The sequence below is a fragment of the Terricaulis silvestris genome (genome assembly GCF_009792355.1).
GTDB classification, from domain to species: Bacteria; Pseudomonadota; Alphaproteobacteria; order Caulobacterales; family Aquidulcibacteraceae; genus Vitreimonas; species Vitreimonas silvestris.
On record NZ_CP047045.1, the window covers coordinates 164,047 to 625,419 of the forward strand.

At 62.4% G+C, this 461,373-nt stretch carries 403 protein-coding genes, 2 tRNA genes and 4 pseudogenes (2 of these 409 cut by a window edge); 222 read left to right on the forward strand and 187 right to left on the reverse strand.

Annotated elements, in window-relative coordinates; all coding sequences use genetic code 11:
- Window positions 1-220: the 5' portion of a phytase gene (locus DSM104635_RS20130; RefSeq protein ID WP_158764369.1), read on the reverse strand. The gene continues 2 nt to the left of window position 1, outside the view; the window shows 220 of its 222 coding nt (coding positions 1-220); its start codon is at window positions 218-220; the stop codon is cut by the window's left edge — 1 of its three bases falls inside, at window position 1.
- Window positions 221-227: 7 nt separating this feature from the next.
- Window positions 228-518, reverse strand: a complete 291-nt coding sequence (locus tag DSM104635_RS20135) for a DUF6429 family protein (RefSeq protein WP_407703509.1) — start codon at window positions 516-518, stop codon at window positions 228-230.
- Between DSM104635_RS20135 and DSM104635_RS00850 the strand changes: the two genes are divergently transcribed.
- Complete coding sequence (locus DSM104635_RS00850) at window positions 466-684, forward strand: hypothetical protein (RefSeq protein ID WP_158764370.1); 219 nt, start codon at window positions 466-468, stop codon at window positions 682-684. The two genes, DSM104635_RS20135 and DSM104635_RS00850, sit on opposite strands and share 53 nt — an antisense overlap.
- Window positions 685-1,197: 513 nt before the next feature.
- Window positions 1,198-1,620: a hypothetical protein gene (locus DSM104635_RS00855; protein ID WP_158764371.1), complete on the forward strand. Its 423-nt coding sequence runs from the start codon at window positions 1,198-1,200 to the stop codon at window positions 1,618-1,620.
- Window positions 1,621-2,494: 874 nt separating this feature from the next.
- Here the strand turns inward: DSM104635_RS00855 and DSM104635_RS00860 are convergent.
- Both DSM104635_RS00860 and DSM104635_RS00865 read right to left on the reverse strand, forming a co-directional pair.
- Window positions 2,495-3,127 carry a hypothetical protein gene (locus DSM104635_RS00860; RefSeq protein WP_158764372.1) on the reverse strand — a complete coding sequence of 211 codons (633 nt, stop codon included), beginning with the start codon at window positions 3,125-3,127 and terminating at the stop codon, window positions 2,495-2,497.
- A gap of 61 nt (window positions 3,128-3,188) precedes the next feature.
- The gene (locus tag DSM104635_RS00865; RefSeq protein ID WP_158764373.1) at window positions 3,189-4,562 is read right to left on the reverse strand and encodes an Hsp70 family protein; all 1,374 of its coding nucleotides are present in this window, start codon (window positions 4,560-4,562) and stop codon (window positions 3,189-3,191) included.
- A 202-nt stretch (window positions 4,563-4,764) separates the two neighbouring features.
- Here DSM104635_RS00865 and DSM104635_RS00870 point away from each other — a divergent pair, with 202 nt between their 5' ends.
- Window positions 4,765-5,475 carry a transglutaminase-like cysteine peptidase gene (locus DSM104635_RS00870; protein WP_228446013.1) on the forward strand — a complete coding sequence of 237 codons (711 nt, stop codon included), beginning with the start codon at window positions 4,765-4,767 and terminating at the stop codon, window positions 5,473-5,475.
- 682 nt (window positions 5,476-6,157) lie between these two features.
- Here the strand turns inward: DSM104635_RS00870 and DSM104635_RS00875 are convergent.
- Window positions 6,158-7,531, reverse strand: coding sequence for an O-antigen ligase family protein (locus DSM104635_RS00875; protein ID WP_158764375.1), 1,374 nt, complete (start codon window positions 7,529-7,531; stop codon window positions 6,158-6,160).
- 102 nt (window positions 7,532-7,633) lie between these two features.
- Between DSM104635_RS00875 and DSM104635_RS00880 the strand changes: the two genes are divergently transcribed.
- The 4 genes from DSM104635_RS00880 to DSM104635_RS00895 all read left to right on the forward strand — a co-directional run bounded on the left by DSM104635_RS00880 (window position 7,634) and on the right by DSM104635_RS00895 (window position 12,779).
- Window positions 7,634-8,431 (forward strand): metallophosphoesterase family protein, encoded by a 798-nt coding sequence (locus DSM104635_RS00880; protein WP_158764376.1) that lies wholly within the window; start codon window positions 7,634-7,636, stop codon window positions 8,429-8,431.
- A gap of 68 nt (window positions 8,432-8,499) precedes the next feature.
- Entirely contained in the window at window positions 8,500-9,072 is a 573-nt protein-coding gene (locus DSM104635_RS00885) for a polysaccharide biosynthesis/export family protein (protein ID WP_158764377.1), read from the forward strand.
- Between the two features lie 93 nt (window positions 9,073-9,165).
- Window positions 9,166-10,521 carry an outer membrane beta-barrel protein gene (locus DSM104635_RS00890; protein ID WP_158764378.1) on the forward strand — a complete coding sequence of 452 codons (1,356 nt, stop codon included), beginning with the start codon at window positions 9,166-9,168 and terminating at the stop codon, window positions 10,519-10,521.
- 20 nt (window positions 10,522-10,541) lie between these two features.
- Window positions 10,542-12,779: an AAA family ATPase gene (locus tag DSM104635_RS00895; protein WP_158764379.1), complete on the forward strand. Its 2,238-nt coding sequence runs from the start codon at window positions 10,542-10,544 to the stop codon at window positions 12,777-12,779.
- Window positions 12,780-12,847: 68 nt separating this feature from the next.
- Here DSM104635_RS00895 and DSM104635_RS00900 read toward each other — a convergent pair whose 3' ends face one another.
- Together DSM104635_RS00900 and DSM104635_RS00905 are read right to left on the reverse strand one after the other, a co-directional pair.
- Window positions 12,848-13,336 (reverse strand): hypothetical protein, encoded by a 489-nt coding sequence (locus DSM104635_RS00900; RefSeq protein WP_228445786.1) that lies wholly within the window; start codon window positions 13,334-13,336, stop codon window positions 12,848-12,850.
- 256 nt (window positions 13,337-13,592) lie between these two features.
- Window positions 13,593-14,963, reverse strand: coding sequence for an Hsp70 family protein (locus DSM104635_RS00905; protein ID WP_158764381.1), 1,371 nt, complete (start codon window positions 14,961-14,963; stop codon window positions 13,593-13,595).
- A 571-nt stretch (window positions 14,964-15,534) separates the two neighbouring features.
- Here DSM104635_RS00905 and DSM104635_RS00910 point away from each other — a divergent pair.
- On the forward strand, window positions 15,535-16,341 hold the full coding sequence (locus DSM104635_RS00910; protein WP_158764382.1) for a transglutaminase-like cysteine peptidase: 807 nt from the start codon (window positions 15,535-15,537) through the stop codon (window positions 16,339-16,341).
- Window positions 16,342-16,350: 9 nt separating this feature from the next.
- On the opposite strand, the gene DSM104635_RS00915 is transcribed toward DSM104635_RS00910, so the two are convergent.
- Entirely contained in the window at window positions 16,351-17,718 is a 1,368-nt protein-coding gene (locus DSM104635_RS00915) for an O-antigen ligase family protein (RefSeq protein WP_158764383.1), read from the reverse strand.
- Window positions 17,719-17,856: 138 nt separating this feature from the next.
- Here DSM104635_RS00915 and DSM104635_RS00920 point away from each other — a divergent pair, with 138 nt between their 5' ends.
- From DSM104635_RS00920 to DSM104635_RS00965, 10 genes are all read left to right on the forward strand, one after another.
- Window positions 17,857-18,441, forward strand: coding sequence for a polysaccharide biosynthesis/export family protein (locus DSM104635_RS00920; protein ID WP_158764384.1), 585 nt, complete (start codon window positions 17,857-17,859; stop codon window positions 18,439-18,441).
- A gap of 127 nt (window positions 18,442-18,568) precedes the next feature.
- A complete protein-coding gene (locus DSM104635_RS00925) occupies window positions 18,569-19,060 on the forward strand; it encodes a hypothetical protein (RefSeq protein WP_158764385.1) in 492 nt (163 codons plus the stop codon).
- A gap of 87 nt (window positions 19,061-19,147) precedes the next feature.
- Entirely contained in the window at window positions 19,148-20,395 is a 1,248-nt protein-coding gene (locus DSM104635_RS00930; protein WP_158764386.1) for an outer membrane beta-barrel protein, read from the forward strand.
- Window positions 20,396-20,430: 35 nt separating this feature from the next.
- A complete protein-coding gene (locus DSM104635_RS00935) occupies window positions 20,431-22,668 on the forward strand; it encodes a GumC family protein (RefSeq protein WP_228445787.1) in 2,238 nt (745 codons plus the stop codon).
- Window positions 22,669-22,704: 36 nt separating this feature from the next.
- Window positions 22,705-24,336, forward strand: coding sequence for a lasso peptide biosynthesis B2 protein (locus tag DSM104635_RS00940; RefSeq protein ID WP_158764388.1), 1,632 nt, complete (start codon window positions 22,705-22,707; stop codon window positions 24,334-24,336).
- Window positions 24,333-26,213: an asparagine synthase (glutamine-hydrolyzing) gene (gene asnB, locus DSM104635_RS00945; protein WP_228446015.1), complete on the forward strand. Its 1,881-nt coding sequence runs from the start codon at window positions 24,333-24,335 to the stop codon at window positions 26,211-26,213. Before DSM104635_RS00940 ends, asnB (DSM104635_RS00945) begins: the two co-directional genes overlap by 4 nt.
- 185 nt (window positions 26,214-26,398) lie before the next feature.
- Complete coding sequence (locus DSM104635_RS00950) at window positions 26,399-26,557, forward strand: hypothetical protein (protein ID WP_158764390.1); 159 nt, start codon at window positions 26,399-26,401, stop codon at window positions 26,555-26,557.
- Window positions 26,558-26,570: 13 nt separating this feature from the next.
- The gene (locus DSM104635_RS00955; protein WP_158764391.1) at window positions 26,571-27,689 is read left to right on the forward strand and encodes a 50S ribosomal protein L11 methyltransferase; all 1,119 of its coding nucleotides are present in this window, start codon (window positions 26,571-26,573) and stop codon (window positions 27,687-27,689) included.
- 140 nt (window positions 27,690-27,829) lie between these two features.
- Entirely contained in the window at window positions 27,830-28,543 is a 714-nt protein-coding gene (locus DSM104635_RS00960) for a phosphoenolpyruvate carboxykinase (ATP) (protein ID WP_158764392.1), read from the forward strand.
- Window positions 28,544-28,552: 9 nt separating this feature from the next.
- Window positions 28,553-28,831 carry a PqqD family protein gene (locus DSM104635_RS00965; protein ID WP_228445788.1) on the forward strand — a complete coding sequence of 93 codons (279 nt, stop codon included), beginning with the start codon at window positions 28,553-28,555 and terminating at the stop codon, window positions 28,829-28,831.
- 274 nt (window positions 28,832-29,105) lie between these two features.
- On the opposite strand, the gene DSM104635_RS19830 is transcribed toward DSM104635_RS00965, so the two are convergent.
- On the reverse strand, window positions 29,106-29,399 hold the full coding sequence (locus DSM104635_RS19830; protein WP_228446085.1) for a hypothetical protein: 294 nt from the start codon (window positions 29,397-29,399) through the stop codon (window positions 29,106-29,108).
- On the opposite strand from DSM104635_RS19830, the gene DSM104635_RS00970 reads away from it, so the two are divergent.
- The 3 genes from DSM104635_RS00970 (at window position 29,353) to DSM104635_RS00980 (ending at window position 31,499) form a co-directional block, all read left to right on the forward strand.
- The gene (locus tag DSM104635_RS00970) at window positions 29,353-29,865 is read left to right on the forward strand and encodes a sugar transferase (RefSeq protein ID WP_521917274.1); all 513 of its coding nucleotides are present in this window, start codon (window positions 29,353-29,355) and stop codon (window positions 29,863-29,865) included. The genes DSM104635_RS19830 and DSM104635_RS00970 overlap by 47 nt on opposite strands.
- 73 nt (window positions 29,866-29,938) lie before the next feature.
- Window positions 29,939-30,436, forward strand: a complete 498-nt coding sequence (nusG, locus tag DSM104635_RS00975; protein WP_158764395.1) for a transcription termination/antitermination protein NusG — start codon at window positions 29,939-29,941, stop codon at window positions 30,434-30,436.
- Between the two features lie 79 nt (window positions 30,437-30,515).
- The gene (locus tag DSM104635_RS00980) at window positions 30,516-31,499 is read left to right on the forward strand and encodes an NAD-dependent epimerase/dehydratase family protein (protein ID WP_158764396.1); all 984 of its coding nucleotides are present in this window, start codon (window positions 30,516-30,518) and stop codon (window positions 31,497-31,499) included.
- Between the two features lie 38 nt (window positions 31,500-31,537).
- On the opposite strand, the gene DSM104635_RS00985 is transcribed toward DSM104635_RS00980, so the two are convergent.
- From DSM104635_RS00985 to DSM104635_RS01070, 18 genes are all read right to left on the reverse strand, one after another.
- The gene (locus tag DSM104635_RS00985; protein ID WP_158764397.1) at window positions 31,538-32,659 is read right to left on the reverse strand and encodes a glycosyltransferase family protein; all 1,122 of its coding nucleotides are present in this window, start codon (window positions 32,657-32,659) and stop codon (window positions 31,538-31,540) included.
- Window positions 32,656-33,321 carry a YdcF family protein gene (locus DSM104635_RS00990; RefSeq protein WP_158764398.1) on the reverse strand — a complete coding sequence of 222 codons (666 nt, stop codon included), beginning with the start codon at window positions 33,319-33,321 and terminating at the stop codon, window positions 32,656-32,658. Before DSM104635_RS00990 ends, DSM104635_RS00985 begins: the two co-directional genes overlap by 4 nt.
- 271 nt (window positions 33,322-33,592) lie before the next feature.
- Window positions 33,593-35,353, reverse strand: coding sequence for a carbamoyltransferase family protein (locus DSM104635_RS00995; RefSeq protein ID WP_267129062.1), 1,761 nt, complete (start codon window positions 35,351-35,353; stop codon window positions 33,593-33,595).
- Window positions 35,343-36,134 carry a glycosyltransferase family 2 protein gene (locus DSM104635_RS01000; RefSeq protein ID WP_158764400.1) on the reverse strand — a complete coding sequence of 264 codons (792 nt, stop codon included), beginning with the start codon at window positions 36,132-36,134 and terminating at the stop codon, window positions 35,343-35,345. The genes DSM104635_RS00995 and DSM104635_RS01000 overlap by 11 nt, the downstream gene beginning before the upstream one ends.
- Entirely contained in the window at window positions 36,134-37,279 is a 1,146-nt protein-coding gene (locus DSM104635_RS01005; protein WP_158764401.1) for a glycosyltransferase, read from the reverse strand. Before DSM104635_RS01005 ends, DSM104635_RS01000 begins: the two co-directional genes overlap by 1 nt.
- Window positions 37,276-38,334: a DUF8712 domain-containing protein gene (locus DSM104635_RS01010; protein WP_228445789.1), complete on the reverse strand. Its 1,059-nt coding sequence runs from the start codon at window positions 38,332-38,334 to the stop codon at window positions 37,276-37,278. The genes DSM104635_RS01005 and DSM104635_RS01010 overlap by 4 nt, the downstream gene beginning before the upstream one ends.
- Window positions 38,335-38,758: 424 nt before the next feature.
- On the reverse strand, window positions 38,759-39,937 hold the full coding sequence (locus DSM104635_RS01015) for a glycosyltransferase family 4 protein (RefSeq protein WP_158764403.1): 1,179 nt from the start codon (window positions 39,935-39,937) through the stop codon (window positions 38,759-38,761).
- Window positions 39,934-41,025 (reverse strand): glycosyltransferase family 4 protein, encoded by a 1,092-nt coding sequence (locus DSM104635_RS01020; protein WP_158764404.1) that lies wholly within the window; start codon window positions 41,023-41,025, stop codon window positions 39,934-39,936. The genes DSM104635_RS01015 and DSM104635_RS01020 overlap by 4 nt, the downstream gene beginning before the upstream one ends.
- Window positions 41,026-41,084: 59 nt before the next feature.
- On the reverse strand, window positions 41,085-42,461 hold the full coding sequence (locus DSM104635_RS01025; protein WP_158764405.1) for a glycosyltransferase: 1,377 nt from the start codon (window positions 42,459-42,461) through the stop codon (window positions 41,085-41,087).
- On the reverse strand, window positions 42,448-42,888 hold the full coding sequence (locus DSM104635_RS01030) for a glycosyltransferase family protein (RefSeq protein WP_158764406.1): 441 nt from the start codon (window positions 42,886-42,888) through the stop codon (window positions 42,448-42,450). The genes DSM104635_RS01025 and DSM104635_RS01030 overlap by 14 nt, the downstream gene beginning before the upstream one ends.
- Before the next feature lie 879 nt (window positions 42,889-43,767).
- Entirely contained in the window at window positions 43,768-44,421 is a 654-nt protein-coding gene (locus tag DSM104635_RS01035; protein ID WP_158764407.1) for an FkbM family methyltransferase, read from the reverse strand.
- A 167-nt stretch (window positions 44,422-44,588) separates the two neighbouring features.
- The gene (locus DSM104635_RS01040) at window positions 44,589-46,046 is read right to left on the reverse strand and encodes an oligosaccharide flippase family protein (RefSeq protein ID WP_158764408.1); all 1,458 of its coding nucleotides are present in this window, start codon (window positions 46,044-46,046) and stop codon (window positions 44,589-44,591) included.
- A 59-nt stretch (window positions 46,047-46,105) separates the two neighbouring features.
- A complete protein-coding gene (locus tag DSM104635_RS01045) occupies window positions 46,106-47,119 on the reverse strand; it encodes a glycosyltransferase family 4 protein (RefSeq protein ID WP_228446021.1) in 1,014 nt (337 codons plus the stop codon).
- A gap of 158 nt (window positions 47,120-47,277) precedes the next feature.
- Complete coding sequence (gene asnB, locus DSM104635_RS01050; RefSeq protein ID WP_158764410.1) at window positions 47,278-49,113, reverse strand: asparagine synthase (glutamine-hydrolyzing); 1,836 nt, start codon at window positions 49,111-49,113, stop codon at window positions 47,278-47,280.
- A gap of 104 nt (window positions 49,114-49,217) precedes the next feature.
- Window positions 49,218-50,543 carry a nucleotide sugar dehydrogenase gene (locus DSM104635_RS01055; RefSeq protein WP_158764411.1) on the reverse strand — a complete coding sequence of 442 codons (1,326 nt, stop codon included), beginning with the start codon at window positions 50,541-50,543 and terminating at the stop codon, window positions 49,218-49,220.
- Between the two features lie 106 nt (window positions 50,544-50,649).
- Complete coding sequence (locus tag DSM104635_RS01060) at window positions 50,650-51,648, reverse strand: nucleotidyltransferase family protein (RefSeq protein WP_228445790.1); 999 nt, start codon at window positions 51,646-51,648, stop codon at window positions 50,650-50,652.
- On the reverse strand, window positions 51,641-52,723 hold the full coding sequence (locus DSM104635_RS01065) for a hypothetical protein (RefSeq protein WP_158764413.1): 1,083 nt from the start codon (window positions 52,721-52,723) through the stop codon (window positions 51,641-51,643). The genes DSM104635_RS01060 and DSM104635_RS01065 overlap by 8 nt, the downstream gene beginning before the upstream one ends.
- An 80-nt stretch (window positions 52,724-52,803) precedes the next feature.
- A complete protein-coding gene (locus DSM104635_RS01070; RefSeq protein WP_158764414.1) occupies window positions 52,804-53,052 on the reverse strand; it encodes a hypothetical protein in 249 nt (82 codons plus the stop codon).
- 561 nt (window positions 53,053-53,613) lie between these two features.
- On the opposite strand from DSM104635_RS01070, the gene DSM104635_RS01075 reads away from it, so the two are divergent.
- Window positions 53,614-56,757 carry a fused MFS/spermidine synthase gene (locus DSM104635_RS01075; protein ID WP_158764415.1) on the forward strand — a complete coding sequence of 1,048 codons (3,144 nt, stop codon included), beginning with the start codon at window positions 53,614-53,616 and terminating at the stop codon, window positions 56,755-56,757.
- Window positions 56,758-56,829: 72 nt separating this feature from the next.
- On the opposite strand, the gene DSM104635_RS01080 is transcribed toward DSM104635_RS01075, so the two are convergent.
- Together DSM104635_RS01080 and DSM104635_RS01085 are read right to left on the reverse strand one after the other, a co-directional pair.
- On the reverse strand, window positions 56,830-58,287 hold the full coding sequence (locus tag DSM104635_RS01080; protein WP_158764416.1) for a tetratricopeptide repeat protein: 1,458 nt from the start codon (window positions 58,285-58,287) through the stop codon (window positions 56,830-56,832).
- Between the two features lie 280 nt (window positions 58,288-58,567).
- Window positions 58,568-59,554 (reverse strand): endonuclease/exonuclease/phosphatase family protein, encoded by a 987-nt coding sequence (locus DSM104635_RS01085; RefSeq protein ID WP_158764417.1) that lies wholly within the window; start codon window positions 59,552-59,554, stop codon window positions 58,568-58,570.
- 119 nt (window positions 59,555-59,673) lie between these two features.
- On the opposite strand from DSM104635_RS01085, the gene DSM104635_RS01090 reads away from it, so the two are divergent.
- Both DSM104635_RS01090 and DSM104635_RS01095 read left to right on the forward strand, forming a co-directional pair.
- A complete protein-coding gene (locus DSM104635_RS01090; protein WP_158764418.1) occupies window positions 59,674-59,898 on the forward strand; it encodes a helix-turn-helix domain-containing protein in 225 nt (74 codons plus the stop codon).
- Between the two features lie 246 nt (window positions 59,899-60,144).
- Entirely contained in the window at window positions 60,145-60,318 is a 174-nt protein-coding gene (locus DSM104635_RS01095) for a hypothetical protein (protein WP_158764419.1), read from the forward strand.
- A gap of 2 nt (window positions 60,319-60,320) precedes the next feature.
- On the opposite strand, the gene DSM104635_RS01100 is transcribed toward DSM104635_RS01095, so the two are convergent.
- Window positions 60,321-61,448, reverse strand: coding sequence for a hypothetical protein (locus tag DSM104635_RS01100; RefSeq protein WP_158764420.1), 1,128 nt, complete (start codon window positions 61,446-61,448; stop codon window positions 60,321-60,323).
- Between the two features lie 401 nt (window positions 61,449-61,849).
- Here DSM104635_RS01100 and DSM104635_RS01105 point away from each other — a divergent pair, with 401 nt between their 5' ends.
- Both DSM104635_RS01105 and DSM104635_RS01110 read left to right on the forward strand, forming a co-directional pair.
- A complete protein-coding gene (locus tag DSM104635_RS01105; RefSeq protein WP_158764421.1) occupies window positions 61,850-62,407 on the forward strand; it encodes a chemotaxis protein CheX in 558 nt (185 codons plus the stop codon).
- Window positions 62,407-62,808, forward strand: a complete 402-nt coding sequence (locus DSM104635_RS01110) for a response regulator (RefSeq protein ID WP_228445791.1) — start codon at window positions 62,407-62,409, stop codon at window positions 62,806-62,808. The genes DSM104635_RS01105 and DSM104635_RS01110 overlap by 1 nt, the downstream gene beginning before the upstream one ends.
- Before the next feature lie 42 nt (window positions 62,809-62,850).
- Here the strand turns inward: DSM104635_RS01110 and DSM104635_RS01115 are convergent, their stop codons facing one another.
- Complete coding sequence (locus DSM104635_RS01115) at window positions 62,851-63,180, reverse strand: cupredoxin domain-containing protein (protein WP_158764422.1); 330 nt, start codon at window positions 63,178-63,180, stop codon at window positions 62,851-62,853.
- A 23-nt stretch (window positions 63,181-63,203) separates the two neighbouring features.
- Window positions 63,204-64,241: a cytochrome-c peroxidase gene (locus DSM104635_RS01120; RefSeq protein WP_228445792.1), complete on the reverse strand. Its 1,038-nt coding sequence runs from the start codon at window positions 64,239-64,241 to the stop codon at window positions 63,204-63,206.
- Window positions 64,242-64,411: 170 nt separating this feature from the next.
- Between DSM104635_RS01120 and DSM104635_RS01125 the strand changes: the two genes are divergently transcribed.
- The 7 genes from DSM104635_RS01125 (at window position 64,412) to DSM104635_RS01155 (ending at window position 74,686) form a co-directional block, all read left to right on the forward strand.
- A complete protein-coding gene (locus tag DSM104635_RS01125; protein ID WP_158764423.1) occupies window positions 64,412-67,123 on the forward strand; it encodes a cytochrome b/b6 domain-containing protein in 2,712 nt (903 codons plus the stop codon).
- A 506-nt stretch (window positions 67,124-67,629) separates the two neighbouring features.
- Window positions 67,630-69,600, forward strand: coding sequence for a TonB-dependent receptor plug domain-containing protein (locus DSM104635_RS01130; protein ID WP_158764424.1), 1,971 nt, complete (start codon window positions 67,630-67,632; stop codon window positions 69,598-69,600).
- On the forward strand, window positions 69,600-70,145 hold the full coding sequence (locus DSM104635_RS01135; protein ID WP_158764425.1) for a TOL_0243 family YfiR-like periplasmic protein: 546 nt from the start codon (window positions 69,600-69,602) through the stop codon (window positions 70,143-70,145). The genes DSM104635_RS01130 and DSM104635_RS01135 overlap by 1 nt, the downstream gene beginning before the upstream one ends.
- Complete coding sequence (locus tag DSM104635_RS01140; RefSeq protein WP_228445793.1) at window positions 70,142-73,168, forward strand: ATP-binding protein; 3,027 nt, start codon at window positions 70,142-70,144, stop codon at window positions 73,166-73,168. The genes DSM104635_RS01135 and DSM104635_RS01140 overlap by 4 nt, the downstream gene beginning before the upstream one ends.
- The gene (locus DSM104635_RS01145) at window positions 73,168-73,542 is read left to right on the forward strand and encodes a response regulator (RefSeq protein WP_158764426.1); all 375 of its coding nucleotides are present in this window, start codon (window positions 73,168-73,170) and stop codon (window positions 73,540-73,542) included. The genes DSM104635_RS01140 and DSM104635_RS01145 overlap by 1 nt, the downstream gene beginning before the upstream one ends.
- A gap of 340 nt (window positions 73,543-73,882) precedes the next feature.
- Complete coding sequence (locus DSM104635_RS01150) at window positions 73,883-74,083, forward strand: hypothetical protein (RefSeq protein WP_158764427.1); 201 nt, start codon at window positions 73,883-73,885, stop codon at window positions 74,081-74,083.
- 429 nt (window positions 74,084-74,512) lie between these two features.
- Window positions 74,513-74,686 (forward strand): hypothetical protein, encoded by a 174-nt coding sequence (locus tag DSM104635_RS01155; RefSeq protein WP_158764428.1) that lies wholly within the window; start codon window positions 74,513-74,515, stop codon window positions 74,684-74,686.
- Window positions 74,687-74,823: 137 nt separating this feature from the next.
- On the opposite strand, the gene DSM104635_RS20140 is transcribed toward DSM104635_RS01155, so the two are convergent.
- The 3 genes from DSM104635_RS20140 to DSM104635_RS01170 form a co-directional block, all read right to left on the reverse strand.
- Window positions 74,824-75,030: a helix-turn-helix transcriptional regulator gene (locus tag DSM104635_RS20140; protein ID WP_158764429.1), complete on the reverse strand. Its 207-nt coding sequence runs from the start codon at window positions 75,028-75,030 to the stop codon at window positions 74,824-74,826.
- 96 nt (window positions 75,031-75,126) lie between these two features.
- Window positions 75,127-75,786, reverse strand: a complete 660-nt coding sequence (locus DSM104635_RS01165) for a hypothetical protein (protein ID WP_158764430.1) — start codon at window positions 75,784-75,786, stop codon at window positions 75,127-75,129.
- Window positions 75,787-76,113: 327 nt separating this feature from the next.
- Window positions 76,114-77,304 carry a tyrosine-type recombinase/integrase gene (locus DSM104635_RS01170; protein WP_158764431.1) on the reverse strand — a complete coding sequence of 397 codons (1,191 nt, stop codon included), beginning with the start codon at window positions 77,302-77,304 and terminating at the stop codon, window positions 76,114-76,116.
- A gap of 326 nt (window positions 77,305-77,630) precedes the next feature.
- On the opposite strand from DSM104635_RS01170, the gene DSM104635_RS01175 reads away from it, so the two are divergent.
- The 4 genes from DSM104635_RS01175 to DSM104635_RS01190 all read left to right on the forward strand — a co-directional run bounded on the left by DSM104635_RS01175 (window position 77,631) and on the right by DSM104635_RS01190 (window position 79,614).
- Window positions 77,631-78,161: a thioredoxin domain-containing protein gene (locus tag DSM104635_RS01175; protein WP_158764432.1), complete on the forward strand. Its 531-nt coding sequence runs from the start codon at window positions 77,631-77,633 to the stop codon at window positions 78,159-78,161.
- Between the two features lie 140 nt (window positions 78,162-78,301).
- The gene (gene rplU, locus DSM104635_RS01180) at window positions 78,302-78,628 is read left to right on the forward strand and encodes a 50S ribosomal protein L21 (protein ID WP_158764433.1); all 327 of its coding nucleotides are present in this window, start codon (window positions 78,302-78,304) and stop codon (window positions 78,626-78,628) included.
- A 9-nt stretch (window positions 78,629-78,637) separates the two neighbouring features.
- Complete coding sequence (gene rpmA, locus DSM104635_RS01185) at window positions 78,638-78,907, forward strand: 50S ribosomal protein L27 (protein WP_158764434.1); 270 nt, start codon at window positions 78,638-78,640, stop codon at window positions 78,905-78,907.
- Between the two features lie 131 nt (window positions 78,908-79,038).
- On the forward strand, window positions 79,039-79,614 hold the full coding sequence (locus DSM104635_RS01190; RefSeq protein WP_158764435.1) for a GNAT family N-acetyltransferase: 576 nt from the start codon (window positions 79,039-79,041) through the stop codon (window positions 79,612-79,614).
- Here DSM104635_RS01190 and DSM104635_RS01195 read toward each other — a convergent pair.
- Window positions 79,611-80,114 (reverse strand): RipA family octameric membrane protein, encoded by a 504-nt coding sequence (locus DSM104635_RS01195; protein WP_158764436.1) that lies wholly within the window; start codon window positions 80,112-80,114, stop codon window positions 79,611-79,613. The two genes, DSM104635_RS01190 and DSM104635_RS01195, sit on opposite strands and share 4 nt — an antisense overlap.
- Before the next feature lie 154 nt (window positions 80,115-80,268).
- On the opposite strand from DSM104635_RS01195, the gene DSM104635_RS01200 reads away from it, so the two are divergent.
- From DSM104635_RS01200 to DSM104635_RS01215, 4 genes are all read left to right on the forward strand, one after another.
- Window positions 80,269-81,300 (forward strand): aspartate-semialdehyde dehydrogenase, encoded by a 1,032-nt coding sequence (locus tag DSM104635_RS01200; protein ID WP_158764437.1) that lies wholly within the window; start codon window positions 80,269-80,271, stop codon window positions 81,298-81,300.
- On the forward strand, window positions 81,297-82,280 hold the full coding sequence (locus tag DSM104635_RS01205; RefSeq protein ID WP_158764438.1) for a DMP19 family protein: 984 nt from the start codon (window positions 81,297-81,299) through the stop codon (window positions 82,278-82,280). The genes DSM104635_RS01200 and DSM104635_RS01205 overlap by 4 nt, the downstream gene beginning before the upstream one ends.
- Window positions 82,281-82,407: 127 nt before the next feature.
- Complete coding sequence (gene rarD, locus DSM104635_RS01210; protein ID WP_158764439.1) at window positions 82,408-83,325, forward strand: EamA family transporter RarD; 918 nt, start codon at window positions 82,408-82,410, stop codon at window positions 83,323-83,325.
- Window positions 83,322-84,035 (forward strand): metallophosphoesterase family protein, encoded by a 714-nt coding sequence (locus tag DSM104635_RS01215; protein WP_158764440.1) that lies wholly within the window; start codon window positions 83,322-83,324, stop codon window positions 84,033-84,035. The genes rarD and DSM104635_RS01215 overlap by 4 nt, the downstream gene beginning before the upstream one ends.
- Here the strand turns inward: DSM104635_RS01215 and DSM104635_RS01220 are convergent.
- The 3 genes from DSM104635_RS01220 to pdxY are packed head-to-tail and all read right to left on the reverse strand — an operon-like array spanning window position 83,977 to window position 87,064.
- Entirely contained in the window at window positions 83,977-85,134 is a 1,158-nt protein-coding gene (locus tag DSM104635_RS01220) for a glycosyltransferase family 87 protein (RefSeq protein ID WP_158764441.1), read from the reverse strand. The two genes, DSM104635_RS01215 and DSM104635_RS01220, sit on opposite strands and share 59 nt — an antisense overlap.
- A complete protein-coding gene (locus DSM104635_RS01225; protein WP_158764442.1) occupies window positions 85,125-86,231 on the reverse strand; it encodes a serine hydrolase domain-containing protein in 1,107 nt (368 codons plus the stop codon). Before DSM104635_RS01225 ends, DSM104635_RS01220 begins: the two co-directional genes overlap by 10 nt.
- Window positions 86,231-87,064 carry a pyridoxal kinase gene (gene pdxY, locus DSM104635_RS01230; RefSeq protein ID WP_158764443.1) on the reverse strand — a complete coding sequence of 278 codons (834 nt, stop codon included), beginning with the start codon at window positions 87,062-87,064 and terminating at the stop codon, window positions 86,231-86,233. Before pdxY ends, DSM104635_RS01225 begins: the two co-directional genes overlap by 1 nt.
- A 65-nt stretch (window positions 87,065-87,129) precedes the next feature.
- On the opposite strand from pdxY, the gene DSM104635_RS01235 reads away from it, so the two are divergent.
- The gene (locus tag DSM104635_RS01235; protein ID WP_158764444.1) at window positions 87,130-88,002 is read left to right on the forward strand and encodes an HpcH/HpaI aldolase/citrate lyase family protein; all 873 of its coding nucleotides are present in this window, start codon (window positions 87,130-87,132) and stop codon (window positions 88,000-88,002) included.
- On the opposite strand, the gene DSM104635_RS01240 is transcribed toward DSM104635_RS01235, so the two are convergent.
- Window positions 87,956-89,308: a hypothetical protein gene (locus DSM104635_RS01240; protein ID WP_158764445.1), complete on the reverse strand. Its 1,353-nt coding sequence runs from the start codon at window positions 89,306-89,308 to the stop codon at window positions 87,956-87,958. The genes DSM104635_RS01235 and DSM104635_RS01240 overlap by 47 nt on opposite strands.
- A gap of 31 nt (window positions 89,309-89,339) precedes the next feature.
- The gene (locus tag DSM104635_RS01245; RefSeq protein ID WP_158764446.1) at window positions 89,340-89,819 is read right to left on the reverse strand and encodes a DUF2269 family protein; all 480 of its coding nucleotides are present in this window, start codon (window positions 89,817-89,819) and stop codon (window positions 89,340-89,342) included.
- A 52-nt stretch (window positions 89,820-89,871) separates the two neighbouring features.
- Between DSM104635_RS01245 and DSM104635_RS01250 the strand changes: the two genes are divergently transcribed.
- The 9 genes from DSM104635_RS01250 to fghA all read left to right on the forward strand — a co-directional run bounded on the left by DSM104635_RS01250 (window position 89,872) and on the right by fghA (window position 98,120).
- Window positions 89,872-90,306, forward strand: coding sequence for a thiol-disulfide oxidoreductase DCC family protein (locus tag DSM104635_RS01250; RefSeq protein ID WP_158764447.1), 435 nt, complete (start codon window positions 89,872-89,874; stop codon window positions 90,304-90,306).
- Window positions 90,303-91,973, forward strand: a complete 1,671-nt coding sequence (locus DSM104635_RS01255; RefSeq protein WP_158764448.1) for a saccharopine dehydrogenase family protein — start codon at window positions 90,303-90,305, stop codon at window positions 91,971-91,973. Before DSM104635_RS01250 ends, DSM104635_RS01255 begins: the two co-directional genes overlap by 4 nt.
- Window positions 91,970-93,013: a MaoC family dehydratase gene (locus DSM104635_RS01260; protein WP_158764449.1), complete on the forward strand. Its 1,044-nt coding sequence runs from the start codon at window positions 91,970-91,972 to the stop codon at window positions 93,011-93,013. The genes DSM104635_RS01255 and DSM104635_RS01260 overlap by 4 nt, the downstream gene beginning before the upstream one ends.
- Window positions 93,014-93,081: 68 nt before the next feature.
- Entirely contained in the window at window positions 93,082-93,477 is a 396-nt protein-coding gene (gene sdhC, locus DSM104635_RS01265; protein WP_158764450.1) for a succinate dehydrogenase, cytochrome b556 subunit, read from the forward strand.
- 2 nt (window positions 93,478-93,479) lie between these two features.
- Window positions 93,480-93,878 carry a succinate dehydrogenase, hydrophobic membrane anchor protein gene (gene sdhD, locus DSM104635_RS01270; RefSeq protein ID WP_158764451.1) on the forward strand — a complete coding sequence of 133 codons (399 nt, stop codon included), beginning with the start codon at window positions 93,480-93,482 and terminating at the stop codon, window positions 93,876-93,878.
- 4 nt (window positions 93,879-93,882) lie between these two features.
- Window positions 93,883-95,673 (forward strand): succinate dehydrogenase flavoprotein subunit, encoded by a 1,791-nt coding sequence (gene sdhA, locus DSM104635_RS01275; protein ID WP_158764452.1) that lies wholly within the window; start codon window positions 93,883-93,885, stop codon window positions 95,671-95,673.
- A 147-nt stretch (window positions 95,674-95,820) separates the two neighbouring features.
- Complete coding sequence (locus DSM104635_RS01280; RefSeq protein ID WP_158764453.1) at window positions 95,821-96,147, forward strand: hypothetical protein; 327 nt, start codon at window positions 95,821-95,823, stop codon at window positions 96,145-96,147.
- Window positions 96,148-96,278: 131 nt separating this feature from the next.
- Window positions 96,279-96,665 carry a VOC family protein gene (locus DSM104635_RS01285; RefSeq protein WP_158764454.1) on the forward strand — a complete coding sequence of 129 codons (387 nt, stop codon included), beginning with the start codon at window positions 96,279-96,281 and terminating at the stop codon, window positions 96,663-96,665.
- A 627-nt stretch (window positions 96,666-97,292) separates the two neighbouring features.
- Entirely contained in the window at window positions 97,293-98,120 is an 828-nt protein-coding gene (fghA, locus tag DSM104635_RS01290) for an S-formylglutathione hydrolase (RefSeq protein WP_158764455.1), read from the forward strand.
- On the opposite strand, the gene DSM104635_RS01295 is transcribed toward fghA, so the two are convergent.
- Complete coding sequence (locus DSM104635_RS01295; RefSeq protein ID WP_158764456.1) at window positions 98,065-101,553, reverse strand: DUF2339 domain-containing protein; 3,489 nt, start codon at window positions 101,551-101,553, stop codon at window positions 98,065-98,067. The genes fghA and DSM104635_RS01295 overlap by 56 nt on opposite strands.
- A 134-nt stretch (window positions 101,554-101,687) precedes the next feature.
- Here DSM104635_RS01295 and DSM104635_RS01300 point away from each other — a divergent pair, with 134 nt between their 5' ends.
- The 8 genes from DSM104635_RS01300 to DSM104635_RS01335 all read left to right on the forward strand — a co-directional run bounded on the left by DSM104635_RS01300 (window position 101,688) and on the right by DSM104635_RS01335 (window position 109,468).
- Window positions 101,688-102,374 carry a fumarylacetoacetate hydrolase family protein gene (locus tag DSM104635_RS01300; protein ID WP_158764457.1) on the forward strand — a complete coding sequence of 229 codons (687 nt, stop codon included), beginning with the start codon at window positions 101,688-101,690 and terminating at the stop codon, window positions 102,372-102,374.
- A 70-nt stretch (window positions 102,375-102,444) separates the two neighbouring features.
- A complete protein-coding gene (locus DSM104635_RS01305; protein WP_158764458.1) occupies window positions 102,445-104,271 on the forward strand; it encodes an FAD-dependent oxidoreductase in 1,827 nt (608 codons plus the stop codon).
- 210 nt (window positions 104,272-104,481) lie between these two features.
- A complete protein-coding gene (locus DSM104635_RS01310; RefSeq protein ID WP_158764459.1) occupies window positions 104,482-104,799 on the forward strand; it encodes a hypothetical protein in 318 nt (105 codons plus the stop codon).
- The gene (locus DSM104635_RS01315; RefSeq protein WP_158764460.1) at window positions 104,799-105,545 is read left to right on the forward strand and encodes a C39 family peptidase; all 747 of its coding nucleotides are present in this window, start codon (window positions 104,799-104,801) and stop codon (window positions 105,543-105,545) included. The genes DSM104635_RS01310 and DSM104635_RS01315 overlap by 1 nt, the downstream gene beginning before the upstream one ends.
- 116 nt (window positions 105,546-105,661) lie before the next feature.
- Entirely contained in the window at window positions 105,662-107,491 is a 1,830-nt protein-coding gene (locus tag DSM104635_RS01320; RefSeq protein ID WP_158764461.1) for a 2-oxoacid:acceptor oxidoreductase subunit alpha, read from the forward strand.
- 37 nt (window positions 107,492-107,528) lie between these two features.
- A complete protein-coding gene (locus DSM104635_RS01325; RefSeq protein ID WP_158764462.1) occupies window positions 107,529-107,996 on the forward strand; it encodes a DUF7662 domain-containing protein in 468 nt (155 codons plus the stop codon).
- Window positions 107,993-108,406, forward strand: coding sequence for a type II toxin-antitoxin system VapC family toxin (locus tag DSM104635_RS01330; RefSeq protein ID WP_158764463.1), 414 nt, complete (start codon window positions 107,993-107,995; stop codon window positions 108,404-108,406). The genes DSM104635_RS01325 and DSM104635_RS01330 overlap by 4 nt, the downstream gene beginning before the upstream one ends.
- A 6-nt stretch (window positions 108,407-108,412) precedes the next feature.
- A complete protein-coding gene (locus DSM104635_RS01335; RefSeq protein ID WP_158764464.1) occupies window positions 108,413-109,468 on the forward strand; it encodes a 2-oxoacid:ferredoxin oxidoreductase subunit beta in 1,056 nt (351 codons plus the stop codon).
- A 7-nt stretch (window positions 109,469-109,475) separates the two neighbouring features.
- On the opposite strand, the gene DSM104635_RS01340 is transcribed toward DSM104635_RS01335, so the two are convergent.
- Both DSM104635_RS01340 and DSM104635_RS01345 read right to left on the reverse strand, forming a co-directional pair.
- On the reverse strand, window positions 109,476-109,883 hold the full coding sequence (locus DSM104635_RS01340) for a DUF805 domain-containing protein (protein ID WP_158764465.1): 408 nt from the start codon (window positions 109,881-109,883) through the stop codon (window positions 109,476-109,478).
- Window positions 109,884-109,930: 47 nt separating this feature from the next.
- Entirely contained in the window at window positions 109,931-111,160 is a 1,230-nt protein-coding gene (locus tag DSM104635_RS01345; RefSeq protein ID WP_158764466.1) for an NAD(P)/FAD-dependent oxidoreductase, read from the reverse strand.
- Window positions 111,161-111,208: 48 nt separating this feature from the next.
- On the opposite strand from DSM104635_RS01345, the gene DSM104635_RS01350 reads away from it, so the two are divergent.
- Genes DSM104635_RS01350 through DSM104635_RS01365 form a run of 4 tightly spaced genes read left to right on the forward strand, consistent with a single transcriptional unit; the run spans window position 111,209 to window position 115,863 of the window.
- Complete coding sequence (locus tag DSM104635_RS01350) at window positions 111,209-112,111, forward strand: dihydrodipicolinate synthase family protein (protein WP_158764467.1); 903 nt, start codon at window positions 111,209-111,211, stop codon at window positions 112,109-112,111.
- Entirely contained in the window at window positions 112,108-113,109 is a 1,002-nt protein-coding gene (locus DSM104635_RS01355; protein ID WP_158764468.1) for a 4-hydroxyproline epimerase, read from the forward strand. Before DSM104635_RS01350 ends, DSM104635_RS01355 begins: the two co-directional genes overlap by 4 nt.
- 59 nt (window positions 113,110-113,168) lie before the next feature.
- The gene (locus DSM104635_RS01360; RefSeq protein WP_228445794.1) at window positions 113,169-114,089 is read left to right on the forward strand and encodes a TSUP family transporter; all 921 of its coding nucleotides are present in this window, start codon (window positions 113,169-113,171) and stop codon (window positions 114,087-114,089) included.
- Window positions 114,090-114,099: 10 nt separating this feature from the next.
- Window positions 114,100-115,863 carry a DUF885 domain-containing protein gene (locus tag DSM104635_RS01365; RefSeq protein ID WP_158764469.1) on the forward strand — a complete coding sequence of 588 codons (1,764 nt, stop codon included), beginning with the start codon at window positions 114,100-114,102 and terminating at the stop codon, window positions 115,861-115,863.
- A gap of 14 nt (window positions 115,864-115,877) precedes the next feature.
- On the opposite strand, the gene DSM104635_RS01370 is transcribed toward DSM104635_RS01365, so the two are convergent.
- From DSM104635_RS01370 to DSM104635_RS01380, 3 genes are all read right to left on the reverse strand, one after another.
- Window positions 115,878-116,615 (reverse strand): DUF72 domain-containing protein, encoded by a 738-nt coding sequence (locus DSM104635_RS01370; RefSeq protein ID WP_158764470.1) that lies wholly within the window; start codon window positions 116,613-116,615, stop codon window positions 115,878-115,880.
- Between the two features lies 1 nt (window position 116,616).
- Entirely contained in the window at window positions 116,617-117,423 is an 807-nt protein-coding gene (locus DSM104635_RS01375) for a crotonase/enoyl-CoA hydratase family protein (protein WP_158764471.1), read from the reverse strand.
- Window positions 117,424-117,655: 232 nt separating this feature from the next.
- On the reverse strand, window positions 117,656-118,420 hold the full coding sequence (locus DSM104635_RS01380) for a hypothetical protein (RefSeq protein WP_158764472.1): 765 nt from the start codon (window positions 118,418-118,420) through the stop codon (window positions 117,656-117,658).
- Window positions 118,421-118,525: 105 nt separating this feature from the next.
- Here DSM104635_RS01380 and DSM104635_RS01385 point away from each other — a divergent pair, with 105 nt between their 5' ends.
- Window positions 118,526-119,362 carry an AraC family transcriptional regulator gene (locus DSM104635_RS01385; RefSeq protein ID WP_228445795.1) on the forward strand — a complete coding sequence of 279 codons (837 nt, stop codon included), beginning with the start codon at window positions 118,526-118,528 and terminating at the stop codon, window positions 119,360-119,362.
- On the opposite strand, the gene ligD is transcribed toward DSM104635_RS01385, so the two are convergent.
- The 3 genes from ligD to DSM104635_RS01400 all read right to left on the reverse strand — a co-directional run bounded on the left by ligD (window position 119,351) and on the right by DSM104635_RS01400 (window position 123,697).
- A complete protein-coding gene (gene ligD, locus DSM104635_RS01390) occupies window positions 119,351-121,810 on the reverse strand; it encodes a DNA ligase D (RefSeq protein ID WP_158764474.1) in 2,460 nt (819 codons plus the stop codon). The genes DSM104635_RS01385 and ligD overlap by 12 nt on opposite strands.
- Before the next feature lie 8 nt (window positions 121,811-121,818).
- A complete protein-coding gene (ku, locus tag DSM104635_RS01395; protein WP_158764475.1) occupies window positions 121,819-122,742 on the reverse strand; it encodes a non-homologous end joining protein Ku in 924 nt (307 codons plus the stop codon).
- Between the two features lie 82 nt (window positions 122,743-122,824).
- Entirely contained in the window at window positions 122,825-123,697 is an 873-nt protein-coding gene (locus DSM104635_RS01400) for a LysR family transcriptional regulator (RefSeq protein ID WP_158764476.1), read from the reverse strand.
- Window positions 123,698-123,909: 212 nt separating this feature from the next.
- Here DSM104635_RS01400 and DSM104635_RS01405 point away from each other — a divergent pair, with 212 nt between their 5' ends.
- The 4 genes from DSM104635_RS01405 to DSM104635_RS01420 all read left to right on the forward strand — a co-directional run bounded on the left by DSM104635_RS01405 (window position 123,910) and on the right by DSM104635_RS01420 (window position 129,072).
- Window positions 123,910-125,073: an isovaleryl-CoA dehydrogenase gene (locus tag DSM104635_RS01405; RefSeq protein WP_407703503.1), complete on the forward strand. Its 1,164-nt coding sequence runs from the start codon at window positions 123,910-123,912 to the stop codon at window positions 125,071-125,073.
- Window positions 125,074-125,220: 147 nt separating this feature from the next.
- Window positions 125,221-126,825: a carboxyl transferase domain-containing protein gene (locus tag DSM104635_RS01410; protein WP_158764478.1), complete on the forward strand. Its 1,605-nt coding sequence runs from the start codon at window positions 125,221-125,223 to the stop codon at window positions 126,823-126,825.
- A 27-nt stretch (window positions 126,826-126,852) separates the two neighbouring features.
- Window positions 126,853-127,167 (forward strand): hypothetical protein, encoded by a 315-nt coding sequence (locus tag DSM104635_RS01415; protein WP_228445796.1) that lies wholly within the window; start codon window positions 126,853-126,855, stop codon window positions 127,165-127,167.
- Complete coding sequence (locus DSM104635_RS01420) at window positions 127,168-129,072, forward strand: acetyl/propionyl/methylcrotonyl-CoA carboxylase subunit alpha (protein ID WP_158764480.1); 1,905 nt, start codon at window positions 127,168-127,170, stop codon at window positions 129,070-129,072.
- A gap of 66 nt (window positions 129,073-129,138) precedes the next feature.
- On the opposite strand, the gene DSM104635_RS01425 is transcribed toward DSM104635_RS01420, so the two are convergent.
- Genes DSM104635_RS01425 through hpf form a run of 3 tightly spaced genes read right to left on the reverse strand, consistent with a single transcriptional unit; the run spans window position 129,139 to window position 130,944 of the window.
- Window positions 129,139-129,801, reverse strand: a complete 663-nt coding sequence (locus tag DSM104635_RS01425; RefSeq protein WP_158764481.1) for an acyltransferase — start codon at window positions 129,799-129,801, stop codon at window positions 129,139-129,141.
- 5 nt (window positions 129,802-129,806) lie between these two features.
- The gene (locus DSM104635_RS01430) at window positions 129,807-130,274 is read right to left on the reverse strand and encodes a PTS sugar transporter subunit IIA (protein ID WP_158764482.1); all 468 of its coding nucleotides are present in this window, start codon (window positions 130,272-130,274) and stop codon (window positions 129,807-129,809) included.
- A 52-nt stretch (window positions 130,275-130,326) separates the two neighbouring features.
- Window positions 130,327-130,944 (reverse strand): ribosome hibernation-promoting factor, HPF/YfiA family, encoded by a 618-nt coding sequence (hpf, locus tag DSM104635_RS01435; protein ID WP_158764483.1) that lies wholly within the window; start codon window positions 130,942-130,944, stop codon window positions 130,327-130,329.
- Between the two features lie 226 nt (window positions 130,945-131,170).
- Here hpf and DSM104635_RS01440 point away from each other — a divergent pair, with 226 nt between their 5' ends.
- A complete protein-coding gene (locus tag DSM104635_RS01440) occupies window positions 131,171-132,097 on the forward strand; it encodes a DMT family transporter (protein ID WP_158764484.1) in 927 nt (308 codons plus the stop codon).
- On the opposite strand, the gene DSM104635_RS01445 is transcribed toward DSM104635_RS01440, so the two are convergent.
- The 7 genes from DSM104635_RS01445 to DSM104635_RS01475 all read right to left on the reverse strand — a co-directional run bounded on the left by DSM104635_RS01445 (window position 132,094) and on the right by DSM104635_RS01475 (window position 138,503).
- Window positions 132,094-133,008 (reverse strand): DUF2785 domain-containing protein, encoded by a 915-nt coding sequence (locus DSM104635_RS01445; protein ID WP_158764485.1) that lies wholly within the window; start codon window positions 133,006-133,008, stop codon window positions 132,094-132,096. The genes DSM104635_RS01440 and DSM104635_RS01445 overlap by 4 nt on opposite strands.
- A 627-nt stretch (window positions 133,009-133,635) precedes the next feature.
- Window positions 133,636-135,117 carry an RNA polymerase factor sigma-54 gene (gene rpoN / locus DSM104635_RS01450; RefSeq protein WP_158764486.1) on the reverse strand — a complete coding sequence of 494 codons (1,482 nt, stop codon included), beginning with the start codon at window positions 135,115-135,117 and terminating at the stop codon, window positions 133,636-133,638.
- A gap of 13 nt (window positions 135,118-135,130) precedes the next feature.
- Window positions 135,131-135,898, reverse strand: a complete 768-nt coding sequence (gene lptB / locus DSM104635_RS01455) for an LPS export ABC transporter ATP-binding protein (protein ID WP_158764487.1) — start codon at window positions 135,896-135,898, stop codon at window positions 135,131-135,133.
- 40 nt (window positions 135,899-135,938) lie between these two features.
- Window positions 135,939-136,481, reverse strand: coding sequence for an LptA/OstA family protein (locus tag DSM104635_RS01460; protein ID WP_158764488.1), 543 nt, complete (start codon window positions 136,479-136,481; stop codon window positions 135,939-135,941).
- The gene (gene lptC / locus DSM104635_RS01465) at window positions 136,478-137,122 is read right to left on the reverse strand and encodes an LPS export ABC transporter periplasmic protein LptC (protein WP_158764489.1); all 645 of its coding nucleotides are present in this window, start codon (window positions 137,120-137,122) and stop codon (window positions 136,478-136,480) included. Before lptC ends, DSM104635_RS01460 begins: the two co-directional genes overlap by 4 nt.
- A 50-nt stretch (window positions 137,123-137,172) precedes the next feature.
- Window positions 137,173-137,883, reverse strand: a complete 711-nt coding sequence (locus tag DSM104635_RS01470) for a hypothetical protein (protein WP_158764490.1) — start codon at window positions 137,881-137,883, stop codon at window positions 137,173-137,175.
- On the reverse strand, window positions 137,883-138,503 hold the full coding sequence (locus DSM104635_RS01475; RefSeq protein ID WP_158764491.1) for a toll/interleukin-1 receptor domain-containing protein: 621 nt from the start codon (window positions 138,501-138,503) through the stop codon (window positions 137,883-137,885). The genes DSM104635_RS01470 and DSM104635_RS01475 overlap by 1 nt, the downstream gene beginning before the upstream one ends.
- A 141-nt stretch (window positions 138,504-138,644) precedes the next feature.
- On the opposite strand from DSM104635_RS01475, the gene DSM104635_RS01480 reads away from it, so the two are divergent.
- Window positions 138,645-139,871 (forward strand): PQQ-dependent sugar dehydrogenase, encoded by a 1,227-nt coding sequence (locus DSM104635_RS01480; RefSeq protein WP_158764492.1) that lies wholly within the window; start codon window positions 138,645-138,647, stop codon window positions 139,869-139,871.
- 12 nt (window positions 139,872-139,883) lie between these two features.
- On the opposite strand, the gene DSM104635_RS01485 is transcribed toward DSM104635_RS01480, so the two are convergent.
- Window positions 139,884-140,516, reverse strand: coding sequence for a DUF4168 domain-containing protein (locus DSM104635_RS01485; RefSeq protein WP_158764493.1), 633 nt, complete (start codon window positions 140,514-140,516; stop codon window positions 139,884-139,886).
- A 96-nt stretch (window positions 140,517-140,612) separates the two neighbouring features.
- Window positions 140,613-141,080, reverse strand: coding sequence for a MarR family winged helix-turn-helix transcriptional regulator (locus DSM104635_RS01490; RefSeq protein WP_158764494.1), 468 nt, complete (start codon window positions 141,078-141,080; stop codon window positions 140,613-140,615).
- A 51-nt stretch (window positions 141,081-141,131) separates the two neighbouring features.
- Between DSM104635_RS01490 and hppD the strand changes: the two genes are divergently transcribed.
- From hppD to DSM104635_RS01525, 7 genes are all read left to right on the forward strand, one after another.
- Window positions 141,132-142,208, forward strand: coding sequence for a 4-hydroxyphenylpyruvate dioxygenase (gene hppD, locus DSM104635_RS01495; RefSeq protein WP_158764495.1), 1,077 nt, complete (start codon window positions 141,132-141,134; stop codon window positions 142,206-142,208).
- Window positions 142,208-143,269 (forward strand): isoaspartyl peptidase/L-asparaginase family protein, encoded by a 1,062-nt coding sequence (locus DSM104635_RS01500; RefSeq protein WP_158764496.1) that lies wholly within the window; start codon window positions 142,208-142,210, stop codon window positions 143,267-143,269. Before hppD ends, DSM104635_RS01500 begins: the two co-directional genes overlap by 1 nt.
- A 93-nt stretch (window positions 143,270-143,362) precedes the next feature.
- A complete protein-coding gene (locus DSM104635_RS01505) occupies window positions 143,363-143,548 on the forward strand; it encodes a hypothetical protein (protein ID WP_158764497.1) in 186 nt (61 codons plus the stop codon).
- A gap of 40 nt (window positions 143,549-143,588) precedes the next feature.
- The gene (locus DSM104635_RS01510; protein WP_158764498.1) at window positions 143,589-144,155 is read left to right on the forward strand and encodes a VOC family protein; all 567 of its coding nucleotides are present in this window, start codon (window positions 143,589-143,591) and stop codon (window positions 144,153-144,155) included.
- Window positions 144,152-144,490 carry a nucleotidyltransferase domain-containing protein gene (locus tag DSM104635_RS01515; protein WP_158764499.1) on the forward strand — a complete coding sequence of 113 codons (339 nt, stop codon included), beginning with the start codon at window positions 144,152-144,154 and terminating at the stop codon, window positions 144,488-144,490. Before DSM104635_RS01510 ends, DSM104635_RS01515 begins: the two co-directional genes overlap by 4 nt.
- Window positions 144,490-145,140: a maleylacetoacetate isomerase gene (gene maiA, locus DSM104635_RS01520; RefSeq protein ID WP_187448161.1), complete on the forward strand. Its 651-nt coding sequence runs from the start codon at window positions 144,490-144,492 to the stop codon at window positions 145,138-145,140. Before DSM104635_RS01515 ends, maiA begins: the two co-directional genes overlap by 1 nt.
- On the forward strand, window positions 145,137-146,141 hold the full coding sequence (locus DSM104635_RS01525) for a fumarylacetoacetate hydrolase family protein (RefSeq protein ID WP_158764500.1): 1,005 nt from the start codon (window positions 145,137-145,139) through the stop codon (window positions 146,139-146,141). Before maiA ends, DSM104635_RS01525 begins: the two co-directional genes overlap by 4 nt.
- Here the strand turns inward: DSM104635_RS01525 and DSM104635_RS01530 are convergent.
- From DSM104635_RS01530 to DSM104635_RS01555, 6 genes are all read right to left on the reverse strand, one after another.
- A complete protein-coding gene (locus DSM104635_RS01530) occupies window positions 146,131-147,615 on the reverse strand; it encodes a hypothetical protein (protein WP_158764501.1) in 1,485 nt (494 codons plus the stop codon). The two genes, DSM104635_RS01525 and DSM104635_RS01530, sit on opposite strands and share 11 nt — an antisense overlap.
- A 56-nt stretch (window positions 147,616-147,671) precedes the next feature.
- On the reverse strand, window positions 147,672-147,881 hold the full coding sequence (locus DSM104635_RS01535; protein ID WP_158764502.1) for a cupin domain-containing protein: 210 nt from the start codon (window positions 147,879-147,881) through the stop codon (window positions 147,672-147,674).
- A complete protein-coding gene (locus DSM104635_RS01540) occupies window positions 147,882-148,535 on the reverse strand; it encodes a ribonuclease D (protein WP_407703504.1) in 654 nt (217 codons plus the stop codon). It lies immediately after the preceding gene.
- A 40-nt stretch (window positions 148,536-148,575) separates the two neighbouring features.
- Window positions 148,576-150,564, reverse strand: coding sequence for a TonB-dependent receptor (locus DSM104635_RS01545; protein WP_158764503.1), 1,989 nt, complete (start codon window positions 150,562-150,564; stop codon window positions 148,576-148,578).
- A gap of 35 nt (window positions 150,565-150,599) precedes the next feature.
- Window positions 150,600-152,387: a DUF8614 domain-containing protein gene (locus tag DSM104635_RS01550; protein WP_158764504.1), complete on the reverse strand. Its 1,788-nt coding sequence runs from the start codon at window positions 152,385-152,387 to the stop codon at window positions 150,600-150,602.
- A 110-nt stretch (window positions 152,388-152,497) separates the two neighbouring features.
- Window positions 152,498-152,584 (reverse strand) — tRNA-Leu (locus tag DSM104635_RS01555).
- A gap of 92 nt (window positions 152,585-152,676) precedes the next feature.
- On the opposite strand from DSM104635_RS01555, the gene DSM104635_RS01560 reads away from it, so the two are divergent.
- The 10 genes from DSM104635_RS01560 (at window position 152,677) to DSM104635_RS01605 (ending at window position 159,170) form a co-directional block, all read left to right on the forward strand.
- Window positions 152,677-152,949, forward strand: a complete 273-nt coding sequence (locus DSM104635_RS01560; RefSeq protein ID WP_158764505.1) for a hypothetical protein — start codon at window positions 152,677-152,679, stop codon at window positions 152,947-152,949.
- Window positions 152,950-152,961: 12 nt separating this feature from the next.
- Entirely contained in the window at window positions 152,962-153,315 is a 354-nt protein-coding gene (locus tag DSM104635_RS01565) for a hypothetical protein (protein WP_158764506.1), read from the forward strand.
- Complete coding sequence (locus DSM104635_RS01570) at window positions 153,312-153,860, forward strand: hypothetical protein (RefSeq protein WP_158764507.1); 549 nt, start codon at window positions 153,312-153,314, stop codon at window positions 153,858-153,860. Before DSM104635_RS01565 ends, DSM104635_RS01570 begins: the two co-directional genes overlap by 4 nt.
- A 48-nt stretch (window positions 153,861-153,908) precedes the next feature.
- Window positions 153,909-155,720, forward strand: coding sequence for a translation elongation factor 4 (gene lepA, locus DSM104635_RS01575; protein ID WP_228446023.1), 1,812 nt, complete (start codon window positions 153,909-153,911; stop codon window positions 155,718-155,720).
- An 8-nt stretch (window positions 155,721-155,728) separates the two neighbouring features.
- Window positions 155,729-156,556, forward strand: a complete 828-nt coding sequence (locus DSM104635_RS01580) for a hypothetical protein (RefSeq protein WP_158764509.1) — start codon at window positions 155,729-155,731, stop codon at window positions 156,554-156,556.
- A 126-nt stretch (window positions 156,557-156,682) separates the two neighbouring features.
- Window positions 156,683-156,955: a DUF433 domain-containing protein gene (locus DSM104635_RS01585; protein WP_158764510.1), complete on the forward strand. Its 273-nt coding sequence runs from the start codon at window positions 156,683-156,685 to the stop codon at window positions 156,953-156,955.
- A complete protein-coding gene (locus DSM104635_RS01590) occupies window positions 156,927-157,283 on the forward strand; it encodes a DUF5615 family PIN-like protein (protein ID WP_158764511.1) in 357 nt (118 codons plus the stop codon). The genes DSM104635_RS01585 and DSM104635_RS01590 overlap by 29 nt, the downstream gene beginning before the upstream one ends.
- Window positions 157,280-157,600: a DUF2283 domain-containing protein gene (locus tag DSM104635_RS20145; protein WP_158764512.1), complete on the forward strand. Its 321-nt coding sequence runs from the start codon at window positions 157,280-157,282 to the stop codon at window positions 157,598-157,600. Before DSM104635_RS01590 ends, DSM104635_RS20145 begins: the two co-directional genes overlap by 4 nt.
- Window positions 157,601-158,068: 468 nt before the next feature.
- The gene (locus DSM104635_RS01600; protein ID WP_158764513.1) at window positions 158,069-158,506 is read left to right on the forward strand and encodes a DUF3291 domain-containing protein; all 438 of its coding nucleotides are present in this window, start codon (window positions 158,069-158,071) and stop codon (window positions 158,504-158,506) included.
- Window positions 158,507-158,609: 103 nt separating this feature from the next.
- A complete protein-coding gene (locus tag DSM104635_RS01605) occupies window positions 158,610-159,170 on the forward strand; it encodes a hypothetical protein (RefSeq protein WP_158764514.1) in 561 nt (186 codons plus the stop codon).
- Here the strand turns inward: DSM104635_RS01605 and DSM104635_RS01610 are convergent, their stop codons facing one another.
- Together DSM104635_RS01610 and DSM104635_RS01615 are read right to left on the reverse strand one after the other, a co-directional pair.
- Window positions 159,171-159,593 carry a hypothetical protein gene (locus tag DSM104635_RS01610; RefSeq protein WP_158764515.1) on the reverse strand — a complete coding sequence of 141 codons (423 nt, stop codon included), beginning with the start codon at window positions 159,591-159,593 and terminating at the stop codon, window positions 159,171-159,173.
- A gap of 88 nt (window positions 159,594-159,681) precedes the next feature.
- The gene (locus tag DSM104635_RS01615; protein WP_158764516.1) at window positions 159,682-160,134 is read right to left on the reverse strand and encodes a hypothetical protein; all 453 of its coding nucleotides are present in this window, start codon (window positions 160,132-160,134) and stop codon (window positions 159,682-159,684) included.
- A gap of 141 nt (window positions 160,135-160,275) precedes the next feature.
- Here DSM104635_RS01615 and DSM104635_RS01620 point away from each other — a divergent pair, with 141 nt between their 5' ends.
- The 3 genes from DSM104635_RS01620 (at window position 160,276) to DSM104635_RS01630 (ending at window position 164,948) form a co-directional block, all read left to right on the forward strand.
- Window positions 160,276-160,632 carry a DUF1428 domain-containing protein gene (locus DSM104635_RS01620; protein WP_158764517.1) on the forward strand — a complete coding sequence of 119 codons (357 nt, stop codon included), beginning with the start codon at window positions 160,276-160,278 and terminating at the stop codon, window positions 160,630-160,632.
- Between the two features lie 269 nt (window positions 160,633-160,901).
- Window positions 160,902-163,595 (forward strand): TonB-dependent receptor, encoded by a 2,694-nt coding sequence (locus DSM104635_RS01625; protein WP_158764518.1) that lies wholly within the window; start codon window positions 160,902-160,904, stop codon window positions 163,593-163,595.
- Window positions 163,596-163,730: 135 nt separating this feature from the next.
- Window positions 163,731-164,948: a TetR/AcrR family transcriptional regulator gene (locus tag DSM104635_RS01630; protein ID WP_158764519.1), complete on the forward strand. Its 1,218-nt coding sequence runs from the start codon at window positions 163,731-163,733 to the stop codon at window positions 164,946-164,948.
- Between the two features lie 12 nt (window positions 164,949-164,960).
- Here DSM104635_RS01630 and DSM104635_RS01635 read toward each other — a convergent pair whose 3' ends face one another.
- Window positions 164,961-167,174 carry a M3 family metallopeptidase gene (locus tag DSM104635_RS01635; RefSeq protein ID WP_158764520.1) on the reverse strand — a complete coding sequence of 738 codons (2,214 nt, stop codon included), beginning with the start codon at window positions 167,172-167,174 and terminating at the stop codon, window positions 164,961-164,963.
- 222 nt (window positions 167,175-167,396) lie between these two features.
- Here DSM104635_RS01635 and DSM104635_RS01640 point away from each other — a divergent pair, with 222 nt between their 5' ends.
- The 3 genes from DSM104635_RS01640 (at window position 167,397) to DSM104635_RS01650 (ending at window position 169,541) form a co-directional block, all read left to right on the forward strand.
- A complete protein-coding gene (locus DSM104635_RS01640; protein WP_158764521.1) occupies window positions 167,397-168,080 on the forward strand; it encodes a hypothetical protein in 684 nt (227 codons plus the stop codon).
- 159 nt (window positions 168,081-168,239) lie between these two features.
- Window positions 168,240-169,358 (forward strand): hypothetical protein, encoded by a 1,119-nt coding sequence (locus DSM104635_RS01645; protein WP_158764522.1) that lies wholly within the window; start codon window positions 168,240-168,242, stop codon window positions 169,356-169,358.
- 93 nt (window positions 169,359-169,451) lie between these two features.
- Window positions 169,452-169,541, forward strand: a tRNA-Ser gene (locus DSM104635_RS01650).
- A 228-nt stretch (window positions 169,542-169,769) separates the two neighbouring features.
- Here DSM104635_RS01650 and DSM104635_RS01655 read toward each other — a convergent pair.
- Genes DSM104635_RS01655 through DSM104635_RS01670 form a run of 4 tightly spaced genes read right to left on the reverse strand, consistent with a single transcriptional unit; the run spans window position 169,770 to window position 172,248 of the window.
- Window positions 169,770-171,374, reverse strand: coding sequence for a recombinase family protein (locus tag DSM104635_RS01655; protein ID WP_158764523.1), 1,605 nt, complete (start codon window positions 171,372-171,374; stop codon window positions 169,770-169,772).
- Window positions 171,371-171,775 (reverse strand): DUF2924 domain-containing protein, encoded by a 405-nt coding sequence (locus DSM104635_RS01660; protein WP_158764524.1) that lies wholly within the window; start codon window positions 171,773-171,775, stop codon window positions 171,371-171,373. The genes DSM104635_RS01655 and DSM104635_RS01660 overlap by 4 nt, the downstream gene beginning before the upstream one ends.
- Before the next feature lie 27 nt (window positions 171,776-171,802).
- Entirely contained in the window at window positions 171,803-172,051 is a 249-nt protein-coding gene (locus tag DSM104635_RS01665; RefSeq protein WP_158764525.1) for a hypothetical protein, read from the reverse strand.
- A complete protein-coding gene (locus DSM104635_RS01670) occupies window positions 172,048-172,248 on the reverse strand; it encodes a DUF3489 domain-containing protein (protein ID WP_228445797.1) in 201 nt (66 codons plus the stop codon). The genes DSM104635_RS01665 and DSM104635_RS01670 overlap by 4 nt, the downstream gene beginning before the upstream one ends.
- 437 nt (window positions 172,249-172,685) lie before the next feature.
- On the opposite strand from DSM104635_RS01670, the gene DSM104635_RS01675 reads away from it, so the two are divergent.
- Window positions 172,686-174,971 carry a PIN domain-containing protein gene (locus tag DSM104635_RS01675; RefSeq protein WP_158764527.1) on the forward strand — a complete coding sequence of 762 codons (2,286 nt, stop codon included), beginning with the start codon at window positions 172,686-172,688 and terminating at the stop codon, window positions 174,969-174,971.
- Between the two features lie 65 nt (window positions 174,972-175,036).
- On the opposite strand, the gene DSM104635_RS01680 is transcribed toward DSM104635_RS01675, so the two are convergent.
- Window positions 175,037-176,974 carry a hypothetical protein gene (locus DSM104635_RS01680; RefSeq protein WP_158764528.1) on the reverse strand — a complete coding sequence of 646 codons (1,938 nt, stop codon included), beginning with the start codon at window positions 176,972-176,974 and terminating at the stop codon, window positions 175,037-175,039.
- Window positions 176,975-177,626: 652 nt separating this feature from the next.
- Here DSM104635_RS01680 and DSM104635_RS01685 point away from each other — a divergent pair.
- From DSM104635_RS01685 to DSM104635_RS01715, 7 genes are all read left to right on the forward strand, one after another.
- A complete protein-coding gene (locus DSM104635_RS01685; protein ID WP_158764529.1) occupies window positions 177,627-178,208 on the forward strand; it encodes an RNA polymerase sigma factor in 582 nt (193 codons plus the stop codon).
- Window positions 178,205-179,191, forward strand: coding sequence for a FecR family protein (locus DSM104635_RS01690; protein ID WP_158764530.1), 987 nt, complete (start codon window positions 178,205-178,207; stop codon window positions 179,189-179,191). Before DSM104635_RS01685 ends, DSM104635_RS01690 begins: the two co-directional genes overlap by 4 nt.
- A gap of 126 nt (window positions 179,192-179,317) precedes the next feature.
- Window positions 179,318-181,930, forward strand: coding sequence for a TonB-dependent receptor (locus DSM104635_RS01695; protein ID WP_158764531.1), 2,613 nt, complete (start codon window positions 179,318-179,320; stop codon window positions 181,928-181,930).
- A 348-nt stretch (window positions 181,931-182,278) separates the two neighbouring features.
- Complete coding sequence (locus tag DSM104635_RS01700; RefSeq protein ID WP_228445798.1) at window positions 182,279-184,339, forward strand: hypothetical protein; 2,061 nt, start codon at window positions 182,279-182,281, stop codon at window positions 184,337-184,339.
- 412 nt (window positions 184,340-184,751) lie between these two features.
- Window positions 184,752-185,885 (forward strand): zinc-binding dehydrogenase, encoded by a 1,134-nt coding sequence (locus tag DSM104635_RS01705; RefSeq protein WP_158764533.1) that lies wholly within the window; start codon window positions 184,752-184,754, stop codon window positions 185,883-185,885.
- Window positions 185,886-186,184: 299 nt separating this feature from the next.
- Window positions 186,185-186,583 carry a hypothetical protein gene (locus tag DSM104635_RS01710; protein WP_158764534.1) on the forward strand — a complete coding sequence of 133 codons (399 nt, stop codon included), beginning with the start codon at window positions 186,185-186,187 and terminating at the stop codon, window positions 186,581-186,583.
- Between the two features lie 110 nt (window positions 186,584-186,693).
- Complete coding sequence (locus tag DSM104635_RS01715; protein WP_158764535.1) at window positions 186,694-188,682, forward strand: TonB-dependent receptor plug domain-containing protein; 1,989 nt, start codon at window positions 186,694-186,696, stop codon at window positions 188,680-188,682.
- Window positions 188,683-188,685: 3 nt separating this feature from the next.
- On the opposite strand, the gene DSM104635_RS01720 is transcribed toward DSM104635_RS01715, so the two are convergent.
- Window positions 188,686-190,761, reverse strand: a complete 2,076-nt coding sequence (locus tag DSM104635_RS01720) for a phytase (protein WP_158764536.1) — start codon at window positions 190,759-190,761, stop codon at window positions 188,686-188,688.
- A 215-nt stretch (window positions 190,762-190,976) separates the two neighbouring features.
- Between DSM104635_RS01720 and DSM104635_RS01725 the strand changes: the two genes are divergently transcribed.
- Window positions 190,977-193,361, forward strand: coding sequence for a TonB-dependent receptor plug domain-containing protein (locus DSM104635_RS01725; RefSeq protein WP_158764537.1), 2,385 nt, complete (start codon window positions 190,977-190,979; stop codon window positions 193,359-193,361).
- Between the two features lie 72 nt (window positions 193,362-193,433).
- Here the strand turns inward: DSM104635_RS01725 and iolG are convergent, their stop codons facing one another.
- Both iolG and DSM104635_RS01735 read right to left on the reverse strand, forming a co-directional pair.
- Complete coding sequence (iolG, locus tag DSM104635_RS01730) at window positions 193,434-194,414, reverse strand: inositol 2-dehydrogenase (RefSeq protein WP_158764538.1); 981 nt, start codon at window positions 194,412-194,414, stop codon at window positions 193,434-193,436.
- Between the two features lie 8 nt (window positions 194,415-194,422).
- Window positions 194,423-195,412: a Gfo/Idh/MocA family protein gene (locus DSM104635_RS01735; RefSeq protein ID WP_158764539.1), complete on the reverse strand. Its 990-nt coding sequence runs from the start codon at window positions 195,410-195,412 to the stop codon at window positions 194,423-194,425.
- Between the two features lie 186 nt (window positions 195,413-195,598).
- Here DSM104635_RS01735 and DSM104635_RS01740 point away from each other — a divergent pair, with 186 nt between their 5' ends.
- From DSM104635_RS01740 to DSM104635_RS01780, 9 genes are all read left to right on the forward strand, one after another.
- Window positions 195,599-196,495, forward strand: a complete 897-nt coding sequence (locus DSM104635_RS01740; RefSeq protein ID WP_158764540.1) for a MurR/RpiR family transcriptional regulator — start codon at window positions 195,599-195,601, stop codon at window positions 196,493-196,495.
- A gap of 104 nt (window positions 196,496-196,599) precedes the next feature.
- Window positions 196,600-198,522, forward strand: a complete 1,923-nt coding sequence (locus DSM104635_RS01745) for a bifunctional 5-dehydro-2-deoxygluconokinase/5-dehydro-2-deoxyphosphogluconate aldolase (protein ID WP_158764541.1) — start codon at window positions 196,600-196,602, stop codon at window positions 198,520-198,522.
- A complete protein-coding gene (gene iolD, locus DSM104635_RS01750; RefSeq protein ID WP_158764542.1) occupies window positions 198,519-200,363 on the forward strand; it encodes a 3D-(3,5/4)-trihydroxycyclohexane-1,2-dione acylhydrolase (decyclizing) in 1,845 nt (614 codons plus the stop codon). The genes DSM104635_RS01745 and iolD overlap by 4 nt, the downstream gene beginning before the upstream one ends.
- Window positions 200,360-201,250, forward strand: a complete 891-nt coding sequence (iolE, locus tag DSM104635_RS01755) for a myo-inosose-2 dehydratase (RefSeq protein ID WP_158764543.1) — start codon at window positions 200,360-200,362, stop codon at window positions 201,248-201,250. The genes iolD and iolE overlap by 4 nt, the downstream gene beginning before the upstream one ends.
- 14 nt (window positions 201,251-201,264) lie before the next feature.
- Entirely contained in the window at window positions 201,265-202,071 is an 807-nt protein-coding gene (gene iolB / locus DSM104635_RS01760) for a 5-deoxy-glucuronate isomerase (RefSeq protein WP_158764544.1), read from the forward strand.
- 18 nt (window positions 202,072-202,089) lie between these two features.
- Entirely contained in the window at window positions 202,090-203,436 is a 1,347-nt protein-coding gene (locus tag DSM104635_RS01765; protein WP_158764545.1) for an MFS transporter, read from the forward strand.
- The gene (locus DSM104635_RS01770; RefSeq protein WP_158764546.1) at window positions 203,436-204,254 is read left to right on the forward strand and encodes an inositol monophosphatase family protein; all 819 of its coding nucleotides are present in this window, start codon (window positions 203,436-203,438) and stop codon (window positions 204,252-204,254) included. The genes DSM104635_RS01765 and DSM104635_RS01770 overlap by 1 nt, the downstream gene beginning before the upstream one ends.
- Window positions 204,251-205,666: an alkaline phosphatase D family protein gene (locus DSM104635_RS01775; RefSeq protein ID WP_158764547.1), complete on the forward strand. Its 1,416-nt coding sequence runs from the start codon at window positions 204,251-204,253 to the stop codon at window positions 205,664-205,666. The genes DSM104635_RS01770 and DSM104635_RS01775 overlap by 4 nt, the downstream gene beginning before the upstream one ends.
- 426 nt (window positions 205,667-206,092) lie before the next feature.
- Window positions 206,093-206,767: a hypothetical protein gene (locus tag DSM104635_RS01780; protein WP_158764548.1), complete on the forward strand. Its 675-nt coding sequence runs from the start codon at window positions 206,093-206,095 to the stop codon at window positions 206,765-206,767.
- Window positions 206,768-207,106: 339 nt separating this feature from the next.
- On the opposite strand, the gene DSM104635_RS01785 is transcribed toward DSM104635_RS01780, so the two are convergent.
- Genes DSM104635_RS01785 through DSM104635_RS01795 form a run of 3 tightly spaced genes read right to left on the reverse strand, consistent with a single transcriptional unit; the run spans window position 207,107 to window position 210,762 of the window.
- The gene (locus DSM104635_RS01785; RefSeq protein ID WP_158764549.1) at window positions 207,107-208,324 is read right to left on the reverse strand and encodes an acyl-CoA dehydrogenase family protein; all 1,218 of its coding nucleotides are present in this window, start codon (window positions 208,322-208,324) and stop codon (window positions 207,107-207,109) included.
- A 12-nt stretch (window positions 208,325-208,336) separates the two neighbouring features.
- Window positions 208,337-209,491 carry a serine hydrolase domain-containing protein gene (locus DSM104635_RS01790; RefSeq protein WP_158764550.1) on the reverse strand — a complete coding sequence of 385 codons (1,155 nt, stop codon included), beginning with the start codon at window positions 209,489-209,491 and terminating at the stop codon, window positions 208,337-208,339.
- On the reverse strand, window positions 209,488-210,762 hold the full coding sequence (locus DSM104635_RS01795; RefSeq protein ID WP_158764551.1) for a TetR/AcrR family transcriptional regulator: 1,275 nt from the start codon (window positions 210,760-210,762) through the stop codon (window positions 209,488-209,490). The genes DSM104635_RS01790 and DSM104635_RS01795 overlap by 4 nt, the downstream gene beginning before the upstream one ends.
- Before the next feature lie 167 nt (window positions 210,763-210,929).
- Between DSM104635_RS01795 and DSM104635_RS01800 the strand changes: the two genes are divergently transcribed.
- Genes DSM104635_RS01800 through DSM104635_RS01815 form a run of 4 tightly spaced genes read left to right on the forward strand, consistent with a single transcriptional unit; the run spans window position 210,930 to window position 215,788 of the window.
- The gene (locus tag DSM104635_RS01800; RefSeq protein WP_158764552.1) at window positions 210,930-213,191 is read left to right on the forward strand and encodes a TonB-dependent receptor; all 2,262 of its coding nucleotides are present in this window, start codon (window positions 210,930-210,932) and stop codon (window positions 213,189-213,191) included.
- Window positions 213,192-213,216: 25 nt separating this feature from the next.
- A complete protein-coding gene (locus tag DSM104635_RS01805) occupies window positions 213,217-214,230 on the forward strand; it encodes an NADP-dependent oxidoreductase (RefSeq protein WP_158764553.1) in 1,014 nt (337 codons plus the stop codon).
- Entirely contained in the window at window positions 214,227-215,000 is a 774-nt protein-coding gene (locus tag DSM104635_RS01810; protein WP_158764554.1) for an SDR family NAD(P)-dependent oxidoreductase, read from the forward strand. Before DSM104635_RS01805 ends, DSM104635_RS01810 begins: the two co-directional genes overlap by 4 nt.
- Window positions 214,997-215,788: an SDR family oxidoreductase gene (locus DSM104635_RS01815; RefSeq protein WP_158764555.1), complete on the forward strand. Its 792-nt coding sequence runs from the start codon at window positions 214,997-214,999 to the stop codon at window positions 215,786-215,788. The genes DSM104635_RS01810 and DSM104635_RS01815 overlap by 4 nt, the downstream gene beginning before the upstream one ends.
- 230 nt (window positions 215,789-216,018) lie before the next feature.
- Here the strand turns inward: DSM104635_RS01815 and DSM104635_RS01820 are convergent, their stop codons facing one another.
- From DSM104635_RS01820 to DSM104635_RS01835, 4 genes are read right to left on the reverse strand one after another with little or no spacing between them, the layout of a single operon-like run.
- On the reverse strand, window positions 216,019-217,590 hold the full coding sequence (locus DSM104635_RS01820) for a terminase large subunit domain-containing protein (RefSeq protein WP_158764556.1): 1,572 nt from the start codon (window positions 217,588-217,590) through the stop codon (window positions 216,019-216,021).
- Window positions 217,587-217,913 (reverse strand): hypothetical protein, encoded by a 327-nt coding sequence (locus DSM104635_RS01825; protein WP_158764557.1) that lies wholly within the window; start codon window positions 217,911-217,913, stop codon window positions 217,587-217,589. The genes DSM104635_RS01820 and DSM104635_RS01825 overlap by 4 nt, the downstream gene beginning before the upstream one ends.
- Window positions 217,910-218,347 (reverse strand): hypothetical protein, encoded by a 438-nt coding sequence (locus DSM104635_RS01830; RefSeq protein WP_158764558.1) that lies wholly within the window; start codon window positions 218,345-218,347, stop codon window positions 217,910-217,912. The genes DSM104635_RS01825 and DSM104635_RS01830 overlap by 4 nt, the downstream gene beginning before the upstream one ends.
- Window positions 218,344-219,651: a site-specific DNA-methyltransferase gene (locus tag DSM104635_RS01835; RefSeq protein ID WP_158764559.1), complete on the reverse strand. Its 1,308-nt coding sequence runs from the start codon at window positions 219,649-219,651 to the stop codon at window positions 218,344-218,346. The genes DSM104635_RS01830 and DSM104635_RS01835 overlap by 4 nt, the downstream gene beginning before the upstream one ends.
- 1,508 nt (window positions 219,652-221,159) lie before the next feature.
- On the opposite strand from DSM104635_RS01835, the gene DSM104635_RS01840 reads away from it, so the two are divergent.
- The 3 genes and pseudogenes from DSM104635_RS01840 to DSM104635_RS19835 form a co-directional block, all read left to right on the forward strand.
- The gene (locus DSM104635_RS01840) at window positions 221,160-226,607 is read left to right on the forward strand and encodes a HAMP domain-containing protein (RefSeq protein ID WP_158764560.1); all 5,448 of its coding nucleotides are present in this window, start codon (window positions 221,160-221,162) and stop codon (window positions 226,605-226,607) included.
- Window positions 226,607-228,136: a response regulator gene (locus tag DSM104635_RS01845; RefSeq protein WP_158764561.1), complete on the forward strand. Its 1,530-nt coding sequence runs from the start codon at window positions 226,607-226,609 to the stop codon at window positions 228,134-228,136. The genes DSM104635_RS01840 and DSM104635_RS01845 overlap by 1 nt, the downstream gene beginning before the upstream one ends.
- Before the next feature lie 291 nt (window positions 228,137-228,427).
- Window positions 228,428-228,837, forward strand: a pseudogene (locus tag DSM104635_RS19835) (IS110 family transposase); the annotation flags it as partial.
- 76 nt (window positions 228,838-228,913) lie between these two features.
- On the opposite strand, the gene DSM104635_RS01850 reads toward DSM104635_RS19835, so the two are convergent.
- Genes DSM104635_RS01850 through DSM104635_RS01860 form a run of 3 tightly spaced genes read right to left on the reverse strand, consistent with a single transcriptional unit; the run spans window position 228,914 to window position 234,657 of the window.
- Window positions 228,914-230,284, reverse strand: coding sequence for a TolC family protein (locus DSM104635_RS01850; protein ID WP_158764562.1), 1,371 nt, complete (start codon window positions 230,282-230,284; stop codon window positions 228,914-228,916).
- Between the two features lie 6 nt (window positions 230,285-230,290).
- Entirely contained in the window at window positions 230,291-233,455 is a 3,165-nt protein-coding gene (locus DSM104635_RS01855) for an efflux RND transporter permease subunit (RefSeq protein WP_158764563.1), read from the reverse strand.
- 26 nt (window positions 233,456-233,481) lie between these two features.
- Complete coding sequence (locus DSM104635_RS01860) at window positions 233,482-234,657, reverse strand: efflux RND transporter periplasmic adaptor subunit (RefSeq protein WP_158764564.1); 1,176 nt, start codon at window positions 234,655-234,657, stop codon at window positions 233,482-233,484.
- Between the two features lie 236 nt (window positions 234,658-234,893).
- Here DSM104635_RS01860 and DSM104635_RS01865 point away from each other — a divergent pair, with 236 nt between their 5' ends.
- Window positions 234,894-235,478 (forward strand): TetR/AcrR family transcriptional regulator, encoded by a 585-nt coding sequence (locus tag DSM104635_RS01865; protein ID WP_158764565.1) that lies wholly within the window; start codon window positions 234,894-234,896, stop codon window positions 235,476-235,478.
- Here DSM104635_RS01865 and DSM104635_RS20150 read toward each other — a convergent pair.
- The 6 genes and pseudogenes from DSM104635_RS20150 to DSM104635_RS01895 form a co-directional block, all read right to left on the reverse strand.
- Window positions 235,429-235,982 (reverse strand): annotated as a pseudogene (locus tag DSM104635_RS20150) (aspartate 1-decarboxylase). The gene DSM104635_RS01865 and the pseudogene DSM104635_RS20150 sit on opposite strands and share 50 nt — an antisense overlap.
- A gap of 222 nt (window positions 235,983-236,204) precedes the next feature.
- Complete coding sequence (locus tag DSM104635_RS01875) at window positions 236,205-237,470, reverse strand: FAD-linked oxidoreductase, L-gulonolactone oxidase family (protein ID WP_158764566.1); 1,266 nt, start codon at window positions 237,468-237,470, stop codon at window positions 236,205-236,207.
- Entirely contained in the window at window positions 237,467-238,105 is a 639-nt protein-coding gene (locus DSM104635_RS01880; RefSeq protein ID WP_158764567.1) for a TetR/AcrR family transcriptional regulator, read from the reverse strand. The genes DSM104635_RS01875 and DSM104635_RS01880 overlap by 4 nt, the downstream gene beginning before the upstream one ends.
- A complete protein-coding gene (locus tag DSM104635_RS01885) occupies window positions 238,102-239,280 on the reverse strand; it encodes an MFS transporter (RefSeq protein WP_158764568.1) in 1,179 nt (392 codons plus the stop codon). Before DSM104635_RS01885 ends, DSM104635_RS01880 begins: the two co-directional genes overlap by 4 nt.
- Entirely contained in the window at window positions 239,280-241,538 is a 2,259-nt protein-coding gene (locus DSM104635_RS01890; RefSeq protein ID WP_158764569.1) for a TonB-dependent receptor, read from the reverse strand. The genes DSM104635_RS01885 and DSM104635_RS01890 overlap by 1 nt, the downstream gene beginning before the upstream one ends.
- Window positions 241,539-241,619: 81 nt before the next feature.
- Window positions 241,620-241,925: a hypothetical protein gene (locus tag DSM104635_RS01895; protein WP_158764570.1), complete on the reverse strand. Its 306-nt coding sequence runs from the start codon at window positions 241,923-241,925 to the stop codon at window positions 241,620-241,622.
- A gap of 801 nt (window positions 241,926-242,726) precedes the next feature.
- Here DSM104635_RS01895 and DSM104635_RS01900 point away from each other — a divergent pair.
- The 13 genes from DSM104635_RS01900 to DSM104635_RS01960 all read left to right on the forward strand — a co-directional run bounded on the left by DSM104635_RS01900 (window position 242,727) and on the right by DSM104635_RS01960 (window position 259,779).
- Window positions 242,727-243,233: a hypothetical protein gene (locus tag DSM104635_RS01900; protein ID WP_158764571.1), complete on the forward strand. Its 507-nt coding sequence runs from the start codon at window positions 242,727-242,729 to the stop codon at window positions 243,231-243,233.
- 85 nt (window positions 243,234-243,318) lie between these two features.
- A complete protein-coding gene (gene pabB / locus DSM104635_RS01905; RefSeq protein WP_228445799.1) occupies window positions 243,319-245,109 on the forward strand; it encodes an aminodeoxychorismate synthase component I in 1,791 nt (596 codons plus the stop codon).
- Window positions 245,106-245,741 carry an L-threonylcarbamoyladenylate synthase gene (locus DSM104635_RS01910; RefSeq protein ID WP_158764572.1) on the forward strand — a complete coding sequence of 212 codons (636 nt, stop codon included), beginning with the start codon at window positions 245,106-245,108 and terminating at the stop codon, window positions 245,739-245,741. The genes pabB and DSM104635_RS01910 overlap by 4 nt, the downstream gene beginning before the upstream one ends.
- 45 nt (window positions 245,742-245,786) lie before the next feature.
- Complete coding sequence (gene tsaE / locus DSM104635_RS01915; protein ID WP_158764573.1) at window positions 245,787-246,233, forward strand: tRNA (adenosine(37)-N6)-threonylcarbamoyltransferase complex ATPase subunit type 1 TsaE; 447 nt, start codon at window positions 245,787-245,789, stop codon at window positions 246,231-246,233.
- Entirely contained in the window at window positions 246,230-246,778 is a 549-nt protein-coding gene (locus DSM104635_RS01920) for a hypothetical protein (RefSeq protein WP_158764574.1), read from the forward strand. The genes tsaE and DSM104635_RS01920 overlap by 4 nt, the downstream gene beginning before the upstream one ends.
- 1 nt (window position 246,779) lies before the next feature.
- Window positions 246,780-247,814 (forward strand): tRNA (adenosine(37)-N6)-threonylcarbamoyltransferase complex transferase subunit TsaD, encoded by a 1,035-nt coding sequence (gene tsaD / locus DSM104635_RS01925; protein ID WP_158764575.1) that lies wholly within the window; start codon window positions 246,780-246,782, stop codon window positions 247,812-247,814.
- 90 nt (window positions 247,815-247,904) lie between these two features.
- Window positions 247,905-249,569 carry an amidohydrolase gene (locus DSM104635_RS01930; RefSeq protein ID WP_158764576.1) on the forward strand — a complete coding sequence of 555 codons (1,665 nt, stop codon included), beginning with the start codon at window positions 247,905-247,907 and terminating at the stop codon, window positions 249,567-249,569.
- Between the two features lie 214 nt (window positions 249,570-249,783).
- A complete protein-coding gene (locus DSM104635_RS01935) occupies window positions 249,784-252,828 on the forward strand; it encodes a TonB-dependent receptor (RefSeq protein WP_158764577.1) in 3,045 nt (1,014 codons plus the stop codon).
- 109 nt (window positions 252,829-252,937) lie between these two features.
- A complete protein-coding gene (locus tag DSM104635_RS01940) occupies window positions 252,938-254,632 on the forward strand; it encodes a tetratricopeptide repeat protein (protein WP_158764578.1) in 1,695 nt (564 codons plus the stop codon).
- A complete protein-coding gene (locus DSM104635_RS01945) occupies window positions 254,629-256,251 on the forward strand; it encodes a family 43 glycosylhydrolase (protein ID WP_158764579.1) in 1,623 nt (540 codons plus the stop codon). Before DSM104635_RS01940 ends, DSM104635_RS01945 begins: the two co-directional genes overlap by 4 nt.
- Before the next feature lie 2 nt (window positions 256,252-256,253).
- Window positions 256,254-257,330 (forward strand): pectate lyase, encoded by a 1,077-nt coding sequence (gene pelA, locus DSM104635_RS01950; RefSeq protein WP_228445800.1) that lies wholly within the window; start codon window positions 256,254-256,256, stop codon window positions 257,328-257,330.
- Between the two features lie 16 nt (window positions 257,331-257,346).
- Window positions 257,347-259,020: a tetratricopeptide repeat-containing glycosyltransferase family protein gene (locus DSM104635_RS01955; protein ID WP_158764581.1), complete on the forward strand. Its 1,674-nt coding sequence runs from the start codon at window positions 257,347-257,349 to the stop codon at window positions 259,018-259,020.
- A 30-nt stretch (window positions 259,021-259,050) separates the two neighbouring features.
- Window positions 259,051-259,779, forward strand: a complete 729-nt coding sequence (locus DSM104635_RS01960) for a hypothetical protein (protein ID WP_228445801.1) — start codon at window positions 259,051-259,053, stop codon at window positions 259,777-259,779.
- On the opposite strand, the gene DSM104635_RS01965 is transcribed toward DSM104635_RS01960, so the two are convergent.
- Both DSM104635_RS01965 and ctrA read right to left on the reverse strand, forming a co-directional pair.
- Window positions 259,776-261,344 (reverse strand): DUF885 domain-containing protein, encoded by a 1,569-nt coding sequence (locus DSM104635_RS01965; RefSeq protein ID WP_158764582.1) that lies wholly within the window; start codon window positions 261,342-261,344, stop codon window positions 259,776-259,778. The genes DSM104635_RS01960 and DSM104635_RS01965 overlap by 4 nt on opposite strands.
- 65 nt (window positions 261,345-261,409) lie before the next feature.
- Window positions 261,410-262,132: a response regulator transcription factor CtrA gene (gene ctrA / locus DSM104635_RS01970; protein WP_158764583.1), complete on the reverse strand. Its 723-nt coding sequence runs from the start codon at window positions 262,130-262,132 to the stop codon at window positions 261,410-261,412.
- Between the two features lie 312 nt (window positions 262,133-262,444).
- Between ctrA and fliI the strand changes: the two genes are divergently transcribed.
- Together fliI and DSM104635_RS01980 are read left to right on the forward strand one after the other, a co-directional pair.
- Window positions 262,445-263,764 carry a flagellar protein export ATPase FliI gene (gene fliI, locus DSM104635_RS01975; protein WP_158764584.1) on the forward strand — a complete coding sequence of 440 codons (1,320 nt, stop codon included), beginning with the start codon at window positions 262,445-262,447 and terminating at the stop codon, window positions 263,762-263,764.
- On the forward strand, window positions 263,761-264,180 hold the full coding sequence (locus tag DSM104635_RS01980; RefSeq protein WP_158764585.1) for a flagellar FliJ family protein: 420 nt from the start codon (window positions 263,761-263,763) through the stop codon (window positions 264,178-264,180). Before fliI ends, DSM104635_RS01980 begins: the two co-directional genes overlap by 4 nt.
- Here the strand turns inward: DSM104635_RS01980 and DSM104635_RS01985 are convergent.
- From DSM104635_RS01985 to DSM104635_RS01995, 3 genes are all read right to left on the reverse strand, one after another.
- Complete coding sequence (locus tag DSM104635_RS01985; RefSeq protein WP_158764586.1) at window positions 264,177-264,980, reverse strand: nucleotide-binding protein; 804 nt, start codon at window positions 264,978-264,980, stop codon at window positions 264,177-264,179. The two genes, DSM104635_RS01980 and DSM104635_RS01985, sit on opposite strands and share 4 nt — an antisense overlap.
- A 90-nt stretch (window positions 264,981-265,070) precedes the next feature.
- Window positions 265,071-265,709: a hypothetical protein gene (locus tag DSM104635_RS01990; protein WP_158764587.1), complete on the reverse strand. Its 639-nt coding sequence runs from the start codon at window positions 265,707-265,709 to the stop codon at window positions 265,071-265,073.
- A gap of 276 nt (window positions 265,710-265,985) precedes the next feature.
- On the reverse strand, window positions 265,986-266,882 hold the full coding sequence (locus DSM104635_RS01995; protein WP_158764588.1) for a LysR family transcriptional regulator: 897 nt from the start codon (window positions 266,880-266,882) through the stop codon (window positions 265,986-265,988).
- 111 nt (window positions 266,883-266,993) lie between these two features.
- On the opposite strand from DSM104635_RS01995, the gene DSM104635_RS02000 reads away from it, so the two are divergent.
- Both DSM104635_RS02000 and DSM104635_RS02005 read left to right on the forward strand, forming a co-directional pair.
- Window positions 266,994-267,974, forward strand: a complete 981-nt coding sequence (locus tag DSM104635_RS02000; RefSeq protein ID WP_158764589.1) for an aldo/keto reductase — start codon at window positions 266,994-266,996, stop codon at window positions 267,972-267,974.
- Window positions 267,975-267,984: 10 nt separating this feature from the next.
- Window positions 267,985-268,398 carry an ester cyclase gene (locus DSM104635_RS02005; RefSeq protein ID WP_158764590.1) on the forward strand — a complete coding sequence of 138 codons (414 nt, stop codon included), beginning with the start codon at window positions 267,985-267,987 and terminating at the stop codon, window positions 268,396-268,398.
- A 72-nt stretch (window positions 268,399-268,470) separates the two neighbouring features.
- Here the strand turns inward: DSM104635_RS02005 and flhA are convergent, their stop codons facing one another.
- From flhA to DSM104635_RS02055, 10 genes are all read right to left on the reverse strand, one after another.
- Window positions 268,471-270,564 (reverse strand): flagellar biosynthesis protein FlhA, encoded by a 2,094-nt coding sequence (gene flhA, locus DSM104635_RS02010; protein WP_158764591.1) that lies wholly within the window; start codon window positions 270,562-270,564, stop codon window positions 268,471-268,473.
- A 7-nt stretch (window positions 270,565-270,571) separates the two neighbouring features.
- The gene (flbD, locus tag DSM104635_RS02015) at window positions 270,572-271,927 is read right to left on the reverse strand and encodes a sigma-54-dependent transcriptional regulator FlbD (RefSeq protein ID WP_158764592.1); all 1,356 of its coding nucleotides are present in this window, start codon (window positions 271,925-271,927) and stop codon (window positions 270,572-270,574) included.
- A gap of 23 nt (window positions 271,928-271,950) precedes the next feature.
- On the reverse strand, window positions 271,951-272,274 hold the full coding sequence (gene fliN / locus DSM104635_RS02020; protein ID WP_158764593.1) for a flagellar motor switch protein FliN: 324 nt from the start codon (window positions 272,272-272,274) through the stop codon (window positions 271,951-271,953).
- A 7-nt stretch (window positions 272,275-272,281) separates the two neighbouring features.
- A complete protein-coding gene (locus DSM104635_RS02025; protein ID WP_158764594.1) occupies window positions 272,282-272,887 on the reverse strand; it encodes a FliH/SctL family protein in 606 nt (201 codons plus the stop codon).
- Window positions 272,887-273,918 carry a flagellar motor switch protein FliG gene (gene fliG, locus DSM104635_RS02030; RefSeq protein WP_158764595.1) on the reverse strand — a complete coding sequence of 344 codons (1,032 nt, stop codon included), beginning with the start codon at window positions 273,916-273,918 and terminating at the stop codon, window positions 272,887-272,889. The genes DSM104635_RS02025 and fliG overlap by 1 nt, the downstream gene beginning before the upstream one ends.
- A 3-nt stretch (window positions 273,919-273,921) precedes the next feature.
- Window positions 273,922-275,553: a flagellar basal-body MS-ring/collar protein FliF gene (gene fliF / locus DSM104635_RS02035; RefSeq protein ID WP_158764596.1), complete on the reverse strand. Its 1,632-nt coding sequence runs from the start codon at window positions 275,551-275,553 to the stop codon at window positions 273,922-273,924.
- 251 nt (window positions 275,554-275,804) lie between these two features.
- Entirely contained in the window at window positions 275,805-276,086 is a 282-nt protein-coding gene (sciP, locus tag DSM104635_RS02040; RefSeq protein ID WP_158764597.1) for a CtrA inhibitor SciP, read from the reverse strand.
- Between the two features lie 144 nt (window positions 276,087-276,230).
- Window positions 276,231-277,538: a flagellar hook protein FlgE gene (locus tag DSM104635_RS02045; RefSeq protein ID WP_158764598.1), complete on the reverse strand. Its 1,308-nt coding sequence runs from the start codon at window positions 277,536-277,538 to the stop codon at window positions 276,231-276,233.
- 113 nt (window positions 277,539-277,651) lie between these two features.
- On the reverse strand, window positions 277,652-278,314 hold the full coding sequence (locus DSM104635_RS02050) for a flagellar hook assembly protein FlgD (protein WP_158764599.1): 663 nt from the start codon (window positions 278,312-278,314) through the stop codon (window positions 277,652-277,654).
- Between the two features lie 8 nt (window positions 278,315-278,322).
- Complete coding sequence (locus DSM104635_RS02055) at window positions 278,323-279,720, reverse strand: flagellar hook-length control protein FliK (RefSeq protein ID WP_158764600.1); 1,398 nt, start codon at window positions 279,718-279,720, stop codon at window positions 278,323-278,325.
- Between the two features lie 359 nt (window positions 279,721-280,079).
- On the opposite strand from DSM104635_RS02055, the gene flgK reads away from it, so the two are divergent.
- Genes flgK through DSM104635_RS02085 form a run of 6 tightly spaced genes read left to right on the forward strand, consistent with a single transcriptional unit; the run spans window position 280,080 to window position 287,045 of the window.
- Window positions 280,080-282,230: a flagellar hook-associated protein FlgK gene (gene flgK / locus DSM104635_RS02060; RefSeq protein ID WP_158764601.1), complete on the forward strand. Its 2,151-nt coding sequence runs from the start codon at window positions 280,080-280,082 to the stop codon at window positions 282,228-282,230.
- A gap of 15 nt (window positions 282,231-282,245) precedes the next feature.
- The gene (locus DSM104635_RS02065) at window positions 282,246-283,169 is read left to right on the forward strand and encodes a flagellin (RefSeq protein WP_158764602.1); all 924 of its coding nucleotides are present in this window, start codon (window positions 282,246-282,248) and stop codon (window positions 283,167-283,169) included.
- A 39-nt stretch (window positions 283,170-283,208) separates the two neighbouring features.
- Complete coding sequence (gene mnmA, locus DSM104635_RS02070; protein ID WP_158764603.1) at window positions 283,209-284,369, forward strand: tRNA 2-thiouridine(34) synthase MnmA; 1,161 nt, start codon at window positions 283,209-283,211, stop codon at window positions 284,367-284,369.
- Window positions 284,369-284,836: a PaaI family thioesterase gene (locus DSM104635_RS02075; protein ID WP_158764604.1), complete on the forward strand. Its 468-nt coding sequence runs from the start codon at window positions 284,369-284,371 to the stop codon at window positions 284,834-284,836. Before mnmA ends, DSM104635_RS02075 begins: the two co-directional genes overlap by 1 nt.
- Complete coding sequence (locus DSM104635_RS02080; protein WP_158764605.1) at window positions 284,833-285,993, forward strand: thiolase family protein; 1,161 nt, start codon at window positions 284,833-284,835, stop codon at window positions 285,991-285,993. The genes DSM104635_RS02075 and DSM104635_RS02080 overlap by 4 nt, the downstream gene beginning before the upstream one ends.
- Entirely contained in the window at window positions 285,990-287,045 is a 1,056-nt protein-coding gene (locus tag DSM104635_RS02085) for a DUF2332 domain-containing protein (protein ID WP_158764606.1), read from the forward strand. The genes DSM104635_RS02080 and DSM104635_RS02085 overlap by 4 nt, the downstream gene beginning before the upstream one ends.
- 64 nt (window positions 287,046-287,109) lie before the next feature.
- Here the strand turns inward: DSM104635_RS02085 and cysN are convergent, their stop codons facing one another.
- The 6 genes from cysN to DSM104635_RS02115 all read right to left on the reverse strand — a co-directional run bounded on the left by cysN (window position 287,110) and on the right by DSM104635_RS02115 (window position 296,949).
- On the reverse strand, window positions 287,110-289,005 hold the full coding sequence (cysN, locus tag DSM104635_RS02090; RefSeq protein WP_158764607.1) for a sulfate adenylyltransferase subunit CysN: 1,896 nt from the start codon (window positions 289,003-289,005) through the stop codon (window positions 287,110-287,112).
- The gene (gene cysD, locus DSM104635_RS02095) at window positions 289,005-289,934 is read right to left on the reverse strand and encodes a sulfate adenylyltransferase subunit CysD (RefSeq protein ID WP_158764608.1); all 930 of its coding nucleotides are present in this window, start codon (window positions 289,932-289,934) and stop codon (window positions 289,005-289,007) included. Before cysD ends, cysN begins: the two co-directional genes overlap by 1 nt.
- 59 nt (window positions 289,935-289,993) lie before the next feature.
- Window positions 289,994-291,103 carry an NAD(P)/FAD-dependent oxidoreductase gene (locus DSM104635_RS02100; RefSeq protein ID WP_158764609.1) on the reverse strand — a complete coding sequence of 370 codons (1,110 nt, stop codon included), beginning with the start codon at window positions 291,101-291,103 and terminating at the stop codon, window positions 289,994-289,996.
- Window positions 291,104-291,173: 70 nt separating this feature from the next.
- Window positions 291,174-292,223: a PrsW family glutamic-type intramembrane protease gene (locus DSM104635_RS02105; RefSeq protein WP_158764610.1), complete on the reverse strand. Its 1,050-nt coding sequence runs from the start codon at window positions 292,221-292,223 to the stop codon at window positions 291,174-291,176.
- Window positions 292,223-295,306: a YncE family protein gene (locus tag DSM104635_RS02110; protein WP_158764611.1), complete on the reverse strand. Its 3,084-nt coding sequence runs from the start codon at window positions 295,304-295,306 to the stop codon at window positions 292,223-292,225. Before DSM104635_RS02110 ends, DSM104635_RS02105 begins: the two co-directional genes overlap by 1 nt.
- Before the next feature lie 68 nt (window positions 295,307-295,374).
- Window positions 295,375-296,949, reverse strand: a complete 1,575-nt coding sequence (locus tag DSM104635_RS02115) for a hypothetical protein (protein ID WP_158764612.1) — start codon at window positions 296,947-296,949, stop codon at window positions 295,375-295,377.
- Between the two features lie 225 nt (window positions 296,950-297,174).
- Between DSM104635_RS02115 and DSM104635_RS02120 the strand changes: the two genes are divergently transcribed.
- Window positions 297,175-297,549: a DUF5367 family protein gene (locus tag DSM104635_RS02120; protein WP_158764613.1), complete on the forward strand. Its 375-nt coding sequence runs from the start codon at window positions 297,175-297,177 to the stop codon at window positions 297,547-297,549.
- 135 nt (window positions 297,550-297,684) lie between these two features.
- A complete protein-coding gene (locus DSM104635_RS02125; RefSeq protein ID WP_228445802.1) occupies window positions 297,685-299,238 on the forward strand; it encodes a DUF2254 family protein in 1,554 nt (517 codons plus the stop codon).
- A gap of 85 nt (window positions 299,239-299,323) precedes the next feature.
- Here DSM104635_RS02125 and DSM104635_RS02130 read toward each other — a convergent pair whose 3' ends face one another.
- The 10 genes from DSM104635_RS02130 to DSM104635_RS02175 form a co-directional block, all read right to left on the reverse strand.
- The gene (locus DSM104635_RS02130) at window positions 299,324-300,223 is read right to left on the reverse strand and encodes a branched-chain amino acid aminotransferase (RefSeq protein ID WP_158764615.1); all 900 of its coding nucleotides are present in this window, start codon (window positions 300,221-300,223) and stop codon (window positions 299,324-299,326) included.
- Window positions 300,224-300,231: 8 nt separating this feature from the next.
- Window positions 300,232-301,320, reverse strand: a complete 1,089-nt coding sequence (gene leuB, locus DSM104635_RS02135; protein ID WP_158764616.1) for a 3-isopropylmalate dehydrogenase — start codon at window positions 301,318-301,320, stop codon at window positions 300,232-300,234.
- Complete coding sequence (leuD, locus tag DSM104635_RS02140) at window positions 301,317-301,895, reverse strand: 3-isopropylmalate dehydratase small subunit (RefSeq protein WP_158764617.1); 579 nt, start codon at window positions 301,893-301,895, stop codon at window positions 301,317-301,319. Before leuD ends, leuB begins: the two co-directional genes overlap by 4 nt.
- Window positions 301,888-303,309 carry a 3-isopropylmalate dehydratase large subunit gene (gene leuC, locus DSM104635_RS02145; RefSeq protein WP_158764618.1) on the reverse strand — a complete coding sequence of 474 codons (1,422 nt, stop codon included), beginning with the start codon at window positions 303,307-303,309 and terminating at the stop codon, window positions 301,888-301,890. Before leuC ends, leuD begins: the two co-directional genes overlap by 8 nt.
- The gene (locus DSM104635_RS02150) at window positions 303,293-304,510 is read right to left on the reverse strand and encodes a 2-isopropylmalate synthase (RefSeq protein WP_158764619.1); all 1,218 of its coding nucleotides are present in this window, start codon (window positions 304,508-304,510) and stop codon (window positions 303,293-303,295) included. Before DSM104635_RS02150 ends, leuC begins: the two co-directional genes overlap by 17 nt.
- On the reverse strand, window positions 304,498-304,770 hold the full coding sequence (locus DSM104635_RS02155; protein WP_158764620.1) for an ACT domain-containing protein: 273 nt from the start codon (window positions 304,768-304,770) through the stop codon (window positions 304,498-304,500). The genes DSM104635_RS02150 and DSM104635_RS02155 overlap by 13 nt, the downstream gene beginning before the upstream one ends.
- Window positions 304,767-306,473, reverse strand: coding sequence for an acetolactate synthase 2 catalytic subunit (ilvG, locus tag DSM104635_RS02160; protein WP_158764621.1), 1,707 nt, complete (start codon window positions 306,471-306,473; stop codon window positions 304,767-304,769). Before ilvG ends, DSM104635_RS02155 begins: the two co-directional genes overlap by 4 nt.
- Before the next feature lie 3 nt (window positions 306,474-306,476).
- Window positions 306,477-307,478, reverse strand: a complete 1,002-nt coding sequence (gene ilvC, locus DSM104635_RS02165) for a ketol-acid reductoisomerase (RefSeq protein ID WP_158764622.1) — start codon at window positions 307,476-307,478, stop codon at window positions 306,477-306,479.
- Window positions 307,478-309,199 carry a dihydroxy-acid dehydratase gene (gene ilvD / locus DSM104635_RS02170; protein WP_158764623.1) on the reverse strand — a complete coding sequence of 574 codons (1,722 nt, stop codon included), beginning with the start codon at window positions 309,197-309,199 and terminating at the stop codon, window positions 307,478-307,480. The genes ilvC and ilvD overlap by 1 nt, the downstream gene beginning before the upstream one ends.
- A gap of 91 nt (window positions 309,200-309,290) precedes the next feature.
- Complete coding sequence (locus DSM104635_RS02175; RefSeq protein WP_228445803.1) at window positions 309,291-309,434, reverse strand: hypothetical protein; 144 nt, start codon at window positions 309,432-309,434, stop codon at window positions 309,291-309,293.
- Between the two features lie 289 nt (window positions 309,435-309,723).
- Between DSM104635_RS02175 and gcvA (DSM104635_RS02180) the strand changes: the two genes are divergently transcribed.
- From gcvA (DSM104635_RS02180) to hisC, 8 genes are all read left to right on the forward strand, one after another.
- On the forward strand, window positions 309,724-310,644 hold the full coding sequence (gcvA, locus tag DSM104635_RS02180; RefSeq protein ID WP_267129072.1) for a transcriptional regulator GcvA: 921 nt from the start codon (window positions 309,724-309,726) through the stop codon (window positions 310,642-310,644).
- Window positions 310,645-310,896: 252 nt separating this feature from the next.
- Complete coding sequence (gene hisG, locus DSM104635_RS02185) at window positions 310,897-311,775, forward strand: ATP phosphoribosyltransferase (protein ID WP_158764626.1); 879 nt, start codon at window positions 310,897-310,899, stop codon at window positions 311,773-311,775.
- Between the two features lie 7 nt (window positions 311,776-311,782).
- On the forward strand, window positions 311,783-313,669 hold the full coding sequence (gene hisD, locus DSM104635_RS02190; RefSeq protein WP_158764627.1) for a histidinol dehydrogenase: 1,887 nt from the start codon (window positions 311,783-311,785) through the stop codon (window positions 313,667-313,669).
- Window positions 313,669-314,265, forward strand: a complete 597-nt coding sequence (gene hisH, locus DSM104635_RS02195; RefSeq protein WP_158764628.1) for an imidazole glycerol phosphate synthase subunit HisH — start codon at window positions 313,669-313,671, stop codon at window positions 314,263-314,265. Before hisD ends, hisH begins: the two co-directional genes overlap by 1 nt.
- Window positions 314,259-314,981, forward strand: a complete 723-nt coding sequence (gene hisA / locus DSM104635_RS02200) for a 1-(5-phosphoribosyl)-5-[(5-phosphoribosylamino)methylideneamino]imidazole-4-carboxamide isomerase (protein WP_158764629.1) — start codon at window positions 314,259-314,261, stop codon at window positions 314,979-314,981. Before hisH ends, hisA begins: the two co-directional genes overlap by 7 nt.
- On the forward strand, window positions 314,971-315,738 hold the full coding sequence (gene hisF, locus DSM104635_RS02205; RefSeq protein ID WP_158764630.1) for an imidazole glycerol phosphate synthase subunit HisF: 768 nt from the start codon (window positions 314,971-314,973) through the stop codon (window positions 315,736-315,738). The genes hisA and hisF overlap by 11 nt, the downstream gene beginning before the upstream one ends.
- A complete protein-coding gene (gene hisIE, locus DSM104635_RS02210; RefSeq protein WP_158764631.1) occupies window positions 315,735-316,355 on the forward strand; it encodes a bifunctional phosphoribosyl-AMP cyclohydrolase/phosphoribosyl-ATP diphosphatase HisIE in 621 nt (206 codons plus the stop codon). The genes hisF and hisIE overlap by 4 nt, the downstream gene beginning before the upstream one ends.
- On the forward strand, window positions 316,352-317,425 hold the full coding sequence (gene hisC, locus DSM104635_RS02215; RefSeq protein WP_158764632.1) for a histidinol-phosphate transaminase: 1,074 nt from the start codon (window positions 316,352-316,354) through the stop codon (window positions 317,423-317,425). Before hisIE ends, hisC begins: the two co-directional genes overlap by 4 nt.
- On the opposite strand, the gene DSM104635_RS02220 is transcribed toward hisC, so the two are convergent.
- Window positions 317,397-317,795 carry a carotenoid oxygenase family protein gene (locus tag DSM104635_RS02220; protein ID WP_228445804.1) on the reverse strand — a complete coding sequence of 133 codons (399 nt, stop codon included), beginning with the start codon at window positions 317,793-317,795 and terminating at the stop codon, window positions 317,397-317,399. The genes hisC and DSM104635_RS02220 overlap by 29 nt on opposite strands.
- Before the next feature lie 97 nt (window positions 317,796-317,892).
- On the opposite strand from DSM104635_RS02220, the gene DSM104635_RS02225 reads away from it, so the two are divergent.
- From DSM104635_RS02225 to relB, 3 genes are all read left to right on the forward strand, one after another.
- The gene (locus tag DSM104635_RS02225) at window positions 317,893-318,129 is read left to right on the forward strand and encodes a hypothetical protein (RefSeq protein ID WP_158764633.1); all 237 of its coding nucleotides are present in this window, start codon (window positions 317,893-317,895) and stop codon (window positions 318,127-318,129) included.
- 413 nt (window positions 318,130-318,542) lie between these two features.
- The gene (locus tag DSM104635_RS02230; RefSeq protein WP_158764634.1) at window positions 318,543-319,742 is read left to right on the forward strand and encodes a site-specific integrase; all 1,200 of its coding nucleotides are present in this window, start codon (window positions 318,543-318,545) and stop codon (window positions 319,740-319,742) included.
- Between the two features lie 841 nt (window positions 319,743-320,583).
- Window positions 320,584-320,820 (forward strand): type II toxin-antitoxin system RelB family anti-toxin, encoded by a 237-nt coding sequence (relB, locus tag DSM104635_RS02235; RefSeq protein ID WP_228445805.1) that lies wholly within the window; start codon window positions 320,584-320,586, stop codon window positions 320,818-320,820.
- 305 nt (window positions 320,821-321,125) lie between these two features.
- On the opposite strand, the gene DSM104635_RS02240 is transcribed toward relB, so the two are convergent.
- Together DSM104635_RS02240 and DSM104635_RS02245 are read right to left on the reverse strand one after the other, a co-directional pair.
- The gene (locus DSM104635_RS02240) at window positions 321,126-321,509 is read right to left on the reverse strand and encodes a hypothetical protein (RefSeq protein ID WP_158764636.1); all 384 of its coding nucleotides are present in this window, start codon (window positions 321,507-321,509) and stop codon (window positions 321,126-321,128) included.
- Between the two features lie 64 nt (window positions 321,510-321,573).
- Window positions 321,574-321,933 (reverse strand): hypothetical protein, encoded by a 360-nt coding sequence (locus DSM104635_RS02245; protein ID WP_158764637.1) that lies wholly within the window; start codon window positions 321,931-321,933, stop codon window positions 321,574-321,576.
- Between the two features lie 57 nt (window positions 321,934-321,990).
- Here DSM104635_RS02245 and DSM104635_RS02250 point away from each other — a divergent pair, with 57 nt between their 5' ends.
- From DSM104635_RS02250 to DSM104635_RS02265, 4 genes are all read left to right on the forward strand, one after another.
- The gene (locus DSM104635_RS02250) at window positions 321,991-322,272 is read left to right on the forward strand and encodes a hypothetical protein (protein WP_228445806.1); all 282 of its coding nucleotides are present in this window, start codon (window positions 321,991-321,993) and stop codon (window positions 322,270-322,272) included.
- Window positions 322,273-322,311: 39 nt separating this feature from the next.
- The gene (locus tag DSM104635_RS02255) at window positions 322,312-322,497 is read left to right on the forward strand and encodes a hypothetical protein (protein WP_158764639.1); all 186 of its coding nucleotides are present in this window, start codon (window positions 322,312-322,314) and stop codon (window positions 322,495-322,497) included.
- 129 nt (window positions 322,498-322,626) lie between these two features.
- Window positions 322,627-324,774 carry a DNA/RNA non-specific endonuclease gene (locus DSM104635_RS02260; protein ID WP_158764640.1) on the forward strand — a complete coding sequence of 716 codons (2,148 nt, stop codon included), beginning with the start codon at window positions 322,627-322,629 and terminating at the stop codon, window positions 324,772-324,774.
- Window positions 324,775-325,571: 797 nt separating this feature from the next.
- Window positions 325,572-327,614: a CHAT domain-containing protein gene (locus DSM104635_RS02265; protein WP_158764641.1), complete on the forward strand. Its 2,043-nt coding sequence runs from the start codon at window positions 325,572-325,574 to the stop codon at window positions 327,612-327,614.
- 392 nt (window positions 327,615-328,006) lie between these two features.
- Here the strand turns inward: DSM104635_RS02265 and DSM104635_RS02270 are convergent, their stop codons facing one another.
- Together DSM104635_RS02270 and DSM104635_RS02275 are read right to left on the reverse strand one after the other, a co-directional pair.
- A complete protein-coding gene (locus tag DSM104635_RS02270) occupies window positions 328,007-329,725 on the reverse strand; it encodes a TIR domain-containing protein (RefSeq protein WP_158764642.1) in 1,719 nt (572 codons plus the stop codon).
- Window positions 329,726-330,582: 857 nt separating this feature from the next.
- On the reverse strand, window positions 330,583-331,083 hold the full coding sequence (locus DSM104635_RS02275) for a thermonuclease family protein (protein WP_228445807.1): 501 nt from the start codon (window positions 331,081-331,083) through the stop codon (window positions 330,583-330,585).
- A gap of 771 nt (window positions 331,084-331,854) precedes the next feature.
- Here DSM104635_RS02275 and DSM104635_RS02280 point away from each other — a divergent pair.
- A complete protein-coding gene (locus DSM104635_RS02280; protein ID WP_158764644.1) occupies window positions 331,855-333,474 on the forward strand; it encodes a hypothetical protein in 1,620 nt (539 codons plus the stop codon).
- A 147-nt stretch (window positions 333,475-333,621) separates the two neighbouring features.
- Here the strand turns inward: DSM104635_RS02280 and treF are convergent, their stop codons facing one another.
- Window positions 333,622-335,280, reverse strand: a complete 1,659-nt coding sequence (gene treF, locus DSM104635_RS02285) for an alpha,alpha-trehalase TreF (RefSeq protein WP_228445808.1) — start codon at window positions 335,278-335,280, stop codon at window positions 333,622-333,624.
- A 108-nt stretch (window positions 335,281-335,388) separates the two neighbouring features.
- Here treF and DSM104635_RS02290 point away from each other — a divergent pair, with 108 nt between their 5' ends.
- Window positions 335,389-336,375, forward strand: coding sequence for a LacI family DNA-binding transcriptional regulator (locus DSM104635_RS02290; protein ID WP_158764646.1), 987 nt, complete (start codon window positions 335,389-335,391; stop codon window positions 336,373-336,375).
- On the opposite strand, the gene DSM104635_RS02295 is transcribed toward DSM104635_RS02290, so the two are convergent.
- Window positions 336,356-337,309: an alpha/beta hydrolase gene (locus DSM104635_RS02295; protein WP_158764647.1), complete on the reverse strand. Its 954-nt coding sequence runs from the start codon at window positions 337,307-337,309 to the stop codon at window positions 336,356-336,358. The genes DSM104635_RS02290 and DSM104635_RS02295 overlap by 20 nt on opposite strands.
- Window positions 337,310-337,563: 254 nt before the next feature.
- Between DSM104635_RS02295 and DSM104635_RS02300 the strand changes: the two genes are divergently transcribed.
- Entirely contained in the window at window positions 337,564-339,861 is a 2,298-nt protein-coding gene (locus DSM104635_RS02300; RefSeq protein ID WP_158764648.1) for a TonB-dependent receptor, read from the forward strand.
- Window positions 339,862-341,175, forward strand: a complete 1,314-nt coding sequence (locus tag DSM104635_RS02305) for an MFS transporter (RefSeq protein WP_158764649.1) — start codon at window positions 339,862-339,864, stop codon at window positions 341,173-341,175. It begins immediately after the preceding gene.
- 183 nt (window positions 341,176-341,358) lie between these two features.
- Here the strand turns inward: DSM104635_RS02305 and DSM104635_RS02310 are convergent, their stop codons facing one another.
- Entirely contained in the window at window positions 341,359-341,694 is a 336-nt protein-coding gene (locus tag DSM104635_RS02310; protein ID WP_158764650.1) for a hypothetical protein, read from the reverse strand.
- A gap of 350 nt (window positions 341,695-342,044) precedes the next feature.
- Window positions 342,045-342,638, reverse strand: coding sequence for an NUDIX domain-containing protein (locus DSM104635_RS02315; RefSeq protein ID WP_158764651.1), 594 nt, complete (start codon window positions 342,636-342,638; stop codon window positions 342,045-342,047).
- Window positions 342,639-343,194: 556 nt separating this feature from the next.
- Between DSM104635_RS02315 and DSM104635_RS02320 the strand changes: the two genes are divergently transcribed.
- Entirely contained in the window at window positions 343,195-344,262 is a 1,068-nt protein-coding gene (locus tag DSM104635_RS02320; protein ID WP_158764652.1) for an aldo/keto reductase, read from the forward strand.
- Here DSM104635_RS02320 and DSM104635_RS02325 read toward each other — a convergent pair.
- From DSM104635_RS02325 to DSM104635_RS02355, 7 genes are all read right to left on the reverse strand, one after another.
- A complete protein-coding gene (locus DSM104635_RS02325) occupies window positions 344,259-345,152 on the reverse strand; it encodes an SDR family NAD(P)-dependent oxidoreductase (RefSeq protein WP_158764653.1) in 894 nt (297 codons plus the stop codon). The two genes, DSM104635_RS02320 and DSM104635_RS02325, sit on opposite strands and share 4 nt — an antisense overlap.
- 11 nt (window positions 345,153-345,163) lie before the next feature.
- Window positions 345,164-346,363, reverse strand: coding sequence for an alpha-hydroxy acid oxidase (locus DSM104635_RS02330; protein WP_158764654.1), 1,200 nt, complete (start codon window positions 346,361-346,363; stop codon window positions 345,164-345,166).
- The gene (locus DSM104635_RS02335; RefSeq protein WP_158764655.1) at window positions 346,360-347,298 is read right to left on the reverse strand and encodes a peptidyl-alpha-hydroxyglycine alpha-amidating lyase family protein; all 939 of its coding nucleotides are present in this window, start codon (window positions 347,296-347,298) and stop codon (window positions 346,360-346,362) included. The genes DSM104635_RS02330 and DSM104635_RS02335 overlap by 4 nt, the downstream gene beginning before the upstream one ends.
- Window positions 347,295-348,161: a TauD/TfdA dioxygenase family protein gene (locus DSM104635_RS02340; RefSeq protein WP_228445809.1), complete on the reverse strand. Its 867-nt coding sequence runs from the start codon at window positions 348,159-348,161 to the stop codon at window positions 347,295-347,297. Before DSM104635_RS02340 ends, DSM104635_RS02335 begins: the two co-directional genes overlap by 4 nt.
- 11 nt (window positions 348,162-348,172) lie before the next feature.
- Complete coding sequence (locus tag DSM104635_RS02345) at window positions 348,173-349,849, reverse strand: thiamine pyrophosphate-binding protein (RefSeq protein ID WP_158764657.1); 1,677 nt, start codon at window positions 349,847-349,849, stop codon at window positions 348,173-348,175.
- A 23-nt stretch (window positions 349,850-349,872) separates the two neighbouring features.
- Window positions 349,873-351,099, reverse strand: coding sequence for a cytochrome P450 (locus DSM104635_RS02350; RefSeq protein ID WP_158764658.1), 1,227 nt, complete (start codon window positions 351,097-351,099; stop codon window positions 349,873-349,875).
- An 89-nt stretch (window positions 351,100-351,188) separates the two neighbouring features.
- Window positions 351,189-351,917, reverse strand: coding sequence for an SDR family NAD(P)-dependent oxidoreductase (locus DSM104635_RS02355; RefSeq protein ID WP_158764659.1), 729 nt, complete (start codon window positions 351,915-351,917; stop codon window positions 351,189-351,191).
- 295 nt (window positions 351,918-352,212) lie between these two features.
- On the opposite strand from DSM104635_RS02355, the gene DSM104635_RS02360 reads away from it, so the two are divergent.
- The 11 genes from DSM104635_RS02360 (at window position 352,213) to DSM104635_RS02410 (ending at window position 363,145) form a co-directional block, all read left to right on the forward strand.
- Window positions 352,213-353,421, forward strand: a complete 1,209-nt coding sequence (locus DSM104635_RS02360; RefSeq protein ID WP_158764660.1) for an LLM class flavin-dependent oxidoreductase — start codon at window positions 352,213-352,215, stop codon at window positions 353,419-353,421.
- 26 nt (window positions 353,422-353,447) lie between these two features.
- Window positions 353,448-354,689, forward strand: coding sequence for an acetyl-CoA hydrolase/transferase C-terminal domain-containing protein (locus tag DSM104635_RS02365; RefSeq protein ID WP_158764661.1), 1,242 nt, complete (start codon window positions 353,448-353,450; stop codon window positions 354,687-354,689).
- An 80-nt stretch (window positions 354,690-354,769) separates the two neighbouring features.
- On the forward strand, window positions 354,770-355,930 hold the full coding sequence (locus DSM104635_RS02370; protein WP_158764662.1) for an acyl-CoA dehydrogenase family protein: 1,161 nt from the start codon (window positions 354,770-354,772) through the stop codon (window positions 355,928-355,930).
- Window positions 355,931-355,932: 2 nt separating this feature from the next.
- Window positions 355,933-356,739, forward strand: a complete 807-nt coding sequence (locus tag DSM104635_RS02375) for an HTD2 family dehydratase (protein WP_158764663.1) — start codon at window positions 355,933-355,935, stop codon at window positions 356,737-356,739.
- On the forward strand, window positions 356,739-357,560 hold the full coding sequence (locus tag DSM104635_RS02380) for an HpcH/HpaI aldolase/citrate lyase family protein (protein ID WP_158764664.1): 822 nt from the start codon (window positions 356,739-356,741) through the stop codon (window positions 357,558-357,560). The genes DSM104635_RS02375 and DSM104635_RS02380 overlap by 1 nt, the downstream gene beginning before the upstream one ends.
- On the forward strand, window positions 357,557-358,756 hold the full coding sequence (locus tag DSM104635_RS02385) for an acetyl-CoA C-acetyltransferase (protein ID WP_158764665.1): 1,200 nt from the start codon (window positions 357,557-357,559) through the stop codon (window positions 358,754-358,756). The genes DSM104635_RS02380 and DSM104635_RS02385 overlap by 4 nt, the downstream gene beginning before the upstream one ends.
- Window positions 358,757-358,900: 144 nt before the next feature.
- Window positions 358,901-359,578, forward strand: a complete 678-nt coding sequence (ribB, locus tag DSM104635_RS02390; protein WP_158764666.1) for a 3,4-dihydroxy-2-butanone-4-phosphate synthase — start codon at window positions 358,901-358,903, stop codon at window positions 359,576-359,578.
- Between the two features lie 7 nt (window positions 359,579-359,585).
- Window positions 359,586-360,398: an alpha/beta fold hydrolase gene (locus DSM104635_RS02395; RefSeq protein WP_158764667.1), complete on the forward strand. Its 813-nt coding sequence runs from the start codon at window positions 359,586-359,588 to the stop codon at window positions 360,396-360,398.
- 43 nt (window positions 360,399-360,441) lie between these two features.
- Window positions 360,442-361,614, forward strand: a complete 1,173-nt coding sequence (locus DSM104635_RS02400) for an LLM class flavin-dependent oxidoreductase (protein WP_158764668.1) — start codon at window positions 360,442-360,444, stop codon at window positions 361,612-361,614.
- 7 nt (window positions 361,615-361,621) lie between these two features.
- On the forward strand, window positions 361,622-362,383 hold the full coding sequence (locus DSM104635_RS02405; protein WP_158764669.1) for a crotonase/enoyl-CoA hydratase family protein: 762 nt from the start codon (window positions 361,622-361,624) through the stop codon (window positions 362,381-362,383).
- Between the two features lie 3 nt (window positions 362,384-362,386).
- A complete protein-coding gene (locus DSM104635_RS02410; protein WP_158764670.1) occupies window positions 362,387-363,145 on the forward strand; it encodes an SDR family NAD(P)-dependent oxidoreductase in 759 nt (252 codons plus the stop codon).
- Here DSM104635_RS02410 and DSM104635_RS02415 read toward each other — a convergent pair.
- The 4 genes from DSM104635_RS02415 to DSM104635_RS02430 form a co-directional block, all read right to left on the reverse strand.
- Window positions 363,142-364,011: a succinate--CoA ligase subunit alpha gene (locus DSM104635_RS02415; RefSeq protein WP_158764671.1), complete on the reverse strand. Its 870-nt coding sequence runs from the start codon at window positions 364,009-364,011 to the stop codon at window positions 363,142-363,144. The two genes, DSM104635_RS02410 and DSM104635_RS02415, sit on opposite strands and share 4 nt — an antisense overlap.
- Window positions 364,008-365,150 (reverse strand): ATP-grasp domain-containing protein, encoded by a 1,143-nt coding sequence (locus DSM104635_RS02420; protein ID WP_158764672.1) that lies wholly within the window; start codon window positions 365,148-365,150, stop codon window positions 364,008-364,010. Before DSM104635_RS02420 ends, DSM104635_RS02415 begins: the two co-directional genes overlap by 4 nt.
- Before the next feature lie 70 nt (window positions 365,151-365,220).
- Window positions 365,221-366,531 (reverse strand): spinster family MFS transporter, encoded by a 1,311-nt coding sequence (locus DSM104635_RS02425; RefSeq protein WP_158764673.1) that lies wholly within the window; start codon window positions 366,529-366,531, stop codon window positions 365,221-365,223.
- Between the two features lie 51 nt (window positions 366,532-366,582).
- Window positions 366,583-367,359 (reverse strand): SDR family NAD(P)-dependent oxidoreductase, encoded by a 777-nt coding sequence (locus DSM104635_RS02430; RefSeq protein ID WP_158764674.1) that lies wholly within the window; start codon window positions 367,357-367,359, stop codon window positions 366,583-366,585.
- A gap of 160 nt (window positions 367,360-367,519) precedes the next feature.
- Between DSM104635_RS02430 and DSM104635_RS02435 the strand changes: the two genes are divergently transcribed.
- Window positions 367,520-368,560: a zinc-dependent alcohol dehydrogenase gene (locus tag DSM104635_RS02435; RefSeq protein ID WP_158764675.1), complete on the forward strand. Its 1,041-nt coding sequence runs from the start codon at window positions 367,520-367,522 to the stop codon at window positions 368,558-368,560.
- 87 nt (window positions 368,561-368,647) lie between these two features.
- Window positions 368,648-369,568, forward strand: coding sequence for a transcriptional regulator GcvA (gene gcvA, locus DSM104635_RS02440; protein WP_158764676.1), 921 nt, complete (start codon window positions 368,648-368,650; stop codon window positions 369,566-369,568).
- Here gcvA (DSM104635_RS02440) and DSM104635_RS02445 read toward each other — a convergent pair whose 3' ends face one another.
- From DSM104635_RS02445 to DSM104635_RS02455, 3 genes are all read right to left on the reverse strand, one after another.
- Window positions 369,569-370,921 (reverse strand): MFS transporter, encoded by a 1,353-nt coding sequence (locus tag DSM104635_RS02445; RefSeq protein WP_158764677.1) that lies wholly within the window; start codon window positions 370,919-370,921, stop codon window positions 369,569-369,571.
- Window positions 370,918-371,514 carry an NADPH-dependent FMN reductase gene (locus tag DSM104635_RS02450; protein WP_158764678.1) on the reverse strand — a complete coding sequence of 199 codons (597 nt, stop codon included), beginning with the start codon at window positions 371,512-371,514 and terminating at the stop codon, window positions 370,918-370,920. Before DSM104635_RS02450 ends, DSM104635_RS02445 begins: the two co-directional genes overlap by 4 nt.
- 70 nt (window positions 371,515-371,584) lie before the next feature.
- On the reverse strand, window positions 371,585-371,887 hold the full coding sequence (locus tag DSM104635_RS02455; RefSeq protein ID WP_158764679.1) for a hypothetical protein: 303 nt from the start codon (window positions 371,885-371,887) through the stop codon (window positions 371,585-371,587).
- Window positions 371,888-372,109: 222 nt separating this feature from the next.
- Between DSM104635_RS02455 and DSM104635_RS02460 the strand changes: the two genes are divergently transcribed.
- Window positions 372,110-373,030 carry a phytanoyl-CoA dioxygenase family protein gene (locus DSM104635_RS02460; RefSeq protein ID WP_158764680.1) on the forward strand — a complete coding sequence of 307 codons (921 nt, stop codon included), beginning with the start codon at window positions 372,110-372,112 and terminating at the stop codon, window positions 373,028-373,030.
- 4 nt (window positions 373,031-373,034) lie between these two features.
- Here the strand turns inward: DSM104635_RS02460 and DSM104635_RS02465 are convergent, their stop codons facing one another.
- On the reverse strand, window positions 373,035-373,874 hold the full coding sequence (locus DSM104635_RS02465; protein ID WP_158764681.1) for an IclR family transcriptional regulator: 840 nt from the start codon (window positions 373,872-373,874) through the stop codon (window positions 373,035-373,037).
- Window positions 373,871-374,674 carry an IclR family transcriptional regulator gene (locus tag DSM104635_RS02470; protein WP_158764682.1) on the reverse strand — a complete coding sequence of 268 codons (804 nt, stop codon included), beginning with the start codon at window positions 374,672-374,674 and terminating at the stop codon, window positions 373,871-373,873. The genes DSM104635_RS02465 and DSM104635_RS02470 overlap by 4 nt, the downstream gene beginning before the upstream one ends.
- Window positions 374,675-374,862: 188 nt before the next feature.
- Between DSM104635_RS02470 and DSM104635_RS02475 the strand changes: the two genes are divergently transcribed.
- From DSM104635_RS02475 to DSM104635_RS02485, 3 genes are read left to right on the forward strand one after another with little or no spacing between them, the layout of a single operon-like run.
- Window positions 374,863-375,723, forward strand: coding sequence for an enoyl-CoA hydratase-related protein (locus tag DSM104635_RS02475; protein WP_158764683.1), 861 nt, complete (start codon window positions 374,863-374,865; stop codon window positions 375,721-375,723).
- 31 nt (window positions 375,724-375,754) lie between these two features.
- Entirely contained in the window at window positions 375,755-376,579 is an 825-nt protein-coding gene (locus DSM104635_RS02480) for a cyclase family protein (RefSeq protein WP_158764684.1), read from the forward strand.
- A gap of 9 nt (window positions 376,580-376,588) precedes the next feature.
- A complete protein-coding gene (locus DSM104635_RS02485; protein WP_158764685.1) occupies window positions 376,589-376,876 on the forward strand; it encodes an antibiotic biosynthesis monooxygenase family protein in 288 nt (95 codons plus the stop codon).
- On the opposite strand, the gene DSM104635_RS02490 is transcribed toward DSM104635_RS02485, so the two are convergent.
- Complete coding sequence (locus DSM104635_RS02490; RefSeq protein ID WP_158764686.1) at window positions 376,873-378,297, reverse strand: NAD-dependent succinate-semialdehyde dehydrogenase; 1,425 nt, start codon at window positions 378,295-378,297, stop codon at window positions 376,873-376,875. The two genes, DSM104635_RS02485 and DSM104635_RS02490, sit on opposite strands and share 4 nt — an antisense overlap.
- A 211-nt stretch (window positions 378,298-378,508) precedes the next feature.
- Here DSM104635_RS02490 and DSM104635_RS02495 point away from each other — a divergent pair, with 211 nt between their 5' ends.
- Genes DSM104635_RS02495 through DSM104635_RS02510 form a run of 4 tightly spaced genes read left to right on the forward strand, consistent with a single transcriptional unit; the run spans window position 378,509 to window position 383,908 of the window.
- Window positions 378,509-379,621 (forward strand): acyl-CoA dehydrogenase family protein, encoded by a 1,113-nt coding sequence (locus tag DSM104635_RS02495; RefSeq protein ID WP_158764687.1) that lies wholly within the window; start codon window positions 378,509-378,511, stop codon window positions 379,619-379,621.
- Window positions 379,621-380,853: an acyl-CoA dehydrogenase family protein gene (locus DSM104635_RS02500; protein ID WP_158764688.1), complete on the forward strand. Its 1,233-nt coding sequence runs from the start codon at window positions 379,621-379,623 to the stop codon at window positions 380,851-380,853. Before DSM104635_RS02495 ends, DSM104635_RS02500 begins: the two co-directional genes overlap by 1 nt.
- 2 nt (window positions 380,854-380,855) lie before the next feature.
- Window positions 380,856-383,012, forward strand: a complete 2,157-nt coding sequence (locus DSM104635_RS02505) for an acetate--CoA ligase family protein (protein WP_158764689.1) — start codon at window positions 380,856-380,858, stop codon at window positions 383,010-383,012.
- Window positions 383,013-383,014: 2 nt separating this feature from the next.
- The gene (locus tag DSM104635_RS02510) at window positions 383,015-383,908 is read left to right on the forward strand and encodes a crotonase/enoyl-CoA hydratase family protein (RefSeq protein ID WP_158764690.1); all 894 of its coding nucleotides are present in this window, start codon (window positions 383,015-383,017) and stop codon (window positions 383,906-383,908) included.
- A gap of 5 nt (window positions 383,909-383,913) precedes the next feature.
- On the opposite strand, the gene DSM104635_RS02515 is transcribed toward DSM104635_RS02510, so the two are convergent.
- Complete coding sequence (locus DSM104635_RS02515; RefSeq protein WP_158764691.1) at window positions 383,914-384,852, reverse strand: alpha/beta hydrolase; 939 nt, start codon at window positions 384,850-384,852, stop codon at window positions 383,914-383,916.
- Between the two features lie 58 nt (window positions 384,853-384,910).
- Here DSM104635_RS02515 and DSM104635_RS02520 point away from each other — a divergent pair, with 58 nt between their 5' ends.
- From DSM104635_RS02520 to DSM104635_RS02530, 3 genes are all read left to right on the forward strand, one after another.
- Window positions 384,911-385,921, forward strand: a complete 1,011-nt coding sequence (locus tag DSM104635_RS02520; RefSeq protein ID WP_158764692.1) for an amidohydrolase family protein — start codon at window positions 384,911-384,913, stop codon at window positions 385,919-385,921.
- A 204-nt stretch (window positions 385,922-386,125) separates the two neighbouring features.
- On the forward strand, window positions 386,126-388,528 hold the full coding sequence (locus tag DSM104635_RS02525; protein WP_158764693.1) for a TonB-dependent receptor: 2,403 nt from the start codon (window positions 386,126-386,128) through the stop codon (window positions 388,526-388,528).
- A 299-nt stretch (window positions 388,529-388,827) separates the two neighbouring features.
- Window positions 388,828-391,002 (forward strand): TonB-dependent receptor, encoded by a 2,175-nt coding sequence (locus DSM104635_RS02530; protein WP_158764694.1) that lies wholly within the window; start codon window positions 388,828-388,830, stop codon window positions 391,000-391,002.
- Between the two features lie 122 nt (window positions 391,003-391,124).
- Here DSM104635_RS02530 and DSM104635_RS02535 read toward each other — a convergent pair whose 3' ends face one another.
- The 5 genes from DSM104635_RS02535 to DSM104635_RS02555 form a co-directional block, all read right to left on the reverse strand.
- Window positions 391,125-392,615, reverse strand: a complete 1,491-nt coding sequence (locus DSM104635_RS02535) for an aldehyde dehydrogenase family protein (protein WP_158764695.1) — start codon at window positions 392,613-392,615, stop codon at window positions 391,125-391,127.
- Window positions 392,616-392,625: 10 nt separating this feature from the next.
- Window positions 392,626-393,735, reverse strand: coding sequence for an alcohol dehydrogenase catalytic domain-containing protein (locus tag DSM104635_RS02540; protein WP_158764696.1), 1,110 nt, complete (start codon window positions 393,733-393,735; stop codon window positions 392,626-392,628).
- A gap of 11 nt (window positions 393,736-393,746) precedes the next feature.
- Entirely contained in the window at window positions 393,747-395,015 is a 1,269-nt protein-coding gene (locus tag DSM104635_RS02545; RefSeq protein WP_158764697.1) for a cytochrome P450, read from the reverse strand.
- A gap of 1,047 nt (window positions 395,016-396,062) precedes the next feature.
- Window positions 396,063-396,416 (reverse strand): DUF1428 domain-containing protein, encoded by a 354-nt coding sequence (locus DSM104635_RS02550; RefSeq protein ID WP_158764698.1) that lies wholly within the window; start codon window positions 396,414-396,416, stop codon window positions 396,063-396,065.
- 397 nt (window positions 396,417-396,813) lie between these two features.
- Window positions 396,814-397,221, reverse strand: coding sequence for a MarR family winged helix-turn-helix transcriptional regulator (locus DSM104635_RS02555; protein WP_187448162.1), 408 nt, complete (start codon window positions 397,219-397,221; stop codon window positions 396,814-396,816).
- Between the two features lie 86 nt (window positions 397,222-397,307).
- Between DSM104635_RS02555 and DSM104635_RS02560 the strand changes: the two genes are divergently transcribed.
- Window positions 397,308-398,393 carry an aldo/keto reductase gene (locus DSM104635_RS02560; RefSeq protein ID WP_187448163.1) on the forward strand — a complete coding sequence of 362 codons (1,086 nt, stop codon included), beginning with the start codon at window positions 397,308-397,310 and terminating at the stop codon, window positions 398,391-398,393.
- Between the two features lie 163 nt (window positions 398,394-398,556).
- Window positions 398,557-399,294, forward strand: coding sequence for an SDR family oxidoreductase (locus tag DSM104635_RS02565; protein ID WP_158764700.1), 738 nt, complete (start codon window positions 398,557-398,559; stop codon window positions 399,292-399,294).
- Window positions 399,295-399,330: 36 nt separating this feature from the next.
- Here the strand turns inward: DSM104635_RS02565 and DSM104635_RS02570 are convergent, their stop codons facing one another.
- Entirely contained in the window at window positions 399,331-399,750 is a 420-nt protein-coding gene (locus DSM104635_RS02570) for an ester cyclase (RefSeq protein WP_158764701.1), read from the reverse strand.
- A gap of 39 nt (window positions 399,751-399,789) precedes the next feature.
- Window positions 399,790-400,638: an alpha/beta fold hydrolase gene (locus tag DSM104635_RS02575; protein WP_158764702.1), complete on the reverse strand. Its 849-nt coding sequence runs from the start codon at window positions 400,636-400,638 to the stop codon at window positions 399,790-399,792.
- 114 nt (window positions 400,639-400,752) lie between these two features.
- Here DSM104635_RS02575 and DSM104635_RS02580 point away from each other — a divergent pair, with 114 nt between their 5' ends.
- Both DSM104635_RS02580 and DSM104635_RS02585 read left to right on the forward strand, forming a co-directional pair.
- On the forward strand, window positions 400,753-401,586 hold the full coding sequence (locus tag DSM104635_RS02580; protein WP_158764703.1) for an alpha/beta fold hydrolase: 834 nt from the start codon (window positions 400,753-400,755) through the stop codon (window positions 401,584-401,586).
- Between the two features lie 99 nt (window positions 401,587-401,685).
- Entirely contained in the window at window positions 401,686-402,246 is a 561-nt protein-coding gene (locus DSM104635_RS02585; RefSeq protein ID WP_158764704.1) for a TetR/AcrR family transcriptional regulator, read from the forward strand.
- Between the two features lie 76 nt (window positions 402,247-402,322).
- Here DSM104635_RS02585 and DSM104635_RS02590 read toward each other — a convergent pair whose 3' ends face one another.
- Window positions 402,323-402,691 (reverse strand): response regulator transcription factor, encoded by a 369-nt coding sequence (locus DSM104635_RS02590; RefSeq protein ID WP_187448164.1) that lies wholly within the window; start codon window positions 402,689-402,691, stop codon window positions 402,323-402,325.
- Window positions 402,688-403,563, reverse strand: coding sequence for a S1C family serine protease (locus tag DSM104635_RS02595; protein ID WP_158764705.1), 876 nt, complete (start codon window positions 403,561-403,563; stop codon window positions 402,688-402,690). The genes DSM104635_RS02590 and DSM104635_RS02595 overlap by 4 nt, the downstream gene beginning before the upstream one ends.
- Window positions 403,564-403,679: 116 nt before the next feature.
- Between DSM104635_RS02595 and DSM104635_RS02600 the strand changes: the two genes are divergently transcribed.
- A complete protein-coding gene (locus DSM104635_RS02600; RefSeq protein ID WP_228445810.1) occupies window positions 403,680-404,453 on the forward strand; it encodes an SDR family NAD(P)-dependent oxidoreductase in 774 nt (257 codons plus the stop codon).
- A gap of 215 nt (window positions 404,454-404,668) precedes the next feature.
- Here DSM104635_RS02600 and DSM104635_RS02605 read toward each other — a convergent pair whose 3' ends face one another.
- From DSM104635_RS02605 to DSM104635_RS02655, 11 genes are all read right to left on the reverse strand, one after another.
- Complete coding sequence (locus DSM104635_RS02605; RefSeq protein WP_158764706.1) at window positions 404,669-405,814, reverse strand: patatin-like phospholipase family protein; 1,146 nt, start codon at window positions 405,812-405,814, stop codon at window positions 404,669-404,671.
- 180 nt (window positions 405,815-405,994) lie between these two features.
- The gene (locus tag DSM104635_RS02610) at window positions 405,995-406,564 is read right to left on the reverse strand and encodes a nuclear transport factor 2 family protein (protein WP_228445811.1); all 570 of its coding nucleotides are present in this window, start codon (window positions 406,562-406,564) and stop codon (window positions 405,995-405,997) included.
- 43 nt (window positions 406,565-406,607) lie between these two features.
- On the reverse strand, window positions 406,608-407,432 hold the full coding sequence (locus DSM104635_RS02615) for a cysteine hydrolase family protein (RefSeq protein WP_158764707.1): 825 nt from the start codon (window positions 407,430-407,432) through the stop codon (window positions 406,608-406,610).
- Window positions 407,433-407,639: 207 nt separating this feature from the next.
- Window positions 407,640-408,512: an NmrA/HSCARG family protein gene (locus tag DSM104635_RS02620; protein WP_158764708.1), complete on the reverse strand. Its 873-nt coding sequence runs from the start codon at window positions 408,510-408,512 to the stop codon at window positions 407,640-407,642.
- A gap of 192 nt (window positions 408,513-408,704) precedes the next feature.
- Window positions 408,705-409,976, reverse strand: a complete 1,272-nt coding sequence (locus DSM104635_RS02625) for an MFS transporter (RefSeq protein ID WP_158764709.1) — start codon at window positions 409,974-409,976, stop codon at window positions 408,705-408,707.
- Between the two features lie 15 nt (window positions 409,977-409,991).
- The gene (locus DSM104635_RS02630; protein WP_158764710.1) at window positions 409,992-410,447 is read right to left on the reverse strand and encodes a nuclear transport factor 2 family protein; all 456 of its coding nucleotides are present in this window, start codon (window positions 410,445-410,447) and stop codon (window positions 409,992-409,994) included.
- Window positions 410,448-410,475: 28 nt separating this feature from the next.
- Complete coding sequence (locus DSM104635_RS02635; protein ID WP_158764711.1) at window positions 410,476-410,910, reverse strand: OsmC family protein; 435 nt, start codon at window positions 410,908-410,910, stop codon at window positions 410,476-410,478.
- Between the two features lie 7 nt (window positions 410,911-410,917).
- Entirely contained in the window at window positions 410,918-411,118 is a 201-nt protein-coding gene (locus DSM104635_RS02640) for a hypothetical protein (RefSeq protein WP_158764712.1), read from the reverse strand.
- A gap of 235 nt (window positions 411,119-411,353) precedes the next feature.
- Window positions 411,354-412,232, reverse strand: a complete 879-nt coding sequence (locus DSM104635_RS02645; protein ID WP_158764713.1) for a pirin family protein — start codon at window positions 412,230-412,232, stop codon at window positions 411,354-411,356.
- Window positions 412,233-412,351: 119 nt separating this feature from the next.
- Complete coding sequence (locus tag DSM104635_RS02650) at window positions 412,352-412,969, reverse strand: isochorismatase family protein (protein WP_158764714.1); 618 nt, start codon at window positions 412,967-412,969, stop codon at window positions 412,352-412,354.
- A gap of 97 nt (window positions 412,970-413,066) precedes the next feature.
- Window positions 413,067-413,939 carry an oxidoreductase gene (locus DSM104635_RS02655; protein WP_158764715.1) on the reverse strand — a complete coding sequence of 291 codons (873 nt, stop codon included), beginning with the start codon at window positions 413,937-413,939 and terminating at the stop codon, window positions 413,067-413,069.
- A 115-nt stretch (window positions 413,940-414,054) separates the two neighbouring features.
- Between DSM104635_RS02655 and DSM104635_RS02660 the strand changes: the two genes are divergently transcribed.
- The 3 genes from DSM104635_RS02660 to DSM104635_RS02670 all read left to right on the forward strand — a co-directional run bounded on the left by DSM104635_RS02660 (window position 414,055) and on the right by DSM104635_RS02670 (window position 416,751).
- Complete coding sequence (locus tag DSM104635_RS02660) at window positions 414,055-414,990, forward strand: LysR family transcriptional regulator (RefSeq protein ID WP_158764716.1); 936 nt, start codon at window positions 414,055-414,057, stop codon at window positions 414,988-414,990.
- A gap of 83 nt (window positions 414,991-415,073) precedes the next feature.
- Window positions 415,074-415,934, forward strand: coding sequence for an aldo/keto reductase (locus DSM104635_RS02665; protein WP_158767981.1), 861 nt, complete (start codon window positions 415,074-415,076; stop codon window positions 415,932-415,934).
- 190 nt (window positions 415,935-416,124) lie between these two features.
- Entirely contained in the window at window positions 416,125-416,751 is a 627-nt protein-coding gene (locus DSM104635_RS02670; protein ID WP_158764717.1) for an FMN-dependent NADH-azoreductase, read from the forward strand.
- 32 nt (window positions 416,752-416,783) lie between these two features.
- Here the strand turns inward: DSM104635_RS02670 and DSM104635_RS02675 are convergent, their stop codons facing one another.
- Window positions 416,784-417,749: a LysR family transcriptional regulator gene (locus DSM104635_RS02675; RefSeq protein WP_158764718.1), complete on the reverse strand. Its 966-nt coding sequence runs from the start codon at window positions 417,747-417,749 to the stop codon at window positions 416,784-416,786.
- A 139-nt stretch (window positions 417,750-417,888) separates the two neighbouring features.
- On the opposite strand from DSM104635_RS02675, the gene DSM104635_RS02680 reads away from it, so the two are divergent.
- The 7 genes and pseudogenes from DSM104635_RS02680 to DSM104635_RS02710 all read left to right on the forward strand — a co-directional run bounded on the left by DSM104635_RS02680 (window position 417,889) and on the right by DSM104635_RS02710 (window position 425,427).
- Window positions 417,889-418,785, forward strand: coding sequence for a helix-turn-helix domain-containing protein (locus DSM104635_RS02680; protein WP_158764719.1), 897 nt, complete (start codon window positions 417,889-417,891; stop codon window positions 418,783-418,785).
- A 153-nt stretch (window positions 418,786-418,938) separates the two neighbouring features.
- Window positions 418,939-419,628, forward strand: a pseudogene (locus DSM104635_RS02685) (pirin family protein); the annotation flags it as partial.
- A gap of 150 nt (window positions 419,629-419,778) precedes the next feature.
- Complete coding sequence (locus DSM104635_RS19985) at window positions 419,779-419,904, forward strand: hypothetical protein (protein WP_267129073.1); 126 nt, start codon at window positions 419,779-419,781, stop codon at window positions 419,902-419,904.
- 56 nt (window positions 419,905-419,960) lie between these two features.
- Entirely contained in the window at window positions 419,961-420,908 is a 948-nt protein-coding gene (locus tag DSM104635_RS02695) for an alpha/beta hydrolase (RefSeq protein WP_158764721.1), read from the forward strand.
- A 426-nt stretch (window positions 420,909-421,334) separates the two neighbouring features.
- On the forward strand, window positions 421,335-422,807 hold the full coding sequence (locus tag DSM104635_RS02700) for an aldehyde dehydrogenase family protein (protein WP_158764722.1): 1,473 nt from the start codon (window positions 421,335-421,337) through the stop codon (window positions 422,805-422,807).
- A 42-nt stretch (window positions 422,808-422,849) separates the two neighbouring features.
- Window positions 422,850-424,445: a GMC family oxidoreductase gene (locus DSM104635_RS02705; RefSeq protein ID WP_158764723.1), complete on the forward strand. Its 1,596-nt coding sequence runs from the start codon at window positions 422,850-422,852 to the stop codon at window positions 424,443-424,445.
- 10 nt (window positions 424,446-424,455) lie between these two features.
- Window positions 424,456-425,427, forward strand: coding sequence for an amidohydrolase family protein (locus DSM104635_RS02710; RefSeq protein ID WP_158764724.1), 972 nt, complete (start codon window positions 424,456-424,458; stop codon window positions 425,425-425,427).
- A 46-nt stretch (window positions 425,428-425,473) separates the two neighbouring features.
- Here the strand turns inward: DSM104635_RS02710 and DSM104635_RS02715 are convergent, their stop codons facing one another.
- Window positions 425,474-425,872, reverse strand: a complete 399-nt coding sequence (locus tag DSM104635_RS02715; protein ID WP_228445812.1) for a DoxX family protein — start codon at window positions 425,870-425,872, stop codon at window positions 425,474-425,476.
- A 76-nt stretch (window positions 425,873-425,948) separates the two neighbouring features.
- On the opposite strand from DSM104635_RS02715, the gene DSM104635_RS02720 reads away from it, so the two are divergent.
- On the forward strand, window positions 425,949-426,905 hold the full coding sequence (locus tag DSM104635_RS02720; protein WP_187448165.1) for a LysR family transcriptional regulator: 957 nt from the start codon (window positions 425,949-425,951) through the stop codon (window positions 426,903-426,905).
- 99 nt (window positions 426,906-427,004) lie between these two features.
- Here DSM104635_RS02720 and DSM104635_RS02725 read toward each other — a convergent pair whose 3' ends face one another.
- Window positions 427,005-427,835 (reverse strand): GIY-YIG nuclease family protein, encoded by an 831-nt coding sequence (locus DSM104635_RS02725; protein ID WP_158764726.1) that lies wholly within the window; start codon window positions 427,833-427,835, stop codon window positions 427,005-427,007.
- 162 nt (window positions 427,836-427,997) lie between these two features.
- Here DSM104635_RS02725 and DSM104635_RS02730 point away from each other — a divergent pair, with 162 nt between their 5' ends.
- Entirely contained in the window at window positions 427,998-428,201 is a 204-nt protein-coding gene (locus DSM104635_RS02730) for a helix-turn-helix domain-containing protein (RefSeq protein ID WP_158764727.1), read from the forward strand.
- Window positions 428,202-428,421: 220 nt separating this feature from the next.
- On the opposite strand, the gene DSM104635_RS19990 is transcribed toward DSM104635_RS02730, so the two are convergent.
- A complete protein-coding gene (locus tag DSM104635_RS19990) occupies window positions 428,422-428,553 on the reverse strand; it encodes a hypothetical protein (protein WP_267129074.1) in 132 nt (43 codons plus the stop codon).
- Window positions 428,554-428,727: 174 nt separating this feature from the next.
- A complete protein-coding gene (locus DSM104635_RS02740) occupies window positions 428,728-430,212 on the reverse strand; it encodes a GMC oxidoreductase (RefSeq protein ID WP_158764729.1) in 1,485 nt (494 codons plus the stop codon).
- Between the two features lie 333 nt (window positions 430,213-430,545).
- Between DSM104635_RS02740 and DSM104635_RS02745 the strand changes: the two are divergent.
- Window positions 430,546-430,704: pseudogene (locus DSM104635_RS02745) on the forward strand (helix-turn-helix domain-containing protein); the annotation flags it as partial.
- Window positions 430,705-430,723: 19 nt separating this feature from the next.
- Here DSM104635_RS02745 and DSM104635_RS02750 read toward each other — a convergent pair.
- Complete coding sequence (locus DSM104635_RS02750) at window positions 430,724-431,458, reverse strand: terminase large subunit domain-containing protein (protein ID WP_158764731.1); 735 nt, start codon at window positions 431,456-431,458, stop codon at window positions 430,724-430,726.
- Here DSM104635_RS02750 and DSM104635_RS02755 point away from each other — a divergent pair.
- Together DSM104635_RS02755 and DSM104635_RS02760 are read left to right on the forward strand one after the other, a co-directional pair.
- Window positions 431,414-432,040 (forward strand): MBL fold metallo-hydrolase, encoded by a 627-nt coding sequence (locus DSM104635_RS02755; RefSeq protein WP_158764732.1) that lies wholly within the window; start codon window positions 431,414-431,416, stop codon window positions 432,038-432,040. The genes DSM104635_RS02750 and DSM104635_RS02755 overlap by 45 nt on opposite strands.
- 417 nt (window positions 432,041-432,457) lie before the next feature.
- Window positions 432,458-433,960: a tetratricopeptide repeat protein gene (locus DSM104635_RS02760; protein ID WP_158764733.1), complete on the forward strand. Its 1,503-nt coding sequence runs from the start codon at window positions 432,458-432,460 to the stop codon at window positions 433,958-433,960.
- 157 nt (window positions 433,961-434,117) lie between these two features.
- On the opposite strand, the gene DSM104635_RS02765 is transcribed toward DSM104635_RS02760, so the two are convergent.
- From DSM104635_RS02765 to DSM104635_RS02775, 3 genes are all read right to left on the reverse strand, one after another.
- Entirely contained in the window at window positions 434,118-434,612 is a 495-nt protein-coding gene (locus DSM104635_RS02765) for a hypothetical protein (RefSeq protein ID WP_158764734.1), read from the reverse strand.
- A gap of 368 nt (window positions 434,613-434,980) precedes the next feature.
- A complete protein-coding gene (locus DSM104635_RS02770) occupies window positions 434,981-436,321 on the reverse strand; it encodes a sigma-54-dependent transcriptional regulator (RefSeq protein ID WP_158764735.1) in 1,341 nt (446 codons plus the stop codon).
- A complete protein-coding gene (locus DSM104635_RS02775) occupies window positions 436,318-438,165 on the reverse strand; it encodes a sensor histidine kinase (RefSeq protein WP_228445813.1) in 1,848 nt (615 codons plus the stop codon). Before DSM104635_RS02775 ends, DSM104635_RS02770 begins: the two co-directional genes overlap by 4 nt.
- A gap of 222 nt (window positions 438,166-438,387) precedes the next feature.
- Here DSM104635_RS02775 and DSM104635_RS02780 point away from each other — a divergent pair, with 222 nt between their 5' ends.
- From DSM104635_RS02780 to DSM104635_RS02800, 5 genes are all read left to right on the forward strand, one after another.
- A complete protein-coding gene (locus tag DSM104635_RS02780) occupies window positions 438,388-439,743 on the forward strand; it encodes a dicarboxylate/amino acid:cation symporter (protein ID WP_158764736.1) in 1,356 nt (451 codons plus the stop codon).
- Between the two features lie 28 nt (window positions 439,744-439,771).
- On the forward strand, window positions 439,772-442,846 hold the full coding sequence (locus tag DSM104635_RS02785) for a TonB-dependent receptor domain-containing protein (RefSeq protein WP_158764737.1): 3,075 nt from the start codon (window positions 439,772-439,774) through the stop codon (window positions 442,844-442,846).
- A 30-nt stretch (window positions 442,847-442,876) separates the two neighbouring features.
- Entirely contained in the window at window positions 442,877-444,190 is a 1,314-nt protein-coding gene (locus tag DSM104635_RS02790; protein ID WP_158764738.1) for a hypothetical protein, read from the forward strand.
- Window positions 444,191-444,466: 276 nt separating this feature from the next.
- Window positions 444,467-446,611, forward strand: a complete 2,145-nt coding sequence (locus tag DSM104635_RS02795) for a TonB-dependent receptor (RefSeq protein ID WP_158764739.1) — start codon at window positions 444,467-444,469, stop codon at window positions 446,609-446,611.
- Between the two features lie 23 nt (window positions 446,612-446,634).
- Window positions 446,635-447,894, forward strand: a complete 1,260-nt coding sequence (locus tag DSM104635_RS02800) for a cytochrome P450 (protein WP_158764740.1) — start codon at window positions 446,635-446,637, stop codon at window positions 447,892-447,894.
- A 30-nt stretch (window positions 447,895-447,924) separates the two neighbouring features.
- On the opposite strand, the gene DSM104635_RS02805 is transcribed toward DSM104635_RS02800, so the two are convergent.
- Window positions 447,925-448,623, reverse strand: a complete 699-nt coding sequence (locus DSM104635_RS02805; protein WP_158764741.1) for a TetR/AcrR family transcriptional regulator — start codon at window positions 448,621-448,623, stop codon at window positions 447,925-447,927.
- A gap of 168 nt (window positions 448,624-448,791) precedes the next feature.
- Here DSM104635_RS02805 and DSM104635_RS02810 point away from each other — a divergent pair, with 168 nt between their 5' ends.
- The 5 genes from DSM104635_RS02810 (at window position 448,792) to DSM104635_RS02830 (ending at window position 454,607) form a co-directional block, all read left to right on the forward strand.
- Window positions 448,792-450,342 (forward strand): AMP-binding protein, encoded by a 1,551-nt coding sequence (locus tag DSM104635_RS02810; RefSeq protein ID WP_158764742.1) that lies wholly within the window; start codon window positions 448,792-448,794, stop codon window positions 450,340-450,342.
- Between the two features lie 37 nt (window positions 450,343-450,379).
- Entirely contained in the window at window positions 450,380-451,357 is a 978-nt protein-coding gene (locus DSM104635_RS02815) for an NADPH:quinone oxidoreductase family protein (RefSeq protein ID WP_158764743.1), read from the forward strand.
- A gap of 101 nt (window positions 451,358-451,458) precedes the next feature.
- The gene (locus DSM104635_RS02820; protein WP_228445814.1) at window positions 451,459-452,505 is read left to right on the forward strand and encodes a phosphotransferase family protein; all 1,047 of its coding nucleotides are present in this window, start codon (window positions 451,459-451,461) and stop codon (window positions 452,503-452,505) included.
- A gap of 56 nt (window positions 452,506-452,561) precedes the next feature.
- The gene (locus DSM104635_RS02825; protein ID WP_158764745.1) at window positions 452,562-453,839 is read left to right on the forward strand and encodes an acyl-CoA dehydrogenase family protein; all 1,278 of its coding nucleotides are present in this window, start codon (window positions 452,562-452,564) and stop codon (window positions 453,837-453,839) included.
- A 15-nt stretch (window positions 453,840-453,854) separates the two neighbouring features.
- A complete protein-coding gene (locus tag DSM104635_RS02830; protein WP_158764746.1) occupies window positions 453,855-454,607 on the forward strand; it encodes an alpha/beta fold hydrolase in 753 nt (250 codons plus the stop codon).
- Window positions 454,608-454,609: 2 nt separating this feature from the next.
- On the opposite strand, the gene DSM104635_RS02835 is transcribed toward DSM104635_RS02830, so the two are convergent.
- Both DSM104635_RS02835 and DSM104635_RS02840 read right to left on the reverse strand, forming a co-directional pair.
- Window positions 454,610-455,680, reverse strand: coding sequence for an LLM class flavin-dependent oxidoreductase (locus DSM104635_RS02835; RefSeq protein WP_158764747.1), 1,071 nt, complete (start codon window positions 455,678-455,680; stop codon window positions 454,610-454,612).
- Between the two features lie 208 nt (window positions 455,681-455,888).
- Window positions 455,889-456,836, reverse strand: coding sequence for an SDR family NAD(P)-dependent oxidoreductase (locus DSM104635_RS02840; RefSeq protein WP_158764748.1), 948 nt, complete (start codon window positions 456,834-456,836; stop codon window positions 455,889-455,891).
- Between the two features lie 162 nt (window positions 456,837-456,998).
- Here DSM104635_RS02840 and DSM104635_RS02845 point away from each other — a divergent pair, with 162 nt between their 5' ends.
- Entirely contained in the window at window positions 456,999-457,901 is a 903-nt protein-coding gene (locus DSM104635_RS02845) for an AraC family transcriptional regulator (protein WP_228445815.1), read from the forward strand.
- Window positions 457,902-457,912: 11 nt separating this feature from the next.
- Here the strand turns inward: DSM104635_RS02845 and DSM104635_RS02850 are convergent, their stop codons facing one another.
- Complete coding sequence (locus DSM104635_RS02850; RefSeq protein WP_323368337.1) at window positions 457,913-458,518, reverse strand: NUDIX domain-containing protein; 606 nt, start codon at window positions 458,516-458,518, stop codon at window positions 457,913-457,915.
- Between the two features lie 129 nt (window positions 458,519-458,647).
- Here DSM104635_RS02850 and DSM104635_RS02855 point away from each other — a divergent pair, with 129 nt between their 5' ends.
- From DSM104635_RS02855 to DSM104635_RS02865, 3 genes are read left to right on the forward strand one after another with little or no spacing between them, the layout of a single operon-like run.
- Window positions 458,648-459,442, forward strand: a complete 795-nt coding sequence (locus DSM104635_RS02855) for an enoyl-CoA hydratase/isomerase family protein (protein ID WP_158764751.1) — start codon at window positions 458,648-458,650, stop codon at window positions 459,440-459,442.
- A gap of 1 nt (window position 459,443) precedes the next feature.
- Complete coding sequence (locus DSM104635_RS02860) at window positions 459,444-460,607, forward strand: acyl-CoA dehydrogenase family protein (protein WP_158764752.1); 1,164 nt, start codon at window positions 459,444-459,446, stop codon at window positions 460,605-460,607.
- A 21-nt stretch (window positions 460,608-460,628) separates the two neighbouring features.
- The gene (locus tag DSM104635_RS02865; RefSeq protein ID WP_158764753.1) at window positions 460,629-461,285 is read left to right on the forward strand and encodes a TetR/AcrR family transcriptional regulator; all 657 of its coding nucleotides are present in this window, start codon (window positions 460,629-460,631) and stop codon (window positions 461,283-461,285) included.
- On the opposite strand, the gene DSM104635_RS02870 is transcribed toward DSM104635_RS02865, so the two are convergent.
- Window positions 461,282-461,373: the end of an SDR family NAD(P)-dependent oxidoreductase gene (locus DSM104635_RS02870; protein ID WP_158764754.1), read on the reverse strand. Its footprint extends 703 nt past the window's final position; only the last 92 of its 795 coding nucleotides appear in the window; its start codon lies beyond the right edge, outside the window; it ends in the stop codon at window positions 461,282-461,284. The two genes, DSM104635_RS02865 and DSM104635_RS02870, sit on opposite strands and share 4 nt — an antisense overlap.

The following is a 461,373-nucleotide window of genomic DNA, read 5'->3' on the forward strand; positions in this document are numbered from 1 at the left end:
AGCGGCTGCCAACAATCCGACAGTACAGATCGCGCACACAAGCGGCGCCGTCAGTGCCCGATACACCGTCAGCGCGGTTCGAGGCGCCGATCATGAAGGCGCCGCGATATGCGTTGCTGCCAGCGCGCTCATAGATCGCGAAGAGCGAGGCACCTTGTACCGACGCACGAGTTGGAGGATTGGGCGCATCGTTTGCTTCGATACGAGCGCCTATGGACATCAGGCCGTTAGCGGGTAGGCGACGGTTTAGTCTTGAAACAGTTTAGCGAAGGCCGCTTTCGCTTTGAGGAAGCCCCGTCGGAGAATGCGACTGTCTTTGATTTCTTGACTGGGTCCGAGATCAGAGCCTGTTCGTGCAAGCGCTCCATTGCATCCCAATCGAAAGCCTTCCGGGCGCCCAGGACCCCAGTTCGCGCCAATCTCAAGTTTTGCTCGCTTGACCCATCTCGGCTAGCCTTTCCCGCAATGGGCAAGCGGTCTGGATACGCACAGAGCAGCGCCGATGTTGAGGCGCTCACGTTGGCTGAACTCAACGCCGAGATTCAACGCTGCCTTTTCCGCTATGAGCGAGGCGGCACAAGCCAGGGGCGCAAAGCGTTCTTCAAGCGGCTTGTTTGGCTGGAAGCCGAGCGGGAACGTCTGCACAGCGTCACTGCGAAATCGCGGCGTTTCAGCGATCCCTAGTGTGTCTGCTACCGGACGAAGGCGCGTCGCTCTAGCGAGCTAAGTTATGCTCCCGTCGACGTGCGCGGCGGCGAGGCCCCGCCAGGACTGCGCTTGCGCCGTTGACGTGCGCAGGTCGCGCCTACTTGAGCGGTCGAAAACGTGGCCGTTGTCGTTGAGCGCATACCCCTCATGGAGTACGAACGAACGGGAACTCTGCTCCAATCTGTAATTATGTCTGCAGCGTTCGGTAATTGTCCGCCGGCTGCGAAGCTTCGCAGAAATAGTACGAAAGCAGAGAGAATACTCCGTAACCTCGACTACATTGTCTTTAGGCGTAAAGTCTAATTGCAATACTGAGTACTGATTGCGGATCATCCGTGGTTTGCGATGCGTGGCTCCAAGATTAATCAAGGATGGCGTGTTTTCTACCTGGAGGCGGCATGAGGATACGCAAGGTGAATGGCGGTTAGTGCAAGGGCTTATGCCCAACTGTATTGAAGACAATCGTTCGAGTGGTTACACATTACTGCAATGAATGACCCACTGAATGCCTTGCGCGCTCGGCGCGCGGAGATTGAGCGTGCGATAGAGCGTTTGAGCGCCGAGGATAGCGAGCTTGCGGTAACCGAGCGGGTGCTGGCTCGTTTTTCGATCGATAAGGTCGTGGGGGTCTCCCATCAGGTTCGCCAGCCACGTCCCCGCAGCCAGCGCGAGTTTGTGTTGGAGGCCCTCGGGCGCTCAGAGACCGCGTGGTTGAGGAGCGCCGAAATTGTCGCGCTCATACAAACGACATGGGGCGAAGTTATTCCAGAGCTGAGCGTTCGGCCGCTTTTAACGAGTTTGAAGCGCGCGAGCCAGATCGTGCGGCAAGGTCGGCTGGTCGCGCTCAAGGCGCGCGCCCATGAACCCATGCGCAGCGGCGGTCGGCAGCGCGTGCGCCTACGCCGCTCGTAAAAGGGCCTCACGTCATAAGTCCAAACGCTGCGTACAAACGGGTTATTGCCAAGCTCTAATATTTGGCGTTCAAATTAGAGACCGCGCGGGACCATTGTTCCTCAACCGCACGGGCGGGAAGGCAAGATCACCAAGCTCGGTTTCCCGCTCCCGCAAGACTTCACCCAAGCGGGTAGGCTAAAGCGGCGCAAACGGGGCCTTGTCCCAGGACCACGTAACAGGGTCCAAGGTCTCGTTTGCGTTCGCCTGCCAGGTGCTCGGCCGCCCATAGCCGATTGGCGGGTGCTTCTCACGCCATCTTGCTTCGACCAGCGCGCGCCACTTCCTGCAAAACGCGGCGCGCTCGACCAAGCAGCATGCACCAGGCGACCAATTATCATGGTAGTTATCCGCAACATGTTTTTGTCTCTCAGCGAGCGCCGATTGGGATCGCTGATTTTCCGGGGGTGCAATGAGAGTGGGCATGGAAATTGATGATGGCGACGACCGCGGACCGGCGAACGCCGCACTGTCAATCACGAGACCGCGTCACCCGAGGTTTGACCGCATAGAGGATCTGATGCCGCCAGACACACTGAGCGAGCGTCGTAGCGTCTGTCCGCCTTCACGCGCCAAGCACCGTTCCGCCATACCTCGCCCTTGAGGACAAGGGCGTCGCCGAGTGATATCGCAACTAGGCAGAACGATCGCGCATGTGGCCGGCGATGCGATGAAGTGAGTGCGCGACGACCATTCTGTCTGATCGCCGCTCAGGCAGCGTCGAGCGATGCCGCGCGCGCTCAACTGTGGCATGTTGCTACGCTGCCCCGGTGCGCCGCGTCCGTTTTGCTTTAGTTGTTTGATGCGCGGCAGGACGCCTTTCGACCGCTCAGAGTCATGGCGTTGCACTCGATCGAGACCGCAACATCATTTGGAAGAGATCTTCACGCGGCACAAACGCAAGGCAGGCCGCGGCTTGGTCGGCGCCAACGCCGGAGCGAAGATACCAATCGATACGTTCGCTGATCAACGATTCTTGCAAGCCCCCTGCGTGTGCGATGCGAAGCCGGGCGCAGTCGGATTCCGCATCGAGCATAGGCGCCGCGATCCAACTTCTTTCAAGACAGGTCTGTGCCGCGCAGGGCGCGTGCGCAAGATCCATGATGGAAAACGTGGCCAGCCTCGCCCACGCATTGGGCTGTGTGGGCCCGATTTGTGTGGCCCGCATCGCCCACAACATGCTTTCAGCATAAATCGCTTCGTCGCCGCCGGCGGCGTTCGCGCGCATGGCATAAATCGCTGAGAGCGCTTCTGCGGCGCTGGCGTTCCAGCGCGTCGGTTGGGCCCAGCTTTTTTGCAAGCGCGCGGCCGCGCCGGCAAGCATCCGTTCTTGGAGTTGGATTGACGAGGTTCGTTGGGCGACGTGGACGACGTCTAGCGCCGCCTGGGTTTGCGCTGCACCCTCGAAGACGACGCCGCAGGCCATGATGGCGCTTGCCAAAAGTGCAAGGACGATCGCTTTCAGCATACCGAACTATAAGCAAGGCGTTGTCATTTAAGGCAAGCCGCAACGCCGATCTTCGACACCCTTAAAAATGGGCCTCTGATGGACGAAGCGGCGCAATTGCGCCCCCCAGCGAGACCGCGAGCTGGGGAAATATTGGCCCCAGCCGGTCAGCGTCGTCGCCGTTCTCGATCCATCCGGGAATGTTGGGATGCACTCTTAGTCGCATTTGGCCGCGAAGCGTTGCGCCTGGGCTGGACAACATGTTTTGAACAAAGGGGAGCATGGCGCCGCCGCCCGCGGGAATGACGTCAACTCTCTGAGCGCCTGCCGCAAGAGCCTCGCGGAGCACGCGGCTAAGGCAGTCTTGATACGCGCCGCGCAACGACGCCTTAAAGTCACGAAAGCCCTTGTCTCGGTAGAGGTCGTTCAAGCGGATCGTCATTTTCTTACCTTGGGAAGTCGCGTGGCAGACCCCTTCGCGAAAGAGGGTCTCCTTCAATTGGCGCGCCCGCACTTTCAGGCGCTTCCAGAACGCACGCTTGACGCTTGCCGGACTTGCCTTGGGGGTTTTGTCAATGAACATCGCCACGAGAACATTGTCGATCTCATCGCATCCGAGCGCGAGTGTTCGGCGCGCTACGAGAATCTCCTCGAGGTGACGCGCTGCGCCATCACCTGCGCGTCTAAACGAAGCAAAATCGGTCGTGCCCGCGCCCATGTCGAAGACCAGCACAAATTCAGGAATCTCGGTGGCGAAGGCAAAGTGGCATTCCGAGGCGGCCTGAGCTTCAAAGACGCCCGCTTCCACGCGGCCAAAGCCAGGCTTTGAACGCGCGCGGTCAAGTGAGGCTCTGGCGACTTCGAAGGCTAGACTATCTGCTTCGACGAGATCACCGCCAAGCTCGGTCACGATCGCTTGCGCCTCATCAAAAAGGCGCGCGACCACAGCGTTCGCTTTCGTGTCGGGTCCCCAGATCGGATAGGCGTATCGACGTTGGCTTATATGCGCATCGTTCGAAAGCCTTGGCTCGCGTTTAATTGCGCGCTCGGTGAGCGACAAGACGTAAGCCGTGTAGAGCGTGAGTGCGTCGCGTTGCGTAAAAAGATTTGAAGGGTCGGTTGTTCGCTTAAGCTTGAGCGACAAAGACTCTTCAACGTCACGGGCCGCTAGGAACATCTTGAAAGATTGAAGTAGCTCAGAGATGCATTCTTCATGGCTCGCAGCCTCGGTCGCGCGAATCCCAAAGTGGATGCGGTCGCGATCAAAAAGCATCGCCGATTGCACCAAATAGGGGTTGGGCTCGCCTGTGAAGGAGCCGATCTTTAAAGGATGCAAAAAGGGGCCGCGGCCGTCTTGGGCGCGGGCGCAAACGCTGACCTTGGACGCCGACGTTCCCAGGTCAACGCAAGTCCGCCAAAGAGCACCTGTTTGCACCTGCTCTGCGACATCGCTCATTGCAGCGAATGCTTCATTGGTTCCTCTGCCACCGCGTTAGGGCATGAGTGGAAATTGTTATCCGTGTTATCTTTACGGCGAATAAAGACTGTTTGGTTACAAGCAAGCCGTTAGCCCCCAGGGGCGGCGGACTTCGAGTTTGTCCAAGGTTTTGTTACTGGCGACGGCGTCCTGCCTGTCGATGCTCGGGTCGGGCTGCGCCATGCTGCGGCCGAGCGCAGATTTGGGTCCACCGCCGTCGGCAACTAATGTGAGGCTGCTTGCCGGGCCCGCCGTTCCGGCGCCATCGGGACTAGTCGCTTTCTGTGCGCGCGAACCCGAAGCCTGCTTGCAGTCCGACGACACATCCCGGCAAGCCACTCCGTCTAGGCTCTCGAATGCGAACCACGAAGCGCGCGAACACGAGATTCTGACACGGCGGCGGTGGCGACAATTGAACGAGGTTAGCCGCGACGTCAATCACACCATCGCCCCGGTGTCGGATCAAGACCAGTACGGCGTGCCGGATTATTGGACCGTGCCGGTCTCTGTGCGTGCTGGGTTGGCGGCCAGCGGGGACTGCGAGGATTATGCGCTGGAAAAAAGAGCGCGACTGATCGCTTTGGGTTGGTTGCCCCAATCGCTCGTGCTCGCCGTGGTGACGGCGCCAACGATTGGACGCCACGCCGTGCTGGTGGTTCAAACAGATCGCGGCGATCTTGTACTCGACAATTTGCATGATGAGCCGCGAGAGCTTGCCTCGCTGGGCTATCAATGGCTCTCGCGCCAGAGTGGACCGATCCTTCAATCATGGGCGAGCGCACGCGTTGAAGCGCCTGAGACTCTGATCTTGCACTCTCAATTAAATGCCGACAGCACGATCGCGCCGGCGTTCGTGACGCCGCCGACCCAGGCTTGGCGACTTCAGAATTAGAGGGTCGATTTCCCTGGCCAGGTCCGAGTCGCGGTTGTAAACCTGAGCTCGAACAGCCTATCGGGGGAACGGTTATGCGGCCTCAAATGCCAAAGTCCCGGCTTGCCCCGGTCTTCCTGGCGGCCGCGGTGTCGCTCGGATCCGTGCTTTTGGTGCAACTCGCGTTGGCTGACGGGATTGAACGGCGCCGGCCGCCTCCAGAGCGGGAGGCCAGTGTGGTTCCGGCATCGCCCGATGTTCCCTCGCTGCTCGGCGCCAACGAATTGCCGCCGAGCTTGGAGGGGCCTTGCTTGGATCGCGAGCAAGCTTTGTTGGCGATCCAGACCGCTAGTGCGGGGGTCCCCATGGAAACCGTCAACGCCGCCTTGGCGAATGTTTCGGGCACAGACCAGACGCCCCCGACGGACCCGGCCGCGGCGGATCTGTCAAATCGGCTCCGCGCCGATCTTGGATATGAGGCGGGCGGCGCTAATTGTGCGACCGTCCAGTCCGCGTTGAACGACGCGACGCAATTTGCGCAGATAACGTCTGACGAGCCCACGGGCGCTATCGGCCCGACAGGTGACGTTGGACGCCCAGGGCCTCTATCGCCGTCTTCGTCGCCTTTGGTTCCGGCGGGCTCGCCCGGCGGCGCCAATGGTTCTGGCTATTGCCATCTGAACGGCCACGGCTGCGGTCGGGGCTAAAACGATCCGTTCTGTTGGCGGTGCTGCCGTACGGCTGGGTTTGAGAACGCCCCAAGGCAGAAGGCGAAAAGCGCTGCGATCGCTGGGATCTGCAACGTAAAATCCATGACGCCGTGGACCAAGAACAACAACGACGCCCCGTAGAGGGCCGCGCTCCAGTGCGGGGCAGATTTGTCCATCACGGCGCTTTCGAGCGCACGCCAAAGCGGCGGCGCGACCATAAGCACAAAGAGCGCCAAGCCGATCACGCCTGTCTCCTCCAGCGCTTGAACGTAAATGTTGTGGGCCGCGCCCACGATCCTCAAGCTATCCCAATTGTCCGGCGTGATCGCCATGGCGTTCAGGTCGTGAAACGTGTTGAGCCCGTGGCCCAAAAGCGGCCTCGATAAAAACGCCTGCCAGTGCGGCGCAAGCAATTCCTGTCGCCCCTCCAACGCCGCACCCACATCGCCAAATCGGCCCAGCACCGGATCGGCGCCCATGGCGATAAACCAAAGCCCGAGCGCCCCCAACGCAAGCGCAGGCGCCAAGATGAGCGTCCGCCTTGCGCCGCTGGCGCGAAGCGCGAGCAGCCCCACAAATGCGCCAAATCCGATGCCGGTGGCTGCGAGCCCGCCGCGTGAGGCCGTCAACAACGCGCACGCAACGGCGAGGGCAAACGCAGCCGTAGCCAAGGGTGCGCGAAGCGAAGCCGCAACCCAATTCAAGGCGCGTGGCATGTGTCGTGGCGCTCTCTCAGGCCCATTCCGAGGACCGGCTTTGCCGATCACGCGCGCACAGGCGAATATCGCCAAAGCGCCGAACAAGGCGGCGGCGGCGTTTGCCGAGCCAATATGTGCGTCGAGCCTCGCGTCGGCTTGCCCCGCGAAGTACTGGCTAAGGGCATAGAGAGCGTAGACCACGGTCAACGCGCAGAGCCATGCGCTGACCACGGAGCGTGAGTGTCGCAAGCTCGCGAGCGCGCCCAGCACAAACGCTGTCAACGGCCCCAAAAAGGCGATCAACCCTTCGATTGTATTGGTCGGTGCAAGCGACATCGACGGACGCAACCACTGAAAGGCTGGGGCGAGCGGGTGGGCGAAACGGGCCGCCAGATCTGGAGATTGAAGCGGCGCCGCCGAGAGCGCCGCCAAGACGACAAAAGCGGTGGCGGCAGCAGCAGGCACGCGATTTGAGGCCAGAATTTGCCCCATGACACTTGAGGGGAGGGTCAAGATTGAGACAAACAGCGTGGCCAACAAAGCGCCAGACAAGAGCGCTGCCGCCGCAGGGGTGTTTGCCCCTTCCACCACCATCGCCGCCAGGATGATGACCAAAGTCGCCCCGCAAATCGGGTTTGCGTTGGACGCCAGGCGAACGATGCTGGTCATGAAGGCGTGTTTGACCTCAGGTTGAATTATAGCGACCGAACCGCGACATTAACGGGTCTAAGGTCTCGCGCCACATAGGACGGCGCAAATGTGGAACCAACCATGACGAGCGGCCCTCGCGGCAAGGCTAAGCGAAAGAAGGGTCTCGCCTCATTCGCGGAAGCACGCCTCGGGTTTGCGATCGGCGATGTGCATGGTCGCGCCGACCTTCTGGATCAGATGCTGCTCCGGATCGCACACGACGTCGCTGAGGCAAACAGTCAAAACGCCATCGTCATATTCATGGGCGACTATGTTGACCGGGGCCCCGACAGTGCTGAAGTCATCGCGCACCTTTTGAGCCAGCAGCCCCCGGGCATCGAGTGGCGCTTTTTGAAAGGCAACCACGAACAGTCGATGCTGAATTTTCTCGACGGGCCAACCATGAACCGCGGTTGGCTTGCGCATGGGGGGCTCGAAACGCTGGTCTCCTACGGGGTCTCGCCCTTGCCTTCGATAGGTTCAAGCGCGGAAGCCATTGTTCAGGCCCGCGATCAATTGAAGCAAAACATGCCGGCGTCGCACTTGGCGTTCTTGCAGTCGCTTGAGCGCTTCGTGATTGTTGGCGATTACCTGTTCGTGCATGCGGGCGTTGACACAAGCCTGCCGATCGAGCGTCAGCGCGACGACGACTTATTTTGGGTGCGCGGAAAGTTCTTGAACGACACCCGCGCCTTTAGCCACGTTGTCGTGCACGGCCATACGCCAGTGACGACGCCCTATCGAGATCATCGCCGCATTTGCGTTGATACCGGCGCCTACGCCACGGGTCGGCTGTGTGCAGCGCGGTTTTTCGGCGATTCAGTGACGTTTTTGATCGAAGAACGCGTCAAGATGGCGTCTCCAAGCGGCGGCGATTAGAACAACGCTGTTGAGTAGTGGCGCGGGCCACGTGTAATCTCCAAGCTTGACGATGGAGGAGGAAGCCGATGTGGGCCAATTCGGTGCGGCGGTTGTTCGCCTGCGCGTTGGTTCTGCTCTGCGCCGCTTGCGCTTCAGACGCAGGACCGGTCAGGCAGACAGCGACAGGGGCAACGCCGGTTGCTGAATATCGGCTTGGCCCCGGCGACAAAGTCCGTGTCAACGTCTTTGGCGAGGCCGACCTTTCGGGCGAATTCGTCGTCAGTCCGACCGGAAACGTTTCTTATCCGCTTGTTGGCGAGGTGCCGGCGTCGGGTCAAACGGTTCCCGAGTTTACCTTGACACTGACCGAGGTGCTTCGAAACGGCTATGTTCGCGAACCTCTGATCTCGGTCGAGGTCGTCAATTATCGCCCCTATTATATCATGGGCGAGGTGGGTTCGCCGGGAACCTTTCCCTTTACTGGCGCGCTCACGGTGATGAACGCCGTCGCTACGGCGGGAGGCTTTACGTATCGAGCCGACACACGGCGGGTGTACATCAAGCACGCGGACGCCGAGAACGAAGAGCTCGTGCCTCTGACCAGCACCACCTTGGTGCAGCCGGGCGACACCATCCGTATTCCGGAACGCAGGTTCTAACCGCCTCAACGCTCTGCTGACCCGGTCTTCCAAGACGACGCGGTCAACCCCAGCGTTAATTCTCGCGATAATAATGGCACACGCACGCGGAACTTGGCTGCCTCGGGTTGTTGCTTAAGCGCATCTTTTGGTACCCAATACCAAAGGTTAACGGCGGGGGCCAAAATGCCTAAATGTGGTGTTGGGGCGGTGGCAAGCGTACTTGCTGCGATCTTCATGATTGGCGACGTGCGAGCGCAACCTCAGGTAGAGGATGGCGGAACGGACTATTTTCGACGTGATGGAAATCCGAGCGTTCGCGACCGGCAAGTGGAGCGATCGGCCGAACTCGGATGGCGCCTCGGCGGATTTTGGTTGAAACCGCAAGTGTCGCTGGATCTCGGCTATAGCGACAACGTCGCCGCCAGCGAAACCGATCCAGAAGCCAGCACGGTCTACCAGGCCGATGTCCGCATTGATCTTGAATCCAATTGGGGTCGACACGAACTCCACGGCTCGCTCGACATTCCGACAGTGAACTATACCTCCGACTTTTCGGCAACGGACGTCATTGCCGAACTCGGCGGCCGTCTCGATATCGATCGCGGCCTTAGCGTCAATGGCGGCGCGAGCTACGGGCGACGGACAGAACCGTACTCGTTTCTCCCGAGCGGAGTCGAACTTAGCGACCCGCTCGAGTACGACACGACCGGCGCATATGTGGGGTTTGCACAGACCTTCAATCGAGTTCGCCTGGCCGGTCGCGCGAGCATGCTTGAAAGAGATTTTCACGACGGCGAATTGACCAACGGGTTGCCATTTGAGGTCGACGACCGCGATGTGACGCAAGTCAGCTATGGCTTGCGCGCCGATTACGCGATGACGGCGCGTACGTCCCTGTTTGTGTCGGCCGAGGCAAACACACGCGAGCACGACCTCGTTCCGCCGGCGGTGCTCGTGAACAAAGATAGCGAGGGCTACGAGGTTCTCGTCGGCGCCAATTTTGACCTGACGCACCTGATGAGCGGGGAACTGGGCGTTGGCTATTACGCACAATCGTTTGACGAACCAGGCGTCGAAGAACAAACAGGTTTCGCTGCGCGTGGTCAGATCGAGTGGTATCCCGACGAATTAGTGACCGTTACCGTGGGCGTCGAACGCGCCGTAAGCGAGGCGTTTGCAGTGGGCGCGAGAAGCCTTGTCAACACCGACGCCAACATCGGCATCGATTACGAATACCGCCGCAATATCATTTTGAGCGTCGCATCGGGGTACAGCTTCGAGGAGTACGGCGAGATTGACCGCCAAGACAGGCGATGGACCGTCTACGCCGGCGGCGAATACGAATTCAATCGCTTCACATCGTTTAACGCGCGCATCGGCCATGGCGAGCAAGAGTCTGAAGGTGCCGACTTCGGTCGGAGCTACGAAGAGAACGTTGCCTCCATTGGCGTCAGGTTGCGGCGCTAGGAACGGTTGATAGAGGCGACATGGACACATCCTCACCGAGAGCCGATTACGACGCCGCCGCAGAGCGTACGGAAGTGTCGGGTGATGACCAGCGCAAACAATTGTGGGGGCTGTTTGGCGTATTGCGCCGGCGCTGGTTCATCATGGCGCCGGCAGCCTTTATCGTCTTTGCGATTTCGTATGCGGGTGAGGCGCTCAGCCCCAGAATCTATACCGCCGCAGCGACTGTGTTGATCAATCCGGGACGCGAGCAGGTCATTGCCAATGACGAGCTGGTGACGCAGTCCTCGCCGAGTTGGGTCCAGACCCAATCGGAAATTCAAGTCATGGCCTCGCCCGCTTTGATGCGCAGGGCGGTGGAAAGCCTGCGGCTTGAGGAAGATCCAGAATGGAACGGGGCGCTGCGCCCGCCAAGCGGCATCGATGCGACGTTGGCGCCCTTGATGCGGGCGTTGGGACGGCCCACGCGAACCCCCCGACCAGTCGCTGACGACGAAAGGGAAGGCCTCAGAGACAGCATTGCGCGCGCGCTCACACGCGCGGTCAGTGTCGAGCGCCTGGAAGAAAGTTACGTCATCGCCATTTCGGTGGAATCGCGGAGCCCGCGTCGGGCCGCCGAAATCGCCAACGCGCTGGCCCAAGCCTATTTGGATTCCAAGGTCGAGGCCCAGTTCGCCACCACGGAGCGCGCCAACCAATGGCTGATGCAAAGAGTGCAAGACCTTGCACTGGAGGTTCAGGAAAAGGAGCGAGCCGCTGAGGTCTACAGACGAAGCGAAGGGCTCGCCGGCGGGACGGGCGGAGGCGCTCAGGCCCAATCCCCAGAAGTGCAGACGATGCTGGTGGCCGCCCGCGCCGAACTCTCCGAGAAGGAGGCGCGGCTGCGTCAAGTCGAGTCGTTGCTGCGTGAGGGCGGCTCAGCCGACCTGATCGCTGGCGCCGCGAACTCGCCGCTCATCACTGAACTTCGGTCCCGCGAGGCGGAGCTACTTCGAAGACAGGCCGAACTCGAACAACGCTATGGCCATTTGCACCCACAGGTTCGGAATGGCGCCGTCGAAATCGAAAACCTACGGGTGCGGATCGAGGCCGAGATCGCGCGGATTACAACGAGCCTCCGTAATGAAGTGGAAGTGACGCGGCGCCGGCTCAGCTCGCTGGAGGGCAACTTTGGCGCGATGTCTGGCACTTTGAGCGGCGATGACGAGGCGGTCGTGCATTATCGTCAATTGCTGAGGGAAGCAGACGCAGCGCGTTCGGTGCATCAATCCTACCTGCTGCGTCTTCAAGAGGTGCAGGGGCAACGGTCACTTGCGGTGACGACGGCGCAAATCGTTTCCAACGCAGTGGCGCCGGGCTTTCCTTCAAGCCCCAATTTGAGCGCGGCGTTCAGGCAAGCGTTGCTGCTCGCGTTGGTGTTGGGAGTGGGTCTGGGTTTGGTCGTTGAATACCTCGACAACACGGTGTCGACGACTGAGGAGGTTGAACGCAAACTTGGCGCTGTCGCGATTGCGTCGGTGCCGCGTTTAGGCTCGTCCGACTATCGCGGGCTTAGCCCGGAGCAGCGACACCCCGCGGGGTATCTTGTTGCCAAGCCTATGTCTGGCTTTGCGGAGGCGTTTCGCGTCATGCGCACGTCGGTGCTGCATGGTCGCATCGACCAACGCACCCGGGTGTTGGCGATTACCTCGGCGCTGCCCGATGAGGGCAAGACCACCGTCTCGCTCTGTCTTGGTCGAATTGCTGCTTTATCAGGTGAGCGGGCGCTTGTGATCGATTGCGACATTCGCCGCCAATCGCTGGCTGAAGTGCTGGGGATTGTTCCAGGGCCCGGGCTGATGGAAGTGCTTTTGGGCAACCTCAGCTGGCGCGGCGCGATCAAACAAGACAGCGAAACCGGCGCCCATTTCTTGGTTGGAGCCCCGGCTCCGTTCACGCCGGTAGACGTCTTCTCGTCGCAAGCTATGCACCACCTTATTGCTGACCTGCGCACGCACTACGATTTGATCGTCCTCGATTGCGCGCCGGTGTTAGCCGTGGCCGATACCCGCATTGCCGCGGCGCATGCCGACGCGGCCATGTTGGTGGTGCGTTCGGAGAAGACGCCAACTTCGGCGGCGCGCACGGCGATCAACGAATTGCGCAAATCCGACATCCTCGTCCATGGCGTGGTCGTCAATCAGCTGCGACCCGCGCATCAGTCGAGGGCGGACTCGCTTTATTATGGCTACGCGCGGAAGAAATATTACACCGCCTGAGCGGCTGTGTTGGCCGATGCGAGAGCCCAGTTCGTATCGGTGATGTCGCGGGTCGGCGGCGGCTGCAATCAGTCAGAGCTAAGCGTGCGCATCAGTGTCTGGAAGAGTTCGTCTGGCGGCAGGAACGACAGGCAGCGCGCCGCTTCGCTCCGCGATGCGCCGCCGTCCAGATAAGCCTCGATCCGCGCATCATTTGGCGTCAGCAGATTTCGTCGTTGCGCCAGTTGCAGCCTGGCGCATGCCGGCTCTGGCTCGACCATCAAGGCCACGCTCCAAGACCGCTCAAGGCATAGGTCGATGTCGCAGACGGAATTGCCGTAACCGCGTTCGGCCAAAGCCGCGAGTCGGATCCAGGCGTTTGGCTGTACCGGGGCCAGGCGGACGGTGTGGGTCGCCCAGCGTGCGCTTTGCTCAAATAAACTCGCGTCGCCGAGCGTTTCGGCCTTCAGAAAAATAACCGCCGAAAGCGCTTCGGCGGCGCCGGCGTGCCATCGCGTCGGTAGCGCCCAACTTTGCTTGAGACCGAGCTCGGCGCGTTCCAAGAGGCGCTGACGCACAACGGGAGAGTCGGTCCTGCTTGCGCTGACCGTAAGCGCAGTGGCGGATTCTGCGGCGAAGCTCGCCTCAAAAACAAAAGCGGCCAGCGCCAAAAGCGGCGCCAGGAGCGCCAAACAAATGAGCCTCAATCCCATGGCGGGTAAAGCTCGCCGTCCGCGTCAGGTTCGTCAAGCCGTGGCCCGATGGCGTGGGTCGGGTTCAGCACCGCTGGGCGGCGCGCTTCCGCTCGATCGCGAATACGACGCGAAGGCGTTTTCAAGCGAGCGCCGCAGCGTTCGCTGGTTCATCGGCAAGATGCGCCAAGGCGCCGCCCAATGAAATCGCCACTTGGGGGAAGGCGTCTTGCAAGAAGGGGTCGTATCCTCTGGGCAAATACCAGTTCACGCCAAAGGTCTCGATTTCGATCTTCAGACCCTCGCCGCCCCGTGCGCCCGCGGCATTGGCGACCTCGGTTAGGAATTTCAAATTCGCGCCGCCGCCGGCCAGAAGAATGGTGAGCTTGCTTTCTCCGGCAAGTTTGGCTCGCTCAGCGACGGCGCGAACGCTTGCCGCACAAATCTCGGCGAAGGCGCGGCAGAACGCCTTGAAGGCAGGAGCGCGAGTCAGCTCTCCAAGCATCAAGGTGCGCACCTTGCCGTCATGCTCGAAAGCGCACTTGCCGTTCAGGAATAGGTCGCGCTTGAGTTTACGTGCGGAGAGCCGAAGCGAGCGCCAGAGCTGTTCTTCGGAGAGACCTCGGCGCGGTCTGCTCTTGGCCAAGGCGAGATTGACCAAAACCTCATCGATCTCATTGCCGGCGAGCCCACACGACTGGCGTGCGCGAACCACCTCTGAAAGGGCTTGCCCGTCACCGCCCTCGAGACGCTCGAATCCCGCCAGGTCGGTCGTGCCCGCACCCATATCGACCACCAGGACGAACCGTTGCGGCGCGCGCGAAAACGCAGCATAGGCCGCCGCCGCGGCGTGGGCTTCAAAGACGCTGGCTTCCAATTGTCCGATGCCCAGGGTCTGTTCGCCCTTGTCCAAGGCGTCCTTTGCCTGCGCAATCGAAACCCCGTCTGGAGCGATCAGTCTTTCTCCTAACCGCACTGAGACAATGGCGGCCTCGTCGAAGAGGCGCGACATGGTTCGATCGGCTTCATCGCGCATGCGCCAGATCGGGCTGGTGTAGCGTCGCGCCGCGTCGGCCGCGGATGGGGGGAGCGTCGCATCTCCCTTGATGACGGCGCGGACCAATTGGTCGAGGTGGGCTAGGTAGAGAACCAAGGTGTCGCGCTGACGCAAAGTGCTGGTCGGATCAACCGATGGCGGGATTTTTTGCGCGAGCGCGGGTTCGAGATCGCGCGCGGCTAATATCGTCTTGAAAGACAAAATTGGATCGCGATTGACACTCGCGGCCCGCTGGGCGCGTTCGAGCGCCACGGGACCGATGAGGATGCGGCCCTCATCGACAAACATCACCGAGGGCGTCAAAAACGGGTGGTCTGCGCGAGAAATTGCCCCGATCGCGAGCGGAAGGACCGCTTCGCGCGCCGGCAGCGCGCCGCCCAAATAGAGGCTGGCTTTGGAGAACGCGGTGCCAAAATCCAGGCATAGCCTTGGCTGTCCGCTGTGGTCTGATGACATTTAAGCGCGCTTCCTCTCGACTCTTGGCGGCGCGGGGGCAGTTGCCGTTCAACTATGTCAGGAACCTGAGGATTGGAAAGCGAGCTCTCCGACCTCATTTGAGCACGCCACTCGTGCGCCGCGATAATGTCCGCCCACCGCAATTGGGGTTTAGTTGAAGGCGCACTCAGGATTTGTTCAAAGGCGCGTTCAGTTCAGAAACGCTGAGGCGAGCCAAATAATCACGTCCGCGTGCCGCTCCTCCAGTAGCGCCAGACGCAACGCGAGAGCATGGGCTGGCTAGGTCGAATGCCCGGGCGCAGCCGGTGGCCTGGATTTGATTTCGCGAAAACGTCGCGCGACTGATATTCGTTATCGTCAAGTAATCATCTTATGGTTATCGCATAATTTGCCATGTGTTTTGCCCAAGAACTAAATGTCTCAGGTTTAAGTTTGACCCTGCGCTGGTGGCGTTGGGATATTTGCTTTGCGTATTCTTGCATTGTGCTTGATGGCGGCGGCTTGCGCCAGTCCAGGCGTTCAGCCCCTAACCCGGGTTGGGCAGCCCGCGCGCTTGCTTGCGGGCGCACAGATGCCGGCGCCCCTGGGGGCCTTAGATTATTGCGCGCGGCTGCCCGCTGATTGCGGCCAGATCGATCAGGACGATCTGCTTACGCGCAATGGCGTTGTCGGCGCGCCGTCTCTTCCGCCTTCCTCGAACCGGCGCGACGCACTCCAAGCGTCAGCGTTCCGCGCCATGATGGCGGCTCGCTTTGCGCCCCCTCAAAGTCATCTGGGTTCGACGCGAATGGAAATGTCGCTGACGGACGTGCGCTGGGAGGAGCTGCGTCAGGTTAATCGCACGATCAACCGCAGCATTCGCCCCGCCACCGATCTCACCACTTATGGCGTCGAGGAGTACTGGAATAGACCCCTGGTCGCGAGCGATCGGGGCGCTAGAGGCGATTGCGACGACTACGCTTTAGAGAAGCGAGCGCGCTTGATCGCACTGGGTTGGACGCCGGACATGGTCGCCTTAGCAATCGCGATGGCGCCGCGCGTGGGCTTGCACGCCGTCTTGATTGTGCAAACCAACCACGGAGACTTTGTGTTGGATAATCTCGCCGACGAGCCGCGAGCGCTGTCGCAGCTCCGTTATGGCTGGATTTCGCGCCAGTCCGGCTCTGGTTTGATAACATGGGCCGCCGCTTATCGGTCTGATGTGACAACCCAGCGGCCACGGGCGGTCCAATTGGTTGACGCAAGTCCAGAGGATGCATTTCACCGAATGATGGGTGAGCGATTGAGCGCGCGCGGGGCGACGGCGTTTGCACCGGGGCAAACGCCGGTGTCTGAGCCCGCAGCGATCGCTGCTGACATCGCCCGCGGGCGACGCTAGGGCCCAACCTTAAACGGAGTGGCCGACGCGCCGCTGCGCGCGACCAACAGCTGCGCCCACCAGAAAAGCAAACAACGCTGCAAGGGCTGGCACCTGTAAGCCAAAGTCGACCAGACCATGCAAGAGCACCAGCGCCGACGTGGCCAAGGCGATGGCTGCCCATTCCAAGCCAGAACCACCGCCGGCGATACGTGTGAAGGCGCGCGACAATGGCGTGGCTAACATGAGCGCAAAAAGGGCAAAGCCGATTAGGCCGGTTTCCTCTAACACCTGGACATAAATATTATGCGCGGACCCAGCGATCCGTAGCGAAGACCAATTCTCTGGCGTGGCCGCGAGCGCGTTGATTTCGTGATACGTGTTGAGCCCGTGGCCGATAAGCGGACGCTCTAGAAATGCCTGCCAATGCGCCTTGGCCAACATCTCGCGTCCCTCGAAATCCTCCGAGGCCAACGCGAAGCGTTCGACCGTACGCTCACCTCCGCGAACGAACAGCACGACGAACAAGATCACCAATGCGAGGAGCGGAGCGACGAGCGCGCTGCTGCGCGCGTAGGTTTGCTTTAGCCTTTGGCTCGCAAACGCAATGACGAAGAGGATAAAGGCCACTCCGGTCGCGATCAGTCCGCCGCGCGATGCTGTCAGCAGCAGGCAAGTGGTTGCAAGCAAGACAGCGGCCAGTGAGAGCGGCGTGCGCACTAAAAATTCCGCCCACGACCACGAGGCGGGCAGGCCATGGCGCTGATCTGCTTGGCCGAGGCGCCCGCGTGCGCCGCGGACGATCAGTCCGGCGCCTACCAGCGTCAACACGCCAAACAGCGTCGCCGCCGCGTTGGCCGAACTTATGCCGACATCAAGTCGGCCTCCCGAATGTCCATCATTCGAAAAGAATCCGTACAAGGCGATAAGGGCGTAGAGGATTGTGAGCGCGACGACCCAGCGTCCTACCCAGTCGCGAGCGTTGGGATCGGGCGCCACCAACGCGCCCAACAGGAAAGCCGCGGCGGGCCCCAACAATGCCACGGCGCCTTCAAGCGTGCGAAAGGGCGACAACGAAAGCGGCGCGTTGGCGACGGGGGCCCAGTGCGGAGAGCTCTGCAAACCGAGCGGAAGGCCCGGCGCGGTCATTGCCATCGCCCAGGCCAAAAAGACCAACAGAGCAAGTATCGAAAGCCTATTTGCGCTCAACACACTGGCGAGATCGCGCCGCGGAGCGCCCGCGACCCCAATCATCAAAGCTACCAAGAGCACAGCCGCCATGAGGCTGGCGCGCACGGCGCTGTTGGCGCCTTCGGCGAGAAGCGCGGTGAAAAGGATGACGAGCACGCCAAGCGCGCCGACATTGATCTCTTGCAGGCGGCGAATGAGCGCGTCCATGGAATGGATATCCCCCAGCGCCACACTATCCATCTGGCGGCGCTTTCGTCGAGACGCGCACCCGAGGCTGTGTGGTTGCATCACTTGGCGAACCGGCGTGCTCACTGCTAAACTCGCCAAGTGAGAGGGGATGGGTTTATGGGTTGGCTAAAGGATTTGCGCCGATCTTTGATCGGATTGGCGATGGTGGCGTTGTGCGCGGCGTGCGGATCGTCGAGCGGCGGCGTGGACCCGAGCACCGCTATTTCGCTTCAACAGCCGAGCCTCGCAGAGTATCGGTTGGGGCCAAGCGACCGGTTGCGCATCAGCGTCTTCGGCGAGCCCGATCTCACAGGCGAGTTTGTGGTCTCGGCTGGTGGGATGGTGTCATACCCACTGATCGGAGACCATCCAGCCACGGGCAAGACGGTCGCGGAATTCAGCGAAAGTCTACGCACGGCTCTCACCCGCTATGTGTTGCAGCCAAACATCAGCGTCGAGGTGATGAACTACAGGCCGTTCTTCATCCTGGGCGAAGTCCGAACGCCAGGGACCTATCCTTATTCCGCCGGGCTGACGGTCATGAGCGCTGTCGCCACGGCCGGGGGGTTTGGCTACCGAGCCGACACCTCGCGGGTGTTCATCAAGCATCCGGACGAGAGCATCGAGCGGACGTATAGGCTCACCAGCACCACGCCGGTCTTACCCGGCGACACCGTCCGTATTCGCCAGCGGCGTTTCTAGCGGTGTGTAACTTCGGGTTGGACGGGCGCTTGTCCACGAATGTTAGCGCTCAGGTCGATTAATTACTCGACTGTTTCAACCTGCGCGCTTAATTCTGGGGGCAAGAGCAAATTCTGGAGGGGCTTCCATGTTAGCGCGCGCCATTTTCGCGGCCTTCGCGGTGTTCAGTTTGGGCGTAGCACCGAACGCTGGCGCTCAGACCGGCGAGGCACAAGACCAAGCGGCTGCTGTTACAGGCTTGGCCCGGACCGTCTTGGACGAAATTACAACAACGCCGTCGGGCGACAAAGACGCCGTCCTGGAGGCGATCAATCGAGCCACGCGCGGCGTGGACTTGGCCGTTATCACGGAAGCGGTTTGCCAGTTACGCGATCGGCGTGAACTGCCGCAGATTGTAGGCGCTGACCCGGGCGGCCAAGCGCGGGCGCGATTGACGCTGGGCCGGCCAGAAGTGAGCGAAGCGTTGGGCGAGACTTGCGAGATCGCACGCTTGGCGCTTGCGTCTTCCTTTGGCGCGACTGGAGGCTTGGGAAGCAATGGCCGGGGCCGGGCCTTTGGCCTTGCTACCGCAGCGGGCTCGCCAGGTGGCGGTGGCGGCAGCGGCTACGTCAACGATTAAATTTGTGCGGCGCGCGCCGACGCAAGCGTGCGTCGGCGACGGTGCGGGGTTGCACCGGCGAAGCCTGCGCGGCGGCTAAGGTGGGGCATGAAAAAAGTCGAGATCAATTTGCCAGTGATGGCGGCGGCGCTTGGTTGGAGCTTCAGCGCTGGCGCTCAAGACGATAACGTCAGCGTGCGCGGGCGCCCAAAGCCTGAGTATGACGCCTCCGGCATCAGCGTCGGCACCTTCAAGCTTTATCCTGAAATGACGCTGAGCGCAGAGTACGACGACAACATCTTCGCAACGCAGACCGATCCCCAGGAAGACCTCGTCTTCAATGTCTCGCCGAGCCTCACTTTGGCGTCGCAATGGAGTGTTCACGAGCTCAACCTGGCGCTGACAGCGCACTCGCGTTCCTATAACGAGTTTAGTCAAAACGACACGACCGACTACGGAATCGCCGCCAACGGCCGACTTGATGTGTTGCGTGACCTCCGCGTGCAGGGCGGGGCGAGCTACGGCGAGGCGACAGAGCCGCTGTCGCGTTCTCCAACGTCCTTGCCGCTCGCAGAGCCGATCAAATACACAAACACCTCAGCCAATCTTGAGTTGGTCAAGGAATTCAGCACGGTGCGCGTCTCGACGGGAGCGAGATACTCGGCCGCCGATTACGAAGATGGCGTGCTGTTTGATTTGTCGCCGGTTGACCAGGATGACCGCGACCGCACCGTCTTGGGGGCGACGTTGCGTGTCGATGTCGCGGTCAGTCCCGCCACTTCGCTTTTTGCCTCCGTGTCGGGCAACCAACGCGAATACGATCGCGAACCGCCGGATGTGCTCGTGAACCGGAATTCTGAGGGTTATGAAGCGCTGGTAGGCGCCAGTTTCGAGGTGACGAGCGCCGTCAGCGGCGAGATCGGTGTTGGGTATTTGAACCAGACTTATGAGGATCCCGCCGTAGGCGAGACCTCCGGCCTCGCGGTTCGCGCCGACCTGCAATGGAATCCCGATGACCTCGTCACGGTGAGCTTGAGCGCCGCGCGCGAAGTCGCCGACGCCGGCGCTGAGGGTGCGGCGAGCTATGTCGCCAACAATATAAATGTGGGCCTGGATTACGAGTGGCGGCGCAACGTGGTGCTTAGCGTTAATGCCGGTTACAGCGTCGATGACTATAACGGCGTCGACCGCGAAGACACGCGTTGGGATGGCCGCGTGAGGGCCGAATATCTGGCGAACAGCGGCGTCGCGTTCTACGTCGAGGCAGGCCATTACGAGCAACGCTCTGAGGGACTGCAGTTGGGAAGAGAATATGATGTCGATCGCGCTACGGTCGGGATAAGGCTGCGCCGCTAGCGCGGCGAAGTCTCATTGGGCCTGCAATCATGAACATGATCTCGATCACAAGGGGCGCAGAAGACTTTCGCGAGCAATCGGTCGGACCAGAGGAAGATCAAGGCGCGCAAATCAAGCGTGTCTACGGCGTGTTTATGCGGCGCTGGCGCGTCATGCTGGCGGTTGCGGTCGTGGTTTATGCAGCCGTCGTCGCAAACACGATGCTCAGCCCCAAAATTTATACAGCCACAGCATTGATCATGGTGAATCCGGCCGGTCAGCAGGTGCTCTCGCAAGATCAAACCATCAACACAGGGCCCTCCTACGAGGATGCGGCGGTCGAGTCGGAAATCGAAGTGCTGACTTCGATTGCGTTGAGCGCCCGGCTGGTTGAGGCGATGCAACTGGAACGGGATCCCGAATGGAATGGCGCGCTGCGTCCTCCAGGACCAGTGGCGTCGGCGCTGGCGCCCATCAGGGCGCTGATTTCAAATGACGGCGCAGACGTTGAGCCGCGGGTTCGCGACATCGAGGCAGAGCGCGAAGGCATAGCAGCAGCGTTCAACGGCGCCCTGTCGGTAAAACGAAGGGGCTTCAGCTACGCCATCGAGCTTTCGCTCGACTCGCGCAACCCGCGCCGCGCCGCCGAGCTGCTCAACCGATTAACCGAAGTCTATCTGCAAATGCAGACTGAAGCCCGATTTGAGGCCTCGCAGCGCGCCAACGATTGGTTGTCACACCGGCTCGAAGAGTTGCGCCAAGAGGTGCAAGCCAAGGAGCAAGCGGCCGAGACCTTCAGGAGCCAAAACGGATTGTCGTTAGCCGCTGGCGGCGGCGCTAACCAAACGCCGCAATCGGCGGAAGTGCAGACCATGATGGTCTCCGCGCGCGCGGACCTGGCTGAAAAAGATGCGCGTTTGCGGCAAGTACGGCGTTTGCTAGAAACCGGCGGCTCGGCGGAATCGCTTGCGACGACACTAAATTCGCCGGTCGTGGGAGAACTTAGATCCCGCGAGACGGATTTGGCGCAGCGCGTCGCCGAGTTGCGGCAGCGTTATTCCGCCGAGCACCCCACCATACTTGCCGCCGAAAGCGAACTCGAAAATGTGCGCCAGCGGATCCAACTCGAAGTTAGCCGCATCACCGCGAGCCTGCAAAACGAAGTGGAAATTGCGCGCGCGCGTTTGAATACATTGCAGGGGAGTTTCGGCGGCGTCGCCGGCTCTAACGATGACGACAATGGCGCTGTCATCCACTACCGGGAATTGCTGCGTGACGCTACGGCGGCGCGGTCCGTACATGAAAGCTTCCTACAACGCTTCCACGAGGTCGCCGATCAGGGCGATTTGCCAATCGCCACCTCGCGCATCCTGTCCGCTGCGCGGACACCGGGCGCGCCGAGCAAGCCCAACCTGTCACGTGCCATGCTGGTGGCCTTAGTGTTTGCAGGCATGTGCGGCGCCGGTATTGGCTTTCTGATCGAGATGCTCGACGCGTCGATTGCCAGCGCCGAGGACGCAGAACGCAAACTCAATGTCGCAGCGATCGCTTCGGTGCCGGTGTTAAGACCACGCGATCTCTCCGGAATTGCTCCACATCGCCGCAAGCCTGCCGATTATTTGGTGGACAAACCCGCCTCGGGGTTCGCCGAAGCGTTCCGCGTGCTGAAGACCTCGCTCATGCATGCGCGCGTGGATCGTCGGCTGAAAGTGTTGGCCGTCACGTCTGCGGTGCCAGCCGAGGGCAAAACCACGGTTTCGCTTTGCCTTGCGCGGATCGCCGCGATGTCGGGCCAACGTGTCATCTTGGTCGATTGCGACTTGCGCCGGCACTCCTTGAGCGAAGCGGTCGGCGTCAGTCCAAGCCTTGGTCTGCTCGACGTGCTGTCAGGCGGGAGCGATTGGCGGGGCGCCGCGGTGCAAGACCCCGAGAGTGCAGCGCAATTATTGGCGGTGTTGCCCTCCAGGTTTAATCCCCGAGACGTGTTCGACTCGGTGGCGATGGAGCAGTTGCTGGACGATTTGCGCGCCCATTTCGATCTTGTCGTTCTCGATTGCCCGCCAGTGTTGGCGGTTGCGGAGACGCGCACCGTGGCCAAACTCGCGGATCTGACCTTGATGGTGGTGCGCAGCGACAAGACGCCGACAACGGCGGCGCGAATGGCGATCCGGGAAATCTCGCAGGCAGGGGCCGACATTGGTGGCGTGGCGCTGAATTGGGTGAACCCGCGGCGCCGCGGCGGCTATGGCGATACGCTTTATTACAGTTACGCGAGCAGCTATTATCACAGCTGACGGGTAACGTTTGGTTTGTGAGGGCGAGGCCGTTTATTGCGGCTCCGTTGGGTCTTCGCGTTGACGCCCGAAGCACTGGACGATCTGATAAGCGCGGTCCTTCGCAAGGAGGACGTCTCGTGGCTGTGCGCGGTTCAACCCGAAATCGACGCGGCATTTGTTCGGCGTGCGAGCGACCATGGCGTTGTGCCGTTGCTGAACGAGCGCTTGGCTGGACGCTCCGATTGGCCAGCTTCAATCAAAGCGGCGCTTCGTCATGAGACCTTGGCTCAGGCCATGTGGGAATTGCGCCATCATCAGGTGTTGACGTTGCTGTTTCAGGCGTTCGCCGGTCGCGGCGTCGAGCCGGTGGTCTTTAAGGGCGCAGCACTGGCCTACGACCTCTACGCCAACCCAGTTTTGAGGACACGCGGGGACGCCGACATCATCGTCGCCTCAGAGGACCTCGAGGATTGTCGTGACACGCTCCGGTCGCAAGGGTTTCGCCTCGATCCGGCGTTACCCGGAGAGTTTGTGAGCCATCAGGAGAGTTGGACGCTGCTCGGCCCCGATGGGGACACGCATTCAATCGACCTCCACCGCAGGATCAACAATTCGGAAGTGTTGTCTTCGCTTTTTAGCTACGCCGAACTTCGCGGCGTTGCCTGCCCAATTCCAAAATTTTGTGTTGGCGCCATGAGGGCAAGTCGCGTGCACGCGCTGCTTATCGCTTGCATGCATCGGCTGACCCATAGGCATGCGCCGTATTATTCCGACGGGGTTGCCCTTTATGGCGGCGACCGGTTGATCTGGGTTTATGACTTTCACGTGCTTGCAAGTGCTCTCACGGGCGCTGAGTGGGCTGAACTCGTCTCAATCGCGCGGGAAAAAGGGCTGGCCTCTGTGTGTTTGGAAGCGCTGCATCTATCGGAAGCACGCTTCAATACCAATTTTCCCGAGCACGTTCGCGCTCAGTTGTCGCGCCCCGGCGCCGATGAACGCGCGTCGGTCTATTTGAGGAGTTCGTCGGCGCAACAGTTACAGTTGGATTTTTTTGCGCTCAGAGGTGTTGGAGCGAAGCTCCAGTTCGTTCGAGAAGTCACGCTGCCGCCTCCGGACTACATGCGCTCGAAGTATGCCGGCGCCTCGTTTTCATTGCTGCCCTGGCTTTATGTGCGCCGTGTGATCGAAGGCGCGGGCAAACGGCTCTTGGGTCCAAGGTCGCTCGATCGCGCCGCGCGCCCAACACATAAAAGGCGCATCGTGCTATGGGGAGAATTGGCCTGGTGGGAGCGCTTGCTGCTTGCGCGCCTTGTAGTGCTGCTGGCCTTGATCGGCACGAGCTTGCGCGTGATCGGATATAGCAAAACCCGCGCTTCGCTTGAACGCCTTTCTTCACCGCACTCAGACACACTCAATAGCGATGCGACGAATGCGGAGGCAATCGGGCGAATCGCCCGCCTGGTGAGCATTGCCGCCAATCATGGTCTTTATCGTGCAAAGTGTCTGCCCCAATCGCTGGCGCTTTGGTGGCTGTTGCGGCGCCGCGGAACGCGGGCGGAATTAAGGTTCGGCGTGCGTCGCGAACGCGACGAACTCGATGCGCATGCCTGGGTCGAGTTCGATGGCGTGGTGTTGAACGGCGATGCGCGAGCGACGGAGCGCTTTGCGGTGCTCGAAACCTCGTGAGCGGCATCGCGGGCATTATCCGTTTTGACGGGGGACCGGCTGAGCCCGCGCTGGTGGAGCAAATGACGAGCGCCATGGCTCATCGTGGCCCTGATGGCGTCCATCATTGGTTCAACGGGTCGGTTGGGTTGGGTCAGTGCATGCTGCGCACGACGCCGGAATCTCTTGCCGAGAGCCAGCCGCTCGCCAACGAGGACGAAAGCGTCGTCCTCGTCATGGACGGTCGGGTCGATAATTGTCAGGAACTGCGGCAGGATTTGCTGAGCCGGGGCCTCCGGTTACGCGACGTGTCGGACGCGGAGCTGGTTCTCAGAGCTTACGAGTTCTGGGGCGAGGGGTGCCTCTCTCGAATTGAAGGGGATTTCGCGCTCGTTATCTGGAACGCGAAAAAGCAGCGGGCGTTCTGCGCGCGAGACAGGCTGGGCAACAAGCCCTTTTATTATCATCGCGCTGTCGGCGGATTTTATTTCGCGTCGGAATGCCATGCGCTGCTCGCCCTGCCGGGCGTGCCTGACAGGTTGAACGAAGGCATGGTCGCGGAGTTTCTGACGGGGCGATGGTGCTCTATGGACGAGACGTTTTGGTTGGACGTTGCCAAGCTCCAGGCCTCTTACGCTATTGTCGTCGATCAATTGGGCCTCCGCCTCGACAAATATTGGTCGCCAGATCTTCAAGCCTGCTTGGCCTACAAAGATGAGCGGCAATATGTCGAACACTACCGTCAGCTCTTGACCACAATCGTGCGGCGCATGTGTCGTTCGGCGGCGCCTGTTGCGTGCGAAGTAAGTGGGGGATTGGATTCGTCTGCTATTTACGCGGTTGCCGAACGTCTGCGTCAAGACGGCAAGCTTCCTGCGCCAGCGCTCGACGGCTATACGTTGGACTTCGCGCACGACGCGGCTGCCAACGAGCTTACGTACGCGCGTTCTGTCGCATCGCACCTTGGCCGCGAGGTCCGCGAGATCCCACCATCGCGTATGGAGTTTTCATGGTTCCAGGAGAGAGCCACTCGCTACAGGGAGTTTCCGTCGTATCCAAATGGCGCGATGGGTCTTGGCATAAGAGAAGCGGCGCGGACGCGGGGCAGCCGCGTCTTGCTCGTCGGCGTCGGTGGCGATGAATGGCTTGGTGGCAGCCGGAGTTATTATGCCGAAGCGCTTGCTGAAGGATCACTTCGCAACCTTTGCACGGCTCTCGTTGCAGATACCCGGCATGCGGGTTTTCACGTGAGCCTGTGGTGGTTGTTGCGGCACGGGCTCTATCCGCTGCTGCCCAGCGCTGCTCGAGATTGTCTGCGTGACATGATCGATCCCGTCGACAGGCGCAGAGAAGCCTGGCTGGCGCCAAGGATGACCAAATTGCTGGCGGAACGTCGTGCGCTGGTTGGCATCGCTCCAGACGCCAAGGCTCGGCGCGTTGGACAGCGGGAAATGGCGCTCACGTTGTCGGGCGCCTTTTCCAAACACGCGCTGGAGCTTGAGGAGCGCATGGCATCGGAAGTCGGGATCGAATTGCGGCGCCCTTTCTTCGACGCGAACTTGATCGAGTTCTGTTTCGCGCTTCCGAGACGCCTTCAGCTTCAAGGCGGTTCGGACAAATATCTACACCGCCGAGCAATGGCCGACCTGCTGCCGCAACAGGTGGTCGAGCGGCAAGGCAAGGCTGAGTTCAGCGTGATGTTTCGATCGTATCGCGCCGACGTCAGCCGCGAGATGCGCCAAATGCGCACCGAGGAGACCAGAAGCTGGCTCAGCGAGAAGGCGATGGCGGGCGCCTTGGGGAAATATGGCGATGACCGCAACTCATCTTGGACGGACTGGCAGGTTTGGGCGCTGCTCGCGTGCGAGGCTGTTTCCCGGAGCGGCAAGCACACCTAGTCCGAAAATCAGTACAAACGACCTACCGGACGGACCGCGCGAGACACTAGAGGCTTTCGCCGGTAGGCGCGCCAAGCTCGCGGCCATGCCCATACGTTGACCCGCGAACGACTTTTCAGCTATAAAATTAGCGGTTGATGGCTGCGGTAATCTAGCCAAATTGTTTGGAAGGCAGGGGCGCTAATATGAAGAACCAAACACACAATGACCCCGCGAACGCGCCTCCAGCCAAAAAGCCCTATGTTCGTCCAGAGTTGCGCACGTTCGGCGCTTTGCACAAATTGACGCAAGGCTCAATGAGCGCTGGCAACGACGGTGCGGGCGGCATGACGGCGATGATGTAATCCGGCTCGCGCGATGCTCAGTGAGCACCTGGGCTATTTGCAAGACCGTCGCCGTCTCGCACGCTTTAAAGAGGCGATTGCGAGTGTGGTGCAACGCGGCGACCGGGTCGCTGATCTGGGATGCGGGTCTGGCCTTCTGGGGATGATGTGTCTGCAGGCCGGCGCCACACACGCATATGAGATCGAATCCGAGCCAATAATCATTGCCGCGCGCCAAAGCTTTGAACGCGCGGGGCTCGCCGACAGAGCGACGTTTCTGCGGACGAGGTCGTTTGTCGCCGAACTTCCCGAGCCCGTGGACCTAGCGATATGCGACCATGTTGGCTATTTCGGTGTCGATTACGGCATATTGGAATTGCTGCGCGACGCGCGAGACAGACTGTTGAAACCCGGCGGTAGATTGGCGCCGGCGGGTTTGAAACTCTACCTCGGCGCCGTTCAATCGCCCACGTGCCGCGACAGCGTAGACGCGTGGAGCAACCCGGAGATTCCGTCGGAGTTCCGTTGGCTTGGCCAGCACAACATCAACACCAAGCATTCGGCGAAGCTGGAGCCCGACCACCTGCTGAGTGCGCCCGTCGAGTTGTGCTATTTGGATTTTTATCAGGATCAGCCCGACTTTTTTTCCTGGACGGCTGAATTGCGAATTTCGAGAGATGGCGTTTTCCATGGGCTCGCAGGTTGGTTCGACTGCAAGCTTGCTGATGATGTGTGGATGACAAATTCGCCGCTATCGGATGAGGCGATCGACCGTCAGCAAGCATTTTTCCCGATCAGCGAGCCGGTCGAGGTGAGGGCCGGCGCGTTGGTGACGGCAAAGGTCAGGACGCGGCCCGACGATCACATGATCGCTTGGACCGTGGAATTTCCGGCGACAGGTCGCACGTTCAAGCATTCGACGCTGGACGGCATGGTGTTGGATGCGGGTGACTTGATGCATGGGCTACCAGAGCGAGTGCCGCTCTTGAGCCCGGAGGGGCGGGCGCGCGTTACCGTGCTCAGTTATTGCGACGGCCGCAGAACGGCGCGCGAGGTGGAACAGGCAGTGCTTGCTGAGCATCCGATGCTGTTGCCGTCCAAACGCGAGATTTCCAGGTTTGTTGCGAGCGTACTCAGCAAAGACGCAACCTAATGGATGATTTCCTCAAGCGTCCGGCGGTTGCGCAGCCGCCGATGCAAGGCGCTCCATTTCATACTTGGTCATTTGATGATGGTGCGCTTTGGACGGCGTTTTATCGGATCGAGGGCGGTTATCTTCTGCGCTTTCCAAGCTTGGCGGACTTCCAGATTTGCCGGCAGGGCGGCCAAGTGATTTGCACGCCCGCCCCGGACGCCTCCGAGGCTGATATCGAGCATCTCTATCTCAACCAAGTCTTGCCGCTGGTGTTGAGCGCGCTGGGCACGCCCGTGTTTCACGCCAGTGCGGTTGAGCTGTGCGGAGGTGCGGTTGCTTTCGTTGCGACGACGGGGCGGGGTAAGTCCACTTTGGCCGCGGCCTTTACGGTTGCTGGCAACAGACTGATGACGGACGACAGTCTCATTCTAAGCGAGAGGGACGGTCAGTACGATGTCATTCCTAGTCACCCGTCCATCCGACTGTGGGAAGACAGCCTAGGCGCCATTTTGCCGACCGGGCTCCAGCCGACCCCGAGCTTAAGCTTCACGAGCAAGTCGCGGTTCAATGCCGGTGGCCAGATTCCTTATGGCGATCAGCCGCGCCGGTTTCTTGGCGCGTACTTTCTGGGGGAGGCGATCTGTGAGGAGATCTTGCTCCACCAACTGAGCGAGGCGGAAGCCCTGCGCGAATGGACCAAACATTCATTCTTGCTGGACGTCCAAGACCGGGACAATCTGCGCGAGCATTTCGATCGGGTGTCGACGCTCGCCGCCGCCGTGCCGTGCTTTCGTTTGGACTATCCGCGGCGGTTCGCGGAGCTGGAACGCGTTCGCGATGCGGTCAGTGAAAAAACAGCGGCGCTGGTTTGAGCCATGGATATGAGCATTCGATACGAGATCTCTGACCAGGTCATCTCGCGCGAAGTTGGCGAGGAGGCAGTCATCCTCGACTTGGAGTCGGGCACATATTTTGGTCTGGCGACGACCGGCGCACGCATCTGGCAACTCATCGGGCAGGGTAAAACCCTTCAAGAAATTTGCGACCTTGTTGCAGGCGAATACGAAGTCTCGCGCGCTGAACTCCTCCATGATCTCATTGCATTGGCTCAGGATTTGACCGCGCGCGGCGTCATTCGCGCGCGCCCAAGCAACGCGTGACTTTACCTATCCGTGCCCGCGCGCTTCGTGGACGTAGGCGCGTGCGCTAACTCCTCGTTTGAATGAGTTCACGGGCGGTGTGCGAGCGCGCTCGGCGCTGCAAGGGCCACGTTGTCGGCAGGCCACATGACCGGCGCTCTCGCTCTGGACGCGAATTGGCCGTTGCTCTGTGTTAGTATTTCGTTAACATCCCAATTAGCGCTGGTGTTCCATTTATGTTCTCATAACATTTTGGGACGCCGTGGGGGTGCAGAATGGACGCTGCTGCAAGACGTCACGATGAGGCGTGGGCGAGCCCTACGCCGGCCGATGCAGGCTCTTGCGGCATCGCGGAATCGAGCGAATTGGGAAAGCTGACCGCTGAGCCGGTTGCCATTGCGCTGGCCATTTCAAGCGCGCCGTTCATTTCACCGGTCGACCATGTGGCCCGGCGAACCCCAGCCGAAGCCAAGCCAAAGGCGCCCTTGTTTCGGGCGATCAAACGGTGCCTCGACATTGTGATTGCAGCGTTGGGCTTGTTCATGCTTTCGCCGATAATGGCGATGATCTGGACCGCGGTGATCAGCACAAGTCGCGGTCCTGCGATCCATCATTCGTCCCGCGTCGGTCGCCACGGCCGCATCTTTCTAATGCCGAAATTTCGAACCATGAATTCGGATGCGCCAGTGTGTGCACGCGAAGCATTGCAGGGCAGCGAGCAGCGCATTACTCGCGTCGGAAAATTTCTTCGGCGCACGGGACTCGATGAGTTGCCTCAACTCCTCTGCGTTCTGAGTGGCGAAATGAGTCTCATAGGACCCAGGCCCTTGCTCGCAGATGATCCCGGCGCAAGCGAACGGACGAAATTTCCGGGCGCGCTCGAAGTCAGACCTGGCATTAGCGGTCTGGCTCAAGTCAGTGGCCGCAACTCAGTTCCGGCGCGCCGCAAAGCGCGGCTTGACGCCTTCTACGCGCGTGCAAACTCGCTGGGGTTCGAACTCGTTCTACTTGTTCGAACCATCGGCGTCATCATCAGCGGCAAAGGGTTTATGTGACGCTCGTACATGCATCCCGCATTTGGCCGCCCGCGAAGGCGCCCCCCGCCACGGCGCGGAGTTAGGGGCAACCGTGGCCAGACACTGGTACGTTGCTCGCGCAAAAACAGGCAAGGAAGACTTGGCCGCGGTCAATCTTCGCCGCCAGGGCTTTGAAGTTTTTCTGCCCTGTTCTTATCGAACCATTCGACACGCTCGAAAGATCACGACGATACGCGCGGCGTTTTTCCCGGGCTATCTATTCGTTGCAATCGATGTCGAACATGAGCGTTGGCGCTCGATCGACGGGACGATCGGTGTCATGGGGCTGATCAAGGCCAATGATCGCCCGTTGGCGACCCCGGCTGGTTTGGTGCAAACGCTGATCGCCGCCAGTGGCGCCGATGGCATGCTCGACTTGTCGCGTTCGCTGAGGCCAGGAGCTGCGGCGCGCGTGATTGGCGGTCCTTTCGCCGATCAGCTCGCCATCGTCGAGCGAATGACCGGGCCTGATCGCGTGCGTGTGTTGTTGTCGATCATGAACCAGACCGTGCCGGTCGAAGTGGAACGTGGTGCGCTTGCGGCGATCTGATGGTCAGCAATTGTGATGAGGCGCCAACACTTGGCGCGTCGGCAAAGACAAGAGAGTTTGGGAGGGGAAGGTGCAAACGGTGAAAGCGGCTCTTGTCTGCGGGGCCGGGGGATTCATCGGAAACCACTTGGTGAAGCGCCTGAAGCGCGAGGGGTTCTGGGTCCGCGGTGTTGATCTCAAATTCCCCGAATACGCCGACACCGAAGCAGACGATTTTGTCGTAGGAGACCTTCGCGATCCATCATTTGTGCGCGACGTGATCGACCGGAAATTTGACGAAACATATCAGCTCGCCGCGGATATGGGCGGCGCTGGGTTCATCTTCAGCGGCGAAAACGACGCCGCGATTATGCATAATTCGGCGACGATCAACCTCAACATTCTCGATGCTGCGTATAAGCGCAACAACAAGCGGATCTTTTATTCGTCGTCGGCGTGTATGTATCCCGCCCACAATCAGGACGATCCGGATAATCCAAACTGCCGGGAAGACAGCGCTTATCCGGCGGCGCCCGATAGCGAATACGGTTGGGAGAAACTCTTCTCAGAGCGGCTCTATCTCTCTTACGCACGCTGCCGCGGCATGGATGTGCGCGTTGCGCGCTACCACAATATCTTTGGGCCGGAAGGCACGTGGGATGGCGGTCGCGAGAAGGCGCCGGCGGCCTTGTGCCGCAAGATCGCGCTCGCTAATAACGGCGACGCCATTGACGTGTGGGGCGACGGGCAGCAGACGCGCTCATTCCTTTATGTCGACGATTGCCTTGAAGGGACAGTTCGGCTGACCCGCTCTGATTTCCAGGGACCCGTGAACATCGGCTCTGACGAGATGGTCAGCATAAATGGCCTGGTTGATATGATCGCCGACATTGCCGGCAAGACCGTCAAACGCAACAACGTCCCTGGCCCACTGGGCGTGAGAGGGCGCAATTCACACAACGCGCTGATCCAAGAGAAGCTTGGGTGGGCACCGTCGCGCCCTCTGCTGCGGGGCCTCGAAATCACCTACGAGTGGATCGAGCGCCAAGTCCACTCAAATGTCGCGATGAATCTGGCGGAATGAGCGAACGAAGCGCTCGTCGAACTTCGCCCAATCCCCGCCTAAGACACGGTTATGGCCCGGCTTTGCTCCAGGCTTGCGAGCACCCGCTCAACACCCGAGACGTCGTTGCTTCGTATGGAGTGATGGCGTCCATCCACCGACACGAGGACATGAAGGTCGGACTCCTCGGGGCCCACGTAAAGGCAGGGCCGCCCGCTTGCGACGCAACCATAGATTTTTGAAGGGATCACATAGCCCCAAAACGAGTCGCCGAGCAAAATCAGATGCGCGTCCGCCGCGAGAAGTACGCCGGCGAGCGCTTCGACCGGCGCGGGCTGAGTGTGGTGCACCGGGAGCTTGTGCGCGTCACAGAACGCCTTGAGCGGCGCGACGCCGGTTCCAGTGGCATTGAGCCAAAGACGTACGCGGTTGGAGCCCGTGTGCACATGCAGGCGATAAGCTTCGGCAAACGTGCGCCAATCGTGCGCCACGCCCAGGTTTCCGGAATAGAGAAGGACGATGTCTTTCGCTTCGAAAGGTCGCTCCGCCGGGATGGTCCGAGAAGAGAAAGTGACGGGCGAGCCGTCGCGTACGATGGCAACGCGGCTTAGGTCGACCCCGCTCTCAACAAGGCGCACTTTCTGGCAATCACTCAGAGCTTCGATGCGATCGGCGCGGCGTCGCAACGCGTGGAAGACGCGAGCCAAGGGTTTAAGCCAATGGGCCTTGCCTGACGCGATCGCAGTCTCCGGATAAAAATCAGTGATGCGGTAGGTGATGCGATGACTTCGAATGAACATCGCCCGTAGCAGCACGAGATACGAGAGAAACGGCGGCGAGCCCGTGACTTTGATTTCGCACGCGCCTTTGCCTCGCGTCGCCTTCCCCATGGCGGCGATGAGCGCGAAATTGGCGCTGAGCGCCCAGAACGCGCGCTCCAACAGGTTTTTCTTGTTAGGGGTTGCGCGCGCGATGCGCACGACGGTGAGTTCGCCCTCCCCACAGTTCTCGAAAGAACGTTCACTGGCGCGGCCCAAACCGATCAACGTGACTTTGCGTCCCGCCGCTGCAGCGCGTTGCGCTTCGGCCAATTGATACTGGCCTACAGCGCCAAATTCCGGCGGAATCCAATCGCAGACGATGATGAGAGGGAGAAGCTCGGGCGCGACTGGTGTCGTCATGCGCACGCTTCAGCGCCGTTCGGTCCTGGAAGGAGATCGCCCGTCTTCCCCGTCAACCAATAGATCAAAAGACCGAGATATTCCTTGGCCGCCAGATCGAGTTTGTGAAGGCGGTCAGAGACGCTGAAAGACAAAAGCCTGCTGCGTTCATCGACCTGCCAATCCGTCGGCGCGGCGATCACGTCCAGGCCCGCTTTGCGAAATGTTCCCACGGCGCGCGGCATGTGGAAGGCCGATGTCACCAGTAACCAGCGGCCGCGGGCACGGCCCGCGTGCGTGGCCGCTAGGAGAGCGTTCTCCGCCGTGGTTCGCGACGCTGTCTCCAGAACTAGCCGCTCGCGAGATACGCCAAGCTCGCCGAGCAAATCCGCCGTCGCCTCCGCTTCGCTTCTAACGCCTTGGCGCGCAAAGGTCTGACCTCCTGACACCAGCATAAGCGCTTGCGGGTGGGCTCTCGCGAGCGCTGCGGCGAGGCGGATGCGGTCAGCTCCGTCCTGGAGGTCCTCCTCTATGCGACCATCGACGCTGACCGAGCCCATCGATCCGCCAAGCAGCAAGATGCCCGCAATGTCGCGTGGCTCCGAAGCAGGGCAGCTCGCCAGCGGCGGGAAACGCCGCTCAAGCGTGCGCAAGCTTGCGTCACCAATGGGAAAAACGATCACGGTCGCTATCACGACGGCGGCGGTCGACGCGACGCGCTTTCCGAACAAAGCGGTGCGCCTAAAACGTTCCAACGCTAAGCCCGCTAAAGCGATTAAGAATAGAAGGTTCGTTGGAGACAGTGCGAGCCAGGCAATCTTCGACCCGAGGAAGAGTAGATTCATCGCAGCGCGCTATTGGGTGACCACGAGCGAGGGCTCGCCGCGGTCGCTGACTTCGAAAATGCGGAATCGCTGGGTACAAAGCGAAACCAATATCGCCGCTGCATAATGCTCACGTCACAAGCGCGGCACTGACGGCGTGGGTCCGCTCGACAAAGTGTTCGCCTATCACCAGCACATCCATCTGTGTGCGCAAGAAGCAATCAAGCGCCTCTTCTGGACGGCAGACGACAGGCTCATTTTCGTTGAAACTCGTATTGAGCACTATCGGCACGCCCGTGATTTCATGGAAGGCGTCGATCAATTTGGCGTAACGCGGGTTGGTGTCGCGGTTGACGCTCTGGAGTCGCCCTGAACCGTCAACATGGGTGACCGCGGGAAGTTGGGCGCGCTTCTCCTCGCGAATCTGGAACACCTGCATCATGAACGGCACCGCGTCGTCTTCCTCAAACCACGCGCCGACGTATTCGGCGAGGACCGAGGGCGCGAAGGGTCGAAAGCTTTCTCGCCGCTTGATCTTGGCGTTGAGAATTTGCTTCATATCGCCCCTGCGCGGATCACACACGATCGAGCGGTTTCCGAGGGCGCGAGGGCCCCATTCCATTCTGCCTTGAAACCAGCCAACCACTTTCCCGACCGCTACTGCCTCTGCGGTGCGGCGACATAGTGCTTCCTCGTCAACAAGCCTTGCGACGGTGCAGCCAGCGGCGTCCAACTCCGCTTGTTTGCTCTGAAGGAGCGCCGCGCAGGTGGCGTCGCCAAAGGCCGGCCCCCAATAGGCATGATCCATGACAAAATGGCGGGCGCCGCCCTGTTCGTGCCAGACCGCGAACGCCGCGCCGATCGCGCCGCCAGCGTCACCTGGCGCCGCATGAACGTAGACACGTTTGAATGGGGTTTGACGGCGCACCTTGCCGTTGGCGACCGAGTTATTGGCGCAGCCTCCGGCAAGCACAAGATCAGTGATGCCGGACTCGTTCTGCGCGGCGGCGATAAGGTGAAAGAACGCCTCTTCATAGAGCGCTTGGGTTGAGCGGGCCAGATCACGATGCCGTTGCATGAGCGGGTCGTCGGGCTTGCGGCGCGGGCCGAGCAAGGCCTCCAGTTCCTCGGCGAATAGATCGCCAAAGACGGGTGACCCGTTCTCCCATTGGTAGGGCACGTACTCTTTGTGATGCCTGAAGTACTTTAGGTTAAGCGCGAAGCGTCCCTTGTCTTTCAAGACGAGCATGTCACGCACTCGGTCCACATACCGGGGCTGGCCGTAGGGCGCCAGGCCCATCACCTTGTACTCATCGCCGTAGTGCGCAAATCCCAAAAACTGCGTCATCGCTTGATAGAAGATGCCCAGCGAGTGCGGGAAATAAATTCTGTCGTTTATGTCTATCTCGACGCCGCGCCCGATGCCCCAGGCGGCGCTGGCAAAGTCGCCAAATCCATCAACCGAGATGGCCACTGCTTGCTCAAACGGCGAGACATGGAATGCCGAAGAGAGGTGCGCGAGGTGATGTTCGACCGCGTGCGTCTGCCCTTTGAAGTGTTGACCGGGATAGATTTCCTCCAAGAGTTGGGCCGCACTTGCTCGTTTCTTGCGCGTCGACAGGCGATCGATCACCATCGCCATGCTTGGTCGTTGCCGCAGCAGGAACTCCGCGCGACGCCAGTTGTTGGCGCTGCTGTCTTGATTGACAGCGAGATGAGAGATGTCGCCAAGCGATGCGCCTGCCTCTTGTAGGCACCACTTTATCGCCTCCGACGGAAAGCCAGCCCAGTGCTTAATCCGGCGAAAGCGTTCCTCTTCAGCTGCAGCTATGAGCTTGCCATCGGAGACAAGGCAGGCGGCGGCATCAGCGTGAAAGGCGTTAAGGCCCAAGATTAGCATCTGTACTCCTCCGTCGCAGCCGTCGATCTTGATACGCGATGACGATTAGCCCCTCTGCAACCATTCGCTGCAGCGCGTAGAGCCACCCACTCGGCCCCTCAAAAAGTCCGCCTCGCAGAACCAGACAGTGGAGTCCGATCAGTAAGGGCGAAATGGGCAAGCTGGTTCTCAGCCACGCCTTCAAACCGCTGCTGCGCACTTCCAGCTTTTCGGCCTCTAGTTGGGCGTAGCGACCTTGAGACCGAAACCATTGCGCGAGCGGCTTTCTATCATCGTGAATGAGGGCGATCGGGGCTCGCGCTACGCGCCCCTCAATCTCGACGCGCTGGGTGTGACCATCTTGGACGTAGGTCGCGCGCATCCGTCGATAGAGAACTGTGACCGGGGGATAAATGCCGGAGCGAAGAACGCGTCCGAACACGGCGTAGCGAAACGGAAATGAAACTCCCACGACCTCCGCAGCGTCTAATTGTGCGATCCACTCTGTTACCGCAAGTGGCACAACGTAGTCAGCATCGAGCGCCAGAATCCAATCGGTAGAAATCCCAGTTTCTTCGACGGCAAAGCGCCACTGCGTGGAGTGATTGTCAAACGATCGCGTAAAGAGTTTTACGTTTGAGAAGGCGGCAGCGACACGCTGCGTGTCGTCTTCGCTTTCGCTGTCAACTACAACGACCTGCTTCGCCCAGCGCAAGTGCGCCAAGCAACGGGCGATGTTACTCGTCTCGTTGTAGGTCAAGATCACGGGCGTGATGTCCGCCAAAGCAGGCATTAGTCGATCCGCACCGTGGCAGGAGGAACGCCGCCATGCTGCAGCCAGCGATATACGTCCAACATATCGGCGGCCACGCGATCCCATGAATAGTCGCGCGCCATCCAGGCTCGGCCGTTGGCGCCCATTGCTTGTAATTCTTGGCGTGGCTTTGCCATCGCGATATCGAGGGCCTCCACCAATGGAGCCACGCCGTGGTCGATCCACCATCCGCAATCGTGAGTCTCAATGCCAGGCCAAGGAGCGCCTTTCGTTGAAATGACGGACGTCCCTGCTACTAAAGCCTCAGCTATGGTCAGTCCGAAATTCTCCTTTCGCGTCGGCATCACAAACAGGTCTGCTTGACGGTAGGCGTCAAGCCGTTCCGAGCCGTACAATGGACCTTCAATCGACACGTTAGAGAGCTTCAGGCGAGCAGCCTGCGCCCGCAATTCATCCGCGTGCCCATTCTCGTCAACCCCGACAATTCTGAGCCGCCATGATGGTCGATACGCAGCTTGCCAAGCGTCCAGCAGGCAATCGAGACCCTTTATTGGGTGCAGCCGGCCAAGGTACAGCACCGTCCGATTTTCTGACGCGTTGCGTGTTTCTGCCAAAGCAGGGACGTCAACGCCGTTCCTTATGATGGCTACCGGTCGGCCGATCCCGAAGTGTCGCAAGTCTTGGAATTCGGCGTCCGAGGTGGCGTGATAGCACGCGGCATGACGGAAGAGTGGTCCCTGCAAGAGGTTCCAGAACAGGCTTTTTTTTGCCGACGAGAATGCGAGCGCCTCTTGGTTCAGCATGCCACGGGGAGAAATTATCAGGGGCCTGCTGTGTCTCTTCGTAACCCACCCCGAATAAATATTGGGTGCGAGCCAAAGGCCGTGATTGTGAATGATGTCCACGCGGCTCGCTTCATGGTCGAGCATTTCGAATAAGGCCCGCGACAAGCGAAGCTTGCGCAGAATGGGGACTTTGGCGAAGTCCTGTTTAAAGCGGAGGTCATCGGAAGAAGCTGGCGCGCTATCGGTTCTCTCTTGAACAGACAAGATTCTGGCGTCTGCTTCCTTCGATCTCAGTGCCTGGCAGAGTCGGGGTACCGAGTAGGACGGTCCGCCATAGCGCGGCGCAAGGCCAGCGATCACGTGCAGACACTTGATCACGGCCCGCGTCGTGACCGTGCGTGGTCGGCGGGTGGCGTTACTTGCCCCGCGGGTTTTCGCATCAACACAAACGGCTCTAAGCGCGGCCAAAGAATGACCGCGAACAGGGCGCTGCCGGCCCAACCCCAACCAAGCGCGCCGACAAGCTTTACGTTGCTCATTTCGAATTGTTGCACGGGCCACAGGAATGAAATCGTCAAGGCTAGCCCGAGCGCAGCGCCTCCCGAACGACTGAGGCGAACGAGTCCGAGAACGCCAACGCCATAAACAAGCCCCATGAAAAAGGCGGTGACGATTGCGCCGAACGCGCCAAAATCGATGTAGCTTTCACCGACATAGCCGATGGAGATCGAGGTGCCCGAGGAGTCCGATGCAAGCCGCCGACCTGTATACTGCATGGTGCGCACGCTGTCGGACGGGAGGGGGGGCTTGTCAGGAAACAAGAGCCTTGGTGTAAGAATGTTTTGAAACGCTTCGCCCCATAGCCCTCCGTTTTGATGCTCAATCCGTGCCGGCACGCTCCGAAGCGTTTCGGCGAGAAAATCGACATACGAAACGCGCGACAAGAGATCCAAAAAGCCATCAGACAGGTCTTGAGGTTTGATGCTCAGGATTGAGTCAGACAACGCGGCCGCCTGTTCATCCGGCGAGATCAGGATCACTTGTTGGCCGGTGCCAGCGTTCAGAATTTCACGATAATTGGGTTTGATGATCGTCCAGACCGTCCCCAGCAATAACAACGAAACGAAAGTGCCAATCAATAAGGGCCAAGAGCGACGCCAAGCATGACGGGCAAGAGAGATCAACGTGATGCCGGCCAGCGCCAGCACGGTTTTCCAATCGGAAAAGAAACTGAGGAAGCCGATCAGGATTTCAGCGCCGAAGACAGCGGCCAATGCAATACCGCCTCGCCTCGTATAGAACCAATGGCCGATAAGCAGAACGATAGGCGCGAGTCGGAGAGCGCCAATGGCGGAGATGAGTTGCGCCAGTCCGCCGCCGAAATAGGGCCCGGCCACTTGGCTGACAAGCAACAGGGGGAGATAGATCAGCACGAGCCCGCGGGGCGCGAACCGAGTGAAGTCTGATCCGCTCAGCGCAACGTTAGGGACAAATACGCGCGCGCCCAAGGAGAGCGCGGCGATTGCGGCCAACGCGAGATAAATAGCGGCGTTCGTTTGCGGCGTAACCACGAACAAGCTCAAACCGGTGATCCAGCGGGACGTTGGTTCTTCGAGAGAAATACCGATTAGGTTCGCGAGCCAGATCTTAGAAGACGCCTGCAACCATTGGACCGAAAGCATGCAAGCTACAACGCTGCTGATCGCGTTGTTGAATGCGCCCCACCAGATTGCGCTGAGCGTTAGTCCCCCCGCCAGCGTGAGCAGGGGATTGCTTGTTGCGATGGACGCCAAAGCGAGCGCCAGACCCAAGATAACTGCGGGGTTCGATTTATTGGTCATGCCTCACACAGCAATGTCAGTTCTCGCGGTCGGCCGCATTTATGACATGGCGCCAACGCTCGGCGAAGCGGTTGATTTGGAATCGCTGCAGGGACGCGCGCGCGGCCTGCCCGTGACGTCTGGCCACCTCTGGGTCCTTTAGATAACTCGTCAACGCATTTGCCAAAGCCAGAGCAGTCTTCTCCGTGCACACGACGCCGTCGACGCCATTTTCGATCATTTCAGGTAGGCCGCCGCTCGGAAAAACGATCGACCCAACGCCCGCCTCTTTGGCCTCCATCACGACATTGCCGAGCGGTTCTTCAAACAGCGAGGGGCAGACATGGATCTGCCCAAACCTGAATAGTGAGGGCGTATCCTCGACATATCCCAAAAACACAACACGATCTCGAATCAAAGCTTCGCCGGCCACGCGCGCAGCTAACTCCCTTGCCCAAGCATCGCCTGCCCATTCAGACACACGACCGGCTATCAGTAGGCGAGCATTGAGGAATTCAGGCGCCACGTGACGGAACGCTTCAATGAGGACATCGACACCCTTATCGGCGATAAGTTGGCCAACATAGACAATAGAGAATGAATCAGGATGTTGAAGGTCAGCACCCGGGGAGAAACCATTGGATTTGGGGCGTCCCTGGGGCGGTTTGTTGTAGATGACCGACACGCGTTCTCTTTCGACGCCCGTGTTGATCAGTAGCTCCTCTATAAATCTGCTGATTGCTACGAAGCGCTGGGTTCGGCGCACAACGAAGGACCAAAGCCAACGAAACGGTGCACTGTGGCGTGTTGGGGCGTCGCCCGCGCGATATACCATCGGCGTGCGGGTGAGCGCCAAGCCGAACAGAAAGTTCAGCGCATATAAGCTATTGAAGGCGTAGATGTGGGATGGACGATATCGCGCAAAGACCCAAAAGAAGGCGATGTTGGCCAGTATGAACGCGATAGGGTTGCGGAATAGGAAATAGAACAAGCGGCCGGGCATTCGTTGTTCAATATACGGCACCCTACAAAAAGCGATGCCGCGCGATTCTAACGCGGACGGGATGTCTTTACTCCATGAACTGTCTCGAACGAGGCACAGTACATCGCAGCCCTGATCCTGAAGCGCTGCGAGCGCCTCGATGTTTCCGCGCTCTTGTCCAAAGAGTACGCCGCTGCCGAATAGGGCCAATATGCGCGGTGGTGGAGGGGTCATGATTGCGGGGCGTCTTTCCGGAGGACAGCGAGCGCTGCATCTTTGACGCCTGCAGCAGCGGCCTCCGGGCTATAAAGTGCTATTTTAGTCGCGATCGTTTCATGCGCAGGGGGCGCCCCCAAAATGTGCTGCAGTGCTGCGGACAATGCGTTGGGGCTTTTGACGGGTACAACGCGACCAGTAGTCCCATCTCCCGCAAGGTCCGGGGCACAGCCGCAGGCTTCTGTTACAATTATGGGCCGGGCACACGCCAATGCTTCGTTGGCGACCAAGCCCCACGTCTCTTCTCCAGAAGAAGGGAGGACGAGTACATCACTCGCGGCGTAGGCGGCAGGCATCTCGCTTTGGTTTTGGAAGCCAATGAAATGCGCGGGTACGCCCAACTGCTGTGCTTGCGCGCGCAGTTGACCTTCCTGCTCGCCCGATCCCGCGAACACCACATTAAGGTCGGCGCCTTGACTGCGAACTTGCGCAGCTGCGGAGACCAAGTCTTGCGGCCTCTTGAAAGCCAATAGTTTGCCTGCAAACAGGGCGACTGGCGTAAGGTTTGCGATGCCAAGTCGAGCCCGTAACGTGTTTCTGCTGTGTTGGGTCGCGCGTGAGGCGAAATAAAAATTATCCACGCAATGCGGTGAGAAGAATAGGCGTTGGACAGGGTAGTGATACCGCCGCCAATACGCGAGGTTGCGCTGTCCGACGTAAAGCGCCGCATCGAATAGGCGCAGCAACGGCGGGTAGGCGATCGATTTTACAGCGAGCGTGACCGCTGCGCGTGGCGTCTCAAGCTGACTGTCGCCACGCACGAGTATCGGAACGCCTCGTCGCTTGGCCGCCAAGATGCCTTGCCAGTAGCTTTTCAAGTTCCAGCCTGTAACCAACAGCGCATCGAAGTTGCCTTCTCGAAGGCGCGCGCCGATCCCTGGCGTATCGCAGCCTAGGAAGTGGTGCGTGCCGGGGTCGAGCGCAGCGTTGCGCAAGAACTCGTGTGCATAGCCGGTCAGTATATCCACGTCCCACTCAAAGGCCGTGCCGAACCCGGCCGCGGCTTGCTGTTGGGGCGTGGCCTTGTGCGCGAAATAGACAGTCATGTCCGTTGATCGCGCGAGTTCTCGAAACCAGGGCGCGTTATACTGGATAGGGTGCGATGTCAGGACAGCGAGGCGCATTGCGACGCGGTTGTCCCTTGGGCGATGCTTTCAAAAATTGCAGCGAAGCGCCCAGCGACCGCATGAGCGGTGTAGGCCTCGAACGCAGCGGGGTCGGATTTGCAAAAGCTTCTCGGCTCACAAGCTAGCCTAACCAAAGCCTCGGAAATCGGGTCGATGAGGTTTCGAATCGCCTCCGCATCCTCGAACCCTAACGACACGCCGCCGCCAGCTCTGGATAAGATGCTGTGTGAGCTTGAGGCTGCATGAAACACTGACAAGTAAGGTCGACCGGACATCAGGGCTGGATAGATTTTCGACGCCGTGTAGTGCGGCTCGTCGGACCCAAGCAGAATGACGCCGCGCGCCCCTGCCATGGTGGCCAATGCCTGCACGAACGAAAGTCTTCGTGGAAATTCTTCAACGACGAACGAAATACCTTTTCGCTCGGCTTGTTGTGCCACCTGATACACTGGCGGCTCCACTAGGCGCGCGTCGGTACCGTAAAAGCGGATCGCTAAACGCTGCGCAATAGCAGGGTTGGTTTTGGCCACTTGTGCGACTGCATCCAGAAACACGTCAAGCGTATTGGATAAACGTGGCCATACACTGCCAACGAACACAAGTTCAGCGCGTTCCGACCGATCAACTGTTGACGCGGTGGCGCTATGATGAGTTTGCGTTGCGTTGAAATCCTCAGGGTCGCCACCGATCGGTATTGCTGCCATTCGTTTGGGATTGATCCAGGGATATCGTGCCGCCATCTCCTGGTTCTGAATTTCAGATACCGATGTGACAAAAGCCGCGTGACGGAGCGCTTTGGGTTCGAGCATCACCGCCAATCGATGCGCAAGCCCGCCCTTTGATAGTTCTGGGAGTGTAGCCCCCCACGAAGAGACCCAAGGATCCTGAAAATCGAGAACAACGGGAAGCTGCAGATCGTGGCTAATCCATTTTGCGAGTAGCATCGGGTAATAAGGAGAACCAGTGATGAGCACTGCTCGCAGTGGTGTGGTCTGGGCGAGTTGCGACAAGGCCCGCTTAAAATGAAGGAATCCACGCAGGCCGATATCGCCAACCCCGATCAGTCTCGTGACACTGGCGGGCATTGCTCCCGTAGCAATCTGTTCGACCGTGTTGGGCACTAGCGCCGCCAAGTCGGGGTCCAGTCGCTCAGTGTATTGGGTCTCGTGCGCGCGGATTACGATCGGCCGCCAACCATGGGCGGGAAGGTGCTTTGCCAAGTGTCGCGCGCGGTGGACACCAGCCAGCGAGCAGGGTGGAAAGTGCGGAGAGACGATCGCGATCGTTCCGCTCAATGCCTTGTCTCCCAAGGCCGAGCGTTTGGTGTCGGGCAGTGAATTCTTAGCGCGATGCACGTGTTGTCGCCGTTATTCGTACGAACGCTGCGTCGACGCTGCGAAGAAGAGCACCCTGCTCTTCCTCCCAACAATATCGTCCTTGCCCCAGACGCCAAGCGTCTTCGCGGGCTGCCGCTAGGCGAACGGGGTTAAGGAGAAGGTCATCAAGCAATGTGGCGAGAGCGGCGGCATTGCCGGCGGGGAAAAGCGCCATCGCGTCACCTAACTCCGTTGCGATGGCTTGGTGCGAGGCGGTGCTTGACGCCAAAATTGGGAGTCCGCTGCAAAGATAGCTGAAAAGCTTGTTGCCCAGCGCAAGGCTGTTGTTGCGAGAGAAGCCCGTTTCTCCTGAAAACCCGATGTCGTATTGCGCGCCCAGGCGCTCCATCGCCAATGGTGTCTCAGGTGCAATCAGATGGAGTCGGTCGCCAACGCCTTGCTGCATGGCCAATGCTCGCAACCGCTTGTCAAAACCTGCAGCCGCTTTTCCCCGAACATAGAGATGCGGTGAACTCGACGTCAGGGCAATTGCTTGGATAGCTGTCTCAAGGCCGCGGCCGGGTCCCACGGTCTGCGAAAACCAATAGAGGCTCGGACCCGGCGTGGCCGATCCCTTAGGCGACCATTCGCCGGGAGCCCACGCGCGGGGAAAGGTGTTCAGCACCACGGTCGGTCGCGGGATTTGGTATGTCTGCGCGTATGCGTCAGCAATCATAGGCGCAGCGGCCGTTACGTAGGCGGCGCCCGGGAGATATCGGCTCTCAATACCCCGAATGATGAGCTTCTCGAACTCGTGTTTGGGATCGTCCGAGAGATCTCCCAGGTGAAAGTCCTCGGCGTCGAAGGCGTAGCGGGCGCCGTACCGTTGGGCGGCGCGCGCTGCAGCGGGCAACGCTGCTACGTAGTGAGCTATGTACAGATCCGCTGGAGTATTGAGCGCGGTTTTGAGTAGTCCAGTGGTTGCTGCCGCGTGCGCCGCTGCAATCGCGCGCTCGCCTCGATACCCCAGACGCACGAGTAGCCGCGCGCTATGTCGAGTAATCGCTTGCGCAAAGTAGAGCGAGGGCCTCGCTTCAAAGGGCCCGAACGGCACGGATGAGGCTCGCCAGCGAGGGTCGGCTAACAATGCATCATGCTCTCGAGCCCGAGGCACGGATAGGCCGTAGATGACGCGTACGTCGTAGCCGGCGTCGGTTAGCGCGTGGGCCTCCTTCACGAGACGCGGGTTGGTTGCCAAGTGACTCGGTGAGAGTATGCAAATGCGACCGATACTCATCCGCCGATTTTCCGCCCTAAGTCTCGGTGCCACATATTCAAGTGAGGCTTAATTGGCGCGCGGCTTTGCAAGGAGCGTCGGCGTGTGCACGCCCTCCAGCCAACTGGCACAATAGTCCAAGCTGACGAATAGACTGATGAGGTCTTCTGGCGAGTAACCGAAAGGTGCAGTGTTTTCTGCTGATGCCTCGCATAGGACGAGCGGTCTAAATTTTGCGATCGTTCCCCGTGCACCTTCGATTACAGATTTTTCGGCGCCCTCAACGTCAATTTTAATCACGTCTACTCGATCCAGCGAACGCTCCTCGGCCCAAGTATCAATTCGAATCGATCGAATTGAGCGGCCGGTCCTTCCTGCAGGGTCTATGCGATTGTGTCCGTGCTCTGCGGCCGGAACAAACGTGAGAACGCCGTCGACGTCAGACACGGCGCACTCGTGCACAGCTATATTAAGAAGATCGAATGACGAGATTGATTTTCTTAAAGCGCTTAAGGGACGCGGATCTATCTCAAAGCAATGAATCTGGCCGCTCGGTCCCACCGCGTCTAATGCCAGCATTGCGTAAACGCCGATATTCGCCCCTATATCTATGTAGGTTGCGCCCGGCGTCAGGGCGTCAAGAGCAGGTCGTATAGCTTCCGGGTCGAACTCGCCGGTCGCAAAGACCCCGCGGCCGATGCTGGAGCGCAAATCGACATACATTCGTCGACCGTTTTGAAGGCGCGCGATTACAGGAAACGGCCAGCGCGAGGCCGCTGCGCGCCCCAACGCCTGAACGCCAATCTTGCGCGCCGCGCGCCACAAAAGCGCCGGCAGGCTAGTGATTGAAGTTGGTTGCTTTGATGTAGTCACTTGGGCGGTGGATTGTACTAGCCGACGCTGCGCCGGGGAAACAATCGCGCCACCACGTTGCGTGCACCTGCGTCAAGCGGCAGCGCGTCGAGCATCGCCGCGGTGGCGCTAGGTGCACACAGCCGCAAGACGAAAAGATAGGTTGCAGCGAACATTACGCCGTGGCCGACAAGGCCCAGGGCGGCGAAATACCAAGCCGATGCCTGCGCCGATGACTGAGAGGGCAAGACAGCAAGCAGCAGGCAAGCGATCGACGTCGCCGCCAGGCAGGGTGCTGCAATGGCGATAAGTGCTGACACTGCAGTCGCCTGACCGCGCTGCGCCAAGTAGATCGACGCGCAAAGCGCCAATGCCTCACATCCAGTTAGCGTTGCCAAGTAAGCGGCGACACCGAACGGTAGGGCGATGGGGATGGCGGCTATCGCCAGTGACGCCGTCGCCACGTCGATGCTTAGGCAGTCGCGGGTTTGCAAATTCGCGAGCATGATTTGATTTAGCGTTGCGGAAACCCCGCGTATCGCGAGGAGAGCGCTCGCCATTGGGAGGAAGGGAATGACGCTTTCCCATCGCGCGCCGTAAAGTAGTTGCACGACGGCGCGCGCTTCATACGCAAGAAAGGCTGCAGCAGGAAGCGAAACCCATACCACGCCTTGGAGCAGTAGCGCGGAAAAGCGCTGAAATCTCTCCGACGATGCTTCCGCGCGCGTGAGCACCGGGTAGAGCGTTTGGGCAACAACGGGTCCGATGCGACCGCTACTGATACTGGCGAGCCCAATGGCGCGCGAAAACGTGCCAAGGGCGGCGAAGCCGAAAGCGCCGGAAAGTGCGGCGTGTTCGGCGAGAGCTCGTCCATTCGTCACCAAGCCAGAAACGGCGCGATTAATGCCGAAGCTCACGCCATGGGCATAGTCTCTTAGGCGAGAGAGCGCGAAATTCGGCCGTCGCTCGCCAAGCATAAAAAAATCCACCACCAGTGGAAGCGCAAAAAAATGGCCCATTGAGGCGAGAGCGAACACACCCCATCCCATCAAGGCGAGCACGACGCCGGCCATTCCAGACATGAAGGCGCCAACAAACAGCAAGATGCGCAAGCGCCGCCAACGATGATATGCTTGCAACCAGCTCATATGGTACGTGCAAGCGATCTCTAGAATGAAAATAAAAGACAGAAGAATAAGGACGCCACCCACGGTGGCTGCGTTGCCGTCACCGAAGAACAGGATGACCATCCCGACCAAGTTTGTCAGCGCAAACGCGACGAAGTTTAGGGCTGCTCCCGCTGTAAAATGCGCGTCCCAGTCGAATTCCTCAGGTTCACGCGCTTGCAGTGGATACTGCGCCAGCGTCTTCAGCGACGCGATTGCGACAAAGCCAAGGATCGTCTGCGCGAGCGCCGCCTGGCCATAAGTCAGCGGCGACAACAAGCGAACCATGACCAACATTGTAAGGAACTGAATGATGTCCCGGGCGAGCATGGATCCAGCTCCCCACAGGAGTCCTGAACCCGCGGATGCGCGAAGGTTTTCGCGCTCGGTCACAAAATGGAGATCCCCGGACTGGCGTCGGCGTCATGGTTCTCTAGGGGCCGTATTGATCTGTGCTCGCTGAGGCTTGAGGCGTCACAAATGTTCGAAGCGAACGCCAAAGAGAGCGATTGCGCCACTCGTTCGCGCAACACGGCGCGACCAAAGCGGGCGTGCACGGCAGCACTGAGCTGGTCCGGGTTGGGGCGCGGTGCAGTGAGGGCCGATTGCAGTGCTCCAGCGAAGTCCACCTCGGCAACGCAAGCTCCCAGTTCGCCGTCCGCGAGGGCATCGGTTGCGCCACCAATTGCGAGGCCGATTGCTGGCGTGCCGCAGGCCATGGCCTCCAGAAACGCAATGCCGAAGCCTTCGCCAACCGAAGGCAGTGCGAATAGATCGGCGGCGCGGTAAAGGTCCGGCAATTCCCTCGCCTCGACATTTCCAAGGAAGCGCACGTGACTGGCGACGCCGCGCTGTCGCGCTAGCGCTTCCAGGCGTGATCGATCTTCGCCTTCACCCCCAATGAGGTATCCAAGGTCGGGACAACAAGTGATGAGATGAGGGAGTGCGCCGATTACTCGGTCGTGACCTTTATAACGCTCTCTCGGATCAAGCCGACCCAGAGAAAGCAAGGTGATCTCATTGGCAGTTCCGAAGCGCTGTTTGGCGGCGGCGCGATTGCCGGGGACGAATTCGGGCCTTACCCCATTGTTAACGACGATGGCGCGCTCCGGCTTGATGTCGGCGTGCGCCAGTGCCCGGGCGCGAGTATCCCGGCTCACACACCACAAAAAATCCGCGCGTTCGATAGCCCGTCGTCTAATAGGCGATGGCACAGGCCACATCTCGATGCCATGAAGTTGAATGACAAGCTTAGCCTTACTCATGTAAGCGACGAACGCGGCCAGCGGCGCCATATAAAGATGATTGCAGAAGACAATGTCAGGCCGATTTCGTGCAGCTCTGAGCGCGCCCGTCGCATAGGCAATCCGGCCGAGGCGCTCCGCGTGCTGATGCGCCTTCATCGGAATTCCCGTCGGCGGATCGGCCCTGCGCCTCGGTAGAATGTCGATTTGCTTGACGTAGTCGAGCGCGCATATCGCGTCGATCACATCGCGGCAGGCTTGGGCGATGCCGCCACGGCCGCCATACGCATCAGTGACTAAACACAGCACTTTCATAACTAGCTAGGCAACGCAGCGGGTGTTTCGTCGCTTGAAGAAGAGCGTGCCCAGACTTCGCAGGCCCATGCGCGCGATGCGGCGCCCTTACTCTGCGCAATCGCGTGCGCCGAATGGTCGATCCACCCGCCGATCGGCACGCCAAAGCCACTCTTTGGTCGGTCCGTGACGGATACGGGCAGTGGCGTTGATGGCGCCCTGGCGAGAGCGCGCTTGCCGACCCCGGGCTTGAAGCGTGAAATCACCGGGGCAATTGAACGCAGCAATTCAGAATCGACGAGAGGTACGCGTATTTCAAGGGAATGAGCCATGCCCGCCCAATCGGCATCTCGCAACAACTGGTTGCGCATGTAATTCGCGCTCTCGAGTGCGGCAACGCGCGAGATTGGTTCTTTTGGATCTGGATGCATGCTTTGTTTGAGTCGGCGAATTGGTGCGAGTCGGCGTAGGCCGTGGCGCACCAATTCGGGATCGAGAACGGTCTTCAAGTCGAAGGGGAGAAAAAGTCCCCTGCGCAACAGATACGCTCCGGAGTATGTGCCGCCATATTCAAGCATTGCGACCGCTTTCGGCGATTGTTTTGCGACCCCAAGAAATCCCAACAAGGCGCGAGTGGCGATGCCGGCTCCTGGGATCTTGGCCGGCAGCGCAAATAAATTCACCCAGCGTGGAAGGTCGCGGAAGCTTGGATACCCTGCAAATATTTCGTCACCGCCGAGTCCCGAGAGCGCAACCTTCAAGCCGACCTCTCGAGCAGCTTTGGCGACGAACCAGGTGTTGATTCCATCGATCGACGGTTGGTCCATCGCCTGAAGGATGGCGGGGAGGTCGCTCTTGAACTCTTGGTGCGACACTACTCGCACAATGTGTTCAGCTTGGTAGAGTTTTGCAACGTCACGAGCCAACGGCACCTCGTCTTCCGTGCCTCCGCTGAATTCCTCAAACGCCAAAGTGACTGCACGTATCTCGTTCTGCCCGGCATCGCGCATCAGGCCAAGAAGCGCACCAGAATCGACTCCGGCGGATAGGAAAACTCCAACTTCAACATCCGCCAGCAGGTGTGCCCTCACGCTGTCGAGTGTCGCGACCGCAATTCGATTTATGGCTTCGCCTGCCGGAGCAGGATTACTCGCCCCCTCCGCTAGCAGTTGGGCGATCGATGTATATGCCTTAGGCTCGCGTGGCCCCGCCGCGTCGATGTACTGGGTGTGCCCAGCCGGCAGCGCACGGATGTCGCGGTAGAGGGTGAACGGTTCAGGGACGCTGCCCCAGAGGTGAAACCCGACAATGCCGGCGGGCTCCGGATCGCGGCTGACCTTGCCGCCGGCGAGCAGTGCCTTTACCTGACTTGCGAAGCGGAAACTCCAACCATCATTCGCCGTGTAGAGCGGCTTGATGCCATATGGATCTCTCGCGAGGAAAAGGCTGCGCTCGGTCGTATCCCAAATGGCAAACGCGAACATGCCTCGCAAACGATGCACCATATCTGCGCCATGGCGTTCGTAGAGGTGAAGAAGTGTCTCGGTGTCAGAGGTTGTCTTGAACCTGACACCCGACGACTCCAGATCAATGCGCAGATCTGGGTGGTTATAAATCTCACCGTTGAAGACGATGACGAAGCGACCGTCACTGCTTTCCATCGGCTGAAGCGCGCGCTCGGACAAATCGATGATCGAAAGCCGCCTGTGGCCGAGGCAAAGTCTTGTATCGTCGCTCCACCATTCTCCCACGCCGTCCGGTCCCCGGGCACGCATGTAGTCGCGCGTTGCGACGAGTTCAGTCTCGTGCGGAGGTCCCGCGGACCTATTGTAGGCGAAAATGCCATTTATCCCGCACATTTCATCATCCGAACGTTGATGCCGCCGCTCACTAGAGCCTGCGTATGGACCTGCGCGAAACTACGCCGACTCGCTGTGGTGCGATCAAGTTCGCATATCTTAGTTCAGGCCCGAACGACGCGAGCCATGTTCGCGCCCGCTCGCGCACAGGCGTTACGGGTATCGATCACAAGTTTGGCGACATCGGCTAACAGTTTGTAATCCACACCGTCGTGATCGGTGGCGATCAATGCTGCATCGTAACTGGCTAGTTGGGCAGGGTCCCACGCGACGGATTTGCGTCCGACGAGAGCAGGATATTCGCGCACCTTCGGTATTTCTGGAGCATGGGGATCGAAGTAGTCAGTCGAGCACCCGCGCGCTTCGAGCAGATCTATGAGCCGTAGTGCCGGGCTTTCGCGCGTGTCATCGACATTCTTCTTGTATGCGAGACCCAAGATAAGGACGCGTGCCCCGTTGAGGCCCTTGCTGAACCGAGCGTCCAATGCATCGGACAAGACGCGCACGACGTGCCAGGGCATGTCCGAGTTGATTTGTCCTGCGAGCTCAATGAAACGCGTATGCTGATTATATTCCCGCGCCTTCCAGGTCAGATAGAACGGATCGATTGGAATGCAGTGACCGCCCAGACCAGGTCCCGGATAGAAGGGCATATATCCGAATGGCTTTGTCTTTGCGGCCTCGATCACTTCCCAAATGTCGATACCCATCGCGTCAAAGACCACCTTGAGTTCGTTCACAAGCGCGATGTTGACTGCTCGAAAGACATTTTCGGTGATCTTGACAGCTTCGGCAGTGGCCGTGGAGCTGACGGGGACCGTTTTTGGAACGACGGTCCCGTAGAGCTCAAGGGCAATAGCAAGCGAACGTTCGTCGTCGGCGCCAACCACCTTCGGAATACGTGCGGTCGAATGGTCGATGTTTCCGGGATCTTCGCGCTCGGGAGAATACGCAATGAAGAAGTCGACACCGGCGCGGAGTCCTTTTCTTTCCAGCAGAGGCTTCATGACCTCTAACGTAGTTCCAGGGTAGGTCGTCGACTCCAAGATTACGATTTGGTTTGGTCGCAATCGAGATGCGATGGCCTCGGTCGTATCTACCACATACCTGAGGTCAGGCTCATGGTGGCGGGTGAGGGGCGTTGGAACGCATATTAGCAGCGCGTCCGGCTCGTCCAGCCGTTCAAAGTGAGAAGTAGCCTCGAACCGACCGTGCTTTCGCATTTCGGCAATTCGCTCATTGCCTATGTGATTTATGTAGCTTCGGCCTTCGTTGAGCGCTGTCGTCTTCTCGTCATCTATATCAAAAGCAAGCACCTTGAAATTCGCGGCGCCGAAGGCGACCGCAAGCGGCAGGCCCACGTATCCCATTCCAATGATGCCCACGACGAAGTCGCGACTCTGGATTCGGGAAAGTAAATGATGGTCCATTGTGATCAATGCTCAGCTTTCGGCGCTACGGGTATGACTCTGGTTGATACAGACCTGCAGGCTATTCGACACGGAACGGTTGGCGTCGCGCCCCGTGCTGACGCCGTCATGCGGATGTCCGCACGCCAACGACCCGAGTTCGGGAAGGTAGATGGCGCCACCTGACAATGCGACCGAGCCAACGCAAGGGCACGTTTATCATAGGATCAGTATATTGAAGCCTGATGCGAAAATACTGTGCCTTGATCCACATGCGCGAACCGACGTGATTTGGTGTCTCAGCTGCTGCAATGCGCGTCGCTGCTGCGAGTTGGATCTCGACAACGTCGAGCAGGAATGGCGTTGGGCAGGCGGTCGCAAGGAACGACCAATCAATTCTTGCCGCGGCCCTTGTTAGCTTGGCGATATCGATCAAATGGCGCAGGTGGAAATTGCCCATCCAAAAATCGCCGTCGATTATCTGGTCATGCAGGCTTGTGACCAAAATCTGCAATTCTGAACGCGGGAGTTTTGCTCTAAAATCGCCGACGCTGACCGGTTGGCAGTGGGCATGCAAATTGTCGACTTCCGCAATTCCAACCGGACAGGGCGGCCGGTCATGCAAATCGATAGAGCCTGCGTCTTGCTCGCGTCCAAGAACTGCGATTGCGTGGTCTTCGTCGGTCTCGTGATCTTCGAGCAGAAGAAACCCAGATCGCATCAAAGCGTCTCTTGCGCGTCGTCCTTCTGATGGCAACACAAGCAGATCTAGATCCAAGACCATTCGATCGCCGTTAGGCTCAAGGATCGCGCCGTCGCATGCGCACCACGTAGCACAACCTTTTAAAAGAACCGGCTCAATCCCAACCGCGTTGAGCGCCGCCAGCGCATCCTTCAAGGTCCCGAACAGACTGACGTTGCGCTTGAGGTTTCTCCTGTACACTTCAGCGAGAAACGTTCTCACCTCCTCTGGAAGCTCTTGCTTCGACGTCGCCAGGAGTGGGTAGAGTTCTGACGTGATCAAGGCGTCGTTGGCCATTGACAAGATTGCGGTCCAGTCGGCGTTCGAAGGAACTTGACCACGAAGGCACGTTGAAAGCTGCGAGAGCGCTCGCCTTCTATTCATGCACGACTTTTTTTATTAGAGCGACAGCGTCAGCAAGGCCGTCATAGACAAACCGTGCGCACGTGGCGTTGCTGAGGTTGGTGGCCAGCCCTTCGATTGTTTGGGCACTGACAGAGTGGCGCGTTGAGTAGCCGCTCTCAAGAAGGACGCGCAGTGCCTGAAGCGGGGTCAAGCGGTCAAGGCGCGCATCGACGCCCTGAGTACGATGGAGCAGCAACACCACGTCGATTGGCTGGGGGCCTTCATTGTCCAAATCAACTGGCACGACGTAGCGCGTTCGTTTTCCGTCGTTGCGTTCGTAAATAGGAAGGTCCTCGAGACCAGTGACGTAGTTACCAAGCAACCGCCAAGCGTCAGACTTCGCGGCAGCGGCGAAAGAAATGCCTGAAGCAGTTCCATCGGCCTCGATCTGAACGATGTCGTCACCTCCATAGGCAAAACCGCTTGCGGCCAAAGCCAAGGTCAACGTGGTCTTTCCAGCGCCGGGCGCGCCGCTTAGCAACACGCGCTTGCCTTTGAGCGAGACCAGTGCCGCGTGGGCCAAGAAGCCTCCGTGGACAGAGGCGCAATAGGCTTCGGTAAGCAGCGCCTTCAAGCGGGGTATTGTTTGAGTCCGTGGCGCCATCCCCACCGGCGCATCACCAACGAAGAGGTAATCAGTGCCTTTGCGTCCGACGATGCCAATCCGCTCGTGAGGCGTCGCGTTGTCGTGCGCAAAGTGTCCAAACGCCGCTTCGGCAGATTGCAGATCAGCATCGCCGACGAAGCAGAGCTCGGCTGCAAGCGGTCCTATTCGCAGAGCTATCGAGGTCGGACACGAGTCGGAGTACTCGGCCATGATCTCTTGGGGGACAAGGTGACCAAGGCGCAGCCATTGGTCCAAGAGAGGCGTTACGATTGCCTCCGCATCTCGTCGCGATGCGCCGATACCTTCAAGGCGCTGGACCGCGGACTTCAGGTCAAAACCGGCAGCAAGTTCGTCCCAGATAAGTCGTGCGGTGCTGTTGAGTTCGAATAAGGCTTGGGTGCGCTCACAGAATAACGCCGTGCTCGATCCAACGGGCACGGCGCGCAATCTAGGCGACCTTGTAAACCTCCAGCTAAGCGGAAGGTCCGACTGGTCCATCAATACTCACAACAACGAAAATCGCCGACCTAACCCATGTTCTCCATGGTGTTATCCATGTTGTTATCGCCGGAATTACCCGGATCGCATTCGTTGCCATTTTCGTCGAATTCTGGGCCGTTGCCGTTGCCGGAGTTGCAGCTGCCGCCGCCACCGGATTGGGCGATCGCAGGCGAACTCAACGTCGTGGACAGTAGGAAAGTCATGGCGGGCGGCACAATTATCGCAAATTTGCCGGCGGTCTTTAGAAACTCACGACGGTCTTCAGGTTCCACCATAACGCCACCCCTTAGAAGATCTCTAGATTACGTACGCAGTTACAACTGTTAATTATAACCAGCCAGAAAGGAAGACTGCAAACCAAAAAATCCCTTTTAGCGAGAGGGATTGCGCCTTTTCCGACACGCTACCGCACGCCGGGTGCGCTAACTCGCCCCCAGGTTGTGTGGATCGCAGTCTGTTGCGTCCTAATCCAGCCAGATTGCTTCTAAGCAAGAGTACTCAGCGCAGCAACCTAGGGAGGTGTGTTTGGGGTGTGCGACGCGGCCTATCCCAAGTCGCGTCGAACTGAGGTCGGTTGGCGTCGGATGGAGCTGCAACCTCGCTAACGGATGTTGAGGTTGGCGCTCGCGCGATCGGCGAGATCTCGATCGACCTCACCCAGCGGACAATCTCGGGCGTCGTGACTGCAAGCAAGCGCCGATCCTTCCGACTATGGTGGACCTATATCGCGTTCGTTGCGCCATACGAATTGCGTGATGACATCGCAAAAACAGACGAGCATTGACTCGGCTGTCTCAGCTTTTCAAGCTGCAGAGGGTTTCGGGCAGGGGTAGCGCGTGAGCGGCGCCAAGGCATCACTCGCGCGGCACAGTGCGCCTTCGAACACGATGTTCGCACTCGTCGCCCTTTGCTTCACGCTGAGTGGCGCGTCTGCGCTCATCTTCCAAGTCGCGTGGGCAAGGCAGTTCGCGGTTGTGCTCGGCACTTCGGAACTGGCAATCGCGGCAGTGCTTGCCGCCTTTATGGGTGGATTGGCGCTCGGTGCGTTCGCTGCCGGACATTTCGAGCGGAGAGTACGCAGACCATTACATGTTTACGCCGCGCTCGAATTCGGGATCGCGATTTTTGCTGTCGTTTTTGTGCCTGGCCTGATTTGGCTATTGAATGCCGGCGTTATTGTATTGCTTGGCAATCAGACAGCGCCCCCCAACGGCGTTGACACTCAAGCAGCAATCACTTTTTTTATTGGCGCGCTTTTGATCATTGGCGCGCCGGCGGCGCTGATGGGGGCGACGTTGCCCATTCTTTTGCGCTTTTCGGTGCTGGAGGATCGTCACGTCGGAGTTCGGACCGGCGTGCTCTATGCGCTGAATACGCTTGGTGCGGTCGTCGGTGCGCTTGCAAGCGCTTTCGTGCTTTTGCCCCTCCTTGGCGTCTCGCGGTCAACGTGGTTTGCCGCCGGTCTGAATTTGGTCGCAGGCGTCGTTGCGCTCACTTTGGCGAACGCGTGGCGTAAAGAGCGTGATAAGACAAACGACGGCTTAGCTACGGGGGCAGCCGCGGACACCTCGTTCAGAGTGTATGCGCTGCTGTTGGTGATGCTGGGTTCGGGTGTTGTCTCTTTCCTGCATGAAGTGCTGTGGACAAGGCTGTTGTCGCACGTCATGGGCGGCAGCATTCGATCGTTTGGCGTAATGCTGGCGACGTTCCTCGCTGGCATCGCAATCGGCGGCTTGTGCGGAGGATTGCTGGCGCGTCGACGAGAGTCTGCAATATTGGCCTTGACCATTGCGCAACTCGCAGTCGCGGTGTGCGCCATTCTTGCATGGCGGACAATTGCTGGCTCGCTCCCCGATATGACGTCGGAGGCGTCGCGACTTCGATATTGTTTCAAGGTCATGTTTCCGCTCGCGCTTGCGATCGGAGTTACGTTTCCTCTCGCCGTTCGCGCCGTGACTGGCGCGCCCGAGGAGACCGCTCAACGCAGCGCGCAGGTGTATTCCTGGAATACTATCGGTTGCGTTATCGGCGCGACGCTCGGCGCCTTCGTCATTATTCCAGCCGTTCGCTATGAAGGCGCCATTCAATTGGCGGTGTTTGGCAGTTCTGTTCTGGCGGCCGTTGGAGCGCTATTTGTCTTCTCGAACCGTCGCATAACGGCAAGCGCGCTCATGGCCGGCGCGCTGGCGTTGTGCCTGTGGTTTCGACCCCCGCCGCCAACTGAGCTGGTCTCGATTTCTCCTCTCATCGGTTCGAGCGGAGGTGGCGTGGTCTTTTATGGGGTGGGGCGCAGTGCAGATGTTTTGCTGCTTGAGCGGGATGACGGGTATTACCTTCGCACAAACGGTTTGCCCGAAGCGTTCATCGATCGTCCCGGCGCGCCGCCCTATCACCTTGGTGAAACATGGATGGCGCCGTTGGCCGCGTTAGCGCGACCGCAGGCGCGGTCGTTGCTAATTGTCGGGCTGGGTAGCGGGCGCACGGTGATGTACGCGCCCGGTTCCATTACGTCGATCGACATCATTGAATTGGAGCCGCAGGTTATTGCCGCCAATCGGTTTGCATCTGCGCGACGAGCCTTCGACCCACTTTCCGACCCAAGGATATCACTCATTGAAAACGATGCGCGCGGCGCTCTCTCGCTGACATCAAGACAGTATGATGTGATCATCTCCCAGCCATCGCATCCGTGGACCGCGGGCGCATCGCACCTCTACACCCGAGAATTTCTCGACCTTGCAAAGGCCCACCTCACGCGGGATGGGGTCTTCGTGCAATGGATCGGGACCGACTATCTGGATGAAACTCTACTGCGCGCGATTGTAGCGACTGCCAGCTCGGTGTTCGCGCACGTGAGGGTCTATCGGCCGTCGGAGCGCACAATTCTGCTGATGGGATCGCAAGCTTCGATCGATCCAGAGGCTGGGTGGACCGCCACGACCAGCTCGTCGGCATTTCGTGCGGCAGGAATGCTTGCACGCGAGGATGTCGCCAGCGCCCTGGTGCTGGACTCAAATGCGGCGAGAGCATTTGCCGCCGGTCAACGACCCGTCACCGATGACCACAATCTCTTCGCCACCAGTGATGTGCTGGAGCGCGGCGAGCCGCTGACAGCAAGCACTGCCGGTGCTATTTTATTGCCCCAAAACGTTTTGCCGAGATTGGTGGGCGCCTATCGGGCGAGAGGCGAGCCGTTGGCGACAAACTACATAGTGCAGCGCCTTTTGAACCTTAACTCGCACGACCGAAGTGTGGGCGACCTGGCGACGTTGCTTGCCGCTGAAGCGACCCCGGATCAGGGGATTTGGATACGGGCAGCTGTGGCGAGGTCAGCGCGATCGGAGAGCGCCGATGGCCTCTTGTCGCAAGGGTTGAGACAAACTCCCACTAGCGATCTGTTGCGGTTCGAGACCATGAGACCGGCGTTGAACGCAGCATCGATCCCGACCGGGACATCGCTATTGTCATCAGAACCGCGCGCGGTTGTGAACGCCGTGCATCTTGCCAACAGCGGTGATTGGGACGGCGTCGCGTCCCTGGAATCGACGCTCTCGGGGGTTGCTGCAACGGCTCCTTGGGCCTCGACGGCGGCTCGTGTGCGGGCTGAATGGCGCATCCGGATGTTAAATGAAACAAATAGTGCGGCCCTCAGCGCTGAGGCGATCGAGATTATTGACGTTGCAAATACGGCCCACCCCACAATCGAGTTGTTGTGGTTGCGGATGCAGGTGGGCGAGCGGTCGGGGCGACACGATGTAGAGCTTGAGACCGGCCTCGCCTTGGCTCGCGCCGTGCAACGCGAAAGCGGTCAGATGTCTGACGCTGAACGGGAGCGGACGAAGGTCGTGGTGCTCGCGTCTTCGAACCTTCTCTGGCCCATCTTGACGGGCGGTGGTCGCGATGCGGACCGCGCGAGGCGGGTTCGCTATCGCCTTGATCGGGCTGCGCAGACTCTTGCTCGACCGAGGAGTTTGCATTGACGACGCGCCAATAGGGGGCGCCGCTCTCTGGTGTCCCCCGATGTGGGCATGTGATAGTTCAGAGTCGGGAGATTATCCAAACAAGATGCGCAACACCGTGCGGAACGCACCTCGCCGCGGGGCGGCAACGGTGTCGGGGCTGGGTCTGTCGCTCTTGTTCGTAGCGACGTTGATTGCCGATCGCGCGGGTCTTCCCTGATGGTTCGATGCCGCTGAAGCCGGTGTCCAAAGGAGGCCCGAGTAAGCGTCGCTGCCAGGCGCGCGGGCGATTTCGCCTTGGTCGTTCGACGATGCTGCAGTTGGCGCCCAAAGGGTCTCGTTGTTGACGACCTCTGAGGGCGGGTCGTTGGTCAACTCGGCGGTTGTGCGGACCACGGGAAAATCCTCGCCGGAGCTGGCGCTGCTTTGGTCGTCGCCCTCAGGGGAAGTCGTTGCGAGATATGTAGCTGCCGACAAGTCGCGGCGCTGTCGTGTGCGGGCATCCGCGAGTTCTTGAGTAAGCGAAGCTGACGTTTGCGGCGAAAAGGCTCGTGCTTGCTCAAAATCGGCAATCGCGCGCTCATATTGGCCCAACTCGAGCAAGGCGCGAGCGCGGTTTCGAAACGTCTCGGGGTCTCGATCTTCCCACGATAAAACGGCGGTGTAGTCCGCAACCGCTTGCTCGTAATTGTTTGCCTGATGGCGAGCAATGCCACGGCTACGGTGCGCGGCAACGTAATCGGGGTCGATTGCGATGACGCCATCGTAGTCAGCGATGGCGCGGTCAAGGTCGCCTGCCCGATGAAAGGAAATGCCCCGGCTGTAGAGGGTATTCAAATCCGCGGGATGCAGGCGAAGCGCTTGGTCGAAATCGTCAATGGCGGCTTCGAAATTGTGTTGGTTGAAACGGGCGTGCGCGCGTTCGACAAAAATTGACGCTTCGTTCGGATAAAGGCGCGTCGCCTGATCATAGTCGGCGATCGCGCGCTCCAGCGATCCTTGCTGCACGTAGGCGCGCGCGCGTGCACGGTAAGCGATCGCGTCAGTGGGGTTGAGCTCGATCGCACGGCCGTAGTCGGCGATCGCCGGGACTAACTCGCCTCGGCCCTGCCGAGCCAAGCCGCGATTGAGGAACGTTCGCGGATCTCGCTGACCGAGTTGAACGGCGACATCGTAGTCGGAGATGGCGCGATCCAATTCGTGCTTCCGGTAATAGGCCGTTCCGCGATCGTTGTAGGCTTGGGCGCACAACGGATTGAGACGGATGGCTTCGTCAAAATCCTCGACCGCATTGTCGTAGTCACCGAGTTCGTAATAAGCGCGTCCGCGATTATGGAAGGCGACCGAAACGGAAGTTGGCGCGGCGGTCGATAAAGTGGCTATCAGCGACGAACACGCGCCGACGGCATCCCAAGACGTCGCCACGGTTCCGGCATCACAGCCACCAAGCGGTGTTGGCGGTGTTTCGGCGCTCGCCGGTGCTTCGACCGCGGCCGCGCACGACGCCAACACCAGCAAACCGAGCGGCCCTCGGTCGTTGCTCCAGGTCATTCTGTCCCCCTGCGCGGACAATTTAGAAGCGGATTAACCAATTGCAACAAATGTTTGGTCGCGGGGGGTTAGATCTCCTAATCGGCGAAACGCGGAAGCAAAGGGCCTCTTGGCGAACGAACAAAGAACCAATGTGGCTCATCTTGTCGCTCGAAATCTTGGCGCCCACAGTCGCGATAGTCGTGGGCCTTCCGCTGCAGACGACGAGCGCCGCACCCCATGCCGCGAGAGTGACTTGAGGTTAAGAGTCATCGACCCGCGAGTGGCTGCTTTCCGAATTCTAGGAGGGTGCAGGCACAAAGGTCGCGACGATCGGATAGTGGTCCGAGCCAATATTCGGTCCGAGGCAGATTTCGATGAGCCGCCATTGGCGGCCGGCGTAAATATGATCGATAGGCGCAACGGGCAGGGGCGCGCGAAGGCGCAAGCGCGTGAAGGAACGCGTGGACGTTGGCCACGAAAACAGGGCTCGCGTGCGCCGTTCAAGCGGAATGACCTCGTCTAAGTCACGCAGCGCGCGCGACCACGGCGCCGCGTTGAAATCGCCGGCGATAACGGCGCGGCTTCCAAACGAACCGGCAATTGCGGTGACCTCGGCCAATTGCGCACGTTCCATCTCAACGGTCGTCGAACGGCTGAGGTGCACACCCATCACCTCGATCGATCCCGCGCCGAAGCGCGGAGGCAGTTCAAGGCGCACCGCGGCCATCCCGGCCGTCCATGGGGCGATCGTGTCAACAGGTGTGAGCTTGGACAGAATGACTACGTTGCAATCAGAGTCATATTGGCAACCGGCGTGGATCTGATACTCGGGCGCCAACCTCTCCAATAGCGCCTTCCACCGTCCCCATGCCTCCTGCACCACAATGATGTCTGGGCGCTCGCGCCGGATTAGGGCCTCGAACGCTGCCGGATTGTCGTTGATGCTCCAGACATTTGCGGTGAGCAGCTTGAGTTGCGGTGCGTCCGCCGCATGGCGAGAGTCCACGTGCAAAGCGGCGACCAATTCCGGAACGACGAGCCATGCCGGAGCGAGCACGCCGATGAAAGCCGCCGCGACGATTGCGCGCGACGCGCGCACGGACAATGCCAAGGCGATGGAAAGGAGCGCAATCACAAATGCGAAGGGCGCAAAATTCGCAAAGGTTTCGAGGCCTGGCGAGGCGTGTTCAACCACTATGGCGATTCCCGCCGCTGCGCTTACAAGCGCCGCGACGCCGACGACAAGACGCGCCGTCCCGAGCGCAAAGCCAAGCGCGTTTCCCACCAAACGCTCCCTGTCATCCCGCGCTGGAACCTAGCACATCCTTAGGGCGTCGAAGCTTATTCCGGTAGTTGATCCGCCTGAAGGCGCCGGCATGCCCAAGTCGCAGTTCACACCAGCCTATGCTTCGTGAAGGCGCTGGTGCGCCGCCCAAAGAAACGGACGTCACCCAGGTCGAATTGGCTGAACGTCTCGGCAAGCCTCAGCCGTTCATTTCATCGATCGAGCAGGGCGTCCGGCGGGTTGATCTGATCGAGTTCTATGCGATCGCTCGGGCGCTCAAGCTTAGTTCGGAACTGCTGTTCGCAGAGGTGGTCCGGAAGCTTCCGAGAAACGTCGAAATCTGAGATTTTCGACCTACTACAAACAACCACTACAACCCGCTATAAATAGACGCAGCAACCCATTGAATTTGCGTGGGTTTGGCGCGGAGGATGAGTTTCCCTCCCTCTCCGCCAGCCGCATCCGTAAGTAAATGATCTTACAAAAGCAAAATCTGTTGCCCTGTCCTCGCCCCACATTTCGCCCCGGCGGCGCGGCGCAGCTTGGCCCGGTAGAAGGTCGCTTCCTTGCCGCACTTGTCGCAGTCGTTGATGGTCGAGGGCTTCGGCTTGGACGTCGCTCAGAACATCCCCGGCAACGAAAAACATCCCCGGCAACGAAAACTCGAACTATTCGAGCAATTCCTGCGTCACCCCCTGAACGCAAGGGAATACAGCCGGTGGAAACACCAAGCACAGCTCGACCGCTTTGGCGGCATTAGTTGACGTTATCTTTTCAGCGAGGCTTGGGCCGGCCAAAGCCCGGGTCCTGTGGCGAAGGCTATATCGCTCATATTCGCGAGATCGAAGAAAACGGGTTCTATAAACCCATGCATGAAGGGCTGGATGCGCTGACGGCGCAGGGTTTGGCACCAAGAATGGATTGATCCGAGCGCGGCGCGCATTTGCGCGCCGGATGCGTCTCGCATCGAGGGGACTTGGTAGCCCGCGGCCCAGGCGCCGGTCGAGGCGATAGCTGATAGCGCGCGATCACTGGGATGAAGTTCAAGCGCGACCCGCTCAAACGTGGGTTTGAGCCCGCTGATCCATTCGGTCAGCGAGATGAGCGGCGTGCCCGGTTCGACTTCGGCGACGCCGATATACATGCGTTGACGCGCGGACGAAGCATTGGCGGCCGCGTGATCGAGATAGATCGTCCGCGCCTTACGGCTCTGAAGCGTGGTTGCATGCACGCTAACACCCACGATGCCGCCCTCAATCCGTTCGGCAGCACGAACGGCTTGTTCAAACAGGCAGAGATCCAGATCTAGAAAATCGGCGTTGCGATGTGTGGCCTTCTGGGCGAAGTCGCGATTGTAGCCCATGCGAGGGCTGGCGTCCTCAACGTCGAACGCCGGCGCGCAGAAGAAGGCCGAGACGCCGCCCTGCCGGCTGGACCAGACAGGCCAAAAACGCCCAATCTCCATGCCGCTGGCCGCGCGCTCCGCGCGGGGCGGTTCTTTCACAATTCCGGCAAGGTGGGCGGCGGTGACCGCCTCCCGCTCGACATCGGCGCTGAGCGCCTTCAGCGCGTCTTCGCCGAGATAGAAGCGGATGAGCGCGTCGCGGATTTCAGCGCAACACTGCTCCGATTGCGCGTTGGCGGCGTCGGCGAAGACGACGAGAAACCCGTCACCGCAAGACACCACGGCATCTTGTGGGCCGACATGCGAGGCGATGATCTTGAGCGAGCCTTCGCGCACGAACGCCCGCATGCGTGGCCAGCGCTCGCCGGCGGCGCGGCGCACTTCGTCGAGCCCCACCAGCTTGACTTGCGCCGTTTCGATCAGGCCGCCGTCTCGCGCCGCGGTGCGCACGCGCGCCGCTAGGCGATCAATTTCCGCTGCTTCCATCATGCGCGCGTTTCCTTTTGAAGGCGCAAGCGTCATTAAAGCGCGCACTCTGCTAGGGTCGCGTTAAAATCCACACGGAAGGGTTGTAGCACTCGAGAACTAGCCAGGCGGCCTATGCACTTCAAGTCGCCCAATGGGCAGCAGCTAGCATCGAGCATAAGCGCACACCACATTCGTCCGCTCGTGCAAGCACGCGAGCGCTGGGATCGGCGACCTGCGCACTTGTCGGACGCGATGGCCTATGCCGTTAGCCATAGTGCGATCACGTCAAACGGCAGCGTGGTGTGCCGTGGAGCCCAAATAAGAACCACGCCATCCACGCTTTTTTCGCCGAAGCGCGGGAAACAGAACTCGTTTTTCATACTCTTCGCGTGTGATGCCGGCGAACTTGAGAGGGTCGCCGTATGAGTGTCCAGACCAAAGTCAGTGCGCTCGATCGCGAGATCGCAGCGGTGATGGAAGTGGTGGCGGAGCGCACGATCGCGTTCTTTCGGGAGGAATTGGGCCTGCGCCCGACGGGCGTTGATTGTCGCTTGCACCACGAAAAGTCGCTGCGGTTGCGCAGCGTCACCGCGATTGTCGGGGTAGGAACGACCGCCGGCCTCTACATCGCCTATAGCTATGATGAGGCGTTGATCCGCTCGATTACCAAGAGACACACGGCCGGAATCTCGTTCTCGCCCGACGAGGCCGACCTCTATATGCGCGAGACCGCGTCGGATGTCGTCAACATCATTATTGGCAATAGCACAGCCGACTTGGCCCAACGCGGCGAGTTGATCTCCTTGTCGCCACCGGTCTTGATGGCAGGCGCGCGGACCATCCAGGGCCGCCGCGAATCCACGATCGCGGCCTTGACCTTGACCTTTGCTGACGGTGCGCTCGACGTCGCTTTTGTTGGCCCAAAGATCCTGTTTGACGATCAGTTGAGCTATTTCACTTTCCAGGAAGGAGTTTCCTGATGAGCCTCACGGTAATGATTGTTGATGACTCGCTCATCATGATTCAAAAGCTGAAAACCATGGTCACCGAACTCGGGCACGAAGTCGTGCGCGTGTGCAAGGATGGCGAAGAGGCCGCGCGCGACTATCCGCTGGTGAGGCCGGATTTGGTGACCATGGATATCACCATGCCGGGCATGGACGGCGTCGACGCCTTGAAGGCGATCAGGGCTGGCGATCCCCGCGCACGCTGCATCATGGTGACTTCGCACGGGCAAGAAGCGATGGTTGTGCGCGCCATCGAGGCTGGCGCTGTAGGATACGTGCTCAAGCCCGTGGCCAAGGCGCGGCTCGCCGAGGTGATCGGTCGCGCGCTCGGTCAAATCCCCAAGACCTCCACAACCATGCATTGGGTTGAATAGGGCGCGCCTGCGCTTCTCACTGGCGGCAGAACCAATCGTCCGCTACTGCACCTCGACGTCCAGGCGCATGCGAGGATGGATGCCGCATATGACCTGATAACGGCCAGATGCCGTAAAGGGCACCTCCAAAGCCTGACCGGGGCGCTGCAGTCCACCATTGAAATTCATGGCGCCGCCACGGACGAGAATGTTGTGCGAGCTGCGGTCGCTGTTGGTGAACGCAATGCTGTCGCCACGCTGGAGACGGAGCGCGGCCACACTGAAACGAAGGCCCGATTGATCGACGCGGTGGCGCACGATCGCAAGCGCCGAGCCGGTCGCCAACACAGTGAGCGCGATTGCAGCGAGCGTGATTTTGACCTGAAGCTTCATGGCAGGGTTCCTTTGGGCGGGCATCATTGTGGCAAGGTCGGCGGATGGTGCGCGGCGTCCTCACTGGTGAGCGTGCCCAAGAAAGCGACGAGATCGGCGCGATCTTCGGCGCTGAGCTCGATACGTGCGAGGTCGGGCGAGAGACTTGGGCGATCGACCGGACGCGTGGCATAGAAATCGATCACGTCCTCAACGGTCTGCAGCGAACCGTCATGCATGTAAGGTGCGCGCTGGGTGATGTTGCGCAGTGTCGGGGTCTTGAAGGCGAATCTGAGCTGCTCGATGCCGGGCATCACGCCCGCCCGGCCTTCATCGTCGCGCCCAACGCCGATGTCGTGAAAACCGTCATCGGTGAAGCGCCATCCAGAATGGCAGGTTGAACAGCCGGCGCGCGTGTTGAAGAGAATGAAACCGCGCTGTGCTTGCTGGGAAATGGCGCGCTCGTCGCCGGCGATCCAACGATCGAAGGGCGCTTGGCCGGACACAAGCGTGCGTTCAAAGGCGGCGATGGCCTTGCCAATCGTGTTGATGGTGACGCCTTCATCGCCATAGGATTCCGCAAAAGCTTGGCGGTAACCCTGAATTGCGGCGATGCGGGCGATCGCTTGGGCGTGCGGCAGGTTCATTTCTCCGGGCGCCTCGATGGGCATCACCGCTTGCTGTTCGAGTGTATCGGCGCGTCCGTCCCAGAAGAAAGGGAGGCCCCAGGCCGCGTTGAGAAGGGTGGGTGTCCTGCGCGCGAGGATGCGCCCGTCACGGCCGATTGCGGTGGCCATGCCGTCCTGCCAATCGCGATTCGGCGCATGACAGGTTGCGCACGACATGGCGCCGCTGCCGGAGAGACGCGGGTCAAAGAAGAGTTGGCGTCCGAGCGCCACGCGCTCCGGTGTCGATTGGTTGTCCTCCGGCGCCGGCGGCGAACCTCGCGGACGAACATATTGAGCCTTCAGCTCGCTTAGTGCGTGATCAGCGGCGAGCCGCGCCCGTACAGCCTGAAGGCCGGCGGTCAGCAAGCCAATCGCGGCCAATCCGACGGCAAAAAGGCGCCAGCGCTTTAACAACCAAGATCCTGTCTAGCAGTCATCTTGTTGGGAGCGGCGTAAAGGGCGGCTTAATCTTGGGCCCATATTGGCGGTTTAGGGCGCAAGGCATAGGCCGAAAACGCGGTGCTATAAGCAAGGCTTTACGGGTGTTCGTGGCACAAGTCGCACAACCAGGAGCGGCGCAAGACATGGCTGAAACCCAACAACGCTACACGCGCGCACGCCAAATCCTTCACTGGACGCTCGTGGCCTTGTTGATCGCGCAGGTTTGCGCCATCGCGCTTTTCAAAAACATGAGTTCGCTCGAAGCCGGCGCGGCCGTTCTCGCCGTTCATTTCGGCATCGGCGTCCTTGTGCTGCTTGTCGCTCTTGGCGGTGTGTTCGCGATGTCGCGCGCAGGCGGACGCCCCCACGGCGTGGGGACGCCGCGACAGCAAATGCTGGCGCGCATCGCGCATGTGACCATGCTGGTTCTGGTTGCGGCACTCGCTGCAGCTGGGATCGCCACGGCCTGGGCCCGTGGAAACGCAATTCCATTGGGTGCGTTTTCGCTGCCGCCTCCCTTTGAGGCGTCGGACGAGCTCGCTGAAACTCTGCTGGGCGCTCACCGTTTGCTCGGTTTCGCATTGGGCGCGCTCGTGACGGTGCATCTGGGCGCCGTCGTCCATCATTGGCGCGCGCATCGCTTGAACGTTCTAAAGCGCATGCTTCCTGGCGAGCATCCGAGCTTGTTCCGCAACTTGGTCCCGCTCTGGGCGCAGCTTTCCGTGGCCTTCGCCGCATTGCTTTTGGTTGTGGTCTTGGTGGGTTTTGCGGCGATCTCCTCGACTGGCCGAATGGCGGCGGAGGGCGAGCGCGCCTACGACGTTTCGTTTCTCTCCCTCTCACACGCACGCGCCGCCCAAAATGGCGTGAAGGATTTGCTGCTCGTTGAGGATGGTCCGGGCGCGCCGAGCGTGCGTGAAGCCTTGGACAACATTGCTTCCGATCTGGCGATTGCGATCGAGCGCGCTCCAGACGCGTCGAGCCGCGAGCATCTGGAAGACGTAGGCGCGCGGTTGGACGCGATGCGCGCGCGCGGCCTCGATCGCGGCGAGCTTGCCCGCATCGACGCCGAACTTGAGGACGAGGCAATGACTTTGACGGGCGCCTCGTTTGCGGCGCGCGCTCACATCTCCGCCGAAGCAGCGCGCCTTCACGATCTGCTCCTCATTTTGCTGGCGCCCGCGATCCTTTTGGCGGGCCTCGCAGCGCTCATCGTCGGCGTCAACATATCGCGCCTCGTCAGCAGACTTCGAACGATGGTACGCGCGATCGGAACTGAAGAGGCCGACAGCGCAATCTCTGTTAGTGGCCAAGGTGAGTTCGCCGGCTTGATGCGCGAAGTACTGTTGAGCCGCGACGCGTTCGCCGCTCAACGCGCCCGTGCGGCGGTCCACATATTATTTGACAATGCGGAGGAGGGCTTCCTCACGGTGGACGCCGGCCTCACCGTCGGTCCCCAATACAGCGCCGCGTGCGAGGGAATTCTGGGCGAGCCCCCGGCGGGAAGATCCATTGTCGAATTGCTATGCGGCACATCGCCTGAAGCCGCCGAGGGCATACGCGCCACGATGGAGAGCGTGTTCAAGGGTTCGAGTGAATTCGCGCGCGACCTCAAGCTTGAGCTGTTGCCGAAAGAGTTCGAGCGAGGCGGCAAGTTCATCAGAGCAAACTACAAGTTCTTGACGCAAACTGGCGCGCTCATGCTCATTCTCACGGACGCAAGTGAGACGACGCTGTTGGCGCGAGAAGTCGAACGCGAACGCCGGCGTCTCGAGATGATTGTGTTGGGGTTCACCGAGGGAGAAGCATTCGCCGGCCTTGTGAATGAATATCGGCGCTTCCTCGATGTGGAGCTAAGCGAACTCATCGCGCGCGTCGATGAGGATGCTATCCGCAGCGAGTTCGCGCGCAAGCTCCACACATTCAAGGGATTGCTTGCTCAGTTCAGTTTCCCGCTCAGTCCGGCGTGTATCCACGAGGTGGAGACCCGACTTGCCGCGAACGCCTCGCTGTCCGCGGCGTCGGCCTCCGAATTGCTGGGACTGGATGGTTTGGAGGCCGTGTTTGAACAGGACTTGGCGAGCGTGAGCGATTTGCTGGGGCCTGGCTTCGATGCACCCGGCGGGCGCGTGCTTGTCCCGCAGCATCAGGTGCGTGCGATGGAGCAATTGGCGCGCGCCGCCCTCGCTGGCGCATCAGGCGCTGCATCCACGCCCATGAATCTGCTGCTGCGGACGCTCGCGAGCCTCGGAACATTCAACGCCAAATCCGCTCTTGGGCTTCACAGCCGTGGCGCGCCGGCATTGGCCATGCGGCTCGGAAAGGAATTGGAGCCCATCTTCGTTGAGGGTGACGATGTCCCGCTCTCGCCTGAGCGTTATGGCCCGTTCCTTCGTTCTCTTGTGCATGTCTTCCGCAACGCGGTTGACCACGGCATTGAGACGCCGGACGTGCGACTCGGCGCGGGAAAGCAATCCGCCGGATCCATCCGATGCGTCGTTCACGACGGTGGCGATGTCCTCAAAATACATGTCGCAGATGACGGCGGAGGCATCGATCGCGCTGTACTTGTAGGCAAGCTCATCGCGAAGGGCGAAAACAAGACCGATGTGGAGCGGCTCGCGCTCTCCGAGTTGGTCTTTCGTGAAGGATTGTCTTCACGCGAAGCGGCCGACCACGTGTCGGGCCGCGGCGTAGGTTTGAGTGCCGTGAAGGCGGAGATGGATCGCATCGGCGGCACGATTGTGGTCGAGACAGAGCTGGGGCTCGGGACAGCGTTCACGTTCATTTTGCCGCGCGAGTCCGAACTTCACGCGAAGGCGTGCGACCCGTCGTTTGAGAGCATGGCCGTATGAACGCGCTCGTTAGAACTCCAACCTGAGCCCTATGACGTGCACGCCCGCGTTGCGGAGAAATCAAGGCGGGGCTGATCTATCAGAGGACCGACAATATCCGAGCCGTTCAATTGCTGTTCGGACTGACAGAGCTCTCTTATCGGCACTCGATCGGCCCTTGGATGGATTGCCGGTGAAAACCGCCAGTTTGAGCCCAGTAATGGTTGTCCTGCAGGCGCTGTGCCGATCAGCGCTGACCGCGCCAACACGCGTGCGCTAATCACAAGGGGGTACCGTCGCCTCACGGCCTACTGCCTCTTGCGGAAGGTGACGAGGCTAGACCTAACCGGTCTGCCGAAGTCATTGTTTCATTTGCCGCACTTAGGCTCTGTGGAGAAATAGGCGGCGAAGTGCAGAGCGAAATGAAATGAAGGTCGCCAAGGCAACCTAAGATTTACTCGCCTGAGTTGAGATGTATTCTTGCTTAGGAGGCGAGGCCTTCCGTGATTCGATGGGGCTGCAGTTCGTTGGTCTTCACTGCAAGCGCCCTTCTTGGGGCGCAGGCGGCGCTGGCGGACGAGACCGTCGATCCCTTCGCGCTGACTCCTGAGCAATTGTTCAGCGCGGAAGTCATTTCGGTTTCGCGCTCCGCGGAAAGTGTCTGGGAGTCGCCCGCCGCTGTCTTTGTCATCACCGCGGCCGATATGGAGCGCGCGGGCGTGACATCGATACCTGAAGCGCTCCGCCTCGCCCCGGGTGTCCAGGTGGCGCGGATCAATACATCAGGCTGGGCCATCAGCGTGCGGGGCTTCAACTCCGCGCTCGCTAACAAGCTGCTTGTGCTCGTCGATGGGCGGGAGACTTACGATCCGCTGTTTTCGGGCGTCTATTGGGACGTGCAGGATACCGCGCTCGAGGACATCGACCGCATCGAAATCGTTCGCGGCCCGGGCGCTAGCCTCTGGGGCGCCAACGCCGTCAACGGCGTCATCAACATCATCACTAGGCGTGCGGAAGACACACAAGGTTGGCTTGCAAGCGTCGTGAGCGGCAATGCCGAAGAAGCGGGCGTCACGCTGCGCTATGGCGCCGGCGGCGATGCGGCGACGCAATGGCGCGTCTTTGGCAGGGCGTATGAACGCGGCGCGGGAGAAACGCCGTCAGGCGGTGATGACAACAGTGACTGGCGCGCTTGGCGCGGCGGCTTTCGCGTCGATTCCGAGATGAGCGCGGACGATCGTCTGACCGTGCAAGGCGATATCTATCAATCAGAAACTGGGCAATTACGTCTCGTATCGTCGCTGACGGCGCCTTTCACCGCGCTAGAGCGCGAGACCATCGAGGCAGAAGGCGCAAATCTCTTGGTGCGCTGGACTCATGAAACAGACAACGATGGCGTGTTGACGGTTCAGAGTTATTTGGATCTCACAGCGCGCGACCAACGCACCCTCTCCGATCGTCGCACAACCTTTGATCTCGATGTACAGTACGACTTTCCGTCTTTGGGGTCACACGAGATCATTGCGGGTGTTCGCTATCGATATAGCAGCGATGATATAACTCCGACCGAGATCATCCGCTCTGAAACAACAACACATCGATCGGAATTGTTGAGCGCATTCGTCCAAGACCAAATCACGCTTGCACCGGCTTGGCGGCTAACGGTTGGATCGAAGTTCGATCAAAATGACTACACCGGCTTTGAAGTCCAGCCCAACGCACGCCTGCAATGGTCGGGAGAGCGGCAGATGGCGTGGGCGTCGGTTTCGCGCGCGCTACGGTCTCCCAGCGAACTTGACCGGGAGTTCGATATCTTGCTTGCGGCCGGTCCGCCTTTTCCAATGTCGACACTGCCGCTTACGATCGAGCTCTTGCCTAGTCCGGAGTTCGAGAGCGAAGAAGTCTTGACCTATGAACTCGGATACCGCCGCCAGATCACGCGGGCGCTTGCAATGGATGTTGCGCTCTTTCACAGCGAATATGATGGTCTAGCGACGCTTACCCCGCTTGCGCCGCAGCTTGGCAGCGATCCGCCGCGCTTCATCCTTATTCCTATCGTGACCACGAACGACACGAGGGGAGAGGCCAATGGCGGTGAGGTCGTGCTTGACTGGCGCCTCAACGAAAGTCTCGGTTTGAGCTTCGCTTATAGCTCCCTCGACATCAGCCTTGACGGACCGCCGGGAGCGATCAACGCCGAATTGGCCGAAGGGCAGTCGCCGGCCAATCAGGCCAATCTTCGTCTGCAATGGGATGCGACTGATCGCTTGGCGGTCGACGCCGCAGTCTATTACGTCGACGAATTGCCTGCGCTTGCGATCGAAAGTTACGTGCGCGCCGATCTGCGCATCGGATATAGGCTAACAGATCGGCTTCAGTTGGATGTGATCGGACAGAATGTCTTTGACGACTGGCATCGCGAGTTCACGGCGCCTGGCGATGCAAATGCCGCCGCCATCGGCCGCAGCGTGTTCGGCAGGCTGACGTGGCGCCCTTGATGCGCTGTCTATCGGCGCTTGCCGCGCTAGCGATCGTGGCGGTCTCAGCCGTCGGCGACGCGTGCGCGCAGCAAACGAGCGTCCGTCTCGCCGAACAGGACATCAAGGCGGGCCTGCTCTACAATTTCCTGCGGTACACCGAATGGCCGCAGCCGACGGCATCGGGTGCCGCGATGGTCGTTTGCATCTACGGGCGCGATCCGTTCAGCGGGCGCCTGGCATCCATGTCGGGCCGCACCGTCAATCAGCGGACGATCGAGGTGCGCGTGCTCCGGGAAGCGGCGCAAGCTAACGCTTGCTCCTTGCTCTTCGTGAGTGCTGACGAACGCTCGAACTGGCCACGCCTCAGGTCACAATTGGGCGAGCGCGGCGTGCTTACCGTTTCTGACTACGACGGCTTTGCCCGCTCTGGCGGGATGATCGAGTTCACTCGGATAAACAACCGTATCGGTGTGCGGGTCAACATCGAAGCAGCGGAAGCCGCCAACCTCTCAGTCCAGGACCGATTGCTGCGGTTGGCCCGCGTTGTGAGGACGGCGCCATGAAAGCCGGCCTCGCGCTCATCAAAGCATGGAGCGCCCCCACGCTTTCAATCCGACACGTTCTGCTCCTCATCACCGCGGCGCTGACCCTGATGATCGCGTTCCTCGCGGCGCGCGATCTTTTGAGCAATGGCGAGCGGCTGAACCGCGCTCATGAACTGCGAGACGCCATCGCTGTCAGCGATCTGTTGTTCGACGCCACCGGCAAAATCTCAATTGAGCGCGACCTTGCTTTGTCGATGCTGCAAGCGAGTGACGCCGAAACGCTGGAGTCGTTGCAAGAGCCTCTGTCTGATAGCCGGCAGGCATCCGACGCCGCGATCGCAACCGCTCTGGATGCGCTTCATCGGTTTCCAGGGTCTGATCTTCTGGCGCTTCAAGATCAGCTTCGTCAGCGCCGCGACGAAATCGTCGCCATGCGACCGACAATTGATGCGGCCCTGTCCGTGACGGCGAGTGGGCGCGACAGCGCGCTCGCTTCGCGTTGGGAGGCAACGTCTACGGCGCTGATGACCGACGTTGAGAACCTCTGGCTTGGTTTCGTCCGCCCCTTTAGCAACGATGACGCGGTGTTGACGCAACATCTGCGCTACCGCCACATGCTGCGAACGATCACGGACTATACCGGCCGGGAGCGTTCCATCATCGGCCAGCTTCTGTCGGAAAACGTGAACCCGTCTTTGGAACAGACCGCTGAGTTGCTGCGAGGCCAAGGCATGCTCGACCAGAGCTGGCGCTTAAGCCGGCTTATCGCCGACGAAAGCGGCCTCTATCCGGCGATCGCGGCCGAATACAATGACGCTGAGAGTCATTACGCCACCCTTCACGACATGACGCGCGAGATGTTCTACGTGCAGGGCGCGCGGTATCGTGGCGTCTATCCGATCGGTCCAGACCTTTGGTTTGAACTATCGAGTCAGGCGTCGGAATCCCTCGCCGCACTCAGGGATGCGTCACGCAACGCAACGCGCGCCTACTTGGATGACATGATCGCCAAGATCGAGCGCACGATTTTTTTACAAGTGCTGATTTCATTGCTTGCGCTGGCTCTGTGCGGGGCTGGCTTCTGGCTCATCATGGCAAGAGCGATCCGTCCGATCGATCGCATCGTTGACGCACTCACGCGCGCGGTGCGAGGAGAGGCGGTCGACTTCGCCGGCGGCGCGCGACGCGACGACGAAATCGGTAAGCTGACGACAGTGCTGGACGCGTTCCAAGACAATCTGGAAGAGGTTCGCCGGACCGCCGATGAGTTGGATCAAACGGCCCGTGCACTTGAAGAAGAGGTGGTGGTGCGCCGCGGGGCCGAACAGCGGACCCATGAGCAGCTTGAGCGGCTGGCGCTTCTGCATCAGATCAGCCGCGCTATTGGCGAACGCCAGGATCTTGGCAGCATCTTCAAAGTCGCGGTCGGAAATGTGGAGGAACGGCTTCCCGCCGATTTCGTTTGCGTCTGCACCTATGAGCGCGCCGACAATTGTCTGAAAGTTGAGCGGCACGGCCAAGCCAGTGCAGCGCGTGCGATTGCCATGGCAATGACGGAAGGCGCTTTGGTCGCCATCGACGCCAATGGCCTTTCCCGATGCATGAGCGGACGCCTTGTTTACGAGTCCAACCTGACCGACCTGCCGTTTCCATTTCCCCAGCGTTTGGCCGAGGGTGGTCTCCGCTCCTTGGTGGCGGCGCCCCTGCAGGTCGAAAGTCAGGTGTTTGGCGCATTGATTGTGGCGCGCGCGCAGGCCGAGGCCTTCAGCAGCGGCGAATGTGAATTTCTGCGCCAACTGAGCGAGCACGTAGCGCTCGCCGCTCACCAAGCTCAGCTCAATGAGGCCCTGCAGCGGGCCTACGACGAATTGCGGCAAACCCAAGAGGTCGCAACTCAACAGGAGAGGCTTCGCGCGCTCGGCCAGATGGCAAGCGGTATCGCTCACGACATCAACAACGCGCTTTCGCCGATCGCGCTTTATACCGAATCCTTGCTCAATACGGAACCTGGGTTGAGCAAGGTCGGCAGGGGTAAGCTTGAAGTCGTTCAGCGCGCCATCGACGACGCAGCGCGCACGATCGCCCGGATGAACGAATTCTACCGCAAGCGGGATGCGGCGCTTGAGTTGGCGCCGGTGCATACAAACGTTCTGGTAAAGCAGGTGATGGATCTGACCCAGGCGCGCTGGCGAGATATGCCTCAGGAGCGCGGCGACGTCGTTGAGATGCGCACGGATTTGACCGCGGACATTCCCGCATTGCTCGGCGTTGAAAGCGAAATTCGCGAGGCGCTGACCAACCTTGTGTTCAACGCGATCGACGCACTGCCGCTCGGCGGCGCCGTGACGTTGCGAACGCGATCGACGACGGGACCAGATGGGTCAAGCGTCGATATTGAAGTGATTGACAACGGTCATGGCATGGATGAGGCGACCCGAAGCAAATGCCTGGAGCCTTTCTTCACCACCAAAGGCGAGCGCGGCACGGGTCTTGGGCTCGCCATGGTCTACGGGATGGTCCAGCGCCATAGCGCCGGGATCGAGATCGATAGCGCGCCCGGGCAGGGGACGACGGTGCGTCTCAAGTTTCAAGCGGCGACGGCGAGCGCCGACCAGACCGGAGCGCCGATTGCGCGCCCGCTGAAGCGGCTGCGGTTGCTCATCGTCGATGACGATCCAATCCTATTGCGTTCGCTTCGCGACGTGCTCGCGGCTGATGGCCATGCTGTCACCTCCGCCGCCGGCGGCGCGGCGGCATTGGAGATGATTGATGGCGCAGGGGGAGATGCGCGCGTGTTTGACGCGGTCATCACCGATCTTGGCATGCCTGGCGTCGATGGCCGGCGGGTCGCCGCCGCCGTCAAGCAAAAATCCGAAACGACGCCAGTCATTCTGCTTACCGGCTGGGGTGAACGCATGCGCGCCGAAGAAGAAACGCCGCCAAACGTCGATTCGATCGTCAGCAAGCCCCCAAAACTCGCCGAGCTGCGCGCGGTTCTCGCCGCGCATTGTAGCGCGAACGTCCAGACCAGGAGCGCGTAATGACGAAGGGCCGGATTTGTCTGATCGACGACGATAGCTTTATCCGCGATGCGCTTGCTCTAGGCCTAACCGACGGCGGCTATGATGTTATGACAGCGCCAGGCGCGGCGGCCGGTCTCGACTTGGTTGCGCGCCAGGGCGCGGACGCGATCGTCACAGATCTCAACATGCCCGGCACAAGTGGCGCTCAACTCATCGCAGAGGCGAGGATCGCCTGGCCAGACATGCCTATCGTCGCGATATCCGGTGAGGTCGGGGCGAACGCCGCCACGCTTGCGCGCAGTTTCGGCGCTAACGCGTATTTGCAAAAGCCGTTCTCCGCACGCACTCTCATCATGCTCCTGGAAGAACTCAGATCGCAGAACCAGTCTTAGTCGGCGTTTTGGCTTAACGCCGTTAGCCATGCAATTGCTTGCGCTGGCTTTGTCCGCTGCGCGCAACAAAATCCACGCTCCAGCAGCGCGTTTGTCCCGCCACAAGATTGATCCCCGACCTTCGGCATGGAGCGGATTACAAGCGGCGCTAGACCTTCAGACCATAACGAATTTAGCGCTGCGGCGCAGCGACACTGTGCGCGTGCTTCAAAAAAGGGCCCTTGCACATGTCACCCGTAACGGACCTCATGCAGCTTGCGCTTCAGCTTCGCGCCATATCGCGCGACGATGGATCGATTGACGCAGCACAGGTGCGTTTGACCGGCTTAGATGAGCCGAAGTGACCGCTCGATCGCTGACGGCGGACGGTTTCGCCGATTTGATCGCGTCCAGTCTAGGTGGCGAACCTGAACTGACGGCCAGAGAGTGCCTGCTTCGCAATGACATCACCGAAGCGCGCGTGTTCTCGACGCGCGAGCGGCGCGTTGTCGGACGTTGGTTGGCGCCGGTTCGCCGTGACTGGATGCAGGCTTGCCTATGATAGCGAGTTCATTTTGAACGGCGCCCATCGCGGTCAGGAATTTCTGTCACTCGACTTGGCGATCCTGGATCAGGCTCATCAACGTGCTAGGGAGGAAGATCAGCGCGCGCTCGCGATCGGGTTCACGGTGCACGCATCGACGCTGCAAGCCCGAAAGAGCCGGGAGGCGTATCTCGCCGCTGTCGTCAACGCGCCGCCCGAATTCAAAAACCGCGCTATCATTGCCATCGCTGAGATCGAGCGCGGGACTCCACTTATCTCAATCGCGGAATGGTGCTGCACGCTTCGAACCTTGCTGACGCGGGTGTGCTTGGATTTCCATTATATCGATCACGCTATTGCCAGCATCGGCAGCACTGGCGCGTGGGCAGCGGGCTTCATCTGCCGATCTATTCAGGCGCCCAGAAGGGTCCGCGCGCGGCGCGCACGATGGAACAAATTCGTTTCTGGTCCAAGGCGCTGTACGGCCAAGGCATGCGCCTTGCGGTCAACGGTTTTCGGGAACCGGATTTCGTTGAGGAGGCTCGGGGCGCCGGCGTCGATATCGCAACGAGCGATGTGCTTTGGCCGTTCAACGAAGGGAAGTTGAGCTTGGCTGCGTGAAGTTGATGAGTAACGTCTGTAATCGGGAAACAGAGAGCGAATACACTCGTGTACCCGACGCGCTCGTTGCCGTTCAGAGTTGAAGTCGAGGCAAGGCCGTCGCGGCTGGGTGTTCTGTTTCGGCGCCGGAGTCGAAGCTAGCCAGCGCCATCAAGCAACAGGGCTTGAATGTCTGTGGCGCGCCAAGCTGTGATCCGTGGCCCAAGCTTGACCGGTTTTGGATAGCGGCCTGATTTGACCCCGGCCCACCAAGTCGATTTGCTGACCGGCAGGGGACCGTGCGGAGCTATGATCGACGATAGGCGAAGCAGCGCGCCACTGGGCAGCTCAGCAGGGATCGGCATGGGCGGCAGCCTCGTTTGCGATTGAGTCTGCTGGCTAACCCCGATCCCACAGCCATTGGCCGAATTCGGAAACCGAATTGCTCACCGCTATCAGATTCAATCCGGGATAGCGTGCTCGATGTCGCCTGCTGAGCACCGCAACCAATCGAGCGCGGTCTGCTCGTCAATGGTGATGCCAAACCCGGCCAAGCTCTCGACGATCTGCCTGGTTGCCTGCGTTCGCCCGCCATCTGGCCGATAGCCGTAGCGCGCCATCGCCATGCCGAGGATAAGCTTCTTGACTGAGCGCGCCTCGTTTGGGCTGAGCGCGGGCTTCTTGGACTTTGCTGCGACGGCTGGCGTCCATTCGTCCCGCGCGCGCAACAGGCTTTCCAGCTCGACCACGCGGTGTTCGTAGGCTTCGCAGCGTGTGGTCAGCGTCTCGGCCAGGTGTCGCCAATCGGCAATCGGCCCGCTGTGTTGCTTGACGGCCTCTTTGAGGCGTTGCGAGCAGGGAATGGCGTTGCTGGCCGTCCACGACAGAAATCCGGCAGGCTCAACCAGATGCGCAAGCCTGCCGGTCCGAGCGTGGTTCATGACCAACGCGACACGCTTGGTGAGTGCGGTGCGCGTTGCGTCTGCGAGATCGCCGGTGTCGATCGCCTCGGGATCGATATCCAAGGAGAGCGCGGCACTTTCGGGAATCGACCAGCGCGCCATCCGGGCCCAATGGGTATAATCAGGAAGGGTGGACGGTTCGGCAAGGGTTGCGGGCATCGATCATCCTTGAGCTTGATCTGACCCCGCAGCGCATTCCTATCAGCACGCGCGGAGGCATCTCACTTCGTGCAACCGGCAGGACTCTGGCGGAGCGCCGATACGCTTTCTGGGATGAACCCGTTCATTGGCGCGCTGATATCGTTTTGTATCGCGTCTGAGTTGCTCTTGGGTCCCGGTTGATTTGGATTTGATATGTTTTGGCTCGCCGTTGAATTGGATTTGAGTTGAGAACGAAGCCAACGTGAAGGTCAGCGTCAAGCTCGCCTGAAGCGCTGTTCAAGCTGTCTCTGGAGCTTTCCTTGGCGCGTCGCGAGGCTTGATCCATCACCCGGCGCGAAGCGGCACGATGTCGGCGCTCTTGGCAGTGGCGTAGGCCGCCCAAGCGCTCATCAGCTGGCGGCGCTTGTCGAGCAAATCGCCGCGCCGGTAGGCCGCTTCGGCTTTGTCCCGGATCGTGTGCGCCAGCGCCATCTCACAGACTTCGCGAGCAAAGTTGGTGCGTTCCGCTGCCCAGTCGCGAAAGCCGGAGCGGAAGCCGTGCGCGGTGACCTCCAAGTCCATGCGGCGCAACGTCGTCAGGAACACCATGTTGGACATCGGCGTCTCGCGCTTGCGCCCCGGAAACACCAATGTGCTATCGCCGGCCAGTTCCTTTGCTCGCGCCAGAATCTCGACAGCGCGGGGTGAAAGGGGAATGCGGTGGGCGCGTCCCGCCTTCATTCGCTCGGGCGGGATCGTCCAGATCCGTTCGTCCAAGTCGAACTCGGTCCAGCCGGCGTTCAGCGTTTCGCTGGTGCGCGTCGCGGTGAGAATGAGCAGTTCGAACGCAAGTTTTGCTGGTTCGCCCACGGTGCTTGCGCGGAGCGATCGGATGAACCGGGCGATCTCGGCATAGGGGAGCGCTGCATGATGGCGCTGACGATCAGGTTGCTTGGGAAGACCTCGCGCCACCCCATCAACGGGATTGTCTCCACTGCGATGGCCGGAGGCCTTGGCCCAATCGAACACCGATCGCATCCGCTGCCTCACCCGGCGTGCGGTCTCCGCTTTTGCGAGCCATATAGGGGAGAGTACGCGGAGCACATCCGGCGCGGTGATCTGATCAACCCGCATGGCGCCAATGATTGGAAACGCATAGTCGGTCAGTGAATTGATCCACTGATCGCCGTGCTTAGGGTTTCGCCACGCTGGCGCGTGTTGCTTGTGTACGGCCCGCGCAGCTTCGGTGAACGTCGGTGCGGTTTGGCGGGCCTTGCGCCGCTCGGCGAGGGGATCGCCACCGTCGCGGGCGATCTTGCGGTAGGTGCGCGCGGCCTCGCGCGCCTCAGCCAGCGTAACGAGCCGGAGCCCGCCCAAACCAATGTCGCGGCGACGACCCTGCACGACGGTACGCAAAAGCCACCGCTTCGCGCCTGAACTATCGACAACGAGATACAGCCCGTTGCCGTCGGCATAGCGCCCCGCCAGTTTCAGGCTTCGTGTCCTTAGAGGCGTCAGAGCAAAGTGAGGATGCATCAATCGTCCGTCGAATCGCGCCCCACAATCGCGTCCACATTTCGGAGTCGATCATGCCGATGTCGGCTGTCCAAGCTCGGACAACGATCGCGGGAAATCTTACGTCAACTCAAGGCGCTAGCGGACTAAGCCGGACAACATCAGACTTCAACGCGAGGGACTCCCTCTCCGCCAGGGCCTTACTTCCGTCACTTGGGCGCGGTGGTTAGAACATCTCGTCGTTCGAGGTGGTGATGACGGTTTCACGCAGAATTATTCTTGGCGCCAGCGCCGGGTCCGCGTGCGCGGTTTTGTGTCCTTCAGGCGCGGCCGCGCTCGAAGGGGACATGACACTGGGCGATGCGTCGGCGCCGGCGCAGTTGGTTGAATACGCTTCGCTCACCTGCCCACATTGTGCAGCGTTTCACGCGGAGGTGTTTCCGCGGATCAAGGCCGAGTACATCGACGCGCGCCGCATCGGCTTCACACTGCGCGAGTTTCCGACCCCGCCGATGCCGGTGTCTTTCGCGATGTTCCAACTCGCCCGTTGCGGCGGCGCGAACGCCGAAACCTATTTCGACCGCGTCGGCATCCTGTTCCAGGAGCAGCGTGCGGTTCTGAGTTCAGGCACCGGAGAAGGCGTGCGCGCCGCTCTGATCAACATCGGCGCTCGCTGGGGTCTCAGCGAAGATCAGGTGGTCGCCGCGATGATGGACCAGGAGGGCGTCACGCGGGTGACGGCCACGGTCGAAGATGGCCACCAACGGTTCGATGTCCACGGAACGCCGGCCTTGGTGCTCAACGACCGGCTGTTGGAGGGACCCACGAGCCTGACATATGCCGGGCTCTCGGCTACCCTGAACGCCGCGCTGTCCTGAGCAGCTGAAAAGAGCCGGAAAACGTCCCGGACCCGCATTGACGGGCGCCTAGCCCTTCCCTTATATCCCCGTTCCCCGCCCGGGCGAGCTTCGTCCGGGCGCGCTTAGTTTTTACGGCTCCGGAGCCGGGTAGGTCTGAAATGTTCGCGGTAATCAAGACGGGCGGCAAGCAATACCGGGTGGCCAAGGACGACGTGATCGTCGTCGAGAAGCTCGAAGGCAAAGCCGGCGGCAAGATCACGTTCTCCGACGTCCTGATGACGGGCGACGGCAAGTCGCTGAAGCTCGGCAAGGATCTCGGCGGCGTCACCGTCACCGGTACGCTGGTCGAGACCAAAAAGGGCGACAAGATCACGGTGTTCAAGAAGCGCCGCCGCAACACCTATCGCCGCCGCGCCGGTCACCGCCAAGCCGAAAGCCATGTGCAGATCACGGCGATCGGCAGCGCGAAGCAAGACAAGGAATAAGAGGGCGTCATGGCTCACAAAAAAGCTGGTGGTAGCTCCCGCAACGGTCGTGACTCGCCGGGCCAACGCTTGGGCGTGAAGCGCTTCGGCGGCCAGCGCGTCAATGGTGGCGAGATCCTCGTCCGTCAGCGCGGCACCAAATTCCATCCGGGTTCAAACGTCGGCCTTGGCCGCGATCACACGCTCTTTGCCCTTTGTCAGGGCCAAGTTGCGTTCGCAACCAAGCGAGACGGCCGCACTTACGTGTCGATTATGCCGGCACAGGTAGCAGCCGAGTAAGGCGAGAACGGAAGAGACCTTCCCGGATCGCCTTCAAAGGGCGATCCGGTTCCCGAGATAGCGTGGGGCGCCCGGATCAAGGCGCCCCATTTTCTTTGCCCCACGCGTTAGAGCCAAACAGGAGCGGCTCCATGCGTGACGTGATCCAGATCGAAACCAAGCGGCTGAAATTGCGCGGCTTGCGCATCAGCGATGCAGCGCGCGTTGCGCAGCTCTGCGGCGATCCCGGCGTTGCGACCATGATTGCACGCACACCGCTTCCATATCTCGAAGTCGCCGCCGAAGGCTGGATCATGACGCTCAACGCCAAGAAGCGCGCGGGCGATGAGTTCGTGTTCGCCGCCGAATTGCCGGGCGAGGGGCTGATCGGCGTGATCGGCGCACACCAACGCGGCGCGTTCGAGTCAAGCGACGGATTCGAGATCGGCTATTGGTTCGGCCGGCCCTATTGGGGCAAGGGCTTCGCATCGGAAACGCTGACTGGCTTCTTGTCGGAGGCGAAGAAGCTCGGCCAATTGCTGGCCGGCCACTTCGTCGACAACCCTGCGTCGGGGCGCGTGCTTCAGAAAGCCGGTTTCGCCTACACCGGAGAAACAGCGCCGCTGTTCTCCCTGGCGCGCGGCGAAACGGCGTTGGCCAAACGCATGCGCTATGCGCCGGACGAGAAGCGACTCGATCCGGACTTGCACCAGGCGGTCGCCGCCTAGTTGACGCCGATGCGACGCAGGATGTCTGCAAAGCCATCCTGCGTCGTCGCCCAGAGCGCATCGATGTTTTCGCCGCCGATCTGCACCGCGAAGAACACGGCGTAGCCGATGATGAAGAGCACCGGCATCGCTTGCTCGAGTGAGAACCATCGCATCGCGCGGCGCTTGCCGGTGATGCTTTCCCACTCGTCGCGGATCGGATGCACCCCGAGCGCGTCCTCCATCTTGTAGATGTTCTTGTACTTCGCCCCGAGCAGCACCGTGTAATAGCTGTTCGACGTGCGCCAGATCACGCAGGTCAGCGCCAAAGCGAAGGCGCAGAGCGAAAACAGCAACGGATTCGGCAGCCCTTCGCTGCTGGCAAGAAACCCTAGCGCACTCATGCCGGCGATGTTGAGCGTCATGAACACGTTCGAGAGTTCGCGTCGCGCCCGCCGCGCCTCGCGGACGTCCTCGACGAGGAGCTTGTAGATTTCGATCGTGGTGTTTGCGTCTGGCACGTGCAGTCCCCACCGCTGTTTGCCTCGATCACGCAGGTTTAAGTGTCGCTTATGGCTCTGGATAGCCCCGAGGCCTTGGAAATGCCCGAGATTCTAACTAGGTGTCGGATCAGCGGCGCCGCATGATCGTGGGCGCTGTGGGAGAGCTTTTGTCATGGGTTTGCGCGTAGCCGTCGTCGGCGCCACCGGGAACGTGGGCCGGGAAATGTTGACCATCCTCGAAGAGCGGCTGTTTCCTGCCGACGAAGTGGTGGCGCTCGCCTCTCGCCGTTCCGTCGGCGTCGAGGTCAGTTACGGCGACAAGACGCTCAAGATCAAGGACCTCGAGACCTACGATTTCTCCGGAGTCGATCTCGTGCTGATGAGCGCGGGCAGCAAGGTGTCGAAGGAATGGTCGCCGAAGATCGGCGCGACCGGCGCGGTGGTGATCGACAATTCCAGCGCCTGGCGCATGGACCCGCGCGTGCCGCTGATCGTGCCGGAAGTGAATCCGGAAGCCATCACCGGCTACGACAAGCTCAACATCATCGCCAACCCGAACTGCTCGACCGCCCAACTCGTCGTCGCGCTGAAGCCGCTGCACGATCACGCCAAGATCAAGCGCGTCGTCGTGGCCACCTACCAATCGGTCTCAGGCGCCGGCAAGGACGCCATGGAAGAGCTCTGGATGCAGACCAAGAAAATCTACGTCAACGACGAGATGGTCAAAGAGCACTTCACCAAGCAGATCGCCTTCAACGTGATCCCCCACATCGATGACTTCATGGAGGATGGCTACACGAAGGAAGAGTGGAAAATGATGGTCGAGACCAAGAAGATCATGGACTCGTCGATCAAGCTCACCGCCACCTGCGTGCGCGTACCGGTGTTCGTCGGTCATTCCGAAGCCGTCACCGTCGAGTTCGAGAACCCGATCAGCGCCGAGGAAGCGCAAGACATCCTGCGCGAGGCCCCGGGCGTCATGCTGATCGATCGCCGCGAAGACGGGGGCTACATCACGCCGGTGGAATGCGTCGGCGAGTTCGCGACTTACGTGTCGCGCGTCCGCACCGACCCCACCGTGGACAACGGCCTCTCGCTCTGGGTCGTTAGCGACAACCTGCGCAAAGGCGCGGCGCTCAATGCCGTGCAGATCGCCGAGCTGATGCTGAACAAGGGCTTGTTCAAGCGCATCAAGGCCGCGTGAGAAACTCGCTCGGGTCTCTCAATCAACAGTGCGCGGAGCTCTACACGAATTGGGGCATCGCGCACCAAGGCTGCATGGCGCCGGATTTGCTCGTGTCGCAGCATGCGATGGAGGCCGAGAGCCACTTCGCGATCATCGAAGAGAGCGTTAGCCGCGTCCACACGCTGATTGAAACGAACCGGCTCTTGCCTGGCGAGTTTTCGGCCATCGCGCTGGCCTCGTACGCGCTCGACGGATACGCGGGATCGCTCACACGCGTGAGCCACGAGGACTTGCTGCTGAACGGCTGGGCCGATTCCGTGATGTTCAAGGGCGCGATTGCGGGATTCGAAGCTTTGGGCTTCCCCGAGAGTGCGCGACTGGTGGAGGACCTTGCTCAATTCCTCTCTGAAAACCGAGACCGCGTGGGCCGCCACCTAGGCGACTTGATCAGGGGTAAAGGGGGCGCCCCCTATTGTACTGAGCGGCTCGCAGGGTTCGACGACCGAACGGGTTGGCTCGATGATGGCAACGCGCTCGGCGGTGCGTGGGCCGAGTGGTTGCGAGCGCACGCATGCGTCTCGGACGCCAATGAAACAATACGACCGCCAGCGGATGTGTTCGACGCGCGAAAACCACGGGAAGATTGGCGGCAAAACACGCCAACTCGTGAGCAGTTGAAGGCCATGGAAGGGGTAGCGCGAACGCTATCGGCGCGCGCCAAGACGAAAATCGGCAACCCGCGCTCTGTTATCAAGGAAAAGCTAAGCAAGTTCATTCCTGGAGACGATCCAATCCCGGTCATGTCTTGGGATTACGCGCAAAAGAGTTTGCGCGACGCCGTGGCGACGCTCGACACGTCGTACTATTCGGTTGTCGTGACGCCGCCCCGTCGTGACGGCCCCGCCGAAGCGCTGGTGTTTTTCAGAGACGCCCCGCCCGCCTTGGCTAGAGTTGCTCTTGCGCCGTTGCAATACCGGCAGTGCGCCTTGCTCGCATAAGCGGTTGTGAGCTGCGCTGACATCCGTTGTTACAAAAAGTGTATCGGCCGCGTGCTGCAAAAGCATTCGCTGAGTCCTATTTGCTGAGGCGAGGGGGCATCATGCATTTCTTTGCCGATAGAGTGTCATGAGCGAAGCCGCGCCCATCACCGAAAGCCCATCGGAGGCAGAGCGCCGCGCCGGTTTCACGGCTGCGGCGTCGGCCTACATCACCTGGGGCTTCCTGCCGCTCTATCTGAAGCTGCTCTCGATGGTCGATGTGCGCGAAGTGTTGGCGCAGCGCATCCTGTGGGCCGCGCCATCGGCGTTCATCGCCGTCTTCCTGATGAGCGGCTGGCGCCCAGGCCTTCGCGAGATCGCAACCGCTCTCAATCCGCGCATGATCGCAACGCTTGCGCTGTCATCTGCCTTCATCTTCGTGAATTGGGGCCTTTACGTTTACCTGGTGCTGAACGAGCGCGTCATTGAATCGGCACTGGCGTATTTCCTCGCGCCGCTGGTCAGCGTCGCCGTCGGCGTGCTGTTTTTCCGTGAGAAGATCACGTCGCCGCAAGTCATCGCGCTTGCGCTCGCGCTGCTCGGCGTGGTGGTGCAAGGCTTCGCGCTCGGTGCGCCGCCGTGGGCGGCACTCGCGCTCTGCGCCACCTGGTCCACCTACGCCGTCATCCGCAAACGCGCCGCGGTGCCCGCCGCTGTCGGGTTGCTGATCGAGAGCCTCGCATTGGCGCCGCTCGCCGCGGGTCTGCTGTTCTGGGCCGGCAGCGAAGCGCCGCTCTCCTTCACCAGCGGCTGGAGCATGGCGCTCCTGCTCGCGATCGCGGGGCCCGTCACGGCGCTCCCGCTAATGGCGTTCGCGTTCGGCGCGCGGCGCGTGTCGTTCACGACACTGGGATTGTTGCAATTCCTCGCGCCATCACTGCAATTCGCTACCGGCATCGCCTTCGGCGAGCCGTTCACGCCTTTGCGCGCCGCGAGCTTTGTGCTGATCTGGGCAGGCCTAGCGTTCTTCTCGTGGGACACGCTGCGCCGCGCCCGGAACACATGAGCGAAGACACAACGTATTACGCAATCGGCGACGTTCACGGTGAGATCGAAAAGCTGGAAACGCTGCTCGGTTTCATCCGCGATGACGCGCGCAACGTCGGCGGGCCGAACAAGATCGTCTTCCTCGGTGACCTGATCGATCGCGGCCCAGACAGCCGCGCCGTCGTCGCTCGCGCCAAACACCTCTGCGAAAGCGATCGGGCGATCGCGATCAAGGGCAATCACGAAGAGCTGATGCTCCACGCCTACGACAAGCGCGAATCCATCGGCATCTATTGGTGGGCGGAGAACGGCGGCGACGAAACGATCCTGTCCTACGCCCGCGCCAACGGTTTCGCGGACGATTTTCGCGATGCGATCGATGCTGATCACGTCGCCTGGATTCGCAGTCTGCCCGTCATGGTCCACGTCGAGGAGCGCGGCCTCGTCTTTGTCCACGGCGGCATCGATCCGAAGACATTCCCAAACTGCAGCGACGAATTGCGGATGTGGACGCGGTCGCGCGCGTTCTTCGACTCCGATCGCTGGCCGGATCGTGACGAGCTTTACGATTTGCTCGTCGTCCACGGCCACACACCGACGTTTGATTTCGAGCCGGACCAACAAGAGCGCCGCATCAACGTTGATACTGGCGCCTGCTTTGGTGGCCCGCTCACGGCTGTGGTGCTGCCGCCGGACGACCCGCCGCGCTTCTTGCGCGCCTCAGCGTAGCGATCAGCACTAGCCATGCCGCTGCCGCGCAGTAGGGCAACGGCAGCGCGTAACTCAGCACTAGCGACAACCCCGCGCCCCACGCGGCAATCGCGGCGAACAGCTCGAATCGGTCACGTGGCGCGCCGAGCAACGCCGCACCAACCGCAAGCAATGTGAAATCATAGAAGAACAGATATGGCGAGATCAGCAGAGTCGCCGCGCATAGCGCCGCGCCGCCTAGCGCGCGATCGCCCCACCGAAAGATGAGCGCAGAAACGGCCAGCGCCGCCACGGCGCTCAGCGCCTGCATGGCCGCCGCGATGACGGCCGGCGCGTCCAGGTTCAACAGACTTGCGTAGAGGCTGGCAAATGCGGGCGTCCCAATGCGGTTGGCGTTGATGAGCGCTTGCGATGCGCCGAGATTGTCGAAGAAGCGTCCATAAGAGTCGAACCCGAACACTGCGCCGGCGATGCAGACGAAAACGCCGGTGCTCGCGCAAGCCGCCGTGAACGCGCGCCAACGCCCGGACAGCAGCAACAACACAGGCCAGAGAATCGCCAGGTGCGGCTTGATCGCGAGCAGTCCGACAAGCGCGCCGGAGGCCAGCGGTCGCCGGTCCAGCCAATGCAGCGCGAGTCCCGAAATACCGGCGATCACCAACCCGGTCTGCACCGTGCCCAGATGATAGACCGCCGCCGGCAGTGTCGCGGCGAAGATGAGCGCCCGCGTATCCGGAAGAAGCTTGCGCGCGGCGAAGAGATACACGGCGGCGGAAACGAGCAGAAACGCCAACGCCGCGATCAGGTAGGGCATCGTCGCCAGCGCCGACGCGATCAGCAGAAACGTGGGCGGTGAATTCCACGGCGACACCACGCCAACGCCACCCACGGCCGCGCGGCTATATTCAGAGACGAGCGCCACGTCGTGCACCCGCTCGGCCTGACCATCCAACGCCGCGCGCCCGGCGCTCCAGAACGCAATGAAGTCGCCGAACACCGGCTGCCCGCTGGCGAGCCGCAAGCCGTCGGCGCCCATCAGCAGGAACAGCATCACCCCAGTCAGCACGCCCGCGACGCCAAGCGCCGCGTTCTCCAGCGCGCGACGGCTCACAAACATGAATAGAGCGCGTCGATCAATTTCAACGCGCGCGGATCGGCCATGATGTGATGCGATTGCTTGTTCATCACGTAGCCGATGGAGACGCCCGCCACCGGATCCCCAGAGCCAAACGAACCGCCATGCCCCGAATGCCCGAACGCTTCGGGGTTCGGTCCGTAAATCCGGTTCGAATTGCCGATAATGCCAGTGCGCCAATCGATATCGTACGGCAGCACCAGATCGTCGCCCTTCCAGCGCCGCTTCGTCAGCGCGTCGTAACCTTCCTGCGACAGCACCCGCGCGCCATTGATCAAGCCGCCAGTGGCGTACACTTCATAAAGCCGCGCCACCGCCAGCGCCGTGCCGTGACCGTTCGCAGATGGAATCTCGATCTCGCGCCACCGCGTGGCGCCGCGTTTCACACTGGCCCATGGCGTAAAGAACGCCGCCTTGCGCGGTGGCGTGATCTCGCCAAAGTCGCCGCCCTGCGAAGGCTTCTTGATCTCCGCCGCGCGCGCGTGTTCGGACGCCGGCGTGCCGATGCTGAAATCGATCCCGAGCGGGACACAGATATCTTCGCGCAGGATTGTCCCGAGCGAACGCCCGCCAGCGCGCAACGCCAGCTCACCAACAATGTAGCCCCACGTCAGTGGATGATACCCGCTCGCGCTCCCCGGCGGCCACAAAGGCGCCAGCGCCGCAATCGCCTCCGCGCAGGCTGGGGGATCGAGCCACAAATCGTTGTCGATCGGCTCAAGAAAGCCCGGCACGCCAGCCTGATGCGCCAAAGTCTGCGCAATCGTGACGCGATCCTTGCCCTGCGCGCTGAAGGCCGGCCACAGCGACGCCGTCGCCGCCTCGTAGTCCAGCAAGCCGCGATCGGCGAGCAGCGCCATCACGATCGCGCTGACGCCCTTCGTCGTCGAATACACCGGTACGATCGTATCTTGCGCCCACGTCCGCGATTGTCCGCGATCGGCCCAGCCGCCCCAGATATCGACAAACACTTCGCCATCGCGCGTCGCGGCGAAGCCCGCGCCAATTTCTTCGCTCAATTGCGAGTCAAACGCATCGCGCACGCGCTCGAACCCAGGCGCAACAAATCCGTCCGCCATCAGGTGAGTTCCAAATGCCGCGCGCGCGGCCACGTCACCGGCTCGGCCAGCACGTCCTGCGCTTCGGGCAACAGCAAGTCTTCGCTCTCCGCCGCCAGCGAGCGCACGATCACGTCGTAGACGCCGCCCGTCGCGCCCTCGAGTGCAATCGCCGGCGCATCGCCACGCACCCGCCGCGCCACAAACAGCGCCGAGAGCAAATCGCCCGCACCCTTCGGCGCCCGCGGCAGCCGCGCCGTTTCGCAAAACCACTCGCTCGACGGCGCCGTGTAAAGATTGCCCAACCCGATCGCCGTGCGGATCGAGGACACGAGCACCGGCTTATTCAACCGCCGCGCCGCCTCGCGCGCCGTCCCCAAGCCATCGATGGTGCGCCCCGAGATCAGCCCAAGTTCAAACGCGTTCGGCGTCAGCCAATCCGCATGCGGCGCCAAGCCCTGGATCATGGCGTTCGCCAGCTCATCGCCGACATAAAGCTTGCCGTCGTCGCCCAGCACTGGATCGCACACGAAGATAGCCGCCGGGTTCGCCGCTTTGATCCGCTCCACTGCGTCGAGAATCACTCCGACGTGTCCCGGCTGGCCGAGATAGCCGGTCAGCACCGCATCGATCTCGCCCAGCAGCCCATCCGCCGCCAAGCCGTCGATCATCGAGGCCAGCATGTCGGCGGCAAGCGGCCCGCCGCCCGGCGCGCCGTGATCGGGTCGCCGCCCCAGCAGCGTCGTCGGCAACTGGAAGCAACGCACGCCCAGCCGCTCGATCGCGAACGCCGCGACAGAATTGCCCACGCGCGCCCCCGACACCTGGCTTTGGATCGACAGAATCGTCTTCACGCGGCTAAGAACCCTTCGAGCTTTCGCGGGCGAATGGTCGCCTGCGGCGCGCTTACGAGCAAGAGATGACCGCACGCCCGCGCCGTTCCTGCCTCTATATGCCAGGCGCCAACGCCAAGGCTCTCGAAAAAGCAAAGACGCTCGCCGCCGACGTGCTGCTGCTCGACTTGGAAGATTCCGTAGCGCCGGAAGCCAAGGCCGAAGCGCGCGCCCAAGTCGCCGCCGCAGTCCAGGTCGGCGGCTACGGCAAGCGCGAGGTGATCGTCCGCGTCAACGCGTTGGCCACGCCCTGGGGCAGGGACGACATCGCCGCCGCCGGCGCCGCGCGCCCCGATGGCATCCTCGCGCCGAAAGTGGAGTCGGCCGCCGAAGTGAGGGCGTTGGATGACGCCATGAGCGCCGCCGGCTTCGGCGCTGACGCTTCGCTCTGGATCATGATCGAAACGCCGCACTCGATTCTGAGCCTGGCCGAGATCGCCGCAGCCGCCAAACGCACGCGGCTCGCGGTGTTCGTGATGGGCCTGAACGATCTCGCCAAGGAAACCCGCGCCCGCGCCGGCGTCAATCGCGCGGCGTTCTTCACCGCCATGTCGCTCGCCGTCACCGCCGGCCGCGCCGAGGGCCTCACCGTGATCGACGGCGTCTACAACGACATTGCCGACGCCGGCGGCTTCGAAGCCGAATGCCGCCAAGGCCTAGAGTTCGGCTTCGACGGCAAAACCCTAATCCACCCCAGCCAGATCGAAACCTGCAACGCCGTCTTCGCCCCGACGGACGAAGAAATCTTCCGCGCCCGCGCCGTCATCGCCGCTTTCGCACTGCCTGAGAATGCCGGGAAGGGTGTGATCAAGGTCGACGGCCGCATGACCGAACTGTTGCACCTTGAAGAGGCTACTCGGGTGGTTGCCGTGGCGGAGGCGATCGCCTCGCGCGCGTAGCAAACATGCTCCAGTCCTTGTCGCGCAGGAACGCGACGTGCCGCGCGATATCTTGCCGCTCGAAGCTGATCTGACGCGCCGCGATTGCCGCATGATCCGGTTCAGCGCGCATCGTTTCCGCGATCGCCGCGATCTGACGCGATAGAGTCACGTGCTTCGCCGCGCTTTGAATGCTGTTGCCGAGCTTGAGCACGGCCAGCACCGCAAGCAGCGCGATGACGCCGGCGCGGAGGCTTCGATCTTGCACTTGCCGCAAGGCCGCCAGCAAAAGCCACAGTGCGCCAAGCCAGAACGGCGTCGAGAGACTTATATAGCGGCTACTTGCGCCTTGCTCCGCGCCAAAATCATAGCGTCCCAGTCCGCACAGCAACGCCGCGCCAATGCCGAACGCGCAAAGCGCCAAGGGCGCCGCCAGCGTTGTCCAAGTCACGCCGCGCCGGCGCAAGACGAAGACGGCCGCGCTCGCCGCAACCATGCCGATCAATGCGACCGCAATCACGAGATCGCTGGTGAAGCGCGCGACGCCTGCGCCGATGAAGTTCAGCGTAAAGAGCCCAAGGTAGGGCAAGAAATCCGGGCGGGTGAGATCGCTCGCGTCAAAGCCTCCGCCCATTGGCGCGCGCTCGAGCGCCTGAACGAACGCCAAGCAAAGCGCTGCGCTGAGTGCGACCCATGCTAAGCCGAACGTTAGGCGCCGCATGCGAGGCGCGCTGTTCAAAGCGATCAACGCGACGCCAATCGGCATCAACGCGAACCCCGTCCCGTAGGCGAAAACGGAGAGGCACATGCCGGTCAACGCTGTGGCAAATGCCGCAAACGAAAGTGTTCCTCCCGCCAGCGCGCTAATCATCAGCACGGCGCCGAACAGGTTTATGAACACCGCAACCTGAAAGCCCCACAGCAGGTTGGACGCCTGATCCAGCGAAAACACGAGAAACGCTGTACCCAACGCAAGCATTGCTTTTCGGTTTTCCAGAATCGCTTCGCTCGCGAACCTTGCCGCGAGGCGCAGCGCTAACGTCGCCGTCGCCGCCATGAACGCAAAGCTCGCCAACGATTCGGCGAGATGCGACCAGCCGGTGAGCCGCGCCAGCGGCACAAGCAGCGCATATGCGCTGGTGTGCCAATGGCCGCCATGGATGTCGAACACGCGTGCAAGCGTGAGTGACTGTTCGTCGTCTGCTTCGAGCAGCGGCGCAATGTCCCAATGGTCGAAGTAGGGCGCCTGATAATGATTGAGAACGGTGTAGACAAACGTGACGCCAGCGAGCGCCGCAATCGCTACATTGGTTGCCGAAACGCGCAAGCGACACCTCTAGTGAAGGGTAGCGAAGCGATCAGCCAAATGTAAGGGCAGGCTTGGCCAACATCAGCCATATGATCGCCAGCACCGCTGCGAACGCTGGGAAGCCACAAATGAACCAGCCGCGGAAGAGCCGATGATACGCATCCGGCAATGCGCCGCCAGACGCTGCCGCTTGCACCGCCAGATCGCGCATCCGGTGCTGCATCCACACCACCGGAATCCAGAACGCCCCCGTCACCACATAGAGCCCAAGCGAAAGCACGATCCAGCCTTCGCTGAGCTTCCAGCCCACGGCCTGCGCCAGCAATGCGCCGGTGATCGGCTGCACGATCACCGCCGACGCGGTGAACACCCAATCCGCGATCACCACCACGCGCGCCGTCTGAGCGACAAACGCAACGTCGCGCGTCCGATGCGCCATCACCATAAAGAACGCGATGCCCGCGCCCGTGCCGAGAAGCACGCACGCTCCGATGACGTGCAGCCAGCGCAGGAGAATGACATGGTCCATGCGGACGCTTTGTCTCATAGGACGCGCCGATGAACAGCCCTAGATTCGTTACATGCGCTGGGAGCCCGTCGCCGCGCCGGATATTACGCAGGACTTGATCCTGTTCGACGGCGATTGCGTCCTTTGTTCGCGCGGCGCCCATTTCGTGCATGCGCACGATCGCGCCGGACGTTTCAAGTTTATCGCCATCCAGTCGGCCTACGGTCGCCAGCTCGCGCAACGCTTCGGCATTGACGCGGAAGCGCCTGAAACGAATCTTGCGGTGATTGACGGCAGAGCCTTCTTCAAATCGGACGCCGCTTTGAACGTCCTGCGCGCAATGTCGGTCTGGCGCTGGTCGAATGCGGCGCGCGTCCTGCCGCGTCCGCTGCGCAACTGGTTCTACGACCGCGTCGCGCGCAACCGCTACCAATGGTTTGGCCGCAAGGAGCAGTGCTGGGCCGGCGATCCTGCGTTCCGTGATCGCATCATCGAGAGTGCGCCATGAAGCGCGTCGTGATCGTCGGTGGTTCGGGCGTGTTCGGGCGGCGCTTAGCCGAAGGTCTGCACGCCAGCACCAGCTCCTACATCATCCTCGCCGGCCGTTCGCTCGAGCGCGCCCAGCGGGCGGCCACCGATCTCGGCACGCCCGAAGCAATTGCGCTGGATCGGGACACGGCGACGGCCGACGTTCTCCGCGCCCTCCGCGCCGACCTCATCATCGACGCCGCCGGCCCGTTCCAAGGCGCCGATCTCCGCTTCACGCGCGCCGTCATCGAAGCCGGCGCCAACTACATCGATCTCGCCGACGCTCGCGATTTCGTCGCCGCCTTTCCATCGCTCGACGCGCTCGCCCGTCAGCACGGCGTCGCCGCTATCACCGGCGCAAGCTCTACGCCGGCGCTAACGCATGCCGTGCTCGATCAGCTCCGCGCGGGATGGCGCCGGCTCGACATCGTCCGCACCGGGATCGCACCCGCCAACAAGATGGACCGGGGGCCAGCGGTGATGAAGGCGATCCTCGGCTGGGTCGGCGCGCCGGTGCGCGTGTTCGAGGACGGCGCTTGGCGTGAGCGCGTTGGCTGGTCCGATTGCGGCGTCTTCGAAGTACCGAAGCTGGGTCGCCGCCGTTTCGCGCTGACCGAAGTGCCCGACCTCGATCTCATCCCCGCACGCTATGCCCCGCGAGACACCGCGCTGTTCATGGCGGGTCTCGAACTGCCGCTGATGCAGCGCGCCATGCAGTTTGTCGCCGCGTTGCGACGTTGGCGCATCATCCCCAATCCCGTGCGCTTGGCCGACCTACTGCGCCGCGCCGGCAATCTGCTGCTGCCGTTCGGCACCGATCGCGGCGGCATGATCGTCGAAGCGCTTGGTCGTGACGCCGAAGATCGCCCAGTCTTCGCCCGCTGGAGCATGTTCGCACCAAACGGGCAGGGCCCATACACGCCAACCTTCGCCGCGCTCCTGATGGCGCAACGCTTCATCGCCGGCGATCCGCCGCCGCCCGGCGCGCGACCGTGCGTCGGCATGCTGACGTTGGATGAGTTCGAGCCAGCGTTTGCCCGTCATGGCTTCACAACGCAGATCGACGTCACGCCACTGCAAGCGCCGTTCGAAACGGCACTGGGCGCTACGTTCGACAACGCCGCGCCTGCCGTCCGCGCCGCGCATCGCGCCGGCCCGGTGACGCGCCTGCGCGGCGAAGCCCGCGTCCAAGGCGCGATATCGCCGCTCGCTTGGCTCGCCGCGCGCCTGTTCGGCATGCCGCGTTCAGCCGAGCGCATCCCCGTCCGCGTCACCATGCGTCTCGATCCCAACAAGGAGACCTGGACCCGCCGCTTCGGCGATCGGCTTATGGAAAGCCGCCTCCGCGCCGTCGCGCCTGGTATCGTCCGCGAAAGTTTCGGCCCGTTCGGGTTCGACATGCAGCTCAGCGTCGCTGGCGGCGTGCTATCCATGACCATCATCGGCTGGCGCATCGGTCCCATACCGCTGCCCGCCTTCCTAGCCCCACGCTCCACCGCGACGGAAAGCGCCGACGAGCAGGGCCGCTTCCGCTTCGATGTGCCGATCGCGCTGCCTCTGATCGGCCGGCTCACGCATTATTCCGGCTGGCTCGCCCTCGAAGAGGTTGAAGCCGCGCCCGCGCCGTCGGAAAGAGAGACGGCATGACCAAATCCAACCCCGGCAACTTCTTCGAGGACTTCGCGCCCGGCCAAGTCATCGCGCACGCCACGCCGCGCACGCTGTCCGAGGCCGACGCCGTGCTCAACATCGCGCTCACAGGCTCACGCTATGCGCTCTTCTCCGCCGACAGCTTCGCGCAAAACTGCGGGCTGCCCGGCGCGCCGATCGATCCGCTGCTCGTGTTCCACACCGTGTTCGGCAAGACCGTGCCGGACATCTCGCTCAACGCCGTCGCCAATCTGGGCTACGCCGAAGGCCGCTTCCTCACGCCGGTCTATCCCGGCGACACGCTGAACGCCGTCTCCGAAGTGCTCGGCGTCAAGGCCAATTCCAACGGCAAGACCGGAATCGTCACCGTGCGCACCACCGGCTTCAACCAGGAAGAACTCCCGGTGCTGACCTATGTGCGCTGGGCCATGGTCAATAAGCGCGACGCCAACGCGCCGACAACGGATTCGCCGCCGCAAACACCGGCGCCTGTGGTGAAGCCGCCCGAGCTGATGCTGCCGCCTGCGCTCGATTTCTCCACCTACGACTTCGCGCTCGCCGGCTCGGTCCACACCTTTAGCGACTACGAGATCGGCGAGAAGATCGACCACGTCGACGGCATCACAGTCGAGGAGGCCGAACACCAGCTCGCGACGCGCCTCTACCAAAACACCGCAAAGGTCCACTTCGACGCGCTCGCGCAAAAAGAATCCCGCTTCGGCAAGCGGCTCATCTATGGCGGCGTCGCCATCTCGCTCGCCCGCGCGCTCGCCTTCAACGGCCTCGCCAACGCCCAACTGATGCTCGCCATCAATGGCGGCCGCCACGTCAACCCGCTGTTCGCGGGCGACACCGTCTACGCCTGGTCCGAAGTGCTGGACAAAGACGATCTCGGCGAAGCCGGTGCGCTGCGGCTCCGCCTCGTTGCGCTGAAGAATCGCTCTGCGGCGGACTTTCCGTATAAGACCGAGGCTGGCGAGTACGATCCCGCCGTCGTCCTCGATTTCGACTATTGGTGCGCCATTCCGAAGCGTTGACTTGAGGTCAGGCGCCCCTAATGTCCGGCGCGAATTCCGTACCTATATCAAGCAAGAAGAGGTCGCTCATGGCCGGCGCAAGCCCGGAGAATAGACCCATCGCGCCACATCTTTCGGTGTGGCGTTGGCATGTCACGATGGCAAGCTCGATCCTGCATCGCTTGTCGGGCATCGGGCTCTATGGCGCGGCGATATGCATGGCGCTTTGGCTGATGGCCGCTGCGGCTGGCCCTGAGACGTACGCTACGGCGCAAGCCATCCTGATGTCGCCGCTCGGGCAGATCGCGCTTTATGTGATTGTCGCGGGCGTCGCCTATCACCTCGCCAACGGCATCCGTCACTTGGTGTTCGATACCGGCGCCGGCCTCACGCCGGGCGACGCCGACACCAGCGCCTGGTTCGCTATCCTGTTCGGCTTCGCAGTACCCATCCTTCTTTGGCTCTTGCTGCGGTTCGGAGTTTGAGCATGAGCAACGCCAAAAACAGCATGCGCACGCCACTCGGACGGGTCCGCCATCACGGCGCCGCGCGCGAGGGGACAGGCCACTTCATCGCGCTCCGCGCCACCTCGATCGCGCTCGCGATCCTCGCGCCGTGGTTTGTTGTCGGCGCCGCACTCTCGATCCGCGACGCCAGCTACACTGCGACGATCGATTTCATCTCGAATCCAGTGAACGCCGTCGGAATCATCCTGCTTGTCGCGCTCGGGCTCTACCACATGTCGCTCGGCATGCAGGAAGTGATCCTCGACTACATCCATAAGCCCTTCACCAAAGTGGCGCTCATCTTCTTGAACGTGGCCGTGCCTTTGGTGCTGGGCGTCGGCGCCATCTTTGCCGTGCTGCTCGTGAATTTCGGAGTCTGATTCGTTGGCCGCTTACACTTGGATCGATCACACCTTTGACGTCGTCGTCGTCGGCGCCGGCGGCTCTGGACTTCGCGCCGCACTGGGCTCCGCGCAAGCGGGACTGAAGACCGCCTGCATCACCAAAGTCTTTCCCACGCGCTCGCACACCGTTGCAGCACAAGGCGGCATCTCCGCCGCGCTCGGCAACATGGGCGAAGACAAGTGGCAGTGGCACATGTTCGACACCGTGAAGGGGTCGGACTGGCTGGGTGACCAAGACGCGATCGAATACCTCACCCGCAACGCACCCGCCGCCGTCTATGAACTCGAACACTGGGGCGTGCCGTTCTCGCGCACCGACGAAGGCAAGATCTACCAGCGGGCCTTCGGCGGCATGACCAAGAACTACGGCGAAGCGCCGATCCAACGCACCTGCGCCGCCGCCGATCGCACCGGCCACGCCATGCTGCACACGATGTACGGCCAATCGCTCCGCCACAGCGTCGATTTCTTCATCGAGTTCTTCGCGCTCGACCTCATCATGGACGAAGACGGCGTCTGCCGTGGCGTCACGGCGTGGAAGCTCGACGACGGCACGTTGCATCGCTTCCGCGCCCAAACCGTCGTGCTGGCGACTGGCGGCTACGGCCGCGCGTACCTTTCGTGCACATCAGCCCACACGTGCACTGGTGACGGCGGCGCCATGGTGTTGCGCGCCGGCCTGCCACTGCAAGACATGGAGTTCGTGCAATTCCACCCGACCGGCATTTTCCCCGCAGGCTGCCTCATCACCGAAGGCGCGCGCGGCGAGGGCGGTTATCTCACCAACTCAAACGGCGAACGCTTCATGGAGCGCTACGCGCCGACCGTGAAGGATCTCGCGCCGCGCGACATGGTCTCGCGTGCGATGACGCTCGAAATCCGCGAAGGCCGCGGCGTCGGTCCGAACAAGGATCACATCAACTTGCACCTAGATCACCTCGATCCAAAAGTGCTGCACGAACGCCTGCCGGGCATCAGCGAAAGCGCCAAGATTTTTGCTGGCGTCGACGTCACGCGCCAACCAATTCCGGTGCTGCCGACCGTGCACTACAACATGGGCGGCATCCCCACCAACTATCACGGCGAAGTGCTGACCAAAGTCGGCGCCGATCCCGACAGCATCGTTCCCGGACTGATGGCCGTCGGCGAAGCCGCGTGTGTTTCCGTGCACGGCGCCAATCGCCTCGGCTCCAACTCGCTGATCGATCTCGTCGTGTTCGGCCGCGCTGTGGGCCTACGCGTCGCCGACAAGCTCGAAGCCAACGCGTCGCAAGCGTCGCTGCCAAAAGGCGCGGGCGACGCGCACCTCGCGCGCTTCGACAAATTCCGCAACGCCAACGGATCAATCCCAACGGCGAAGCTCCGCGATAAAATGCAGCGCACGATGCAAGACACCTGCGCCGTCTATCGCACTGGCCCGGTGTTGGCCGAAGGCGTCGAGCGCATGGCGAAAGTCTGGGCCGAGGCGCCGGACGTGCGCGTCACCGATCGCTCGATGATCTGGAACACCGATCTGGTCGAGACGCTCGAGTTCGACAATCTGCTCGGCCAAGCCGTCGTCACCGTCGCCGGCGGCTTGAACCGCACGGAATCCCGCGGCGCCCACGCCCGCGAAGACTTCCCCGACCGCGACGACCAGCACTGGATGAAGCACACGCTCGCCTGGCTCGACATGAACACCGGCAAAGCCACGATCGACTATCGCCCTGTGCATACCAACACGATGACCAACGAAGTCGAATACATTCCGCCGAAGAAGCGGGTTTATTGATCGATGCGCTGGCTCGTTTGCGCCGTCGCCTTGCTCGGAGCGTGCGGGGCGCCTGAACCTCTGAAGCCTCCGTCGGAGTTCGAGTTCGCGCCACGTATCGCCCAAACCACCATAGGATCGATTGGCGATTCTCAGGGCGGATGCGGCTTGGCGATCTACGAAGTCATGCCCCAAGAGCTAGCCAAAGTGGAACTGAGCGATACATCAGATCCCGAGAACGGCTGGACCTCGAGCTTCGATCGCGAGTTCGAAGTGTGTCGATCGCGCGCGGAGTCCATTGACGCCGAGCACTTCGTCGATCTTCGAAGCGCGCTACAGGATCCGCAGTCCATCATGCGCGTGCGCGAGACCGACTGGAACGATCAGCCGGGGGCGCTGATCTCCGGTCCCCACCTGCTAGTGCGATATGTTTACGTGATCGAACCTCGGCGTTTGCAGCTTTATGCATTGCAGGAATGGCATCCGCCCTTCTGAGATTTTGCGGCGTGTTGCTGCTGCCGCTACTGAACGACGGACTCGTATCGAGTGGCGACGCAACGTCAGGCTTGACGTCCCCCGCGCGGGGGCGATTGATCCGAAACAGTGTCTTCAGGGAGAACATCGCCATGGCTCAAATCGGCTACGTCTGCATCGGCTCGAACGATTTCGATCGCGCCTGCGGGTTCTACGATGCGCTCACCGCCGAACTCGGCGGCAAAAAGCTGTTTCCGACGCCGCACGGCCAAATGTATCGCCTTGGCTCAGGCGCCATGATCATGGTCACGCGGCCGTACAACGAAGCGGAAGCGCATCCCGGCAACGGCACCATGCTCGCCATCAATGTCGACGCGCAGGAAGACGTCGCGCGCGTCTATGATAAAGCGCTTTCGCTCGGCGCGGCTTGCGAAGGCAAACCCGGCCCGCGCGGCGCCTTCGGTGATTTCGCCTATTTCCGCGATCTCGACGGCAACAAGCTGGCGGTGTTCTACACCGATCGCGGCAAGAAGCAGTGAGAGAGGGGGATAGAACGCGTCTCTATCCCACACTTCCGTACGAAGAAGGTTGGAGCGCGGGCCTCCGGCCCGCTTCTTTTGCGCCTTTACTTTCAAGCTTAAGCGCCAATGCGCGCCGGAGGCGCGCGCTCCAACCTGCAAATAGTCGCGCCAATCTATCCGACCGAATTGACTCCGCGCCTACAGTTGCTCCGTCCGCACACGGCAGATTTCTGAGACGTCCGAAACTTTGGAATGTGCGGACACGGTCGGTGGGATTTGTTTGCGGGGAGTGAAACCGCAAAGTGCAAGGTTCGGAAGCCTTGCCCACAGCACCGGCGAATTGGGAATGGAGCTAAGCCCCGAGGCGCATCCTTCGATGAGGGGTAACGCCGGATCATCGTCCGGGAGGCGAGCTGACCATCGTCAGCGTTCAACAACTCCTCGGTCCCAGGCCGGGAAAAACGACCGGAAAAACGGGGCGCGCGAAGCGCGCGGCGCGGTTCAGAGATGGATCGTGCAAACCCAAGAGACTACCTCAGCGCGGATCGCGCGCCCCGTTCTCCCATTTTTTGCGAACTTCCAGGTCCGCATAGCGCGAACCCATGCCCGCTTGGCGCCGTCACCTCAACGCTCTACCTCACGCCCATGGAAATCCGCGCCCAGCACCGCGTTCACGGCGGCACGCTCACCTACGCTCAACACCAAAGCGCCGCGACTGGCACGCCGATGCGGCTCTCTGTGTTCACGCCGCCGGGCGAGGGGCCGTTTCCGTATCTGATCTGGCTCTCCGGCCTCACCTGCACTGAAGACAACTTCACCACCAAAGCCGGCGCATATGGCGCCGCTGCGCAACATCGCGTCGCCATCGTCGCGCCCGATACGTCGCCGCGCGGCGAATGCGTTGCCGATGATCCCGCGTATGATCTCGGTCAAGGCGCCGGCTTCTACATCGACGCCACGCAAGCGCCCTGGACGCCGCACTTCAAGATGGAAAGTTACATCACGCGCGATCTCATCACCACCGTCGAGGCCGCGTTCCCGCTCGCGCCCAAGCGCTCGATCTTCGGCCATTCCATGGGCGGTCACGGCGCGCTGACGCTGGCGATGAAGTATCCGGAGCTCTTTAAAAGCGTCTCAGCGTTCGCGCCGATCTCATCACCCACGCGCTGCTCCTGGGGCGAGAAAGCCTTCACCGCCTATCTCGACCCCAATCGCGATACTTGGCGCGCGCACGATGCAGCGCTGCTGATCGAAGTCGGCAGAGCCAATTCGTTCGACGACATTCTCGTCGATCAAGGCACAGGCGATCAGTTTTTGGAAAATCAGCTCAGGCCCGAGCTGCTAGAACAAGCCGCTGCAAAGGCGGGCCAAAAGCTCACACTGCGCCGCCAGGAAGGCTACGATCACTCGTACTTTTTCATGGCGTCCTTTGTCGCCGACCATGTCGCCTTTCACGCCGCCCGCTTGGCTTGATCTGAAGCAGGTCGCCCGGCGCTTGCGGCGGCTCCGGCCGGAACGTGCGCGAAAACCACGCGACAGTGAACGCACCGAACAGCGCCCACACGGCAGGATACGTCCACAGCTCCACGCCGATCACGCTCGGCGCGGTCATGTCGCCACGATGGAAGATCCACCGCACCAGAATCGTCAGCGCCACGAAGAGATAGACGATGCACAGAATCGTGGTCGCCCGCGGGAGCGCCTCGGCCCAACGCGCCTGGTCGATGCGTCTCGCCGCGAAGCTCGCAACGGCGCCGACCACCAACAGCGCCATTCCCAGCACCAAAGAGAACCCGGTGGGCATCTCGACCGGCGCAAGTCCCCACCACGGGTTAAACAACACGCACAGTCCCAACGCCGCAAACCCCAACGCCGCCCAGATCGCGCTGGCCCAGATCGCTTGCAGATCGGACACGAAGGCGCGAATGCTCTCGTGGGCGCTTGCACGCTCGGTTGCTTCCCAAGCCGCGAGTACGAACACCAGCGGCCAGATCGCGTGCGCGTAGCCTTCCAGTCCGCTCAGCAAGTTGCCATCATCCATGGCCCCCTGGTGATAAAACCAGCGGATGGCGCCGTGCCCAAAGCTCCAGCCGAACAGCGCTACGCCCGCCGCCGCCGCAAAGCGGGCCGAGTCTTCCGCGCGCGCGGGCTCGCGCATCAGCGCAAAGGGAAGGGCCGTGGTCTGTGTCGTGTTGTGCAACCATCCCAACGTCAGCGCCATCGCAACGGCGGCCGCTTGCGCGAGGACGGCCAAGCCAACGCCAAGCGCCATGCTTTCCGATTCGGCCTGACCGCCCCACCACGGATGGCGAACGATCAACATGATAAGCCCGGCAACGACAATAGCGGCGATGGTCGCCGTTGGGTTGACGAGCACGACGTCTTGCGGGAACGGGCGCCGTACGCGCGCGTGAGCGCGCGCGTACAACGCGATCCAGAGTGCTGCGACGAGCGCGATGAGCGCATAGCAAGCGCCTTCGAGCACGCCGACCGGAGTTGCTTCGAGCGATGCGCCGTGAAACAGCCGTCGCGTTTCCATCGCCCCCCAGATCAAGCCGAACGCCGCCATTACCGCGACATAGACACGGCCTGCATGCTGCTCTTGCGCGTAAACCCGGTACCCCGCGAAACCCGCTAGGACAGCCGGCGCGGCGAACGCGAGCAGCAGCGTGTCGAAAATCGGCGGTCCCAACACACGCGCGGGCGTTTGCCCCCACCACGGATTGAGCACCAGCCCCGCCATCACCAGCGCATAAGCAAACCCAAGCCCCATCAGAACGTGGCCACGCCACCGGCCAACGGGCTCCTGTGCGGGCCGACCCATCAAGGCGTGTCCGGCGCCAAGCAGCAGCAGCGCACGCAGCGCTTCTTCCGCGAAGCGGTCGAGCTGCACGCTGGCCGCGATCCAGCGCAGCACCAGGAACGCGCCGATCAACACGACGATCACCCCGGCGCCCGTCAGCATCGCGTGCATCATCGGCCGGTTTTGCGCTCGGTCAGCGACGGCGCCGGCGGCCATCAGCAGAATGACGGTTGTCGCGAGGATGGTGAGCGCGCCCCAGATCGGAATCGCGTCTGCGATCGCGGCGTTCAGCAGCGCCGGCGAGAGCGCATATCCGATGGCGAGCAACGCGGCGCCCAGAGCGGCGTAGCCCAGCACGCGCCAGTTTCGCCACGCCAGCCCACTCGCCAGCAGCAGCGTCGCGCCGGCATGTGCGGTGGTTCGCGCCTCGGCGGGGAAGGCTGACTCGATGCCGAGCAACAATAGCACGGCGCCCGCGCCGGCCCAGACGCCGACAGCGCGATCCTTCTCGGCGTCTTTCGCATATTGCTCCGCGCGCCACGCCGCCGCGAACAACAAGGGGGCGCCAATCAGCAACGGCGCCCAGGCTTGAGGGGAATGCCAAGCTTCGCGCGAGAACGCCGCGAGCACTATGAGCAGCGCCGATCCACCCGCGCCCGCGATCGCAACCATAGTCCGGCCGTGCCGGTTCGGCCGCGCAAGCAGCGCCGACGCGGCAACGACCAACGCCGCGAACAGGACGAACGGATAAAAATCCGCACCAAGCGGTCCGAAGAAGAACCGTGACCGCAAGTATGCCATGAAGCCAACGACCAAAGCCGCGACCGCGATTGCCAACGTCGCAGGCGCGGCGACGCGCAGCCGAACCGTGGCCGCCGCCAGCGCCACGAACATGGATCCGACCCAGGCGGGGCCAGCCACCAAGCCGGTGGGCGCGGGGGACGTCGCAAGCCAAACCCAAATCAAGAGCACGCTGCTGATGCTGGTCGCGACCGCCGGCAATGCGAGATGCGCGCGGCGCCATGAGAAAAATCCACGCTCTTCCACGTCCCGCGCCGGTCGCAGCGCAAGAAAGACGCACCCCAGGCTGGCGAAACTCAGCGCCACCCATGCACGGCGAATCTGGTCGTCGGCGATGGCTGACCCGAACCAGCAATACAGTCCCGCCACCGTGACGACCGCAACCCAGGACCAACGCCGCAGCGCGGCGATGCTGAAACCACCGGCGCTCACAGCGCAGATGAAAAGCGTTAGGCCTGCCGTGGGCCACAATCCGGGGTGTGTGAGGGCGGGCGCCAGCAAGGCCGCGGCGACGGCCAGTACGCTCATCACCTGGCCATGCAGGATCGAAAGTCCGATCAGCCCGCCCGCGCACAGAACAAGCAGCGTCGTCGCCGTCGCAATCCCGATCATGCCGTGGACGCCATGTGCGAGCCACACGGCGCCGTAGAGAGCGAGGACGCCGGCGCCAGCCAGGCATGCCGCCACGATCGGGCGCGGGCGCGCGATTGCGGTACGGCGCGTCCATTCGCTTGCGCCGAGCAAGGCTGCGCCCAGTGCAATCACACAAATCAGCTGCGCTGTCGGCGCAAGCTGAGCGATCCCGATGCCAACAACGTAAGCCGTGACCAGCGCGCCGGCGCCGCCGCCGATCCAGGCCCAGCCCTTCTCAGTGATCCAGCGCTCCAGCCGCTGCATCCGCGTTGGCGAAGTGCGTGCCGCGATTTCCGGCCCCTGCGCGGCCGCTGCCTGCGCAGGTTCGGGCAGGCGATGCACCGCGCCGGTCAAGGCGGGGACCGGTTCGATCTCATCGTCGTTCGAGGCTTCGGGCAGCGGTGTGTCGAGCAGCAGCGGCTCTTGCTCGTCCGGCGGCAGCGGCGTGTCGAGCAACAGCGGCTCGCGGTCGTCCGGCGGCAGCGGCGTATCGAGCAGCAGCGGTTCGGTCATAGGCGCTTCGCGCGGCGTCTCTGGGGCAGCCACAACGTCGTCCGCCACGCCAAAATGGCGCTCAAGCTCAGTGAGCCTGCGCCTCAGCGCGCCGATGTGTTGCGACTGCATCCACACCAGCGTCGCCAGGCCAAAGATAACCAGCCAAACGATCACGCCCGCCCCTCGCGGATAGCCGGTCAAGTTGGGTGCCCCACGCGCGCGCGCAAGTATTTGCGTCGCGGAGGTCGCGCCGCTTCCCCGGCCACGCGCAGTTTGCGCGTGGCGCGCGAGCGTGGTCAAAGCGATTCATGCAGTTCGCGTTTGATCCGCCGCCGGCGCCTTCCGTTGCCATACGAGGCAGCGACGCGCGCTTTCCCGTTCGCCGCATATTCTGTGTCGGGCGAAATTACGCTGACCATGTCCGCGAAATGGGGAATGACCCCAAAAGCGAACCACCGGTGTTCTTTACGAAACCCGCCGATGCGGTGGTTGAAAGTGGCAGCGCCATCCCGTACGCGACGCAAACGTCGAATTTGCACCACGAGGTCGAACTCTTGTTCGCCATCGGCAAGGACGGCGCCGAGATCGCCGAAGCGACCGCGCGCGATCATGTCTGGGGCTACGCCGTCGGCGTCGATCTCACGCGGCGCGACCTGCAAGCCGCGGCCAAGCAAGCCGGCGGACCTTGGGACGCGTCGAAGGGGTTCGACAATTCCGCGCCGATCGGGCCGCTGACGCCCGCCAGCGCGATCGGCCATCTATCAGCGGGGACCATTCAGCTCTCCGTCAACGGCGCCATCCGTCAGAACGCCAATCTCTCCGAGATGATCTGGACAGTTCCGGAAATCGTCGCAGCCCTCTCGCGCACTTGGGCGCTCAAAGCGGGTGATCTGGTTTTCACTGGCACCCCAAGCGGCGTCGGCCCGCTACACCGCGGCGACGCTGTCGCTGCCGAGATCGCCGGCCTCTCGCCGTTGCGATTCACTATCAAGTAGCGTGCGACACGCGGCCTTTGCGGGGGACAGGGCGGCGGGCTAGGTTGCGCGTGCACGACGGAGCAGCGCTTTGAAGTCTACCGACATCAAGAACCCGGACTACTTCCACAAGGTCGTGGACTGCCAATGGGCGTGCCCCGCGCACACGCCGGTGCCGGAATACATCCGCCTCATCGCCGATCAGCGATACGCCGACGCATACATGATCAACTGGAAGTCGAACGTGTTTCCGGGGATCCTCGGGCGCACCTGCGATCGTCCGTGTGAGCCTGCCTGCCGCCGTGGCCGCGTAGAGGAAAGCCAAGCCAAGCCCGAACCGGTCGCGATCTGTCGCCTGAAGCGCGTCGCCGCCGACAACAAGGGCGAGATCGAGTCTCTACTGCCGCCGAAAGCCGCGACGAAGAACGGCAAGCGCGTCGCCTGCATCGGAGCAGGGCCGGCTTCGCTGACCGTCGCGCGCGATCTGCTGCCGCTTGGCTACGAGGTCCACATTTTCGACGGCGACAAGAAGGGCGGCGGCATGATCCGCACCCAGATCCCGCGTTTCCGCCTGCCGGAAAGCGTGATCGACGAAGAGGTGAACTACATCCTCCGCTACGAGCCGGTGACGCATTTCGGCGAGCGCGTGGAGTCGCTGAAAGCGTTTCTGGCTCAAGGCTGGGACGCCGTTTTCGTTGGCACTGGCGCGCCGCGCGGCCGCGATCTGAATCTGCCCGGCCAGAAGGAAGCCGGAAAGAACATCCATATCGGCATCGATTGGCTATCCAACGTCTCGTTCGAGCACACCGACAAGATTGGCAAGCGGGTCATCGTGCTCGGCGGCGGCAACACTGCGATGGATTGCTGCCGCACCTCGCGCCGCTTGGGCGGCGAGGACGTGAAAGTCATCGTCCGCTCCGGCTTCGAGGAGATGAAAGCCTCGCCTTGGGAGAAGGAAGACGCCCAGCACGAAGGCATCCCGATCATCAACTTCCTCAACCCCAAGGAATTCACCCACGAGAACGGCAAGCTCACCGGCGTGCTGTTCACTAAGATGGGCTGGGTCGAGAAGGACGGGAAACGGAAGCTTGAACCGACTGGCGAACCGGACGTGCACTACGAATGCGACGACGTGCTGATGGCCGTCGGCCAGGAAAACGCATTCCCGTGGATCGAACGCGACCTCGGCATGACGTTCGACAAATGGGACGTGCCCGTCGTCGATCCCGTGACGATGCAATCCGATATCCCCAACGTGTTCTTCGGCGGCGACGCAGCGTTTGGTCCGAAGAACATCATTTGGGCTGTCGCCCACGGCCATGACGCTGCCGTGTCGATCGATCTCTTCCTCAGCAAAGACGACGTAAAGCAGCGTCCACCGCCAGGCGTGTCCATGATGTCGACCAAGATGGGCATCCACGAATGGGCCTACGACAACGACATTTCGTTGGACCTTCGCTACAAGGTGCCGCTGGTCGAGCCCGATGTTGCACTGCGGAATGTGAAGATCGAAGTCGAGAAGGGCTTCGACCCGCTGCTGGGATATAAGGAAGCGCAACGCTGTCTGAATTGCGACGTGCAAACCGTGTTCAGCGCCGATCTCTGTATCGAGTGCGACGCCTGCGTCGACATCTGCCCGATGGATTGCATAACGTTCACGGATAACGGCGAAGAAACCGATCTACGCGAGCGTCTCAACGCGCCGGCCATGAACTTAACGCAAGATATCTATGTCGCCGACGGCCTGAAGACCGGCCGCGTCATGGCCAAGGACGAAGACGTCTGCCTCCACTGCGGCCTCTGCGCGGAGCGTTGCCCAACCGGCGCCTGGGACATGCAGCAATTCTACCTGGACATCACCAACGCCGGTTGCGGTGCGGCGCCGAACGCAAAACGTGAGCCGGCGCCAGCCAAATAGGGAACTTCCTGTCGTTAGAAGCGTATTGCCTTCAGGGCGCAGCGGGGTACGTTTGATCCGCTGCGAGGGGGAACTTGTGTGGTGCGCGAAAGCGTACATCTGCGCTTGTTCTGAAAGAGCAAGCGCCAAGAAGACGGCGCAATACGACCTGGCACGCAGGCCGCTTCGGCGCCGCTCGTGTTTTTTGAGCAACCGAAGGGGATTAACCCAATGAAGATTCGTGCCCTCGCCGCAGCGCTCGCGCTGTCGTTCGCCGTCGCGCAAGTAGCCGCGCCGGCCGCCTATGCTGAAACCAGCGCCTTCCGCTCCGTCGAAGCGCAAACGTTCAGCCAAACTGAACTGCAGCGTTATGGCCTCTCGGCCGACGACGCCAGCCAAGTCGCCGCCTATCAAGACGCGGGCTACCAAGTCCAAGTCGTATCCGCTGAAGAAGCCGCGCAAATGACGGGCGGCCAATTCTCGCAGAACCAGTGGCTCGTAATCGGCATCGTCGTGCTGGTTATCGTCGTGGCGGTCAGCCTCGACTAATGATCCGCCGTACGCTTGTCGTACCGCTGTTGTTGGCGCTGGGCGCCTGCGCGAGCACCCCGACGTCAAGTCTGGGCGCTTTCGCGGAGCGCAGCGCCAACAATAGTTTCGAACCGTTCGACCGCGGCGTTGAGCCGCCGGATACGCTTGTGCTACCGGTCTCTCACGACCAGCAGACCAGCATGGCCGCTTGCGGCGCGCATGTGATGTCGAGCGTGATCAATTATTGGGAAGGCGAGGGCACGGTCACCGGCCACGCCTTGTTCGAGGCGACGCCACCTGCCGATACGCGCGCTGGCTACTCGATGGCAGAGCTTATGACGCTCGCCCGCGCCCACGGCCTCACCACCAGCGCGGTGCGTCTCACCGACGCCGACATTATCCGCGAACTGGAAGCCGGCCGGCCTGTGCTGGTGCCGGTTCGCGTGCCATCCATCTTTATCCAGCCCTGGCAGCTCCCGGGCGCCAACGTACCGGTGCTGGGCCTACCTGCGGCCGTTGTCACGTCGCGTGTCGGCGCGATCGCAGAGTTCACCGGCGCGACGTTGGTGAACCATTACGTGCTGATCGTGGGCTATGAGGACGAGACCTTCGTCGCGGTCGAGCCGGTGATGGGCTTCCGTACCATCGCCTTCGAGCGCCTGGACCGCTATCGCGAGCCCTTCGGCAATGCGGCGCTCGTTTTCAGCGGCTCACGCCCGCGCCCAGCCTCCGGCGCCGCCGGGCAAACCGCTCCGACCGGCTAGTCGTCTGAAGCTTTCCGGCGCCTCGACCCTTCATTTGCCCGTCACGAACCGCTATTGAGTTCCTCCCCGTGGCGGATTTGGCCGCTTGTCATGACGCGGGTAGCGAGGCGCATCACTTGTCGAAGCCGCTGACCGCAACGAACGATTTCGTCGTCAAATTCGCCAATGTGAACGGCTCGGGCTCGGCGAGCGCGAACGGCCTGTTCGCGAAAATCATTCTGCGCATGGGCGTGCCCGTCGGCGCCCGCAACATCTTCCCCTCGAACATCCAGGGCCTGCCGACCTGGTACGAGGTGCGCGTCAACGAACAGAACTTCCTCGGCCGCCGCGGCGGCGTCGATCTCATGATCGCGATGAACCCGCAGACCTGGGACGCCGACGTGAAGGGCATCGAGCCCGGCGGCTATCTGCTCTATGATTCCTCCAAGCCGCTGCCCGCCTCGAAATTTCGCGACGACATCACGGTGATCGGCGCGCCGCTGACCGAATTGATTGCCGCCGAGTTTGCCGACCCACGCCAGCGCCAGCTGTTCAAGAACATCTGTTATGTCGGCGTGCTAGCGAACCTGCTCGGTTTCGAGCCGGAGCTGGTGAAAGAGCTGCTGACCCAGGAGTTCAAAGGCAAGGACAAGCTGATCGCGCCGAATTTCAAGGCATTCGAACTGGGTTACAACTTCGCCAAAGAACACCTCGCGCCGATCGGCCTTAAAGTGAAGAAGGCCGACAAGGTCGGCAACCGCATCTTTGTCGAGGGCAACGAGGCCGCCGGCCTCGGCGCCGTGTTCGGCGGCGCTACGTTCTGCGCCTGGTATCCGATCACGCCGTCCACGTCGCTGGCGGAAGGCTTCGAGAAGCACGCCAGCAAGCTTCGCGTCGATGCTGACGGCAAGAAGCGCTACGCCATCGTCCAAGCCGAAGACGAAATCGCTTCGATCGGCATGGTGATGGGCGCCGGCTGGGCCGGCTCACGCGCCTTCACCTGCACCAGCGGCCCCGGCATTTCGCTGATGAACGAATTTGTGGGCTTCTCTTATTACGCCGAGGTCCCTGCAGTAATTTTCGATGTGCAACGCGGCGGGCCTTCAACAGGCATGCCGACGCGCACCCAGCAATCAGATCTCTTGCTCGCCGCCTACGCCAGCCACGGCGACACGAAGCATCCGATGCTCTTTCCGGGCAATCCGACCGAAGCGTTCGAGATGAGCGCGCAAGCGTTCGACCTGGCAGACTTCTTCCAGACCACTATTTTCGTCATGCTTGAGCTCGATATCGGCATGCAGGAATGGCTGACCGAGCCGTTCAAGTGGGACGAGAAGCGCAAGCTCAATCGCGGCAAGGTGTTGACGCGCGAACACCTCGACGCCGGCGTTGAGTTCGGCCGCTACCTCGATGTCGATGGCGACGCCGTGCCGTATCGCACTTATCCGGGCACGCACCCAACCAAGGGCTCATACTTCACCCGCGGCTCCAGCCACGATCGCTACGCGCGCTACAGTGAGAAGGGCGAGGACTACACCGACGGCATGAACCGCCTGCTGCGCAAGTGGGAGACGATGAAGTCTCACGTGCCGGCGCCGATCATCAAGAAAGCCAAGCGCCGCACGCCCGATGGCGTGATCTATATGGGCTCCACCGATCCCGCGATGGAAGAAGCGCTGCACACGCTCGAAGCGCGCGGCACGCATCTCGATGCCATGCGCATCCGCGGCTTTCCATTCAATGATCAGGTGTTTGAGTTCATCCGCGATCACGAGCAAGTCTTCGTCGTCGAACAGAACCGCGACGCCCAGCTGAAGTCGCTGCTGGTGAACGAGGGCGGCGTGCACCCCGCGCGTCTTGTCTCCATCCTGCACTTCGACGGCTCGCCGATCTCGGCGCGTTTCATCATCAAAGACATCGCCGACAAGCTCAAAGCCGGCGCAGCGCTCACGGAAAACGCAGAATAGGTCTTGACCTTTTCTGAAAAGGTAATACCTTTTCGGCATGAAGTACGCGAGTTTGCGCGCGTTTCTGCTGGCGCGGCAGGAGCCGCGGATCAGCATGTCGTTTGCGCAGGTCGCGGCCGCAGCGAAAGTGAAGCTGCCGGCCTCGGCGTTTCGATACCCGCAATGGTGGCAGAACGACGCCGAGCACCATGTCCAGGCGAAGGCTTGGATCGAGGCTGGCTACAAAACGGAGAATGTCGATCTCGACGCGCAAAGTGTAGAATTTGTGCGCGTGGCGTCGCGAGCGCGCGGAGTACGTGAGGTGCAAGAGAGCTACGATCACAAGCCCGCGACGCCGTACAAGGTGCATCCCGCGTACGGCGCGCTCAAGGGCACGTTCACGATTGATCCTCGCTGGGACCTGACCAAGCCCTCGCTCGATGAAGACGAACTCGCCGAGATGGACGCGAATATCGATCGGTTGGCGGACCGCGTCGAAGAGGGCATGCGTCGCAACAAGAAATGAGACCGCCATTTCTGCTCGATACGTGCGCTGCGCTCTGGTTCATGGACGCCACGCTACGAAAGGCGACCGTAGATGCGCTGACGGATGCCTGCAATCAAGGGACGGGTACTTTCATCTCGCCCATTACCGCGTTTGAGGTCGGTCAGCTCGCGCGCAAACGGAGGTTCAAATCTCACTTGACGCCGCTGCAGTGGTTTGAGCGCCTAATAGGCATGCCGGGGATGGTCCTCGCGGATTTGCCGCCGGCGGTCTTTATCGCATCATCGGAGCTACCGGACTGCCAAGCGAAGGACCCGAGCGACCGCATCATCGCCGCCACCGCCCGCGAGTATGGCTTTACGGTAGTCACACGCGACCGCGCGTTGCTAGACTACGGCAAGCAGGGCTATCTAAGCGTCCTGGAGTGCTAGCCGCCGATGACCTACATCGCCAAACCGTCGCTGCATCACCCGTCGCTCGAGCGCAACGCCGCCGGCCACACCCGGCGCGACTATGAAGGCCGTATCTCCACGCTCTGCGCCGGCTGTGGTCACGACTCGATCAGCGCCTCGATCATCCAAGCCTGCTTCGAAATCGATCTCGAACCGCATCGGCTCGCAAAATTCTCCGGCATCGGTTGCTCGTCGAAGACGCCGGACTATTTCGTCAGCCCAGCGCACGGCTTCAACGCCGTCCACGGCCGCATGCCGTCCGTGCTCACCGGCGCCAACATCGCCGCGCGCGATCTGATCTATCTCGGCGTCAGCGGCGACGGCGACAGCGCCTCGATCGGCCTTGGCCAATTCTGCCATGCGGTGCGCCGCGGCGTGAACATGACCTACATCGTCGAGAACAACGGCGTGTACGGCCTCACCAAAGGCCAATTCTCCGCCACCTCCGACAAAGGTTCAAAGGCCAAGAAGGGCGCGGAGAACAAAGACGCGCCGATCGATCTCGTCATGCTCGCACTGCAACTCGGCGCCACCTATGTCGGCCGTAGCTTCTCAGGCGACAAACACCAGCTGGTGCCGTTGATCAAAGGCGCGCTGTCGCACAAAGGCACCGCAATCCTCGATGTGCTGAGCCCGTGCGTGGCGTTCAACAACCACGTCGGCTCAACCAAGAGCTTCGACTACGTGCGTGAGCACAACGAAGCCGTGAACCGCATGGACGTGATCACGCCCCGCGCGCCGATTGTCGCCGATTACAAGCCAGGTGAATTGAAAGAAGTCCGCCAGCACGACGGCTCGATCTTGCGTTTGCGCAAACTGGAAGAAGACTACGACTCCACCGATCGCCACGCCGCGCTGGGCTACCTCGCAAAGAAAGCGGCGGAAGGGGAGATCGTGACGGGGCTGCTGTTCGTTGACCCCGACGCAAGCGACCTGCACGACGCCCTCGGCACAGTCCATTGCGCACTGAACAAGCTGGAAGACGCCGAACTGGTGCCGTCGCTCAGCGCGCTGGAAAAGATCAACTCAAGTTTCCGCTGAGCATTGTTCATTCTTGTTCGGAATCGGGGTTCTTGCGGACCTTGGGGCGTTCGAACTTGATTCCAGGCGCGGGCGGATCGCCGAACCGATTGGACGCTGGATCGCCGGGAATGCAGCCCAGCCATATGATCAGGCCAGCGATGATCAGCGTAACGATTCCCAGGACGGGTAGCGCGCTGTCGCGTGGAAGGAGCGAGAACGCCGCTATCACCGCTCCAATCTCCAACGCCAGTGGCGCCAACACTAGCCAACCGGATCGGCCAATATCGTGAAGGCGCGGGACGCATAGAATTACCAGCACGACCTCGCTGACCGGCGTTCTCCTCTGGAAGTAAAAGTTCAGGACGACGTAGAGCGCGACAATGATGACGACACAGAGCCAGAACATCGCTCTATTCATACGTCCCTGAAGCATCGCCGCATTCTCCTTTAATCGCTCTGCCTTGATCTGGCCGGCCTGCATCAGGCAAACCGCTCAATCCGGAACGGCGCAATATCGATCGGCGGCGCCTTGTCCGTCGCAATCGCGCAAATGATCTCCGCCGTAATCGGCGCTTCGGTCAGCCCAAGGTGCGCGTGCCCAAACGCATAGAGCACCTTCGGCGCCCGCTCCATCCGTCCAATCGCCGGCATAAAATCCGGCAGCGACGGCCGCGAACCCACCCAGCGATCCGGGTTCGCCGAGACCTGAATCCCAAGCTCATCAATTCGCTGCCGCAGACGCCGCCATTTGCGCTCATCGCCAGGCGCGTCCGGTGAGCCGAACTCGACAAAGCTCGTGCAGCGCAGACCGCTCGTGAATCGCGACACCGCGATGAAGTTTTCCTCAAACACGGTCGTCGGCAAATCGCGCGGCCAGTTGGTCTCCGCGCTCTGCAAATGATATCCGCGCTCGCCAATCAGCGGCGCCCGCGCGCCAAGCTGCTCCATCAGTCGTCGCGACCACGGCCCCGCGCTGACAAGCACAGCGTCCGCTTCGCGCGTCGAGCCATTCGCCAGCGTCACGCGCCCATTCACCTCAACCCGCGCCGCGCTGCCAACAACAACCTCACCGCCGCGCTCCGCGAACGAAGCCAGCATCGCATCGCGCGCGCCTTGCGGGTCACTCACTTGCCCGGTGCCACTGAACAGCACTGCCGCTGTCGGCGCACGATTGAGCACGCCGACGTAGCGCTCCAGCTCAGCCGCCGTCATTTCGCGATAACTCGTCCCGCCCCATTGCGCCGCCGCGAACGCTTCGAGCCCACGTGCTGCGCCTTCGCGTGTCATCCACGCCGTCACATGCCCGTGCGGTATCACCAAATCCGGCTTGCCCGCCAGCTCCGCGATGCGATGCCAGGCCGGGAGCGAATCCGCGAGCAGGGCAGAGAGCGCCTCGCGACCTCGCGCGAACTGCGCCGGATCGCACGCCGCCAAAAACCGCATCGCCCACGGCGTCCACAGCGCCACGTCGGTCCACCGAAAGTCCAGCGGCCCGCCGAGCCCGAAACTCGAACGCGGCGCGCGCAGCACATTGCCCCACGACGACCACGGCGACACCTGCTCCGAACCGATGTGCCCGGCATTGCCGTACGAAGCGCCGCGACGCACGTCGCCCGGATCGATCAGCGCCGTCTGCACGCCCGCCGCTTGCAGCCGCAGCGCACATGCGGCGCCCACCAGGCCGCCGCCGATCACCAGAATGGATTTCATCGCGGCGGTTGATCGTATAGGTTCGCCGCCTTGGCAAGCGAGGTTTCGATGCAAGTCTCTTGGGCGGGCGTGTTTCCAGCGGCTACGACTCAATTCGCGCCCGATCTCTCCATTGATTACGGCGAAACGCAGCGCGTGCAGGACGCGCTCGTGCGCGACGGCGTTCACGGGCTCATCATCATGGGCACGGTGGGCGAGAACAATTCGCTGCTGCCTGATGAAAAGCGCGCGGTGCTGAAAGGCGCGGTCGAAGCCGTCAACAAACGCGTGCCAGTTATCGCCGGCGTCTCCGAACTCGACACCAACCGCGCCATCGCTTTCGCGCGCGACGCCGAGAAGAGCGGCGCTAACGGCCTGATGCTCTTGCCCGCGATGGTCTACGTGCCTGCGGAGGAGGAGTTGGTCGCGCACTTCCGCGCCGTTTCGGAAGCCGTCGACCTGCCGATCATGCTCTACAACAATCCGCCGGCGTATCGCGTCAGCGTCAGCATCGACGCCATGAAGCGACTGGCCGATCGACCCAACATCGTCTGCCTCAAAGAAAGCGCGCCCGACACGCGCCGCTTCACCGATCTCTACAATGCACTGGGCGATCGCTTCATTCTCTTTGCAGGGCTCGACGATGTCGCGCTCGAAGGCATTTTGCTCGGCGCCAAGGGGTGGGTCTCCGGCCTCACCAACGCGTTCCCGAAAGAATCGCTCGCGCTCTACGACGCCGCCACGCGCGGCGATCTCGAGACCGCCCGAGCGATCTATCGCTGGTTCATGCCGCTCCTGCACTTGGATGCCGAGCACGATCTCGTGCAATCGATCAAGCTCGCGGAGCAAATCATGGGCCGCGGCAGCGAGCGTGTGCGCCCGCCGCGCTACCCGCTCACCGGCGCGCGCCGCGCTGAAGTGACGGCGATGGTCGAGAAGGCCGCCGCCACGCGACCGAAGGTCAAGGCGTGACGCGGCATACCTTCCACTGCATCGATGGCCACACCGCCGGCAATCCAGTGCGCCTCGTCGTTGAAGGCGCTCCGGAATTGCGCGGCGCCACCATGAGCGAACGTCGCGCGGATTTTCTCGCGCGCTACGATTGGATCCGCACCGGACTCTGCTTCGAACCGCGCGGCCACGACATGATGAGCGGCGGCTTTCTCTATCCGCCGACAACACCGGAGGCCGATGTTGGCATCCTGTTCATCGAAACCAGCGGGTGCCTACCGATGTGCGGTCACGGCACAATCGGCGTCGTCACCTTTGGTCTTGAGAACGGCCTGATCAAGCCGCGCACGCCGGGCCGTTTCATCGCTGACGTGCCCGCAGGTCAGATCGAACTTAGCTACGTGCAAGAAGGCGCGCGCGTGAAAAGCGTCCGCGTCCGCAACGTTCCAAGCTATCTCGCCGCCGACAACATCGCGATCGACGTGCCGGACTTCGGCCCGCTCACCGTCGACGTCGCGTACGGCGGCAATTTTTACGCCATCATCGAACCACAAGGCGCCTATCGCGGCCTCGACGATCTCAACGCCGCGCGCATCATTCACCTCTCTCCGATCATTCGCCAGCTCGTGCGCGAGAAGATCGAGCCGGTGCATCCGCTCGACTCCTCCATTCGCGGCGTGAGCCACGTGCTCTGGGCCGATGCACCTAAGGGCGTCGGCGCGGACGGCCGCAATGCCGTGTTCTATGGCGACAAAGCTATCGACCGCAGCCCATGCGGCACCGGCACGTCAGCGCGGCTGGCGCACTTGCATGCCAAAGGCCGACTCAAAGTCGGCGACTCTTTCGTGCACGAAAGCTATATCGGCAGCCGTTTCACCGGCCGCATCGAAGCGGAAACGGAAATCGCCGGTCAGCGCGCGATCATTCCGTCCATCGAAGGCAGCGCCATCGCGACCGGCCGCAACGAAATCTGGATCGACGACGAAGACGTCTTCGCGCACGGCTTCCAAGTCGTCTAACACCGCTTGCTTCACCGGTTGGCGCATGGTCAAGTGACGAAAACCTCGGGGGAGGGATCATGAATTTGAGCGTGCAGTCGGCCGTAGCGTGGCTGATGACAATCGTCGGCGGTCTGCTCACAGCGCTGTCTGTGATCGCTGCGTATTTCGTCGCTGTGCTGTTCGGCCAAGCCAAAAAGCGCGGCGAGCTCGCGCCAAAGCCTGAAGCCATCGGTCTCGGCGCGGTCACCAATTTCTTCGACACACTCGGCATCGGTTCGTTCGCGCCGACGACGGCGTGGATGAAGCTGCGCAAGATGGCCCCCGATAGCTATTTCCCAGCCATCCTCAACGCCGGCCACGCGCTGCCAACCGTCGCGCAAGCTTTGATCTTCATCACGCTGGTGCAGGTCGATCCAGTTCTACTGCTCTCATGCATCGTCGCGTCCGTTGCGGGCGCCTTCGTCGGCGCGCCGATCGTGCAGCGTTCGCCGATCCGTTTGGTACAAGGCGTCGTCGGCGTCGCACTGTTGATCGCCGCGACGCTCTACGCGATGGCCAACCTCAATTTAATGCCCGTCGGCGGCGAGGCAATGAGCTTACCCCCCGTGCTGTTTGGCGTCGCTGTTGCGGGCCATTTCATCATGGGCATCCTGATGATGTTCGGCATCGGGCTCTACGCGCCGTCTTTGGTGCTCTTGAGCTTGCTTGGTCTCAACCCAGCTGGCGCTTTTCCCATCATGATGGGCTCGTGCGCGTTCTTGATGCCGATCTCGAGCCTCAAATTCGTCAAGTCGGACCGCATCGATCTTCGCATCGTCATCGGCATGGCGATTGGCGGCATTCCTGCCGTGTTGTTGGCGGCGTTCGTCGTCAAGTCGCTCGACGTGATTATCTTGCGTTGGCTCGTCGTCGTTGTCGTGCTGTACGCCTCCGTGCTGTTGTTGCGGGGCGCGTTCAGCGCCAAGCCGGCGCAAAACTCGCCCGCCGCTGCCTCGTAAGGGGATCGAGATGAAGACGCTCATCGTTGCAGCCGCGCTCGCCGCTTGCCTCGTTGCGCCACCCGCGTTCGCGCAAACGCCGAGCGCGGACCTCTCACAGCTGTTCGCGGACGAACGCGCCTACGCGTACCGCGAAGAACCGCTGAGTGCGACGTACGACGGCGTCCACGATTACGACGATCACCTCGCGTCAGTGACGCCGGCGGATCAAGCCCGCCGCGCCGCTGCCGACCAAGACTTTCTCCGCCGTCTCCAAGCCATCGACCGCACGGTGCTCTCGCACCAGGAGCAGATTAGCTACGATCTGTTCACCTTCATGCTTGGCGAGCGTGTTCGTTTCGCGCCGTACATCGAGTGGCGGCTGCCGCTGAACAGCGACAGCGGATTCTACTCTGAAATCCTGCAGCTGCATGACGCGATGCAGCCGCGCACCGTGCGCGACTACGAGAACTATATCGCGCGCCTGAACGACGTGCCCCGCTATTTCCGCGAACACAGCGCCAACATGCGCCAAGGCGTGCGCGACGGTTTCACGCTGCCGGCGGAAATCATGGGCGGCCTTTCCACCGTGGTCGATGGCTTCGCCTTCGGCGCGCCGGAAACCACGCCGTTCTGGACGCCGTTCGCGCAATTCCCTGACGCCGTGCCGCAAGCGGAACGCGCGCGTCTCACCGAAGCGGGCAGGGCGGCGATCACCGGCAGCGTCATCCCCGCATTCGCGGAGTTCCGCACATTCTTCCAAACCGAATACGCACCACGCGCCCGTCGCACTATCGCCGCCAGCGCGCTGCCGAACGGCCGGGCCTACTACGCCGATCTGGTTCGCTACTTCACCACGCTGCCTGACGCGACGCCGCGCCAAGTGCATCAAACCGGCCTCCGCGAAGTCGCGCGCATCCGTGGTGAGATGGAAGCCATCGTGCGCGAAGTCGGCTTTCAGGGGTCATTCAACGATTTCCTGATCTACCTCCGCACCGATCCGCAGTTCTATGCGCGCACGCCCGAAGAACTGCTCTATCGCGCCGCATGGATCACGCGCGAGATCGACGGCCACCTGCCGGATTATTTCGGTCACCTGCCACGCACGCCCTACACAGTTGAGCCGGTGCCCGCCGCGATCGCGCCGAACTACACCGGCGGCCGTTACAATCCCGGCCCGATGGGTGCGGCCGGCACGTACTGGGTGAACACCTACGCGCTGAACACCCGCCCGCTTTACGTGTTGCCTTCACTCACTGCGCACGAAGCAGCGCCGGGACACCACATCCAAGGCGCCATCGCGCGCGAACTCACCGACATGCCGGCGTTTCGGCTCACCTTCTATCCGCACGCCTTCGGCGAAGGGTGGGGGCTTTATTCCGAGCGGCTCGCCGGTGAGATGGGTATCTATCACACGCCGTACGAACGCTTCGGCCGATTGACGTATGAGATGTGGCGCGCGTGCCGGCTCGTCGTCGACACCGGCATGCATTCGATGGGTTGGTCACGCCAACGCGCGCTCGACTACATGACGGCGAACACCGCGCTCTCCGAGCACGAAATCCGCACCGAGATCGATCGCTACATCGGCTGGCCGGGGCAGGCGCTAGCCTACAAGATCGGCGAACTCACCATCGTGGACCTTCGGGAGCGGGCGCAACGGGAACTCGGCGATCGCTTCGACATCCGCGAATTCCACGACGCCGTACTCGCCAATGGCGGCGTGACGATGCCGGTGCTTACACAGGAGATCGAACGCCACATTGCTGAAGCTCGCGCGGCGCCACAGCACTAACCTCACTCGAGAGATTATTTGCTCAGCAGCTCCAGCATCGCCATAGCCGCAGCCGGATTGCGCTCTTTCGCGCCGCTGATGAAGTAGAGGAAGACGTTGCCCAACTTTTCCCAATCGCGCGCTGTCTTCAGCCAACGCTTCAGATCTGCCTTCGCATACCCCGTCGGCTCATCCGCTTTGGTCAGCTCCAATCGCGCGTACGCAAAATCTGCCGTTGGCTCGATGATCAGCGGATGCTTCTCGCTCTCCACCGTCACCACCGCGATGTTGCGTTCTCGCGCCAGCTTCAGGAACGCGTCGTCCGTAAAGCTCGCGTGCCGCACTTCGATCGCGTGCCGTAGTCTCAGCTTGCCGAGTTTCTCCGGCAGCATGTCGAAATACGCCGTCATCTCGTCCAGATCGAATTTCTTGTAAGGCGCCATCTGCCAGAAGACTGGTCCCAGCTTTGCGCCGAGTTCGCCAACGCCTGAGTTGAAGAACCATTCGATCGATTGCGCCGCTTCGCGCAAATCCTTGCGCTGCACCGCCGCGCGCGGCGCTTTCACCGAGAACATGAAGCTGTCCGGCGTCGATCCCGCCCATTTCTTGAACGATGTTGCGCTCTGCGTGCGATAGAACGTGGCGTTGATCTCGATCGCCGTCACTTTGCTCGCGGCATACTCAAGCTGCTTTGCCGCGGCGAGCTTGGGCGGATAAAACGTTTCCGCCCACGGCTCGTAACTCCAGCCTCCGATGCCGACTCGAATTGTCATCTCATTCGCCCGTGAATTTCGGCGCGCGCTTCTCGGTGAAGGCGTCCACCGCTTCCTTATGGTCGCGCGTCTCGTGCGCCAACGCCTGGAACGCTGCCGAGAGCTCCAGCACGTCGCTCAAGCGCCCGTGCTGCGCCTCGCGCAGCAGGCGCTTTGCCAATCGCACTGTACGCGGCGGATTCACCGCAACGCGCTCCGCCAGCTTCCGCGCCTCATCCATCAGTGCTTCATCCGCAACGACGCGCGACACCAGCCCAATCCGCACCGCTTCTTCCGCGTCGATCGTATCGCCCGTCAGCACCAGCTCCGCCGCGCGCGACGCGCCGATCGCGTTGGTCAAAATCCACGCGCCGCCATCGCCCGGAATGATGCCGACCTTCACAAAACTCGACGCCATCTTGGCCGATGCGCCGGCCAGGCGCATGTCGCACAAAATGCCGATGTCCAGCCCTAACCCGATCGCATGCCCGTTAATCGCCGCGATAGTCGCCACCTCGACTTCCGCCAACGCCTTGATCACCGAATGCACGCCGCGGCGATAGTTCGCGCGCGTACCGTCCGGTGTCGCACGCGGACCGATGCCGGAGCGTTCGCGAATCGCCTTCAGATCGCCGCCGGCGCAGAACGCTTTTCCCGCGCCTGTAAGGATGACAGCGTTGATCTCTTCGTCGTCGTTCGCCTTCCACAAAGCGCCGGCCAGATCGTCGCAATCCTGCTGCGTCGCGATCGCGTTGCGGCTCTCCGGCCGGTTCAGCGTCACGGTGGCGACGCGGCCATTCTTTTCATATGTCGCGAATGGAGTGGACATCAGGACCTCGATTGCAGCTCGGCGGATTTGCGTGCAATCGTTCGCCTTGCGCAAGTGTTTTCATCCTGGCGCACTGCGGGTTGAGCGACGAAGCTGGCGTGCGCGCCTTCCACACCTCGTCACGCACCGTCGCAACCGCGAGCGTCGCTCAGGTTAGGCAACCCATCTCTAGCGCCGCCATCGGCGGCTGGAAGCGCTACGAGAGGCAACTCGCGCCATTCATAAATGCCTATTACGGTTGAGCAGCGTCGCCTTGAACGAATGCGATCAGGTCTTCGGTCTGCACGGGATCAGGTCCATGCCGGCGCACCTCGACTGATCCACGCCCATCGGGACCGACGCTCACGACAACATCAGTCTCGATATCGGCCCGGAACGCGTACGTCGCCCCATTCGCGTTCGTGGTCTCTGCGCCGCCGCGCGCTTCCAGAGAAAACGTTGTCGTGCGCCCATTCTCGGACACGTCGATCGGCCGCGCCTGCGCGGCGGTTGCGAAGTCGTATGAGTGATACAGTAAGTCGCCGTCCTGATCTTCGCTGACGACAATCGTGCGTCGCCCCGTGAAGCCCATCAACCGCGTACGCGGCAACCAACGGCAAGACAGATCGCGGTCGCCGAGACGAACCGATGTGTAGGCCGGCGTGTACGCGCTGCCCGGCGTCTCCAGCATGCCGGAATTGATCTGCCGCACGTGGCCCGCGTCAGCGCCATTCTGGATCAAGCCGGTGTAAACGCTCCCAGCCGCGCCATCGTCTTCACCGATCGCGTACGTCGTTCGCTGCACGAGCGCGCCGTTCGGCTTGTCGTATTGAACGACCTCAGTCGTGCCATTCGTCTGCGCGCCAAACATCAGCACCACCGGCGCGTTGATCGCATCGCATATGAACCATGGCGCCGGCGCTGCGGCCACACGTTCCGCTGGCTCCGGCGCCACTGGCGGTTGGGATTGACCACACGCTGAGAGCGCGAGAGCAGCGGCGAGAAGAATGCGACGCATGGAACCTCCGGGCCAACGTGACGGTCTATCTTGCGCTCACAGGACATGCGATCAAGCGCGCGATTTCGCGGCGTGCGAACCTCAACGTGCTAAATGAGGAGCCAGATGGGCGATCCGGTCGAAAAGGCGCTGTGGTTCATCGAGAGCCATTTCGAAACCGAGTTATCGGCGGACGACGTTGCGCGCGTTGCGGGCGTGTCGCGGTTCCATCTGTCGCGACTATTCGCGTTGACGATCGGGCAATCTGTGATGCGCTATGCGCGCCGTCGCCGGTTGAGCGAAGCGGCGCGTGCTCTCGCGGCCGGTGCGCCGGATATTCTCACCGTCGCACTCGCCCACGGCTACGGCTCTCATGAAGCGTTCACCCGCGCTTTCCGCGATCAGTTCGGCGTGACACCCGACGCCGTTCGCGCCCGCGGCTCACTCGATGGACTGGATTTGCAGGAGCCCCTCCGCATGTACGCACAAACGAACACCGAACTTTCGCGGCCACGCTTTGAGACCTTGGATACATTACTCGTCGCTGGCCTCGGCGCCCGCTACGCTCAGGGTGGCGACCCCGCCATTCCACTGCAATGGCAACGTTTTGGCCCGCACATCGGCCACATACAAGAACAAGTAGGCTCGGTCGCCTACGGCGTTATCGCCAATTTCGATGACGATAACGCCTTCGACTACATCGCCGGTGTCGAAGTCAGCCGCTTCGCCGATCTGCCGAAGGATTTCACATCGCTCCGCATACCGGCACGCGGCTATGCGGTCTTCACGCACAAGGGCCACGTGTCCTCGATCCCCGCGACCATGCGCGCGATCTGGCAAGACTGGCTGCCGACGTCGGGTCACAAATTCGCGGACGCGCCGTTCTTCGAGCGTTACGACAATCGCTTTGATCCAAATACAGGCGCCGGCGAAGTGGAGCTTTGGTTGCCGCTAGAGTCCTAACTTGCCCCGAACCGCTTTCGTGATCTGCACTGCGTTCTTGGCGTAGTCCGCCCATGGATCGGGCTCCGCTAAGCGTGCGCTCATGTCCTTGATCTTGAACACCGACGCCGACGGAATTGTTTTCAACTCCGTCCACGTTACCGGCACCGCGATCGGCGCAGTCCCGCGCGCGCGCGGCGAGTACGGTGCAATCGCTGTCGCGCCACGGCCGTTGCGCAGATAGTCGACGAAGATGCGTCCCTTGCGCTTCGCCTTCGACATGTTGGCGACGAAGCGCTTAGGGTCGAGCGCTTCGATCTGGTCGGCAACCGCGCCAGAGAATTCCTTGATCTCGTCGAACGTGTGCTTGCGCTTCAAATTCAGCACAATGTGAATGCCCTTGCCGCCGGTGATCATGGCGAAGGAGGGCAGATCGGCGCTTTCCAATAGCGCCTTGATGTCGAACGCCGCACGCTTGACGATCTCAAAGTCGAGGCCCTCGTCCGGATCGAGGTCGAATACCATACGATCCGGATGCTCGAGATCGTCGTTCCGCGAGCCCCACAGGTGAAACTCGAGCGCGCTAATCTGCGCCGCTGAGACAATCGCCGTCGCGTTCGGCAGCGTGAGATATTCTTCCGGCTTGCCGTCGCTCTCGGTGATCGGGATCAGCTTGATGTCGTCCGGCATGCCTTTCATGGCATGCTTTTGGAAGAACGTCTGCTTGCCCACGCCGTCCGGCGCGCGCACCAAACTCACTGGCCGCCCATAGAGATGCGGCCCCATGCGATCGGCCGCCATATCGAGATACGCCGCCAGCTCTGCCTTGGTGACACCGCTTTCGGGAAACAGCACTTTGTCCGGATGCGTCAGCCGCACACGCGTCTTCATTGCGGGCGCCGCCTGCTCGGAGGTCACATCCTTCGCCGGTTTGTCGCCACGCAATCCGAGAAACACGCCGTGCCGCACCGCGCCTTCGCTGGTGAACTCTGCGAACTTCACCTGCGCCACCAGCTTCGGCTCAACCCACTTCGCGCCTTTCGCCGCTTCGCGCGGCACGGTCAGCGCAGGCTTGGCGCGCTCGATCCTCGAAAGCTTCTCGTAGATGGACGCCAGTGTCTTGTCGTTGAACCCCGTCCCGACGTTGCCGCGGTACTGCAGCTTGCCGTCCACCTTGTCCGCCAGCATCAGTGACGCAAACTGCCGCCCACGCGCCGACGGCTGGTAGCCGATTATGATGAACTCCTGCTCGTTCACGAGCTTCACCTTGAGCCAGGCATTGGTCCGCCCGCTCTGATACGTAGAGCTCGCTTTCTTCGAGACGACGCCTTCCAGGCCTTTTTCCTGAAACGCCTCTAGCACCTGAGGCCCGCCGCCTTCGAAATAGGGACTGACGCGGATCGGCGCTTTGGCCTTGGAGAGCAACTCGTCCAGAATTTCCTTGCGCTCGCTCAGTGGGGTCTTGCGCAGGTCTTTCGTTCCTTGCGCCAGCAGATCGAACACGAAGTACGAGACACCTTTGGCGACGCCGTTCTCCAATGACGCCTGCAGCGCCGAGAAATCGGTCTTGCCGTTGGCTTGCGCTACCGCCGCTTCGCCATCGAGCAACACGTCTTTCAGATTGAGCGCCGCCAGGGCATCGGCAATCGGTTGAAACTTGCCGGTCCAATCCAGCCCCGTGCGCGTGAACAGCTTCACGCTATCGCCGCTCACCGCGGCCTGGATGCGGTAGCCATCGTACTTGATCTCGTGGATCCAGTTGTCTCCCGGCGGCGCCTTCTCGACGCGCGTAGCCAACGCCGGCTCCACGAACGGCCATCTCGGCGGTTTCGCCGCCTTTGGCGCGCGTTCGCCGCCCTTGCTCCAAACCCGCGCGCCGCCCGAGCGCACGTCTTCGATCGTGCGCCCCGACACGATGCTCGTCACACTGCGCGCAACCGGATCTTCCTTCCCCGCGAACGCGTCCTTCGATTTGAACAGCAGCCAAGGATTGCCGCGCTCGCCTTCGCGCGGCTTGATCTTGACCATGTGAAACTCGCCTTTGAGCCGCTCGCCGGCCAGCACGAATTTCAACTCGCCCTTCGCCATGCCGACGTCGGGATCAAGCAACCATTTCACCTTGCCGGTGTCCCAGATGATCACCGAGCCGGCGCCGTATTCGCCCTTGGGGATCACCCCCTCGAACGAGCCGTACTCGATCGGATGGTTCTCGGTGCGCACCGCGAGGCGTTTCACTGACGGATCTAGCGAGGGGCCTTGCGGCACCGCCCAGCTCATCAGCACGCCGCCGTGTTCAAGCCGGAAATCGTAGTGTAGTCGCGTCGCCGCGTGCTTTTGCACGACGAACATGCCGCCGGCGTCCTTTAAATTGCCGCCGGCCGGTTCGCTCGTCTTCTTGAAGTCGCGCTTGCGGTTGTACTCGACGAGATCGCCGACTGTGTCGCCCGCCTTTACAGACTTCTTCGCCATTGCATGGGCTATTTCTTCGCCCGCTTAGCCGCGCTCTTGGCCGGCGCTTTCGCGCGCGGCGCCTTGGTGCGCTCAGCCGCGGCGCGCCGTTTTGGCGCGGGCTTCGCTTCGTCCTCGTCGTCGCTCGCTTTGGGCGACTTCTTCTGCAGGGACTTCTTCAGTGCGTCGACCAGCGACACAACGTTGTCGCCGTAATCCGCCGCCGGCATTTCCTGGTCTTCCAGCACCAGCTCGCCATGGCGCTCGATCTTCTTCTTCACCAGGCGCTCGATGGCGATGGCGTATTCGTCCTCGAACTTGGACGGATCGAACTTGGCCTTCTTGCGGGTGATCAGCTCTTCGGCGAGACTGATCAGATCGGCGTCGAGCTTGCCGCTCGGAATCTCATCGAAGAACGCCTTCGCCGAGCGCAACTCTTCAGCGTAATGCACCGTCTCTACGATCAGGCCGTCTTCGTACGGCTTCACAGCCGCCACATAGGAACGCCCGCGCATCGTGATTTGGCCGAGGCCAACTGTCTTGGTGCGCTTCAGCGCCTCGCACACAACGCGATACGGCTCGTCCGCCAGCTTGCCATCGGGCAGGGCGTAGTATGGCTTGTCGAAATAGATCGGGTCGATGGTCTCGGCCGGCGCGAACTGGATCATGTCCAGCGTCTTCTTTGAGTCCACCTTCAGCGCTTCGAACTCTTCATCGCTGAAAAGCACGTAGCGGCCTTTCTGGTACTCGTAGCCTTTGACGATCTCGTCCTTGTCCACGGCGCCGATGCCGGGCGCGACCTTCTCGTAGCGAATGCGCTGCTTCGAAGGCTCGTGAATCTGGTTAAACGAAATCTTCTCCTTGGAATCCAAGGCCGAATAGAGCTTCACCGGCAATGCCACCAAGGCGAGCCGGATTTGCCCAGTCCAAACGGGACGAGCTGGAGGAGCCATAACCTGTAAACACCCTGACGAGACCCGACGTTCCTTTACCGTAACATTTCTAACCACTTCCCACAACGCGCGTGGTTAGCGTTTACCTTACTTTGCGACGGTCTCCGTAGGTGGCGCGCACCGCCTCGACGAATGCGCCGCTGCGCTCGCGCATGCGATCTGAGAATACGAGGCCGACATCACGGTTTAGTGTGAAGCCAGCAAGCTTCACCGCAGCGAGCCCCGAGCGCAGAAAACTCGCGGGCGCCACCGTCACACCCAACCGCGCCGCCACCATGCTCATGGCGCGATCGTCATTCAGCGTGCGCAGGCTGAAGGAGGGGCGCACGTCGCGATTGGTGAAGTAGCGGCTGATCTCCGGCAAGCCCTCGCATTGGCGCCGCACGATCATGGTCTCGCCCGCCAGCTCGCCGCCCTCGACGCTCTCGACTCCCGACAGTTTGTGGTTAGCCGAGACGAACAACACATAAGGTTCGTTTCGAAGCTTCTCTTGCGCGAAACTCTCAAGCCCAGGCCGCAGGATCGTAATCGCCACATCGAGCCGTCCGTCCGAGAGCCTATTGGCGATGTCGCGCTCGGTGGAGTCCAGGATCTCCAGGGCCTCGCCGCCGGTATTCCGCGCATGCAATGCCATCACGCGCTCCAGGTCGCGCGCCGGAATAGTGGAGAGCACGCCGGCGCGCACGCGTTTCAGCTGCGGCGTCTCGGAGACCTCACGCAGCGCCGCCTCGTACTCCTGGGTGATCCGCCGGGCGTGGGTAAGAAACCGGCTCCCAGCCGGCGTTAGTGACACTCGCCGTGTCGTCCGCTCGAACAGCCGCGCCCCTAATTGCTCCTCCAGCTTAGCGATACCCACCGAAAGCGTGGGCTGGGTCACCGACACCCGCGCCGCCGCCTTCGAGAACGAGCCCAGCTCGGCCACGGCCAGGAAGTAGCGCAGCAGATAGCGATCCATAGACCGTATCTATCAGTCTTGTTCGAAAAGTTCAATTTTTATTGGCCAACCAAATCAATTACCACCGAGCATCCCTCCCCCTTGTGGGGAGGGGCAGGGATGGGGGTAACGGCAGTGTTCTTCAGGACAGGGCGCCGCCCGCACCCCCATCCGTCGCGCGTCCGCGCGACACCTTCCCCACAAGGGGGAAGGTGCAACAGGAGGCGACTGCGGTGACAGACTCCTACCAGCTCGATTTCCAACTCGGCGAAACCGCCGACGCCATCCGCGACACCACGCGCCGCTACGCGTCCGACCGCATCGCGCCGGTGTCCGCCGAGATCGACGCCACCAACAAATTCCCGCGCGAGCTTTGGCCCGAGATGGGCGAGCTTGGCCTGCACGGCATCACTGTCAGCGAAGACGATGGCGGCCTCGGCCTCGGCTATCTCGAACACGTTGTCGCTATGGAAGAGGTGAGCCGCGCCAGCGCTTCGATCGGCCTCAGCTACGGCGCGCACTCGAACCTTTGCGTGAACCAGCTTCGCCGCTGGGCCACGCCTGAGCAGAAGAAGAAGTATCTGCCAAAGCTCATCAGCGGCGAACACGTCGGCTCGCTGGCCATGAGCGAAGCCGGCGCGGGCTCCGACGTCGTGTCGATGAAGCTGCGCGCCGAGAAGAAGGGCGATCGCTTCGTGCTGAACGGCACGAAGTTCTGGATCACCAACGCGCCCGAAGCCAACACGCTTGTCGTCTACGCCAAGACCGAACCGGGCGCCGGCTCCGGCGGCATCACCGCCTTCATCATCGAGCGCGGCATGAAAGGATTCAGCGTCGGCCAGAAGCTCGACAAAATGGGCATGCGCGGCTCGGACACCGGCGAACTGGTGTTCGAGGACTGCGAAGTCCCGGAAGAGAACGTCATGGGCGGCCTCAATCGCGGCGTCGCCGTGCTGATGAGCGGCCTCGATTACGAACGCGCCGTGCTCGCCGCCGGCCCGCTCGGCATCATGCAGGCCTGCCTCGATGTCGTGCTGCCTTACGTCCGCGAGCGCAAACAGTTCGGCAAGCCGATCGGGGCGTTTCAGCTGATCCAAGCCAAAGTCGCCGACATGATCGTCGCGCTCAATGCCTCGCGCGCCTACGTCTACGCCGTCGCCAAATCCTGCGACGCCGGCAAAACCACGCGCCACGACGCAGCCGGCGCCATCATGTTCGCCTCGGAGAACGCGGTGAAGGTCGGCCTCGAAGCCATCCAAGCCCTCGGCGGCGCTGGCTACACCAGGGACTTCCCAGTTGAGCGCTTCCTCCGCGACGCTAAGCTCTACGACATCGGCGCCGGCACCAATGAGGTGCGGCGGTTTCTGATTGGGCGGGAGATCATTGGGGCTGGGTAATATGGACCGCCGGCGCCCTCGCCGGCATCTTTGTGTCCTTCGTGGAATCATTGTGCCTTCGTGTTTAAACACAAAGACACCAAGAGCGCACAACGCGCACAAAGAAGAGCCGGCGAGGGCGCCGGCGGTCCATATTGACGGCGCCACATGAAACTCAAATCCAATATCGACTCCAATTCCGAAGCCTTCGCCAAGAACGCCGCGCATCATCGTGGCTTGGCGCAGCAGCTGCGCGAGCGCGCCGCGCAGATCGCGCTCGGTGGTCCAGCAGAATCCCGCGCGCGCCACACCAAGCGCAACAAGCTCCTGCCGCGCGAGCGCGTTGAGCGCTTGCTCGATCCCGGCGCGCCGTTTCTCGAAGTCGGCGCGCTTGCGGCGTATGATCTCTACAACGGCGAAGCGCCCGCGGCTGGCGTGATCACCGGCGTTGGACGTGTATCTGGCCGCGAAGTGATGATCGTCGCCAACGACGCCACGGTGAAGGGCGGCGCCTATTTCCCGATGACGGTGAAGAAGCACCTGCGCGCGCAAGAGATCGCGATGCAGAACAAGTTGCCGTGCGTCTATCTGGTCGATAGCGGCGGCGCGAACCTGCCGCACCAGGCCGAAGTCTTCCCCGACCGCGACCATTTCGGCCGCATCTTTTTCAACCAGGCGCGCATGTCGGGCGAGGGCATCGCGCAGATCGCTTGCGTCATGGGCTCATGCACCGCCGGCGGCGCCTACGTGCCGGCGATGAGCGATGAAACCGTCATCGTCCGCAACCAAGGCACCATCTTCCTCGCTGGACCTCCACTCGTGAAGGCCGCCACCGGCGAGATCATCAGCGCCGAAGAGCTCGGCGGCGGCGATATGCACGCGCGCAAGAGCGGCGTCGTCGATCACCTCGCGCAAGACGACGCGCACGCGCTCCATCTCGTCCGCCGCATCGTCGCGAACCTCAACACGGTGAAGCAAGTCGGCCTCGATCTGCGCGAACCGATCGCGCCGGCCTACGATGCCGAAAGCATCTACGGCGTCATCCCCGATGACGTGCGCACGCCGTATGATGTCCGCGAAGTCATCGCCCGCATCGTCGACGGCAGCGAGCTTGACGAATTCCGCCCGCTCTACGGCCCGACCCTCGTCACCGGCTTCGCGCGCATCTGGGGCTTTCCCGTCGCGATCCTCGCCAACAACGGCATCCTGTTCAGCGAAAGCGCGCAGAAGGGCGCGCACTTCATCGAGCTCGCCTGCAAGCGCGGCATTCCGCTGCTCTTCCTGCAAAACATTTCCGGCTTCATGGTTGGCGGCAAATACGAAGCCGGCGGCATCGCCAAGGACGGCGCAAAAATGGTGACGGCGGTCGCTAGCGCCGAAGTGCCGAAATTCACGGTGCTGATCGGCGGCTCGTTCGGCGCCGGCAATTACGGCATGTGCGGCCGCGCCTATTCCCCGCGCTTCCTCTTCACCTGGCCCAACTCCCGCATCTCCGTCATGGGCGGCGAACAAGCTGCCAGCGTGCTCGCGCAAGTGAAACGCGACGGCTTGGAAGCGAAAGGCGAGACCTGGGCGAAAGCCGACGAAGAAAAATTCAAAGACCCAATCCGCGCGCGCTACGAGGCGGAAGGCGATCCGTATCACGCGACCGCGCGGCTATGGGACGATGGCATCATTGATCCGGCGCAAACGCGCGATGTGTTGGGCTTGGCGATTAGCGCAACGTTGAACGCGCCAATCCTGGAAACACGCTTCGGCGTGTTTAGGATGTAGTAGAAGCCGAAATTGCGGGAGAGAGTCATGCTGCCTTTTACAATCGCCGGTTTTCTTCTGCTTTTGATCTTTCCGCGATGGATTGTGTTGTACCTAATGGTCGGCGCCATGCTGGTCGTTGTTACGTTTCTAGAAGGGGGTCCGAGCGTCGAAATGATGATGGGTGCGTTTGGCACTGCCGCGGGCAACGCGACCATCCTCTTCCTAGGCGGCGTGTTCATTATCATCGCCCGTCAAAAGAAAACGCAGGCTTCCGCAGAAGGCCCGCAAGCAGAAGAGAGTAACCCGGCGCTCACCGGCGCTGGTGCAACCACCTCGCCATCACCTGACGCGAAGGACTAGATGCTTAAATCCGTCCTCATCGCCAATCGCGGCGAGATTGCCCGCCGCGTCATTCGAACGGCCAAGCGTCTCGGCGTGCGCACGGTCGCGGTTTATTCCGATGCTGACGCAAAAGCGTTGCACGTGCGCGAAGCGGATGAAGCCGTGCACATCGGCGCGTCGCCCGCGAAGGAAAGCTATCTGCGCGGCGAAAAGATCATCGCTGCCGCCAAGCAAACCGGCGCCGAGGCGATCCATCCCGGCTACGGCTTTCTCTCCGAGAACGCCGATTTCGCGCAAGCTGTCATCGATGCTGGCCTGATCTGGATCGGCCCGAAGCCTGACTCGATCCGCGCGATGGGTCTCAAGGACGCCGCCAAGAAACTGATGGCCGAAGCCGGCGTGCCGACCACGCCTGGCTATCTCGGCGAAGACCAAAGCGAAGAGCGCTTGCAGAAGGAAGCCGACGCGATCGGCTACCCGGTGCTGATCAAAGCCGTCGCCGGCGGCGGCGGCAAAGGCATGCGCAAGGTCGAGAAGAAGGGCGAGTTCAAAGCAGCATTGCAATCGGCCAAGCGCGAGGCCGCGTCATCGTTCGGCGACGATCGCGTGCTGTTGGAAATGTACGTGCAGCGCCCGCGTCACATCGAGGTGCAGGTGTTCGGCGACACGCACGGCAATGTCGTGCATCTGTTCGAGCGCGATTGCTCGCTGCAACGCCGCCACCAGAAGGTGATCGAGGAAGCCCCCGCGCCGGGCATGGATGCCGCCACGCGCAAGGCCGTCACCGACGCCGCCGTGCTTGCCGCGCGCGCCGTGAACTATGTCGGCGCCGGCACCATCGAGTTCATCGCCGACGCCAGTGAGGGCCTCCGCGCCGACCGCATCTGGTTCATGGAAATGAACACGCGGCTGCAGGTGGAACACCCGGTGACGGAGGAGATCACGGGACAGGACTTGGTGGAATGGCAGCTGCGCGTCGCCAGCGGCGAGAAGTTGCCGCTGAAGCAGGAAGAACTACGCATCAACGGCCACGCCATCGAGGCGCGGCTCTATGCGGAAAACGCCGCCGCCGGCTTCCTGCCCAGCACCGGCGCGCTCAAAATCCTGAAACTCCCCACTTTGCGCGGCGATCACGCGCGCGTCGATTCCGCGGTGGAGCAGGGCGACGAGGTCACGCCGTTCTACGATCCGATGATCGCAAAGATCATCATGCATGCGCCGACGCGGCACGAAGCCATCGCAAACATGCTGCGCGAATGGCGCGACGTCGAAACCTGGCCAGTGAAAACCAATGCCGGCTTCATCTATCGCTGCTTGCGCGACTCCCGATTCGAGTCCGGTGATGTCGATACCGCGCTCATCGCCTCGCGCGGCGATGCGCTCATGGCCACGCCAGCGCCGAGCGACGCCGTCGGCGCCCAGGCCGCCGCAGGTTTCATGCGCGCTGCAGCATCGCCAAGCCTAGGCGCACCGTCGACACGTGGCTCACCGTGGTCAGCGTTGCACGGTTTCCGCATCAACGCCGCACCATCGGCGCGCATCGCGATGCGCTGTGCGGGCGAGACGATCACCGTCGAAGGCGCCGACGCACACACCGCATGGCCGCACCACTGCGGCGACGCGATGATCGTGTTCGATCACGGCGATGTCTACGAGTTCACACTCGATACCGGCGAACGTAGCGCCGACGAAGCGACCGCCGGCGATGGCGCGATCCTGTCGCCGATGCCGGGCAAGATCGTCTCCGTCGCCGCGAAGGCCGGCGCGAGGCTGAAGAAGGGCGATCCTATCCTCGTGCTCGAAGCCATGAAAATGGAACACACGCTCGTAGCGCCGTTCGACGGCAAGCTCACCGAACTCAACGCCAAACCCGGCGCGCAGGTCAGTGAAGGCGTGCTGCTGGCGAAGCTGGAAGCGGAATAATATGGACCGCCGGCGCCCTCGCCGGCATGCGTCGGCGCTGGTCGGCGAGGGCGCCGGCGGTCCATATTAGCTCAGCGCGAACTCAGCTTCCGCTGGCTCCGGATGCCGCTTCGCATCGCCAAAGCTCTCGTTCACATCCACCACCGCCAGCGCCGGCACGTTAGCGTTCGACGGCACGTTCGCGCCTGGTCCAATCCGCGCATTGGCGCCGATGAACGCATAGCTTCCAATCCGCACGCTACGCACAAGCACGCGCGAGCCGCCGCCGTCGGTCTTCTTGCGCACGTGCGCCGCAAGCTCCACCTCGCGCGCAAACACTACGCGATTGCCGATATCCATCATCGAGCGATCCAGCACATCCAACCGCACCGGCCATTCCACGCCATACCCGACGCGTGAACCCCACATCCGCAACCACATTGAATAGAATCCCGGAAACACGCGCAGCAGCGATTCCAGAAACGGCAGTGCGTCGTAGATTGCCTGAATATGATGCGACGCCAGCCACGGTGAGAATTTGCGCCCGTCAATGTTGGCGACGCCGACTTTGATCGCCGACCAGCGAAACACGACCCGCTGCACAATTGGCGGCAAGAAATAGATCACGAACAGCACGAGCATCGCCGACCAGATCGTCGGCCATTGCGCAAACACGCCCAGCGCCGCGATCGACAGCACCGTCATCAGCAACGGAAACCACGAGAATACCCGATCCCACGCCGTCATCATGGATGTCAGGCGCCCGGCGCGCGCTCGGCGCTCGCAATCAGTGCGGCCAGATCGTCAGCGCCGCGTGACGCGCGCAGCTTCTCGCGCATGTCGGCGCGACGCAAAAACCGCGACACGCGCGCCAACGCCTTCAAGTGATCGGCGCCGCGATCGGGTGGCGCGAACAGCATGAACACGAGGTCCGCAGGCCGACCATCAAGCGCTTCGAAATCCTGCGCCGGCTCAAGCCGCGCGAACGCGCCCACCGGCCGTGTCACGCCTGGCACTGGTCCGTGTGGAATGGCGACGCCTTCGCCCATGCCGGTGCCGGAGAGCCGTTCGCGGATCAGCACCGCGTCGAACGCCGCGCGCGGATCGACGCCGGCGGATTTCGCCAGCGTTTCGGCAACGATCTGCAGCGCTTGCCGGCGTGATGTCACCAACAAGCGCGGCAGAATTGCTTCCGGCGCGATCAGATCGCTTAGTCCGCTCATTCTAACCCCTAGAGACGCCGCTCAAGCAGAAGCGGCGCCGCACTTCAATCTCTTATGCCCCGCCATTGAGGCGCCTCGCGGTTTGGCGCTCCGGCGCGATCCAGCCGATGTTTCCATCCGGACGCCTGTACACCACGTTCAGCGCGCCGTTGGAGGCGTTTCTGAACATGAGTGCTGGGCTGGATGAAAGATCGAGCTGCATCACGGCCATCGAGACGGTCATGGTGCGCACCGCAACTGTCGTTTCCGCGATCACCAGCGGCGGATCATCCGCCGGCGCCGACGCGTCGTCGGCATCATTTTCCTCTGCTGACGGCGCGAGCACATACGATGACGCATCCTCGGCGGGAAGAGGAGATTTGTGGTCGGCGTGGTGATTCCGCAGCCGGCGTTTGTAGCGCCGTACGCGCTTTTCCAGCTTGTCCATGGCGTCGCCGAACGCGCTGTGCGCGTCGCCGCCATGGCCTTCAGCTTGTAGGGAAATTCCTGACGGCAAGTGCACCGTGCAGTCGACTTCGATGCCGACACCGCCGCCATTCTTGCCCACTGTGACAACAGCATCGGTCGCGCGGCTAAAATACTTTGCGACCCCGCTGGAAAGTTCGTCCTCTATTCGAGTTCGTAGCGCTTCGCCGACATCCATCTGCCGTCCGGCGATTTGTATGCGCATGAAGGAGCCTCCTTAGTGTTGCAGCACGGAGGGCTCTCGGGACCGGGTCCCGCCCCCTGGGACGCCCCGATGCCTATGTATGAAACGTAGGCCCGAGGGTGGGGCCGGTCAACGCTTGGAACCCGGAAACGGCGCCAACGCACAAGTATTCGCCGCATCTGCGAACAACGCGCCTTTATCATGAGCAAAGCAGTCACCATATCCGGTTCGGATTCGGGGGAGAGGGATGAGCGCCGAACAAAGCGTGCCGGCAAGTGCTGCCGCGCCAAACACATCTGCGTTGGATCTGATTGCCATCGTGTTCTGCACGTTGGCATGGGGCACGACGTGGTTTGTCATTACGCTTCAGTTCGGTGTCGTTGATTCGGTAGTCTCGGTTACGTATCGCTTCGCGCTAGCGGCTGTGCTCCTGCTTGCGTGGTGTGCGTTGCGCGGCGAGCGCATCATGCTGACGCGCGCGCAACACTTTGCGGCGCTCGGTGTCGGGATCTCGACCTTCACCATCAACTACACGCTCGTCTATTGGGCTGAGGAGCGCGTGACGTCGGCCGTCGTTGCAGTGCTGTTCGCATCGATGGCGTTCGTCAATCTGATCGGCTTCCGCATTGCTTTCGGACAACGTTCGCCGTTGCTGGCGTGGGGCGCCGCGAGCCTTGGTATCGCCGGCGTCGCGCTGATGTCGTGGGAAGAACTCGCCGCTGCAAATTTTGGCGCGGAAGCCGTCATCGGAATCGTGATGACGCTGACAGGGGTGGCGGCCGCAGTGGTCGGCAATGTCTATGCGCGTCGCGGCGAATTGGCCGGCGCGGGCATCGCCGCTTCGACGGGCTGGGCGATGGGGTACGGAGCGGCGGCGCTCGCTGTGTTCGCGCTCATCACCGGCAAGACCTGGGCGTTCGAGCCGACCTGGCAATATGCGCTGTCGCTGCTCTATCTCGCCGTCATCGGCTCGGTGATCGCATTCCTGCTCTATTACGGGCTCGCCCGCCGGCGCGGCTATTCCACCGCATCCTACATCTCCGCGATGGCGCCGCCCGTGGCGATGCTGGTGTCCGCCGTGTTCGAGAACAAGGTCTGGGGCCTGCTCGCCCTCGGCGGCATCGCGCTAGTGGTGATGGGCCAGCTCTTGCTGCTGCGCGTGAAGCGCGCTTAGGGCAGGGCGCGGATCATCGCATTGGCGCCCGGCAACAGCGGCGCAAATGCCGCTTCGCCGCTGATGTCGACATTGGTGTAGATCACCGACGCGAACGCGCTGAGATTGTGTTTGCGCGCCAGCCCCGCATTGGTCGCGTACCAATTGCCGCTCCACGACGCCTCATCGCCAGCAAGCTGTGTGAACCAAGCCGTCCACTCCGCTTCGGTGAATTCATTGCGCTGCGCCATGTAGAGGATCGGCCGCGCCAGTCGTTCGCTTTCGCCGTAAATGTAGAAGTGCCCATTCGGCGCTACTTGGCTAGCGATAGCGCCGCGAATCCGCTCCAGCTGCGCGCGATCTACGTTCGGATTGAGCACCAGCTGCAGCATGAGGTCCGCCGCGTGCGCCGTGCCATGGCGCCAGCCCTCGCGCTCATCATAGCCACGATAATCGCGCACGCCTTCCAGATATGCGACCGACGCGTCCACCAGCTGCGCGCGCTGCTCCGCCGTCAGCCACGCCTGCACGCGATCCGTGCGCGTTACCTCCGAAAGCACCAAAGCCGCGAACGGCCGCTGAAACCCACTCGCATCCGGCGCCGTCAGCTTCGCTTGCAGGTTCGCATTCAAAGCCGCCAGCGTCTCGTTGGTGAGCGTCCGCTGACGCATCCAAGCTTGCAGCCCTTCATACGCAATCCCATCCCGCACCGTCGGATCGGGATCGCCCACGCACTCGGCAAGCGCCAAGGCCAGCGCATTGCGTTGCGCGTCATCGGCAACGGTCCACCCCGCAGCCTTTAACGCATCAAGCTGCGCCCGATCATACCCAGCAGGCCGGCACGCAGCCATCTGCGGCGCCTCGGCAAGGTCAGGCGCGGTTGCACAAGCGGAAAGGGTGAGAAGGGCGGCCGCCAGCGACGCGTGTTTCATGCGGCAAACTCACCGCGTCACACGACGAACCGCAAAGCCGTTGCGACGAACGGCTCAAATCTTTCGTGATTTGACGACAAGGCGCAAGGCTGACGTCATCGAAAGGGTCAGCGCGTTGAATATCTGCCTAGCGACGACCGCCTAGCCGTCGGTGTCGGTTCGATTTTCGTATATTTAATGCCGTGCGAGTTCGGGAAATTCGACTTCGTGAGTTACACTGAGGTCGAGGTGAGTGATGTGCACGTGTCCCCAGTGCCGTCCTGTGGCAGTTTACAACTGCTACGCCGGACCGTCGCGAGGATCTGAACTCGGATCGATTGCAACTCTACTCGCGGTCGCCGCGTCTCTCGCCACGATTTATGGCGTATTTTCTAATCGCGACCCGCAAGAGCCGCGAGTTCAGCGCGCCGATCAAACGGCGTATGCAGAGCAAACTGAATCAAACGCTGGACATCAGAAGCCGGAAAGCTGGCAAGGCCAGACCCCAGCTGCCGCCATAAACGGATGGCCTCAACATCAGACCGCGCCTCCGGTCCACTCCGGTGATCAGTGGGATGGTCAAATGCCGCCAGAAGCAGCGCAGATTTTGGAACGCATGCAGACCCGCCCCATGGAGGAGTGGGTTCCCTAAAGCCCGTGCGCCAGCTTGCGCTTGCGTTCAACCGAACTCGGAATCCGCAGGCTCTCGCGATACTTCGCCACTGTGCGGCGCGCGATGTCGATGCCTTTTTCGCGCAGGATTTCCACGATGCGGTCGTCGGAGAGAATTTCGCTCTCCGCTTCGCGATCGATCAGGCCTTTGATCTCGAAGCGCACAGCCTCGGCCGAGTGGCTCTCGCCGCCGTCGGATGAATTGATTGAGGCGGTGAAGAAGTACTTCAGCTCGAACACGCCGCGTGCGCAGGAGAGATACTTGTTCGAGGTCACACGGCTCACCGTGCTCTCGTGCATCTCGATCGCCGCCGCTACCGTCTTCAAATTCAGCGGCCGCAAATGCGCGACACCCTTATCGAAGAAGCCGTCCTGCTGGCGCACGATCTCGCGCGCCACCTTCAGGATCGTCCGCGCCCGCTGGTCCAAACTCTTCACCAGCCACGACGCGTTCGCCGCGCATTCGGTGAGGAATTGCTTGTCCTCTTCGCGCTTGGCCGTCTTCGACACCGTCGCGTAATAGCGCTGGTTCATCAGCACGCGCGGCATGGTGTCGGTGTTGAGTTCAACCAGCCAGGTCCCGTCCGGCGCCTGCTTGATGTAAACGTCCGGGGCAACCGACTGCACCGCGCCGCCGCCAAACCCTGCGCCTGGCTTCGGCGTTAGCGCGCGAATCTCAGCGACCATTTCCATCAGGTCGTCGCGATCGACTTCGCAGATATGCTGCAGCCGCTCGAAGTGGCCCTTGCCCAACAATTCCAGATTGCCGAGCAGCTTTTCCATCGCCGGATCGAACCGCCCGCGATCCTTCAGCTGCAACGTCAGGCATTCCGCGATATCGCGCGCCATCACGCCGACTGGCTCAAAGCCTTGCATCACGCCGAGCACGCGCAGCACATCGGCTTCGCCGCAAGCCATTTGCCGCGCCAGTTCGCGCATGTCGGCGCGCACGTAGCCCCAATCGTCCACCGCATCGATCAGCACGCCGCCGATCAAGCGTTCAACAGGGGAGAGGCCAGCTTGTGTCAGCTGCGCGTCGAGATGCTCAGCCAGCGTCAGGTCGTTCGCGAGCGTTTCTTCGATGCCCGGCAGATCGTCAAAGCCCTTGCCCGATCCCGCCTTCGACCAATCGGTCATCGGCGCGGCGCCCGCTTCGGATAATTCGTTGGCGCTCAGATCCGGCGCCATGTCGGCGACGCTGACGTCGAGCGCCGCTTCCGCAGGCGCAACGCCGGTATCGAAATCGAGTTGCTGCGCATCGCCGCTATCGCTCGCGGGTTTCTGCGCTTCGGCAGAGCCTTCCTCGCGCTCCAGCAGCGGATTGCGCTCGAGTTCGCCTTCGACGAACTCCTGCAGCTCAACGTTTGAAAGTTGCAGCAGCTTGATCGCCTGCTGCAGTTGCGGCGTCATCACCAGGGCCTGGCCCTGGCGCATCTCTAGACGGGGAGTCATCGCCACCGCGGCCCCCGGACTAGTGGTAGTCTTTGCCGAGATACCTTTCGCGCACGACAGCGGACCCCATCACTTCGGACGGCGTGCCTTCGAACATCACTTCACCGTCGAACATGATCGATGCACGGTCCACGATCGTGAGCGTTTCGCGCACGTTGTGGTCAGTGATCAGAACGCCTAGCCCGCGCTGCTTCAGAAACAGCACAAGCTCGCGGATGTCGTTGATGGCGAGCGGGTCGATGCCTGCGAAAGGCTCGTCGAGCAGCATGAACGACGGACGCGTCGCCAAAGCCCGCGCAATTTCGACCCGGCGCCGCTCGCCGCCCGAGAGGGCGGAGGCCGGCGCATCTTTCAGATGATCGACGCGCAGTTCAGCGAGCAGCCCATCGACGATTTCGCGGCGCTTCGAGCGGTTACGCTCGGAAAGCTCCACGATCGACATGACGTTCTGTTCGACGGTGAGACCACGGAAGATCGACGGCTCTTGTGGGAGATAGCCCACGCCAAGCCGCGCGCGTTGGTACATAGGCAGTGTTGTGACGTCCTGGCCGTCCAACAAGATTTGCCCCTGGTCCACGCGTACGAGCCCCGTAATCATATAGAAGCAGGTGGTTTTCCCTGCTCCGTTGGGGCCCAGCAAACCAACGACTTCGCCGCGATTGACGGTGACGGATACGTCCTTCACCACGCGGCGGCCGCGATAGGATTTCCCGATCGAAACCGCGCCTAGACCGCCTTGTGCGGTCTGGGCCTTGGCCGAACGGCTTGCAGCGCCCTCGGGGCTCATATGCACTCGCTGCGGCTAAGATTTCGTAACGATTGGCCGATCACTGGGGCGATTGGCCCGAATTTTGCCCTTCGCTCGGGACGAACACCCCGCGCACCCGCTGGCCAGGCGTCGGCCGGATCACGGTGCGCCGATTGCCGATGTTCAAAACCAGCGTCTCGCCGCGAATGACGTTCTCATCCGACGCCACCACGACATTGCCCGTGAAGGTCACGCTGTCCTGGCTGACTTCATAAACCGCGCGGTTACCGCGAGCCGATTGCGCTGGGCGCACATAATAGACCTCGCCGGTCGCGATCATGCGCTCGATGTCGCCTGAACCCAGCCCGCCTTGTTGATTGGCGGCGGCTGTTGAGTTGGAGAAATAGAGCGTGATCTGATCGGCCCGCAGCCGCGCATCGTTCTGCACGATGTCCACATCGCCCGTGAGCAGCAGACGCCGCTCACCGTCGAAATACTCGAGATTGTCGGCCGAATACGAAACCGGCCCGCCGCTCTCACTGAGCTGCGCGTGTGCGGCCGGAGCTGCGAAGGCGACAGCCAAGAAGGCGCCGGCGGCGATTGCGAAGGCTGTTTGCCTCATGGCGTCGGCTCCCCATTCTGTTGGCCGCGATCCGGAATCTGCCCGCGGACGCCACCGCGAAGCACTAAAGCACGGTCGCTATCCCTCAATTCATAACTTTCGGCCTGCAGCACGCCAAGGGGTCCGGCGCCTGTGACGCCGCCCCGGCCAGTCAGGGTGCCCAAGTTCAGGTCCACGATCATGTTCGGGGTTGTGAACCGGTTGCCGCCAGCGTCGGAAAACAGCACCTCGCCGTCAAAAATCACGGTTTTGGCCTGCGGGTCATAGATCCCCCTGGGGGCAAGCATAATCGTTCCGGCGTCGGTCCGATACACAGGCGCAACCAGCTCGATCGGCTGGTTCTGCCCCACGGCCTGTTCGGCCACCTCCGCCGAGAGCTGGTAGGGTCCGCCGTTTTCGGTGCGGCCAATAAAGCGGGGATTAAGCATCCGGAGCGGCTCGCGGGCGTCATAGACGCCGGCATTGGCCCCGCCCTGGATGGCGTAGAGCGCCATGAACACGAACACCGCCGCGAACGAGGCCCCGGCGCCAGCCACGAAAAACCGGCGCAGCCCAGCGATCAGACGCGAGCGCCGGCGCGCTTTCTTCAGCGTCGCGGCGCGTTTGGGGTCCCAGTCAAAATCGGCGAAATGGCGGGTCATTGTTCCGTTGCGCTTGTCGCGCGGGCGGGGGGCGGAAGCAAGGCGCTGGCCTAGCCCGGCGGCAGTGCGGCAGGCGCCGGCTCCGGCAGCGGCGGCAGCACCAGGTCCAGTCGGTCGGCCGTATACTCGCCCTCCGCAGGCAATGCGACGCCCCTAAGCTGCGACGACCATGGCGCCAATTGATTGCGCCGCGCCACATCATGGAACTGCGTCACCAGCGTAGCCGCGACGCGGCTCTGGCGGCCATCAAAGTACGCATAGCCCGACTGCCGCTGATCTCGCGGCGCCAGCACGTCCACCACCACGCGCACATTGCTATTTTGCTCCAGCTCCTCGGCAATCGGCTGCGCCGCCGCCGCATCGTTCTGTCCGCGCACGTGCAACACCAAAAGCCGCATCTCCGGCGCCGGCGCAAACAAACTGCCGATAACCGCGCCCACGCCACGCCGCTCTTCCTCCGCGTCCGGCGCCACGAGCGAGGCCGATTCCGCCAGTTCGCCGATCTCACCGGGGTAGGCGCTCGCCGTCGGTGGCGGCGCTTCCACCAGCGCCGGCGCCTCCGGCACCACCACGCCGCCTTCGCTCATCGCCTGCTCAAGCTGAATCACGCGTTCTTGCAGCCGGTCGCGCTCGCGCAGCAGCGCCGTGGTGACGCTGAGCGTCCACGCCGCCAGCGCGATTGCGATCACCGCGATCACAAGCTGCACCGAAAGCAGCTGACGCGTGCCATTGATCAGCGCTTGTAGGGTCGAGCGGGCCATCAGCCGCCTTCCGCGCGGGTCAGTGTGGTGTAGCGGTGCACGACCAGCGCCGCGCAAGCGCCGGCCACGCCCAGCATGCCGATCAGCGCGATCTGCAATTGCGCCACCGACATCACATCGTTGAACGTCGCCGTCACCGCGCCCGAGAACGCCGCCAGCACCGCGACCAGGGCAATCGTCAGCAGCAGAGGGGCGCCCGCCGCTGGCGTATGCGCCAGCAAGCCCGGCGCGCGCGTTTCGTGTGAGGGCGCTTCGCCGTTGCGCACCAAACGCTTTAGCGCGTCTTCCAACACGCCCCATTCACCGCCGCTGACATCCGCCGTTGCGATCGTATGGAATGGCTGCGGTGGTGGCGATGCATCGATGCGCACCTGCAGCAGTTTGCCGGCGTCGAGCGCGTCGCTCGCTTGCGCAATCACCGACACCGTGTTCGCCGCGTTCACGCTCCACACCGCCAAGATCGCCTTCGCCGCCTCAAGCTCGCGATCGACTTCGTCCGGATGCGCCAAAGCGGCGGCGCTGTCGCACCACACGCTGTAGCCAAGAGAGTTCAGCCGATCGGTGACCGGCTTCACGCGGTCCAGATCGAGCCGCGAGCATGCAATGAAAATGTCCGCCACGCGCGTCCCTTCGCCGGCGCCCCCAAACAATGCTAGCGGCACGCCATCCTGTTCGCGAGTAAAAACCGGTCTTGCGCCAACACTCTGGCCAAACCGTGGACACACGCCATATGACTTCTCGTGAGGAGGGATTTGGTCCGCATGCGTACGCTGATCATTGGCGCCGTGCTGGTCTTTGCCGCATGCACGGGCGAGGAGAGCAACGGCCAGCAACAGAATGCGTCCGGCGCAAGCGCGCCGGTCGCGCAGGGCGCGGCGAACACCAACTTCCAACCCGCATTCGCCGGCCAAACTCGCGCACCCGAAGCACGGTCTGGGATCACAATCGCGCGGCAGCCGCTCGGCGCGCGGCTGGAGCATCCGTGGGCGATCGTCTTCTTGCCAGACGGCCGTATGCTCGTCACCGAACGCCCCGGCCGCCTGCGCATCGTCACGCGCGAAGGTCAGCTCTCGGCGCCGATCCAAGGTCTGCCGCGCGTCGATGCACGCGGGCAGGGCGGTTTGCTCGACGTCGTGCTCTCACCGAGCTTCGCCACCGATCGCCTGATCTATTGGAGCTATTCCGAACCACGCGGCAGCGGCCAAAACGCCACCGCCGTCGCGCGGGCACGCTTGAGCGATGACGGCGCGCGCGTCGAAAACGTGCAACGCATCTTCCAGCAAAATCCCGCCTGGCGTTCCACCGCGCACTTCGGTTCGCGCCTCGTGTTCGATCGCGAAGGCCGCCTCTACGTTACGCTCGGCGAACGCTCCAATCCAGAACCGCGCGTTCTCGCGCAGGACTTGAGCGCCACGATAGGCAAGCTCGTGCGCATCAACGCCGACGGCACCGTCCCCACGGACAACCCATTCGTCGCCCGAGCCAACACGCGTCCCGAAATCTGGTCCTATGGCCACCGGAACATCCAGGGCGCCGATCTCAACCCCGATACCGGAGCGCTTTGGACTATCGAGCACGGCCCGCAAGGCGGCGACGAACTCAACATTCCCCAAGCCGGCCGTAACTACGGCTGGCCCATCATCTCGTACGGCGAAGACTACAGCGGCGCGCCGATCGGCGAAGGCATCGCCGTGCGCGAAGGCATGGAGCAGCCGGTCTATTATTGGGATCCGGTCATCGCGCCCGGCGATATGGATTTCTATCGCGGCGAACTCTTCCCTTGGCGCGGCGACATTCTGATCGGCGCGCTCGGCACAGCACAACTCGTGCGCCTCGATATCGAAGGCGAACGCGTCGTCGGCGAAGAGCGCTTCGATCTCGGCATAGGCCGCATCCGCGACATGGCGGAAGACGAAACCGGCGCGCTGTGGGTCATCACCGATGAGGACAACAGACGCATCGTGCGCCTGACGCCTCAACAGCAATGACCCGCGCGGACGTTATTGCGGCGTTGTCGCCGGTGGCTCGGTCGCGTCGGCCGGCGCCGCTGGCGCGGCAAGAGCATTGATACGCGCCGCCAGCGCAGGGTCGCTCTGCGCTTGCGCCGCGATGCCGTTGTAGGCTTCGATCGAGAGATTATTGGTCTGCAGGACCGAGCGAATTTGCGCCGCGATCACCGGTTGCTGCTCGGCCGGCGCCGTCGAAAGCGATTGGCTCAACGGATTGATCTCCGTGCTCGCCGCAATGAAGGATTGCAGCTGCGCGTCCGTGAACTCCGTGCCGACGCTCGCGGCGGCGATGCGGTTCGACAAGGTTTGATCGGTCTGCGCCCGCGTCGCGATCGCGTTGTAGACGTCCGGCGCGAGGTTGTGGGTGCTCAGAATCTGACCGATGCGCGCTTGATCCGTGTTGGGCGGCAGCGCCTGGATTTCCGTCCGCGCTGCGACAAACGCTTGCACCTGGGCGTCGCTATACATTTGCGTCGCGCCGGACGGCTGCGCTGCCGTTGCCGGCGCGCCGCGCGTCGAGGATGCCGCCGCGCTATCGCCATCACCTGAAGATGAGCAGCCGGCCATCAAGGCGGCCGCGCTGATGAACACCGCGTTCGCGGCGATCCGTGAAAGTCGTGTCATTATCTGCTCCGAGGAAAAAGTCATGCCCACTCCCCCCCCGTCAGTGGTGACGCACAGGAGCAGGCGACGGTTCCTCTTGGTGCTGTGTTTGGAACTTTAGAGGGCGCGCGCGGCGCTGAGCAGCCGATCGATCAGATCGTCCAACTGCGCACGCTCGCGGCTATCGAGCGCCGACAACAGCTTCTGCTCACTCGCCAGCGCGATCGGCGCGATGCGCGCATGCACGTCCTCGCCCTGCGCCGTGAGCAAAAGCGGCTGGCGGCGCGCATCGTTCTTGTCGGCGTTCGCACGCACGCGTCGCGCCGCGATCAGCTTCGCCACCGCGCGCGACACCGCGACTTTGTCCATCTCGGTGGCCTCCGCGATCTCTTTCGCTGTCAGGCCAGGGCGGCGTCCGAGCACCGCAATGATCCGCCATTCCGGAATGGTGAGGTCGAACGTCTTGGCATAACGCGCCGCGATCGCCCGGCTTACGCGGTTGGACAGGATGGAGAGCCGGTAAGGAAGGAAATCCTCCAAAACCAGCAGATCGGCCGGGGTCGTTTTGCGTTTCGCGCTTGCCATTGGTTTCAGATGAAACTAAATCGGAACAGAACGCAAGTGGCGAGGAGCACCATGGCCGACCTGTTCGAAAACCCGATCGGAACCGATGGCTTCGAGTTCGTGGAATTCACTTCACCCGAACCGGAAAAGCTCGCGGCCTATTTCGAGCAGATCGGCTTTACCGCCGTCTCCAAGCACCGCAGCAAGAACGTCGTTCGCTACAAGCAGAACGACATCAACTTCATCCTCAACATGGAGCCGTCTGGCCAAGCCGCGGATTTCCGCAGCGCCCACGGCCCGTCTGCGAACGCGATGGCGTTTCGTGTGCGCGACGCCAAGCACGCGCTGGAAGAAGCCATCAAACGCGGCGCCGAGCCGGTCGAGGGTAAAGTCGGCCCGATGGAGCTCAACATCCCAGCCATCAAGGGCATCGGCGGCGCCTATATTTATCTAGTTGATCGCTACGGCGCGCAGTCGATCTACGACATCGATTTCAAGCCGATCGAAGGCGCCGACGAGTCCAAGAACAGCATCGGCCTCACTTACCTCGACCACCTCACCCACAACGTTTTCCGCGGCAATATGAAAACGTGGGCGGACTATTACGAGAAGATTTTCAACTTCCGCGAAATCCGCTATTTCGACATCGAAGGCAAAGTCACCGGCCTGTTCTCAAAGGCGATGACCAGCCCAGACGGCAAGATCCGCATCCCGCTCAATGAATCGAAGGGCGACGAGGGCAAAGTCGATCAGATTCAGGAATATCTGCAACGCTACAAAGGCGAGGGCATCCAGCACTTGGCCTTCGGCACCAACAATCTCTACGAGGTCGTCGACCGCCTCCGCGCGCGCAATGTCGAACTGCAAGACACGATCGAAGCCTATTTCGACCTTATCGACAAACGCCTGCCAGGTCACGGTGAGCCGGTCGAAGAACTGCGCAAGCGCCGCATTCTGATTGATGGCGCGCCCAGCGAAGGCCAGGGCCTGCTGCTGCAAATCTTCGGCAAGGACGCGATTGGGCCCATCTTCTTCGAGTTCATTCAGCGCAAGGGCAATGAAGGCTTCGGTGAAGGCAATTTCAAAGCGCTGTTCGAATCGATCGAACTCGACCAAATCCGCCGCGGCGTACTGAAGGAAAGTGCGTGATGCGCGCGCTCCTCGCGCTGGCGCTGATTGCGCTCTCCGCCTGCGGCACCATCCGCGCCGTCGCTAATCCCGAGCCTGAACCGGAACGCTGGTCGATCGTCATCCACGGCGGCGCCGGCGTCATCGACCGCACCACGCTGACGCCCGGGCAAGACGCCGCGTATCGCGCGGCTATGCGCGACGCGCTCACCATTGGGGGCAATATCCTCGAAAGCGGCGGCACATCGCTCGACGCCGTCACCGCGACCATCTCGTACCTTGAAGACAACGAACTCTTCAACGCCGGCCGCGGCGCCGTGTTCAGCGCTGAAGGCCGCAACGAGCTCGACGCCTCGATCATGGACGGCTCAACCCGCGCCGCCGGCGCAGTCGCCGGCATGACGCGCACGCGCCACCCCATCCTCGCCGCCCGCGCCGTGATGGAGCACAGCCCGCACGTCATGCTGGTGGGTGAGGGCGCCGAGACATTCGCGCGCACGCAGAACCTCGAAGAGGTCGCGCCGTCGTACTTCTTCACCGAACGCCGCTGGCAACAGCTCGATCAATATTTGCGCGCCAACAACCTACCCGTCCCCGCGCGCCCCGAAGGCGCGCCGCCCGCGCCTCAAGGCTACCATCTTGAAGGCGCAGACGATCACCAGTTCGGCACCGTCGGCGTCGTCGCCTACGATTCACGCGGCAACATCGCCGCCGGCACGTCAACCGGCGGCATGACCGGCAAACGCTGGGGCCGTGTTGGCGATGCTCCGATCATCGGCGCTGGCACTTACGCGCAGAACGGCGTCTGCGGCGTCTCCGCCACTGGCAGCGGTGAGTACTTCATCCGCGCCGGCGTCGCCCGCGCCATCTGCGCGCGCATGGAGCTCAACAGCGACGACGCCGATGACGCCGCCAACTTGGTCATGCGCGAAGTCGGTGAGATGGGCGGCAGCGGCGGCGTCATCGTGATCGATGGCAACGGCCGCTACGCCTGGGTCATGAACACGCCCGGCATGTATCGCGGCCAACTCCGCCAGGGCGGCTATCCGTTGGTTCAGATTTTCGCGGATGAGGACGATTGAAGCAAAGTTCCCATCCGACGGCACCAAATGCCGCTTCCGCCGTTGATAGGCCGAACACATCCGGCCCTGAACACGAGGCCATGGGAGCGCGCCATGTCGACTTTCGTCATTTACGCCATCGGCTTTATCATTCTTCTCGCCGGCCTGATTTACGGCGCCGTGCTGCTCAACGTCCCGACCCAATGGATCGTGGTCGGCTCGCTCGTCCTGCTCGGCCTCGGCATTGCGTTGGGCGTTGGCAAGACACGCGTGAAGGACGTTCCTACCGATCAAACCTGAACGGCGCAGGCGCTCGCCTCGCGCACGAGGAGAGCGCCCCATGGCGATAACCAACGGCATCCATCACGTCGCCTATCGCTGCAAAGACGCCAAGCAAACCGTCGAGTTTTATCGCGACGTGTTTGACATGGACTACACGACGGCGTTCGCCGAGGACCACGTGCCGTCCACTGGCGAGTACGATCCCTACATGCACGTCTTCCTCGATGCCGGGAACGGCAACGTGCTCGCCTTCTTCGAACTGCCGAACCAGAAAACGATGGACCGCGATCAGAACACGCCGGCCTGGGTCCAACACATCGCCTTCAAGGTCGATAGCCTCGACGCGCTGCTCGCCGCGAAGGCGCGCGCTGAAGCCAAGGGCCTCGACGTGCTCGGTCCAACCGACCACGGAATCTTCAAATCGATCTACTTCTTCGATCCCAACGGCCACCGCCTCGAACTCACCGCCGACACCGGCACCCCGGAGGAGTTGGCAGAACTAAAGCGCGTCGCGCCCGCCATGCTCGAAGAGTGGAGCCAAACCAAAAAGGCGCCGCAGCACGCCGCCTGGCTCCACGAAAAAGCCCGCGCCGCCCACGCTGTGAAATCGCGGATCGGTGAGTGAGCTTGCTCCCAGAGGAATGGATCAGTTCTATTCAACTTTGGGCGCGGGCTATCCCAGAGCTCAAACAGGTCTTCCTATTTGGAAGTTACGCTCGCGGTGAGCAGGGAGCTGCCAGCGATCTCGATCTCGCAGCGATCATCGACGTAGGAAGAAAAGGCGACGACGACGACCTGGTCGTCTGGATGTTTAGTCACGACGATTGGGCCACCGCTCTGCAATCGCGTCTTCCCGTTTCTCTCGATTTGCAACTAGGGAATCCGGAGCTTTCATCTGACATTGTCGGACCGGCTGTGCTGGCTTACGGTGTGCTTCTTTACGAACGTGAGCCAACCTGATGCTGAAGCTCTACGATTATTGGCGTTCCTCCGCCGCCTATCGCGTCCGCATCGGCTTGAACTTGAAGGGCGTCGACTACGAGTCGATCCCGATCAACATCCTGCCCGGCACGGACGAGCAGATGCGCGAGCCCTATCGCTCCAAGAACCCACAGATGCGCGTGCCCGCGGTTGAGACGGAGCAGGGGCTGCTGACGCAATCGCTCGCGATCCTGGTCTGGCTCGATCAAACCTATCCCGAACCGCGCCTCACGCCGGCCGATCCCTGGCTCGGCGCCCAAGTCCGCGCCTTCGCGCTGACCATCGGCTGCGACATCCACCCGCTCAACAACACCAGCGTCCTCACGCGCATCAAGCTCGAGTTCAGCGCCGACGACGATCACGTCGGCGAATGGTATCGCCACTGGATCAAGCTCGGCTTCAACGCACTTGAGCACCAAGCCGAACAACGCGCCGAAACAAAATATGCCTTCGGCGACGAACCCAGCCTGGCCGACATCATGCTGGTCCCGCAAATGGCCAACGCCCGCCGGTTCAAGACGGATCTCTCGCCATTCCCGCGCCTGGTGGCCTGGGATGAAACCGCCCGCAAACACTCGGCCTTCATCAAAGCCGCGCCGGAAAGCCAAAAGGACGCAGTGAAAGCATGAAACTCGCATCACTCCGCCACGGGCGCGACGGCAAACTGGTCGTCGTTTCCGACGATCTTGCCTGGTGCGCGCACGAGCCCACCGTGCCGACGTTGCAGGCCGCGCTCGACGATTGGACTCACGCCGAACCGCGCCTCAAATCGCTGAGCGAAGGCGTCAACAACGGCACAATCCTACGCGAACGCTTCCACGAGCGCGAAGCTGCATCGCCGCTGCCACGCGCCTACCAATGGGCCGATGGCTCAGCCTACGTGAATCACGTCGCGCTGGTGCGCCAGGCGCGCGGCGCCAAGATGCCTGAAACATTCTGGACCGATCCGCTGATGTACCAAGGCGGCAGCGACATCTTCCTCGGCCCGCGCGACGCGATCCCTCTGAAGGACGAAGCCTGGGGCTGCGACTTCGAAGCCGAAGTCGCCGTCATCGTCGACGATTGCGAAGCTGGCATCAGCGCCGCGGAAGCGAAGAAGCGCATCCGCCTCGTCATGCTCGTCAACGATGTCAGCCTGCGCAACCTCATTCCAGCCGAGTTAGAAAAAGGCTTCGGCTTCTTCCAATCCAAACCGTCGTCTGCGTTCTCACCCGTCGCCGTTACGCCCGACGCACTGGGCGATGCATGGCGCGATGGCAAATTGCATCTGCCGATGCACGTCGTACTCAACGGCAAACCCTTCGGCGCCGCCGACGCTGGCGATGACATGACCTTCGACTTCGGCCAACTCATCGCCCACGCCGCCAAGACGCGAGACCTCGCCGCCGGCACGATTATCGGCTCCGGCACCGTCTCCAATCGCGGCGCCGACGAAGGCCCCGGCAAACCCATCAGCGAAGGCGGCCGCGGTTACTCCTGCATTGCCGAACAGCGCATGATCGAGACCATCCAGTCCGGCAAGCCAAGCACGAGTTTTCTCAAGCACGGCGATCGCGTCGAGATCGAGATGTTCGACGCCAAGCGCCACTCTATCTTTGGCCGGATCGAACAGGCAGTGGTCAAGGCGTAGGGGGCAACGTCGCGTCGGGAAAGTCCCGGCGTATACGCTGCATCACCTCCCGCTTCGATACCAACACGCGGTTCCGCGCCACCGCGCTTGGCATCGGCAAAGAATAGGCGACATCGTAAAACACAAACGCCGTCGCATAATCATACGCGCCGCCGTAACGGTCCCCGACATCTGTCCAATAAGCGGGATTGTAGGGAAGCGCACGAAGCGCCGCCGCTTGAAGCGCATCGACGTCAGTCGGCAAACTCGCTGCTCGAGCTTCCGTCAGAGCTACTTCATCGAAGCGCAGCAGCGCCAGCGCAAACGAGGCGTTGAGCGCGGGATGATCGCGATTCGGAGATGCCTGCGCACGCCGCATCGCCGCGATGACGGCCGCATTGTTTCGCTGCTGCTCGGCCATGCCGATTTCCAGCACTGACATGGGAGCGGGATCGGCGCTGGCGATCGCGCGCAGATTGTTGTTCAGCGGGCAGAGGGGATGCACCTGCGCGGCGCCCTGACACGTGCCCTCCAACTCCGGAAACATGTTGTAAGTCGGAAGCAGCAGCATGGCGGCGGCGGCCTGACCATCGCGCCGCGCGACGTCGTTGAGATGATCGCCCCAACTCTGCAGCGTCGGCGCGCCGCCTTGCGCGCGTCCCGCGACCGCATCGATGCCAACTTGTCCGATCCCGGCCGCGAACTCGCGATCCAACACTTCGCTTGTCGTGTTGCGCAGCGCTGCGCTGAGCGGATAGCGCGTAGCAACGGTCTCAACCGCAACAAGCCGCCAGCTCCGCCGCCGCTCTGCATCCGGCGCATATCGGAAAGACGTCTCCAGCTGCGCCGGCGCGCGGCCCGTTTCTCGAATGCGCCGATGCAAGGCCGGATGAGTCGTCATCACCGTGAACATCGTCGGCCAAAACGCCGCCGGAGGCGCAGCGCCATCGCTCGCCCTAAAGCGCCCAACGGCTCGCCCGCCGCAACGCATTTCGACGGCGCTCCCGCTTTGGCCAAACTCGGTTGCGCTCGCGCCGGATGCGCTTGGCATCGTCACGCCAAGCTCGGTGTCCGCATCGCAATCGTCGGCAAGCTGTACGCCGGCAGCCGACGCAATGCGCTGTAGATAAGTCCGGTTCTGACGCTCCATAACGCGGAAGACGATGTCGGCGAGGCTGTTGGTCGAGACGAAGGAGTCGCCTCGCAGGATGAAAGTCCGGTTGAGCTGGAAATCGCGCAGGAAAACCTGATCGCCTTCCCGTGTCAGCGACCAATCCGCCGCCACATCGATCGTGACTTCCGAGACGGCGGGGGCTTGGTTTGGTTCAATGCGCGTGACTTCGTAGCGAACACGATACGTGGCGTCGGCGGGCGCCTCGCGGCGCATCTGGCGATAGGCGGCCGCGTCAGCGAAGGGATCGGCAAACAGTTGCGCTGAGGCCGCGCACGGGGCCAGCCAAACAACAATGGCGACAAAGCCGGTGAGCAGTTTCATGCATCTCTCCGCCGGAGGGTCTAGCGCGGTTTTTGCCCCGCGTCACAGCCGAGCAGCTAAATCTCGTGCCGCGCAGCCGTCGCCGCATCACCCGTATTCGGCGTGCCGGTCGGTTCGATCAGCAGCACGTGCGCTTCTGCTTCCGCAAACGGCGCATGCTCCACGCCTTTGGGTACAACGAAAATCTCTCCGGGTTTCAACGTCACATCGCCGTCACGCAGCCGGATGATTACGTCGCCTTTCAGCACGAGGATTGATCTTGCCACTCATGAGTGCGCGAAAATATCGACGTCTTCCCAGCCGGCCAGATCGAGTGCTGAGCGCGTCGGCAGGAAGTCGAAGCACGATTGCGCAATCTCGGTGCGCCCCTCGCGCGCGAGCATCGCGTCGAGGCGATCCTTCAACGCATGGAGATGCAGCACGTCAGACGCCGCGTACGCCAGCTGTGCATCGGAAAGCTCCGGCGCGCCCCAATCGCTTGATTGCTGCTCTTTGGAGATATCGCGGCCGAGCACTTCCTTGGTCAGATCCTTTAGCCCGTGGCGGTCGGTGTACGTCCGCACCAGCTTCGACGCGATCTTGGTGCAATAGATCGGCGCGGTGACGATCGAGAGATCGCGCATAAACATCGCCACGTCGAAGCGTGCGAAGTGAAAGAGCTTCAGCACGCTGGGATCGCTTAGCACCCGCTTCAGGTTCGGTGCGTCATAGCTTGAGCGATCGAGCTGCACCAAGTGCGCCTCGCCGCCGCCGTCGGAGATCTGCACCAGGCACAACGGATCACGCACCAACGACAGCCCCATCGTCTCGCTATCGACCGCGACGGGTCCGTTGAACGTTACGCCGTCAGGCAGATCGCCCTTGTGCAGGTGGACGACAATGTTGCGTCCGTCGCTCGTGAGAGAAAGCTTCCGTGTCATCGGGCAGGGCCTTAGTCCAATTCGCGCGCCCGCGCCAGTCTCAGCGCGGCGTGCCGAGCCGCAAGCCCACCCGCAACGCCCGCGGTGGCGCAAAGCTCTCGGTTCCGTCCGCTGTCTCTGCGGTCTCGACATCCGCATCCAGCGCATTGTCGAGCGCCAGGTACACCGACGCGAGCGGCGAAAGCCGCTGCTCCACGCGCAAATCGAGCACGGTCGCCGCCGAAAGCACGCGCGTGTTCAGATCGTCCTCGAACCGTTCGCTCTCGTAGATCACGTCAGCGCTCAGCGTGGTCGCATCGAACGCGCGCCATCGCACGCCCGCACTCGCGGTCCACTCCGGCGCTTGCGCTGGCCGCAAGCCCGTCAGCCCCGGCGCCGCATCGCCGCCGTCGACCTCCGCGTCCGTGTAAGCAAACGCCGCGCGCCAGCTTAGCGCATCGCTGACCGCGACCCTCGCGTCAGCTTCAACGCCAACCGCATCGATCCGCCCCGCATTCTGTCGCTGCCGGTAGGCGCCGTCCGCCGGCACGAACACGCCCGGCGGAAACGTCCCCGGCCCCGCGCCAAGCGTGACGTTGACGATCGCATCGTCCAACCGGTTCACGAACACACCGGCATTCCACGACCACGCACCGTGGTCTGCGCCCACGCCGAAATCCGCGCCGTACAAGCGCTCCGGCTCCAACGCCGCGTTCGCCTCCGTCACATCATTGCCAACGCGGAAGGGGCGATGCAGCTCGTTCAACGTTGGCGGCCGGAAACCGGAGTAGGCCGCACCACGTACGAACATGGCGCCGAGCCCACGCCGAAACCCAAACCGCGCCGTCGGCGCAATCGTCTCGGAATCCTCCGGCGCAAACTGCAACGTTGGCGCGCCCGTCGCCAACAATCGCTCCACGCGGTCGGCCATCCTCGCGCGCGTCACATCCACCCGCGCGCCGCCCGAAAGCAACCACGGCCCCAGCACACGCCACGTCTCCGCATACACACCCGCCGTCAGCGTCTTCCCGCCCGCAACCCGCGACCGCGTGAACGCGCCGCCGACAAACGAGAACCGCTCCCGCGTCTCACCATCCGCCGTGCGCAAATCCGCGCCCAGCTCGAGCCCGCGATCGTCTTCCGTCCAGCGCACCGCCGCGTTGCCGCCCCACCCGACTGCTGGCGTGTGCAGCTGATTGTTCGCCGGCGTCGTCGCGCTCCGATCCGGCGCCACGCTCACCGATGAGTTCGCCAAGTCCGACGTCAGCGCCCAACCCTGAACGCGCCAAGCAAACGGACCGCGCGGCGCAGCCAGTGTCAAACTCAAGCTCGCGCCTTCGGATGTAGATTCCGCGCCTACCAATCCCGCGCTGCGTTGCTCCGAATATCCGCCCAGCCGCGCCGCAAACACCAGATCATCGCCGCGCCACTGCACCCGCGCGACGCCCGCCGCACTGTCGGACCACAACGCCGTATCCGCCGCGCCGCGTCTCTCGTGCACTGGGACCCAGCCATCACTCTGCGCCATCGACGCCGCGAGCATGAACGACAACGCATCCTCGCCGCCCTCGGCAAACACCGAAGCGCGCGCGTAGCCATCCTCGCCGCCCTCAACCGAAAGCGCCGCACCTTGTCCGCGCCGTTCCTCCAACTGCACCACGCCCGTCAGCGCGCCCGCGCCATACGGTCCCGCGCCCGCACCGCGCAGCACCGTCGCGCCAGCAATCGTCTCCGGCGGCAGCTGTCCCCAAATCACCCAGCCGCCAAACGGATCGTTCAGCGGCAAGCCATCGAGCGTCACCAGCGCACGCCCCGCGCCGCTCGGCGCAATCGCGCGCACCGACAAACCTTGGATCGTCGGATTCGCCGCAGCGCTATCATTGCGCCGGAAAAGGGCCACGCCCGGCGCCGTGCGCAACGCTTCATCTAGCCGCGTCGCGTTCGCCAGCGCCGCCGGATCGATCTCAAACGTCGCGTAAGTGTCCTCGCTTGGCGCCTCCGGCAAACGCGGCGCGACAATCACGATCTCGGCGGGGACGTCCGCATCCATGATGAAAAGCCTAACCGCGCGACCTTAACGAGCGCTCACTGGGCCGCGTCAAGCGCCTCATACCTCACCAAGCTGAAGCGCGTGCGTTCGCTTTCGCGCATCCGCGTGGCGATGACTTCATGCAGCTCCGGCCGCCACGTCGTCCATTGATCCACGAACGCATTGGCCCGCGCCCGGTCACCGGCGCGCTGGATCGCCAGCACCTCGCGCAACAGGCTCGTCACCGCTTCCGGATAACGCCGGTAATCGATCCGCAACCGCCCGTTCTCGTACCGCAACGCCCCATGCTCCATGAACCAGTTCCACTGGATCAGCTGCATGGTCTGATAGGGTTGCTCGCGCCGCGGCCGGTTCTTCTGCAGCACGCGGCGAATGCCCGACGCATAAATCCCGCGCAGCTGCGCATCGCTCAGCAAGCCGCGCTGGTTCAAAATCCGCGCCGATGTCAACGACACCAGATCGGCCTTCATCTCCTCCAAGAGATCAGCCGTATCCTCCAACGCCGCATCAAGCTCGCGCCCATCCGCGGTCTGATCGACGCCGAGATAGTGCCCAATCTCGTGCCACAGCGTGCGATAGAACCCGCCCTCGGACGTCAGGTCGTCGCCTTGGCTGTCGATCACCACTGCTTCGAACGCGCGATGCGTTTCGTCGAAAATCTCATCGTTCAGCAAAATATTGCCGCGCATCAAAATCGTGCGCCCGTATTGCCGCGCCAAGTACGCCTCGTTCGGCAGGATCGTCGCGGTGTTCGTCCCGCGCGCCTGGCCAAAATCGGCGACAATGTTGTAAACACCAACCGGAATGTTGCTGCGCACTTCGCGATCGCTGTCATAGGGCAGGGCGTCTTCGACGCGCTGAATATCCGCCAGCGCCGATTGCAGCTCCTCGCTCCGCGCCCGGTCGCGCACCAGCAGCGAAAGCGCAAAGAACGTCTTCACGCCGTAAAGCGCGTCATCATACGTCTCGTACGAGCCGATCTGCGCATTGAGATTGCCGGTGAAATCCCCCGTCACCCAAGCCGCATCGCCGCCTTCATAATCATCCGCCAGCAAATCCCGCGCCCGCAAACGCAGATAGCGCGCGAACGCCGCGTCGCCGCTCTCGACATCATCCGCCGCCGCATTCAGCCGATCCGCGATGTAGAGAATATCGCGCGCGTACGCGACCGAGTAGGGCACAGCGAGATACGTCTGCTCCGTCTGCAACCGCTGCCGCAGCCCCGGATGCAAGGCGTCCAGCACCGGATGATGATCCAGCACCATCAGCGCATGCGCGCGGTTCTCGTCCGTCGCCGCCATCACCACGCCGCGATCGTCCATCAGTGTCTCGCGCCGCGACGGGTTCGCCGCGATGAACGCATCCATCGTCTCGCGCGTCGCGCCCGCCGGATACACATTCCGCGCCGGCTCTTCCGGCGACACCGAGAGAAACGCCTCGCGCGTATTGTCCAACGTCGTCGCGATCGGCCCCGAGTTCATCTGGAACAGATCGCGCGCCGCCGTCAGCTCAGGATGCTCCGCAAGATACGCCGCCGCCGCGCGCGCCTGCGGGTGGCGCTGCTCCATGTAAAGCTGATGCATCCGCTCCCCTGCGAGCAGCAACTCGCGCACCGCTTCGCGCTCGCCCGGCGTGAGCGCCGACATATCCGGCGCCAGATGCAATCGCTGCGTCCGCTCCAGGATGGCGTTCGCCCGCGCCTCATCCCAAGTCGGCGCGATACCGACGGTGGAGATTTCATGGTGATTGTGCTCCGCCGTCGGCGCGGCGGCCGTTGCGCAGGCGGCGAGGGCGACAGAGAGAGCAAGGACAAGCTGTTTCATGGCATCGGCCTAGCACGCAGGGACACCGCGCTCTAGCGAGCGACGACGAGTTCCAAATTTATGCGATTGGGGATGGCCTGCAATCCGAAGCTCGCGCGGCGAGCGTAGGATGGTGCCCGGAAGAGGACTCGAACCTCCACGCCCTTGCGAGCGCCAGCACCTGAAGCTGGTGCGTCTACCAATTCCGCCATCCGGGCACATGAAGTCGCGGTAGAAGCGGGCGTAGTTAGGGGAGTGCGGAACCCCCGTCAATGTGGCTACGCTTATTCCTCCAGAGAGGAGCCGCAGCATGGATGACGACCTGAAAACCATGGATCGCGAGGGCCTAATCGCCGAAGTAAAGCGCCTTCGCGCCGGCATCCGCGACCACCGCGACAGTTCCGGCCACAAGCTCTGTTGGCATCACCCGCAGCTCTGGGGCCTGCTGCCCGAGCCGATCCCGGCCAACATCACCGTACCGCCTTGGCCCAAATTCTTCCGCGGTTGCGTCGCCTATCGGGAATCACTCGAACGCGAACTCCCTGGCGCACCGGCGCACGATTCCGAATATGATGGCCGCTAAGAGCGGTGGCGCATGGATATAGAAATAGACGGACCGGGTGCGTTCGCCGTCGATGTGGTCGGCGTCTCCCAGTATCAACGCGTGCTTGAAGCCGCCGCGGAGGACGGCGCCTTGCACGAAGCGACACTCGTCCTCGAAGACTCCAACCCCTACGACGACCAAGCCGTCGCCGTGTACTTGAACGGCCAACGCGCCGGCTATCTCTCCCGCGCCAATGCGCGGCTCTACCGCGCCGATCTCACCGCTGCCGGCGCCGAACGCGCGACGGTGCGGTGCCAAGCCAAGATCGTCGGCGGTTTCGAAACTGCAAGCGGCGAGCGCGCCCACTTCGGCCTCAAGCTCGATCTGCCGAAACTCAACGCATGAAGCCGCTTAACATCGCCGCGTTCGTCTGGGGCGTCGCCGAGGCGACTTTGTTCTTCATCGTGCCCGACGTCATCCTCTCCTACATCGGTCTGAAGCGCGGCCCCCGCGCCGCGGCGATCTCATCGCTCTACGCCGCCATCGGCGCGGCCGTTGGCGGCAGCATCATGTTTCTCTGGAGCGCTAGCGACCCCGACGCCGCGCGAGCCGCCGTGCTAGCGGCGCCGGCAATCAGCGAAGCGATGGTGACAAGCGCTCGCGATAGCATGGGCACCCACAACTGGTTCAACGCCACCCTTGTGGGCCCGCTCTCATCAACGCCCTTCAAGGTTTACGCGATCTGGGCGCCTTGGGCTGGCGCGTCGCTCCCCGCCTTCGCGCTCGCCTCCATCGCCGCCCGTCTGCCGCGCTTCCTGATCGTCTCCGTCGGCACGGCCCTGATCGGCCGCGCCTTGAGCCGCTGGCTCAGCGAACGCCAGCTCACTTGGGTCCTCATCGGCGCATGGCTCTTATTCTACGCGGCATTTTTCGCCCTAATGCCGAACTGACGCAGCCGTGAGCCTTGGCGCCCCGCGCGGGCGCCTATACCACCGCGCCTGCAAATGACGCCCCGCGACCGCATCCGCAATTTCTCCATCGTGGCCCACATTGACCACGGCAAGAGCACGCTCTCCGACCGATTGATCCAATCGACCGGCGGCCTCACTGCGCGTGAGATGACCGAGCAGGTGCTCGACAACATGGACATCGAGAAAGAGCGTGGCATCACCATCAAGGCGCAAACCGTGCGCCTCGACTACAAAGCCAAGGACGGCCTCGATTACGTCCTCAATCTCATGGACACGCCCGGCCACGTCGACTTCGCTTACGAAGTGTCGCGCTCGCTCGCCGCGTGCGAGGGCGCGTTGCTGATTGTGGACGCGTCGCAGGGCGTTGAAGCGCAGACGTTGGCGAACGTTTATCAGGCGCTGGATATCGATCTTGAGATCGTACCGGTGATCAACAAGATCGATCTGCCCGCCGCTGAGCCCGAGCGGGTGAAGCAACAGATCGAAGACGTTATCGGGCTTGATGCGTCGCAGGCCATTCTCGCCTCCGGCAAAACCGGGGAGGGCATCCCGGAGCTGCTCGAAGCCATCGTCACGCGCCTGCCGCCGCCGAAATCCGGCGACGCCGCAGCGCCGCTGAAAGCGCTGCTGGTCGATGCTTGGTACGACGCCTATCTGGGCGTCGTCGTGCTCTTTCGCGTCATCGACGGCGTGGTGAAGAAGGGCATGCGCATCAAGCTGATGCAGACCGGCGCCGGCTACAACATCGACACACTCGGCGTGCTGCGCCCGCGCCGCGAAGAGGTGGCCGAACTCGGCCCCGGCGAAATCGGCATCCTCACCGGCTCGATCAAAGAAGTGGGCGACGCCCGCGTCGGCGACACCATCACCGAATATCGCCGCGAAACCACGCAAGCGTTGCCGGGCTTTAAGCCGGCGCAGCCCGTCGTGTTCTGCGGTCTCTTCCCAACCGACGCCGCCGATTTCGAAGATCTCCGCGCCGCCATGTCGAAGCTCCGCCTCAACGACGCCAGCTTCAGCTACGAAATGGAAACCAGCGCTGCCCTCGGCTTCGGCTTCCGCTGCGGTTTCCTTGGGCTTTTGCACTTGGAAATCATCCAAGAGCGCCTGAGCCGCGAGTTCGATCTCGATCTCATCGCCACCGCGCCCAGCGTCGTCTATCGCGTGCACATGAACGACGGCGAGCTCAAGGAGCTGCACAATCCCGCCGATCTGCCCGATCCGGTTTACATCCGTGAAATCGAAGAGCCGTGGATCAAAGCCACCATCCTGACGCCCGACGAATTTCTCGGCGGCATCATCAAGCTCTGCCAGGATCGCCGCGGCGTCCAGAAAGAGCTGAACTATGTCGGCTCGCGCGCGATGCTGATCTACGAACTGCCGCTCAACGAAGTGGTGTTCGATTTCTACGACCGGCTGAAATCGATCTCGAAGGGTTATGCCAGCTTCGATTATCAGCTGATCGATCACCACGTCGGCGATCTCGTGAAGATGTCGATCCTGGTCAACGACGATCCGGTCGACGCGCTCTCCATGCTGGTGCACGCCGGGCGCGCTGAATCACGCGGCCGCGCCATGGTGGAAAAGCTGAAAGAGCTGATCCCGCAACACATGTTCAAAATCCCGGTGCAAGCCGCCATCGGCGGCCGCATCATCGCCCGCGAAACCATCAGCGCACTGCGCAAGGACGTGACCGCGAAATGCTACGGCGGCGACGCCAGCCGCAAACGCAAGCTGCTGGACAAGCAAAAAGCCGGCAAAAAGCGCATGCGCCAGTTCGGCAAAGTCGACATCCCGCAAGAAGCGTTCATCGCGGCGCTGAAGATGGATAGCGATTAGGAGCGACCGTGTCGGATCGATTTGAGATACCGAGCAGAATGACTTGCGGTGTCAAAATCGAGTTTCCCGAGTCGTTTTTCCGCTGGACTATTCTGCCCTACGCGCACTGCTTCGCGATCGCTGCTTTTGCCTTCCATGTCGAGCATGGCTATCGGCGCAATGAGCTGCTTCGCCCGAAACTGGACGACCCTTCGGACCCCGGAATCAGAAATTGGTTCGGTCTCGAAGCTCATCGGCTGAACATAAGTTCGTTCTACGGCGCGTTGCGGATCGAAGATCCCTCTGAACCCTTTCAGGAGCTTTCGATTAACGACGAGGGCGATCTGCACAGTGTCCCGTCGTTCTTGCCGGGTGTGATGTTCCCCGAGGAAGAACGCACTCGCGTTTTTGATGAGAGCTTCCCGATAGCGCGGACGAAAGTGAAACACATGCTAGAGCATTCGATAATTATCGGAGCTCTTGATGTGAAAGGACGACGCGAAAGCGCCCTGGCAAAAAAGGAGCAAATTGAGTGGGGATGCTTCACCGCTGGACTCGAATGGGATCGCCATCGGTGCCTCTTCAACCTTGATGGAGCGAAGCTGTACGACGTTGAGTTAAGGGTTTCTCCGCGCGTGAAACCGGAAGACGTGGACGTTCAACAAATTACGGAAGAACCTAAGGCCAGGAGCGCAAAGCGAGCGGGCATAAAGGACGCCGTGAATCAGGTCTGGCCAGAGGGCATTCCGAAGGGGCTGACCATCAAAGAGCGAGACGGAGCAATCATGGCCTTCCTCGAACGAAATGGTGTGACGGCCCCCAGCGCGAAAACTATTCAGCGTGCCCTAAAGGACTAGAGGGGACAGACGCGGCATGTCCTCATCTGTCTCTTTCTCAATCGTTCAAACAGCGATCTTGTGCAGCCGTTGGAGGTGCGCAAGTGTTTGGTTCGATCGCAATAAATGTGATAGTGTATAACCACTATGACCAACCCGCTCCTTGCCCGCATCACCTCGGACCCCGCCATTTTCGGCGGGAAACCGATCATTCGCGGCCAGCGGTTCGCGGTGGAGCACCTGCTTGGCTATCTCAGCGCGGGGATGTCCGAGGCGGAGCTGTTGGAGCAATTCCCGTTCTTGGAGCCCGACGACGTCAAGGCGGCGCTGCTCTACGCCGGCAAACTTTCGGGCATGACTCGCATGTCTGGCGCGGCGGTGGGGGCGGCCAGTGAAGAAGCGGAAGCTCCTGCTCGATAATTGCGTGGCTAAAGACGTGGTTGCTCGGCTGCGCGCCGACGGCCACGATGTTGTGACCGTCGCCGAACGCGGCGATGATCCTGGTGATCCAGCCATCCTCGCTGCCGCCGCGTCGGAAGGCCGGGCTATCATCACGATTGATCATGACTTCGGCACGCTCGTATTTCGCGATGGCTCGAAGCATCTGGGCGTGCTGCGGCTCCGTCAGTCGAGCGCCGCGGCGCTAGCTGAGCGCGCAAGCCAACTCGTCAACCTACACGGCGACGATCTTGAGGCGAGCGCATTTGTGACCGACGATGGGGATCGCGTGCGAGTGACCAAACGATGAGCGTTCGCCTTCATTACGATGCCAGGACCAATACCGCGTATCTGCGCTTCTCCGCCGAAGCCGTTGTCGAAAGCGAGGAGGTTTCCTCCGGCGTTGTGCTCGATAACGCTCTATCCCCCACCCAACACCGCTCCCGCCCTTATTTTCCAACGCTTCCGAAAAAATCTATCCCACACCTTCCCACCGCCTGTATCATCCCTCCATCGCTCCGCAGGAGGGCAGTCGGCCGCTGTTCAACCGATGCGATGAGCGAGGTGATTGAGCGTGACGCTCTGATGTCTTCCGCAAACCATCGCGGAAAGGCGCGCCGGTCCTGAGGGCGAAAACGAGCCTCATAAACTGCGCGTATCGCATCAGGTGCGACAAGCCCGCGGGGATAATAAACCGCGAGGAGCACACCGGGGCCTTGCGCGAACAGCGCAAACCCGCGCGCCGGCGGCGATCATCCAGAGGAGTGAAAGACCTCCTTGCGCTGAGCCGTTGGAAGCCAGTCACGGGACGCGGATGGTCCGCGTCGACAGCGTCGCTCACCCGGCGCACTTTTGCAGGCGCGAGCCACCCGCGTCCCGCTCTCCACTTTTTCGCGCGCGATGCGCAACAAGGATGAAGCATGTCTCAATCGTCCCAAGCTGAAGCTCAAGAACCCTCTACCTCCTTTGGGAGGGAGAGGGCAGGGTGAGGGTGGAGCACCGGCATCAAGAGGTGCGCTCAATCCTGAACCTCTCCCCCTCACCCAATTCGCTGGAGCGAATTGACCTCTCCCCCTCGCGGGGTAGAGGTGGGCCGTGGTTCACAACTCCATCACCCGCTTGCGTCTGCACTCCATCTTCACGCTGCCCGCGTTCGTGCGTGCGACGCGCGCGATCAGCGCGCAGTGCGGTGCGTCGCCGGGCTTCATCTCCGGCGCCGTGCTTGCCGAAGGCCGTCTCGTGTTCTGGACGCGCTCGGCGTGGGAGAGCATCGACGCGATGAAAGCGTTTCGCGATTCCGCCACGCATCGCGACGCGATGCCGAACCTGATGAGCTGGTGCGATGAGGCCAGCGTCGCGCACTGGGAAGGCGAGGCGGCGACCGATTGGGACCCAATCTACGCGCACATGGTCGAGCACGGCCGGCTGTCGCGGGTGAAGCACCCGACACCAGCGCATACCGAAAAATGCTTCGCGCCGATGCGGCGCTGGTCGCCGGAACAACCGATTTCCGTGGCGAAATCGCGAAAGTGACCGCGGGCACAGCGCGTTTTTCCGGGCTTCTGGATAAGCCACGCATGGACAGACGCCGCGGCCCTGCGTTAGGGCTGCGCGGCCTGGAACGGGAGAAAACCGAATGATGCGTATGATGCTGGCCGCCGCGGCGGTCTTGACTTTGGCCGCGTGTAATCAGGGCAACGGCGCGGCTTTGCCGCCGGTGCAACCGGGCGCGCAAGCGCCGTCGACGCAGACACCACAGCCGACCACACAACAAGCGCAGATCACCGACGAAGTGCGTCAGCAATTGATCACCGGCATGGATACGCTGTTGGACAATTACCAATCGCAATTCGCCGCCAGCATGGGCCCGGTGCAAGGCATGGACGATCAAGTCGTCGCGCTGCAGCCGGGCACGGACAATCGCTGGTCGGTCAATCTTACCGGCGGCACGCCGTACACGTTCCTCGGCGCCTGCGACGGTGACTGCAACAATGTCGACATCGAGTTGATCGATATGCGCACGGGCGGCGTCGTGGCGAGCGACATGCTGGCGGACGACTATCCGGTCGTGGCGTTCACGCCCCCAGCTGATGGCCAATACATCGCGCGTCTGCTCTTGCAGAACTGCACGGTGGCGCCGTGCTACACCGGCACGCGTGTCGTCTCGCAAACCGCGGGCGGCGCTGCGCCGAAGTAACTACGCGTACGGAAAACACGTCTCGCGCGGCAGCTCCAATTTGAAGTGCCGCGCGAGCGCCAGGATCGCCGGCTCGTGCGCAAGGTACGGGTCGGCGTTTTCGGGGCCGACGATGACGGTCTTGAAGTTGACCTGGTTGCGCCCCTCGGGTGGCAGCATCGCGGTGGCGAGACCAGCGCCGTCCTCGGCGCGCAGGGTGAGAAACATCGGCATGGTCCGCGCGACGTGGGCCTTCAGGCCAATGGATTGCTCAAAGGTCGGCGCGCCAGCCGGGGCCCTATAGCTCTCCCGCGCAGCAGCTTCGAAGCGGCGGAAATACTTTTCGACCGCGTGCCGCATCAGCGCCGCTTCGGCTTCAGCTTCCGCTTCGGTCTCAAATCTGAACCAGGTCGCGCCGTCCGGCGCATCGCACACGTACCGCATGAGGGCAATGTAGTGCGAATTTCGGAACAAATTATGGAGACGGCGCCCATCCAGGTGCGCGCCGCCTCACATTGTGATCGTCAGAACACTAGCAGGGCACGTCCACGGTGACATAGCGATTGGCGTAGCGATCCCACTGCCGCTCGCGCCGCACGCATTGCGGACGCTGGTCTTCGTAATGGCGGTCCCCTTCGAGCCCGTAATCGCGCTCATAAGCGCCGCCTCGACCCTCATAATAGCCGCTGTCGCGCTGGTAGTATTCGTCGCGTTGCCCGCCGCAGCGATCGTAGCAGCCGCGCGGTTGGCTGGGCTGGCTGGCCAGCGAGCCAATCGCCAAGCCCAAGACTAGGCCGACAACGCCGGCGGCGAGTTCGTCGTCGTTGTTGTCGTGATGGCGGTAATGACGGCGCCCGCGATCGTCGTCGCGGTCGTAATGCCGAGAATAGCCGTCGCGGCGACCATCGCGGGCCTCGGCGACCGGCGCGAACGTGGTCGCGGCGAACAAAGCCGCGATCAGCATCGCTGAAATTTTGTGCATCATGTCAGTGCTCCCGAGCCGACGGTGCGCGCGGCTGGCTGAATCCAAGCTGAATCTAACCTGAACGAAATCGCCGCTAGCGCTTGTCGGAACGCGCGCGCGCGCCACGTCTTCAGGTAGTCCCAGCAGCAAAGGAGATTCACAATGCCCTACGTCGATGGTTTCGTTCTGGCGGTTCCGAAGAAGAATCTGGACGCCTACAAGGACATGGCCCGCAAAGCCGGCGAGGTCTGGAAGGAACACGGCGCGCTGGATTACGTCGAATGCATCGGCGACGACGTGCCGTACGGCGAACAAACCTCGTTCCCGCGCGCCGTGCAGGCCAAGGACGACGAGATCGTCGTGTTTTCCTGGGCGACCTACAAAGACCGCGCCACCCGCGACGCTGTTATGAAGAAAGTCATGGACGACCCGCGCATGAAGAACAGCATGGACAATGCGCCGTTCGACGGCAAACGCATGATTTTCGGCGGCTTCCAGCCATTCCTAGAACTGCACTAAGTGAAATGGCGCTGCGCAGGGGATGGCGCAGCGCCATTTCTTAGGGATTCTTGCGGGCGGCCCCCGCCCTTCCGCCTTCGTCTTGACGTACCGCGGTGAGGAATTCTTTCGCCCCGTGCAATGACATGGCGTTGCAGGACATACCCGATTCACGAAAAATCGTACCCGAAGCTTGACTCGATGATTGCCCGGAGGCTTGCTGACCTTCTGGGCGGCAGTGCGCTTGCGGGAGGCGGGCGCAGAGGCGCTGTCCCAAGGGGAGGCGTGCAATGCGCAACACATCGATTTGGATGCTGCTCTCGGGAGCGTCGCTCGCGGCCTTCGGCGCCGTCACACCCGCCGCCGCGCAAGCAGTGTCGGATGAAATCGTGGTCACAGCGCAAAAGCGCGAACAGGCCATCCAGGACGTGCCCATCGCGGTGTCGGCATTCTCCGATGAGCAGCTACTGAATCAAGGCATCGACGGTGGGTACGACCTCGTCCAAAGCGTCCCGAACGTCACCTTCTCCAAGACGAATTTCACCGCGTACAATTTCCAGATCCGCGGCGTGGGCGCGGAAGCCGTGGCAACCGGAGCGGACGCGGGGGTCGGCGTCCACCTCAACAACGCGCCGCTGACGACGAACCGCCTGTTCGAGGCGGACTTCTACGATGTCGAGCGCGTCGAGGTGCTGCGAGGGCCGCAAGGCACACTGTTCGGCCGCAACGCCACTGGCGGCGTCGTCAACGTTATTACGCAACAGCCGAGCGGAGCATTCGAAGGCAGCCTGCGCCTCGAGGCCGGCGATTTTGACAGCTACCGCATAACCGGCGTCGTCGATGTGCCGCTCATGGCCGACGGCGTGTTGGGCCTGCGCGTGGCGGCGACAAGCCTCCAGCGCGAAGGCTTTGTCACGAATTCCGTCAATGGCGAAGCCGTCGATGGGCGCGAGATCTGGGCGGGGCGCGCGACCTTGGCGTTTAACCCCACCAACAATTTCGGCGCCTGGCTGATGTACGAGCATTTCGAGGAGGACGACGACCGCTCACGCGTCGCTAAGCAATTGTGCGCGACCGACAATGGGCCGACCTCCGTCAACGGAGAAGCCATAACCAACCCCGTGACCCGCGGTTTCCTGAGCCAGGGTTGCCTGCCCGCGCGCTTGAGTGATCCGTCATCGCTAGGCGCGGTCAATTCGCTGGCCACTCTGGGCGGTTCATGGGCCGCGATCGTCGGCGCGATCTCGGACAATCCCAATGCCGGCATCCTTCAGGATTCCGACCTGCGCCGTATTCAGTCCTCGTTCGAGCCGATCTATCAGGCCGAGGAGGACGTGGCTCTGCTCAATATGCGCTGGGATATGACGGATTCCTTGGCGCTCACGGCGCTAACATCGTGGAGCCAAGACAGCTACTTTACCTTCCAAGATTACAACCGCATCGTTCCACTCACGCCGTTCAACTTCATTCCCGGCTTGACCGCCGCTGACGGCACATTCTGTGATCCGCAGCTCGGCTGCTTCGATCGCATCGCATCTGCGGATATTTCCTCGGCCGAGACCAGCCAGTGGTCGCAGGAGCTGCGGCTGGAATCGAACTTCGACGGTCCGCTCAACTTCAGCCTTGGCGCGATCTACATGGATTACGAGGCTGAACCGAACGATTATTGGGTGTTCTCGAACTCGCTAACGCTGACCACTTACGCGCTCGGCGGCGGGGTCTTTGTCGATACCAACAATCCGCCCGATGGCAGCGGACACAATTATTATCTCAACCGCACGCAGCTCTATCAGCTGAGCTCCTTCGCCGCGATGGGCGAAGTCTATTATCAGCCATTCGAAGACTTCACGGTCACGGCCGGCTTGCGCTTCACGCAAGACGAGAAGGACGTCTATCCCGTCAGCCCGCTCCTGTTCGGTTTCCTGAGCGGCGTCGTCGTGCCGCCGCCCGTGCCGCATCAGCATGCTGAGTTTGAAGAGACAACGGGACGACTGGGTTTCGATTGGCATATCGATACCGGCTTCACCGATCGCACGCTGCTCTATGCATTCTATTCGCGCGGCTACAAAGGCGGCGGCTTTAACCCGCCTGGCTCTGTCGGCATCGCCGGCGTCAACGCGACGTTCGATCCGGAATTCGTCAACGCCTACGAAGTCGGCGTGAAGAACACGCTGCTCGGCGGCGACATGATCTTCAACGCGACGGCCTTCCACTACGACTATGAGGGCTATCAGATTTCGCGGATCGTGCAGCGCACCTCCGTCAACGAGAACATCGACGCCATCGTCCGCGGCGCCGAATTTGAGTTGGTGTGGGAGCCCGTCGATGGGTTGCGCTTCAACGGCACGTTAGGGAACCTCAACACGGAAATCACCGGCGGCAGCTCGCTTGACGTGTTCGACCGCGCACAGGGCGATCCGGATTGGACGCTGATCCACGACCCGTTTAACGGCCAGGCTTGCTTGGCACCGACGTCGTTCTTTAACGCTGGGATGGTGGCGGCGATCAATGGTGCGCCGGGAGCACTCGGCGGCGCCTGCGATCCGGCGGGCGGCAATCCGCTTGGTCTCAGCGCACTGACAATCGAAGGGGCGGGACCTGCTCCGGGCGGCGGCGTTTTCCTTGAGGGCAATGAACTGCCGAACGCGCCCAACTGGACCTTCAGCTTCGGCGTTGAATACACTTGGCCGCTCGGCGGCGGCTGGGAAGCAACCGCGCGCGGTGATTATTTCCGCCAGGGCGAGTCGTTCATGCGCATCTTCAACACCGAAGCTGACGAGCTGGACTCATACGATAACTTGAACCTGCTGTTCCGCGTTGCTCAGCCGGATCGCGGCTTGGCCGTCGAAGCGTTTGTGCAGAATGCAACCGATGAAGTCGCCATCACCGATGCTTACCTCACGGACGATTCATCGGGCCTGTTCCGCAATATCTTTTTGACCGATCCGCGTGTGATCGGCTTAAGGGTGTCGGCAGAGTATTAGGTTCCGCCGCTTGCTCTCCTAGGAGCGGCGACCTTGCGGGTTGTCGCGTCGATCACTCGATTGGTTGACGCGGCGGCTCGCTTTGTCTGATGCCCATTGCGGTTGAAGCCGCACGTGAGGAGAAGCTGCGGCGAGATGGCGAACGAGGCATCCGGCACGAACCGATTTGGCAAGAAGCGGGACGCGATCCTGGCCGCCGCGCGGGACATCATGTACCGGCGCGGCCTTACGGCTACGACGTTTGCGGAGGTCGCGGCGCAGGTCGATCTCAATCCGACCAGCATCGCCTATTACTTCAAAAAAAAGGAAGACCTCGCCGTCGCTTGCCTGCTCGCTGGCGTCGAGCGTCTCGAAGCGATGCTGCGCGAGGCTGAGCAGGGCAAAGACGAGGCGGGCAAACTGCGGCGGCTGTTCGAAGCCTTCTTCGCGCACCATCGTGCCGTGAGGTTCGGCGAAGAGAGTCCGATACCCTCGTTTGGCGAGATCAGAGCGCTCGATGAACCGCATCGCGGCATCGTTCGGGACGCGTTCGTGGGTCTCTCAAAACGCGTGCGCGGCTTGTTCGACGGGCCGAGATTTGCCCACTATGACCACAAGGCGAAAACCGCGCTTGCCCATGTGTTGCTTGAGCAGATCTTCTGGGCGATCGGGTGGCTGCATCGTTACGACGTCGATGACTATCCACGCGTGCTCGATCGCGTGTGCGACATCTATGTTGGCGGGCTTGCCGCGCCCGGAGCGCGCTGGCGCGGCGGCGTGCTTGAGCTTCCGCCGCCGGGCGGCAGCGACCGCTCGCGAGAGGATTTCCTCGTGGCGGCTACGCGCCTGATCAATCGGGTCGGTTATCGCAGCGCGTCTGTCGAGCGCATCTCGGCCGAACTCAACGTCACCAAGGGCTCGTTCTATCATCATAATGAGGCCAAGGAGGATTTCGCGGAGGCGTGCTTCCGGCGCAGCATCGACGTCGAGCGGCGTGCGCAGCAGCGCGCGCTGGAGGCCGAAGGCATGCATCGGGAGAAGCTCGAGCTTGCGGTGTCGACGCTGATCGACTTCCAGCTGTCGGACAGCGGCCCTCTCGCGCGAGAAGGGCTGCTCGCGGCGCTGCCTCAAGCCATGCAAGCGCGCTTGAACGAACGCCGCGAGCGCGTCGTCAATCGCTTCGCCAGCATGACCGCGGACGGCTACGCGGATGGGTCGATGCGCGCCGTCGACCCGCTCATCGCAGCGCAGATGCTCAAGGTCACCATCAACGCTGCCGCGGAGGGCCCGTCTTGGGTGCGCACGTTGACGCGCGCCGACGCGCCGGCCCTTTACGCAAGGCCGTTGCTGATGGGCGTCTTCGCGGCCGCTTAGGCGTCCGGCGAGCTACTCTTCTCCGCCCCCGCTGCTCCCGCCGTCGGTCGGGAAGCCGCGGACGCGGAGGAGGGCGTTGACGTCCGGATCGCGGCCGCGGAAGCGGCGGTAGGCTTCGAGGCGGTCGCTGTTGTTGGCTTCGCCCAGGATGATGTTGCGCATGCCGGCGGCGGCAGTTGGATCGAACACATTGCCGCTGGCTTCGAACATTTCCCAGGTGTCGGCGTCCATCACTTCGGACCAAAGGTACGAGTAATAGCCAGCGGAGTAGCTGTCGCTTGAGAACAGGTGTCCGAACTGCGGCAGGCGGTGACGCATCGCGATTTCGCGCGGCATGCCAATGGCGGCGAGCGTCTCGCGTTCGAACGCATCGACATCGGTGATCGGCTCGGCGCGGTTGTGCAGCGCCATGTCGACGAGTGCGGAGGAGAGATACTCGACCGTGGCATAGCCTTGGTTGAAGGTCGACGCGCTGTGGACGCGATCGACCAGCGCCTGCGGCATCGGCTGCCCGGTTTGATAGTGCAGCGCGAACTGATCGAGAATCGGACGCGTCAGCACCCAGTGCTCGTGCACTTGGCTTGGGAATTCGACGTAGTCGCGCGGCGTGCCGCCGAGGCCTGGATAGACCTGGTGTGCGAGCAGGCCATGAATGGCGTGGCCGAACTCATGGAACGCAGTTTGGGCGTCGTCGAGCGAAATCAGGATTGGTTCGCCTTCGGCGCCACGAACGAAATTGTTATTGTTCGAGGTGATCGGCGTCACCGCCGCGCCGGTGAAGTTTTCCCAGCCCTGATAGCCTTGCGCCCAGGCGCCTGAGCGCTTGCCGGCGCGGGCGAAGTAATCGCCGTAGAAGAGACCGACATACGAGCCGTCGCGATCGGTGACTTCCCACACGCGCACGTTGGGTTCGAACACCGGCACCGTGCCGGTGATTTCGTTGAACGACAGCCCGTAGAGCTGGTTGGCCATGTAGAACGCGCCGTTGATCATGTTGTTAAGCTCGAAGTACGGGCGCAGTTCATTCTGATCGAGATTGTACCGGTCGCGGCGGACTTGCTCGGCGTAATAATTGTAATCCCACGGCTCGATTGTGATGTTGGCGCGCTGGCGGTTGGCGATCGCCTGCATGTCGGCGACTTCTTCGTGGACGCGCGCGACGGCAGCGGGCCACACGCGCATCATCAGGTCCTGCGCGTTCTGCGGATCGCGGGCCATGGTGTCGGCCATACGGAGGTGCGCGTGGGTTGGGAAGCCGAGGATCTGCGCGCGCTCGGCGCGGAGGCGCAGGACGTCGGCGATCACGGCGTTGGTGTCGTTGGCGTCGCCGTTGTCGCCGCGGTTCTTGAATGTGGTCCAGACTTGTTGGCGCAGGCGCCGGTTCGACGAGAAGGTGAGGAACGGATCGACGCTGGAGCGCGTGTTGACGACGGCCCACTGACCAGCGTGACCACGTTCGGCGGCGGCGGCGGCGAGGGCTTCGCGGATGTTCGGCGGCAGGCCGGCGAGATCGGATTCGCGGTTGATGAAGATCGCCGTGTTTTCATCGGCGAGGAGACGGCGGCCGAAGTCGGCGAAACTGGTGGAGAGCTCTTCGTTGATGGCGCCGAGGCGCGCTTGCTGTTCGGGCGTCGCTGCGGCGCCGGCGCGTACGAACTGATCGCGGGTGCGTTCGAGCAGGCGCAGTTGTTCGGCGTTCAGACCAAGAGTGGCGCGCTGGGTGTAGAGCGTGTCGATGCGGGCGAAGAGCGCGCGGTTGAAGGTGATCGCGTTGTAGGCGGCCGTGAGGCGCGGCGACCATTCGGCTTCGACCTCCTGCACGACGGGCGTCGAGACGTTGTCGGTCATGATCGAGAAGATCGTGGTCGCGCGGTCGAGATGACGGCCCGCGTTCTGCATCGGGATCATGGTGTTGTCGAAGGTCTGCGCGGCCGGATTGGCGGCGATGGCCTGAATCTCGGCCTCTTGCAGAGCGATGCCGAGCTCAAACGCAGGCGCGATCAAAGCAGGATCGGCGTGGTCCCACGGCGGCACGCCGCCGTGCGGGCCAGTCCAGGGCTTCAGCAACACGTTCTCGTTGGCTTGAGCGGTGAGCCGCGCGACATCGGCTTGCGCGGTGGCGTAAGCGGCGTTGGTCGCGCTGGCGCCGATATCCGTGGTGGCGCAGGCCGAGAGCGCGAGCGGCGACGCGGCGGCCAAAAGCGCGGCGATAACGTGCGGTTTCATGTGAAGGACCCCCAAGTGACGCGCGCGCCAAGCGGAGGGCCGACGCGCGGATAGTCGATTGGGGTCGATTGTGGCCGCTGGCGGCGGGGCGGGGCAAGGGCGCGCGGCGCCCTGCGGCGAGCGGACGCCGCCGATTTGCGACGAACGGGCGCCGGTCGATGGGGTATCGGGCGGGCCGCACGGCTGCTAGATGGGCGTCAGGGACGATTCCGGGAGGACATCATGCGCATTTCAGCACTCGCGCTCATTTCAGCGTGCGTTTTGGCGGCCTGTAATCCGAGCGCGCCTTCTGGCGGCGGGCTGTTCCCGAATTTGACCGACGCGTCCTACCGCGCCGAGGCCACCATTCACGGCGATGACGGGCAGAACCTGCCGGTCGTCATGATCCGTTCTGGCAACAAGGTGCGGATGGAGATGAACGCCGGTCAGGGCGCCATAGTCGTCGTCAACAACGCCGATACGCAAGAGAACTTCGTTCTGATGACGCGCGATGGCCAGACCTACGCCATGCAAGCCGACCCGGCGCAGTACGACAATCCGATAGACAGCTGGAACGCCGAATACGCGTCCACCGCGACGCGCACAGGCGATTGCTCGGTGGCGGGCGAAAACGGCGCGGCGTGGACGCGCGATGTCGATGGCGAGCCGCACACGGCGTGCGTCACCCAGGACGGCATTATCCTGCGCTCCACCGAAGGCGAGCGTGTCGTTTGGGAGACAACGAGCGTGCAGCGCGGGCCGCAGGACGCGGCGTTGTTCACGATCCCGGAAGGCGTTCAGACCATGGATCTCGGCGCGATGATGGGCCAGGCTGGCGCGGCGGGGGCCAACTTCAATGCGCAGATGTGCGAGGCGCTGCGCAACGCCAACGCGCCACCGGAAAGAATCGCCCAGGCCGGGTGCTGATCGGGGCGCCAGTACGGCGGCCAGGCGGCGCTTAACGGGACTATTTCGCATGCCCGGGGAAGCGGGCGCCGCGTACTGTTACGCGGCGCCGTAGCCCGTTGTGCGCTGCCGAACGGCGGGCTAGAGGACAAGGCTAGGCGTAGGGACGACGGACGCTAAATGGTTAATTTTGCTGAGGCTGCGGCAACGTTTGCGCCCGAAATGGCGTCGAACGTCATGCGTCTGCTTCCGCGCGAATTCCAGGAAGCGTTCGTGCAATCGCCCAACGTCTTCATGTTCTTCATGTCGATGGGCTTGGCAGCGGTTCTGGTCAGCGTCTTTTGGATGCTGACGGGGATGGGCAAGGCCAGCCGCATGGCGCGCATCGCACTCCGCGCGCAAGCGCTGAAGCGCAGCAAGGATCACCGCGCGTTGGTGCTGATCGGCGAGATCGAAGGCGGCGACCATTTGCTTCGTCAGGAGATGAAGGAAGCGGTCGAAGACAATTTTGGTTTGTTCTCGTTCGAGCAAAACGTTCAGGTCGATCTCTTCCCGATCAAACTCAAAGTGGTGCCGCCGCGCGCGCATCCGGAAACCCGCCGCCGCATCGCGGTTGAAGCCGCTGAAGCGCTCGAGCGTTCGGCCGCTGACGTCATCGTCTGGGGCAAGCGCAATTTCCTCGGCAAGCTTGAGCTGCGTCTCACCACGCTGCCGAGCTATGGCCGCGTGCACGAAGTGCAGGATTTCGAACTGGGCTGGCGCGTCGGTCGCCCGGACGAAATCGTGCAGCGCTCGCTAGCGTTCGCGCTGGCGCGTAAGGCGCGGCCGGTGCTGCACCGCCCGCAGGATTATAAGCCCGAGCGTCTGCAACCGATCGTGGAATCGCTTGACCGCATGGTCGATGCGCACCCGGCTGAAGTCGGCGACAATCTCCAGCTCGATATTCTGTCGGATTTCGCCTCGGGCGCATTGAGTCTCGGTGAGCGTGGCGGCCACATCAAATGGCTGACCAAGGCTCTCGACGCGCGCCAACTCTACCTGGACAAGGTCGATCGCACGACGGATCCGGGCGCCTGGGGCGCGGCGCAGCAAGAGATCGGCCGCGCGCTAACGGCGCTCGGCGAACGCGAAGGCGCGCGTGACAAGCTGGAAGAGGGCGCGGCGCGCCTGCGTCTGGCGATGGATGCGCTGCGCTCAACGGATTCGCTGCAGCAGGCGGAAGTCGCGCTGCGCGCGCTGCAACGCGCCGAGCAGACGCTGCAGCAACGCCGCCGTGTCGGCCTGCGCTGGCCAGGCTAGCTGCGCGCCCGAGACGGTGGCGGGCGGCTCACGGAGCCGCCCAGGCATACTCGGGTTGCGCCCGGGAGCGGCCCCCGTCATAAACCCCGCGCTGGACAGGTGGCCGAGTGGCTGAAGGCGCACGCTTGGAAAGCGTGTTTAGGTGAAAGCCTAACCAGGGTTCGAATCCCTGTCTGTCCGCCAGCCAGTCTCGCAGCGGCCCGGTACGTGGGTCTCCGTGGCCGCAAGCCGCTAATTCCTGGGGCCTTTTCTCCGTGCGCTCGGTCTCTGCACGGCGCTCTGCGCGTTGATAGCCGCCGAATCCGCGCCTTCGTCTCTGATGGCCAGTTGAGAGGTTGGGTTTCGCCGGTCTCTGTCTGAATTTTGCGCTCAACTGGTTGGCAGGAGCGCAGTCACGCCGCGCGACAGTCGTTAGTTTGCGCGCGCGGAGAAGAGTCGCTTCTGCGCGTCCCACGAAAGCGGCAGCTCGGCGTCGCAGAGTTGGTCGAGGGCAAGGCCCGGACGCTGGCGGCCATCGAGGATCTCGCGGAGCAGATCCGGCGCGAGATAGGCAAGGCGCAAATAGCGATGCAGGCCTGTCTGCGTGAGCCGTTCGGCTTGAGCGAGCGCCGTGCTGGTCGGATACTCGCCATTGAGCAACTGCATGCGCCACCGCCAGGCCTTGCCGATAGCGTTGATCAAAGTTGCATTGGGCTCGGCGCGATCGACGATGCGCCGGCCCGTTGGATCGAGGATGCGGACGGCGCCGCCACGTCGGCCCATACGAATGGCAACGTTGATGGATCGCGATGTCGCGTCGAATTGATCCGAGGCAGGGATGAGTTCTGACAGGTTGGACACGTCCGCTTCGTCGCGGAACTCGATGATGATGCACTCGCTTCCGACGACAACCCGCTGGATCAAGCCCCGCCCGATCTCCCAGCTGAACGCGCTCGACTTAATCAGCAGAGAGAGCCGATCACTGACCAAGTCCTCCAACGCCTTCGCCGGCACGCGCCCAAGTGAACCAGCCGCTGCCTGCTTCCCAGTCAAAATTGCCTTCGACACATAATAGCGATGCGCCTTGCCGGATTGGCCTCGTGCATGCGTTGGGCTCATCGGATTGGCTGCCTCATCGAAGACAAGCCCCGCAAGATGTGATCCGCCCGGTCTGATGACGCGGGTGCGTCGCTGGTGAATATTGGCGGCAAGGCGCGCTTGAACAGCATCAAACAATTCTGCATCGACGATCGCATCATGCTGGCCAGGGTGAGCCACGCCCTTGTGAACGATCTCGCCGAGATAATGCCGGTTGCGCAGCAGATGATAGAGCGCGCCGCGCGCGAGCACCCCGCCGCCAGCGCGCGTGTTCTTTCTCGTGGTCCAGGCCTTCGCGCGAACGCCCGTGTCAGCGAGATCTTTTCTGAGTTCATGCACTGATCCCAATTCGAGATAACGCCTGAAGATCAGACGGACGGTCTCGGCCTCTTCGGGATTGACCTCAAGCGTGCGCCCAACCGGATCGTAGCCAAGCAGGGGGTTGCCGCCCATCCACATGCCCTTGGCCTTGGACGCTGCGATCTTGTCTCGAATCCGTTCGCCGGTGACTTCCCGCTCGAACTGCGCAAACGACAGCAAGACGTTGAGCGTCAGCCTGCCCATGCTGGTTGTCGTGTTGAAGGCTTGTGTGACCGAGACGAAGCTCGCGCCCTGACCTTCGAAGCGCTCAACGATGCGAGCGAAGTCAGCCAGCGATCTCGTCAAGCGATCAACCTTGTAGACCACGACGATATCGATCCGGCCGCGATCAATATCGTCAAGCAAAGCTTTCAGGGCAGGGCGTTCCATCGATCCGCCCGAGAAGCCGCCATCGTCATAATGCGTCTTGACGAGCTGCCACCCTTCACCGGCCTGGCTCAGGATGTAGGCTTCGCAAGCTTGCCGTTGTGCATCGAGTGAGTTGAACGCTTGATCGAGGCCTTCTTCCGTGGATTTACGCGTGTAGATCGCGCAGCGGCGGCGCGGCTCCGGTTTCATTGCGCTCTACCCGCAGAGAGGCCAAAAAATCTCGGTCCCGACCAGCGCACACCGGTTATGTGGCGCGCGATGGCGCTGAGCGATTTGTAAGTCTCGCCTTCGAATAAATAGCCGTCCGCCAGCACGACCACGGAATACGCGACGCCATCCCATTCGCGCACCAGAGTCGATCCTGTGGCGGGCGATGAGCTGAGTGGTCGTTGTGCGCCTGCCGTGGCGTGGCGCTTGGCAAGGCGGTCCAGGCGCTGGCGAAGCTTGGCGTCAAGATCGCCGTCCCTCAGAGCGTTGAGGCGCCAGGCAAGTTCTCTCCGCAAGAACTCCGCCGAGCGAAGGGGCGGCAGCGGCTCACGCAACCGCCGCCCCCATTCCTGGCGAAGCGCATCAAGGCCCATCGTCTTCAATGTTTCGATGTCGGAGTTGCAACTCGCTCAGCCGGCATCGGCCGCCTCTTCACCTGCAAGTCCGACAACGCATTCGTGCTGATCCAGTCTCGCCAGCACCTCGGCAGCTCGGGACAACGCCGCGAGATCAGACGCAATTTCGCCGATATGGCGAGCGGCCGTGGTGTCGGCTTCGCGCTGCTCATTGACGGCGATGTCGTTGGCCTCTTCCGCCAGCACGACCATCGTCTCCCACACACGCTCAAGGGCGATGCGTGGCCCGCTCGCCGCGGTCATTGTGCGCCTCCGATTCGGTAGACGCGCTCGTCGCCTGATTTTGTCGATGCTATCGCCAATCCGTGTTGCTTCTTCAGCGCACCTGAGATCGCACCGCGCACCGAATGGGCTTGCCAGCCGGTCAGCTCCATGAGGTCGGAGATTGTTGCGCCCTTCGGTGCGCGCAACGCTGCAATAACGCGCTCAAGCTTCGACACGGGGGCCTTGTTCGAAGTTTTAGAACGCGGGGCGCGGACCGCTTTCTTTGTGAGCTTCGCCGCTGTGCGGGCGCGCTTGCTTTTAGCTGCCATAAAATGAACTCCTTCGTTAGCCGGTCTGTGCCGGCACGAGCGCAAGCCCCGGAAAATGTCGGGGCGTCAGGCATCGAAGGAGGAGAGGGCGTTGGCTTTCCGAGCGTGGAGTCCTCTTGTTGCAGCGCGACATGGGCCGTAGTTCGAGCACCATGCACGCTCCAATACGAACTGAAGTCCAGTCGAATGTCGCGGGCGAAGAAGCCTAGGTCCGTTCCGGGGCAGAAAGAGACCTTCAGGCTCACATAGAAACCGACCAAAGCGGACCCTTGCGGCGACCGAAGGGGGCAACCGTCAGATTCAGGCGGCGCTCGCCAACATGGAAGCGCGGTCAGGTAAACGCGGTGCTTCAGCGCTGGCCAGACTCGATCATCGTTCACAGCGCGGTTGTCACCGGCCTCACCGACGACGATCCGCGGCGCGCCGCCTCGTCGGCGGCGATCGACCGCCTGGTCGCCGACGCCGCGCATCCTGGAGACCGTTTCCACGCGGCGGAGGCGCTTTACGCAGTACGCGAGTTCAGCCGTGCGGCTGATCTGTACGGAACGCTTCACACCACCGATCAGGACAGCTTGCCCTTAAGGCGCAGGCTAAAGTCGCTCTACTTCGCCGACCGACGCCGCGATGCACGCGCGCTGTTCGACAGCCTGGCCGACGGCGTAAAGACACAGCGCGACATCAGCGCGATTGGAGTCGCCATTTACGAGCGATCAGGCCTGCTTATGGAAGCCCGCCAGCTGCTTGAGCGCGAATTCAGCGTCGAAGAGACGCTGGAGCGACGTTTGAACTGGATCGGCGTATGTGAGCGGCTTGGCGATGTGGACGCGGTACGTGCATGGCTCGAGGGTGTCGTTGATCCACAGGGCGCACCGGGAGATTTGATGAGCCTCGCAATGGCGATGGATCGTCACCTGGCAGATCCCCGCGCGCTGCAGATTGGGTATCGCGCTTTGCGACTCGGATACGGAGATCCGCAGGTCCATCTTGGCTATACGATCGGACTATTCCTGATGGGGAAGGCCGCGCGCCATGGATTGCCGGCGCCGCAGGCAGTGGCGCCGGACACGGCCGTGCATCTCAAGGAGAAGGACGGTGAGCGCATTCTCGTGCGCGTGATCGAAACGGAAGCGGCCCCGAGCATTGAGCGTGGCGAAATTTCTCCAGACCACGAAATCGCGGCAAGACTGACTGGCCTCAGGATTGGTGACGAAGTTGAAATCGAGAATCTGGGCCTGGGCGTCACGACGTTTGTCGTGACCGACATTCAGAGCAACTTACTGCACGCGCATTTTAGGTCACTGCATGACTTCAAGACACTTTTCCCCGAGAACAAGGCGCTCGGGGAATTCCAGATTGACGAGAGCAAAGGCGACGAGAAGTTCAAACCGATTTTCGACTCCGCGAAGCGCAGGGCGGAGAATGCGCGTGGAATCGAGGATGCCTATAAGACCGGAAACGTCCCCATTGGATTTGCCGCCACCGTAGCCGGCGTCGAGCCAGTGGACCTCTGGGAGGTCTTCACCGGCAGTCCTCGCATTCAGTTGCAGGTCGCCGCGGGTGCCCAGCCCGAGTTTGAGGCTGCGCATGAGCATCTGAGAACACGTCGCGTCGCGGTGCTCGATCCCGTAACGCTCTACGGCATCGTTCAACTCGGCCTCACTGACCTGGTTCGCGCATCATTTGATGAGCTCATGGCGGTTCAGGGCACGATTGATCTGCTTCGCCACAGTGTCCTCGAACGCCGCGCGAAAATCGGAACGCGACAATCGTCCCTAGGGTGGGACGGCGAGCACTATCACATGATCGAACTCACCGACGACGCGATCGCCGCTCAGGTGGCGCGCGCTGAGGCTGCGCTCGTATTTGCCGAAGGACTGGTTCTCGCTCCGGCTGAAGCGGATACGCCGGCAAACGCGGACACGCACGACCTGTTCGATGGCATGCATCGTGCGTTTCTCGACACCGCTCTCGCCGCGCAGGTAGAGGGGCGGGTGCTTCTCAGTGACGATCGGGCGCTACGCGCCATGGCGGCAGCCACGCTCGGCACGCCATGCGCATGGACGCAGGTCGCACTCCAGCACGGGGTGCAGGCCGGAAGCATCCCGCCGGCTGCGTACCACGAGGCTGCCGTGAAGCTCGCGGATGCCAACTACACCTTCACGATGTTTGGTGACGCCGAAGTCATTCACGTGCTCGGTCGGTCGAACTGGCAGCAGAGCGCGGGGCTGGACAAGCTGATCGAACTGCTGGGTCGGAAAACCAACGATGCGGAATCAATCCGTTCGTTCCTGGCGGCCCTTATCATTTCCGCCTGGAGAGAGGCGCCGGACCGGCAGGCATTCCGCAGATTGTTTGAGGCGATCGCAATCGGCATGCGGGATGCGCAGCCGGAGAGCGATGTGCAAGAGCTATTTCAAGCTGCGTTCGACCGCGCCGTCAGCAGCCTGGACTCAAGAGCGATCGCGCCCGGATTCAGGCGGGCGCTTATGTCGTCGTCATCGATGAGCTCCGTGGAAGGCATTCTCAACCGACTGACAATTCCGGCTGAACGAATCTCGTCCAGGATCGCCGACGAGTTGTCCGCAGCGCTCGACGCTTCCGCGGCCAAGGCAGAAGAGAAGGACGGCTGACGCACACATCCGCCGCCCGATCAAAGTGTTGCGCGCCATTGCGGACGCAATGCAGCGCCCTTCAGTCAAGTGCCTGATGCGGTCTCGCTCTCCCGCCGTGCGCGATGAACGAAGCGCCGGAGGTCGTAGGGAAGGATCGCCTTTCCCTCTATCAACTCGATAGCTTCCTGGATCGTGACGATCCTGGGTTCGCCGATGTCGTCGAAGAATTCGTCGCCGAGGTCCCATGCAAATTCGTGGTGGGGGCAAACGACCCGCCAGTCGAACTTCTTGGCCCAACCAAAGTCGAAATTGGCGCCCTTGGGGCGGGCGCGCAGCGCTTCGGCAAGAGAGGCGGCCTGGCACAGCTTAGGCGCGATCCGGTCCTTTCGGTCGGCGAAGACCTGAGGTTTGGATATTTCGAGGTCGACCGGTTCTTCGACGGCGACACACTCGAAAACGACCAGGCGATCGCCATCACGCATGATCGCGTCGGCTTCCCGCCAGGCGCCGTCGAGCCACTCAAGCCTGCCATGCCTGACAAGATCGAGCCCCGCTTCACGAAACGCTTCGCGCGACGCTTCCTCGAACGAGGACCCCTTTGCGTTGCCATCCGCTTTGACGCCAAAGAAAAGGCTTGTCAGCAGCGGAATGACTGCGACGAGATCCAGCATGTAGCCCCGATCAGGCATCGGCACGAGGAGCGGGCGCTTGCCGCCCGACCAGAGGCCAATGTTCTTTGCCGAGATCTTTGAGAGCGCCAGAAACTCGACGATTGCGCGCAGCGTGGGGCGAACGGGAACGGTCTTAAACCCGAAGAACGGCGCTGCATCTTCAATCAGCTCGCATAACCCGTCGAGATCGAGCGCCACCAGCCAATAGCCGCGGAAGCGTAGATTGGTCTGGTGAGTGAGGATGTGCGCGATGCGCTTCTGTCTGGTGGGCTGGAGAATGGCCTCGCCCGTATAGCCCGCGAGCAGCGTCAACATGCTCAATGTGAAGCAAAGCTCTTCCAGCGCGAAGCCATGGCGTTTTTCAAATGCCCCGCTCATGAAGGCGTGCGATTGCTGGAACGCCTCTAGCGAGCCGTCGAACAAGACGAAATTGGTTGGCGTGACGGACTCGGCCATGCGCTTGCGGACGACATCCCAGGTTGGGAACGGATCGGGCGCTGAATCGACTTTGTATTGGGCGGCCACGTAGCGCCCTGCGAGGCCTTCGACACGCTTATCGTTGGTCCAGGTGCCAAGGCGGGTCGGCAATCCCGCGCCGCCACGCTTGATGCGCTCGTCATAGATCGCAAACAGAACCGGGTGAACGACCTCGTCGTGACAGTCGATCCAGTCGTTCCGTGTCTCCCAGGAAACCGGCGAACCCTTGCCGGCTGAACGCATGGCCGCCGCCGTCCGCCAATATTCGTAAGCCCAGCCTTCAATCTCAAATATCGACAGGAAGTCGTCGAGACTGAATTCAGTCATGACGATCTCCTGAGGAACGAGCTGGGCGTAGAGCGCTTCAACCGCCCTTTCCGATCTCAGCAGATCGAGGTTCGCGGTCTTGAAGAACCCGCCCAACAATGTGTCCAGGCTAAGGTTTCCGAGCGGACCTAAGTCCTTGCCGTTGAGGTCGCCGTGCTTCGAAAAGGCAAGTTCAGCGTGACGGCGCACAAGGCGAACGGTGGTGGCGTCGCGCTTGCTGTCATGGACCTCTGAGAGCGTCGGCCGGATCCTGCGATAGAGATGAAACCAATAGGCGGGCGATCGGCGTCTGATGAGTGCGGCGAGCTTGTTCTCAACCGCGTTGAGATAGTCCCAAAGTATCTCCCACGCTTCAGGCCCGGGCAGCACGCCAGCGCCGGCGAAGCGGGGCGCAAGCAGGTCCGCGCGCAGCTTGACCGCCGGTTCGGTCAAACGCCGGCCGATCTCGTCGCGATGCCTCGCGATCAACCAATGGAAGACGCCCGTGTAGTAAAAGACCACACGAGGGCCCTCTGGCAGCTCTGTGTCGGACAACGGACGTTTCATCGCTCTTCGTCTACCTTCGCGAGTTCGCGTTTCTCTCCGCGCCTGCTTTTTCGGCCCTGGTCGTCGGGTTGGATCATGTCAACGTCCGTTATCCGGTTCAATCGCGCCGATGACCGTTGTTGGGATACTTCGGACACTTCGGGTGTAGTGCGAGCGCATCGTGATCTGCACATCAGCTTTGATCTTATGTCAGATGAGACAGGATGAGTGAGGCGCTTCGGCATCGTCGCGCGCGATGAGACCGGAGTGGCTGTGGTGTTGGTGGCGGCGTGGTCCACTTGCTCGGCATAGAAGTGACGTATTTTGAGCTTGAGTTGCAGCGTGACCAGAAATTTTTCTTTGCCAGCGAAGCGCCGTCCACCATGGGGTGAAGGGGATCAGTCCGCTTAACGTCAGCGAGTGTCGCCCAGGCGGGCGCAGAACATGCATTCGCTTGACATCCGGCTGCCCTCAAGCGGAGGCTCACTCGGCTCATTTCAAGCGCAGGGGACATGAAAAACGCCGGACTTTTGGGTAAGCGCGACTTGGCAGGATACGCCATCGCGCCCGCTCAGTGGTTCGACGCGTTCAATCTTTGTCCCCACTATAAACGTTTGATGCCTACGGAAACGAACCTCCCGCGAAAAACATTTCTGCGTGTTGGGGCCGAGTGATGGGCCAGCCTGTATCCATGCCGCCTGATCTCGAGCCCGTGCTTCTTTCGGAGCCCAAACCGCCCGCCGGTTGGCTGGACGGCTTCTATCGCAAACACCTCCATCCGCTGCGCTGCTACCTTCGCAAGAAATACGGAGTCGGTCCGCCCGATCCTGAAGACGTAGCGCAAGAGGCGTTCTCACGCTTGGCGATACTTCCGGGCGTCGATCGCTTCGATCACCCGGAGGCTTTCCTCTACCGCACAGCGGAAAACCTCCTCATCGACGCCAAACGACGCATGCGAACGGTTGAGCGTCACATCGAACAGAGCACGTTTCTTCAGTCCACACGTTCGGATTGCACCCCCGAACACGTTCTAACTGCGAAGGATCAATTGGCGCTGATCAAGCACGCCATTGACGCTATGCCTGAGGCTAGGCGGCGGTGCTTCATCATGCATCGCTTCGACGAGTTGAGCTTTGTTGAGATCGCCAGGCGATCGGGGATGTCCGCCAATGGTGTCAAAGGGCATGTCGAGCGCGCCGTGCGTGACATCGCTCAAGTGCTGAAGCGTTCGGATGAAGAGGAGGGAAGCCGGTGATTGCAGCCGACACGTCCGACCTCAAGCGCATCGAACAGGAAGCGCAAAGCTGGGTCACCCGTCTCGCTGACGCCGATGTTGATTGCGCCGATCACGACGCTTTCGACGCCTGGCTTGCGCATTCACCGCGTCACGCCGAGGCATACCAACAACAACTCGACCACTATTACGCTGTTGCCAGCCTTAGACAGGATTACGCCAATCACACCCGCTACACGCGCCGCGATGCAATCGTGCGCCGTACAGCTGTTGGCGTAGCGTTCGCGGCCGCTGCCGCATTGGCCATCGCCTTTGTCATCCCGCGGGAACCGACAGGGCCGTGGTCCGCCCCAGTCACCACGCAAATCGCTGAAGTGCGTGATGTTGAGCTACCGGACGGCTCAATCGTCACCCTGGGCGCTGATACCCAAATGGAATTGGCCTTTACCGATGCCGAGCGCCGCGTGCGTCTCTCCGACGGCGAAGCGTTCTTCCGTGTCGCCCACAACGCTGAGCGTCCGTTCTTCGTCGAAACGGAGGACGCTGTCGTTCGCGTAGTCGGCACTGAGTTCGAAGTGAAGTCGAACCCGGATCGCGTGCGCGTCACCGTTGCCCAGGGCATCGTCGAGGTCAGCGAACCTGGGCGCATCACGACTCTGCTTTCGGGCGCCCGCACTTACCGGCTAATAGCGGGCCAAGTAGTCTCGGTATCCCGCGCTGTCGCTCAAGAGATTGTTTTACCCGCGCCAACCACCCAACCCGCGGCCTGGCGCGAGGGCTTCCTCGTCTATCAAGATGCGAGCCTTGCTGAAGTCATCGCAGACGCCAATCGCTATTCTCGCACCCCAATCACAATTGCCGATCCGGAACTCTCTAGGCTGCGCATCACAGCGTCGTATCCAACCGAACAGATCAATCAGATGCTGTCGAGCCTGGAGGCGACGATGCCGCTTCACGTCGAACGCAGCGACGACGGGCAAACTCGTCTCGTCGCCACGCGTTGAGAAATGTGTCGCCGGCCAGTTCGTTTTCGCGGCGTCCGCACGTTCAAACCCTAGAGGCGCTCTCGCGGGGAGATTGCCTGCCAGTTCAGCCGCGGCTCAGCGGGCGTTCGACGCTTGGGGGAGAGCATGAAATCCAACAAAGGCACGTTTCGGGTGCTGTCGCTTGCCGCGGCGTCGGCGGCAGCTCTTCTGAGCGGCGCCTCGCAAGGGCACGCGCAGCAGATTGATCAATCGGCAAGCGAAGCGGCGCAGGTTCATTTCAACATTGCCGCCCAACCGCTTACTTCGGCGCTGATGGAGTTTTCGCGTCAGGCGCGCGTCACCGTGGTGGCGCCCAGTGACCTCGTTCGCGGTCGCCAGAGCGCTGGTGTTGTTGGCGAGATGTCGCCGGATGCGGCGCTTGCGCGCCTCATCTCTGGATCGGGCCTGAGAGTGCAACGGACCTCGGATGGAGGGCTCGGGCTCATTGCCGAGAACGACGCTTCCCCTACGCGGCTCGGCGCCGGTGACGAGCTGGCGCCGAGTGACAATGAGGAGATCGTGGTGACGGGGACGCTCATTCGCGGCCTCTCAAATGAAACAGCGCCGGTCACAACGTATGATCGCGACGCGATCGATCAGTCCGGCTACGCGACGACTGACGACTTCATCCGGAGCATGACGCAGAATTTCAAAGGTGGCGCGGAGGGCGCAAGCCAAGATGGCGTAATCAACAGCACGAACGGCCTGGTCAATCTCGAGAGTGCGAGCGGTGTAAATCTACGCGGCCTCGGCACTTCGTCCACACTGGTTTTACTGAACGGGCACCGGATGGCGCCATCGGCGCTTGGCGCCGTCATCGACGTGTCGACCATCCCACTTGGTGCGATCGAGCGCATCGAGGTTTTGACTGATGGCGCTTCCTCAATCTACGGCGCGGACGCAGTCGGCGGCGTTGTGAACTTTGTTCTCCGTCGAAACTATGAGGGGGCGGAGACGGCTGCGCGCTATGCGATTGCTGAGGACCGCTCGCAGATTCTCTTGGACCAGTCTTTCGGACGCGCATGGGGCGGCGGCAGCGGATTGATCGCGTTGCATTCGGAACACGCCGACGACTTGGCCTCGGCCGATCGGGCCTATACCAGTTCGATTGCCCAACCTACTGATCTTTACCCCGAGGTCGATCGCTTAAGCGCCTTCATCTCCCTTCAGCAGGCTCTCACATCTGACGTCACCGTCTCGTCTGATATCCTTTACTCGCACACCGACACCGAGCGCGACTTTACCGATCCATTTCGCAGTCTCACGTCGGACACCAGCAGCGAAACTTTGACAGCCAATTTGAACGTCGCTTGGGACATCAGTTCGACTTGGCAAATCCGCGCATCGGGCCTTTACAGCAATCTTGATACCGCGCGCCGAAACAACTACTACACCGCGCCGCCCGTTGGTTATGTCAACGGCGAGCTTGCCGCGCGGCAGACCTTCGAACTGGCCGAGGGCTCGCTTATCGCCGACGGCGTCTTGTTGCAATTGCCGGCCGGCGACGCGCGGCTTGCCGTTGGCGGCTCTCATCGCGAAGAGCATTTCGAGACCATCGTGCCTTACGCCGCCAGTTTCAGAAGCCGAGATCGAACCGTCGGCGCGGTGTTCGGTGAATTGTTTGTGCCGGTTGTAGGACGCGAGCAGAACATCCCATTGATGGATGAGTTGGTGCTTTCGGCCTCTGTTAGATATGATGACTACAGCGATGCCGGCGATACGACCAACCCACGCATAGGATTGATGTGGGCGCCAATTGCGGACCTGCATATCCGCGCGTCACTCGGTAGTGCGTTTCGCTCGCCGAACGTGTCCGAGCAGCTTGTGAACGCCGCGAACCTCGCGGTCTTCACCTTTCCGTTTGCGGCGCCGGGTGGCGGTTTTGCCGACACACTGGTCGTCTCCGGCGCCCAGCAATTGCTGCCTGAAGAGTCGGAGAATGTGAGCATCGGCGTCGAGTATCGCCCTTCGCAACTGCCCGACCTAACATTGTCGGTGAACCTCTTTCAGATCACCTATAAGAACCGGTTGATCTCACCTCCGTTCGATACAGATGCGCTTGTTCGGCCGGAGATTTACGGGTCGCTCGTATCTACGCTTTCAAGCGACGCTGAAACGCAAGCCTACGTCGCCGACTTAGTGGCCAGTGGGTTCGCATTCTATGACCTCACCGGCTCTAACCTCATCGGCGTTCAATATCTCTACACTGGAGGCGGTATGATCAACGCCGCGCGCGTGGACACCAGTGGGTATGATTTGGCTCTCTCCTACGTGTTTGGCTTCGGAGAGGACGAATTAGCCGCGTCTTTGTCGGCCACCGTCATCGACGAAATCGAAACGGCGTTTTGCGACGGCTGTTTGGCGACCGATCTTGTGAACACATACGGCGAACCATTGCGCCTGCGTGCGAGAGGTGCGCTCGCTTGGACAGGCGATGAGTGGCAAGTGGCCGGCGCCGTAAACTACGCCAACGGCTACACCGACACGATGGCAAGCCCCGATGGCCGCATCGACGCCTGGACAACGATAGACCTAAACGTCCGCTATGCGCCGAACTTCTTAGATGATGTGGAATTGACGCTCGGGGCCTCTAATCTCTTCGACCAGGCGCCGCCCAGAACAAGCGCGGGCGTGTTGTTTTCGGGTTTTCAGTACGACGCCGCCAATGCCGATCCGTTGGGGCGCGTCGTGTCGTTGAGTATCCGCAAGTCTTGGTAAGCTGAGAAAATCGCCCCGATGTGTCGGTTCGCTCGCTTTTTGAGCTTGGTGTCGATTGTCTTCTTCGTCGCCTCTATCGGCGTTGCCGAGGCCCAACGTGGCCAAGCCCCGCTTACAACCGCCGCAGCGATAGAGACCGTTAGATTTTTTGAAGGCGCCGCCGTCATCTACCCGGATGGTCGTGAGCTTCGTGATCAAGGGACGCGCCCGATCTTCTCTCCCGACGGAGATCGATATGTCGTCATGGTGGTGCGCGGCGACATAGAACGAGACGGCGTTTGGCTGGATATCCTTGCAGGGGCGACCGAGGCTGCAGCTACGCCACCTCATTCGATAGGACGCCTTTTTATGCCGGCCAGAGGCCGGGCGGACGGGTACGGCGCCGGCGTTTTAGGCGTACCCGGCTTCAACACCATCAATTGGATCGACAACGATTCCTTTGTGCTCTTGTGGGGAGACCATGGTGATGTCGCCCAAGTCTACGCGATTGATTTGGCGCGGCGATCGATCGAACAACGCACGCAAAGCCAAACCGATGTCGTCACGTTTCGGGCGGGTCCGAACAATACGCTCTACTATTTTGCGCGGAGGGTCGCGGACCGCACATCTTCCGAGCGCGCGCTCCGAGACGGCTTCGCCGTCGATACCCATGCCAGTCTCATATCCCTGCTGAACGGCTGGACGGAAGGCGTGACACCGCTCGACTTGAACGGCGTCGAGTTGTTTCGAATCGTGGCGGGGAGAAGTGAACGCTGGACGCCACATGGCCCCGGAATTACATGCGGCCAACCTTGGTTTGCCTTCGCCCTGTCGCCCGACGGCGCCCAAATCCTGCTTGATCGTGCACCCGACGAGGTGCCGGCGATTTGGCGCGCCTACCCGGATTACTTGTTGCGGCTGCTGATTGGCAATCGTCAAGACGGGCGTGCTTGCCAGTCCGTGTTGGCGTCGCTCTATGTCGTCGACGGCCAAAGCGGTGAGGCGCGCGCGCTCATCGATGCGCCATTGGATCCGCGCGCCAAGGTGGCATGGTCGCCGGACGGCTTGTCCATCCTCGTTGGACCTACATTCGCCCCCATCGGATCGACGAGCCTGGCTGACGAAGCCGTCCGCAAATTCCTTGCAATCGAAACCCGCACGGGGCGATGGCGCACGCTGCCGATGCCCGAAGTGTCGGAGATTAGCAGTTTACGCTGGCTCTCGTCACAGCGCGCAGAAATCTGCCGGACAGAAGTCTCGTGCGACAGGTTTGGTCTTCACGGCGACGATTGGGCGCTTGAGCGCCGCGCCACGCCGCCACTTGCTTCACCGGGCGCAACCTTGGCCATCGAGCAAGGTCTCAATGTTCCGCCACGCTTGGTCTCGATCGATGCTCATGGACGGCGGCATCTTCTCTTCGATCCCAACCCAGACTTAAGTCGTCGCTTCCGGTTGGGTCACGTTGAGCGCATTTCGTGGCCGACTGAATCCGGAAGTCAGTGGGGCGGCGTCCTTTATTATCCGACGAACTTTCGGCCAGGACGGCGCTATCCTTTGGTGTTGCAATTGGAGCCAGCCGCGGCGGGTGAGCGCTTCTCGCTCTATGGTCCTTCCCAGGCAGGCTTAGGGCCGGGCTTTTCGATCTACGCCGCCCAAGCGTTGGCGAACCGTGGCATGTTCGTCTTGGAGATTGATGAAGCTCGGATTGAGGGCTCAACATTGACGGAGCACGAGCCGGCCGCATTCATGCGCATATATGAGAGTGCTGTGCGCGCCTTGGTGTCACGTGCTCTCGTCCGAGAGGACGCTGTGGGGATATCGGGACAGAGCCATCATGGGTGGCGGGTGGAATACGCGTTGACGCACTCGTCTTTTGTCTTCGCCGCAGCGTTAGCATCCGACCACGCGAACGGCGGCTACATGCAGGCCTCGTTTCACCAATGGCCCCATGAGCAGATGCAAATGGCAGGGGCCGAACCGTTCGGCGCAGGGCTGGCAAAGTGGCTTGAGAACTCCCCAGGCTTCAACGTGGAGCGCGTGCGCACCCCGCTAAGGCTACAACGCGAAAGCGGCGGCGTACGTGTGGTCATCGGCCCTTGGGAAACTTTTTCGAGATTGAATCACTTACGCGCGCCGGTGGAGCTCTATTTCATCCCGGATATCGAACGCGGCAGTCATGTGCTGCAGCATCCGTCGCAAGTCTTAGCCTCACAAGAAGGTGCGGTGGATTGGTTTGATTTTTGGTTGAATGGGCGCGAGGATGTCTCGCCGGGCAAGGCCGATCAGTACGAGCGATGGCGCGTGTTGCGCGAAAGAAGAGATGCGCTCGCTCGCGTGCCACGTCCGCCATTGTTGCAGTGGACAGCAACCCAGGTCGCGCCAGCGAACCAGGTCGAGGCCGAAAGGGCGTCGCGTGATCCAAGTGAATGAAGCAGGGGCGCTATGAGTATGTTCGCTTAGTGCGCGGCGTGACATAGCGAAAATCACACGGCCCTTAGCGGCAGATTTTCGAGTTCGATCTCAGGCGATGTCAGAAATTGAACACCTGCATAACGGTGTCAGTGTAAGCACGCAGAGCGTCCGCATTTCGCGTGAATGTCTGCTCTGTGCTGTCGCGCCTCCAATGGCCGCTTCTGGGATTGAACGCCGCGAATGGGCTCGGTCGTCTCGTGCGCTACTCTGAGCCTGTGAGATGTGGATTAGCCTATCCAAAGCTTTGGACGGAGGGCATTCCAAGATGACCACTCCAGGGCCAGCGCCCCAGAGGAAAGCATTGTGAGGCTTCGGGTCTTCAGCTAGCCCGTCGCAATACGGAAACCATCCCCCGTGCCGGAGCGCAGCCATGACTGACCTGCCTGCAGACAACCTGATCATGTTGACGCTCGTGAAGGAGGGCGGCGAGCTGGAGATCTCACTCGCCCGCCGGCCGATGCCGCAGCCGCGCGACCATGAAGTGCTCGTAAAGGTGCTGGCAACGCCGATTAATCCCTCCGATCTCGGCCTGCTGGTCGGCGCCGCTGACGTGCGTACGGCGCGGGCTTCTCAGCGCGAAGGCCTTCCAGTGATCACCGCGGACATTCCGCCCGCTGGCATGCGTGCAATGGCGGGCCGTGTCGGTGAGGCGATGCCGATCGGTAACGAAGGCTGCGGCACGGTCGTGAAGGCGGGCGCTGCGCCTGAGGCGCAGGCGTTGCTCGGCAAGACTGTAGCGCTGCTCGGCGGCGCCATGTACGCGCAGTACCGCTGCCTGCCAACGGCGATGTGCATGGAGCTTCCCGTCGGCGTCGATCCTGCGGACGGCGCCTCGTGTTTCGTCAATCCACTGACCTCGCTCGCGTTCACCGAAGTGATGCGCCGGGAAGGGCATACGGCGCTGGTGCACACCGCGGCCGCCTCGAACCTCGGCCAGATGCTGGTGAAGATCTGCGCGAACGACGGTATTCCGTTGGTCAACATCGTGCGCAGCGCCGAACAGGTCGCGCTGTTGAATGGGATCGGCGCCAAGTACGTTCTCAACTCAGCGTCGGAGTCGTTCCTCGACGATCTGACTGCGGCGCTGGTGGAAACGGGCGCCACGCTCGGCTTCGACGCCATTGGCGGGGGAAAACTTGCGGGCCAGATTCTCGGCGCCATGGAGGCGGCCGCGGTCAAGCGGATGACCAGCTACAGCCGCTACGGCTCTGATACGTTCAAGCAGGTATACATTTACGGCGGCCTTGATGTTGGCCCGACGACGCTGACCCGCAGCTTCGGTCTCTCATGGTCGCTTTCCGGCTTCCTGCTGACCCCGTTCATGGCCAAGGCCGGATCGGAGGTCGTTGCACGCATGCGCAAGCGCGTGGTGGACGAGCTGACAACAACGTTCAAGAGCCACTATAGCCACCAAGTCTCGCTCGCCGAGGCGCTCGAGCCCGCCGTGCTTGCGGCCTTCAATGCCAAGCGGACGGGCGAGAAATACTTGATCCGGCCACAGTAGCTCTCGGCGAGTTTGCGCGGGCCTGCGTCGTTGCCAGCTCATGTCTGTTACCAGGAGGCGTTCCGCCACCCGCGCTGAGCTTCCGCTATTGGGAATTTTTGCGACATGCCCAGTGACTGCAGTGATCCAGCATTCGCGCCGTTCGTAAGCTCTTCCGCGGACGACGGAGATTGGCCCTTGATTGTCGTTCGGCGAGCGTCGCAAAGCGTCCGCTTTGGAGCCGGAAGAGGACGCTGCAACCAGAGTGGCCTCTTCCGCCAGGATGATCGCGGGCCTAGCGTGCGCTTTGGAGTTCACTCATGCGTTCACGGTGGTATGTCGGCATACTTATCATTGCGTGGAGCATGCAATTCAGTCCAGCCGGCATCGCGGCGGCGGACGATCCCAATTGGCGCCGACCCGCGTCCGCGCAGTCCCAAGAACTCGCCGCCTATATTGAAGGGCCGTGGTACGTGACCGGATCTTATGATGATCCCGAGAAGCCCGAACCGGTCGGTTTTCGCGTGTATCTGCTCTCAGACGGCACCTTCGTCGATCCCGACAATTATCGCGGCCGATGGCTGGTCTCCGGTGAAAGCTTCACCATGTTTTATGCCGATGAAAGCCAGCTCGCCTACGTCGGCGTGGCCGAGGAAGGTGCGATCGTAGGGCGTTTCCGGGGGCGCGACACGTCCGGCGAGTTCCGAATGGGTCGGTGAGAGCGAACTCGCTGGAACGAAAATGCCGATAGCGCGTTCGTATGGAATTTCGCTATCATGCGCTTATGGCGGCATGTCCGAATAGAGCTTTCCAGATCGGTTGCGCGTTGATGATCACGGCGTCCAGCGCGGCGACCGCGCAGACCGCGGTCCGGACACAAGCGGTGATCTATGAGGCAGATCACTTCGCGCAGTTTGAACCCAGAACGGCGCTCGACATGGTCGAACGGGTGCCGGGCTTCGTCATTGATGAAGGCGAGGACCGGCGGGGTTTTGCCGGCGCGCAGAGCAATGTGCAGATCGATGGCGAACCGCCCGTCTCAAAAGCGCAGGAGATTGACGACATTCTGGAACGCATTCCGGCGCGGGACGTGGTTCGGATCGAACTGATACGCGGCGCGGGATCGAATGCGGGGAGCGCACAGGGCGTCCGCGTCAATGTTGTGCGCAGTCCGACGAGTGGCGGTGGCGTCTGGGATCTAGGCGCGGCGTTGGCCGAGGACGGCCGGGTCTCGCCCGACGGCGGGATAGCGTGGTCGGGCCGCGTTCGAACGTTCGAGTACGGGCTGTCGGCTGACGTCGATATCGCCCACTTTCCGATCCGCGGCGAGCGTGCCGACTTCAATGCACTGGGATTCGTGGACGAAACGCGCATAGAGCGCGTGCCGACGGACGAACGCGAAGGGCGGATTGCTGGCGAGGCGTCGTTTCCATGGCTCAGCGGCTCAGCCTCTCTCAATGCGCAGGTGAGCCGCATCGAGCTCGACGAGCGTACGCAAACCGCCTTGCGCGACGGCTCAGGCGCGCCGGATGGCGCCATCGACGGCGTGTTGGAGGAGGGCGAAACCATCAGTGAAATCGGCGCATCTTGGCAGCGTGGCGTCGGGGTTTGGCGCGCGGATATCGACGCGATCCTCACGCGGCGCAGGTTCGAGGCCGGTGAAACGACGCGGGAGGAAGATGCATTAGGGGACCTTGAAGAAGCGGCCGAGCAGACGCAGCGGATCGATAGCGGTGAAACCATTTTGCGCGCTGCTGCGCAGCGGCCGGTCGCGGACGGATGGCGACTCGAACTCGGTGTTGAAGCAGCACTCAACACTTTGGAACAGCGGCTCAGCCTTACCGAAGACGACGGTGGCGGACCCGTGCCAGTGATGCTTCCCTCGGCGAACGTGCGGGTTGAAGAAACGCGCGCGGAGGCGAGCGCCATGATGTCTGGCGCGCCGTGGCCGCGCTGGACGTTGGAGGCGGGCGGCTCCGTGGAAGTGTCGCGTCTGACACAGAGCGGCGACGCCACCCGCGAAACCAATCTCACTTATTGGAAACCGTCGATCCAACTGGTCCGCGCACTCGGCGAACGCGATCAACTGCGCTTTCGCTTCTATCGCGATGTCGGGCAACTTGATTTCGAAGATTTCGTTTCCGCATCGGACATCACGTCGTCGATCGTTGATGCGGGCAATCCCAATCTTCGGCCCGAGCGCTCGTGGCGGCTGGAAGCTGCGGGCGACTGGCGCTTTGGCGACGACGGCGCATTTGGGCTGACGCTCTATCGCTGGTTCATTGAAGACGCGTTCGATCTCATCCCGCTCGGCCCGCCCGGCGATCAGTTGGACGCGCCAGGCAATATCGGTAATGCGGACGCCTATGGCGCGCGCGTTTCATTGGCGCTGCCGCTGCCGCTCGACGTTGAACTTCGGATTGACGCCATGGCGCGGCGCTCAAAAGCAGCCGATCCGCTCACGGGAGGAGCGCGCGCCATCTCCGGCTTCGATGAAAGCGCGGTGACGATTGGTTTGCGCCAGGATGTCGCCGCCTTTGCGTGGGGGCTCGACTACGAGCGCGAAACCGAAGCGCCGTCCTACAGACTTGACCGCATTGAAGGCGAGCAAGACGCTGAAGACCTCACGCTCTGGATCGAGACGACCGCTTACGGCGGCGTCAAGCTGCGCGCGTGGGGCGCCAATCTCACCGACAGCGCCGACACGCGCGCGCGCCGCCTGTTTGATCCCGATCGGCTCGGCGCATTCGATGGATCCGATCGGCGCTCCCGCGGCGAAGGGCTGACATTTGGCCTCTCTGCCAGCGGGCGTTTCTAAGCCTCAGCGCGATTCCAGGTTTAGCGCGCCGGCGATCGCCGACCACGGGACAAGCTTGAAGTTCTGGAATTCTTGCGGCGCGATGTTGCGTCCGTCCTGCGCAATGAAGATGCCGTTGCCGTAGGCGCCGCCGAGATTGGCGCTCAAAACTTCGAGGCCGTCGGTTTCGGAAATGCCGTCAATGCCGCGCGCGGCGTCGGCCAGAACGGCAAACGAACCAACGTAGTCGTTGTTACCTTCGCGACGGAACACTGCGTAGGTGTTGTTGCCCTGGCTCGACAACACGAGATAGCCGCGGCCACCGCCCAGATCATAAAGCCCGATGCCTTCGAGGTCGTCCTTGAGCGCTTCATTGGCTTCGACGGTGATGACTGAAACGGGCGTAGCTGGCGCATCAGGTTCGGCGCCGACGCGCCACAGCCCAATGTCTTCTTCAGCAACGTAGAGCACGCCCGTCGCGTCATCGGCGACGCAGCCCTCGGTCTGTGTGGCGAAGGGAATGTCGCGCACGCGTTCGGCGCGGATGCGGCCATTGCCGGCGTCGATCAACTCCCACTGACGCAGTGGGCCGTTGCTGTCGGTGACAAACACGTAGGTCTTTCCCGATTGCGCGCTCTGATACATGCAGAGGCCATAGGGATCGACAAAGCCGGTCGGTTGCACGCCATCGGAGACATCGCTCAACCGCCGTGTCGCAGCATCGATGCGGTAGATCGAGATCGAATCGTCGGTCCGATTGCTGGCTGTGGCGATTGAGACGGTCTGGCCGCCGAGCGAGAAATTGTCGCGTACATCGACATTGTTCATGCGCCCGTCAGGCAAGAACTGCAGCACGCGGCCTTGCAGATCGTAGACGTAAAGCCCCGATTGCTTCTGCGTCGCGATGATAATGCTGCGCGAAGGATTGTTGCGGTCGACCCAAATTGCTGGATCGTCGGCGGCGTCGCCGTCGGTTTCCACCGGCCGCGTCTCTACGCTGGGATGCACGATAGCGATCGTCGAGTCCGGCGCCACACGCGGGTCGCGCGGAGTACCCGTGGCGAGGTTCAGCGCGCCGGCGATGTCTGCCCAGGAGACGAGCTTGTAGTTTGTGCCGCCGTCATTCTCGTCGTCCATGGCGAGCAGGGCGCCTTGCGGGAAGCGTGCGCCGTAGCCGAAGCTTGTCGCGTTCAAGCCGCCGGCGGCTTGAACGCCATCGGTCGCACCAGCGGGCGTTAACGCGAACGAGCCAACCAAGCGATAATCCGCGTTGCGGTCGTAAACATGGAAGCGATTGGCTGAAGCGTCAGACGCAACAACATACGTCGTCGCGCCCGCATTGTAGACAGCGATGCCGCCGGCCTCCTCGGTGATATTGCCGACATGAGCGGCGTCGATCAGGCGCGGCACGACTTCGGCTTCCGGATCCGCCTCAAAGCGCCAAAAGCCGACGCCTTGCTCGGCAACGTAAAGGTCGCCATTTGCGTCATCAGCCGCGCAATAGCTGGCTTCCGACGCAACACGCAATTGACGCACCAATGTCGCGTCGAAACCGTCGCCGCGAGCCGAGATCATGTACTGCGCGATCTCGCCGCCGGCGCCGAGCGCGAATGCGTAAAGCGTGGAGTCGCGCGCATCGCGGTAAAGGCAGAGGCTTTCGCCGGCAAAGCCAATTGGAATGTCGCGCACGGTGCGCTCGCGGCCGGCGCCGGTTTGTGGATCGACTTCGAACAAGCGCAGCCGATTGGTGGCGCCGTCGAGCGCGGCGACGGTCCAAGCATTTGCGCTCGGCGCGCCGAAACGCGCGTCAATGCCGACGGCCGCGCCCGCGGCGATCGAGGAGATGCGTGCGCCGTCGAGACCATAGAGTTCGATGCCGCCGCTTTCGCTCGAGCCGACAATGACGCCATCGCCGTCGCCGCGCGGGAGGAGAACAGCGGTGTTGGCGTCGGACTGGACCGTCGGCGCAGTCTCGGCCAACGGCGCAACGCTAGGCAAGGCTGGCGGAGACGGAGCAGCCGGTTCGGGCACGCCACTTGTCGCACAACCCGCCAATGCTGCGGTTGCGAACAAACCAATGGCCCAGCGCTTCTGCTTCATATCGTCCCCTCGTCTAGTCTCGTTCGCGCGCTTTACGCGGCTTTTGCAAGGATTTCGCGTGGCATTGCTGCCACCCACGAAGCCGTTCTGCAAGAGAAATTCCAAAACGGTTGCAGAATGGAATATTCGTTCGTATCATCGAACTGTCATGACAACCTCGTACTTGCCCGGCGCTTGCCCGGCGTGCAGCGGGGGCCTCGAGGGGAGAGCGGAATATGAAAACGATGCGGAAAGTAGCGCTGCGGACGCTGCTGATGTCGTGCCTGTCTTTGCCAGGCGTCGCCTATGCGCAAGACGCGCAGCCGGCCCAGGAAGAAGAGAGCCTGGAAGACATCGTCATCACGGGTGAGATTCAATATCGCAATCGCACCGACACGGTCGCGCCAGAGCTGGTGTACGACCAACAATTCTTCGAGCAGTTCGAACCGCTCTCGGTCGGCGATCAGCTGTCGCGCGTGCCGGGCGTTGCCTTCACCAGCGACATCGGTGAGCGCGACGCGCCGCAGATGCGCGGCCTTGGCGAGGGTTTCACGCAAGTGCTGGTCAATGGCCGGCCGATTCCCGGCGCCGGCAATGACCGCACCGTTTTCGTTGACCGCATTCCGGCGGAAATCATCGATCGCATCGAGATCGTGCGCTCGCCAAGCGCTGACATCGACAGCCAAGGCATCGGCGGCACCATCAACATCATTCTGAAGGACGGCATGAGCCTGCCGCCGGGCATTATTGCCCGCGTCGGCGCGGTTTATGACACCGACAATGAAGAGCTGAATGGCCTGGGCGCGTTGTCGTTCTCCGGCCGCACCGAAGATCGCACAATGGCCTGGTCGGGCACGTTCGACTACCAGAACCGCTACAACGTGAAGGTTCTCGATCAACAATTGTTCGACGACACCTCGCCGGGCTTCGATCCGACGCGTGATGGCCGCAACCTGTTTGATCCGGATGGTTTCGACCCCACAGTGCCATCGACCAACGCCGTCGAGCACGAAGACCAGATCGATACGCGCGACAGCACTGATCTGTCGTTCAACGGCGACCTTACGTTCGCCTTGGCGCCCGAGCATCAACTGCGGTTCGACGCATTCGTGCTCAACACCGAGCGAGATGAAACGGAAGAGGGCACGCTCTATGTTCGCAGCGACGATATCGGCGACGGCGGCGACGACGACGGCGATGTCTCGGATGAAGTGTGGAATCTCGACGAGATTGCGTCACAGGCTCAGCACATCGAGCAACAGAGCTTCGGCGTGTCGGCGCTTTATGAGGGTCAATTTGGTCCGAACTGGTCGTTCGAAAGCCAGGCGCGCTACGCGAACTTCACTGAGGACAATGTTGAGACCAGCTTCGAAGACGATCCGCCGGAGCCGGTTGAACAGGTCGTCATCGATAGCGACGACACTGAAATGTCTGTCGACGGCGAGCTGACTTTCGACTCCGAGGCCTTCGCGCAAAGCCTAGGCATGGCCGGCTTCTCACTCGAGTTCGGCGTCGCGCTCAAGCAGAAGAGCCGTGACTACAACCAGCAGGAATTCGAAGACGATAACGGCGACGGCGATTTCGACGATCCAGACGATAACATTACGCCCGACAGCGGCCTGTTTGAGTACCAAGAAGATCGCTTCGACGCCTGGGTCATGGCCGAGATGGAGCTGACGCCCGCGCTGACGGTTCAACTCGGCGTCCGTTCGGAAAACACCGAGACTGAAGCCAACGTCATCGGCGGTGCGTCGGGCACGAGCTCGGAAGATCAGCTCAACCCCTCGATGCACGTGCAGTGGGAGCCATGGGAGGACGGCCAGTTCCGCGTCAGCTACGCGCGCACGGTTCGCCGTCCGAGCTTGGATCAGGTCGTGCCATTCGCGAACTCAGATTCGCCGGAGGATGACGACGAGACCTTCGGCAATCCGAATCTCGAGCAGGAAACCGCCTGGGGTTACGACATCGGCTACGAACATCGCATCGGGACCCGCGGCGTGATCGGCTTCAACTACTTCCACCGCGACGTTGAGAACTTGATCTCGCTCATCAACACTGGCGTTTCGACCGGCGTGCCGGGCGCGTTCGAGTACACCTTCGAAAACACCGGCGACGGTGAGGTGTCCGGTTGGGAAGTCGACGTTTCGACGCCGCTTTCCTTTATCGGCCTCGATGAAACCGGCTTCTTTGCCAACTACACCAGCCTCGACTCCGAACGCACGGAGCCGCTGACGGGCCTGCAAGCGCGCTTCAACGCGCAGCCGGAATACGTCTACAATTGGGGCGTCACGCACAATATCCCGACCTGGGATATGAGCGCGGGTTTCAGCTACCGGAAGCAAGGCCTGTCCACTTCTGTGTTCCTCGGCGAGGTAGAGCGGCAATGGTATGACGCCAACCTCGAAGTGTTCGTGGAACGCCGGCTCTCGGACAACCTCGTGCTGCGCCTTGTCGGCAACAACTTGCTCGACGCCGACAGCATCCAGGCTGAGCAAAACTTTGACGGCGACTTCGCTTCGGAAATTATCGATGCTCAGATCGCGGGCGATGTCGACGAGTTCGAAGTTGAACGCGAAAACTCCTCGCCGACGGTGCTGGTATCGCTGCGCGCCGTGTTCTGATCGCAAAGTCCTTATCCCAAACCCTTCAGCGGCCCCGAAAGGGGCCGCTTTCTTTTGGATCAGTGAAGAAGGCTAGAGCGAGACCGGCGCGCCGCTCTTCAGCGACTGTTGTGCTGCGGTGGCGAGCTTAAGCGCCCCAACGCCATCGCTGTAACCGATCTGCGCCATTGCGCCGCGAGCCATGATGTCGGCGAAGTGCGCCATCTCGAGGTGGTAGGCGGTGGCGTAGCGGTCGAGGAAGAAGTTCTGGAATTGATCGGCTTGCGCACCGCTCTCGGTCCAAGCTTCCACCGTGCTTTCGACCACGTTGCCCGCTCGCAGCGCTCCTTCCGAGCCGAACGCCTCGATGCGTTGATCGTAACCGTAGCCGCTGCGGCGGCTGTTGGAGATGACGCAGAGCTTGCCGGACGGTGTGCGCAGAATAGTCTTCGCCGTGTCGATATCGCCGAGGCGACCAATCTCGGGGTCGATCAGGCATGCACCCGCTGCGAACACCTCGCTGGGCTCTTCGCCGAGGATCCAGCGCGCCATGTCGAAATCGTGGATCGCCATGTCCTTGAACAGCCCGCCACTGATTGGAATGTAGCCGGCAGGCGGTGGGGACGGGTCGTGGCTGGTGATGTGAAGCGTCTCCAGCTTGCCTACCGCGCCGGCGTCCAACTTCTTCTTCAGGGCGCGGAAGTTCGGATCGAAGCGGCGGTTGAACGCCAAGAAGAGCCGGGCGCCTTCGAACTTCGACGCCGCATCTTCCGCGCGCGCCAGATCGAGATCGATCGGCTTCTCGCAAAAGATCGCCTTGCCGGCTTGGGCTGCGCGCAAACTAAAATCGAGATGCGTATCCGTCGAACTGGCGACGATGACGCCGTCGACCGAGGCGTCGCCGAGCGCGCCGTCCAAATCCGCGGTCTTCGCGCCGAATGATGCGGCCGCCGATTTCGCTGCGTCTGCGATCGGATCGACCACATAGGCAAGCTGTAGGTCCGGGTGCGCCGCGACATTGGCAGCATGGATGCGGCCGATCCGGCCTGCACCGATGAGAGCAATCTTGTGCATGTTCGTCCTCAGAGCCTCACAACGGCGTTGGTGCGCGCCGATTCCGCGCAGGCCTCGGCCCAAGCCAAAGCCGCCAAGCCTTCGGCGTAGCCCACCTGCGGTTTCACGCCCCGCACCATGACATCGGCAAAATGGTCCATTTCCGCCGCGTACGAAGGCATATAGCGGTTCAAGAAGTTGGGCCGGATCGGCGACGCATGCGCGCCAGCTTCGCTCCAGACTTCCACCGTATCGATGCGCTCGTTGGCCGTCGCCGCCATGCCTTTCGAGCCGTACGCCTCGACGCGCTGATCGTAACCGTACCCGCTGCGCCGCGTGTTGGAGATCACGCAGAGCTTGTTGGACTTGGTGCGCAAGATGATCCGCGCCGTGTCCACATCACCAAGTTCGGCAATCATTGGATCGACCAGGCACGAGGCGGTCGCAAAGATCTCGCTCGGGGCCTCGCCGAGGATCGCGTAGGCGAGGTCGAGATCATGGATGGTGAAATCCTTGAAGAGGCCACCCGAGCGGGGAATGAACGCGGGCGGCGGCGCCGCCGGGTCATGGTTGATCAGCGTCAGTGTCTCCAGATCGCCGATCACGCCGGCGGCGATCTTCTGGCGCAGCGCGCTGACATGGGGGTCAAAGCGGCGGTTGAAGCCCAACACGAAGCGCGCGCCTTCGAATTTCGGCGCTGCCGCCCGAGCCTTGGCCAAGTCTAGGTCAATCGGCTTCTCGCACAGCACGACCTTGCCAGCGCCGACGCAGGCGAGACTGTGCTCCAAATGCATGTCCGTTGAACTAGCGATGACGACGCCTTTGATCGCCGGATCGCCGAGCGCATCTTCGAGCGTGGCAATTGTCGCGCCCAGCTGTGCGGCAAGTTTCTGGACAAGGACCGGATCAGTCTCGACCACGTAGCGTACGCTGAGGTCGGGATGGCGCGCCGCGTTTGGCCCGTGAATCTGGCCCATGCGGCCCGCGCCGATGACGGCGACTTCGGTTTTCTGAGACATACGCCCTCGCAACCAGCAGCCGTTCCGCGCGGCGTCAATCGCGCCGGCCGTTTTCGGAACGCCTGTTACAACAATGCTCGCTTATGGAACGTATTTTCTGAAACTGGCAAGCCCCGGAAGGCGGTGATCGTTGCGTTCCATCGGCGGAAAATATATTCTGCAGCGGATCGTTGCTCCGGAGCCTCAATGTCCAGTGCGAACCGCGCGCCGCAAACGAGCGAGGAGCTCCGCGCCGCCATTCTCGATCGCTACGAGGCCCTGAGCAAGCGGCTCCAGCAAATCGCGCGCTATGTGCTTGATGAGCCCAATGCGGTTGCGCTGGAAACGCTTGCGGTCATCGGCGAACGCTCAGGGGTACAACCGTCCGCGATCGTTCGCTTCGCCAAGGCGATTGGCTTCGATAGCGCCAGCCAGATGCAGAAAGTGATCCGCGACGGGCTGATCGCCGGCAGCGCCGTCTTGGGATACAGCGAACGTGTCCGGCAATTCTCAGAAAACACCCAGGCCCGCCACGGCGACCGCCCCGCCGACGTCCTCTCGGAGTTCGTCGAGGGCAACGTGCTGGCGTTGAACAATCTGCGCGAATTGATCAACGCCAATGACCTGCGCGCCGCCGTGGATCTCATCGCGGAAGCCGAAACCGTTTATGTTGTGGGTTTTCGGCGGTCACTGCCGGTGTCGTCCTATCTCGCCTATTCGCTGCAGCAGTTGAACAAGCGCACGGTGTTTGTCGATGGCGTCGGCGGCCTGACCCGCCAGCAGATTCAATCAATCGGCCGCAACGATCTTCTGATCGATGTGAGCTTCCATCCGTACGCCGACGAAACCATCCAAGCTGTTCAGACGGCGATTGCACACGAAGCCAAGGTGCTTTCCGTCAGCGACTCGCTTGTAAGCCCAACGGCAAAGCCTGCGACATTGGCGCTGCAGGTGAAGGAGGCGGAAATCCGAAAGTTCCGTTCCTTGGCCGCCACGATGTGCTTGGTGCAGGCCATCGTCATTTCCTACGCCTTTGAAACCGCTCAGCAACAAGCGCGTCCCCGCAAAACAGCAGCTTCCGCCAAGCGACGCCAGGTTAGCTGATCTAGCGATGAAACGAATGTTGCAGAATGGAACGGCTTGGAATAAGTGTTACATAACCTGCCGCGACGGCTTTCCGCGCGGCGCCCGAGGCGCGGAAGTTCGCAATGGCCCCGAAAGAGCGCGCGCTTGATCTGATTGCGATCGGCAGGTCTTCGGTTGATCTGTACGGCCAGCAGATCGGTGGCCGTCTCGAGGATATGGGCGGTTTCGCGAAATATGTCGGTGGCAGCCCGACGAACACTATCATCGGCGCATCGCGCCTTGGTCTCAAAACTGGCCTCGTCACCCGCGTTGGCGCCGACCACATGGGCCGCTTCATCCGCGAAGAATTGGAGCGCGACGGCGTCGATGTGCGCGGAGTCAAAAGCGATCCCGAACGCCTGACCGCGTTGGTCATCCTCGGCATCCGGGACCACGAGACCTTTCCGCTCATCTTCTATCGCGAGAACTGCGCCGACATGGCGCTTGATGAAAGCGACATCGACGAGGATTTCATCCGTTCCGCCGGCTGCGTGCTGCTGAGCGGCACGCACCTGTCGCGCAAAAACGTGTTCGCCGCCAGCCTGCGCGCCGCGAAAGCGGCCAAGGCTGCGGGCCGGCGCGTCGTCTTCGACATCGACTACCGCCCCGTGCTGTGGGGCCTCGAAGCGCGCGACAAGGGCGAGAACCGCTTCGTCGCCGACGCCAAGGTGACAGAGCAGCTCCAGCGCATTCTGCCGCTGTGCGATCTCATCGTCGGCACAGAGGAAGAGATCCACATCCTCGGCGGTTCAACTGACACCGTCGCCGCCATGCGCGCGATCCGAAAGGAAAGCGACGCGCTCATCATTTGCAAGCTGGGCGCGATGGGCTGCGCTGCATATCCAGACGCCATACCCGACACGATCGAGGAGGGCATAGTCGTACCCGGCTTCCCAGTCGAGGTATTTAACGTCCTCGGCGCCGGCGACGCATTTATGGCGGGCTTCCTGCGCGGCTGGTTGCGCGGCGAGCCGGTGGAGCGCTGCTGCACGTTTGGCAATGCGTCCGGCGCCATCGTTGTGTCGCGCCACGGCTGCGCGCCAGCGATGCCGGCTTGGGCAGAGATGGAGTACTTCCTCGCGATGAAGCAGCGCCCGCACCGGCTGCGCGAGGACAAGCAGCTCGAACACGTGCACTGGGCGGGCGTTCGGCGCGGCGTCTACGATGAACTCACGGTGTTTGCCTTCGATCACCGATCTCAGTTCGAAGATATCGCGCGCCTCTGCAATGCGGACGAGGCGGGCATCGGCGCATTCAAGACGCTGGCGTTACGTGCGCTTGACACAGTCGCCAAGCGCGACGCGCGCTTCGGCGTTCTGCTCGACGGCCGCCACGGCATGCGCGCGCTCGAAGCTGCTGCCGATCTACCGTACTGGATCGGCCGTCCCATCGAGCGGCCGCAATCATGTCCGCTTGAGTTCGACACGGGCCACGCCGATGTCGCCACCGAGATTGCGGAATGGCCGCTCAATCACGTGGTCAAGTGTCTCGTGCACTATCACCCCGATGACCCTGCCGATCTGCGTGAGCGTCAGGAACGCCAAGTCGTTCGTCTGTTCGATGCCTGCCGGTCGACACGCCACGAATTGCTGCTCGAGATCATTTGCTCAAAGAGCGGCGCGGTGAACGGCATCACTGCGACGCGCGCCATTCAACGCTTCTATGATCTCGGCGTCCGCCCGGATTGGTGGAAACTCGAACCAGGCGCGAACGCCGACAGTTGGGCGCACATTGAGCGCGCCGTCGTCACCAACGATCCCCTGTGCCGGGGCGTTGTATTGTTGGGTCTTTCGGCGCCTAAGGAAGAGTTGATCCAATCATTCGCATCCGCCGCTCGGGCGGGCATCGTCAAGGGCTTCGCGGTGGGGCGTACGATCTTCAACGAACCGGCGACGCGCTGGTTCAAAGGTGAGATCGGCGACGCCGCCGCTGTTGCTGCGATGGCGGCGAGCTTCAGCGAATTAGTCGACGCCTGGCGCGGCGCCAAGAAGGCGCATACGCGATGAAGACGGTGCGCCTCACCGCGGCGCAGGCCGCGATCCGCTATCTCGCAAACCAATACATCGAGACCGATGGCGGCGAGGTACGATACTTCGCCGGCGCCTGGGCGATCTTCGGACATGGCAATGTCGCGGGCTTAGGGGAGGCGCTCTACGCAGCGCGCGATGCGCTGCCGACCTATCGCGCTCATAACGAACAAGCCATGGCGCACGCGGCGATCGCTTACGCCAAGCAGATGCGCCGCCGCCGCGCGATGATCTGCACGACATCAATCGGTCCGGGCGCCACCAACATGGTCACGGCCGCTGCACTCGCGCATGTGAACCGACTTCCGGTGCTGCTGATGCCCGGCGACGTTTATGCCTCGCGGCGTCCTGATCCTGTGCTGCAACAGATCGAGGATTTCGGTGACGCGACGGTTTCCGCCAATGAAAGCTTCCGGCCGGTTTCGCGTTTCTTCGATCGCCTCACGCGCCCCGAGCAAATCTTGGATTCACTGCCGCGCGCGATGGCAACGCTGCTTGATCCGGTCAATTGCGGGCCCGCGACCCTCGGCTTCTGCCAGGACGTGCAGGCCGAAGCGTTCGATTATCCAGCCGCGTTCTTGGAAAAACGCGTCTGGCGTATCCGCAAACCGCAGCCTGAAGCGCGGGATGTCGATGCGCTCGCAGCGTTGCTGAAGGCATCGAAGGCGCCATTGATCATCGCAGGCGGGGGCGTGCTGTACGCCGGTGCCGAGGACGCGCTGTCGCGCTTCGCCCAAGCCACTGGCGTACCTGTCGCCGAGACCCAAGCCGGCAAAGGCGCGCTCGCGTGGAACCATTCGAGCGTACTCGGCTCGATTGGCGTCACTGGCGCCAGTGCAGCCAACGAAGCGGCGGCCGCCGCTGATGTCATCATCGCCATTGGCACGCGCCTTCAAGATTTCACCAGCGGCTCGCGCACATTGTTCGAGCGCGACGGCGCTACGCTCATCCAAGTCAATGTCGCGCCACACGACGCGCACAAGCACGGTGCTCGCGCGGTGGTGGGTGACGCGGGGGCGGTGATCGGAGCCCTCGAAGGGAAACTTGGCGGCTGGAAGACGCCCGCACCGTGGCGCGATGCCAACGTAAACCGTGTGGCGACCTGGAATGACGCCGTCGCTGCCGCGACTGCAGCGCCGAAAGGCCAAGGCAAGCCCAGTGATGCGCAAGTCATTGGCGCCGTGCAACGTGCGGCCAACGAAAGCGCCGTCGTGGTCTGCGCCGCGGGCGGCCTGCCGGGAGAACTGCACAAGCTCTGGCGAACGGGAAAGCCCGGCGGCTACCACGTTGAATACGGTTTCTCGTGCATGGGCTACGAAATCGCTGGCGGCCTCGGTGTGAAGATCGCCGCGCCAGAGCGCGACGTGTACGTCATGGTCGGCGACGGCTCGTACCTGATGATGAACTCCGAGATCGCGACGTCAGTGATGCTCGGCAAGAAGCTCACCATCGTTGCACTCGACAATCGCGGCTATGGCTGCATCAACCGCCTGCAGCGGTCCACCGGCTCGGAATCGTTCAACAACCTCCTGGCCGACGCGACGCATGAAACACTGCCGGACATCGATTTCGCTGCGCATGCTGCCAGTCTCGGTGCGATCGCCGAGAAGGTCGATAACGTTGCGGGCCTCGAGCACGCGCTCGCGCGGGCCAAGTCTGCCGACCGCACCAGCGTCATCGTTATCGACACCGACCCCATGATCACCACGGAAGCCGGCGGCTGGTGGTGGGATGTCGCGGTGCCGGAAGTGTCCGAGCGTTCACAAGTGCGCGAAGCGCGCAAGATCTACGAAAACAAGATCAAGAAGGGCGACGCATGAGCATCAGATTCGGCGTCAGCCCCATCGCCTGGGCCAATGACGACATGCCAGAACTCGGTGCCGACACGCCGCTCGAAACCATCCTCGCGGAGTCGCGCGAGATTGGCTTTGAAGGCATCGAACTTGGCGGCAAGTTTCCGCGCGAACCGAACGCGCTGAAGGCAGCACTCGCACCCTATGGCCTCGACTGCGTCGGCGGCTGGTATAGCGGCAATCTGCTGAAGCAGGACGCCGATGCCGAAATCACCGCGCTGCAGGATCATCTCAAGCTGTTGAAGGCGATGGGCTCCAAAGTCTTTGTTTTCGCTGAAACCAGCAACGCCGTGCACAGCAACAAGGCCGTGCCACTTGAAGGCACACCGCGCTTGAAGGCCAGCGACTGGGTCGAGTTCGGCGCGCGCATGACCAAGGTTGCCGACTACATCGCGGGCCAAGGCATCAAATTCGCGTACCACCATCACCTCGGCACGGTCGTAGAAAACCAAGCCGACATGGAAGCCTTCATTGCAGCCACAAGCCCGAGCGTCGGCTTCACGCTCGACACCGGCCACGCAGCGTTGGGCGACGTCAAAACCATCGACATCATCGAGCGCTTCCCCGAACGCGTCGCGCATGTTCACTGCAAGGACGTGCGCGGACCTGTCCACGCCGAAGCGCGCCGCATCGGCAAGAGCTTCCTCGATGGCGTACTCGCCGGCATGTTCACCGTGCCGGGCGACGGTAGCATCGACTTTGGCGCCGTAATGCGCGCATTGAAGGGCATCAGCTATAGCGGCTGGATCATCGTCGAAGCCGAACAGGATCCCGTCATAGCCAATCCCAAAGTATACGGCGCGATGGGTTTCTCGACGCTGAAGCGGGAAGCCGCCAAGGCCGGACTGATTTAACGGAGCAGGAGCCAATGCCCGACTTACGCGTGCGCTCGAAGCAACGGGACGATAGCGGCGCCGTGCTCACCGTGACGCCCGAAAGCGCAGGCTGGACTTATGTCGGCTTCAAAGTCGTGAAGCTCGAACCCGGCGAGAGCGCCGGAGGCGGCGAGGTGGGACGCGAAGCTTGTCTCATCGTCTTAAGCGGCCGTTGCGACATCGAAGTGGGCAAACAGCGTTTCGACAATATCGGCGAGCGCATGAGCGTGTTCGACGACATCTCGCCCGCCGCGGTCTACGCGCCAGCCGGCGTGCTCTACGCCATCACTGCACGTACGCCGCTCGAAGTCGCGATCGGCTCCGCGCCCGGCGCAGGCGGCGGCGAAGCGCGGCTCATTCCGTCGGAGCGCATCACCAAGGAAACGCGCGGTGAGGGCACGAACACACGCTACGTGCGCAACATTCTGCCCGAAACCGAAGTGGCCGATAGCCTGCTGATCGCTGAGGTGATCACGCCCGGCGGCAATTGGTCATCGTATCCGCCGCACAAACACGATCGCTTGGCGGAGCCGCACGAGTCCCATCTCGAAGAGGTGTACTACCACCGCCTCAACCCGCCGCAGGGCTTTGCCTTCCAGCGCGTCTACACTGACGACCGCTCGCTCGATGAAACGGTCAGCGTTGAAGACGGTGATGTCGTGCTGGTGCCACGCGGCTATCACCCGGTCGGCGCTCCGCACGGCTACGATCTCTACTATCTGAACATTATGGCTGGGCCGAAGCGGACTTGGATCTTCAACAACGACCCAGCGCATGCCTGGATCGCCAAGAAGAAATAAAGAAAAGGGGGGAAGCGCGTGGCGGGTGGATTACTAAAGGCGTTCGCGACAGCGGCCGACGCGCCGCTGATCGGCGATCAAAAAGAGATCGACCGCATTTTCAAGTCGACGCGCTGGCGCGTGATGTTCGCCATCACCGTCGGCTACGGGTTGATCTACACCTGCCGCCTCGCCATCGGCATGGTGAAGCCGTCAATGATAGACGCCGGCATCTTCACGCCGGCGGAGTTCGGTCTGATCGGCTCGGCGCTGTTCTACACCTACGCACTCGGCAAGCTCACCAACGGATTCTTTGCCGACCACTCCAACATGCGCGTGTTCTTGACGTTCGGTTTTCTCATGACCGCGGTCTGCAATGTCGCCATGGGCTTTGCCGACACGGTCCTCGTCGCCGCGATTGTTTGGGGGCTCAACGGGTACTTCCAAGGCTTCGGCGCGCCGGGGGGCGTCGTGGCAATGACGTCGTGGTTCTCCAACAAGGAGCGCGGCCGCGCCTACGGCCTGTGGAGCACAGCGCACTCGATCGGCGAAGGACTGACCTTCTTCGTCATCGGCTCCGTCGTTGCGTATTTTGGCTGGCGCTGGGGCTATTTCGTACCGGCGATGATCGGCTTTGGCGCCGCCGCCATGATGTGGCTCATGGTCCGCGATCGCCCGCGCACCATGGGCCTGCCCACGGTTGCGGATTGGAAGAACGATCACCTGCCCGAAAGTGAATCCTCCAAGGCTAAGAGTACGCTGGCGCTGCAATTCTCGATCTTGCGCATCCCGACGATCTGGATTCTCGCGCTGGCCAGCCTCGCCAACTACATCACGCGCTACGCCATCAACTCATGGGGGCCGCTCTACCTGCAAGAGGCGCGCGGATTTGACGAAATCGCATCCGGCACGATGCTGATGATCTCGACGCTCGCTGGCATCGCCGGGTCGCTGCTCTACGGTGTGATCAGCGACAAGTTCTTCAACGCACGGCGTCCGCCGGCCAACCTGTTGTTCTCGATCGTCGAGATTATCGGCCTTGTCCTCATTTTCTTCGGCCCCACCGACCTTGTGACGTTGACCATCGGCATGGTTCTGTTCGGCCTTGGCCTGACGGGTCTCGTCGCCTCGCTCGGTGGTTTATTTGCTGTCGATATTTGCCCCAAGCGCGTCGCTGGCGCGGCCATGGGCGTGATCGGCGTCTTCTCTTATATCGGCGCCGCCATCCAGGAGAACATCAGCGGCGTCATGATCGACCAGAGTTCGCACATGGTCGGCGCCGATCGCGTTTATGATTTCGGTCCCGTGATCTGGTTTTGGCTGGGGTCGTCGATCGTCTCCATGGTGCTCGCCGCCACACTGTGGCGCGCGAAGCTGCGCGACTGATGAGCCCGCTCCTCACCGCCATGTCCGAAGCCGCACGCGCAGCGGGCGAGGGGCTTGTGGCCGACTCCGCCCGTGTCCGCACTGAGCTGGTGGTTCAAAACAAGATCGGCCCTGATTTCGTGAGCCAGGCCGATCTACGCGCCGAAGCCACGATCAAGGCGATCCTCGCCGAGCATGCGCCGGACTACGCCTTCCACGGCGAAGAAGGCGGCCGCGTCGGCGGCGAACATTCCGATCTCACCTGGCTGGTCGATCCGCTCGACGGCACCACCAACTTCCTCTGGGGCGCGCCGCTGTTCGGCACCTGCATTGCGCTTGCGCGTGGCGATGAGGTGCTCGCAGGCGTCATCAACATGCCGGTGCTCGGCGAGTTGTTGTGGGCCGAGCAGGGCAAGGGCGCGTTTTTGAACGGCAAGCCGATCCGCGTCAGCGACAAGACGCGCATCGAAGACGCCGTCATCGCCTTCGGCATTCCGCACGCAGGGAAACCAGGCCACGACCTTTTCCGTGAAGAGATGGGCCGGCTCTCGCGCAAAGCCACCGGCGTGCGCCGCACCGGCTCTGCCGCCGTCGATCTCGCTTACGTCGCGTGCGGCCGTTGGGACGCTTACGTCGAGCGCATCGTCGCCGCATGGGACATGGCCGCAGGCGTCGGCATCATCATTGAAGCCGGCGGCGCGGCGACCGATGCCGACGGCAATCCACTGAAGCTTCACGGCGGCAGCGTCTGCGCCGGCGCGCCCGCGCTGATCGCGCCGCTCACCGCCGAAATGCGAGCCGCAGGCGCAAGTCTCGACTCAGAAAGAGCGAAAGCATGACGACACACCGCCGCTCCCTGCTGAAGCACGCTGGATTGATCGCAGCATCGTTTCCGTTCGTACCAGCAGCTTGGGCGCAAACTTTGGGCTACCCGCGCACGCTGCAGGGCCCGATGGTTGGTGCGCCGACGCCGACGTCACTTCGCGTCTGGGTGCGCACCAGCGGGACGTTCGATGTCATCCTCGAGGCGGCCACGCGCCGCGACTTCGCGGACGTCCGCGCCTCGGCGCCCATGGAGTCGAACGCCGGCAACGATTTCTGCGTCGCACCACAGATCGAGGAGCTCACGCCGGCAACGGCGTACTTCTACCGCTTCAAGTTCGACGGCGTCACCGATCGCTACCAACCGCTGCCGTACCGCACCAAGACAGCGCCACGCGGTCGCGCGCGCTTCCGTGTAGCGTTCGGCTCGTGCGCCCGGCTGCAGATTGACACCGACCAGCGCATCTTCACCGTCGCCCAGGCGCTTGAGCCAGACCTCATGTTCTTCCTTGGTGACAACATCTACGCCGATAGCGCCGAACCAGCCGCGCTCGCCGACCTCTACCGTCGCCAGCGCGAGATCGAACGTCTGAAGCCTTTCATCCGCTCAACGCCGTCTCTGGCGATTTGGGACGACCACGACTTCGCGCTCAACGACAGCGACCGCAATAATCCGATCCGCACGCAAGCGCTCGATCTCTTCAAGACGTACTGGGCCAACCCATCCTACGGCCTGCCGCAAACGCCGGGCATCTTCTTCAAGTACGAGTATGGCGGCGTCGACTTCTTCTTCCTCGATGGGCGCTACAATCGCCATCCGACCGACTACGAAGGCGCCGACAAGACCATGCTCGGCGCCGAGCAAAAGGCGTGGCTCAAGGATCAGCTCCGCGCCAGCCGTGCGCCGTTCAAGGTGCTGGTCTCGGGCGGCGGCTTCTCGAAAGCCGAACGTGGCGGCGATTCATGGGCGGTCTACACGTCTGAGCGCGACGAGCTTCTCGGCTTCATTCGCGACAACCACATCGAAGGCGTGTTCGGCATTTCTGGCGACAGCCACATGGGCGAACTGAACTGCGTGCCGCGCTCGGAACAGGGCGGCTACGATCTCTATGACTTCTGCTCGTCGCCGCTCGCCAACTTCCCTGACAGCGACTTCGTCGATCAAATGCCAGAGGTCCGCATCCGGCCGACTTACACGCGAAGCGTCAATGTGGGCCTGATGGAGTTCGATTTCGACGACGGTCCGCGCATGACTTACACACTTCACAACATGATCGGCGCACCAGCATGGGCGCCCTTGGTGTTGACGCCGGCCGACCTGCGGAACGGCGTGTCCACGTGGCGCGCCAAGATCGACCCTCGTGAACTGCAGCGGCTGGAACGCTACCGCGCCGGTGGCAGCTATTTTGATCCGGAGGGCGACGGCTAGCCACGAAGCGACGTTTGAACGGGTCTGCTCAGGGCTATTTGATTGCAACTCGGCGCGATTGGATCTGAAGTCGCCAGCGGCCGTTATGAAGGCGAGCGCAACATCCGCTATTGGGATGTTTGAGCGATGGCGACGCGCTTCCGTTGCGTCCGGTCAGGACCTGAAAACCGACGCTCGCCAATGAGGGCTCAACAGCCGCAGTCGGCGACATCGCGCCGCTCCAGCGGCCAGGGGTCACTGACCGGATCCGAGCGCGGCGGGTCATTCATGAAAATGTCGGATGGCGCACAGCTCACCCATCTCGGCCCCTTGTTAGCGTGCGCATCGTCCCGCTTTACCGGCTCGCCGCGTTATCGTGACCTTAGTCGCAGCCGGTCACGTCTCGCCTCTCCATAAAGAAGTCAAGACGCGTCAAGGAGACACGCCATGACAAAGCTCAAATACGCCGCACTCGGCATCCTGTCGGTGGTGGCCTTCGCGGCGGGAGCCGCCCAAGCACAGACGACCTTCGGCCAATGGCAAGCCGCGCCACGAGCGCAAGTCATCGCGCCGGAAGCGCAATTGGAATCGACGCCGCGCTACATCGTCACAGCGGAGCGCCTCTACGCGAATGACGAAACTGGTCGCGACTGGCCTGGGTCAGACGAAGTCTACATGGTGTTCGGGAACCGTGCGTTGAACAAGTTTGGCCACTCCACGATCTTCGGGGACTTCGACACGGGCGAAACCAGGAATATCCCCGAAGGGCGTTGGTGTCTGGCCCCACTATTCGAGCCGGTTCATCATCGGAACGGATCGCTCTACGGATGGCAGTGCGAGACGCAAGGCATCGGCGGTCCCTTCAACTTCGATGTGCAACTTTATGAATCCGATAGCGCGTGGACGCCTTCGGCTTGTTTACCCGACGATCTGCCCTCCGGCGTGGAATGCCAGGACGATTTGATCGGCGGGCGCACGATAAGCTACTCGAGCGAAGAACTGCTCGCCGCCATGCCGAACGTCGGCGATCACGTTTCTGAATCAGTGCGCCTCGGCGGCTATACCTTCACTTGGCGCGTGCAACGTATAGCGGATGCGGGGACGCCTCCTGTGATCTACTGAGAATCGGACTGACAAAAAAGGGCCGCCGGCTGTGCGACCCTTTTCTATTTTGCCGCACCCACATCCGCGCCCCTCTCGGGGCAGCGCGCCATCGGCCGGATAGGAGCGCGCCGGCCACTCGAGAAAATTGATGCGGTGACCTACGCTGGCCCATTCCTGTCGCTCGGCGAAAACACGGCAATGGCTGTTTGGCATCCGAACTCGGACGTAGCTCGTCGATCTCACTATTTCGGTATTGGGCAAATCCGGACCAGCCCTGGGCTTGGAAAAAGTCCGAAGCGGACATTCCCGTGCACGTTTAAGGCGCCGAGTGTTTTCAGAGGAATTGGCTAACAAGCACTAGAACAGCACTCTAGCCATGATGTTGCGTTGGATCTCGTTGGAGCCGCCATAGATCGAGGCGGCGCGGTCGTTGAGATATTTGAGCGGTGCGATGGCTTGCCACACCTCACCGGCGATGAAGTCGTCGTTGGGCGGGTGGTGACCAGGGACGGGGCCGCCGGGGCACGCGGCGTGGGGTTGGAAAGGTAGGGCGTAGGGACCCGCGGCTTCAAGCGCGAGTTCGGTGATGCGCTGGCTAAGTTCTGTGAAGAGCACCTTGACCATCGAGGGATCCGCCGGGCCGCGCGCCGCGCTGAGTGACAATTTGCGCTCCATCATTTCGAACGCGGCAACCTCGATCTGAGCCCGCGCAAGCTTCGCCCCGAATGCGCGATCGTCCGCCACGGCGCCGCCTGCGCCGTTCGGTGCGCTGCGCGCCGCGGCGATCGCGTCGGAGAGCAACTTGCTCAGCATCGGCGCGCCGACTTCGCCCCCGCGTTCGAACTCGAGCAAGTGCTTGGCGACCGCCCAGCCGCCGCCGATGGCGCCGACGACATTGGCTTTCGGCACGCGCACATCAGTGAAATAGATCGCGTTTTGAATGTGCTCGCCAGTCAGGGAAATGATCGGGTGCACCTCGACACCGGGCGTCGCCATGTCGATCAGAAGGAAAGTGATACCCTGTTGTGGGCGCTCGCCCGCTGTGGTGCGGACCAGGCAGAAGATCCAGTTCGCGGCGTGCGCGTAGGTAGACCACGTCTTGATGCCATTGCAGATGAAATCGTCGCCGGCGTCGTCGGCACGCATGCGCAATGACGCAAGGTCCGAGCCCGCGTCCGGTTCTGAATAACCTTGGCACCAAAAGATCTCGGCGCTCAGCGTCCTTGGCAGGAAGAACGCCTTTTGCGCGTCGGTCCCATAGTGCGTGAGAACCGGACCTATCATGCCGACGCCCATTGGAGACAAAGGCGGCGCAGCGGCGCGGGCGCGCTCCTCGGCGAAAATCATGTATTGGACTCGCGTCCAGTCGCAGCCGCCGTAAGCCTTTGGCCATGCCGGCGCGGCCCAGCCTTGTCGGTGCAGCACGCCCTGCCACTCGCGCGCGATCTCGGGATCGGCGTAGACGCTAGTCAGAAGATCGCCGGCGCGGCGGAAGCGCGGCGTGAGATGAGTTTCGAAGAAGGCGCGCACGATGTCGCGAAAGGCGTGCTCTTCGGCGCTGAATGAGAGATCCATCTCGGGCTCCGCTTAAGCGCAGGTTGAGATCGCTTGCGCCAGCGCGACGGCGCGCGCGTCACCGACCAGCTCCGGGCCCATGCGGTTCATGACGTAGGCGGCGCCAACACCCGTCGCCAAATCGGCATAGCCAAACGAACCGCCCCAACCGGTGTGACCAAACGCGCGTGGGTTGGCGCCGAAAATGCCGGTGGCATTCAGTGCAACGCCCCGACCCCACGGCACCGCGAAGCCAAGCAACAGGTCGGTACGTTCGCATTGCACCTCGCTCATCGCGGCGATTGCGGCGGGGCGGAGTAGCCGCACGCCGTGCAGTTCGCCGCCGTTTGAGACTGCACCAAACACGCGCGCGATGCCGTCGGCGGTGGCGTGGAGGTTCATGGCGGGGAGTTCAGCGTCGCGCCAGGCGCTGGTGTTGGCCTGCGCTGGATCGAGCGAGGGGTTGCTCATCGCCATCAGCGCAATCTTGGAGAGGCCAAGCGCCGCTAGATCGACTTCGATCGATGGCCCAATCATTGGCGCGATACGCGCTTCATACTTCGCGGCGTTGCCAAGATGAATGTCGGCTTCGAGCGGACGGGCGATCTGACGCGCGATGAAAGCGCCGACTCTTTCGCCCACGGCGCGGCGGAAAATTTCGCCGGCGAGGAATCCAAACGTGCCGGCATGATAGCATGTGTTTTCGCCGATCGGAAACGCCGGGGCCTGTGCGGCCAACTTCGCACAGCAGCCGTCCCAGTCGTAGATGTCTTCGGAGGCCGTTGGCGCAACGAAGCCTGGGAGGCCCACCTGGTGCGAGAGCACGTGCGAAACCGTCGCACGCTCTTTGCCGTTGGCGGCGAAGTCGGGCCAGTAGTGATAGACCGGCGCTTCGTAGTCGATCAGGCCACGGTCATGAGCAATGGCGAATGCAATCGCGACGACGCCTTTGGTGGTCGAGTAGACGTTGGCCAGCGTGTCGCGGGTCCAAACTTGTGTCCGCGCTGCGTCGCGCCAGCCGCCCCAGAGATCGACGACGCGCTGGCCGCGACGGTAGACGCAGAGCGAAGCGCCGAGGTCGCGCTGCCACTCGTCGCGTTGGAAATTTGCAGCGAAAGCATCTCGAACGGGTTCAAAGCCGGGCGCGACTTCGCCATCAATGCGGATTGCGTGAGCTGCGGTAGTCATGCGGCGAGTCCGCGGACATAAAGGCGCACCACTTCATCGCCGAGCGCGCGCGCACTTAGCGCGTCGTTCTCGCGCCGCCATTTCGGAATCCACGCGAAGAGGCCGGCGCCCGAGCGCGCGGCCGCCTGGATGTCGTCAATGTTGAGCGTGCCATCTTTGACGCCGCGCCGGCCCATGGCTTCGTAACGCTTCGAGATCCGTGTCGCACGCGCATTGAGGGAGTCACGGAGGTCGTCGGGTAGTCCGCGCAGACCCGCAAGCGGCGCAAGCGGCGAAAGCGAGCCAGCTTGAGCCTGGGTGTTGAGGTGAACACCGATCACGGTTTGCTCGAGACCAGTTTGGCCGAGTTTTTCCGCGCGCGCGGTGATGGCGTCGTAGAGATCGAATGCGCGCTCGTAGCAGCCGCGCACGAGATCGGTTTTATCCTCGAAATAGTGGTAGAGCGCGCCCTTGGTGGCGCCGAGTTCGGCGGTGATGTCGTCCAACGAAACGCCGTCGATGCCGCGACGGCCGAATAGGCGAGAGGCCGTGGCAAGCAGCGTTTCTATTTTTGCGGCCGCCGCCGCATCGCGGTCGAACAGGTTATCGTAGTGCGTCCGCAGCTCGTTCACATCGACATGGACCGGCGGCACTTGCACGCCGGGCGCGCCGACGCCGCGTCTCAGTAACTCAAGCACCTGAACCGAATCGCGGGCGCGCTGTTCGGTTTCCTGCGAGTTGAGCCAGGTCGGCGTGATCTGGATCCAGGAGACGAAACCGGTGATAGTCTGCGCCATGGCTTCGGCGTCGCAGGGGCGAATGGAGCCGTCTTCGACGCCCCGCTCGATGAAGCCGCGCAACGCGCGCGTGTTACGCGCGGCGGCGCGCGCGATGATCTGGCGCTGCGCTGGTTTCAGATGTTCAACCTCGCTCAGCACCGCGACAGGCGTGCGTTCCGGCGTGAGCGCACGGCGGGCGAAGGCGAGCGTTTTTTGCAGACCGTTGCCGCCGTCTTCGTCGGCGGCTTCTAGGTCGCCGGCCGCGATCTGGCAGGCGCGTTCGTAAGTCTGGAACACCAGGTCGTCGCGCTCGTCGAAGTAATAATAGAGCGCCGCGCGCGTGACCTGCATTGCCGCGGCGACGTCGGCGATGCCAGTCGATGCGATGCCGCGCTCGTTGAAAAGACGTGCGGCCTGATCGAGAGCCACCTCGCGCTTCGACGCGCGCTTGGCCGCGAGGCCGGGACGCGCCTGCGCGGAGTGTTTCTCGTGCTTCTGGCCCGGCTTGGCCACGAACTGCTCCTGTCATCAACGTAGTCGAACATACTCCAACGTCAAAAACGTTGACAAGCGTTATTTGGACGTGCAGACATGGAAACATACGCTGGTGTCAAATTTCCGCGAAGCCGGGAAAGCACAAGTGAAACGGCAGGTTACGCCGTTGAGGGAGGAGGGTTTCGATGTCGATCCATGCGCGCGGCCGGTTCTGGGGAACAGCGGCTTCGGTGTTTGCCTTGATGTGGTGCGCCGGAGCACCGGCGATGGCGCAAGAGAGTGACGACAGCGACGAAATCATCGTCACAGCGCAAAAGCGTGAGCAGAATGTGCTCGACGTTGGCATCGCGGTGCAGTCGCTGTCGCAAGAGACGCTGACAGAGCAGCGCATCGAGCAATTGCGCGATCTGAACGCTGCATTGCCGAACGTTTCGATCAAGGAGCAGATTCCGGGCGCTATTCCGGTGATCGCCATACGGGGCGTCGGCCTCGACGATTTTAGCTCCACCAACAATCCGGCTGCCGGTATCTACATCGACGAAGTGCCGCTTTCGTCGCTCGCGCTGATGAGTTTCGATTTCTTTGACCTCGAGCGCGTCGAGGTAGTGCGCGGCCCGCAGGGCACGCTTTACGGCCGCAACACGACGGCTGGCGCTATCAACGTGCTGAGCGCGCGTCCCGCGGATCATTTCGAGGCGCGCCTATTCGGCGGCTACGGCAGTTTCGAACGCGCGGAGGCCGAAGCGATGCTCAACCTGCCACTCGGACCGAACGCGGCATTCCGCGTTTCGGGCCGGTATGTGGATCAGGGCGAGGGGTTCTGGGAAAGCCGGTTGCTGCCAGGCGAAACCATTGGCGAGCACAATGCTTGGCAAGCGCGCGCGCAACTCGCGGTTAGCTTGGGCGAGAATTGGGATGCGAATCTCAAGATCGAGGGACTGCGCCAGCGTTCGGAAATGGGATTTGGCGAACATTTCGGCACAGTCAGTTTCCTGACCGGTTCGCCACCGAACTTCACCTGTGATCCGGTGCTGGCCGGCCAACTCGATCCGACGCAATGTACGGATTTTCTTGGCTACACCGACACCGACGGCGATCCTTTCACCGGCGACTGGGTGCGGCAAAACCAATACGACATCGATCAGACCAACACGACGGCGCGCATCGAAGGTGATCTCGGTTTCGCCACGCTGACGTCTGTCACCGGCTACATCGATTTCGAGCGCGATTTTTACACCGATCCCGACGCGTCACCGGCGCGCCAGTTCGAGTTCAATCAGCTCGATTGGGTAAAGCAGTTCACGCAGGAAGTGCGGCTGAGCGGCGAGCATGATGGGCTAGATTGGATCGTTGGCGCGTTTTATTCGAGCGACGACATAACGCTGCGCACGCCCGGTTTCCTCGATGACCTATTCGGCACCGAAGTCCTTATCAGCGCTGATCAGGAATCGACGTCGCTTGCGGCGTTCGGCCAGGCCGAATGGGCGTTGACGGACCGCATCGATCTCATCACCGGCGTTCGCTTCACAACGGAGGAGAAAGACTATGTTGGCGGCACGCTGGATCAGAACCCGTTCGGGCTGAGCGCACTGGTGGCGATGAATCCCACGTGTCCAGGCGCTGCGCTGCCGTGCCAACTTTCGTTTGCCGACATCGGCATAGAGGACGAATTCGTCTCCTGGCGCGCTGGCCTCGACTATCGCGTGAACGCAGACACGCTGCTCTATGCAAGTGTCTCGCGTGGGCAGAAGAGCGGCGGTTTTTTCACCGGCGTCACGCAAACGGATGCGCAGCTTGTGCCGTACGCTCCTGAAGAACTTACCGCATACGAGGTCGGCCTCAAGTGGCATGGCCCGAGCCTGCGCGCTGAACTCTCCGCGTTCTATTATGACTACTCCGACCTGCAGACCTTCATCCGTGTCGATCTCGGGCTGATTTCTGTTCAGGCGCTCGGCAACGTGCCGGAGGCGGAGATATCTGGGTTCGAAGCGTCGCTGGCGTGGGAGCCCACTGAGAACCTGACGCTCCAGGCCGGCCTCGGCTTGCTAGAAACCGAACTTGGCGCATTCGAAACGACAGGCGGTCCGATCCCCGCCGGCAACGAGATTCCAAACGCGCCGGGCATGAGCTTCAATGCGCGCGCCATTTATGAATGGAATGTCGGTTCGAACCTCCTGGCCCGCGCGCAAGTCGGTGCGGACTATGCCGACGGCATGTTCAAGGATGCGCTCAACGATCCGATCATCGCGGCGGAGTCGTATTGGTTGTTCGATGCGCGCCTCGGCGTCGGCTCGATGGATGGCAACTGGGAAGTCGCGCTCTGGGGCTCAAACCTCAGCGACGAGCAATACGTCGTGCAAGGTTTGAACTCCGGCCTTGGCGCCGGCAACCGCAACTATAACGCCCCACGCAGGTACGGCGTGAGCGTGTCGAGACAGTTCAACTAAAGCGGTCCACCTGAAGGAATCCGCGATGACTCAACTCGTCAATCGCCAGCTCAAGCTTGCGCGCCGGCCCGAAGGGCGCGTCTCGCTCGACGATTTCACGCTCGAGGAAAGCGCGCCACCGTCGCCGCCGGAGGGCGCGGTGCTGGCGCGCACTCTGTTTCTCTCTGTCGATCCGACCAACCGCGTCTGGATGAAAGACGTGCCGCAATACATGCCGCCGGTGGCGATCGGCGAGGTCATGCGCTCCGGCGGCTTGGCGGAAGTGGTGCAATCCAATATTGACGGCTACGCGACCGGCGATCTCGTCTTCGGCATGACCGGTTGGCAGGATTATTCGGTGCTGAAGCCGGGCGGCGCGCTGGGTCTCACGAAAATTCCGAGCGTGGCGGGACTCGCACCGGAGAAGTTTCTCGGCGTTTGTGGTCCGAACGGGGTCACCGCTTACGTCGGTATGATCGACGTCGCGGCGGTTGGACCTGGCGACACGGTCGTCGTCACCGCAGCTGCCGGATCCGTTGGCTCAGCCGCCGGGCAGATCGCAAGGCTAAGAGGCGCGCGCGTCATTGGTGTTGCCGGTGGCGCCGAGAAATCGCGCAAGCTTGTCGAAGAGTACGGCTTCGACGCTGGCGTTGACTATCGCGCCGAGGATTTCCGCGCACAGCTGAAGGCTGCGACGCCCGACGGCGTCGACGTTTTGTTTGAGAATGTCGGCGGCGAGATTATGGAAGCGGCAATCGCGCGCATGAACGCCCGGGGCCGCATAGCGCTTTCAGGCATGATCTCGATCTACAATGGCAAAGGCGGCACGCGCTACGATTGGGCGCCGATCATGGCCAGGCGCCTCAAGCTGCAAGCGTTCAATCTGATCGACTGCGCGGAAATTTGGCCGCGCGCTGCGCGCGAACTCGCGGGCTGGGTGCGCGAGGGCAAGATCAAGGCGGAAGAAACCATTGTCGACGGCCTGACCAACGCGCCGGACGCGCTCAACATGCTGTTCGACGGCGCCAATGTCGGGAAGCTTCTGGTGCGCGTCGCATGAGCGGACGCTTCTCTGGCAAGATCGCGCTGATCACGGGCGCTGCATCGGGGATCGGGGCGGCCTTCGCGCGATTGGCTGTGGCTGAAGGCGCGGAAGGCTTGGCATTGCTCGATCGTGATTCGAATCGGCTGTCCGCGTTGGCAGAAGTGCTCGAGCGACCGACCGTTCTCGCTGGCGGTGATGTCGGCGATGTCGCGCTTTGGGCGGATTTTGAAGCGCGCATCGGCGCTCGGTTCGGCCGGATTGAGCTGGCGCTCGCCAATGCCGGAATTGGACATCCGATGATGCCGATCGCCGAACTCGAGCCGGAGATGTGGTCGCGCGTGATCAACGTAAATCTCACGGGGGCGTTTCTAACGCTACGCACGGCGCTCCGGCTGATGAACGACGACGGCGCGATCGTTCTAGTGTCGTCTTCCATGGGCGTGAAACCGTCGCCGAACACGGCGGGCTACGGCGCCTCGAAGGCGGCGCTCATTCACCTCGCGAAGATCGCTGCGCTGGAAGCCGCGCCGCGCGGCATCCGTGTCAACGCGATCGCTCCGGGCGGCGTGGAGACGCCGCTCTTCCGTGATGCCGATTTCTTCAAAGGGCTTATTAAGCAAACCGGCAGCGAAAGGAGTGCATTCGACACTCTGGCGTCGCGCACGCCGCTCGGACGCTACGCCAGCGCGGAGGAGACCGCCGGCCTGATCGCATTTCTGATGAGTGACGCCGCCGCGCAAGTCACCGGCGCCAATTTTGTCGCCGACGCGGGGATGACTCTATGAGTGCGTTGCAATCGTTGTTTGGCCTTGATGGCAAGGTCGCGCTCGTCACGGGCGGCGGCCGCGGCATTGGTCGCATGATCACGGAGGGGTTTATCGCCGCCGGCGCCGCGCGTGTCTATATCGCCTCGCGCGATGCTGACGCGTTGGCGCGGGCGGCGGACGAGATCGCGTCGGATGGGCGATGCATCGCGCTGCCTGCGAATCTTGGAACCGATGCCGGGTGCGTTGCGCTTGCCGAGGAAATTTCCATGCGAGAAGGCAAGCTCGACATCTTGGTGAACAATTCGGGCGCGTCGTGGCTGGCGCCGTTCGAAACCTATCCCGAAGCGGCCTGGGACAAGGTGTTTCAACTCAATCTGAAAGCCCCATTTTTTCTCGCCCGCGCACTCGCGCCGAGCCTCGAGAAGGCAGCCAGCGGCAGCGAAACTGCGCGGATCATCAACATTGGGTCCGTCGCCGGCGAGATCGCGGAATCGATGAGCACCTACGCCTATGGTCTGTCCAAAGGTGCGCTGCATCACTTGACGCGGATGCTAGCCAAGGAGTTCGCCGCGCGTGGCATCGCGGTCAACGCCATCGCGCCAGGCCGCTTTCCAAGCAAGATGACCAAATCCGTGCTGGAGGATCGCGCACGCTATGAAGCCGAACTCGCTAGCATCCCGCTCTGTCGCTGGGGCACGTCCGACGATATGGCGGGGGCATCTCTCTTCCTAGCTTCGCGCGCGGCAGGTTACGCAACCGGCGTGATCCTCTATCTCGACGGCGGCGTCACGCTGACCTCTGGCTAATGTCCAAATCAATGTCCGCTCATGGGAAGCATACAGCGAAGGTCCAGTCCTGGGATGTTTCGGAGATGTGAGGGCGAAGGTCTTCCGTCCGAACTTCAACCAAAACCAGCCGCTGGTTGGAGAATGCTCAGTGGCCACACTCGGCGAATGCGTGCCGTCAAAGAATTTTGACGGGATGGCCCGAATCCGCTGCAAGACCGCCGCTTGCAGCGTTGCCGAAGCGCCTTCCTTCAGAACATCCCCACAGTCGTTCCAGATTGGGCAATGTTGCCGACCTGGCGAACGCGATAGCGTGTGTCATCACAAGCGTGATCCTCCGCGTTTTTATCTGGCCGGTCTAAATCGCTTTCATCGCGCGCCATGGTTGGCACCGTGCGCAGGAAGCCATCCTTGCAGAGCTCGGTGACGAACAGGCCCTGAAATTCACGCGGGCGCCCGTCCTTGTTGGGATGGGCTTGCTTCATCATCTTGCGCATCATTTCGCAGCCGCCCACCACCGAGCCGTCGCGCTTGTCGGCCGGGATCCATTGGACGCCAGGATAGGTGCTATCGCCGATGCGCACTGGCCGGCTCATGTCTTGGGCGATGGAAACGCCATTCTCAAAGTTGAAGATGGCGCTATCGGCTGGACCCATGCGTACGACGTCATAGATATTCCAGGCCAGCTCCCGCTCGACGATGCCGCGGGCAATGTCGACCGCGAGCATGCGCTTGCCCTGGTTGGGCTGGCCGGTCCAACCGTACCATTCCTGCATCCGGAAGATGTCGCCCTTCACGGTCGAGCGCCACAGGCCGGCGATCTTCACATCCGAGCCGTCGGACTCAGCCCACCAGGCGACGCTGAAGGGCGCTGACGAACCCCAGTCAAACGAACGATTGATCCGCCACGATTTCGGCGGCTGAAACTGCGGCACGATGTTGTGGCGCCGATCCCAAACGTCATCGAACAGCCCACCAGCGACCACATCCCAATCGCCATCGAGCCAGGCCTTGGCCATCGCCGGGTTCGAGGCGGCGCTGATGATGGTTTGCTTGTAGAGCGGGTCGGCTTTCAGCAGCACATGGTTTTCATCGATGTGGCCGTGGATGGCGGCGCGGCTATGCTGGCGCCTGCCATCGGGGCCAATAGGATCCAGCACGATTGAGGTTTTCCACCAGCGCCCTGCAAGCTCATAGCGCTGCTTCACCCAATTGTGCCCCGGGCCGTACGGGTTGGTGGTGGCCCGTACCATTTTTGGAACGCCCATCGTTGCGCTGCGGCAGCACGCCATCATGCGCGTGAAGCATTCATCACTCGGCCAATTGGTCAGCTCTTCCCAGCCGATGAACGGGTATTCGTGACCGTGATAGTTCAGATAATCTTCTGGCCGCGCCATGTGGCGAAACAACAGCCGCTCGCCGCCGGGAAAGGTCCAGGTCATCGCCGAGCGATTGAAGCGCGCGCCAGGAAAAATGCGCGGAAACCATTTTTCCGATTTGGCGACGATGTCGGCTAGTTGCGGATAGGATTGGCGAAGGATGATCCCCGCCCAGGCGCGGCCGAAGCCTTTGCCGACGTGCTGGGCGTAGCTCATCAACAGCGTGTCGGTTTTTCCAGGTCCCCGGGTGCCATGATAGAGCGCTTCGAAATAGGTGCAGCTCATGAAGGCTTCTTGCGAGCCGTTGGTCTGCAGCGGCGCCCACACCACCTCCTTACCGCCGATGTTGCGGGTAGGGGGCGTGCGCGCGGCGTTCTCTCTTTCGCGCGCGAGGTTTTCGTCAAATGCGCGCGCTTCCTCGGTGGTGGGCGTGTACTCGGTCATGAGCGATCCTCGTCATCGTCTCGCGCCGGCGGCGTTGCATTCGCATTGCGCGCGGCTTCGCGCGCGGCCCAATCCTCGTTGGAAAGCAGCGTCGGCGCGAGCAACACGCCTTGATGTTCGCTGGCGCCGATCTGAGCGAAGAAGTCCTTGAGCGCGTTCTCGGCCGCGAGATCGGGCTTCATCATTTTCAGCTTCAGGCAGAACACGACGTACTGAACCAGATTCATGAGCTGGACTTCATCGCCCACTTGAACCGGGCGCTTGCGCAGCGCCATTTCGCGGACAATCGTCTTTCTGTTGCGCGCGCGTTTGGGTCGACTCATGGCTTGCTCTCGCCCTTGGCCAGCGCTGCACTTGCTGCATCGATTTGGCGCTGGCTCCATTCCGTGCCGCCGTGGCGCTCAATCAGCAGCCTGGCGACTTCAAGCGTCATCCCCGGCGGGCAAACCACCACGTTGGTGCGCGCCGCCATTTCCACGACGCCCGCCTCAAGGCATTCCTTCAGAATGTGCCGCGCTGAGCGGACATTGTTTTTCGCCTTGGCGACGTGGGCGGCGAACGCAATCTCGAACGCCGATTCCTGGCGCTCGACGCCGTTCGCATCACGAAGCCCCATCGGCCCGTAGAATTCCGCGTGCGGATCGATTTTGGCCTGGGCCGGCGCCTTGCGCTTGCCGGACTTGCCGCGGCGGCCATGGATGCAGCCACAGCCGGTGAAAGTGCCGTTGGCGCGCCGCTCTGGTGTGTTGGCGCTCATGACTGCGCCTCCACGGCTTCAGCTTGGCGCTGTGCGGCGACAGCCTCAAAGGACGCGCCGGTGGCTTCCAGCGTGGCGCTGAGCCCGCACACGGCCAGCATGCGCCGGACAATCACATCACAATAGAACACATCGATTTCGATGCCGGCGCCGATGCGGCCGGTCTTATGCGCCGCGACCAACGTGGTGCCGGAGCCCGCGCACGGATCCAACACCAGCGCGCCTCGCTTTGAGCAATCTCGAATGGCGTCAGCCACCAAAGCGGTGGGCTTGACGGTGGGGTGCAATTTCAGATTTTCGCGCTCGGCGCCAAAACCGTTGACGCCGGCATAGTGCCAAACGTTGCTGCGGTTGCGGCCATAGCGACCAAGTTGAATGTTGTTGGTGTGCGCCCCAGCGCCGCTCTTGAACACAAAAATCAATTCATGCTGACTTCTATACAGCGAGCCCATGCCGGCGTTGGTCTTGGTCCAAACGACAAGATTTTTGAGTTCGGTATAGGCGGCCTTTCCGGCGGCGTGCATTTCGCCGATGTGCCGAAAATCCATGCATTGAAAATGGATCGATCCGTCCTTGGAAAAGGCGGCGAGGTGACGAAAGATAATAGTGAGGAAGCTGGTGAACTCAGCCTCGGACATTTCACCGCGCGCCATCGCAAAGTCGCGATGCTTGACGGCGCCAGCGCCGCCTATGTGGCCATCAGTAGGTACATTGAACGGGAGGTCGGCGAACACCAGAGCGGCGCGCGCTTCGCCTAGGAGCTTCGCGTAGGTTTCAGCTTTGGTTGAATCACCGCAGATAAGCTTGTGCGAACCGCTAAGCCACACATCGCCCGGGCGGGTCACCGCGCGCGCTTCCAACGCCGGCAGCGCGTCAGCCGCATCACCGGCGGCTTCGAATGCGCCGAGCACGACATCAATTTCTGGCGCCGCAAAGCCGGTCAGCGATAGATCGAAATCAAGCTCTTCGAGATACTTGAATTCGATCGCCAGCAGTTCGCGGCTCCAGCCCGCGTTTTCGGCCAGCTTGTTGTCCGCGATGACATAGGCGCGAAGCTCGGCTTCGCTCATCCCCGACAGCAGAATGGTTGGTAGGGCGGTAAAGCCAAGCAGCTTCGCGGCGGTCAAGCGGCCATGGCCGGCGATCACGCCGTTGGACTCATCCACCAGCAGCGGTTGGGTGAAACCTGACCGCGTGATGCTGTTGACGAGTTGCTGAATTTGCTCTGGCGGGTGCGTGCGCGGATTTCCCGCGCGCGGGCGCAACGCCTCAATGGGTTTGTAGACAATTTTTAGCTTACGCATGCGCGCTCCGACAGCTTCGGAGCGCGCCAACGCAAATAGCGACGTGCTCCGAGGTTTACTCGAACCACGCCGTCCGCATCACGCTTTGGCTTGGGGCCTTTTCGGCCGGGCTTCAGGCATCACGCAAGCCGCCCGGTCTGCAACGGCGGCGCTGAAGCATCACGCAACCTCGCCGTTTCACCCGTCTCAGGTTGACGACAATATAGCGATTATCCACAGGGCGTTCAACCGGTATTTGCGAGGCCAAACACCTGAAACCGCGGCGGAATATCCAGTTCTCGGGCGTTTATGCGCCTGTTCCTGCACTTAATTCGCGCGGGCCAAATGGCCTATTTTAAAGGGAAATCTCAGCGCTGGAGTGCGAAAACCCAGCAAAATAGCGATTTCACCCCGGTATTCGCCTGTTTAAACAGGCTTTGGGCCAGATACCGGTTCGCTCCGGACTGCCCACACCGCCACCCAGTCATCGCCTTTCCCACTGAGTGAAGTCCAAGTGGTGTAAGCCCCGGCAATGTCGCGCGTTTTCTCAGTGCGCGCAGTCTCCGCAGCCGGGTAGTGCGTCGATTTCGGGCTCGAACGCGGCCTTTGTCTCCTTCCGCAAGAGAAGCAGGTGGGTTTCGCCCGTCTCGGTTTGCGGTTCGCGCTCGACTGCGTGCGTGAGGAAGAGGCGCCGCGCGCCGAGAAGAGACGCCGCTGCGCGCTCCAGTCCAAGGGCAGGTCGGCGCGGCAGAGCTGGTCGAGCGTGAGGCCGGGGCGCTGACGGCCGTCCAGGATTTCGCGGATCAAGTCGGGCGCAAGATAAGCAAGGCGCACAAACCGATGCAGGCTGGTCTGCGTCATGCCTTCCTCGCGTGCGAGCGCAGTGCTCGTCGCATAGTCGCCGCGCAACAAAAGCTCGCGCCAGCGCCATCCTTTCGCGAGTGCGCGAATGAGCGCGGGATCAGGTGCGGGGGCGTCCAACACCCGCCGGCGAGTAGAAATTCTCAGACCGTGGCGATCGCTTTGGGGCAAAGGCGACGTTCGCTAGCGCTCGCATCGGCGTCACAGCGGACGTCACGCGCGAGGTCTGAACGCCAACGCGCTTCGATCGCCTTGGCGCAATAAGCGACGCCAGCCGACGCACGCACCGCCGTCGGGATGGATATAGCGCGCACTTAAGCGGCCCGTGCGAGGGCAATTTCGGACTAGAGCTCGGAGTAATTGGCGCTGCATCGCAGGGCCTTGGACATCCCTTTTGCGCGCGAAAGAAGCAGCTCGAGTCACCAAGTTGGGCAATGGCGCCCAGGCGGTCAAAGCGAGGGGGCCTTCATGTTGGCGGCGTGGAAATTGCCGCCCATGCCGTCATCGGATGCGGACTTCGATCCTACGAAAAATATCCGAAATCGTCTGGGAACCTAAGGAACCGACTGGGCGTTTGAGGTTCCGCGGGGGATGTATGCGTATGTCTGCCCCACGAGCGTGTGCCAGAGCGGTTTGGCGCGCGGACGGCCCTGGCGGGAGCGACGTGCATGGAAGCGAAGGCGGCTGCGGTTCAGACCCGGCGTGGCAACGGCAATGGAACTGGCCCTGACGAACCATTGACCGAAGGCCAGCTGCGCGAGTTGCTGCAAGCCCTTCAATCCATGAAGGTCGGCGATTTCTCCACGCGCTTGCCGGGGGACTGGACCGGCGTGATTGGCAAGGTTGCGGATTCCTTCAACGAAATCTCCGCCTCCAACCAGCGTATGGCGGCCGAACTCGAGCGGGTTGGCTACACCGTGGGTCGCGAGGGGCGCACAAAACAGCGGGTGAAATTCGTCAACCGGGCTGGCGCCTGGGGCGAGATGGAAGGCTCGGTCAACACCCTGATCGACGACCTCTTGTGGCCGACCGATGAAGTCACGCGCGCCGTAGGCGCCGTGGCGCAGGGTGACTTGCTGCAAACGGTGCGGCTCGAAGTGGATGGCCGCCCGCTCAAGGGCGAGTTCCTCCGGTCGGCGAAAATCGTCAACACGATGATCCGGCAGTTGCGCGAGTTTACTTCGGAAGTGACGCGCGTTGCGCGCGAAGTCGGCACCGAAGGCAAGCTCGGCGGCCAAGCGCAGGTCCGTGAGGTGACCGGCGTGTGGAAGGAGCTCACGGAATCCGTGAACTCCATGGCCGACAACCTAACCAGCCAAGTCCGCAACATCGCCGAAGTCACGATCGCCGTCGCCAACGGCGACTTGTCGAAGAAAATCACGGTCGATGTGCGCGGCGAAATTCTGCAGCTGAAAGAAGCCATCAACACGATGGTGGATCAGCTGCGCTCGTTCGCTTCTGAAGTGACACGCGTCGCCCGCGAAGTTGGCACCGACGGCAAACTCGGCGGCCAAGCCATCGTCCCGGGCGTCGCCGGCACCTGGAAGGATTTGACCGACTCCGTCAACGCCATGTGTGGCAACCTTACCGACCAAGTCCGCAACATCGCGCAAGTGACGACCGCCGTCGCGCGCGGCGATTTGAGCCGCAAGATCACCGTCAACGTCTCCGGCGAAATTCTGGAACTGAAAGACACCGTCAACACGATGGTGGACCAGCTGAATTCATTCGCGTCGGAAGTGACGCGGGTTGCGCGTGAAGTCGGCTCGGAAGGCAAGCTTGGCGGTCAGGCGCAAGTACCGGGCGTCGCCGGCACGTGGAAGGACTTGACCGACAACGTGAACTTCATGGCCGGCAACTTGACGGCCCAAGTCCGCAATATCGCCGAGGTCTCGACCGCCATCGCCAATGGCGACTTGTCGAAGAAGATCACCGTTAACGTCTCGGGCGAGATCTTCGAGTTGAAAGAGACCATCAACACGATGGTCGATCAGCTCAACCGCTTTGCCGGCGAAGTGACGCGGGTGGCGCGCGAGGTCGGCACCGAAGGCAAGCTCGGCGGGCAGGCGCAAGTGCCGGGCGTCGGCGGCACATGGAAGGACTTGACCGACTCCGTCAACTCGATGGCCGGCAACCTGACTGGCCAAGTCCGCAACATCGCCGAAGTGACGACCGCCGTGGCGCGAGGCGACTTGAGCCGCAAGATCACGGTCGACGTTAAAGGCGAAATCCTGGAGCTGAAGAACACCGTCAACGTTATGGTGGACCAGCTAAACTCATTCGCGTCCGAAGTGACGCGCGTGGCGCGCGAAGTCGGTTCCGAAGGCAAGCTAGGCGGCCAGGCCGAAGTGCCAGGCGTGGCCGGCACCTGGAAAGACTTGACCGACAACGTGAACTTCATGGCCGGCAATTTGACTGGCCAAGTCCGCAACATCGCCGAGGTCGCCACCGCCATCGCCAACGGCGATCTTTCAAAGAAAATCACCGTCGATGTGCGCGGCGAAATCCTTCTGCTGAAGGAAACGCTAAACACGATGGTCGATCAGCTCAACGCCTTTGCCGGCGAAGTGACGCGCGTTGCGCGCGAAGTCGGCACCGAAGGGCGCCTTGGCGGTCAAGCCGTCGTGCCCGGCGTCGGCGGCACGTGGAAGGACTTGACCGATAACGTCAACCTGCTCGCCGCCAACCTCACGACGCAAGTCCGCAACATCGCAGAAGTCACCACGGCCGTGGCGCGCGGCGACTTGAGCCGCAAGATTACCGTCGATGTGAAGGGCGAAATCCTTGAACTGAAGAACACCATCAACACGATGGTGGACCAATTGAACGCCTTCGCGTCCGAAGTGACGCGCGTCGCCCGCGAAGTCGGCACCGAAGGCAAGCTCGGCGGCCAGGCGCAGGTGTCCGGCGTCGCCGGCACCTGGAAAGATTTGACCGACACCGTCAACGTCATGGCCGCGAACCTGACCGAACAGGTCCGCGGCATCGTCAAAGTTGTGACCGCCGTCGCCGACGGCGATTTGCAACAGAATCTGACTGTGAAGTCGAAGGGCGAAGTCGCGGCCCTCGCCGACACCATCAATAATATGACGCACACGCTGGCCACGTTCGCCGATCAGGTGACGAGCGTTGCGCGCGAAGTCGGCGTCGAAGGCCGTCTCGGCGGCCAGGCCAACGTGCCGGGCGCCGCCGGCACCTGGAAGGATCTCACCGGCAACGTGAACCTGCTCGCCGCCAACCTGACCACGCAGGTGCGCGCCATCGCCGAGGTCGCGACCGCCGTGACCAAGGGCGACTTGACACGCGCGATCGAAGTGGATGCGCGCGGCGAAGTCGCCGAACTCAAAGACAACATCAACACGATGATCGGCAATCTGCGCCTCACCACTGATCGCAACACCGAACAAGACTGGCTGAAGACCAACCTCGCCAAGTTCACCGGCATGCTGCAGGGCCAACGTGACCTTACCTCCGTCGGCCGCCTGCTTCTGTCGGAACTGGCGCCGCTCGTCGATGCGCACCAAGGCGTGATCTATCAGCTCAGCACCGACGACGGCGAACCGATGCTTCGGCTCTTGGCGACTTACGCCGACGATCCCGAATATGGCCACGCACCGCGTTTGCGCTTGGGCGAAGGGCTTGTCGGCCAATGCGCGGCTGATCGCCGGCGCATGTTCATCAGCGATGTCCCGGCGAACGTCGCGCCGATCCGCTCGGCCCTCTATAGCGCGCCGCCGCGCAACATTATCGTCTTCCCGGTTCTGTTCGAAGGCCAGGTCAAGGCGGTGATCGAACTCGCGGCCGCGGGTGGTTTCACCACCATGCAGACGACGTTTCTGGAACAGCTCACAGCCTCGATCGGCATCGTGCTGAACTCTATCGAAGCGACGATGCAGACCGAGGGCCTGCTGACCCAGTCGCAGCAACTGGCCGGCGAACTGCAAACCCAGCAACGCGAACTGCAGCAAACTAACGAACAGCTTGAGCAAAAGGCCCAGCAAGTCGCCGAGCGCAACGTCGAGGTCGAGCGCAAGAACCAGGAACTCGAACAAGCCCGTCGCGCGCTTGAAGAAAAGGCCGCGGAACTGGCGCTTACGTCGAAATACAAGTCCGAATTCTTGGCCAATATGAGTCACGAATTGCGGACGCCGCTTAACTCCATCCTGATCCTGGGTCAGCAGCTCACCGACAATCCGGACGGTAACCTGACGGGCAAGCAAGTCGAATTCGCCCGCACCATTCACGGCGCCGGCACAGACCTTCTCAACCTGATTTCCGACATCCTCGATCTCTCGAAGATCGAGTCCGGCACCGTCTCTGTCGAAGCGGAAGAACTCTATTTCCAGAACCTGGTCGATCGCGTCGCGGCGCCCTTCCGTCACGAAGCGGACAATCGCGGCTTGTCATTCGACGTCCATATCGATCCGGCGATCGGGCGGAGCATCCTCACGGACTCCAAGCGTCTGCAGCAGGTCCTGAAGAACCTGCTCTCGAACGCGTTCAAATTCACCGAAGCTGGCGGCGTGCGTTTCGATCTCGCAGCGGCGGCCGAGGGTTGGAACGCGCGGCACCCGGTGCTGTCGCAAGCGCCGCTGGTTGTGGCGTTTACGGTGTCGGACACCGGCATCGGCATCCCGCTCGAAAAGCAGCGCATCATCTTCGAGGCGTTCCAACAGGCCGACGCTTCCACCAGCCGCCGCTATGGCGGCACTGGCCTCGGGCTCGCGATCAGCCGCGAGCTTGCCGGGTTGCTCGGCGGCGAAATCCAGTTGCGCTCCAATCCCAACGAAGGCTCGACGTTCACGCTCTATCTGCCGATCGCCTATGTCGGCGCCAACCCGCCGGCACGGATTGCGCCACAAGCGCAAGGCTCGATGTCGCAAATGGTGCGCGCGCCGTCGGTGGCGGATCGCGTAGCCGACGACCGCGACGAGATCGAGCCGGGCGACGCTGCGTTCCTCATCGTGGAGGACGATCCGCACTACGCGCGCATCGTCGCTGGCCTCGCCAAGGACAAGGGTCTGAAGGTTTTGGTCGCGATGACGGGCGGCGAGGCGCTGGAGCTTGCGCGCATGTTCAAGCCAACGGCGATCTCGCTCGATGTGTTCTTGCCGGACATGCTGGGCTGGACGGTGCTGTCGCGCTTGAAACAAGATCCGATGCTGCGGCACATCCCCGTGCAGATGCTGACGCTCGACGAAGACCGCCAGCACGGCCTTGCGCGCGGCGCCTTCGGCTTCGTGTCGAAACCCATCGCCGCCGGCGATCTGAGCGGCGCCATCGACCGCGTGCTCGATTTCTCCAAGCCGCGCAAGCGGCGGCTCTTGGTGGTGGAAGACGATCCCACCGAACAATTCTCGATCCGCGAATTGCTACTACACGACGACGTCGAAATCGAATCCGCCGCCACAGGCGAGGATGCGCTCCGCAATCTGCGTGAGGACGATTGGGATTGCGTGGTGCTCGATCTCAGATTGCCCGACATGTCCGGTTTTGACGTGCTCGAGCGCATGCGCGAGGAGCAGACGGCGGATGTCCCCGTTGTCGTTTTCACCGGCCGCGAACTCTCGGCGGAGGAAGACGCGCGGCTCCACACCATGGCGCGCAGCATTGTCGTGAAGGGCGTGGAATCGCCCGAGCGCCTGCTCGACGAAACCGCGCTCTTCCTGCACCGCGTGATCTCCGACCTTCCAACGGAGAAGCAGCGCATGCTCGAGCGTCTGCATGGCTCGGACGAGGACCTGCTCGGCCGCACCGTGCTGCTGGTGGACGACGACGCCCGCAACATCTTCGCTCTCTCCAGCCTGCTCGAACGCCGCGGCATGCAAGTGCTGACGGCGACGACCGGGCGCGAAGCGATCGACATCGTGGAATCGACGCCGGAAGTCTCGCTCGTCCTGATGGACATCATGATGCCGGAGATGGACGGCTATCAGACGACGCAGAAAATCCGCGAAAACCCCGCACATCGCCGCTTGCCCATTGTCGCGCTGACAGCGAAAGCGATGAAGGGCGACCGCGAGAAATGCCTGGAAGCGGGCGCGTCTGACTATCTCGCTAAGCCCGTCAACACCGAGCAGTTGCTATCGGCGCTGCGCATGTGGCTGCACCGTTGATGTCAGGTGATCTGGGGCTAGCCGAGCGCGTCAACATTCTCCTGGTCGACGACCAGCCGGGTAAGCTGATGAGCTACGAGCTCATTCTGGAGGATCTTGGCCAAAACCTTCTGAAAGCGAACTGCGCCAAGCAGGCGCTGGAATTGCTGCTGAAGAACGACGTCGCGGTGATCCTGGTTGATGTCTGCATGCCCGATCTCGATGGCTTCGAGCTGGCGCAGATGATCCGAGAGCATCCACGCTTCAAGGACACGGCGATCATCTTTATCTCGGCGATCAATGTCACGGAGATGGATAGTCTTCGCGGTTACGAACTTGGCGCGGTCGATTATGTGCCCGTGCCTGTCGTACCGGGAGTGTTGCGCGCCAAAGTGCGGGTGTTCGTCGATCTCTATGTCAAGACCCGTGCGCTCGCGCGCATGAACGGCCAGCTCGAACAGCGTGTGGCCGAGCGCACGGCCGAGCTCGAGGCGGCGACGGAGCGGCAAGAGCTGCTCGCCCGCGAAGTCGATCACCGCGCCCGCAATGCCCTTGCCGTCATTCAGTCCATCGTTGCCCTAACGCCGGTTGACGACAACGTGCGGTTTGCTGAGGCAATAAAGGGGCGCGTCCGGGCGATGGCGACGGCGCACAACCTGCTTTCGGAATCGCGTTGGCGCGGCGCAAATCTCCTAAGCCTCATGCACGAAGAACTCGCGCCCTACAGCCAGAACGGGCGCGTTAGCATCAGTGGCACTGCGGTCTCGATCGCGCCGGCCGTGGCCCAAAACCTAGCTCTTGCGCTCCACGAATTAGCGACCAACGCGGCGAAATACGGCGCCTTGTCCGACATCGACGGAAAACTGACTGTGGCTTGGCGGATCGACGGAGAAACGATGCTCATGGAGTGGCGTGAAGATTGTCCGCACGCCGTGATAGAACCTTCGAAGAAGGGGTTTGGCTCGAAAGTCGTCGAAGCCAGTGTGACCGGTCAGCTGGGCGGGCGCATCGAACGCGATTGGCGTCCGAACGGCTTGCATTGCCGGTTCTCGCTGCCGAGCAGGCATTTTGCTGATGTGGAAACAGGCGAGGCACAGCAGCTTGCGAGTCGCGAGGGCCGCACCCAGAAGCCTGCCGCGGGCAGCCTAAAGGACCGAAGAATACTGGTGCTGGAAGACGAGCCGCTCATCGCGATGATGACCAGCCAACTGATCAGGGAGCTGGGTGGCGTGGTCCTCGGTCCATTCACCGGTGTGCGTAAGGCCGCCGATGCCGTCACTGTGGGAGTCGATGCGGCGTTGCTCGACGTGAACATCGCCGGTGAGCTTGCTTATCCTCTCGCCGATCAACTGTCCGGCCTGGGCATCCCGATCATCTTCATGACCGGCTACCACGCCGGCGCCATCGAACCGCGCTTCGCCGGCTGCCCGGTGCTGACCAAGCCGGTCGATCGCGACGAACTCGCACTTGTGCTGACTCGCGCCGCCGGGACCACCGAGATGGAGAACACCGCGCTCGTGACCGAAAGGTCGCCGAGGTCGCACGCGTAGTCGGAACGACACAGCATCACATCCACTGCCGCCCGATCTGTTCCGATCCCCGCCACTGGGCTTGGCCGCCGTCGGGTCGCTCAATCCCTACGGCGCGCTGACATAGACTGTTTGGGTCAAGCTGCTTCGCTACCAACTATCTCGCATATCTGGCCCAATCGCAGCGCCCAAGGTCTCCTTCAAGAAAGCGCGCGCTCGGCGTCGATCAACTTCCGCAATTGATGCTGTGGACGGCACCCAACCCGCGGCGGTGAACCCGATCTAAGGTTCAACTCCGTCAAAGGAGGGCAGCTGCAGACCGTTGTCACAGTGGGTCTCGATATCGCGAAGAACGTGTTTCAGGCGCATGGCGTCGATGCCGAAGACGTCGTCGTATTCTGAAAGCGTCTCACGCGCGCGAAGGTCCGAGAGTTCTTTGCAAATCTCCCGCGGTGTCTGGTCGGCATCGAGGCGTGCGCCAGCGCCCATTATTGGGCGCGCGATCTGGGTGCGTTAGGGCACCCGGTGAAGCTGATGCCGCCGGCGTACGTAAAACTATATGTGAAGAGCCAGAAGAATGATGCCGCTGATGCCGAGGCCATCTGCGAAGCGGTAACCCGACCGACGATGCGGTCGCAGAAGTGAAATCGGTGGAGCAGCAAAGCGTGCTCGCGATGCACCGGCTCCGCGCCTCGCTCCAGCGGCGCTCGCGTCGCGTAAACAGGCCGGACACATGAGCGCACCGCCAAGCATGATCAGAGATTTTCCTTGCCAGCGGGGCGCCGTCCACACATGGGATTAGTCGGACCAGCCAGCTCCGAGCGCCTGACCGAGTCTCACATAGGCAATGGCGCGTTGGGTGCTCGCCAGCGCCAGTCGATCTTCGGCTTCGGCAAGGCGGCGCTCGGCGTCGAGCACGCTGAAGAAGGATTCCATGCCTTCGCGATAGCGAAGACGCGAGATGCGCGCGGCTTCACGGGCTGCTTCGGCGGCGCGGGTTAGGCTTTCTGTTGAGCGCGAGGCGGCTTGGAGATTGGTGAAGGATGTCTCTACGTCGCGCACAGCGGCGTAGACGATCTGATCGTAGCGGTAGAACTCCGCTTCCGCATTGGCGCGCGCCGCCTCTGTGCGCAGCATGTTGCGGCGGAAATCGAGCGCTGGCCAATCGATGCGCGGGCCGACCGTGAAGGAAAAGCCGTCACTATCCCCAACCGCGTCGAAGTCAGCGCCGATCCAGTTGGCGACGCCGAAGAGTGAGATGCGTGGCCACCAATCAACGCGCGCGGCTTGGGTGCGCGCGGTGGCGGCTTCGAGCACGGCGCGGGCGCGGCGAATGTCGGGGCGACGTTGCAGCAGCTCTTCGGGTGAACCCAAGCCGAACTGCGCCGGCGGGGCAGGGACGGGCGCGAGAGTAAGGTCAATGTCGGTGGGAATGCCCATCACCAGCACGTCGAGTGCATTGCGGGCCGCGGAAAGCTCGCCATCGATCGTCGCGACTTGGGCAGCGGTGGTTTCGTATTGTTCGCGCGCGCGGGCGACGTCGAACGGACTGCCGCGCCCCGCTTCGCGCAGCGCTTCGATACGGATGACGGTTTGGCGTTGCGACTCCGCATTGTTTTGCGCCGCTTGCAGGCGCGCTTGGGCGCCGCGCAGGGTGGCGTAGGCGACGGCGGTTTCGGTGGCGATGGTGACGCGGACGCCGCGGCGGGCTTCTTCGACGCTCAGTGCTTCGCGGCTCGCGGCGCGGGCGCCGTGACGGAGACGGCCGAACACGTCGAGCTCCCAGGAGATGTCGGCGCCGGTGGCGGCGAAGTCTTGCTCTGCGACCGGGTTGATGTCGCGCGTGCGGCCGCCGGAAGCGGAGACGTTGGCGGACGGGAGGAGCTGCCAGCCTTCAATGCCGGCAATAGCGCGGGCGCGGCGGACTTCCGCTTCGGCCGCGAGGAGATCGCGGTTTTCGACCAGCGCGCGATCAACGAGCCGATCGAGTGTCGCGTCGCCGAAGCCGCGCCACCAATCGGTCTGCGGCGCGGTCTGCTCCGCCGACGCGGCTGCGAACGCTGGCTGCAGCGTTTGCAGCGCCGGCGCGGCGTCAGGGTTCGGATCGCTGGCGCAAGCGGCGAGGAAGGCGGCGAGCGCGACGGCGGCGAAGGTGAGCTTGGTGGTCATGGGCGTTTACTCAGCAGAGACCGTTTCTGGTGCGGGTTTGGGGCGGGCAAAGCGCGACGCGAACTCGCGGACGATCACGTAGAAGGTTGGTGTCAGCAGCAGGCCGAGGAAGGTGACGCCGATCATGCCGGCGAACACGGCGGTGCCGATGGCGATGCGTTGCTCGGCGCCGGCGCCGCTGGCGAGCACGAGCGGCACGACACCCAGGATGAAGGCGAGCGACGTCATCAGGATGGGCCGGAGGCGCAGGCCGGCCGAGCGGATGGCGGCGTCCTTTGGCGATAGCCCTTCGTGATCCTCGAGCTGTTTGGCGAATTCGACGATCAGCACCGCATTCTTGGCGGCGAGGCCGACGAGCACGATGAGCGCGACTTGCGTCAGGATGTTCACGTCGAGTCCGCGTATAAAGAGCCCGGCCAGCGCGCCGAGAATGGACATCGGCACGATGAGGATGACGGCCATGGGCAGCGTCAGGCTTTCGAACTGTGCGGCGAGCACTAGGAAGACGAAGAAGGCCGCGAGCACGAACACAATCAGCGTGTTGCCGGATTCGGTGCGCTCGATGTAGGCGATTTCCGTCCATTCGAAGCTGAAGCCCGCGGGCAGCACTTCGGCGGCAACGTTTTCCAAGCGCTGGATCAGCGTCGATGACGACGTGCCAGGCGCCGCTTCCGCCATGAGCTCGGCCGCGGGGTAGAGATTGTAGCGCGGCACGCGTTGCGGTCCGGCCGTTTCCGTCGCTGTCACCAGCGTGGAGAGCGGGACCATGGCGCCCTCGCTGTTGCGCACCCAGTAGCGGCCGAGATCTTCGGCGCCGGCGCGGAATTGGCCGTCCGCTTGTGCCGTCACGCGGAAGGTGCGGCCGAGATAGTTGAAGTCGTTGACGTAGGCCGAGCCGAGATAGACTTCGAGCGCTTGGTTGATCTCGGAGACGGGTACGCCCATCGCTTCGGCCTTGTCGCGGTCGATCTCGAGCCGCAGCCGCGGCGTGCGCGTTTCGAACAGTGTGAACGCGCCGCCGACGCCTGGCGTTTGGTTCGCTGCCATCATCATCGCCGTCGACGCCTCAGAGAGCGCGGCATAGCCGTGCTCGCCGCGGTCCTGGATCATCATCTTGACGCCTGAGCCGTTGCCGATGCCGTCCACGGCCGGCGGGCCCAGCACGAGCGTCTGCGCTTCCTGGATGGTGGAGAGCGATTGGCGCACGTCGTTCAGGATTTCATCGGCGCCGCGGCCAGAGCGGACGCGTTCGTCGAATGGCGTGAAGCCGAAGAAGATGGTGGCGGAGTTCGTGGCTTGCGTGAAGGTCGCGGCGTTGAGGCCCACGAAACCAGGATCGCTGGCGACGCCTTCGACCGCGCGGATGCGGCGCGAAGCTTCCTCGACGACGGCGCGCGTACGCTGCACCGAGGCGCCTTCCGGCAGTTGCACGAGCGCGAAGCCGTAGCCGCGATCCATCGCGGGGATGAAGCCTTTGGGGGAGAAGAAGAAGGCAGCGCCCGTGACGGCAAGCAGCAAAAGGTAGATGCCGATGACGCGTGGAGTACGGCTCACGATCACCTGCGTGGTGCGGCCGTAGCGATCCGAGAGGGTATTGAAGCCGCCATTGAAGCGATCGAAGAAGCGCTGCAGCGGTTTCCAGGTGCGGTCGTGCTCGGTTTGCGTGTGCGGCTTTAGCAGAACGGCGGCAAGGGCGGGCGACAGCGTCAGCGAGACGAAGCAGGAGATGAGCGTCGCCGTGGCGATGGTAAGCGCAAACTCCTGGTAGAACGCGCCGGCCACGCCGCTGATGAAGCCAACCGGCACGAACACTGCCGTTAGCACAAGCGCGATAGCTATGAGGGCGCCGCCAACCTCCGTCATGGACACGCGTGCTGCTTCCGCGGGAGAGAGCCCGCGCGCAATGTTGCGCTCGACGTTCTCGACCACGACGATGGCGTCATCGACGACGATGCCGATGGCGAGGATCATACCAAAGAGCGAGAGCGTGTTGATCGAGCCTCCCGTCAGCGCCAGCACGGCGAAGGTGCCGAACACCGAAACCGGGATAGCGAGCACCGGGATGATGGCCGCGCGCCAGCTTTGCAGGAAGATGAAGACCACAAGCACGACGAGCGCGACGGCGATGATGAGCGTCACCTCGACTTCGTGGATCGAGTATTCGACGAACTCGGTGGGGTTATAAACGACCTCGTGTTGGAGACCTTCGGGGAAGGTCGCGGAGAGTTCCTCCATGGTGTGGATGACTTCTTCCGCCGTCGCGAGTGCGTTCGAGCCAGGGCGTTGGAAGATGCCGATGGCGACGGCGGGCTCGCCGCGCAGCAGAGCGGCGGAGGAATAGTCCGCGGCGCCGAGTTCGACGCGGCCAATATCGGAAACGCGCACAAGCGCGCCGTCCGTGCCGGTGGCGACGACGACATTGGCGAACGTTTCCGCATCGACGAGGCGCCCCGGCGCTTCGACGGTGAGTTCGAAGGCGGAGGTGTTGGGCTGGGGTTCGCCGCCAATGGCGCCGGCGGCGACTTGGATATTCTGGCGGCGTAGGCCCGCGAGCACGTCGCTTACTGAGAGGCCGCGTGAGGCGATCTTTTCCGGGTCGAGCCAGATGCGCATGGAATAGTCGCGCGCGCCGAAGACTTGTGCGTCGCCCACGCCTTCGATGCGGGCGAGGCGGTCGCGTACATTGAGCGTGGTGTAGTTGGAAATGTAGGTCTGGTCGTAGCGCCCGCCGGGCGAGAGCATGTGCACGACGAGCAGGAACGAGCCGGCCGATTTCTGCACGGCGACGCCTAACCGGCGCACCTCTTCTGGGAGGCGCGGTTCAGCCGTCGAGATGCGGTTTTGCACCTGTACCTGCGCGTCATCGAGATCGGTGCCGAGCGCGAAGGTCGCGGTGATCAGCAGGCGCCCATCGGCTGTCGAGTGCGATGACACGTAAGTCATGCCCTCGACGCCGTTGATCGCTTGTTCGATCGGCGCGGCGACGGTTTCGGCGATCGTCTCCGGGCTGGCGCCTGGATAGCTCGCATTGATGGTGATCGTCGGCGGCACGACTTCGGGATATTCCGACAGCGGCAGCGTAGGGATCGCGAGAATCCCCATGAACGTGATGACGATCGAGATCACCGAGGCGAAGATCGGCCTCGCGATGAAGAAGTGCGACAATCGCATTGAAGTATGCCTTGAAGAGGGGGGCCTTAGCCTTCGCGGGCGGGCTGCGAAGTGAACGTGACTTCGCCAGGTTGCGGCGTGACGGTTGAGCCGGGGAAGGCGCGCTGAAGGCCGTTGATGACGACGCGCTCGTCGCCATCGAGGCCGGTGCGCACCACGCGCAAGCCATCTCCAGCGCGGGGGCCGAGTTCGACGGCTTGGTACTGCACGACGTTCTCGTCGTTCAGGACAAGCACGTAACGGTGCGTCTGGTCGGCGGCGACTGCGACTTCCGGGACGAGCACGGAAGGTGCTGCGTCCGGCGCTATGATGCGCACGCGTCCGAACTGGCCCGGCGTGAACTGGCCGTTGTTCGCGAACACAGCGCGGCCGCGAATGGTGCCGGTTTGCGGATCGACGGCGTTGTCGATGAAGTCGATGCGGCCTTGGTGCGAGAACTCGCCCTCACCCTCCAGCTGCAGCAACACGTGCCGCTCGCCGGTTTGGGGGTTCGTGCTCGCGGCAGCGAGGAGCGATTCCGGCGCCGAGAACTCGAAATGGATCGGATCGAGCGAGACGATGCGTGTCAGCACGCTTTCGCCGGCACGCACCAAATTGCCCGCGTGGACGTGAGCGTCCGAGATGCGGCCGGTGATGGGCGCGCGGATGTGTGCGTATTCGAAGTCGAGCTGCGAAGTCCGCAGCGCCGCCTCTGCCGCCAGCTTCGCGGCGGCGGCTTGCGCTGCAGTTTCGCGCCGGGCTTCGAACTCTTCCTGCGAAATCGCGTCGAGGCTAAGCAGCGTTTGCGCGCGGGCGAACTCGCTTTCGGCGCGGGCGCGTAAGGCTTCCGCTTGCGCAACGTCAGCGCGGGCGCGATCGGCGGCGGCGCGGAACGGGGCGGCGTCAATGGTGAAGAGAAGATCGCCCTGACGGACGACTTGGCCTTCCCGGAAGTGTACTTGCTGCAGATAACCGCTCACGCGCGGGCGCACTTCGACGTCGGCTGAAGCCACAAAGCGGCCCGTGTGCTCCGTCCACTCCGCCACGTCCTGCACGAGCGGGCGCGCCACTGTGACTGTCGGCGGGGGCGGCGCCGCCTCTTGCGATTGCGCGCCGCCCGCGACCATGGCCGCGGCGACGCCGATCCCGGCAATTGCGCCGAGCCCCGCGCCCCAGCGCGTCTTGGGGCCGAGTTTGAATGAGGAGGTGTTGAAGCGCAGCATGAGCCGGTCCCCGGAAAATCCCTCGGCCTGGTGTGGAAATGACGATCGTCATATTATATGACGGACGTCATTCCTGGGCCGGCAGCGTATTTGGGCGGTGCGGCGCCGGCTTCAAGGCGGGATGCGGAGAGAGGGTGAAATAAATTGACCTGATGCCTATTAAATAGAGGCAACACGTGTATGGGATTTCAGCCGTAACAATAAAAACATCTGAGGAAACGTCGAAGGAGGTCGGAATGACAGTGGCGATTGCGGCGCGTGTCGCGGCGACACGCAAAGAAGAGACGCGCGATCGCATTCTCGAAACCGCAAGCCGGTTGTTTCAGGAGCGAGGCGTCGACGGCGTAGGCGTCGATGAGATCATGCGCGAGAGCGGCCTGACGCACGGCGGCTTCTATGCGCACTTCACCAACAAGGAAGATCTCGTCGAACAAGCCTGCATCTGCGCCATCGATGCGAAACTCGACGAACTTTACGAGTTGATGACGTCGCTCGGCGACGACGCCGCGTTTGAGCGTCACACTCAGCGTTTCCTCAAGGGCGATCCGCGCACCGACAGCCCTACCTGTCCGATGGCGATGCTGGGTCCCGAAGTCGCTCGGCGCGAACACATCCAGAAAGCATATGCCCAGCGCATTCGCCGTCTGGTGGGACGTATCGCCAAAGCGCTCGATTGCCCGCGAGAAGAGGCAATGCTTACGCTTTCGGCGCTTGTGGGCGCCACCGTGCTCGCCGCTCAGACAAGCAGCGACGCGGCGCTCGCAAAGCAGATTATGCTCGCCGCTCGCGATGGACTGCTAAGCTGCCAAGGCGATCGGTGAGCGGTGGGAAGGTCTGTTTTCTGCAATCAGGGCGCTTCAAATGTCCGCTTGCAGCGGCGCGCACCCTCTGTCGGTCTTTGGGAATGGTCGGACGAAACGCCTCTGCTGCTATACGCCACTTGCGAGGGAGTTTCGGTGAGGGCGCGGACGATTTTGTTCTGCGCATTGAGCAAACGGCGCGAGGCATGATCGGCTCGCCGCTGAGCTCGAACCCCATGATGATGACCTCTTCGCCGGTCTTGATGAGATGGGCGGCCGCGCCGTTCATGCAAATCTCGCCGGAGCCCGCTTCGCCGGCAATGATATAGGTTTCAAGCCTTGCCCGGACGTGTTTGAAGCCACCAGCACCTTTTCGCCAGGGCCCAACCCCACGGCGTCCAAGAGCGCGCTATCGATCGTAATCGAGCCGACATACGCGAGGTCGCTTCGGTTAACGCGTCCATTGCTGGCTTCGCTCCACGACCTCGATCCAAGGTACGTGTTGCGTCGATCAGTTGAACTCACAGGATTTTGGAGAAACTACGATCAACCGGAATGGTCCTGCGTCGCGCCATTGATAAGCTGTTGTCGCGACGACCGAGATTGGCCCGAAGCTGACATTGGGCGCTCTCTCCGCGTGGATCTCTAGGATTTCTTGCCGAACAGCCAATATGCCGCCCACACAAAATCCGCGCGGACCAGCCGCTATAGGTACCGACCGCCCGAACAAGGCCCATCCTCAGAGCATCAGGAGCCCGCGAATAACGCCGTTAAGTGCGCGTTGGCGAACTTGGCGCCCGGATCGTGAGCGGCGCGCACGGAGTTGAAGCTGCGCGCGTCGGGGTAGAGGGCTTCAACGTCGGCGGCGTTCAAAGTATGGCGCTTGGCCCAATGCGGCCGGCCAGCGTGGGCGCGAAATATCTGTTCGGCCTCGCTGAAGATCTTGCGCCATGGCATCTTGGCGTATTGATGCATTGAGATCGACGCGCCCGGGCCCTTGTTGAAGGGGCTGAGCCAGATGTCGTCGCCGGCGCACAGCCGAAACTCAAACGGAAACGCCACGGGAAGGCTCTTCTTCCGGATCCATGCAATCACTTCGCGAAGCGCTGGCCAACCATTGGCGCGCGGCAACTCGTATTCCATTTCCTCAAACTTGATCGTCCGTTCCGAGGGAAAGATTTGAAACGCGGGTCCTACGCGGCGCTGACGGATGCCTTTGCTCACGAGACGAGCTTGCAAGAACGGCGTCAGAAACGGCGCCGCCGCTGAGATGTCGCAGACAAGGCGAAACGGACTCTCATCTATGTCCGTCATCTGCTTCAACGGTCCCTCCGCCGCGGTGGGCTGCAGCGTCTTCAGAAGCGCGTCTTTGCCGTACGGAAAGACAAAGAACTCCGCATGACGATGCGTCGCCGCAAGTTCATCCCAACGTTCGGCGATTTCATCGAGCGGCAACGACGTGACGCGTTCCTCGAGATAGTAGGCTGGTAGGACATCGATCTTAATGCGCGTGGCCACACCCAACAAACCAAGCGACAGGCGTTGCGCTTGGAACAAGCCGGGACGTTCGTCGGCGTTGGCGGTTACGACTGATCCATCGGCAAGCATGAGGCGAAACGCGCGCGCAGCGGTCGAGAGCGAGCGAAGCTCCGCGCCGGTGCCGTGTGTGCCCGTGGCGATGGCGCCGGCAAGCGTTTGAGGATTGACGTCGCCTTGATTGATCAAGGAGACGCCTTCGCGCCAAAGCGCGTCCGTCAACCGCGCTAGACTCCAGCCCGCTGGGGCCCAGACGCACGTCCGGTCGGCGTTGAACTCGATCTCGCCTTCCAGATCGGCGAGCGAAATAAGGACGCCCTCGGTTTCACAAAGCGGCATGAAGGAGTGACCCGCCCCAACAACCCTGACTTTGTCAGCGCGCGAGACTATCGCGGCGAGTTCGGCCTCGGTGCGTGGCCGCGCGATCTCACTTGGCCGCGCTTGAACGCTGCCGGACCAATTCGACCACGCGCTCATGGTTCGGCATCGCGCAACGACCAGCGCAGTAGGCGCGCGGCTTCCCGAAGAATTTCTTCCCGAGGTATCAGATCTTCTTCGCTGAGCATCTCGTCTGTCGCGTAACCGTATTCGACCGAGAGCCTAATGCGCCGCCACAACAGGTCTGGGTCCATGTCCGGAAGGAGTGGTGCGTAGACTTCCAGCATGGCGTCGGTGACGCTGCGGTGAGAGTCTATGCGCACATGCGCCAATTGCGGCACAGCCCGGAGTGCGCGTTCGATCCAGATGCCGCCGGGTTCTGAAGCCGTGATCGCGGCGGTGTCGCGCAAAAGGTCTTCGACGTTGTCGGCATAAGCATCGGCGCCACCGCCTTTATGCTTTTCAAGCCAGGCCAAGAGGACGGCGTTCTGCCTGTCCATCAGCCGCTGCCCGAGCGCTTCAAGCACGGCGTATTTGTCCTTGAAGTAGCGATAGAGCGTCGGCGGCGTCACGCCGGCGTGCGCGCTAATCATGTTGGTCGAGATGCGCTCGATGCCGACTTCGGCCAAAAGTTCACCGGCGACGTCCAAGAGGCGCTCGCGCGTCTGCACGGCGCGTGCTTGCTGAGGTTCGCGCACCGGCTTGCGCTTGGGTTTGCGCCGGGCGTTGGTCATGACGCCGCCTCTACGGCTGCCCCGCGCGCCCGCGTTTGATGTAGTGCCAAAACGATGCCCATGGCGAGGACGAGGCTTGCGGCGCCGAACGCTAGCGCGCCACGCGCATCCGCATCGGTGACAAAGAAGGATGCGAAGAGCGGCCCGAAGCTGCCGCCGACCAGCTGTACGCCGCCCATCAGCACCGCCGCACGCCGCGTCGGATCGGCTTCTATTGTCATAGGCACGAGGAATGGCGAGGCGAACAGCCAGACGAAACCGAACGCACCGGCAAGGGCAAGAAACACGGCAGGGCCTGGCAGCGCGGCAAAACCGGCAAAGAGAGCGAGGTTCACGAGGGCGCAGACAAGCAAGGCGGCGAGCCAATTGATACGCCCCGCTAGCGCGGTTGCCGCGAATCCGCCGACGACCTGGCAGGCGAGCGAAAGTGACACGGCTTGGCCCGCAATAGCGGACCCGTGTCCCGCTTGGCGCGACAAGGGTTCGGCATAAACCCAAACCCCGATCGTGAAGGCGATATAGAGAAACGATACCGCAAGTGCGGCCCAGCCGCGCGCGTTAGGCAATCGCCCGCCGCTCTCTTGGCGCGCTAGCGGCGCGAATTCGGCGGGTAGCAGGAGTGTTGCGGCGACGTTGACGAGGCAGAAGAGGGCAAGCGCAATGAAGCCGCCGTCGGCGCCGTAGCGCGGCACAATGAATGCGGTGAGAAATGTCGCGAGCAGGAATTGCGCGAGCGTCTGTACGGTGAGATAGGCGCCAGACCAGCGTTCGGGCGTCGGCGAGCGCGCGATCATCGAGATTGTCACCCAGATGAGCACGCCGCTCGGCACGCCGGCCGCCGCGCGAGCGAGCGTCACCATCTCACCACGCGCTAGGGGCGTCAGCGTGTCGATGACCGCCAAAGCGATGAGCGCCGCAATCGCGATGATCTTGAGGCGCGCAGGGCGCAGCAGGACGCCGGCGAGTGCGGCGGTCAGGCCCATGGTCAAGAGTTCGGCGGTCGCGGTTTGTCCGAGTTCAGCCGCCGTGAGGCGGCCTTCTTGCGCCAGGCCCCCGAGCAACAGGGGTTGCAGACCCGCGATCATGATGCCGGTGACGCCGACAAACATGATCGCGAATATTTGCGCAGCGTTTGGCCGTGGGCCGATCCAATCTGGCCTAGTCTCGTCGCTCATCAGTAGTTGAAGCGCGCGAAGACGCCGGCGGAAGGCGGCGCGCCCATGCTGAAGAGATCGAAGCCCAGACCCTCGATGGGAATGATGTCGCTGATGTTGGTCTCGTCGAACAGGTTGCGGCCGAATATGCCGACCTCGAGATGCTCATCCGGCGTCGTCCAGCCAAGACGCGCATTGACGAAGGTGCGCTCAGGGTCGGAGAGGCGTTCCACGTTGCGGGTGTCGTAGAAAACCTTGCTCCGGTAGGAGACGTCGCCTTGTGCGCGGGCACTGCCGCCAAACGCCGGCCATTCATATTGTGCCGAGGCCGTCAGGCTGAACTCTGGCGCATTGGGCAGTGTGTTGCCCGAATAGTCGTCGCCTTCGGAGCTGAAGTCTTCATAGGTCGCTTCGAGGTAGGCGGCCGTCAGCGACAGATCGAGGCCCTCGGCAGTCGAAGCCGAGAGCTCGGCCTCTACGCCGGAGACGGTAGCGTTCGAAGCGTTGGTGAACTGCTGGATCGTCAGGAAGGGCGGATCCGGGCTGACTACCAGCGTATAAACCTGCAGGTCCTGATAGTCGTAGTGGAACGCCGCGAAGTTAGCGCGCAGGCGGCGGTCGAACAGCTCCGTCTTCATGCCGATTTCGTAAGCGTTCACGACTTCATCGTCATAGGGAATGACCGTGGCCGGATCGACGGTCTGCCCGCCGAAAAAGCCGCCGCTCTTATAGCCGCGATTGTAACTCGCATAGAGATTGATGTCATCGCTCAGCGCGTATTGGAGCCCAAGCCGGCCGGAGACCGAGCTGAACGTGTCGCTGTCGTGGAGATCGATGAAGGCCGGAAGGTCCGGCGCCGTATCGGGTTGCACCGAGTAGAGCGATTGGTAGTCGAAGGTTTTCTCGTCAGCTGAATAGCGCAGACCGATTGTTGCGGTGAGCCGGTCCGTGAGCGCGTAGTCCAATTGCCCGAACGCGGCGTACGAATCCGTTTCTTGCGAGAAAGGCCAAGCGAATACCCCGATGCCTAGGCCCGCGAGAACTGGAGCGTCCAACGGGTCTCCAGTGTTCGCCACGCGGAAGACATCGTAGTACGAATTCGTCGATAGATCGTCGTGCGCGAAATAGACGCCAAGCACCCAGGTCGCCGGGCCATCGCCGTTGGATTGCAGCCGTAATTCTTCACTCGCGGCCCATTGTTGAGCACGATACCGCGCAGTGATGATGTCCGTAGGGCCCGCGTCCGTATCTTCCACATCGTCGCGATCGGCGTGATCGTAACCGGTCACGGAAATGAGCGAGACGGCGCCTAGATCCCAAGTCAAGATCGCCGAACCGCCATAGGTTTCGACATCGTCTTGGCCTTCGAGGTGATAGTCGCCGGCGTAGAGATCGTTGCTGGTGTTGGCGTAGCCGCCGAGATCGGTGCATTGGCCCGATGTGTAGAAGCCCGGGGCGCAGAAACCGTCGGGGCCGGTCGCTTCAGGCGTCGCCGGCAGCAGCGAGCGGTTGTAGGCCCAAATCGAGCCGCCTTGCGAGCGAGCGTAACGCGCCTGGAAGAGCGCTTCGAAATTGTTTGCCGGCGTCCACAACAACGAAGCGCGGATGCTGCCGCGATCGGCGTTGTTGCCTTCATGCCCGGTCAGACGATTGGTGGTGTAGCCGTCATCGACGGTGTAGATCGCGGCCACGCGGAACGCGAGCAGGTTGTCCACGAGTGGGCCGCCAACGCCGCCGTCAATCGACATTGAGCCGAACTCGCCCGCTTCGAAATTGGCGTCGCCTTCCCAAGACTGTGTCGGCCGCCGGCTAATGAGATTGATGGCGCCGCCTGTCGTGTTGCGGCCATAGAGCGTGCCTTGCGGTCCGCGCAAAACCTCAACGCGGTCGAGATCGAAGAACTGGCTCATCTGCGCCAATGGCGAGCCGACATAGACGCCATCCGAGTAAAGCGCGACGGCGCCTGCGGTGTTGGGGTTGAAATCGTTCAAGCCAATGCCGCGGATGAAGATCTTTGGATTGGCCGCGTTGTCATCGGTCTTGATCTGAAGGCCGGGCGCTAACGCGTTCAGATCCATCACGTCGGTGACGTGGTTGTCCGCAAGCGTGTCGGCGTTGAGGACGCTGACCGCGATGGGCACGTCTTGAACGTTCTGCTCGCGCTTCTGGGCGGTGACGATAATGTCGTCGTTGGTGGCCGTTTCCTGCGCGACCGCCTGAAGCGGGGCGAGACAAATTGCGCCGGCAAATGCGGCAAGCCACGTCCGAGTTAGGATCATTTTGCTCCCCTCGACAAAAAGTAGCGATGACTAACTTTTTGATTTAGGGCGCGGCTTTGTCAAGCCAAATCGCTGCTGGCCCTAAGCAGCCGCTTTCTCCTTGGTAATTTCCGGAGTGCGCTCGGGGAAATGCTTCGAGGCCAGTTGCCGGACAACTTGGAGCGTGCGGCTCACGTCACGCTTGCCAACTCGCTCCACGACAAGCGTCGTTGTCGCGCTATCGGCTTTCTGCAAGTCAACAAATCCGCCGCCGCTAACGCCAAAATGGCCATAGAGCGCTTCTCCAAGATTGCGGACACGATGAAGCAGGTCATTGCCTTCATCGCCGACCATTTTCGGAAAAGTGATTGTGATCCGCCAACTCATCTCAACAAAATCTGCGCTCAATTGCTCGGACTCTCAACGTCCGTTCCCGGCGAACTTTAGCCTCGCGCCGTGGTGGCAGCGAAGGGCAGGTTTGGAGCGACTAAAACATCGCGGAAATCAGGTCGCCGACTATCGCCCGCCTCGTGAACATGAAACGCTTGCAGCGCATCTGCCAGGAAGAACGGCCTATGGTGCGCCGGATACGGTCGTTGCCAGTCGTTGGCCGGCTGACTAGATTCAATGTTTGAGAGAAACAACCGAAGGGAAACAAGTGATGCGCACGTGGTATTGCCTTCGCAGCTGCCTGGTTCGCCATATTCGCCGCACCCGACGTTGGATTCGCTCAAGTCGCCCAACAGCTGCCTCGCGATGTTCAGGTCACGCCGCAGCGGACGATTCCCAGCATCGATCCAGCGGTGCGCGTGTTGCTACCGACTGAAAGTGAAGCTGAGGCCGCACGAAAAATCGCCGTTGCTCGCGCCTTGGGCCTCCTCATTACGGACGCTGCCGCGCTGCAGCCGTCGCTTTGGCCGACACCCCGTCAGCCATGGGCTCCAAGCGGGCGGCGATCAGTCCCGTTATCTCGGCACGGTCCTCGGGTCTGAGCCACTGACTTCTCTGCGAAAACCGCTGCCACGGCTGCAAAAAGGGGGTGTAATTCGCTGATTTCCTCGTTATTTGCCTGTTTTTACAGGCCAGACCGGTTCACTCGTGACTGCGTCCACCGCCAGCCTTCCAATTCCTCAAGTTCCCTCACGTTTTTCGCGCCGATTAGCGTGAATGAAAGCTTTTTGAGCGACGACCGCGTGCAGGAGTAGGCACGTGCGCTGGCTATACCGTCAAAGCTATTTCGGCCCGGATCGGCGTTCAAACCGGTTCCAGGTGCGATTCTTCGAACGCCGCCACGAGGATGACTCGGGGACCCGCGCGTCGTTGATGACAAGCCTGAAGAAGCTCGCAGCGCAGGGCCTTCGTTGGGTCGACCATTTCAACTATTTCGGGCCGGATCGTCGCGGCGACGCCTTCAGCTATTTCTTCCTTGAGCGCCGCCGGCACGCGCACGTAGGGACGCCACCGCCGCTTCACGCCGCGCTGCGTCAGCTCCGCGTACGCGTTCTTGAAGTCGATAACGAGGATGCGCGCAAAGCCTTGCGCGAGCGCATCACGGCGACCGCGATCCTGGCCGACGCCCAAGGGCGCGCCGACATCGGCGACCTGCTGACGGAGCTGGCGAGCAAACTCGACGACGGCGCCCAAGGATTGGCCGCCGTCGTCCAATCAGAGCTGCTCCGCGCCGCGGCCATGCTGGGCGATATCGCACAGTCCTGAGCCGCCGGCGGCCTGTCCGCCGCTGAATTTCCAAGCTATTCCAGCGCATCCGCGATAGAGCGCGGCGTGTTGATAGCGATTGGACTTGAAGCTGCTTTCTGACAGCGACCCGTTTGTTTTGTTTGAAGACGCCCGTCCTGGCGGCAGCGTCGCGCGGTTGTTTACTGGGCCGTGCGAGACGGTCGTGGCTTGGACGCTGGATGAGGTTGCGCCGGCGCTTGAGGCGCTGCGGGCGGGGCTGAAACGCGGGCGCCATGCGGCGGGGTGGTTCAGCTACGAGGCGGGGCACGAGTTCGAGCCGCGGCTGGCGGCGCGCGTGAAGCGGCGCGATGCCGGGGCGTTTCCGCTGGTCTGGTTTGGGCTGTTCGAGCGCGCCGAGCTGGTGACGCGCGAAGCGCTGGAGCGGGCTTTGCCGGATGGCGCCGGGGCGTGGCTCTCCGCGCCGCGGCCGAGGATGACGCGCGCGGCTTACGCGCAGAAATTCGCGCGCACGCAGTGCTACATCGCCGATGGCGACGTCTATCAGATCAATCTCAGCTACCGCGCCGATCTCACGGTGCTGGGCGATCCGCTGGCGGCTTACGCGCGTCTGCGCGGCGCTGGGCAGGGTGGGTGGAGCGCTGTCGTGTACAATGGCGATCAATGGCTGCTGTCGACATCGCCGGAATTGTTTTTCCGTTTGTCCGACGGCGCCATCGAAGCGCGACCGATGAAGGGCACGGCGAAGCGGCGTAGCGATCCGGAGGCGGATCGCTTGGTGGCGGAGGCGTTGCGGCGCGATCCGAAAGAGTTGGCCGAGAACGTGATGATCGTCGATCTGCTGCGCAATGATATTTCACGCCTGGCCAAGCGCGGTTCGGTGCACGTGTCGGAGCTGTTCAAGGTCGAGACCTATCCGACCCTGCACACGCTGACGTCGACGGTGAAGGCTGAGATCGAGGATAAATACGACGCCGTCGATGTGCTGCGCACGTTGTTTCCGTGCGGATCAATCACTGGCGCTCCCAAGATCCGCGCCATGGAGATCATCGACGAACTTGAGACTGATGAGCGTGGGGCGTACACAGGTTCGATCGGCTGGATGGCGCCGGATGGATCAGCGGAGTTCAACGTGGCGATCCGCACCATCGCGATCGATGGCGCGCGCGCGGAGGTTGGCCTGGGCGCGGCGGTGGTTGCCGATTCCACACTGGACGGCGAATGGGAGGAGTGCCGCACCAAGGGCGCTTTCATTACCGCCAACGCGCCGGCGTTTGATTTGATCGAGACGATGCGGTTCGAGCCGGGCGCGGGCGTGAGCTGGATCGAGTTGCACTTGGCGCGGCTGGAGGCGTCGGCGAGGACGTTTGGTTTTGGCTTCGACGCGGCGGGCATTCGTGACGCTATCGCGGCGGCAATAGCTGGTGCGGCGCCGAGCGTGGTTCGCTTGTTGCTTGGCGCGGATGGGTTGCCGCGTATTGAGCTGAAGCCGCTGCCGGCGTTTCCGGCTGCGGGGGCGAGCGTGGCTGTGGCGCCTTTACCCGTCGATGCGCGGGATTTCAGGCTTCGCCACAAGACAACGTTGCGCGACTTCTACGACGACGCGCGGGCCGGTTCGGACGCTGACGAAGTTGTTTTCTTGGATGGTGAGGGTTTCGTCACCGAGGGCAGTTTCACCAACGTGTTTGTTGAGCGTGATGGCATGCTGGTGACGCCGCCGTTAATGCGCGGGCTGTTGCCGGGCGTGTTGCGCGCGGACCTCATCGCCAGCGGTCGCGCGCGCGAGGGCGATCTGCGCGCGGCTGATCTGGGGCGCGGGTTCTTTGTCGGCAACGCCGTGCGTGGGCTTGTTGCGGCGCGGTTGGCGACGCCGGTGTTGCGGCGCGCTGCGTCGTGAAGGTCATAGATCTTGGCAATTTCGACGCGGCGGTCACGCGAGCGGCGGACGAGATTCGCGCTGGCGGCGCTGTGATCTATCCGACGGATACAGTCTATGCGCTCGCGGTCAGCGCGGTGTCGGAGGCAGCGCTGGACCGCGCCGATCGCGCCAAAGGACGGGCGCCGGCGGCGAAACCGCTCTCTCTGTGCGTTGCCGATCTGGAGCAGGCGGCGGCGTTCGTGGAGATCGACGATCGCGCGCGCACATTGGCGGACGCGTTTTTTCCGGGCGCGTTGACGATGGTGTGCTTGTCAAAGAACGTGTTGCCGGCGCGGTTACAGGCGGGATTTCCGGGCGTGGGAATTCGCGTGCCGGGGCATCCGTTCGGACCGGCATTGGCGCGTGCACTCGGGCATCCGATCACCACCACCAGCGCTAACGCGTCCGGCCTGCCGCCGGCAATTGACGCAGCGAGCGCGCAGGCGGCGTTCGCGGGCAGTGAGTTCGAGCCTGCGCTGCTGATCGATGGCGGGCCGGCGCCGATCGGCATGGCGTCCACGGTGATCGATCTCACTGGCGGCGAGGTAAAGCTGCTGCGTGAAGGGGCAATCCCGTTCCGAGCTGTGTTGGATGCGCTGCGCGGCGCTTAGTGCGCTTTTCTCGCTGCATCGGCTCAGCTACGTCTCTCGCCGCATATGAACGCCATCGCTACCACCCGCGCTACAACGAGATCGCCCGAAGAGACTGTCGCGCTCGGCCGCGCGCTCGCGGCGGATTTGCGCACGGGCGACATCGTGCTGGTGTGCGGGCCGATGGGGGCGGGGAAGACGTATTTGGCGAAGGGTTTGATCGCTGGCATGGGTGGCGCTGCGGAAGATGATGTTGCGAGTCCGGCGTACGACATCGTGCATCAGTTCCCCGGACGCGAGATGGTGTTTCACTACGACCTGTTTCGCCTGCAGCAGCTGTCCGGTGAGGACGTCGAGTGGATAATGGAATTGCTGCAGCAAGACGGTGTGCACGTGATCGAGTGGGGCGATCGCCTCGAAGGCGCGCTGCGCCGTCCGTTCGCGAAGATCACGATTGGATTTGGTGAAAGTGACGAAGATCGTGTGATCGATATTGAGGGGGCGCAGCCATGACCATTGCCGCGCTTGACGCCTGCGGCCGTTACGCCGTCGCCGCTGTAGGGCTTGGCGACGTCACTTTCTATGCGGCGAGCGATGCGGGGGTCGGCGCGGTTCGCGCTGTGTATTCGAGTTTCGACCGCGTGTTGGAGAAGGGCGGCGTCAAGCCGTCCGAACTCGACGCTATCGTCGTCAACACTGGCCCCGGTTCTTGGACTGGCGTGCGTGTTTCGGTGACCTACACCGCGAGCCTGGCGTTCGGCGCCGGCGCGCGTGCGTATGGCCATTCCGGTTTTGCCATCGGCAAGCGGCTCGCGGGCGGCGTCGCGTTCATCGACCAGCTGGGCAAGACGATCGCCGAACAGGGCGCGGGCGAGGCGCCGCTTTTAGTTGAGTTGTTTGCGGAGATTGGCGCCGACGACTATCTCTCGCGCAGGCAGGCATGGCTGGATCAGATGCTGGCGCTGGGCGCGGAAGCCCTGGCTGCCGGTGAAGCGGGTGATCCGCTCGATCTGCAGACGACATACTTTCAGGAGTTTCTCGCGGGCGCGCGGAAGTAACATGGGTTTGGTTCTCGGCATCGAAACGGCGTGCGACGACACCGCGGCGGCAGTGGTGGACGAAGATTTGCGCGTGCGATCGAGCGTGGTGTGGGGGCAGAAGCAGACGCACGAGCAGTTCAACGGCGTGGTGCCGGAACTCGCGGCGCGCCGGCATGCGGAAGTGATTTTGCGCGTGGTGAAGCAAGCGCTGGAGGAGGCGGGCGCCAAGATGAGCGATCTTTCGGCGATCGCCGTCAACAACCAGCACGGTTTGATCCGATCTGTCGTTGTCGGCGTCGCGGCGGCACGTGGGTTGGCGTACGCGCAGGGCGTGCCCCTTGTTCCGGTGCATCACGTCGAAGCGCATGTGTTTTCTGCGATCATGACCAATCCGGCGCTGTTCGAGCCGCATATCTGTCTGGCTGTGGCGGGCGGGCACAATGCGCTCATCCATGTGCATTCTGTTGGCGATTACGAAGTGATCGGGCGCACGCTGGACGACAGCGCGGGCGAGGCGTTCGACAAAGTCGGCTCGTATCTGGGTTTGCCGTTCCCGGCAGGCGCGCAAGTGGACAAGCTCGCGCGCGGCGGCAATCCGCGCGCGTACGATTTTCCGCGGCCAAAGCTGAAGGACGGTTCGCTCAACTTCAGCTTCAGCGGGTTGAAGACGCCGGTGCGGATGGTGGCCGAGAAGCTGCAAGACGGCGCTTCAGCAGCCGATGTTGCGGCGAGCTTCGAGCGCGCTGTCGTCGATGTGTTGGTAGCAAAGACGCTCGCGGCGGCGGAGCAGTGCGGCTTGCGCCAGGTGAGCGTGGTCGGCGGCGTGGCTTGCAACACATTGCTGCGCGAAGAACTGCCGCGTGCAGGTGCGAAGGCGGGAATCGTAGTGACATTCGCGCCGCCGCGTTTGTGTACGGATAATGCCGCGATGGTGGCCGGATTGGCGCAGCACAAGCTGCGCGAGGGGGCTGTGGGCACGCTCGACCTTGACGCCACGCCAAACGCGCCGCTCGGCCGCCGTGGCGCCAACTATCGGCCAAATCAATCCGCCTGACGGCTATCCGCCGCATTCTGTAATCCTGCGCGGCGCACGCTCTTGATCTCGTGCGCTGCGGCGCTACGCCTGCACCGGAGGGAGATCGTCATGAACCTGAGCCGCCGCTGCTTTGCACAAGCTTCTCTGGCAGCCCTTGCCGCTGGCTGCGGTCGCAGCGAACGGGCGCCTGATCTCATTATTTTCGGCGGGCCGATCTACACCGGTGTTTCACGGACGCCGCGTGTCGAAGCGCTGCGCGTGCGCGACGGGCGCATCGTGTTCGCCGGCGCATTGGAAGAGGCAACCGCCAACCGCGGCAACGCGCAATCGATCGATCTCGGTGGCGCGGCAGCGTTTCCCGGCTTCACGGATTCGCACGTGCATCTCACCGGCGTTGGCATGGCCGCGTTGCAACTCGACCTTGTTGGCGTGGAGTCAATCGCGACGATGCTGGAGCGACTGCGCGCGTACGCAGCGGCGAATACGGAGGGGCCGATCTATGGCCGCGGCTGGATCGAAACGCATTGGCCGGAGCGCCGCTTCCCGAACGCTGCAGACTTGGACGCTGTCGTCAGCAATCGCATCGTTGTTCTGGAGCGCATCGATGGCCACGCTGTTGTCGTCAACACGGCGGCGCTGACGCTCGCCGGCATCAACAATAACACGCCGAACCCACCGGGCGGCAGCATCGAGCGTGATGCGAGCGGCGCGGCCACCGGCATGCTGATCGATAACGCAGCCAGCCTCGTGCAGAGCCGATTGCCGTCGCCGACGCCGGAGATGATGCGCAACGCGTTACGCCAAGCAGCGCAATTGTACGCACAGCGCGGCTGGACGGGCATTTCCAACGTCAGCACCACTGCGCAAGAGGCGACGTTCTTTGAGGAATTGGCGCGTGTGGGCGAGATGCCGCTGCATGCGAGCCTTTATATGGATCCATCGGCACTCGACCCGCTGTTCGAGCGTGGGCCTTATGTGGACGCCACGGGCCTGGTGCATGTCCGCGGCGTGAAACTTTACATGGATGGCGCGCTCGGATCGCGCGGCGCTGCGCTGTTGTCGCCCTATTCGGACGCGCCAGGCGATGGCTTGCTCGTTACGCCGGTGGACGAGATTCGCGACCTGTTGCGGCGTGTGCGTGCCGCGAACGCGCAAGCCGCGACGCACGCGATTGGCGATCGTGGCAATCGCCTGGTGCTTGACGCTTATCGCGATACCTACGCAGACGCGCCGGATGCGTTGCGCGGCGCGCGCTGGCGGATCGAGCATTCACAGATCATCGCGCCGGAAGACCTGCCGCGCTTCGGGCAGATGGGCGTGATTGCGTCGATGCAGCCGTCTCACGCGATCAGTGACCTGCATTTCGCGCCGGCGCGGCTGGGGACGAACCGGCTTGCGGGCGCGTATGCGTGGAAGGCGTTGCTGGAGTCCGGCGCCGTCATTGCGGCTGGCAGCGATGCCCCCGTCGAGAAGGGCGATCCGTTGATCGAATTCTATGCGTCGTTCTACCGCCACGATCTCAGCGGCTTCGCCGGTCCCGAATGGCATCTCGATCAAGCTGTCTCGCGCGACCAGACCCTGCGTACGTTGACCTGGGGCGGCGCTTTCGCGGCGTTCGAGGAGGCCGATCGCGGCACGCTGGAGGTTGGCAAGTTTGCGGATATCAGCGCGTTCTCTGTCGATCTGATGGAGGCCGAACCGGCCGCCATCCCGACCGCGCGTGCGGTGCTCACTGTGAGTGGCGGACGGGTCACCCACTCCGCCATCACCTGAATCCGTTGGTTGCGGCGCCGAGGACACACCTCACGGACCAGGCCTTCCCCCGTTGGGCCAAAGGCCCTTGCCAAACCCAGCATTTATGACCTAGTCCTAGAAAAGACACCGGTGGCAAAAATAAAGATAGCGGTGTCATAGGGATGAAACGGGGTCTTTTCGCGTAAGGGCACAAGCTGCTCATTGCGACCTAAGGCCCGCCGGGGAGGAACTTATGGCGGTTAATAAGTCGGCGGCGCGTAAAGCCCGTGGCAGCGTCTCGTTGTTTGCGCTCGGGGCCGCATTGGGTCTGGTCGCGGCGGGTCCCGCACTCGCGCAAGAGGGGGCGCAGCCCGAGGAAGACGAAATTGTCATCACCGGGTTTCGCGGCTCACTGGCGCAAAGCCTTGAGGTCAAGCGTGACTCGAATGGCTTTGTCGACGCCATCACCGCAGAAGACATCGCGGACTTCCCCGATCTCAACCTGGCGGAATCCGTCCAACGCATTCCTGGCGTCGCCATCGACCGCGACAGCGGCGAAGGCCGCTCGATCGTCGTGCGTGGTCTCGGCGCAGAATTCACCCGCGTGCGGGTCAACGGCCTCGAAGCGCTGACCACCACAGGCGGCAAAGACGGCTCCGGCGGCAACAATCGCGGCCGTCAGTTCGACTTCAACATTTTCGCTTCCGAGCTCTTCAACTCGATCACCGTCCGCAAGTCCTCCTCAGCGGCGGTTGAAGAAGGGTCATTGGGCGCGACGGTGGATCTGCGCGCGGCCCGGCCGTTCGACTTTCAAGACTTCACGATGGGTCTGTCGGGTCAGGCCGGCTACAACGACTTATCCGAAACCTACGATCCACGCGCCACGTTCCTCATCAGCAATCGCTGGGAAACGCCGATCGGCGAGTTCGGCGCTCTGTTCTCGGTCGCCTACACGCACCGCAACGTGCTGGAAGAAGGATCAAGCACGGGCCGTTGGGAAAACCCGAGCGTTGGCACCCAGATCACTGGCACCGCGAGCGGAACGGCGTTTCCGTGTCCGACGTCGACCGCACCTCCCGGCGCCAATTACAATCCGTCGAGCGGCCCGCCGCTCACCTGCGCAGACATCGGCGTTGGCACCGTCAACCCAGCCCTGATCGTATCGCCAACCAACCCAGCGCCGGTTGGCACCGTCAACAATTCCTGGCACCCGCGCATTCCGCGCTACGGCCGGCTGGCTTACGATCAAGATCGCCTCGGCCTCACAACGGCGCTGCAGTGGCAGAACGACTCCACTCAAGTGTCGCTCGATTGGATGCACGCCGAGTTCACCGGCACGCGCCAGGAAAACTATCTCGAAGTTATCGGCTTCAGCCGCGCCGGACAGGGCGTGCCGCAGATGGATGTCGTGGCCTATGAAATCGATGATCAAGGCCGCCTCGTCGCCGGCACCTTCGATGATACGGACGTGCGCGTCGAAGAGCGCATCGACGAGCTGAACACCTACTTCAACGAATACACGCTCGGCATCGAGCACGAGTTCACCGATCGCTTCCGGATGAACTTCCTCGCCGGCCAGGCGGTCTCGCATCACACCAACCCGGTGCAGTCGACGGCTTCGTTGGAGCGCTACAATGTCGACGGTTATCAGTACGACTATAGCGGCGACGATGCGCGTCCGTTCTTCGATTACAATTTCGACGTCACCAACCCGAACAATTTCGTGTTGAGCAACTCGGCTGCGCAGGGCGATGCTTCGCTAATTCGCATGCGGCCAAGCGTGACGGACAACACCGTCGAGACCTTTGCGATCGACTTCGAGTACGACCTGAACGAGCAGTTCTCGTTCTTGTTCGGCGCATCACAAAAGAGGTTTGAGTTCTTCACGTCGGAAGTGCGCCGCACAAACAACACCGAAGTCGCGCCACCGCTCGCCGCCGGCGACTGCAACAATGACGGCGTCCGCGGCGATTGTACGATGGCGGACATCACCCATCTGGTCACTGACTTTGGCCGCAATCTCGACCTGCCGAGCGGCACGGACACGGCGTGGGTCGTGCCCGACCTCAACGCCATCGCGAACGCGTTCAACATCAATTGCAACTGCATCGATGAAGGTGCGAACGGGGTCTACAACTCCACCGCAGGCGCTGACTTGATCCTCGGAACGCCTGATGACGTTCTCGCCGGCGACGACATTGACTATCGCATGAACGTCAACGGCTTGTTCGCGGGTAACCGCCAGGTCGAAGAAACCAGCAACGCGGGCTTCGTGGCGATAACTTGGGACACGACGCTGGCCGGCATGCCCGTGCGTGGCGACTTTGGCGTCCGCTACTTCGAGACCGAGGTGAATTCCTCGGGCTATCTCGGGCCCATCCAGGTCACGGCCCAGAACTCGTACACTGACACGCTGCCGTCGCTGAACCTCGTCGTCGAGCCGCATGAAAATTTCCTCGTGCGCTTTGCGGCGTCGCAGGCCATCTCGCGTCCGGACTTGCCGCGCCTCACGCCTGGCGGCCAGATCAACGTCACCGCTGGCGGCGTCTCGATGAGCATCGGCAACCCGCTGCTCGAGCCGATCCGCTCGACCAATTACGACCTCGGCTTCGAATGGTATTTCGACGAGGAGGCGCTGGTTTCGGTGTCCTTCTTCCGCAAGGATATCGAGAGCTATCAGCAGGTCGTGCAGACGGCGACGACATTCGATCAAACTGGCATTCCGGCGTCGCGCCTTGACGGCACTGCGCAGGACGGTGTGGACCCGACAACGATACCGACAAATATGGTGGGCTTCCAGAACACGCCTGGCGGCGAACTCAACGGCTACGAGATCAGTTACCAGCAACCGTTCACGTTCCTGCCGGGCATTCTCGCCAATTTCGGTACGATCCTGAACTACACGCATGTCGAATCCGACATCGAGTACTTCCTGAACAACGCCGGGACTCAGACGGTGACACTGCCGTTGCTGAACCTGTCGCCCGAAACTTGGAACGCGACGCTCTACTATGAGGACGGTCATTTCAGCGCCCGTGTTTCGGCGGCGCATCGCGATTTGTATCTGACGGGGCCGTTTGCCGGCATCAATGGCAACGACTCGCGGGGCAAGCGCGAAACGCTGAACGTCGATACGGCGGTGAGCTACACGTTCAACGACCACATGACGTTCACCTTCGAGGGCATCAACTTGACCGATCAGGCCGATGACCGCTGGCTCAACTCGACGCTCGATTTCACCGAGAGCTTCGAACACACCGGACGGCAATACTACGTCGGCTTCCGCTACACCTACTAAGCAATCCGGCATCTCCGGGGGGGCGCCGAGCGAAAGCCCGGCGCCCTTTCGAGTCGGGGAAGGGACGGCTAGGATGATCGCCCGCGCTCAATCGTGCAGCGGAGACGCCGTGTCACCGACCGAAATGCAGCAACAGATGCGTGAAGCGCTGGCGTTGTTTCAGTGCGGTGATGCTGCTGCCGCAGAGGCGGCGCTAAAACCGGTGCTGAGCGCCGCGCCGCGCGATCCGAATGTTCGCCACCTCGCGGGTCTTATACGCCGCGCGCAAGGTGATGCTGACGCCGCGCTGGTCGATTTTGACGCGGCGCTCGCCGCTGCGCCGAGTGCGGCGCGCGTTCACGTGAATAGGGCAGCCCTTCTGGCCGAACTCGGGCGTCACGAGGAGACGCTCGCGGGATTGGATGCGGCGGCGCGCCTAGGCGTTGATGATATCGCGCTTTGGCGTGCGCGTGGCGTCGCGTTGAGTCATCTGGAGCGGCATGTGGACGCCATTGCAGCGTTCGACCGGGTTCTAGCACTGGATCCGAACGCCGCCGATGCGCGCGCCAACCGTGCGCGCGCCTTGCTCGCGGAAGGTTGCTACGAGGAAGCGATTGCTGATTACGATGCGCTGCTCTGCCTTGATCCCGGCGATGCCGGATTGTGGGACAATCGCGGTGTGGCGTTGTTCAAGCTTGATCGGCTCGATGAGGCCGAGACGAGTCTCGCGCGGGCGCTTCAGCTTCGACCGGATCATGCGAGCACGCTCTCCAATGCCGGTCTCGCCTTGTTTGGCCTCGGCCGGCCTGACGAAGCGATCGCCGCATTCGATCGCGCGATTGCCCTCAACGAGGGCGCTGATTCAAGAGCCCTGGCGACACTCCACTATAACCGTGGCATGGCGCAACTCGCGCGCGGCGCCTTCGATGCAGGATGGCAAGGTCTCGAACAGCGCTGGGTGGCGGGGATGGTCAATTCGCCTCGCGTCGATAAAGGCGAGCCCGAATGGCGCGGCGAACCCGTTGAAGGCGTCCTTCGCGTCTGGCCTGAGCAAGGGGTAGGCGACCAGATTCTTTTCGCACGATTGGCCCCGCTTGCGCGCGAACGAACAGGGCGTGTCGTGCTCGAATGCGATGCGCGACTGGCGCCGCTGTTCATGCGTTCCTTCCCGGAGATTGAAGTTGTCGCGGAGTACGCGCAACCGGCGGCGGCGCAGTGCGCGCTTGGCAGCCTTGGCGCTGTGATGGGAGTTGAGCGCGAGGATCTCGCCGGTGGCGCCGCGTTTCTGCGCGCTGATCCGCGCGACGCAGGGGAAATACGGACGCGCTACGCCGCGTTGGCCGCGGGCCGGCCGATCGTTGGTATTGCTTGGGCCTCCATCAGCCCGGGTCGGGGCGAGTGGAAGACGGCGTCCTTGTCGCATTGGGGGCCGCTGCTGAAGCAGGACTGCTTCTTTGTCAGCCTTCAGTACGGCGACACGGATGCCGACATCGCAGCGGCTCGCGAGGCGTTTGGCGCCGATATTCATAGAGATGCGGCGATCGATCAATTCGAAGACCTCGACGCCTTCGCGGCGCAGATCGTGGCGCTGGATCGTGTCGTGTCGGTGTCGAATACGACAGTGCACATGGCCGGCGCGCTGGGCGTCGACTGCATCGTGATGCCGCCACCGGCGCGCGGCAGGCTCTGGTACTGGAGCATCCAGGGCGACACGACGCCTTGGTACGCAAGCGTGCGTGTGATGCGCCGCAGCTTGCGCGAAGACTGGACAGATCAAGTCGCTCGCGCTGCGGCGGTCGCGGCGCGCAGGGGAGCGAGTCAATGACGACGCGACGTGATGCTCTGCAATCGCTATTGCTTGGCGGGGCCTTCGCGTCCGCACCGAGCGCGACGTTAGCGCAGGACAACTCGCAGCTATGTTCACGCGCGCCTGGAGACTGGTCACATCTGACCTGGGGGCGTGGCTTCGAAGACCAGCGCATCGCCGATCTCGGCGACGGCGTGTTTCGCAACCCGATCATGTCCGGCGACCGTGCCGACCCCACCATCCTGAAAGACGGCGCCGGCTATTGGATGACGTTCTCGTCGTTCGATTCGTATCCCGGCGTGATGATCTGGCATTCGCGCGATCTGGTGAACTGGAGCCCGGTCGGTCCCGCGCTGCGCACGCCAATTGGTTCGGTATGGGCTTGCGACATCGCTAAGCATCGCGGTCGCTACTACATCTACATTCCCGCGCGCACCCCGCAGAGCCGCTCCAACTATGTGATCCACGCGCGCTCGATGCGTGGTCCGTGGAGCGAGCCGATCGACCTCGATCTTCCGATGCACATCGATCCCGGCCATGCAGTCGGCGAGGATGGCAAACGCTATCTCTTTCTTTCAGGCGGGGATCGAGTGCGTTTGACTGACGATGGCCTCGCTACGGATGGGCCCGTCGAACACATGTATGATCCCTGGCGCTATCCGAGCGATTGGGACGTGGAGAGTTTTTCTCCCGAAGGGCCGAAGATCACGCGCCACGGCGACTACTTCTATCTCGTGACCGCCGTCGGCGGCACGGCCGGGCCGCCGACGGGGCATATGGTGATTGCCGCACGTTCGCGTTCGATCCACGGGCCATGGGAGAATTGCCCGCACAATCCGCTCGTGCGCACGACCGATGCGCGTGAGAAATGGTGGTCACGGGGGCACGCGAGCTTGGTGGAGGGGCCAGGGGGCGATTGGTGGAGCGTCTATCACGGCTATGAGAACGGGTATTGGACGCTTGGACGCCAAGCGCTGCTCGATCCGATTGAGTGGACGGATGACGGCTGGTTTCGGTTCCGCGGCGGTGATCTCTCGCAAGCGATGCCCAAGCCTCGCACGCTTGTGCCACCGGCGTCACATGGCGTTGCGCTGTCGGATGATTTCTCGACGGACAAACTCGGGGCACAGTGGGCGTTCTATGATCCCGGCCCCAACGAACGTAATCGGCTGCGATACGAAGCTGGCGCGCTCGTCCTCGAAGGGAAGGGTGATACGCCGGCCAATTGCTCACCGCTTACCTTCATTTGCGGCGACCAAGCGTATCGGTGCGAAGTCGAGATCGAAGCCGAAGGCGACGCGACGGGCGGCGTACTGTTTTTCTACAACCGCCGGCTCTATTGCGGCCTCGGCATGAGCGCGACGGGCCGCGTGCAGCACCGCCAAGGGCTCGAACGGCGCGGCGCGAAACCGCCCAATCTCGGCAACCGCTTCTTCATCCGGTTCGAGAACAACCGCCATATCGTGACATTCCACACCTCGCCGGATGGGCGCGCGTGGACAAAATACGACGTGCAGATGGAAGTGTCCGGCTATCACCACAACACGGCATATGACTTCCTCAGCCTCCGACCCGGCATCTATGCTTCGGGGCAAGGCCGCGTCCGCTTCCGCAACTTCAAGTACCAAGCGCTATGAGAGTGGCGCCGCTCACCCTTGGCGGATTGGTCTGCTCGATGGCTCTTGGCGCGGTTGCGTTCGTTTCACCGGGCTGTGCGTCAGCGCAAGAGGCGGCGCGCTGGAGTGAAGCGATTGTTGAACAGGACGATGCCGTCTTCGCTTCGGCGCAAATGCGCGCGGTGGCTGACAACGTCGTGCTGCACCAGTCCGCCGCAGGCGGCTGGCCCAAGAACACAAATTTGGCTGACCCCCCGGCGGGCCCTGCCTCGCCAAACGTAGCGAACACGATCGACAATAACGGCACCACGCTGCCGATGGAGTTTCTCGCGCGCGTGATCAGTGCTGGCAGCGCACAGTATAGGCCATCCTTTGAACGGGGTTTGGACTACCTCCTTGCGGCTCAGTACGCAAATGGGGGCTGGCCGCAATTCTACCCGCTGCGCGGGGGCTACTACGATCACGTCACGTTCAATGACAACGCGATGATCCACGTGATGACGCTGCTTCGAGACATTTCAGGCGGCGAAGCGCCTTACGGATTTGTTGACGCCGACCGCCGGCGACGCGCTGGCGAGGCGGTGGAACGTGGTCTTGCGCTCATCCTTCGTACGCAAATCCGGCAGGGAGATGCGCTCACAGCTTGGTGCGCGCAGTACGACGGCTCCTTGCATCCGGCCTGGGCGCGTGCCTACGAACCGCCGTCGCTATCGGGTGCTGAAAGTGTAGGGATTGTGCGCTTTCTCATGGCGATCGATCATCCTTCGCCTGAGGTAATCGCCGCCGTCGAAGGCGCAGCGACGTGGCTGAGCGTCTCAGCCATCGAAGGTGCGCGGGTTGAAACGTTCACTGACGCAGAAGGGCAGCGCGACAGGCGCGTTGTAGACGACGCGAACGCGCCACCGATTTGGGCGCGGTTCTACGAACTGGAGACCAATCGGCCGCTCTTCCTGGGCCGAGATTCTGCCTTTCATTACACGTTCGCGGAGATAGAACGCGAACGCCGCGCGGGATATAACTATTATGGCGATTGGGCGCGCACGGTGCTCGATCGCTTTCCTGCGTGGCGCGCCCGCGTTGGAGCGACCCAAGGTCGATAGATGATAAGCGTCTTGAATGAACTCTGCTGATCTGCAGGCGCGTCTTGGACAAGCGCAGCACTTGCTGACGCGGGGCGATATCGTCGGCGCGACACACATGCTCGAAACCATGTTGAAGGCCGCGCCTGGTGAACCTAATGCGCTGCACATGCTTGCCGCCGCGAAGCATCGCGCCGGAGATTGCGCGGGTGCGCTCAAGCTTTTCGATGAGGCCACGCGCCGCGCGCCGCTCGTGGCGGCGTTCCAATTCAACCGCGCCAATCTGCTGCTGGAGATGGGCCGCAACGCGGATGCCCTCGATGGTTACGATGTGGCGCTAACGCTGAGGCCGCAGCACGCGGAAAGTTGGCGCAACCGGGCGCGAGCGCTTCGAGAGTTGGGGCGCGCCGGCGATGCGCTTGCGTCGTCGGAAGAGGCGCTTCGGTTGATGCCCAGCGATACCTTTGCTCAAAGCGAGCGCGGTTTGGCGCTGTTTGCGCTGCGGCGATTCGAGGATGCTGTTGCGGTGTTTGGGAGCGTGGCGGAGGCTGCGTCCAACAATGCCGATGCTCACTTCAATCTCGGGCGCTCGCTGCAAGAGTTGAATAGACTTGAGCAAGCCCTCGCCGCCTTTGATCGCGCCGCAGCGCTCGACCCGGCAAACGCGGACATTCAGCACAATCGCGCTGTCGTGCTGTTGTGGCTCGACCGACGTGATGAGGCGATTGCGGCATTCGATGCATCCCTCAGCCAACGACCCGGCCGTGTCGATACGCTCTACACCAAAGGTGTCGCGCATTTGGCGTTTGGCGAACTTGCAGACGGTTGGCCGCTTCACGCACTGCGGCGGCACCCGGGATCGCCGATCGCGATTAAGGACCTCTCGCGCGGCGAGCGTGAATGGAACGGGGAGCGCGTCAGCGTGTTGCGGCTGTGGCGAGAGCAGGGGGTTGGCGACGAGGTGTTGTTCGCGCGGCTCGCGCCGCTTGCCGCGCAGCGGGCAGAACGCTTGATCCTTGAGTGCAGCGAGCGGCTCGCGCCTTTGTTCGCGCGATCGTTTCCCGGTCTGAACGTGTGCGCGGTCGGAAATGCGCCGGTCGCGGACGCACAGTCTCCTGTCGGTGGCGTCGGACAGTTTGTCGCGCCGAATGCCGGGGCACTTGGCGATGGCGCGCCTTACCTCCGCGCCGACGGCGATCGTCTCTGTGCACTGCGTGCGCGCTATGTTGAGCGCGCGCGTGGCCGCAAGATCGTCGGCATCGCCTGGGCGTCGAACAACCAGCGGCTGGGTGCGCATAAGAGCACAGCGCTTGCCCAATGGGGCGCTCTGCTTCAACGCGAGCACTTCTTCGTCAATCTGCAGTACGGCGAAGTCGCTGCCGAAGGTGAACGCGCCGCCGCTCGGTTCGGCGCTGAGATCTATTCCGATTCCGATGTGGATCAAATGGCGAGCCTAGACGACTTCGCCGCGCAAGTGGCGGCGATGGACGCCGTCGTATCGATCTCCAACACTACCGTGCACGTCGCCGGCGCTTTGGGCGTGCGTTGCGTTGCGCTCGTCCCGCCCGGGCTAGGGTTGCTCTGGTATTGGGGCTCTGCAGCCGACACAACACCGTGGTACCGAAGCGTTGCGCTGGTGCGGCGCGCCTCGGATAAAGGCTGGGCCGAGCAGGTAGCGCGCGCGGTGGGTGTGCTTGAGCGCGACGAATGACGCGATGCAGGATGAGCGATGAGGCTTAGGATGAATCCGCAAGACCACACGATCCACGTTTTCATCGGCTACGACAGCCGCCAAGCCGTGCTCTACAATGTGGCGCAGCACAGCATCGTTCGCCACTGTTCGGAACCGATCGCGATCACGCCGATCCGGCTCGACCAGGTGAAGAGCATTCATGACCGGCCGCGCATATCGATGCAGTCGACGGAGTTTTCGTTCACCCGTTTCCTGACACCGTATCTGCGCGGCTACCGGGGATGGGCGCTGTTTATGGATTGCGACACGCTATTGCGAGCCGATCTCGCCGAACTTTGGGCGCTGCGTGACGATCGTTTTGCGGTGCAGTGTGTAAAACACGATCACCAACCGGCGTCGTCAGTTAAGTTTCTCGGTCACGAACAGACGCGCTACGAGAAAAAGAACTGGACCAGCGTCATGCTGATGAACTGCGCTAAGTGCGCGGCGTTGACGCCGGAGTATGTCAACACCGCCTCCGGTCTCGATCTGCATCAGTTCAAGTGGCTGGAGTCGGACGCGCTGATCGGAGCGCTGCCACGCGAGTGGAATTTCCTGGTTGAATATTACGCACATGACGAAAGCGCCAAGCTGCTGCACTTCACCGAGGGCGGACCGTACTATCAAGCCACTCGCCATGTGGATTTCGCCCATGAATGGTGGCGTGAGTTCTCGATCGCGAACAGTTCGGAGGACAGCGAAGTCTGGGCGCTCGCTGACGCCGCCGGCAAAGACTAGGCAGCAAAAGCGGCGCGCACGGCTTGGGTGAGACCGGGTGGGGAGAGCGGGCCATAGCGGAGCACGGCTTCGTGGAAGCGCGCCATCGTGAAGCCGCGCATGTGGCGCGTGCGCTCGCGCAGGTCGGCGATGTGGCGCGCCGCCAGGGCTTGCGCGGTGTAGACGCCGGGCTGCACGCAGAACCGCAGCACGTCGTCCTCGATGCTGACGAAGGCGATGCTGTCGCCTTGCAGCGCGCGCATTTCGGTTATGGCGCGCTCGCGGCTCCAGCGCATCGCGTTGATCCCGGTGTCGGCGACGATGCGGCCGTAGCGGAACAGCATCCATTGCAGGTAGCCAATGCGCCCCAACGGATCGTCGGCGAACGCGCCGACATCGTCGGCAAGCTGCTCAGCGTAGATGGCCCAGCCTTCGCCATAGCCGCTGGCGTAGCGCGCCTGCAGCTCGAGCGGCTCGCTGCGGTAGAGGAAATAGTTCTGCAGGATGTGACCGGGGATGAGTTCGTGATGGACGACGCTGGGCAACGTCCAGCTTGGCCGTGGCGCGCCGAGATCGATCAGATAGGCGTTGCCTGTCCGCCGCCCGGCCGTGCCATTGGCCTCCTGAGCGCGGGGCAGACGGCCCACTTCCGCTGGCGTCGTCGTGATCGACGCTGCTTCGGGAATGACGTCGCAAAACAGCGAACGAATGCGGCTCAAGCACGCGCCCATGTCGAGCAGCGCGCGCGTCGCGCCATCTTCGTCCGTGCCGGTGAGGTAACGCGGATCGCGCGCCAACGTGCGCAAGCGATCGCCGACGCTGCCGCTGGTGAGGCCCTGGCGGCGCAGCAGAGTATCGGTCTCGCGCTGCAAGGCGCGGCAGTGTTCGAGCGCTTCGCGGTGGGCTTCGCGTGGATCGACCGGCGCGCCCAGCTGCAGCTGCAACGTATTGGCGTAGAATTCCTCGCCGCCAGGCAAGCGCCAGACACCAGCGTCGGTGCTCGCCCGTGCGCGTTGTGCGCGAAGCACGTCTGCTTGGCGGTTGAGCGCGTCAACCAGCGACGCATGGCGCTCCTCGCCTGACGCAGCAACGCGCTGCGCGGCTGCTTCCACTTCGGGGATCACGGCGTCGATCGCGAAATCCGGCGCGATCACGCCCGCCGCTGCGTCTGCCTCCAAGCGGTTGGTGTCGCGGTTCACTTCGCGCAGTGCGATGCGCAGATCGTCTGCGGGATTGAGCTCGGCGGCGCGTCGGTATGCGCCGTTGCGGCTAGTCACCGCGTAAGGGACGCCGAAGTTGCCCCAAGCGCTTTGCGCAAGCGCCGCTTCGGCCTCGGCGCCGGGACCGACCGCGTCGTACAGAACGCGGCCCTGGGGCGTGAGGCGCGTGGCATCGAAACGGCGCAACAGGAAAGGTCGCGCCGAGGGCGTGCGTTGCGCGAGCCTGTCGGCAAACTCTCGGAACTCAGCGTCAGCGGCCGGATCGCCTGTTGCGCTGACGGGCTGCGCCGCCGCGCTCGCGCAGCCGGCAAGCGCCCCCGCGCCAGCCAACAGCAGGCGCCTGCGGTCAAATGAAGTGAAGTGCATCCCGCGCGCACTCTAGGCGAACGCGCGGGCCTGAGTCAGGTGCAGATCGTCGAAAGCTGCAGCCGTTAGGCGGCGACGACGCCCGTGGTGACCGTCGCGGTTGCGCCGGCTTCCTGCGGATCGCGCAGCACGTAGCCGCGGCCCCAGACCGTTTCGATGTAATGTTCCCCGCCGGTGGCGGCGGCAAGCTTCTTACGGAGTTTGCAGATGAACACGTCGATGATCTTGAGTTCCGGCTCGTCCATGCCGCCGTAGAGATGGTTCAGGAACATCTCCTTCGTCAGCGTCGTGCCTTTGCGGAGCGAGAGCAGCTCCAGCATTTGGTATTCCTTGCCGGTCAGGTGGACGCGGTGGCCGGTGACTTCGACCGTCTTCGCATCGAGGTTGACCGTGATGTCGCCCGTTTTGATGACGGAATGAGCATGGCCCTTCGAGCGGCGGACGATCGCGTTGATGCGGGCGATCAGTTCGTCCTTGTTGAAGGGCTTGGTCATGTAATCGTCGGCGCCGTAGCCGAGGCCGCGCACCTTGGTGTCGATGTCGGCGGTGCCCGAGAGGATCAGGATGGGGGTGTTCACCCGCGCCACCCGGAGCTGCTTCAGCACATCGTAGCCGTGCATGTCGGGCAGCGTCAGGTCGAGTACGATGATGTCGTAATCGTAGAGCTTGCCGAGATCGATGCCTTCCTCGCCCAGATCGGTCGAGTAGATATTGAATCCCTCGGACTTGAGCATCAGCTCGATGCCCTGCGCCGTGGCGCTGTCGTCCTCGATCAATAAGACTCGCATAGAATGCTCCCCGTCGGCGCAAGAGCCGGGCACAGTTAACTCACAGAATCGATGGAAGGGGTTTAATCTTAGTAAACGCCGCTAACGATTCTTACTGAGCTGGTGTGCTTACCTCAGTGCTGCTGACCCATCAGTGCCCCGTTAACCAACCTTAGAATCTGATTTGGATTCGCGTGTCTACCCGTTCGTATGCGCGAAAGTGTCAGCCACTAGCCCTATGAAATGAATCGTATCGCCAACGAGCCTTGATGCGATTCAGATTTCGCTAACCATGACCGCGCACAGAAGGTGTGAGAAATTTTCCGTAGGCGAATGCCAACACTCCTTTCCAGACTCGCAAGTGAGATCGATGCGCTTGATCCGCGGCGCTTCGAAGGGCGTGTGACCGGATTGTCAGGTTCCTTGATAGAGGTAACCGGACCAGTCGATGCGCTTGCGCTCGGCGCGCGCGCTACGATTCAGAGTCTGCGTCCATTCCGTGGTGAGATCGTCGGCTTCCGCGGCGATCGCGCTTTGCTTGCGCCGTTTGATCCGATCGAAGCGATCCGTCCCGGCGCGCGCGTGGCGTTCGAGGGCGGTTCGCCACTGGTGCGGCCGTCGCGGGCATGGCTGGGGCGTGTGATTGATTGCTTCGGCAATCCGGTGGACGGCGAGGGGCCGCTGCCGCAAGGCACGAAGCCGCACCTCGTGCGCGCCGCGCCGCCGTCGGCGCACGATCGCGCGCGTGTGGGCGGACGGCTCGATGTCGGCGTGCGTGCGCTCAACATTTTTGCTGCGATCTGCCGCGGCCAGCGCATGGGCGTGTTCTCGGGGTCCGGCGTCGGCAAGTCGGTGCTGATGTCTATGCTGGCGCGCGGCGCGCAGGCGGACGTGATCGTGATCGGCCTCGTTGGCGAGAGAGGCAGAGAAGTCAAAGAGTTCATTGAAGATACGCTGGGCGAAGAGGGGCGGCGCCGTTCCGTCGTCGTCGTTGCGACGTCGGATGAAACGGCAGCACGCCGGAGGCTCGCGCCGCACATGGCGTGTGCGGTCGCCGAATACTTTCGCGATGAAGGTTTGGACGTGTTGCTGCTGATCGACAGCGTGACGCGCTTTGCGATGGCGCAGCGTGAGATTGGTTTGTCGGTCGGTGAGCCGCCGACGACCAAAGGCTACACGCCATCCGTGTTCGCTGAGCTGCCGAAGCTGCTCGAGCGCGCGGGGCCGGGGCGTGAAGGCGAGCACGGGTCGATCACGGCGCTCTTCACCGTGCTGGTGGATGGTGACGATCACAACGAGCCGATTGCGGACGCGGTGCGCGGCATTCTCGATGGCCACATCGTGATGGAGCGCTCCATCGCCGAGCGCGGCCGCTATCCGGCGATCAACGTGCTGAAGTCGATCTCGCGGCTTATGCCGATGTGTCATACGGCGGATGAGAACCAACTCGTCGGACGCGCGCGCGCGTTGTTGGCGCTTTACGGTGAAATGGAAGAATTGATCCGCATCGGTGCGTACAAGCCTGGCGCCGACGCGCAAGTTGATGAAGCGGTGCGCGTGCGCGACGCGCTGGAGGTGCTGTTGGCGCAGAACCGCGACGAACAAACCAGCATCAAGGAGAGCTTCGCGATGCTGGCTGAGGCGCTGTCATGAAATCACTGCGTACCTTGCTGAAGCTGGCTGAGCGCGATCTTGAAACCCTGCGGCGTGAAATGGCGGCGATGATCCAGCGCCAGCGCATCATCGAGGATCGCATAGCGGGCCACGATCAGACCATCGCGCGCGAACAGGCCTTGGCGCAGCGGGACTATGAGTCCGCGCGTGTGTTCGGCGGTTATGCGGCGGCTTCGTTGCTGCGCCGGCGCGCTATGCAGAGTGAGGGCGAGATTGTCGGCGCCGAGATCGAGCGGATCCGCGAGTTGATCACCGCGGCGCACGTCGAAACCAGCAAGTTCGAGCGGTTGCTTGAGCTGGAAGAAGCCCGTGCGAAAGCGAGAGCCGAAAAGCGCGAAAACGAAGAGCTGGATGAGTTCGCGACGATGCGCGCGGGGCGGACCCGCGAGGCTTAGCCCGCGTTCAGTGTCTCGACGATGCGGATGATGTCTTCGTAAGCTTGGCTCTGCGGGTGGCGCACCGGCAGCGGCGTTTGTGCGCGGATCGAGTCCGGCACGCGCGGGTCGCGGGCGATGACGCCCGCGAAGCGCGGTTTGAAGCCGAGGTATTCGTTGCAGGCCATCGAGAATTGGTCGAACACCTTGCGGCCTTTGACGCGGTTCTCCGCCATATTCACGATCACCCACGGCATCACTTGCGCGCCTTGCAAGCGCAGCAGCTTCACCATGGCGTAGGCGTCGGTGAGGGCGGTGGGCTCTTCGGTGGTGACGAGGATCAAGCGGTCAGCCGCGCGCGCGAAGCGCAGCACCGTGGGATCGATGCCGGCGGCGAGATCCATGATGACGCGATCGTAGTGCGGCGTGAGCTTGGTGACGTCGTTGGCGATGCGCGCCACTTCTTCGAGCTTCACGGCGCCCAAAGCGCCGGAGCCGGAGTGGCCGGCGATGAGATCGAAGCCTCCATTGCGGCCGGGTCCGCCGAGCACCGGCGTCACGGCCGCTTCCAATTCCAGGAAGCCGCGCACGACGGAATGGACATCCGCCGTGGGGCGAACGCCGAGTTGGACGTCAACGTTGGCGAGTCCGAGATCGCAATCGACCAGCAGCGCGCGCATCCCGGCGCGGCCGAACGCGATCGAGAGCATCGTGGAAATCCACGTCTTGCCCACGCCGCCTTTGCCGGAGGCGATCGCGAAGATTGGCGCCGCGCGCGTGCGCGGCAGCCCTTCAGTGATCGCGGCTTTTGCGCCTGCCATACCTCAGATATGCGCGGCACACGTTTCGGAGGCGTTAGCGCCGGTGGTGCTTTTGGTTAACGAGAGCTAAATGACGAAGATATCATGCGCCTAGCCGGGCTCTGGGGCGCGGGCGGCGGCGGCTTGTTCGCTCGCGCAAGCAAACGCCTGATCGTTAAAGGCAAGGGGTCGTCGCCCTAGGCGCGCGGCGGCGATCGCATCGGCGAGCTTCGCGGCGCCTGCAGGCTGGCGCAGCAGCCGCGCCAGGCGGCGTGCATACGGCAAAGGCTTGGCGATCACGGCGGCCAATGCAGCGATACGGTTGGCCAGGCGCACATGGGGCGCCGCGCGCGGCGCTTCGCTGAGGCGCGAAACACGCGCGGCGCGCTGCTGATTGAGCCAGAGTTCGGCCAGCGTCGTCGGCGCGCCGAGCAGCCTGATGCGCGCGGGATGCGCTTTGGGTTGCGCGATCGGCGAGAGTTTGAACGCGACCTGATGCGCACGCGCGGTTCGCGCACGCTGATCGCCTCCGGCGCGCTTGGCGATCACGAGGGGCGCCAACGCGGCCGCCTCGATCAGCAGCAATTTGCGCACCAGCGTTTCAAGCGGCGGGAGCCACATCAAAACCTCTGTGCGATGGCGGCGTGTTAGCCCTGCCAACGCAGCGGCGGTCGCGGCGCCGGCGACGCACAAGAGCTGCGTCAGCATCTGACGAGCGATGAACCAGAGATCGGCGGTGGCGTGCTTCATGCGCGCGATTATGCGGCGAGTGGAAGCTCGGTCGGATTGAGCGCGTTGCCGAGCTAGGGATTTCAACGACTTGGGAGGAGAGTTTGGGGGATAGGCGAAGGGCATATCCACGCAAAAGGCGGTCGGATGCCTTTTTCGGCAATAGCAGCATTTCTGATTGGTGCGCTTTGGCTGGTGTTGCGAGATCGCGGCTAGCCATGCCCGGCGATGTCGCCTTTCGGCGACAAGCGGACCCCTTCGCTGTCGTGTCAGTGACCGCGATCGAGGTTGAACTGACTACTTCGCGCGATATCGCAACGCCTCGACTACGAGCGCGAACGCTGGCGACGGCTGACGACGGCTTGGATAATAGAGATGGTAGCCCGCAAGAGGTGAGGACCAGTCCGCGAGAACGCGCTCGAGCCGGCCCTTTTGGATATCCCCCTCGACCACGTCTTCCGGCAGATGCGCGAGCCCCAAACCGGCAAGCGCTGCCTGGCGCATAAGCGCGACAGAATTGAATGCGACTCGGCCTTGAACGCGGACTTTGATTTCTCTACCGCCCTTGCGAAAATCCCAGATGTAGAAACCGCCGTGCGTGGGCAAGCGCAGGTTGATGCAGGCGTGTTCGGTCAGATCACGCGGCGTGTGCGGCTTTGCGCGACCGCGAAAGTAAGAGGGCGAAGCCACTACTGCCCTTCGAAACTCCGGCGCAATCCGCACCGCGATCATGTCCTTGTCGACCTGTTCGCCGAGCCGCACGCCCGCGTCGTATCGTTCTGTGACGATATCGGTGAGCCCATAGTCATTGATGATCTCAAGGTGAACGTCGGGATATTTTTGCAAAAGTTTTGCCATGGCCGGCCAGAGAATGGACTCTGCCGCGTGCTCCACCGTCGTTATCCGGACAGTGCCCGCTGGCTTGTCGCGAAGTTCACTAAGCGCGGTCAGCTCGCCTTCGATCTCTTCAAGCTTTGGGCCAACGGTCACAAGCAAACGTTCGCCCGCCGCTGTCGGCGTGACGCTTCGGGTCGTGCGGGCGAGCAAGCGAAGCCCAAGCCGTTCTTCGAGCGCGCGCATCGTATGGCTCAGCGCTGACGGCGAAACGCCAAGCTGAGCGGCCGCCCGCGTGAAGCTCCGTTCTCGGGCGACGGCGATGAAGGCCGTCAGATCATTGATATTCGTGCGCGCCATTACTGAATGGTACTCACAAGTCCATGCCGATAACAGCACCTAATCGTGGCCAAGGCGCCCCGCTAAATCGGCTGCTTGAGCAATAGCGTCCGAGGCAGAGGAGAGCGCCCCATGAAAACCCGACAACTCGGCAAGCTGGCAGTGTCAGAGCTTGGCGCCGGGTGCATGAGCATCAGCGCCAATTACGGTCCCGCGGCTGACAAAACCCAAGGCATCAATGTCATTCGTTTGGCGCACAAAAAGGGCATCACCTTCTTCGATACGGCGGAAGTCTATGGGCCGTACATCAACGAAGAACTTGTCGGCGAAGCGCTGGCACCGTTCCGCGACGAGGTCGCCATTGCGACCAAGTTTGGCTTCGCGCTTGACGGCACGCCTGGCCTGAACAGCCGTCCAGAACACATCAAGCAAGTTGCCGAAGCATCGCTGAAGCGTCTGAGGACGGATCGCATTGACCTCTTCTATCAACACCGCGTTGATCCGGCCGTGCCGATCGAGGATGTCGCCGGCGCGGTCAAGGACCTGATCCAAGCCGGCAAAGTCAAACACTTCGGCCTCTCGGAGGCGAGCGCAGGCACCATCCGCCAAGCGCATGCTGTGCAACCGGTCTCTGCGATCCAGACCGAATACTCGATCATGGAGAGAGGACCAGAGCACAACGGCGTTCTTCAAACCTGCGAGGATTTGGGTATTGGCTTTGTGCCATGGGGACCCGTTGGCATGGGCTATCTGACGGGAACGATCGACGAGCGCACCGCACTTCCCGCCGACACCGATCTCCGCTCGCAGTTTGATCGCTTCCGGCCACAGAATGCCGCGGCGAACAAGCCCGTCATTGAAGCGTTGCAGCGTTTTGCGGAGAAAAAGAACGCCACCACGGCGCAAATTTCTCTTGCATGGCTGTTGGCGCAAAAACCGTGGATCGTTCCTATCCCGGGCACGCGCAATCCTGTTCACCTCACTGAAAACCTCGGCGCCATCAATTTCAAACTCACGCCGGAAGATCTTCGCGAGATCGAAAGCGCTCTCTCGGGGATCAAAGTGAGCGGTGGTCGCATGAATGAAGCGCAGATGCGCGTCGTGGACCAGTGAGCGAAATGCCATGACCTTAGCGGGCAACAAAGGTGCAATGCGCCGTTTCACGGACTTCATCAACACGGCGAGCGAAACATTGGCGCAGGAGCTTGTCGCTCCGGACGCTTCGTTCCACGTGCCGGGCCGCTCTGAGCCAGTATTAGGCCCTGCCGGATACCTTGAAATAATAGGCATGATGCGGAGCGGCTTCCCCGACATTCAGTGGACCCTGGAAGAGATGATTGCAGAAGGCGATAAAGCTGCAGCGCGGTTCACAATGCGGGGCACACACCGAGGCGCGTTCTCCGGCGTGCCCGCTACGGGGAAACCCATCGCCGTGCAGGCCATGAATATCTACCGATTTGCCAAGGGACTGATCGTCGAAGAGCGCGGCCAGCCTGACTTACTCGAACTACTGAAACAAATTGGCGCTGCACCTTAGCCAAATACATAGCCCGGCCTGCTCCTGCGGATGACGGCTTTAGGCGAAAAGCGACGCCGTCAGCACGGCAAACTAAACTTGCCCCATCGCCTTCAAGCGCACCTTGGCGTGGACTTCGGCTTGGCCGAGCACGATTGTTGACGGGCGGAAGCGTTCGATCAGGGAGCGCACGAACGGGCGGATGGCGGGGGAGGTGAGCAGGACGGGCGTCTCGCCCATCTTGGCCGCGCGCTCGAACGCGCCGCGTACGTCGGCGACAAAGTCGTGCAGCTTCGACGGCGCAAGCGCGAGCTGGCGGCTTTGGCCTTCGCCGATCAGTGCTTCCGCGAACGCTTGCTCCCAGTTCGGCGATAGCGTGATGATCGGCAGCGAGCCGTCCGGGTTGCGGTGCTGGTAGCAGACCTGGCGCGCGAGGCGGCCGCGCACATGTTCGGTGATGAGCACGAGATCGTGCATCGCGGGCGCGGCTTCGGCGATGGCCTCGATGATGGCGGAGAGATCGCGGATCGAGACGCGCTCTTTGAGCAGGTTCTGCAGCACGCGCTGCACGCCGCTCCAGGAGATGTGCGCCGGCGCGACATCGTCGAGCAGCGTTTGCGTGTCCTTGGGCAGGTCTTTGATCAGCTTCTTCACCTCGGCGAAGGTGAGGAGCTCGCTCATGTGCTCCTTGATCACCTCGGTGAGGTGGGTGGCGAGCACAGTGGCGGGATCAACCACCGTGTAGCCGCGGAAGCTGGCTTCCTCGCGCGCGCGCTCGTCGATCCACATCGCGTCGAGGCCGAAAGCGGGCTCTTTCACCGCTTCGCCGGGAATGGAGATGCCCGAGCCGGTCGGATCCATCGCCAGCAGCGCGTTCATTTTCAGTTTGCCGTCGCCGGCATCCATTTCGCGGATGCGGATGGCGTAGGCGTCGGGCGCCATTTGCACGTTGTCGAGGATGCGCACGCTCGGCATCACGAAGCCGAACTCTTGCGCCAGCGTCTTGCGCAGCGCTTTGATCTGATCGGTAAGCCGGCGACCTTGCACGTCGTTGATCAGCGGCAACAGCCCGAAGCCAAGTTCGATGCGGACATCGTCCATGGCAAGGGAGGACGCGGGCGTTTCTTCAACTTGCGCCGTTGGCGCCGCCGCGGCCGCTTCGGTGGCGGCTTCGACGATGCGGCTCGCTTTGCGCAGCCGCCACGCCAGCAAGCCCGATGCACCGCCGAGAATCCAGAACGGGATAAGCGGCATACCCGGCAGAACGCCGACGCCGAATGCGCACATCGAGACAATGCCGAGCGCGACGGGGTAGGCGGCGAATTGCTTCGCCAGCGCCTTGTCGGCAGCGCCGTCGATGCCGGCTTTGGTGACGAGCAACCCGGCCGCGACGGAGATGATCAGCGCCGGGATTTGCGTCACCAAGCCATCGCCGACGGTGAGCAGCGTGTAGGTGCGTCCCGCTTCGGCGAAATCCATACCGTGCGACATCATGCCAATGATGACGCCGCCAATGATGTTGATGAACACGATCAGCAGGCCGGCGATGGCGTCGCCGCGTACGAACTTCGACGCGCCGTCCATGGCGCCGAAGAACGAGCTCTCATCTTCCAGCGCCTTGCGGCGTTCGCGCGCTTGAGTCTCGTTGATCAGGCCGGCGGAGAGATCGGCGTCGATCGCCATTTGCTTGCCGGGCATGGCGTCCAAAGTGAAGCGCGCGGCGACTTCGGCGATGCGCGTCGAGCCCTTGGTGATGACGACGAAGTTCACGATCACGAGGATCGCGAACACGATGACGCCGATTACGAACTCGCCGCCCATCACGAAATTCGCGAACGCCGCGATCACTTCGCCGGCGGCGTGTTCGCCGGTTTGGCCGTTGGCGAGAATGAGCCGCGTGGTGGCGATGTTCAGCGAAAGCCGCAGCAGCGTCGCCAGCAGCAGCACGGATGGGAACGCCGTGAACTCAAGCGGCTTGCGGATCATCAGCGCTGTCATCAGCACCAGGATCGAGAAGATGATCGAGATCGCCAGCAGCATGTCCAACAGGATCGGCGGCAGCGGCACCAGCATGATCGCCAGAATGCCGAGTACGCCCAGCGCCAACGCGATTTCGCCGCGCATCAGCGCGTTGCGCAGCGCGTCGAAGCCGAAGGCTTGTCCTTGTGGTTGTGCGGCGTCGGTCATTTAGGCGTCAGGCCGCCTGACCTGTCGGCGGCGCCGGCACCTTCACGCCATCGTCGGAATAGAGCTTCAGCTTGTTGCGCAACGTGCGGATCGAGATGCCGAGAATGTGCGCGGCGTGTGTGCGGTTGCCGAGGCAATGCGTGAGCGTTTCCAGGATGAGATCTTGTTCGACGTCTGACACGGTGCGCCCTACGAGGGCGCGTGCAGCGGCTTGGCCGGCTTCGATCGCAGCGCCGAAGCCGTCATTGCGCGAACCGACCGGCGCGCCATCCGGTGCGCGGATCGCGTCGGCGCCGACTTCTTCGCCGTTGGCGAGCAGCACCGCGCGGTGCATTGCGTTTTCCAATTCGCGCACGTTGCCGGGCCAAACGTGCGCCAGCACTTGCGCCAGCCCATCCTTCGAAAGCTTGCGGGCAGGGCGGCCGTTGGACTTGGCATATTTGTCGATGAAGAAGTTGCCGAGTGCTGCGAGATCGCCTTTGCGCTCTCGGAGCGGCGGAATGCGCAGGTTCACGACGTTGAGGCGATAGAGCAGATCTTCGCGGAACTCGTTGGTGCGGACGAGCGCGGTGAGATCGCGATTTGATGTCGCCAGCACTCGGATGTTGACCGGCACAGGCTTTGAGCCGCCGACGCGATCGATCACGCGCTCTTGCAACGCGCGCAGCAGCTTCGATTGCAGCCGTAAATCCATCTCCGAGATTTCGTCCAACAGCAGCGTGCCGCCGTCGGCTTCTTCAAACTTGCCGATCCGGCGAGCGACGGCGCCGGTGAACGAGCCTTTCTCGTGGCCGAACAACTCGCTTTCGAGCAATTGCTCGGGGATCGCGGCGCAATTGACGGCGATAAACGGCTTTTCGGCGCGCTTGGATTTTTTGTGAACGTAGCGCGCCAGCACTTCCTTACCGACGCCGCTCTCGCCGGTGATCATGATCGAGGCTTCCGAGCCTGCGATTTGGTCGGCGAGCGTGATGACTTGCTTCATCGAAGCGTCTTCGGCGATCAGCGGGCGCTCATCGTCGGCGATGGCGGCGAGCACGGCGGCGATCAGTTCGGGATCAGGTGGCAGCGAGATGTATTCGCGCGCGCCAGCGCGGATCGAGCGCGCGGCCATGGTCGGATCGATGCCGACGCCGGCCGCGACAACCGGCACCACGATGTGTTCAGCTTCGTTCGCCGCGATCAGCGCCGCGATATCGAGCCTCGCATCCACCATCAGCAGATCGGCGCCGCGGCCCGCCCGCAACGCGGCCGTGGCTTGCTCGATCGTATCCACGTGCGCGACTTTCGCGCCGTGAGTCATGGCGATCTTGGTGGCGGCGGAGATTTGTCCTCCGAGCGTGCCAACAATGAGTAGACGCATGGGCTTCTCCTCGGCGCGGCTTCTTAGGCCGCGTCGCCGTCCTTGATGATTTCCGTCATGGTCACGCCGAGACGTTCGTCGACGACGACGACCTCGCCGCGCGCGACCAGACGGTTGTTCACGTAAATGTCGATCGCTTCGCCAACTTTGCGATCGAGCTCGATCACCGAGCCGCGCGTTAGGCGGAGCAGGGAGGCGACCTCCATGTTGGAGCGTCCGAGCACGGCCTGGATATGGACAGGCACGTCGTACACGGCGGCCAAATCGGCGGCGCTGCGTTCGAACGCTTCCGGCGGTTCTTCCGGCGCGGGCGTCGGCTGGAATTCGTCGAGCTTGAGATCACTCATCTGCGCCTCATGACGTTGTCGGCGCCGCGAGCGCGGCTTCGACTAAAATGTTGATGCGTTCGGCGGCGTCGTCAGGGTTCATGGTGATGACGCCGTCGGACCAATCGATGACGACTTCGCCGGATTTCAGTCCGGCTTCCGCGCGCACGAGCACGGCGCCGGCGTAAGCATGGGTTTCGCACATCTCGGCGATGCGTGGCTTCAGCGCCTCGGCCGCTTCCGGCGAAAGCTTCACCACGAGACGCGGCTGATGGCGAAGTGCATCCATCGCCGCCTCGACCGCGACCGCGGCGCGCTCGTGACCGAAGCCATCGAGTGCGGCGCCCGCTATCTTGTTCGCCGCAGCAATCGCGACGCGCGCCGCTTCTTCGCGCATGGCTTGGCTCTCAGCGTCGAGCCGCGTTAGCACGGCGGAAGCGGCATCCGCGATCGCCTGCAGTGCGGCGGCGGTTTGGCGCTCGGCCTGCGCCACGGCGTCTTGCTTGCCGCGCTCGTACGCGGCCGCGCACTCCGCCGCGATCTCTTCGGTCGTGAGCTTCTTCGGCGCATCCTTCACGATCGCGCCGTCAGGCCCGAACTCGGTGTCGAAGGCGTATTTGCGGACGTTGGCCATCAGTAGATCAGCTCGTCGTCGGACTTGCCGTCGGAAAGTAGGATCTCGCCGCGGGCGGAGAGGTCCTTTGCTGCCGCGACCATGCGCGTTTGCGCGGCGTCGACATCCTTCAGGCGCACAGGCCCCATGCCGGCCATGTCTTCCTTCAGAATTTTGCCGCCGCGTTCGGACATGTTGGAGAAGAAGAGAGTGCGCAGCGTGTCGGACGCCCCTTTGAGCGCGAGCGCCAGATCATTCTTGTCGACCGCACGGAGCAGGGTCTGGATGCCGCCGGAATCGAGTTTGCCCAGATCCTCGAACACGAACATCAACGCTTTGATGCGGTCGGCGCTATCGCGGTTCTTGCTTTCGAGCGCATTGATGAAGCGGGCTTCGGTCTGGCGATCGAAATTGTTGAAGATATCCGCCATCAGTTCGTGGCTGTCGCGCTTCGAGCTGCGCGACAGGTTCGACATGAACTCGGTGCGAAGCGTGGTCTCGATCTTGTCGAGGATTTCGCGCTGCACCGGCTCCATGCCGAGCATGCGCAGCATGCATTCTGCGGCGAAGTCCTCCGGCAGCTCGCCAAGCACTTTCGCCGCGTGCTCCGGTCGCACCTTCGCCAGCACCACGGCGACCGTTTGCGGGTATTCGTTCTTCAGATAGCTCGCGAGCACGGCTTCATTGACGTTGGCGAGCTTGTCCCAAATGTTGCGACCGGCGGGACCGCGGATTTCATCCATCAGACCGTCGAGTTTTTCCTTCGGCAGCACGCTGGCGAGCATGCGCTGGGTTTGATCCAGCGAACCCATCACGGCGCCCGCGCCCGACATGCGCGAGACGAATTCCTGCACGACGGCTTCGACCACGACGGAAGGGACGACGCCGAGCGCGGCCATCGCTTGCGAGACTTCTTTGATCTCTTCTTCTTCGAGTGTCGCCCAGATCTTTTTGGCTTCTTCGCCGAGGCTCATCAGCACGATCGCCGCTTTCTCCGCGCCACTGTAGCGGGAGAGATCGACAGTCTCGGAGGCTTTGACCAGCGCGCTCATGGCTTACAACGCATTGTTCAGCCAGCCGCGAATGATCTGCGACGATTCATCGGGATGCAGGTTCACGACTTCGGCCATCTTCTTCACCGACGATTGGCGCATGCGCCCGCCGATCTGGGCGACGTCGATGCTGGATTCTTCTCCCATCATGGCTGCGCCGCCGTCGGGCGCGGGGAGGGCAGCCATCGCGCCGCCACCACCCGGCAAGGCCGGAACACCGCCGCCTGCGCCCACCGTAGCAGCGGCGCCGCCGCGCATCAGGCCGCCGATCAGCGGCCGCAGCACGAAGAACACGAACGCCAGCGAAGCAATCAGTGCCGCGACAATCTCGATAATGCGCATCACATCGAGATCACCCATGAACGCCAACATGCCCGGCGCCTCCGCCGCGCCCGGCGCGGCGGCGCGTGCAAACTGCGTGTTGACGACTTCGACGACGTCGCCGCGTTCCTGATTGAAGCCGACGGCTGAACGCACCAACGCGGTGAGGCGCGTCATCTCTTCTGCGCTGCGCGGCGCGTAAGTTGGCGGAGCGTCGCCTTCGCCAGGCGTCAGCATGCCATCGACGGCGACGGCGACAGAGAGCCGGCGAATGCGGCCGCCTTCGCTCACTTCGGTGCGCGTCGTGTGCGAGATCTCGTAGTTGACGGTTTCCTGGCTCGATGAATTTCCATTGGCGCTGCTGCCGCCTGACGCGCCGCCGGCTGTTGTATCCGGTACGTTCGCGCCAGCCGTCGTCGCGCCGCCGCCGCCTGAGCTGTCCGAGGACGTTTCTTCCGTGCTCGACGTCGAGCGAACGACCCGGCCCTCCGGGTCGAACCGCTCGGACGTTTCGCTGACCCGGTTGAAGTCCATCTCGGCGGTGACCTGCACGCGCGCATTGCCTTGGCCGACGATGCCTTCGACGATGTTCGTCACTGTGCTGCGGATACGTTCTTCGGCGGAGACCTGCCGCGCATCGACGCCGTCTGCGTCGATGCCGCCTTCGGAAGATGGCGCGGCGAGCAAGCGGCCGGTTTCGTCGAGAATAGTGACGCGATTGGCGCTGAGCCCGGGTGTTGCGCTGGCGACCAGGTTGCGGATCGCGCGCACTTGGCCGGGCGTCAGCTCATCTCGGCGAAGCTGGATCACGATGGACGCGGACGGTTGCTCGGTCTCACGCGCAAACAACTGGCGCTCCGGCAACACCAGGTGCACGCGCGCGGATTCGATGCCGTCAAGCGAACCGATTGTGCGCGCCAGCTCGCCTTCGAGCGCGCGCAGGCGGTTAATGTTCTGTTGAAACTGGGTTTGGCCGAGGGCGTCGGGTTCGTCGAAAATCTCGTAGCCGATCGAGCCGCGCGAGGGCAGGCCCTCGGCTGAGAGCATCATGCGGGCGTCTAGCACACGCGAGCGCGCCACATAGATCGAGCCGCCTTCGCCGCGCATCTCGTAGGGAATGTCGGCCGCTTCGAGCCGCTGGGTGATCTCCGAGGCTTCCCGCATCTCGACGCCGGCGAACAGCAGCGCCTTCTCCTCGCCGCCCATGCGGAACACGAGCGTGAACAGGAGCGCCGCCACCACGGCAGCGATGCCTAACGCCGCGAACAATCGCGTCGGCCCAGCCTTAAGAAGGAGTTGCGTAAACCCGTTCACGTCCGCCTCTGCACACGCGGTGGGGCTCACCCAGAATCACTGGGCAATTCTCACCGGTCGGCAGAAATTGCCCGGTTGGGCGTGAAACAATCGTTAAGCATGTTGGGACGCGCAGCGGCGCCAACATGCCCCGGCCCGCGAGCCGGGGTCCAGGAGCAAGAAACCGGACGCGCAAAAGCCCCCGCGGGGAGAGCGGGGGCCTTTGGAAGCCTTGGTGCTTATAGTTCCGCTGCCGCAGCAGCGAGCGCCTGTTAGGCGCCCGTCGCGCGGTAGTGCTGAATGCGCGTGGTGCGCAGACCCGGAAGGCCGTGCTTCTCGATCGACTTACGCCAGGCGTCGAACTCTTCTTCAGAGAGCCCATACCGAGCGCACGCGTCTTCGAGCGTGAGCAGGCCACCGCGAACCGCGGCCACAACTTCCGCCTTGCGGCGGATCACCCAACGGGTCGTGCCCGCCGGCGGCAAATCGTCCAGCGTGAGGGGATTCCCGTCGGGACCCATCACCACCCCATCATAGCGGCGTTGCTTCTGCATTGCGCCTTCTCCTCGTTTCTTATGCCTCACGATAACTCGGAGCGCTAAAGAAACGACTAAGAGCGAATCGAAATTCGCAAAAGGCGCGTGTATCGAATTAGAACATGAGTCTCTTACTCATTTCTTACCCGACCCACGCCCCGCTTAGCGCTTGATCATCAAAAGCTCTTCCAACATTTCGTCGGCGGTGGTGATGATCCGCGAGGCGGCAGAGTAGGCGCGTTGCGTGGTGATGAGGTTCGTGAACTCCGCCGCGAGGTCGACGTTGGAGGCTTCGAGCGCACCCGAAACAATCCGGCCGGCGCCGCCTGCGTTGGAGGAGTTGATGTTGTAGAGCCCGGACTGCAGCGTGGTGCGGAACGCGCCGCCTTGGTCCGCCGCGAGGCCGTTGGGGTTCAGGAACGTCGCCAGCGGGATTTGATAGAGCGCGCGGGCGCGGCCGTTAGAGAATTGCGCTGTCAGCATGCCGTCGCCTTCGAGCACGAGGCCGACGAGATCGCCTGGCGGCACGCCGTCGGCGGTGACGCTGGTGACGCCGAAGCTCTTGGCGAACTGGGTCATGCCGGTGTTGAGGTCGAGATTGATGGCCTGTGTGCTCGCGCCGGTGGCCGCCGCCCAGGGAATATTGAAGGTCGCCCCAATCGTGCCGGTGGCGCTGGCGACGGTGCCGTCCGTGTTGAAGTTGAGTGTGCCAGTGGCCAACAAACCGCCAGTCCCTGCGCCGCCCGTGATGTTGGTGTTGGGGCGGGCGTAGGACTCAACTTGCCAGGTGTTCGGACCAGTCTTGAGGAAGCCGAACGCAATCGTGCGCGGTGCGCCGAGACTGTCGAACACTTCGAGTGAGCTTTCAAAGTGAGGCGACACGGTGCCGTCGGCGAGATCGCCGGCCACATATGCGCCAGTGTGGGGCGTTTGATCGGAATTGAGGTTGGCGTTGATGCCGACGTTTGCCGTCGGCTCGGCCAAGCCGCCGACGCCAGAGATGTTCACCGCCTCGATTGCGGAGAGAGAGGTCGGGCTCGTCGTCACGCTGCCGTCGCTGGCCACCGGCCAACCTTGCAAGAACAAGCCCTGCGCGTTGACCATGTAACCGTCGGCGTCGATCGTGAACGAACCGGCGCGGGTGAACAGCACCGAGCCGCCGTTGGAGAGCTGCTGGTTGTTTGGCGAGACGATGAAGAAGCCATCGCCGGAGATTGCGAGGTCGGTCGCGGAGCGCGATTGCTCGAGTGACCCCTGCAGCGAGATCTGCTGACGCGTCAACGGCAGCACGCCGCCGGCGTTATACGTGGTGTTGGAGTTCTGCGCGTTGACCAGCGCGCTGAAATCAACGCCGGAGCGCTTGTAGCCAACGGTGTTCACGTTGGCGATGTTGTCGGAAATGACGGCGAGCGCGCTTGAGTTGGCGGTGAGGCCAGAAACGCCCGCGCGCAATGCGGTATAGATAGACATGTGTGTCCCAGCTCCATCGCCGCGTGCGTCCCACCGTCCGCGGCGTTAAGATTGATACTGATGGAGCGCTTCTGCGCGTGATGGCGTCCGCATTCGGCGGGCGCCTAGCTTGATCAACTGACGTCGAGCACCGAGCGGATCGTGTCCAAACTCCGCGTGCCGGACGGCGTGATGACGACGGGCGCGGCGCCGGAGAAATCGACGCCCATAATGGTTTCGCGAACGCTGATGGTCGGCGTAATGGAGGTCCCGGCGGCGTTCTCCGCTTCGATCCCGATCGTGTAGACGCCGTCCGCCGCGATCTCGCCGTTGGTCTTCTTGCCATCCCAGGTGAAGAGATGTTCGCCCGCGCCGCGATCGGCGGTGGTGGTCTCGTACACGGCGCGGCCGCTTGAATCTTTGACCGTAATGGTCAGATCGGTCGCCGTCTCCGGCATGCGATAGGCCCAATTGGCTTCGCCGCCGGCGAGATAGGTTTCGTCCGCTTCGATGATCGCGTCTTTGCCCAGATAGGAGAGGGCGGCGCCGGCGCTTGCGGCTTGATATTGGCCGACCAGACCTTCGAGCTGCTCGTTGGTGCGGATCTGCTGTTCGACTTGGCTGAATTGCACCAGCTGTTGCGTGAACTGCGTCGAATCCATCGGCGCCAGCGGGTCCTGGTTCTGCAGTTGCGCCGTGAGCAGGATGAGAAACGTGTCGTAATTGTCGGATAGCCGCGTGCGCGAGCCTCCCGCGTCCGATTGCGTTTCTGTGCTGACTGGTGGGATCGCCGCCATCGTCTACCTCAAACCGTCACATCGACACGCACGCCACGCCAACGCTCGAAACCGAGCGGGCGGGCGGCAATGGATGCTTGTTGTTGTGGCGCGTCGTCGCCGCTCTGCGCAGCGCGTCCGCGTGAATTTGTATCGCCGGCGTCAGCGTTGCCTTCGCTGCCTTGGCGCAGATCGAACGACAGGCCGCTGTCGCTGAGCTGCAAACCCGCGTCGTTCAGCATTTGCTCGAGTTCGCGTGCGTTGCGGGCGAGTTCTGCCAGCGCTTGAGGGCTGTCAGCGGAAATGACTGCCGTGACGCGATGATCGCGCGACACATCGAGCCGCACTTCGACACGACCGAGCTCCGGCGGATCGAGGCGGAGTTCAAACGTCGTGTTGTCGCCATCAAACCGGCGCACGATCTCTCGCGCGACTTGAGCGGCGGCGGGCGTGACGCGAACGGCGGCCGTGTGATCGACGCTTGCCGTTTGTTGTGCTTGCGCGGCAGCTTGAGCAAGCGGCGTTCCGCCCTGCTGCGATATCGGCGCTGGAATTTCAGGCGCGTCCGCTTGGAGCGCGAGCAGCGGGGATGCGGCATCCTTGCTTGCGGCTGAAGCAGCCGGCACGCTCTTCTGCGTTTGCGCGGCGCTCACTGGCGGCGCGTCAGTCTTGCTGTCTTCAACGACCGCTTCGAACGATTTAGCGCCGCGTTGCGTGTCCGCCTTGCCCGTGCGCTGAGGCGTAGGCGCCTGACGTTCAACCGGTGCGGGCTGCGCGGAGATCGTCGCCAAGTCAGGTGGCGGCGCATCGGTTGTTGGCAGGGGCGAGGGCGCTTGCGCGGTTGTCACACCGGTTTGCGTTGGTGTTGGCGCTTGGGGAGGCGCGGTGTTGGCTTCGGCGGTGTCGCTTTGTTGTGTGGCGGCGCCGACAGCGCTCTTCGCTACATCCGACTTGGAGTCCGACGGTTCAGCACCGGCTGCGCTCTCTGCGCTGTTCGGCGCTGGAGGAGGCGAAGGGGCAGGAGCAGCGCTTGGCGCTGTGGGCGCGGGCGCTTGTGGCGCAGACGCGGCTTCGATCGGCGCGGTCTGAGGCGTCGCGCCATTTGCGTCAGCGGCCTCGCTTGCGATTGGCGCGGGCGGCGGCGGGGCGACGATCTGTACGATGTGTGGTGGAGCAGATGGCTCAGTCGGAGGCGAGGCGTCCGCTTCGATCGCGGGCGCTTCAGATTCTGTGTCCGTGTTGTCGCTCGCCTTCGCGTTGTCCGCCGGCTTCGCGCGCTCCTCGCGCGGCGCTTCCTCGGCCGTCGCGACTTCGAGGTGATCGTCGAAGCTCGGCTCTGACGTGTCGCGGGCAGGCGCGGGACGAGCGTTCGCAGGCCGAGAAGGCGGCGCCGCAACGTCGAAAACGGCGTCTGCCGCGAAATCCATACGTCCCCCGATGCCCGCACGTGCGGGCTGAGAGGAGAGAGCAAGCGCCGGGCCACGGCGCTAACCAAGAAAAATTACATAAAAACAGCATGATAGATTTGGCGTTGCCGCTCCGAAACGCACAATCCGGCAATTGGCGCCGGGTCCGCCCGGCAGCTTCTGCCGAGCATTGACCGTGGCCCCAAGCTTGCGAGGACATGGCTAACGACGGTTATTGCGCGGTCTCGCGCGGAGCCAGCGTTGGAGGATTAAAGCGTGTTGTTTCAAGCGCTTGAGTGCGTTTGTGCGGCGGCCGGAGCGCCGTCGCCGACCCGGCAAAATCCGCCGGGCGCTGGGCGCTTTTTGCCGGGAGCATGCGCATGGTCGGTCTAACCAGCGTTCTTCTCTCCGGTCTCTCCGGTATGCGCGCCTCGCAAACCGCGATGGCGACGATTTCGCAAAACATCGCCAACGCCAACACACCTGGCTACGTGCGCACCGAAGTCACGCTGTCGCCGCGCTCGGATTTGGGCGCAGGGGCCGGCGTTGAGGTCACCGGCATCAAGCGCGCCGCGGACCGTTTCCTCGCCACTGCAAGCTACATCGCCGAAGCCGCGCGCGGTTCCGCCGCGGCGCGCGCCGACATTCTCTCGCGCGCGCAGTCGAATTTCGGCGACCCTGCCGGCACAACATCGGTGTTCGCCTCGCTCGATAATTTCTGGTCGGCGATGACTGAGATCGGCGTTGATCCGGCCTCGCAATTGCGCCGTGGCGACGCCGTCACCGCGTTGCAGTCGATGTATTCCGAAGTGCAGCGCATCGGAGAGTCGATACAATCGCTCATTGCCGAGGCTGATCAGCGCATCGCGGATTCCGTCGAGGAAGCGCAGAGCCTGATCGATCGGATCGCCGAGCTGAACCTGGAAGTTCAGCTCAATAAGCGGATGGGCGCCGATTCAACCGGCGCCGAGAATGCGCAAGGCGCGCTGATCGATCAGCTTTCCAGTTTAATGGACGTGCGGGTCACACCTGTGACGGAGGGCGGCGTCCACGTGCGCACCAGCGGCGGCGCGCTGCTCGTGGGCGTAACCGCCGCAAACCTCAGCTATTCGCCGAACTCATCGCCGTATGCGACGCACGGCGTCATCAAGTTCAACGAACAGCTCGGCACCCAGGCCAATCTTGAGCCGTATCTGCTTGGCGGCGAGATCAAGGGTCTGTTGCAGGCGCGCGACACCGATCTCGTCAATCTCTCCGAGGCGCTGGGCGGTTTCGCCGGCGCGTTGGCCGATGCGCTGAACGAGGTGCACAACGAAAACGCCTCGTCGCCGGCCTTGGGACAATTGGTTGGCCGGCAAACCGGCTTGCTCGGTACGGATGCGCTTGGCTTCACCGGCAACGCCGTGCTTGGCGTCACCACCGCATCGGGTAATCTGGCGCAGCGCCTCACCATCGATTTCGACGCGCAGACCATCACCGGTGAAGCGCCCGCCGCCGTCTACAGTTTTGCCGGCGGCACGGTCGCCGCTTTCACCACCGCGCTGAATAGCGCGCTCGGCGCCGCCAATCCCGCCGGAACGGCGACGTTCGTCAATGGCGTGCTGACGGTAAATGTCGGCAGCAGTGGCGGTGCGGTGATTCAGCAAGCCGAAACCGATCCGAGCGATCGCGCCGGCCGCGGCTTCTCGCACTTCTTCGGCCTCAACGACCTCGTGTCGCGCCCGACGCCGCTCTTCTTCGAAACCGGTTTGCAGGCGAGCGATCTGCACGGTCTCGCTGCGGGCGGCGAGATTGCTTATGAGGTTCGCGACAGTCTGGGACGCTCCGTCGCGACGCGCACGATCGCGATTTCCGGCGGTCTGATCGGCGGGGATTGGGGCGATCTGGTCACGGCGCTCAATGCCACGGGCACAGGGCTTGGCGAGTACGGTACGTTTGCACTCGATCCCGGCACCGGCCGCATAGGCTTCACGCCGAATGACGGCTACAAGGCTTCGCTCGTCGCGGATTCCACATTGCGCGGCGGCACTGGCGTTTCGTTCTCGTCGCTGCACGGTTTGTCGCAAGCGGCGACCGGCGGCCGGGCGCTCGAAGTCGGCATCGATGCACAGATCGCCGCCAATACTGGCCGCCTTGCGGTTGGCCGACCCGATCTCACCGCCGACATCGGCGATCGTATTATCGAAGCCGGCGACAATCGCGGCTCTGCGGCCCTGGTTGCGGCGCGCGACACGGTGCGCGGCTTTCCAGCCGCCGGCGCGATGAACGCACAAACGACGACGCTCGCGGTCTACGCGGCACGTCTCGGCGGCGAAGCCGGACGGATGGCGACGGACGCCGAGCGTGGTGCGCTAGGTGCGGAAGCGGTGGCGCTCGCGGCCGCCGATCGCCGCGCCGAAGTCGAAAGCGTCAGTCTCGACGATGAATTGCTGAAGATGACGACGTTCCAGAATGCCTATGCGGCGGCGGCGCGGGTCATCCAGGCCGCAACCGATATGCTCGATATCCTGATGTCGATTGGGTATCGCTAGAAGGAGTAGGCCGTCATGAGCGGCGCGTTGTCACTACGGTTTTCGACCCAGGCGCAGGTCGACGTGCGTCGCATCACCCGCGAACTCGCCGACTTGCAAGGCCAGATGGCGTCGGGCGCGAAGGCGCGCGACCTGCAAGGGTTCGGCGGCGCTTCGAGCCGGCTGCTCACGGCGCAGAGCCTGAAGGCAACTTCGGACGCACGCGGCTCGGTGATCAATCAGCTGCAGGCGCGCTTCGGCGTGCAGGGCGCTGCGCTCGGGCAGGTCGCGCAAGCGTCGAGCCTGCTGGCTCAATCGATCCGCGAAGCCATCAGCGCTGATGACGGCCGCGGCATCGCCACCGAACTCGACCTTTCTTTCACCAGCATCATCTCGGCCATGAACGAAACCTGGAACGGCCAGCCGCTGTTCGCTGGCGAACGCCAAGGGACAGGACCGATCACGATCAATACGCTCGAGGAGCTGCAAGCCGCCGCGGATGTCGCAGACATCTTTGACGAGGCCGGGCGCCACCAGATCATCGATTTGGGAGCGGGCGCGCCCGTCAAGCTGTCGGCAAAGGCTTCGGAACTCTCCATGGGCCTGTTCCAAACGATCCGCGGCCTGAAGGACATGCTCGACGCCGCCGGCGGCGCCATCGGCCAGCCGATCACGACCACGCAGCGCGATCAGCTCATCTTGTTCGCCGACACGCTCTCGGACCAAGCCAACAACTTCACCAACGAAGAGGGCCGGGCTGGCCAGCTGCAAAGGCGCTTCGAAGGCGAGCTGACGCAGTTGGAGGAACGATCGAACCTGCTGACGAAGGAGATCGGCTCCGAGGCCGACGCCGATCTCGCCCAAATCTCGATTCAGCTCAGCGCGCTGCTGGTGCAGTACGAAGCTGCCGCCAAGACCTTCGCCGACCTTTCAAGATTGTCGCTTCTCGACTATCTGTAGCCCATCGCTCCGGGCCTTGACCCCGGGGGGAAGGAATGGATGTCAGACGTTAGCCTCGCCGCGCCCCCACGCGCGCAAACTCTCAACTCTCTTGGGTTCGCCAAGCCGCCGGCGCAAACGCGCGTGGTGGCGGCGATGTCGGGCGGGGTCGATTCCTCGGTCGTCGCAGCGATGCTGGCGCGCGAGGGGTATGATGTCGTGGGCGTCACGCTGCAGCTCTATGACCACGGCGCCGCGATCAACAAGGCAGGCTCTTGCTGCGCCGGGCAGGACATCCACGACGCGCGCCGCGTCGCCGACAGCATGGGCTTTCCGCACTACGTGCTCGACTACGAAAGCCGCTTCCGCAACGCGGTGATGGAAGATTTCGCGGACACTTATCTGGCGGGCGCGACGCCGATCCCGTGCGTGCGGTGCAATCAAACCGTGAAGTTCAAGGATCTAAAGCGTGTCGCCGAAGAGCTCGGCGCCGATTGCTTGGCGACGGGGCACTACGTGCGCCGTGTCGAGAGCGATCACGGCGCGGAGCTGCACCGTGCAGCCGACGCCAACCGAGACCAAACCTATTTCCTGTTTGCCACGACGCGTGAGCAGCTTGACTTCCTGCGCTTTCCGCTGGGCGACAAGCCGAAGAGCGATGTGCGCGCGCTGGCGGCGGAGCTGGGGCTACGCGTCGCCGAAAAGCCGGATAGCCAGGACATCTGCTTCGTACCGCAAGGCAAATATCAGGCCGTGGTCGAAAAGCTGCGTCCTGGCGCGATCGAACCTGGCGACATCGTGCACGTTGATGGCCGCGTCATGGGTCGCCATGACGGCGTGATCAATTTCACCGTGGGCCAACGCCGGGGGCTGGGCGTTGCCACTGGCGAACCATTGTTCGTTGTGAAGCTCAATGCCGCGGCCAAGCGCGTCATCGTCGGACCGCGCGAGGCGCTTGGCGTCAGCCGCATCGCGTTGAAGGACGTGAACTGGATCGGTGAAAATGCAGCGGTCGAGGATCAGCTCGACGGCCGCCCCATCTTGGTCCGCGTGCGCTCGACGCGTCCGCCCGTGCCGGCGCGGCTTAGTGTTGGTGCGGGCTGGTCGGTCTTGCTTGACGCGCCGGAAGAGGGCGTAGCACCGGGCCAAGCTGCTGTGTTCTACGATCCCGGCACGACGCGCGTGCTCGGCGGCGGCTGGATTGCGGCGACGGAGCGTTGATGGAGAACACTGACTCAAAAGCGCTGATGGCGATGACGGGCCTCGAAGCGCTGCGCGCGTTGATCGCCGGTCAGTTCGCGCCGCCGACGATTGGCGCAACCATGGGCTTCACCCTTGTCGAAGTAGAGCATGGTTTTGCGGCGTTTGAGGGCGAACCTTCCGCGCGCGTGCTCAATCCGATGGGTGTGGTTCACGGCGGCTGGGCGCTGACCTTGATCGATAGCTGCTGCGGCTGCGCTGGGCACACGACGCTGCCGGCTGGCGTCGGCTACGGGACCGTCGAAACCAAAGTGAACTTCGTGCGGCCGATCGCCCCCGACACTGGAACGCTGCGCGCTGAAGGCCGCGTGCTCGCGTTGGGCCGCACTCTCATTACCGCTGAAGGCAAGCTCATCGACAAGAGGGGCAAGCTCTACGCACACGGCACATCCACTTGCATGATCATTCGTCCGGAGAAGGCAAAATGAGCGAAGATATCGTCATCGTCGGCATGGCGCGCACGCCGATCGGCGGGCTGCTTGGAGAATTGTCCGGCTTCAGCGCCGCCGAACTTGGCGCGGTTGCCGTGAAGGCCGCTGTGAAAGAGGCGGGTGTCTCTGGCGCGGATCAGATCATCATGGGCAACGTGCTCTCCGCTGGCCAAGGTCAGGCGCCCGCGCGACAAGCGGCGCTTAAGGCCGGGCTCGCGAAGTCCACCGAAGCGGTGACGCTGAACAAGATGTGCGGTTCGGGCCTACAAGCCGTGGCGATGGCGCGGCAAGCGTTGTTGGCTGGCGAAGCTGATGTCGTTGTCGCTGGCGGCATGGAGAGCATGTCGCGGGCGCCATTCCTGATGCCGAACCATCGCGGCGGCAAAAAGTACGGTCACGACACGATCAAGGACCACATGGCGCAAGACGGCCTCGAGGATGCCTACGAAGGCTTCGCCATGGGCGTCTACGCCGACCAAGCGGCGAAAGAGTATCAGTTCACCCGCGAAGCGCAGGACGCCTACGCGTTGGAAACTCTGGCCCGTGCGCAGAGCGCGACCAAGGAAGGCCGGTTCAAGCGCGAGATTGCGCCGGTGGAATCCAAGGCAGGAATCTTCGACACCGACGAACTGCCGCGCAAGGCCAAGCCGGACAAGATTCCGAGCTTGAAGCCCGCATTCACGCCGGACGGTACTGTCACGGCGGCGAATGCGTCCGCGATCTCCGATGGCGCGGCGGCGTTGGTGCTGATGCGCGCGTCGGATGCGAAGGAACGTGGTCTGAAGCCGCTCGCGCGCATCGTCGCGCAAGCGTCGCATGCACAAGAGCCTTCGAAGTTCACCTCGGCGCCGGTGCCGGCGATCAAGAAGGCGCTCGATCGCGCCGGTTGGAAAGCGAGTGACGTCGATCTCTGGGAGATCAACGAAGCTTTCGCTATCGTACCGATGATCGCGATGAAAGAACTCGGCATCACGCACGACAAGATCAACGTGAACGGTGGCGCGTGTGCGATGGGCCATCCAATCGGCGCATCCGGCGCGCGCGTGCTGGTGACGTTGATTGCGGCGATGGAAGCGCGCGACGCCAAGCGTGGCGTGGCTTCGCTCTGTATCGGCGGCGGCGAGGGCATTGCGCTCGCCGTGGAGCGCGCGTGAGCCTGGAACGCATCCTTGCTCACTTCCGTGAGCAGGCCGCGTTCTGCACGTCGTACGGCTCGCCCTTCACCGGCGAGCTGATTGGCGCGATGGCGGATGACATCGAGAGCGGCGGGCCTACCACCGCGCTTGTCGCCGACTGGCCCACAAATCCACGCGCCGACGCGCTATCGTTGCGGCTTGCGGGCGCGCTGCACGCCGCGGTTCTGACTGGACGCGACGCCGCGCTCGCCGCGCTTTACCAAGGTCACACCGCCGCGTCGAGCATGAGCGAAGTTTGGCCTGTTGCGCGCGCGTTCTTGGATCGCGAGCGCGTGTGGGTGGCGGAGTTCATCCGCTCCGCGCCACAGACGAACGAGACGCGCCGATCGATCGCGCTGCTTTCGGGCTTTCTCACGTTTGCGCAAAATTGGCATGGGCCGGTGGATACTTTGGAGATAGGCGCGAGCGCTGGCCTCAATCTGAACTGGGACAGTTTCGCTTATCGCACGCGTGATTGGTCGTGGGGCGACGATAGCCCCGTGGTCATCGATACGGACTGGAATGGCCCGCCGCCGCCAACGGAGACGCGGATCAACGTCCGCAACCGCGCCGCGTGCGACCTCAACCCGCTCGACATTCGTGACGAAGGGCAGCGTCTCCGGCTCAAATCCTATATCTGGCCCGACCAGCCAGATCGCTTGGCGCGTTTCGAGGGCGCTGTGGCGCTGGCGCTTGCCAATGACGTGCGCGTTGACCGCGCCGACGCAGCGGCGTGGATCGCAGATCGACTCGCCCGACGGGCGCGGGATGCGGCGACCATCGTGTACCACTCCATCTTCCTGCAATACCCGCCGCGCGAGGCCCGCGCCGCCATCGTGGACGCAATCCGACGCGCCGGCGTTGAGGCGACGCCGGAAGCCCCACTCGCTTGGGTGCGGCTCGAACCTGAAGGCGTGACCGATGGTGTGGACACCCCGCGCATGGTTGCCGACATCCACGTCTGGCCCGGCGGTGAGCGGCGTATCCTTGCTTATACGGACGGCCACGTTCGTGCGGTGTATGCGGTTTAGCCCGCCTGGAAAACTCTGCTAGAGACGGGCTCTGCGAGCGCTGGCAGGCGCTCGTCCTGATAGCTCAACCGCGCTCGATCAAAGCCTTGACGATTTGCTCGGCGGCTTTGTCCGGTGACGTTTGCGTCGTGTCGATGCGGAGTTCAGGATTGTTCGGGCGCTCATACGGACTATCGACGCCAGTGAAGTTCTTGAGCTGGCCCGCTCGCGCCTTCTTGTAGAGCCCCTTAACATCACGCTTCTCGGCGTCTTCGAGCGGCGTATCGACGAACACTTCGAAGAATTCGCCCTTCGCCATCAACGCGCGCGCCATCTCGCGTTCGGCGCGGAATGGGGAGATGAAGGAGACCAGCACGATCAATCCGGCGTCCGACATCAGCCGCGCAACTTCGGCGACACGGCGGATGTTCTCGACACGATCAGCATCCGTGAAGCCTAGATCGCGATTGAGGCCATGGCGAAGGTTGTCGCCGTCGAGCAGTACGGTGTGCCTGCCAAGCGAATGGAGCCGCTTCTCGACCAAGTTGGCAATGGTGGATTTCCCGGCGCCTGAGAGGCCGGTGAACCAGAGTACTGCCGGCGTTTGACCTTTGATCTCCGCGCGCGACTCCCGCGTGATATCGAGCGCTTGCCAGTGCACGTTCTGAGCGCGGCGCAGCGCGAAGTGGATGAGGCCGGCGCCGGCCGTTGCGTTAGTCGTCCGGTCGATCAGGATGAAGCTGCCCATGTCCTGGTTCGCGGCGTACGGATCGAACGCCACCGGTTGATCGAGGCTGACGTTGCAGACCGCAATCTCGTTCAGTTCAAGCACCTTGCTGGCCAAGTGCTCAAGCGTGTTGACGTTGATCTTGTACTTGATGTCGGTCACTTGTGCGGTGACGGTCTTGGCGCCGATCTTCAGCCAGTAGGAGCGTCCAGGCAGCAGCGGCTCGGCCGCCATCCAGATCAGCGTCGTCTCGAACTGATCCGCAACTTCCGGCGCATCATCAGCGGCGGCGATCACGTCACCGCGTGAGCAATCCACTTCGTCGCTCAATGTCAGCGTCACCGATTGGCCGGCGACGGCCTCGGCGAGATCGCCGTCCTTAGTGACGATGCGCGCAACGTTGCTGATCACACCCGACTGCGCGATGCGCACCCGATCGCCAGGACGAACGCGCCCACCGGAAATCTGTCCCGAGAAGCCGCGGAAATCTGAGTTGGGCCGATTGACCCATTGCACCGGCATGCGGAAAGGCTGAGCGGCTCGGCGTGTTTCGCCGATCTCGACGCCTTCCAAATGCTGCATCAGCGTCGGGCCGCTGTACCACGGCGACGCGGCGCTCTTGTTGGCGATGTTGTCGCCCTTCAGGCTGGAGATCGGAATCGCCAGCACGCTCTTGAGGCCGATCTGTTCAGCGAATTTGGCGTACCCTGCTTCGATGGTGTCGAACGTTAATTGTGACCAACCAACGAGATCCATCTTGTTGATGGCCAACACAGCATGGCGAATGCCCATCAGCGACACGAGGTAGGAGTGGCGTCGCGTCTGGGTCAGCACGCCTTTGCGCGCATCGATCAGTATTACCGCGAGATCGGCGGTGCTCGCGCCGGTGACCATGTTGCGCGTGTATTGCTCGTGGCCGGGCGTGTCGGCGACGATGAACTTGCGCTTGTCCGTGGAGAAGAAGCGATAAGCGACGTCGATGGTGATGCCTTGCTCGCGCTCGGCGGCGAGGCCGTCGACCAACAACGCGAAATCGATCTCGCCGCCTTGGGTGCCTACCTTCTTGGAGTCCTCGACCAGCGAAGCCAGCTGATCCTCGAAGATCATCTTGGAATCGTAGAGCAAACGCCCAATCAAGGTGGACTTGCCGTCATCGACGCTACCGCAAGTGATGAAGCGCAGCAGCGACTTATGCTGATGCTGCAGCAGGTAGGCTTCGATATCCTCGCCGATGAGCTTGGAGACGTGAGCCATCAGAAATAGCCCTCGTGCTTCTTCTTCTCCATAGACCCGGCCTGGTCGTGGTCGATCACACGGCCTTGGCGCTCGCTCGTTGTGGTGAGAAGGATTTCCTGGATGATCGCCGGCACGGTTTCGGCGCTGCTTTCGACTGCACCCGTGAGCGGAAAGCAGCCGAGCGTGCGAAAGCGCACCGTGCGCAGTTCAGGCTTTTCACCAGGCGCAAGCGGCATGCGCTCATCATCGACCATGATCAACGCGCCATCGCGAATCACAACCGGACGCGGCGCCGCGAAGTAGAGCGGCACGATGGGGATGTTCTCGAGGTGGATGTATTGCCAGACATCGAGCTCGGTCCAGTTCGAGATCGGAAACACGCGGATCGATTCATCCTTGTGCTTCTTGGCGTTGTAGAGCCGCCAAAGCTCGGGCCGTTGCGTCTTCGGATCCCAGCGGTGATTGGCCGAGCGAAAAGAGAAGATCCGCTCTTTCGCCCGCGACTTCTCCTCGTCGCGCCGCGCGCCGCCGAATGCGGCGTCGAAGCCATAGTGTGAAAGCGCTTGCTTCAAGCCTTCGGTTTTCCAGATCTGCGTATGCGCCGCTGAGCCGTGGTCAAACGGGTTGATGTTCTTCTCAACCGCTTCGGCGTTTTTGTAGACCAGTAGCTCGAACCCTAGCTCTGCCGCCATGCGCTCGCGCATTTCGTACATCGCCCGGAATTTCCACGTCGTGTCGACATGCAGGAGCGGAAACGGCGGCGGCGAGGGGTAGAACGCCTTCATCGCCAGATGCAGCATCACGGCGCTGTCTTTGCCGATGGAGTAGAGCATCACCGGCTTGTCGGCTTCTGCCGCCACCTCGCGCATGATGTGGATCGACTCGGCTTCCAGGCGCTGCAGATGCGTAAGCCGCGCTGGGCTGATCGTGGGCGAGGTCTTAGCCATGATTGGCGCCTTCTTAGCGCCGGCGGTCCGCGTTTGGGAATGCGAAACAACCGCGGACGTCAGCGATCCAGGCTTTCGGATGCTATCGCGGCGACGTGCTCGGCGATGGCCAGCGATGAGGTGAGGCCGGGGGACTCGATGCCGAGCAAGTTAATCAGGCCGCGAGCGCCATGTTCGCGCGGACCTTCAATCTGGAAATCCACTGCGGGCGCGCCGGCGGGCGCAAGCTTTGGGCGTACGCCCGCATAAGCAGGCGCCAACGCGCCGTCGCGCAGCCCGGGCCAGTACGTGCGAATGACGGCGTAGAACTTGTCAGCGCGGGCGGGATTGACGTCGTAATTGGGTTCATCGATCCACTCGACGTCAGGGCCGAACCGCGCTTGGCCAGCGAGATCGAGCGTCAAATGCACACCGAGCCCGCCTGGCTCTGGCGCTGGATAGACCAGCCGCGCGAACGGCGAGCGCCCGGTCAGCGTGAAATAGTTTCCCTTGGCGTAGTAGCTGGGCCGCGCGAACGCCGCGTTGAATCCCTCGATGCGATGGGTGAGGGGCGCCGCGTCCAGTCCGCCCGCATTCACCACGATGCGCGCCTTCAGCGTGTCCTCGTCGCCGATCCGGATGACGATGCCATCGTCTTCGAGCCGCATGCTGGAAACTGGCGACCCGTAAGCGATCATCGCGCCACTTGCTTGTGCGTCTCCCAGTAAGCTCAACATGAGCCCGTGTGTGTCGATGATCCCGGTCGATGGCGACAGCAGCGCGGCGACGCACTGCAGTTCCGGTTCGAGCGCGCGCGCCTCTTCGCTCGTGAGGCGTTGGATGTCGCTGACGCCGTTGCGCGCCGCGGCTGCGGCAATGCGGCCAAGTTCATCGACTTGCTTGTCGTCGGTCGCGACGATCAGCTTGCCGCAGCGTTTGTGCGTGACGCCATGGCTGGTGCAATATTCGTAAAGCCGATCGCGCCCGCTGATGCAGAACCGAGCCTTCAGCGAATTGGCGGGATAGTAAATGCCGGCGTGGATCACCTCGCTGTTGCGCGAGCTGATGCCTGATCCAAAATGATCCTCCCGCTCCAGGATGATCACCTCGCGCCCGGCTTGGGCGAGCGCGCGCGCAACAGCGAGGCCGATCACACCCGCGCCAATCACCACACACTCGATCTCGTCCATGAGCCAGACCTCTACACTGCCGCTTCGCAATGCAGCCAATGCGGGCGCCGCAGCAAGCCCTTTGCCAAGATTAACTGCTTCGGATGCGCGCGCGAAGGCGGCCCAGCTCCCAAAGGTCGTTACGTGTAAAGCCAAGTCTGGAACTGATAGCGGTCACCACTGGTTTGCCGAGACGCTGCTCAAGTGCATCGAGGCGAGAGGATTTCTCTCGATCAGCGTCAGCGATCGCAATTGAGGCGCCTTCCATGCTCGCCCGGATAAGCTCTTCGGCGCGTAGGACGAGTTCAGTCTTCAGTTCAAGGTAAGCGAACGCATCGGCGGCGCTGCCTTGGCCGAGGCGGCCAACGAGTTGATGCAACGAGCGCCCGGCCTCACTCTCGGCGAAGCGGCCGGCGCGGATGTCTTCGAGCGCCTTGCGGTGCGCTGCCTCGTCGGTCTTGAGCCACTGGCTGGTTGCTCGTTCGCTCCGCGCCAGCGTCAAGAACAGGGTTACGGGCACGAGCATGAGCGTCAGCGCCATGATCAGGACGGGCTGGTTGGGGAAATGGTTGAAGGTTGAGTGGATGACGATCGCGGCGGCAAGGCCTGGCAGGAAGAGCAGCGGGTTGAAGCTGTACTTCGCCGCCGCGTCCTCGGCTTGGCGTTCCGTCATTTCGTGCGAGATCACGGCGAACAACGCAGTGGCGCCGCCATGCATGACGGCCGTGCCGAAGCCGCGCACCAGCCAGGCGCTGACATTGGCGTCGAGCACTGCGAACAAAAACCAGAGGTTCTCGGCAACAGAGAAGCCAGCACCCAGCGCAAAGCCAGCGATTGCCGCATCGAGCTTGAAGCCGAGCCGGTTGTAGTAGAACAGCGCCAGGATCGGCGCGGCTTTAAGGGTTTCCTCAATCAGGGGCGACACGTAGCGGCTGAAGGCGCTGAATCCGATTGGAAAGCCGTCCATTGCCTGGCCGTTGAGGAGCAGGCTGACCGCCGCCGCGCCGCCGCCCGCCAAAGTCAGCAGCGAAATATCGCGCAGGCTAATGAGATTAAAGACGTCCAGCCGGTCGAACACCGTGAGCAGGACAAGCACGGGCGCCACCGCGATCAGCGCCTTCAGCAGCAGATCAGATTCCATCACATGATCTTCAGCGAGATCAGCACTTCGCTGCCCCGATTTTCGCCATCCTCGAAGCCTTCGGCGTAGCCGAGTGAGAACACCATTGGCAACCTGTGCGCGATGGTGAAATTCCAATCGGTTTGGACGCCGACGGTTTGTAGCGACCGGCGATCGCCCTTGGCCGGGTCCGCCTCCAGGGCGCCAGCAAACAGGGCGGGGCGCATTGAGCTCAGGAAGATGCTGGGGATGCCGATGTCCTCGAACCGGATCGGCGGCAGATTCACCTCCGCCACCGAGCGCACGAATGAGCGCGCGTCGATTTCGTTGATGTCGAAGCCCGGGAAGCTATCGAACTCCCGGTAGCGCTTCACTTCGCGATCGTCGACGTAATTGTTGCCGAAGGCCCCCAGATAAAAGCTGCCGAGCGGGCTGTCGCGCTCGCCGCCGACCGTGCCGGCAGCCGTGTAAAGCCAGACCGACGAGTTGTTGAGCGGCAGCGGCACGCCGAAATCGATGCCGCCGCGCACGCTCGGGAACGTCTCACCGTTGGCGTGGTCCGCGCCCGCCGCCAAATTCCAACGCCAGCCGCGTTCATGATCGACGGCGCCGAGCGAACGGGTGGTGTTGGTGTAGTTGAGCTCGGCGCTCACGGTGCCCAGCGAGTCGAATTGCGTTTCCACTTCCTGCGCCGTGGGCAGCGTGTCGAGGCCCGTGTAGTAGGCGGCTTCCACACTCAGATCGAGCTGGCGCGGCGTGTCGTAGATCAGCGCGCGGTGATAGCCAACGATAGCGGCATCGCCCGCGCGCGAACGCTCGGTCGGTCCGAACAGATCGTAGAAATCGGCGTCGTTGTGCCAGTAACGGAATTTCCAGCGCAGCGTCTGGTAGGCCAGATCGAAGTGCCAATCTTGATCGTCGAGCGGAGAATCCGGCGTGTACGTCAACGTTGCGTGCAGCTGGCTGAACTGCAGCGGGTCTTCGAACGTGGCGGTGTACCCGAACGCCGTGTAGCCGCGGTAGCCTTCGACCACGGGGTAAGCCGCGCCGAGCCGCATTTCATCGCGCGGCACGTAGCGGCCGCGTTCGGTAATCAGCTCATCCAAGGGCACGCTACTTGGTGAGCCCACGCCCCACGTCGTCACCACCGGATGGCGCTCGGCAATCTCAGCGCCGAGGAAGGTGATCGCGCCAAGGTCTTGAAGCGGCGTCGGCTGGATCCGGGCGGGACGAAAGCCGTCGCCGGTGTATTCGAAAACGATGAGCGAACCATCGGCTTGCGGAATGGGCCGGAAGAAGCCAGTCGAGGCGTTGCTGACGGCTTCGATCGCCTGCGTTGCGATCTCGAAGCGATAAATGTTCGACACGCCGGTGTAGTACGCGCTGCCATAAAGGTAGCGCCCATCCGGTGAGAACACGAAGCCTTCCGGCGTCGAGGCGCCAAGGCTGAGCGTAGCGATCGCTTGCGGCGCTTCACTCTGCTGCAGATCCGCGACGCGGAACACTTGCACCGATTGGTCGCCGTTGACTTCGCCGATCGATGCCGAGAGCAGGGCGCCGTCTGACGAGATATCAAGGTCGAACGGCACGCGGCCGAACGGGAAGGTGTAGATTTGGTTCCAGCGGTCGTAGGGCGGCGGCAGCCGCACCAGAGTCGCAAAGCCGTTCAGGTGCCGCAGCCCCCACAGCGAACGGTCCTCCGGATTGAACACGATGTCGCCGATGCGCCCGTCGTGCAGCACCATGCGTTCGCGGCCCGTCGCGATATCGACTTCGATGATGTCGCGGTAGGCGTAATTATCGGCGGTGTACCAGGCCGTGTTCGACTGCGGATCATAGGCCAGTGACGTGACGCGATAGAGCATCGCGCCTTTGATGTCGGTGAGACGCCGGATGTCGCCGCTCTCCGGCGTCAGCACGCCAAGGTGTGCGATCACGCCGGGATAGCGGAAGCCGCCAATCAGCGCGCCGGTGTTTGCCTCGACGAAAGTGCGGGACACCGAACCAAGCGCGCGCGGCGAGAGCGGTGTGGCTTCGGTTGGCGGAAAGGCTTGCACCGACGCGAGATTGGCTTGCTGGAACGTGTGCTCCCACGCGATCCAATCGCGCCACGCGTCGTTCAGCGGCTTGCCGAACACCTGTTCGAATTGCGAGGCGTAGTAAGCTTCGCTCTCGGGGCCGCGGCGCAGCCATTCGATGACGCGCTCGGGCGAATAGGTCAGCGCCAGATAGCTGAAGAAGCGCGTGCCATAGAGGTAGTCATTCACGCCGACTTGGAAGTCGACGAAGATGCCTTCGGATTCGAGGCCTACCGGCGAGTAGAAGTGCGCGTCGTCGCGCACCATCGAGCGGAACACCATTTCGTCGTAGGCGCCTTGAGCGCGGCCGAAGCCGCCGGCCATCCACGTTTCGAGAAAAACGGCGCTGCCTTCGAGATACCAACGCGGCACGTTCACGCGCGGCGTAGCCAGATAATTGTAGAGAATGGATTCCGGGTGTTCCTGCACCGCCATCGGCTTGCCGCCGAACGCGCGCCGCCAGAACGCGTCGCGATCGTTCCACACGTCCATGGTGGCGACGTGCGAGACCTCGTGGTTGGTCAGCGTGAAGAAGCGCTCGCCCGGGCTGAACGTCTCGTAGGAAAGGCTGAGCGGCGCGATGTCGAGCAGCAGGGCGTTGTTCGGTGAAGCGCGCGCGGCGGCGTTGCCGTAATCCGAGAAGTCCTTCAGCAGCAGCGTGGACTGATCCCACGGCTGCCATTCGAACATGCGCTCGTGATAGGCCAGCGCGTTTTCGAAGCTGCGCCCGACGTAGGGCGTCAAGTATGTCTCAGCCGGCGCGAAATAGAGGAGCCGTAGATCCTCGGTTTCGATCCGGCTGAGATCGATGAGCGGGATGTCGTCTGGCGCGCGGCTGGGAACGACCGTTTCGGGCTCTGGCGCGGGCGGCAGAGGAGGGTCTGGCGGGACCCCTACAATCGTTTCAGTTGGTGGCGCCGCTTGAAGCGGCGAGGGCGCTGCAGGCGCGTTCGTTTGCGCCTGCGCCGCCCCCGCCGAAACGAGTGTTGTCAGCGCCAAACCATATAAGAGCCCGCGGATCGTCACTCCCCCCAAGTAACACGACCATCAAGCGCTCAAGTCGTGTCTCCCCCGTCGAGACGTAGGTTCGAAGCTCACTCTCTGATGGCGCGTGCAAAGCCCGGATCGTTGGCCATCGCCGCAAACGCCGAGCTGCCCGCGAGCGCCATGAAGCCAGGCTCGCGCGCCAGCGTCGTGAAGGCTTGCGCGTTGGTCGCGAGAGCCGTCAGCGCCTGCGAGTCACGCGCCAGCGCCGTGAACGCCTGCGGGTTCGATGATACCGCGGCAAATGCGCCCGGATTTTGCGAGATCGCTGCGATCGCGCGTGCGTCCATGGCTTGGCTTGACCGGACAAGCGCTGCTTGGGCTTGGAACGCCTGCGCGCTTGCCGCCATCGCGGTTAGACCCGCCGAGTCGCGCGCCAGCGCCGTGAACGCTTGCGAGTTCGCAGCCATCGCCGTGAAAGCTTGCGTGTTGCTTGCAAGTGCGGTGAAGGCGCCAGCGTCGCGCGCCAAGGCTTGGAACGCTTCCGCATTGGCGGCCAAAGCCGTGAATGCCTGCGGGTCGGCGCGGAGCGCGGTCATAGCGGCGGCGTCGCGGGCCAGCGCCGTGAACGCTTGAGCGTCGCGCGCCATGGCAACGTTTGCGCCTGCGTCGCGCGCAGCGGCGGCGAAGGCGGACGCGTCACGTGCGTAGGCGCCGAAAGCTTCGCCGTTGCGGGCCATCGCGGTGAAGGCTTCAGGGTGACGGGCCAACGCAGCGAACGCGCCAGCGTGGGCGGCCATCGCTGTGAACGCCTGCGGTTGCGTCGCCATCTGAGAGAACGCCTGCGAGTTCACAGCCAGGGCCGTAAGTGCTTGGGTATTGGCGGCTTGCGCGATGCGTGCGTCGGCGGTCGCGGCCTGAGCGGTCCGAACCATCGACGTCAGCGCCGCGGAATCGCGCGCCAAGGCTTGGAACGCTTCCGCATTGGCGGCCAAAGCCGTGAATGCCTGCGGGTCGGCGCGGAGCGCGGTCATAGCGGCGGCGTCGCGGGCCAGCGCCGTGAACGCTTGAGCGTCGCGCGCCATGGCAACGTTTGCGCCTGCGTCGCGCGCAGCGGCGGCGAAGGCGGACGCGTCACGTGCGTAGGCGCCGAAAGCTTCGCCGTTGCGGGCCATCGCGGTGAAGGCTTCAGGGTGACGGGCCAACGCAGCGAACGCGCCAGCGTGGGCGGCCATCGCTGTGAACGCTTCGGCGTTCGCGGCTTGCGCGACCGCCGATTGCGCGACCGCAGCATCGGCGCCGCGAACCATGGCGGCGAACGAGGCCTGGTCGCGCGCCAGAGCGGTGAACGCTTGCGCGTCGCGCGCCATGGCGACGAGCGCTTCGGAATTACTTGCGAGAGCGGCAAAGCCCGGATCGCGCGCGAGCGCGCGGAACGACGGATCATTGACCATCAGTTCGAACGCGTCGGTCTGCATCAGCTGCGGAACGGTCTCGTCGCCGAGCGTGATGTCGGCGCCCGATACCTGCGAGGCGCGGTAGCGGTCGGCCGGTGCGATAGTGCCAACGCTCTCGCCGGTGGGCGGCCAAAGCGTGCCGACCGTGATCGCGCCGATCGCCAGAACCCCAACAAGGGCAGTCGTAGCGACGCCCAGCTTCAAGCTGTTCGAAAGACCATTCGACATGGCTAGTAATTCCCCGTGTGCCTCGCGCTGGGGATTTGCTGCCAATTATTACCGCACGTCAATGAAATTAGGGCCGAAATGCCATTATGATAGCGCTCCGCACTTTGCTGCAGCGCAACAATTCGGCCCAGCAGGGGTGATTGCTCTCGAGCCTAAGCTGTTTGTAATATATCCGGATCGGAATCGGGCATATCGGACCCGCCAGGATCCACGAGGGGGAAGACAATGATTGCGCGTTGGATGGTTGTTGGTTTCGTTTTGTGGATCGCTCTAGCCGCCGCCTTCCGCTTCGCAGGACATGAGCTGTTTCAACCAGGGCAAGGCGTGATGTGGCTGTTCTTGACGCTGCCTGTCGGGATGCTCGTGATCACATACGCGCTGCTCAAGATTCTGCGCGTTGCGCCGACGGATCGCGCTGAAGCAGCATCCATCATGGTTGTGCCCGGCCTGCTCGTCGGCATCTATGAGATCACCAATTATGCGACGCTGTTTCCGAATCTGGATGCAGGTCTCAACGGCGCGTTCGCGTCTTTGATGTTCGCTTGCTACACGGCCATGATTCTTGCGGGCATCGTCGCGTCCAGACTGCAAAGCATTTAGGCGCTGCGCGCGCCGGCGCTGGTTCGGCGTCGCGCGTTGTGGCGGCCAATGAAGCGCGGCGCCTAATGTTCGCAGCGTACAGCGCGATGGAAGTGCATGAGCAACGGCCGCAATGAGGCGTTCAGAAGGTTTGCAATGCAGACCGCTATCCTCGCTTGGGGGGCGACGGCCGCGTTCTGGGTACTTTACGTCATCGATCACTATTGGCTCTCGCGCACCGCCGCGTCAGCCCAGTACAGCGGCGCTTTCGGGCGCTATTTCTCGTTCGATCCGGACAGCAACGCCGTCGCCTCTCTCTCCGGGGTGAACATCGCCGTATTCGGCATTGTTATCACTATCGTCAGCATCATCGTGCAGCTCTCGGCCGATCGCTACACTGGTGTTGCGCGCATGTTCCTACGCGATCGCGTGAATATCCGTGTCGCGGCGTTTTACGTGGTGGCGTGCGTCATCAGCGTTTGGCTCTCGGCGTCGATCCAAGACGATTATGTGCCGCGCGCCACGCTCGTGGCGATGCTGTGCATGACCACGGGCGGCCTCGTGATCATGATGCCGTACTTCGGCTACGTGTTCTGGTTCCTCGATCCGCAAAATCTGATCCGGCACATCCGCCGCGACGGCGTTGCCGACGCCGCTAAGGGCGCCGCCGAGCACGACGAGGCCAAGTGTTTCGAAGCGCAGGCGCAGACGCTGTTTGCCCTCGAAGAACTGACCGACATCGCCAACAACTCGATTTCCGGCAAGGACAAGATCATCGCCAGTTCGGTCGCCGATGCTTTGCGGGATTTCGCGATCGACTACCTCAAAGTAAAACCCACGGCGAGCAACGCGTGGTTCTCGATCGGCCCCGACATTCGGCTCAACCCTGATTTCGTCGCCATGGACGCGGAATCCCTCAGCGACCTCGAAGCGCGTCACACCTGGATCGAGTGGAAGGTGATGCGCCAGTTGCTGAGCATCTACGCTGAAGCTCTGGGCTCGATGCGCGACATCAATTACGTTATCGCGATTGACACCCGCTACATCGGCGAGGCCGCCGCCAAGGCCGACGACACCGAACTCGTGAATCTCGTGTTTCGGTTCATGAACTCGTACCTGCGTTCGACGCTCAACGCCCGTGACGTGCGAACCGCCTACAATGTGCTGAACCAGTATCGAAAGCTCGGCGAAACCATGCTCGCCGAGGGCAAGCATCAAGCGGCCGTCGACGCGGTCAAGCACATGAAATACTACGGCCTCATCAGCTTCGAGATGGATTTGCACTTCGTCACCGAGACTGTCGGCTACGATCTCGGCGCGCTAGCGCAACTTGCCAACGAATTGGGCTCGCCAGCCGAGCAAGAGATCTTAGCCGAATTTCTCGAACTCGATCGCGCACCGTTCGTGCGCGAGCAGGAGAACGCGCTGTTGGGTGTCCGCAAAGCGCAGGTGAAGCTCGCCGTCTATTATTTGGCCAGTGGCCAAGATGATCGAGCCCGCGCCATCGCCAACGACATGCGCGACGAGCCGGCCGAACGCATGCGCCGGGTCTATCGCCAACTCGCCGCGGTCGAGAGCAAGGACTTTTGGGAGATCATCGATCGCGGCCGCAACTTCGAATACACGCCGCCGAAACAGCGGGAGTGCCTCGGGGCTTTCTTCGAGTTGCTGCACGTCGAGACGGCAAACGCGGCTCCGCCGAGCGAGTGAATCTCGCTCAAAAACTCATGGAAGAGGATGGTAGTGGCGGGGGGCTTGGACCAGCGGCCTTAGGATTATGATCAATTGCCGAAGGCTAAGCGGGCTCCAGGGCCTGAATGGCATGTGCGCGAACATGGCGGCGGTAGCGTTCGACCAGGTCGAACGTGATGGCGCCGGGGCGGAACGAATGCGCGCCAATTTCGCCAACCGGCGTCACCTCCGCGGCGGTGCCGACGATGAAGCATTCGGTGAACGTCGGCAGGTCATGCGGTTCGATGCGTGTTTCGATCACATCGAGGCCCCGTTGGCGCGCCAGAGCGACTACGGTTTGCCGTGTGATGCCATCGAGGAAGCAGTGCGGCGTCGGCGTGTGCAGCGCGCCGTCGCGGATGAAGAAGATGTTGGCGCCGGTGGTTTCGGCGATGGCGCCATCGCTATCGAGCATGAGCGCGTCGTCGTAGCCATCACGCTCCGCGGCGTTCTTGGACACCGTGCAGATCATGTAGAGCCCGGACGCTTTCGCTTCTGTCGGCGCGGCGTTCGCGGGTGGACGGCGATACTTGGCCCAGCACAACCGAACGCCGCGTTGGAAGCGTTCGGCGTCAAAGTATTTCGGCCATTCCCACACCGCGATGGCGACATGCGTCCTGGTCGAGAGGGCGGAGACGCTCAGTTGTTCAGCGCCCCGCCAGGCGATGGGGCGGACGTAGCATTCGGTCAAACGGTTCTTGGCGCACGTTTCGATGCAGGCGCGGTTCATTTCAGCTTCCGTGTACGGAATCTCAAAGTCGAGAATTTCAGCTGAGCGAAACAGCCGACGCGTGTGCGCTTCGAGCGCGAAGATGCGCCCGTCATACATGCGCTCGCCCTCGAACACCGCCGATCCGTAATGCATCGCGTGCGTCAGCACATGCAGGTTCGCCGCGCGCCACGGCACGAACGCGCCGTCGAACCAGATCCAGCCGTCGCGGTCGTCAAATGGAACAAGCGCCATGTGACCCCTCAACCCCAATGCATCTGGACATGATGTGAATGCGAGACCGAGCGCAGAACCTCGTCGGCGATACGCTCCGCCATCGCTTGGCAGCCGATGTCGCCCCCGAGATCGGCCGTACGCGCGCCGGAATTGATGACGCGTTCGACCGCGGCCTCGACAGCGTCGGCCTCGTCGGCAAGCCGCAAGCCATAACGCAACAGCAGTGCGGAGGAGAGAATCGCGCCGATCGGGTTGCATCTGTCGCGGCCCGCCAGATCGGGCGCCGAGCCATGAACGGGCTCGAACAAGCCTGGACCTTCGGCGCCGAGCGATGCGGAAGGCGCGAGCCCGATGGATCCGCCCAGTACGGAGGCTTCATCGGAGAGAATGTCGCCGAACATATTCTCGGTGAGGATGACGTCGTAGGCCCGTGGCTGGCGGATCAGTTGCATCGACATCGAATCCACGAGCGCGTGTTCCAGCCGCACGTCGGCGAATTCCTTGGCGTGCAGGTCCGTTACGACTTCTCGCCAGAGGCGGCTGGTTTCGAGCACGTTTGCTTTATCGACAGACGTAACTTTGCCGCGGCGTGCTCGAGCGGCAATGAAAGCCGCGCGGGCGACCCGCTCGATCTCGGGCGTGGTGTAGATGCATTGATCACTGGCGAAATCTGCACCGCGGCGTTTCTCGCCGAAGTAGGAGCCGCCCGTCAGCTCGCGGAACACGACGAGATCAACATCGGCAACAACCTCTCGGCGCAGAGGAGAGCAATCCAGCAGCGCATCATAGATCAAGACCGGGCGGATGTTGGCGAACACGCCCAAAGCCTTGCGCAGTTCGAGCAGGCCTTGTTCGGGGCGGCGCGAGCCGCCATCCCATTTCGGTCCGCCGACCGCACCAAGAAAAACGGCGTGCGATTGGCGGCAGGCGACGAGCGTTTCTTGCGTCAACGGATCGCCGGTCGCATCGATGGCGGCGCCGCCAATCAGCTGCGTGTCGAAGACGAAGCGATGGTGAAAGCGATCGGCAACCGCTTGCAGCACCTCGGCCGCCGCGCGCGTCACTTCAGGCCCGACACCGTCGCCGGGCAGGAGTGCGATATTAAAGGTGCTCATGCTGTCCTCGTTTCAAATGCTTCGATTGCAGGCAGGCGTTCGATGAGCCAGCCCATGGTGTCCACGCCTTCGAGAAGGCAGCGGCGTGCGAATGGTTCGACGGTGAACGCCACCGGCGGCTCGTTGCCGACAGAGAGTTCGCAGCGTTCGAGGTCGATGGTGACGCGTCCGCCGGGGTCGGCGAGTAGGCGCTGGTGTGTCGCGTCGTCGACCACCACCGGCAGCAGGCCGTTCTTCAAGGCGTTCGACGAAAAGATGTCGGCGATGCTGGTGGAGATCACGGCGCGGAAGCCGTAGTCGAGCAGGGCCCATGGCGCATGCTCGCGCGAAGAGCCGCACGCGAAGTTATCTCCGGCGACGAGAACGCGGTGCTCAGTGGGATCAAGTGTGTTGAGAGCCGCGCCGTCCAGTGCGCCGCCGTCGGCATCGTAACGCCAATCATAGAAAGCAGCGGCGCCCAACCCCTCCCGTGACGTGGTGGTCAGGAAGCGCGCCGGAATGATCTGGTCGGTGTCGATGTTGGCTTGCGGCAACACGAGCGTGCGCGACGTAATCGTGGCAAAGCGTTCAGGCATCGACGCTCTCCCGTGCGTAAGTCCGCGGATCGGTGAGCGCGCCGGCGATGGCGCTTGCGGCCGCCGTCGCCGGGCTGGCGAGGATAGTGCGGGCGCCTTTGCCCTGGCGCCCTTCGAAGTTTCGGTTTGACGTTGAGACAGCGAGTTGGCCGGGTCCAACGAAATCGCCGTTCATCGCAATGCACATCGAACATCCCGGCAGACGCCACTCCGCGCCCGCATCGATGAACACGCGATCCAACCCTTCCGCTTCCGCTTGCCGCTTGACCGCCTCTGAGCCAGGCACGACCAACATCCGCACACCGGGTTTTACCTGTCGGCCCCGCAGTACTGCGGCGGCGTCGCGCAAATCGGAGATGCGGCCGTTGGTGCATGAGCCAACGAACACCACATCGACGGCGTGACCGGCTGTGGGTGTGTTGGCTTTGAAGCCCATATAGTCGAGTGCTTGCCGCTCACTGTCGGTGCGCGGTGTTGGCGTTGTGGCGCCGATCGCGATGGACGCGTCCGGTGTTGTGCCGAAGGTCGCCATTGGCGCGATGCTCGAGGCATCGAGTTCGATCTCGGCGTCGAAACGTGCGCCGTCATCGGTTGTGAAGGTGAGCCATTTGGCGGCCTCCGCTTCGAATGTTTCACTTGGCGGCGCGTATCGGCGTCCGCGCAGGAAAGCGACAGTCTTTTCATCGGCCGCCACCATGCCGGCGCGCGCACCGGCTTCGATCGACATGTTGCAGAGCGTCATGCGCCCTTCCATGTCGAGGGCGCGAATGGCCTCGCCTGCGTATTCGATGACAAAGCCCGAGCCGCCGCCGAAGCCGATGCGGCCAATGACGGCGAGTGTCAGATCCTTGGCAGCGACGCCGGGCTGAAGCTGGCCATGCACCGTAACGCGCATTTGCTTGGGCTTGCGTTGCAGCAGGCACTGCGTCGCCAGCACGTGACCGACCTCAGAGGTGCCGATGCCGAAGGCGAGGGCGCCGAACGCGCCGTGTGTGGCTGTGTGGCTATCGCCGCACACCACCACCATGCCCGGCTGCGTGAGACCGAGCTCCGGCGCCATGACGTGGACGACGCCGCGATCGGCGCTGTCCCAGTCCGCCAGTCTGATGCCGTGCCGGGTGCAATTGTCGCGCAGTGCATCGACTTGCGCAGCGGCGGCAGTGCTGGCGTAGGGCCGTTCGCCGTTTGCGTTCGGTGGCAATGTCGGCGTCGAGTGATCGAGCGTGGCGTAGGTGCGTTCCGGGCGGCGAACCTTGAGGCCGGATCGATCGAGTTCGGTGAAGGCCTGCGGGCTCGTCACTTCGTGGACCAGGTGCAAGTCGACGTAGAGAATAGCCGGCGCATCGGCAGTCTCGGCCTGCACCACATGCGCATCCCAGATCTTGTCGAACAGCGTGCTAGGGCGCGAAGGCATGGACGGCTCCAGTGTCTTCGGCGTTGGTTGCACCGATGATGATGAGCAGTTCGCTATCGTCGATCTCACCGATCTCATCCGCACGGGTCTTGAATCGCGCGAACACTTCGCCGAGTTCATTGCCACTCAGCCGATAGCCGAGCGCCTCCGCGCGCTGCACGATGGCGTGGCGTCCCGAATGTTTGCCGAGCACGAGGCGTGTGCCGGAGAAGCCGACATCTTCCGGGCGCATGATTTCATACGTACGCGCATCCGCGATCATGCCGTGCTGGTGAATGCCAGCTTCGTGCGCAAACGCGTTCAGTCCGACGATGGCCTTGTTGCGGACGACTGGCGAGCGCGTCAGTGAGCTGAGCAGGCGGCTGGTGGCGACCAGCTTGGTGGTATCGACGCCGGTATGCACGCCATACAGGTCGGCACGCGTCCGCAGCGCCATCACCACTTCTTCCAGCGCGCAATTGCCCGCGCGTTCGCCGATGCCGTTGATTGCGACTTCGACTTGCCGCGCACCATTGGCGACCGCCGACAGCGTATTGGCGACGGCCATGCCCAGATCGTTGTGGCAATGCGCCGAGATGACTATGCCGGGGTGGTGTGGTTCGACGCGGCGCTTGATCGCGGCAAAGATCGCGCCGATCTCGTCTGGCGTGGAGTAGCCGACTGTATCGGGGATGTTCAGCGTGCTGGCGCCGGCGTCGGCGACGGCCTCCATTATGTCGCCCAGAAACTCCGGCTCGGTGCGGATCGCGTCTTCGGCGGAGAACTCCACGTCATCGAACAAAGTGCGCGCGAACGTGACCGCGCGCACGGCCGTGTCGAGCACGTCGGCGGCGCTCATATTGAGCTTGGCGGCGCGGTGGATCGGGCTGGTGCTGAGGAAAATGTGCAGCCGGCGCTTCGGGGCGCTTTGCAACGCGCCGTAGGCGGTTCGGATGTCCTCCTCGTTGGCGCGCGAGAGCGAGCAAAACACCGGGCCTTCGACTTCGCCCGCTACGCGCCGCACAGCGTCGGCGTCACCAGGGGAGGCGGCGGCGAAACCTGCTTCGATCACGTCGACGCCGAGATCGCGCAAGGCCGTGGCCATCTGCACCTTGGCTTGGGACGACATCGAGAAGCCCGGCGCTTGTTCGCCATCGCGCAGCGTCGTGTCGAAGACAATGACGCGATTGGGATCCAGTTGTTGGGAGTCTACGCCGGGCATGGCGCTACCTCCTCAACCCGTACAGATGAGGCGGTAGCCGTCATGCGACGGGCGCCCACGAGACGGTCGATCTGACGGCCGAGCACATCCATGCACCGGCCCGGTTCGCGCACGCGCACGGCCACGCGCACTTCGCGATACGCGCCGTGATTGGCGACGCTCATGCTGTCGATGTGAAAGCCGCGGCGCTCCACGAGACCAATAAGACGCTGGAGTGAGCCTTCGGCGTGGTCCATCTGAATGAGGAAGACGTCTTTCATTGGGTCTCTCCGTGCATCATGTCCGAGTTACTCTTGCCTGGCGGCACCAGCGGCCAGACGTTGTCTTTTGCATCGATGATCACGTGCGCGAGGCAGGGGCCTTCGGCCGCGAGCAGCCGCGCGATGCCGGGGCCGACCTCCTCGCGCTTGCTAATTCGGAACGCTTCGATGCCGAACGCCCGCGCGACGGCGGCGAAGTCGGGATTGTCGGAGAGATCGATCTCGCTGAAGTTGCGATCGAAGAAGAGCTCTTGCCACTGGCGCACGAGGCCGAGCGAAGAATTGTCCAACACGACGATCTTCAGTGCGATGTTGTAGCGCCTCAGTGTCGCCAGCTCCTGAATGTTCATGATGAAAGAGCCGTCGCCACTGATGGTGACGACATGGGCATCCGGGCGCGCCAACTTCGCGCCCAAGCCTGCAGGCAAGCCGTAGCCCATCGCGCCAAGGCCGCCCGAGGTGAGGTGAGCGGACGGCGACGAGAACCGGCAGTGCTGCGCCACCCACATTTGGTGTTGGCCGACGTCGCACGCCGCGACGAAGGTATCGCCCGCTTCCGCGGACAACTGCGCCAGCAGCGCGGGCGCGTAGACGCCATCTCCTGGTGCGTCGTATCGGAACGCGTGAGCGCGCTTGCCTTCGGCGCATTGCGCGATCCAGTCGCCGACGCGCGGCGGATGCGGCGACAGCGCGGGGAGCACCGTCTTGACGTTGCCGGCAATAGCGATGTCCGCCGAGCGCAGTTTGCCGATCTCGGCCGCATCGACGTCGATGTGCAAAACGCGCGCATGCGGCGCGAAGCCTTCCAGCCGGCCCGTGGCGCGATCGTCGAACCGTGCGCCTAGCACGATCAGCAGGTCGCAGGCCTGCACCGCCTCGTTGGCGGCGCGCAGACCGTGCATGCCGATCATCCCGAGATTGGTGGGATCGTCCGGCGAGAGAACGCCAAGGCCCTGCAACGTGCAAACGCCTGGAATTGTCGTGGCCGCTTTGAAGGCGCGAACTTCATCGACAGCGTCGGCGATGCGAACGCCGCCGCCGATGTAGAGCAAAGGACGTTGCGCCGCGCTGATCATAGTTTCAGCGCGGCGCAAGTGCGCCGGATCGGGCTTGCGCGCGCCCCCTGGGTGACGGTTGGGGATGGAGGGCGCAGCGGCGAGTCCGATCTGGACGTCTTTTGGCAGATCGATCAGCACGGGGCCTGGCCGGCCCGATGCGGCGATGTGAAAGGCCTCTTCAAAGATGGCCGGAATGTCGTTGGGATCGCGAACGATCCAAGAGTGTTTCACCAGCGGCAGCGTAGCGCCTAGGATGTCGATTTCCTGAAACGCATCGGTGCCCATGAGCGGCGATGAGACATTGCCCGTGATCGCCACCATCGGCACCGAGTCCATCATCGCATTGGCGATGCCTGTGATCAGATTGGTGGCGCCGGGGCCGGACGTAGCCATGCACACGCCGGGCTTGCCGGTGACGCGAGCATAAGCATCGGCGGCGAATGCGGCAGCCTGTTCGTGGCGCACCAGGATGTGCTTGAAGCGCGCGCTGGTGAGCGCGTCATACACCGGCATGATGGCACCGCCCGGGTATCCAAACACGATCTCGACACCCAAACGGTCGAGCGTCTCGACGACGAGACGTGCGCCGTTGGGCGGCGCGGTGTCCGGTGCGGTGTTCGGCTTGGAGGCGACGCTTGCGGTCATGACTCAGGCGTTCGTCGGCGATTTCAGCCAGGCCATGCGCTCTCGGAGCGCGGCGCCGGTCTTTTCTATGGGGTGATTGCGATCAGCATTGAGCATTGCCGTGTAGCGCGGCTTGCCTGCTTGGTTTTCCAGGATCCAATCGCGCGCGAAATTGCCGGATTGGATGTCGCGCAGCACTTCGCGCATGCGCTCGCGTGTTTCCTCGGTGATGATGCGCGGACCAGAAGCGACGGCGCCGTACTTGGCGGTCTCGGAGATGAAATCGTGCATCTTCGAGATGCCGCCCTCGTAGAAGAGGTCCACGATCAGCTTCAGCTCGTGCATGCACTCGAAATAGGCCACCTCGGGCTGATAGCCGGCGTCGACCAAGGTCTGATAGCCGGCCTTCACCAATTCCTTGGCGCCGCCGCACAGCACTGCCTGTTCGCCGAACAGGTCAGTCTCGGTTTCTTCCGCGAACGTCGTTTCGATCAAGCCGCCAGCGGCGCCGCCGATGCCTTTGGCGTACGCCATGGCGCGGGCGCGCGCGGTCTCGGTGGCGTCCTGCTTCACCGCGAACAGCGCCGGTACGCCGCGTCCACGGATGAACTCGCGCCGCACCAGATCGCCAGGGCCCTTCGGCGCCACCAGCACGACATCCATGTCGGCGCGCGGCTGCACGCGACCGTAGTGGATGGAGAAACCGTGCGCGAAGAGCAGCGCCGAGCCCTCTTTGGCGTGGGGCGCAATGGTTTCCTTCCAGACGGCTTCTTGCGCCATGTCAGGTGTGAGGATTGCGATCAGATCGGCGCCTTTCACCGCTTCAGTGGGCTCGGCGGTTTCGATCTTGTCGGCGCGGGCGTTGGTCCAGCCTTTGCCGCCCTTGCGCACGCCCGTGACGACGTCGAAGCCGCTGTCGCGCAAATTCTGCGCGTGAGCGCGGCCTTGGCTGCCATAGCCGATGATCGCGATGCGCTGATCTTGCAGTGCGTCTGAGCGCACGTCGTCATTGGAATAGACTTTCATCAGGAGGCCTCACGCTGCGCCGGTGCGCGTTGCTGCGCCGGCGGTGGGTTGGGAATGGTGACGGCGCCTTGCGAAGCGGAGGCGACGAGGGCGGCGTATTTGGCGAAGGCGCCAACCGGCGCCGGGCGCGACGGCGGGACGGCGCTGCGCGTGGACAGGTCGGCGCGCACGTTCATGCTACGCGCCGGCACGTCTATGGTGATGATGTCGCCGTCGCGGATCAGCGCAATCGGGCCGCCGCTCGCGGCTTCCGGCGACACGTGGCCAATGACGAAGCCGTACGAGGCGCCGGAAAAGCGGCCGTCTGTGATCAGCGCGACGTTCTGGTAGCCGCGACCCTTGAGGGCGGCGGTGACTTGCAGCATCTCGCGCATGCCGGGGCCGCCCTTTGGGCCTTCGTAGCGGATGACGATGACGTCGCCTTCGGTGATCGCGCCGGATTGCGTGGCTTCAAACGCGGCTTCCTCGCTGTCGAACACGCGCGCCGGACCTTCGAAGCGCTCGATGGCGTGGCCCGCGAGCTTGATCACCGCGCCGTCCGGCGCGATGTCGCCGTAGATCACCGCGTAGGAGCCGCGTGGAATGACCGGGGACGAGAACGCGCGGACGACTTTCTGGTGCGGTGTTTCGACGGCTTCGCGCGCCTCTTCATAGAGCGAGCGGCCTGAAACAGTGGCGATGTCGGTGATGCGTCCGGAATCCATCAGGCGCTGCGCCAGCAGGCGCGTGCCCCCCGCGGCGAACAGATCGTGAGCCAAAAATTGCCCGCCCGGTTTCAGGTCGCAGATGACCGGCGCGCGTTCGCAGGCCTCGTTGCAGTCCTCGATGCCGAAAGCGACGCCAGCTTCGGCGGCGATGGCGGTGAGGTGGAGCACCGCATTTGTAGAACCGCCGCTGGCGGAGACGGCTGTCGCGGCGTTGCGCAGCGCGGCTCGCGTGATGAACTTGCGCGCGTTGAAGCCGCGCCGTGTCAGCTCCACCGCGACGCGGCCGCAGCGCTCGGCTTCGGCGGGCTTGCCGGGATGGACTGCAGGCACGTCGTTGGCGCCCATGGGGGAGAGACCCATCATCGAGAGCGCCATCGCCATGGTGTTGGCGGTGAACTGGCCGCCGCACGCACCGGCGCCTGGACAGGCGGCGGATTCGACTTGCTTCAAGCCCTCATCATCCAAAGTGCCGGCGCCATGCGCGCCGATGGCTTCGAACACGTCTTGGATGGAAATGTCCCTGCCGGCGTGTCTGCCGGCCATGATCGTGCCGCCGTAGAGTACACATCCCGGCAGATCCATGCGCGCCAGCGCCATAGCCGCGGCAGGAATGGTCTTATCGCAACCGACGATACAGACCACGCCGTCGAGTTGATGGCCCTGCACTGCGAGCTCAATCGAGTCTGCGATAACTTCGCGCGAAATCAGCGACGCCTTCATACCTGGCGTGCCCATCGAGATGCCGTCGGTGACGACGATGGTGTTGAAGTCGATCGGCACGCCGCCGGCTTCGCGCACGCCGCGGCGCACGTGCTCGGCCAAGTCGCCCAGATGCATGTTGCAGGGCGTGACCGATGACCAGGTGTTGACGACCGCAATCAGCGGCCGCGCGAAGTCCTCATCGCCGAGCCCCGCCGCGCGCAGATACGAGCGCGCCGCGGCGCGATTTGCGCCAGAGGTCACGACCGCGCTGCGGAGCGGTTTTTGCTGATTTGGTGGGGATTCTCGCGTCATTTTGGTCCGGTTGAGACGGACCGCCAGACAACAAAAAACCCGCTGCCTTTCGGAGCGGGGTGATGCTGGCGATCCTGTTGTTGAGGTCAGGTCACGTCAGCCACGCCGCTCCGGTGCTAAGAATAAGCGCCAGGCCAAGAAGGACTACGTTTACGACGACGACGCCAAGCGCGCGCGCATCGACGGCGACAACAGTCGCGGTCGGGCGTGCAGCGGTGGGGCGATTCATCGACACGAAGTTAGCTCCTGAACAAAGAAGGACAGACTTTTGTGCAGTGCGCAATGCACAAAATGTCCGCTCCCGCGAAAATCCTGCGATTGCCGCTTTTTGGGGCGCCGCACAGTTAAGCGGCACTAAACTCTCAGAGGCACGAGCAGACTTCGCGTTCATCGGGTGAGCGGCGAAGCCGGGCGAGTAGCGCCGCCGCAGTTCGCCTCTTGCGCTGATTTGGAAAATGGTCGCACCGCCCCCAATTCTCAGGGACGGTCGAGGGAGCAGCAGAGCGGTGGAATCAAAGGAAGTCGTGCCTCCGTTTCTGAGCGTGCGCGTGTTCGAAGCCGCGGCGCGTCTCGGCAGCTTTGCGCGCGCTGCGGAGGAATTGGGCATCACGGCCGGCGCCGTCAGTCAGCATGTACGCATTCTGGAAGAGTTCGCGGGCCAGCCGCTATTCCGCCGGTTAGGGCGTGGCGTTGAGCTGAGCGATGCAGGGCAGGCGGCATTCTCGCACGCGAGTGCTGCGATGTCGGAGATGCTGGAAGCTGGCCGCGCCATGCGCGCAAGCATGCGTGGGCGGCGGATTTCGATCTCGACCCCGCCGTCCTTCGCGTCGAAATGGCTTATTCCCAGGCTCAGCGAGTTTCAGCAGCGCTACCCTGAGGTGGAGGTCCGCATCTCCGCCGACATGACACTAATCGATTTCGCGGTGACGGATATCGACCTCGCCATCCGCTACGGTCCTGGCGGCTACGAAGGTCTTTCTTGCGAGCGGCTAATGTCGGAGTCGGTGGCGGTCGTCGTTAGCCCAAAACTTCTCGAAGGCCGCGCGCCCGCGCGCACAGCGGCTGATTTCTTGGACCTGCCGCTGATCCATGACGATGCGCCGGAGCGCGATCTTTCATGCCCGACCTGGAGCATGTGGTTCGCGGCGCGCGGTTTGCGGCGCGTCGAATCCGAGCGCGGGCTGCGTTTCAATCATTCTGGCTTGGCGCTGGAAGCCGCCGTTGCGGGCAAAGGCGCCGTGCTGGCTAAACGACAATTGGCCCTGCGCGACCTGGCGGAGGGCACGTTGGTCTCGCCCTTGGATGAAGGCGATGCACCTCTGGCCTTTGCGTACTGGTTGGTGTGGCCGCGTGGCCGCCGGTTCGAACCGGCGCAGGCGGCGTTCCTCACGTGGTTGCGCGAGGAAGTGATCGCGAGCGACGCGGGCGCGGATCAAACCGCCTGAGGCGCCGTTCGCGTCACGGGCGTGCGTGTTGACGCTCCGACCTAAGTTCGGATAGGCTTCCAACGTGATGTGCACCGGTTTCCAACCGACTTTTGCCGACCGCCCCGTTCTGGGTGCGGTTGCGCATGCGCACCATCACGCTCACGCACGACATTAAAGCTCCGCATCCGCTTTTGAGCTGAGGGAGCGAGACGCCAGGCGTTTTCGCTCCATGCGCTGTTTTTATTCCCTTCCTGCGTCTGCGTGAGTTCCATGGATACCCAACGTCTGCACATCGCGATTCAAAAGAGCGGCCGCTTGGCTGAGCGCAGCCTCGAATTGATCCGAGCCGCTGGCTACCGCCTCAACAAGAGCGCGGGCGAGCTCTCTTACAGCGTCGAGAACGCGCCAATCGACCTCTGGTGTGTGCGTGACGACGACATACCCACTTTCGTCGCCGATGGTGTAGCGGATCTCGGTATTGTCGGCCGCAACGTCCTGGCCGAACGGGAGAGCGCCGGCCGCGATGGGCTGGCAGAGGTGATGCCGCTCGGATTCGGCCGGTGCAAATTGTGCATCGCCGCGCCGGAAGGCTTTTCCTACGACGGTCCCGGCGCCTTACGCGGCGCCCGCATTGCGACGACATACCCAAACCTGCTCAGTCGATTCCTCAAAGAGCAGGGCGTGGAAGCTGAGATCGTCACGATGCGTGGCGCTGTCGAAGTGGCGCCTCGGCTCAAACTGGCCGACTTCATTTGCGACCTCGTCTCGACCGGTGCGACACTCGAGTCCAATGGACTCGCGGTTCTCGACACCATCCTGCAGAGCGAAGCCGTGCTTGTGCGCAATGCGCGAACGCTCGCGTCTGACCTGGCGCACGTTGCCGACAGTATGATCGCGCGCTTTCGCGGCGTTGTTGCGTCGCAGGACGCCAAATACGTCATGATGAATGCGCCGAGTGCGGCGCTGCCGCGTATCTCGGAAATCCTGCCGGGCGCCGGCGCGCCGACCGTCATGCCGCTCGCCGGGCGCGAAGGCTGGGTCGCGGTGCACGCCGTCTGCCAGGAATCAGTCTTCTGGGAGACGCTCGAAGCCCTGAAGGCCGTGGGCGCGACAGCGATACTGGTCCTCTCCATCGAGAAGATGATGTGAGGCGATCATGAAACGCTACACCTGGAGCGAAGCGAACACCGATGAACGTCAGCGCATTTTGGCGCGACCTGATCAGCGCGCATCGCCTGAAGTGGTTGCATTCGTCCGCCAGCTCTTCGCGGAAGTGGCCGATGAAGGCGAAGCCGCCTTGCGGCGGTGGTCGAAGAAGCTGGATGATTATGAGCCTGCAACGCTCGAGCTTTCTCCGACTGTGTTGGACTCTGCCCGCGCCAGTCTCGCGTCCGAGGACATCGAGGCGATCGACTTTGCGATCGACCAGGTACGCTTCTATCACGAAGCGACAAAGCCAAAGCCGCAGGCGATCGAGCCGCTCCCTGGCGTTCGCGTGCGCCAGGTTTGGCGTCCGATCGCGACGTGTGGCCTCTACGTTCCGGCAGGCACAGCGCCACTTGTTTCCACCCTGATCATGCTTGCGGAGCCCGCACGTGTTGCGGGAGTGCGGGACCGCGTGATCACCACGGCCCCAGGGGAGGGCGGTGCGCCTCATCCCGCGATGATCGTGGCCGCCGCGACGTGCGGACTTGATCGTCTTTGGCTAATCGGTGGCGCGCAAGCGATTGCTGCGCTCGCGTTGGGTGTGTGGACGCCGAGGGCGCAGAAGATCTTCGGACCGGGCAATGCTTATGTCGCGGAAGCCAAGCGCCAAGCCGCTGCGTTGCCCAACGGCCCCGCCATCGACCTGCCCGCGGGGCCAAGCGAACTCATGGTCATCGCCGACCGCGGCGCCAATGCGGCAATGGTCGCGTCGGATCTGCTCAGTCAAGCAGAGCACGACGCAGACGCGCAGGTGATGCTCGTATCTGCATCCGACGAACTGCTCGCCGAAGTTGAAGTCGAACTCCAACGCCAGCTGACCGGCTTGCCGCGCGAGTCGATCGCGCGCCGGTCGATCGAACAAGCGCGCGCGATCCGTGTGAGATCGCTGGTAGAGGCGGTGGGAGTAGCAAACGATTACGCCCCCGAGCATCTATCGCTTCAGGTCGCGACCCCTGGGGATTTGGTCGATAGCATCGAAAACGCCGGCGCCGTGTTCATCGGCGCGTACACTGCGGAATCGTTCAGCGATTATGTGGTTGGCCCGAGCCACGTGCTGCCGACTGATGCTGCGGCAAAGTCCTATGGCGGCGTCAGCGTCGCGTCCTTCATGAAGAGCTTCACACAGCAAGAGGTGAGCGCTGCCGGCGCCCAACGCTTGGCGGGCGCCGCTGCGCGGTTGGCGCGGCTTGAGGGCCTAGAAGCCCACGCGCGCGCCGCGGACATTCGCTTTGCACCAGCGCGCCCCGCGGAGGAGGCGGTAAGGCGGCGTTGCGGTGAGATTAAGCGCACGACGAAGGAGACGAAGATCGTCGCGCGAGTGGATCTCGATAGCGTCGTGCCCGTGTCGATTAGCACCGGTGTCGGCTTTTTCGATCATATGCTGGAGCAAGTGGCGCACCATGGCGGCTTTTCGCTGACGCTCTCTTGCGCCGGCGATCTGCACATTGATGCGCACCACTCGATAGAGGATTGCGCGATCGCGTTTGGGCAAGCGCTCAAGGGAGCTCTCTCGGACCGGCGCGGCATCGCGCGCTTTGGCTTTGTTCTTCCTATGGACGAAGCCGAGGCGAAGCTCTCCATCGATCTTGGCGGGCGGCCTTACCTTGTGTTCGATGGCGCATTCGCGGCGCCGGCGATCGGCGCCTATCCGACAGAGATGACCAAGCACGTCTTCCGCTCGCTCGCCGAGAACCTTGGCGCGACGATCCATCTCTCCGTCACGGGCGAGAACGATCATCACAAGACGGAAGCGTGTTTCAAAGCGCTCGGCCGAGCCTTGCGCTCTGCCATTCGGGTCGAAAGCGCTGACCTTCCGTCGACCAAGGGCGTCATCTGATGGACGTCGCGGTGATCAAGCTTGGCGTGGGCAACACCGCGTCCGTGATGTTCGCGCTCGAACGGGTTGGGGCTAACGCGACGCTGACGAACGATCCGACGCAGGTGCGGGACGCCGCGCGCGTCATCCTGCCCGGCGTTGGCGCCGCGGCGGCAGCGATGCGTCTGTTGAACCAATCCGGCATGGCGGAGGTGTTGCGCACGTTCGCGCGTCCATTGCTCGGCATCTGTCTCGGCCAACAGGTGCTCTATGATCGAAGCGAAGAGGGTAGCGCCGCAGGACTTGGCCTCCTACCGGGAACAGTTGCAGCGTTGGAGGCCACGCCGCAACGCCCAGCGCCGCACATGGGATGGAGCGCGCTGCGCATAGAGCAACATCACGCTCTGTTGGAAGGCGTTCGCTCTGGCGACTATGCGTACTTTGTCCATTCCTATGCCTGCCCTGCCGACGCGAACGCCATCGCCCAAGCAGAATACGGCGCCGTGTTCGCGGCGGCCGTCGCTCGCGACAACGTATTCGGGTGTCAGTTTCACCCCGAGCGCTCCGGCGCTGTGGGTGCCCGAATCTTGCGCAACTTCCTGGCGCTGCCATGCTGATCCTGCCGGCCATCGATCTGAAGCAGGGCGCATGCGTACGTCTCACGCAAGGCCGCTTTGACGCCGTCACAGAATACGGCCATCCTTTTGCACGTCTGCGCAGCTTCTCCGACGCCGGCGCGGAATGGGTGCACGTTGTCGATCTTGACGGCGCGCGCGCGCGCGAACCGGTGCAGCACGATCTCATCGCGCGGCTCGTCGCGGAGACGCGATTGCGTGTGCAATCCGGTGGCGGCGTGCGGACGCGCGAACATGTTGCGACACTGTTGAACGCCGGCGTGGCGCGCGTGGTTGTGGGATCGATGGCCGTGCGCGATCCGGCGGAGGTCCGCAGTTGGACCGTTGAGTTTGGACCCGAGCGCATCTGCGTCGCATTGGACGTCCGCGCCGCTGATGGCGATTGGGAAGTCGCCGCCGATGGCTGGGCCGTCGGCGCTGGCGTACGTCTGGCGGATGCGCTGGCGCAGTTTCCGTCAGGTAGCTTGGCGCACATCCTTGTCACCGACATTTCACGCGACGGCGCGCTTAGCGGCCCAAACGTTGACTTAATGAGGATGATCCGCGCACTGCGACCGGATCTCAGGCTGCAAGCGTCAGGAGGTGTATCGCAACTGTATGACCTATTCGCTTTGCGGGAGGCGGGCGCCAGCACCGCTATCGTTGGCCGCGCGCTCTACGAAGGGCGCTTTACCTTGGAGGCCGCTCTTGCCCTCTAAGCGTATCATCGCTTGCCTCGATGTCAGGGATGGCCGTGTCGTCAAAGGCGTGCGGTTCGAGGGCCATGCCGACATGGGCGATCCCGCCGAACTCGCGGCGCGCTATCGCGATCAGGGCGCCGACGAGATCGTCATCTACGACATCACCGCGTCGGCTGAGCGACGCACGATCGACTACGGCTGGCTCGCGCGCGTTGCGCGCGTTCTGGACATCCCGCTTGCCGTCGCCGGTGGTATCCGCTCGCTGGAGCAAGCCATCGCCTGCCTCGAACACGGCGCCGACAAAGTGTCGATCAATTCGCCGGCGCTGGAACGGCCGGAGTTGATTGCCGAGATTGCCGAAGTCGCCGGTTCGCAATGCGTTGTCGTCGGCGTCGATAGCCGCGCCATTGATGGGCAATGGCGCACATACCAATACACCGGATCGGCTGACACCATCCGGCGAACACCGAGGCTCACACTCGATTGGATTGTCGAGGCGCAGGACCGCGGCGCTGGCGAGATCGTGCTGAACTGCATGGATCAGGACGGCGTACGCGCGGGCTACGACATCGCGCAGCTCAAGGCTGCCCGACAGCGGCTTCGCATTCCGCTCGTGGCGTCAGGTGGAGCTGGTGGGCCGCAGCATTTTGTTGACGTCTTCGAGCAAGCCGATGTTTCAGCGGCGCTTGCTGCCGGCATTTTTCACGCGGGCGTCGCCACGGTGTCGGACGTGAAAGCTGCGATGCGCGACGCAGGTCTAGAGGTGCGGCCATGATCGCGTTGGACATATCGAAAGTGGATTTCGACAAAGGTGGCGGGTTGGTCTGCGCCGTCGCGCAGGACCGGCTCACGCTGCAAGTCCTCATGGTCGCGTGGATGGATCGCGCCGCGCTTGAGGAAACGCTCGCGTCCGGTGAGGCGACGTTCTTCTCGCGATCGCGTCAGGCGCGCTGGCGAAAGGGCGAGACGTCGGGAAATACGCTTCGCGTCACCGATGTTGTCGCCGATTGCGATGGCGATACACTATTGCTCTCCGTCGAGCCTGCGGGCCCCGCATGTCATCGCGGCGCGGTAAGCTGCTTCGGCGATGCGGTTGCGCCAGGTATTGGCCGCCTCGGCGCGCTGGAGCGAACGGTGGCCGCGCGCGCATCTGCCCCTCTCGCGGAAAGCTACACGGCGAAATTGCTCGGCGAAGGCTTGAAGCGCGTCGCGCAGAAAGTTGGCGAGGAGGGCGTCGAGACCGCGCTCGCTGGCGCCGCAGGCGATGACGCCGAACTCTGCAACGAAGCAGCAGACCTGCTCTATCACCTTGCCGTTCTGCTGAAGGCGCGCGGTCTGAACTTCGCCGACGTCACTGCCGTGCTGGGCGCGCGCGCGGAGTCAGCGCGATGAGGCCGACACCCAAAGCCGGCATCTTGGAGATCGCGCCTTACGTGCCAGGTCGCTCCAAGGCGCAAGGCGTTGAGCGGCCGTTGAAGCTGTCCGCGAACGAGAACCCGTTCGGATGCAGCGAGGCGGCGCGCGCCGCCTTCCTTGCCGCCGCTTCGGACATCCATCTCTATCCAGACGCGAGGACGTCGAGTCTGCGCGCTGCAATCGCGGAAAAGTTTGACCTTGAGCCGGAGCGCCTGGTTTTCGGGGCGGGTTCGGATGAGATCTTCTCGATGGCGGCCCAAGCCTATTTGGGCGAGGGCGACAACGCGGTGCAGCCGCAATACGGCTTTGCCGCCTGGGCCATCGCTGTCCAGGCCGCGGGCGCCGCTATCAAATCCGCGCCGGAGCCGGACTTTGTGGTGGATATCGACGGCATACTCGCCGCTGTCAATGAACGCACGCGCATCGTGTTCATCGCAAACCCTGCCAACCCGACCGGCACCTGGCTGCCGTTCAGTGAGATCGAACGTCTGCACGCTGGCCTGCCTAAACGTGTGCTGCTCGTCTTGGACGGCGCATATGCCGAATGCGCGTTCGGTATTGATGGCTATAGCGACGGTCTCACTTGGTCGCGTGACAAAGAGAACGTGCTCGTCACGCGCACATTCTCGAAAGCGTACGGCCTCGCGTCGTTGCGCGTTGGTTGGGCTTATGGCCCCGGGTCAGTGATCGCTGCGCTGGATCGTATTCGCCTCCCGTTCTCGGTGCCACGTGCAGGGGAGGCGGCTGCTGTAGCGGCGTTGGGGGACGATGCGTTCGTGGCCAAGTCAGTGGGCGCGTTTGCCGAAGGGCGCCAGCAACTCGACGCCGCCTGCCGCGCGCTCGGTGCGCGAACATTGCCGTCACTCGCCAATTTCGTGACTGCGCGTTTCGCCGATGCAAGCGCGATCGATCAAGCCTTAGCGAGCCGCGGCATTCTGGTGCGCCACCTCGCAAACTACGGCATGCCGGATTGGCTCCGCATCAGCGTCGGTCGACCGGCTGAAACGGAACGAGCGATCACCGTGCTGGCCGATATCTGTCGCTAGTTCGCACCTCTGTATTGGCGCCTGCGTGATCGGCGTGGCTAACAAGGAAGGCGCGGTCGGCCCAACAAGCATGCGTTCCGGAGCAGATTTTATGCGGCAGCGCGATGCGGGCGACGGGGCCGTCCGCGATGCGCTTCGCATCAATCACCACGCACTCGGATTTGCCGGCGTTCTCGCCGATGACGAAGCTAACCAGGTAACCATCGTCTTCGTCCTCAGCGTTGATGCGCGGCGCGAAAGGCGCTTCGCCGCCACAGCGGCCTTCGCCGAATTCGTATGATTCCGAATTGCCGGTTACCGCCGTCTGCGTCTGAACAACGGCGCGCGTGAACCCGCGAAACTCGGCGGGTGTAAGTTGCTCCCCTTTCATAAGAAGGGGCATTAGCGCCGAGATCGCCATCGGGCTCTCGGGTGCCAATACGATCTCGCCGGTAACCGCACCCGGCTCACCTATCCGGACTCGAACTATGTCGAGTTCACCTACGACGTGCTCAGCCGCATGGACCAAGCGCGCGAGAACGACGCCACGTCAGGGGCCGGTTTGCTGGCACTACGCCTACGATAACCTCAGCCGCGTCACGTCGCTCACGTTCGGCAACGGCGCGTCGCGCAGCGCCACGTACAACATCTCGAACACGCTGAACTGGTCGCTCTCGCAGAACATGTCCGGCACGTCGCACGATGTGACCGCTACGTTCCAGTGAACCCCGGTGGACAGAGTGAGGCCGGCGATCTCTCGAACAGCGCGTATACCTACGCTCCGTCCGTGCTCGAAGAGACCTACACGCGCGACGGGCCCAATCGCTGCACCGCAGTCGAAGGGACAAGCTTCACCTATGATGCGCGCCAGAACCCCCTGCCTCTCCGACACGTCGGTGTGAATCAGCGCCGTGGAATTTGAGTCAGGTTCTATGGAATGCGACAAACTGTTCGAATTCATGGTGGTGGCGGGTGGACTTGAACCACCTACCTTGGGGTTATGAAACCCATAGTCCTTCTGAATACTAAGCCCGCCACAGGCGACATTGTCCGATAAATCGCTTTTCTAGCGTGAGTTTTTGGCTATATACGGCCGCGCTGTCTCTCTCGTTCGATGTTAGACCCCAGTTAGACCCGCGTGCAAGTCAACTCCAAAACGAAGATTCTGGATCTCTCCCGAGACGGTGAGGGTGAGGGCACTTTCGTTGTTCTATGGCGCACCCGCGGTGGCACCCGTGCATCCACGTGGGTTTGCCGCCTAAGGCTTGCAGCAGAAGCGCGAAGTTCGCCGCGCTCATTCTATGCGACTGGTAGTCTGAATACTGCTGACCAGGCGGTCGCGAGAGAGCGCGCTTTCGCCTGGCGACGTGATCGCGACGAAGCAGGCGAAAAGATCCTTGAGGCGAACAAGCCAGCTTTCGTAGACGTGGCCGTCGCTTGGCTCGCTCATCTTGAGCAATCGCGTGCGATGGCGGAGAGTCTGGGCGAGCGGCCGCTTGGCATCGACCAGTTTCGCAGGCTGCGGTCGGTGACCAAACGGTACCTCATTCCGTACTTTGGCCGCTATCCGATAGACCGGATAACTCGTCGCGAGACAATCGGCTACGCGCCTTGGCGTAAGATGTACTACTCGAACGGGCCCGGCGTCGCTGAGACTTCAATATCCTATCAACGCAACGGAAAGGTAGTAGCGAGGCCACCGCGAAAATCCGCCGCTCCTGCGCGCTCGACGGTCGCCAAAGATGTGGAAGCCTTCAACAAGATCATCGCGTTCGCGCAGGCTCAGCATCAAGAACTGGATTGGAGCGTGGTGCCGCGCCTTGAAGGCGTGACGAAGGGAGCGCGGCTGCCAAGGCCAAGAGCGAGATTCAAACCAGATCAGGTAAAGCTCATCTTCCAAACCGCGATAGATCGCGCCGGAGACCCGAAGATCGATCGTCGGCCTACGGCATGCTACGCTCGCGACATAACACTCAGCCTTATCCGGTTTCTCTGGACGACGGGTGCGAGGCCGACCGAGGCGCTTGCGTTGAGGGTTGGTGATCTCGAATTCGCGAAGGCGCCCAAGGGGACAATGATCCCAGGAATCGGCCGTCTGCATGGCAATGCGTATGTTGGGGACTGGGGTGAGCCAGATCTTGATCACCCCCAAATTGAGAGCGTTGATGGGATGTACGAGTACGTCGTCGCGTTGGCTGATGCAGAGGCTGTCGCCGTCGCCGATGTAGCGGACGACGCCGGAAAAGGCGTCGCCGGCACGGCGGGGGAGCTCGCCTTCGCAGGGATCGGCGAAGGCGAGCGAGGGGACGATCGCGAAGAGCAGCGCGGCGACGAGTAGTCTTATCGGCATCCGACCAAGCTTAACGGATTCGGGCTTGGGCGTCGCCCGCTCTCGCGGGCCGGGCTCTAGTGCTCGCGCACGAAGCCGCGCGTGGCGCGCGTCTTCGCCCTTCGGGCTTCGATCCCTGACGCGCGCAGCGGTGAGGCTTCTTTGCTCTGCCTCTTCGATCGCTTTGCCTGCGTCCGCAATAGCGTCAGCAAAGGCAGCTGCGTCGATGGCGCCTTCCTTGAGACGGCTTAGCACTGCCCTTACGCGCTCGGCCTGGAAGGCAGGTTGGCAACAGATCATCGCTCAGCAGGTTTTGGCGGCGCCCAACACACTCTTTGTGGGCCTTGGCTCCGCGGCTCCGGTGCTCTCTGAAACTGTAGCCATGATCGCCGATGCAGTGGGACATCATGGTCGCCCCTTTCGACGACCGTGGTCATCTGGAGGACGTTTCGTGGTTTCGTAAAACCAGACCGTCATCACGACACCGCCAAAAAACGCCACCAACGCTGCGATTTTTTGCAGTGTCTCCCAATGTTCGTAGGTCATTCCAGCCGTCCCCGGCAGACTCGCATCTCGATCTGCCCACCATTAGTGGGTGCCCCCAGCACTCATTTTTGCGTCCGCGTCACACGGCCATCGCGGTACTCAATTTTGAAGGATTTGGAGCACGACTTGCAGTTCAGGTGCGTGTTTCCGAAGTTTCCGCCGATGCTGTATTGGCCCGTGGCACTGCAATGCGGACAGACGATGGAATAGTTGCTCACGACCGCCCCCTTAGGATCGCCCTCACAGTACATATTATAGTTGATAGCATTAAAGTATGTAAACCCCGCATATCCTTGCGATGGACATGCGGAAGCTTGTCGGACGCAATTTTTCGCGGTTACGGCGTGAGAAGGGTCTGACCCAGGAAGAGATCGAGGAACGATCCGGCTTCAGCCAGCAATATTTGAGCGGGCTTGAACAAGGTAGCCGGAATCCGACTGTGATTACGCTGTACGAGTTAGCTCAAGCGCTTGGTGTGAGCCATGTTGAACTGCTGACGCCGGATGCAGAAGCGTTGAGAGAAAGTCGAAAGCGTCGGTAAGCCGAACTAGGGAGAGGCAAGCTGAGCGAGCCTCCTGCTTACGTTTCCAAAATCGAACAATGTCAACAGCGACTCGATCCGCTCCAGCCTGTTGAATGTACGCGGCCGTCGGGGCGGACGTTGAGATGTTTCTCGTAGAAGTGGTTGCGACGGCACCGCCAAGCCCAATCATCGGTGAAATATCCGGTTGCCTTTCTGACAATGCCAATATTTGAATCGGTCGCTCGCATTGACGGTCTTGGTAAAGCGCGTCCCGCCGTGAAGCCCCTGGGTTTTGCCGTCATGAAAGTTGACCGGCTTCGAAATCAAACGAATAGCCGTTTGCAAAGTAACCAGACCGTCTCTTGGAATCTCGCCTCGCTGCGAAAGGCCACTGCCAAAGCTTTAATCGCCGGCTGTCTGGCGCGGCGCAGCAACCACACGACACTTACTGCAGCGGCGGCTTCCGGCGACAACCTCTGCGCCAGCTGCATACCGACATGATTGCCGGCTGTTTTTCGTGACGCTACGAGTGCAATGTCGTTTCCGATCGCGCGCAGACTTGCACGAAGCAGAGCTTGGGCAGCATGGATTAGCGCGTCCGAAAGCTCGATCCGTTCGTTGAGCCGAGCGTGCAATGCGCGATCAACCAGGAAGGCCAGCTCAAGCAAACGCGCACGATTGATGTCGTGGGAACAAAGCGAGGTCATGCGCCTATTTAGATCACATCGGCTTTGTGGCGCCGCGCCGACAGATCTCCGCGCGGATCGGCGCTTAAATACGAAGGCGTTCCTTTGCAAAAGATGGAAGGAGATGACCGTAATACTGATCGATCATCTTCTCCGTCGTCCCCATATTTCGCGCGAGAATGGTCACCATATTAGGTGTTCTTGATTGCGCGAAGGCTTCAATCATCTCGGAAGCATAGGTGTGCCGCCACGAGGAGAGGCTCATTCTCCGACCATCGACGTAGAGCAAACCTTTTGGACAGGCGTCGTCGATGCAGTCATTGAGCAGATTGTCATGCTGCTTTCCGATCGAAAACCGTCCTCCATCATAAGCCGGAAACAAGGGCATGTCCTTCGGAAGCCCCTTGAAACCGACGCGATGCTTTCCAAAGCGCGCTTGCAACAACTTGCTGTGCCAGAAGAACCAGTCCTCGAACTCAATCCGCGGCGTCGCGCGACGCGCATGCGAGACATGTTTTATGTCTGGGAATCCGACGATCCCAACACCTGGATCGAGGTGCGCTTGGCGGACTTCAATGCCCCTGAGCTCAACGCCTCAGGCGGCGCTGCCGCCAAGTCCGCGCTCGAACGCATCGCCATGCGCCGAACAGCGCAATGCATCGCCGGCGGTGGCCGCTCGCGCCGCGTGATCTCCTATGACCGGGTCATCGCCACCTGCCGCATCAGCGGCCGCCGCATCGGCGATCTCTTGCGCGAAGCCGGCGCCGAGGAGGGCGGGCGATAGGGTCTGGTTCGGATGGGGCCGCGGCGCGAAGCTTGTCACATGGCGTTTGACGCATCCCGTCATCCGGAACCCGAGCACCAGCGCGCTCCCGTGCTTCAGGACGAACCTCTCGATTACGTCGATTGGGGCATGCGCATCGTTGTCTTCGGCGGTGCCTTGATTGCCTACTTCCTTTGGCTGGTCCAACTCATCGCACAGATCATTGCCGCGTTCGTCGCGCGATAGCTCCGGCCGCGGCAAAGCGTCGGCCTCACTGGCGCGCGCCTTGCCCTTGCTGGGGCGGATCGGGCCAGCAAGGGCATTGCCTACGCCCTGAAGTTGCAGCACACTCGCCTCCGGCTAGGGGCGGGCGCCATGGCGGACATCCTCGACTTTGACGCTGACGATCTCATCGACATCGAGATCATCGAGGAGGCGGCGCGCCGCTGGGACCAGTCGGCCGCTGAACGCGAGCGAAAGACGATCGCGCTCAGCGAAGGGCGCTACCACGACGTTGAGCCGGCCGGGCGGCTGGCCAAGCGTCTCAACCATCTCGCCGCCAAAGCCAATATCGACCGCGTTGGCGACGCGCCTATGGGTCTGGCGGCGATCATCGCCGACGGCGTCACGGAATCTGAATTGGACGATGCGACGTACGAACAGCTTCTCGGTGAAACGGTCGACTACCTCTCTGCGCGATTCCTGAGTGAAGGAGCGCGCGCAAGTCGTTCGGTATGCCGTATAAGACTGCGTGTGGATGGTCGCGACAAATTCGGCACCGGGTTCCTGGTCGGACCGGGGCTGTTGATCACGAATTGGCATGTGCTGAAGCAGAGCCGCCACGCGGATGGCGCGGTCGCGGAGTTCCTCTACGAAGACGGCGCCGAGGCCGTGCAGGCGGCGCTCGCGCCATCGCGCTTCTTCATCAATGACCGCGCGTTGGATTTCGCAGTATGCGCGCTGGACGCCGACGACGACCTTTCTGCATTCGGCTGGCTGCCGCTGATCGGACAGGAGGGCAAAATTTCTATCGGCGAGCCGGTGAACATCATCCAGCATCCGCGGGGCCTGCGCAAAAAGATCGTCGTGCGGGAGAACTCGCTGGTCCACCTTCCCGACGCGCCGTTGGATTTCGTGGCTCAATATCTTGCCGACACCGAATATGGCGCGTCAGGGTCGCCGGTGTTCAATGATCAATGGGAAGTCGTGGCCCTGCATCACGCAGGCGTTCCGAAACGCAACGGCGCTGGTGAATGGCTGGCGCGCAACGGCGGCGTTTGGCGCAAAGGCGACGCCCCCTCAGAGATCGACTGGATCGCCAACGAAGGAATACGAATTTCGCGCATCGTCGCGGCGCTCAAGGCAATGGCGTTGACTGGCGCAAGGGCGAAATTGCGCAACGCGATTGTCGCCGGCGCCGTAGCGCCGCGCGACACGCCCGCGTCCACTCGGCGCGGGGGCATGACTTTGGAGGAAGACGCCATGGCCGCCGACGATGCGACTTTTCATACAAGAGCCAACATCGGGGGCGTAACGCTGCCCATCACCGTGACGGTGACCATTGGCGCCAGCGCTGCGGCGCCCTCTGGCGCTGTTGCAATTGCCAGCGACGACATCACAAGCGAAGCTGCGGTCAAACCGGATGAGAACTACGCCAAACGTAAAGGCTACAATCCGACCTTCCTGGGAGCTGGCGCGGAAGCCGCGCTGCCTACCCCCTCGAACACGATCATGAACGACGTTGTTCAGCTCGAAGACGGCAGTCACGAACTCAAGTACCACCATTTTAGCGTGATCATGAGCCGCTCGCGGCGGCTCGCTTTCATTTCAGCGGTAAATTTCCACACCAAGGCAAAGGTGCGCCGCGCGCGCGATGCGAGCGGGCCTTGGTACTTTGACCCGCGCATTGATGAAGCGTTGCAGGCGGGCAATGAGTATTACGCTGACAATCCGCTCGATCGCGGCCATCTTGCGCGCCGCGCCGATTCCGCTTGGGGCGCCACCGAACAGGAAGCGCGCCAAGCCAACGACGACACCTTCCACTGGACCAATTGCGCGCCTCAGCATGAAATCTTCAACCAGAGCAGTAAGGCGACAGAGCGCGGACTGCTGCTTTGGGGCAATTTGGAAAATCATATCGCCGCTGAGGCCGCCGCGGACGGCAAGGTCAGCGTATTCAACGGCCCTGTGCTTGCGCGCGGCGATCGCAAGCTCGACGGCTTCGACCTTAAACTGCCCAAACGTTACTGGAAGATCGTCCTCTATCGCTCGGACGGCGGCCTCGGCGCAGCGGCGTTCCTGCTGACGCAGAGCGATCTGATCGCCGATTTGCAAGAGGAAGAATTCGATCCCGGTGATTTCGCGCCCTTCCAAGTCAAGGTGACGGAAATCGAGAGGCTTACAAAGCTCGATTTCGGCGACTTGTGGAAGTGTGATCCGCTCGAGGCGCCGGGCGCCGAAGAGAACTTCATCCAGCCTTTGGAGCGCGTCGTGATCCGTGATTTGGCGGATATCGTGGTTTGATTTGGCGCCAGGGCGGGCGAAGGCGTGCGTGCTCCACTCCTCTGGCTAAACTCACGCAACTGTGCGACGGCGCGGTCGTGCGGAGCTTGATGTCCCATAAGATCCAAGACTGATAGCTAGAGAAGCGAGTGTTGGCGCACGACCAGCGCAACGAGACAAACTTCGGGGCCATTTTCGTAGCGGCATGGAGCACGCTCATCCGCCGTGGCCGGGAAATGTCGGGAAACGATCGGAACGCGCTTCTTGAACCGCATTCTCGCGCGACGACAAGGTTGAGGCATGTTATCTATGAGCCGCTCGAAACGAGCGGTGAAACCATTTGATTGCGATGGTCGACGAGCGCGCACTACGAGGCATTTTTTTGTCGGCGCGTTTGACGGTGTCGCGTCAAAACCCACCCTCACGACGAGCGATCGCGCAGGTGGCGAGGAGTCGGTCGATTTTTGAGTGGGATTGCGGAGCCGCTGACGTCCGCTTTCGGTCGCGTCCAAGCTAGAGTCCGCTAATGGGATGAAGCGGAGGGGCGCAGTTAGGAGTCCGAAATCTTATCCCGCCGATCGTGATGGAGATTTTGCGCGCTTGCGCTGGCGGCATGGCGCACGAAGTGTGTAACCAAGACTTCAGAGTCGATCGTGGACTCGTCGCGGTTCTACAATTATGGGTAGAACTGGACGGGGGAACGGGGCATGCGCAGAAGAACGTTTTTCACTGCTAGCGCTGCTGCGTTTGCGGGACTTTCACCTGCTTCCGCGGTCGCTCAACAACCCTCTGCCGCAGAAGAAATCCGTGCACTTTACATGGCGATATCGCTACGCGTCCTTACCGGGGGACGACAGTCCACCGTGCGTTTTGGCGCAGATGAGCTGACAAGGCTGAGTCGCTACGATCGCAATTGGGTTCGTTACGGAGATTCTGCGCAGCTCGCGCATTTGCTTTACAAACTCGCAGACCGCTCGGATCGGACGACCCTGCTAGAAGTCTGCCGCCTTGTGGTCGATACCTTCTGGGGCACAGCCGGCATGACCGGCCTCAGCCTTTCTGAGACCTACGCCAATTTGTGTGGCGCCGCGGCGCTGACGTTGGCTAACCCCGACGTCTTTTCGCGCATGGCGATGACACGCGGAGAGACGAGTGTCCTGATGCTGCATTGCGCGGCGTTAGCGCCGGGCGGCCAGCGTGAGGAATGGGCGCAAATTGGGCTGCGCGAAACGCGACTCCACGGCGCTCAAGCGCTGCAAACCTGGACCAGGGACAACATCACGGGACGGTTCATTGCGGTGGGCACTGCGGTGGCCGGCGATCATCGCGCTGCGGCTGCGCAGTATCTGCAGGTGTTGGCAAATTCAACTGGCGCGATGCAAGACCTTGTCGAGCAGCGCCAACCAGCGGCTCGTACGATCGGCGAACTCGCGGTCAATGGGCTGGAGAATCTTTGGAATCGAGCGACTGGCGGCACCCATTTGGGCGGGCTCGCTGCAACCGTCGCTGGGATCCGAATGTTACGCGCCGAAGCGGCCACTCTTGCGTTTGTCACTGGCGAGCAAGACCGCGCCATTGATCTATTAGAGCTGTCGCGCGGACCGGGCGTGGGCGCGGTCGCCAATGAAACATCAACATCGGCCCGCACGTGGGAGCGTCAGTTGACCGGTGCGGGCGTGACGCTGGTACAAGTCGCGACCACTCAGATTGGTTGTTTCTGCGTCGTCAGCGTTCAGCGCCGTGGGCGCATCGTGCGCAGCCACGCCCTTGATTACGCTCCTGGCGGCGCCGCCATGTTGGACATTATGGGCGGTTGGCGCAGCGGCTTCTCGAGGCATCCAGGGTTACTGCAGCAGTTTGATCAAGCGCACCGTGCATCCGCTCGCCGCATCGAACGGGAGATGATGGAGTATGTGGGACTGGCCTCGGGTGCAGCAAAGGAGCTTGCTGGCAACACAATTTTGACCGCGTTGGCGAGTGCGGGCGTCGCGCCGACCGGCGATGTCTTGGTCATTCAACCGGCTTCGCTCGCGAGCTTGCCGCTAGGCCTGTCGGTTGACGCGGACGGGGTGCGTCTGGCGCAGCGCTATAAGGTGAGGTTTGCAACGAGCCTTGAATCCGCGGCTAGGTCCGCCGAGCGGGTGGCTCAGCCTAGTCAATCGGCACCTACGATCGCTCACCTCGTCTCAAGGGGGCGCGACGCACCTCGCTATGCGCCGTTCGAGATTGCCGCGGTTGAAGCACACTTCGCGCCGGAGGCGCGCCGTGCGCCCGTGGCGGCGTCCAACAGCGCCAATGCGTTGCAGCCCCTTGTCGGCGCCCAATATTGGCACCTGGCGACGCACGGTGTCTGGAATTTCCGCAATCAGGACCAATCCGGCCTATTGGTGATTGATGAGGACGACCCCACAACAGTGGCGCATGTTTCGGCGTTTCACGCCGACCCGGCGCCACGCCTTGTCTTTCTCTCCGCGTGCGAGACGAACCTGATCAACACTGAGCGTGATCTCAACGACTTTGTCGGACTCAACACGGCGTTTATGAAGGCGGGCGCAGCGGGCGTGATTGGAACGCAGTGGGCGGTCAGCGACGCTGCTTCGGCCCTGCTGGCGACGCGGTTCTATGCATCTCACATCGCAGGAGCCATGGCGCCGGCCGCCGCTCTACAGGAAGCGCAAAATTGGCTGCGCGCCGCTACGCCGTCGGAGTTGATGAGCTTCATCGAAGGCCTCGTTGCTTCGGGCAAGGTGAGCGCCGAGGCTTCCGAAGCCATCTTGGGCTTCCTTTCGGAATTGCCGAGCGGCGAGCGGCCGTTCGAAGATCCATACTTCTGGGGCGGGTTCCAGTTGCTGGGAGGGTGAAGTGAAGCGGCTGAAGCGCCTCGTGGTTTGTCTGGCGATTTTCGCGGTTGGGTCGAACGTAGAAGCGTTCGCCCAGGCGCCGCCGCAGACGTTGCGGCTCACCCGCTCGCAATGGGCTTGTTTGCAAACGCGTCTGCCGGTGTTGCAGCGCTCCGAATCCGAACTGGTGCGAGTTCCACTTGGTCCGTGCGGCGAGCGTTCTGGAACACGCGGGCAAGGCGTGGGCAATACGACCGCGGGCCGCGCGCGGCGTCAATCAAGCGATCCCAGCTTAACCCAGTCGCCCCTGTATTTGACGCACGAGCAACTCGCATGCGTCGAACGTCAACTGCCCTCCGTCACGCGTAGGCGCGGGACAAGCGCAATCGACCTGACGCAATGCGATTGATCGCTCAGGCGCGGCATGCTGCAAGCGAGCGCAGGCGCTGGATTTCGCGACCGGCGTAACCGCGTTGCGCGGGTGCAGAACGGAGCACTGTACAGGCTTCGGCAGCGCGGTCAGGATCATGCGATCTTGCGATCTCCACAAGAGCGGACGCGATCGCTGCGTTGTTTTCCGCTCTCAGCGCGCGCCAGCCATTTTGCGCTTCGCCGGCACTCCGTTCTGCATCGTTAAAACGTCGCAGAAGGATTTGAGCTTCGACAATCTGCAGCACGGCTTCCATTTCCGCCCTGCGCATGCCCTCAACGCGGGCGCGCTCGCGAACACCCTCCGCGACAGACAGGGCGCGATCGTAATCTCCTTGCCGCAGTGCAAGTCGAGCGAAACTGACGGCTACAAAAAGGGAAAGGTAGCCGTCTTCTTGCTGGGCGGCGGCTTGCTGCGACTCACGCAACAACTGATCGGCGGCAGTGAAGTTGGCGTCGCCGATCCATGCTTCAGCGGTGTTAAAGTCCGCGTAGGCCATGGATTCCGGGTAGCCGATTGCATTCGCGAAGTCGCGCGCTTCGGAGAAGCGCGCCCGCGCCTCGCCGTGGCGGCCGCGGTCAAGCGCCACCAATCCGCGATCAATCATCAGATCGGCTTCCAACATGTCGTCGACGGCCGCGCGTGCAAGCTCCGTTGCTCTCTCAAACTCCCGCTCGGCCGCTTCCGTTTCGCCACGGTCGAGCAAGGCTTGGCCCATGACTTGGCGCAAGCGCGCTTCTTCACTTGGCCCAAGCGCGCCTTGCGCGAGCACGACGCCAAAGAGCTGCGCGGCCTCGTCTAGGCGTCCTTCTCGTTGATAGAGCACCCCCAAAGCGGTCAGAATCGCAACGTCATTCGACGCGAAGCGGCGCGCTTCCTCCAACGCCATCCGCGCCTCAGTGGGCTTTTCGTTGAACTGCAAAAGTCCGACTTGTCGCCAGAGGTTGGCGGTGCGCTCCATTTGCGCGTCAATGGCGCTGCCCTGATCCCGCGCCAATGACGATAGCGTGGCGATCGCCTCATCGCGCGAACCGTGTTCAAGGCTATTGAGTGCGCGTTGGGTCCTGAGATCAGTCGACCGCGCAAGATCGCCGAGCGCCCGGCGAAAACCGTCTTGAGTGCCCGGTCCGATATTCCCGTCGGGAGTAAGCTCGGCGGAGGATCGCGCTGCAAACGTTTCAGATGTCGACCAGCGCACTCCGGCGTCCACGATTCCGGTGATTGCTGCAAGGAATGTGACCAATCCAACAACACTGGCGCCGGCGGCTGCGAGCGTGATGCGGCGTTTCCATGGAATAGGCTTCGCCGCACGTCCTTCCACGAGTGACCGCAACGCTTCGACCGTTTCAGGAAAACCGTGGTTGCCGCGGTCACCGCGCCATTGGGTCATGTCGCTCGTGTGCAACCGGTCAAATGGGCGGGGGATCTGACAGGTTTCGATCACGACTGGGACGAGCATAGCGGCGCTTCGGGCGGATTCTGCTTCGGACTGGACCCAAAGCGAGCGCACGGAAGCTTGTGACCACACCACCAGAACTGCCTTGGCGTTTTTGAGCGCTTGATCGATTTCTGTCTCAAAGGACGCGCCAGGCACAAGCGCGCGATCCCACCAGACGCTGAGCTCCTCTGCTTCCAACGCATGAGCGAGCAGAGCAACACGGTCGCGATCGGCACTGCAATAGGAAATGAAGATGTCCGCCATGGCCGCCCCCTGTCTCGTCATTATCAAACAGGAACATTGTCTTCGCTAGCCCTTCAGAGTAGCAGCCGCTCCGAAGCGCCTGTGATGCTGTGAGCCGCGCCCGCGTTGACGAGACTTCCGCTGTTCGCGCGAACGTAACTGACGGCCTCTCACCTCAGCCCCGGGGTTCGATCCGCCGGAGGCGAAGCGAAGTTAAACTCGAGGGACGCCCCGCGTCCCGACCACATCTCACGGCCATCGCGCGCAAGCACGGGTCAAGCCCGAAGAGCGGAGCGCGGCTTGACCCGTGCGAGCACGATGGCATCGGCAGTTCATGCGTCAGGGATCGAAGCTCGGAGGGCGGCGACGCGGAACGCGGCGCCGTGCTTTGCACGAGCGCCCGCCCGCGCGCACGCGCGGCGACGCCCAACCTTGTCTTCACTTGGTCTGAACTCAGTTCAAGAAGACGCAGTGTTTGCCGCCTGTCGGTCTGGGGCCATCTTTCCGGAAAGCATAAGGGATGCGTTCCATGAGCTACGCTGTTGGCCCTGGCGATCTGGTTTTATGTGTTAACGCCGCCCCAAACCATGTCACGGGAGAGCAGGTCCCGTTCGTTGTTGGCGAGACCTATACGGTCGGTGCGATCATGGAGTTTGCTTGCCCGTGCGGGCGTTCGGATGCCCTGCTCGATATCGGCATTGACTCGCCTGGCGCCAAACGCGCTTTCGGCTTTTGCCCAAGCCGAAGTTCAAGGCCGAGTCCAATACGCATCACGTCTCCGCGCCGAAAGAGAAGGAGACGTACGGTCATGACTCACGCGGCCAAGGTCTGCTTTGCGACGCACCTGAGCCAGAGTCCGCTTATGGGATGAATTAGCCTTACCCTTCCGCGCACCAGTCTGGTTTGGGCGCCATTGCACGGGAGCCGTTATGGGGCCAGGCCGCGAGATAGCCTGCTTCAATTCCATGACGTCCAACATCAACTCCACCCACCGAGAGATCGATGAGTAGGCGTGGTTCTTCCATGCGGTCGTAGCCGTGGGTGTTTGTAATGCGCAGACTGCCGATGTCGCGGGTGCGTTCTTGCATCCATTCCCTGGCAGCGATGCCCCGAGTGCGTTCACGCTCGCATTTCGCTGCGCCAATCGCGGCGCCAAGTCCTCCTGTCTCGGGCGCATCAACATCGCTGAGGCGAAAGCGCACGCCATTGATGTCGCCACTGTCGGCATCATCCCAATCGATTGAGGTGATCTGCCACTCTGTCGGTAACGACGGCGTGCTTGCTTCCGATGGAGGAACGAGGACGGGCGGCTCTCCAGTCTGAGCCTTCGGCGCGGGCGTCGGATGGCATGCGGCAAGTGCGAAGGCGAAAACCGCCAATAGATGTCTCACCGCTGATTCCCCCTGATCCATCGACGCGCGTCGCACATCTATGGGTCAGACATTGCGCGCTGCAACCAGAACGCTAGGGTCGACCCGGGTAGGGGAGTGGGCGTCATGACTGACGCAGTTGCGCCCGACATGGCCGAAGGCCAGGGCGGCCTGACCATGAATTGGTTAGGCAGATGGGCGCGTTGGCAATTCGCCAGCGCGCAAGGCCTCGTCGTCCTTTGGATGATAGTCGCTTTCGGCGCTCTCGCCGGCGTGGCTATCTGGCATTTCTATCGCTCTCCGATACTCGCAAGCGCCGAGGTGCAGGCCTTGTTCGCGAGCAGCTCTGTAATCGCATATCTGCCGGCGCTGCTGCTCCTTAGAGATTCCAGATCCGATCTCGCAGAAGGGCCACGCGTTTATCTTTCACTCGCCACGCTTGCTACTCTGGGCGCTCTGGCGAGTTTGGCCTATGTCGATGCGAATTCGGCCGCGCCTTATCTTCGTGGGTCTAGACTGGGCGCCGCGGTCCCGATCATCCTAATCACGGGCTTCTTCGCCTATCTCGCCGCAAGTTTCCTTCCACGTATTCTCAACGCCGCACGCTTTGCCGCCTATGATCGTGAGCGGCGCGATCAAAGGCGGGCCGAACTTGAAGCGCAGGCGCGCGCGAAAGCGCAATCGCAGTCCGACGCTTTCGGACGCGTCGTCGCGCCGGATGCGCCGGTCGTCCCGACGGACGCGGAAGAAACGATCGTTGAAACGCGTGATGCGGAAGCGATGGGTGCGCTCATTGCAACGGTCACCGTCTTGCTTATTGGCGGCTTGGCATACGTCGCGGGCGATGGTGCTGCACTGAGCCTGCAGACCCGGTTTGGCCTCGTCCTCTGCTTTTGTGTGATTGGTCTCTTCGCGGCCGTCGTATTTGTGGACGCGTTGGCGGAGGCGGCGCCCGTTCGCTCGCTCGCCAATGGGCTGGAATGGGTAGCGCGACGTTTTTATTGGCTAGCCGCGTTCTACGATTGGGTCGACACGATCCTTGTCAGGATCAGCGCCCATGTTGCCGGTATGGGCCATCGCAGCATGGCGATGCGTTATCTGACCCTCGCGGGCAGCTTGGCGGCATTGTGCGTGATGGGATGGTATCTGCCCGCGCCCTATGGGCTGATCCCAACCTTCTTTGTGTTCGTGCTTGCGATTTCGGTCTCGCGACTTTGGAGTTGGGTCGAAGAGGACCGCGCCCTTGCGGCCATGACTGAATACAGAACCACGGCACCGTATCGCATGGATTTCCGCGAGGACTTTCGCGACGAGACCTTGCTGGGTTTCATCTTCGTATTCCTCGCTGCGCCAATCGCGATGATGCAAGCGCACAATGGAGCGGTATTTGGTCCCGACCTCTTCTCTAATGCTGAGGGACGCAGTTTCGGAGATTGGTTCGGTTTCTTTGGCATCGAGCTGGCCAAAGCGATCCCAATCGTCGATTGGGCTGAGATTTATGGCGTCGAGACTAGCTCTGACATGATCGCGATTCACGGGGCGGCGTCGCGTCACGCAATCTTTCTGGCGCGGGTGATGGTGGATCTGGTTCTGATCGCATCGCTAGCGCAAGCGATCGGAGTTTGGACGCGGAACCGGCAGCAGAAAGAACTCTACCGCAACAGACATATTTCGCGGCTCGATCCGTTCGTAGAGCGCGTTGAGTTGGCGCGCGCCATTAGAGGCACAAAGTCTAGCAGTGCTGACGGCGCCGCGGACTTCGATTTAACGCGCCTGCGTTTGAATGCCTTCGTCGATTTCCGGCGCTATCTCGATACGCAGCTACGGCAGATCTACGGTTCGACGCGAAACTCGGATACTCGCGCCTTCATCGAGGCGATTGCCAAGCAGCGGAACTTGCAGCTCTCGCATCCGATCGAACTTGCCATCGGCACTGCCGAAGGTAGCAAGGATGAAGAGATCCTTTTCCGGACCTTCCACCTCGCGCTGCGTGAACACGATGAGAATGTTCGTTACATAGAGCCGGACGACCTTTACCGCATCCTGACCGGGATACGGACGACGCAGGGCCTCCATGCCTTTAAACGAGAAGTCGTGCACACGATGTGCCGCATCGCCGAACCTTCAGAGACAGTGGAGCTATTGTCCGGGTTAGCGGGCGGCGAAAAAGGCGAGAAGTTCCAATACGCCAAAGACCACATGATCAAGGCGATCGGACTGGTGACGAGACGCATGAGTGATGTCGCTGAAGTACAGCGTGTACGTGCGGAAGTGCGAAGGATTGCGCGCTTGCGCAATGCGCCAAGTCAGCCGGCGGTGCGATCAGCGTTGAGAACAATAGATGAGAGCTTGCGCCGACTGGGCGTTAAAGTCCGCCGCCGCAGTGATGACGAAGAGTGATCGCAGCGATTCGCTGGCGTGATTAGCTTGCCGATGTCCGCTATCGGGAAGGAGACCCCTAGGGTCCGTTCTTGGGATGTTTGAGACGACGTCTGACGGGGATTTGAATATTCGATGGCATCGCGCCGTGCGGGAGCAAACGTCTCGTCAGCCTGACGTGCGCGCAAGCCCGGAAAACACGGTGTCGCCGATGTGAGCTAATTCGGGGAACCGGCGGATGAGCGCTGCTGTCACGCCATTGGTCCAGCCGAACCCATCTTGCAGCGGGTACTCGCCCCCACCGCCTGGTTCGGAAGCTACCACATCATACTTTTCCAGCATCTTACCGGTGTGGCCGTAGACCTGCGCGACCAAGCGCAACCATCGTTCCGCGATAGACGCCGCGAGTGCCTCAGCGCCGCAGCGGCGCAGGCCCTCAATCACCACCCATTGCAGCGGCGCCCAGCCGTTCGGCGCATCCCATTGTTCGCCGGTGACCCGGAGCGAGGTGACGACCCCACCCGCCGCCAACAGGTGGGCGGTGATCGTGGCAATGCTGCGCTCCGCGTGGGCCGGAGCGGCGAGCCCCGTGAACAACGGAAAGGCGCATGCCGCGGTGAGGCGGTGGCGCAAGTGTCCGTTGCGGCAATCGTAGTCGTCGAAACACCCTAGCTCTTCGTTCCAGAGATACCTTTCAATGGCTGACTTTCGCGCCTCAGCGCGTTCGCGAAACGCCTCGGCCAACATGGTGTCGCCGCGATGCCGAGCGCCTGTTTCGATTGCTCTTTCCAAACCAAACAGGAGGCTATTGAGGTCGATCGGCGCAATCGACGTCGTCGTAATAGTGGCGATGGAAGTCGCATCGGCGAACCAGCGCGAGCTAAAATCCCATCCCGTCTCGCATCCAGCGCGGATCTCGCGATGAAGCTCTTCGGGTTCTCGATGAGCGATCGCCGCGCAGAGATCGAGATCGCGACGATAGGCTTCGTCGCGAGGAAGCGGACGATCGTCCCAGTATCGGTTGAGCAAAGCGCCGTCGGACAGGGCGACGACGCGCCGGTGCGTCTGGCCCGCGCTGAGGGTGTGCGCGCCATCCATCCAAAAGCTGTGCTCGCGGACAAGCTGGGGCAAGTAGTGCGCGAAGGCGCGCTCGGGCGCTGCTTCATCAAGCGCCGCAACAGCGGCGTAAAATGTCGGCGGTTGGGAGCGGCTGAGATAATAGGTGCGATTGCCGTTTGGCATGTAGCCGTGGCGGTCGATCATCGAAGCGATATTGTCGACGCACTCGCGTCTGAGATCGAGATCGTCCACGCCGACAATGGTGAAGTAAGTGTCCCAGTAATAGCACTCGCGGAAGATGCCGCCGGGCACGATGTAACGGCCGGGCATTGGCAAGAGCGAGGAATGCGCCGCCACCACCGGCGTATGGCGCGTGAGGGCAGGCCACAGTGCGTTGATGCGCGCGAGCATGGATGCGCCCGTCGGGCACGCCGGTGCGCTGTGGCCATGATGAGGAAACACGAACCAGCGCGAGAGAAAGTCAGCCAGCGTCTCGCCTGCGCGGCTGCGGTAGTCGGCGAGCACAAGGTCGGGGGAGTGTGCGGTTTCAGCGTCAGCGAACGCCTTGGTATCGATGGCAGGCCCCGCGGCGCTGTGGATTGAGGCGAAAATGTCGGCGAAGCGTTGCGACGGCGGCGCGTGCTCTAGCTCGTCATCAGGCTCGGTTCGGATGCTCACGGCGTTCTCCCTCGCCTCAATATTGCAATCGATTGCATACCTTTCGTCAAGAGGTGACGTGCTAGATCGAGGCGTCTGATTGCGTTTCATGAAATTAAATGCAACAGACCGAGAGAGCAGGAGAGATCGGTGGCGAAACTTAAGGCCGTGTCAGAGAGACAGTTGCCGCGGCAGGGCGTGCGCCGCGCCGCGAAAACGATGGACGACATCGCGCGTCTGGCGAAGGTGTCCAAGCCCACCGTCTCGCGCGCGTTACAGGATAGCCCGCTGGTCAATGCCGCCACCAAAGAGCGGATCATCGCCATCGCCGTCAAGCACGGCTATTCGGTCAATCGCAACGCACAGCGCCTGAGAACGCGCCGGAGCAGCATCATTGCGGTGGTGCTGCACTTGCCGCAGCAATCCGGCAGGGCGGTGGCAGCGCCCTTCATCTTTCAGTTGCTGGCCGATGTGTCGCGCGCATTGTCGATCCGCAACCAGGACCTGTTGTTGTGCTCGGCGGAGTCCGACGAGGCCCATGCCTATGAACGGATGTTGGCGTCGAAGGGGGTCGACGGGTTCATTTTCCTAGGCCAGGGCACCAACGGCGCCTGGCTCAGCGAATTGGCGAAAACAAACGCGCCGTTCGTCGTCTGGGGCGCGGTTGACGACACACAGCCTTATTGCGCGGTCGGCAGCGATAACTTGGCGGGCGGCGTGTTGGCGGGACGACGCTTTGCCCAATTGGGACGAACGCGGGCCCTGTTCATCGGCAATCGCGCGCACGCGGAAATGGACCTGCGCCGCCGCGGCCTGGAGGCCGGCCTAAAAGAGGGGCGGAGCATTGCTGCGGTGATCGACCTTGAGATTGCAGATTTCTCTTATGAAACCGCGTATCAGGCGATGAAAGAAAAGCTCGCCGGTAAGCGCGCCCAATTCGACGCCGTGTTTGCCGGCAGTGACATCGTCGCCATGGCCGCTCTCGTGGCATTGCGGGAGGCAGGTCTGCGCACGCCCGAGGATGTGTCGGTGATCGGCTATAACGACATTCCGTTCGCCGCGCATGTTTCGCCGCCCCTGACGACGATCCGGCAAGATACGCACCAAGCCGGCGCGCTATTGGTGGAGAAGCTGTTTCAAATCCTCGATGGCGCAAGGCCAAAGTCAGTGACCTTGCCCACTGAACTTATTGTCCGCCAGACTTGATGGCGCGACGCAGGAAAGCCGACATCACGGCGAAGGCGTCATCGGACTCGGGGAGCTCCAGATAAATCCAGTGTGCGTGCGGCATGGCTTCGAACACGACGAGATCGGCGGCCACGCCCTCGCGGCGCAGCGCGCGATGCAGTAGCGCTGTCTGGCTCAACAAGAAATCTCTCGTCCCCGCAACGCAGAGCGTTGCTGGAAACACCTTCAAGTTTGCAAATATTGGCGAAATGTCGGGAGATGAGGCGTCGTGTTCACCGACATAATCCGCCCAGAGCTGGTCCAGCGCCGCGATATCTTCGATAGGCCGGAAGAAAAACTCGCTATCGCCGGTTCGGCTGAGGTCGGCGGTGCCGGAAAAAAAGCCGAGGGCGGCAGGCAGAGGGAGCGCTTGTTGTTGAAGGCGCACGAGCAACTGCGTGCACAGGATCGCGCCGGCGGATGTGCCATAAAGCCCAATACGCGATGGCGAATATTGATCGAGCAGAGCCCGATAAACGCTCTCCGCGTCGTCGACCGCCGCTGGAAATCGATGCTCTGGCGCCATGCGATAACGCGCGGCGATCACGCGAGCTTGCGCCAATGCCGCGATCGGAACGTTCTCGGTGATTGAGCCCGCATCCTTGGTGAAACCGCCGCCGTGCAAATTAAGCAGAATACAATCGCGAGTATCCGGTGCGATCGTTGATGGCGTGAATATGCGCACGGGCACGCCGCCCATAACGCTGTCTTCCATGGTGACGCCGTAGCGGTCGAGCTGCTTTGCGCCGAGCGTCTCCTGGACGTCGGCGCATACTTGGCGCTGCTCAGCAAGCGTCGGCCGATCTGGACGAAACGGCTTTGTGAGCTCGACTTGCGCGGCCTTACTCACGGTGCGCGGTGCGGGCGCACCATGCAGCACATAGGCCGCGCCCACGGGGGAGGCTGCTGTCATCCGGTGTTTCCTATGTCCTGACCTGCAATGCATTTCATTGGGCGTCTACGGTGTCAACCCTAGCTCGGCCAGCCTTCCTCGCTGTTATTGAAATGGATTGCATAAACGTCTTGAAATGCGTTGCAGAAAGTGTTTGATAGGCCAACGCCCGCGACAAGTTGGGTGCGGGGAGGATAATGGGATGTGCGGCGCCGGATGCGCGCCGAGCCATGTCCTTCCCACGATCAAATGCGATCGGATGGGAGGGTAATCTGATGAAATCCAAGTTGGCCAGGACGCCTTCGATCCACTGGACGTTTGTGCTTGGCTCGGTTGCTTTGCTTGGGTTTGGCCCAGGTGTCGCTGCTGCGCAGAGTGCTGCGGATCCTGACACTAACGAAGAGATCGTTGTCACCGCGCGGCGCATTGCAGAATCGCAGCAGGACGTGCCGATTGCGATTACCGCGCTCGATCAGGCCGAACTCGATCGCAACCGCATCCAATCTCTGACCGATCTGCAGCAGTTCGTCCCGTCCGCGAGCGTCACGGGATACAATAGCCGCAATCAGGAATGGTTCTCACTGCGCGGACAGGGTGAGACCGGGCTTGAAACCGGGGGCGGCGTTGGCGGCGGCCCAGCTGTCGTCGGGTACCTGGCGGAAGTGCCGGTCGCTATCGCGGGGCCTGGCCTCTACTACGATCTTGCGTCGGTGCAAGTGCTGAACGGGCCGCAAGGCACATTGTTTGGCCGCAACACCACAGGCGGCGCGATCCTGTTTGAGCCGCGTTTGCCGAGCGAGGCGTTCGAAGGATACCTCACCGCGACCGTTGGCGACTATGGCCGCACTGAGTTTGGCGGCGCGCTCAATCTGCCGATCAATTCGGTGCTATCGGTGCGCCTAGCAGGTCAGACCGGGCATCGCGACGGCTACACCCACGACGTCGTGCAGGACGTGGACTATCAGGAGCGCGATTTCGACGCTGTGCGCCTTGGCGTTTTGTTCGAGCCAACCGCGCAGGTCGAAAGCTATTTCCTCGCCAATTACGTTGACTATGAAGAGACCGGCTCCGGCAATGTCCTTCTGGCGGTCAACCCTGGCAACGCCGCGCTGGTCGCGGCGCTCGCCGATCAAGGTGAACTCGGCATCCGCCACACCTCCCACAGCGTGACGGGCGAATATGACCGCGGTCGTTTTCTCACGCTGCTGAACAGGACGTCTTTTGAGATCAACGACCAGCTCACGCTGCGCAATATTGTGAGCTGGTCGCATCGCCAAACCAGCCGGCGCGTTGATGAAGATGGTTCGCCGCTGATCATCCTGGACTCGACCGGCCCGCTGCCGGGCACGTGGCACAAGAACCAGGAAGTGTTCACTGAAGAACTACAGCTCCAAGGCCAGTCCGGCGACGGTCACTTCCGTTGGCAAGTTGGCGGGTATTATGAAGACGGCTCGAACCCTGAGAACATGAGCTTCTCGCAGCAATTCGCGCCGACATTTTTTCTAAGCACGTTCGAGATCGATCAGGCCAACACGTCGAAGGGACTGTACGCGCAAGGCACGCTCGCGCTCGATTCCATGCTCGATGGTTTGAGTCTTACCGCAGGTTATCGACATACGTGGGATGAAATATCGTTCGGCGTCGCCTTTGCCGGCTCGGCAACGATGGTTCCGTCTCCAGGTGATCCGTGCTTCAGCGTGGCCGGTGAAGTCTATCCGGACAACTGCCTCGTCACGGACAGCGCATCGCATGACGGCGATTCCTACACGCTTGGCCTCGACTGGCGGATGTCGCCCTCGACGCTGCTCTACCTGGTCACGCGGCAGGGTTATAAGAGCGGCGGTTTCAACATTGTGGCAACGCAGTTAGGCGCGACCGACAGCGACTACTACACGTACTTACCGGAAACTGTGCGCGACATCGAATTCGGTGTGAAAACCGATTGGCGCGCGGGCGGCGTGCGCGGCAGGACCAACGCAGCGCTCTATTACAGCGAATATTCCGACGCGCAGGTGTTGACCGCTGCCGTTGTCGGCGGGAGCGTGCAGGGCGTCACCGCCAACGCGGCGAGCGCGACGATCTCGGGCTTCGAGCTGCAAAACACGATCTGGTTCTCAGATTGGGTGGAGCTCAATCTGACCTATTCCAACATGGATGCGGGCTACGATCGCTACATCACGCCGCTCGGCAACGACCTCAGCAACACGCCGTATCCGAACGCGCCGGAAAATCGCCTCGCCGCCGGCGCGCGCTTTCGAATGCCGTTGCCGGCGACAGCGGGCGAGCTTTGGCTCGGCGCCACATATACGTATCAAGACGAGATTTATGTCGGCATTGGCGACAACGGTCCGGGTTCGCCCGCCAACACGCAGGATGAACATAGCCTGGTGAATCTGCGCGCCGACTGGACCTCAGTGCTTGGCTCCAAGTTCGATTTGGCGGTGTTCGTCACCAACGCGACAGATGAAGAGTATCTGGTCACCAATCTCGACCTCTACAATGCCTTGGGTTATGCCACTGGCTCCTACGGCGAGCCACGAATGGCTGGTGTCACGTTGAGGCGGGCTTTCTGATTGACGCAGCTCGATGCGGCGCCCAGCGCGGTTCGTCGGAATGCTGGATGGATCTGGGTGATCGCTGCATTGGCGCTATGCCATGCGCACGCGATCGCGAGCCTTCACGTCGTCAACATCCTCGTCGATCCGATCAAGGCGTCGCTAAGTATCTCGGATACTCAGTTTAGCCTGTTGCAGGGCGCCGCCGTGGCGATCCTTGCGGGCGTATTGGGGTTGCCAATGGCTCGCATCGCCGATGGTGGCAGGCGTCGCACCGTGATTCTGGCGGGTCTGCTGGTGTGGTCTGCGGGGTCGTTGTTGTCTGCGTTTGCGCAGGACTTTGCGTCCATGTTCGCCGCGCGCGCCATGGTTGGTGTCGGCGAAATCGTGCTGTTCCCGGCGGCGCTATCGTGGATTTACGATGCGGCGCCGCCCAAGCGTATCGCCGCGGCCATCGGCGCGTTCGGCGCGGGCGGACCATTGGGGGCCGCTGCCGCGCTCGCTGGCGGCGGCTGGCTCGTCGCCCATGCCGAGGATGTTGGCCGCGTTGCGCCATGGCTCGCAAACTTTGAGTCGTGGCGCGTTGCATTTCTTGCGCTGGCGTTCCTGGGCGTCGTTGCCGCCGCTGCGCTTGCGTTGGCGCCGGGTGATCGCTCCGGGGCGGGCGCAGGGCGAGCAGCGTCAACTGGACTTGCGCAAGAGCTGTGGCGCGACTGGCGCGCTTATGCCGGTGTGAGCGGGGGATTTATCATGTTCTCGATCGCGGTGCTCGCGATCAACGCTTGGGCGCCAACTTATCTGATCCGCGTGCGCGGCCTCGACGCCGAGGCGGCAGGAGGACTGGTGGGCGCAGTCGCTATTAGCGGCGCCGTCGCCGGCGCGTGGCTCGCAGGTATTGCCGCGGACGCGTTGCGCGTGAGAGGCCGCTCCGACGCGGCGATCCTGCTCGCGATTGGGTTTGTGGGGCTGCTCGCGGTGTCCGCTTTAGGCCTTGTTGTCGTGGTCCCGCTCGGACTCGCTACGGTGTTTCTCTTTGCCGCATATGCGTTGATGGCGACGCCGACTGTACTTGGCGGATTCGCGCTGCAGCAGATATCACCGCCAGCGATGAGGGCGCAGATCATGGCGCTTCACGTCCTGCTTGTGAATGTCATCGCCCTAACCGCGGGGCCGGCCGGCGTTGCGCTCACAACGGACTACGTGTTCGGGGCGCCGGCGGCCGTGGGGCAATCGCTGGCACTCGTCGTAACTATTGCGGCGGCGTTGGCGATAGCGACCTTTGTTGTTACCAAGCGGGCGTTCAAAACGTCGGCGGAGCTTCGCGAATGTTGAGCGCATCGCCGGTTCAGCCTTGCTGCTGTCAGCGATTGCCCAACATCAACGTCCGTTTTGCAGCTCTCAATCGCGGAAGTCCGCTATTGGGATGTTGCAGAAGTGCGACCGACCGGAATAGTGCTGCATTCGCGCCATTGGTAAGATGTTGTCATGTCGACCGAGATTGGCCCGAAGCGGACTCTACCTGGTCTTGGGGCGGAGGAGCCACCGCAACAATGCGCCGAGCGCACTTCCGACCGCCGCGGCGGCGAACCCAACCACCGCAAGCGGCATCACAACATCAAATACGAAATCGCTAAGCGGCCAGTTAGGACCCGGCCACGCACCACCTGCCGCCAAGGTCGTGATGGTGGGAACCACAATGGCTGTAACGATAATCGCCCACCATGAGCGCCATCCCCATCGCATCACCAACAGAGCGGATATCAACGCGGTTAGGCCGACCGCGATCAATCCGACCCAATGCCCGTGCGCGACGCTCGCTGGATCGACCGTGTAGACGTCCACCTGATACATGCCGCAAAGTCGCTCACGAACGGACTTAGAGCAATGAGCGGAGATGACTGCTTTCGGCGAACTTGAGCCGTCCGCGCGGGTGATACGCCGGCGGCAGCAATTGAGCGAGTGAGCCGGTCGCAGAATTTCGCGCTACGACGCACGCTGGCCCGAAGCGGACATTAGCCGCCCTCCGTTTCGGTGCTAAGCATGGTCGAACACCGTCGCTCAGCAACAAGCGCGCGAGCTGGGCCGACGGCTCATAGCGGTACGCTTCCGAAGGAGCGAATCGTATGAACAGACTGGAGGCTATGGATCGGCAGCCCCGAGGCGCGCGACTTGGTGGCGCGACAGATGCGGGATTTAAGTCGTCAGATATTCCGCCAGGGATGAGAAAGGCCGACATCGGTGTGAATCACGCGGATCGCATTGTCGGTCTGCTGGATCACGGAAATGGTTCGCGTAACGCACGGTCGAAACATCGCTTCCGCGCTAATGTTGCGGGCCGGTTCCCACATGTTGTCGAGTGGATACTCATCCTTCGAGAACCAACGTGCCGCCAAGATCTCGGGCTCGTTGGCGATCGGTTCGACGATTTTGTCTAGTATAGCGATTAGGCATACATGCACTTGATTGATCGGCGTAACACTGATGACACCGTGCGCTAGGAAAAGATATGGATCGACGTTCACGCCGGTCTCTTCGCGAAGTTCGCGCGCCGCGGCCGCTTCGACGGATTCGCCGCGTTCGACGTATCCTCCAGGCAGAGCCCACTTTCCTTTGTAGGGGTCAGCGCCGCGCTGGATCAGCAGTAGCTTGTCTTCGGCATACACGGCCGCGAGCGTCAGTACGTCCGGGTTGTCGTAACGAATGGCGCCGCAGGACACACACCGCAGGTGCGCCGGCTGCTCCTCACTCTGAGGATAGCCGCTCCCGCATTGAGAGCAATACCGGTGCGTGATCATGCAGAACCCTTGTCACCTTGCGCTCTCGCGCCGGCTGCCGCGCTTACTTTGGCGATACTGCTCGCGGGCCTGTGGTAGCAAGACCGAGAAAGTGGTGCGCTGCGCGCAGGCAATGCGTCGGCTATCCACGACTGACAGGCTTGATGAAACGTTCCGGGGGTTAATTGCTCGGCCTTGCGCATTTGAATTCACCTCGTGTCATGATAATCAACCGTTCCGTCATTTCAAGTTGGCGCGAGACGCCTACGCGAGACGCCTAAAAGTGATGTGCTGATCCACTGCGCGGTAGTCGAGCCTTGGCGCTAGTGCTTGCGGGCTTTTTTCCAGCCGATAAGTCCCTCTGCGGTCGGAGCCGACCTTGTTCGCGTGCCCGGATCACAGGTTCAATCGCTATCGCGCCCACCATCCCGCGCTTGCGGCGCGAGGAATTGGTCATCTACCCGCGAGCTTCGGATGGCTCGCGCCCTCAGCTCAATCATAACAGCATGAGAATTCCCGGCTGGCGGGCGTTAGTTGCCGGCGCCAAGGTCTCCTTGGCGTGAGTGAGGAGTGCGTGATGGAGTACGCGTTTCTTGGCGGGAGCGGCCTTACGGTGTCGCGGTTAGGTTTCGGCGGGGCCACGTTCGGTGGCACGGCGAAATACTACGCGCATATCGGGACCACTGGCGTCGAAGAAGCAACGCGCATTGTTGGGCGTTGCATCGACGCGGGCGTCACGCTGTTCGATACGTCGAACTCCTATTCGGACGGGGACTCCGAGCTGATCCTTGGCAAGGCGCTGGGCGCGCGGCGCAAGGACGTGGTGCTGGCGAGCAAAGTGTCGGTGCGCGTCGGCGGCGGTCCGAACGATGTGGGCCTCTCGCGGCACAACATCGTGCAGTCGTGCGAGGACAGCCTGAAGCGGCTCGGGACGACCTGGCTCGATCTCTATCAGATGCACGTGCCCGACACGCTGACGCCGATCGAGGAAACGCTGCGTGCGCTCGATGATCTCGTGCGCACGGGGAAGGTGCGCTATGTCGGCGTGTCTAACTATTCGGGTTGGCAGCTGATGAAGAGCTTGGCTGTGTCTGACGCGCGACAGCTTGAGCGGTTCATCAGCCAGCAGGTGTATTATTCGCTGGTGGCGCGGGATGTTGAGCACGAACTCGTGCCGCTCTCGATCGATCAGAAAGTCGGCATGCTCATTTGGGGGCCGCTAGCCTCTGGGTTCTTGAGCGGCAAGCTCAAGCGCGGCGAGGAACCGCCAAAAAGCATCCGCATGGGCGCGATGCCCGGAACGCCAAAGGTCGGGGAATGGGATCGTGCGCACGACATTCTCGATGTGGCGCGGAAGATCGCGGAGATACGTGGCGTTTCGGTTGGGCAAGTTGCGATGAACTGGCTCCTGGCCAAGCCGTGGGTGACGAGCGTGCTGATTGGCGCGCGCAATGAGGCGCAGCTGGAAGATAATCTAGGCAGTGCGTCGTGGCGGCTCTCGCCCGAGGAAGTCGCTGAGCTGGATGCGATTAGCGCGCCGCCTTTTCCGTATCCATACTGGACACAGCGCGGGCACGCCGAGCGCAATCCTGCCCTGACGAACACGTCAGCGTTGCCGCGCCTGGCGTCGCCGGAGAAGAGTTAGAGCGGCGGCCAGCTAAAGACGTGGTAAGTGTCTTCCAGCGGAGTCAGCGCCGCGCGCCATGTCGGGCCGACTTGTTCGGCGATGGACTCGAGCGACCAGCCATCATTGCGCTGCAGTGTGCGAATGGGGCGTGGCTGGCTGTAGAGATAGAGCTCCGTGCCGCGCACGCCGAAGATCTGGCCAGTAACACCGGCAGCCGCGTCGCTGGCGAGATAGGTTGTAATCGGCGCCACCAGTTCGGGGCGCATGCGGTCGCGGTACAGCGCCTCCGTCGCTTCGTCGGCGCGCTTGGGCGACATACGGCTGACGGCTGCGGGTGCGAGGCAATTGGAGCGGACATTGTATTTGGCCATGTCGAGCGCGATCGAGCGCGAGAGGCCGATCAGCGCCGCTTTCGATGTCATGTACGGCGCGTTACCGGCCATGCCGATGAGACCGGTGCTGGAGGTCATGTGAACGTAGGCCCCGGCTTGGGCTTTCACGAACACCGGCGCTGCCGCGCGCGCCACGTTGAAGCAGCCATAGACGTTGACGCGCATGTGCTTGTCGAAGTGATCGAAAGACGTCTCTTCGAAGTTCACGAAGTCCTGGATGGCGGCGTTGTTGATGACGATATCGAGATGGCCGAACGTGTCGAGCGCGCGCTGGACAAGGCGCTGGGCGTCGGCCCAGTCCGAGACGTCTTCGCTGCCCGCTGAGGCTTCGCCGCCGGCGGCTGCGATCGCGTCCGCGATACGCTGAGCCGGACCGGCGTCTCGCCCGCTGCCGGTAACGCCGCCGCCGAGATCGTTGACCACCACGTGCGCGCCGGAGGCGGCCAAGTGCTTCGCCACCGCCGCGCCGATGGCGCCTCCTGCGCCAGTTACGATCGCGACTTTGCCGTCGAGCATACGTGTCCGTTCTAGGTCGAGCGCGCAATGCGCGGGGCAATGGGCGAGCGCGGCGTGATCTCGCCGAAGCTGGAGAACAGGAAACTTTGATTAAGATCGGCGGGGCTCGCGCAGCCTATTTGGCCGAGCACGATCTCGATCTCGCGTTGCAGAATCTCGATGGCAAGCGTTGCGCCCGCTTCGCCCGCCACGCAGGCGCCATAGAGCGTGGCGCGGCCGACGAAGGTAAAGTCGGCGCCGAGGGCGAGCGCCGTGGCAATGTCGCCGCCGCGCTGAATGCCGCTGTCGAGCATGAGCGATGTGCGCCCGCCGACTGCATCGCGGACATGGGGAAAAATCTCGAACGTGGATGGCGCGCGATCGAACACTCGGCCGCCGTGATTGGAGACAATGACGCCGTCCGCACCGCATTCGACGGTACGCACGGCGTCGTCGGGGTGCATGACGCCTTTGACCACGAGCTTCTGCGGCCAGAGACGGCGCGTCGCTTCTAAGTCTTTCCAAGTTTGGCGATTGGGCGTTTGCGTAGTAGAGAAATCCGCGACTTCGTCGTTGCTGGCGCCGGCGGGTGCATAAGGCGACCAGTTGGAGAAAAGGGGCGTGCCGCCGCTGGCGAGGTAGCGCGCGATCCAACCGGGATGGCGCAGTGCTTCCAACAGAATCGGCAAGCGCATGCGGAGGGGGCGCGAAAAGCCGTTGCGCATGTTGCGCTCGCGCTTCGAGCTGACCGGCGTGTCGACTGTGACCATGAGCGTCTTGATGCCCGCGTCACGGGCGCGCTTGGTCATGTCGGCGCTGATGTCGCGGTTGCGCGCGCCGTAGAGCTGGAACCAAGTGTATTCGCCGGCTGCGGCGGCCGCTTCTTCTAGCGAAGCGTTGGCGTGGCTCGAAAGAACAAAAGGAATGCGCGCGGCCGCCGCGGCGCGTGCGAGCATGAGGTCACCGCCGGGACGGAAGAGGCCGACGAGGCCCGTGGGGCCGATGCCGAAGGGGCTCGCATAGGTTTGCCCCATGAGCGTGACGCCTTGGTCGACCTTGCCGACGTCGCCAAAATAGCGCGGGACGAGACGGATGCTGCCGCACGCTTCGTTGGTCGCGAGACAATGCTCACCGTCAACGCCACCTTCGATGAAGTCGAAGATGATCTTCGGTAGCTCACGCCGCGCGGCGTCGCGCATGTCGTCGATGCTGATGATGCGATCGAGTTTCATGCGGCGATCCGTTTCCATTTGCGCAACGACGGAAGGTCGGCGGGCGCTTCTTTGTCCGGGAACAATGTGGGCCAGATCGCATGCGAGACTTCGGCAATGTAGACGTCGCCGTGCGAATCCACAGCGACGCCGTGGGGGGCGAGGAATTGTGTGGTCGCGACGCCGGGATGTTCGTCTCCGAAGCGCGCCGTCAGGGCCCCGACGTTGTTCAACACTTTCACCGCGCAGCCGAGATTGGGGTAGTGGCGATTGAGCGCGAGCGCTGGGCCCAGTTCTCCGATGTAGAATGTGCCGTCGGCGGCGCAGGTAAGAGCGCAGGGGCGGTGGAGGTTGTTCCATTGGTCGAGATAGGCGCCGTCGCTGGCGAAGATCTGGATGCGGTGGTTCTCGCGATCCGCGATGTAGAGGCGGTCGTAATCGTCGACTGTGATATTGTGCGGCAGATTGAATTGACCGGGACCAGAGCCGCTTTCGCCCCAGGATGCGATGAAGGCGCCGCCCCTGGAAAAGCGATGGATGCGGGCGTTGCCGTAGCCGTCGGAAACATGAATGTCGCCGTTCGATGTCTCGCAACTGTGGGTGCAGCGATTGAATGGCGCGCCGCTCATGAAGGGTGCGCCGCCTTGGGGCGCGGCGATTTCCAGCAGCAGCTTGCCGTCGAGCCCGTACTTGCGGACGCTGTGTGAGCCTTCGTCAGTGAGAAATAGCGACGCACCGTCACGTCCCATGGCGAGACCATGCGGGCGGACGAACTCACCTTCGCCCCATCCGCTGAGGAACGCGCCTTCGCGCGTGAACACGCGCACCGGCAGAGCATCGCGCGCGAAGAGGTACACGTTGTCATGCTTATCGACGCCGACGTCGCACACGTCGGTCGCCGGTAGCGCACCGCTTGAATGTCCCCATTCGGGATCGGGTGCGAAGCTTAAGCTCATGCCGCCGGCGCGAAGCCCTTGACGCTAATGCGGTGCAGAACACGGCGATGACCGTCTTCCAAGGAATAGTCGATCGGCGTTGCAGTGTGGATGAGCGAGTAATTGTCCCACAACAGAATGTCGCCTTCGCGGGCGGTGTATCCGCCGCGAAACTGGGGCTGCAGGACGTGGCGCTTCAGGTCGGTGATGAGTTTCATCGCAGTGGCGTCTTCCATGCCTTCAATGCCCGTGGCGGTGCCGGCGACGCCGAACAGCACACGTTTACGGGTGACCGGGTGCGTCAGTGCAAGCGGGTGTAGGAACGTGCGGATGCGTTTCTGCGCTTCCTCGCTGAACGGCTTCTTGCTGTGTGGGCGTTCGCCGAACTCTGGGTCGCGCTGACCGGCGCCGGCCTTGTGCCTCCCCATGAGGCCTTCGATACGCGCTTTCATTTCGCCGGACAGCGCCGCGTAGGCCGCTTCGGTATCCGCGAAGAGGGTTTCGCCGCCGGCTTTCGGTGCCTCCAGGCAATAGAGCATCGTCGTGCTCGCGGGTACCTCTTCGTAGGTGCTGTCGGAGTGCCAGTGCACGGCGTAGTCGCGCGCGCCCTCGGGAAAAAGGAAAGGCGAGTTGGAGACGATAATGACCTCCGGGCTGCCGTCGACGCGCTGATCTTCACGCAGAAACTCGATTGGCGCGCCCCACCTCTTGCCGAAGGCGAGATATGTCTGCGTATCGAGGCTTTGCCCGCCGATGACGAGAACATGATGGCGGTAGAGCAGCTCGCGCAGCCGCTCCATGGTGGGGCCATCGCAGCCCTTGGCGAGATCGACACCGCTGACGCGAACGCCTAGTCCGCCTTCCAGATCCTCAATCCCAATCAAGGTTCGCTCCATCAATGTGCTTCGCGCTGGCGCGTCTGCGGCAACGGTTTGTAGGGAAGCGGGCCGACGGCCTGCATGTCGACCTCTACAAGGCTGGGACCGCGTACAGCGATCATCTCTGCAGCTGTTGGGCCGAAGCGATCCGCCTGTGTGACTCGGCGATAAGGGATGCCGCCGAGCGCGGCTAAGCCTTCGAGTTCAGGCGACACAAGGTCCGTGTAAAAGTGGCGCCCGCCGTGCGAGGCGTTCTGCAAGTGCTTGATCACCCCGTAGCCGCGATCGTTCATGACGATGAGCGTGATGTCGAGGCCGGCTTGGATTGCGGTCCAGAGTTCGCCGTGATTGAGGAAGAAGCCGCCATCACCGGAGAGCAACACGGTCTTGCGCCCGCTGGCCGCGGCGCCGATGGCGAGTGGAAGGCCAACCCCGATGCCGCCGCCGACGGGAAAGACGCTGTCGCGAGGGCCATCGACCGGGAAGGCGTGATGACCCCATGCGTTGTTGCTCATGGTCATGTCACGCGCCCAGACGGCGTCGCGCGGCATGACGGCGCGCAGTTGCGCGGGAAAGCTAGCGTAGGAGCCTTGACGCTTGCAGAGATCGTCGATGGCGGCGCGCTTCATCTCCGCGAATTCACGCTGGAAGGATGGGGTTACGGAGAGCTGGTCTTCGAGTGCGTCAGCGAGTGCATCGAGCGTGAGTTCGGCGTCGCCGCATGCGAAGAGTTCGTTCCTATAGGTGCGATTGCACGCGCTCGGATCAATGTCGATCTGGATCAGCGGCGAGGGCAGGAAGAGGCCCATGTCCCGCGTCTGCTGATGGCGCAGACGCGATCCGGCGACGAGCAACAGATTCGCGCTGCGGCAGAAAGCGTCCACTTGCGGCGAGAGCACGCCATTGAGCGCGCCGAGTGAGCGTGGATCATCCTCGGGGACCACACCGCGCCCATTCCACGATGTGATGAGGCAGAATCCAAGATCAAGCAGACGCCGTACCGCCGACCCGGCGTGGCGTGCGCCGCCGCCTATCCAGAGCAATGGGCGTTTGGCGGATGCGATGAGATCCGTGCACGCCGCGATGGTGTCGGCAGGCGCCGCACGCGGCGTGGGGATAGAGAGTTCGTCTTGGAGAGCGGGCGCGAAAGCGGCTCCGCGCTGGATATCGATCGGAATCTCGACGCTGACGGCGCCCATTGGTGGCGTCAACGCATCGGCCGCTGCGCGCAACAATGTGGGAGCGATCGTCTCCGCTGACTCCACGCGATGCGCGGACTTGCACACCGCGCGCAGCATGCCGAGCTGGTTGGGAACGTCATGCACGGCACCCGTGCCGCGATCGATGTGGGCCCTGGAGCTTTGGCCGGTGATGTGCAGGACGGGGCTCGAAGCGAGCGTTGCTTCAAGCAGCCCGGCCGCGGCATTGGCGGCAGCGGGGCCGGTGCTGGTTATGACGACGCCGAGCTTGCCGCTCGCGCGCGCATAGCCGTCGGCCATGTGCGCTGCGCCCATTTCGCCGCGGCTCATGACGAAGCGGATGCGGTCGCGCCGGCCGATGGCGTCGAGGATGCCGATATTGTGGACTGAGGTTACGCCAAAGGCGGTGCTGACGCCCAAGTGCTCCAGCACGCGTGCGACCGTATCGGAGACCTTCTCACTCTCCGTCTCGTGAAGCCGTTCGACGGGCTTCATCGGCGGACCTCCCGTTAATGTCGTCAGGCCGTGTCGAAGCTGACCTGCAGACGTTTGACACCGCGCACGATCGGGTGCGGATTGAACTGTGGCGCCTCGGCGAGGCGCAGATGCTTGAGGCGGCTGAAGAGAGTGGTCAGCGCGATTTTGAGCTCCGCACGCGCCAGCGCCGAGCCGGCGCAGAAGTGCGGGCCGAAGCCGAAGGCGATGTGCTTGCTATCGCTGGTGCGATCGAGATCGAAGCGATCGGAGTCGGCGTTGAACTTGGCTTCGTCGCGGTTGGCTGAGCCCCATAGCAGGCAGACGCGCGAGCCGGCGGGAATCGTCGTGTCGCTCAACTCCACATCCTGCATCACCGTGCGCAGCACCCATTGCGTCGGCGCCTGACAGCGCAGCGACTCTTCCACCGCGGTGGAAATAAGCGACGGCTCATTGGCGACACGCGCGTAAAGCGCCGGGTCCGATAGGAGATGGAAGAGCGTATTGGAGATCGCGACTGTGGTGGTCTCGTTGCCGCCGATGAAGAAGACGCGGAGCATGTCAACCAGCTCAGCATGATCGAGCGGCTTCTCACTCTCGGCGTTCACCGCGAGTAAGCGGCTGACCACGTCGTCACCCGGCGCTGCGAGGCGCGCTTTGATGACATCGGAGAGATAGACTTGAAGGTCAGTAAGGCTCCGCGCGAAGGAGAGCATCACCTCACGCGAGACCGGGCAGGCCTGCGCAGCAAGCACGACTGTGTAGTCATCGGACCAGTGCTTGAGTTGCGGCAGATCGGCGCGATTGAAGCCCAGCAAATCCGCAATCACGGTCAGCGGCAACGGCACGGCAAATTGTGCGTGCAGATCGGCTTGGCCTTCGGCGGCGAAGGCGTCGATCAGTCTGTTCGCCAGCGCATGGATGCTTGGCTCAAGGCTCGCGAACACGCGCGGCGTCAGCACCTTCACGACGAGCGCGCGAAAGCGCTGATGCTCAGGCGGATCGCTGCTGGTAAGGCTGATGGAGTCGGCAAAACCCTTTTCGCGAACCGCGCCGATCTGCGCGTCGTCGGTCGCGATCAGCGAGCGGCGGCTGGAGAAGATTTCCGGATGGCGGCTTGCGAACAGAACGTCGTCGTAGCGGCTGATGAAGTAGACGCCTGTCGCCGGTTCGCGGAACACCGGCTCTTGCGCGCGCATGGCGGCGTAGAACGGGAATGGGTTTTCGAGAACGCTGGGGTCCGAATACGTGTAGGATGTCACCTGTTTCATGTCGAACCGCTCGCTGCAATGATGCTAGCATCGGCGTTTCCGGGGGGGGCCAGAGAATTTTTCACGGCGCGATGAGCTAAGATTGCGGCTTATGCGATGTAACCGCCGTCCACGGGCAGCGCGACGCCAGTTACGAAGGACGCTTCGTCTGAGACCAGAAAGAGCGCGGCGGCGGCAACTTCTTCTGGGCGACCGAGGCGTCCGGCGGGGATATTCACCGGCTTCATGGTTGCCATGGACGCGGCCTGCATATCGGTCGCCACCGGCCCGGGACAGATTGCGTTGAAGCGGACGCCGTCCGCCGCGTAGCGCTTCGCCAACGCACGCATCAAGCCAACGACGCCGAACTTCGTCATCGAATAGGTGAAACTGAGTTGCGACGCGATGAGGCCAGAGACTGAGGACGTGAAGAGCACGTTGCCGCGGCGCGGCCGCAGCAACGGGATGGCCGCTTCGGTCGCCAAGATGCCAGCGCGTAGGTTGAGCTGGATCGCGCGCTCCAAGGCTTCGTAGTCGACGTCCTCAATGTCCTTCGGGCCAACAGTCCCGGCATGGTTCCAAAGAAAGTCGAGCCCGCCCAACGCCGCTTGCGTCTGCGGCACGATCGAACGTGCGAACGCCTCGTCGCAGAGATCGCCGGCAAGCCCGATGGCTTTGCCGCCTGCCTCGGTCACCTCAAGCTGAACGGCGTCGACTTTGACCTTATCGATGTCGACGATCGCGATGGCAGCGCCTTCGGCGGCGAAACGCAGCGCACCGGCGCGACCGATGCCAGCGCCTGCTCCGGTGACGATGCCGATCTTTGAAGCCAGGCGCATGGTCGATCCCGCTGTGTGAGCCGGGCGATCCAAGTACGGCGGGCGCCGGGACGGTTGGGATTTTTTCGAATGCGGGGCCGATGAATTGTCATCGAGGGGAGCGACCCGCCGTTGCCGGTCCTGGCCATCGCGGTAACCTCGGGCCTTCAAAATGAGGGCGCCTCATGCGGGGCGGACAAAAAAGGGGTGGCGACCCCCTGCTGGTTGTCCCAATTTATGGAAAGCCATCAGCCATGTATAATGGCAGCCGCCCCGGTTGGACCGGGGCCGGCCACCCTTCGGGAGCGAAACAGCGATGTCCAACGTGAACCTGCGGCACGGGGTGTTTCTGGCGCCTCTGCATAACGTGGACGAGAACCCGAACCTCCTAATCCACCGCGACCTCGAACTGATGGAATGGCTCGACAAGCTTGGCTTCGATGAGGCTTGGATCGGCGAGCACCATTCGGCGGGTTTCGAGACCATTGCCTCGCCGGAGCTCTTCATCGCCGCCGCTGTTGAGCGCACCAAACACATCCGCTTCGGCACCGGCGTGATTTCGCTGCCCTACCACAACCCGATGACGGTGGCGAACCGTGTGATCCAGCTCGATCATCAATCGCGGGGGCGCGTGATGTTCGGATTTGGCCCTGGCCTGCTCGTGACCGACGCCGAGATGCTCGGCATCGACCCCAATAAGTCGCGCGATCGCATGGCGCAGTCTCTCGATGCGATCCTACGCCTGCTCAAAGGGGAAGCGGTGACGGAGCAAACCGATTGGTACACGCTGAAGAATGCGCGTGTGCACTTGTTGCCGTATTCGCCGAACCTGGAAATCGCGGTGGCGAGTGCGGCGACGCCGTCGGGCGGACGCCTTGCCGGAAAGTATGGGCTCTCGATGCTTTGCGTGGCGGCGACCGACGCGCGCGGCGGTTTCAATGTGCTTGACGTGAACTGGAAGCACGCGTGCGACGCCGCGGCCGAGCACGGCAACACCATGGACCGCAATCGCTTGCGGCTGATGGGGCCGATGCACATTGCCGAAACACGCGAAAAAGCGCGAGAAAATGTACGTTTTGGGCTGGATCGCTACATCGAGTACGCGCGGGCGCTTACGCCAGGGCGCTTCGGCGACATGGGCGGGCGCGATCCAGTCGATGTGCTGCTGGATTCGGGCCACATCGTCATCGGCACGCCGGACGACGCCATCGCCGTGCTCACCAAGCTGCAGGACAAGCAGGGTGATTTCGGGTGCTTCCTGCACCAGGCGCACGATTGGGCGGATTGGGAAGCAACCAAGAAGTCCTATGAGCTCTACATGCGTTTCGTGGCGCCTGCTTTCTCACGCGCCAACCGCAATCGCGATGCTTCTTTAGCCGACCTGAAGGCCAATAGCGCGGAACTCAGCGGCAAGTCGCACGCCGCCGCGGAAAAGGCGTTCGAGAAGTACGCCAAGGAAGACGAGACGGCCGCTTCGCTCGTGGCCGCGCAGAAGTCGGGCATGATTGGCGCGCGCAAAAAGTGAAACGTCGCGCGCGGTGGGGCTCCGCGATGCCGCGCAGAATTCAGCCAAGCCAAATTGCGGACGTGCTGCCGCGAGGCGCGCGCGTGTTGGTGCAGGGCGGCGCAGGCGAATCCGCTGTGCTCGCCGACGCGATCGAAGCGCTGGGCCTCGAGCGGCCTGATCTCAGCTTTCTCGGCGTGTTCATCCCAGGCGTGAATGAGCGCACGTACGGCGCTGAGCATGGGCGTGCGCTGACGACCTTTTTTCTGACCGGCGCGCTCAAACGGATTGGCGATAACGTCCAGTTTTTGCCGCTCGCCTACACCGAAATCCTGCAAATGCTGCGCGCGGAGAAGATCGATGCGGCGATTTTCACGGCGTCGCTGCCGGACGAGCGCCGTGCGTGCAGTTTCGGCGTGGCGGTGGATTTTTTGGCGGAGCTTTGGCCGCAGATTCCGGTGCGCGTGGCGCACCTGAATGCAGCGATGCCGCGCACGCACGGCTGGGCGGGCATTCCTTATGGGGAACTCAGCGCCGTCGTCGAGTTGGATGCGCCGCTGTTGGAGTTGCGGGAGGGCGCGGCAGACGGAGTCAGCGATGCGATTGCTGAACGCGCGGCGTCGTTCGTTGAGAACGGCGGTGTTGTGCAGGCAGGGATCGGCAGATTGCCGGGCGCCTGCATGCGCGCGCTTTCGCGGAAGCGTGACCTGCGGATTCACTCTGGGTTCGTGAGCGACTGGGCGGTGGACCTGCTTGAGGCCGGCGCTCTGACGCCCGGTGCGCCGATCACGACAGGGCTCGCTATCGGCAGCACTCGGCTTTACGCCGCCGCGGCGTCGCCGCAGTTCGTTTTCAAACCTGTGTCCTGCACGCATTCAGCTTCCGTTATGGCCTGGCTTAGCGGCCTCGTGACTGTGAACGCAGCGCTGGAAGTCGATCTGTTGGGACAGGGCTATGCGGAGTGTCGGTCCGACGGCCTGTCCTCTGGGCCGGGCGGTTCGACAGACTTCGCGCGCGGCGCAAAGCTTGCCGGCGGCACGCGGATGGTTGTGCTGCCCGCGGAGGCAAAGGGTGGCGCCGTCACACGCATTGTTGCGCCTGGGGAAGGACGAGGGCCGGTGTCGCTTTCGCGTTTCGACATCGATGTGGTCGTCACACAGCATGGCGCCGCCGATCTGCGCTGTTGCAGTCATGATGAGCGGGCGAGGCGGCTGATCATGGTGGCGTCGCCTGTACACCGAGAAGCGCTTCAAGCGGCGTGGCGACGGTATAGCGAGGCGGCGCGCTGAGACATTCCCGAATGACATGCGCACCGAACAAAAATGGCGGTTTGCCGGGCTGACGCCTGCGCGTATAGCGTGCAGGGGATATGACCAGCGCGCAGCAATCGCATCCCGAAATACGCGAGTCCGTCCGGCGTTTGTGCGCGGATTTTCCGGGCTCGTACTGGCAAGCACTCGATCGTGAGCGTGCGTATCCGACAGCGTTCGTGCGCGCGCTGACGGAGGCGGGCTTTCTCTCCGTGTTGATCCCGGAAGAATATGGCGGCTCAGGTCTTGGTGTAGGCGCAGCCGCCGCGGTGCTGGAAGAAATTCATCGTTCCGGCTGCAATGGCGGCGCCTGCCATGCGCAGATGTACACGATGGGCACGATTCTGCGGCACGGCACCGAAGCGCAGAAGCAGAAATACCTGCCCGCAGTCGCTTCCGGTGACTTGCGGCTGCAAGCGTTCGCGGTGACCGAGCCGACGAGTGGCACGGACACGACACGTATCCGCACCTTCGCACGGCGCGATGGCGACAAGTATATCGTCACTGGGCAGAAAATCTGGATCAGCCGCGCGGAGCATTCGGACCTGATGGTGCTGCTCTGCCGCACAACCGCGCGTGAAGATGTGGCGAAGGCGAGCGACGGCATGAGCGTGCTGATCGTCGACATGCGCGAGGCGGTTGGAAAGGGGCTCACGATCCGCCCGATCCGCACCATGCTCAATCATGCAACCACGGAGTTATTCTTCGACAATCTCGAAGTGCCGGCGGAGAACCTGATCGGCAAGGAGAATAACGGCTTTAAATATGTGCTCGACGGCATGAATGCCGAGCGCATTCTGATCGCGTCGGAGTGTATCGGCGACGGGCGGTTTTTCATCGACCGCGCCAGCACGTACGCGAAAGACCGCGAAGTGTTCGGCCGCCCGATCGGCGCCAATCAGGGCATTCAGTTCCCTATCGCGCGGGCGCACGTGCAGGTGAGCGGCGCCGCGATGATGGTGGAGCGTGCGGCGGCTTTGTTTGATTCTGGCGCGCCGTGCGGGACCGAGGCCAACATGGCGAAGATGCTGGCGTCGGAGGCGTCCTGGTATGCCGCCGACATGTGCGTGCAGACGCATGGCGGCTTCGGTTTCGCTGAAGAGTACGATATCGAGCGCAAATTCCGTGAAACCAGGCTTTATCAAGTGGCGCCGATCTCCACCAACCTCATCCTGAGCCACGTCGCCACGCACGTGCTCGGGCTGCCGAAGTCGTTCTGATCATGGCGGACTTTCGCGACTGGATCGGGCGCAGCGAAACGGCGCGGGATGTCGTGACCGCTGCGCCCCTTACGGGTCTAGCGGCGCTTTTTGATCGCGAGCCGGGAATGCCGGAGCTGGCGACGCCGCTGGCGCACTGGCTCTATTTTTTTCCGGTCGCGAAGCAGAGCGAGATAGGAGCGGATGGGCACCCGAAGCGCGGCGGGTTCTTGCCGCCTGTCGAGCTCCCGCGCCGGATGTGGGCCGGTGGAAGGCTGACGTTTCATGCGCCTTTGCGCGTCGGCGCGGAGATCGAGCGCGTTTCGACGATCAAGGAAGTGAAGGCCAAAAGCGGTACGAGCGGCGAGATGGTGTTCGTCACTGTAGCGCACGAGATCAGTGCAGATGGCGCGGCGACGATCAGCGAAGAGCAGGACATCGTGTACCGTGCGGCGGGCGGAGCGGCGCCCGCGACCGAGCCGGATCAGCGTGTGGCAGCTTATGTCCGCTCGTTTGCGCCGGATGAAGTGGCGCTGTTTCGCTTCTCGGCGCTGACGTTCAACGGGCATCGCATTCACTACGACCGCCCGTACGCAGCCGGCGTGGAAGGATACCCGGGTTTGGTGGTGCAGGGCCCGTTCATCGCGATGGCGCTATTAAATCACTTTGTGGCTAGCGCGCCTAAGGCGCGCGTGCGCGCCTTTAGTTTTCGCGCGCAGCGGCCGTTGTTCGATGGCGTGACGGCCGAGCTGTGCGCGAATCCTGATGGCGAATTGTGGTGTCGCAGTGAAAGCGGCGTCGTGATGAGCGCGCGGGCGGAGGCGGCCTGATGCTTCGCTCGTTCCTGTTTGTACCGGCAATCGATGAGAAGCGTCTAGCGCGCGTGCACGAACGCGGCGCCGACGCAGTGATCCTGGATCTGGAAGACGCGGTGCCGCCGGAGGCGAAGGCGGCCGCGCGCGCTGGCCTGCGGGGCGTCGCGGAGGGTTTGGCGGCGAAAGGCGTGAAGGTCTTCGTCCGCGTAAACGCTGACACGCCGGCCGATATAGACGCGGCTGTGTGTGGCGCGGTGCAAGGAATCGTGGCGCCTAAGGTGCGAGGCGCGTCGCAAGCGGCGGATATTGTGGAGGCCATAGGAGCGCGCGCGAATGCGCGACCAGTAGATTTTATTGCGTTGATCGAAAGCGCGTCCGGGATTTTCAATGCCGCCCCGATCGCTGGCGTCAATGGCGTCAGCGGTCTGGCATTGGGTAGTGAGGATTTGACCGCCGAACTCGGCGTCGCGCCGACTGCGGATAGTCTCGATTTACCCTGCAAGATGATCGCGCTCGCGGCGGCGACACGCGGTTTGATGGCGTTGGGCGCGCCAGTGTCGATCGGCGAGTTTCGCGATCTCGACCTTTACCGCAACGCCATCGCCCTGGCGCGGCGGGTGGGCATGACGGGCACGTTCTGTATTCACCCGGCGCAGGTTGCTGTCGCCAACGATGGCTTTGCGCCTTCGCCAGCGGAATTGGACGAAGCGCGTGCGCTGCTTGCCGCATGGCGGGAAGCAGAGGCCACGGGCGTTGGCGTCATTGCGCACGGCGGCCGGATGATTGACGCGCCGGTGGTGGCGCGGGCGAAGCGATTGCTAGGGATCAGCACATGACACGACGCGCCGCGATCGTTGCACCGCTCCGTACACCGGTCGGCAAGTTCTTGGGCGCGCTGCGCGAGCTGCCAGCGGAGCGGCTGGCCCAGTTGGTGATCGAAGCTGTCGTGGCGCGCAGCGGCATTGATTCTGCGCGCATCGGCGACGTTGTGTTCGCGCAGAGCTACGCCAACAGCGAAGCGCCGTGCATTGGACGCTGGGCGGCGCTGGCGGCGGGTTTGCCAATCGAAGTTCCCGGTTTTCAGCTCGATCGGCGCTGCGGCGGCGGGCTGCAGGCGATCGTGACCGCGGCGATGATGGTGGAGACGGGCGTGGCCGACGTCGTTCTCGCCGGCGGCGTGGAGAGCATGAGCAATATCGAGTACTACACCACGGCCATGCGCGGGGGCACACGCGCGGGCAATGCGGTGATGTACGACCGTTTGGAGCGCGGACGCGAGCGCTCGCAGCCGGTGGAGCGGTTCGGCGTCATCTCCGGGATGATTGAGACGGCGGAGAACCTGGCGCGCGACTTCTCTATTTCGCGCGAGGCCGCCGACGCGTTCGCGGCGCAAAGCCATGCTCGGGCGGTCGCTGCTTGGAGGGATGGGTTGTTCGCCGACGAGGTAATCGCCGTCGATGTGCCAGCAAAGAAGGGCAGGTCGATCATGCTCGCGCAAGACGAGGGCATGCGGGCCGACACCACGGTGGAGAGTCTCGCGGCACTGCGGTCGATCATGAAGGACGGCGTCGTCACCGCCGGCAATTCGAGTCAGCAGAATGATGCGGCGGCCGCGTGTTTGATCGTAGCGGAACACAAACTCACCGAACTTAGGCTTGAGCCGATCGGCTACGTGACGGGTTGGGCGGCAGCGGGTTGTGATCCGGCCCGCATGGGGATTGGCCCCGTACCCGCGGTCGCGAAGCTATTTGCGCGCACAAAACTCGGCTGGGACGACATCGATCTCGTCGAACTGAACGAAGCGTTCGCCGTGCAGGTGCTCGCGGTGCTGAAGGGCTGGGGTTGGGAAGATCAGACCCGCCTCAACGTGAATGGCTCGGGCATCTCGCTTGGCCATCCGATCGGCGCGACGGGCGTGCGGATCGCGGCGACGCTTCTGCATGAAATGCAGCGGCGGAAGGCCCGCTACGGCCTCGAAACTATGTGCGTGGGCGGCGGTCAGGGCATCGCGGCGGTGTTCGAGCGCGCCTGACGCGTCACCCTGAAATAAGCTGCGGAAACAATGAGAAAAAGTCGTGCGGCGCGGCGCGGCTGGCGCCACCGCGCATCCTTGACACCCGTTTGCTGTTCCATATGATGGAATGTATTGCAAATAGCATTCCTCGAGGACGCCGCCTTGGACGACAACGTCATCGAATACGCCCACGACACCATCGAGCAGGCGCTGCACGCGCTGGCGTCGGGCGGCCTCGTTGTCGTCATGGACGATCGCAAGCGTGAGAACGAAGGCGACCTGATCATGGCGGCGGAGTTCGCGACGCCGGCGGCGCTCGCGTTCATCGTGCGGCACACCACGGGCATCGTTTGCGTCGCACTGGAGGGTGAGCGCGCTGACGCGCTTGATCTGGCGCCGATGGTTGCGGCGAATTCAGAGCGGCACCAAACGGCGTTCACAGTTTCGGTGGATGCAAAGGCGGGTACGACGACCGGCGTGTCCGCCGCCGATCGCGCACGCACGATTCTGGCGCTCGCCGACACGGCTTCACGTCCTGACGATTTCGCGCGGCCGGGACATCTCTTTCCCTTGCGCGCACGTGCGGGCGGCGTGCTTGAGCGGCCCGGCCATACCGAAGCCGCCGTGGATCTCGCGCGTCTGGCCGGCTGCACGCCGGTTGGCGTGTTGTGTGAGATTGTCAGCGAAGACGGCTCGATGGCGCGTTTGCCGGAGCTGATGCGCTTTGCGCGTCAGCACGCGCTGCCGATCATCACTATAGCCGATCTCATCCGTTACCGCGCTCAAGGCGGCGAAGGCTTAGAAGCCGCGCCGGTGCGCGAAGTTTCCGTCGCTTCGTGAGGACGACATGTTCGTAAAAGCACTTCCTGACCGTGTGACCGCAGGCGGCGTCGAATTCGAGATTATGACGAAGGGTGAGGGCAAGCCTGTGCTCTTCCTGCACGGCGTGCTCGGCGTTGATGCCGATGATCCGCTTGTTGCGCGGCTCGCCAAATCTCACAAGGTCATCGCCGCTTCTCACCCTGGCTTTGGCCTCTCCTCGCGCCCGGACCATGTCACCACGATCGACGATGTTGTTTACGCGTATCTCGATCTGGTCGAGGCGCTGGACTTGCGCGACGTCGCGCTCGTCGGCGCCTCTCTTGGTGGCTGGATCGCGGCCGAGCTTGCGGTGCGCGGATCAAACCGGTTTTCGAGCCTGGTGTTGATCGACGCTGTCGGCGCCAAGTTCGGCGACCGCGAGAAGCGTGAGATCTACGACATTTTCGGGCTTGCCAACGACGAGATGCCGGGGGTGCTGTTCAGCACACGTGAAGCGGGGCTCGACGCGATGCATGGGCTGCGCTTCCCGGAATTGCCGGAGGAGGCGTCGGTGCGCTACGCGCGCAACCGTGAGACAATCACGCTCTTCGGGTGGTCGCCAACATTGCACAACCCGAAACTCCGCCACCGCCTGGCGCGCGTGAAACTGCCGACGTTGGTGTTGTGGGGAGACCAGGATCACGTGGTGGGTGTCGACTACGGCCGCGCCTATGCCGGCGCCATCGCCGGCGCGAAGTTCGAAGTGGTCTCCGGCGTCGGTCATTGCGGCACGTTCGAGAATCCCGACGAGTTCGCCAAGCGCACCTTGGCTTTCCTGAGCGCGGGCCGCGCCCGCTGATGTTTGCATCTCCGCAGGGCTTCGCCCGCGCGAGGAGGTTGAGATGAGGTTCTGGCACTTCAACGAACAATCGCTGCACACCGCCTGGGCGGAGATCGATGGCCCGACGAAGGTGACGGTGCCGAACACGTACTGCGATCCCACGGTCGCGCACGAGTTTTACAATCGTTACCTCGACGAATGGATGATCGCTGACGATCTCGGTTTCGATATCATGGTCAACGAGCACCATGCGTCCGCGAACTGCATGTCGATATCATGCACCCTGACGCTCGCGATTCTAGCGCGGCAGACAAAGAAGGCGCGGCTATTGGCGCTCGGTATTCCGATCGCGAACCGGCCGGACCCGTATCGCGTCGCAGAAGAGATCGCGATGATCGACGTGATCTCGGGCGGACGCCTCGAAGTGGGCCTCGTGAAGGCTTCGCCTTTCGAGCTTGTGCTTTCGAACCAGAGCCCGGCGCGGCTGATGGATCGCTATTGGGAAGGTCATGACCTCATCGTAAAGGCGTTGACGCACGTCGGCGCGCCCTTTTCGTGGGAAGGCGAGTTCTTTCAGTATCGGAACGTGAACCTGTGGCCGCGTCCTCTGCAACAGCCTTTGCCGCCGATGTGGATGACATGCTCGTCGGAAAAGAATGCGCGCATCGCGGCGCGGCTCGGATATGTGTGCGCCACGTTCTTCAACGGGCCCAAGACCAAGGCGCTGTTCGACTCATACAAGGACGAATACCTGAAGACACACGGCAAGCCGGCGGCGGCGGATCGCCTCGGCTATCTCGCGCTCTCCGTGTGCGGCCACAACGAGGCGCAGGTGCAAGAACGCTACGCCAAGGTGAAGACATATCTCGACGCGCAGCCGCGCACGCCGAAGGGTTGGATCAATCCGCCTGGATACGAAAGTGTCGAACTCAACGCCGGCGCATTGAAGTCAGGCAAGAAAGGCCGCATCAATTTCGGCCTGCCTGAGAATCCGACAGTTCAAGAGATGGCTGAAGGCGGCATCTTCTTCGCCGGCACGCCGGACGAGATTTTCCATCAGTACAAAAATTTCTACGACAAGGTGGGCGGCTACGGCCAAGTGCTGATGCTGGGGCAAGCAGGCTATCTCACGCACGAGGAGACTGTCGACAGTATGACGTTGTTCGCCAAGGAGGTAGCACCTCGTCTGCGCGAAGCGACCGCGAAGGGCGCGCCTGCGACGGTCGCGGCCTGAGGCGGCGGTGGCCGCGGTCCACACGCGGCGCGAAGGGCCGGTGCTGATCGTCACGATCGATCGGCCCGAGGCGAAGAATGCGATCGACGCAGCGGGCGCTGCTCTCATCAACGCGGCCATGGATGAGCTCGACAACGACACGTCGTTGTTCTTGGGCGTGATCACCGGCGCGGGCGGCGCGTTTTCGGCTGGCGCGGATTTGAAGGCTGCATCGCGCGGCGGCCCGGCAGCGCGCGCTGACCGAGGGCCATTCGGTCTCTGCGAGACGCCGCCGGGAAAGCCGCTGATCGCGGCGGTCGAGGGCGTCGCGTTTGGCGGTGGATTTGAGATCTGCCTGGCGTGCGACTTGGTCGTGGCTGTCGAGGACGCGCAGTTTGCCTTGCCGGAAGTAAAGCACAATCTCGTGGCGCTCGGGGGCGGCGCGATCCGCTTGCCGCGGCGCCTGCCGTATCACGTCGCAATGGAGATGGCGCTGACGGGCGCTGCGATCTCGGCGCGTGAGCTACAGGCGTATGGCTTGGTGAACCGGTTGGCCGCGCCAGGTTCGGCGCTAGCAGAGGCGCTGTCGCTCGCGCGAGAGCTATTGCGCAACGGCCCCACAGCGCTTGCTGCGACGGCGCGGATCATGCGCGCCTCCGCCGCCGCCCAAGAAGAGAGTTTGTGGCGCACGCAGCGTGAACTCGCGGCGCTCGCGCTGACCGCAACGGATCGCGCCGAAGCCCTGCAAGCGTTCGCGGAGCGGCGGCCGCCGCGTTGGACGGGACACTAAGCCATGGATAATCTTCGCCTCGCCGGCAAACGTGTGATCGTTACCGGCGCCAGTCGCAGCATCGGCCGCGCCATCGCCGTTGGCTTCGCCCGCAACGGCGCGCACGTCTCCATCTGCGGGCGTGACGAGAAAGCGTTGGAGACGACGCGTGCGGCGTGCGCGGAGCTGGGCGTGCGCGTCCATAGCGAGATTTGCGATGTCTCCGATGGCGCAGCGTTCGAGCGTTACATCGGATCGGCAGCCGAGGCGCTCGGCGGATTGAATGTGCTCGTCAGCAATGCATCGGCATTCGCGCGCGGTGAGGACGACCCGGCCTGGGCAACGGCGTTTGAAACCGATCTGATGTCGGTCGTGCGCGGCACGCGCGCTGCGTTGCCATGGCTGAAGCAAGCGCAGGAGGCGGCGGTCGTGCACATCTCGTCGATCTCCGCACTGAAGCCGACGCCGCGCGCGATTGCGTACGGTTCGTTGAAAGCGGCGATCAACCAGCTCACCAAGAGCCAAGCCTGGGTGCTGGCGAAGGACCGCATTCGAGTCAACGCGGTGGCGCCGGGTTCGATCACCGGGCCGGGCCACATGTGGGAGAAGCGTCGCGAAAGCGGCGATCCGGCGTATGCGGAAGCGGTGGCGAAAATTCCATTCGGGCGCTTGGGCGATGTGGACGAGATCGCGGACGTGACGTTGTTCTTGGCGTCGCCGATGTCGCGGTGGGTGACGGGGCAGATCGTCGTCGTCGATGGGGGACAGATGCTGAAGCCCTAGCGCGTTTGCTCGGTTGCGACCGCGTCGACTAAGTTTTGAATTCCCTTGAACACACGCGCGCCGGCGCTGGTCAGCGCCGCGGTCTTGGAGTCGACCGAGCCCACATTGCCGTGCACGAGGGCGCCCGCGTGGCCCATGGTGACGCCTTCGCGGGCGCTGGCGCCGGCGATCAGCGCGTAAACGGGCTTGCATTTGGGCGTAGCTTTCATCGCCTCCGCGAGTTGCTCCTCTTCGTTCCCGCCGATCTCGCCAATGACAATGATTGCATCGGTGTCCGGGTCGGCGTTGAAGTGCGGGAGCAAATCGGCGAAGCGCAGGCCCTTCACGCTGTCGCCGCCAACGCCAACCCAAAGGCTCTGTCCGTAACCGCGCTGCACGAGCCGATGGCAGACTTCGTAGGAAAGCGTGCCGCTCTTGGCCATGACGCCGAGTTTGCCGGGAGCAAGCGAGACGCTTGGCAGGAAGCCGAGCTTCAACTTGTCCGGGATAGCGAGGCCTGGCGTCGAACCGCCGACCCACGTGGCGTTTGCTTCATGCACGAGCGCGCGCGCTTTGAGTGCATCGTGAACTGGAATGCCCTCGGCGAGCGTGACCAGTGTACGGATGCCGGCGTCGAGCGCTTCGCGCATGGCGGCGAGCGTGCCCAGTGGCGGCACGAAGAGTACGCTCGTGGTGGCGCCTGTCGCGTTCACAGCGTTGGCGCAAGAGCGGAAGAGCGGAATGCCGTCGAGGTCGGCATCTTCGCGCGGAGAAACACCGCCAACGACACGCGTGCCGTACGCGCGCATGGCGAGGGTGTGGCGCTTGCCGACGCGGCCAGTGGCGCCTTGCACGATCACTGGTGCGGTTGGATCGATAAAGCTCATGCCGCGCCCCGCACGTTGGCGACGGTCAGATCGATCGCGCGCTCAAGGTCTGGCTCGACGTCGATCGGATCGCCAGCGGCTTTGATGATGGCGCGAGCCTGGTCGTAATTATTGCCGATCATGCGCGCGGTGATGGGCGCAGTGAGCTGCGGCACGCGATCGAGCGAGACGAGCAGGAGGCGGGCGATCTCCGCGAGATCGGTGCTTCCGGCGAAGAAGTTGATCAGCACCGCGCGAATACTCGGGGCGGCGGCGATGCGCTGGAGGACGTCGATCAGGCGATCGGGCTCGCCGCGAAAACCACCGGTACGGATGTCACAGAAGTTGAACGGGTTGAGCCCGCGCGCCGTAAGCTCGTCGATCAGCTGCATGCTGAGACCTGCGCCGGTGGTGACGAGCCCGATGTCGCCGTTCGGATCAAGTTCGACATAGTCGAAACCTTGTTCGATCTTGAGCACCATTTCGGGGTAGAGATCGCCATGGCGCGTGAGCAGTTCGGAGAGGGCGGCGTTCCGCTCAAGCGAGTTGTCGTCAATAACGAGTTTGCAGTCGCCGATGGTCCAGGTTCCGTCTGCGGCGATGAACAATGGGTTGATCTCGAGCAACGTGCCTTCGAGTGCGATGAAGGCGTCGGCCAGCTGCGGCGCCGCGTCGATGACTGCGACGCGGATCGTGTCTGGGAGTCTGGCGGCGAGAGAGATCGCCGCTTTCGTCATGGCGCGCGCGTCGACAGCGCTTTCGGCGCTCAGTAGGTTTGCGCGCGCGCTTTCATCCTCGACGTGGACACCGCCACTCGCGGACATGAGGATGCGCACACCGCCTGCGACTGGGTCAATGATGAAGCTGAGATAGGCCTCGTGCGCGAAAACTACCGGCGCTTCGAGGCCGCAAGACCGTACGGGATGACCCTTGATGGTCATGGCGAGGATACGCGCCAGCGCGGCGCGCGCTTCTTCCTCGGTGCGGCACAACGCGATGCCGCCTGCCTTGCCCCGTCCGCCGACGGGGACTTGCGCTTTCACGACGACGGGGGCCGTGATGTCGGCAGAGTTGTCGCCGCGGCGCACGAGCATTGCGGACGGGACCGGCACGCCGCGCGCCCTCAACAGTTCTTTCGCATCGTGTTCGAGCAACATCATCTAAGCGGATTTCAGCGTGTTTCGGCCGGGTCGGGCAACTCAATTCTGCTCCGCTGCCGATGACGCCCACTCATCGCCTCCCTGCCGCCTCGCGCGCCTTCACGGCCGGGACAACCCAGAACGAGAGCAAAAGTCCCGCGACTAAGCTGCTGACCGCGACTAGCATCAACGCATAGCGGAGGCTTTCGTCGCCATACTGGACGGTGAGTTGGTCGCTGATAAAGCCGACAAGCGGGGGACCGAGTCCGAGACCCACGAGGTTGAACACCAGCGCCATCGACGCTGCGGCAGAGGCGCGCATTTCCGGCGGTGTTGCGTTTTGGGTGACGAGCCACGCCACAGACGAGTTCGAGACAATGGCGGCATAGGCGAAGGCGATGGCGACCATGTAGAGCAGGAAGGTCGGCGCAAACAGCGTGGCGATCATGAGCGGCACAACGAGGTACTGAAACAGAGCGATCAGGCGCACCGGCTGCACGCGGCTTACCTTGTTGATCGCGTCAGCCATGAGACCGGTGCCGGCGAGGGAGGCCGCGCCGAGGAGCGCAATGCCGAGGCCCATGAAGATACCGACCTGGCCGCTCGTCACGTCGAATGAGCGCAACGCGACCGAAGGCGCCCATGCGAGCAGAACGTAGACGCTCATATTGGCGCCTGAACAGGCAATGACGATGCGGCGATACTCAGGGATGCTCCAGATACGCTTGAGCGTATCCCACATCGAACCTGTCGCGGGCTTTGCGGCTTTGACGCCGCCGGGATCGGCGGCGCCGCGCTTTGGTTCGCGCAGTGTGAGCAGCATGAGTACCGCGAGGATGACGCCCGGCGTACCGGCGGCAACCATGGCCCAGCGCCAGCCGACCAAATCGTTGACGATGCCGCCGAGTGCGAAGCCGAAGAGAACGCCGACGGCGGACGCAGCGGAATAGAAGCCGAGTGCGGTGGCGCGACGCTCCGGCGGGAAATAGTCCGCGAGAAGCGATGCGCTGATTGGCGTGCCGCCGGCTTCGGCGATGGAGACACCAACGCGCGTCAGTGCGAGTTGCACGAGGTTGCGCGCGACGCCGCCGAGCGCGGTGAGGCCGCTCCACAAGACGAGGCAAATCGCGAGCAGGCGCACACGGTGAACGCGGTCGGCGACGTAAGCCATCGGCACACCGAGCACAGCGTAGAAGAGTGCGATCGCGGGCCCGGTAAGGAGCCCCATCTCAGTGTCGCTGAGGCCGAGGTCCGTCTTGATGTCTTGCGCGAGAATGGCGACGACCTGCCGATCCGCAAAGTTCATCACGTAGCCAAGGAAGAGCAGGAACAGCACGTAGTAGGAGTAGGTGCCGGCCTTGAACGGTGTGGCCGGCGCGTCGTCCGCGGTGGCGTCGGTCATCTAGTCTCTTCCTCTCCTGCGGGCGCGACTCACGCGTGCCTCGCCTTCAATTCAAAGCCACCACCGTCCGCCATTGATGAGGATGGATTGGCCAGTGATGTAACGGCCTTCATCGCTGGCCAGCAGCGCCGCCATTGCGGCGATATCTTCCGGTTCGCCGAGTGCGCCGGTTGGAATGGACGCTACAGCCTTCTTCGCCTCATCGCCGGCGCTACGTTCCAGAGCGCGCGTGCGCACGGGGCCGGGGCAGAGCGCGTTGACGGTGACGCCATGCGGCGCAAGTTCGCGCGCGACAGCGCGGGTGAAACCGATAACGCCCATCTTGGCCGCGCCGTAGTCGTGGCTCCCGACCGGTCCGATGACGGCGGACTCGGAGGCCACGTTGATGATGCGTCCCCACCCCCGCTCGACCATGCCGGGCGCGACCAGACGCGAGAAGCGCATGGTGGTGAAGAGGTTGATCTCGACGACGAAGCGCCAGACCTCCTCCGTGCTCTCCAGGAATGTCGCCTTTCGCTCGCGTGCGCCCTGGCCAACATTGTTGACAAGGATATCGACGGGACCGAGGTCGCCGCTCACGCGTTCGATGAAAGTTTCTACCTCGTCGTGCTTGGTGCAATCGCCCGCCACGAGCAGTGGCTTGTGTGGGAAACCTTCGAACGACGCGCGTGCATCATTCAGTGCATCTTGCTCAAGATCGATGATCGCGACGCGCGCGCCTTCCTCAGCGAAGCGCAGCGCGCAGCCGAGGCCGATGCCGTTGGCGCCGCCGGTGATCACCGCGACCCGATCGCGCAACCGCGCACCAACAGAAAAAGCGTTTGCCATGGTCCGTTCCGATCATAGGAAGAGGGCGCGCACACGCGGCAAATGAGTTTTGGAAGGGCACGCATGAGCGAAGATCATAGCACATTTCGCACCGCGCGCGAACGTTGTCATAGGCGCACACGCACCATAGAGTGGCGTCAACAACAGGAGGAAACGCGCCGTGTTGGCATTGAGAAAAGTGGCGCCTCGGCCTGGGGTTGCGATCGAGAATGTCGACGCGCCTGAAATGCCGTCGCGAGGCGAGGTGCTGGTGCAGGTCGCCGCCGTGGGCATATGTGGCACCGATTTGCATATCGATGACTGGGCCGACGGCTTTCATGCGATGGCGAGTGCGTTGCCGGTGACGCTGGGCCACGAGTTTTGCGGCCGCGTGCATGCAGTCGGCGAGGGCGTCACGGCATTCAAGGCGGGCGATCGCGTGGTGGTTCAACCGGCAATCGGGTGCGGCAAGTGTGCGCCGTGCCAAGCAGGTGCACGACACGACTGCCTAAACCGCAGCGCGATCGGCATGCATCGCGCCGGCGGCTTCGCGAAGTATGTGAGCGCGCCGGCGGATTATTGCATCGCGATGCCGCCCGGGATGAGCGATCTGCACGGCGCCTTGGTCGAACCTCTGACTACTGGCGCGCAAGCGGTGAAGATCGGCGAGGTGAAGGAGGGTGATCGTGTCACCGTGTTCGGCCCGGGCCCGATTGGCCAAGGCGCCGCCGCGATGGCGCGGCTGGCGGGCGCGGCGGAGGTTCATGTCGTCGGCTATCGCGATGGACCGCGGTTCGCCACGCTTAGGAAGATGGGTTTCGACTCATTCACCGATCTTGCCGACGACGACGGCGAGGCAACGCTGAGGAAGGTCGCAAGAGGCGGCTTTGATGTAGCGATCGATGCCTCCGGCGCACCGTCGGTGATCAACACGGGACTCTCAGTGCTGAAGCCCTACGGCGTGTTCGTGATCGCCTCCATGCCGGATCATGAGGCGCCGCTTGACGTCATGTTGCTGGTGCGCGGGCGCACCCAGCTGCGCGGCTGCTCGCGCGCGCCTGACTGGGCATGGGCAGACGCCATCGAAGCGCTCTCGAAGAATCCCGCTCTTTTCGCGCCGATGGTGACGCATGAGTTGGCGTTGGAGGAAGGCCTGGAGGGTTTTCGCCTGATGCGCTCGCGCGAGGCCTCGAAAGTCATCCTGCGGCCCAACGCATCTTAGCGGAGATCCAGGCGAAGCTGCTCAATTCGTTCCCGTTTCGGCAGGTGACAGATGGTGCTTAAAGACCTAGCGGGTTATGTTCCGGCCATGACGAAGCCGATCCGCCCCACGCGCGGGTTGCCGCCCTTGAACCCGCTGCGCGCGTTCGAGGCCGCCGCGCGCCACCGGAGCTTTACGCACGCCGCCGACGAACTCTGCGTGACGCAGGGCGCGATCAGCCGATCGGTGCGAACGCTTGAGGACTTTTTCGGCGTGCCGCTGTTTGAGCGCACCGGCAACGGCCTCGCTCTGAACGACAAGAGCGAGAAGCTCGCCGCCAGCCTGACCGAAGTGTTCGGTATGCTGAACGATGCGACGAGCGAATTCCTCGGCAACAAATCGTCACCGATCCTGACGGTGTGGTGCTACACGAGCTTCGCCATCGGTTACCTCATTCCGCACCTGCCGGAATTCAAACTGCATCACCCGCAGATCAAGGTCCGTCTCGCCTCCGGCACCGACAGCATGGAATTTAGCGAGGATCAAATCGACGTTCGCATCCGCTACGGGCGCGGGCATTGGAAGGGCTATGAAAGCACGCTACTGTTCAAGGAAGAGCTGCGGCCAGTGTGCAGCCCGAAGCTGCTCGATCCGAAGAAGCGGCCTTATAATGTTGATATCTTGCGCGCGCTGACGTTGCTGCACCAGGATCTCCGCCGCAACGATTGGCCGGAATGGCTTGAACTTGCGGGGGCCGTCAATCTGCGGCCGCACGATAACCTAATGTTCGATGAGCTGAGTGTTGCGTACCAAGGCGCTATCGCGGGACTCGGCGTGGTGATCGCCCAGCGCGCATATTTCCGGCGCGAGCTGGAGACGGGGCAGCTATTCGAGCCGTTTGACCATGTGCTGCATCGCGACCTCGGCTATTACGTCACCATTCCCAGCGAACGGCGCGTGAATCCGCAGGCGATCGCGTTCCGTGATTGGCTGGTGAACACATTGCAGGAATCGCTTTCGGCGGCCTGATTAATCGCGCATGCCGCTGATGGCGGCAGCGCCAAGCGCCGCAATCGCTGCCACGCTCAAAGCGGCGGCAATGCCGTCATGCGCGTTCCAGCGGAAAAGAAATGCAGCGATCGCCGCGCCGCAGGCTTGGCCAACTACGCGGCCGCACGCGGCGAGGCTGCCCGCACTTCCGGCGCGGGCGATCGGCACTGAGCTCGCGAGCGCGGCTGAGTTGGCGGGCTGGAAGAAGCCGTAGCCCGCACCACAAAGCGCCATACGCCAACAAAGATCGAAGGTGCTGGCTTGTGCCGGCGAAAGCGCGAGCGCCGCCAGACCGCAGGCAAAGATGACGAGACCTAGGCCGCACGCCACGCGTGGCGGCACGCCTGGAACGCGGCTGGCGAAGGGGGAGGCCGCCGCGACCGCGATCGGCCAACATGTGAAGATAAACCCAACTTCAAGGAGATCGCGCGGCGCGTCGCGCTGGAGAAGGAAGGGCGTCGCCAAGTAACCGATCAACTGCGCGATGGAGGCAGCGAACATCGTGGCCACTGCCGTGGCATAGGCGCGAATGCGCAGCAGGTCGGTTGGTAGAAGCGGCGCAATCGCCTTGCGCTGTCGAACGAGCAGCGCCGCGAAGGCGGCAAAGCTTGCTAGCCCGCCAGCGATGCACCAAAGAACCGCGCCGCCGTGTGCGAGGTTGTTGATGGTGGTGAGCGCCGTGCCAAAGGCCGCGGCGCTCAGAGGGAAGCTCCAGAAGTCTATACGCTCCGTGGTGCGATTGGCGGGCGGGAGTGCTAGCGCGCCGATCACGAGCAAAAGTGCGCCCACCGGCACTGCAACGAGGAACAGCATTCGCCACGAGCCCGCCGCCATGAGCAGCGAAGCGATCATCGGTCCACTGGCGATGGCGATGGCGACCACGAAGCTGTTGAGGCCGATGCCGCGCGCGAGACGGTCGCGTGGGTAGATGTCGCGTAGAATGGCGTTGGTAACGCCCAGGATGCCGGCGCCGCCGAGGCCTTGCGCGAAGCGCGCGGCGGCGAGCGTATCGAGTGTCGGCGCGATGGCGCTGATGCAAGCGCCCGCAACGAAAAGCGCCAGGCAAGTGAGATAAACGCGCCTGCGGCCCAGCACGTCCGCCAGTTTGCCGATCGGCAAAAGCGCGATGGCTGCAGCGAGTTGGTAGGAGCTGACAATCCAAATGGCCGTGCCGGGATTGACGCCGAGATCGCGCGCAATCACAGGCGCCGCGATATGGATCATTGCGCCATCGAGCACCGATACGGTGACCGCTAGTCCAACGGCCAGAGCGGCCCAGTGACGGCGCGGTGCGGCAAGGCCGTTCGGCGTGCCTACCGCCAATGCGGTCACGCGAAAGCGCGCGCTTCCGCCGGAGCCTTGGCGGCGAAACTGACGACTTGTTCGGCGAGGATGCGCAATTGCGGCGCAAGCACTTTGTCGGTGCAGGCGCCCTGCTCGTCGAATAGCTCATCGAGAGAATTGGCGGCGATGCCGAGGGGCGTCGGCCAGCCGCGTAACGCATGCACGATCGACCGCAGCGCGGCGAGCACCGAACCCGTCGCTTGCCATCCGTACGCGCAGGCGATGCAGCCAACGGCGCGGCCGTCGAGATAGGGACGTTCGTCCTTGCGGAGGTCTTCGACGTAGTCGAGTGCGTTCTTCACCATGCCGGAGATTGAGCCGTGATAGCCGGGCGAGGCGATGATCACGCCGTCGCATTCGCGGATCGCTGTGATGAGGCGCTGCGCCTTGAGGTCGCGCGTGGGCTCCTCCGGTGCATAGAGCGGCAGCACGAGGTCGGGGCCGGCCAGGAGCAGCGTGCGCGCGCCGAGCTTTTCGGCTTCAGCCAGTGCGGCGCGTAGAACCTTTTCCGAAGACGAGCCGATGCGGGTAGTGCCGCCGATGCCGATGATCAGAGGTGCGTGCGCCTTAAACCTAGCCATAATCGCCTCGGACTGGAATATGGGATATATTCAGTAATACAGAACAGCGGGCGTCGCAAGCGAAAAAGGTTCAGTCCTGCCATACCATGTGGGCGCGGACGGCCTTGGCCGCCTCGTCGCGCCAACCCTTAGCCTCTGCAAATGCGAGCATTTTTTCGAAATCAACGGTCCAGGCCGTAGGCTGTTCGCCGGCTTGATCGCGCAGCCATTGTTCGCTCACCCAGACGGCCTCGCCATCCGGGCGACCGGCGGCGGCGATGGCGAGCGCGAAGGCGGGTGCGCCGCGAAGGGTGACGGGCGCGACGACCTTAAGGGCGCGCAGGTTGTCGATTTCTTCCAGTACGGCGGCATCGCCGCGAACGCGAATGATCATGTCGCTCAACTCCGGTGTTGAGCAATTTGGTATGCGTGCTGACCGCAAAGCCAAAACCAGAAGTGGTATGCGTGGAATGAACAAACCGCATGGCCTGGAACGCCACGGAAAGTGCTGCCCGCGGGAGAATTTCTCAATTGCTCTGACGCAGTGCCGGGCCCACTTTTGGCGCCATGCGGGCGGCTCATGTCCGCTCCGAGGAAACGGTCGAAGGGTGACGCGATGACGATGCAAGCCGAACGCACGCGCGACGCTGCGCCGGTGGTGACCGACGCCGAAGTGCAGTTATTCTTGCGCGATGGCTTCGTGCTTCCCGAGCGCGGCCTGCCGCCTGAAGATACCGCCGCGATGGTGGCCGCGTGCGAGGAAGTCTTCTGCACCAATGCCAACTGGCAGAACCTGTTGCGCATGCCGCACATCCCGAAGCGCCCGGATCAAGACGAAGGCGTGCAAGGGGGCGAGCACCTGTTCAAGTTCGCCATCCACCCGATGATCATCGAGGCCGCGCGCCGGCTCGTAGGCGACAATATCATCATGTGGGGCGGCGAGATTTTCGCTAAGCCGCCAGGTGTGGGCAAGGCCACGCCGTGGCACCAGGATTGCTATAATCCCGCGGTGAAGCCTGGCCCGGGACGTGCGCGTGCGCGCAGTGCGATGATCTGGATCGCGATCGACAATTGTGACGAAGAGAATGGCTGCCTGCGCTTCATTCCAGGCTCCGGGGGCAACGGCCTGGTCGAGCACATTCGCGATGACAAAAGCGACGCGCTGTTGAGCTTCGAAGCCGATACCCACGATTTCGACGTAAACTCTTCCGTGCCAGCGATCCGCCGCCCAGGCCAATACTCGGCGCACGATCTCTATTGCGTCCACGGCGCACAACCGAACAACTCAAGCCGCCGCCGCGCGGGGCTGACGTTCCACTACATGAACTCTGAAGATGCGTACGATCGTAGTTTTGGCGATGCGGTTGCATCGGGCCAGGGCCGTAAGCCAGCGCCGTTGGCGTCACGCCCGATCTGGCTGGTGCTCGGCGAGAACAAAAACCCGATCAATGACTTTAGGCGCGGCCACCAAAATCTCGAGGATCTGGATGAGCAGGCCGATGCGATGCTTCAGCAACTGAATAAACAGCGCAGCTGACGCTTCACGCGCCGCGGGGATTGGGCGGCAGGCGCAAATAGATATCATCCGGATCGAGGTGCGCGAACGGCGAAGCAAAACGCTCTGGCGCCGCCGCGATGATGCTCTCGAGCGCTTTACGCGCCGCCGTAACGCTCGCAGGCGCGAGACCTGAACCGGAGCGGGCGACTGGTCCGTGAACCGTGAGTGCCGCCAGTACTTCGCCGACGCTGCGCAGTGGCATGCCGACGGCGGATTGGCCTGGCGAGTATTGCTGTATTTCGGCCAAGAAGCCGTCACGTTGCGTGGCTGCTGCTGCTCCTTCGGCCGCCTTGCGTTCGGCTGCACTGGGCTTGAAGTGGCGTTCAGCGAACCTCCAGTAACGTGCGATGTCGTCGGCGCTAAGTGCAGCGAGGATGGTGCGCGATGGCAGCGTCGCATGCAGTGGCGAAACTTCGCCGAGGCGGTCGCGATGATAGAAATCGTGGCTACCGTAGGCGACGGCGATGCGCAGGCTGTACCAGCCGAGCCGCACGCTTACCGAAGCGGTTTCGCCGCTTTCGTCGGCGAGCTGCCGCAACGCCGGCCCCGCTTCGCGCTGTAGCGCGAAGCGCTTGAGCAGGGCGCGGTTGAGGAGGCGCGGCATGGCGCCGAGTTCGTAGCGCGATGAAGCCTGAAAGCGGTCGATATACTCGGACTCTTCCAGCGTAATCAGCGCGCGATACACAGTGGATGGCGGTAGCGAGAGTTCACGGGCAATTTCTGAGACGCCCATAGGTTCGCTCGCTTCGCTCACAACCCGTAGGGCGTCGAACACGTGGGAGGCGGAGGAATTCACCGCGGAACGGGTCGGTTTCTTGCTCATTGCCCAGCCGTCTCCGAGGCGTAGAGCTTCGTACGCGCGCGCAACTCATCTACAAGCGCGCGCAGTGGCGGCATAATGGCGTTCGAATCCGGATCGAAGCGGTCCTCCGGGCCGCCGACGGCGATCACGCCATGCAGGCCGCCTTCTGAGTCCTCAATTGGAAAGGCCACTGCCGCCATTACCGGATTTACGCCACGGCGGGCGATCTCATAGCCGCGTTGCCGGATCGCGTGTACGGCGCGCCAGAGGTCCGGCGCTTTCATCACGCCGTCCGGACGACTGAGCCGCATCGGCGAACGGCGCTCGGCGTAGGCGTTGATGTCGTCGTCCTGCAGCGACGCCAATAGCACGCGGCCCGAAGTAGTGGCGTGCAGCGGGCGCAGCGCGCCGATCCGCGTTCGCCAGGCGCCCAGCTTTCGGGTTTCCACCGCATCGATGAACACGCTGAAGTCTTGCGCCCGAACCGCAAGTGACACGCTCTCGCCTGTAAGTTCGTAAATCTGTCGCATGAAGGGTGAAGCGAGTGTGCGGAAGTCCGGCTCGGCTTGGTTGAAGTTCTGTAGTTCGAGGATGCGGAAGCCGAGTTCGTAGCGGCCAGTCGCGGCCTTGCGCACGAGGTAGCCCTGTTCGACCAACGTCGTCAGTGCGCGGTGGACCATGTTCTTGGTCATGCCCAAGCGCTGGTTTAATTCGGTGACGCCGAAGTCCTCGGTGTTGCCGACGAACGCGGAGAGCACTCGCAGTACGCGCGCGGTGGCTTTGTTGTGTTCGCGATCAGAAGTTGGATCAGACGCCGGCATATGGAACGGTCTTAGCTAGGCCGATAAGTCTGCGCTAGCTCTTGCGCGGCCCCGCGATGCCCAATTCCCCTTTTTACGCAAGCCGTTGAACTGCATTTTCCCTCACCCGGGATCGCTTATGAGCGTCCATCATTGGCAAGTCACAAAAAGTGGGTTGTGACGAGCACCCCCGATTAGAAGATTGGACCGTGGAAAGCCGTCTGCTGGCAAGCTGGCGATACGGGGAGTTCGAAGGCATGTCGGCAGTCGCTGAGATCATGAGCCCGGGACACGAGCTGATCTCCACGCGCATCGAAGAGCGCAGCGAAGGCGGCCGCGTCGGCTATGTCACCGTCAACAACGAAGCGAAGTACAATGCGCTTCCTGCCGAGGGGCGTCGCGCCATCGGCGAGGCCATGCGCGCGCTTTCACATGATCCCGATCTTCGTGCGATCGTGCTCACGGGGGCAGGCGACAAAGCCTTCATCGGCGGCGCCAATGTCAGCGAAATGTCCGAGTTTCCGAATGCGCGGGTGGCCGAGGAAGGCAGCGCGCAGACGCACTACGCATGCGACAGCATCCGCCGCGCGCCGGTGCCGGTGATTGCGCGGATCAATGGCTATTGCCTGGGCGCGGGCATGGAGATTGCGACCTCGTGCGATATGCGCGTGGCCTCGCGCAATGCGAAGTTCGGCATGCCGGAAGTCCGCTTCGGCCTGCCCTCGGGCATGGAAGCGTGCCTGATGCCTCGCCTGATCGGTTGGGGTAAGACGATGGAACTCGTCTATACGGGCGAGATGATCGACGCCGAGGAAGCTTATCACTTCGGCTTCGTGGAGAAATTGGTGGACCAGTCTGAGTTGGACGCCGCTACCGAAAAGTGGGTGCGCGCCATCGTGACGGCAGGACCGCGCGCGATCCGGCTGCAGAAAGAACTGAACCGCGACTGGGAGCGCATGTCGATCGCCGATGCGGTACAACAAGGCATTCGTGCCGTGGGCCGTGCGCATTTGACCGACGAGCCGCGCCGCCTGCTCACCGCGTTCAAGAACCGCAAGCGCAACAAGTAATCCGGCGCAGTTCGCGCCGACGGAGCGCTCGATGTTAGACACCCCGGCGAACGTCGCCACGTGGCTGAGCCATGCGCGCACGCTGCTACGCGCGGGCGAGATCGTCGAGCTGAGCCATCCGATGACGATGGACATGCCGCACAGCCCGAACCATCCGCCGTTCATGTTCCGGCTGACGAAGCTGCACGGTGACTCGTCGCTGGGCGGCGACGTGTCGGCATCGAGCGACATGTTCACCATGGGCAGCCACAATGGCACGCACATCGATGGGCTTGGCCACATCGCGTGCGGCGGCATCGTTGCGGGCGGCCTCGTGGCCGAGGAGATCAGCTCACGCCGCGACGGTTTTCAGGAAATCGGCATCGAGACGGTGGAGCCACTCTTCCTGCGCGGCGTGCTGCTTGACGTAGCGCGTCATCATGGACGCGAGCGGCTTGAGATAACGCACGCGATTGGCGCCGACGAGCTAGAAACGGTCGCTGCGGCCCAAGGTGTCGAGGTCATGCCGGGCGATGCGGTGCTGATCCGCACCGGCTGGGCGCAGCTCTGGGCCGACCACAGCGCGTACGTCGGTTATCCGAAAGGTTCGCCCGGCGTCACGGGCGAGGCAGCTGCGTGGCTTGGCGATCGCGGCGTTCGCACAACGGGAACCGACACGTTCGCTTACGACGTCCGTCCGGCGCCGCAGATGCCGGCGCATGTCGAACTGATGGTGAAGCGCCGCATCAACATCATGGAAAACCTGGTGCTCGAGGAACTCTCGCGCCGTGGCGTGTTTGAATTCATGTTCTGCGCGTTGCCGCTCAGGATCGTCGGCGGCACAGGATCGCCGATCCGGCCGATCGCATTATATTAGGAGGCGTCAATGTTGATGCGCGTTACGTGGGGCAAGATCAAATCGGGGCGCTGGGATGAATACGAAGGGCTCTGGAACGCCTATGCGCAGCGAACCAAAAACACGCCTGGCCTGAAGGGCCGCTACCTGTTGCGTGACAGCGAAACTAAGGACGCCGGCTATTCGATCTCGCTCTGGGAAAACGAGGGCGACTTCGATGCCTTCAAGAAGACCGAGCCGAACGCGCAAGACATGTCCGACTGCTTCGTCGGTCAATACGTGACGACGATCTGTGAAGTGCGCGGTTCGACAGTCTAAGTCAGGTGCGAGACCGTCTTGGTGTAGGTGTAGCCCTCAAGGCCTTCAGTGCCGCCTTCGCGACCGTAGCCTGAGTCCTTCGTGCCGCCGAACGGCGCTTCCGGCACGGTCGAAACGAAGTGATTGATAGCGAGCGCGCCGCATTCGAGATCGTCGGCCAGCTTGGCGGCGTTGCGCGCTGAATCCGTGAAGGCGTAGGCCGAGAGTGCGAAATCCACGTTATTGGCGCGGGCAATAGCGTCGTCCAGATCGCGATATGGCGTGACCAGCGCGAGCGGACCGAATGGCTCCTCGGTCATGGCGCGGGCGTCGGGTGCGACGTCCGCGAGCACGGTGAGCGGATAATAATTGCCGGGCCGGTCGAGCCTTTTGCCGCCGGTCACAACACGAGCGCCGCGGCTGATGGCATCCGCCACATAAGATTCGATGGCTTCCAGCCGACGCGCGTTGGCGAGCGGGCCCATGATGCTGTCGGGATCGTCACCTGGGCCGACGCGAATATCGGAAGCGCGCGCGCCGAACGCACGGACGAACGGGTCATACACGGCCTCATGCACGAAGAAGCGCGTGGGTGAGACGCAAACTTGGCCGGAGTTGCGCGCCTTCGCGATGGCGGAAGCCTGCGCAACGTGATCGGCGCTCGCGTCCTCACAGACGATCACTGGTGAATTGCCGCCAAGCTCAAGGATGGCAGGCTTCATGTGCTTGCCCGCGAGGGCGCCCAAATGTTTCCCGACGGGCACCGATCCGGTGAACGTGACGAGGCGGACGTCTGGTTTCGGGATGAGGTGTTCCGAGATTTCGGATGGCGTGCCGAACACGAGATTTACCGCGCCCGCAGGCACGCCTGCGTCGACGAAGGCTTGCACCAGGGCCATCGCGCCCGAGGGCGTTTCCTCCGCTCCTTTGAGAATGATGGTGCAACCCGCTGCCAGTGCGCCCGCGACTTTGCGCGTGGGCGAAGCGAGCGGGTAATTCCAGGGCGTAAACGCGGCCACCACGCCGAACGGATGGCGCGTCACCATCTGCCGCAAGCCGGGTCGCGACGGAACGATGCGACCGTAGAGGCGGCGGCCTTCCGCTGCATCCCACATGATGCGGTCGTGGGCGGTGCTCACTTCGACCCGCGCTTCGAAGAGCGTCTTGCCCTGATCCGTGACGACCGCGCGCGCTATGTCCTCGGTCCGGTCTTTCAGGATCGCCGCGGCGCGCAGCATGATCGTTTCGCGTTCGGCCGGGGCTGTGCGCGACCAGGTCTTCTCCGCGGCCACCGCGGCGTCGAGCGCGGCGTCCAGGTCGGCGGTGGTCGCGTGTGGCAGCTCGCCGGCAGACTCGCCGCTAGAGGGATTGATGATCGGCGTGCGTTTGGTGCTCGTCTTCCAAACGCCGCCAATGCAGAGCTTGATCTCGGGGTAGGACATCGCGCGCTTATGCTCGCCGGGTGGAGCGGAAAAGCAAGCGCTTAAACATCGTACTCTTATGAAGCGCGTTCATTCCCGCATCAGGAAAAGTGGGTTGCCGCGCAAGGCGGCGGAGCCGGACAAGTGTGATCGCGCGAGCGCTGTCCAAACCGCGCCCGCTTGCGCCGAATGGTGACGACAGCGCGTCGGGACGCCGTTAAGATAGGGTGAGATGAACTTCGACTTCTCGGAGGATGCGAAAGCCATTCGCGAGCACGCGCGGGAATTTCTGCGTGAGCGTGTGCCGCCCGGCGCCGTGCGCCATCACATCGATGGCGGCGCGACCCACGATGTCGCTTTGTGGGCCGAGTTTGCGTCGATGGGCTGGCTAGGCGTTGCGATACCGGAGCAATTTGGCGGCTCGGGGTTGGGCTACGAAGCGGCTGCTGTGCTGGCCGAAGAGATCGGCGCCGTGGCCGCGCCTGTGCCCTTTGCGTCGACCGTGTATCTCGCGAGTGAAGCGCTGCTGCGTTTCGGCAACGCCGACCAGCAGCGGCGTTATCTGCCCGGCATCGCGGCGGGCGAACGCATTGGATGCTTCGCATTGTCTGAAGGCGAAGGTGAGCCAACTAACGCGCGCGTGCGTGGTCGCGTTACTGACGGCAAGCTGACCGGCGAGAAGATTCCGGTGACGGACGGCGAGGCGGCGCACTTTGCCATCGTGGTCGCGCTCGATGCGGACGAGCCGCAGCTGTTTATTGCAGACCTGGAACATCCGACGGTTGAGCGCGTCGCACTGCGTACTTTGGATGCGGCGCGACCGCAGGCGGAGCTACGCTTCGCGGGTACGCCCGTCGAGGTGCTGGGTGATGGCCCTGGTTGGCCAGGCGTCGAAGCGCTTCTCGATCGTGCCGCAGTGCTATTGGCGTTCGAACAAGTGGGCGGCGCGCAGGCGGCGCTCGACATGGCCGTGGCATTCGCGAGGGACCGCTACGCCTTCGGCCGGCCAATTGGCTCCTTCCAGGCGATCAAGCACAAGCTCGCGGATATCTACGTTGCCGTCGAGATCGCGCGATCGAACGCGTATTACGCCGCCTGGGCGTTGGAACGGGACGCGGCGGAGCTGCCGCTCGCGGCGGCAACGGCGCGCAGTGCAGCGATTGACGCGTTTGATCTGGCGTCGAAGGAAAACATCCAAACACACGGCGGCATGGGCTTCACCTGGGAATCCGACTGCCACATCTACTACACGCGGGCAAAATCGCTTGGCCTGTTGATCGGCGGCGCTCGGCATTGGAAGAACCGGCTGCTGCGCATCCTCGAAACGCGCAACGAGGCCGCCTGATGGATTTCGACGACACACCGGAAGAAGCCGCCTTCCGCGCCGAGGTCCGCGCCTTCCTCGAAGCCAACACCACGCGCAAGGCGACGCAGCGCTCCTATCGCAAGCGCGCGCTGGACGAGGCCGATATTGCGCGCGCCAAAGTGTGGCAAGCGAAGAAGGCCGACGCCGGTTTCGCCGCGATCACCTGGCCGGTCGAGTATGGCGGCCGCGGCGGCTCGATGATGCAGCACCTGATCTACCATCAGGAGGAAGAGCATTTCGTCGTTCCGCAGCACATCTTCAATCAGAGCATCGGGCTAGCGCTACCGACGATGATGACGCATGGCGCGAAGACGCAAGTAGAACGCTTCGCAAGGCCCGCGCTACGCGGCGATGAAATCTGGTGTCAGCTGTTCTCAGAACCCGCCGCGGGCTCCGACCTCGGCGGCTTGCGGACGCGCGCTGTACGTGATGGCGAAGACTGGATCATCAACGGTCAGAAAATCTGGACCTCTAACGCCTACTTCGCCGATTTCGGCATGCTAGTCGCGCGTTCCGACTCCAGCGTCGCCAAGCACGCGGGATTGACCTTCTTCTGGATCGACATGAAAACGCCGGGCGTCGAAATTCGCCGCATCCGGCAAATCTCAGGCGCGTCGAACTTTTGCGAAGTGTTCTTCACCGACGTGCGCATCCCGGACGGCCAACGCATCGGCGCCGAAGGCGATGGATGGAAAGTGGCCATGACGATGCTCATGAACGAGCGCCTCGTTGTCGGCCAAGCGGAAGGACCCGATTTTGAGGACATCTTCGAACTGGCAAAGCTTGTGAAGGTTGATGGTGCGCCAGCAATTCAGGATAGCGCTGTGCGCGAGCGGCTGGCCGACTGGTACATCCAACAGCAAGGGCTGCGCTTCACCAAGTTTCGCGCCCAGACCGCGCTGTCGCGCGGCCAAACGCCGGGACCGGAAGCGTCGATCACAAAACTTGTCAGCGCCACCAAGCTGCAAGACATCGCCTCCTACGGCGTCGACCTCATGGGCATGGCGGGCGCGGTGATGGACCCAGGTGTCGCGCCGATGAATGCGTGGTTCCAGGAGGCGCTGCTCTATGCGCCTGGTAAACGCATCGCCGGCGGCACCGATGAAGTCTTGCGCAACATCATTGCTGAGCGCGTGCTGAAATTGCCGGCCGAGGCGCGCGCCGACAAGGACGTGCCGTTCCGCGACATCCCGACCGGCTCGAAGGGATGAGCATGGCCGCCTGGCTCAAGAACCATCGGCCGGTTTACAGGCACGCCGATCTGAAGCGGCTAATTGATCCGGCGACGATCGCCATCGTCGGGTTGTCGCGCAACGAGCAATCGCTTGGAGCACGCGCGCTGGCCAATCTGGGCAACGCGATCGATGCAAACATCTACGGCGTCAACCCGCGCGTGGACGAACTGCACGGCGTGCCTTGTTACGCGACGGTGGCCGAAATCCCGGTGCGCGTGGATTGCGCGATCATCGCGACGCCGATCGATGCGGTCGAGCCGCTCGTGGAGCAATGCGCCGCGGCCGGCGTAGGTGGGTGCGTGGTGTTCGCTTCTGGGTACGCAGAGACCGGCCTGCCAGAACGCGTGGTGATGCAGGCGCGGCTCGCGGAAATCGCGCGCACTTCCGGCATGCGCATTGTGGGGCCGAACTGTATTGGGCTCGTCAATAACGTGCGCCGGCTGGGGCTGCTGTTTGTGTCGACCTATGCATCAACGCCTTGGCGCGCCGGGCCGATCGGCCTCGTGTCCCAGTCGGGCGGGCTAGGACAAACCATTGCCCAAGTGGTTCAGCGCGGCGGGTCGTTCAGCCATTTCCTCGCCGCTGGCAATTCGTGCGACGTCGATGTGTGCGATTACGTCAACTATCTCGTCGACGATCCGAACTGCCGCGTAATCGCTTGCGTGGCGGAGGGCCTTAAGGATGGCGAGAGGCTGCTGGAAGCGGGCGAGCGCGCGCACAAGGCCGACAAGCCGATCATTATGTACAAGAGCGCGACGGCCGCCGCCGCTGCGAGCGCCGCGATGTCGCATACCGGCACGCTCGCAGGATCGAACGCGGCGTTTGACGCTGCCTACCGGCGCGTCGGCATCGTGAAGGTTGACAACATCGAGGATGTCTACGAGGCGGCCGCGTTCTTCGCGAAAGCCGGCCGGCCGAAGGCGAAAGGTGTCGCCGCGATGGGCGCGTCCGGGGGCGCGTGCGTCATCACGCTCGATAAGGCCGAAGCCCATAACGTGCCCATGCCGAAGCCCACGGCCGAGACGCAAGCAGAGCTAGAGCGCCACGTTCCCACTTTTGGCTCGCCCGGCAATCCCTGCGATTTCACCGCGCAAGCAGGAACCGACAGGACGCTCTACCGTGCGTGCGGCACGGCGCTGCTAAGCGATCCGAACTACGCGGCGCTTGTCGTGATGATGCCGAGCATCAGCGAGCGCCTGACGCCGCCGAACATCGCCCTCTACTCTGAATTGGCGGCAGCTGCCGGGAAGCCCGTGTGCATCTCGTGGATGTCGGAATGGCGCGGCGGGCCGGGCGCCGAGCAATGCGAGAGTGACCCGAACGTCGCGCTCTTCCGCTCCACAGACGCGTGCTACCGGACTCTGAGCGCTTGGTTGGATCGTGAGACCGCAGTCAAGGCAGAGCGCCCCCCGCCGCGCCTTGCGAAGAGCGATACGCAAGCAAAGGTTGCGCGCGATTTGCTCCGCCAGGCCAAGGCCAAGCTCAGCGAGCGTGAAGGAAAACAGGTGCTAGCCGCGTACGGCGTTCCAGTCACCTCAGACAGTCTCGTTGCGAGCGCAGATGCGGCAGTCGCCGCCGCGATCTCGATTGGCTTTCCGGTCGTGCTCAAAGTCGATTCACCGGACGTCGCGCACAAGACTGAAGCGGGTGTGGTGCGGCTCAATCTGGCTGACGCGAGCGCGGTTGGACGCGCCTACGACGAAATCATGACCACGGCGCAGCGTGTCTCGCCCAAGCTGCGCATCAACGGTGTGCTGGTGCAGCCAATGATCGGCAAGGGCCACGAAATTGTCGTCGGCGCGACGATCGATGCGACATTCGGGCCGATGGTTGTCGTCGGCATGGGCGGCGTGCTGGTCGAGATTTTGCGCGACAGTACGGCGGAGCTGGCCCCTGTCAGCGCCACGCAGGCGCGGGCGATGCTAGCGCGGCTGAAGAGCTACCGCATTCTCGAGGGATATCGAGGCGATGCTGGCGTGAATCTCGACAAGCTCGCCGACATCATCGTGCGGGTGTCGCAGCTGGCCGTCGACCTAGCGGACCAGATTGCCGAGATCGACGTCAATCCCATCATAGGCGCAGGCGAACGGCTGATAGCGGTCGACGCATTGATCGTGCGCGCGGACGGAGCATGAGCATGGCCAAGTGGCTGAAGACCCAAGAGTTCATCACATTCGATGTGAAGGACAAGATTTGCCGGATCACGATGAATCGGCCTGAAAAGCGCAACGCGCTTTCGCCGCAGCTCATCAAGGAAATACACGATGCGATGCTCGAGGCGGACGATCTCGTCGACGTGCATGTGATCGTGCTGCAGGGCGCAGGCAATGATTTCTGCGCCGGATATGACTTGGCTGCTGGTTATATCGAGGTCTCGCCGGAAGAGGCGAAGAAATATCGTACACGCATGGGCACGTTTGACGATGACGTGTGGACCATGACGCGCAAGATGCATCAGATGCTGATCATCCCGGACGTCCACAAACCGGTTATCGCAAAGGTGCAAGGCCGTGCGCTCGCAGGTGGATCGGAATTGGCGCTGGCGTGCGACATTGTCATCGCGGCGGACGACGCAGAGATAGGTCATCCCGGGGTGCGGGGGCTGGGTTCGCCGCCGATCAATTTCTGGTTCTACCACACGGGGCCGCAGTGGGCGAAGCGGCTGCTGCTCACGGGCGACTCTATTCGCGGCGAGGACGCAGCACGCATTGGCTTGGTGTTGGACTCCGTGCCCGCGGCGGAGCTTGACGCGGAAGTCAGCGATCTCGCGCGGCGCATCGCGATCGTTGATCCGGAGATCACGGCGGCCAATAAGCGCGTCGTGAACATCGCAATGGAGTTGGCTGGAGCGCGAACGCTGCAGAAGCTTGCGACGGAAATCGACGCGCGGGCGCATCTCTCGCAAGGGCCGTTACGCAAGAAGTTCAAGGGCGATGTGAAGGAGGTTGGCGTGCGCGAGGCGATCAGCCGGCGCGATGATCTCTTCGGCGGACGAAAGCCGCTGAGGATCCGTAACGGCGAGAAGAAATAGTTGTGTTAGAGGCGGCGCTTCAGGAAATCGCCCGCCTTCGCGATGGCTTGACGTGCCAGCGCCACGTCGCGCCCCATCTGGATAAAGCCGTGAACGGCGCCCTTCCATTCCTCGAGTTCGGACGGGATGCCTACGGCCGCGAATTTCTCGTGCAGCAGGCGCGTGTCATCGGCAATGACGTCGAGATCGGCGAGACTGAGGTGGTGCGCGCGCAGGCCCGCGAGATTGGCGCGCAGCGGCGCCGCGAGGGGCGGCGCGGAGTCGAGCGCGCCAGGAACGTACTGGCGCCAATACCAGCGCATGCGTTCCGTCGTCAGGCCGTAGGCGCCCCCGCCATTCCGCGCATGGCTCGGCGTGTCGAACTGTGGCGCGAAGGCGCCGTAGAAGAGCGCACTGGCGTGTGGGTATGGGCGGCCTGCGTCGCGCTCTGCAATGGCGAGCGCCAGGGCGAGGCTGGCGCCGCCGCTGTCGCCCGCGACGCCGAGCTTTGTGTCAGGGACGCCGAGAGCAGCGGCGTTGGCGACGAGCCAGCGCCAAGCCGCGATGGCGTCATCCAGCGGCGCCGGAAATGGGTGTTCGGGCGCGAGACGGAAGTCGACTCCCACCACGATGGCGTTCGCCGCGAGCGAAAGCCGTCGCATCACGCTGTCGTGTGTATCAACGTTGCACGTCACCCAGCCACCGCCGTGCAGGTAGAGCAGCGCGCGCTCGGTGGCGCCCGGCTTGAATATGCGCGCGCGCAGCGTGCTCGCCGGACCATCAATGGCGATGGTTTCGACCGTCGCGACCTCCGGCGTCCCGTCGTTGAAGAACAGAGCGGCGGCATTCGACAGCTCGCGGCCCTCGGCGATCGGCAACGTGGTGATGTCGAACGGCGTTGCGGCCGCCGCTTGCGCGGCGCGCGCGGCGCGGATTTCGGGATCGATTGCGTCTGGAGCGCTCATGAGGCGCAATGCTATCGGCACACGAAGCGCAGCGCAAAGCAGCTCGGCTGCGGCGCCCATGAGTAACGCTCAACCGCCGCACACAATGCAGGAACTGGACGCCTGGCAGTCAGGCGCGGCCGAGCCCGTGCTTGAGCCAGACCTGCCAATCGTCGACGCACACCACCACCTGTGGCATCGGCCGCTGCAGCACTATGGCGCGCCGGAACTCGGCGCGGATCTGGGTGCTGGGCACAATGTGCTCGACACGGTGTTCGTCGAATGCATGGCTGGCTACCGGCCGGATGGTCCCGAGCATCTGAAGCCTGTCGGTGAAACCGAATTCGTCGTGGCCGAGACCGCTGGCGCATCGGGCATGTGCGGGGCGATCCTGGGCCACGCGGACCTCACGCAAGGTTCGCGTGTGCGGGAAACGCTAGAGGCGCACATCACGGCGGGCGCCGGGCGCTTTCGCGGCGTGCGCCACCAGGCGCAATATGATGCCGAATTAGGCTCGATGTCGCGCAGGTCGCCGCCGCCGCATGGCCTGTTGGACGTGATGTTCCGCGAGGGGGTCGAGCAGCTGACTGCTCTTGGGCTCGTGCTTGATGTCTATCTCTACTTCACGCAGCTCAGTGAACTTGCGGCGTTCGCGCGCGCCGCGCCGGATACAACACTTATTCTCAATCACACCGGAACGCCGCTGGGCGTTGGTCCGTACGCGAACAATCGAGCAGAGGTGTTTGCGCATTGGGCGCAGGGCATCGAAGACCTGTCGGCGTGTCCGAATGTGTTGGTGAAGCTCGGTGGACTTGGCATGACGCAGTGCGGTTTTGGCTTTGAAACGCACGCTACGCCGCCAGCCTCACATGAACTCGCCGAAGTGTGGCGCCCTTACATCGAGACCGCGATCGCGGCGTTCGGACCACAACGCGCAATGTTTGAGAGCAACTTCCCGGTTGATAAGCAGTCCTGCAGTTACCGGGCGCTTTGGAACGCCTTCAAAATCATCACGCGCAACTACTCCAGCGATGAAAGGCGCGACTTGTTCTGCAAAGCCGCGGCGCGCGCTTATAGGCTAAACCTCTAGGTTGCCGAGTAGTTCAAGAACGCGCGCAAAACGCGATTTTCTTGCGCGCGCGTGCAACATGACCAGTGCTCATTGACGCATACGATTATCTCGTTTGCCGCTCTTGCGACCCTCAACTCATGATCGCAGCCCAAGAAGAAAGCTCTCAGAGCTCGACGCGCGTTGCGCGGACCCTTGCAAGAAGCGAGGTTGGGGAGGGACGAAATGAAGGGGAATTCCAAGAAGGCCCGCTGGGCCGCTTCAGCCAGCGTACTTGCCGGCTCGTTGTTTATGGCGACGGCGCCTGCGGCGTTTGCGCAGGATACGCCGGCCGCGCAAGCCGATGACGGCACAGTGGACGATATCATCGTTACCGCGCAGAGACGTTCTGAGCGCCTGCAAGACGTGCCGATCGCGGTTACCCCTGTAACGGCCGAGCTGCTTGAGAACGCCGGCGTCGCCGGTACGCTCGATCTGCAAGCGGTCGTTCCCGGGTTGCGCACATATCAAATCGGCTCAGCGCTCACGCCGTTCATCCGCGGCGTCGGGTCGACGCAGTCGTCTGCAGGCTTTGAAAGCTCAATCGCGGTCTATCTCGATGGCGTCTACATTGGCAACAAGAGCTCGAACGTGTTCGATCTCGCCAACATCGACCGCATCGAAGTGCTGCGCGGCCCACAAGGCACGCTGTTCGGTCGCAACGCCACGGGCGGCGCGGTCAACATCCTGACGCGTAATCCTGGATCCGGCCCCGAGTTCGAAGCGTCGGTCGGCGCAGGCGACATGGGCGAGCGCTCGTTCAGCATCTATGGCGGCGCGCCGCTCGGTGACACGCTGAGCGCAAACTTCGCGGTGAATGGTCGAGAGCATGATGGCTGGATCTACAATCCAGTTCGACAGACGAACCAGAATCCGCACGAAAGCTGGAGCCTCGCAGGCGTAGTGTTGTGGGAGCCTAGTGACAACCTCACGGTGCGCCTGAGCGGCAACCAGACCTACTATGACGAAGCGACGTTCCTCTCGGCGCGGCCGGAGCCCGGAACGCTTTCGGTTGCGGGCTCGAGCGGCTTTGTCGTGCCCGGTGAACGGGAGTCCAGCTCGGATCACGAAACGACTGCGCGCCAGGAAGCGTGGAATCTTGGCCTCAACGTGACGTACGAGCTTCCAGCGTTCACGTTTGTATCGATCACGGGATACGGCGAAGGCCAAGCAGCGACGCTATCGGACTCCGATTTTTCGAACGCGACAATCGCGTATTCCGGCGCCTTTGGCATCGGCGAGCAGTTCACGCAGGAATTCCAGCTGCAGTCTCCCGACAACGATAGCCCGCTGTCCTGGATCGTCGGCGCGCACTACATGCAGTTCGATGAAGGCGTCGGCAATCCGGGGGAGAACTTCATTTCCGCGGCGGGCGTGCCTTCACCCATTCGTCCGCAGGACCTCACCAATGCGGGTTACTGCGCATCCGGTGCCTATTGTGTGAATGGCATTGTCGCGATGGGCACCACGGAGTCGTGGGCGTTGTTCGGGCAAGGTACGTATGACTTCACTGAGGCGACGAGCCTCACGCTTGGCGTGCGTTACGGCGAGGAATCTCACTCCGTCGATGGCTACAGCTTCCGCTACCGAGCGGTGGCGGGAACGGTAAGCGATCCCGTTTACAACGGCGTCCTCGGCGCGCCGGGTCTGGTGTTTGACACCTCGCTCATCAATTCGACGGTGAGCGCCGCACAAGATTTTGACGCTACGACTTATCGCATCGCCCTAGATCACAATTTCACCGACACGATCATGGGCTATGTCAGCTACAACACCGGCTTCAAGAGCGGCGCGTTCAATCAGACCACGCTTTCGACGACCGCGGTCGATCCAGAAGAGCTGGCGGCGTGGGAAGTTGGCCTCAAGACGCAATGGTTCGGCAATCGCCTGCGTCTCAACGGCGCTTACTGGAGCTACGAGTATTCGGATATCCAAGTCGGCCTCATCACCGGCTTCGGCATCACGACCGTGCAGAATGCGGCCGAGGCGAGCCTGCAAGGTATTGATATTGACTTCGAATGGCGGGCCACGGAGGCGTTGTCATTCACCGGCGGCTTCACCTGGCTGGAGTCGGAATATGACGATTACGGCGCTGGCCAGATTTTCCTGCCGCGCACGACGGTGAACACGTCCTGTCCGGTGCCAGTTGGCGGCGTCGGCATCACGATGGCCGAGGCGCGTACGCGCGCGGCGGGTACGCCGATTGGAGGAAACTATTCGTGCGCTGTGGATGCGGGCGGCGAGAGCCTCATCTTCGCGCCGGAGTTCAGTGGCAACGTGACTGTCGATTACGATATCCCACTCGCAAACGAATCGCGCCTCGCCCTGTCGAGTACGCTGTCGTACGTGTCGAGCTACACGGTGAGCCCGGGCGGCATCTTCGCGGAGATTCCCTCATTCGAGACGCTCGCTGCTTCGGTGACGTATCACGCGCCTAACGATGCTTGGTTCTTGCGCGCGTGGGGCGTCAACCTCACCGACGACCTGCATCCGATCTACATCTCGCCGCAGGCGCAGGGCTTTCAGTACGTCGAGAACAGACCCGTCACGTATGGCGTTACGTTTGGCGTAAACTTCGGCGGTCCGTAAGCGCGGTTACGTCCTTCGATGATCTGAGAATTGCGGCGGCGCCCTTCAGCGCCGCCGCTTTTGCGCGTGGCTGGCGATGAGAAAACCTTTGCGCGCCGCCACAAAAAATCGCGCAAGTGTCAAAGGGCTAAGCGGTACCTTTTGAATGCCAAAAGAGCATCAGACACGGCTGAATTGCTGTGATGACGGGGAGGAATGTCGTGAACCATCTGGGTCCAGCCCGTGCGTTCGAGCGCCGCGAACGCACTTCGAAAATTCTCTGCGGAGGCGTACTAGCCGCCTTGATGTTAGCCCCGGGCATGGCGTTTGCACAACAAACGGCGCCGGAGGAAACGTCTGACGAAAGCGGCGAAATCGTCGTCACCGCACAGCGGCGCGAGGAGCTGCTGAGCCGCGTTCCTATTTCCGTGCAAGCGGTGACGCCTACTGAGCTTCAAACCGCCGGCGTGGCGACGCCGCTTGACCTGCCCAACGTCGTGCCGGGCCTTACGACCAGCCCTGGCGCCACTGCCGGTGCATTCTTCACGCCTTTCATCCGCGGCGTTGGCGCCAACTCGACGGCGATCGGGAATGATCCGTCAGTCGCACTTTTTATCGACGGCATCTACCAGTCGGACAAAGCGGCCAATGTTTTTGAAATGGCGGACCTCCAGCGCATCGAAGTGCTGCGCGGACCGCAAGGCACGCTGTTCGGGCGCAACGCGACAGGCGGGGCGGTGAACATTGTGACGCGCAGGCCGTCGCCTGATGCCGAATTGAACGCAGAAGTGAGCTACGGCAATTACGACGCCACCAATGCACGCGTCTACGCAACCGGCGGCAGTGATACAGTTGCGGCCAGTATCGCAGCGACGCGCCGCGATGGCTTCGACTATTTCACCGTGCTCGGCACGGGCGAGGAAACGGGCGGACTCGAAAGCACGACAATCAGCGGCCAGGTGCTCTTCACGCCGACCAGCAATTTTGAAGCCTTGCTCGGCCTCAACTGGATGGACAACAGCACGAATGTGCTCCGCGGCGCGCAGAACATGGCACTCACCGATCCCATCCCGGTGGGCGTGTTCTTTGGCGGCACCGCGGCGCCCGATCCGTACACGGTCACCGAGCCGCAGTTGATCAACCGCATTGAGAACTCCGGCCTGCGCGCTTCGCTGCGGATGCGGTATTCAATGCCGAACGTGGATCTAGTGTCGACCACGGGCGCTTCCGACCTCGAGACGCTGACGACCCTCGATTACGACGCGACAGATTTGGATGTTTTCTTCTTCGACAACCCTGGCAACACCAAGGATTGGTCGCAGGAATTCCAGCTGCTCTCCACAAGTGATGGCCCGTTGCAGTGGGTCGCGGGCGTTTACTACCTGCACAACGAATCCGAGATGACGCCGCTCACATTCGGCGTCGGCGCGCCGTATCCCGGCACCGACGCACAGGTGCTCGCCACGCCCGGCGCGTCGCGCATTCAAACTTTCGCACGTGGGCCGATCGATGCCTGGGCTGTCTACGCGCAGGGCACCTATCAACTCACTGACGCAACGCGGCTCACCGCCGGCGTGCGCTATACCTCGGAAGAGCGCAACTTCCAGTTCGAGCAATACGGAATCGGTCAGCTCACACCGATGATCTTTCTCCCAGCGCAGACGCTCTTGGCCACTGACGATCAGTCCGAGACGTTTGAGGAGCCGAGCTGGCGCATCGCGCTCGATCACACCTTCCGTGAAGGCCTGATGGGCTATCTAAGTTACAATCGCGGCTTCAAGAGCGGCACGTTCAACTTGAACGATTTCTGCCCCGGCCAAACGCCCGTGGAGTCCGAAATCCTCGATGCGTATGAGGCTGGCCTCAAAGGACGCTGGCCGGGTGGCCTGACGGTCGACACCTCGGTGTTCTATTACGACTATCAGAACATCCAGGTGACGCGGATCGCGCCAAGCTCTTGCGGTGCGACCAGCCTGCAAAACGCCGGTGGCGAAGAGATCTACGGTCTCGACGTCGACCTCGGATTGCGCCCAACCGATAACCTGCGGCTTTCGGCTAACATCTCGCTGTTGCACGCCGAGTACTCGGACTTCTCCGGCGCTTCGGGCTTCACGCCCGGTTTCGTCGGCGGCACGGCGATTACGCTTGATGCAACCGGCGAACAGGCGATCTACTCGCCCGATTATTCGTTCACCCTGGGCGCCGACTACACCATTCCGCTGCAGAACCAAGGCTCAGTAAACTTCAACGCCAGCTACTTCTACACGGATGGCTACAAAACCGTCGTCGGGGACGGCAACTATATCGATCCGTATGGTCAGCTTAGCGCAGCGATTCAATACAATGCGCCAGGCGATAACTGGTACGCGCGGCTCTGGGGCCGCAATCTCACTGACGAGGACTATGTCGGCCGAAACCTGAACGCCTTCGGTTCCCCATACACCTACGTCGATCCGATGAGCTACGGCGTCGCGGTTGGGGTCAATCTGAACTAGGGGCTCGTATAACCGCCTCGGCTCACCCTCGTGGCGGATGCGAAGGGCGAGTGGTCCGCGTCAATGACGCGGACCATTTCGTATTGAGGAGGCGCGTGTCTGAGGCGCGCGCGGCTTAGGCGTTAGGCTAGATTGGCGTAGACCGACTTCGTCTCTGTGTAAGCGTCGATCGAAGCCCGGCCAAGCTCGCGGCCAAATCCGGATTGCTTATAGCCGCCGAACGGCGAGATCGCGTCCACTTGGAGGTAGGTGTTGATCCACACCGTGCCCGCGCGCAGCGCCGCGGCGACTTTGTGTGCGCGGCCGATGTCGCGCGTCCACACCGCGGCGGCGAGACCAAAATCGGTTTGGTTGGCTTGGCGGATGACATCTTCCTCGTCCGTAAACGGGATCACCGCCGCCACCGGGCCGAAGATCTCCTCGCGTGCGATGCGCATGTCATTGCTGACGCCAGTGAAGACGGTGGGCTGAACGAAATAGCCTTTTCCGCCGCGCGCCGCGCCTCCGAGCGCGACCTTCGCACCGTCCTTGCGGCCGACATCGAAGTAGCCGGTGACGCGCTCGAACTGTTCGCGCGAGACCAGCGGGCCCATCATGGTGCGCGCATCCATAGGATCGCCTGGCGCGAACGCCGCGGCATTGGCGATGAGCTTCTCCAGGAAGGCGTCGTGGACATCGCGATGCACAAACACGCGGGAGCTGGCGACGCAGATTTGGCCCGAGAGGAAACAGAAGCCGCTAACGCTGGCGCTGGCCGCGCGGTCGAGATCGGCATCGGGGAAGACAATGTTGGGCGACTTGCCACCCAGCTCAAGCGTGACGCGCTTCAGCGTGCTTGCTGCAGCCCGCACGATAAGCTTGCCGACATCCGTCGAGCCTGTGAAAGCGATCTTGTCGACATCGGGATGCGCAACCAGTGCGGCGCCCGCGGTTTCGCCAAATCCTGTGACGACGTTGACGGCGCCGGGAGGCACGCCAGCTTCAAGCATTAGTTCGCCGAAGCGGATCGCCGTGAGCGGCGTTTGCTCGGCGGGTTTCAGCACAACCGTGTTGCCGCACGCGAGCGCGGGGGCGATCTTCCACGAGGCGGAACTCAGCGGACCGTTCCACGGAATTATCTGGCCGCAGACGCCGACCGGCTCACGCAGCGTGTAGTTCAGCGTGTCTGGGCCGGATGGATTGGTTTCGCCATAAATCTTAGTTGGCCAGCCGGCGTAGTAGCGGAATGTGTTGGCGACATCCGCCACCTGGGCGCGCGCAAACGAGATGGGGCAGCCGTTGTTCAACGTCTCCATCTGCGCCAGCTCTTCGACGTGCTTTTCGACAATGTCGGCGATAGCGAGCAGGAGCTTGGTGCGTTCGTGCGGAGGCATGCCGCGCCAGCTCTTCTGTTCGAAGGTGCGCCGCGCGGCCTTGACTGCGGCGTCGACGTCTGCTGCCTCGCCGGAGGCTGCGGCGCCGATTTTCGCTTCCGTGGCGGGATTGATGGCGTCGAACGTCTTGCCGGATTGCGCCGGTGCGATCTTGCCGTCGATCAGGAGGCCCTTCGGGCTCGCCAGGAACGAGCGTACGGTGTCGTTCGGCGTTGTCACCGTTGTGGTTGCGTCTGCCATGGGATCCTCGCTAGTCGAATGTGATGACGGTGCGGATGCTTTCGCCGCGTTCCATCATCTTGAAACCTTCGTTGATGCGTTCGAGCGGCAGGCGGTGGCTGACCAGCGCATCGGAGTGGAGCTTGCCTTGCACAAACCAATCCATCATTCGAGCGATGTCGGTGCGCGGCTTTGACTTGCCAAAAAACGAGCCCATCACACTGCGGCCAGAGAGCACAGATGATACCGGGATAGCCAGCTGATCGCGTCCAGGCGGGCAGGCGCCGATCTGCACCAGTACGCCCCATTCCAGCCGCGTGGCGCCGAGCGCTTTTGGGCCGAGGTCGATATTGCCGACGCACTCGAATGCATAGTCCGCACCCGCGCCGCCTGTCAGGTCTCGGATCGCGCCGGTGATGTCGTCGGTTTTCCGCGCGTCGATGAAGTGCGTCATGCCGAATTGGCGGCCCACGGATTCTTTCGCCGGATTGGCGTCGACTCCGATGATCTGCGCCGCGCCGGCGAGTTGGGCGCCGTCGACGACGTTCAATCCGACGCCGCCTAATCCAAACACCACAACGGAGGCGCCCGCCTCGACCAACGCCGTGTAGAGCACCGATCCGACGCCGGTGGGTACTGCGCAGCCAAATAGACATGCGACGTCGAATGGCACGCCATTCGGGATCTTCGTGGCGAAGACCTCGTCGACAATGGTGTGACTGGCGAACGCTGCGCCGGGCGCAAGCACGGAAACAGGCCCGTCGTTCAGTGTGAAGTGCGGCGAGGGTGCAAAGCCCACGCCCATCGCGGGTAGGCCGGCCTTCTCGCAAAGATTCGTGCGCCGCGTGGCGCACTGCCCGCACTCGCCGCATTCGCCGATCGCGCATGTCACAACACGATCGCCGACTTTGAGCGACTTCACGCCTGGGCCGCACGCGATCACGACGCCTGCGCCTTCGTGACCGGGGATCAGCGGCCGGCTCATCGGCACGCCGCCATCCATGACGAAGAGGTCGGAGTGGCAAAGCCCGGCGGCCTTTGCTTCGATCAGCACTTGACCCGGCCCCGGTTCGCCAAGCGTGACGGCCTCAATCGTAAGTGGCGCCTTGGCGCTGTGAGAGATGGCTGCACGCGCTTCCATGGTGACGCCTCCTAGTGCGCGGCGATCCCAGCGCTGGGTTTGAACTTGATGGGCATATGCTTGACGCCCCAGAACAGCGTCGACGCCGCCATCTGCGGCTCGCCCACGAGTTCGGGTGGATCAGGCATGTGCTCAAGCAGATACTCAAATAGGATGCGCATTTCCGCCCGCGCCAGATGGGCACCGAGGCAATGGTGCTTGCCGATGGCGAAGCCCAGATGGTTGTTCGGCGTGCGCGCGCTGTCGAAGCGCATTGGATTTGCGAACACGGCTTCGTCACGATTGGCCGAGACGATCCACACCACGACCCAATCGCCCTCTTTAATCTTCTGGCCGCCAATGACCATGTCTTCTGTCGCCGTTCGCAGCGTGTGCGTCAGCGGCGAAGCCCAACGCACACCTTCCTCCGCCGCGGCCTTCACTGCCGCCGGATCGTGACGTCGCTCTCGCAGGGCGCGCCATTGCGCCGGATCGCGCATCATTTCGAGTAACGCAGCGGATAGAGCCGCGCGCGTCGTTTCATGGCCGGCCGCGAAGAACATGAGGCCATTGAAGCCAAGCTTGTCCGGCGACAGTGGTTCGCCGTCGATCTCGGTGCGGGCGAGGGCGCTCAGCAGATCGTTGCCATTGCCGCCGCGGCGCTCCAACGCAAGCTTGGCGCAATATTGGACAAGGTTGATCGTGCCCGCTTGGCTGGTCTCCAGCGGCGTCCCCACGCTCCATTCCGGGTCTTCCGGCGCAGCGCTCATGTTGTTCCAGCGATAGAGATCGTCCCAGTCAGACTCCGGCAAATCCATCATGGCGCTAATGACGGCGAGCGGTAGGCGGCCGGCTATGTCCACCGTGAAGTCGCACTCGCCACGCGGCAGCACGTCGCTGAGGATTTTCTTGGCGCAGTCGCGGATCAGTTGTTCGAGTTCAGCGATGCCGCCGACAGTGAAGCGCTCGTTAAAGACCCGACGCATCGTCATGTGCGGCTCACCGTCCATGACCGACAGGTTGGCGCCCGAACGGATGAGCCGCATGAACTCGCTCTTCTCAATATCGTCCATCTCGGCATTTTGTGGCAGCGAGGCGCCGTAGCGCTGGATTGAGAACGCCTTGTTATCGTTCATGAAGACGTGCATCGCGTCGGCGTGCTTGGTCAGAGACCAAAAGCCACGCGAGAGGCCGCCCTCCGTCCAACGAACGGGCTCTTCTTTTCGCCACTTGGCCAGGATGGCCATCGGATCGCCGGATGCGAAGAAGGCGGGCGAAGTGATTTTGACGTCGTCAGACACGCTGCGCCTCCCTTGGCGCCGCGCAGGTCACCCGCTTGGACGCCGTCCGCCCGGCGGTTCTCTCGGCGCCGGTGCAGGCGTGAGTGTCCGCTGACTAGTGGCAACGGCAACGAAGAAATGGTCATGCCGGAATGAGGTGTGTTCCGGCGGCATTCCTCCTGGTCCGGCGATGCTCGGACGCCCGGCTATTCGGGCCGCTTTGGGTGGATCAGGCTCAACGTTGTCCTTCCCGGACCACTATTCCGTTCAGCCACGGACAACATTGAGCGTTCGACGCCTTGTTTTCGAGGGCTTTGGGACCGGCGGACGTCTGGATATGTGGCGCGGGAGCGGCAAGGGCTCATTGCTGGGGAAGCTGATCAAGCTGGCGGCACGAGGCTCCGGATTTCGCCGTGATCTACGCTGCGCGCGATGCGGCGGTGGTCGCGGACCTCGTGTGCGCATCGTGGGCGAACGCGTAAAGCGTTGGCGCGCCACTTGCCGGCGTTGCGCGCCGTCGTCGATCCATGCGTGCCGCCCCGGGGAAGAGCTTGGCGTATAGGCGCTCTTTGCTTTTTCAGGGATAGTGAGGGTTCCGACATCGAGGTCAGAATCGGGCGCGCATAAGGAATCGCTCCATTTTCGCTCTCTGCCTCGCACATTCGCTCCAAGGGAAATGAGCGGAAACAGCAAGCGTGAACATGCCGTGGCGAATTTGCCGTCGGTGCGACATGACTAGTTGTCGGAGTGACGAACGCCAGCCATCGCGCGCGTTCGTCGAGCGCGGCGACGTGCTTGGGAATAAATACTGAAGGTGTGCTTGACGGTATCGCTTGAAAGCGCACTAGCCCAGCGAGCGACAGCGATAAGTGGCGCGGGGTCGATAGACAATCGAGTGGGAATAGTTGGCTGAACGTCCGCTTTCAGGCGGTACTTCTCGAATGTCTCTTCCTGGGATGAAGCGGCGGATGAATGCGTATCGTGTCGCTCGTAACTTTGCGTCGGAAGAGCAGGGATTGGCCCAAAGCGCGGGCGAACCAATCCCCCGACCGATCCTAGTACGCCGGTTTAGGCCTTCGTCTCGTGTAGCGGCTCGAAGCCGCCGAAAATCATCCGTCGCATGTCGAAAGGCATTTCGGCCGGGTTCATGCGCGGATCGGCGCGCAACTTCATGCTCGCCGCCTCGGCCGTCGCCTTGTCGGGCCAGATCATCCACGAAAAGACGACGGTTTCGTCCGGCTCTGCCTTCACGGCTTTTTTGAAATCGGTCGTTGTGCCGTCGGGTACGTCCACGCCCCACGCGTCCATGGTCGATAGAGCGCCGCTCTCTTTGTAGATGGCGGAGATCAGTTTTATCGCCTTGAGATAGGCTTCCTTGTTGCTGGTTTTCACCGGGATCACTGCACCCTGGACGTAGGCCATTGCTGTTCCTTCTCATGCATGGTTGTGGACGCGCCATTATCCGTCATCTGTCCTCTCGAGTCATTGCGCCGTCGACGTTGTCAGTGACTGGCGGACAGTCCGGGGCTGTTATCGAGTGGACCGCCGGGCAGCGCGACGCCCAATCACGCCACTTGCTCCGTATTCGACCGCGGCCCGAGCAGGGCAAGGTCGAGATGAAGAGGGACGCTCCGCGCCCCGACACCTTCCGTCGGCCATCGCGCGCGAGCACGATGGCACTTGACCGCCCATCAGCGATCGAACCCCCCAGGCGGAGACGCGGCGACTGCAGCGTGCGCTAGCCACGAGAGGCGCGGCCGCCGACAGGCGCCGACGCCTTAGGAGGCGGGCATTGGCGTCACTCCGGCGTGGCGCCGCGCTAGACCATGCGCTCAAGAAGGCTCTTGAGGTCGCGCCGCTGAGCGGCACTCAGGCGGCCGAGACACGGCTCAAACGCCTCCGCGAGCAGCTTCATCCCCTGGCGCACGCACGCGCGCCCCGAAGGCGTCAGCTTCAATCGATGCCTTCTTAAATCCCCGGCATCGATCTCGCGGCGCAAAAAGCCCGAAGCTTCCAAGCGCTTCACATACAAGGTGACGGTGGCCTTGGGCATATTCAAAGCTTCGGCCAGCTCGGCCGGATAGGGGTGAGCGTCGATCTCTGCCAGGACGAACAATTCCTTGGTTTCGATCCCAAGGCGCTCGATACCCGGCGACGCCGCGGCGATCGCCGACATCAGCAGGCGATAATTCAGTCCCCAAATTTCTGCCGCGTCAATTTTCGCCATCGCCCCTTGCGGCCTCGCTCGCTCATTCCAAGTTAATACAGAACTGAACTATCGCAAAATTGCACAAAAGTCATGGAGTGGATAGCATGGCGCTTGATCATTACATCACCCTGGGCCGTTCCGGCCTGCGCGTCAGCCCATTTTGCCTGGGCGCGATGACCTTCGGCGAGGATCTCGGCTGGGGTTCCTCGGTCGAAGAATCGCAACAGATCATCGATCGCTATGTCGAACTTGGCGGCAATTTCATCGACACCGCCAATTTCTACACCAAGAGCCACTCGGAAAAGATCATCGGCGACCATATTGGGCGCCACAAGGCGCGCCGTGACCGGCTGGTGATCGCGACCAAGTTCAGCGGCAATCTCTATCCCGGCGATCCCAATGGCGGCGGCTCGGGCCGCAAGGCCGTCGTCAACGCGGCCGAGAATTCACTGCGGCGATTGCAGACAGACTATATCGATCTCTATTGGCTGCACATCTGGGATGAGAATACACCCATTGATGAGACCATGGCCGCGCTCGACGATCTCGTGCGCGCCGGCAAGGTCCGCTACATCGGTGTCTCCGACACCCCCGCCTGGAAGATCGCGCAAGCCAATACGATGGCGCAGTTCCGGAACTGGTCGGCCTTCGTGGCGCTGCAGATCGAATACTCGTTGCTCGAACGCAGCGTCGAGCAGGAACTCGTCCCTCTGGCGCTCGAATTTGGGCTGGGCGTCACGCCCTGGTCGCCGCTGAAGAGCGGGGCGCTCAGCGGCAAGTACACACGCGCCAATGCTGGGCAGATGAAAGGTGATCGCGGCGTTTTCCTTGAGGGTTCTCTGAACGAGCAGACCTATGCGGTCATCGACCAGCTCGAAATCATCGCCAAGGCCCACGACACTTCGGTCGCCGCCGTCTCGCTCGCCTGGCTCTCAACCAAACCCGGCGTCGCTTCGCCGATCATCGGTGCGCGTCGCCTCTCCCAGCTTGAGGACAATATCAAAGCGCTCGACATCAAACTCACGGCCGACGAAATGGCAAAGCTCGACATGCTGACCCAGCCCAAGCTCGGCTTCCCCCAGAGTATGCTGCCGATGGCGCCGGCGATCCTCAATGGCGGCGCGAGCGTCAACGGCGTCTCCGCACCGGTATCCGGATTCGTCATGCAGCAAGGCGACAAACCTTACTAAAAACGGCGGCTCGTCTCGAGCTTGCCGAAGCGCTTGATGGCGGTCTCGCTCGCGGTGTGGTGCGGCCGGTTTTGCTTCAGCCTTCGGAGCTTTCCCGCTAGGCGACGCCTTGAATTGAACGTCCGCCTACAAGCACCATTTCGTTCGAACAGGAGGCGCTCCCATGACGGGCATAGATGGCAAAGTGATCGTGATAACCGGCGCCAGCAGCGGCATCGGCCGCGCGGCTGCGCTATTGCTGGCGGGTCAAGGGGCGAAGGTCGTGCTCGGCGCGCGAGGCGGCGATGAATTGGAGGCTGTGGCGCGCGAAGTTCGTGACGCAGGAGGTAGTGCCCTTCATCGGCGCACCGACGTGTCGAAGCGACAAGACATGGCAGCGCTTGTCGCCGTGGCGACCGATTCCCATGGCAAGCTTGATGTGCTGATCAGCAACGCCGGGATCGGTCCCATCTCGATGCTCGCAGAATTGCGCGTCGAGGATTGGGAGGCGATGGTTGACGTCAACATCAACGGGTTGTTGTACGGTATCGCCGCCGCTTTGCCCATTTTTCGCCGGCAAGGCTCTGGGCATTTCGTCAATACGATCTCGACCGCGGGCATCCAGATGAGCCCGACCATGGCGATTTATGCCGCAACTAAGAACGCCGTGCGCACAATAAGCGAGGGACTGCGCCTCGAATCCGACGGCAAGTATCGCGTGACCGGCATCTCGCCGGGATTCGTCGGAACCCGTTTTGCCGAATCCATGACGGACGCGGGGGTCAAAGCAGAAATCCAGAAGCGCATGGATGAAATCGCGTTGGCGCCTGAAGCGATTGCCCGCGCGATGGCGTTTGCGATCCAGCAGCCGGACGATGTGGACGTCGGCGACATTGTCGTTCGGCCCACCGTGCAGAATTGAGCGCGGGGCGAGGTCTATTGGCTCGCCGCGCCGCGCTCATTTGCTGATCTGTTCCACCGCAGCCATCCAGTTCTCGACGTGATACGCGGTTGCAAGCTTGCCGTTCTTTACCGTGAACAGATCGATCGAAATGGTCTTGAAGCTCTTGCCCGTGGGTTTGGCGCCGTAGAGGTCGCGCATCGGCGTGCCACTCGCCTCGCCGCGCACAACGATCTTGTCGTCAACGGTCTGGATCTCCTCAATGGTCCAACGCAGATCCGGTATGACCGCTCCGATGCCTTTGAACACCTCGGCCAGCTGATCGCGCGTCAGCCAGTCTTGGTTGGTTGAATATGATTTGTAGTCGGGATTGGCTGCTTCTGCCAACAACGCCGCTACGTCTTTGTCCGCGGGCCTGTTCAGCGCTTCATAGAGAGGGGCAACGATCCTTCGTGCTTCATCGACAGTCATGCCCATAGGCGGCTTCCTCTTAAGTTCGTTGAATTTGCTTGGAGATCACGTCCGGCCGCTCTGCGAGCGATAGGCGCCGTTCATCCAGACCGCGATCTCACCTGTGTAGCCGTCAGCGGCTTCTTCCCAAGCGCGGTGTTGGGCGTCGAGAAGCACGTAGTGGTTGCGAGGCAGTCGTTCGGCAAGGAATTGGCCGTTCGCTGCAGGTACAATTGGGTCGTCTTTGCCGGCGATGATCAAGATCGGGGTGTCGATGCTTGAGAGCAGCGGCTCAAGCTTCGGAAGGTCGGGAATGTAATTTCGCACATACTGCACGGCGTCTTCGAAACGCCGGCCCGCGGATGCCTTTCGGAAGTCTTCGATGATTGGCGCCGGCGTGAGTTCTGAAGCGTGCTTCAGATAGTCGCCCACTGCCTCGGCGCCGTCGACGGTGGCAAAGGCGCCCGTCGGTGAATGGATCAAATCGTAGAGCACGCCCGCGGCCATCTCGGCGCGCAGGGCGCCCGATCCCAGAGCGATGCTCTCGAACAAGTCGCCCTTTTCGGCGGCGGCGAACAAAATCGCGAGCGCTCCGACATCGGGCGTGATCGCGTGCGCTCGGTTCACTTTGAAGTGGCTAAGCAGCTTGATGACGAAGTCGCCCATAGCCTTCGGGGCCATCACGTCGGGCCTGCTCTGCGAGAGCCCGAAGCCCGGCAAATCGACCGCGATCAGAGGGTGCGTCTGGCGCAGCCGTGGAATGACATGACGAAACGCATAGATGCTCTCGGGCCAAGGCGCTGTGAGCAGGATGGGAACGCCATTAGCGGCGCCGCTTCGCGCGTGGCGGATGACGAGGCCGTCAATTTCCGTCGTGGAGACGGCGCCTATATCGGGAAGTGCATCGACGGTCATGGGCAGCGTCCGATCTCGTTGACTATGATGTGCGTCATAGGCTAAGTATGATGCGCATCATAGTCAAGACGAGCGATTGCGAACGCATCCAATCCAACGTGAGAGGAGGAGCCGGTGACGCGCAAGCTAGAGGATGCCCCAACCGAATTCGTGCAGGCTGACGGCATCGACTTCGCCTATCGGCGCCTGGGCCGCAGCGACGGCGCGCCGCTCGTGTTGTTGCAGCACTTCACAGGAACGATGGATTCCTGGGATCCGCTGGTGGTGAACACGCTTGCCGAAACGAGACCTGTAATCGTCTTCGACAATCCTGGCGTCGGACGATCAAGTGGGGCCACGCCCAACAACGTTGCGGACATGACGGAAGCCGCAAGGCAGTTCGTGCAAGCGTTGGGGTTCGCACAGGTCGATCTTCTGGGCTTCTCCTTGGGCGGTTTCATCGCGCAATCGCTTGCCGCGAAGTATCCCGGCCTGGTGCGCCGGCTTGTGCTCGCTGGCACCGCCCCTCAAGGAGGGGAAGAGCATTTGCTGGCGGTCCTCCAAGAGGCGTTCTCACACAAAGAAGCGATCGATGTGCGCCTACCGCTTTTCTTCACCTCATCAGAAACGAGCCAGGCAGCGGGCTTGGCGTTCATCCAGCGTACGCGCGTGCGCACCGAGGACCGCGACCCGGAGAGCACCGAAGCCGTTAGCCGATCGCACACGCAAGCCCTGATCGGCTGGTGCGCGGAAAAGGATCCGAGCAACACGGTCTTGAGCGCCATCACACAGCCGGCGCTCGTTGTGTCCGGCAGCAGCGATACGATGCTGCCGTGCGCCAACGCCTACTTCATGTTTCAGAACCTGAAGAACGCGACGCTCATTCTTTATCCCGACGCCGGACACGGGGCGATCTTCCAATATCCGGAGACATTCGCCCGTCACGCGCAATGGTTCTTGGACGCTTGACCTAACGGTGGCCCACCGCTGGACCAACAATGCGACGGCCGGTAGCTTGGCGTTTGCGCAACACCGCAGCTCGCGGTCAGTGCGCGCGGTGTGCAAGAAGTGGCAAGCGACGTCCGGCAACGCATGATCGAGGAGGCGATGGGGCTCATTGCGCGCAAGGGCGTGCAGGGAACCTCGTTTTCGGAAGTGTTGGAGGCGGCCGGCGCTCCCCGGGGCTCGCTCTATCACCATTTTCCGGGCGGCAAGGATGAACTCGTCCTCGCAGCGATGGATGAGGCAAGCCGGCTTGCTTTGGGTGCGATTGAGAGAGCTCGTGGTCAGCCAGCCGACAAGGTCGCGGAGAGTTTCATCTCGTTCTGGCGCACTGTGCTTACGCGCTCCGGGCTTGAGGCGGGATGCGCGCTTCTGGCGGTGACGCTTGGCGCAGACACAGCGGCCCAGCGCGAGCGGGCGGGAGAACTCTTCAAGCGCTTTCGCAAGGTGCTGCGCGAGATGCTTGTCGAAGGCGGCGTGCCTGCCGATCGCGCGGAGGGACTTGCAGCGGGGCTCCTTTCGGCCTGCGAAGGCGCTGTGGCCGTGGCGCGCGCGGAAGCGTCGATCAAGCCGTTCAATTTGGTCGCCGCTGAGCAAGTGCGCGCAATAAGGGCGGCCATGAGGTGAGTCGCCGCGTCCGGCCGGTTCGGCCACTTGCTGATGCGGTCTCCGGCCAGCTGAGACCATATCTCCACCGTGGCGATTAGAGATGAATGACGCCGATGCGCGCCGCGTGTGCGACGACGTCGGTGCGGCCGGTCGCATCGAGCTTGTCGATGAGACGGCCGACATGAAACTTTACCGTGTGCGGTGAGATCCCGAGCCGTGCGGCAATCTCCTTGTTTGACGCGCCTTCGGCCAGCAGCATCAGCACGTCGATCTCGCGCGCAGTGAAGATCTGGCCCGCAGCCGATGGCGGGGTGGCGATGATTGCTACATCGGCAGCTTCGCCCGGCGAGGCGAGGCGAATGCCGGCGACGTTGGATAACAACCCCTCGAGGCGTTGGCGCATGGCCTCATCGCCAACAGCGATCTCGATGACGAGTGTGTCGGCGTCATGGTCCTCGCTCAAGCGGCGGGCCTTTCTCCTACGGTCAGATTGACCGGGAGCTGCGCGCCGCCGCGACGCAGGCCTAGGACGATGGCCTGGCCGACGCTGTCGGCGCCCAAGCCGCGCAAGAGCGAGCCGATACTGGCGACGGGCTGGCCATCCCACGCTTCAATGATATCGCCTTGATGCACGCCTGCTCGCGCGCCGGGGCCGTCTGCATCCACATGGATGACGATCGCGCCGGTCTGTTGGGTCGCATCGAGCCGCACCGGCCGCAGTCCAAGGCCCAGATATCCCCGCGGCACCCGTCCCTTGGTTTCCAGAATGGGCGCAATGCGCGCAATGGTTTCCGCCGGAATGAGAAGGGTGCGCCGGCGCGGCCCGATCGCCGCCATGCCGAGCGCTGCGCCTTCCGCATCGACGACAAGGCCGCCTTCGGCTTCACGCCGTATGGAAACGTCGAGTTCGAGGCGCGCATCAATTGCGCCGCCGCGCAAAGATCGCCACGCCGGGCCGCTGACGGCGATCATCCCAAGCGCCGGAAGCGCCGCGCCGTCGCGGGCGCCGATCGCCACAGCCAAGGCGCCCACGCGTGGGAGCTTCGCGGTAAAGCGAGTAGGCGCAGCGTTGCCGGTGTCCGTGCGCAACAGGGCGATGTTGGTTGAGGCGTCGCGCCCGACAAGAGTGGCGGGCTTAGCTACGCCATCGGCTGACTGCACTGATATGTCGCCTTCGCCCAAGCTCTCATCGGACGTGATAACAAGGCCGTCCTTCCACACAAACCCTGAACCACGTGTATGCTTGGAGTGAACGGAAACGACGGCAGCGCCGGCCTCGGCGACAAGCGTTGCCAGCACGTCTGAGAAAACGGAAAGTTGCAGCTGATCGGCCATAAGACAAAATCTCCAGATTGAGCCGCCAACCTGAAAGCGGGCCCACGAAAGCGCTACTGCCCAGATGGGTAGGATGCCCAAAGGCGCCATTGCCTTAGCTGCAAGAAGAGATGAACTTGACCAAAGCCACCGCGCATGCGCCGTGGCTGAAAAACGCAATTCTGCAGATCGTCGGAGGGCAAGCTATGACGGCTAAGAAAGTCTGTGTTGTCGTTGGCGTCGGGCCCGGGAATGGCGCGGCTCTCGGCCGGCGCTTCGCCAAAGAAGGCTATGCGGTCGCTCTGCTGGCGCGGACAAGCGACACCAGCGGCCCGCTGGCGGCAAGCTTAGCCGATGCTCGCGCGTACAGTTGCGATGTGACGGATGCGACCTCTGTGGCGAGCGCCTTCGATGCAATAGCGCGCGAGATGGGGCCGGTGCATACGCTTGTCTACAATGCGGGTTCCGGTGTGTTTGGCACTGTCGATGACATCGATCCCTCCGCGTTCGAGGGCGCCTTCCGCGTCAATGCGCTGGGCCTGTTGCTCGCGGCAAAGCAGGTGATAGCGTCTATGCGCGACAAAGGCGGTGGTAACATCGTGGTCGTTGGCGCCACCTCCTCGCGTCGCGGCGTTGCCCGTACTGCGGCGTTTGCGCCGGCCAAGGCGGCGCAGAAAAGTCTGGCTGAGTCGATGGCGCGCCATCTGTGGCCGCAGCGCATTCACGTTTGTCTGATCATTGTCGATGGCGTCGTCGATCTGCCTCGCACGCGCGCCATGATGAAGGACAAGCCAGATGACTTCTTCGTTGCGCCCGACGATCTGGCCGACACGGCGTTTCGTCTGACTGAGCAGCCTCGTTCGGCGTGGTCGTTCGAAGTCGAGGCCCGGCCTTTCAAGGAAAGCTGGTAGGGCAGGGCGTGAGCGGCTGAAACCACCACGTATGTGCGCAGGCGAAGTTCGCACGGAGGATGCTCTGGCGAGAAGCAGATCAAGTATTGTCGCTACATCCTCCATTGAGCCGGCGCGAACAACGCTGCGCCTGGCAGCGTTTGCGGCAACAGCGCGATCAGGTTTAGTCGCGCCGCGGCCTCGCAGATGCTTCGAAAAATGTCGCAAGCCTTGTCCTAGTCGGTTGGACAGGGCGCGGCGTCGGGTGTGGTGGCGGGCGGCGTCGTAAGTTGCGCGCGAGCGATGGCGGCATGGAGATCGAGCCAAATGTGACTCTCTGATGCACAGCGGCGACCGTATTGGAACAATGCGCTCATCGACGACCGGTCGAAGCCGAGCGGACCAGCGTAGGGATATTCAGGAGGAATGGCGGTAAACCGAAGGTGCATACCGTTGCGGCGCGCGAAGGCGTCCGTTTCTTCCAGTGACGTGCGCGAGTAGTGCATCAACACGGTGGCGAAGGCGCGGCTGGCGATCGCGGAGGTGTTCATCGGCGTCGTGCGCGAGGTGAACGCAAGTTGGCCGTTGTCAATCACGTAGATGTTGGCGCCGTGAAGGATCGCGGGCGCCGCGCTCGTCGTTACGAGGTCTGGTGAGACGAAAAACGGCAGCGAGGCGCCGCCGTCGACGTGCATTTCGGCGAAGGCTCGCTCGCCGTCTTGGATTTCGATCATAACGGGTGGGAAGAGCCCGGGAATGCTGGCCGAAGCGAGCACCACCTCTCGAAACAATCGATGACCATTGGCGCCGCCTTGGGCGGCGATCGCGCTCATGTTCCAGATCACCGTTTCTCCGCGATCGAGATCGGTCGTGGTGATAACCAAGAGGCGCCCCGTCTCCGATGCGCGGGCGACAGCATCGATAATGTCGTCTGTCATAAAACGGTCGACCAGGTTGCGCAGGCGTCGACCATCGAAGATGCCGATGCGAAAGAGTGCGCCCAAGCCGATCGGGCGCGTCAGTTGACCAACGCCTTCCGAACCCTCGGCGAGAAGTTCGTCATGGTCGGATCCCAAAAACGCGATTGGCGCGATCAGCGCGCCGGTCGAGACGCCGGTGACGATCTCAAATTGTGGCCGCGTATGCGCCTCGGTCATGCCGACGAGGACGCCCGCGCCGTATGTGCCGCCAGCGCCGCCGCCCGATATGGAAAGAACGTCGAACGAGCCGTCAGTGACCGCTGCTGCCGCGCGTCCGCCCCAGGCGGAAACATACGCTTGGTAGGCGGCGCGGTTCATGGGATCGGCGCGAACCGGGGTATCGAAGCCGGGCAGCGTCGGAGATAACGCCGCCGTCGGAGCTTCTACGCGCGGTGCGGTCACGCACGACGCACCGAGCAGTGCAGGAAGCAAAGCGAAGAGAGAGCGGCGCCTCATGCGCCGCTGTCCTGGATGTTGTCGATCGTCACCATCGGTTCGCCGGCGAGAATTAGGCCGGACCTTGCGCTGGGATTAGTCCGGCTGAGAGGAACGCAGCGTCCCATTTGTGGAACGCTCTGCCATTTAGCCACGGGCCCTGGCGACCGCCGAGGCAAAGTCGGGCGTTATTCCCATTTGAGCGTAGATGGTATTGACGAGGATGTAGCAGTCGAACCTCTCGATCTTGCCGTCGCGCAGATACCAGAAGTCGGCGCCCGGCGCGTCGATCCGCGCCCCCGTCGGTGGAACGATCCCGGCGGGCGTTTCGAGGGCCCTTGAGAAAGTGCCCTGAATCGAAAGTTCGATGGCGACGGTGTCGCCTGCCACATTCACCCGATGAAGCACCCGATGAACATCGGGGAGGAAACGCGCGACGAGATGGAGGATGTCGCCGAGATGCTCGCCGCGAAACGTGTCGTTGCCTGCAGCGCTTGGCCCAATCCCCGCGTGGCCCAGATTGATCACGGCATCGTCGGCGAAAAGGGCGATGAAACCCGGTACATCAAAGACGTTCCCTTCCGCTGTCTGATAGGCACGCCGGACGATCGCTTCGTTGTCGTGCGTTGCGGCCGGTTGCGCGCACGCGGCTGTGGCGATGAGAGGTGAGGTGAGCGCGGCGCCGACAAGTGCGCGTCGGTTCATCGGTTCATTCATCACACACTCCTCCGCAGTCGCGTTGATTGCCGATCGCCCCGCGTTATCTCCGCCGGGCGCGTGCGCGGAACATCGCGAGGAATTCCCGCGAGGTCATCGAACGCGCAACGAAGGGATAGAGGACGCCGACCATCTGTTGTGTGAGCGGCGGGCTCCCGGCCACCACCGCATCGGTCATGGCGTACATGCGATAGCCAAGGTCAAAACCCGCCAGCAAGGTCGCATAGACGCACATGTCCGCCGTAAAGCCCGCGACGGCGACATTGTGGATGCCGCGCGACTTCAGAAAGAAGTCGAGGGGATTGCTGCCGAAGCCCGACATCGTTTTGCGGTCAGGAAAGACTACATCGCTGTCGTGGCGGATGGGCGCGTAGAGCTGTGCGCCTACGCTGCTGGATTTGAAGGCCTGCCACTGGACGGCGTTGCGATGAAATGTGGCGCCGTTGCCCATGTCCACTTCACGGTAGTCATCGGTGTAACCTTCCGTGACGTGGATCACCTGGATCCCCCGCTCGCGGGCGCCGTTTACCAGAGCGAGCGAATTTTCGATCATGTGCGTGGCGCGGAACTGCTCGGCGAATGCCGCGTAGCCAGAACCTTCCGGTGACGCAAAGTTGTTCTGGAAATCGACCATGACCACGGCGGCCTCACCGGGCGTCAAGCTCTCGTCGACTGTCTGCGCCTCGCTGGATGATGCAAGGCCCATCGCCGTGATGGAGGCGAGGCCGGCCGGAACAACGGCACGGCGGGTTATCGACATCGCGAACTCCTTGGTTTCCGGCGACCTCGCCGTGATCTCAACTAGGGCTTTGCGCGCCTGCGTTTGCGCCTGCGGGCCGGGCTCAACCAGATTGCTTTCGCGCGCCACGGGGCAACGAGTCTTTCCCGCAATTGCTGAAGTTTTGACCGCTTTCGCGCGCAGCGCGCTACTTTGATCCCAGCCCCTGCTGCGCGTGTTGTCTTGGGGTCATCGGTTTGTTCGTCGATGACGCGAACGCCCTCGAGAACCGTCTTCTGCACAGAGTGCATGGCGTCACCGACACGATTGCCGCTGCGATGACGATCAAGTCGGGCTCTACGCACTCTTCAGAAATGCGTCCCAATCCAGCGCCGTCACCCAGGACTCAAAGGTTTGAAACGTGACATCGGGAAACTCGCGGCGGAGCGAGGCGCGATCCACAGTAAAGCCGATGCGGTCAAACCATTCGTACATCTTGGCAGCATCCTCGCCCATGCCTTTACGGATGACATCGAGCGGAACCTGATAGTAGGTGAAGGTGCGCCCGGCGACACGCGAGAGAATATCGACGACGTCATTTCCCGTAAGCTCGTCGCCCGCTAGGTCAAAGCGCTTGCCTGTGAAGCGACCGGCGTCCTCGAGAACACGAACAGCGACCGCCCCGATGTCCGCGACGGCGATTTGTGCGAGCGCCCTCGTCGGCGGGAGCGCCGACGCGTACGTCCCTTGAGCGAGCTGCTCCTTACCGAAGGTGAGATTGTCCATAAAGTAGACCGGCGCGAGGATCGTTGCGCGCGCGCCGATCTCGGCAATGTGCTTTTCGACTTCGTACTTGCTGTCAAAGTGCGGAACGCCCGTCTGTTGGTTGGCGGAGCCGACGGAATTGAAGACAAGATGCACGTCTGCCGCCTTTGCGGCGTCTGCGGCGGCGATGCCTTGTCGTGTCTCGGCGTCAGCGCCTCCTCCGAACGGCGTCGTCACGGCGAAGAGAGACGTCGCGCCTTCAAGCGCATTCTTGATCGCCGCCTCGTCGTCGAGCGACGCTGCAACGAGCGTCGCCCCGGCATCCGCGAGCGCCTTCGCGCGGCTTGAGCTGGGATCACGGGTCACCGCGCGGACTTTGTGGCCTCGCCCGAGGAGGTCCCGCGCGACGGCGCCACCTTGATTGCCGGTGGACCCCATGACGACGACGGTGAGCTCATGCCCCATCTTCTGGTTCCTTTCCGCAACGGTCGCTGAGGCCAACAAATTTCTCGCGCGAAGGGCCACGAGTCTTTCCCGCGATTGCTATTGTTTTGACCGCTTTTTGGACGAACGCCTCTCAGCAGGCTCGTTGGCCTCGTCGTGTTCGCCTTCATTCATGGAATGCTGCCGACGATGCTGGGACATGCCATTGCGTCGTCAGGCAGCTTCCGCCACAGCTCCTGCCTGCAGTGTCACCGTCTTCTGCACAAAATACATCGCGATCACCGACACGAGTGTCGCTGCGATGACAATGTAGCCAAGCCAATCGAAGCGTATCAGCGAGCCGTCCGGGTTCTGCGCGATGATCGCCGCCGCGAGGACCGAGGCAAGCCCGCCCGAGAGCTGCTGTAGTGACGCGGTAACGGCGTTGAAGGAACCGCGCTGGCCTTCATCGGGGAGGGCGGACATCAGCGCCTGCGACGGGATCATGAACGAGAAGAGACCAACGAACATGAGTACGTTGACGACGATCACGGTGGCGAGCGAGACATGCCCGAGGTTTGTGTAGATCACCACCATGATGCTCGAGACAACGGCGCCGAAGACGAAGGTCGGGTACTTGCCGAGCTTGTCACTCACGACGCCGACAATAGGTCCGGTGACGATGCCGAAGAGTCCCGCGACCAGATAGATGATTGGCAGCTGCGCCATGTCGATACCCAGATTGCGCACGATGTAAGCGCTGCCGAAGGGCATCAGCATGTAGCCGCCGGTCGCCAAAAGCGTTGTCACCGCGAAGGCTAGCCGGTAGCGCGGCTGTCGCACGGTTGCGATCAGATGCCGGAATGGGCTCTCACCACGTTGCAGGCGCAGGTGAGCATTGACGGGCTCCATCGCGACGACGATGCCGGTGATCGCGAGGACCGACAGGGCGACAATCGCTAGGAAGGAGGCATGCCAGCTCCAGTGATTAGTGAGGTAGAGACCGACCGGAATGCCGAGAACCTGGCTGGCGGCGAAGGCGGTCTGAACAAACCCCATGGCGCGGCCGCGCATCTGCAGCGGAAATCTGTCGGTGATCACGGCGAGCACGACCGAGCCGATAACGCCGCTGAAGAGCCCCGTCACGATCCGCCCGACGAGTAGCACCTCGTAGCTCGCCGCCATTGCGCACAGCACCGTGCCGAGGGCGAAACCCACATAGAGGAAGAGCAGTAGGCGCTTGCGATCAAAGCGATCGGCAAAGCCGGCGGCAAGAATACCGGAAATGCCCGCACTAAACGCATAGGCAGAGACCGCGACGCCAAATTGTCCCGCCGATATGTGGAGCGAGGGCATCAGGATGGCGCCGAGCGGCGACATGATCGTGAAGTCGAGGATGATCGTAAACTGCGTGAGCGCCAAGAGCACGATCAAGAGCGATTGGTAGCCCGAAAAGCGCTCACTCTTTTGGGGGACGACCAGAGTCGCCAAGGTTTGGTCCGTCATGTGTGAAAGCTTCTTCTAAAGCGTCCGTTCCTCGATCCAATCGACGTAGAGAAGGCGTTCGGCGAAGAGCCACGCGCCGCCGATCTTGGCGAAAGTGTCGTGATAGCGGAGGGTGGCGATCATCATGCGCCGCTGATCGCCATCGACGGTGAGGTGATGGGCGAGGCAATAGCCGCCGCCCGTCGCCTCGTTCGGGTTGAGCGAAAAGATCGTGTACTGGCCCATGAAGTGAAACGTCGCGGCATACTTGTTCAAGTCCGCAAAGACGGGGGCGAGCGCCTCGCGCGAGGTCAGTTCCTGCGTGGGTGTCGCATTCTTGGCGTCCATGAAGACGACGAAATGCGTGTCCGGCGTGAAGAGCGCCATCTGCGCTTGAGCATCGCGACGGTCGGCGCAATAGGCGTACCGGTCCACGACATCGCGGATCGCGACGCGATCGGCGGCTTCGGCTTGAGATATTGATGCCTGCATCGTTGTGCCTTTCGTCGGTGCGCGCGCTTCAACTCGCTGCTTGACCGCTGGCGGCCTCGGCTGAGAGCTTCAGCTGGGTGTTGATTGCGAGACCCTGTTTCAGCACTAGCGTGACCGGTGTTTTCTCGGCAATTTCCGCAAGCCGCGCCCGCTGCGGCTCGTTCAGCGGACCCTCGACCACAACGGTGCGCCGTATCTCGTCGCCATCGCCGCCTTTGAGATATCGAAGATGGGCGCGCACGCCGGCGAGCGGCCATTGCTTGCGTTCGGCGTACATCTTGAGCGTCACCACCGTGCAGGCGGCGAGGGCTGATAGCAGGAGCGCAAAAGGCTCAGGGCCAGCATCTTGGCCGCCATTGACGACGCTTTCGTCGGCCGTGAGTTCGTGGCGCCCGGTCTTGATCGCGACGGGATAGTGACCTTCGCGAATTTCGGCGTCGGCGCTGGTGATGATCGTTTTCATGTGCGCGTCACCAATGTTCACGCGCGCGGCGCCAGTGAAAGCGCGCCGTGTCTTGGCTCGTGTAATCTGGATCGAGATAGATATACATGCGCCGGACGAGACCGTTGCTGGCGAACTCGAAAACACTGCAGAAGCGTCCGCCGGGCGTCTCGCCGCCATTCCACGTGCGGCCTTCGCCATCTTTGCCGAAGGTCGTGCCCTCGACCACGACCGTCCGGCCGCTTTCGAGGTAAGTGAGCTGATCACGATGATGTGTCGACGTGTAGCCGGCGCCGTATAGCCCCGTTGCGAAATCGCGAAATTCGGAAGACCGTGACCGACGCCGAACTTCGGAAAGAAGAATTCGAGATCGTCCGTGAAGAGTTCCTCGGGCAAGCGTCCGCCGTCGAGTTCGCGGAAATACGTTTTCGCGGCTTCGATCTGGCGTGAGGGAGCTGAGCTTGTCATGTGCGCGCCCCTGCATTGGGCGCGCCGAGCACGCCTTGATTGTGCAGACGCTGTCCGATGACAGCGATGTTGTGTTCGCCTTGGCGGAGCGCTTCGGCGTTGGTGTGCACTGAGTAGTACCCCGTCACGAGGTCATACGGGTGCTTGACCGCTGCGCCGAGAATGAAGCCCACATCGGTAAGGGCCTCGAATTCGACCGCCTCGCCGCCTTCAGCGAACACGACCGCTTCGCCCGCGGAGATCTCCAAGGGCGCGCGTACGACGCCGCTGTGAACTGCAATCCAAAGCACGTCTTGGCCAGCCGGCGGCGTGAAGCGCCAGCGTTCGCCGACTTTCAGGCGGACATCGAGATAGGTCATGTCGCCGGGCGCGCGCAGGATGCTTTGGACGCCGTCATACTCACCAGCAATGACGCGCGCGGGTCCTGCGTTCTGAAATTCCGAAGCCGCCAGATATTGGCTGTCGGTTTCCGCCAGTTCGAGTTCAGGGGGCAACGCCACCCAGAGCTGATAGCCTTTGACCCATTCTTCGCCTTTGGCGCCGCCGGTGTGCCAAACGCCGCCGCTAGCGCGCATCCATTCGACGCCACCAGTTTCGATTACGCCTTCGCGGTCGGTCGTTTCTTTGTAGGTCAGCTGACCCGACAGAAGGAGCGTCAAGGTCGCGATGCCGGAATGCGGGTGAAAGCCGAACTTTGGTGCGTTCTTCGGGTCACCCTCGAAGAAGTCGAGGAAGACGAACGGTTTGATGCGCTCACCCGTGCCGTGGGGACTGACGAGCCGCGTGACTGGACCGTGCTCGTGTCCGCGCGTGCGCAGCGCAATGGCGCGGGAGGGTTCTGTGCGCAGTGGCGCGGACACGGCAGCGGCAGTCATGGCGTTTCCCTTTCCTCGTTGGCTACGAAGGGAAGGTAGGGCGGCGCCGCGCAGCACATCAGCCGGATAATCTCGATGCTACCCATCGCTCCGGGAGATGGCCCACGCGGCGACCGCCATCAGGCGCTTTGGGCCGCCGCGAGTTTCTGAACCTCGCCCAGATACCAGGTGAGCGTAGGCCGGGCTTTCTCAGCGAGGGGCGAGGCCCAATCGAGGAAGAGCTCGCACGCGAGCGCCAAGGACGTGTTGGCGATGGCGCCGGCCGCGATCATGCGATCGATGGCGGTGCGGTGCGCGATCTGGGAAGTTCCGCCGACTGCATCGACGACGAACATCGCTTCGTATCCGTCCTTCATCGATTCCAGCACCGGGAAGGCGAGGCAGATTTCCGTCCAGAGCGCCGCATAGATCAGGCGTTTCTTCCCTGTCTTCTGCACCGCCTGATGAAACGCCTTGTCGCGCCAGGCATTCATCGACGTGCGGTCGATCGGTTTCAAGTCAGGCAGCTCCGCCAGAATGCTGGGGCGGGTCGGGCCGTTCACGCCAATGTTGACGCCAACCGTACTCAAGACGATCGGAATATCGAACACCTTCGCAAGGCGGATCAGAAATCTGACGTTCAACTCGATGAGCGGGTCGGGGACCTCCGAGCGCACGCTTTCGAACATCTCTTTCTGGTAGTCGATCAGCACGAGCGCGACATCGTCGCGCGTCCAAACCGTTGTCGGTGCTCGCATCGGGGGTTCCTTGTCCGTGGGGCCCCATTCCGTGAGGCGCTATCGGATCATGGCCTTCGGCGGCGAGCAAAGTAGTCACCGATATTGAAACTCACTGTCACGCTGATGGAACGATGGCGTCGAGTTCAGCAATGACATCGGGCGACAATCGCAGCGACGCGGCGGCGATGTTTTCGTCGAGATGCGCGAGCGAGGACGTGCCTGGGATCGGCAGAATGTTCGGTGAGCGCTGTAGCAGCCAAGCAATCGCCACTTGCATGGGCGTTGCCCCGATGCGCGTTGCGATGCGCGACAGCGTCGCCGACTTGATTTTCGAGAATCCGCCGAGGGGAAAGTAGGCGACGTAGGCGATCTTCTCGCGCGCCAGCGCTTTCACGAGCGCATCGTCTGTCCGGTCAGCGAGATTGTAGAGGTTTTGAACCCCGACGATCTTCGCGATCGTACGTCCTTCGCTGACTTGCGCTGGGGTGACATTGCTGAGGCCAATATGACGAATGAGACCTTGCGCCTGCAATTCGGCAAGCACCGTCAGAGGCTCCTCGACCGATCCCTCGCGCGGCGCAGAATTCCCATACATACTGCGGAAATTGACGACTTCGAGCACATTGAGGGCGAGGTTGCGGAGGTTGTCGTGAACTGCCGCAATGAGCTCCGATCGCGAGGTTGCAGCATGCACCGAGCCCGTGGGCCTGCGCTTTGCGCCGACCTTCGTGACAATCACCAGATCGCGTGGATAGGGATGGAGCGCTTCGCGAATGAGTTGGTTCGTCACATGCGGCCCATAGAAATCGGCGGTGTCAATATGATTGACGCCGCGCGCGATCGCTTCTCGCAATACGGCAAGCGCTACGGCTTTGTTCGCCGGCGGTCCGAATACGCCAGGTCCGGTCAGCTGCATAGCGCCGTAACCGAGCCGGTTGACCATATTGTCGCCGAGCATGAAGGTTCCAGCGGCATCGACATCGACCATCGTCGTTAGCCCTTCGAGAGAAACTTGTCTGGGTAATGTGGGCCGCGCGCACCGTTACGAGAACCTCGGTTTTTTCGCTGCTTCCCATCGGCAATGGCGATGGTACCCTTAGTCCATGCTTGATGGCGTCTCCCTCGACCAGTTGCGCACCTTCATCGCCGCCGTCGATGAAGGGAGTTTCTCTGCCGCCTCGCGTAAACTGCTGCGCGCGCAATCGGCGATCAGCGATACGATCAGCAACCTTGAAGACCAGATCGGCGTCACGCTGTTCGATCGATCCGGACGCTACCCCAAGCTGACGCCGGAGGGGGTCGTGCTGCTGGCAGACGCGCGCAACATCATCAACGGAGTTGATCTTCTCAAGGCGCGCGCCAAGGGCATGACTCAGGGGCTCGAACCTGAGCTCTCCGTCGTGGTCGATGTGTTTTATCCGATCGATGCGATTACACAGGTCGCGAAAGAGTTTCGCGAACACTATCCGGGCGTCGCGCTGCGCATCTACGCGGAGGCCTTGGGCGCTGCGATGCAGCCCGTGCTCGACGGACGTTGCAGTGTCGGCATCGTGGGTTCTCTGCCGTCTATTCCCGACACGCTCACCAATGAGGGCCTTTGCAGCATCTATTTCTTGATGGTCGCCGCACAGGACCATCCGCTGGCCGCGCACAAAGGTAAAATTCCGCGTGAGATCCTTGCTAAGCACACGCAGATCGTCCTCACGGATCGCTCGGAGCTTTCGGAAGGGCGCGAAATGGGCGTCATGGCGCCCTCGACCTGGCGTCTCGCTGATCTCTTCGCGAAGCATCATTTCCTGCTGAGCGGCCTCGGCTGGGGAGGCATGCCCTTGCATACGGTGCAGGATGATTTGGACGAGCGCCGGCTCGTTGTGCTGGACATCGAGGACGTTCCCGCCGGCGGTATGCCCTTGGCGATGTCGGCAGTGTGGCGAACGAACTCACCGCCAGGCCCAGCAGGCCGCTGGTTCATCGAGCGTCTCAAGGAAATTCCCGTCACGACTGCGAAGCCGCGCAGGAGAGCGCGCCGCGCGCACTAAGAGCGAGCTATCGCTCCTGCCGATGGCAGCGTTCGGGAAAACCGACCTGGGCGCAGCATCGTTGCTCAAGCACACTAGAGCGCATGAACAGCAATCCTCATCCGAACCGCGATGTAGCGAGCGCAGTCTTGCCGGTGCAGGGCGCACACATACCCGCACTCGGCTTCGGCACTTACGGCATGAACGGTCCGCACCTGCGCAATGTGCTCGTCGCCGCGCTGGGTCATGGCTTTCGCCACATTGATACCGCGCAAATGTACGGCAACGAGGCCGAGGTCGGCGCCGCTATCCGGGATGCCGGGGTTTCTCGTTCGGAGATATTCATCACCACGAAAGTCTGGGTGGCGAATTACGGGGCAGCGCAGTTTGCGCCGTCCGTCGACCAGAGTCTGCGGAAGCTCAAGACCGACTACATTGACCTGTTGCTAGTCCATTGGCCGCGCGGCGGTGCGCCCATTGCCGCACAGATCGAAGGACTGAATAGAGCCGTCGAACAAGGCAAGGCCCGCCACATTGGGGTCAGCAACTACAACGCCGAGATGCTTCGGACCGCGGTGAAGATGTCACCCCGTCATCTCGTCACCAACCAGGTCGAATACCATCCCTTTCTCGACCAAACCGCGCTGCTGCGGCAGATCGCTGCGTCGGACGCCAGTTTGATGGCCTATTGCGGCATGGCCGTCGGCCGTGTGTTCGGATCGGAGATACTCAGGGACATCGCAGCAAAGCATGAGCGCAGCGTGGCGCAGGTCGTTCTGCGCTGGCTCATTCAGCAGCCCCGCGTCGTGGCGCTATCGCGCACTGAAAAGATTGAGCGTATCGCTGGCAACGCGGCTGTCTTCGACTTTGCGCTGAGCGAGGCCGAGATGGCGGCGATTACGGCATTGCGCGCGCCGGACAGTCGCATTGTTGACCCCGGCCATTTGGCGCCCGCCTGGGATTAACCGCATTTCCGTTCGTTTCGCATCGTGCAGCGCCGTAAGGCGCCGCGTGCATGTTGGCTATGTCCGCATGACGACCCATCGCGGGCGGCGATAGTTCGGATCGGAATTATGCTTCTACTCGGAAAAGGGTCGGAACCCGACACTCTCCATTGACGGCGGCGATGGTCTGCCGAGGCAAATGGAGGCTTCGATGAAACTGCTTCATCTCGATTCAAGTATTACTGGCGACCAATCAGTGAGCCGCATTCTTTCGGCTGAGATTGTCGCGGCGCAGATTGCTCTGCACCCCGGCATCGAGGTTACATATCACGACCTCGCAATTGAAGCGCCGCTGCACCTGTCGCCGGCGCACATGGCGGCGTTCCAAGGCGCACCGGTCGAAAGCGAGGCTCTTGCGAACAATCTGGCGCTCGGCACGCAATTCATGGAAGAGCTGTTCATGGCGGACGTGCTCGTCATCGGTGCGCCAATGTACAACCACACCGTTCCGACCCAGCTCAAGGCTTGGATCGATCGTATCGCGGTCGCGGGCCGGACGTTCCGTTACACGGAGAAGGGCCCTGTTGGTTTGCTTCCGCCCGGTAAGAAGGTTTTCATCGCCGCGAGCACGGGCGGCATCTATTCCGGCGACAGTCCCGCCAAGGCGTTCGAACACAGTGAGACCTATTTGCGTGGCGTCCTGGCGCTGATCGGCCTCACCGATGTAACGACCATTCGCGCCGAAGGCATCGGCATGGGCCCCGAAGCGCGAGTGCGCGCCATCGAGAGCGCTCGCCGCACGATCGCCGAACTCAATCCGCTGCAAAGAGCTGCCTAAGCTTGGCGCTTCTGTTGGGCGTCGGGCGCTTGTTAGCGCCTGACGCCCTTACGCACCGGGGAGCGTCGACGCTTGCTCTGTCGCGGGATTGCTGCGGTCATAGGGTCATGTGAGAGCTTGGCGATGAGATAGTCGCCGAGGACTTCGACTCGTTTGGGGATCGGACCCTCTGGCGGCGTGATCCAGTAGACAGCGCCCAGAGGTATTGACCAATCCGGCAGCAGCCGCTCGAGCAGCTTGGTCTCAAGCGCCTCACGAAGGAAAAATTCTGGCAAGATGCCAACGCCGGCGCCCCCAACTAAAGCCGGCATCATTGCGTCGCCATTGTTCACGCGCAGCGGGCCCGAGGGGCGAACGCTGGCTGATTTTTTTCCCTTGGTGAAGCGCCAGACTTCGCTCGTCATCGCGTAGCTGTAGCTGATGCAACGATGCTGGGCGAGGTGGAGGGGGTGGGTCGGGCGTTCATGTTCCTTCAAATAGGCGGGCGAGGCGACAAGGTAGCGCGGCATTTCACAAAGCTGGCGAACCACAACTGAGGCGCCAGGATGAACCGCAATGCGGATAGCAGCGTCAAAGCCTTCCCCGATCAGATCGACCTGCGCGTCATTCAAGTGCAGATCGATCGAAATGTCGGGGAAGGCCCTTAGAAACTCAGGCAGCAACGGCGCGATGTAAGACACGCCAAACGACAGCGGTGCGGCGAGGCGCACCGCGCCGCGTGGGCTCCTCGTTTCAGCGCTGGTGATGCTCTCGGCTGCTTCCCCGTCCGCAAGAATTTGCGTGGCTCGCCCAACCAGCTGTCGACCCGCATCGGTCAATGCGAAGCGGCGCGCCGTGCGCACGATCAATCGCGCGCCGAGACGCTGCTCTAGCCTTGCGATCGCCTTGGACACAGTTGCTTTGGAGAGCCGCAGGTCTGTCGCGGCGGCTGCGAACGATCGAAACTCTGCCACCTTCGCGAAAATGGCGAGCGCCTCAAGGTCGGGAAGTTTAGCCATGGCGTCAGTTTTCGAAACCGTGTGTTTCGATAGTTTCTATTTCTACCCTAGACGCCTGTCTATAAGATTGGGTAGTCCGCTGCGCCTCCGCGTTTTGCGAGCTCATCGGGGTGGGGGGAGTCGAGCGCAGGAGACTTCCGTGGTTCTGCAGACCCAGGGACTTAGAAAGTACCCGTCAACATCAGAGGTGCTTGCCTCATCCGCAGGCCTTGGCTGGTCGAAATTCTCCGCGGAACTTCGATCGCACGTGGCCTGCGAGATCCCGGATATCTTACCGCACGCCGTGGAGATTTGCCTTGTCGTTGCAGGCAACGACAACAGCATGGTGCGGCGAACAGGACTGGGACCTGCCGAAGAGGCGGCGCCAAGAGACGGCGGGATCTGGTTGAGCCCAGCGGGGATCGGCAAGGGCATCTCGATAACCGCGCCGATTCCGGCGACGATGCATTTGTATTTGCCCGCGGCGTTGTTCGATGGGCTGAACGAGGACTTCAATCTCCCGCTCAACCCGGCACAATCGATACGTTATGCCGCTGGAATGCGCGACGAGGTCATTGAGACGGTCGGACAGTCTATCCTTTCTGAGCTTGGCAACGAGACGGCCTCTGGCCGCATGTACGTTGAAACAGCGGCGGTAACGCTAGCGGCCAGATTGCTGCAAAAATACTGCGATGGCGGGGCGTGCGCACCGATCGACGTCGCATCACTTCGCGCTGATCACAGCCGGCTGCGGCGCGTGTTGGACTACATATCGGACAATCTGGAAGAGAAAATCACGTTGGAGCAACTGGCCCACGTCGCCAGGCTCAGCGTATTTCACTTTGGCCGCATGTTCACCCGCACGATCGGTGTGTCACCCAGTCGCTATGTCAGCCGCATGCGTCTGGAACAGGCGATGGCGGAGCTTGCAATTGGCAAGTTGCCGCTCGCAGAGATTGCGCTCAAGGCCGGTTTCTCGTCGCAGGCCAGCTTCACCCGCGCGTTTCATCGCGCTACCGGCGTGACGCCCGGCGAATATCGAACCCGCAGGCGTTAGGTCGCGCCGCGCGCGGCCGTTCGCCGATGCTGCAACAGCAAGCGCGGGCTAAACATGCGCAAACCCGGACAAGACGCTGCGCGCTCGCGAATGATCTAACATGAGCTTCTGCGCATAGCCGGGGATGCCCGCGCGGTTAGTTGCGAGGCGCCGATGATCGAGCGCAGACCCTTCGCCGAACTTCCGAGCGAGGATTTTGGCTGGCTGAAGGTCAGACGTCATCTCTCGGCAGATGCGAACGAAGCCGCACCCGGCAAATCCTGGGGAGCGCTCCGCGTTTGGAGCGATCACGAGTTCGCGCCGAATGGGGGTTTTCCGCTGCACGCGCATGCCAACGTGGAAATCGTAACCTACGTGCGCGAGGGCGCGCTTACCCACAGAGACAGTCTCGGCAACGAAGGTAGGATTGAAGCGGGAAGCATACAGGTGCTGAGCGCTGGAACCGGTCTGCGCCATACCGAGTACAATCTCGAACACGGCTCATTGCGACTTTTCCAGATCTGCATCTCACCGGCGTCGCAGGGCGGCGCCCCCGCATGGGGCACGCAACCATGTCCCGTCGCCGAGCGGGGCGGCGGCTTTGTAGCGGTGGCGAGCGGCTGTGGTAGCGACATCGAGGCGCTCCCCATCCGTGCGCGTGCCAGGGTTCTGAACGTCAAACTCAAAGCCGGGGAGTCAGCGGAATACCCGCTTCTTGATCCTGGGCTCGCCTATCTGGTGCCCTCATCAGGCGCAGTCGAAGTCAATGGCACAAGGATCGATGCGCGCGACGGCGCCGCAATTCGAGACGTCACGGTTGTGAGAGTTACAGCACTTGAGGATGCGGACGTGGTCATGGTCGATCTCCCGCGCGACATAGGCCCAGGCCGCCCCATAGCGACGCGGCCCGACGCTACGAATCCCGGCATGCGCTAAGCAACAGCGGTCAAAACAACCGCAAGCGCGGGAAAGATATAAAACTCACGCCGTGGTCGGTTCTCGAGCAAGCCGCCGATGTCGAAAGTGCTAGTTCTCTACTATTCCGCTCAGGGGCACATCGAGACGACGGCGCACGCCGTTGCGGAGCGCGCGCGCGAGCGCCGCAAGATCGCCGAGACGGCCAACACGCTCCACGGCTAGCGTCAGGGGTAAGCCCCGGATCGTTCGTGGCGCCTTATCAGGAGAGGAAGTCAAAAATGCAGTCCGCGCGAACGCCTGATCACGTAGTCATCCATCCTCTCGATTCCGCAGATGCGCCGATTGCCGCTTACGCGCGTGAGGCGACGAAGGCCGCCAAGGGCGCAAAGCTCGGCGCCGAAGCGCGGGGGCAATACGATGCATTTCTCAGCACAGTTTCGCCGCCCGAAGGCGTGACCTTCGAGGATGGCGCCGTCGGCGGCGTGCGCGGCGTCTGGGCGCGTCCAACGAACGCGCCCGCTGATGAGACGATGCTTTATCTGCATGGCGGGTGGTTCACCCTGGGCAGCGCCCAAGCCTATCGCTTACTGGTCGGGCAGATCGCGACACGCGCGGGTGTCAGCGCTTTCATTCCCGATTATCGGCTTGCGCCCGAGCATCCGTTTCCTGCGGCGGTGGAAGATGTCCTCTCGTGCTTTCGCGCTCTCGGCGCGCAGGGCATGCGCCGCATCGTGCTCGCCGGCGATTCGGCGGGGGGCAATCTCACGCTTGCGGTCGCCGCGCGCGTAGCCAAGGAGAAGAACGGCGCCGACGCTAAGCTCGTGGCGGCTGTAGCGTTTTCGCCGGTCACAGATCTTACGCTGTCGGGTGCAAGCTACGAGACGCGAGCCGAAGCAGATCCCCTGTTCACGCGTGCGCAGGTCGCCGATCTCGTCAAATCGTATCTGGGCGGTTCTGATCCGAAGAACCCAATGGCGTCGCCGTTGCAGGCCGATTTGTCGGGCTTGCCGCCGCTCAGAATTCATGTCGGCGATGACGAAGTGCTGCTAGACGACGCCCTTCGTTTCGGAGCGCGCGCGGCCGCGGCCGGTGTCGATGCGCGCGTCGATGTGTGGATGGGGCTAGGTCACGGCTTCATCTTAAACGTCGGCAAGCTGCGCGCGGCGAATGCGTCGCTGGACGCCGCCGGCGCCTTCATCGCCGAGAAACGACGTGGCGGTGCCTGATCGGGAACTCGGGGACTTTGCCATGACGACGCAGGTGTTTTCTCGATCCAAGTCGGCCGCTATCGTTTGCCCAATCGCTTGGTATGGCGCCGATGACGCGAAGCCGCGCCAAGCCGGCTGGAACGCCCGGGGATTTGTCGGGGGAATGCCGCGACGCCGGTCGCCAAGGCGCCGCTCGACAAACCTAAATCGGGGCGCGCGGGCGCGCGGTTTCGGGGTTTCACGTCAAGAGCGTCGCGCCAGCAACACCGGTCAAAACAAGCGCAAGCGCGGGAAAGATAAATGCCGCGCGTCGTGGTGGGTTGCCCGCTTCAACAGATCGGTCCGCTCGGAAGCGCGCGGGTGAGCACCGTCGTACTCGGCAGTACTCATCGAAAATGAGCGCGCAGGCCGATCGCCGATCCTCAAGTTGCGAGGAGACCAGTGATGCCCAGCGCCGCCGATGAGACCAAGGAGTATCGCTACTTCGCCGGCGGTGAATGGCGGACGGCTGAGAGCGGCGAGCTCTTTGAGGTCTATCGCCCGTTTGATCGCAGCGTCTTCGCGCGCGTCGCGGCCGGCGGCCGTGAAGAGGCAAAGATTGCCGTCGCAGCCGCGGCTAAAGCGTTTCCTGCGTGGTCGGCGACGACGCCTGGAGAACGTGCGCGGCTTTTCTTCAAAGCCGTGGAAATCGTCAAACGCCGCCGCGAAGAAATTGCAAAAGTCCTGGCGACGGAAACTGGGAGCACGCTGTCATTCGCCACGTTTCAACAGGATCTGGTTGCAGCCACGATAGAGCAGGCGGCGGGCTGGATGTATCTGCCCAAGGGCGAAGTGCTGGAGACCAACACGCCTGGGCTCCATTCGATTGGCGTGCGCCGTCCGCTTGGCGTGGTTGCGTGCTTTACGCCATGGAACGGCGCCAACATCCTGTCGTGGCGCGCGCTGATTTCACCGGTCGCAGCGGGCAACACAGTCGTCGTTAAGCCGTCTGAATTCGCACCCATCTCCGCAGGACTTATGTTGGCGGAAATCTGCGAGGAAGCCGGTTTTCCCAAAGGTGTTGTCAACGTCGTCACGCATGCGCCGGGAGCCGCAGGCGAGATCGCCGATGTGTTCTTCGAGAGCGACGAGGTGCGCGTGATCAACCTGATCGGCGGCGTCAAGACGGCGAAGCTCTTAGCCAAGCGCGCCGGCGAAACCTTGAAGCGCACAACCATGGAGCTTGGCGGGTTCAACCCGCTGATCATCCTCGATGATGTCGATATGGATTATGCCGTGCGCACCGCAACCTTCGGATCATTTTTCCATCAAGGCCAAATCTGCCTCAACACGCGGCGGATTATCGTCCAACGCAAGATCGCCGACGAATTCCTTACGAAGTTCGTCGCGCGGACCAAGACGCTGCCGTCCGGCGACCCGCAAAACCCAAAGACGATTATTGGGCCGCTAATCACCCCCGCCGCGGTCAAGATGGTCGACGATCGGGTCAAGGAAGCCGTGGCCAAGGGCGCAAAACTACTGACTGGCGGCACATACGAAGGACAAGTCTATCAACCGACGATCCTGACCGAGGTGCCGCTCGACGTCTCGTTGGCAAGAGAGGAGACATTCGGGCCGGCGGTCATCGTTGAGGTGGTCGACACCGACGAGCAGGCCATCGCATCGGCGAACCGCACCTTGTATGGGCTGACCTCTTCAATCCTCGCAGGCGACACCTATCGCGCCTTCGAGATGGCCCCAAAGATTTTGGCGGGCATCGTCAACGTCAATTCGCCGACCGTGAACGACGAAATTCACGCGCCGATGGGCGGAGTGCGCGACAGCGGGTGGGGTCGCACTGGCCCTCAGAGCTTGCACGAGTTTCAGGACCTCATCTGGATCAACGCCCACAGCGGAAAGCGGCAGTACCCGTTCTGAGAGCAGCGCGACGCAATTCCACCGATTGAGCGAGAGGTCCAAATGTCCACTGCCGCCGCACCAGGCCAGAATGTTATCGATGCACTGCGCAAGCAGATCAATGACGTCTACGACTACATTGTCGTTGGCTCGGGGTCGGCGGGATCCGTCGTCGCCGGTGAATTGTCAAAGACAGGCGCCGAGGTCCTCATCATCGAAGCGGGCGGGCTCGACAACGCGCCTACGATCGCCAATCCCAGCATCTGGTTCTACAACATTGCTGGCGACTTCGATTGGCATTTGCCGATCGCGCCGGTGCCCCAGCTAAACAACCGAAACTTCAATATGGCGCTCGGCCACGGCGTGGGCGGGGGAAGTTCGATCAACGCCATGGTGTGGACGCGCGGAATGGAGCGCGACTACGAAAACTGGGTCAAGGGCGGCGCCAAAGGCTGGTCATTCAAGGACGTTCTGGCGACCTTCAAGGCGCAGGAAGATTGGGAAGGCGGCGCCAATGAGTGGCGCGGCGCAGGCGGCCCGGTGCATATACGCCGCCCGCACACGCCGCATCCGACCGCCCCCATCTTCCTCGACGCGGCGCGGCAGATGGGATTTGCGATCCACGACGACGCGAATGGCCCGATGCGCGAAGGCGGCGGCTACATCAACATGAACATCGACGCGGAAGGCGCGCGCGTCAGTGCAGCGCGCGCCTTCCTATATCCCAATCTCGATCGGCCTAACCTGACGCTGCTCGTGAATTCGCGGGTGACGCAGGTCTTGTTCAAGGGAGACCGCGCGCGCGGGGTCGCCGTCGTGTCGGGCGAGCTCTCTCGCACCATCGAGGCGCGGCGAGAGATTATCCTCTCGGGAGGCACCGTCCACACACCCAAGCTACTGATGCAGTCAGGTGTTGGCGATGCAGCGGCGCTCAAGAAACTCGGCATAAAGAGCGTGACCAATCTCCGCGGCGTCGGCAAAAATCTGCAAGATCACGTTCTGCTCTCGGGCGTGGTCTATCAATACAAGGGCGCGATGCCCGATCGGCCTGCAGATAGCGACGGGGTCGAAGCCGAAGTCAATTTCTCAAGCGGCGTCGACAATCATCCAACCGACATCAATTTGGTGCTTGAGCAATTTCCAATCGCCACGCCCGAAGCCGCCCAGCGCTTCGGCCCGCCGCCGGAGAAGGACGCCTTCACCATTGCACCGGCGCTCATCCAGCCCACTAGCCGCGGCGAAATCAGCCTCACCTCCGCAGATTGGCGCGCCGCGCCGAGGATTTTTGGCAACCATCTCGGCACCGATCGCGACCTCGCGGCGATCGTACGCGCCATTGAAGCGGCTCGAGAATTGGTGTCGCAGAAGGCGTTCGACGCCATCCGTGCGGCCGAACTCATTCCTGGTCCCGCAGCAACGCAACAAGACTTGATCGATCTCGCGCGCACCGGTTCGGCGAGCTTCGGTCACGCGGTCGGCACCTGCAAGATTGGCGCTGACCGTGACGCGGTGGTCGATAGCAAACTGTGCGTGCACGGCATTCGTGGGCTTAGGGTCGCGGACGCATCGGTGATGCCGTCGATCATCTCGGGTCCAACGATGTGCCCATCGATCATGATTGGCGGTCGCGCGGCCGAATTTATCAAAGCATCGAAGTGAGGCGTGCGTCATGAGCTTCACCCTCGACGTTCATCATCACATCCTGCCGGAATTCTTCTGGCGCGCCACCAACGAAGGCGACAATCCGGTCGGCGGACTGGCGCCACCGCCATGGTCGAAGGAAGCGGCGATCTCCTATCTCGACGATGCGGGCACACAGACTGCTATCACCTCGATCAGTACGCCCGGCGTCCATATGGGCGATGACGCGGCGGCCCGCGATCTTGCCCGGCGCTGCAATGAGTTCACGGCCAAACTCATCCACGAGCGGCCCGATCGCTTCGGCGGCTACGCGGCCTTGCCGCTTCCTGACGTCGACGGCTCCTTGCGCGAACTTGAACACGCTCTTGATGTGCTCAAACTCGACGGTGTCGTGCTTTTCTCCAACGCGCGGGGAGTCTATCTCGGCGACAAGAGATTCGCGTCGGTCTTTGCCGAACTTGAACGGCGCAAAGCCGTCGCATTCGTGCACCCCACGATGTCACCCGACCCGAGCGCCCATAGCCTTGGGCTCCCCGACACGTTGATCGATTTTACCGCTGACACGACGCGCGCGATTGCTCAGCTTCACTACGGCAACACTTTCGCGCGTACGCCGAACGTCAAATACATCTTCTCACATGCGGGCGGCACGACACCTTACCTCGCCACGCGGTTCGCCATTGTCGATGAGATGAATTTCATCCCCGGCGGCGAAGAGCGCGGCACGGCCGCCGAGATGTTCAAGCGGCTCTATTGGGACACAGCGCTCTCATGGCACGCGCCCAACATGCAGATGCTGAAATCGCTAGTCGGCGTCGATCGCATCGTCTTTGGATCAGACTTCCCTTACCTTCGGCGCGATCTCGCCGTGAAGTGTCGCGGCGAAATTGAGAAGCACCCGGTATTCAGCGCCGATGAGAGCGCGGCCGTGCTCCGCGGGAATGCCCTAAAGCTTTTCCCGCGCTTCGCCGAACTTGCGGTGCGGAGGGGCCATGCCTGAGGCCCGATATCAACATCGTCTGTATGCCCGCCGGACAGCACGCCTTTCAGGCGCCGCCAACGCGCCGGGCATCAAGGCTGTAGCGTCCCGCGCCAAAGGCCATCAATTGGAAGAAGCCACCAGTGACGGCCATGTTTTTCATGAAGTGGAAGAGCTGGTTCGGATCGCTGATGTTGCGATGGTAATAGTAGGCAGTGACCACAGCGAATACGGAGAGCAGCACCGCGAGCGCACGCGTCTGCCATCCCAAGATCAGCAGCAAGCCGCCGCCAACCTCGATTGCGGCCGCAATCCATATCGAGATCGCGGGCGCCGGTATGCCGAGAGAGTCCATGTAGGCCACGGTGGCAGCCGGTGCGAGGATCTTGCCGGTCCCGCTCACGAGAATGAGCGAAGTCATCAGGATGCGCCCGATCAGGGCCAGCAAGTCAGCATTCTTGGACATGGAGATTCCCTTTGGACCATTCGGTATCGGGCGACGTCGCGCCTGAGTAGTCATCAATGAGGATACTCACCGTCCCATGAGAAGAACGATCGTAGATACGGACCTCAACGATTATCTCTATTTCGCGGAGGCTGTTGCGCATGGCGGTTTCGCCGCCGCGAGCCGCGCGCTCGGCGTGCCAAAATCGAAATTGAGCCGGCGTATCGCGGGTCTTGAAGCGAGGCTCGGTGTCCGCCTAATTGAGCGGTCCACGCGCAAATTTCGGGTGACCGAACTCGGCTGCGACTTCTATCAACGTTGCCGGACTATTCGCGAACTGGCCGAGGACGCGGAAGCTGTGCTGGCCGCGACGCGAACGGATCCGCATGGTGAGCTTTGCCTTAGCTGTCCGACGGGTCTCCTGGAGATCGTCGTGCCGACGTTGCCACAATTCTTGATCCAGTTTCCGAAGGTAAGGTTGAAGATGTTGGCGACAGATCGCCAGGTGGATCTGATCGAGGAGGGAGTTGATGTCGCGATCCGCGTTCGCGCCAATCTGGACGACAGCGCAGCCCTTACGATGCGAAAGCTCGGCATTTCGCGAAAGATACTAGTCGCCGATCGACAACTCGCCGCAACGCTCGATAGCGACATCGCCAAGCTCGAAGGGGCATGCACACTCGCGACCAGCGAAGAGCCTAGCGAAAGCGAGTGGACGTTGATTGGCAAACACGGCGCCGTGGTCAAGATCAGGCACGAACCGCGCATGCGGTGCTCGGATTTCTCCGCGGTGCGGGAGGCGGCCACGCGGGGTTTAGGTATTGCGCTGCTACCGGACCATTCGTGTCGAGACTATCTTGAGCAAGGCAAGCTCGTGCGCGTGTATCCCGAATGGCGTGGTCCAGACGGCTTCGTACATCTCGTCTTCACCACCCGACGCGGGTTGCCGATCGCGTCGCGGGCCCTGATCGATCATCTTGTCTCGGCATTTCGTCCCGAACTCTTGTCGCCATCGATTGAGTCGGATGTCCCGCGAGCGCGCAGAACGCAATAGTGTACGGTTGCTACCCTGTCCCTTTCGAGAACTCCTGCTTACAGCTTGCGACCATCTCGACGATGAATCCGTACTGGTCGCCAACGCAAACCCGAGGACTCAGTTGCGATTGAGCCCCATCTCTCGGCTCTGCAGTTTGATTTTCCAGCGTGACTCCATCGACAGAATGTCGTCGAGGCTTGCTGCTGTTCCGGCCGTTTCCAGAATCGAAATGCGATAATCACTCGGATCGCGGTTCTTTAAGCCCACGTTGCCGCCGTGACCTGAGCGCGCATATTCGAGCCAACGACCCAGAAAGCCATCGGCGCCGTAGGCGGATCCGACGTAGTGCTCATTCGTGCGTGAGCATGAGAGCAAATAGACGCCGCAATGCGAGGCGAGTTTGCTCGCCCACGCAGGCGGAAGCGCTTCGACTTGGCTCAGAGAGCACATGAACTCCAACAACCCCGGAAACACCGGCTCCTCACCCGTGCGCCTGAGTTCGATCACCGATTTGTCTTGAGCCTTGGCTTGCTGCACCCATTGGCGCAGCCCGTCGCCCCAATCGATGTAGAGTAGACCCGCAAAGGCCTTCAGCGCCTCAAGCCGCTCAAGCGGAAAAACATTGTCGATGCCGGCGGCAACGACGTTTCCCGAAAGCGGCGAGGTCCAATCCGTGACGCCTGAAACGGGTGCGCTCGCCCGGTAAAGGCCAACGAACAGCGTATCGCCTGCGGGCGTCCCCACGAAACTCGCCCACAGCGGGCGATTGAAGCGAACGCGACCGGTGCGGCGTTGACGGCTTTGGTAATCCTCGAAAGCCGTGAGATTTGTGCGCCAGAGATCATAGATGGAGCGTCCCGGCCGCGTGCGCGCATCCTGGTGACGAAGCAGCAGCGTCTGTTTGGGATCAACGCCCGCGTCGCGCAGCAGCACATTGAACGTCAGCATGGCTGGCACGCCAATGGCGCGCTGCGCGCATAGGTCTTTTCGCGTTGTAGACGATCAGTCACATGCATAAGCGGCAGCAACGCTCCGCAACGACCGCCAGTCAAGCCGAATGTTACTCATAGTCTGTAGCCTGATAGGCGACATTGGCGCGCTTTCCCGGCCATGGACGTGCGCCGTCGCCTGGCACGAAATCTGGTTCGCTTGCGGCACGATCGTGGCCTCTCGCAAGAGGAGCTGGCTGCCGAAAGCGAGCTTCATCGCACTTACATATCCGGGCTCGAAACTGGCGGACGCAACCCCACCGTCCTTGTGCTGGAGCGACTGGCCAAAGCGCTCAAGACGACGCCGAGCAAGCTGTTGGAATAGACGACGGGAGCATCGCGCGCGCTTGGCTCGGCCTCGCGCTTGAATTCAGCAGCTTCCAGTGGTCAGGAGTTTGGTCGCTGCCGAAATTTTCCAATAAGAGCGATGCATGAGTAAGTGGAAACAGCATTTTGGGAATTGGCAATCGGGGCAGGGCGTGGCCCGGAGCGGACTTTCAGGTGCGGTTCGAGATTAGCGCGAAAGCGTCGTCATCGACGTTTTCTTAAGGAGCCATTTCGCGTCCGGCGGGTGACGCCACCACCGACATCGGCGCGTCGAACTCATAGACCAATCCTGCTGCGTCGAATGCGATCTTTGGCTTGGCCTCAAAGTCCTTGGCGACGGCTTTTTCCAATACGGTTCGTCCAAACCCGACCCGATCCTGTGAGACGAGCGGTGGTCCATTGCGTTCTTGCCAGCGAAACACAAATCGCGCCGCGCTACCGACCCCGTCCACGTGCCATTGGACGGAGACGCCGAGACAGAAAGCGCGCCTGCGAGAGTTCCAGCAGGCGTAAGCGGCTAGGTCTCAGCGGCGGTCGGACGCTGAGCCTACTATCGCGTCGCCGGTGCGCAGGGCGAGTGCGATGATTGTAAGACCGGTGTTTAGCGCGCCAGCCGAAGGTAGGACCGATGCATCGGCGACGTACAATCCTTGGACGCCGTGGACAGCGCCAGCCGGATCGACGACGGAGGTCCTCTCGTCGCGCCCCATCACAGCGCCGCCGGTCTCATGCCAGAACGCCACGGATCCCGGCGCGCGGATCACCGGATAACCCGCTCTCTGAAATGCCTGCTCGGTGAGTGTGCGGAGTTTCGCGTAAGTTTTTGCCTGGTGGCGCGGCGTGGTGTAGGCGGCGATCCTATCGCCGTCGAACGCCCAGCCCGTGCCTTCGTCCGGCGTGGCCTCAGTCATGTGGACGACGGTTAGGCTGTGCTCTGCGATTGCCTTGACGATCGGCTGCTTCAGCTTGTGTGTCATCCGCCACATCGGCACTTGGCCTGAGACCTGCGCGACACCCAGAGGGTAGGGCCAGCCTGGCGCGCCTTCGTACCAGAGGTTGATAGCGAACGTCTTGGTATGGCGGGGGCCGAGGCGCTTCAGACTGATCAGGGGAAATAGCGTGCCTGCCGAATGCCCTCCCACCCGCAAACCGAGCTGACGGGTATTGTTGCCAATCCCTTCGCGATGCTGGTCAGTCCGCGAGCGCCGCAGCAGGAGCGCCGAATTCGGCGTTCCGGCCGCCACAATGACTGCGTCGGCCAGCACCCGATGCTGCTGTCCATTGCGTGTCAGCAGAACACCCTCAGCGCGTTTGCCGTCGGAGGTCAGCAGAATGCGCTGGCATTCGGTCAAGGTCATCAGCTCGACGAGGCCGGTTGCCATCGCTGGTCGCAAGGCGGCGGTCTCGGCATCCATTTTTGCATCGCGCCGGCAGATGTGCGCATCGCATGCAGCGCACATCACGCAAGCTCCATTTGGGCCCAGATCGAGGCCGCGGGGAATCGGGGCGGAAGAAATGCCCTTGGCGCTTAGGTTTGCGATTACCTTTGCAACAGCCGGATCATGCGAAAGCGGCGGATGCGGATAAGGCGCAGCGCGGCGCGGCTCGCTGGGGTCGCCATCGGAGGATCCATGCACACGATAGAGCGCCTCGCCCTCGGCATAGTAGGGTTCGAGGACGTCATAGCCGAACGGCCACGCTGGCGAGACGCCGTTCTCGAGTTGCCTTTCGTGAAAGTCGCTTTCTCGATTCCGATAGAGGGCCGCTCCGTAAAATTTTGTTCGGCCGCCGACATATGAAATGTCGTCTGCAGGGGCGAGCAGATCATAGAGATAGTCGTTGTCGTGCGTGCCTGGCTTTGGGCGAAACCAGTCGCCGCGTTCGACTACCAGCACCCGCCGTCCCGCCCGTGCGAGGCGCAAGGCCAGGGTCGATCCACCAAGGCCGCTGCCCACGATCACCGCATCGTAAGAGCTTGCGGGCTTTTCGACACTGGTCCCGACATGCATGCCCACCAGCTACCCCCCACCCACGGCGCGACGAAGCCCACGGCGGACCATTGCGCATACAGTTGCGCAATGGTCCGCCGGAAAGTGGGCGCGGGTTTTAGAGCTCATGTATAGCGACGATTTCTGAAGACCGAGAGTATCCCCAACGCTAGGCCAAATCCGCGCGCGATGTGTGTCGCGGAATCAATGAGCGCTGGACTTCTAGGCAGCACAGCGGCCGGAATGATAAAAACGCCATAAGCCCGATGAATTGCGGCCTTGGCCGTAACGATCTGGGTATCTCGGCTTCTGGCGAGAAGACCACATCTTTCGGACGCGTAAAAAGAACGGCGGGCCGCGCGCGGCTGGTCGCAAGAGGATTTGGCCGCGGCGTCGGGACTTGATCGGACCTACATTTCCGGCAATGAGCGGAAAGTCCGCAATCCGACGATCGAAATCGTTGAACGGTTGGCCAAGGCGCTGAAGACGACCGCCAGCGCATTGTTGGAGTAACGCGCCGGGCGTCTACGCCTCAAAACATCCCCACGGTCGTTCCAGATTGCGCGACGTTGCCGACCTGACGCACACGATAGCGCGTGTCATCGCAGGCATGATCTTCAGCGTTCTTATTTGGCCGATCTAAATCGCTGTCGTCGCGCGCCATGGTCGGCACCGTGCGCAGGAAGCCGTCCTTGCAAAGCTCCGTGACGAACAAGCCTGGAAATTCACGCGGGCGGCCATCCTTGTTGGGATGGGCTTGCTTCATCATCTTGCGCATCATTTCGCACCCGCCCACGACCGAACCGTCGCGCTTGTCGGCGGGGATCCATTGGACGCCAGGGTAGGTGTTATCTCCGATGCGCACCGGCCGACTCATGTCTTGGGCGATGGAAACGCCATTCTCAAAGTTGAAGATGGCGCTATCGGCTGGGCCCATGCGCACGACGTCATAAATATTCCAGTCCAGTTCACGCTCGACGATGCCGCGGGCAATGTCGACCGCGAGCATGCGCTTGCCCTGGTTGGGCTGGCCGGTCCAACCATACCATTCCTGCATGCGGAAGAGATCGCCCTTCACGGTGGAGCGCCATTTGCCGTTGATCTTCGCATCCGAGCCATCGGACTCGGCCCACCAGGCGACGCTAAAAGGCGCTGACGAACCCCAGTCGAACGAACGATTGATGCGCCACGATTTCGGCGGCTGAAACGCCGGCACAATGTTGTGGCGCCGATCCCAAACGTCATCGAACAGCCCGCCGGCGACCACATCCCAATCGCCATCGCGGCGTCGGCGACGGTCGAGGCGATCAAGGCGAGCGTTGACAGCAAGCTTGCCATCTGGGGACTGCAACTCAAGGAGCATGGACCGCAAACTCTTGCTGACATCGTGATGCCCGAGTCCTATGACGCAGCGACACTTACGGTCGATGGCGAAGCCATTGAGATTGTGGACGCGAACGGCATGCCCAACCGCCGTTACCTGTGGTCGCCGACTTTGCGGGCGGTCTTTGGCGGCGTGCTGATCTTCTCGGGAGTCCACGTTTGGACCGCTGACACAAAGGGCGCAGAACAACGCGCCGCGTGGCGCTCCAATCTCGACGCGATCGCGGCCCGGGCGCCCGACGTCGTCGTGCCGGGCCACATGGCCACTACTGCGAAGCCCGACGCCTCCGCAATCGCACACACAAAGGCGTGGCTCGCGGCCTTCGAGCAAGAACTACCGAAAGCAAAAGACGCTGCAGCCCTGATCGATGCAATCAAGGCGCGCTATCCCGATGCCGATATGGGGATCGCCATCGATATCGGGGCAAAGGTCGCGAAGGGCGAAATGGCCTGGGGTAAACCGTAGGCGTCAAAACCAGCTCAACACCGAAACGAACGAAGAAGTCGCACTGGCGAGCCTGCACCGTGAAACTGAACATGCGATGAGGCGGCCCACGGTTGCTTCCGGCGATGTCGCCGGAGGAGGAAATTGTCGAACGTCTGTTTTGCGACGTATCTGAGCCGACGACTGCTGTTGGGATCAAGCGGCAGGGAAGGCCGCTTCGATCCATTCGTAAGAACGGCGGATCGGCCAGGATTGGCTTGAAGCTGACACTGAGTGTATTTGAAGCGCACCGGGAGGGCGCTTCAAGCCGAGCGTTCGTTGAAGACCCTCTGGCGATTGTCGCAAGTGCCAGATACCGTCCGCCTTGGCGCGGCTAAATCATGCATCTCACGTTGGGCGATCGCGCGACCACTTCGTTTGGGGACATCGGACGACGTTATGGTGGACGTATTCATCTCTTATCGCCGGACGCAGCGGGCCAAGGTGGAGCCGATCAAGCAGAGACTTGAGGCGTTAGGTCTCGAAGTATTCTTCGATATTCAGAGCATCGACGGCGGTGCCGACTTTTCCAATACGATCAACGACAACCTCCGCGGCTCAAAGGTTGTCCTCGCTTGCTGGTCCGGGCTCTATTTTGAGCGTCGTCCTCCACCCGATTGGTGCAAATCCGAGTGCGACTTCGGGCTCAAAGAGGACAAGTTGATTCCAGTAGTCATTGAGCCCTTCGACGTTGCAGCGCAGCCAGTAGAATTTCACCGAACGCATTACTTCGACCTCAGCGATTGGGCAGGCGAGCAAGAACACGAGGGATGGCGGCGAACGCTGCGAGAACTGTCGCGCCGTCTTGATCGTGAGCTTCTTCACCAAGTGAAGAATGATCCGCAAGACGCGGCGTTTTTTCTCGATCGAGGCAATGCTCACCTTGAACAAGAGGAATACGAAGCGGCCGTTGCAGACTACACTGAAGCCGTCCGGCTCAATCCGGATGATGAATGGGCATCCTATAATCGCGGGCGCGCCCATGCTGGCATGGAGGACCATGCTCGCGCCATCGAGGATTTCAACGACGCCATACGGATCAATCCTGATGCTGAGTGGACGCTGTACAATCGCGGGCTCTCTCATTTGAGCTTAGAGAACTATGCTCGCGCCATTGATGACCTCAACGAGTGTGTACGGCTCAACCCAGAAATCGCCGAGGAGGCAGAGACCGCATTAGTGGCGGCTTTTCTCGGCAGCGGTGATGCCCATCTCGAGCAAAGGGAGTACGAAGCCGCCGTTGCGGACTACACAGAAGCAATTCGGCTCAGTCCGCACGACGAATGGGCGTTCTACGATCGCGGGCGTGCCTATGCCGGCTTGGAGGATTTTGCGCGCGCCATAGCGGAATTCAACGAGGCCACTCGGCTCAAACCGGAAATGGCGACATGGGTCGACGCGGAGATTGCGACGGCTTTAATTGGTCGCGGCGACGCTTATCGTGAGCAAGAAGAATATGCAGCAGCCGTTGCGGACTACAGCGAGGCCATCCGGCTCAGTCCCGACGAGGCGTGGGCCTTCATCGGTCGCGGTGACTCTCGTCTTGAGCAAGAGCAGTATGCGTCCGCCATTGCGGACTACACTGAAGCCATCCGGCTCTGTCCCGACGAGGAGTGGGCCTTCATCGGCCGCGGCGACGCTTATCTTGAGCAAGAAGAATATGCAGCAGCCGTTGCGGACTACAGCGAGGCCATCCGGCTCAGTCCCGACGAGGCGTGGGCCTTCATCGGTCGCGGCAAGGCTTATCTTGAGCAAGGGGATTACCGTCCCGCCAAATCAGACTTTGAAGCGGCGGCGCGACACAGTCCGTCAGTGGCGTTGGAGTTTAAGGAGGAGTTCGAGAGGGCCTTCATGGGAGCAGCGGCCCGGATGAGCGTCCCAATGACGAAAAGTTCGACGTAGACTTGACGATGTTATGTGTCGGCGAGTTTTCGCCTGTCATCGCAAGCTGGGCCAACGTCCGCTTTCCGGCAGCAGGTTGTCGTTCGGCGCGAACGTCGGCTTCTGTGATTGAACGGCTGCCGCGATTTCTCTCGGTGAGGGGCCACTGAACTGGTCATCAGCTTTTGCAGTGCGTCGCGTCGCGTCGCGTCGGCGTCGAAGCGTGCCACCGTAACAGGCGAACCTCTACCTGAACTGCATTGCCCGGCCGCGGCATGTGCGTGATCACATTGAACGCTCGGTCCTTCATCAACAACGACTGCAGCTCGGGCCAGCCGCCAGGTATCCATGGGATCGGCGGCATGGGCGTCGCTTGCGCCTCGATCCGACACCAGACCTCGTCTCGCCCCAACGCGTCCCATCGGAGAGTAACGTATGAACCCCAATCCCCCTGCGTGACTTTGAAAGGGATGGGCTTGCCGTTGTCTTCCGCCCTCACCGTCGTAGTGAAGATGACCTTGTCGTTGAACGTGTAGGTGCGATCGCGCCAATTTCCGTCACGCTTCTCCTCCGTCAGCGCCTTCGTCCACGCGGACACGGCATCCCAAACTGCGATTACGGCAACACCGATCAACGGTGCAGCCAGCACCACGGTCCAATCCGCTCCGGTCATATTCGCGCTCACTGCGGCGGTGACGCACGCGATGACAATTCCCCGAAGGATCAACCTCGGGAAATCTTGCCAGAAAAGCGTCCAAGCGCGCTCACGGCGTGCCCGGAATTTGATCCGCCAAAGTGGTTGCTCAGTGCCGCTTACGCCCGCCATGCCAACGCACATAGCACAACGCAGCGGCGGAGGTGCGGACGCTCAGGCTTTGCTCTTCAGCGGCTTCCGTACCGGCGGCACGCGACATCACGACTCGCGACTATGAGTCGGCGAATTTCGGACGTCGGACGTCCGCTAAGCGGCAGAGTAGGGCGCATGTCCGCTTATGGGATTTAGCTGACACGGCGTCAGCATGGTTTCTCAAACCTCTCCCATCACCGCCGGAATTGAGCGGGTCTCAGAGCGTAGCGCTGCAGTTTGTCGTAGAGCGTCTTCCTGGGTATGCGCATTTCGTCGAGCACGGCTGCGATGTCGCCGTGGTGGCGCTTCAGAGCATCACGCAGGAGTTCGGCTTCAAACCGCTGCAACCGTTCTGGTAGGGCAAGGGCGTCGTCGCCGTTCGATTGGGCGTCGCGCTCAAGACCCAGCGCCACGCGCTCTGCGTAGTGCGCAAGCTCTCGGATATTGCCGGGCCAACTCTCTTCGAGGAGTTTCCGGCGAATGCCGTCATTGATCGTCAAAGCCTCGGCCCCGTGGCGCTGAGCGGCCTGACGCAGGAAATGCGCGAACAGAAGCGGAATGTCCTCGCGCCGCTCCCGCAAGGGCGGCACCCTCAGGCGGACAACGTTAAGTCGGTAATAGAGATCTTCGCGAAAGACGCCCGCTTTGACAGCTTCAGCGAGATCGACCTTCGAAGAGGCCATGATGCGAAGATCAAGCACGCGCGGCTCGCGCGCCCCGATCGGCTGGATCTCGCGTTCTTCGAGAACACGCAGGATTTTGACTTGCGCGTTCATCGGCATGCTCTCGACTTCGTCGAGAAAGAGCGAGCCATTGTGCGCGCGTTCGATGAAGCCGATGTGATGGCGATGGGCGCCGGCAAACGCGCCGGCTTCGTGACCGAACAATTCGCTTTCGATCATGGTTTCCGGAAGCGCCCCGCAATTCACGGCGATGAAGGGCGACAGACGCCGCCGCCCGGTATTGTGCAGCGCGCGCGCCACGGCTTCTTTCCCGACGCCAGTTTCGCCTTCGATCAAGACATCCATGCGGGCGGGCGCGATCTGGGCGATGGTGGCGCGGAGCGCGGTAATGGCGCGCGATGAGCCGACCAACGGCAATTCGTGCGCGCCTTCAGCGGCGATGGCGACAAGCTGTCGGTTTTCGAGCACGAGGCCGCGTTTTTCCAGCGCGCGATGGAGGGTCTCGAACAGACGTTCGAACGGAAATGGCTTGGCTACGAAATCGTAGGCGCCTTCGCGCATGGCGGCGACGGCGTCTGCGATGTCGCCATGGCCCGTGATCATGATCACCGGTAATGTGGGATCGAGTTGCTGTAGGCGCATCAAAATTTGGCGCCCATCAATGCCCGGCATGCGCAAATCCGTCACGATGACGCCAGCGAAATCGCCGCCGATCGCCTTCAAGGCCGTTTCGCCGGAAGCGAAGGCGATGGTTTCGAAGCCCTCGAGGTCGAGGCGTTCGACAAGCGCTGCGCGATAGTCGGCATCATCTTCGATCAGGATGACCGTATTGGGTTTCTCGAAACCGATCATGGCACATTCAGCACGACGGCGAACGTGGCGCCGTTTTCGGAGGGCAGGAGGTCGAGCTCACCGCCGAACGAGGCGACGATGTCGCGGCAAATGACGAGCCCGAGGCCGAGGCCCGCGGGGCGCGTCGTCGTGAACGGTGTGAACAGGCGTTCGCGGATTGAGGGCGAAACGCCTGGCCCATTATCTCTCACCAGCAGTGTGATGCGATCCTCGGCGCGGAACGCCGTGAGCCGGATCAGCGGCGCGTCGGCGTCTTGAACGGCGTCATGAGCGTTCTGGACAAGGTTGACGATGACCTGTTCAAGGCGGAAGCGATCGGCGACCACGATCATGTCGCGGGAGACCTCGCGTTCGACACTGACGCTGCCGTCGCGCAAACGGCCCTGCAACAGCAGGAGGGCGCCGTCGATGGCGTCATTTAAACCGACCGGACCGAGGCTTGCTTCACTCTTTCGAGCAAACTGACGCAGCTCTTGCGTGATGGCGCCGATCCGCTGCGTGAGGCTCTCGATGCGCGCAATGCTTGCTTTGGCGTCTTCTGGTTGTCGGCGTTCGAGATAAGCATGCGCTGTTTCGGCGTGGGTTTGAATCGCTGCGACAGGTTGGTTGATCTCGTGTGCAACGCCAGCGGCGATCTGGCCGAGTGTCGCGAGCTTGCTCGATTGCACGAGTTCATCGCGAAGCAGCTCGCGCGCGGCCTCGGCGCGCTCGCGCTCTTCGATCTGACGATTGAGCGCCAAGTTGCTGTCACGCAATTCGTGGGTGCGCTCATCGATGCGGCGTTCGAGTTCGAGACGGGCGTCTTCCTCGGCGCGCGCCCGGTTGGCTGCTTGCTGATGGCGTCGCAGCAGGATGCCGGCGATGCCCGCGATGATCGTGACGATGAGCACCGCCATCACGCGCGCCGCCGCAACGCCATTGTCGATCGCCGCGCCTGCGGGCGTGAGGAGATGGAGTGTCCATCCAGGCGCGGCGGTGCCGGTCTGGGTATGCATCCATTGTTGCGCCGGACCTTCGACGGCGACGGTGACGAGTTGGGGCGCGTTGCGTTGCGGCGGCGCGAACGGCAGCGGCTGCAGTGCTTCGGCGCCGAGGGTTTGGTCGGTCAGCGTGAGGCGGCGGCGTGCTTCGTTGAGCGGCGCCGTCGTGCGGAAGCGCCAATCGGGTACACTGGTGACAAGGACGACACCGCCTGGATCGACGACGTAAGCGCGCTCGTCGCCTTCGCGCCATTCGGCCTCGAGCGTATCGAACTCGACCTTGACGACGACAACGCCGAGCGGACGACCGCCCGCGCTGTCGACGCGCCGCGCGAGATAGAGTCCGGGCCTTCCGCTCACCGTGCCGAGCGCGAAGAATTCCGCAGCGCCCGTGCGCATGGCGTTCTGGAAATAGGGGCGAAAGCTGTAATTGGCGCCGACGAAGCTGGTGGGGAGGCGCCAGTTGCTTGCAGCGCGCGTAAGGCCGTCGGCATCGAGTACATAGATGACTGCAGCGCGTGTCCCGGCGGCCAGTCCCTCAAGCTTGTCGTTCAACTGAGCGACAAGCGCGTGGGAAGGGGCGACGAGCAGATGCGCGACGTCTGGATCGTCGACCAGCACGACCGGCAGCGATTGATGCTTCTCCAGTTCGCTGCGCAACACCGCTGCGTGTAGCGCTGCGGCCGTCTCTGCTTTGCGCGCTAGGTCGGACTCGAGATCGCGGCGCACGGCTTCGCCGACCGCCCAGCCGGCGAGCAACGTGGCGGCGATCCCGCACGCCAACAGGATCGCCCAAACGCGGCGTTCGGGCGTCAGTCGAGCCGGCATGAAGCGCGAGAGATCCATGCGAGGAGTGTGCGACATTCCGCCCGAACCGCATAGTGGCATGAGCGAAAATCCGCACAAACTCTCCGCCTGCGGACCGACAGAACCGACATAATCATTGTTAAATCAACTATCTAACTGCAGCCGGAGAGAGTGCTTCCGGGTGCGATCAAGGTGCCCTTACCTTGGTCTCATAAGAGCACGGAAAACCGCGCCCGAGGAAACGCGAGCGTCCGAAAAGGACGCGATGGGGAGGGAAGAGTGGGCGCCACTTTGTCCAAAGCTGAGCCTGCGGCGAAGCGCTCGAGCAACGGGCATCTCTACCTGCAGGTGTTGCTAGCGATCGCGATTGGCGGCGCCATCGGCCATTACTGGCCGAGCGTTGGCGAGAGCCTGAAGCCCTTGGGCGACGGCTTCATCAAACTCGTCAAGATGGTCATCGCGCCGGTGATTTTTTTGACGATCGTCACGGGCATCGCGGGGATGCGCGATCTCGCCCGCGTCGGACGCGTCGCCGGCAAGGCCTTCCTCTATTTCCTCGTCTTCTCGACGCTGGCGCTGATCGTCGGCCTCGTCGTCGCCAATGTGGTCCAGCCTGGCAACGGGCTCCACATCGATCCGGCGACCCTCGATCCCGGCGCGGTCGCGCAATACGCCGAGGCCGCGCACGAAACCACGATCGTCGGTTTTCTGCTCGGCGTCATTCCCGACACGCTGTTCGGCGCCTTCACCAGCGGCAGCATCCTCCAGGTGCTCCTGGTCTCGGTGCTGTTCGGCAGCGCGCTCGCGCTGATCGGCGATCGGGGCAAGCCGCTAGTGGATTTGCTCGAAACCGTATCGCAGGCGATGTTCAAGCTTGTCGCAATCGTGATGCGCTTTGCGCCGATTGGGGCGCTCGGCGCCTTCGCCTTCACCATCGGCGCCTTCGGGCTCGGCGCGGTCGTCAATCTCGCCGCGCTGATTGGAACGTTCTACCTCACGTCCTTCATCTTCGTGATCGGCGTGTTGGGCATCGTCGCCGCGGTGATGGGCTTCAACATCTTCAAGCTCATTAATTATCTGCGCGCTGAGCTCCTGCTCGTTCTGGGCACCTCAAGTTCGGAAGCGGCGCTCCCCAGCCTGCTCGACAAGCTCGAACGCGCGGGCGCCTCGAAATCCGTCGTCGGTCTGGTGGCGCCAACGGGCTACTCCTTCAATCTCGACGGCACCAACATCTACATGACAATGGCCACGCTCTTTATCGCGCAGGCGCTCGACATCCATCTGTCGCTCGAAGAACAAATCCTGCTGCTCCTCGTCGCCATGCTGAGCTCGAAGGGCGCGGCCGGCATCACCGGATCGGGCTTCATCACGCTCGCGGCGACGCTCGCCGTCGTGCCGAGCGTGCCGGTCGCCGGCATGGCGCTCATTCTGGGCATCGATCGCTTCATGAGCGAATGCCGCGCACTGACGAACTTCATCGGCAACGCCGTCGCCACACTTGTGGTCGCGCGCTGGGAGAATGCGCTCGATCGCGACGCGTTGCGCCTTGCGTTGAACGGCGCCCCAAGGCCGCTCGCCGCGGCGGCGGATCCGGAGCGCGGGCCGGGCGACGACCTCGTGCTTGCAGACGATTGAACAAGAAAAGACGTAAGGGGAGGATACTATGAGCCGGACAAAGACGCCGCTTCTGATCACAACGGCCACCGCGCTCTTTGCGGCGGGCGCGAGCCTCGCGGCTGCGCAGGAGCCGCCGGCTCAGGCGCCGACTACGGCGGAGGCGGACACTGAAGACCCCATCGTGGTCGTCGGCACGCGCATTCAAGGCGCGAGAACGACCGACGCGCTGCCGGTCGTGGTCTTGAGCGAAGATCGGATTGCAGCAACGGGCGCGACCAGCGGCGACGATCTGTTGCGTTCAATCCCGCAAATGGGCGATGTGCTGTTCGAGGCGGCCAATAATCCGCAAACCTCCAATTCCGCACGCGGCGATGTGAACTCGGTCAACCTTCGCTCGCTGGGCGTCGGCAATACGCTGGTGCTTTTGAACGGCCGGCGCATGGTCCAGCACCCGACGAGCCAAGGCACGTCCGACACCGGCACTGTGCCGGTGCAAAGCTTCAACTCCAACGCCATCCCGGTGTCTGGTCTCGATCGCGTCGAAGTGCTGCTCGATGGCGCGGCAGCGCTCTACGGGTCGGACGCCGTTGCGGGCGTCGTCAACACGGTGCTGCGCAACGACTTCGACGGTTTGGGAGCGAGTGCGCGGTATGGTGGCGCCGAAGGGACGGAGCTTCGCGAGTTCGACGCCGACATCTACGCAGGCCACACCTTCGGCAACGGCTCGATCTCGTTCTTTCTAAACTATTCCGATCGCACCGAACTCAACGCCGCCGACCAGGATTTCACGGCGAGCGACGACATGCGCCCCTTCTTTTCGCAATATCCGGGATACGAAACGTCGAACGTTCCCGATGGTCGCTCGTCGAACGCGCCCTGGGCGCAGCTCGCGGTGCCAGCCACGACCACGGCTTTGCGCCCACGTTCGAACGGCGTTGTCGTGACAACTGCGGCCGGCGCCTTTCACGTGCAACCGGAGAGCTTCGGTTGCGTTGGCGCCGATCTGGGTGACCTCTGCCTCGTGAGCGGCACCGTCGCATTCAGCGGCGTTAATCGCGAGATGCGCTACGACACGCGCCACGAAACGACCGTGCGTCCAGCAGTCGAGCGCTTCAACATGTACTTGACCGGTGAGTTCGAACTCACGCCCGATCTCACCTTCTTCAGCGAGATCGGCTATTACGAAGCCGAAAGCCGCGCGATGCAGCCGCCCGTGGTGAATCTGAACGCGATCTGGATTCCGGCCAGCAATTACTGGAATCCGTTCGGGCCGATCACCTTCACAGACGGGTCGGCAAACCCAAATCGCTTGCCCAATTTGACCAACGTGCCGGCGGCAGGCTTGCCGGTCCGATTGACCAATTATCGCTTCGTCGACACCGGCTTCCAGGAGGTCGTCGTCCACAACTACCAATCTCGCTTGCTGGCCGGTCTGCGCGGTGAAGTCGGCGGCTTCGACTGGGAATCTGCGCTTTTGTATGCCGAGGCCGAGGCCGAAGACACCTCGCCCAACATCAACATGACTGCGCTCCAGGCTCAGCTCGCACTGTCGACGCCGGACGCCTACAACCCGTTCAGCGGTGGTTGCGTCGCAACGACGAGTTTCGGCGATTGTTCGCCTTCGTCGCAAGCTGCCATCGACGCGATCAGCTTCGACCTTCGACGCGTTTCGCGCTCGAGTCTGGCAATGGCCGACCTCCGCTTCTCAAGGAACGATTTATTCAGCCTGCCGGGCGGCAATATCGGCGTAGCGATCGGCGGCGAAATTCGCGAGGAACGGCAAAGTGACGACCGCGATGCCAATCTCGACGGCACTAACACCTTCGTCGACATGGTGACCGGCGAGACCAATCTAAGCAACGTCGCCGCCGTCAGCCCCAATCCGGATACGAAGGGCAGCCGAACCATCACGGCCGCCTATGTTGAATTTGCAGTACCGATCGTTTCGCCGGACATGAACATCCCGTTGGTCCATGCGCTCGATCTGCAGATCGCTGGACGCGTCGAGGACTATTCGGACTTCGGGTCAGTCGCCAAACCGAAGTTCGCGCTGGCGTGGGACGTGTTCGACGGCCTTCGCTTCCGCGGCTCTTACTCCGAGGGCTTCCGCGCGCCGAATCTGGAACAGGTCAACGCCACACAATACTCGCGCCTCGCGACCGGCACGGATTTCTATCGCTGCGAAGCCGATCTGCGCGCCGGTCGTATCGCGACGATGACCGCGTGCACGCGAAGCGGCAACAGCTCACTCCTGATCGCCGGCAACCCCGATCTCGATCCGGAAGAGAGCACCAACCAATCGTATGGCATCGTCTTCCAGCCGCGCTTCATCCCTGAAGGGCTCGGCGATTTTACCTTCACGATCGACCGTTGGAAGATCGAGCAGGAAGATATCGTCGGTCTCTTGGGAGCGCCGACCGCGCTCGCGCTCGACTATCTCAACCGCGTCGAGGGCGGATCGAATCCCAATGTCGTGCGCGAAGCGCCGGACGCCGACGATGTCGCCATATTCGCTGGCACGGGTCTCGATCCGGTCGGCGAAGTTGTGTCGATCAGCGACCGCTTCATCAATCTGCTGCCGCAGACGGTGGAAGGGATCGATTTTGGCTTCAACTGGGACTTGCGGCGCACCCCGTTGGGCAGCTTCAGCGTCGAACTGAATGCATCGCAACTGATCGAGTTCTCGCGCGAGCCTGGGGCGATCGTCGATGGCCTCTACGCCGCTCGCGATGCGGGCACGATCGATGCATTGACGCCCTTGCCGGATTCCAGAGAACTCATCGCGCAAAATGGACGCCCTGAGTGGCGCGCGTTTGGCGCCTTGACCTGGCGAACCGGTCCTTGGCGCGTCGGCCTTTCCGCGAACTATGTAAGCGAGATCGAGCAGCCCGCGCTGTTGAGTTCAACCGGCGAACCATGGGTCGTCGATGAACAGCTCATATACAATGCGTACGGGCAGTACGAGTTCGACAACGTCGCGTTGGGCTCTGACGCGCGCGTGCGACTGGGTGTTCGGGATTTGACCGATGAAGGCCCGCCGTTGGCGGATGGCGGTTACCTCGGTGCGGTGCACCGTCCCTATGGCCGCTATTGGTATTTCGACGTAAGCACGAAGTTCTAGCTGAGTGTGAGCGACTTGGAGCGAGGGCGGATGACGCGTTGGTGGCTGACGGCGCTACTGATTGCGATGTTCGCCCTCGTCAATCTCGCGCCACCTGCTGGCGCGGAGATTGGCGAAGGACCGAACGCAGCGACTTGTCCTCGATTTCTGCCGCGGGGCGCGCGGTGCTGGTCAGGCCGATCCGAGTTAGGCGGCTATTATTGGATCGCCACGCCGGCCGATTGGAATGGCGTCCTTGTGGTCCACGCCCATGGCGGGCCGCGTTCGGGGCAGCCGGCGCCCGACGATCCGCTGGAGGATATGGAGCGCTTTTCCAGCACGGTGCGTGAGGGCTTCGCCTGGGCAGGCTCGACCTATCGGCGCGGCGGCTATGGCGTGCGCATGGCGGCGGAGGACACGGACGATCTTCGCCGCATCTTCTGGGAGCGGTTCGGCCGTCCGCAACGCACGCTGCTGCACGGCCAGTCCTGGGGCGGCAACGTGGCGGCGAAAGCCGCCGAACTCTATGCACGCGATGCCGAGGGCGACACAGTCTGGGACGGCGTCATCATCACCAGCGGCGTGCTGGCCGGCGGCACGCGCGCCTATGAATTCCGCGCCGATTTGCGTGCGGTTTATCAGTATTACTGCCGCAACCACCCGCGCGCGGACGAACCGCAGTATCCGCTATGGCGCGGTTTGCCTGACGGCTCGACGATGACGCGCGACGACCTTGCGGCGCGCGTGCGGGAATGCGCTGGCGTCGGCGCGCGCTCGCGGACCGCGATGCAGCGACGAAATCTTGCAGATATCCTCGCGGTCACCGGCGTCACGGAGGACGAGCTTGTGCCGCATCTGGCATGGGCGACTTTTGTGTTTCGGGACATGATTGGACGGCGCTTGGACGGGCGCAATCCGTTCGACAATAGCCAGGTCCATTATGCAGGCGCTCACGACGACGAAGCTCTCAATCGTGGCGTTGAGCGGTTCACGGCTGACCCCGAAGCTTTGGCGCAGCTTGGCTACGACGCCGATCTCTCCGGGCTCATCGCTGTTCCGACGATCACCATTCACGCCAAATTCGATCCCACAGCGTTTGTGTCTCACGAAGCCGCCTATCGTGACGCGGTCGCGCGTGCGGGCCGTTCGCATCTGTTGCTGCAGATGTTCACCAACGAACGCGAACACTCGCGATTGAGCAGCGCGGAATATGTGAGCGGTCTGACCGCGCTCATGCGCTGGCTCGACCAAGGCCAACGCCCGACGCAAGTGGAAGTAGCGGAACTCTGCGCAAGCGCCGCGCGGCGCCACCGGGTGCGCTGCTACTTCGATCTCGGCTTCACGCCGCCCGCCTTACGACGATAGCTCCGCTTGCGGCGATGAAGTTGGCGTCAGGCGCGCTGAATGCGGCGGACAGTCAAAACATTGATAAGTAGTCGCGAGAGCCGAGCGGCCGGGACCCGCCGCCATCGGTAAGCATCAGAAAAATGGAGAGAAATAGAGAAATGGCCATCGGCCATCGCGTGGAGCCTCGCAATCAGGAGGTCCGTTATCGCGCATGCAGTTGCGGTATAATAAAACAGTGATAAATAACTTTCCTGGGCGCGAACCCATAAAAACAGGCCGCATCGGGGAGGGAATATGTCGGGGAAATCCGCATTGCTCGTAGCGAGCGCGGTCTGCGCGGCCACGGCCACGGCCTTGGCCGTCGTGGCGACGCCAGCCGCCGCCCAAGAAACCGAAGCGAATGGAACGACGATTGACTCGGGCGAAGTGATCGTCACCGCCCAGCGGCGCGAGGAACGCCTGCAGGATGTGCCGATTTCGGTGACAGCGCTCAGCGCGGCGCAGCTTGAATCGCGCGGTGTAACGAGCACGAGCGATCTCACCACGGTGGCCCCGGGCCTGACGATGAGCGAAACGTCGAGTTTCGTGCAGCCCTTCATTCGCGGCGTGGGGTCTTTGACGACCAGCGTCGGCGATCAAGGCAGCGTCGCTACGTACGTCGACGGCGTCTACATGCCGCTCGTGCAAACGGGTTTGTACGATCTGGCCAATGTCGCCAGCGTGGAAGTGCTCAAGGGGCCGCAAGGCACGCTGTTCGGCCGCAATACAAGCGGCGGCGCGATCCTCATTACAACGCGGCGTCCTGAGGACGAGTTCAGCGGACACTTCGACGCCAGCTATGGTAACTACGACGACGCGAATTTGCGCGGCTACGTCACCGGGCCAATCGCCAATGGCGTGTCAGCCTCGCTCGCGGGCTCCTACGGTTCGCACGAAGGTTGGATCGACGATCGCTTTTATGACCGCACCGTCGGCGAGGCCGAGCGCTACAGCGCACGGGCCACAGTGCTGATCGAACCCAACGATCGGCTTTCGGTGACGTTGAACGCTCACTATCTCTACGCTGACGACGCTAATGGTGTTCTCAACAGTCCAGTCGGCGGCTATGCGGGGTTCACGCCCGGAGATCTTTTACCGGACGGGCCTTATCAATTCGTCGGCGATCTCACGCCCACGCAGACGAGCCGTCAGGCTGGCGGTTCGGTGCGTGTCGCTTACCACTTCGATGCTGTTGACCTGATTTCGCTGACTGCGGCTCAGGACTTGAAGACGGTAGTGGTATTCGACAATGATTCGACGCCCGATCAAATTATCGAGTTGCGGGATACAGAAACGGGCGATCTCTTCAGCCAGGAATTCCAGCTCCAATCGAACGGCAGCGGGCAGTTCCGCTGGATGGTCGGCGCATTCTACTACAATCAGGATTCGCACTACGCGCCCCTGGATGTCTTTATCGCGCCGGCGACGGCACTGCACATCACCGCCGATCACGGCGATGAGGCCCATGCGATATTTGCCGACGGCACCTACACGATGGGTCCGTTCGAATTGACGGCGGGCCTGCGTTACAATCACGAGACCAAGGACGTCACCGCGATCCTCAACGGTTTCACAATCATCGACGGCGCCACGGAAACCTGGGAATCTGTCACGCCGCGCGTGGTTTTGGCCTACAAGCCAACCGACGGGCTGATGTTCTATGCGAGCTATTCGCAAGGCTTCAAGAGCGGCGCCTACAATGTCAGCGGTCTCTCGCCCGTTCCCGTGGATCCGGAAGAAGTCGACGCGTACGAACTCGGCGTGAAGTGGCGCGTGAGCCCAGATCTAACCATCGACGCTGCGGCGTATTTCTACCAAACCTCGAACCTGCAAGTGCAAGCGATCGACCCGATCACTGGTCTCCAGCTGCTCGACAACGCGGCTGAAAGCGAATCTTCCGGGTTCGATGTCGACGTGAGCTGGCGCCCGACGGACGCGCTCCACATCCAATTCGGCGCATCCTATCTCAACGCCGAATACACAAGCTTTCCCAACGCGTCTGTATATGAGCCGGCAGGCGGCCCGGGAGACGGCTTCACGCTCGTCTCGCGCGATGTCACCGGCAATCAGCTCGTGCGCTCGCCAGATTGGACTTTAAGCCTCGCCGCCGAATACGACATTGCGCTGGCGAGCGGCGGACGCATCACGCCGTCGATCAACATTTTCAATACGGCGTCGTTCTATTGGGATTTCAACAACCGCGCGCGATCGGAAGCCTACACAATGGTCAACGCGCAGGTGGCTTGGCATCTGCCCGGCGACCAAGTCTCGCTCTCCCTTTGGGGACGCAACCTGACGGATGAAGAGATCTATCGCTCAAACCTCACCACATCGATCGCCGAACAGGTCGTGTGGGCCGAGCCCTTAACCTACGGGGTTCGACTGGGTTACGATTTCTAGCCATGCGAAAGGAAGCGAGCACGATGGACGACAAAACGGCACACCGTGACCTGGATCATCACAGTGCCGAGTTCGCGCGCGATCATCGCGAAATCTATCGCGATGCACGCGCGCGCTGTCCGGTTTTGCACAGCGACGCGCATGGCGGCTTCCACGTGCTGACCCGTTTTGCCGATGTACGCGCGGCGCTGCGCAACAGCGCGGCGCTGTCGGCTGGGCGTTTCCGCGACGAAGAGGGGAATCTGCAGGGCGGCGTTGCCATTCCACCCAACGGCATGCGGATCGGCATCATCGAGATGGATCCCCCTGAAGGAACGGCGCTGCGCGCGCTGCTTCGGCCTTGGTTCAGCAGGTCCGCCGTGGAGGCCCGCACCGACCGGATTGCCGAGCTGGCGCGATGGGTGATCGATGGTGTCATTGCGCACGGCCGTTGTGATGCGGTCACCGACATCGCGATGCCGATGCCGTTGTTGTTGGTCATGGATATCTTGGGGCTGCCGCTTGATCGCGCGCTGAACTATGGGTCGGCCGTGCTCGAAGCCGTTGCCAAGAAGCCGGGCTCGCTGAAAGGCATGCACTGGCTGGTCGCCGACCTGAACGACACCATTGAGCGCGGCGGCTATCATGGGGCGGGTTTGGTCGCCGCCTTGTTGCGCGCGGAAATTGATGGCGAGCGGCTCCCTCGCGACCTTGTCGTTGAACTTGTTATGATGCTGCTGTTCGGTGGTGGTGACACGACCATCTCCGCGATCTGCAGCTTGATGCTCCATCTCAGCCGCAATCCCGCCGATCGCGCAGGGCTCATCGAAGATGAATCGCTGTTGCCACGCGCCATCGAGGAGATCCTACGTCTGCATTCTCCCAGCACCGGCGTCGCGCGCACGGTGGTGGAGCCTGTCGAAATTGCCGGCGTAGCGTTCTCGCCGGGCGATCGCGTCATCTGCGCCGTCAATTCCGCGAACCTCGATGAGGCGACCTTCAAGGATGCGGACCGTTTCGATCTCAACCGCCCGTCAAATCCGCATCTCTCGTTCGGAAGCGGACTGCACGCGTGCCTCGGGCAAAACCTCGCCCGCGCCGACATCCGCGTGCTGATGACGGAAATCCTCCGGCGGATGCCTGATTTCGAAATCGATCTCGACGCGGTAGAGCCCTACGGGAGCATTCCCATGGTGTACGGATTCAACGCGATGCCGATGCGGTTTTCGTCTGGCAAGCCAAGCGCACCGACGCGGCCCGCCGAGCCCGTGCTCACCACGCCCCGATTCGTTCCGGCGGACTAGTCGCGCTTCAACGCCGTTAGTCAGCGAAGGCTAAGTTTTACCGCGCGCGTGGCGCTTGGCGCGCGCTGGCCCTGCAGGATTCTCGATCGGGGCGGGGGGCACAACGGGAGCGTTCTGGCCCTCCGTCGCGTCGTATTCCTTGATCAACGCCTCGACGGCCGCTTGCGCCACGATCTCGAAGCTCCGCGACGTGGAGAAGGCGCGGTTTTCCCCGACATGGAATAGGAAGGAGTGTTGCTGCTTCCAGTCGTCCTGCTGATCAGTCTCCACCGCCGACTGGTAGCTGGCAAAGCCCAGCGCGACGGCTTCGAGGCTTTCCAGCAGCGGCATGATCACTCTCGGCGGAACGCCCTGGATGGCCATCAGACCTGCCGCTTCGTTGTGCTCACCCATGCCGATCCGTAAGGGGTGGCGCCGGGTTAGGATCGGAATCAGATTGGGATGCTTGCGAAGGGCGCTCCAATACTCGACGGCGGTGTTCGTGAGCCACTCGCGCCAATCCTTGTGCGTCGTTTTCGGCGCACGAATGCCATCCAAGGCAAGTTCGCACGCGCCGATCAGGATCGCGTCCTTGTCCTCGAAGTGGTGATAGAGCGAAAAGCCGCTCACGTTCAGCTCGTCGCCGAGCCGGCGGATGCTCAAGGCCTCCAGCCCTTCCTCGTCGATGATCCGCAGTGCCGCTTCGAGCGTCTTGCGCCGGTTGAACAGGGGTTTCTTGGGCCGTCCCATGTGTGTTCGCTTTTCGCCCCGGTCGCGACGTTCGGATGAAACGGCGTCAGGTTTTGTTAGATTTAGTCGATCCGGCGCCCGCGGAGAAGCTGAATGCTTGCGCGATAAATCAATCACCGTTAAGTTAATGGGCGCACGACACTAATTGTTCGCCCGTGGGGAGGTTGCATGGGCCAGACGTCGCCTAAATCGTTCGCCGTCGACTGGCCCGATCATTACGCCCGGACCCAGCCCTCGAAGGTCGCCCTGCAGAATCTCGAGACCGGCGAGACGCGAACGTGGAAGCAACTCGACGCGCAAACAGCACGGATCGCCAACGTCCTGCAGCATGAACTCCGCCTGCCGGTTGGCGCGCGTGTCGCCATGCTGATGAATAACGACCTGCGGCACTACGAAATTCAGTTTGCGTGCGCACGGACGGGCCTGGCGCTGGCGCCGCTCAATCTTCGGCTGACGTGTTCGGAACTCGTGTCGCTGTGCGGTGATTTGCGGCCCGACTTGCTGGTCGCCGACAAGACATGGCTGAAGCTCGCTTCCGAAGTTGCGCTGGAAGCGTCGATTCCACGACTCGTGTCGCTCGCCGATCTTGAGCAGATGGCGGAGCGGAGCGTTCCGACGCCCGCGCCGCATGATCTGGATGGGGACGCGCCATTCCTCATCCTCTACACGTCAGGCTCAACGGGAAAACCGAAGGCCGCAATCATCACGCTGAACGGCGTGATCTGGCAGGGGATCAATCAGGCGCAGTTCGGCGCAATCGGCGACAACGCCGCGCACGTCTTCAATCCGATGCCGTTGTTTCACGCCGGCGGCCTCAACGTGTTCTGCAATCCCGCTCTCTATTTCGGCGGCAAGGTGACGACGCAGGCGCGCTTTGATCCCGACGAAGCCGTGCGTTTCATCGGCGACCCGGCCAACGGTGTCACGCATATCGGCCTGCCGGCGGTCATGTATCAGATGATGGCCGATAGCCCGTCGTTTGCGAAAGCGGACTTTTCCGCCTTCCGCAAATTGCTGTTCGCTGGTTCGCAATTGCCCGACAGGTTGCGGGAAACCTACGCCGCAAAGGGCGTGAATTTCCTCATTCAGTACGGTGGCACCGAGACGGGGCCGACCATCACGTCGCTCGACACCAGCCGGCTCGACAAAGTGCGCGAGGGTTCGTGCGGGCAGAAGGTGATGAACATCCACATCCGGCTTGTCGATGCGGCCGGGCGCGACGTGCAACGTGGCGAGCCCGGCGAGGTTTGCGTCAAGGGGCCGGCCGTCATTCAGCGCTATCTCGATCGGGATCCGGCGCTTGATTTCGTCGACGGCTGGTTCCGCACCGGCGACGTCGCGCGTGAAGACGACGAAGGCTTCTTCTACATCGTCGATCGCATCAAGGAGATGTACAAATCTGGCGGCGAAAACGTGTATCCCGCCGAAGTGGAACGTGTGCTGATGCGCCATCCAGGCGTCGCGGACGTGGCCGTTGTCGGCGTCGGCGACGACAAGTGGGGCGAAGTCGGTCTCGCGGTGATCGTCGCCATGCCTGGCCATACAGTAACGTTGGAATCGTTGCGCACGGCGTGCGAGGGCCACCTCGCGCGCTACAAACATCCGCATCATCTTCGCGTCATCGAGGAGATGCCGCGCACAGGCATCGGCAAGATCGCCAAGCCGCAGCTGCGCGCTCTGTTTGCGAGCCGTCAATTAGACGGATCAGCCGTTGGCTGACTCAAAGCCGCACGCGTCATCGCGACAGGGATCGACCATGCGCGCCGTGATCGCAAGAGAACTAGGCCCACCGGACGCCCTCGCAATCGAAGACGTGCCCATCCCGCAACCGGCTAAAGGGGAGATACGCATTGCGGTGCGTGCCGCGTGCGTTGGCTTCGTGGATGCGCTTATTACTGCCGGACGCTATCAGCTGAAGCCCGACGTTCCGTTCATACCTGGATTTGAGTTCGCCGGCGTCGTGGACGCAGTTGGACATGGCGTCGCTTCGGATATCATTGGCGCGCGCGTATGCGCGACGGCTATTGGCGGAGGGTTTTCCGAGTTTGCAGTCGCTGCGGCGAGTTCCGCGTCGATTATTCCTACAGCAATGAGCTTCGAGGACGCAGCTGTGTTTCGAAGCGGACACGGCACCGCTTACTACGCTCTGGTGCAGCGCGGCCGCCTCGCGCCAGGCGAGATCGTACTCGTACTCGGCGCTGGCGGCGCCGTTGGCCTCGCTGCAGTCCAAGTGGCAAAGGCGCTCGGCGCGTATGTTGTCGCGTCAGCATCGTCGGCGGCGAAGCGAGAGATGGCGCGGCAAGCGCTGGCGGATGCCGTGGTGGATAGCGCGGCGGACGACTGGCGTGCACAAGTGAAATCGCTCACCGGCGGACGCAGCGCGGACATTATCTTGGATCCGGTCGGCGGCGACGCGACCGAGCAGGCGTTTCGGTCGCTGGCGTGGAATGGCCGGCATCTCGTGATCGGATTCGCGCAAGGTGACATTCCGCGGCTTCCGACCAATCTCGCACTCGTGAAGGGCGCCGCTCTCGTTGGCGTGGACGGCCGTCAGTTCGAGGCGCGCGAGCCGGCTACAGCCGCCGACAACATGACGCGGCTGTTTGTGCTCTTTGAGCATGGCGCCGTCCGTCCGCAGATCGGAGCCAAGTACGCGCTCGCGGATTTCCGCGCCGCCCTTTTCGCAGCGACCGACCGGTCTCAGACCGGCCGCATCGTCCTAGTGACCGCCTAGAACCTGCTGTCGCGTTTAAACTTAACGATGTTGCATTGTTCGCCAGAGATCACCTATGATCATTGATGCTTGTCGGAGCGTGGGTGATTTGCGGAGAGGACGTGGATCAGACCTGGAAAGACCTCGTCAATGCCGAACGCCTGCAGGCGTGGTTGGATAGCGAAGGCCTGGGCGACGGACCGCTGGAAAATCTGCGCCCGCTCGGTGGCGGCACGCAGAACATCTTGGTGAGCTTCGAACGCTCGGGGCAGGCGTACGTGTTGCGCCGGCCGCCGTTGCATCCCAACAGCGATGGCACCGAGACGATGAAGCGAGAGGCGCGCATCCTCGAGGCGTTGGCGCAGGAGGATGTCCCGCATCCGCGGTTTGTCGCGACATGTTCTGACACGAGTGTCTTGGGTGCGGCGTTTGTTATCACGCGGCGCGTCGATGGCTTCAACGCCACCGAAGGTCTGCCGCCCTTGCATCGCGCCGATCCAGCAATCCGCAGGCGCATGGGTCTTGCGATGGTCGATGGTCTCGTCGCGCTGGGCCGCGTCGATCACGTGACGGTTGGCTTGGCTGATGTGGGCCGCGTCGAAGGATTTCTAGAGCGGCAAGTGGGGCGGTGGCGCCGCGTACTCGACTCTTACATCGCATACGAGTCGTGGCCCGGTGTTGAGGGCTTGCCAGGCGTCGACGCCGTTGCGGCGTGGCTTGAGCAGCATCGCCCCTTGAGTTTCGCGCCAGGCATCATGCACGGGGACTTTCACCTCGCGAACGTGATGTTCCAGCCGGATGGACCAGAACTGGCTGCGATCGTCGACTGGGAGATGGCCACGATCGGCGATCCTCTTATCGACCTCGGCTGGCTATTGGCGACTTGGCCGGATCGGTCCGGCGCGGCCCACACCGGCCCAACGGTTGCGCCATGGGATGGTTTTCCAAGCGGCGACGAACTCGTCGCCCGTTATGCGGAAACCAGTACGCGCAGTGTCGCGGACATCGACTGGTATCGCGTCCTGGCCTGTTACAAGCTCGGCATCCTGCTCGAAGGCACGTTCGCGCGCTCTTGCGCCGGCAAGGCCTCCAAGGACATCGGACAAACGCTTCACGACAACGCCGTGCGCTTGCTCGCGCGCGCAAATTCTCTCGTCGAGTCGGGATAGCTCATCCAGTCACTCCATCGCGCAAGGCGCGCTGGGAAAATTAGAGGCGCACCAGAATGGCATGGGATTTCGAAACCGAGCCGGAGTTTCAGGAGAAGCTCGATTGGGTGAGCGCGTTCGTCACCGTTGAGGTCGAGCCGTTGGATCTCGTTTTGGGATCGGCGTATGACGTCGGCAATCCCGACTTCGTGCGCCTCGTGCGTCCGCTGCAAGCGGAAGTGAAGGCGCAGGGTTTGTGGGCGTGCCATCTCGGGCCCGAACTCGGCGGCGCCGGCTACGGGCAGGTCAAGCTCGGCCTTCTCAATGAGATTCTCGGGCGCTCGAGATTTGCGCCAACAGTATTTGGCGCGCAGGCGCCTGATACGGGCAACGCAGAAATCCTCGCGCATTACGGCACGCCTGAGCAGAAGCGGCGTTTTCTAGAGCCGCTTCTCGCAAACGAAATCGTATCATGCTTCTCGATGACTGAACCGCAGGGCGGTGCCGATCCGCTTGTCTTCACGACGTCGGCCCGTCTCGATGGCGACGCGTGGGTGTTGAACGGAGAAAAGTGGTTCTCATCGAACGCACACCTGGCCGCGTTCTTGATCGTCATGGCGGTGACCGAGCCGGATCACCCCGATCCCTATCGGCGCATGTCGATGCTGATCGTGCCGTCCGACACGCCCGGCATCGAGATCATTCGCACCGTTGGTTACGCCGGCGAGGCGAGCTCGGGGCATTCCTATATTCGGTACAATGACGTTCGGGTGCCGGCCGACCACATCCTAGGCGGGCGAGGGGATGCGTTTGTCGTAGCGCAAACGCGTCTCGGCGGCGGCCGCATTCATCATGCCATGCGCACGATCGGCGAAGCGCGGAAGGCGTTCGATTTGACTTGCGAGCGGGTACTGTCGCGTTTCACCCAAGGCTCGACGCTCGCGGAGAAGCAATTGGTCCAGGAGAAGATCGCCGATTGCTGGATCGAGCTTGAGCAGTTTCGCCTTCTTGTGATGAGGACCGCGTGGCTCATCGACAAGCATAAGGACTACCGAAAAGTACGCCGCGACATCGCCGCGGTGAAGGCGGCCATGCCCAAGGTGCTGCATGACATCGCCGCGAGGGCTTTGCATCTGCATGGATCGATCGGCATGTCAGATGAGATGCCATTCATGGCGATGATCGCCAATTCCTTCCTGGTAGGATTGGCGGACGGGCCGACGGAAGTTCACAAGATCACTGTCGCGCGGCAGACGCTGCGCAAGTACGAGCCGACTGACAGGCTGTTTCCCAGCTACCACTTGCCGACAGCGCGTGCGCGCGCCCGCGAAAAGTTTGGGCTGGCTTCGGAATAAAGGTGGAGACCTAAAATGGCGCCTGCTCCTGGCATTAATCGGATCGTCCTCGTACATGGCGCCGCTCACGGCGCATGGTGCTGGGAAGTGTTGACGCCAATTCTCATGTCGTACGGACACGAGGTGCAGACGTTGGATTTGCCGGGCCTGGGCGATGATGCGACGCCGCCGGCGAACGTTCATCTCGCGGATTATGTTGAGCGTATCGTGGGCATCTTGAAGAGCCGCGATGCGCCCGCACTTTTGCTCGGACACTCGATGGGCGGCGTGCCGGTTTCGCAAGCGGCGGAGAATGCTCGCGAGCATGTCGCCAGAGTCGTTTATCTCACCGCCGTCTCGCCGCAGAGCGGCGACTCGATGGGGAGTTTACCCTTGATGGAGCACCCGCAATCCGCGTCGCGCGCGCTGCGGCCGAGTTCGATCGAGGGCGCTGTCGAATTTGATCCGGCTATGGCCGAAGAAGTTTTCTACAATCGCTGCACGCCCGACATCGTTCGCCGCGCCACGGCTCGGCTAAGACCCCAAGCGGCGGCGCCGATTAGAGAGCCTGTCGTCCTCTCGCACGACCGATATGGACGGATCCCTAAGTCGTATATCGTTTGCACCGATGACCAGGCATTTCCGGTTTCGGCGCAGCATTGGATTTGCGACCGCTCATCAATTCAACGAAAGCGCTCGATCGACTCCGATCATTCACCATTCTTCTCGGCGCCGCACGAGCTCGCCAAGATCATTCATGAGGAGGCGAGCGCTGGCGATGACGCGTAGTCTTACGCGCTGACCCTTGCGACTGCCGGCGCCGACGACGGCAGCTTCGGAATAACTTCCTCGCCGAGCAGCCGAACCATGTCGACAAATTCCTCGCGTGGCACACCGCCCATGTCCATCTTGATGAGATTGACGTCAGCGCCGACGGTGGTGGCGACTTTGCTCAGGCGTTCCGCGAACTCCGCGGGGCCGCCGACGATGGCGGGGCCGTCAGTGGTCAGGAAATCATAATCGAACGTAGCCGTCAGATAGGGCGGGGGATCCGGGTTCACGCTCTTGATGATAGCGGTGTTGAAGGCGTGATAGGCGCGATAACGCGGCTCGTAACGCGCTCGCGCTTTTGCCGCGGTGGCGCCGACCCAACCGTGCCAGCATGCGCCGACTTGCGCTTTGTGCTTATGGCCCGCTTCGGCAAAGGCCTCGCGATAGACGTCCGCCATCGGTGCGAACTTACCGGGCTTTCCGAATGCGCTGGGTAGCATGAGATTTAATCCCAGCCGGCCCGCGAGTTTTGCCGTCTCCGGCGAGCTGCCGCCGCCGACCCAGATCGGCGTGTCTTGTTGGACGGGTGTGGGTTGAAGCTTTTGTCCTTTGAGCGGTGCGCGGAATTTTCCAGCCCAGTGCACTGGCTTTCCAGGCCAGAGCTCGCACGCCAACTCGATCGACTCTGAGAAGAGCGCATAGGAATCATCGATGGACTGACCAAACAGGGCGTAGGTGTCGACGAAGAAATTTCCACGCCCGACAACGAGATCGACGCGACCGCCGGAGATGACATCTACCGTGGCGTAGTCCTCCGCCATGCGGAGCGGGTCGAGATTGGCTGCCAACGCCACCGAGCTTCCGACGCGCAACTTTGTCGTGCGCGCCGCTATCGCACTCATGAGGATAGGCGGCGCCGAGAAGGTGTAATCGATGCCGTGGTGCTCGCCGATATAGATCCCGTGCAGCCCCAACGTGTCCCCGACTTCGGCCGCCTCAATCATCATACGGTAGCGCTCAGGTGCGGAGAACGGGCGGCCAGTGATGGGATCATCGACGATGTCCCCCAGCGACATAAGGCTTACCTTCACGAACCGCTCCACCTTGCGACCTGGCTTTCACCTTACGGTGTTGGGTTTATGTGCGCAAGGGCAGGCCGGGCCAGACAAAAAAGACTTCAATTATACAGCAAAACAGCGGTGATTTAAGCTTAAACAATGTTAAATTGATGGAGCGATGCTCCTCCCGAGCGCTGACCGATACGCGCGGCCGCCCAGGCTAGGGCGGCCGCGCGTTGTTTCAGAACCGCTCGCCAACTATCTCCTCGCTCTTGGTCCACAACGCTTTCGCGTGTTCGCCATCGAGCGCGTAGGAGCGCACGCCGCTGCGGACTTCGTCGCCGGCGTCGGTGACATCGGCGACGTGGCAATCCTCGCAGAAGCGTGCCGCCACATCCTCCGCGGGAGCGACCACGCCGGCCCACACGCTCGTCGCTGCGCCCTGTGGGATCGTCTTGAGCTCGAACGCCGGTTCGCCGCGCGCTTGCGCTTGGACGTTGAGCTGCGTCACAATGGATTGAAGCGCACCTGGCGCCATGTGACGCGCGAGTTCGGTCTCGATGCCGCCCGGATGCACCGCAGTCGCACGCACGCCGCGCGCTTGGTGGCGACGATCGAACTCTACTGCGAATAGGACGTTTGCGGTCTTCGAACGCCCGTAAGCGCCAAAGTCAGTGTATTCGGTGCGCTCGAAGTTCGGATCGTCCAGGTTCACGTCCGAATAGCGATGCCCGGACGACGACAGGTTCACCAGCCGCGATCCCGGCGCGAACAGCGGCGCGATGCGGTTGATGAAGACGAAATGGCCGAGGTGGTTTGTGCCGAACTGCGTTTCGAAACCATCCTCGGTCAGGGTCCGCGTCGGAATCGCCATTACGCCGGCGTTGGCGATGACCAGATCGAACTTTTGGCCGTCGGCGTTGAGCTTGTCCGCGGCGGCTCGCACGCTCTTGAGCGAGGCGAGGTCCATCTCGATCAGCTCGATGCCGGGGATATGCGCCGTGGCGCTCCTCGCCTTTTCGAGATTGCGCGCCGTACCGATGACGCTTGCGCCGTGCGCGGCAAGGGTGCGTGCCGTCTCGACGCCGAGACCCGCGGAAACACCGGTGACGAGGACTCGCTTGCCTGTGATATCGACGCCTTCAAGCACGTCGTCGGTTGTGGACTTCGCTCCAAATGTCTTGGCCACGGGAGGGCTCCTTTGAGGGTCGGGCGAAGCCGGAAGGGTTCGCCGCACGCCTTGCCTAAATGGCGCCCCAGGCGACCACGAGGGTACCTGATCAATGCGAATCCTTGCCTATTCCTCTCAAGAGTACGCGTCCACGCCTTGCCGGGGTCTCCGCGCTGGCCGATGTTCAACGCTATGCAAGGGCACCTCGAAAATCTGCTCGCGTTAGCCTCCCGCCACGCTGATGGCGCCGTTGAGGCCGCGATCCCTGGCATCGCTATCACCGTCGCGCGCCAGAAGACTCAGCCCACGGTCGGTATGTTCCAGCCGCGCTTCTGTCTGGTGCTGCAGGGCGCGAAGGAGGTGACGATCGGCGATCGGTGCATGCGCTACGATCCGACCAGGTATTTCATCGCATCTTTGGAGGTGCCCGCCACCGGCTGTATCATCGAGGCAGACGCGAACCATCCGTATGTCGGCCTCAGCATGGTGCTTGATCCGGAGGCGTTGGCAGCGCTTCTAGTCGAGACACCGGCTTCGACCGACGGTGATAAAGCAAGCTTCGCGGTGAGTCCGGTGACGGCGCAATTGTTGGACCCGTGCGTGCGGCTGATGGCCTTACTCGACACGCCTCGCGACATTCCTGTGCTCGCGCCGATGCTAAAGCGCGAAATCCTCTATCGCTTGCTGCAAGGTCCGCAAGGCGGCGCTCTTCGCCAAATTGCAAACGCCGACGGCCGCTTGGGGCAAGTGCGCCGCGCCATCGCTTGGATCCGCGAGCACTTCGATCAAAACCTGCGCGTCGAAACGCTTGCCGCGGTCGCCGGGATGAGCACAGCGTCTTTTCATCGTCACTTCAAGGCGGCCACTGCGATGAGTCCGTTGCAGTACCAAAAAAGTATACGCCTTCAACAGGCGCGCCTCATGCTAGCGACCAAGCGGGATGCGGCGCGCGTTGGTTATGCCGTTGGCTACGAGAGCGCATCCCAATTCAGCCGCGAGTATGCGCGTCAATTCGGCCTACCACCCGCGCGCGACGCCTTGCGCCTCCTCAGCGGTGCGGCCACCGCAGATGCGAGCGCCTGAGGCCCTCGTCTCTAGATTTTTTCCCAGGGATGCGAAAAGCCGACATCGGTGAACACCACGCGTCTGGCGTTGTCGGTCTGCTGGAGCAGGGGAAGGCGCTGGGTCCTGCAGGGATGATAGACGGCGGCGACGCTGATCGAGAGGAACGGATCCCAAACTTCGTCATGTGGGTAGGCGTCCGCCGAGAACCATTGCGCGTCCAGCGCCTCGGGGGCGCCCGCGCGCAATGGCGTCGCTTTCTCCAACATTGCCATCAAACAGATATGGACTTGGTTGAGGGCGGTGATGCTGATGACGCCATGCGTGAGCAGGTTCGAGGGCTCGATCAGCAGGCCGGTCTCTTCAAAGACTTCGCGCGAGCCCGCAGCCTCAACCGATTCACCCTTTTCGACGTAGCCACCGGGCGGCGCCCATTTCCCACGGTAGGGATCAACGCCACGTCGGATCATGAGCAATTTGTCTTCGGCGTAGACCGCCACAAGCGTGAGCAGTTGGGGCCCGTTGTTGTGAATGTTACCGCAGGACGAACAACGAAAGGACTCGCCTTGGTCGGCCGGCGGCTGGGGAACTCCACACTGCGCGCAGAACGGGGACATGCGTCGCGTTATGCGTCGCATTCCGTCCGAAAACAAACGCTTCGTGCGAGCGAGCTAGTTCGTCCCGAACCATAAATGAACGATGAGTCATTGCTCACTATGTGACGATGGTCTAGGTTGGGCGTTCTGCTGCCCCCGGGAGCCTGCGCCATGGATTTCTCCACCTACCAAACCATCGTGTTCAGCCGCGAAGGCCGCGTGCTGACGATCACGCTGAACCGTCCCGACAAGCTCAACGCCACCGACGCCTTGATGCACGAGGAACTCGCGCGCGTGTTTACGGAAGCGGCGCGCGACCCGGAATCCGACGTCATCATCTTCACCGGCGCAGGCCGCGCCTTTTGCGCCGGCGGCGATATTCGCTGGATGCAGGACATGATCGAGGATCAGTCCAAGTTCGAAAAGACCGGCCGCGAAGCCAAACAGATCGTCTTTTCCATCCTCGATTGCGAGAAGCCGATCATCGCCAAGGTCAATGGTCACGCCACCGGGCTTGGCTGCACCATGGCGCTCCTGTGCGACGTGATCTTCGTGTCGGACGCCGCCAAGCTGGGCGATCCGCATGTCAGCGTGGGCTTCGTCGCTGGCGACGGCGGCGCGGTGATTTGGCCGCAGCTCATCGGTTATGCGCGGGCAAAAGAGCTGTTGATGACAGGCGACTTGATCACCGCAGAGCGCGCCGCCAGCATAGGTCTGGTCAACCACGCACTGCCCGCCGCCGAACTCGATGAAGCGGTTGCGGCCTTTGCGCGGCGTCTCACGCAGGGCGCAATCAAGGCGATCAGCTGGACCAAGGTCTCCGTCAACATCGGTTTGAAGCAATTAGCTCATTCCATCATGGATGCGTCGATTGCCTACGAGGCGATGTCCAACCAGACCGCGGAGCACAAAGAGGCGGTGGCGGCGTTTCTCGAAAAGAGAAAACCCAACTTCACCGGCGCCTGACATGGATTTCACCGAATCCGAGGACATCCAGCAGCTGCGGGACACGCTGTCTCGTTTCGTCGAGAAGCGCATGCCGCGCGCGTCTGCCGCGCAATGGGACAAGGAAAACGCGTTCCCGCGTGAGGTGTTCAACGAACTGGCGCAGCTCGGCGTCATGGGCCTGACGGTGCCGGAGGAGTACGGCGGCGTAGGCCGCGATATTCTCGCAACCATGATTACGGTCGAGGAATTGTCGCGGCGTAGCTTGGCTGTTTCGGTGCCATACATCATGGCCGCTTGTTACGCAGGTATGAACCTGGACGAATGTGCGAGCGAGGAACAGAAGCGAGAATTGTTGCCGCGGGTGGCCTCCGGCGATCTTCTCTTCGCTTACGGCTGGACCGAGCCCGATGTCGGCGCTGATGTGGCCAGCGTTAAGACGAAGGTGGTGAGGGACGGCGACGTACTTCGCGTCGACGGGCAAAAGCGCTTCTGTTCCGGCGCTGCGATTTGCGACTACATTTTCACGCTAGCGCGCAGCGGCCCGCCTGAGGATCGGCGTAACAATCTTTCGGTCGTTCTGGTGCCGCCGACCGCGCCTGGCGTCACGATCACGACGATCGAAGGGCTGGGCATGAAGGGCGCGGCAACCACGGACGTTGTGTTCGATGGTGTCGAAGTGCCCATTCAAAACCTGCTCGGCGGCGAGGAGGGCTGGAACCGCGGCTGGTCCATGATCACGGGCTCCGGCTTGGACGTCGAAAAACTGGAGGTCGCCGCGATCGGTATTGGGATCGCCCGCGCCGCGCTTGAAGATGCGCTGGAGTACGTGCAGCAGCGCCAGCAATTCGGCAAACGGATCGGCTCTTATCAGTCGATCCAACACAAGCTCTCGGAAATGGCGACGCAACTGCATGCGGCGCGGCTCGTGCTCTACCATGCTGCGTGGCTGGCCGACCAGCACCTGCCATGCTCTCGGGAAACGTCCATGGCGAAGTTGTTCGCCACCGAAGCGGCGAAATCGATCGCGCTTGAGTGCCAGACCATTTTTGGGGCTTATGGCTACGTCAAAGGGTTTGACGTTGAGCGCTATGTCCGCGATGCGCTGCTGCTGCCAATCATTGGCGGCTCTACGGCGATCCAGAAAAACAACATCTTCAAGACGATGGGTATCCGTCCAACCTAGGCCGTGGAAGGATCGAGGCCAATGAAGGATGCTGCCGCCAAGTCCGCTGCTCCCGCGTCGCGAATGCGACGCGCGCGACCGGCGCCGAAACCAACGCGCGAGGAGAAAGCGGAGCTTTTGCGCGAAACCATCTTTCGCGCCGCAGCCGATATCGTGGGTGAACTCGGCTACGCCGAAGCCTCCATCGCCCGCATCACCGAACAAGCCGGAATCGCGCAGGGCACGTTTTATCTCTATTTCGAAAGCCGCCAGGCGCTGTTCGATGAGCTGTTGCCGCACGTCGGCCAGGACCTCGTTCGCTACATTCACGAGCGCGTGCAGGGTTTGAAGACTTACCTCGCGATCGAGGAGGAGGGGTTTCGCGCGTTCTTCGACTTCTGCCGCCGCAACACCGGATTTGTTCGCGTGTTGAACGAGGCCGAGATGGCAGCGCCTGCGGCGCATCGGGCGCACTTCAAGATCGTTCTTGAATCCTACGCGCGATCTTTGCGCCGTAGTATTGCGGCGGGCGAGATCCGAAAGTTCTCGGCGAAGGAAGTCGAAGCGCTTGCGTACGCTTTGATGGGCGCGCGCAGCTATCTCTATCTCGGCTACATTAAGTACGGCGACGGCAACAAGAAGCTGCCAGAGGACGTCGTGCAGACGTACCTCAAACTCGTGCGCCTCGCTTTGGTCTAGCCGCCGGGCGCGGCCATCGCCGCCGAGAATCCTTGGTCGGCGAGAACGAGCGAACCCTGCAATGCGCGGGCGGCGTCCGAACACAAAA

Excerpts from the sequence above, each read along its gene's own strand:
- DSM104635_RS00920 (WP_158764384.1), top strand. The coding sequence starts at position 17,857 with ATGGGTTGGCTAAAGGATTTGCGCCGATCTTTGATCGGATTGGCGATG.
- ku (WP_158764475.1), bottom strand. The coding sequence starts at position 122,742 with ATGGCTCCTCCAGCTCGTCCCGTTTGGACTGGGCAAATCCGGCTCGCC.
- DSM104635_RS01920 (WP_158764574.1), top strand. The coding sequence starts at position 246,230 with ATGACCATTGCCGCGCTTGACGCCTGCGGCCGTTACGCCGTCGCCGCT.
- DSM104635_RS02130 (WP_158764615.1), bottom strand. The coding sequence starts at position 300,223 with ATGGCGCTTGTTCCATTTGACGACCGCGACGGCTGGATCTGGTTCGAC.
- DSM104635_RS02665 (WP_158767981.1), top strand. The coding sequence starts at position 415,074 with ATGAACAGCAATCCTCATCCGAACCGCGATGTAGCGAGCGCAGTCTTG.
- DSM104635_RS01480 (WP_158764492.1), top strand. The coding sequence starts at position 138,645 with ATGCGTACGCTGATCATTGGCGCCGTGCTGGTCTTTGCCGCATGCACG.
- DSM104635_RS01780 (WP_158764548.1), top strand. The coding sequence starts at position 206,093 with ATGACAAAGCTCAAATACGCCGCACTCGGCATCCTGTCGGTGGTGGCC.
- DSM104635_RS00915 (WP_158764383.1), bottom strand. The coding sequence starts at position 17,718 with ATGGACGCGCTCATTCGCCGCCTGCAAGAGATCAATGTCGGCGCGCTT.
- DSM104635_RS01630 (WP_158764519.1), top strand. The coding sequence starts at position 163,731 with ATGGCGAACGAGGCATCCGGCACGAACCGATTTGGCAAGAAGCGGGAC.
- DSM104635_RS02050 (WP_158764599.1), bottom strand. The coding sequence starts at position 278,314 with ATGGCGGCGATCCCACCAGTCAGCACAGAAACGCAATCGGACGCGGGA.
- DSM104635_RS01260 (WP_158764449.1), top strand. The coding sequence starts at position 91,970 with ATGACCAAATCCAACCCCGGCAACTTCTTCGAGGACTTCGCGCCCGGC.
- DSM104635_RS02365 (WP_158764661.1), top strand. The coding sequence starts at position 353,448 with ATGCCGCGCAGAATTCAGCCAAGCCAAATTGCGGACGTGCTGCCGCGA.
- rpmA (WP_158764434.1), top strand. The coding sequence starts at position 78,638 with ATGGCTCACAAAAAAGCTGGTGGTAGCTCCCGCAACGGTCGTGACTCG.
- asnB (WP_158764410.1), bottom strand. The coding sequence starts at position 49,113 with ATGTGCGGGATAAATGGCATTTTCGCCTACAATAGGTCCGCGGGACCT.
- rarD (WP_158764439.1), top strand. The coding sequence starts at position 82,408 with ATGAGCGAAGCCGCGCCCATCACCGAAAGCCCATCGGAGGCAGAGCGC.
- DSM104635_RS02000 (WP_158764589.1), top strand. The coding sequence starts at position 266,994 with ATGAAAACCCGACAACTCGGCAAGCTGGCAGTGTCAGAGCTTGGCGCC.
- flhA (WP_158764591.1), bottom strand. The coding sequence starts at position 270,564 with ATGACCGACGCCGCACAACCACAAGGACAAGCCTTCGGCTTCGACGCG.
- mnmA (WP_158764603.1), top strand. The coding sequence starts at position 283,209 with ATGTCAGACGTTAGCCTCGCCGCGCCCCCACGCGCGCAAACTCTCAAC.
- DSM104635_RS02695 (WP_158764721.1), top strand. The coding sequence starts at position 419,961 with ATGCAGTCCGCGCGAACGCCTGATCACGTAGTCATCCATCCTCTCGAT.
- DSM104635_RS02310 (WP_158764650.1), bottom strand. The coding sequence starts at position 341,694 with ATGTATCAGGTGGACGTCTACACGGTCGATCCAGCGAGCGTCGCGCAC.
- DSM104635_RS02470 (WP_158764682.1), bottom strand. The coding sequence starts at position 374,674 with ATGCCGGCGTCTGATCCAACTTCTGATCGCGAACACAACAAAGCCACC.
- gcvA (WP_158764676.1), top strand. The coding sequence starts at position 368,648 with ATGACGAAGCCGATCCGCCCCACGCGCGGGTTGCCGCCCTTGAACCCG.
- DSM104635_RS19985 (WP_267129073.1), top strand. The coding sequence starts at position 419,779 with ATGTCGAAAGTGCTAGTTCTCTACTATTCCGCTCAGGGGCACATCGAG.
- DSM104635_RS02725 (WP_158764726.1), bottom strand. The coding sequence starts at position 427,835 with ATGCTGACGTTCAATGTGCTGCTGCGCGACGCGGGCGTTGATCCCAAA.
- ilvD (WP_158764623.1), bottom strand. The coding sequence starts at position 309,199 with ATGACGCGAGAATCCCCACCAAATCAGCAAAAACCGCTCCGCAGCGCG.
- DSM104635_RS01875 (WP_158764566.1), bottom strand. The coding sequence starts at position 237,470 with ATGAGCGCGTGGTCGAATTGGTCCGGCAGCGTTCAAGCGCGGCCAAGT.
- fghA (WP_158764455.1), top strand. The coding sequence starts at position 97,293 with ATGGAAATCCGCGCCCAGCACCGCGTTCACGGCGGCACGCTCACCTAC.
- DSM104635_RS01960 (WP_228445801.1), top strand. The coding sequence starts at position 259,051 with ATGAATCCGCAAGACCACACGATCCACGTTTTCATCGGCTACGACAGC.
- hisH (WP_158764628.1), top strand. The coding sequence starts at position 313,669 with ATGGACGTCGCGGTGATCAAGCTTGGCGTGGGCAACACCGCGTCCGTG.
- iolB (WP_158764544.1), top strand. The coding sequence starts at position 201,265 with ATGCCCGACTTACGCGTGCGCTCGAAGCAACGGGACGATAGCGGCGCC.
- DSM104635_RS01790 (WP_158764550.1), bottom strand. The coding sequence starts at position 209,491 with ATGACTACCGCAGCTCACGCAATCCGCATTGATGGCGAAGTCGCGCCC.
- DSM104635_RS01140 (WP_228445793.1), top strand. The coding sequence starts at position 70,142 with ATGAAAGCCGGCCTCGCGCTCATCAAAGCATGGAGCGCCCCCACGCTT.
- DSM104635_RS01735 (WP_158764539.1), bottom strand. The coding sequence starts at position 195,412 with ATGTCTCAGAAAACCGAAGTCGCCGTCATCGGCGCGGGCCGCATGGGC.
- DSM104635_RS02265 (WP_158764641.1), top strand. The coding sequence starts at position 325,572 with ATGGCGATATCGCTACGCGTCCTTACCGGGGGACGACAGTCCACCGTG.
- DSM104635_RS01420 (WP_158764480.1), top strand. The coding sequence starts at position 127,168 with ATGCTTAAATCCGTCCTCATCGCCAATCGCGGCGAGATTGCCCGCCGC.
- DSM104635_RS01365 (WP_158764469.1), top strand. The coding sequence starts at position 114,100 with ATGAAGACGCTCATCGTTGCAGCCGCGCTCGCCGCTTGCCTCGTTGCG.
- fliG (WP_158764595.1), bottom strand. The coding sequence starts at position 273,918 with ATGAGCGCGCTGGTCAAAGCCTCCGAGACTGTCGATCTCTCCCGCTAC.
- DSM104635_RS01385 (WP_228445795.1), top strand. The coding sequence starts at position 118,526 with ATGGGCGATCCGGTCGAAAAGGCGCTGTGGTTCATCGAGAGCCATTTC.
- DSM104635_RS02250 (WP_228445806.1), top strand. The coding sequence starts at position 321,991 with ATGCGAGACATGTTTTATGTCTGGGAATCCGACGATCCCAACACCTGG.
- DSM104635_RS01850 (WP_158764562.1), bottom strand. The coding sequence starts at position 230,284 with ATGACCACCAAGCTCACCTTCGCCGCCGTCGCGCTCGCCGCCTTCCTC.
- DSM104635_RS01775 (WP_158764547.1), top strand. The coding sequence starts at position 204,251 with ATGACGACACACCGCCGCTCCCTGCTGAAGCACGCTGGATTGATCGCA.
- DSM104635_RS20145 (WP_158764512.1), top strand. The coding sequence starts at position 157,280 with ATGAGCGTTCGCCTTCATTACGATGCCAGGACCAATACCGCGTATCTG.
- DSM104635_RS01665 (WP_158764525.1), bottom strand. The coding sequence starts at position 172,051 with ATGACCGCGGCGAGCGGGCCACGCATCGCCCTTGAGCGTGTGTGGGAG.
- DSM104635_RS01115 (WP_158764422.1), bottom strand. The coding sequence starts at position 63,180 with ATGAAGCTTCAGGTCAAAATCACGCTCGCTGCAATCGCGCTCACTGTG.
- DSM104635_RS02855 (WP_158764751.1), top strand. The coding sequence starts at position 458,648 with ATGGATTTCTCCACCTACCAAACCATCGTGTTCAGCCGCGAAGGCCGC.
- DSM104635_RS02570 (WP_158764701.1), bottom strand. The coding sequence starts at position 399,750 with ATGGGCATGACTGTCGATGAAGCACGAAGGATCGTTGCCCCTCTCTAT.
- DSM104635_RS02525 (WP_158764693.1), top strand. The coding sequence starts at position 386,126 with ATGAAGGGGAATTCCAAGAAGGCCCGCTGGGCCGCTTCAGCCAGCGTA.
- DSM104635_RS02395 (WP_158764667.1), top strand. The coding sequence starts at position 359,586 with ATGTTCGTAAAAGCACTTCCTGACCGTGTGACCGCAGGCGGCGTCGAA.
- DSM104635_RS01885 (WP_158764568.1), bottom strand. The coding sequence starts at position 239,280 with ATGAGCGACGAGACTAGGCCAGATTGGATCGGCCCACGGCCAAACGCT.
- DSM104635_RS00970 (WP_521917274.1), top strand. The coding sequence starts at position 29,353 with ATGCTTTCGCCGATAATGGCGATGATCTGGACCGCGGTGATCAGCACA.
- DSM104635_RS01680 (WP_158764528.1), bottom strand. The coding sequence starts at position 176,974 with ATGAAACGTCCGTTGTCCGACACAGAGCTGCCAGAGGGCCCTCGTGTG.
- DSM104635_RS01095 (WP_158764419.1), top strand. The coding sequence starts at position 60,145 with ATGGTCGAGGGCTTCGGCTTGGACGTCGCTCAGAACATCCCCGGCAAC.
- DSM104635_RS00950 (WP_158764390.1), top strand. The coding sequence starts at position 26,399 with ATGAAGAACCAAACACACAATGACCCCGCGAACGCGCCTCCAGCCAAA.
- DSM104635_RS01445 (WP_158764485.1), bottom strand. The coding sequence starts at position 133,008 with ATGAAACACGCGTCGCTGGCGGCCGCCCTTCTCACCCTTTCCGCTTGT.
- DSM104635_RS02650 (WP_158764714.1), bottom strand. The coding sequence starts at position 412,969 with ATGCGAGCACCGACAACGGTTTGGACGCGCGACGATGTCGCGCTCGTG.
- fliN (WP_158764593.1), bottom strand. The coding sequence starts at position 272,274 with ATGAGTGATCTCAAGCTCGACGAATTCCAGCCGACGCCCGCGCCGGAA.
- DSM104635_RS00870 (WP_228446013.1), top strand. The coding sequence starts at position 4,765 with ATGCTGCGGCCGAGCGCAGATTTGGGTCCACCGCCGTCGGCAACTAAT.
- ilvC (WP_158764622.1), bottom strand. The coding sequence starts at position 307,478 with ATGAAAGTCTATTCCAATGACGACGTGCGCTCAGACGCACTGCAAGAT.
- DSM104635_RS01705 (WP_158764533.1), top strand. The coding sequence starts at position 184,752 with ATGACTGACCTGCCTGCAGACAACCTGATCATGTTGACGCTCGTGAAG.
- DSM104635_RS02550 (WP_158764698.1), bottom strand. The coding sequence starts at position 396,416 with ATGGCCTACGTCCAGGGTGCAGTGATCCCGGTGAAAACCAGCAACAAG.
- DSM104635_RS02595 (WP_158764705.1), bottom strand. The coding sequence starts at position 403,563 with ATGGCCGATCAGCTGCAACTTTCCGTTTTCTCAGACGTGCTGGCAACG.
- DSM104635_RS01255 (WP_158764448.1), top strand. The coding sequence starts at position 90,303 with ATGAAGCGCGTCGTGATCGTCGGTGGTTCGGGCGTGTTCGGGCGGCGC.
- DSM104635_RS02375 (WP_158764663.1), top strand. The coding sequence starts at position 355,933 with ATGGCGGACTTTCGCGACTGGATCGGGCGCAGCGAAACGGCGCGGGAT.
- DSM104635_RS00875 (WP_158764375.1), bottom strand. The coding sequence starts at position 7,531 with ATGACCAGCATCGTTCGCCTGGCGTCCAACGCAAACCCGATTTGCGGG.
- DSM104635_RS02760 (WP_158764733.1), top strand. The coding sequence starts at position 432,458 with ATGGTGGACGTATTCATCTCTTATCGCCGGACGCAGCGGGCCAAGGTG.
- DSM104635_RS01810 (WP_158764554.1), top strand. The coding sequence starts at position 214,227 with ATGAGCGGACGCTTCTCTGGCAAGATCGCGCTGATCACGGGCGCTGCA.
- DSM104635_RS01470 (WP_158764490.1), bottom strand. The coding sequence starts at position 137,883 with ATGGCCCGCTCGACCCTACAAGCGCTGATCAATGGCACGCGTCAGCTG.
- DSM104635_RS01510 (WP_158764498.1), top strand. The coding sequence starts at position 143,589 with ATGGCGATAACCAACGGCATCCATCACGTCGCCTATCGCTGCAAAGAC.
- DSM104635_RS02240 (WP_158764636.1), bottom strand. The coding sequence starts at position 321,509 with ATGACCTCGCTTTGTTCCCACGACATCAATCGTGCGCGTTTGCTTGAG.
- sdhC (WP_158764450.1), top strand. The coding sequence starts at position 93,082 with ATGGCCGGCGCAAGCCCGGAGAATAGACCCATCGCGCCACATCTTTCG.
- DSM104635_RS01930 (WP_158764576.1), top strand. The coding sequence starts at position 247,905 with ATGAACCTGAGCCGCCGCTGCTTTGCACAAGCTTCTCTGGCAGCCCTT.
- DSM104635_RS01125 (WP_158764423.1), top strand. The coding sequence starts at position 64,412 with ATGGCTGAAACCCAACAACGCTACACGCGCGCACGCCAAATCCTTCAC.
- DSM104635_RS02280 (WP_158764644.1), top strand. The coding sequence starts at position 331,855 with ATGGGTGCGCTCATTGCAACGGTCACCGTCTTGCTTATTGGCGGCTTG.
- DSM104635_RS01500 (WP_158764496.1), top strand. The coding sequence starts at position 142,208 with ATGCGCGCGCTCCTCGCGCTGGCGCTGATTGCGCTCTCCGCCTGCGGC.
- hisD (WP_158764627.1), top strand. The coding sequence starts at position 311,783 with ATGAAACGCTACACCTGGAGCGAAGCGAACACCGATGAACGTCAGCGC.
- DSM104635_RS01585 (WP_158764510.1), top strand. The coding sequence starts at position 156,683 with ATGACCAACCCGCTCCTTGCCCGCATCACCTCGGACCCCGCCATTTTC.
- DSM104635_RS01100 (WP_158764420.1), bottom strand. The coding sequence starts at position 61,448 with ATGATGGAAGCAGCGGAAATTGATCGCCTAGCGGCGCGCGTGCGCACC.
- hisA (WP_158764629.1), top strand. The coding sequence starts at position 314,259 with ATGCTGATCCTGCCGGCCATCGATCTGAAGCAGGGCGCATGCGTACGT.
- DSM104635_RS01345 (WP_158764466.1), bottom strand. The coding sequence starts at position 111,160 with ATGAAATCCATTCTGGTGATCGGCGGCGGCCTGGTGGGCGCCGCATGT.
- DSM104635_RS00925 (WP_158764385.1), top strand. The coding sequence starts at position 18,569 with ATGTTAGCGCGCGCCATTTTCGCGGCCTTCGCGGTGTTCAGTTTGGGC.
- DSM104635_RS02770 (WP_158764735.1), bottom strand. The coding sequence starts at position 436,321 with ATGATCGGTTTCGAGAAACCCAATACGGTCATCCTGATCGAAGATGAT.
- DSM104635_RS01000 (WP_158764400.1), bottom strand. The coding sequence starts at position 36,134 with ATGCCTGCTTTGGCGGACATCACGCCCGTGATCTTGACCTACAACGAG.
- DSM104635_RS02360 (WP_158764660.1), top strand. The coding sequence starts at position 352,213 with ATGTCCAACGTGAACCTGCGGCACGGGGTGTTTCTGGCGCCTCTGCAT.
- DSM104635_RS02630 (WP_158764710.1), bottom strand. The coding sequence starts at position 410,447 with ATGCAGGCATCAATATCTCAAGCCGAAGCCGCCGATCGCGTCGCGATC.
- DSM104635_RS02850 (WP_323368337.1), bottom strand. The coding sequence starts at position 458,518 with ATGCGACGCATAACGCGACGCATGTCCCCGTTCTGCGCGCAGTGTGGA.
- DSM104635_RS02700 (WP_158764722.1), top strand. The coding sequence starts at position 421,335 with ATGCCCAGCGCCGCCGATGAGACCAAGGAGTATCGCTACTTCGCCGGC.
- DSM104635_RS02080 (WP_158764605.1), top strand. The coding sequence starts at position 284,833 with ATGAGCGAAGATATCGTCATCGTCGGCATGGCGCGCACGCCGATCGGC.
- DSM104635_RS01620 (WP_158764517.1), top strand. The coding sequence starts at position 160,276 with ATGCCCTACGTCGATGGTTTCGTTCTGGCGGTTCCGAAGAAGAATCTG.
- DSM104635_RS01105 (WP_158764421.1), top strand. The coding sequence starts at position 61,850 with ATGAGTGTCCAGACCAAAGTCAGTGCGCTCGATCGCGAGATCGCAGCG.
- DSM104635_RS01785 (WP_158764549.1), bottom strand. The coding sequence starts at position 208,324 with ATGGATCTCTCATTCAGCGCCGAAGAGCACGCCTTTCGCGACATCGTG.
- DSM104635_RS02660 (WP_158764716.1), top strand. The coding sequence starts at position 414,055 with ATGCTTGATGGCGTCTCCCTCGACCAGTTGCGCACCTTCATCGCCGCC.
- DSM104635_RS01505 (WP_158764497.1), top strand. The coding sequence starts at position 143,363 with ATGTCGACTTTCGTCATTTACGCCATCGGCTTTATCATTCTTCTCGCC.
- ilvG (WP_158764621.1), bottom strand. The coding sequence starts at position 306,473 with ATGACCGCAAGCGTCGCCTCCAAGCCGAACACCGCACCGGACACCGCG.
- DSM104635_RS01460 (WP_158764488.1), bottom strand. The coding sequence starts at position 136,481 with ATGAGGCAAACAGCCTTCGCAATCGCCGCCGGCGCCTTCTTGGCTGTC.
- DSM104635_RS01060 (WP_228445790.1), bottom strand. The coding sequence starts at position 51,648 with ATGAATAGAAGGCGAGCGCTCTCGCAGCTTTCAACGTGCCTTCGTGGT.
- DSM104635_RS02805 (WP_158764741.1), bottom strand. The coding sequence starts at position 448,623 with ATGGGACGGCCCAAGAAACCCCTGTTCAACCGGCGCAAGACGCTCGAA.
- DSM104635_RS02320 (WP_158764652.1), top strand. The coding sequence starts at position 343,195 with ATGGAGTACGCGTTTCTTGGCGGGAGCGGCCTTACGGTGTCGCGGTTA.
- DSM104635_RS01625 (WP_158764518.1), top strand. The coding sequence starts at position 160,902 with ATGCGCAACACATCGATTTGGATGCTGCTCTCGGGAGCGTCGCTCGCG.
- DSM104635_RS01485 (WP_158764493.1), bottom strand. The coding sequence starts at position 140,516 with ATGACACGACTTTCACGGATCGCCGCGAACGCGGTGTTCATCAGCGCG.
- DSM104635_RS01865 (WP_158764565.1), top strand. The coding sequence starts at position 234,894 with ATGACAGTGGCGATTGCGGCGCGTGTCGCGGCGACACGCAAAGAAGAG.
- ctrA (WP_158764583.1), bottom strand. The coding sequence starts at position 262,132 with ATGCGAGTCTTATTGATCGAGGACGACAGCGCCACGGCGCAGGGCATC.
- DSM104635_RS01820 (WP_158764556.1), bottom strand. The coding sequence starts at position 217,590 with ATGACCGAGTACACGCCCACCACCGAGGAAGCGCGCGCATTTGACGAA.
- DSM104635_RS02790 (WP_158764738.1), top strand. The coding sequence starts at position 442,877 with ATGACGCGTTGGTGGCTGACGGCGCTACTGATTGCGATGTTCGCCCTC.
- DSM104635_RS01175 (WP_158764432.1), top strand. The coding sequence starts at position 77,631 with ATGACACTGGGCGATGCGTCGGCGCCGGCGCAGTTGGTTGAATACGCT.
- DSM104635_RS01855 (WP_158764563.1), bottom strand. The coding sequence starts at position 233,455 with ATGCGATTGTCGCACTTCTTCATCGCGAGGCCGATCTTCGCCTCGGTG.
- DSM104635_RS01890 (WP_158764569.1), bottom strand. The coding sequence starts at position 241,538 with ATGATCCTAACTCGGACGTGGCTTGCCGCATTTGCCGGCGCAATTTGT.
- DSM104635_RS01645 (WP_158764522.1), top strand. The coding sequence starts at position 168,240 with ATGGTTAATTTTGCTGAGGCTGCGGCAACGTTTGCGCCCGAAATGGCG.
- DSM104635_RS01945 (WP_158764579.1), top strand. The coding sequence starts at position 254,629 with ATGACGACGCGACGTGATGCTCTGCAATCGCTATTGCTTGGCGGGGCC.
- DSM104635_RS02155 (WP_158764620.1), bottom strand. The coding sequence starts at position 304,770 with ATGAAAGACGTCTTCCTCATTCAGATGGACCACGCCGAAGGCTCACTC.
- DSM104635_RS01015 (WP_158764403.1), bottom strand. The coding sequence starts at position 39,937 with ATGACCCCTCCACCACCGCGCATATTGGCCCTATTCGGCAGCGGCGTA.
- DSM104635_RS01540 (WP_407703504.1), bottom strand. The coding sequence starts at position 148,535 with ATGACACGGAAGCTTTCTCTCACGAGCGACGGACGCAACATTGTCGTC.
- DSM104635_RS01155 (WP_158764428.1), top strand. The coding sequence starts at position 74,513 with ATGGAACAAATTCGTTTCTGGTCCAAGGCGCTGTACGGCCAAGGCATG.
- leuD (WP_158764617.1), bottom strand. The coding sequence starts at position 301,895 with ATGCCTGAACGCTTTGCCACGATTACGTCGCGCACGCTCGTGTTGCCG.
- DSM104635_RS01090 (WP_158764418.1), top strand. The coding sequence starts at position 59,674 with ATGCTTCGTGAAGGCGCTGGTGCGCCGCCCAAAGAAACGGACGTCACC.
- DSM104635_RS00880 (WP_158764376.1), top strand. The coding sequence starts at position 7,634 with ATGACGAGCGGCCCTCGCGGCAAGGCTAAGCGAAAGAAGGGTCTCGCC.
- DSM104635_RS02500 (WP_158764688.1), top strand. The coding sequence starts at position 379,621 with ATGGATTTCGACGACACACCGGAAGAAGCCGCCTTCCGCGCCGAGGTC.
- DSM104635_RS01200 (WP_158764437.1), top strand. The coding sequence starts at position 80,269 with ATGGGTTTGCGCGTAGCCGTCGTCGGCGCCACCGGGAACGTGGGCCGG.
- DSM104635_RS02670 (WP_158764717.1), top strand. The coding sequence starts at position 416,125 with ATGAAACTGCTTCATCTCGATTCAAGTATTACTGGCGACCAATCAGTG.
- iolD (WP_158764542.1), top strand. The coding sequence starts at position 198,519 with ATGAAGACGGTGCGCCTCACCGCGGCGCAGGCCGCGATCCGCTATCTC.
- DSM104635_RS01525 (WP_158764500.1), top strand. The coding sequence starts at position 145,137 with ATGAAACTCGCATCACTCCGCCACGGGCGCGACGGCAAACTGGTCGTC.
- DSM104635_RS02100 (WP_158764609.1), bottom strand. The coding sequence starts at position 291,103 with ATGGACGAGATCGAGTGTGTGGTGATTGGCGCGGGTGTGATCGGCCTC.
- DSM104635_RS02220 (WP_228445804.1), bottom strand. The coding sequence starts at position 317,795 with ATGAAAGGGGAGCAACTTACACCCGCCGAGTTTCGCGGGTTCACGCGC.
- DSM104635_RS01550 (WP_158764504.1), bottom strand. The coding sequence starts at position 152,387 with ATGAAACAGCTTGTCCTTGCTCTCTCTGTCGCCCTCGCCGCCTGCGCA.
- hisC (WP_158764632.1), top strand. The coding sequence starts at position 316,352 with ATGAGGCCGACACCCAAAGCCGGCATCTTGGAGATCGCGCCTTACGTG.
- DSM104635_RS01740 (WP_158764540.1), top strand. The coding sequence starts at position 195,599 with ATGTCCAGTGCGAACCGCGCGCCGCAAACGAGCGAGGAGCTCCGCGCC.
- DSM104635_RS20140 (WP_158764429.1), bottom strand. The coding sequence starts at position 75,030 with ATGCCGATCCCTGCTGAGCTGCCCAGTGGCGCGCTGCTTCGCCTATCG.
- DSM104635_RS02625 (WP_158764709.1), bottom strand. The coding sequence starts at position 409,976 with ATGACGGACCAAACCTTGGCGACTCTGGTCGTCCCCCAAAAGAGTGAG.
- DSM104635_RS01170 (WP_158764431.1), bottom strand. The coding sequence starts at position 77,304 with ATGCATCCTCACTTTGCTCTGACGCCTCTAAGGACACGAAGCCTGAAA.
- DSM104635_RS01045 (WP_228446021.1), bottom strand. The coding sequence starts at position 47,119 with ATGAAGGCGCATCAGCACGCGGAGCGCCTCGGCCGGATTGCCTATGCG.
- DSM104635_RS01055 (WP_158764411.1), bottom strand. The coding sequence starts at position 50,543 with ATGGACCATCATTTACTTTCCCGAATCCAGAGTCGCGACTTCGTCGTG.
- relB (WP_228445805.1), top strand. The coding sequence starts at position 320,584 with ATGCGGAAGCTTGTCGGACGCAATTTTTCGCGGTTACGGCGTGAGAAG.
- DSM104635_RS01250 (WP_158764447.1), top strand. The coding sequence starts at position 89,872 with ATGCGCTGGGAGCCCGTCGCCGCGCCGGATATTACGCAGGACTTGATC.
- maiA (WP_187448161.1), top strand. The coding sequence starts at position 144,490 with ATGCTGAAGCTCTACGATTATTGGCGTTCCTCCGCCGCCTATCGCGTC.
- flbD (WP_158764592.1), bottom strand. The coding sequence starts at position 271,927 with ATGCGTCTACTCATTGTTGGCACGCTCGGAGGACAAATCTCCGCCGCC.
- DSM104635_RS01080 (WP_158764416.1), bottom strand. The coding sequence starts at position 58,287 with ATGACCTGGAGCAACGACCGAGGGCCGCTCGGTTTGCTGGTGTTGGCG.
- tsaE (WP_158764573.1), top strand. The coding sequence starts at position 245,787 with ATGAACGCCATCGCTACCACCCGCGCTACAACGAGATCGCCCGAAGAG.
- DSM104635_RS02005 (WP_158764590.1), top strand. The coding sequence starts at position 267,985 with ATGACCTTAGCGGGCAACAAAGGTGCAATGCGCCGTTTCACGGACTTC.
- DSM104635_RS02800 (WP_158764740.1), top strand. The coding sequence starts at position 446,635 with ATGGACGACAAAACGGCACACCGTGACCTGGATCATCACAGTGCCGAG.
- DSM104635_RS01830 (WP_158764558.1), bottom strand. The coding sequence starts at position 218,347 with ATGAGCGCCAACACACCAGAGCGGCGCGCCAACGGCACTTTCACCGGC.
- DSM104635_RS02455 (WP_158764679.1), bottom strand. The coding sequence starts at position 371,887 with ATGATCATTCGCGTTCGCGGCGATGCCGCCGTACTGGAAGAAATCGAC.
- DSM104635_RS01235 (WP_158764444.1), top strand. The coding sequence starts at position 87,130 with ATGACCGCACGCCCGCGCCGTTCCTGCCTCTATATGCCAGGCGCCAAC.
- DSM104635_RS02520 (WP_158764692.1), top strand. The coding sequence starts at position 384,911 with ATGAGTAACGCTCAACCGCCGCACACAATGCAGGAACTGGACGCCTGG.
- DSM104635_RS00985 (WP_158764397.1), bottom strand. The coding sequence starts at position 32,659 with ATGACGACACCAGTCGCGCCCGAGCTTCTCCCTCTCATCATCGTCTGC.
- cysD (WP_158764608.1), bottom strand. The coding sequence starts at position 289,934 with ATGGCTAAGACCTCGCCCACGATCAGCCCAGCGCGGCTTACGCATCTG.
- DSM104635_RS01165 (WP_158764430.1), bottom strand. The coding sequence starts at position 75,786 with ATGCCCGCAACCCTTGCCGAACCGTCCACCCTTCCTGATTATACCCAT.
- DSM104635_RS02730 (WP_158764727.1), top strand. The coding sequence starts at position 427,998 with ATGGACGTGCGCCGTCGCCTGGCACGAAATCTGGTTCGCTTGCGGCAC.
- DSM104635_RS01965 (WP_158764582.1), bottom strand. The coding sequence starts at position 261,344 with ATGCACTTCACTTCATTTGACCGCAGGCGCCTGCTGTTGGCTGGCGCG.
- DSM104635_RS02535 (WP_158764695.1), bottom strand. The coding sequence starts at position 392,615 with ATGGCAGACGCAACCACAACGGTGACAACGCCGAACGACACCGTACGC.
- DSM104635_RS01545 (WP_158764503.1), bottom strand. The coding sequence starts at position 150,564 with ATGGATGCGGACGTCCCCGCCGAGATCGTGATTGTCGCGCCGCGTTTG.
- DSM104635_RS01220 (WP_158764441.1), bottom strand. The coding sequence starts at position 85,134 with ATGTTTGTGAGCCGTCGCGCGCTGGAGAACGCGGCGCTTGGCGTCGCG.
- DSM104635_RS02255 (WP_158764639.1), top strand. The coding sequence starts at position 322,312 with ATGGCGTTTGACGCATCCCGTCATCCGGAACCCGAGCACCAGCGCGCT.
- DSM104635_RS02815 (WP_158764743.1), top strand. The coding sequence starts at position 450,380 with ATGCGCGCCGTGATCGCAAGAGAACTAGGCCCACCGGACGCCCTCGCA.
- DSM104635_RS01695 (WP_158764531.1), top strand. The coding sequence starts at position 179,318 with ATGAAATCCAACAAAGGCACGTTTCGGGTGCTGTCGCTTGCCGCGGCG.
- DSM104635_RS02495 (WP_158764687.1), top strand. The coding sequence starts at position 378,509 with ATGAACTTCGACTTCTCGGAGGATGCGAAAGCCATTCGCGAGCACGCG.
- DSM104635_RS01380 (WP_158764472.1), bottom strand. The coding sequence starts at position 118,420 with ATGCGTCGCATTCTTCTCGCCGCTGCTCTCGCGCTCTCAGCGTGTGGT.
- DSM104635_RS02385 (WP_158764665.1), top strand. The coding sequence starts at position 357,557 with ATGACACGACGCGCCGCGATCGTTGCACCGCTCCGTACACCGGTCGGC.
- sciP (WP_158764597.1), bottom strand. The coding sequence starts at position 276,086 with ATGCAGAAGCAACGCCGCTATGATGGGGTGGTGATGGGTCCCGACGGG.
- DSM104635_RS02645 (WP_158764713.1), bottom strand. The coding sequence starts at position 412,232 with ATGACTGCCGCTGCCGTGTCCGCGCCACTGCGCACAGAACCCTCCCGC.
- DSM104635_RS02055 (WP_158764600.1), bottom strand. The coding sequence starts at position 279,720 with ATGGATTTCGCGGCAGACGCCGTTTTCGACGTTGCGGCGCCGCCTTCT.
- DSM104635_RS01605 (WP_158764514.1), top strand. The coding sequence starts at position 158,610 with ATGATGCGTATGATGCTGGCCGCCGCGGCGGTCTTGACTTTGGCCGCG.
- DSM104635_RS01135 (WP_158764425.1), top strand. The coding sequence starts at position 69,600 with ATGCGCTGTCTATCGGCGCTTGCCGCGCTAGCGATCGTGGCGGTCTCA.
- DSM104635_RS02555 (WP_187448162.1), bottom strand. The coding sequence starts at position 397,221 with ATGGCGAAAATTGACGCGGCAGAAATTTGGGGACTGAATTATCGCCTG.
- DSM104635_RS02355 (WP_158764659.1), bottom strand. The coding sequence starts at position 351,917 with ATGCGCCTGGCTTCAAAGATCGGCATCGTCACCGGAGCAGGCGCTGGC.
- DSM104635_RS02860 (WP_158764752.1), top strand. The coding sequence starts at position 459,444 with ATGGATTTCACCGAATCCGAGGACATCCAGCAGCTGCGGGACACGCTG.
- DSM104635_RS02825 (WP_158764745.1), top strand. The coding sequence starts at position 452,562 with ATGGCATGGGATTTCGAAACCGAGCCGGAGTTTCAGGAGAAGCTCGAT.
- DSM104635_RS00855 (WP_158764371.1), top strand. The coding sequence starts at position 1,198 with ATGAATGACCCACTGAATGCCTTGCGCGCTCGGCGCGCGGAGATTGAG.
- DSM104635_RS00905 (WP_158764381.1), bottom strand. The coding sequence starts at position 14,963 with ATGTCATCAGACCACAGCGGACAGCCAAGGCTATGCCTGGATTTTGGC.
- DSM104635_RS01985 (WP_158764586.1), bottom strand. The coding sequence starts at position 264,980 with ATGGCAGGCGCAAAAGCCGCGATCACTGAAGGGCTGCCGCGCACGCGC.
- DSM104635_RS02150 (WP_158764619.1), bottom strand. The coding sequence starts at position 304,510 with ATGCCCGGCGTAGACTCCCAACAACTGGATCCCAATCGCGTCATTGTC.
- DSM104635_RS02810 (WP_158764742.1), top strand. The coding sequence starts at position 448,792 with ATGGGCCAGACGTCGCCTAAATCGTTCGCCGTCGACTGGCCCGATCAT.
- DSM104635_RS00885 (WP_158764377.1), top strand. The coding sequence starts at position 8,500 with ATGTGGGCCAATTCGGTGCGGCGGTTGTTCGCCTGCGCGTTGGTTCTG.
- DSM104635_RS01955 (WP_158764581.1), top strand. The coding sequence starts at position 257,347 with ATGAACTCTGCTGATCTGCAGGCGCGTCTTGGACAAGCGCAGCACTTG.
- DSM104635_RS02450 (WP_158764678.1), bottom strand. The coding sequence starts at position 371,514 with ATGGCTAGGTTTAAGGCGCACGCACCTCTGATCATCGGCATCGGCGGC.
- DSM104635_RS01330 (WP_158764463.1), top strand. The coding sequence starts at position 107,993 with ATGAGACCGCCATTTCTGCTCGATACGTGCGCTGCGCTCTGGTTCATG.
- DSM104635_RS02775 (WP_228445813.1), bottom strand. The coding sequence starts at position 438,165 with ATGTCGCACACTCCTCGCATGGATCTCTCGCGCTTCATGCCGGCTCGA.
- DSM104635_RS02025 (WP_158764594.1), bottom strand. The coding sequence starts at position 272,887 with ATGGCCAACGTCCGCAAATACGCCTTCGACACCGAGTTCGGGCCTGAC.
- DSM104635_RS01770 (WP_158764546.1), top strand. The coding sequence starts at position 203,436 with ATGAGCCCGCTCCTCACCGCCATGTCCGAAGCCGCACGCGCAGCGGGC.
- DSM104635_RS02515 (WP_158764691.1), bottom strand. The coding sequence starts at position 384,852 with ATGAGCGCTCCAGACGCAATCGATCCCGAAATCCGCGCCGCGCGCGCC.
- DSM104635_RS01615 (WP_158764516.1), bottom strand. The coding sequence starts at position 160,134 with ATGATGCACAAAATTTCAGCGATGCTGATCGCGGCTTTGTTCGCCGCG.
- DSM104635_RS01285 (WP_158764454.1), top strand. The coding sequence starts at position 96,279 with ATGGCTCAAATCGGCTACGTCTGCATCGGCTCGAACGATTTCGATCGC.
- DSM104635_RS01725 (WP_158764537.1), top strand. The coding sequence starts at position 190,977 with ATGAAAACGATGCGGAAAGTAGCGCTGCGGACGCTGCTGATGTCGTGC.
- DSM104635_RS02675 (WP_158764718.1), bottom strand. The coding sequence starts at position 417,749 with ATGGCTAAACTTCCCGACCTTGAGGCGCTCGCCATTTTCGCGAAGGTG.
- lptC (WP_158764489.1), bottom strand. The coding sequence starts at position 137,122 with ATGACCCGCCATTTCGCCGATTTTGACTGGGACCCCAAACGCGCCGCG.
- DSM104635_RS02125 (WP_228445802.1), top strand. The coding sequence starts at position 297,685 with ATGCAGACCGCTATCCTCGCTTGGGGGGCGACGGCCGCGTTCTGGGTA.
- DSM104635_RS02655 (WP_158764715.1), bottom strand. The coding sequence starts at position 413,939 with ATGGTCGATGTCGATGCCGCTGGAACCTTCATGCTCGGCGACAATATG.
- DSM104635_RS02715 (WP_228445812.1), bottom strand. The coding sequence starts at position 425,872 with ATGTCCAAGAATGCTGACTTGCTGGCCCTGATCGGGCGCATCCTGATG.
- DSM104635_RS00965 (WP_228445788.1), top strand. The coding sequence starts at position 28,553 with ATGAGCATTCGATACGAGATCTCTGACCAGGTCATCTCGCGCGAAGTT.
- DSM104635_RS01560 (WP_158764505.1), top strand. The coding sequence starts at position 152,677 with ATGGATGACGACCTGAAAACCATGGATCGCGAGGGCCTAATCGCCGAA.
- DSM104635_RS01845 (WP_158764561.1), top strand. The coding sequence starts at position 226,607 with ATGTCAGGTGATCTGGGGCTAGCCGAGCGCGTCAACATTCTCCTGGTC.
- DSM104635_RS02465 (WP_158764681.1), bottom strand. The coding sequence starts at position 373,874 with ATGAGCAAGAAACCGACCCGTTCCGCGGTGAATTCCTCCGCCTCCCAC.
- DSM104635_RS01410 (WP_158764478.1), top strand. The coding sequence starts at position 125,221 with ATGAAACTCAAATCCAATATCGACTCCAATTCCGAAGCCTTCGCCAAG.
- DSM104635_RS01145 (WP_158764426.1), top strand. The coding sequence starts at position 73,168 with ATGACGAAGGGCCGGATTTGTCTGATCGACGACGATAGCTTTATCCGC.
- DSM104635_RS02845 (WP_228445815.1), top strand. The coding sequence starts at position 456,999 with ATGTTCAACGCTATGCAAGGGCACCTCGAAAATCTGCTCGCGTTAGCC.
- DSM104635_RS01835 (WP_158764559.1), bottom strand. The coding sequence starts at position 219,651 with ATGCGTAAGCTAAAAATTGTCTACAAACCCATTGAGGCGTTGCGCCCG.
- fliI (WP_158764584.1), top strand. The coding sequence starts at position 262,445 with ATGCCAACACTCCTTTCCAGACTCGCAAGTGAGATCGATGCGCTTGAT.
- DSM104635_RS02610 (WP_228445811.1), bottom strand. The coding sequence starts at position 406,564 with ATGAATGAACCGATGAACCGACGCGCACTTGTCGGCGCCGCGCTCACC.
- DSM104635_RS02380 (WP_158764664.1), top strand. The coding sequence starts at position 356,739 with ATGCTTCGCTCGTTCCTGTTTGTACCGGCAATCGATGAGAAGCGTCTA.
- DSM104635_RS01745 (WP_158764541.1), top strand. The coding sequence starts at position 196,600 with ATGGCCCCGAAAGAGCGCGCGCTTGATCTGATTGCGATCGGCAGGTCT.
- DSM104635_RS01720 (WP_158764536.1), bottom strand. The coding sequence starts at position 190,761 with ATGAAGCAGAAGCGCTGGGCCATTGGTTTGTTCGCAACCGCAGCATTG.
- DSM104635_RS01020 (WP_158764404.1), bottom strand. The coding sequence starts at position 41,025 with ATGACTGTCTATTTCGCGCACAAGGCCACGCCCCAACAGCAAGCCGCG.
- DSM104635_RS01315 (WP_158764460.1), top strand. The coding sequence starts at position 104,799 with ATGATCCGCCGTACGCTTGTCGTACCGCTGTTGTTGGCGCTGGGCGCC.
- DSM104635_RS02765 (WP_158764734.1), bottom strand. The coding sequence starts at position 434,612 with ATGACCGGAGCGGATTGGACCGTGGTGCTGGCTGCACCGTTGATCGGT.
- DSM104635_RS02530 (WP_158764694.1), top strand. The coding sequence starts at position 388,828 with ATGGCGTTTGCACAACAAACGGCGCCGGAGGAAACGTCTGACGAAAGC.
- DSM104635_RS01655 (WP_158764523.1), bottom strand. The coding sequence starts at position 171,374 with ATGAAACCGGAGCCGCGCCGCCGCTGCGCGATCTACACGCGTAAATCC.
- DSM104635_RS02705 (WP_158764723.1), top strand. The coding sequence starts at position 422,850 with ATGTCCACTGCCGCCGCACCAGGCCAGAATGTTATCGATGCACTGCGC.
- DSM104635_RS02510 (WP_158764690.1), top strand. The coding sequence starts at position 383,015 with ATGGCCAAGTGGCTGAAGACCCAAGAGTTCATCACATTCGATGTGAAG.
- hppD (WP_158764495.1), top strand. The coding sequence starts at position 141,132 with ATGGCCGACCTGTTCGAAAACCCGATCGGAACCGATGGCTTCGAGTTC.
- ligD (WP_158764474.1), bottom strand. The coding sequence starts at position 121,810 with ATGGCGAAGAAGTCTGTAAAGGCGGGCGACACAGTCGGCGATCTCGTC.
- DSM104635_RS02540 (WP_158764696.1), bottom strand. The coding sequence starts at position 393,735 with ATGGAAGCGCGTGCAGCCATCTCTCACAGCGCCAAGGCGCCACTTACG.
- DSM104635_RS02785 (WP_158764737.1), top strand. The coding sequence starts at position 439,772 with ATGAGCCGGACAAAGACGCCGCTTCTGATCACAACGGCCACCGCGCTC.
- DSM104635_RS00850 (WP_158764370.1), top strand. The coding sequence starts at position 466 with ATGGGCAAGCGGTCTGGATACGCACAGAGCAGCGCCGATGTTGAGGCG.
- DSM104635_RS02370 (WP_158764662.1), top strand. The coding sequence starts at position 354,770 with ATGACCAGCGCGCAGCAATCGCATCCCGAAATACGCGAGTCCGTCCGG.
- DSM104635_RS01635 (WP_158764520.1), bottom strand. The coding sequence starts at position 167,174 with ATGAAACCGCACGTTATCGCCGCGCTTTTGGCCGCCGCGTCGCCGCTC.
- DSM104635_RS02505 (WP_158764689.1), top strand. The coding sequence starts at position 380,856 with ATGGCCGCCTGGCTCAAGAACCATCGGCCGGTTTACAGGCACGCCGAT.
- DSM104635_RS02295 (WP_158764647.1), bottom strand. The coding sequence starts at position 337,309 with ATGACAGCAGCCTCCCCCGTGGGCGCGGCCTATGTGCTGCATGGTGCG.
- hpf (WP_158764483.1), bottom strand. The coding sequence starts at position 130,944 with ATGCGCATACAAATCGCCGGACGGCAGATGGATGTCGGCGAAGCGCTA.
- DSM104635_RS00860 (WP_158764372.1), bottom strand. The coding sequence starts at position 3,127 with ATGCTGAAAGCGATCGTCCTTGCACTTTTGGCAAGCGCCATCATGGCC.
- DSM104635_RS01805 (WP_158764553.1), top strand. The coding sequence starts at position 213,217 with ATGACTCAACTCGTCAATCGCCAGCTCAAGCTTGCGCGCCGGCCCGAA.
- flgK (WP_158764601.1), top strand. The coding sequence starts at position 280,080 with ATGGTCGGTCTAACCAGCGTTCTTCTCTCCGGTCTCTCCGGTATGCGC.
- DSM104635_RS00935 (WP_228445787.1), top strand. The coding sequence starts at position 20,431 with ATGATCTCGATCACAAGGGGCGCAGAAGACTTTCGCGAGCAATCGGTC.
- DSM104635_RS02335 (WP_158764655.1), bottom strand. The coding sequence starts at position 347,298 with ATGAGCTTAAGCTTCGCACCCGATCCCGAATGGGGACATTCAAGCGGT.
- DSM104635_RS02225 (WP_158764633.1), top strand. The coding sequence starts at position 317,893 with ATGTCGAGTTCACCTACGACGTGCTCAGCCGCATGGACCAAGCGCGCG.
- DSM104635_RS01440 (WP_158764484.1), top strand. The coding sequence starts at position 131,171 with ATGAGCGCCGAACAAAGCGTGCCGGCAAGTGCTGCCGCGCCAAACACA.
- DSM104635_RS01815 (WP_158764555.1), top strand. The coding sequence starts at position 214,997 with ATGAGTGCGTTGCAATCGTTGTTTGGCCTTGATGGCAAGGTCGCGCTC.
- DSM104635_RS02325 (WP_158764653.1), bottom strand. The coding sequence starts at position 345,152 with ATGCTCGACGGCAAAGTCGCGATCGTAACTGGCGCAGGAGGCGCCATC.
- DSM104635_RS01840 (WP_158764560.1), top strand. The coding sequence starts at position 221,160 with ATGGAAGCGAAGGCGGCTGCGGTTCAGACCCGGCGTGGCAACGGCAAT.
- sdhD (WP_158764451.1), top strand. The coding sequence starts at position 93,480 with ATGAGCAACGCCAAAAACAGCATGCGCACGCCACTCGGACGGGTCCGC.
- DSM104635_RS01300 (WP_158764457.1), top strand. The coding sequence starts at position 101,688 with ATGCAGTTCGCGTTTGATCCGCCGCCGGCGCCTTCCGTTGCCATACGA.
- DSM104635_RS01335 (WP_158764464.1), top strand. The coding sequence starts at position 108,413 with ATGACCTACATCGCCAAACCGTCGCTGCATCACCCGTCGCTCGAGCGC.
- DSM104635_RS01825 (WP_158764557.1), bottom strand. The coding sequence starts at position 217,913 with ATGAGTCGACCCAAACGCGCGCGCAACAGAAAGACGATTGTCCGCGAA.
- DSM104635_RS01245 (WP_158764446.1), bottom strand. The coding sequence starts at position 89,819 with ATGGACCATGTCATTCTCCTGCGCTGGCTGCACGTCATCGGAGCGTGC.
- DSM104635_RS02075 (WP_158764604.1), top strand. The coding sequence starts at position 284,369 with ATGGAGAACACTGACTCAAAAGCGCTGATGGCGATGACGGGCCTCGAA.
- DSM104635_RS00910 (WP_158764382.1), top strand. The coding sequence starts at position 15,535 with ATGCCGGCGCCCCTGGGGGCCTTAGATTATTGCGCGCGGCTGCCCGCT.
- DSM104635_RS02485 (WP_158764685.1), top strand. The coding sequence starts at position 376,589 with ATGTTGATGCGCGTTACGTGGGGCAAGATCAAATCGGGGCGCTGGGAT.
- leuC (WP_158764618.1), bottom strand. The coding sequence starts at position 303,309 with ATGCCTTCGCGCCCTAGCACGCTGTTCGACAAGATCTGGGATGCGCAT.
- DSM104635_RS02115 (WP_158764612.1), bottom strand. The coding sequence starts at position 296,949 with ATGTCGAATGGTCTTTCGAACAGCTTGAAGCTGGGCGTCGCTACGACT.
- DSM104635_RS02560 (WP_187448163.1), top strand. The coding sequence starts at position 397,308 with ATGGCGCTTGATCATTACATCACCCTGGGCCGTTCCGGCCTGCGCGTC.
- DSM104635_RS01030 (WP_158764406.1), bottom strand. The coding sequence starts at position 42,888 with ATGCAGCAAGGCGTTGGCGACCGACTCCATCTGATTGCACCTGAGACA.
- DSM104635_RS01530 (WP_158764501.1), bottom strand. The coding sequence starts at position 147,615 with ATGAAACTGCTCACCGGCTTTGTCGCCATTGTTGTTTGGCTGGCCCCG.
- DSM104635_RS01070 (WP_158764414.1), bottom strand. The coding sequence starts at position 53,052 with ATGGTGGAACCTGAAGACCGTCGTGAGTTTCTAAAGACCGCCGGCAAA.
- DSM104635_RS01415 (WP_228445796.1), top strand. The coding sequence starts at position 126,853 with ATGCTGCCTTTTACAATCGCCGGTTTTCTTCTGCTTTTGATCTTTCCG.
- DSM104635_RS01400 (WP_158764476.1), bottom strand. The coding sequence starts at position 123,697 with ATGGATCGCTATCTGCTGCGCTACTTCCTGGCCGTGGCCGAGCTGGGC.
- DSM104635_RS00865 (WP_158764373.1), bottom strand. The coding sequence starts at position 4,562 with ATGAGCGATGTCGCAGAGCAGGTGCAAACAGGTGCTCTTTGGCGGACT.
- DSM104635_RS02710 (WP_158764724.1), top strand. The coding sequence starts at position 424,456 with ATGAGCTTCACCCTCGACGTTCATCATCACATCCTGCCGGAATTCTTC.
- DSM104635_RS02480 (WP_158764684.1), top strand. The coding sequence starts at position 375,755 with ATGTTAGACACCCCGGCGAACGTCGCCACGTGGCTGAGCCATGCGCGC.
- tsaD (WP_158764575.1), top strand. The coding sequence starts at position 246,780 with ATGGGTTTGGTTCTCGGCATCGAAACGGCGTGCGACGACACCGCGGCG.
- DSM104635_RS02830 (WP_158764746.1), top strand. The coding sequence starts at position 453,855 with ATGGCGCCTGCTCCTGGCATTAATCGGATCGTCCTCGTACATGGCGCC.
- DSM104635_RS01935 (WP_158764577.1), top strand. The coding sequence starts at position 249,784 with ATGGCGGTTAATAAGTCGGCGGCGCGTAAAGCCCGTGGCAGCGTCTCG.
- DSM104635_RS02400 (WP_158764668.1), top strand. The coding sequence starts at position 360,442 with ATGAGGTTCTGGCACTTCAACGAACAATCGCTGCACACCGCCTGGGCG.
- DSM104635_RS00955 (WP_158764391.1), top strand. The coding sequence starts at position 26,571 with ATGCTCAGTGAGCACCTGGGCTATTTGCAAGACCGTCGCCGTCTCGCA.
- DSM104635_RS01710 (WP_158764534.1), top strand. The coding sequence starts at position 186,185 with ATGCGTTCACGGTGGTATGTCGGCATACTTATCATTGCGTGGAGCATG.
- iolG (WP_158764538.1), bottom strand. The coding sequence starts at position 194,414 with ATGCACAAGATTGCTCTCATCGGTGCAGGCCGGATCGGCCGCATCCAT.
- DSM104635_RS02105 (WP_158764610.1), bottom strand. The coding sequence starts at position 292,223 with ATGGAATCTGATCTGCTGCTGAAGGCGCTGATCGCGGTGGCGCCCGTG.
- DSM104635_RS01310 (WP_158764459.1), top strand. The coding sequence starts at position 104,482 with ATGAAGATTCGTGCCCTCGCCGCAGCGCTCGCGCTGTCGTTCGCCGTC.
- leuB (WP_158764616.1), bottom strand. The coding sequence starts at position 301,320 with ATGAGCACCTTTAATATCGCACTCCTGCCCGGCGACGGTGTCGGGCCT.
- DSM104635_RS00930 (WP_158764386.1), top strand. The coding sequence starts at position 19,148 with ATGAAAAAAGTCGAGATCAATTTGCCAGTGATGGCGGCGGCGCTTGGT.
- DSM104635_RS01040 (WP_158764408.1), bottom strand. The coding sequence starts at position 46,046 with ATGCTCGCCCGGGACATCATTCAGTTCCTTACAATGTTGGTCATGGTT.
- DSM104635_RS01375 (WP_158764471.1), bottom strand. The coding sequence starts at position 117,423 with ATGTCCACTCCATTCGCGACATATGAAAAGAATGGCCGCGTCGCCACC.
- DSM104635_RS02415 (WP_158764671.1), bottom strand. The coding sequence starts at position 364,011 with ATGAGCTTTATCGATCCAACCGCACCAGTGATCGTGCAAGGCGCCACT.
- DSM104635_RS01800 (WP_158764552.1), top strand. The coding sequence starts at position 210,930 with ATGTCGATCCATGCGCGCGGCCGGTTCTGGGGAACAGCGGCTTCGGTG.
- DSM104635_RS01570 (WP_158764507.1), top strand. The coding sequence starts at position 153,312 with ATGAAGCCGCTTAACATCGCCGCGTTCGTCTGGGGCGTCGCCGAGGCG.
- iolE (WP_158764543.1), top strand. The coding sequence starts at position 200,360 with ATGAGCATCAGATTCGGCGTCAGCCCCATCGCCTGGGCCAATGACGAC.
- treF (WP_228445808.1), bottom strand. The coding sequence starts at position 335,280 with ATGAAACGCAATCAGACGCCTCGATCTAGCACGTCACCTCTTGACGAA.
- DSM104635_RS01350 (WP_158764467.1), top strand. The coding sequence starts at position 111,209 with ATGCAAGTCTCTTGGGCGGGCGTGTTTCCAGCGGCTACGACTCAATTC.
- DSM104635_RS01225 (WP_158764442.1), bottom strand. The coding sequence starts at position 86,231 with ATGGCGGACGGATTTGTTGCGCCTGGGTTCGAGCGCGTGCGCGATGCG.
- DSM104635_RS02270 (WP_158764642.1), bottom strand. The coding sequence starts at position 329,725 with ATGGCGGACATCTTCATTTCCTATTGCAGTGCCGATCGCGACCGTGTT.
- DSM104635_RS02635 (WP_158764711.1), bottom strand. The coding sequence starts at position 410,910 with ATGAAAACGATCATCACCAGCGCCGACGCCGAAATTCGCGAAGGTCAC.
- DSM104635_RS01980 (WP_158764585.1), top strand. The coding sequence starts at position 263,761 with ATGAAATCACTGCGTACCTTGCTGAAGCTGGCTGAGCGCGATCTTGAA.
- DSM104635_RS01880 (WP_158764567.1), bottom strand. The coding sequence starts at position 238,105 with ATGACCAACGCCCGGCGCAAACCCAAGCGCAAGCCGGTGCGCGAACCT.
- DSM104635_RS02120 (WP_158764613.1), top strand. The coding sequence starts at position 297,175 with ATGATTGCGCGTTGGATGGTTGTTGGTTTCGTTTTGTGGATCGCTCTA.
- DSM104635_RS01425 (WP_158764481.1), bottom strand. The coding sequence starts at position 129,801 with ATGATGACGGCGTGGGATCGGGTATTCTCGTGGTTTCCGTTGCTGATG.
- DSM104635_RS02565 (WP_158764700.1), top strand. The coding sequence starts at position 398,557 with ATGACGGGCATAGATGGCAAAGTGATCGTGATAACCGGCGCCAGCAGC.
- DSM104635_RS01430 (WP_158764482.1), bottom strand. The coding sequence starts at position 130,274 with ATGAGCGGACTAAGCGATCTGATCGCGCCGGAAGCAATTCTGCCGCGC.
- DSM104635_RS02490 (WP_158764686.1), bottom strand. The coding sequence starts at position 378,297 with ATGTCCTACCCCGAGATCAAGCTCTGCATTGGCGGCGTTTGGAAGACG.
- DSM104635_RS02350 (WP_158764658.1), bottom strand. The coding sequence starts at position 351,099 with ATGAAACAGGTGACATCCTACACGTATTCGGACCCCAGCGTTCTCGAA.
- DSM104635_RS01325 (WP_158764462.1), top strand. The coding sequence starts at position 107,529 with ATGAAGTACGCGAGTTTGCGCGCGTTTCTGCTGGCGCGGCAGGAGCCG.
- DSM104635_RS01360 (WP_228445794.1), top strand. The coding sequence starts at position 113,169 with ATGAATTTGAGCGTGCAGTCGGCCGTAGCGTGGCTGATGACAATCGTC.
- DSM104635_RS01190 (WP_158764435.1), top strand. The coding sequence starts at position 79,039 with ATGCGTGACGTGATCCAGATCGAAACCAAGCGGCTGAAATTGCGCGGC.
- DSM104635_RS01110 (WP_228445791.1), top strand. The coding sequence starts at position 62,407 with ATGAGCCTCACGGTAATGATTGTTGATGACTCGCTCATCATGATTCAA.
- DSM104635_RS02425 (WP_158764673.1), bottom strand. The coding sequence starts at position 366,531 with ATGACCGACGCCACCGCGGACGACGCGCCGGCCACACCGTTCAAGGCC.
- DSM104635_RS01995 (WP_158764588.1), bottom strand. The coding sequence starts at position 266,882 with ATGGCGCGCACGAATATCAATGATCTGACGGCCTTCATCGCCGTCGCC.
- DSM104635_RS01990 (WP_158764587.1), bottom strand. The coding sequence starts at position 265,709 with ATGAAGCACGCCACCGCCGATCTCTGGTTCATCGCTCGTCAGATGCTG.
- lptB (WP_158764487.1), bottom strand. The coding sequence starts at position 135,898 with ATGAGCCCCGAGGGCGCTGCAAGCCGTTCGGCCAAGGCCCAGACCGCA.
- DSM104635_RS02045 (WP_158764598.1), bottom strand. The coding sequence starts at position 277,538 with ATGTCTATCTATACCGCATTGCGCGCGGGCGTTTCTGGCCTCACCGCC.
- DSM104635_RS01565 (WP_158764506.1), top strand. The coding sequence starts at position 152,962 with ATGGATATAGAAATAGACGGACCGGGTGCGTTCGCCGTCGATGTGGTC.
- DSM104635_RS02795 (WP_158764739.1), top strand. The coding sequence starts at position 444,467 with ATGTCGGGGAAATCCGCATTGCTCGTAGCGAGCGCGGTCTGCGCGGCC.
- DSM104635_RS00895 (WP_158764379.1), top strand. The coding sequence starts at position 10,542 with ATGGACACATCCTCACCGAGAGCCGATTACGACGCCGCCGCAGAGCGT.
- DSM104635_RS02260 (WP_158764640.1), top strand. The coding sequence starts at position 322,627 with ATGGCGGACATCCTCGACTTTGACGCTGACGATCTCATCGACATCGAG.
- DSM104635_RS01860 (WP_158764564.1), bottom strand. The coding sequence starts at position 234,657 with ATGCTGCGCTTCAACACCTCCTCATTCAAACTCGGCCCCAAGACGCGC.
- DSM104635_RS02315 (WP_158764651.1), bottom strand. The coding sequence starts at position 342,638 with ATGATCACGCACCGGTATTGCTCTCAATGCGGGAGCGGCTATCCTCAG.
- DSM104635_RS01035 (WP_158764407.1), bottom strand. The coding sequence starts at position 44,421 with ATGTATGTCGATTTGCGCTCCAGCATCGGCCGCGGGGTCTTTGCGACC.
- DSM104635_RS02330 (WP_158764654.1), bottom strand. The coding sequence starts at position 346,363 with ATGAAACTCGATCGCATCATCAGCATCGACGACATGCGCGACGCCGCG.
- cysN (WP_158764607.1), bottom strand. The coding sequence starts at position 289,005 with ATGGCTCACGTCTCCAAGCTCATCGGCGAGGATATCGAAGCCTACCTG.
- DSM104635_RS02300 (WP_158764648.1), top strand. The coding sequence starts at position 337,564 with ATGAAATCCAAGTTGGCCAGGACGCCTTCGATCCACTGGACGTTTGTG.
- DSM104635_RS01700 (WP_228445798.1), top strand. The coding sequence starts at position 182,279 with ATGCCGGCCAGAGGCCGGGCGGACGGGTACGGCGCCGGCGTTTTAGGC.
- rplU (WP_158764433.1), top strand. The coding sequence starts at position 78,302 with ATGTTCGCGGTAATCAAGACGGGCGGCAAGCAATACCGGGTGGCCAAG.
- DSM104635_RS02345 (WP_158764657.1), bottom strand. The coding sequence starts at position 349,849 with ATGAAGCCCGTCGAACGGCTTCACGAGACGGAGAGTGAGAAGGTCTCC.
- DSM104635_RS02290 (WP_158764646.1), top strand. The coding sequence starts at position 335,389 with ATGGACGACATCGCGCGTCTGGCGAAGGTGTCCAAGCCCACCGTCTCG.
- DSM104635_RS01490 (WP_158764494.1), bottom strand. The coding sequence starts at position 141,080 with ATGGCAAGCGCGAAACGCAAAACGACCCCGGCCGATCTGCTGGTTTTG.
- DSM104635_RS02410 (WP_158764670.1), top strand. The coding sequence starts at position 362,387 with ATGGATAATCTTCGCCTCGCCGGCAAACGTGTGATCGTTACCGGCGCC.
- DSM104635_RS02420 (WP_158764672.1), bottom strand. The coding sequence starts at position 365,150 with ATGATGTTGCTCGAACACGATGCGAAAGAACTGTTGAGGGCGCGCGGC.
- DSM104635_RS02740 (WP_158764729.1), bottom strand. The coding sequence starts at position 430,212 with ATGCATGTCGGGACCAGTGTCGAAAAGCCCGCAAGCTCTTACGATGCG.
- DSM104635_RS01370 (WP_158764470.1), bottom strand. The coding sequence starts at position 116,615 with ATGACAATTCGAGTCGGCATCGGAGGCTGGAGTTACGAGCCGTGGGCG.
- DSM104635_RS01640 (WP_158764521.1), top strand. The coding sequence starts at position 167,397 with ATGCGCATTTCAGCACTCGCGCTCATTTCAGCGTGCGTTTTGGCGGCC.
- DSM104635_RS02720 (WP_187448165.1), top strand. The coding sequence starts at position 425,949 with ATGAGAAGAACGATCGTAGATACGGACCTCAACGATTATCTCTATTTC.
- DSM104635_RS02865 (WP_158764753.1), top strand. The coding sequence starts at position 460,629 with ATGAAGGATGCTGCCGCCAAGTCCGCTGCTCCCGCGTCGCGAATGCGA.
- DSM104635_RS01715 (WP_158764535.1), top strand. The coding sequence starts at position 186,694 with ATGATCACGGCGTCCAGCGCGGCGACCGCGCAGACCGCGGTCCGGACA.
- DSM104635_RS02460 (WP_158764680.1), top strand. The coding sequence starts at position 372,110 with ATGACGATGCAAGCCGAACGCACGCGCGACGCTGCGCCGGTGGTGACC.
- DSM104635_RS02575 (WP_158764702.1), bottom strand. The coding sequence starts at position 400,638 with ATGACCGTCGATGCACTTCCCGATATAGGCGCCGTCTCCACGACGGAA.
- DSM104635_RS02430 (WP_158764674.1), bottom strand. The coding sequence starts at position 367,359 with ATGGCAAACGCTTTTTCTGTTGGTGCGCGGTTGCGCGATCGGGTCGCG.
- DSM104635_RS02620 (WP_158764708.1), bottom strand. The coding sequence starts at position 408,512 with ATGGGGCATGAGCTCACCGTCGTCGTCATGGGGTCCACCGGCAATCAA.
- DSM104635_RS02065 (WP_158764602.1), top strand. The coding sequence starts at position 282,246 with ATGAGCGGCGCGTTGTCACTACGGTTTTCGACCCAGGCGCAGGTCGAC.
- hisG (WP_158764626.1), top strand. The coding sequence starts at position 310,897 with ATGGATACCCAACGTCTGCACATCGCGATTCAAAAGAGCGGCCGCTTG.
- DSM104635_RS01610 (WP_158764515.1), bottom strand. The coding sequence starts at position 159,593 with ATGCGGTACGTGTGCGATGCGCCGGACGGCGCGACCTGGTTCAGATTT.
- DSM104635_RS01340 (WP_158764465.1), bottom strand. The coding sequence starts at position 109,883 with ATGCTTCAGGGACGTATGAATAGAGCGATGTTCTGGCTCTGTGTCGTC.
- DSM104635_RS01685 (WP_158764529.1), top strand. The coding sequence starts at position 177,627 with ATGGGCCAGCCTGTATCCATGCCGCCTGATCTCGAGCCCGTGCTTCTT.
- hisIE (WP_158764631.1), top strand. The coding sequence starts at position 315,735 with ATGATCGCGTTGGACATATCGAAAGTGGATTTCGACAAAGGTGGCGGG.
- DSM104635_RS01215 (WP_158764440.1), top strand. The coding sequence starts at position 83,322 with ATGAGCGAAGACACAACGTATTACGCAATCGGCGACGTTCACGGTGAG.